The sequence below is a fragment of the Citrobacter sp. CRE-46 genome, from assembly GCF_059615875.1.
In genome coordinates this window covers 2,185,949-2,642,594 of the sequence record NZ_CM184341.1, presented here as the reverse complement: position 1 = coordinate 2,642,594, position 456,646 = coordinate 2,185,949, and the positions used below count along the sequence as shown (strand labels likewise).

General features: G+C 50.8%; 473 protein-coding genes, 2 tRNA genes, 3 other RNA genes, 11 pseudogenes and 1 other annotated feature (2 of these 490 cut by a window edge). Of the genes and pseudogenes, 187 read left to right on the top strand and 302 right to left on the bottom strand.

Annotation, left to right across the window (positions count from 1 at the left end):
* The 4 genes from AC534G_RS12820 to AC534G_RS12805 form a co-directional block, all read left to right on the top strand.
* Positions 1-878 carry the 3' portion of a cytochrome ubiquinol oxidase subunit I gene (locus AC534G_RS12820; RefSeq protein ID WP_110498018.1) on the top strand. 526 nt of this gene lie to the left of the window's left edge, so only the last 878 of its 1,404 coding nucleotides appear in the window; its start codon lies beyond the left edge, outside the window; its stop codon occupies positions 876-878.
* A complete protein-coding gene (gene cydB / locus AC534G_RS12815) occupies positions 878-1,888 on the top strand; it encodes a cytochrome d ubiquinol oxidase subunit II (RefSeq protein ID WP_085048163.1) in 1,011 nt (336 codons plus the stop codon). Before AC534G_RS12820 ends, cydB begins: the two co-directional genes overlap by 1 nt.
* On the top strand, positions 1,888-2,013 hold the full coding sequence (locus AC534G_RS12810; RefSeq protein ID WP_064507023.1) for a DUF2474 domain-containing protein: 126 nt from the start codon (positions 1,888-1,890) through the stop codon (positions 2,011-2,013). Before cydB ends, AC534G_RS12810 begins: the two co-directional genes overlap by 1 nt.
* Before the next feature lie 189 nt (positions 2,014-2,202).
* A complete protein-coding gene (locus AC534G_RS12805) occupies positions 2,203-2,433 on the top strand; it encodes a DUF2554 family protein (protein ID WP_038640744.1) in 231 nt (76 codons plus the stop codon).
* On the opposite strand, the gene AC534G_RS12800 is transcribed toward AC534G_RS12805, so the two are convergent.
* Positions 2,430-4,391, bottom strand: coding sequence for a peptidase U32 family protein (locus AC534G_RS12800; RefSeq protein ID WP_110498016.1), 1,962 nt, complete (start codon positions 4,389-4,391; stop codon positions 2,430-2,432). The two genes, AC534G_RS12805 and AC534G_RS12800, sit on opposite strands and share 4 nt — an antisense overlap.
* 79 nt (positions 4,392-4,470) lie before the next feature.
* A complete protein-coding gene (locus AC534G_RS12795) occupies positions 4,471-5,007 on the bottom strand; it encodes a helix-turn-helix domain-containing protein (RefSeq protein ID WP_042308263.1) in 537 nt (178 codons plus the stop codon).
* Positions 5,008-5,112: 105 nt separating this feature from the next.
* Between AC534G_RS12795 and AC534G_RS12790 the strand changes: the two genes are divergently transcribed.
* A complete protein-coding gene (locus tag AC534G_RS12790) occupies positions 5,113-6,279 on the top strand; it encodes a benzoate/H(+) symporter BenE family transporter (protein ID WP_162620725.1) in 1,167 nt (388 codons plus the stop codon).
* On the opposite strand, the gene AC534G_RS12785 is transcribed toward AC534G_RS12790, so the two are convergent.
* Positions 6,262-7,131, bottom strand: a complete 870-nt coding sequence (locus AC534G_RS12785) for an AraC family transcriptional regulator (protein WP_110498012.1) — start codon at positions 7,129-7,131, stop codon at positions 6,262-6,264. The genes AC534G_RS12790 and AC534G_RS12785 overlap by 18 nt on opposite strands.
* Before the next feature lie 185 nt (positions 7,132-7,316).
* On the opposite strand from AC534G_RS12785, the gene AC534G_RS12780 reads away from it, so the two are divergent.
* Positions 7,317-8,225, top strand: a complete 909-nt coding sequence (locus AC534G_RS12780; RefSeq protein WP_110498010.1) for a DMT family transporter — start codon at positions 7,317-7,319, stop codon at positions 8,223-8,225.
* 40 nt (positions 8,226-8,265) lie between these two features.
* Here AC534G_RS12780 and AC534G_RS12775 read toward each other — a convergent pair whose 3' ends face one another.
* From AC534G_RS12775 to tehA, 3 genes are all read right to left on the bottom strand, one after another.
* Positions 8,266-8,940: a DUF3313 domain-containing protein gene (locus AC534G_RS12775; RefSeq protein WP_038640757.1), complete on the bottom strand. Its 675-nt coding sequence runs from the start codon at positions 8,938-8,940 to the stop codon at positions 8,266-8,268.
* Between the two features lie 155 nt (positions 8,941-9,095).
* Positions 9,096-9,692 carry a tellurite resistance methyltransferase TehB gene (tehB, locus tag AC534G_RS12770; protein ID WP_085048157.1) on the bottom strand — a complete coding sequence of 199 codons (597 nt, stop codon included), beginning with the start codon at positions 9,690-9,692 and terminating at the stop codon, positions 9,096-9,098.
* On the bottom strand, positions 9,692-10,693 hold the full coding sequence (tehA, locus tag AC534G_RS12765; protein WP_085048156.1) for a dicarboxylate transporter/tellurite-resistance protein TehA: 1,002 nt from the start codon (positions 10,691-10,693) through the stop codon (positions 9,692-9,694). Before tehA ends, tehB begins: the two co-directional genes overlap by 1 nt.
* A gap of 113 nt (positions 10,694-10,806) precedes the next feature.
* On the opposite strand from tehA, the gene ydcK reads away from it, so the two are divergent.
* Positions 10,807-11,787: a YdcK family protein gene (ydcK, locus tag AC534G_RS12760; protein WP_110498008.1), complete on the top strand. Its 981-nt coding sequence runs from the start codon at positions 10,807-10,809 to the stop codon at positions 11,785-11,787.
* Here the strand turns inward: ydcK and rimL are convergent.
* From rimL to AC534G_RS12735, 5 genes are all read right to left on the bottom strand, one after another.
* Positions 11,779-12,324, bottom strand: coding sequence for a 50S ribosomal protein L7/L12-serine acetyltransferase (rimL, locus tag AC534G_RS12755; RefSeq protein WP_038640764.1), 546 nt, complete (start codon positions 12,322-12,324; stop codon positions 11,779-11,781). The genes ydcK and rimL overlap by 9 nt on opposite strands.
* A gap of 100 nt (positions 12,325-12,424) precedes the next feature.
* Positions 12,425-12,649 (bottom strand): HP1242/YdcH family protein, encoded by a 225-nt coding sequence (locus tag AC534G_RS12750; protein ID WP_038640766.1) that lies wholly within the window; start codon positions 12,647-12,649, stop codon positions 12,425-12,427.
* A gap of 166 nt (positions 12,650-12,815) precedes the next feature.
* Positions 12,816-14,471, bottom strand: a complete 1,656-nt coding sequence (locus AC534G_RS12745) for a glucan biosynthesis protein D (protein WP_038640767.1) — start codon at positions 14,469-14,471, stop codon at positions 12,816-12,818.
* Positions 14,472-14,664: 193 nt separating this feature from the next.
* Entirely contained in the window at positions 14,665-16,008 is a 1,344-nt protein-coding gene (gene hglS / locus AC534G_RS12740) for a 2-oxoadipate dioxygenase/decarboxylase HglS (protein WP_110498006.1), read from the bottom strand.
* A gap of 121 nt (positions 16,009-16,129) precedes the next feature.
* Positions 16,130-17,032, bottom strand: coding sequence for a manganese-dependent inorganic pyrophosphatase (locus AC534G_RS12735; RefSeq protein ID WP_110498004.1), 903 nt, complete (start codon positions 17,030-17,032; stop codon positions 16,130-16,132).
* A 230-nt stretch (positions 17,033-17,262) separates the two neighbouring features.
* On the opposite strand from AC534G_RS12735, the gene AC534G_RS12730 reads away from it, so the two are divergent.
* Complete coding sequence (locus AC534G_RS12730) at positions 17,263-18,186, top strand: LysR substrate-binding domain-containing protein (protein ID WP_038640774.1); 924 nt, start codon at positions 17,263-17,265, stop codon at positions 18,184-18,186.
* A 39-nt stretch (positions 18,187-18,225) separates the two neighbouring features.
* Here the strand turns inward: AC534G_RS12730 and AC534G_RS12725 are convergent, their stop codons facing one another.
* From AC534G_RS12725 to AC534G_RS12710, 4 genes are all read right to left on the bottom strand, one after another.
* On the bottom strand, positions 18,226-19,914 hold the full coding sequence (locus tag AC534G_RS12725; RefSeq protein WP_110498002.1) for a methyl-accepting chemotaxis protein: 1,689 nt from the start codon (positions 19,912-19,914) through the stop codon (positions 18,226-18,228).
* A gap of 169 nt (positions 19,915-20,083) precedes the next feature.
* Complete coding sequence (locus AC534G_RS12720) at positions 20,084-21,202, bottom strand: S-(hydroxymethyl)glutathione dehydrogenase/class III alcohol dehydrogenase (RefSeq protein ID WP_038640779.1); 1,119 nt, start codon at positions 21,200-21,202, stop codon at positions 20,084-20,086.
* Between the two features lie 32 nt (positions 21,203-21,234).
* The gene (locus AC534G_RS12715) at positions 21,235-21,510 is read right to left on the bottom strand and encodes a metal/formaldehyde-sensitive transcriptional repressor (protein WP_003833178.1); all 276 of its coding nucleotides are present in this window, start codon (positions 21,508-21,510) and stop codon (positions 21,235-21,237) included.
* A gap of 341 nt (positions 21,511-21,851) precedes the next feature.
* A complete protein-coding gene (locus AC534G_RS12710; RefSeq protein WP_051594518.1) occupies positions 21,852-22,046 on the bottom strand; it encodes a hypothetical protein in 195 nt (64 codons plus the stop codon).
* Between the two features lie 326 nt (positions 22,047-22,372).
* Here AC534G_RS12710 and AC534G_RS12705 point away from each other — a divergent pair, with 326 nt between their 5' ends.
* Positions 22,373-22,588 carry a hypothetical protein gene (locus AC534G_RS12705; protein WP_038640782.1) on the top strand — a complete coding sequence of 72 codons (216 nt, stop codon included), beginning with the start codon at positions 22,373-22,375 and terminating at the stop codon, positions 22,586-22,588.
* 166 nt (positions 22,589-22,754) lie between these two features.
* Here AC534G_RS12705 and AC534G_RS12700 read toward each other — a convergent pair whose 3' ends face one another.
* From AC534G_RS12700 to AC534G_RS12690, 3 genes are all read right to left on the bottom strand, one after another.
* Positions 22,755-23,243, bottom strand: coding sequence for a hypothetical protein (locus AC534G_RS12700; RefSeq protein ID WP_110498000.1), 489 nt, complete (start codon positions 23,241-23,243; stop codon positions 22,755-22,757).
* A gap of 657 nt (positions 23,244-23,900) precedes the next feature.
* Positions 23,901-25,094, bottom strand: coding sequence for an MFS transporter (locus tag AC534G_RS12695; protein ID WP_110497998.1), 1,194 nt, complete (start codon positions 25,092-25,094; stop codon positions 23,901-23,903).
* 88 nt (positions 25,095-25,182) lie between these two features.
* Positions 25,183-26,319, bottom strand: a complete 1,137-nt coding sequence (locus tag AC534G_RS12690) for an alpha/beta hydrolase (protein ID WP_071888134.1) — start codon at positions 26,317-26,319, stop codon at positions 25,183-25,185.
* Positions 26,320-26,494: 175 nt separating this feature from the next.
* Here AC534G_RS12690 and AC534G_RS12685 point away from each other — a divergent pair, with 175 nt between their 5' ends.
* Positions 26,495-27,379, top strand: coding sequence for a LysR family transcriptional regulator (locus AC534G_RS12685; protein WP_038640791.1), 885 nt, complete (start codon positions 26,495-26,497; stop codon positions 27,377-27,379).
* 18 nt (positions 27,380-27,397) lie between these two features.
* Here the strand turns inward: AC534G_RS12685 and AC534G_RS12680 are convergent, their stop codons facing one another.
* The 3 genes from AC534G_RS12680 to cybB form a co-directional block, all read right to left on the bottom strand.
* A complete protein-coding gene (locus AC534G_RS12680; RefSeq protein WP_069324951.1) occupies positions 27,398-28,663 on the bottom strand; it encodes a Y-family DNA polymerase in 1,266 nt (421 codons plus the stop codon).
* A 2-nt stretch (positions 28,664-28,665) separates the two neighbouring features.
* Complete coding sequence (locus AC534G_RS12675) at positions 28,666-29,085, bottom strand: translesion error-prone DNA polymerase V autoproteolytic subunit (RefSeq protein WP_038640795.1); 420 nt, start codon at positions 29,083-29,085, stop codon at positions 28,666-28,668.
* A gap of 243 nt (positions 29,086-29,328) precedes the next feature.
* Complete coding sequence (gene cybB / locus AC534G_RS12670) at positions 29,329-29,859, bottom strand: cytochrome b561 (RefSeq protein WP_110497996.1); 531 nt, start codon at positions 29,857-29,859, stop codon at positions 29,329-29,331.
* Positions 29,860-30,048: 189 nt separating this feature from the next.
* On the opposite strand from cybB, the gene gap reads away from it, so the two are divergent.
* On the top strand, positions 30,049-31,050 hold the full coding sequence (gene gap / locus AC534G_RS12665; RefSeq protein ID WP_199981088.1) for a type I glyceraldehyde-3-phosphate dehydrogenase: 1,002 nt from the start codon (positions 30,049-30,051) through the stop codon (positions 31,048-31,050).
* 86 nt (positions 31,051-31,136) lie between these two features.
* On the opposite strand, the gene aldA is transcribed toward gap, so the two are convergent.
* From aldA to hrpA, 3 genes are all read right to left on the bottom strand, one after another.
* Positions 31,137-32,576 (bottom strand): aldehyde dehydrogenase, encoded by a 1,440-nt coding sequence (gene aldA / locus AC534G_RS12660; protein ID WP_199981089.1) that lies wholly within the window; start codon positions 32,574-32,576, stop codon positions 31,137-31,139.
* Between the two features lie 199 nt (positions 32,577-32,775).
* Positions 32,776-33,573: a YdcF family protein gene (locus AC534G_RS12655; RefSeq protein WP_199981090.1), complete on the bottom strand. Its 798-nt coding sequence runs from the start codon at positions 33,571-33,573 to the stop codon at positions 32,776-32,778.
* Between the two features lie 80 nt (positions 33,574-33,653).
* Positions 33,654-37,556: an ATP-dependent RNA helicase HrpA gene (gene hrpA / locus AC534G_RS12650; protein ID WP_110497988.1), complete on the bottom strand. Its 3,903-nt coding sequence runs from the start codon at positions 37,554-37,556 to the stop codon at positions 33,654-33,656.
* Positions 37,557-37,757: 201 nt separating this feature from the next.
* Between hrpA and azoR the strand changes: the two genes are divergently transcribed.
* On the top strand, positions 37,758-38,363 hold the full coding sequence (azoR, locus tag AC534G_RS12645; RefSeq protein WP_006684422.1) for an FMN-dependent NADH-azoreductase: 606 nt from the start codon (positions 37,758-37,760) through the stop codon (positions 38,361-38,363).
* A gap of 42 nt (positions 38,364-38,405) precedes the next feature.
* Here the strand turns inward: azoR and AC534G_RS12640 are convergent, their stop codons facing one another.
* From AC534G_RS12640 to AC534G_RS12620, 5 genes are all read right to left on the bottom strand, one after another.
* A complete protein-coding gene (locus tag AC534G_RS12640) occupies positions 38,406-38,597 on the bottom strand; it encodes a hypothetical protein (RefSeq protein WP_042308220.1) in 192 nt (63 codons plus the stop codon).
* 140 nt (positions 38,598-38,737) lie between these two features.
* Positions 38,738-39,064, bottom strand: a complete 327-nt coding sequence (locus AC534G_RS12635) for a YdbL family probable chaperone protein (RefSeq protein WP_038640808.1) — start codon at positions 39,062-39,064, stop codon at positions 38,738-38,740.
* 7 nt (positions 39,065-39,071) lie between these two features.
* On the bottom strand, positions 39,072-39,263 hold the full coding sequence (locus tag AC534G_RS12630) for a YnbE family lipoprotein (protein WP_069324957.1): 192 nt from the start codon (positions 39,261-39,263) through the stop codon (positions 39,072-39,074).
* Positions 39,260-41,899 (bottom strand): YdbH family protein, encoded by a 2,640-nt coding sequence (locus AC534G_RS12625; protein WP_110497986.1) that lies wholly within the window; start codon positions 41,897-41,899, stop codon positions 39,260-39,262. Before AC534G_RS12625 ends, AC534G_RS12630 begins: the two co-directional genes overlap by 4 nt.
* Before the next feature lie 165 nt (positions 41,900-42,064).
* Positions 42,065-42,277, bottom strand: a complete 213-nt coding sequence (locus AC534G_RS12620; protein WP_074458538.1) for a hypothetical protein — start codon at positions 42,275-42,277, stop codon at positions 42,065-42,067.
* A 246-nt stretch (positions 42,278-42,523) separates the two neighbouring features.
* On the opposite strand from AC534G_RS12620, the gene AC534G_RS12615 reads away from it, so the two are divergent.
* Positions 42,524-43,513, top strand: a complete 990-nt coding sequence (locus AC534G_RS12615; protein ID WP_038640813.1) for a 2-hydroxyacid dehydrogenase — start codon at positions 42,524-42,526, stop codon at positions 43,511-43,513.
* A 112-nt stretch (positions 43,514-43,625) separates the two neighbouring features.
* A complete protein-coding gene (gene hslJ / locus AC534G_RS12610) occupies positions 43,626-44,045 on the top strand; it encodes a heat shock protein HslJ (RefSeq protein ID WP_110498825.1) in 420 nt (139 codons plus the stop codon).
* 13 nt (positions 44,046-44,058) lie between these two features.
* Here the strand turns inward: hslJ and AC534G_RS12605 are convergent, their stop codons facing one another.
* The gene (locus AC534G_RS12605) at positions 44,059-44,325 is read right to left on the bottom strand and encodes a putative hemolysin (protein ID WP_003833199.1); all 267 of its coding nucleotides are present in this window, start codon (positions 44,323-44,325) and stop codon (positions 44,059-44,061) included.
* Positions 44,326-44,599: 274 nt separating this feature from the next.
* Between AC534G_RS12605 and nifJ the strand changes: the two genes are divergently transcribed.
* From nifJ to ttcA, 5 genes are all read left to right on the top strand, one after another.
* Complete coding sequence (nifJ, locus tag AC534G_RS12600) at positions 44,600-48,124, top strand: pyruvate:ferredoxin (flavodoxin) oxidoreductase (protein ID WP_110497984.1); 3,525 nt, start codon at positions 44,600-44,602, stop codon at positions 48,122-48,124.
* A gap of 366 nt (positions 48,125-48,490) precedes the next feature.
* Positions 48,491-49,645, top strand: a complete 1,155-nt coding sequence (gene ompC, locus AC534G_RS12595) for a porin OmpC (protein ID WP_110497982.1) — start codon at positions 48,491-48,493, stop codon at positions 49,643-49,645.
* Positions 49,646-49,791: 146 nt separating this feature from the next.
* Entirely contained in the window at positions 49,792-50,004 is a 213-nt protein-coding gene (locus AC534G_RS12590) for a KTSC domain-containing protein (protein ID WP_069324961.1), read from the top strand.
* 81 nt (positions 50,005-50,085) lie between these two features.
* Positions 50,086-50,520: a universal stress protein UspF gene (gene uspF / locus AC534G_RS12585; RefSeq protein WP_006684401.1), complete on the top strand. Its 435-nt coding sequence runs from the start codon at positions 50,086-50,088 to the stop codon at positions 50,518-50,520.
* Between the two features lie 197 nt (positions 50,521-50,717).
* On the top strand, positions 50,718-51,653 hold the full coding sequence (gene ttcA, locus AC534G_RS12580; RefSeq protein WP_110497980.1) for a tRNA 2-thiocytidine(32) synthetase TtcA: 936 nt from the start codon (positions 50,718-50,720) through the stop codon (positions 51,651-51,653).
* 48 nt (positions 51,654-51,701) lie between these two features.
* On the opposite strand, the gene dbpA is transcribed toward ttcA, so the two are convergent.
* From dbpA to AC534G_RS12560, 4 genes are all read right to left on the bottom strand, one after another.
* Complete coding sequence (gene dbpA / locus AC534G_RS12575) at positions 51,702-53,075, bottom strand: ATP-dependent RNA helicase DbpA (protein ID WP_069324962.1); 1,374 nt, start codon at positions 53,073-53,075, stop codon at positions 51,702-51,704.
* 28 nt (positions 53,076-53,103) lie between these two features.
* Positions 53,104-53,268 (bottom strand): proline-rich small protein YnaL, encoded by a 165-nt coding sequence (ynaL, locus tag AC534G_RS12570; protein WP_369708829.1) that lies wholly within the window; start codon positions 53,266-53,268, stop codon positions 53,104-53,106.
* Between the two features lie 292 nt (positions 53,269-53,560).
* Positions 53,561-54,544 carry a zinc transporter ZntB gene (gene zntB, locus AC534G_RS12565; RefSeq protein ID WP_038640826.1) on the bottom strand — a complete coding sequence of 328 codons (984 nt, stop codon included), beginning with the start codon at positions 54,542-54,544 and terminating at the stop codon, positions 53,561-53,563.
* A 154-nt stretch (positions 54,545-54,698) separates the two neighbouring features.
* The gene (locus tag AC534G_RS12560; RefSeq protein WP_110498824.1) at positions 54,699-55,808 is read right to left on the bottom strand and encodes a methyl-accepting chemotaxis protein; all 1,110 of its coding nucleotides are present in this window, start codon (positions 55,806-55,808) and stop codon (positions 54,699-54,701) included.
* 712 nt (positions 55,809-56,520) lie between these two features.
* Between AC534G_RS12560 and AC534G_RS12555 the strand changes: the two genes are divergently transcribed.
* A complete protein-coding gene (locus AC534G_RS12555) occupies positions 56,521-57,753 on the top strand; it encodes a sensor domain-containing diguanylate cyclase (protein ID WP_069324964.1) in 1,233 nt (410 codons plus the stop codon).
* 12 nt (positions 57,754-57,765) lie between these two features.
* On the opposite strand, the gene smrA is transcribed toward AC534G_RS12555, so the two are convergent.
* Positions 57,766-58,329 carry a DNA endonuclease SmrA gene (smrA, locus tag AC534G_RS12550; RefSeq protein WP_038640833.1) on the bottom strand — a complete coding sequence of 188 codons (564 nt, stop codon included), beginning with the start codon at positions 58,327-58,329 and terminating at the stop codon, positions 57,766-57,768.
* Between the two features lie 213 nt (positions 58,330-58,542).
* Here smrA and ogt point away from each other — a divergent pair, with 213 nt between their 5' ends.
* From ogt to uspE, 3 genes are all read left to right on the top strand, one after another.
* Entirely contained in the window at positions 58,543-59,058 is a 516-nt protein-coding gene (gene ogt, locus AC534G_RS12545; RefSeq protein ID WP_038640835.1) for a methylated-DNA--[protein]-cysteine S-methyltransferase, read from the top strand.
* Between the two features lie 194 nt (positions 59,059-59,252).
* Positions 59,253-60,005: a fumarate/nitrate reduction transcriptional regulator Fnr gene (gene fnr, locus AC534G_RS12540; RefSeq protein ID WP_003020397.1), complete on the top strand. Its 753-nt coding sequence runs from the start codon at positions 59,253-59,255 to the stop codon at positions 60,003-60,005.
* 151 nt (positions 60,006-60,156) lie between these two features.
* Entirely contained in the window at positions 60,157-61,107 is a 951-nt protein-coding gene (gene uspE / locus AC534G_RS12535; RefSeq protein WP_038640838.1) for a universal stress protein UspE, read from the top strand.
* Between the two features lie 47 nt (positions 61,108-61,154).
* Here uspE and AC534G_RS12530 read toward each other — a convergent pair whose 3' ends face one another.
* The gene (locus AC534G_RS12530; protein ID WP_038640840.1) at positions 61,155-61,415 is read right to left on the bottom strand and encodes a DUF2534 family protein; all 261 of its coding nucleotides are present in this window, start codon (positions 61,413-61,415) and stop codon (positions 61,155-61,157) included.
* A gap of 244 nt (positions 61,416-61,659) precedes the next feature.
* Between AC534G_RS12530 and AC534G_RS12525 the strand changes: the two genes are divergently transcribed.
* Positions 61,660-62,691: a mechanosensitive ion channel family protein gene (locus AC534G_RS12525; protein WP_110497976.1), complete on the top strand. Its 1,032-nt coding sequence runs from the start codon at positions 61,660-61,662 to the stop codon at positions 62,689-62,691.
* A gap of 38 nt (positions 62,692-62,729) precedes the next feature.
* On the opposite strand, the gene AC534G_RS12520 is transcribed toward AC534G_RS12525, so the two are convergent.
* The 3 genes from AC534G_RS12520 to AC534G_RS12510 form a co-directional block, all read right to left on the bottom strand.
* A complete protein-coding gene (locus tag AC534G_RS12520; protein ID WP_110497974.1) occupies positions 62,730-63,782 on the bottom strand; it encodes an NAD(P)-dependent alcohol dehydrogenase in 1,053 nt (350 codons plus the stop codon).
* Between the two features lie 29 nt (positions 63,783-63,811).
* On the bottom strand, positions 63,812-64,441 hold the full coding sequence (locus AC534G_RS12515; RefSeq protein WP_496594597.1) for a carboxymuconolactone decarboxylase family protein: 630 nt from the start codon (positions 64,439-64,441) through the stop codon (positions 63,812-63,814).
* A gap of 171 nt (positions 64,442-64,612) precedes the next feature.
* On the bottom strand, positions 64,613-64,996 hold the full coding sequence (locus tag AC534G_RS12510; RefSeq protein WP_110497972.1) for a VOC family protein: 384 nt from the start codon (positions 64,994-64,996) through the stop codon (positions 64,613-64,615).
* Positions 64,997-65,113: 117 nt separating this feature from the next.
* Here AC534G_RS12510 and AC534G_RS12505 point away from each other — a divergent pair, with 117 nt between their 5' ends.
* Complete coding sequence (locus AC534G_RS12505) at positions 65,114-65,884, top strand: DeoR/GlpR family DNA-binding transcription regulator (protein WP_110497970.1); 771 nt, start codon at positions 65,114-65,116, stop codon at positions 65,882-65,884.
* A 26-nt stretch (positions 65,885-65,910) separates the two neighbouring features.
* Here the strand turns inward: AC534G_RS12505 and AC534G_RS12500 are convergent, their stop codons facing one another.
* A complete protein-coding gene (locus AC534G_RS12500) occupies positions 65,911-66,180 on the bottom strand; it encodes a Rho-binding antiterminator (RefSeq protein ID WP_038640852.1) in 270 nt (89 codons plus the stop codon).
* A gap of 66 nt (positions 66,181-66,246) precedes the next feature.
* Positions 66,247-66,477: a glutaredoxin family protein gene (locus tag AC534G_RS12495; protein ID WP_038640854.1), complete on the bottom strand. Its 231-nt coding sequence runs from the start codon at positions 66,475-66,477 to the stop codon at positions 66,247-66,249.
* 116 nt (positions 66,478-66,593) lie between these two features.
* On the opposite strand from AC534G_RS12495, the gene AC534G_RS12490 reads away from it, so the two are divergent.
* Entirely contained in the window at positions 66,594-67,157 is a 564-nt protein-coding gene (locus tag AC534G_RS12490; RefSeq protein WP_110497968.1) for a MarR family winged helix-turn-helix transcriptional regulator, read from the top strand.
* A gap of 85 nt (positions 67,158-67,242) precedes the next feature.
* Here the strand turns inward: AC534G_RS12490 and AC534G_RS12485 are convergent, their stop codons facing one another.
* Positions 67,243-68,112 (bottom strand): aldo/keto reductase, encoded by an 870-nt coding sequence (locus AC534G_RS12485; protein ID WP_199981092.1) that lies wholly within the window; start codon positions 68,110-68,112, stop codon positions 67,243-67,245.
* Positions 68,113-68,387: 275 nt separating this feature from the next.
* On the bottom strand, positions 68,388-70,001 hold the full coding sequence (gene mppA, locus AC534G_RS12480) for a murein tripeptide ABC transporter substrate-binding protein MppA (protein WP_038640874.1): 1,614 nt from the start codon (positions 69,999-70,001) through the stop codon (positions 68,388-68,390).
* 184 nt (positions 70,002-70,185) lie between these two features.
* On the opposite strand from mppA, the gene mpaA reads away from it, so the two are divergent.
* Positions 70,186-70,914, top strand: a complete 729-nt coding sequence (gene mpaA, locus AC534G_RS12475) for a murein tripeptide amidase MpaA (RefSeq protein ID WP_038640876.1) — start codon at positions 70,186-70,188, stop codon at positions 70,912-70,914.
* Here the strand turns inward: mpaA and ycjG are convergent.
* Positions 70,889-71,854, bottom strand: coding sequence for an L-Ala-D/L-Glu epimerase (gene ycjG, locus AC534G_RS12470; RefSeq protein ID WP_087856141.1), 966 nt, complete (start codon positions 71,852-71,854; stop codon positions 70,889-70,891). The two genes, mpaA and ycjG, sit on opposite strands and share 26 nt — an antisense overlap.
* Before the next feature lie 115 nt (positions 71,855-71,969).
* Here ycjG and tpx point away from each other — a divergent pair, with 115 nt between their 5' ends.
* Positions 71,970-72,476, top strand: coding sequence for a thiol peroxidase (gene tpx / locus AC534G_RS12465; protein WP_038640885.1), 507 nt, complete (start codon positions 71,970-71,972; stop codon positions 72,474-72,476).
* Positions 72,477-72,631: 155 nt separating this feature from the next.
* Here tpx and AC534G_RS12460 read toward each other — a convergent pair whose 3' ends face one another.
* From AC534G_RS12460 to pspE, 5 genes are all read right to left on the bottom strand, one after another.
* The gene (locus AC534G_RS12460; protein ID WP_110497962.1) at positions 72,632-75,124 is read right to left on the bottom strand and encodes a glycosyl hydrolase family 18 protein; all 2,493 of its coding nucleotides are present in this window, start codon (positions 75,122-75,124) and stop codon (positions 72,632-72,634) included.
* Between the two features lie 217 nt (positions 75,125-75,341).
* The gene (gene tyrR / locus AC534G_RS12455) at positions 75,342-76,883 is read right to left on the bottom strand and encodes a transcriptional regulator TyrR (RefSeq protein ID WP_038640886.1); all 1,542 of its coding nucleotides are present in this window, start codon (positions 76,881-76,883) and stop codon (positions 75,342-75,344) included.
* A 146-nt stretch (positions 76,884-77,029) separates the two neighbouring features.
* Positions 77,030-78,091: a YcjF family protein gene (locus AC534G_RS12450; RefSeq protein ID WP_038640890.1), complete on the bottom strand. Its 1,062-nt coding sequence runs from the start codon at positions 78,089-78,091 to the stop codon at positions 77,030-77,032.
* On the bottom strand, positions 78,088-79,485 hold the full coding sequence (locus AC534G_RS12445; RefSeq protein WP_069324996.1) for a YcjX family GTP-binding protein: 1,398 nt from the start codon (positions 79,483-79,485) through the stop codon (positions 78,088-78,090). The genes AC534G_RS12450 and AC534G_RS12445 overlap by 4 nt, the downstream gene beginning before the upstream one ends.
* Positions 79,486-79,627: 142 nt before the next feature.
* Complete coding sequence (pspE, locus tag AC534G_RS12440; RefSeq protein WP_038640891.1) at positions 79,628-79,945, bottom strand: thiosulfate sulfurtransferase PspE; 318 nt, start codon at positions 79,943-79,945, stop codon at positions 79,628-79,630.
* A gap of 230 nt (positions 79,946-80,175) precedes the next feature.
* Here pspE and AC534G_RS12435 point away from each other — a divergent pair, with 230 nt between their 5' ends.
* Positions 80,176-81,186: a LacI family DNA-binding transcriptional regulator gene (locus AC534G_RS12435; RefSeq protein WP_038640893.1), complete on the top strand. Its 1,011-nt coding sequence runs from the start codon at positions 80,176-80,178 to the stop codon at positions 81,184-81,186.
* A gap of 31 nt (positions 81,187-81,217) precedes the next feature.
* Here the strand turns inward: AC534G_RS12435 and AC534G_RS12430 are convergent, their stop codons facing one another.
* From AC534G_RS12430 to pspA, 15 genes are all read right to left on the bottom strand, one after another.
* Positions 81,218-82,123, bottom strand: coding sequence for an OmpG family monomeric porin (locus tag AC534G_RS12430; protein WP_110497960.1), 906 nt, complete (start codon positions 82,121-82,123; stop codon positions 81,218-81,220).
* A 64-nt stretch (positions 82,124-82,187) separates the two neighbouring features.
* Complete coding sequence (locus tag AC534G_RS12425; protein ID WP_038640897.1) at positions 82,188-83,270, bottom strand: ABC transporter ATP-binding protein; 1,083 nt, start codon at positions 83,268-83,270, stop codon at positions 82,188-82,190.
* Between the two features lie 10 nt (positions 83,271-83,280).
* A complete protein-coding gene (gene pgmB / locus AC534G_RS12420; protein ID WP_038640899.1) occupies positions 83,281-83,949 on the bottom strand; it encodes a beta-phosphoglucomutase in 669 nt (222 codons plus the stop codon).
* On the bottom strand, positions 83,946-86,222 hold the full coding sequence (locus tag AC534G_RS12415; protein WP_110497958.1) for a glycoside hydrolase family 65 protein: 2,277 nt from the start codon (positions 86,220-86,222) through the stop codon (positions 83,946-83,948). The genes pgmB and AC534G_RS12415 overlap by 4 nt, the downstream gene beginning before the upstream one ends.
* A complete protein-coding gene (ycjS, locus tag AC534G_RS12410) occupies positions 86,219-87,274 on the bottom strand; it encodes a D-glucoside 3-dehydrogenase (protein WP_110497956.1) in 1,056 nt (351 codons plus the stop codon). Before ycjS ends, AC534G_RS12415 begins: the two co-directional genes overlap by 4 nt.
* A gap of 10 nt (positions 87,275-87,284) precedes the next feature.
* Positions 87,285-88,073, bottom strand: a complete 789-nt coding sequence (ycjR, locus tag AC534G_RS12405) for a 3-dehydro-D-guloside 4-epimerase (protein WP_038640905.1) — start codon at positions 88,071-88,073, stop codon at positions 87,285-87,287.
* A gap of 16 nt (positions 88,074-88,089) precedes the next feature.
* The gene (gene ycjQ / locus AC534G_RS12400; RefSeq protein WP_069324992.1) at positions 88,090-89,142 is read right to left on the bottom strand and encodes a D-guloside 3-dehydrogenase; all 1,053 of its coding nucleotides are present in this window, start codon (positions 89,140-89,142) and stop codon (positions 88,090-88,092) included.
* Between the two features lie 27 nt (positions 89,143-89,169).
* Positions 89,170-90,012 carry a carbohydrate ABC transporter permease gene (locus AC534G_RS12395; RefSeq protein ID WP_038640909.1) on the bottom strand — a complete coding sequence of 281 codons (843 nt, stop codon included), beginning with the start codon at positions 90,010-90,012 and terminating at the stop codon, positions 89,170-89,172.
* Complete coding sequence (locus AC534G_RS12390; protein WP_038643191.1) at positions 89,999-90,880, bottom strand: carbohydrate ABC transporter permease; 882 nt, start codon at positions 90,878-90,880, stop codon at positions 89,999-90,001. The genes AC534G_RS12395 and AC534G_RS12390 overlap by 14 nt, the downstream gene beginning before the upstream one ends.
* A gap of 20 nt (positions 90,881-90,900) precedes the next feature.
* The gene (locus tag AC534G_RS12385; RefSeq protein WP_085048114.1) at positions 90,901-92,193 is read right to left on the bottom strand and encodes an ABC transporter substrate-binding protein; all 1,293 of its coding nucleotides are present in this window, start codon (positions 92,191-92,193) and stop codon (positions 90,901-90,903) included.
* Positions 92,194-92,206: 13 nt separating this feature from the next.
* Positions 92,207-93,916 carry a sugar phosphorylase gene (locus tag AC534G_RS12380; RefSeq protein WP_110497954.1) on the bottom strand — a complete coding sequence of 570 codons (1,710 nt, stop codon included), beginning with the start codon at positions 93,914-93,916 and terminating at the stop codon, positions 92,207-92,209.
* A 164-nt stretch (positions 93,917-94,080) separates the two neighbouring features.
* Positions 94,081-94,311, bottom strand: a complete 231-nt coding sequence (gene pspD / locus AC534G_RS12375) for a phage shock protein PspD (RefSeq protein WP_038640914.1) — start codon at positions 94,309-94,311, stop codon at positions 94,081-94,083.
* Between the two features lie 8 nt (positions 94,312-94,319).
* Positions 94,320-94,679 (bottom strand): envelope stress response membrane protein PspC, encoded by a 360-nt coding sequence (gene pspC, locus AC534G_RS12370; RefSeq protein WP_004193243.1) that lies wholly within the window; start codon positions 94,677-94,679, stop codon positions 94,320-94,322.
* Positions 94,679-94,903, bottom strand: a complete 225-nt coding sequence (gene pspB / locus AC534G_RS12365; protein WP_038640917.1) for an envelope stress response membrane protein PspB — start codon at positions 94,901-94,903, stop codon at positions 94,679-94,681. Before pspB ends, pspC begins: the two co-directional genes overlap by 1 nt.
* 54 nt (positions 94,904-94,957) lie before the next feature.
* The gene (gene pspA, locus AC534G_RS12360) at positions 94,958-95,626 is read right to left on the bottom strand and encodes a phage shock protein PspA (RefSeq protein ID WP_003020532.1); all 669 of its coding nucleotides are present in this window, start codon (positions 95,624-95,626) and stop codon (positions 94,958-94,960) included.
* 155 nt (positions 95,627-95,781) lie between these two features.
* Between pspA and pspF the strand changes: the two genes are divergently transcribed.
* Together pspF and AC534G_RS12350 are read left to right on the top strand one after the other, a co-directional pair.
* Positions 95,782-96,771 (top strand): phage shock protein operon transcriptional activator, encoded by a 990-nt coding sequence (gene pspF / locus AC534G_RS12355; protein ID WP_162620724.1) that lies wholly within the window; start codon positions 95,782-95,784, stop codon positions 96,769-96,771.
* Between the two features lie 82 nt (positions 96,772-96,853).
* A complete protein-coding gene (locus tag AC534G_RS12350; RefSeq protein ID WP_038640920.1) occupies positions 96,854-97,498 on the top strand; it encodes a quinolone resistance pentapeptide repeat protein QnrB12 in 645 nt (214 codons plus the stop codon).
* A 95-nt stretch (positions 97,499-97,593) separates the two neighbouring features.
* On the opposite strand, the gene AC534G_RS12345 is transcribed toward AC534G_RS12350, so the two are convergent.
* The 4 genes from AC534G_RS12345 to AC534G_RS12330 form a co-directional block, all read right to left on the bottom strand.
* A complete protein-coding gene (locus AC534G_RS12345) occupies positions 97,594-98,502 on the bottom strand; it encodes an SDR family oxidoreductase (RefSeq protein ID WP_110497952.1) in 909 nt (302 codons plus the stop codon).
* Between the two features lie 176 nt (positions 98,503-98,678).
* Positions 98,679-99,194: a 2-oxo-tetronate isomerase gene (locus AC534G_RS12340; protein ID WP_038640923.1), complete on the bottom strand. Its 516-nt coding sequence runs from the start codon at positions 99,192-99,194 to the stop codon at positions 98,679-98,681.
* A 10-nt stretch (positions 99,195-99,204) separates the two neighbouring features.
* Positions 99,205-99,651: a DUF421 domain-containing protein gene (locus AC534G_RS12335; RefSeq protein ID WP_038640925.1), complete on the bottom strand. Its 447-nt coding sequence runs from the start codon at positions 99,649-99,651 to the stop codon at positions 99,205-99,207.
* A 9-nt stretch (positions 99,652-99,660) separates the two neighbouring features.
* Positions 99,661-100,164, bottom strand: coding sequence for a hypothetical protein (locus AC534G_RS12330; protein ID WP_038640927.1), 504 nt, complete (start codon positions 100,162-100,164; stop codon positions 99,661-99,663).
* Positions 100,165-100,295: 131 nt separating this feature from the next.
* Here AC534G_RS12330 and AC534G_RS12325 point away from each other — a divergent pair, with 131 nt between their 5' ends.
* From AC534G_RS12325 to sapF, 6 genes are all read left to right on the top strand, one after another.
* Positions 100,296-100,688, top strand: coding sequence for a YdeI family stress tolerance OB fold protein (locus tag AC534G_RS12325; RefSeq protein ID WP_087856130.1), 393 nt, complete (start codon positions 100,296-100,298; stop codon positions 100,686-100,688).
* A gap of 329 nt (positions 100,689-101,017) precedes the next feature.
* Positions 101,018-102,661, top strand: a complete 1,644-nt coding sequence (sapA, locus tag AC534G_RS12320; protein WP_038640931.1) for an ABC transporter substrate-binding protein SapA — start codon at positions 101,018-101,020, stop codon at positions 102,659-102,661.
* The gene (sapB, locus tag AC534G_RS12315) at positions 102,658-103,623 is read left to right on the top strand and encodes a peptide ABC transporter permease SapB (protein WP_038640933.1); all 966 of its coding nucleotides are present in this window, start codon (positions 102,658-102,660) and stop codon (positions 103,621-103,623) included. The genes sapA and sapB overlap by 4 nt, the downstream gene beginning before the upstream one ends.
* Positions 103,610-104,500, top strand: coding sequence for a peptide ABC transporter permease SapC (gene sapC / locus AC534G_RS12310; protein ID WP_016156640.1), 891 nt, complete (start codon positions 103,610-103,612; stop codon positions 104,498-104,500). Before sapB ends, sapC begins: the two co-directional genes overlap by 14 nt.
* A complete protein-coding gene (sapD, locus tag AC534G_RS12305) occupies positions 104,500-105,492 on the top strand; it encodes a peptide ABC transporter ATP-binding protein SapD (RefSeq protein WP_003020556.1) in 993 nt (330 codons plus the stop codon). The genes sapC and sapD overlap by 1 nt, the downstream gene beginning before the upstream one ends.
* A gap of 1 nt (position 105,493) precedes the next feature.
* The gene (sapF, locus tag AC534G_RS12300) at positions 105,494-106,300 is read left to right on the top strand and encodes a peptide ABC transporter ATP-binding protein SapF (protein WP_038640937.1); all 807 of its coding nucleotides are present in this window, start codon (positions 105,494-105,496) and stop codon (positions 106,298-106,300) included.
* Positions 106,301-106,340: 40 nt separating this feature from the next.
* On the opposite strand, the gene AC534G_RS12295 is transcribed toward sapF, so the two are convergent.
* Positions 106,341-107,030 (bottom strand): EAL domain-containing protein, encoded by a 690-nt coding sequence (locus tag AC534G_RS12295; protein WP_110497950.1) that lies wholly within the window; start codon positions 107,028-107,030, stop codon positions 106,341-106,343.
* 443 nt (positions 107,031-107,473) lie between these two features.
* Between AC534G_RS12295 and fabI the strand changes: the two genes are divergently transcribed.
* From fabI to osmB, 7 genes are all read left to right on the top strand, one after another.
* Positions 107,474-108,262, top strand: coding sequence for an enoyl-ACP reductase FabI (gene fabI, locus AC534G_RS12290; RefSeq protein WP_110497948.1), 789 nt, complete (start codon positions 107,474-107,476; stop codon positions 108,260-108,262).
* Positions 108,263-108,473: 211 nt separating this feature from the next.
* Positions 108,474-109,616 (top strand): carboxymuconolactone decarboxylase family protein, encoded by a 1,143-nt coding sequence (locus tag AC534G_RS12285; protein WP_110497946.1) that lies wholly within the window; start codon positions 108,474-108,476, stop codon positions 109,614-109,616.
* A gap of 89 nt (positions 109,617-109,705) precedes the next feature.
* Complete coding sequence (locus AC534G_RS12280) at positions 109,706-111,640, top strand: exoribonuclease II (protein WP_085048105.1); 1,935 nt, start codon at positions 109,706-109,708, stop codon at positions 111,638-111,640.
* A 263-nt stretch (positions 111,641-111,903) separates the two neighbouring features.
* A complete protein-coding gene (pdeR, locus tag AC534G_RS12275; protein ID WP_199978528.1) occupies positions 111,904-113,895 on the top strand; it encodes a cyclic di-GMP phosphodiesterase in 1,992 nt (663 codons plus the stop codon).
* Positions 113,896-114,077: 182 nt separating this feature from the next.
* The gene (locus AC534G_RS12270) at positions 114,078-114,260 is read left to right on the top strand and encodes a YciZ family protein (RefSeq protein WP_042308514.1); all 183 of its coding nucleotides are present in this window, start codon (positions 114,078-114,080) and stop codon (positions 114,258-114,260) included.
* Between the two features lie 81 nt (positions 114,261-114,341).
* Positions 114,342-115,094 (top strand): DNA-binding transcriptional regulator YciT, encoded by a 753-nt coding sequence (gene yciT / locus AC534G_RS12265; protein ID WP_069324981.1) that lies wholly within the window; start codon positions 114,342-114,344, stop codon positions 115,092-115,094.
* Positions 115,095-115,362: 268 nt separating this feature from the next.
* Positions 115,363-115,581, top strand: coding sequence for an osmotically-inducible lipoprotein OsmB (osmB, locus tag AC534G_RS12260; protein WP_038640946.1), 219 nt, complete (start codon positions 115,363-115,365; stop codon positions 115,579-115,581).
* An 88-nt stretch (positions 115,582-115,669) separates the two neighbouring features.
* On the opposite strand, the gene yciH is transcribed toward osmB, so the two are convergent.
* The 5 genes from yciH to pgpB form a co-directional block, all read right to left on the bottom strand.
* On the bottom strand, positions 115,670-115,996 hold the full coding sequence (yciH, locus tag AC534G_RS12255; RefSeq protein ID WP_038640947.1) for a stress response translation initiation inhibitor YciH: 327 nt from the start codon (positions 115,994-115,996) through the stop codon (positions 115,670-115,672).
* Positions 115,997-116,734, bottom strand: coding sequence for an orotidine-5'-phosphate decarboxylase (pyrF, locus tag AC534G_RS12250; protein ID WP_110497944.1), 738 nt, complete (start codon positions 116,732-116,734; stop codon positions 115,997-115,999).
* Between the two features lie 189 nt (positions 116,735-116,923).
* Positions 116,924-118,093 carry a lipopolysaccharide assembly protein LapB gene (lapB, locus tag AC534G_RS12245; protein WP_038640951.1) on the bottom strand — a complete coding sequence of 390 codons (1,170 nt, stop codon included), beginning with the start codon at positions 118,091-118,093 and terminating at the stop codon, positions 116,924-116,926.
* Between the two features lie 6 nt (positions 118,094-118,099).
* Positions 118,100-118,408 (bottom strand): LapA family protein, encoded by a 309-nt coding sequence (locus AC534G_RS12240; RefSeq protein ID WP_038640953.1) that lies wholly within the window; start codon positions 118,406-118,408, stop codon positions 118,100-118,102.
* Between the two features lie 149 nt (positions 118,409-118,557).
* Positions 118,558-119,322, bottom strand: coding sequence for a phosphatidylglycerophosphatase B (gene pgpB / locus AC534G_RS12235; RefSeq protein WP_038640956.1), 765 nt, complete (start codon positions 119,320-119,322; stop codon positions 118,558-118,560).
* A 201-nt stretch (positions 119,323-119,523) separates the two neighbouring features.
* On the opposite strand from pgpB, the gene ribA reads away from it, so the two are divergent.
* A complete protein-coding gene (gene ribA / locus AC534G_RS12230; protein WP_038640958.1) occupies positions 119,524-120,114 on the top strand; it encodes a GTP cyclohydrolase II in 591 nt (196 codons plus the stop codon).
* A 52-nt stretch (positions 120,115-120,166) separates the two neighbouring features.
* On the opposite strand, the gene acnA is transcribed toward ribA, so the two are convergent.
* From acnA to topA, 5 genes are all read right to left on the bottom strand, one after another.
* On the bottom strand, positions 120,167-122,842 hold the full coding sequence (gene acnA / locus AC534G_RS12225; RefSeq protein WP_038640960.1) for an aconitate hydratase AcnA: 2,676 nt from the start codon (positions 122,840-122,842) through the stop codon (positions 120,167-120,169).
* Between the two features lie 307 nt (positions 122,843-123,149).
* Entirely contained in the window at positions 123,150-123,317 is a 168-nt protein-coding gene (locus AC534G_RS12220; RefSeq protein WP_165407704.1) for a YciX family protein, read from the bottom strand.
* Between the two features lie 3 nt (positions 123,318-123,320).
* Positions 123,321-123,482: a YmiA family putative membrane protein gene (locus AC534G_RS12215; protein WP_165353571.1), complete on the bottom strand. Its 162-nt coding sequence runs from the start codon at positions 123,480-123,482 to the stop codon at positions 123,321-123,323.
* 293 nt (positions 123,483-123,775) lie between these two features.
* Positions 123,776-124,750, bottom strand: a complete 975-nt coding sequence (gene cysB, locus AC534G_RS12210; protein WP_042308079.1) for an HTH-type transcriptional regulator CysB — start codon at positions 124,748-124,750, stop codon at positions 123,776-123,778.
* Positions 124,751-124,958: 208 nt separating this feature from the next.
* Entirely contained in the window at positions 124,959-127,556 is a 2,598-nt protein-coding gene (topA, locus tag AC534G_RS12205) for a type I DNA topoisomerase (RefSeq protein WP_137347850.1), read from the bottom strand.
* Between the two features lie 398 nt (positions 127,557-127,954).
* Between topA and AC534G_RS12200 the strand changes: the two genes are divergently transcribed.
* Positions 127,955-128,206: a YciN family protein gene (locus AC534G_RS12200; RefSeq protein ID WP_003020616.1), complete on the top strand. Its 252-nt coding sequence runs from the start codon at positions 127,955-127,957 to the stop codon at positions 128,204-128,206.
* A 108-nt stretch (positions 128,207-128,314) separates the two neighbouring features.
* Here AC534G_RS12200 and sohB read toward each other — a convergent pair whose 3' ends face one another.
* Positions 128,315-129,361, bottom strand: coding sequence for a protease SohB (gene sohB, locus AC534G_RS12195; protein WP_069324978.1), 1,047 nt, complete (start codon positions 129,359-129,361; stop codon positions 128,315-128,317).
* Positions 129,362-129,583: 222 nt separating this feature from the next.
* On the opposite strand from sohB, the gene AC534G_RS12190 reads away from it, so the two are divergent.
* Both AC534G_RS12190 and cobO read left to right on the top strand, forming a co-directional pair.
* Positions 129,584-130,345 carry a YciK family oxidoreductase gene (locus tag AC534G_RS12190; RefSeq protein WP_038640968.1) on the top strand — a complete coding sequence of 254 codons (762 nt, stop codon included), beginning with the start codon at positions 129,584-129,586 and terminating at the stop codon, positions 130,343-130,345.
* Positions 130,342-130,932, top strand: coding sequence for a cob(I)yrinic acid a,c-diamide adenosyltransferase (cobO, locus tag AC534G_RS12185; RefSeq protein ID WP_038640970.1), 591 nt, complete (start codon positions 130,342-130,344; stop codon positions 130,930-130,932). The genes AC534G_RS12190 and cobO overlap by 4 nt, the downstream gene beginning before the upstream one ends.
* Positions 130,933-131,015: 83 nt before the next feature.
* Here the strand turns inward: cobO and rluB are convergent, their stop codons facing one another.
* The 3 genes from rluB to rnm all read right to left on the bottom strand — a co-directional run bounded on the left by rluB (position 131,016) and on the right by rnm (position 133,487).
* Entirely contained in the window at positions 131,016-131,891 is an 876-nt protein-coding gene (rluB, locus tag AC534G_RS12180) for a 23S rRNA pseudouridine(2605) synthase RluB (protein ID WP_038640972.1), read from the bottom strand.
* Positions 131,892-131,991: 100 nt separating this feature from the next.
* Positions 131,992-132,612 carry an L-threonylcarbamoyladenylate synthase gene (locus AC534G_RS12175; RefSeq protein WP_038640974.1) on the bottom strand — a complete coding sequence of 207 codons (621 nt, stop codon included), beginning with the start codon at positions 132,610-132,612 and terminating at the stop codon, positions 131,992-131,994.
* Entirely contained in the window at positions 132,609-133,487 is an 879-nt protein-coding gene (gene rnm, locus AC534G_RS12170) for an RNase RNM (RefSeq protein WP_069324976.1), read from the bottom strand. The genes AC534G_RS12175 and rnm overlap by 4 nt, the downstream gene beginning before the upstream one ends.
* Before the next feature lie 135 nt (positions 133,488-133,622).
* Here rnm and trpL point away from each other — a divergent pair, with 135 nt between their 5' ends.
* From trpL to trpA, 6 genes are all read left to right on the top strand, one after another.
* Positions 133,623-133,667 (top strand): trp operon leader peptide, encoded by a 45-nt coding sequence (gene trpL, locus AC534G_RS12165; RefSeq protein WP_012905981.1) that lies wholly within the window; start codon positions 133,623-133,625, stop codon positions 133,665-133,667.
* Positions 133,644-133,738 (top strand) — a sequence feature (Trp leader region). It overlaps the preceding gene by 24 nt.
* Before the next feature lie 23 nt (positions 133,739-133,761).
* Positions 133,762-135,324 carry an anthranilate synthase component 1 gene (locus AC534G_RS12160; RefSeq protein ID WP_085048097.1) on the top strand — a complete coding sequence of 521 codons (1,563 nt, stop codon included), beginning with the start codon at positions 133,762-133,764 and terminating at the stop codon, positions 135,322-135,324.
* On the top strand, positions 135,324-136,919 hold the full coding sequence (gene trpD / locus AC534G_RS12155; RefSeq protein WP_496594596.1) for a bifunctional anthranilate synthase glutamate amidotransferase component TrpG/anthranilate phosphoribosyltransferase TrpD: 1,596 nt from the start codon (positions 135,324-135,326) through the stop codon (positions 136,917-136,919). Before AC534G_RS12160 ends, trpD begins: the two co-directional genes overlap by 1 nt.
* A gap of 3 nt (positions 136,920-136,922) precedes the next feature.
* On the top strand, positions 136,923-138,281 hold the full coding sequence (gene trpCF, locus AC534G_RS12150) for a bifunctional indole-3-glycerol-phosphate synthase TrpC/phosphoribosylanthranilate isomerase TrpF (protein ID WP_110498822.1): 1,359 nt from the start codon (positions 136,923-136,925) through the stop codon (positions 138,279-138,281).
* A 10-nt stretch (positions 138,282-138,291) separates the two neighbouring features.
* Entirely contained in the window at positions 138,292-139,485 is a 1,194-nt protein-coding gene (trpB, locus tag AC534G_RS12145) for a tryptophan synthase subunit beta (protein WP_038640982.1), read from the top strand.
* Positions 139,485-140,291, top strand: coding sequence for a tryptophan synthase subunit alpha (trpA, locus tag AC534G_RS12140; protein WP_069324973.1), 807 nt, complete (start codon positions 139,485-139,487; stop codon positions 140,289-140,291). Before trpB ends, trpA begins: the two co-directional genes overlap by 1 nt.
* Positions 140,292-140,323: 32 nt before the next feature.
* Here the strand turns inward: trpA and AC534G_RS12135 are convergent, their stop codons facing one another.
* The 4 genes and pseudogenes from AC534G_RS12135 to AC534G_RS12120 all read right to left on the bottom strand — a co-directional run.
* Positions 140,324-141,796, bottom strand: coding sequence for a GGDEF domain-containing protein (locus AC534G_RS12135; RefSeq protein ID WP_110497936.1), 1,473 nt, complete (start codon positions 141,794-141,796; stop codon positions 140,324-140,326).
* 185 nt (positions 141,797-141,981) lie between these two features.
* The gene (locus tag AC534G_RS12130; protein ID WP_110497934.1) at positions 141,982-142,254 is read right to left on the bottom strand and encodes a hypothetical protein; all 273 of its coding nucleotides are present in this window, start codon (positions 142,252-142,254) and stop codon (positions 141,982-141,984) included.
* Positions 142,255-142,854: 600 nt separating this feature from the next.
* A protein-coding gene (locus AC534G_RS12125; RefSeq protein WP_096755719.1) for an IS3 family transposase occupies positions 142,855-144,002 on the bottom strand; the annotation gives its coding sequence in 2 pieces (ribosomal slippage) (positions 142,855-143,765 and positions 143,765-144,002; 1,149 coding nt in all).
* A 56-nt stretch (positions 144,003-144,058) separates the two neighbouring features.
* A pseudogene (locus tag AC534G_RS12120) lies at positions 144,059-144,508 on the bottom strand (permease); the annotation flags it as partial.
* A gap of 100 nt (positions 144,509-144,608) precedes the next feature.
* On the opposite strand from AC534G_RS12120, the gene AC534G_RS12115 reads away from it, so the two are divergent.
* Positions 144,609-144,905: an ArsR/SmtB family transcription factor gene (locus tag AC534G_RS12115; protein WP_038641364.1), complete on the top strand. Its 297-nt coding sequence runs from the start codon at positions 144,609-144,611 to the stop codon at positions 144,903-144,905.
* A gap of 67 nt (positions 144,906-144,972) precedes the next feature.
* On the opposite strand, the gene arsC is transcribed toward AC534G_RS12115, so the two are convergent.
* The 9 genes from arsC to AC534G_RS12070 all read right to left on the bottom strand — a co-directional run bounded on the left by arsC (position 144,973) and on the right by AC534G_RS12070 (position 151,796).
* Positions 144,973-145,398 (bottom strand): glutaredoxin-dependent arsenate reductase, encoded by a 426-nt coding sequence (arsC, locus tag AC534G_RS12110; protein ID WP_038641366.1) that lies wholly within the window; start codon positions 145,396-145,398, stop codon positions 144,973-144,975.
* Between the two features lie 12 nt (positions 145,399-145,410).
* On the bottom strand, positions 145,411-146,700 hold the full coding sequence (arsB, locus tag AC534G_RS12105; protein ID WP_038641369.1) for an arsenite efflux transporter membrane subunit ArsB: 1,290 nt from the start codon (positions 146,698-146,700) through the stop codon (positions 145,411-145,413).
* 46 nt (positions 146,701-146,746) lie between these two features.
* On the bottom strand, positions 146,747-148,498 hold the full coding sequence (gene arsA, locus AC534G_RS12100; RefSeq protein WP_496594595.1) for an arsenite efflux transporter ATPase subunit ArsA: 1,752 nt from the start codon (positions 148,496-148,498) through the stop codon (positions 146,747-146,749).
* A 17-nt stretch (positions 148,499-148,515) separates the two neighbouring features.
* Positions 148,516-148,878, bottom strand: a complete 363-nt coding sequence (gene arsD, locus AC534G_RS12095) for an arsenite efflux transporter metallochaperone ArsD (protein ID WP_038641374.1) — start codon at positions 148,876-148,878, stop codon at positions 148,516-148,518.
* Positions 148,879-148,925: 47 nt separating this feature from the next.
* A complete protein-coding gene (gene arsR / locus AC534G_RS12090; RefSeq protein WP_038641375.1) occupies positions 148,926-149,279 on the bottom strand; it encodes an As(III)-sensing metalloregulatory transcriptional repressor ArsR in 354 nt (117 codons plus the stop codon).
* A gap of 123 nt (positions 149,280-149,402) precedes the next feature.
* Complete coding sequence (locus AC534G_RS12085; RefSeq protein ID WP_127785720.1) at positions 149,403-149,948, bottom strand: replication protein P; 546 nt, start codon at positions 149,946-149,948, stop codon at positions 149,403-149,405.
* Positions 149,860-150,771: a DnaT-like ssDNA-binding domain-containing protein gene (locus AC534G_RS12080; RefSeq protein WP_317680191.1), complete on the bottom strand. Its 912-nt coding sequence runs from the start codon at positions 150,769-150,771 to the stop codon at positions 149,860-149,862. The genes AC534G_RS12085 and AC534G_RS12080 overlap by 89 nt, the downstream gene beginning before the upstream one ends.
* A 252-nt stretch (positions 150,772-151,023) precedes the next feature.
* Positions 151,024-151,578, bottom strand: a complete 555-nt coding sequence (locus tag AC534G_RS12075; RefSeq protein ID WP_079224625.1) for a toxin YdaT family protein — start codon at positions 151,576-151,578, stop codon at positions 151,024-151,026.
* Positions 151,579-151,580: 2 nt separating this feature from the next.
* Positions 151,581-151,796, bottom strand: a complete 216-nt coding sequence (locus AC534G_RS12070; RefSeq protein WP_032949519.1) for a transcriptional regulator — start codon at positions 151,794-151,796, stop codon at positions 151,581-151,583.
* A gap of 101 nt (positions 151,797-151,897) precedes the next feature.
* On the opposite strand from AC534G_RS12070, the gene AC534G_RS12065 reads away from it, so the two are divergent.
* Positions 151,898-152,287, top strand: coding sequence for a helix-turn-helix domain-containing protein (locus AC534G_RS12065; protein ID WP_032949520.1), 390 nt, complete (start codon positions 151,898-151,900; stop codon positions 152,285-152,287).
* A 385-nt stretch (positions 152,288-152,672) separates the two neighbouring features.
* Here AC534G_RS12065 and AC534G_RS12060 read toward each other — a convergent pair whose 3' ends face one another.
* Positions 152,673-152,987, bottom strand: a complete 315-nt coding sequence (locus tag AC534G_RS12060) for a hypothetical protein (protein ID WP_071681809.1) — start codon at positions 152,985-152,987, stop codon at positions 152,673-152,675.
* 84 nt (positions 152,988-153,071) lie between these two features.
* Between AC534G_RS12060 and AC534G_RS12055 the strand changes: the two are divergent.
* The 5 genes and pseudogenes from AC534G_RS12055 to AC534G_RS12035 form a co-directional block, all read left to right on the top strand.
* Positions 153,072-153,215 (top strand): annotated as a pseudogene (locus AC534G_RS12055) (hypothetical protein); the annotation flags it as partial.
* A 45-nt stretch (positions 153,216-153,260) separates the two neighbouring features.
* Entirely contained in the window at positions 153,261-153,599 is a 339-nt protein-coding gene (locus AC534G_RS12050; RefSeq protein ID WP_225624057.1) for an RrF2 family transcriptional regulator, read from the top strand.
* Positions 153,600-153,740: 141 nt separating this feature from the next.
* Entirely contained in the window at positions 153,741-156,212 is a 2,472-nt protein-coding gene (locus tag AC534G_RS12045) for a 3'-5' exonuclease (RefSeq protein WP_496594594.1), read from the top strand.
* Positions 156,213-156,263: 51 nt separating this feature from the next.
* The gene (locus AC534G_RS12040; protein WP_044691230.1) at positions 156,264-156,497 is read left to right on the top strand and encodes an excisionase; all 234 of its coding nucleotides are present in this window, start codon (positions 156,264-156,266) and stop codon (positions 156,495-156,497) included.
* Positions 156,490-157,617: a phage integrase Arm DNA-binding domain-containing protein gene (locus tag AC534G_RS12035; RefSeq protein ID WP_079223861.1), complete on the top strand. Its 1,128-nt coding sequence runs from the start codon at positions 156,490-156,492 to the stop codon at positions 157,615-157,617. The genes AC534G_RS12040 and AC534G_RS12035 overlap by 8 nt, the downstream gene beginning before the upstream one ends.
* Before the next feature lie 45 nt (positions 157,618-157,662).
* On the opposite strand, the pseudogene ompW reads toward AC534G_RS12035, so the two are convergent.
* Positions 157,663-158,302 (bottom strand): annotated as a pseudogene (gene ompW, locus AC534G_RS12030) (outer membrane protein OmpW).
* A 283-nt stretch (positions 158,303-158,585) separates the two neighbouring features.
* Between ompW and AC534G_RS12025 the strand changes: the two are divergent.
* The 4 genes and pseudogenes from AC534G_RS12025 to yciA form a co-directional block, all read left to right on the top strand.
* Positions 158,586-158,672: pseudogene (locus tag AC534G_RS12025) on the top strand (YkgJ family cysteine cluster protein); the annotation flags it as partial.
* A gap of 28 nt (positions 158,673-158,700) precedes the next feature.
* Complete coding sequence (locus tag AC534G_RS12020; protein ID WP_038640992.1) at positions 158,701-159,444, top strand: YciC family protein; 744 nt, start codon at positions 158,701-158,703, stop codon at positions 159,442-159,444.
* Between the two features lie 53 nt (positions 159,445-159,497).
* The gene (locus tag AC534G_RS12015; RefSeq protein ID WP_069324644.1) at positions 159,498-160,037 is read left to right on the top strand and encodes a septation protein A; all 540 of its coding nucleotides are present in this window, start codon (positions 159,498-159,500) and stop codon (positions 160,035-160,037) included.
* A gap of 164 nt (positions 160,038-160,201) precedes the next feature.
* On the top strand, positions 160,202-160,603 hold the full coding sequence (gene yciA, locus AC534G_RS12010) for an acyl-CoA thioester hydrolase YciA (protein WP_038640996.1): 402 nt from the start codon (positions 160,202-160,204) through the stop codon (positions 160,601-160,603).
* An 87-nt stretch (positions 160,604-160,690) separates the two neighbouring features.
* Here yciA and tonB read toward each other — a convergent pair whose 3' ends face one another.
* Entirely contained in the window at positions 160,691-161,407 is a 717-nt protein-coding gene (tonB, locus tag AC534G_RS12005) for a TonB system transport protein TonB (protein WP_110498820.1), read from the bottom strand.
* Positions 161,408-161,631: 224 nt separating this feature from the next.
* On the opposite strand from tonB, the gene AC534G_RS12000 reads away from it, so the two are divergent.
* Positions 161,632-161,928, top strand: a complete 297-nt coding sequence (locus AC534G_RS12000; RefSeq protein ID WP_006684292.1) for a YciI family protein — start codon at positions 161,632-161,634, stop codon at positions 161,926-161,928.
* Between the two features lie 151 nt (positions 161,929-162,079).
* Positions 162,080-162,751, top strand: coding sequence for an SOS response-associated peptidase (locus AC534G_RS11995; RefSeq protein WP_496594593.1), 672 nt, complete (start codon positions 162,080-162,082; stop codon positions 162,749-162,751).
* Here the strand turns inward: AC534G_RS11995 and AC534G_RS11990 are convergent.
* Positions 162,744-164,012: a Y-family DNA polymerase gene (locus AC534G_RS11990; RefSeq protein ID WP_496594592.1), complete on the bottom strand. Its 1,269-nt coding sequence runs from the start codon at positions 164,010-164,012 to the stop codon at positions 162,744-162,746. The genes AC534G_RS11995 and AC534G_RS11990 overlap by 8 nt on opposite strands.
* A gap of 1 nt (position 164,013) precedes the next feature.
* The gene (locus AC534G_RS11985; RefSeq protein WP_096879195.1) at positions 164,014-164,433 is read right to left on the bottom strand and encodes a translesion error-prone DNA polymerase V autoproteolytic subunit; all 420 of its coding nucleotides are present in this window, start codon (positions 164,431-164,433) and stop codon (positions 164,014-164,016) included.
* A gap of 77 nt (positions 164,434-164,510) precedes the next feature.
* Here AC534G_RS11985 and AC534G_RS11980 point away from each other — a divergent pair, with 77 nt between their 5' ends.
* The gene (locus tag AC534G_RS11980) at positions 164,511-164,753 is read left to right on the top strand and encodes a DinI family protein (protein ID WP_496594591.1); all 243 of its coding nucleotides are present in this window, start codon (positions 164,511-164,513) and stop codon (positions 164,751-164,753) included.
* A 134-nt stretch (positions 164,754-164,887) separates the two neighbouring features.
* On the opposite strand, the gene AC534G_RS11975 is transcribed toward AC534G_RS11980, so the two are convergent.
* From AC534G_RS11975 to AC534G_RS11850, 26 genes are all read right to left on the bottom strand, one after another.
* Positions 164,888-166,261, bottom strand: coding sequence for a phage tail fiber protein (locus tag AC534G_RS11975; protein WP_496594590.1), 1,374 nt, complete (start codon positions 166,259-166,261; stop codon positions 164,888-164,890).
* Positions 166,262-166,270: 9 nt separating this feature from the next.
* Positions 166,271-167,215: a DUF6453 family protein gene (locus tag AC534G_RS11970; RefSeq protein ID WP_496594589.1), complete on the bottom strand. Its 945-nt coding sequence runs from the start codon at positions 167,213-167,215 to the stop codon at positions 166,271-166,273.
* A 2-nt stretch (positions 167,216-167,217) separates the two neighbouring features.
* Entirely contained in the window at positions 167,218-170,451 is a 3,234-nt protein-coding gene (locus AC534G_RS11965) for a TipJ family phage tail tip protein (RefSeq protein WP_496594588.1), read from the bottom strand.
* Positions 170,452-170,506: 55 nt separating this feature from the next.
* On the bottom strand, positions 170,507-171,100 hold the full coding sequence (locus tag AC534G_RS11960; protein WP_496594587.1) for a tail assembly protein: 594 nt from the start codon (positions 171,098-171,100) through the stop codon (positions 170,507-170,509).
* Positions 171,088-171,819 (bottom strand): C40 family peptidase, encoded by a 732-nt coding sequence (locus AC534G_RS11955; RefSeq protein WP_496594586.1) that lies wholly within the window; start codon positions 171,817-171,819, stop codon positions 171,088-171,090. The genes AC534G_RS11960 and AC534G_RS11955 overlap by 13 nt, the downstream gene beginning before the upstream one ends.
* 12 nt (positions 171,820-171,831) lie before the next feature.
* A complete protein-coding gene (locus tag AC534G_RS11950) occupies positions 171,832-172,605 on the bottom strand; it encodes a phage minor tail protein L (RefSeq protein WP_496594585.1) in 774 nt (257 codons plus the stop codon).
* 8 nt (positions 172,606-172,613) lie between these two features.
* The gene (locus AC534G_RS11945) at positions 172,614-172,964 is read right to left on the bottom strand and encodes a phage tail protein (protein WP_127674244.1); all 351 of its coding nucleotides are present in this window, start codon (positions 172,962-172,964) and stop codon (positions 172,614-172,616) included.
* 491 nt (positions 172,965-173,455) lie between these two features.
* Positions 173,456-174,028 (bottom strand): Panacea domain-containing protein, encoded by a 573-nt coding sequence (locus tag AC534G_RS11940; RefSeq protein WP_023296497.1) that lies wholly within the window; start codon positions 174,026-174,028, stop codon positions 173,456-173,458.
* Between the two features lie 409 nt (positions 174,029-174,437).
* On the bottom strand, positions 174,438-174,860 hold the full coding sequence (locus AC534G_RS11935) for a hypothetical protein (protein ID WP_448160360.1): 423 nt from the start codon (positions 174,858-174,860) through the stop codon (positions 174,438-174,440).
* A 151-nt stretch (positions 174,861-175,011) separates the two neighbouring features.
* Positions 175,012-175,422: a hypothetical protein gene (locus AC534G_RS11930; RefSeq protein ID WP_496594584.1), complete on the bottom strand. Its 411-nt coding sequence runs from the start codon at positions 175,420-175,422 to the stop codon at positions 175,012-175,014.
* 73 nt (positions 175,423-175,495) lie between these two features.
* Positions 175,496-178,627, bottom strand: coding sequence for a phage tail tape measure protein (locus tag AC534G_RS11925; protein WP_496594583.1), 3,132 nt, complete (start codon positions 178,625-178,627; stop codon positions 175,496-175,498).
* The gene (locus AC534G_RS11920; RefSeq protein WP_016247126.1) at positions 178,627-178,914 is read right to left on the bottom strand and encodes a DUF1799 domain-containing protein; all 288 of its coding nucleotides are present in this window, start codon (positions 178,912-178,914) and stop codon (positions 178,627-178,629) included. The genes AC534G_RS11925 and AC534G_RS11920 overlap by 1 nt, the downstream gene beginning before the upstream one ends.
* 17 nt (positions 178,915-178,931) lie before the next feature.
* Entirely contained in the window at positions 178,932-179,270 is a 339-nt protein-coding gene (locus tag AC534G_RS11915; protein ID WP_496594582.1) for a phage tail assembly chaperone, read from the bottom strand.
* Positions 179,271-179,311: 41 nt separating this feature from the next.
* On the bottom strand, positions 179,312-180,244 hold the full coding sequence (locus tag AC534G_RS11910; RefSeq protein WP_496594581.1) for a phage tail tube protein: 933 nt from the start codon (positions 180,242-180,244) through the stop codon (positions 179,312-179,314).
* 46 nt (positions 180,245-180,290) lie between these two features.
* Positions 180,291-180,740 carry a DUF4128 domain-containing protein gene (locus AC534G_RS11905; RefSeq protein WP_496594580.1) on the bottom strand — a complete coding sequence of 150 codons (450 nt, stop codon included), beginning with the start codon at positions 180,738-180,740 and terminating at the stop codon, positions 180,291-180,293.
* Positions 180,730-181,329 carry a hypothetical protein gene (locus AC534G_RS11900; RefSeq protein ID WP_496594579.1) on the bottom strand — a complete coding sequence of 200 codons (600 nt, stop codon included), beginning with the start codon at positions 181,327-181,329 and terminating at the stop codon, positions 180,730-180,732. The genes AC534G_RS11905 and AC534G_RS11900 overlap by 11 nt, the downstream gene beginning before the upstream one ends.
* A gap of 2 nt (positions 181,330-181,331) precedes the next feature.
* A complete protein-coding gene (locus AC534G_RS11895; RefSeq protein WP_496594578.1) occupies positions 181,332-181,685 on the bottom strand; it encodes a hypothetical protein in 354 nt (117 codons plus the stop codon).
* 1 nt (position 181,686) lies between these two features.
* On the bottom strand, positions 181,687-182,121 hold the full coding sequence (locus AC534G_RS11890) for a DnaT-like ssDNA-binding protein (RefSeq protein WP_496594577.1): 435 nt from the start codon (positions 182,119-182,121) through the stop codon (positions 181,687-181,689).
* Positions 182,122-182,171: 50 nt separating this feature from the next.
* Entirely contained in the window at positions 182,172-182,393 is a 222-nt protein-coding gene (locus AC534G_RS11885; protein WP_410734565.1) for a hypothetical protein, read from the bottom strand.
* A gap of 39 nt (positions 182,394-182,432) precedes the next feature.
* Entirely contained in the window at positions 182,433-183,572 is a 1,140-nt protein-coding gene (locus tag AC534G_RS11880) for a major capsid protein (RefSeq protein WP_496594576.1), read from the bottom strand.
* Between the two features lie 17 nt (positions 183,573-183,589).
* The gene (locus AC534G_RS11875; RefSeq protein WP_496594575.1) at positions 183,590-184,342 is read right to left on the bottom strand and encodes a DUF6651 domain-containing protein; all 753 of its coding nucleotides are present in this window, start codon (positions 184,340-184,342) and stop codon (positions 183,590-183,592) included.
* 106 nt (positions 184,343-184,448) lie between these two features.
* Positions 184,449-184,658, bottom strand: a complete 210-nt coding sequence (locus AC534G_RS11870) for a hypothetical protein (RefSeq protein ID WP_022651635.1) — start codon at positions 184,656-184,658, stop codon at positions 184,449-184,451.
* A gap of 3 nt (positions 184,659-184,661) precedes the next feature.
* Positions 184,662-185,768, bottom strand: a complete 1,107-nt coding sequence (locus AC534G_RS11865) for a phage minor head protein (RefSeq protein ID WP_496594574.1) — start codon at positions 185,766-185,768, stop codon at positions 184,662-184,664.
* Position 185,769: 1 nt separating this feature from the next.
* Entirely contained in the window at positions 185,770-187,173 is a 1,404-nt protein-coding gene (locus AC534G_RS11860; protein WP_496594573.1) for a DUF4055 domain-containing protein, read from the bottom strand.
* Between the two features lie 4 nt (positions 187,174-187,177).
* Positions 187,178-188,749 (bottom strand): terminase large subunit domain-containing protein, encoded by a 1,572-nt coding sequence (locus AC534G_RS11855; protein ID WP_496594572.1) that lies wholly within the window; start codon positions 188,747-188,749, stop codon positions 187,178-187,180.
* Positions 188,746-189,396 (bottom strand): hypothetical protein, encoded by a 651-nt coding sequence (locus tag AC534G_RS11850; RefSeq protein WP_496594571.1) that lies wholly within the window; start codon positions 189,394-189,396, stop codon positions 188,746-188,748. Before AC534G_RS11850 ends, AC534G_RS11855 begins: the two co-directional genes overlap by 4 nt.
* A gap of 98 nt (positions 189,397-189,494) precedes the next feature.
* Here AC534G_RS11850 and AC534G_RS11845 point away from each other — a divergent pair, with 98 nt between their 5' ends.
* Both AC534G_RS11845 and AC534G_RS11840 read left to right on the top strand, forming a co-directional pair.
* Positions 189,495-189,692 (top strand): YodC family protein, encoded by a 198-nt coding sequence (locus AC534G_RS11845; RefSeq protein WP_213786766.1) that lies wholly within the window; start codon positions 189,495-189,497, stop codon positions 189,690-189,692.
* A 47-nt stretch (positions 189,693-189,739) separates the two neighbouring features.
* Positions 189,740-189,976, top strand: coding sequence for a DUF6953 family protein (locus AC534G_RS11840; RefSeq protein ID WP_213786772.1), 237 nt, complete (start codon positions 189,740-189,742; stop codon positions 189,974-189,976).
* Between the two features lie 94 nt (positions 189,977-190,070).
* On the opposite strand, the gene AC534G_RS11835 is transcribed toward AC534G_RS11840, so the two are convergent.
* The 28 genes and pseudogenes from AC534G_RS11835 to AC534G_RS11700 all read right to left on the bottom strand — a co-directional run bounded on the left by AC534G_RS11835 (position 190,071) and on the right by AC534G_RS11700 (position 205,376).
* Positions 190,071-190,502 (bottom strand): hypothetical protein, encoded by a 432-nt coding sequence (locus tag AC534G_RS11835; RefSeq protein WP_213786765.1) that lies wholly within the window; start codon positions 190,500-190,502, stop codon positions 190,071-190,073.
* Positions 190,503-190,614: 112 nt separating this feature from the next.
* Positions 190,615-190,908 carry an Acb2/Tad1 domain-containing protein gene (locus AC534G_RS11830; protein WP_496594570.1) on the bottom strand — a complete coding sequence of 98 codons (294 nt, stop codon included), beginning with the start codon at positions 190,906-190,908 and terminating at the stop codon, positions 190,615-190,617.
* Positions 190,905-191,453, bottom strand: a complete 549-nt coding sequence (locus AC534G_RS11825) for a hypothetical protein (RefSeq protein WP_496594569.1) — start codon at positions 191,451-191,453, stop codon at positions 190,905-190,907. The genes AC534G_RS11830 and AC534G_RS11825 overlap by 4 nt, the downstream gene beginning before the upstream one ends.
* Positions 191,450-191,998 carry a lysozyme gene (locus tag AC534G_RS11820; RefSeq protein WP_496594568.1) on the bottom strand — a complete coding sequence of 183 codons (549 nt, stop codon included), beginning with the start codon at positions 191,996-191,998 and terminating at the stop codon, positions 191,450-191,452. The genes AC534G_RS11825 and AC534G_RS11820 overlap by 4 nt, the downstream gene beginning before the upstream one ends.
* The gene (locus AC534G_RS11815; RefSeq protein ID WP_455798517.1) at positions 191,970-192,248 is read right to left on the bottom strand and encodes a phage holin; all 279 of its coding nucleotides are present in this window, start codon (positions 192,246-192,248) and stop codon (positions 191,970-191,972) included. The genes AC534G_RS11820 and AC534G_RS11815 overlap by 29 nt, the downstream gene beginning before the upstream one ends.
* A 137-nt stretch (positions 192,249-192,385) precedes the next feature.
* A complete protein-coding gene (locus tag AC534G_RS11810) occupies positions 192,386-193,420 on the bottom strand; it encodes a DNA cytosine methyltransferase (RefSeq protein ID WP_496594567.1) in 1,035 nt (344 codons plus the stop codon).
* A gap of 564 nt (positions 193,421-193,984) precedes the next feature.
* The gene (locus AC534G_RS11805) at positions 193,985-194,794 is read right to left on the bottom strand and encodes an antitermination protein Q (RefSeq protein WP_496594566.1); all 810 of its coding nucleotides are present in this window, start codon (positions 194,792-194,794) and stop codon (positions 193,985-193,987) included.
* The gene (locus AC534G_RS11800) at positions 194,791-194,931 is read right to left on the bottom strand and encodes a YlcG family protein (RefSeq protein ID WP_096756861.1); all 141 of its coding nucleotides are present in this window, start codon (positions 194,929-194,931) and stop codon (positions 194,791-194,793) included. Before AC534G_RS11800 ends, AC534G_RS11805 begins: the two co-directional genes overlap by 4 nt.
* Positions 194,928-195,539 carry a recombination protein NinG gene (locus AC534G_RS11795; RefSeq protein WP_496594565.1) on the bottom strand — a complete coding sequence of 204 codons (612 nt, stop codon included), beginning with the start codon at positions 195,537-195,539 and terminating at the stop codon, positions 194,928-194,930. Before AC534G_RS11795 ends, AC534G_RS11800 begins: the two co-directional genes overlap by 4 nt.
* A gap of 2 nt (positions 195,540-195,541) precedes the next feature.
* Positions 195,542-195,748, bottom strand: a complete 207-nt coding sequence (locus tag AC534G_RS11790) for a hypothetical protein (protein WP_496594605.1) — start codon at positions 195,746-195,748, stop codon at positions 195,542-195,544.
* On the bottom strand, positions 195,748-196,350 hold the full coding sequence (locus AC534G_RS11785; protein WP_496594564.1) for a DUF1367 family protein: 603 nt from the start codon (positions 196,348-196,350) through the stop codon (positions 195,748-195,750). Before AC534G_RS11785 ends, AC534G_RS11790 begins: the two co-directional genes overlap by 1 nt.
* An 82-nt stretch (positions 196,351-196,432) precedes the next feature.
* Complete coding sequence (locus tag AC534G_RS11780; protein WP_496594563.1) at positions 196,433-196,654, bottom strand: hypothetical protein; 222 nt, start codon at positions 196,652-196,654, stop codon at positions 196,433-196,435.
* Positions 196,655-196,761: 107 nt separating this feature from the next.
* The gene (locus tag AC534G_RS11775; protein ID WP_032944444.1) at positions 196,762-196,995 is read right to left on the bottom strand and encodes a DinI family protein; all 234 of its coding nucleotides are present in this window, start codon (positions 196,993-196,995) and stop codon (positions 196,762-196,764) included.
* A 478-nt stretch (positions 196,996-197,473) separates the two neighbouring features.
* Positions 197,474-197,700: pseudogene (locus AC534G_RS11770) on the bottom strand (DNA cytosine methyltransferase); the annotation flags it as partial.
* A 531-nt stretch (positions 197,701-198,231) separates the two neighbouring features.
* Positions 198,232-198,492: a hypothetical protein gene (locus AC534G_RS11765; protein ID WP_496594562.1), complete on the bottom strand. Its 261-nt coding sequence runs from the start codon at positions 198,490-198,492 to the stop codon at positions 198,232-198,234.
* A 17-nt stretch (positions 198,493-198,509) separates the two neighbouring features.
* Positions 198,510-198,743 (bottom strand): annotated as a pseudogene (locus AC534G_RS11760) (DNA polymerase III subunit theta).
* 41 nt (positions 198,744-198,784) lie between these two features.
* Positions 198,785-199,060: a hypothetical protein gene (locus AC534G_RS11755; protein WP_496594561.1), complete on the bottom strand. Its 276-nt coding sequence runs from the start codon at positions 199,058-199,060 to the stop codon at positions 198,785-198,787.
* Between the two features lie 148 nt (positions 199,061-199,208).
* Positions 199,209-199,916: a hypothetical protein gene (locus AC534G_RS11750; RefSeq protein WP_496594560.1), complete on the bottom strand. Its 708-nt coding sequence runs from the start codon at positions 199,914-199,916 to the stop codon at positions 199,209-199,211.
* A gap of 8 nt (positions 199,917-199,924) precedes the next feature.
* On the bottom strand, positions 199,925-200,335 hold the full coding sequence (locus AC534G_RS11745) for an HNH endonuclease (protein WP_496594559.1): 411 nt from the start codon (positions 200,333-200,335) through the stop codon (positions 199,925-199,927).
* A gap of 295 nt (positions 200,336-200,630) precedes the next feature.
* Positions 200,631-200,919, bottom strand: a pseudogene (locus AC534G_RS11740) (phiTE_015 family protein); the annotation flags it as partial.
* Positions 200,916-201,761 carry a DNA adenine methylase gene (locus tag AC534G_RS11735; protein ID WP_462566479.1) on the bottom strand — a complete coding sequence of 282 codons (846 nt, stop codon included), beginning with the start codon at positions 201,759-201,761 and terminating at the stop codon, positions 200,916-200,918. The gene AC534G_RS11735 and the pseudogene AC534G_RS11740, both read right to left, overlap by 4 nt.
* Positions 201,758-201,961, bottom strand: coding sequence for a hypothetical protein (locus AC534G_RS11730; RefSeq protein ID WP_069601988.1), 204 nt, complete (start codon positions 201,959-201,961; stop codon positions 201,758-201,760). The genes AC534G_RS11735 and AC534G_RS11730 overlap by 4 nt, the downstream gene beginning before the upstream one ends.
* Entirely contained in the window at positions 201,958-202,503 is a 546-nt protein-coding gene (locus AC534G_RS11725; protein WP_496594558.1) for a hypothetical protein, read from the bottom strand. The genes AC534G_RS11730 and AC534G_RS11725 overlap by 4 nt, the downstream gene beginning before the upstream one ends.
* Complete coding sequence (locus tag AC534G_RS11720; protein WP_496594557.1) at positions 202,500-202,811, bottom strand: hypothetical protein; 312 nt, start codon at positions 202,809-202,811, stop codon at positions 202,500-202,502. The genes AC534G_RS11725 and AC534G_RS11720 overlap by 4 nt, the downstream gene beginning before the upstream one ends.
* 18 nt (positions 202,812-202,829) lie before the next feature.
* Complete coding sequence (locus AC534G_RS11715) at positions 202,830-203,579, bottom strand: ATP-binding protein (RefSeq protein WP_496594556.1); 750 nt, start codon at positions 203,577-203,579, stop codon at positions 202,830-202,832.
* Between the two features lie 2 nt (positions 203,580-203,581).
* The gene (locus AC534G_RS11710; protein ID WP_496594555.1) at positions 203,582-204,454 is read right to left on the bottom strand and encodes an LvrA C-terminal domain-related protein; all 873 of its coding nucleotides are present in this window, start codon (positions 204,452-204,454) and stop codon (positions 203,582-203,584) included.
* A 149-nt stretch (positions 204,455-204,603) separates the two neighbouring features.
* Positions 204,604-205,143 (bottom strand): toxin YdaT domain-containing protein, encoded by a 540-nt coding sequence (locus AC534G_RS11705; protein ID WP_496594554.1) that lies wholly within the window; start codon positions 205,141-205,143, stop codon positions 204,604-204,606.
* An 11-nt stretch (positions 205,144-205,154) separates the two neighbouring features.
* Positions 205,155-205,376 carry a helix-turn-helix domain-containing protein gene (locus tag AC534G_RS11700; protein WP_097727139.1) on the bottom strand — a complete coding sequence of 74 codons (222 nt, stop codon included), beginning with the start codon at positions 205,374-205,376 and terminating at the stop codon, positions 205,155-205,157.
* Between the two features lie 119 nt (positions 205,377-205,495).
* Here AC534G_RS11700 and AC534G_RS11695 point away from each other — a divergent pair, with 119 nt between their 5' ends.
* The 7 genes from AC534G_RS11695 to AC534G_RS11665 all read left to right on the top strand — a co-directional run bounded on the left by AC534G_RS11695 (position 205,496) and on the right by AC534G_RS11665 (position 211,200).
* On the top strand, positions 205,496-205,909 hold the full coding sequence (locus AC534G_RS11695; RefSeq protein ID WP_153690469.1) for a helix-turn-helix domain-containing protein: 414 nt from the start codon (positions 205,496-205,498) through the stop codon (positions 205,907-205,909).
* Positions 205,910-206,203: 294 nt separating this feature from the next.
* A complete protein-coding gene (locus tag AC534G_RS11690) occupies positions 206,204-206,410 on the top strand; it encodes a hypothetical protein (RefSeq protein ID WP_001568763.1) in 207 nt (68 codons plus the stop codon).
* Between the two features lie 11 nt (positions 206,411-206,421).
* The gene (locus AC534G_RS11685) at positions 206,422-206,583 is read left to right on the top strand and encodes a YdaE family protein (protein ID WP_200028297.1); all 162 of its coding nucleotides are present in this window, start codon (positions 206,422-206,424) and stop codon (positions 206,581-206,583) included.
* Positions 206,584-206,722: 139 nt separating this feature from the next.
* The gene (locus AC534G_RS11680) at positions 206,723-209,575 is read left to right on the top strand and encodes a RecE family exodeoxyribonuclease (RefSeq protein ID WP_496594553.1); all 2,853 of its coding nucleotides are present in this window, start codon (positions 206,723-206,725) and stop codon (positions 209,573-209,575) included.
* 11 nt (positions 209,576-209,586) lie between these two features.
* Positions 209,587-210,672 carry a RecT family recombinase gene (locus AC534G_RS11675; RefSeq protein WP_496594552.1) on the top strand — a complete coding sequence of 362 codons (1,086 nt, stop codon included), beginning with the start codon at positions 209,587-209,589 and terminating at the stop codon, positions 210,670-210,672.
* 39 nt (positions 210,673-210,711) lie between these two features.
* A complete protein-coding gene (locus AC534G_RS11670) occupies positions 210,712-210,954 on the top strand; it encodes a DUF4060 family protein (RefSeq protein ID WP_005121071.1) in 243 nt (80 codons plus the stop codon).
* 45 nt (positions 210,955-210,999) lie between these two features.
* Positions 211,000-211,200 carry an excisionase gene (locus AC534G_RS11665; RefSeq protein ID WP_279268630.1) on the top strand — a complete coding sequence of 67 codons (201 nt, stop codon included), beginning with the start codon at positions 211,000-211,002 and terminating at the stop codon, positions 211,198-211,200.
* Here the strand turns inward: AC534G_RS11665 and AC534G_RS11660 are convergent.
* Positions 211,193-212,386 (bottom strand): tyrosine-type recombinase/integrase, encoded by a 1,194-nt coding sequence (locus AC534G_RS11660; protein WP_496594551.1) that lies wholly within the window; start codon positions 212,384-212,386, stop codon positions 211,193-211,195. The genes AC534G_RS11665 and AC534G_RS11660 overlap by 8 nt on opposite strands.
* 254 nt (positions 212,387-212,640) lie before the next feature.
* Positions 212,641-212,814, bottom strand: coding sequence for a YciY family protein (locus AC534G_RS11655; RefSeq protein ID WP_087856120.1), 174 nt, complete (start codon positions 212,812-212,814; stop codon positions 212,641-212,643).
* A gap of 142 nt (positions 212,815-212,956) precedes the next feature.
* Here AC534G_RS11655 and cls point away from each other — a divergent pair, with 142 nt between their 5' ends.
* Positions 212,957-214,417, top strand: a complete 1,461-nt coding sequence (gene cls / locus AC534G_RS11650) for a cardiolipin synthase (RefSeq protein WP_038641094.1) — start codon at positions 212,957-212,959, stop codon at positions 214,415-214,417.
* 34 nt (positions 214,418-214,451) lie between these two features.
* Positions 214,452-214,781 (top strand): HI1450 family dsDNA-mimic protein, encoded by a 330-nt coding sequence (locus tag AC534G_RS11645; RefSeq protein ID WP_003020691.1) that lies wholly within the window; start codon positions 214,452-214,454, stop codon positions 214,779-214,781.
* 33 nt (positions 214,782-214,814) lie between these two features.
* On the opposite strand, the gene AC534G_RS11640 is transcribed toward AC534G_RS11645, so the two are convergent.
* The 7 genes from AC534G_RS11640 to ychE all read right to left on the bottom strand — a co-directional run bounded on the left by AC534G_RS11640 (position 214,815) and on the right by ychE (position 222,854).
* The gene (locus AC534G_RS11640) at positions 214,815-215,651 is read right to left on the bottom strand and encodes an ion transporter (RefSeq protein WP_038641095.1); all 837 of its coding nucleotides are present in this window, start codon (positions 215,649-215,651) and stop codon (positions 214,815-214,817) included.
* Positions 215,652-215,697: 46 nt separating this feature from the next.
* Positions 215,698-216,702 carry a murein tripeptide/oligopeptide ABC transporter ATP-binding protein OppF gene (gene oppF / locus AC534G_RS11635; RefSeq protein ID WP_006684288.1) on the bottom strand — a complete coding sequence of 335 codons (1,005 nt, stop codon included), beginning with the start codon at positions 216,700-216,702 and terminating at the stop codon, positions 215,698-215,700.
* Positions 216,699-217,712 carry a murein tripeptide/oligopeptide ABC transporter ATP-binding protein OppD gene (oppD, locus tag AC534G_RS11630; RefSeq protein WP_038641097.1) on the bottom strand — a complete coding sequence of 338 codons (1,014 nt, stop codon included), beginning with the start codon at positions 217,710-217,712 and terminating at the stop codon, positions 216,699-216,701. Before oppD ends, oppF begins: the two co-directional genes overlap by 4 nt.
* 11 nt (positions 217,713-217,723) lie before the next feature.
* A complete protein-coding gene (oppC, locus tag AC534G_RS11625; RefSeq protein ID WP_008784950.1) occupies positions 217,724-218,632 on the bottom strand; it encodes an oligopeptide ABC transporter permease OppC in 909 nt (302 codons plus the stop codon).
* Positions 218,633-218,646: 14 nt separating this feature from the next.
* On the bottom strand, positions 218,647-219,567 hold the full coding sequence (gene oppB / locus AC534G_RS11620; protein ID WP_003020708.1) for an oligopeptide ABC transporter permease OppB: 921 nt from the start codon (positions 219,565-219,567) through the stop codon (positions 218,647-218,649).
* Positions 219,568-219,801: 234 nt separating this feature from the next.
* Positions 219,802-221,433 carry an oligopeptide ABC transporter substrate-binding protein OppA gene (gene oppA, locus AC534G_RS11615; protein WP_069324647.1) on the bottom strand — a complete coding sequence of 544 codons (1,632 nt, stop codon included), beginning with the start codon at positions 221,431-221,433 and terminating at the stop codon, positions 219,802-219,804.
* Positions 221,434-222,206: 773 nt separating this feature from the next.
* Positions 222,207-222,854 (bottom strand): NAAT family transporter YchE, encoded by a 648-nt coding sequence (gene ychE / locus AC534G_RS11610; protein ID WP_038643209.1) that lies wholly within the window; start codon positions 222,852-222,854, stop codon positions 222,207-222,209.
* 487 nt (positions 222,855-223,341) lie between these two features.
* Between ychE and adhE the strand changes: the two genes are divergently transcribed.
* The gene (gene adhE / locus AC534G_RS11605; RefSeq protein ID WP_038641104.1) at positions 223,342-226,020 is read left to right on the top strand and encodes a bifunctional acetaldehyde-CoA/alcohol dehydrogenase; all 2,679 of its coding nucleotides are present in this window, start codon (positions 223,342-223,344) and stop codon (positions 226,018-226,020) included.
* A 239-nt stretch (positions 226,021-226,259) separates the two neighbouring features.
* On the opposite strand, the gene tdk is transcribed toward adhE, so the two are convergent.
* A complete protein-coding gene (gene tdk, locus AC534G_RS11600) occupies positions 226,260-226,877 on the bottom strand; it encodes a thymidine kinase (protein ID WP_038641106.1) in 618 nt (205 codons plus the stop codon).
* Positions 226,878-227,507: 630 nt separating this feature from the next.
* On the opposite strand from tdk, the gene hns reads away from it, so the two are divergent.
* Positions 227,508-227,921 carry a histone-like nucleoid-structuring protein H-NS gene (hns, locus tag AC534G_RS11595; protein ID WP_003020723.1) on the top strand — a complete coding sequence of 138 codons (414 nt, stop codon included), beginning with the start codon at positions 227,508-227,510 and terminating at the stop codon, positions 227,919-227,921.
* A gap of 138 nt (positions 227,922-228,059) precedes the next feature.
* Here hns and galU read toward each other — a convergent pair whose 3' ends face one another.
* The 3 genes from galU to rssA form a co-directional block, all read right to left on the bottom strand.
* The gene (galU, locus tag AC534G_RS11590) at positions 228,060-228,968 is read right to left on the bottom strand and encodes a UTP--glucose-1-phosphate uridylyltransferase GalU (RefSeq protein WP_038641107.1); all 909 of its coding nucleotides are present in this window, start codon (positions 228,966-228,968) and stop codon (positions 228,060-228,062) included.
* A 204-nt stretch (positions 228,969-229,172) separates the two neighbouring features.
* A complete protein-coding gene (gene rssB, locus AC534G_RS11585; RefSeq protein WP_038641109.1) occupies positions 229,173-230,186 on the bottom strand; it encodes a two-component system response regulator RssB in 1,014 nt (337 codons plus the stop codon).
* An 89-nt stretch (positions 230,187-230,275) separates the two neighbouring features.
* Positions 230,276-231,187, bottom strand: coding sequence for a patatin-like phospholipase RssA (gene rssA, locus AC534G_RS11580; RefSeq protein ID WP_496594550.1), 912 nt, complete (start codon positions 231,185-231,187; stop codon positions 230,276-230,278).
* A gap of 111 nt (positions 231,188-231,298) precedes the next feature.
* Here rssA and AC534G_RS11575 point away from each other — a divergent pair, with 111 nt between their 5' ends.
* From AC534G_RS11575 to AC534G_RS11545, 7 genes are all read left to right on the top strand, one after another.
* Positions 231,299-231,754, top strand: coding sequence for a YchJ family protein (locus AC534G_RS11575; RefSeq protein WP_110497927.1), 456 nt, complete (start codon positions 231,299-231,301; stop codon positions 231,752-231,754).
* Positions 231,755-231,809: 55 nt separating this feature from the next.
* Positions 231,810-232,652 carry a formyltetrahydrofolate deformylase gene (purU, locus tag AC534G_RS11570; protein ID WP_006684274.1) on the top strand — a complete coding sequence of 281 codons (843 nt, stop codon included), beginning with the start codon at positions 231,810-231,812 and terminating at the stop codon, positions 232,650-232,652.
* A 168-nt stretch (positions 232,653-232,820) separates the two neighbouring features.
* Positions 232,821-232,962, top strand: a non-coding RNA gene (locus tag AC534G_RS11565) — RtT sRNA.
* A gap of 28 nt (positions 232,963-232,990) precedes the next feature.
* Positions 232,991-233,075: transfer RNA gene (locus AC534G_RS11560), tRNA-Tyr, on the top strand.
* Between the two features lie 37 nt (positions 233,076-233,112).
* A tRNA-Tyr gene (locus AC534G_RS11555) sits at positions 233,113-233,197 on the top strand.
* A 45-nt stretch (positions 233,198-233,242) separates the two neighbouring features.
* A non-coding RNA gene (locus tag AC534G_RS11550) (RtT sRNA) lies at positions 233,243-233,374 on the top strand.
* A 44-nt stretch (positions 233,375-233,418) separates the two neighbouring features.
* Positions 233,419-233,550, top strand: a non-coding RNA gene (locus AC534G_RS11545) — RtT sRNA.
* A 196-nt stretch (positions 233,551-233,746) separates the two neighbouring features.
* Here AC534G_RS11545 and narI read toward each other — a convergent pair.
* From narI to AC534G_RS11520, 5 genes are all read right to left on the bottom strand, one after another.
* Positions 233,747-234,424, bottom strand: coding sequence for a respiratory nitrate reductase subunit gamma (gene narI / locus AC534G_RS11540; RefSeq protein ID WP_038641116.1), 678 nt, complete (start codon positions 234,422-234,424; stop codon positions 233,747-233,749).
* Complete coding sequence (gene narJ, locus AC534G_RS11535; protein WP_087856119.1) at positions 234,424-235,134, bottom strand: nitrate reductase molybdenum cofactor assembly chaperone; 711 nt, start codon at positions 235,132-235,134, stop codon at positions 234,424-234,426. Before narJ ends, narI begins: the two co-directional genes overlap by 1 nt.
* Positions 235,131-236,669, bottom strand: a complete 1,539-nt coding sequence (gene narH, locus AC534G_RS11530) for a nitrate reductase subunit beta (RefSeq protein WP_110497925.1) — start codon at positions 236,667-236,669, stop codon at positions 235,131-235,133. Before narH ends, narJ begins: the two co-directional genes overlap by 4 nt.
* Positions 236,666-240,409, bottom strand: coding sequence for a nitrate reductase subunit alpha (locus tag AC534G_RS11525; RefSeq protein ID WP_137347843.1), 3,744 nt, complete (start codon positions 240,407-240,409; stop codon positions 236,666-236,668). Before AC534G_RS11525 ends, narH begins: the two co-directional genes overlap by 4 nt.
* Positions 240,410-240,924: 515 nt before the next feature.
* Entirely contained in the window at positions 240,925-242,316 is a 1,392-nt protein-coding gene (locus tag AC534G_RS11520; RefSeq protein ID WP_038641122.1) for a NarK family nitrate/nitrite MFS transporter, read from the bottom strand.
* 339 nt (positions 242,317-242,655) lie between these two features.
* Between AC534G_RS11520 and narX the strand changes: the two genes are divergently transcribed.
* Together narX and narL are read left to right on the top strand one after the other, a co-directional pair.
* A complete protein-coding gene (gene narX / locus AC534G_RS11515) occupies positions 242,656-244,452 on the top strand; it encodes a nitrate/nitrite two-component system sensor histidine kinase NarX (protein ID WP_496594549.1) in 1,797 nt (598 codons plus the stop codon).
* Positions 244,445-245,095 carry a two-component system response regulator NarL gene (gene narL / locus AC534G_RS11510; RefSeq protein WP_038641125.1) on the top strand — a complete coding sequence of 217 codons (651 nt, stop codon included), beginning with the start codon at positions 244,445-244,447 and terminating at the stop codon, positions 245,093-245,095. The genes narX and narL overlap by 8 nt, the downstream gene beginning before the upstream one ends.
* Positions 245,096-245,116: 21 nt before the next feature.
* Here the strand turns inward: narL and AC534G_RS11505 are convergent, their stop codons facing one another.
* Positions 245,117-246,502 (bottom strand): YchO/YchP family invasin, encoded by a 1,386-nt coding sequence (locus AC534G_RS11505; RefSeq protein ID WP_051594520.1) that lies wholly within the window; start codon positions 246,500-246,502, stop codon positions 245,117-245,119.
* Positions 246,503-246,710: 208 nt separating this feature from the next.
* On the opposite strand from AC534G_RS11505, the gene AC534G_RS11500 reads away from it, so the two are divergent.
* Together AC534G_RS11500 and AC534G_RS11495 are read left to right on the top strand one after the other, a co-directional pair.
* On the top strand, positions 246,711-247,064 hold the full coding sequence (locus tag AC534G_RS11500) for a DsrE/DsrF/TusD sulfur relay family protein (protein ID WP_069324656.1): 354 nt from the start codon (positions 246,711-246,713) through the stop codon (positions 247,062-247,064).
* A 261-nt stretch (positions 247,065-247,325) separates the two neighbouring features.
* The gene (locus tag AC534G_RS11495; protein WP_038641131.1) at positions 247,326-247,571 is read left to right on the top strand and encodes a DUF1883 domain-containing protein; all 246 of its coding nucleotides are present in this window, start codon (positions 247,326-247,328) and stop codon (positions 247,569-247,571) included.
* A 54-nt stretch (positions 247,572-247,625) separates the two neighbouring features.
* Here the strand turns inward: AC534G_RS11495 and AC534G_RS11490 are convergent, their stop codons facing one another.
* Together AC534G_RS11490 and chaB are read right to left on the bottom strand one after the other, a co-directional pair.
* Positions 247,626-248,321: a gamma-glutamylcyclotransferase gene (locus AC534G_RS11490; RefSeq protein ID WP_069324657.1), complete on the bottom strand. Its 696-nt coding sequence runs from the start codon at positions 248,319-248,321 to the stop codon at positions 247,626-247,628.
* Between the two features lie 196 nt (positions 248,322-248,517).
* A complete protein-coding gene (gene chaB / locus AC534G_RS11485; protein WP_038641135.1) occupies positions 248,518-248,748 on the bottom strand; it encodes a putative cation transport regulator ChaB in 231 nt (76 codons plus the stop codon).
* Positions 248,749-249,022: 274 nt separating this feature from the next.
* Here chaB and chaA point away from each other — a divergent pair, with 274 nt between their 5' ends.
* A complete protein-coding gene (gene chaA / locus AC534G_RS11480; RefSeq protein ID WP_496594548.1) occupies positions 249,023-250,123 on the top strand; it encodes a sodium-potassium/proton antiporter ChaA in 1,101 nt (366 codons plus the stop codon).
* Positions 250,124-250,178: 55 nt separating this feature from the next.
* On the opposite strand, the gene AC534G_RS11475 is transcribed toward chaA, so the two are convergent.
* Together AC534G_RS11475 and AC534G_RS11470 are read right to left on the bottom strand one after the other, a co-directional pair.
* Positions 250,179-251,870: an amidohydrolase gene (locus tag AC534G_RS11475; protein WP_110497919.1), complete on the bottom strand. Its 1,692-nt coding sequence runs from the start codon at positions 251,868-251,870 to the stop codon at positions 250,179-250,181.
* A gap of 28 nt (positions 251,871-251,898) precedes the next feature.
* Entirely contained in the window at positions 251,899-252,489 is a 591-nt protein-coding gene (locus AC534G_RS11470) for a TetR/AcrR family transcriptional regulator (RefSeq protein WP_110497917.1), read from the bottom strand.
* Positions 252,490-252,561: 72 nt separating this feature from the next.
* Between AC534G_RS11470 and bdcA the strand changes: the two genes are divergently transcribed.
* Positions 252,562-253,275 (top strand): SDR family oxidoreductase, encoded by a 714-nt coding sequence (bdcA, locus tag AC534G_RS11465; protein WP_110497915.1) that lies wholly within the window; start codon positions 252,562-252,564, stop codon positions 253,273-253,275.
* A gap of 46 nt (positions 253,276-253,321) precedes the next feature.
* On the opposite strand, the gene kdsA is transcribed toward bdcA, so the two are convergent.
* The 6 genes from kdsA to hemA are packed head-to-tail and all read right to left on the bottom strand — an operon-like array spanning position 253,322 to position 258,626.
* Entirely contained in the window at positions 253,322-254,176 is an 855-nt protein-coding gene (kdsA, locus tag AC534G_RS11460) for a 3-deoxy-8-phosphooctulonate synthase (RefSeq protein WP_038641145.1), read from the bottom strand.
* A gap of 35 nt (positions 254,177-254,211) precedes the next feature.
* Positions 254,212-255,021 carry an invasion regulator SirB1 gene (gene sirB1, locus AC534G_RS11455; RefSeq protein ID WP_006684256.1) on the bottom strand — a complete coding sequence of 270 codons (810 nt, stop codon included), beginning with the start codon at positions 255,019-255,021 and terminating at the stop codon, positions 254,212-254,214.
* 3 nt (positions 255,022-255,024) lie between these two features.
* A complete protein-coding gene (gene sirB2, locus AC534G_RS11450) occupies positions 255,025-255,417 on the bottom strand; it encodes an invasion regulator SirB2 (RefSeq protein WP_038641147.1) in 393 nt (130 codons plus the stop codon).
* A complete protein-coding gene (gene prmC, locus AC534G_RS11445; protein ID WP_110497913.1) occupies positions 255,414-256,247 on the bottom strand; it encodes a peptide chain release factor N(5)-glutamine methyltransferase in 834 nt (277 codons plus the stop codon). The genes sirB2 and prmC overlap by 4 nt, the downstream gene beginning before the upstream one ends.
* Positions 256,247-257,329: a peptide chain release factor 1 gene (gene prfA, locus AC534G_RS11440; protein WP_110497911.1), complete on the bottom strand. Its 1,083-nt coding sequence runs from the start codon at positions 257,327-257,329 to the stop codon at positions 256,247-256,249. The genes prmC and prfA overlap by 1 nt, the downstream gene beginning before the upstream one ends.
* A gap of 40 nt (positions 257,330-257,369) precedes the next feature.
* Positions 257,370-258,626 (bottom strand): glutamyl-tRNA reductase, encoded by a 1,257-nt coding sequence (gene hemA, locus AC534G_RS11435; RefSeq protein ID WP_038641154.1) that lies wholly within the window; start codon positions 258,624-258,626, stop codon positions 257,370-257,372.
* 211 nt (positions 258,627-258,837) lie between these two features.
* Here hemA and lolB point away from each other — a divergent pair, with 211 nt between their 5' ends.
* The 4 genes from lolB to dauA all read left to right on the top strand — a co-directional run bounded on the left by lolB (position 258,838) and on the right by dauA (position 263,329).
* A complete protein-coding gene (lolB, locus tag AC534G_RS11430; protein ID WP_003020792.1) occupies positions 258,838-259,461 on the top strand; it encodes a lipoprotein insertase outer membrane protein LolB in 624 nt (207 codons plus the stop codon).
* Complete coding sequence (gene ispE / locus AC534G_RS11425; protein WP_110497909.1) at positions 259,458-260,309, top strand: 4-(cytidine 5'-diphospho)-2-C-methyl-D-erythritol kinase; 852 nt, start codon at positions 259,458-259,460, stop codon at positions 260,307-260,309. The genes lolB and ispE overlap by 4 nt, the downstream gene beginning before the upstream one ends.
* A gap of 265 nt (positions 260,310-260,574) precedes the next feature.
* Positions 260,575-261,522: a ribose-phosphate diphosphokinase gene (gene prs / locus AC534G_RS11420; protein ID WP_001518537.1), complete on the top strand. Its 948-nt coding sequence runs from the start codon at positions 260,575-260,577 to the stop codon at positions 261,520-261,522.
* A gap of 151 nt (positions 261,523-261,673) precedes the next feature.
* Positions 261,674-263,329 carry a C4-dicarboxylic acid transporter DauA gene (gene dauA / locus AC534G_RS11415; protein WP_069324663.1) on the top strand — a complete coding sequence of 552 codons (1,656 nt, stop codon included), beginning with the start codon at positions 261,674-261,676 and terminating at the stop codon, positions 263,327-263,329.
* A 92-nt stretch (positions 263,330-263,421) separates the two neighbouring features.
* Here the strand turns inward: dauA and AC534G_RS11410 are convergent, their stop codons facing one another.
* Both AC534G_RS11410 and AC534G_RS11405 read right to left on the bottom strand, forming a co-directional pair.
* Positions 263,422-264,885, bottom strand: coding sequence for a pyridoxal phosphate-dependent decarboxylase family protein (locus tag AC534G_RS11410; protein WP_110497907.1), 1,464 nt, complete (start codon positions 264,883-264,885; stop codon positions 263,422-263,424).
* 15 nt (positions 264,886-264,900) lie between these two features.
* Positions 264,901-266,286, bottom strand: coding sequence for a diaminobutyrate--2-oxoglutarate transaminase (locus tag AC534G_RS11405; RefSeq protein ID WP_038641163.1), 1,386 nt, complete (start codon positions 266,284-266,286; stop codon positions 264,901-264,903).
* Positions 266,287-266,897: 611 nt separating this feature from the next.
* On the opposite strand from AC534G_RS11405, the gene lysC reads away from it, so the two are divergent.
* Complete coding sequence (lysC, locus tag AC534G_RS11400) at positions 266,898-268,259, top strand: lysine-sensitive aspartokinase 3 (protein WP_110497905.1); 1,362 nt, start codon at positions 266,898-266,900, stop codon at positions 268,257-268,259.
* Between the two features lie 121 nt (positions 268,260-268,380).
* Here lysC and ychH read toward each other — a convergent pair whose 3' ends face one another.
* On the bottom strand, positions 268,381-268,662 hold the full coding sequence (ychH, locus tag AC534G_RS11395; protein WP_003833480.1) for a stress-induced protein YchH: 282 nt from the start codon (positions 268,660-268,662) through the stop codon (positions 268,381-268,383).
* Positions 268,663-268,936: 274 nt separating this feature from the next.
* On the opposite strand from ychH, the gene pth reads away from it, so the two are divergent.
* From pth to AC534G_RS11360, 7 genes are all read left to right on the top strand, one after another.
* Entirely contained in the window at positions 268,937-269,521 is a 585-nt protein-coding gene (pth, locus tag AC534G_RS11390) for an aminoacyl-tRNA hydrolase (protein ID WP_110497903.1), read from the top strand.
* A 115-nt stretch (positions 269,522-269,636) separates the two neighbouring features.
* Complete coding sequence (ychF, locus tag AC534G_RS11385) at positions 269,637-270,731, top strand: redox-regulated ATPase YchF (protein WP_038641169.1); 1,095 nt, start codon at positions 269,637-269,639, stop codon at positions 270,729-270,731.
* 284 nt (positions 270,732-271,015) lie between these two features.
* Positions 271,016-271,336 carry a hypothetical protein gene (locus AC534G_RS11380; RefSeq protein ID WP_110497901.1) on the top strand — a complete coding sequence of 107 codons (321 nt, stop codon included), beginning with the start codon at positions 271,016-271,018 and terminating at the stop codon, positions 271,334-271,336.
* Complete coding sequence (locus AC534G_RS11375; protein WP_162620722.1) at positions 271,336-271,878, top strand: heparinase II/III domain-containing protein; 543 nt, start codon at positions 271,336-271,338, stop codon at positions 271,876-271,878. Before AC534G_RS11380 ends, AC534G_RS11375 begins: the two co-directional genes overlap by 1 nt.
* 29 nt (positions 271,879-271,907) lie before the next feature.
* Entirely contained in the window at positions 271,908-272,492 is a 585-nt protein-coding gene (locus tag AC534G_RS11370) for a hypothetical protein (RefSeq protein ID WP_162620721.1), read from the top strand.
* 418 nt (positions 272,493-272,910) lie between these two features.
* Positions 272,911-273,693 carry a C40 family peptidase gene (locus tag AC534G_RS11365; protein WP_110497895.1) on the top strand — a complete coding sequence of 261 codons (783 nt, stop codon included), beginning with the start codon at positions 272,911-272,913 and terminating at the stop codon, positions 273,691-273,693.
* A gap of 176 nt (positions 273,694-273,869) precedes the next feature.
* Positions 273,870-277,487: a DEAD/DEAH box helicase gene (locus tag AC534G_RS11360; RefSeq protein ID WP_110497893.1), complete on the top strand. Its 3,618-nt coding sequence runs from the start codon at positions 273,870-273,872 to the stop codon at positions 277,485-277,487.
* Between the two features lie 1,059 nt (positions 277,488-278,546).
* Here AC534G_RS11360 and AC534G_RS11355 read toward each other — a convergent pair.
* The 5 genes from AC534G_RS11355 to ycgZ form a co-directional block, all read right to left on the bottom strand.
* The gene (locus tag AC534G_RS11355; protein ID WP_038641172.1) at positions 278,547-279,098 is read right to left on the bottom strand and encodes a LuxR C-terminal-related transcriptional regulator; all 552 of its coding nucleotides are present in this window, start codon (positions 279,096-279,098) and stop codon (positions 278,547-278,549) included.
* Positions 279,049-279,342, bottom strand: a complete 294-nt coding sequence (locus AC534G_RS11350; protein ID WP_038641174.1) for a hypothetical protein — start codon at positions 279,340-279,342, stop codon at positions 279,049-279,051. The genes AC534G_RS11355 and AC534G_RS11350 overlap by 50 nt, the downstream gene beginning before the upstream one ends.
* A gap of 122 nt (positions 279,343-279,464) precedes the next feature.
* Complete coding sequence (locus tag AC534G_RS11345; protein WP_038641176.1) at positions 279,465-279,731, bottom strand: biofilm/acid-resistance regulator YmgB/AriR; 267 nt, start codon at positions 279,729-279,731, stop codon at positions 279,465-279,467.
* 34 nt (positions 279,732-279,765) lie between these two features.
* Positions 279,766-280,038: a hypothetical protein gene (locus AC534G_RS11340; RefSeq protein ID WP_038641178.1), complete on the bottom strand. Its 273-nt coding sequence runs from the start codon at positions 280,036-280,038 to the stop codon at positions 279,766-279,768.
* Positions 280,039-280,083: 45 nt separating this feature from the next.
* A complete protein-coding gene (gene ycgZ, locus AC534G_RS11335; RefSeq protein ID WP_038641180.1) occupies positions 280,084-280,320 on the bottom strand; it encodes a regulatory protein YcgZ in 237 nt (78 codons plus the stop codon).
* A gap of 318 nt (positions 280,321-280,638) precedes the next feature.
* Here ycgZ and AC534G_RS11330 point away from each other — a divergent pair, with 318 nt between their 5' ends.
* From AC534G_RS11330 to AC534G_RS11300, 7 genes are all read left to right on the top strand, one after another.
* Positions 280,639-281,850, top strand: coding sequence for a diguanylate phosphodiesterase (locus tag AC534G_RS11330; protein WP_110497891.1), 1,212 nt, complete (start codon positions 280,639-280,641; stop codon positions 281,848-281,850).
* A gap of 222 nt (positions 281,851-282,072) precedes the next feature.
* On the top strand, positions 282,073-282,837 hold the full coding sequence (locus tag AC534G_RS11325) for a MerR family transcriptional regulator (protein ID WP_496594547.1): 765 nt from the start codon (positions 282,073-282,075) through the stop codon (positions 282,835-282,837).
* A 279-nt stretch (positions 282,838-283,116) separates the two neighbouring features.
* On the top strand, positions 283,117-283,647 hold the full coding sequence (locus AC534G_RS11320) for a Csu type fimbrial protein (protein ID WP_038641187.1): 531 nt from the start codon (positions 283,117-283,119) through the stop codon (positions 283,645-283,647).
* Between the two features lie 14 nt (positions 283,648-283,661).
* Positions 283,662-284,384: a fimbrial biogenesis chaperone gene (locus AC534G_RS11315; RefSeq protein WP_110497889.1), complete on the top strand. Its 723-nt coding sequence runs from the start codon at positions 283,662-283,664 to the stop codon at positions 284,382-284,384.
* A gap of 55 nt (positions 284,385-284,439) precedes the next feature.
* The gene (locus AC534G_RS11310) at positions 284,440-286,725 is read left to right on the top strand and encodes a fimbria/pilus outer membrane usher protein (protein WP_110497887.1); all 2,286 of its coding nucleotides are present in this window, start codon (positions 284,440-284,442) and stop codon (positions 286,723-286,725) included.
* A gap of 13 nt (positions 286,726-286,738) precedes the next feature.
* Positions 286,739-287,707 (top strand): Csu type fimbrial protein, encoded by a 969-nt coding sequence (locus AC534G_RS11305; RefSeq protein WP_038641194.1) that lies wholly within the window; start codon positions 286,739-286,741, stop codon positions 287,705-287,707.
* 323 nt (positions 287,708-288,030) lie between these two features.
* Entirely contained in the window at positions 288,031-289,305 is a 1,275-nt protein-coding gene (locus tag AC534G_RS11300) for a Glu/Leu/Phe/Val family dehydrogenase (RefSeq protein ID WP_038641196.1), read from the top strand.
* Between the two features lie 49 nt (positions 289,306-289,354).
* Here AC534G_RS11300 and AC534G_RS11295 read toward each other — a convergent pair whose 3' ends face one another.
* Genes AC534G_RS11295 through AC534G_RS11270 form a run of 6 tightly spaced genes read right to left on the bottom strand, consistent with a single transcriptional unit; the run spans position 289,355 to position 295,354 of the window.
* Complete coding sequence (locus AC534G_RS11295; RefSeq protein WP_110497885.1) at positions 289,355-290,050, bottom strand: helix-turn-helix transcriptional regulator; 696 nt, start codon at positions 290,048-290,050, stop codon at positions 289,355-289,357.
* A gap of 18 nt (positions 290,051-290,068) precedes the next feature.
* On the bottom strand, positions 290,069-290,584 hold the full coding sequence (locus tag AC534G_RS11290) for a fimbrial protein (RefSeq protein ID WP_069324674.1): 516 nt from the start codon (positions 290,582-290,584) through the stop codon (positions 290,069-290,071).
* A gap of 13 nt (positions 290,585-290,597) precedes the next feature.
* Positions 290,598-291,527, bottom strand: a complete 930-nt coding sequence (locus tag AC534G_RS11285; protein ID WP_069324675.1) for a fimbrial protein — start codon at positions 291,525-291,527, stop codon at positions 290,598-290,600.
* Between the two features lie 27 nt (positions 291,528-291,554).
* Positions 291,555-294,065 (bottom strand): fimbria/pilus outer membrane usher protein, encoded by a 2,511-nt coding sequence (locus AC534G_RS11280; protein ID WP_110498819.1) that lies wholly within the window; start codon positions 294,063-294,065, stop codon positions 291,555-291,557.
* A 29-nt stretch (positions 294,066-294,094) separates the two neighbouring features.
* Entirely contained in the window at positions 294,095-294,772 is a 678-nt protein-coding gene (locus AC534G_RS11275) for a fimbrial biogenesis chaperone (protein ID WP_110497883.1), read from the bottom strand.
* A gap of 51 nt (positions 294,773-294,823) precedes the next feature.
* Complete coding sequence (locus AC534G_RS11270) at positions 294,824-295,354, bottom strand: fimbrial protein (RefSeq protein ID WP_038641205.1); 531 nt, start codon at positions 295,352-295,354, stop codon at positions 294,824-294,826.
* A 357-nt stretch (positions 295,355-295,711) separates the two neighbouring features.
* Between AC534G_RS11270 and AC534G_RS11265 the strand changes: the two genes are divergently transcribed.
* The 6 genes from AC534G_RS11265 to AC534G_RS11240 all read left to right on the top strand — a co-directional run bounded on the left by AC534G_RS11265 (position 295,712) and on the right by AC534G_RS11240 (position 302,419).
* Positions 295,712-296,374 carry a winged helix-turn-helix transcriptional regulator gene (locus tag AC534G_RS11265; protein WP_038641207.1) on the top strand — a complete coding sequence of 221 codons (663 nt, stop codon included), beginning with the start codon at positions 295,712-295,714 and terminating at the stop codon, positions 296,372-296,374.
* Positions 296,375-296,413: 39 nt separating this feature from the next.
* Positions 296,414-297,064, top strand: coding sequence for a winged helix-turn-helix transcriptional regulator (locus tag AC534G_RS11260; protein ID WP_230592237.1), 651 nt, complete (start codon positions 296,414-296,416; stop codon positions 297,062-297,064).
* 318 nt (positions 297,065-297,382) lie between these two features.
* Complete coding sequence (gene dhaK / locus AC534G_RS11255; protein WP_199981104.1) at positions 297,383-298,453, top strand: dihydroxyacetone kinase subunit DhaK; 1,071 nt, start codon at positions 297,383-297,385, stop codon at positions 298,451-298,453.
* Between the two features lie 11 nt (positions 298,454-298,464).
* Positions 298,465-299,097: a dihydroxyacetone kinase subunit DhaL gene (dhaL, locus tag AC534G_RS11250; protein WP_496594604.1), complete on the top strand. Its 633-nt coding sequence runs from the start codon at positions 298,465-298,467 to the stop codon at positions 299,095-299,097.
* Positions 299,098-299,107: 10 nt separating this feature from the next.
* Positions 299,108-300,538 (top strand): dihydroxyacetone kinase phosphoryl donor subunit DhaM, encoded by a 1,431-nt coding sequence (gene dhaM / locus AC534G_RS11245; RefSeq protein WP_110497881.1) that lies wholly within the window; start codon positions 299,108-299,110, stop codon positions 300,536-300,538.
* 168 nt (positions 300,539-300,706) lie between these two features.
* On the top strand, positions 300,707-302,419 hold the full coding sequence (locus tag AC534G_RS11240) for an alpha,alpha-trehalase (RefSeq protein ID WP_110497879.1): 1,713 nt from the start codon (positions 300,707-300,709) through the stop codon (positions 302,417-302,419).
* Between the two features lie 46 nt (positions 302,420-302,465).
* On the opposite strand, the gene AC534G_RS11235 is transcribed toward AC534G_RS11240, so the two are convergent.
* Positions 302,466-302,720: a GlsB/YeaQ/YmgE family stress response membrane protein gene (locus AC534G_RS11235; protein WP_069324680.1), complete on the bottom strand. Its 255-nt coding sequence runs from the start codon at positions 302,718-302,720 to the stop codon at positions 302,466-302,468.
* 198 nt (positions 302,721-302,918) lie between these two features.
* Between AC534G_RS11235 and ycgR the strand changes: the two genes are divergently transcribed.
* Complete coding sequence (gene ycgR / locus AC534G_RS11230; protein WP_038641216.1) at positions 302,919-303,653, top strand: flagellar brake protein YcgR; 735 nt, start codon at positions 302,919-302,921, stop codon at positions 303,651-303,653.
* Positions 303,654-303,664: 11 nt separating this feature from the next.
* On the opposite strand, the gene emtA is transcribed toward ycgR, so the two are convergent.
* The gene (gene emtA, locus AC534G_RS11225) at positions 303,665-304,276 is read right to left on the bottom strand and encodes a membrane-bound lytic murein transglycosylase EmtA (protein ID WP_016153365.1); all 612 of its coding nucleotides are present in this window, start codon (positions 304,274-304,276) and stop codon (positions 303,665-303,667) included.
* Positions 304,277-304,374: 98 nt separating this feature from the next.
* On the opposite strand from emtA, the gene ldcA reads away from it, so the two are divergent.
* Positions 304,375-305,289 (top strand): muramoyltetrapeptide carboxypeptidase, encoded by a 915-nt coding sequence (gene ldcA / locus AC534G_RS11220; protein WP_110497877.1) that lies wholly within the window; start codon positions 304,375-304,377, stop codon positions 305,287-305,289.
* 97 nt (positions 305,290-305,386) lie between these two features.
* Positions 305,387-307,054: pseudogene (locus tag AC534G_RS11215) on the top strand (potassium/proton antiporter); the annotation flags it as partial.
* A gap of 114 nt (positions 307,055-307,168) precedes the next feature.
* On the opposite strand, the gene dadX reads toward AC534G_RS11215, so the two are convergent.
* Both dadX and AC534G_RS11205 read right to left on the bottom strand, forming a co-directional pair.
* The gene (dadX, locus tag AC534G_RS11210) at positions 307,169-308,239 is read right to left on the bottom strand and encodes a catabolic alanine racemase DadX (RefSeq protein WP_038641223.1); all 1,071 of its coding nucleotides are present in this window, start codon (positions 308,237-308,239) and stop codon (positions 307,169-307,171) included.
* Positions 308,240-308,251: 12 nt separating this feature from the next.
* Positions 308,252-309,550 carry a D-amino acid dehydrogenase gene (locus AC534G_RS11205; RefSeq protein ID WP_085048063.1) on the bottom strand — a complete coding sequence of 433 codons (1,299 nt, stop codon included), beginning with the start codon at positions 309,548-309,550 and terminating at the stop codon, positions 308,252-308,254.
* Between the two features lie 322 nt (positions 309,551-309,872).
* Between AC534G_RS11205 and AC534G_RS11200 the strand changes: the two genes are divergently transcribed.
* Positions 309,873-311,405 carry a SpoVR family protein gene (locus AC534G_RS11200; RefSeq protein ID WP_110497873.1) on the top strand — a complete coding sequence of 511 codons (1,533 nt, stop codon included), beginning with the start codon at positions 309,873-309,875 and terminating at the stop codon, positions 311,403-311,405.
* A gap of 93 nt (positions 311,406-311,498) precedes the next feature.
* Here AC534G_RS11200 and fadR read toward each other — a convergent pair whose 3' ends face one another.
* Positions 311,499-312,218 carry a fatty acid metabolism transcriptional regulator FadR gene (fadR, locus tag AC534G_RS11195; RefSeq protein WP_038641229.1) on the bottom strand — a complete coding sequence of 240 codons (720 nt, stop codon included), beginning with the start codon at positions 312,216-312,218 and terminating at the stop codon, positions 311,499-311,501.
* A 237-nt stretch (positions 312,219-312,455) separates the two neighbouring features.
* Here fadR and nhaB point away from each other — a divergent pair, with 237 nt between their 5' ends.
* The 3 genes from nhaB to AC534G_RS11180 all read left to right on the top strand — a co-directional run bounded on the left by nhaB (position 312,456) and on the right by AC534G_RS11180 (position 315,124).
* Positions 312,456-314,000: a Na(+)/H(+) antiporter NhaB gene (gene nhaB, locus AC534G_RS11190; RefSeq protein WP_038641231.1), complete on the top strand. Its 1,545-nt coding sequence runs from the start codon at positions 312,456-312,458 to the stop codon at positions 313,998-314,000.
* A 141-nt stretch (positions 314,001-314,141) separates the two neighbouring features.
* Positions 314,142-314,672, top strand: a complete 531-nt coding sequence (dsbB, locus tag AC534G_RS11185; RefSeq protein ID WP_042307884.1) for a disulfide bond formation protein DsbB — start codon at positions 314,142-314,144, stop codon at positions 314,670-314,672.
* A 110-nt stretch (positions 314,673-314,782) separates the two neighbouring features.
* The gene (locus tag AC534G_RS11180) at positions 314,783-315,124 is read left to right on the top strand and encodes a TehB family protein (RefSeq protein ID WP_003020940.1); all 342 of its coding nucleotides are present in this window, start codon (positions 314,783-314,785) and stop codon (positions 315,122-315,124) included.
* A 29-nt stretch (positions 315,125-315,153) separates the two neighbouring features.
* Here AC534G_RS11180 and ycgN read toward each other — a convergent pair whose 3' ends face one another.
* The 3 genes from ycgN to AC534G_RS11165 all read right to left on the bottom strand — a co-directional run bounded on the left by ycgN (position 315,154) and on the right by AC534G_RS11165 (position 316,715).
* On the bottom strand, positions 315,154-315,600 hold the full coding sequence (gene ycgN / locus AC534G_RS11175; RefSeq protein WP_003020944.1) for a cysteine cluster protein YcgN: 447 nt from the start codon (positions 315,598-315,600) through the stop codon (positions 315,154-315,156).
* A 92-nt stretch (positions 315,601-315,692) separates the two neighbouring features.
* Positions 315,693-316,352, bottom strand: coding sequence for a fumarylacetoacetate hydrolase family protein (locus AC534G_RS11170; RefSeq protein WP_038641240.1), 660 nt, complete (start codon positions 316,350-316,352; stop codon positions 315,693-315,695).
* A 69-nt stretch (positions 316,353-316,421) separates the two neighbouring features.
* Positions 316,422-316,715 (bottom strand): YcgL domain-containing protein, encoded by a 294-nt coding sequence (locus tag AC534G_RS11165; RefSeq protein WP_038641242.1) that lies wholly within the window; start codon positions 316,713-316,715, stop codon positions 316,422-316,424.
* A gap of 126 nt (positions 316,716-316,841) precedes the next feature.
* Between AC534G_RS11165 and minC the strand changes: the two genes are divergently transcribed.
* The 3 genes from minC to minE are packed head-to-tail and all read left to right on the top strand — an operon-like array spanning position 316,842 to position 318,655.
* Positions 316,842-317,549: a septum site-determining protein MinC gene (gene minC, locus AC534G_RS11160; RefSeq protein WP_069324689.1), complete on the top strand. Its 708-nt coding sequence runs from the start codon at positions 316,842-316,844 to the stop codon at positions 317,547-317,549.
* A 23-nt stretch (positions 317,550-317,572) separates the two neighbouring features.
* Positions 317,573-318,385 (top strand): septum site-determining protein MinD, encoded by an 813-nt coding sequence (gene minD, locus AC534G_RS11155; RefSeq protein ID WP_038641246.1) that lies wholly within the window; start codon positions 317,573-317,575, stop codon positions 318,383-318,385.
* Between the two features lie 3 nt (positions 318,386-318,388).
* The gene (minE, locus tag AC534G_RS11150; RefSeq protein WP_003833739.1) at positions 318,389-318,655 is read left to right on the top strand and encodes a cell division topological specificity factor MinE; all 267 of its coding nucleotides are present in this window, start codon (positions 318,389-318,391) and stop codon (positions 318,653-318,655) included.
* Between the two features lie 86 nt (positions 318,656-318,741).
* Here the strand turns inward: minE and AC534G_RS11145 are convergent, their stop codons facing one another.
* Positions 318,742-319,659, bottom strand: a complete 918-nt coding sequence (locus AC534G_RS11145) for a LysR family transcriptional regulator (protein ID WP_038641248.1) — start codon at positions 319,657-319,659, stop codon at positions 318,742-318,744.
* Between the two features lie 103 nt (positions 319,660-319,762).
* Here AC534G_RS11145 and AC534G_RS11140 point away from each other — a divergent pair, with 103 nt between their 5' ends.
* Positions 319,763-320,848 (top strand): tartrate dehydrogenase, encoded by a 1,086-nt coding sequence (locus AC534G_RS11140; protein ID WP_110497871.1) that lies wholly within the window; start codon positions 319,763-319,765, stop codon positions 320,846-320,848.
* Positions 320,849-320,896: 48 nt separating this feature from the next.
* Here the strand turns inward: AC534G_RS11140 and rnd are convergent, their stop codons facing one another.
* The 5 genes from rnd to yoaA form a co-directional block, all read right to left on the bottom strand.
* A complete protein-coding gene (gene rnd, locus AC534G_RS11135; protein ID WP_038641255.1) occupies positions 320,897-322,012 on the bottom strand; it encodes a ribonuclease D in 1,116 nt (371 codons plus the stop codon).
* 84 nt (positions 322,013-322,096) lie between these two features.
* A complete protein-coding gene (gene fadD, locus AC534G_RS11130) occupies positions 322,097-323,782 on the bottom strand; it encodes a long-chain-fatty-acid--CoA ligase FadD (RefSeq protein ID WP_123261005.1) in 1,686 nt (561 codons plus the stop codon).
* Positions 323,783-323,986: 204 nt separating this feature from the next.
* Positions 323,987-324,571, bottom strand: coding sequence for a Slp family lipoprotein (locus AC534G_RS11125; protein ID WP_110497869.1), 585 nt, complete (start codon positions 324,569-324,571; stop codon positions 323,987-323,989).
* Positions 324,572-324,666: 95 nt separating this feature from the next.
* Complete coding sequence (gene tsaB, locus AC534G_RS11120) at positions 324,667-325,362, bottom strand: tRNA (adenosine(37)-N6)-threonylcarbamoyltransferase complex dimerization subunit type 1 TsaB (RefSeq protein WP_038641261.1); 696 nt, start codon at positions 325,360-325,362, stop codon at positions 324,667-324,669.
* 58 nt (positions 325,363-325,420) lie between these two features.
* Positions 325,421-327,331: a DNA repair helicase YoaA gene (gene yoaA, locus AC534G_RS11115; protein ID WP_110497867.1), complete on the bottom strand. Its 1,911-nt coding sequence runs from the start codon at positions 327,329-327,331 to the stop codon at positions 325,421-325,423.
* 140 nt (positions 327,332-327,471) lie between these two features.
* Here yoaA and AC534G_RS11110 point away from each other — a divergent pair, with 140 nt between their 5' ends.
* Positions 327,472-327,816 carry a RidA family protein gene (locus AC534G_RS11110; protein WP_042307863.1) on the top strand — a complete coding sequence of 115 codons (345 nt, stop codon included), beginning with the start codon at positions 327,472-327,474 and terminating at the stop codon, positions 327,814-327,816.
* Positions 327,817-327,822: 6 nt separating this feature from the next.
* On the opposite strand, the gene AC534G_RS11105 is transcribed toward AC534G_RS11110, so the two are convergent.
* Complete coding sequence (locus AC534G_RS11105; protein ID WP_003020986.1) at positions 327,823-328,002, bottom strand: YoaH family protein; 180 nt, start codon at positions 328,000-328,002, stop codon at positions 327,823-327,825.
* Positions 328,003-328,085: 83 nt separating this feature from the next.
* Here AC534G_RS11105 and pabB point away from each other — a divergent pair, with 83 nt between their 5' ends.
* Both pabB and AC534G_RS11095 read left to right on the top strand, forming a co-directional pair.
* A complete protein-coding gene (pabB, locus tag AC534G_RS11100; RefSeq protein ID WP_110497865.1) occupies positions 328,086-329,447 on the top strand; it encodes an aminodeoxychorismate synthase component 1 in 1,362 nt (453 codons plus the stop codon).
* Between the two features lie 3 nt (positions 329,448-329,450).
* A complete protein-coding gene (locus AC534G_RS11095) occupies positions 329,451-330,029 on the top strand; it encodes a CoA pyrophosphatase (RefSeq protein ID WP_038641269.1) in 579 nt (192 codons plus the stop codon).
* A gap of 470 nt (positions 330,030-330,499) precedes the next feature.
* Here AC534G_RS11095 and AC534G_RS11090 read toward each other — a convergent pair whose 3' ends face one another.
* From AC534G_RS11090 to AC534G_RS11075, 4 genes are all read right to left on the bottom strand, one after another.
* Positions 330,500-330,685 carry a hypothetical protein gene (locus tag AC534G_RS11090; RefSeq protein WP_110497863.1) on the bottom strand — a complete coding sequence of 62 codons (186 nt, stop codon included), beginning with the start codon at positions 330,683-330,685 and terminating at the stop codon, positions 330,500-330,502.
* Positions 330,686-331,347: 662 nt separating this feature from the next.
* A complete protein-coding gene (tssD, locus tag AC534G_RS11085; protein ID WP_110497861.1) occupies positions 331,348-331,839 on the bottom strand; it encodes a type VI secretion system tube protein TssD in 492 nt (163 codons plus the stop codon).
* 8 nt (positions 331,840-331,847) lie between these two features.
* The gene (locus AC534G_RS11080; protein WP_496594546.1) at positions 331,848-332,207 is read right to left on the bottom strand and encodes a putative T6SS immunity periplasmic lipoprotein; all 360 of its coding nucleotides are present in this window, start codon (positions 332,205-332,207) and stop codon (positions 331,848-331,850) included.
* A 1-nt stretch (position 332,208) separates the two neighbouring features.
* A complete protein-coding gene (locus tag AC534G_RS11075; RefSeq protein WP_110497857.1) occupies positions 332,209-332,736 on the bottom strand; it encodes a type IV secretion protein Rhs in 528 nt (175 codons plus the stop codon).
* A gap of 246 nt (positions 332,737-332,982) precedes the next feature.
* Here AC534G_RS11075 and AC534G_RS11070 point away from each other — a divergent pair, with 246 nt between their 5' ends.
* The 3 genes from AC534G_RS11070 to AC534G_RS11060 all read left to right on the top strand — a co-directional run bounded on the left by AC534G_RS11070 (position 332,983) and on the right by AC534G_RS11060 (position 335,774).
* Positions 332,983-333,861, top strand: a complete 879-nt coding sequence (locus AC534G_RS11070; protein ID WP_233593768.1) for a hypothetical protein — start codon at positions 332,983-332,985, stop codon at positions 333,859-333,861.
* A gap of 296 nt (positions 333,862-334,157) precedes the next feature.
* The gene (locus AC534G_RS11065; protein ID WP_110497855.1) at positions 334,158-335,021 is read left to right on the top strand and encodes a hypothetical protein; all 864 of its coding nucleotides are present in this window, start codon (positions 334,158-334,160) and stop codon (positions 335,019-335,021) included.
* Positions 335,022-335,084: 63 nt separating this feature from the next.
* On the top strand, positions 335,085-335,774 hold the full coding sequence (locus AC534G_RS11060) for a hypothetical protein (protein ID WP_496594545.1): 690 nt from the start codon (positions 335,085-335,087) through the stop codon (positions 335,772-335,774).
* A gap of 404 nt (positions 335,775-336,178) precedes the next feature.
* Here AC534G_RS11060 and AC534G_RS11055 read toward each other — a convergent pair whose 3' ends face one another.
* A complete protein-coding gene (locus tag AC534G_RS11055; RefSeq protein WP_110497851.1) occupies positions 336,179-336,457 on the bottom strand; it encodes a recombinase family protein in 279 nt (92 codons plus the stop codon).
* Here AC534G_RS11055 and sdaA point away from each other — a divergent pair, their 5' ends adjacent.
* Positions 336,458-337,864, top strand: coding sequence for an L-serine ammonia-lyase (sdaA, locus tag AC534G_RS11050; RefSeq protein WP_110497849.1), 1,407 nt, complete (start codon positions 336,458-336,460; stop codon positions 337,862-337,864).
* A 130-nt stretch (positions 337,865-337,994) separates the two neighbouring features.
* Positions 337,995-339,596: a cyclic di-3',5'-guanosine monophosphate phosphodiesterase PdeD gene (gene pdeD / locus AC534G_RS11045; protein ID WP_085048054.1), complete on the top strand. Its 1,602-nt coding sequence runs from the start codon at positions 337,995-337,997 to the stop codon at positions 339,594-339,596.
* A 6-nt stretch (positions 339,597-339,602) separates the two neighbouring features.
* Here pdeD and yoaE read toward each other — a convergent pair whose 3' ends face one another.
* Positions 339,603-341,162, bottom strand: a complete 1,560-nt coding sequence (gene yoaE / locus AC534G_RS11040; RefSeq protein WP_038641275.1) for a CNNM family cation transport protein YoaE — start codon at positions 341,160-341,162, stop codon at positions 339,603-339,605.
* Positions 341,150-341,308 (bottom strand): protein YoaL, encoded by a 159-nt coding sequence (locus AC534G_RS11035; protein ID WP_371924024.1) that lies wholly within the window; start codon positions 341,306-341,308, stop codon positions 341,150-341,152. Before AC534G_RS11035 ends, yoaE begins: the two co-directional genes overlap by 13 nt.
* A gap of 313 nt (positions 341,309-341,621) precedes the next feature.
* Between AC534G_RS11035 and manX the strand changes: the two genes are divergently transcribed.
* From manX to mntP, 5 genes are all read left to right on the top strand, one after another.
* Positions 341,622-342,584, top strand: a complete 963-nt coding sequence (manX, locus tag AC534G_RS11030; protein WP_496594544.1) for a PTS mannose transporter subunit IIAB — start codon at positions 341,622-341,624, stop codon at positions 342,582-342,584.
* 58 nt (positions 342,585-342,642) lie between these two features.
* Positions 342,643-343,443, top strand: a complete 801-nt coding sequence (locus AC534G_RS11025) for a PTS mannose/fructose/sorbose transporter subunit IIC (RefSeq protein ID WP_005122174.1) — start codon at positions 342,643-342,645, stop codon at positions 343,441-343,443.
* Positions 343,444-343,455: 12 nt separating this feature from the next.
* Complete coding sequence (locus tag AC534G_RS11020) at positions 343,456-344,307, top strand: PTS mannose transporter subunit IID (RefSeq protein ID WP_006684184.1); 852 nt, start codon at positions 343,456-343,458, stop codon at positions 344,305-344,307.
* 60 nt (positions 344,308-344,367) lie between these two features.
* A complete protein-coding gene (locus AC534G_RS11015) occupies positions 344,368-344,826 on the top strand; it encodes a DUF986 family protein (protein WP_038641277.1) in 459 nt (152 codons plus the stop codon).
* Between the two features lie 432 nt (positions 344,827-345,258).
* Positions 345,259-345,825 (top strand): manganese efflux pump MntP, encoded by a 567-nt coding sequence (mntP, locus tag AC534G_RS11010; RefSeq protein ID WP_038641279.1) that lies wholly within the window; start codon positions 345,259-345,261, stop codon positions 345,823-345,825.
* Here the strand turns inward: mntP and rlmA are convergent.
* From rlmA to mgrB, 6 genes are all read right to left on the bottom strand, one after another.
* Positions 345,822-346,631: a 23S rRNA (guanine(745)-N(1))-methyltransferase gene (gene rlmA / locus AC534G_RS11005; RefSeq protein ID WP_110497844.1), complete on the bottom strand. Its 810-nt coding sequence runs from the start codon at positions 346,629-346,631 to the stop codon at positions 345,822-345,824. The genes mntP and rlmA overlap by 4 nt on opposite strands.
* A gap of 63 nt (positions 346,632-346,694) precedes the next feature.
* Positions 346,695-348,440, bottom strand: coding sequence for a peptidoglycan glycosyltransferase FtsI (gene ftsI, locus AC534G_RS11000; RefSeq protein WP_038641283.1), 1,746 nt, complete (start codon positions 348,438-348,440; stop codon positions 346,695-346,697).
* A 219-nt stretch (positions 348,441-348,659) separates the two neighbouring features.
* On the bottom strand, positions 348,660-348,869 hold the full coding sequence (gene cspE, locus AC534G_RS10995) for a transcription antiterminator/RNA stability regulator CspE (protein WP_001062678.1): 210 nt from the start codon (positions 348,867-348,869) through the stop codon (positions 348,660-348,662).
* Between the two features lie 12 nt (positions 348,870-348,881).
* Entirely contained in the window at positions 348,882-349,025 is a 144-nt protein-coding gene (locus AC534G_RS10990; RefSeq protein WP_006684179.1) for a DUF2627 domain-containing protein, read from the bottom strand.
* 635 nt (positions 349,026-349,660) lie between these two features.
* Positions 349,661-349,945 carry a YebO family protein gene (locus AC534G_RS10985; RefSeq protein ID WP_038641288.1) on the bottom strand — a complete coding sequence of 95 codons (285 nt, stop codon included), beginning with the start codon at positions 349,943-349,945 and terminating at the stop codon, positions 349,661-349,663.
* A gap of 74 nt (positions 349,946-350,019) precedes the next feature.
* Complete coding sequence (gene mgrB, locus AC534G_RS10980) at positions 350,020-350,163, bottom strand: PhoP/PhoQ regulatory lipoprotein MgrB (RefSeq protein ID WP_038641290.1); 144 nt, start codon at positions 350,161-350,163, stop codon at positions 350,020-350,022.
* A 164-nt stretch (positions 350,164-350,327) separates the two neighbouring features.
* On the opposite strand from mgrB, the gene AC534G_RS10975 reads away from it, so the two are divergent.
* Positions 350,328-350,567, top strand: a complete 240-nt coding sequence (locus AC534G_RS10975; RefSeq protein WP_038641292.1) for a YobH family protein — start codon at positions 350,328-350,330, stop codon at positions 350,565-350,567.
* Positions 350,568-350,681: 114 nt separating this feature from the next.
* Here AC534G_RS10975 and kdgR read toward each other — a convergent pair whose 3' ends face one another.
* On the bottom strand, positions 350,682-351,473 hold the full coding sequence (kdgR, locus tag AC534G_RS10970) for a DNA-binding transcriptional regulator KdgR (protein WP_006684175.1): 792 nt from the start codon (positions 351,471-351,473) through the stop codon (positions 350,682-350,684).
* 174 nt (positions 351,474-351,647) lie between these two features.
* Between kdgR and AC534G_RS10965 the strand changes: the two genes are divergently transcribed.
* Positions 351,648-353,021 (top strand): MFS transporter, encoded by a 1,374-nt coding sequence (locus AC534G_RS10965; protein ID WP_038641296.1) that lies wholly within the window; start codon positions 351,648-351,650, stop codon positions 353,019-353,021.
* 46 nt (positions 353,022-353,067) lie between these two features.
* On the opposite strand, the gene htpX is transcribed toward AC534G_RS10965, so the two are convergent.
* From htpX to AC534G_RS10945, 4 genes are all read right to left on the bottom strand, one after another.
* A complete protein-coding gene (gene htpX / locus AC534G_RS10960; protein WP_003034964.1) occupies positions 353,068-353,949 on the bottom strand; it encodes a protease HtpX in 882 nt (293 codons plus the stop codon).
* A 192-nt stretch (positions 353,950-354,141) separates the two neighbouring features.
* Positions 354,142-356,190 (bottom strand): carboxy terminal-processing peptidase, encoded by a 2,049-nt coding sequence (gene prc, locus AC534G_RS10955; protein ID WP_110497842.1) that lies wholly within the window; start codon positions 356,188-356,190, stop codon positions 354,142-354,144.
* 19 nt (positions 356,191-356,209) lie between these two features.
* Positions 356,210-356,896: an RNA chaperone ProQ gene (gene proQ, locus AC534G_RS10950; protein WP_003833781.1), complete on the bottom strand. Its 687-nt coding sequence runs from the start codon at positions 356,894-356,896 to the stop codon at positions 356,210-356,212.
* Positions 356,897-356,992: 96 nt separating this feature from the next.
* Positions 356,993-357,490 carry a GAF domain-containing protein gene (locus tag AC534G_RS10945; RefSeq protein ID WP_038641301.1) on the bottom strand — a complete coding sequence of 166 codons (498 nt, stop codon included), beginning with the start codon at positions 357,488-357,490 and terminating at the stop codon, positions 356,993-356,995.
* Positions 357,491-357,618: 128 nt separating this feature from the next.
* Here AC534G_RS10945 and yebS point away from each other — a divergent pair, with 128 nt between their 5' ends.
* From yebS to AC534G_RS10920, 5 genes are all read left to right on the top strand, one after another.
* Entirely contained in the window at positions 357,619-358,902 is a 1,284-nt protein-coding gene (gene yebS, locus AC534G_RS10940) for a membrane integrity lipid transport subunit YebS (protein ID WP_038641303.1), read from the top strand.
* On the top strand, positions 358,871-361,504 hold the full coding sequence (locus AC534G_RS10935; RefSeq protein WP_038641305.1) for a PqiB family protein: 2,634 nt from the start codon (positions 358,871-358,873) through the stop codon (positions 361,502-361,504). The genes yebS and AC534G_RS10935 overlap by 32 nt, the downstream gene beginning before the upstream one ends.
* Before the next feature lie 112 nt (positions 361,505-361,616).
* The gene (gene rsmF / locus AC534G_RS10930; protein WP_199981278.1) at positions 361,617-363,005 is read left to right on the top strand and encodes a 16S rRNA (cytosine(1407)-C(5))-methyltransferase RsmF; all 1,389 of its coding nucleotides are present in this window, start codon (positions 361,617-361,619) and stop codon (positions 363,003-363,005) included.
* A 100-nt stretch (positions 363,006-363,105) separates the two neighbouring features.
* Complete coding sequence (locus AC534G_RS10925; protein WP_029139506.1) at positions 363,106-363,342, top strand: YebV family protein; 237 nt, start codon at positions 363,106-363,108, stop codon at positions 363,340-363,342.
* 102 nt (positions 363,343-363,444) lie between these two features.
* Complete coding sequence (locus tag AC534G_RS10920) at positions 363,445-363,636, top strand: YdfD/YebW family protein (RefSeq protein WP_032939629.1); 192 nt, start codon at positions 363,445-363,447, stop codon at positions 363,634-363,636.
* On the opposite strand, the gene pphA is transcribed toward AC534G_RS10920, so the two are convergent.
* The 3 genes from pphA to AC534G_RS10905 form a co-directional block, all read right to left on the bottom strand.
* Positions 363,637-364,278 carry a protein-serine/threonine phosphatase gene (gene pphA / locus AC534G_RS10915; RefSeq protein ID WP_110497838.1) on the bottom strand — a complete coding sequence of 214 codons (642 nt, stop codon included), beginning with the start codon at positions 364,276-364,278 and terminating at the stop codon, positions 363,637-363,639.
* Between the two features lie 73 nt (positions 364,279-364,351).
* On the bottom strand, positions 364,352-365,632 hold the full coding sequence (locus AC534G_RS10910) for a hypothetical protein (protein WP_174330946.1): 1,281 nt from the start codon (positions 365,630-365,632) through the stop codon (positions 364,352-364,354).
* Between the two features lie 861 nt (positions 365,633-366,493).
* A complete protein-coding gene (locus AC534G_RS10905; protein WP_199950421.1) occupies positions 366,494-368,053 on the bottom strand; it encodes an EAL domain-containing protein in 1,560 nt (519 codons plus the stop codon).
* Positions 368,054-368,340: 287 nt separating this feature from the next.
* Between AC534G_RS10905 and AC534G_RS10900 the strand changes: the two are divergent.
* The 5 genes and pseudogenes from AC534G_RS10900 to AC534G_RS10880 form a co-directional block, all read left to right on the top strand.
* A pseudogene (locus tag AC534G_RS10900) lies at positions 368,341-368,466 on the top strand (DinI-like family protein); the annotation flags it as partial.
* A 280-nt stretch (positions 368,467-368,746) separates the two neighbouring features.
* Positions 368,747-369,046, top strand: a complete 300-nt coding sequence (locus AC534G_RS10895; RefSeq protein ID WP_052283340.1) for a putative quinol monooxygenase — start codon at positions 368,747-368,749, stop codon at positions 369,044-369,046.
* 690 nt (positions 369,047-369,736) lie between these two features.
* The gene (locus tag AC534G_RS10890; RefSeq protein WP_038641316.1) at positions 369,737-370,348 is read left to right on the top strand and encodes a hypothetical protein; all 612 of its coding nucleotides are present in this window, start codon (positions 369,737-369,739) and stop codon (positions 370,346-370,348) included.
* 53 nt (positions 370,349-370,401) lie between these two features.
* Positions 370,402-370,689: a hypothetical protein gene (locus AC534G_RS10885; protein WP_038641317.1), complete on the top strand. Its 288-nt coding sequence runs from the start codon at positions 370,402-370,404 to the stop codon at positions 370,687-370,689.
* Positions 370,690-370,976: 287 nt separating this feature from the next.
* Positions 370,977-371,708 (top strand): HNH endonuclease, encoded by a 732-nt coding sequence (locus AC534G_RS10880; protein WP_496594543.1) that lies wholly within the window; start codon positions 370,977-370,979, stop codon positions 371,706-371,708.
* A gap of 913 nt (positions 371,709-372,621) precedes the next feature.
* On the opposite strand, the gene AC534G_RS10875 is transcribed toward AC534G_RS10880, so the two are convergent.
* The 20 genes from AC534G_RS10875 to AC534G_RS10780 all read right to left on the bottom strand — a co-directional run bounded on the left by AC534G_RS10875 (position 372,622) and on the right by AC534G_RS10780 (position 393,237).
* Complete coding sequence (locus tag AC534G_RS10875) at positions 372,622-373,206, bottom strand: DUF4376 domain-containing protein (RefSeq protein ID WP_038641321.1); 585 nt, start codon at positions 373,204-373,206, stop codon at positions 372,622-372,624.
* An 11-nt stretch (positions 373,207-373,217) separates the two neighbouring features.
* Positions 373,218-375,095, bottom strand: coding sequence for a prophage tail fiber N-terminal domain-containing protein (locus AC534G_RS10870; protein WP_496594542.1), 1,878 nt, complete (start codon positions 375,093-375,095; stop codon positions 373,218-373,220).
* A gap of 41 nt (positions 375,096-375,136) precedes the next feature.
* A complete protein-coding gene (gpJ, locus tag AC534G_RS10865) occupies positions 375,137-378,538 on the bottom strand; it encodes a phage attachment tail tip protein J (RefSeq protein WP_227408815.1) in 3,402 nt (1,133 codons plus the stop codon).
* Between the two features lie 71 nt (positions 378,539-378,609).
* Entirely contained in the window at positions 378,610-379,287 is a 678-nt protein-coding gene (locus tag AC534G_RS10860) for a tail assembly protein (protein ID WP_137347151.1), read from the bottom strand.
* Positions 379,185-379,919, bottom strand: coding sequence for a C40 family peptidase (locus tag AC534G_RS10855; protein ID WP_181508772.1), 735 nt, complete (start codon positions 379,917-379,919; stop codon positions 379,185-379,187). Before AC534G_RS10855 ends, AC534G_RS10860 begins: the two co-directional genes overlap by 103 nt.
* 11 nt (positions 379,920-379,930) lie before the next feature.
* Positions 379,931-380,626 carry a phage minor tail protein L gene (locus tag AC534G_RS10850; RefSeq protein ID WP_227408814.1) on the bottom strand — a complete coding sequence of 232 codons (696 nt, stop codon included), beginning with the start codon at positions 380,624-380,626 and terminating at the stop codon, positions 379,931-379,933.
* Positions 380,627-380,634: 8 nt separating this feature from the next.
* Positions 380,635-380,934 (bottom strand): phage tail protein, encoded by a 300-nt coding sequence (locus AC534G_RS10845; RefSeq protein WP_233638725.1) that lies wholly within the window; start codon positions 380,932-380,934, stop codon positions 380,635-380,637.
* A gap of 33 nt (positions 380,935-380,967) precedes the next feature.
* On the bottom strand, positions 380,968-384,270 hold the full coding sequence (locus AC534G_RS10840) for a phage tail tape measure protein (RefSeq protein ID WP_496594541.1): 3,303 nt from the start codon (positions 384,268-384,270) through the stop codon (positions 380,968-380,970).
* A 247-nt stretch (positions 384,271-384,517) separates the two neighbouring features.
* The gene (locus AC534G_RS10835; protein ID WP_044700554.1) at positions 384,518-384,880 is read right to left on the bottom strand and encodes a phage tail protein; all 363 of its coding nucleotides are present in this window, start codon (positions 384,878-384,880) and stop codon (positions 384,518-384,520) included.
* A gap of 61 nt (positions 384,881-384,941) precedes the next feature.
* Positions 384,942-385,424, bottom strand: coding sequence for a major tail shaft subunit (locus tag AC534G_RS10830; RefSeq protein WP_038641331.1), 483 nt, complete (start codon positions 385,422-385,424; stop codon positions 384,942-384,944).
* A 33-nt stretch (positions 385,425-385,457) separates the two neighbouring features.
* Positions 385,458-385,859: an HK97-gp10 family putative phage morphogenesis protein gene (locus AC534G_RS10825; RefSeq protein ID WP_038641333.1), complete on the bottom strand. Its 402-nt coding sequence runs from the start codon at positions 385,857-385,859 to the stop codon at positions 385,458-385,460.
* Positions 385,856-386,245: a hypothetical protein gene (locus AC534G_RS10820; protein ID WP_181508775.1), complete on the bottom strand. Its 390-nt coding sequence runs from the start codon at positions 386,243-386,245 to the stop codon at positions 385,856-385,858. Before AC534G_RS10820 ends, AC534G_RS10825 begins: the two co-directional genes overlap by 4 nt.
* A complete protein-coding gene (locus AC534G_RS10815; protein WP_181508776.1) occupies positions 386,214-386,564 on the bottom strand; it encodes a head-tail adaptor protein in 351 nt (116 codons plus the stop codon). The genes AC534G_RS10820 and AC534G_RS10815 overlap by 32 nt, the downstream gene beginning before the upstream one ends.
* A complete protein-coding gene (locus AC534G_RS10810; RefSeq protein WP_003832371.1) occupies positions 386,561-386,878 on the bottom strand; it encodes a head-tail connector protein in 318 nt (105 codons plus the stop codon). Before AC534G_RS10810 ends, AC534G_RS10815 begins: the two co-directional genes overlap by 4 nt.
* Positions 386,859-387,236 carry a hypothetical protein gene (locus AC534G_RS10805; protein WP_227408811.1) on the bottom strand — a complete coding sequence of 126 codons (378 nt, stop codon included), beginning with the start codon at positions 387,234-387,236 and terminating at the stop codon, positions 386,859-386,861. Before AC534G_RS10805 ends, AC534G_RS10810 begins: the two co-directional genes overlap by 20 nt.
* Positions 387,237-387,333: 97 nt before the next feature.
* Positions 387,334-388,620: a phage major capsid protein gene (locus AC534G_RS10800; protein ID WP_227408810.1), complete on the bottom strand. Its 1,287-nt coding sequence runs from the start codon at positions 388,618-388,620 to the stop codon at positions 387,334-387,336.
* Positions 388,621-388,692: 72 nt separating this feature from the next.
* Complete coding sequence (locus tag AC534G_RS10795) at positions 388,693-389,613, bottom strand: S49 family peptidase (protein WP_227408809.1); 921 nt, start codon at positions 389,611-389,613, stop codon at positions 388,693-388,695.
* Positions 389,614-389,649: 36 nt separating this feature from the next.
* Entirely contained in the window at positions 389,650-390,909 is a 1,260-nt protein-coding gene (locus AC534G_RS10790) for a phage portal protein (protein WP_227408808.1), read from the bottom strand.
* A gap of 172 nt (positions 390,910-391,081) precedes the next feature.
* A complete protein-coding gene (locus AC534G_RS10785; RefSeq protein ID WP_079938065.1) occupies positions 391,082-392,803 on the bottom strand; it encodes a terminase large subunit in 1,722 nt (573 codons plus the stop codon).
* Entirely contained in the window at positions 392,803-393,237 is a 435-nt protein-coding gene (locus AC534G_RS10780; protein ID WP_042309017.1) for a phage terminase small subunit P27 family, read from the bottom strand. Before AC534G_RS10780 ends, AC534G_RS10785 begins: the two co-directional genes overlap by 1 nt.
* A gap of 232 nt (positions 393,238-393,469) precedes the next feature.
* On the opposite strand from AC534G_RS10780, the gene AC534G_RS10775 reads away from it, so the two are divergent.
* Positions 393,470-393,985: a hypothetical protein gene (locus tag AC534G_RS10775; RefSeq protein ID WP_003841965.1), complete on the top strand. Its 516-nt coding sequence runs from the start codon at positions 393,470-393,472 to the stop codon at positions 393,983-393,985.
* 135 nt (positions 393,986-394,120) lie between these two features.
* Here AC534G_RS10775 and AC534G_RS10770 read toward each other — a convergent pair whose 3' ends face one another.
* On the bottom strand, positions 394,121-394,483 hold the full coding sequence (locus AC534G_RS10770) for an HNH endonuclease (protein WP_227408807.1): 363 nt from the start codon (positions 394,481-394,483) through the stop codon (positions 394,121-394,123).
* A 266-nt stretch (positions 394,484-394,749) separates the two neighbouring features.
* Here AC534G_RS10770 and AC534G_RS10765 point away from each other — a divergent pair, with 266 nt between their 5' ends.
* Positions 394,750-395,442 (top strand): hypothetical protein, encoded by a 693-nt coding sequence (locus AC534G_RS10765; RefSeq protein WP_227408806.1) that lies wholly within the window; start codon positions 394,750-394,752, stop codon positions 395,440-395,442.
* A gap of 95 nt (positions 395,443-395,537) precedes the next feature.
* On the opposite strand, the gene AC534G_RS10760 is transcribed toward AC534G_RS10765, so the two are convergent.
* The 4 genes from AC534G_RS10760 to AC534G_RS10745 all read right to left on the bottom strand — a co-directional run bounded on the left by AC534G_RS10760 (position 395,538) and on the right by AC534G_RS10745 (position 397,178).
* Positions 395,538-396,041, bottom strand: coding sequence for a DUF2514 domain-containing protein (locus AC534G_RS10760; RefSeq protein ID WP_079223894.1), 504 nt, complete (start codon positions 396,039-396,041; stop codon positions 395,538-395,540).
* Positions 396,038-396,586: a lysozyme gene (locus AC534G_RS10755; RefSeq protein WP_227408805.1), complete on the bottom strand. Its 549-nt coding sequence runs from the start codon at positions 396,584-396,586 to the stop codon at positions 396,038-396,040. Before AC534G_RS10755 ends, AC534G_RS10760 begins: the two co-directional genes overlap by 4 nt.
* Positions 396,558-396,836, bottom strand: coding sequence for a phage holin (locus AC534G_RS10750; RefSeq protein ID WP_001568784.1), 279 nt, complete (start codon positions 396,834-396,836; stop codon positions 396,558-396,560). The genes AC534G_RS10755 and AC534G_RS10750 overlap by 29 nt, the downstream gene beginning before the upstream one ends.
* 153 nt (positions 396,837-396,989) lie before the next feature.
* Entirely contained in the window at positions 396,990-397,178 is a 189-nt protein-coding gene (locus AC534G_RS10745) for a hypothetical protein (protein WP_227408804.1), read from the bottom strand.
* 144 nt (positions 397,179-397,322) lie between these two features.
* Between AC534G_RS10745 and AC534G_RS10740 the strand changes: the two genes are divergently transcribed.
* Positions 397,323-397,697 (top strand): FlxA-like family protein, encoded by a 375-nt coding sequence (locus tag AC534G_RS10740; RefSeq protein WP_050592505.1) that lies wholly within the window; start codon positions 397,323-397,325, stop codon positions 397,695-397,697.
* 732 nt (positions 397,698-398,429) lie between these two features.
* Here AC534G_RS10740 and AC534G_RS10735 read toward each other — a convergent pair.
* The 6 genes from AC534G_RS10735 to AC534G_RS10710 all read right to left on the bottom strand — a co-directional run bounded on the left by AC534G_RS10735 (position 398,430) and on the right by AC534G_RS10710 (position 400,863).
* Positions 398,430-399,065, bottom strand: coding sequence for a hypothetical protein (locus AC534G_RS10735; RefSeq protein WP_227408803.1), 636 nt, complete (start codon positions 399,063-399,065; stop codon positions 398,430-398,432).
* On the bottom strand, positions 399,062-399,421 hold the full coding sequence (locus AC534G_RS10730; RefSeq protein ID WP_227408802.1) for a RusA family crossover junction endodeoxyribonuclease: 360 nt from the start codon (positions 399,419-399,421) through the stop codon (positions 399,062-399,064). Before AC534G_RS10730 ends, AC534G_RS10735 begins: the two co-directional genes overlap by 4 nt.
* 2 nt (positions 399,422-399,423) lie before the next feature.
* Positions 399,424-399,630: a hypothetical protein gene (locus tag AC534G_RS10725; protein ID WP_003841940.1), complete on the bottom strand. Its 207-nt coding sequence runs from the start codon at positions 399,628-399,630 to the stop codon at positions 399,424-399,426.
* On the bottom strand, positions 399,630-400,229 hold the full coding sequence (locus AC534G_RS10720; RefSeq protein WP_110497812.1) for a DUF1367 family protein: 600 nt from the start codon (positions 400,227-400,229) through the stop codon (positions 399,630-399,632). Before AC534G_RS10720 ends, AC534G_RS10725 begins: the two co-directional genes overlap by 1 nt.
* Before the next feature lie 34 nt (positions 400,230-400,263).
* Positions 400,264-400,512, bottom strand: a complete 249-nt coding sequence (locus tag AC534G_RS10715; RefSeq protein WP_001568777.1) for a hypothetical protein — start codon at positions 400,510-400,512, stop codon at positions 400,264-400,266.
* A 117-nt stretch (positions 400,513-400,629) separates the two neighbouring features.
* On the bottom strand, positions 400,630-400,863 hold the full coding sequence (locus AC534G_RS10710; protein WP_016236996.1) for a DinI family protein: 234 nt from the start codon (positions 400,861-400,863) through the stop codon (positions 400,630-400,632).
* 490 nt (positions 400,864-401,353) lie between these two features.
* On the opposite strand from AC534G_RS10710, the gene AC534G_RS10705 reads away from it, so the two are divergent.
* Entirely contained in the window at positions 401,354-401,917 is a 564-nt protein-coding gene (locus AC534G_RS10705; protein ID WP_170973743.1) for a hypothetical protein, read from the top strand.
* A gap of 223 nt (positions 401,918-402,140) precedes the next feature.
* Here the strand turns inward: AC534G_RS10705 and AC534G_RS10700 are convergent, their stop codons facing one another.
* A complete protein-coding gene (locus AC534G_RS10700; RefSeq protein ID WP_053271635.1) occupies positions 402,141-402,338 on the bottom strand; it encodes a hypothetical protein in 198 nt (65 codons plus the stop codon).
* 279 nt (positions 402,339-402,617) lie between these two features.
* On the opposite strand from AC534G_RS10700, the gene AC534G_RS10695 reads away from it, so the two are divergent.
* The gene (locus tag AC534G_RS10695; protein ID WP_053271636.1) at positions 402,618-402,998 is read left to right on the top strand and encodes a hypothetical protein; all 381 of its coding nucleotides are present in this window, start codon (positions 402,618-402,620) and stop codon (positions 402,996-402,998) included.
* Positions 402,999-403,241: 243 nt separating this feature from the next.
* On the opposite strand, the gene AC534G_RS10690 is transcribed toward AC534G_RS10695, so the two are convergent.
* The 10 genes from AC534G_RS10690 to AC534G_RS10645 form a co-directional block, all read right to left on the bottom strand.
* Positions 403,242-403,355 (bottom strand): hypothetical protein, encoded by a 114-nt coding sequence (locus tag AC534G_RS10690; RefSeq protein ID WP_128612439.1) that lies wholly within the window; start codon positions 403,353-403,355, stop codon positions 403,242-403,244.
* Between the two features lie 57 nt (positions 403,356-403,412).
* Positions 403,413-403,970, bottom strand: coding sequence for a DUF550 domain-containing protein (locus AC534G_RS10685; protein WP_233638722.1), 558 nt, complete (start codon positions 403,968-403,970; stop codon positions 403,413-403,415).
* Positions 403,971-403,980: 10 nt separating this feature from the next.
* Positions 403,981-404,238 (bottom strand): hypothetical protein, encoded by a 258-nt coding sequence (locus AC534G_RS10680; protein ID WP_369708993.1) that lies wholly within the window; start codon positions 404,236-404,238, stop codon positions 403,981-403,983.
* 1 nt (position 404,239) lies between these two features.
* On the bottom strand, positions 404,240-404,875 hold the full coding sequence (locus AC534G_RS10675) for a hypothetical protein (RefSeq protein ID WP_227408818.1): 636 nt from the start codon (positions 404,873-404,875) through the stop codon (positions 404,240-404,242).
* Positions 404,872-405,255: a hypothetical protein gene (locus AC534G_RS10670; protein WP_227408800.1), complete on the bottom strand. Its 384-nt coding sequence runs from the start codon at positions 405,253-405,255 to the stop codon at positions 404,872-404,874. The genes AC534G_RS10675 and AC534G_RS10670 overlap by 4 nt, the downstream gene beginning before the upstream one ends.
* Positions 405,252-405,563, bottom strand: a complete 312-nt coding sequence (locus tag AC534G_RS10665; RefSeq protein ID WP_227408799.1) for a hypothetical protein — start codon at positions 405,561-405,563, stop codon at positions 405,252-405,254. Before AC534G_RS10665 ends, AC534G_RS10670 begins: the two co-directional genes overlap by 4 nt.
* Positions 405,564-405,581: 18 nt before the next feature.
* The gene (locus AC534G_RS10660; RefSeq protein WP_369708991.1) at positions 405,582-406,331 is read right to left on the bottom strand and encodes an ATP-binding protein; all 750 of its coding nucleotides are present in this window, start codon (positions 406,329-406,331) and stop codon (positions 405,582-405,584) included.
* Between the two features lie 2 nt (positions 406,332-406,333).
* Positions 406,334-407,206, bottom strand: coding sequence for an LvrA C-terminal domain-related protein (locus AC534G_RS10655; protein ID WP_110497800.1), 873 nt, complete (start codon positions 407,204-407,206; stop codon positions 406,334-406,336).
* 149 nt (positions 407,207-407,355) lie between these two features.
* Positions 407,356-407,895: a toxin YdaT domain-containing protein gene (locus AC534G_RS10650; RefSeq protein ID WP_369708989.1), complete on the bottom strand. Its 540-nt coding sequence runs from the start codon at positions 407,893-407,895 to the stop codon at positions 407,356-407,358.
* A gap of 2 nt (positions 407,896-407,897) precedes the next feature.
* Positions 407,898-408,122: a transcriptional regulator gene (locus AC534G_RS10645; RefSeq protein ID WP_016066201.1), complete on the bottom strand. Its 225-nt coding sequence runs from the start codon at positions 408,120-408,122 to the stop codon at positions 407,898-407,900.
* Positions 408,123-408,135: 13 nt separating this feature from the next.
* On the opposite strand from AC534G_RS10645, the gene AC534G_RS10640 reads away from it, so the two are divergent.
* The 3 genes from AC534G_RS10640 to AC534G_RS10630 all read left to right on the top strand — a co-directional run bounded on the left by AC534G_RS10640 (position 408,136) and on the right by AC534G_RS10630 (position 409,564).
* A complete protein-coding gene (locus AC534G_RS10640; protein WP_110497796.1) occupies positions 408,136-408,603 on the top strand; it encodes a helix-turn-helix domain-containing protein in 468 nt (155 codons plus the stop codon).
* A 147-nt stretch (positions 408,604-408,750) separates the two neighbouring features.
* The gene (locus tag AC534G_RS10635) at positions 408,751-408,978 is read left to right on the top strand and encodes a hypothetical protein (RefSeq protein ID WP_110497794.1); all 228 of its coding nucleotides are present in this window, start codon (positions 408,751-408,753) and stop codon (positions 408,976-408,978) included.
* A 1-nt stretch (position 408,979) separates the two neighbouring features.
* Positions 408,980-409,564 (top strand): hypothetical protein, encoded by a 585-nt coding sequence (locus AC534G_RS10630; protein WP_369708988.1) that lies wholly within the window; start codon positions 408,980-408,982, stop codon positions 409,562-409,564.
* A 21-nt stretch (positions 409,565-409,585) separates the two neighbouring features.
* On the opposite strand, the pseudogene AC534G_RS10625 reads toward AC534G_RS10630, so the two are convergent.
* Positions 409,586-409,772 (bottom strand): annotated as a pseudogene (locus tag AC534G_RS10625) (hypothetical protein).
* 485 nt (positions 409,773-410,257) lie between these two features.
* Between AC534G_RS10625 and AC534G_RS10620 the strand changes: the two are divergent.
* The 9 genes and pseudogenes from AC534G_RS10620 (at position 410,258) to AC534G_RS10580 (ending at position 417,441) form a co-directional block, all read left to right on the top strand.
* Positions 410,258-410,458, top strand: a complete 201-nt coding sequence (locus tag AC534G_RS10620) for a hypothetical protein (protein ID WP_110497792.1) — start codon at positions 410,258-410,260, stop codon at positions 410,456-410,458.
* A complete protein-coding gene (locus AC534G_RS10615; protein ID WP_369708986.1) occupies positions 410,458-410,655 on the top strand; it encodes a DUF1482 family protein in 198 nt (65 codons plus the stop codon). Before AC534G_RS10620 ends, AC534G_RS10615 begins: the two co-directional genes overlap by 1 nt.
* 7 nt (positions 410,656-410,662) lie before the next feature.
* Positions 410,663-410,824 (top strand): YdaE family protein, encoded by a 162-nt coding sequence (locus tag AC534G_RS10610; RefSeq protein WP_369708995.1) that lies wholly within the window; start codon positions 410,663-410,665, stop codon positions 410,822-410,824.
* A gap of 21 nt (positions 410,825-410,845) precedes the next feature.
* Positions 410,846-411,197 (top strand): annotated as a pseudogene (locus AC534G_RS10605) (DNA breaking-rejoining protein).
* 126 nt (positions 411,198-411,323) lie between these two features.
* Entirely contained in the window at positions 411,324-414,671 is a 3,348-nt protein-coding gene (locus tag AC534G_RS10600) for a RecE family exodeoxyribonuclease (RefSeq protein ID WP_369708985.1), read from the top strand.
* A gap of 11 nt (positions 414,672-414,682) precedes the next feature.
* On the top strand, positions 414,683-415,768 hold the full coding sequence (locus tag AC534G_RS10595; protein ID WP_038641385.1) for a RecT family recombinase: 1,086 nt from the start codon (positions 414,683-414,685) through the stop codon (positions 415,766-415,768).
* A gap of 39 nt (positions 415,769-415,807) precedes the next feature.
* Positions 415,808-416,050 carry a DUF4060 family protein gene (locus AC534G_RS10590; RefSeq protein WP_005121071.1) on the top strand — a complete coding sequence of 81 codons (243 nt, stop codon included), beginning with the start codon at positions 415,808-415,810 and terminating at the stop codon, positions 416,048-416,050.
* A 64-nt stretch (positions 416,051-416,114) separates the two neighbouring features.
* On the top strand, positions 416,115-416,387 hold the full coding sequence (locus AC534G_RS10585; protein WP_199950439.1) for an excisionase: 273 nt from the start codon (positions 416,115-416,117) through the stop codon (positions 416,385-416,387).
* Entirely contained in the window at positions 416,356-417,441 is a 1,086-nt protein-coding gene (locus tag AC534G_RS10580) for a tyrosine-type recombinase/integrase (protein ID WP_496594540.1), read from the top strand. The genes AC534G_RS10585 and AC534G_RS10580 overlap by 32 nt, the downstream gene beginning before the upstream one ends.
* A gap of 335 nt (positions 417,442-417,776) precedes the next feature.
* Here the strand turns inward: AC534G_RS10580 and AC534G_RS10575 are convergent, their stop codons facing one another.
* From AC534G_RS10575 to yobA, 3 genes are read right to left on the bottom strand one after another with little or no spacing between them, the layout of a single operon-like run.
* A complete protein-coding gene (locus tag AC534G_RS10575) occupies positions 417,777-418,115 on the bottom strand; it encodes a YebY family protein (protein WP_038641391.1) in 339 nt (112 codons plus the stop codon).
* Positions 418,116-418,135: 20 nt separating this feature from the next.
* Entirely contained in the window at positions 418,136-419,008 is an 873-nt protein-coding gene (gene copD, locus AC534G_RS10570) for a copper homeostasis membrane protein CopD (protein ID WP_069324700.1), read from the bottom strand.
* Between the two features lie 3 nt (positions 419,009-419,011).
* On the bottom strand, positions 419,012-419,386 hold the full coding sequence (gene yobA, locus AC534G_RS10565) for a CopC domain-containing protein YobA (protein ID WP_038641395.1): 375 nt from the start codon (positions 419,384-419,386) through the stop codon (positions 419,012-419,014).
* A 143-nt stretch (positions 419,387-419,529) separates the two neighbouring features.
* Between yobA and AC534G_RS10560 the strand changes: the two genes are divergently transcribed.
* The 3 genes from AC534G_RS10560 (at position 419,530) to exoX (ending at position 421,208) form a co-directional block, all read left to right on the top strand.
* A complete protein-coding gene (locus AC534G_RS10560) occupies positions 419,530-419,760 on the top strand; it encodes a DNA polymerase III subunit theta (protein WP_038641397.1) in 231 nt (76 codons plus the stop codon).
* 106 nt (positions 419,761-419,866) lie between these two features.
* A complete protein-coding gene (locus AC534G_RS10555) occupies positions 419,867-420,523 on the top strand; it encodes a carbon-nitrogen hydrolase family protein (RefSeq protein WP_085048048.1) in 657 nt (218 codons plus the stop codon).
* Positions 420,524-420,545: 22 nt separating this feature from the next.
* Positions 420,546-421,208 carry an exodeoxyribonuclease X gene (gene exoX / locus AC534G_RS10550; RefSeq protein WP_038641401.1) on the top strand — a complete coding sequence of 221 codons (663 nt, stop codon included), beginning with the start codon at positions 420,546-420,548 and terminating at the stop codon, positions 421,206-421,208.
* Here exoX and ptrB read toward each other — a convergent pair.
* From ptrB to yebG, 4 genes are all read right to left on the bottom strand, one after another.
* Positions 421,190-423,265 (bottom strand): oligopeptidase B, encoded by a 2,076-nt coding sequence (gene ptrB, locus AC534G_RS10545; protein WP_174330948.1) that lies wholly within the window; start codon positions 423,263-423,265, stop codon positions 421,190-421,192. The two genes, exoX and ptrB, sit on opposite strands and share 19 nt — an antisense overlap.
* Before the next feature lie 86 nt (positions 423,266-423,351).
* The gene (locus tag AC534G_RS10540; RefSeq protein WP_038641405.1) at positions 423,352-424,011 is read right to left on the bottom strand and encodes a tellurite resistance TerB family protein; all 660 of its coding nucleotides are present in this window, start codon (positions 424,009-424,011) and stop codon (positions 423,352-423,354) included.
* A 94-nt stretch (positions 424,012-424,105) separates the two neighbouring features.
* Positions 424,106-424,459, bottom strand: a complete 354-nt coding sequence (yebF, locus tag AC534G_RS10535; RefSeq protein ID WP_038641408.1) for a protein YebF — start codon at positions 424,457-424,459, stop codon at positions 424,106-424,108.
* Between the two features lie 121 nt (positions 424,460-424,580).
* On the bottom strand, positions 424,581-424,871 hold the full coding sequence (gene yebG / locus AC534G_RS10530; protein WP_038641410.1) for a DNA damage-inducible protein YebG: 291 nt from the start codon (positions 424,869-424,871) through the stop codon (positions 424,581-424,583).
* Positions 424,872-425,003: 132 nt separating this feature from the next.
* On the opposite strand from yebG, the gene purT reads away from it, so the two are divergent.
* Positions 425,004-426,182, top strand: coding sequence for a formate-dependent phosphoribosylglycinamide formyltransferase (gene purT / locus AC534G_RS10525; protein ID WP_069324704.1), 1,179 nt, complete (start codon positions 425,004-425,006; stop codon positions 426,180-426,182).
* 68 nt (positions 426,183-426,250) lie between these two features.
* Here the strand turns inward: purT and kdgA are convergent, their stop codons facing one another.
* The 3 genes from kdgA to zwf form a co-directional block, all read right to left on the bottom strand.
* Entirely contained in the window at positions 426,251-426,892 is a 642-nt protein-coding gene (gene kdgA / locus AC534G_RS10520) for a bifunctional 4-hydroxy-2-oxoglutarate aldolase/2-dehydro-3-deoxy-phosphogluconate aldolase (protein ID WP_038641415.1), read from the bottom strand.
* A gap of 34 nt (positions 426,893-426,926) precedes the next feature.
* Positions 426,927-428,738 carry a phosphogluconate dehydratase gene (gene edd / locus AC534G_RS10515; protein ID WP_110497737.1) on the bottom strand — a complete coding sequence of 604 codons (1,812 nt, stop codon included), beginning with the start codon at positions 428,736-428,738 and terminating at the stop codon, positions 426,927-426,929.
* A gap of 233 nt (positions 428,739-428,971) precedes the next feature.
* Positions 428,972-430,447, bottom strand: coding sequence for a glucose-6-phosphate dehydrogenase (zwf, locus tag AC534G_RS10510; RefSeq protein WP_003034896.1), 1,476 nt, complete (start codon positions 430,445-430,447; stop codon positions 428,972-428,974).
* 365 nt (positions 430,448-430,812) lie between these two features.
* Between zwf and AC534G_RS10505 the strand changes: the two genes are divergently transcribed.
* Positions 430,813-431,682 (top strand): MurR/RpiR family transcriptional regulator, encoded by an 870-nt coding sequence (locus AC534G_RS10505; protein WP_110498813.1) that lies wholly within the window; start codon positions 430,813-430,815, stop codon positions 431,680-431,682.
* Between the two features lie 118 nt (positions 431,683-431,800).
* Positions 431,801-433,243 (top strand): pyruvate kinase, encoded by a 1,443-nt coding sequence (gene pyk / locus AC534G_RS10500; protein ID WP_038641420.1) that lies wholly within the window; start codon positions 431,801-431,803, stop codon positions 433,241-433,243.
* Between the two features lie 44 nt (positions 433,244-433,287).
* Here the strand turns inward: pyk and lpxM are convergent, their stop codons facing one another.
* From lpxM to znuA, 3 genes are all read right to left on the bottom strand, one after another.
* Positions 433,288-434,259 carry a lauroyl-Kdo(2)-lipid IV(A) myristoyltransferase gene (lpxM, locus tag AC534G_RS10495; protein ID WP_085048042.1) on the bottom strand — a complete coding sequence of 324 codons (972 nt, stop codon included), beginning with the start codon at positions 434,257-434,259 and terminating at the stop codon, positions 433,288-433,290.
* A 119-nt stretch (positions 434,260-434,378) separates the two neighbouring features.
* Positions 434,379-435,698 (bottom strand): murein DD-endopeptidase MepM, encoded by a 1,320-nt coding sequence (gene mepM, locus AC534G_RS10490; RefSeq protein WP_050764953.1) that lies wholly within the window; start codon positions 435,696-435,698, stop codon positions 434,379-434,381.
* A 15-nt stretch (positions 435,699-435,713) separates the two neighbouring features.
* Entirely contained in the window at positions 435,714-436,658 is a 945-nt protein-coding gene (gene znuA, locus AC534G_RS10485) for a zinc ABC transporter substrate-binding protein ZnuA (RefSeq protein WP_038643243.1), read from the bottom strand.
* A gap of 78 nt (positions 436,659-436,736) precedes the next feature.
* On the opposite strand from znuA, the gene znuC reads away from it, so the two are divergent.
* On the top strand, positions 436,737-437,492 hold the full coding sequence (gene znuC, locus AC534G_RS10480) for a zinc ABC transporter ATP-binding protein ZnuC (RefSeq protein ID WP_006684140.1): 756 nt from the start codon (positions 436,737-436,739) through the stop codon (positions 437,490-437,492).
* Positions 437,489-438,274, top strand: a complete 786-nt coding sequence (znuB, locus tag AC534G_RS10475; RefSeq protein WP_069324707.1) for a zinc ABC transporter permease subunit ZnuB — start codon at positions 437,489-437,491, stop codon at positions 438,272-438,274. The genes znuC and znuB overlap by 4 nt, the downstream gene beginning before the upstream one ends.
* Positions 438,275-438,352: 78 nt before the next feature.
* On the opposite strand, the gene ruvB is transcribed toward znuB, so the two are convergent.
* The 6 genes from ruvB to aspS all read right to left on the bottom strand — a co-directional run bounded on the left by ruvB (position 438,353) and on the right by aspS (position 443,609).
* On the bottom strand, positions 438,353-439,363 hold the full coding sequence (gene ruvB, locus AC534G_RS10470) for a Holliday junction branch migration DNA helicase RuvB (RefSeq protein ID WP_005120696.1): 1,011 nt from the start codon (positions 439,361-439,363) through the stop codon (positions 438,353-438,355).
* 8 nt (positions 439,364-439,371) lie between these two features.
* On the bottom strand, positions 439,372-439,983 hold the full coding sequence (gene ruvA, locus AC534G_RS10465; RefSeq protein ID WP_038641428.1) for a Holliday junction branch migration protein RuvA: 612 nt from the start codon (positions 439,981-439,983) through the stop codon (positions 439,372-439,374).
* 80 nt (positions 439,984-440,063) lie between these two features.
* Complete coding sequence (gene ruvC, locus AC534G_RS10460) at positions 440,064-440,585, bottom strand: crossover junction endodeoxyribonuclease RuvC (protein ID WP_003034867.1); 522 nt, start codon at positions 440,583-440,585, stop codon at positions 440,064-440,066.
* A gap of 34 nt (positions 440,586-440,619) precedes the next feature.
* Complete coding sequence (locus AC534G_RS10455; RefSeq protein WP_006684137.1) at positions 440,620-441,363, bottom strand: YebC/PmpR family DNA-binding transcriptional regulator; 744 nt, start codon at positions 441,361-441,363, stop codon at positions 440,620-440,622.
* A 28-nt stretch (positions 441,364-441,391) separates the two neighbouring features.
* On the bottom strand, positions 441,392-441,835 hold the full coding sequence (gene nudB / locus AC534G_RS10450; protein WP_069324708.1) for a dihydroneopterin triphosphate diphosphatase: 444 nt from the start codon (positions 441,833-441,835) through the stop codon (positions 441,392-441,394).
* Position 441,836: 1 nt separating this feature from the next.
* A complete protein-coding gene (gene aspS, locus AC534G_RS10445) occupies positions 441,837-443,609 on the bottom strand; it encodes an aspartate--tRNA ligase (protein WP_110497735.1) in 1,773 nt (590 codons plus the stop codon).
* 266 nt (positions 443,610-443,875) lie between these two features.
* On the opposite strand from aspS, the gene AC534G_RS10440 reads away from it, so the two are divergent.
* From AC534G_RS10440 to cmoB, 5 genes are read left to right on the top strand one after another with little or no spacing between them, the layout of a single operon-like run.
* Entirely contained in the window at positions 443,876-444,442 is a 567-nt protein-coding gene (locus AC534G_RS10440; protein WP_110497734.1) for a hydrolase, read from the top strand.
* The gene (locus AC534G_RS10435) at positions 444,439-445,257 is read left to right on the top strand and encodes a DUF72 domain-containing protein (protein WP_199981216.1); all 819 of its coding nucleotides are present in this window, start codon (positions 444,439-444,441) and stop codon (positions 445,255-445,257) included. Before AC534G_RS10440 ends, AC534G_RS10435 begins: the two co-directional genes overlap by 4 nt.
* A 51-nt stretch (positions 445,258-445,308) precedes the next feature.
* Positions 445,309-445,704 (top strand): MAPEG family protein, encoded by a 396-nt coding sequence (locus AC534G_RS10430; protein WP_110497655.1) that lies wholly within the window; start codon positions 445,309-445,311, stop codon positions 445,702-445,704.
* Between the two features lie 40 nt (positions 445,705-445,744).
* The gene (gene cmoA, locus AC534G_RS10425) at positions 445,745-446,488 is read left to right on the top strand and encodes a carboxy-S-adenosyl-L-methionine synthase CmoA (RefSeq protein ID WP_110497653.1); all 744 of its coding nucleotides are present in this window, start codon (positions 445,745-445,747) and stop codon (positions 446,486-446,488) included.
* Positions 446,485-447,453 carry a tRNA 5-methoxyuridine(34)/uridine 5-oxyacetic acid(34) synthase CmoB gene (cmoB, locus tag AC534G_RS10420; protein WP_038641441.1) on the top strand — a complete coding sequence of 323 codons (969 nt, stop codon included), beginning with the start codon at positions 446,485-446,487 and terminating at the stop codon, positions 447,451-447,453. Before cmoA ends, cmoB begins: the two co-directional genes overlap by 4 nt.
* Positions 447,454-447,617: 164 nt before the next feature.
* Here cmoB and cutC read toward each other — a convergent pair whose 3' ends face one another.
* The gene (gene cutC / locus AC534G_RS10415) at positions 447,618-448,364 is read right to left on the bottom strand and encodes a copper homeostasis protein CutC (protein ID WP_085048039.1); all 747 of its coding nucleotides are present in this window, start codon (positions 448,362-448,364) and stop codon (positions 447,618-447,620) included.
* 2 nt (positions 448,365-448,366) lie between these two features.
* Positions 448,367-448,933, bottom strand: a complete 567-nt coding sequence (locus tag AC534G_RS10410; protein WP_038641445.1) for a VOC family protein — start codon at positions 448,931-448,933, stop codon at positions 448,367-448,369.
* Positions 448,934-449,171: 238 nt separating this feature from the next.
* On the opposite strand from AC534G_RS10410, the gene argS reads away from it, so the two are divergent.
* Together argS and mrdA are read left to right on the top strand one after the other, a co-directional pair.
* The gene (argS, locus tag AC534G_RS10405) at positions 449,172-450,905 is read left to right on the top strand and encodes an arginine--tRNA ligase (protein ID WP_038641447.1); all 1,734 of its coding nucleotides are present in this window, start codon (positions 449,172-449,174) and stop codon (positions 450,903-450,905) included.
* A 182-nt stretch (positions 450,906-451,087) separates the two neighbouring features.
* On the top strand, positions 451,088-453,025 hold the full coding sequence (gene mrdA / locus AC534G_RS10400) for a penicillin-binding protein 2 (protein ID WP_110497651.1): 1,938 nt from the start codon (positions 451,088-451,090) through the stop codon (positions 453,023-453,025).
* Here mrdA and bglB read toward each other — a convergent pair.
* The 4 genes from bglB to flhA form a co-directional block, all read right to left on the bottom strand.
* Positions 452,997-454,136: a beta-galactosidase BglB gene (bglB, locus tag AC534G_RS10395; RefSeq protein WP_110497649.1), complete on the bottom strand. Its 1,140-nt coding sequence runs from the start codon at positions 454,134-454,136 to the stop codon at positions 452,997-452,999. The two genes, mrdA and bglB, sit on opposite strands and share 29 nt — an antisense overlap.
* Positions 454,137-455,723 carry an MFS transporter gene (locus AC534G_RS10390; RefSeq protein WP_110497647.1) on the bottom strand — a complete coding sequence of 529 codons (1,587 nt, stop codon included), beginning with the start codon at positions 455,721-455,723 and terminating at the stop codon, positions 454,137-454,139.
* Between the two features lie 261 nt (positions 455,724-455,984).
* On the bottom strand, positions 455,985-456,377 hold the full coding sequence (flhE, locus tag AC534G_RS10385) for a flagellar protein FlhE (RefSeq protein ID WP_038641455.1): 393 nt from the start codon (positions 456,375-456,377) through the stop codon (positions 455,985-455,987).
* Positions 456,377-456,646, bottom strand: the 3' end of a protein-coding gene (gene flhA, locus AC534G_RS10380) for a flagellar biosynthesis protein FlhA (protein ID WP_006684120.1). 1,809 nt of this gene lie beyond the right edge of the window; 270 of the gene's 2,079 nt are visible here — the last part of the coding sequence; its start codon lies off the right edge, out of view; its stop codon occupies positions 456,377-456,379. The genes flhE and flhA overlap by 1 nt, the downstream gene beginning before the upstream one ends.

Genomic DNA, 456,646 nt, shown 5'->3' with positions numbered 1-456,646 from the left:
TCAATCCTTCATTTCCTTATCGTTTGCTGCATATGTCCGTTGCCGCCTTCCTCAGCAGCGCGTTATTTGTCGCCGCTTCTGCGGCGTGGCATTTGCTGCGCGGAAACAATACGCCGGCTATTCGCGCTATGTTTTCGATGGCGCTGTGGATGACATTAATCGTCGCCCCGCTCCAGGCATTGATTGGTGATATGCACGGTTTGAATACGCTGAAACACCAGCCGGCAAAAATTGCGGCGATTGAAGGACACTGGGAAAATCCGCCCGGTGAACCCACTCCGCTATTACTGTTCGGCTGGCCGGATATGGAACAGGAGCGTACCCGCTATGGACTGGAAATCCCGGCGCTGGGCAGTCTGATCCTGACCCACAGTCTGGATAAACAAGTCCCGGCCCTGAAAGAGTTTCCTAAAGAAGACCGGCCCAATTCAACCATGGTGTTCTGGTCGTTTCGCATTATGGTAGGGCTAGGCATGCTGATGATCCTACTGGGCGCTATCGCCCTGCGGCTACGTTACAAGCAGCGGCTATACACCTCACGTCCTTTCCTGCGTTTTGCATTATGGATGGGGCCCTCCGGTCTGATTGCCATTCTGGCTGGCTGGGTAACCACTGAAGTTGGCCGTCAACCGTGGGTGGTCTACGGTCTGCAACGTACCGCGGATGCCGTTTCCGCGCATGGCGATTTACATATGAGCATCAGCTTGCTGTCATTCTTTGTGGTGTACAGCTCCGTATTTGGCGTCGGTTACAGCTACATGATCCGCCTGATCCGTAAAGGGCCACAGGAACATGATCCGTCAACGCCGCCATCCGGTACGCCTGCACGACCGCTTTCTGCTGCAGTTCTCGATTCTCAACCGGAGGCTCACCGCTAATGGGTATCGATTTATCAGTTATCTGGTTTGTCATTATCGTGTTCGCCACGTTGATGTATATCGTGATGGACGGTTTCGATCTCGGTATCGGCATTTTATTTCCTGCTATTCAGGATGCGGATGACCGTGATGTGATGGTGAATAGCGTCGCCCCCGTGTGGGACGGCAATGAAACGTGGCTGGTACTGGGCGGAGCCGGACTATTCGGCGCTTTCCCCCTGGCCTATGCGGTGATTGTCGATGCGCTGACGATCCCGCTCACCCTGATGCTGCTCGGCCTGATTTTTCGCGGCGTCGCTTTTGAGTTTCGCTTCAATGCCACGCCGGCACATCGACCATTCTGGGATAAAGCTTTTCTCGGCGGTTCAATTCTGGCGACATTCACTCAGGGCATCGTGGTAGGTGCAGTGCTTAACGGATTTTCTGTCACCGGACGTAGTTACAGCGGCGGTCCTTTCGACTGGCTGACCCCGTTCACGCTGTTCTGCGGTGTTGGCCTGGTCGTGGCTTACGCCCTGCTGGGGGCCACATGGCTGGTGATGAAAAGCGAAAATCCGTTGCAGGATAAAATGCGCCGTGTGGCCAAAAAACTGCTGCTGGCGATGCTGGTTGTTATCGCCATTATCAGCCTATGGACGCCGCTGGCGCACAGTGCGATTGCCGAGCGCTGGTTTAGCCTGCCTAACCTGTGGTTCCTGATGCCGGTTCCGCTGCTGGTGGTGTTGATCAGCATGTGGTTGTGGCGCTCGCTGGACCAACAGCACAGCCATGCACTGCCCTTTGTTTTGACGCTGGGATTGATCTTCCTTGGGTTCAGCGGTCTGGGGATCAGCATATGGCCGCATATCATTCCGCCGTCCATTACGCTCTGGCAGGCGGCAGCGCCTGCGCAAAGTCAGGGCTTTATGTTGGTTGGCGCCCTACTGATTATACCGATAATTCTGGTGTATACCTGCTGGAGCTACTACGTTTTCCGCGGCAAAGTTCAACATGGTGAGGGGTATCATTGATGCAACAATCAATCTGGAAACGCCTGATGTGGCTGGTGATCCTCTGGGGCGGCAGCGTGCTGGCCCTGGCCGCCGTCGGTATGTTCTTTCGTTTACTGATGACGGCTGCTGGCTTTAAGTCCTGATTCCCTTCCTGAAAACAACCGGGCAGCGCGATGCTACCCGGTTGTAACAAATCCCAACGTTGACCAAACAAAAATGCAAAAAACATCTCATTGGCAAAACAGAGATTGCCATTTCCCCGATTAAAATATTGAATAGTCACCTGGCGAAATTATCGCCACTTCCGCTGCTAACGTACCAGAGGGTTCATGATGTTTAAGAAAGGGTTAACGGTGTTATTGCTGGCCAGCGCGCTTTTTTCGGGTCAACTTCTCGCAACCAATCAGGGACATGAGTATCTTCAGGTGCAGGATGCCGATCACGTATTACGGCACACCGCCGACAGCGATGAACTGCGCGTGACGGCGGAAGAATCCGCCGCCGATCTTCGCGAACATCATTACTGGCAAAAATCACGCAAACCCGATACTCACCAGGGTTAAGGTTTACGCTTTGGCAATGTTTTCATCAGTTCTTCGGGACTGACGGAAGCGACGATGCTGCCCGGCAACGGCATTTTCAGAATATGATGTTTCATCTTGCCGATTACATGCATTTCGCACGGTCGGCAATCAAATTTCAGCGTCAGAACTTCATCGCCGTTTACCAACTGCATCGGTGTCGCTTTCCAGCTCTTGATGTTTCCTTTCGCCTGTTTCGGACACAGGTTAAACGCAAAACGCAGACAATGTTTGGTGATCATCACCGGCACATCGCCCTTTTCTTCATGCGCTTCATAGGCCGCATCAATCAACTGAACGCCATAACGGTGATAAAACTCACGCGCTTTATGGTTGTAGACGTTTGCCAGGAAGCTCAGATGCGTTTGTGGATACACCGGCGCCGGCTGTGACACCGGTTTGCGACTGCCGCGCTGATAGTTTTGCAAACGCGCCGCATCCAGCATGTCGACAGCTTCACGTCGCAGTTGATTGAGTTGACCGTTTGGCACGAACAGCGCCCCCGGGAGATTAACCTGAATATCGCGGGCGTAATAAAGCGTTTGTCCAAGTTTGGCCAGACCATCCTGCAGGTTGCTTAACGCTTTTTCCGCATTGTTCGCTTCGTCAAAGTGACCGTCCAGCGTATGCGTGATGCTCACCCCCTCTTCACTGGTGAGCGTCAGGATCAACTGCTCCTGCCAGCCGCCCAGTTCAATATCAACCGCGATACGACGTTCGCTGGAGGTTTTGGTTAACGCCTGCTGCCAGTTATGATCGAGATTACGGTTCAGCGGATGATGCGCACGCACTTTGTGCAAATCGGCTGGCATTTCATTCGGCCACACCCGATATCGATTGTGCCCCGTTTTTTCAACGGTATTGGCACGGAAACCAACCACCTCACGCTTGATTAACACGTTCAGACCATCGCCGTTCGCCAGCGGCTCGGTGACCTCAACATCCAGATGATCTTTCGCGACCTTCAGGACTTCACCAACCGGCAGACCAATGAATTTTGGCGAGTCAAACGCGCCGATATCGCCCTTACGCGCATTGACAAAATAATCGGTGCTACCGCGATGGAAGGTTTTTTCCGTGGAGGGGGTAAAGAAATGTTCGGTGCGTCCGGCTGATGAACGGGCAAGGTCGCCGCGCTCTTCAATGATGGCGTCGAGCATCTGACGATAATGCGCGGTAATATTCTTCACATAGCTCATGTCTTTGTAGCGCCCTTCGATTTTGAAAGAGCGCACGCCTGCATCAATCAACGCGCCCAGGTTGGCGGTCTGATCGTTATCTTTCATCGACAGCAGGTGTTTTTCATAGGACACCACGCGCCCCTGATCGTCTTTCAGGGTATACGGCAGACGGCAAGCCTGGGAACAGTCGCCGCGGTTAGCGCTACGTCCGGTTTGCGCATGTGAAATATAACACTGACCTGAATAAGCAACGCACAACGCACCGTGAATGAAAAATTCAATGGTCGCGTCCGTGGCCTGGTGGATGGCGTTAATTTGCTCAAGACTCAGTTCCCGCGCCAGGACAATCTGGGTAAATCCGACATCAGACAGAAACTTCGCCTTCTCGACGCTGCGAATATCACACTGCGTGCTGGCATGCAGCTCAATGGGGGGAATATCCAGCTCCAGAATCCCCATATCCTGCACAATCAGAGCATCAACACCGGTCTGGTACAGATCGGTAATTAATCGCTGTGCGGGCTCCAGTTCATCATCGTGCAAAATCGTATTCAGCGTCACAAAGATTTTCGCCCCGAAGCGATGAGCGAATGGCACCAGTTCGGCGATATCTTTCAGGCTGTTGCTGGCGTTATGACGCGCGCCAAATCCCGGTCCGCCAATGTAAACGGCGTCTGCGCCGTGCAGAATGGCTTCGCGCGCAATGGCGGTATCCCGAGCCGGGCTTAACAATTCAAGGTGATGAGGTTGCTGGCGCATACAGTTGTTACCATCCACAAGCGGTAAAAATGGCGGCTATTGTAGTCACAAGCGCGGCATTTCGGAATAGTTTTCCCGATCAACTGCGCGGGTAATGGATCAGCGAATGAAAGTGAACCGTTTGTTCACCGCTGTTACGGTAACTATGGGCCGTATCGCCGGCAAAACGGACACCTTCACCGGCTTTAATGGTACGCCATAGACCATCAATGCACATATCCAGCAGTCCACTAATCACCACTACGTGCTCTATAACACCGCTTTCGTGTGGCGTGGATTCACTAAGCGCGCCGGGCGCCAGCAGTATCGAAAAGTGATCGAAACACAACTGAGGATCCCATGGGAACAGCGGCGTGACGACCATCGCCTGGTGTTGGGGATCGAAAGACGGCGTGCCGTCTGACTCAGGAGGCGAAATAAACGTTGAAAATGGGACATTCAGCCCGGTGGCGATTTTCCACAATGTCGCCACTGTAGGGCTGGATTCATTGCGCTCAATCTGCCCCAGCATCGCTTTTGACACGCCGGTTTCCTCCGCCAGACGCGAGAGGCTCCATTCCCGCTGGTGGCGCAGCGTCCTGAGCGTCGTCGCCAGATAGTGAGTTAAGTTATCCATGTTTCTCCTCCTTCGCCCTTCCTTCTCAAGGCTACAGCTTAGCACTTGTACGCTATAACGCACAGTGCTACAGTGACTGACCGTTATAACGCACACGGAGTTGCTATGCGCACATTTTCAATCCCTCTGCCTACCGTGCTATCAGGTTTTGTGGCGGTGCTGGTCGGTTATGCCAGTTCGGCAGCCATTATCTGGCAAGCGGCGCTGGCCGCAGATGCGACGACAGGGCAAATTGCGGGTTGGATGACCGCGCTGGGAATAGCGATGGGCGTTAGTACGCTAGCGCTGACATTATGGTATCGCGCCCCTGTTCTCACTGCATGGTCAACGCCCGGCGCCGCACTGCTGGTTACGGGCCTGCAAGGGGTAACGATTCAGAACGCGATCGGCATTTTCATCGTGGCTAACGCCTTAATTGTGCTGTGCGGCGTAACCGGACTCTTTGCCCGACTGATGAAAATAATCCCCCACTCGCTGGCGTCAGCCATGCTGGCCGGGATCCTGCTACGCTTTGGCCTGCTGGCGTTCAGTAGCCTTAATAGTGAGCTTATCTTATGCGGTAGCATGCTGGTGGCATGGTTAGCGTTTAAAGTCATTGCCCCACGGTATGCGACAATCGCCGCGATGCTGATAGGTATAATCATCGCGCTGATAAAAGGTGACATTGTCACTAATGAGGTAAGTTTATCTCCAGTGTTACCTGAGTTTATCGCCCCGCATTTCTCATTTGCCCACAGCATTAGCATCGCCCTCCCGCTGTTTCTGGTCACCATGGCCTCGCAAAATGCTCCCGGTATCGCCACCATGAAGGCGTCAGGCTATGCGTTACCCGTTTCACCGTTGATTGTCTTTACCGGTCTGCTGGCGCTGCTGTTTTCCCCTTTTGGCGTCTATTCCATTTGCATTGCCGCCATAACCGCGGCAATTTGCCAAAGTCCCGAAGCGCATCCTGATGCAAAGCGACGTTGGCTTGCCGCGGCGGCGGCGGGTGTCTTCTATCTTTTGGCAGGGGTTTTTGGCGGTTCGGTCACCGGACTGATGGCGGCCTTGCCCGTAAGCTGGATCCAAATGCTGGCGGGCCTGGCGCTGCTTGGCACGATTAGCGGCAGCTTATACCAGGCATTACATCATGAATCCGAGCGTGATGCGGCTGTCATTACTTTTCTGGTCACTGCCAGTGGCCTGACGCTATGGGGGGTTGGGTCGGCATTTTGGGGGCTGATCGCCGGAGGTGTGTGCTACGCGGTGTTTGCTTTATTTCGCCGCACGTAACTGCGTTGGCGTTTTACCCGTCACCTGCTTAAACCGGTTGCTGAAATGGCTCGCTGAACTGAACCCGCAAGCCATCGCAATATCCGACAAACTGCGGGAAGAATGACAGACCAGATGCTGTGCTAATACCATACGTCGTTGCATAACGTACTGATGCGGCGCCATATTCATTGACTGGCGAAACATTCGGGCAAAATGGAACTCACTCAGCGCCGCCTCACTTGCCAAATCGCTCAGGGTAATGGGGTACGCCAGATGCGCTTCTATGTAGGCCAGCACATTGCGCAATGTGGCAGGCGCAAGTCCCCCGGTGACAACGGGCAACTGCCATTGGACGTTGCTGTAATGCTGGATCAGATGCGTGAGCAGTAGCGAAGACGCGGCGCTGAGCGTGAGATGGTTGGCCGGTTGTTGCCAGTCATTCCCGAGTAAAAACTGACGATAAACCGCTGTTATCCCCGGATCGCTGCCAAACGTATGCTCATCCAGCGTGAAGCTATAAGGGCTTTTGTCCCAGACTTTTTCACCCACTTCGCGCAAATGGCCGTCCGTACAATAGAGATGAACAAAGGAAAGATTGTCACGAATATCCCAACTGGATTCGCTCTCTTTCGGCATCAGGCAAAAACGGTCCGGCCCACCGCCATTCTTCCAGCCGCCGGCCGTCTTGTGGTAACTCTCGTAACCATCGGCGATGTATAAGCTGAGGGTATGGTGATCGCAATACTGGGTAATGGTATCACGCTTATTTGACCAGGCCGCCAGTTGGATCCCTGAATGTAACGCAACCGACTCGTGCAGCACGGCATTGTGTTTGCGTAAGTTTTCAAAGGCACCGTAGGGCTGAGACATACCATCACATTCAAAATAAGTTAGCAGGCTTTCAGTCTATATCAGCTACATATTGTTAACAGCTTCCTTTTCACATTTGCGCGAAAAAAAGCGCAAGATTTTGCAAGTCCACCGCAATCTGATGAAAGCCCCCTGCTACCCAACGTGACACAGTGTGCGCCTGAAGATCAAAAAGAGAGAGTTGTATGAACGCGCTATTGTACTGCCTGGTGGTGGTGATTTGGGGGACGACATGGATTGCCATTTATCTGCAACAAGGACCGGTTTCAGCGCCGGTTTCTATCTTTTGGCGCTTTGCCGTTGCCAGCTCGGTAATGATAATAATCCTGCTGGTTAGCGGTAAATTACGCAAACTATCTGGTCGTGACCATCTGTTTTGTCTGTTACAAGGCGGATGCGTTTTTTGCTTTAACTTTTGGTGTTTTTATACGGCTGCGGCGTGGATTAACACGGGCCTTGAATCGGTGATTTTCTCGATGGCCGTCCTGTTCAATGCGGTCAATAGTTTTCTGTTTTTCGGCCAAAAACCGCCGGTACGCTTTTATATTGCCGCCGGTCTCGGTCTGACCGGCATTGTCACCCTGTTCTGGCAGGACTTGCTCACCAGTGGGTTCAACCATTCACTGCTGCTGGGCATCGGCTTAAGCGCTCTGGGAACCTTTGGTTTTTCATTGGGCAACATGATAAGTCTGCGCCATCAGAAAAAAGGGCTGGAAGTATTGACCACCAATAGCTGGGCCATGTTGTACGGTACATTTCTGATCGCCGCTATTGCGCTGGTGCGTGGCGATGACTTCACTCCGCAGTGGACTTTCAGCTATCTTAGCGCACTGCTGTACCTGGCTATTTTTGGTTCGGTGATTGCCTTTGGCGCCTATTTCACACTGGTCGGTCGCATTGGTCCCAGTAAGGCCGCATACAGTACGCTGCTTTTTCCTCTGGTCGCACTGACGCTGTCAACATTGTATGAAGGGTATATCTGGCAGGTAAATGCGATTGTGGGATTAGTATTGATTTTGCTGGGGAACCTGGTGATGTTTGCCCGACCAGAAGCGCTGATGGGTAAGCTCGTATATCGTCGCCGGACGGCATAAAAAAACGCACCATCTAAGGATGGTGCGTTCATCATTATTATTATTGTGTTTTTTTGTTCACGTCAAACATGGAAGCATCAGTCGCCATGTCATCAACAACTTTCTTCAACGTTTCGAACGCCATCGGCGTGCTTTCGTTGTTCAGATCTTTACCTTCACCCTTACGTACAACCTTAACAACCGGTTTATTGGTCGCCGCATCAATCAACTCACCCTCAAAATAGAGGTTGGTATCCATGGTACGGTGGCCCGTTGCCATTTGCGTTCCCGCAACCAGCAGCGCAACCGGGATCACTTCGTAGAACTGCAGCCCTTCTTTACTGGTCGCTACACCGGTAATTGCCCCGCGGAAAATCAGGCTGCGTGGCCCGGGGGTAGTCACCAGGGGTTTACGTTTACTGATTGCGGATTTCAACTGTGTATTGGTGTAGGTCAGTAGTTGATCAAGAACCTTCTGCCCTACCTGCGTAGTAGGTTTAGGAACCGGATAATACGTTACCGGGTTATATACAATGTTGTCATATTTGGATTCGTTGTAGTTCGGGTCAACCCAACGGAGTACCGTTTGTCCGGTTGCCGATTTTGTTTCCTTCAGATCAGAGTAATTTTTTAAAAACCCAGAATATTTATCCGGCTCGGTCACTTTTGACGCACAGCCGGATAATGCCAACAAGCCAGTAAGCACTGCAACTTTAAATAAAGTATGAGTACGCATGAAACGATCCCTTTAGTTTTCGCAATGATGCCTAAAAAGAATAGCAAAACAGATTCATTTTGGATGCACTAAAAATGGTAAGGACCGCACAATTTTATCTTTGCGCTCAACATAAAAAATGCTGAACGCAGAGAGAGTTAACCCAGACAGGAGCTTCAGACAGTTTTGCGTGCCAGCATAGTGGCAAAGCGCAGTTTAATGCGATTACCATTTTCATCCGTACGATGAAGTTCACCCACGTCTTCGTTGTATTTCAGCAGATCCCACCCGCTGTAATAGTTGCGTAATTCACCCGCTTTAAACGCAAACGGAAAACCAACAGTGCACGGGAAATCATCAGTGTCCATTGCCGCAACGATTAAATTATATCCGCCTGGCTTCGTGCAGCGCTGCATATTATCTATCAGTCCCGGGATAGTTTTAGCCTCAAGGAACATCAGCACAACGGTAGAAAGAATAAAATCATATTCGCCATCAAAGCGTAAGGCGTTAAGATCCGCGACTTGCGCATGCAGGTTGGTCAGTCCTTCCGCCGCTTTAATACGTTCAAGGTTCGCTATGCTCATGGGGTTTTTATCCCATGCGGTAACGTCATAGCCGTTTGCCGCAAGGTACAGGCTGTTACGGCCATTACCACAGCCCAGATCTAATGTTTTACCTGGCGCGACCACTTTTGCCGCTTCAACAACATCGGAATGCGTACGGGTTAAATCGTATTTCTCAGTAAAGTAGTTTTCGTCGCAATGAGTCATCATTTATCCTCAGATTTCAGTAATGCAGCACGTTCTGTGCGGATAAGCAGCTTTCCCTGCAGCAGCAAAGCAAGCGTACGTATCAGTAATAATGCAATGATAAAATTGGTAAAAATAAACAGAGGGATAGACAGCGTATGAAAAAATCCTGATTCGCTGCCGTGTCCCAGATGCAGGCCCGTCGTCGCCAGGGCCGACACGCCAAACGAGAAGCTCCAGAACGAGGCATTAAATGGTTGCGACAGGTACCATGGCATGAGACGTAGCATAAACAGAAGTTGCAGCAGACCATAGCCGAACAGCATTTTGGCTAACGTATCCCCCTCACCGCCGTTGACGCTAAGCCAGGCGCTGCAAGCGACCAGCGCGGGCGCCAGTTGAATGCCTAGCGAAGTCCGTAAGACCGCTGGCAGTTCCCCGCAGCTACGTAAACGTTGCAGGATCACCGGTTCCAGGCTGAGCCAGGAAAATACGCCTGCCCCCAAAAACACCATTCCGGCATCATTGAAACCAAGCGCACCACAGGCCATTGCGCTGATAAAGTTATTGGCGACGGTCGGCAGATACAGACCCGGCGTGGTGGCTTCCTCTGGATGCGCTCCACGCCATAATCCTGCCGTTTGCCAGGCCGCGTACGCCAGTTGTATCACCACGCCAATGCTGAATAACCCGATCGCCAGCGGTCGATACCAGGGAACAAAGCCAATGGCTACCAGCATGGTTGTGGCCGGAAACAGACTGACAAAGCTACTCATCACCGGGTGACGAATTTCAGCCAGTACGCTGTGCGGGAAGTGCAGCAAGCGATACATAAAAGCCAGCGTCAGCAGCCCCCAAATGGCCATGGCGAGAATCACTAAACCGTCGCCAATCCAGTGGCTCACCGGCCAAATCTGGCTGGCATAGCGCCAGGCGAATCCCATCCCGATTGTCCCCAGTACCATGCCAAAATAACCGGCCGGAAGATTGAGGACCCGTTCACTCTGTTTGCTCTTACTCATTTTGTTTATTTTTTAAAGTATATTTGAAATGCATTTTATGGAATTTCAGCCGGTTTAGCCAGTGCGGAAAACTTTGCTACGTTTAACTAAGGTGCGCAACATGGAAATGAGCAATGACCAAATATCGACTCAGCGATGAGCTTCGCTCCTTTAGTTACCAGGATAATGGCAATAAAAAAAGCGTATTACTACGCCAAATCATTGCGCTCATTGATTTTAATGATGTTACCGCCGGTACGCCTGGCGGCTGGATTGATGACGAAAGCGTCTTGTCGCAAAGCGGTGATTGCTGGATTTACGATGAAAATGCGCTCGCATTTTCCGGCGCATCGATAACCGGAAACGCCCGGGTTACTCAGGCAAGCGTCGTCAGAGATGGCGCGCAAATAGGCGATGCCGTGTGGATTGACCGGGCAGAAATCAGCCATTACGCACAAATACGTGACAACGTCACGATACAGGATTCGGTTATTCGCGGCGAGTGCCTTCTCTGGGGTAATGCACGCGTTGTATGTGGATCCGAAATCATTGCCGCCAGGGGACTCACTGTTGAAAACGACCAGTTGCTGCAGATTTACGATCGGGCGACCATCAGCAACTCACGCGTAGTGCATCAGGCGCAGATCTATGGCGATGCGAAAATCAACTACGCCTTTATTGAACATCGGGCGGAAGTTTTTGATTTTGCCCAGGTGGAAGGTAATGAAGAGAATAATGTCTGGATTTGCGATTGCGCCAAAGTCTACGGGCATGCGCGCGTCATCGCCGGAACCGATGAAGATGCTATTCCTACCCTGCGCTACAGCTCACAGGTGGCAGAACACGCGGTAGTCGAGGGTAATTGCGTGCTGAAGCACCATGTGTTGGTCGGGGGACATGCTACATTACGCGGCGGACCAATCCAGCTTGACGATCACATCCTGATTGAAGGTCACGCCTGCGTTCTTGGAGAAGTGTTGGTCGAGAATCACATTGAGATAACCGGCCAGGCGCACATTGAAGCGTTTGATGGCGATGCTATTCATCTGCGCGGGCCGAAGGTGATCAATGGTGAGCAGCGCATTACGCGCACACCTATCGCAGGCTTATTCTGAGGGACCATCAATGATGCGGGCATAGAGATTCACATCATAGTAATCGCCATTGAGGAACTCTGCTTGTCGTAAACATCCTTCCAGTTGGAAGCCATTGCGCAATGCCACCCGGTTGCTCTCAACGTTTTCTACGCGGCATTTAATCACAAAGCGGCGAATTTCCTGGCGCTGCGCATAATGATGAATCAATGCCTGTAGCGCCAGGGACATAATGCCCTTACCCTGATGAGCTTCATCCAGCCAGTAACCAATATAGGCCGCTTTGTTCAGCGGCTCTATCTGGTTAAACGCGATGACGCCCACCACATTCTGTTGTGCAAAAATCAGGAACATTTTGGCGTAGCCGCGCTGGTGCAACATCATATTTCCCTGCACGTTTTTGCGCGTGTCGTCCTCGGATTCGACAAACTGCGGCCAGTTCAGCGACTGCTGGAGCCAGGTTTTATTTTTCAGCACCAACTGATGCAGAGGGGTGACGTGTTGTTCTTCGACGGCACGCAGTTCCAGCGAATCATTAATGGTTATCACTTCTGGCATTTTCTTTCCGTTACGATCGTTAAGCAGCTAATTCTGCTCATAATAAAACAGGAAGGGCTTCCCTGTTGGAAGCCCTTTTACACAGCAAGCGCTGTTTTACTTAGCTCTCACCGACACTCTCTTTTTGCAAAATTTTGAGCAGATCTTCCTTCAGGTGGAGTTTCTGTTTCTTAAGGCGAACAATGTCCAAACTATACCCCCGACCATCCGCACCTTCCAGTCTGGAGATCTCATGATCAAGGCTGTTGTGTTTTTCGAATAAGGACAGAAAGCGAGGGTTCTCGGTTTTCAGTCGGGAAATAAGGTCTCTGTATTCTGGAAACATACTTTCTCCCTGTTAGTGGACAAGAACGTGTATAAGAAATACACAGCTCCAGAGTACCCATTTCCCATACAGAAAAATGCGAACAGGATCGAGTAAATAGCGTACAGACTATTTTCAGAAAGATTGCAGATACGGCTCCCCCTCAGGAGAGCCGTAAAAGGAGTGATTAACGCATCTCACGGTCGTCAACGTACTGACGTTTATCCGGCGCTGGCGGGAAGTACTGATACAGCCAGGTTTCGCTGATGGCGTCGCCCTGGCAACGCAGGAACATACGCATATCTACCGGGTCGGTTGAGTCAGACGTCGGATACCAGTCAAACTGGATACGGTAGCCGTCGATAGGCTCCACGTAGAGGATCTCAATCTGTTTTGCTTCACCGCTGGAGAGCGTTATCACCGGCTCAATGCCTTTCGGCGCAGCGGCTTTCAGATCGCCACCGACGAAGTCAACGGCAAAACGACGCGCCCATTTCTCCGGGTAGTGCTCGCCCGGCGCCCATCCTTCCGGGAAGCCGCCCATGCCTGTACGGGTCGCCATCACGCGAGCCAACGGCGAACGTACCGGCGGCTGAGCGCTCCAGTACAGACGATATTTAAATTCCAGCTCATCGCCAGCTTTAATCGACTTTTCCGGCTGCCAGAAGCAGACGACGTTATCCAGCGTTTCGCCAGTCGTCGGGATCTCCATCAGGCCGATGGTCCCCTTGCCCCACTGGTTACGCGGTTCGACCCACAGGCTCGGACGCTTGTTATACCAGCCCATGATGTCCTGGTAATGAGAGAAGTCGCGATCGAGCTGCAGTAAACCAAACCCTTTCGGGTTGTTATCGGTATAGGCATTGAACTGCAGTTTTTGCGGGTTATTCAGCGGACGGCAGATCCACTCGCCGTTGCCCCGCCACATCGCCAGACGATCGGAGTCATGAATCTGCGGGTGAATGGTGTCGCACATCCGGCGTTCATTGTTGCCACAGCTGAACATGCTGGTCATCGGCGCAATGCCGAGTTGCTTGATGTCTTTACGCGCGTAGATATGGTTTTGTACATCCATGATCACCTGCGTTTTCTCGCAGTGGATCACGAACTTAAAGGCACCTGTTACGCTTGGGCTATCGAGTAGCGCATACACGGTAAAGGAGGTCGCGCCCGGTTTAACCGTTTCGAACCAGAAAGCGGTGAAATCAGGAAACTCTTCTTTGCTGTCGGTATAGGTATCTACCGCCAGACCACGCGCCGATAAACCGTACTGGTAGGTGTCATCCACTGCGCGGAAGTAGCTGGCGCCGAGGAAAGAAACCACATCACGACGAGCCAGTTCTGGCGCTTTAAATACGCGGAAACCCGCGAACCCGAGGTCGGTTTGCCCTTCCAGTTGTTTGGTATCCACACCCGCGTCGTTGTATTTAAACAACTCCGGACGGAAGTGGATTTCACGCGCCATATGCGTACTGTCATCGACCGAGAACATGCGAACCCGGCGGCGGAATCCCATTCCCACATGGAAGAACTGCGCATCAAGCTGACGATTTTCAACATTGTTCCACAGAGACTGCTCTGCGTCATATTGAATGCTGTTGTAGGCCTGCGGCGTCAATTTCGCCAGCGTGTCGGGTAACGCACGCGGCTCGCCGCCCCAGGGTTTCTGTGCTAAGTCGTGGGCCATCGATTGCAGAACGGAAAAATCAAAACGTACGGTTTTTCCGTCTGCAATGTCAGACTCTGCCGCAAAGGCGGCGCGGGAAAAGAGTGATGCAATACCACTGGTTCCGCACACGGCGGCCATTGCCATTGAACCTTTAATAAATCGTCTGCGATTCATGCCTGAAAGTGAGTCCTTCTGGTCGTGTAAATGGTCCCGCGCCGGTCAAAATCTGCGGCAAGAGAGTGCACATTTCTGACCGCTCACTCTAGACAAAATTCATTAATAATCCAATTGTTGGTCGCCGATTATCTGTACAAAATCGAAAATATTTTATGTCGATGGGAACAGACTGAATCCCGTGTAAATTCTGTTAAAGTAAACCACACCGCCGTTTACTTCGCTCTTCAGCCTCCTGATACAGCATAAATTCGTCATATACCTTGCAACCCAGTGCCTCTTCAAACGCGTCGCGACTGGAATTCCCATGGCTGCGAGCCTGAGTTTCATTACCCAGATTTGACTGGAAAATCCCCGCAGCGCTAACCGGTAAGAAATCTTCGTAGATGATAGGTTGCGCAACCAGCCAGCCGCGCTCAATGAGCGGTTGCGGATCGTCATCCGGGCGAATAGCCTGGCGATGCGCCTCGCCTGACGGCGTCAGTCGATAACGAAACCAGGCAAGTCCCTGTTGGCGCAGCAGAAACTCGCTATCCGGGAATGCCTTGAATACCTCCTGAAGATGCAGCTGGTGCGTCAGATTGTCTTTTCCCGTTCCCGCTTTATTCAACAGTTCATCATACAAGGCTCTGCCTTTCGGTGTGAGCGCTACGCCGCGCTGTTCAATCTCGCCAAAACGCGCCGTGTGAGTGCCGCGCATTTCACCGGCAAACAGCACCGGTTCTTCAAGCGCTTTGAAACTGGTCTGACGTAATAAAATCGGCACCTCGCGGCGCGGCGGCCCTTCAATCAAGATTTTCGGCTCTATGCCGCATTCCGGCATCATGGACTGTACCCGGTCAATATCCAGCGTGCGCGGCGTCAGATGGTTGATGTGACACCCAGGGAAACACACCACATCGGCAATCAGCCGGTGTTCGTTGTGTAATGCGTGATAGGTCGCTTCATCTACCGTGGCGTGCTGATGCCAGCGGAAGGTTTCCAGTGCTTCATGGACAAACTCCTGCGCCTGCTCAGGCGTAAAACTGCCCTGCGCATCAAACTCATCCAGCAGTTCATGACAACGACGAGTGAAAATGTCGCGTTTTGCAAGGATCTCCGCAGCCTTTTGCCGCAGCGCTACGTTCTCGATTAATTCGAGCCGTAATAACGAGGTGAATACCCGAAACGGGTTGCGCGAAAGCGATGCATCGTCGATGGGCCGAAAAGCCGTGGAATGTACAGGGACGCCGGCCTGAGAGAGGTCGTAGTAACTCACCGGATACATGCCCATAATGGCAAACATCCGGCGCAGCGTAGCAAGCTCCTGCGCAGTGCCCACCCGGATGGCGCCGTGGCGCTCAACGTTTAGCCGGGCCAGTTCATCCGCATTAGCCAGTTTTTCATGCAGCGTCGGATTATTTTCCAGTACCGCCAGATTCACATCAGCGACAAGTTCCAGCAACGTGCCATACTGCGGGACTTCCTGCTGGTACATTGCTGACATTGCCTGCGAAAATTGTTCCCGAATCTCATCTGCCGTGATGGTGTTCGCCATAATGTCATGCCTCCAGTGAATATTACCTGGAGTGTAGAGAACGCTGCAAAGTCCGGTGGGAAGAATTTACAAAGTGTGACCCCGCGTAAGTTTCCCACCCCATACAGACGGCGAACCGAACCTACTGGCGTGGTTTTAAATGACTTTCCAGCCAGGGGAGCATCTGTTTTTTACGGCTGAGCATACCTTCCACCTTGCAGGGCTGCGGGATGTCAGAAAGCTCAGAACCGGCAAACCACAGACTGGTGTCGCCCAGATTAATATCGGTGAGCATGAGCACAACCAGTGCGGCATTCTTTTCCTGCGCATAGCGCGTCATTTCCTGGCGTAATTCATCCAGCACTGTATCAACCTGTTGCAGCGCGTACAGTTCAAGCTGCGCCACACAGACCTGATGCCCCTGGATAGTGAAGGTTTTAATGTCTTTCTGCAGGAGTTCGCGGGCGCTCATCCCTTCCACGCTCGTTTTGGCAGACAGCAGGTCGCGACTGAAGGCGTCCAGGTCTACACCGGTCTTTTGAACCAGCGCATCGACCGCCAAACGATCATCAGCGGTGGTCGTGGGTGAACGAAGCGTGACAGTGTCACTCAGCACGGCACCCAGCAACAAAACGGCCTCCGCGGGAGATAACTGGCTACGCTCATCTTCCGACATCAGTTGCCATAACAGCGTCGCGCTACTGCCGACAGGCTTCACCCACACTTCTGGCGGCAGACGGGTGACTAATCCACCGAGTCGGTGGTGATCGATAATCCCCACGACGTTACTGTCTGCCAGCGATTGCGGTCCTTGGGCAGGTTCGGTGAAATCAACCAACCAGACGTCACGATCGGTCAACTCAAACGTCAGCCGTTCAGGAAGTGCCAGCCCCGCTTGCGCAAAGATAAACTTCGTTTCGCGGTTAGGTTCACCCAGACGCCATGCCGTGGCCTGCTGACCGCGTAAGGTAAGCCAACGCGCCGTCATTGCGGCAGAGCAAATGGCATCGCTATCGGGATTAAGGTGTCCTACTACATGTATCATTAATCAGTGCCTTGTGAGAGAAAGGGTGCAAAAGCAAACAATATTCAAAGTATAACGACTGGGTGCATTCCCTTCCATGATCCCACCACCCTGCCTGGCTGTACAAAACACGAGCAAAATAAATAAGTTGTAAGTAAAACATGATAAATGTTAATAATATTTTGCTATCAAGTTATCAAAAACGAACAACTTCACTTGTCACCGACACGGCTCTGTTTTTAACATCGCTTATGGAAAAAAATGTTCTGTTCAATCAGCGCATTCGCTTGCGCCACCTGCATACTTTTGTCGCCGTTGCACAACAGGGAACGTTGGGGCGCGCGGCTGAAACCCTAAATCTGAGCCAGCCGGCCCTCTCCAAAACACTGAATGAACTGGAGCAACTGACCGGTACCCGGCTCTTTGAACGCGGTCGCCTTGGCGCGCAGTTAACATTGCCCGGCGAGCAGTTTCTTACCCACGCGGTGAGAGTACTGGACGCACTCAATACTGCCGGACAGGCGTTAAACCAGCGCGAAGAGTCGCAGACTGACGTCGTACGGATTGGGGCCTTACCCACCGCTGCGCTGGGTATCCTTCCGGCGGTAATCGGTCCGTTCCATAAGCAGCAAATGGAGACGACGCTGCAAGTTGCCACCATGAGTAATCCCATGATTCTGGCCGGTTTAAAATCGGGAGAAATCGATCTCGGTATCGGTCGGATGGCCGATCCGGAATTAATGGTCGGTCTGAATTACGAGCTGTTGTTTCTTGAGTCGCTCAAACTGGTAGTGCGGCCTAACCACCCGTTGTTGCAGGAAACCATCACGCTGAGTCGGGTGATGGAATGGCCCGTTGTGGTGTCACCAAAAGGAACCGCTCCTCGTCAGCACGCGGAGACACTGCTGCAAAGCCAGGGTTGCAAAATGCCGCCGGGCTGCATCGAAACGCTGTCAGCATCGCTTTCCCGCCAGCTGACGGTTGACTACGACTATGTATGGTTTGTGCCGTCAGGCGCGGTCCGGGAAGATTTACGTCAGGCGACGTTGGTATCATTGCCGATTCCCACCCACGGGGCGGGTGAACCTATTGGCATTCTTACCCGTGTAGACGTGCAGCTTTCCTCTGCCGCGCAAATTCTCATTGGCGCGATACGCAAAACCATACCGTTTTGATACCAAAAATTAAGGGACCATCTGGTCCCTTATAGCGTGTTAAAACGTTTCCCAGTTATCACCACTGGCCGTTGCTGCCTGCGGGCTTGAATGGCCCGATATTTTGGTACCAGCAGCGCGCTTTATTGCGCTTCCCCCATTTAAGCGAAATGTACCGACGGCTTCAGTTAAACGTGCCGCCTGTTCTTCCAGCGATGCCGCTGCGGCCGACGCTTCTTCAACCAGAGAAGCGTTTTGCTGCGTCACCTTATCCATCTCCGAAATCGCCTGGCTCACCTGCACAATGCCCCGGCTCTGCTCATCAGAGGCCGCCGCAATTTCCAGCATGATATCGGTCACGCGTTTTACCGCATCGACAATATCCGTCATGGTATTACCCGCCGCGACCACTTCATCGGAGCCCTGGTCAATGAGTCGTACCGATTCGCTAATCAAACCCTCAATCTCTTTTGCCGCCTGCGCGCTTCGGCTCGCCAGCGTGCGTACCTCACTGGCGACCACGGCAAACCCGCGTCCCTGCTCTCCCGCCCGCGCCGCTTCTACCGCCGCGTTCAACGCCAGGATATTCGTCTGGAAAGCAATGCTGTTTATAACGGCTGTGATTTCAGAGATTTTCTTCGAACTACCTGAGATATTGCCCATGGTTTTCACCACGCCAGAAACCATCTGACCGCCACGACTCGCCTTGCCGGAAGCGTCTTCCGCCAGCTTGCTCGCATGGTGCGCGTTGTCAGCGTTTTGCTTCACCGTAGCCGTTAGCTCTTCCATACTGGCAGCCGTTTCTTCAATCGCCGCGGCCTGTTGCTCTGTACGTGAGGACAAATCGGTATTCCCTGCAGAAATCTCACTGGTACCGCGATAAATTTCCTCTGCCCCCTGGCGCACCGTGCCCACGGTTTTCACCAGCGAATGCTGCATAGTTTGCAGATGACGACTCAGGCGACCAATTTCACTGCGCCCGGTCGGTTCCTCTGGCATGGTCAGGTCGCCTGCCGAAATTTGCTCAATGCGCAGGGCTGCACGTAACAGAGGATGGATAACGGTGCGGCGCAGAACGATAAACGTCATCACGGTGAGCACCAACGCGAGGGCAAATGCGCCGAGCATAAACGCCATACCAAGTTGTGTACGTTGGTGCGCCTGCTCACTAAGGTTATTCGCCCTGGCAGTACGAATCTCAATGGCTTTCAGCAGCACCTTGTTGTAAGCGGAATCCAGCGGTCTGGCCTGTTCATTTTCATGGTTGATAATCGCTTCAAACATGCCGTTTTTAGCGTATTTCAGCATCGGCTGTAAACCGTCGGTATAGGCTTTGAAACTGGCGCTTAATTCGGCGTCTAACGCTTCATCAGCAGACGTTTTCACCGTACGCGCCATATAAGCATTGAAGCCGTCCTGCGATTGCTTAATCCGTTTTTCTGCCTCGGCGATATTGGCCTTCATGTCATCCATTTCGGCAATACGGCTCGCCGCGCCGGCATGGATCATGTTGATACGTGCGGTGCGTAAGTGGTTAGAGCTGTTAGATAACCCCATCCTGACCTGAATCTCATCGGTCACGTCGCGCTGATCGCGATCGGCCTGCATAAGAAAATAGCTTGCCAGCCCTGAACTTAAGGCGAACAACAGAAGGATGCCACCGAGAATGGAGGAAAACAGCGGAACCAGTCGGATTTGATGCAGAAATCCCAGTTTATGCAGGGCCTGCATCGATGTTGTGTTGTCCATGACCGTCGACTCTCTTGTAGGGTTTATGCGTGAAAACACGCCCGTTAGATAGTCATCGGCAATCCGTGAGGTTTACTTACCGTAAAAAGCGACGGATTCGTCACACTTTCACAACATAATTCTAAAAAATTCAGGAAAGTGCCAGCGGATAAATCCGCTGGCCAATGAATCAGTTATCGCCAAAGTGGATAACGGTACGGATGGACTTACCCTGATGCATTAAATCGAATGCTTCGTTAATCTGCTCCAGCGGTAAGCGATGGGTGATAAACGGATCCAACTGGATTTTTCCGCTCATCGCTTCTTCGACCATTCCCGGGAGTTGAGTGCGCCCTTTCACACCGCCAAACGCCGAACCGCGCCAGACTCGCCCGGTAACCAGTTGGAACGGACGCGTTTTGATTTCTTGTCCGGCGCCTGCCACGCCGATGATGATGCTCTCGCCCCACCCTTTATGGCAGCATTCCAACGCCGCACGCATTACGTTAACGTTGCCGATACATTCAAAGCTGAAGTCCACACCGCCATCGGTAAGCTCAACAATCACATCCTGAATCGGTTTATCGTAATCATTCGGGTTGATAAAATCCGTTGCCCCCATTTCACCCGCCAGTTTGAATTTCTCCGGATTGGTATCAACGGCCAGAATACGTCCGGCTTTCGCCTGCACCGCGCCCTGAATCACCGCCAGGCCGATGCCACCAAGACCAAATACGGCCACGGTATCGCCTTCTTTCACTTTCGCGGTGTTATGTACTGCCCCGATCCCGGTAGTGACGCCACAGCCCAGCAGACATACTTTGTCCAGCGGGGCCTGCGGGTTAACCTTTGCCAGTGAGATCTCCGCGCAAACGGTATATTCACTGAAGGTACTGGTGCCCATATAGTGATAAATCGGCTCGCCGTTATAGGAAAAGCGAGTCGTGCCATCCGGCATCAACCCCTTGCCCTGGGTGGCGCGTACAGCCTGACACAGGTTGGTTTTCCCTGATTTACAGAACTTACACTCACCGCATTCTGCCGTGTACAGGGGGATGACATGGTCGCCCGCTTTCAGGCTGGTGACGCCTTCACCCACTTCAACCACAATACCGCCGCCTTCATGGCCAAGCACCGCCGGGAACACCCCTTCCGGATCGTCGCCTGAGAGCGTAAAAGCGTCAGTATGACACACGCCAGTGTGGGTAATTTTAACCAGAACTTCACCTTTCTTTGGCGGTGCGACGTCGATTTCGACAATTTTTAGCGGTTGGCCGGGGCCAAATGCAACTGCTGCACGTGATTTCATTGGTCTCTTCCCATTATTGCGAGGTGATGGTGTTATTTTAGATAAGCGCGAAGAAGATGGCCGATTTCAGCCATACGCACGGCTCGCTGGTCTGGCGTTGTCTCGCCGCTGACCAGTTCGTCTTTCAGGTGGATCTCAACCATTTCGCCCATCAGGCCATTGGATGCGCCGCGTACAGCGGCAATTTGTTGCAGGATCGCAAGGCACGGTTCGCCGGACTCCAGCGCCCGCTCAAGCGCGTCAACCTGACCGCGAATACGGCGAACACGGGTGAGGATACGTTTTTTATCTTCAGGTGAATGTGGCATACGCCCTCCAGATACTATAGGGGGGTATACTATCAGAATTTTTATGTAATTGTAAAATATAAGAATTATTAAATATCAGTGAGTTAGTAAGAATAGATAGTGGGCATATGGGGACATATGCGGCCTTTTCGATGCTCCCATTCATGCCCCCAAGTGCGTTTTCGCTCCCAAATCTGCCCCCCAAAAACCGATGATTATGATGAGACTTTTTGAGCGAAAAACGCCCACTGATCCCAGGGGGCGGTTATGTAAGATTGGACCATCCATTTACTCGTCTTCACTGCTCCAGAACCCGTAAACGGGGTATCATCCATCCTGAGCGTTAGCCAACACCGCTGCATTCAGTGCAACGTCAGCCAGTAACGAGCCGTCTGCTGAGTTGGTTGAACACAGGTACCGCCAGCAGAATTAATACAGTCGCCGTCTTTCGCGGTTACGCTGGTACCGGGAGCAATAGCAACATGTTTTACGGTGGTGCCGTTGGCGGTGGTTGCCTCGGAATAATGAGAACAGGCAGACAGCGCGCACAGCGCCATGCCCGCAGATAACTGCGAGTAGAGTTTTTTTCATGGGGATTACCTCATTCAGAGTTTTATGCTACGTAGAAAACTATTTACCCCGAAAAACGGCCCATTACTCAGATGCAAAATCAGCACTCACCGGGAGGATTTAACGACGCAGCGACAGTGAGAAGTTACCGATTGAGTTTGCGGAAAATATATGCAGATGACCAGAGAATTACCAGACTGTTAAATTCAATAATTTAGACTAAATGAACTTGTTACATCTAATTATTTACTCATCAGTTTCGATTAAGTGCACTGCCAAACGAAAATGTAGGCAACCAATAAGGTATCAGTAAATGAAAAAAACATTCTCTTTCTTAATCTGGTTTGGAATCGCTTTATCGGCGCTCCTAGCCATAACATCAGCATTATCAAATATAATACTAATGTTTAGTGCTTTTCCTGATTCTATCGGGGACAAGTATGCTTATATGTTTATATTAGGGCGCTGGACATTTACGGCAGCAATGATTCTTATTTGCTGGCTACTGTATCGCCTGACAAAAAAATGATGAACTACAATCCTTTGAAAAAATACTCTACCGCCTGATTGAACAAATCAGGATTTTCTTTTGATAGTCTGGTTGCTTTCTCGAATGGCTCAACCCGCTCCTGAACAGCAAAATAGAGAAGATCTAAATCTCCAAGGTCCTTTAGCTTTCGGTAAACTTCATAGTTTCATATTTTTAGAAATCTCGAAGCATGAACTGCCCTCGATACTCCCCCACCAATCATTAGCAATGTGCTGACCGACATACTAAAAGCAATAGACACGGTGATCCGAGAAGAGATTAAGGCGCCAATTTTTAAACCAGTAAGCTCGCCGAAAGTATAACTACCCAATGTAGAAGCTACTGTGTCTTTTGCTACCTTTGTTACGATATCTGGCAAATTAACGTGTTGCATGAAATCATCAATGAATACATTAACCGCTTTTGCTACAAAATAAATATCTCTCGTTGATGTTGCCCGCTTCACTAGTCCGGCAAGCCGAATATTATCATCCATATTCTCCCGTCTTTCATCGGTATGGATAAAATCAGATGCGAGATAATACAAGTCTACAGGAAAGTGAATCAGGCCTTTAATGTATGCAACCAGCATCCCTTCATTTTCTAAATCCAAAGCTGAGAGCATTTCTTTTGCCAAATCCTTTGCGTTTTCCATACCTTAAGATCCATGTGGTATTATTTTAATACACAATCATAACGGCCAACTTATGAATATTCCATAATTATAATGTTCCAGACTGTCCATTTTAAGAATAACGCTCACCAAAAATAAAATGCCAGGCAGGTACCGAGCAGTTCCGCTGTTGGTCGCGGATCACCATCTTCATTTTCAGGCTGATTTACGCGCTAACCGGATGCCTCCTGGAACTCAGTGATGCCTTACGCCCCCTTTCCCTCACTACGTCGCCGTGGGAACCCGACCGTATGAATGCCGTCGTCGCTATGCCATCGTTGCTACTTCATTTCCCCACCTCGGGCATAAAAAAGCCCAACACGGCATGAGAAGTGTTGGGCAAAGTCTGTATGAGGCGCTGATGTTTTTCAGTCGCTTATTCTCCCATCTATCCAGAGGGATTGAATGCGGGTTAAATAATAACCACAGCAATCACGGTAGACTACAAAATAAGCAGTCCATTATAGGAGGATTAAAAGCAAAAAGACGCGTCACACTTTCGCATGCTGGGCATTATCTGCTGGTGCCAACCCGTCATGGTTACGTTTTCCGGGAACACATTTTATCCTGGTCTGCTGCATCGCATCTAAGGCTTTCGACCCAATGTCACAGTAGAGAGCGCTTAGACAAAAGTGATTACTAGTATGTCTTACTATTTTGCCTCGACGTGAGAAACGTTATCGTCAACGCACTAAGAAGTAATATAGCGCTGAGTCCAAAAGAACTTTGCCATCCCAGACGGTCAAACATTAGCCCCCCAGCCGTTGAACCAAGCGCAATCGAAAGCTGGATAACGGCGACCATCAGACCACCGCCCGCCTCAGCATCCTCGGGCAGTGTCCGCGCCAGCCATGTCCACCACCCCGTTGGCGCAGCAGTAGCGAGCATTCCCCACAGGCTTAATAGCACAGTAACAGCCCAGGCACAGTGCCCGACCAGGAGTAACATTCCGGCAATGATGGCCATCAGTAAGGGTATAGCCATGAGCGTTTGATAAAATCGGGCGTTCAGGAATGTCGTCACTATAAGCGTACCAGCCAACCCCGCGATGCCAATTGTGAGCAAAATCAAAGATAGACCAGAAGCATTCACCCTGGTCACCGTCTCCAGAAACGGACGTACGTAGGTAAATAATGCAAACTGGCCCATAAAGAAGAGTCCGCAGGCCAGCAGACCGGTTGAGACGATGGAGGCACGAAACAGATGAAGTACCGACCCACGCGGCTTGTGCACCGTATCCTTTTTCATTTCGGGCAAACTGATGCTTTGCCAGATGAACGCGATTATCGCAAGAGGCACAAGGCATAAAAAAGCCCCACGCCAGCCGACGGTTGCCCCCAGGTAACTGCCCAGCGGGGCTGCCACGACGGTTGCCAGCGCATTCCCGCCATTAAAAATAGCCAGCGCCCGGGGAACCTGGTGCTGCGGTACCAACCGTATTGCCGTTGCTGCCGACAATGACCAAAAGCCGCCAATGACAATACCAATTGTGGCTCTTCCCAACATATAAAGCGGATAACTGGGAGCTAATCCGATCATTATCGCCGACACAGCCATTAAAATGGTCAACCCCAGCAGAAGATATTTACGATTCAGATCCCCGGCAACATGTGAAATGGTCAGGCTGGTTAGTACTGCCAGCACGCCGGAAATCGCTATTCCCTGACCAGCCAGTCCCTCTGAAACGTGCAAATCTCTGGCAATCGGCGTCAATAAACTGACCGGCATAAATTCTGAGGCAATAAGAATAAAGACGCAGAGCGTCATGGCAAATACGCCGCCCCAGTGTGCGTGCGTTTTATTACACAAGGTATTATGGCTCAGTGTGGACATTATTATTTTCTCTGTATATTGCCGAGGCAAAACAAGGGCAAAGCCACCTGCCAAACAGGTAGCTTTGTTAAGTTTTCCGGCCAGGAATTTATCTTAAGGAGGTTTTGAAAAACTGCTCAAATTTGCTGAATGGTATTTTACCGGCCACATTGTCATATAAATCAACATGGTTAGCCCCCGGAACAACCACCAGCTCTTTATCTTTACTGCCAACGGCCTTAAAAGCGTCTTCGGCAAAATAACGTGAGTGCGCTTTTTCACCCGTTACGATCAGCACAGGAACAGTAATTTCATTGGCGTAGCTTAGCAGCGGCATATTCATAAACGACAGGGGCATTGTTGCGTTCCATGCGCCTGTTGAATTGACAGAACGCACATGGAAACCACGTGGCATCCGGTAATAATCGTAAAACTCTTTCAGTACCGGATGCGGATTCGCAGGTAAGGTTTCCGGCAGAATACGATCCCCTGCACTGACATTACCTTTTTCGTCAACATTAATGTCATGTCCACCCGGGGCAAATGTGCCCTTTTCCGCATCTTTCCAGCGCTGCGCATTCAGATACTGCAATACCGCGTGGCGGTCTGCGGAGGTATACCGGTCTTTGCCATCACCGACGCCATGGCCCATTGCGCGACTCATGTCATACATTACGCTGGTCGCAACGGCCTTAACACGTGTATCCATTGCTGCGTCATTTAACGCCATCCCGCCCCAACCGCAGATACCAAGTAAGCCGATGCGATTGCGATCCACTTCTTTTTGTAGGCCAAGGAAATCAACCGCCGCGCTGAAATCCTCGGTGTTGATATCAGGAGAGGCAACATTACGTGGAATACCGCCGCTTTCGCCGGTATATGAAGGATCGAAGGCCAGCGTCACAAAACCCTGTTCAGCCAGCGTCTGCGCGTACAGTCCACTGGACTGCTCTTTTACAGCGCCAAAAGGACCGCTAACCGCAATTGCCGCCAGTTTGCGTTCGCCTCGATCTTTTGGAATATAGAGATCTCCAACTAACGTGATCCCATAGCGGTTCTGAAAAGTTACCTTGCGATGATTGACTTTCGTACTCTCGGCGAAGGTTTTATCCCATTTTTCGACCATCGAAACGGGCGCGTTTGGGTTGGTTGTATCAGCATAACTCATCGTTGTGACTCCATTTAATGATGCGCATAGCAGCATGGCAGGTAGGGTGGTCGACAGTTTTCTGGTGAAAGCTTTCATCACTTGTTCCCCTAAAAATAGGTTGTGGGTACAGGTCTTATACGGACAACATTGCTGTGCCTGGTTGCAATGCGCTCATTATAGGTAGCAGTATTCGTTCTGATTAGAGGGTGTAAAATGCTAGAATTAATATCATATTGTTATAAATTGCGGCATATCAGGCGAGGACTGAAGAATGGCAAAACGGGAAAACTATAACGATCTCTACCTGTTTATGCAGGTAGTGCGGGAAGGCAGTTTTACCGCGGCCGCACAACGACTTGGGTTGGCGCAATCAGGCATCAGCCGTTCAGTGCGTGAGCTGGAGCAGCGTCTGGGGGTTCAGTTGCTGGCCCGTACTACGCGTAAATTGTCGTTGACGCATGCCGGCGAACAGCTCTACCGAACTGTAGAATCGGGGTTCGATGCTTTGAATTCAGGGCTTTCCACTCTGGCGTACTATCGTAATACTCCCTCAGGTACGGTACGTATCAATGCCAGCCAGCACGCCATTGATAAAGTACTCCTGCCGAAGCTGGCGGTATTTAAACAACGCTACCCCGATATCCGACTTGAACTTATTAGCGAAAGTCGGTTCGTCGATATTATTGCTGAACGATTTGATGCGGGCGTCCGCCTGGGTTCAGAAGTAGGTAGTGGCATGGTCGCGGTGCGCATTTCACCCGATATGGAGATGGCGGTAGTTGGCACGCCGGAGCATTTTCGTCGCTACGGCTTTCCCCAAACACCAGCGGATTTAGTGATCCACCCCTGCATCGCATATCAGTTTGGTGATGGAAGCCTGTATGCCTGGGAGCTCAACGATGGTGGTAAAAAAATCACCCACCGGCCGCAGGGACAGTGGGCCTTTGCTGACAGTTACATGGAAGCAAAAGCAGCCAGACTGGGCCTGGGGCTGGGTTATGTCCCCGAAGAGTTGATTGCCGATGATTTAGAACGAGGCACGCTTATCCGGGTTCTGCAACGTTACAGTCAGCGTCTGGATGGTTCATTTCTGTATTACCCGCATCGTAACGTATCACCTGCCCTGCGAGCCGTCATCGATACATTAAAAATTTGAATCAGCAGATATTAAGACTCACCTGACGCGCAGTAAATCAGTAAAACGCGTTGTATAGCGAGGTGAGAGCATCTCTCGTTTCATTTGCCACGGCTGTTCAATCCCCTGTCCGGCAAACCAGATTGTCCCACGTCCCTTTTTATTCAACCGATCAATCACCATCATTAATTCCGCGCTGTGGCTCCGGGGGGCGTTGCCATCAAAAAGATTCAGTTGTGCCACGCCAGAACTGAAAAAATCGCCCAACATCACACCCGCTTTTTGATAATGTTGCCCCTCTCGCCAGATAGCGTCCAGGCTGCGCGTTGCCGCACTCATGATTTCCCGGGTGTCCTGAGTCGGGATCAGCAGTTTTACCGACGCGCTGTTAGCGTAATAAGGTTCCTTCAGGGCAAATGGACTGGTTTTGATAAACACAGAGATAAACCGACAGAACTGATGCTCCCCGCGCAGCTTTTCCGCCGCACGTGAGGCATAGGTGCAAATCGCCTCACGCATCGCGTTGTAATCAGTGAGTTTTTCACCAAACGATCGTGAACAGACGATTTCCTGTTTAACCGGCGAAAACTCTTCCAGCGCCAGGCACGACTCACCGCGCAATTCCCGTACGGTTCGTTCAAGAACCACGTTGAAGTGTTTGCGAATAAAGCGAATGTCGGTATCAGCCAGGTCACGGACGGTTTTAATCCCCATCGCGTCCAGTTTTTTACTGATACGGCGGCCCACGCCCCACACTTCACCGACAGGGAGTGCAGCCATCAGCTTACGTTGGTGGTCAATATTTGATAAATCCACCACTCCGCGAGTCTGTTGCGGCCATCTTTTGGCGGCGTAATTCGCGAGCTTTGCCAGCGTTTTGGTCTGGGCGATGCCAACGCCAACCTGAAGGCGTGTTTTCTGTAGAATTGTGGCCCTGATTTCGAGACCAAAATCCGTCAGATCCCTACAATTTCTTACTCCCGTCAAATCGCAGAATGCCTCATCAATACTGTACCTTTCCACATGTGGAGAGAGGTCTTCCAGGATAGACATGACCCGGCTGCTCATATCCGCATACAGTTCATAGTTGGAACTAAAACACACCACGCCGTAGCGCCGAAACAGATCTTTCTGTTTGAAGTACGGAGCGCCCATTGTGACGCCAAGCGCCCGAGCCTTCGCGCTACAGGCGATAACACAACCGTCGTTATTGGAAAGAACGACAACCGGTTTGTCTTTCAGATCGGGACGGAATGCCATCTCACAACTGGCGTAAAACGAATTAACATCCACCAGGGCAAACATAATTAGCCAGCCGCCTTAACGATAAACGTCACCACGCCAAAGATATCCAGCGAGTCCTCGCTGCTGATTATGATGGGCGCGTAGGCTCTGTTCTCTGGCCTGAGCATCACAATTGGATGCAATTGCAGACGTTTAACGGTGAATTCACCCTCAATGGCGGCAATCACGATGTCTCCATGAGCCGGGTTTCTGGCGCTGTCGACAATCAGCAAATCCCCCTCACCGATCCCCGCCCCAACCATAGAATCACCCGATGATTTAACAAAATAGGTTGCGCTGGGATGCTGTACCAGCAGGTCATTGAGATCGATACCTTTCTCAACGTAGTCCTGTGCCGGAGAAGGAAAACCACAGGGCACAAGGTCGCTGAACAGGGGAAAATTTTTCGTTTGTCGACGTTTTGCAGGCTGGAAAAACAACATAATAATCGGCCTCTCACTTAACTGTATTTATATACAGTAGTTTTAATGAGGACGGCGATCAAGTGACGAAAGTAGCGAACTGGGTGTTGTTTAACCATCTCGTCGGTAAGCTTTTATCGCATCTGGAAAAATAATTTCTGTTTTATTCCGCAGAGGAAGATGTTCATTTAACCGGAACGATAAGGACGAAAGGTATCTCGATTTGAAAGGGGTAAAAAAGCCCCACACTTGCGGGGCGTTACGTCAGGAACGCTTACGCGGCATCATGCGCAGCAGCGTATTATCCTTCCAGAAGTAGTGATGCATCAGGGCGGCTGCGGCATGCAAACCAATAACAAAATAGCCCAGGTTTGCCAGCGTCACGTGCCAGGACTTCAGCATCTCCACGAGATCAACGTTGGCTTTTGCCGCATATGGCATGACAAGGCCAAATGCAAGCCACGGATTGCCCCGGTTGTACATCATCACCAGACCAATAATCGGCAACGCAATAAACAACAGATAGATGACCAGATGCCCCAGATGCGCCATTCCGGTCATCATCGGTTTCGGTTTTGGCACAATCGGCGGCGCCGGATATTTCAGCCTGACCAGCAGACGCGCCACCATCAGCGTTAAAATCGTGATGCCACAGGATACGTGCACCATGTTGAACAAGGGACGATAGCTACGCGGGAAAAACCCGCGAAACTCCATGGTGCTGTAGGCCACAATGACCAACAAAAAAACCAGCCAGTGAATACCAATTTGCAGGCCAGAATACTTATTCCCCATAACACTTCCTGAATAAAAACAATAATGCGTCAACATAACGGGCTTTTGTTAAAAATTCATTAATTTTTGTTCATCCATTATCAGTCAGTTACGTTTAAGCGCAAAAACAGCTATTGCCCCGGATGCCTGACTGGACTATGCCTGGTAGGGAAAATATGTCGTACCGCCTCATCCTGACAGGAGAAAACCATGAGAAAAATTGGCATTAACGGTTTTGGTCGTATCGGTCGTCTGGTATTGCGTCGACTACTGGAGGTCAAAAGCAGCGTGGAGGTCGTCGCCATTAATGACCTGACCTCGCCCAAAATTCTCGCCTATCTGTTAAAACACGACTCAAATTACGGTCCATTTCCCTGGAGTATCGACTTTACCGAAGACGCGCTGATTGTCGACGGTAAAAAAATCGCTGTTTATGCAGAAAAAGAGGCCAAAAATATCCCGTGGAAAACCACTGGCGCAGAGATCATCATCGAATGCACCGGTTTTTATACCTCAACAGAAAAAGCCAACGCGCACCTGGACGCAGGCGCCAAAAAAGTCCTGATATCCGCCCCAGCCGGGGATATGAAAACCATTGTTTTTAACGTGAACGACGACACGATGGATGCGAACGATCGAATTATCTCTGTCGCATCGTGCACCACTAACTGCCTGGCGCCGATGGCGAAAGCCCTGCATGACAACTTCGGTATTCAACTGGGCACCATGACAACCATCCATGCCTACACGGGGACACAATCGCTGGTAGATGGCCCTCGCGGAAAAGATCTGCGCGCCTCGCGGGCGGCGGCGGAGAACATCATTCCCCATACCACCGGTGCGGCAAAAGCGATTGGCCTGGTGATTCCGGCATTGAGCGGAAAATTAAAAGGCCACGCCCAGCGTGTACCGGTGAAAACCGGATCCGTCACGGAACTGGTGTCGGTATTAAGTAAAAAGGTCACCGCTGAAGAGGTTAATAACGCGCTGAAAAAAGCCACGCTGAATAATGAGTCATTTGGCTATACCGACGAGGAGATTGTCTCGTCAGATGTGATTGGCTCACATTTCGGTTCAGTATTTGATGCGACACAAACTGAGATTACCGAAGTGGGCGATCTGCAACTGGTAAAAACCGTCGCCTGGTACGATAACGAGTACGGTTTTGTGACCCAACTTATTCGCACGCTGGATAAATTTATCAAGCTCTGACGTTGTGGCGGAGGTCGAATGAACGGGATAGCTGCCAAAGTGTAAAAATTACGCCGGGTGACGTACAAACTCACCCGGCTAAAAGCTTAGGACTGCAGATAAACCACCTGCGTTTGCAGATATTCATTCAGGCCGTGTTTACCGTCTGCCCCACCAATCCCGGACTTGCGCCACCCCGCGTGGAAACCCTGCATTGCCTCGAAGTTTTCACGGTTAATATAGGTTTCGCCAAACTTCAACCCCTTAATCGCCTTCATCGCCGTGTTCAGATTTTGCGTGTAAATCGATGAGGTCAATCCATAATCGCTGTCGTTGGCCATCGTCAATGCCTCTTCCAGCGTATTAAACGCCACCACCGGCAGCACCGGACCAAAGGTCTCCTCGTGCATAATCGCCATCTCCTGACGCACATCCAACAATAATGTCGGCGGATAGTAATAGCCTTTGCCTTCTACCGCCTTACCGCCCAGCACTACTCTGGCCCCCTCCTGTACCGCTCGCGCAACTTTCTGCTCCACTCGTTCCAGCGCAGCGGCGTTAATCAACGGTCCCATCGCAATGTCATTGCGCTCAGCCGGATTGCCGAACTGTACGGCTTTCATCGCTTCACCCAGACGATTAACGAACTGGTCATAAATACCTTTCTGGACGTACACGCGTTCGGCGCAGTTGCATACCTGCCCGGTATTGATCACCCGTGAGTCAACAATTGCCTTTACGGCCAGCTCAAGGTCAGCATCATCCATCACGATAGCTGGGGCTTTGCCCCCCAGTTCCAGGCAGACTTTAGTGATGTTTTTGGCCGCTGCAGCCATAATTTTTTCGCCCGCTCCGACGCTACCGGTCATGCTGACCATTGCGACTTTCGGGTTTCCGGCCAGTTCCTGGCCGACCGTTTCACCGCGTCCCAGGACCAGATTAAATACCCCGCGAGGCAAGCCGATATCATCAACAATTTTGGCAAAGGCGATGGCGTTGTTGGGCGTAAACTCACTCGGTTTAATGACAATGGTATTGCCCGTCAGGAGCGCGGGGGCCAGTTTGCGAGCAATCAGGAAGAACGGAAAATTCCACGGCAGAATGCCCGTTGTCACGCCCAGAGCGCGCTTAAACAGCAGGATATTCTCGCCCGGGCGATCGCTTTGCAGGATCTCGCCTTCATAACGGCGCGCCCACTCGGCCATGTAATCGATATAATCGGCGGTAAATGCGACTTCAACGTCGGCCAGTTGCTGTATTTTCCCGCCTTCAGCCACTATCAATGCGCTGATTTCGCTGGTGCGTTGGCGGATACCCGCAGATATTTTGCGTAGCCAGTTCGCCCGTTCAATGGCAGGCAGCGCTTCCCATTCAGGCTGAGCGCGCTCGGCGGCGTCTATCGCTTTACGCGCATCTTCGGCACGTCCATCCGGAATACGTGAGATAACCTCTTCCGTGGCCGGATTGACGACATCAATCCAGGCGTCATCGTGCCAGGTCACAAACTGCCCATCGATATACATAGGATGTTGTACGGGTACTGACATGCGCTTCTCCTGTGATTGATTTGTTTTTAACAAGTAAAACTATTGTTAATTAATATCAATCATGCCTGACGAATTATCACTACAGTGACTGTTCTGTGAGCGGCTTCATAAAAGCGTCTGGCAAAGCGCTGATGAAAGGAAAAAACGGGCGGGATTTATGCCCGTTTGCAGCAAAACGCTTACAAACGGGCAGCGGGGATCACAGAGAGCGGCTCTCCAGTAAGTCTGACAACGCGGTATCGCTTTTCAGTTGCTGCCAGGCTGCCTCAACGTTACCGGGAATATCCACATGCACGATAAAATCGCGGCCACAGGGACCATAGCCATTAACATCGTCCCGCAGACGCGGCAACTCTCCGGTAATGAGCGAAAGATAGCGATCCACTGACCATAGCCCTTCGGCCGTCAGCGCAAAGTTCACGCCGTCGCCCTGTTGGACCAACTCCGGGACGAATCCCGGGAAACCCAACCAGCGCGGCGCATGCGGCTCATCGCGGGTTACGCGCTGAAAGGTGGCCATCGTTCGGCGTTGCATGGTCGGATCCTGTACCACAATGACGGTATGCATGCTTGCTGTCGCCTGGCTCAGTAACGCACAGCTAAATCGGGCATTCTCACCGCAGTTTGTTGACTGGTCTTCCACCCAAATCTTCTCCCCCGGAATGTGCCAGAACTGGTGAGCGATATCGGCAAGGATCGCCGCTTCCGCACGTCCGGTGGTTCGAATGATATTGTAGCGAGGATGTCGGGCAATCGCGTCATACAGAAAGCGCGTGGAATGGCCGATGCCCCCACTAATCAATAAGGGAACCTGTTGGTCTTTCGCGATCCGACAGGCAGCATCGATGGTCGGCATCACCGCGTTCCCCGCCAGAATTACGCAATCTGACTGAACCGTGATGCCCCCCGTAAAATCGCTCTGCGCCAGCCATTGCCCTACAGTATTGATCGCCGCCAGCGTGGTCGCGGAGAGCGTCGGAAACTGACTCATATTCATGACTCCTGGTGTTTATTCTTTACCGGGTACAGAGGCCGGATGGCGGTTACGCCTTGTCCGGCCGGTGGTTCAGCGCGGCGTTATCCCGTGATCTGATCCATCGCCTGCAGAATACGTTTATCTGAAATAGGGTACGGCGTACCAAGCTGCTGGGCAAAGTAGCTGACGCGCAGCTCTTCTATCATCCAGCGGATCTCTTTGACGTCGTCATCTTCACGGCGCGCAGGCGGTAGTTTATTGAACCATTGCTGCCAGGCCTGCTGCACACTATCCACTTTCAGCATCTGTGCACGGTCACGGTGCGGATCGATGGCCAGTTTTTCCAAACGTTTTTCAATAGCCTGCAAATAACGCAACGTATCGCCCAGGCGTTTGAAACCATTACCAGTGACAAATCCGCGGTACACCAGCCCGCTCATTTGCGCTTTGATATCTGAAAGCCCTAACGCCATGGTCATATCCACACGCCCTTTCAGACGCTTATTGATATTAAACACCGCGGTGAGGATCTGTTCGACCTGCTTCGCGATATCCACCACCGTATCGTTCAGTTCAGCCCGCACCTTCTCATGCAACGCCGCAAAGCCCTCTTCCGTCCACACGGGACCACCATGGGCGTCGATCAACCGATCCACACCGCAGGAGATACAGTCGTCAATCAACTCCAACACTTTGCCATACGGGTTAAAATACAACCCCAGCTTGGCTTTGTTAGGCAACTTCTCGTGTAAGTATTTGATCGGTGAAGGAATGTTCAACAGCAACAGGCGGCGTAAGCCGCACCACATAGCCTGTTGCTGCTCCAGCGGATTATCAAACAATTTGATGGCGACGCTGTCACGCTCATCGACCAGCGCTGGCCACGCTTTTACCTTATAGTTACCGCGTTTTTGCTCGTAACTTTCCGGAAGCTGTCCGAAGCTCCAGATATGCAATCCGCTCTGTTCGATACCGTCATCCGCCACCGCGGACAGCGTTTCCTGAACCTTACCCTTCAAGGCGTCTTTCAGATCCTGTAGCGAGCGTCCTTCCTGTAGCTTCTTGTTCTTGTCATCCACCACCCGGAAGGTGATTTTTAGGTGATCGGGTACCTGATCCCAATGCCAGTCATCGCGGTCAACGGTGACGCCGGTCATCCGGCGCAGTTCACGTTCCAGCGCGTCCAGCAGCGGCAGTTCCAGCGGCGTCACGCGGCCTAAAAATGCCTCAGCATAGTTCGGAGCAGGAACAAAGTTACGTCGTACCGGTTTCGGCAACGACTTAATCAGGGCGATCACCAGCTCGCGGCGCAGGCCAGGAATCTGCCATTCAAAACCGCTCTCTTCGATCTGATTAAGCAGAGGGAGCGGAATATGCACGGTCACACCGTCCGCATCGGCTCCCGGTTCGAACTGGTAGCTCAAACGCAGTTTGAGATTGCCCTGGTGCCAGAAGTTCGGATAATCCAGCTTACTGATTTTTTCCGCGCCCTCTTTGATAAGCATGCTCTTTTCAAAGTTGAGCAGGTCCGGGGTCTCGCGGGAAACTTTCTTCCACCAGCTATCAAAGTGGCGAGCAGAAATCACATCATGGCTAATACGCTGGTCGTAAAACTCAAACAGCGTTTCATCATCAACCAGGATGTCGCGACGGCGCGATTTATGTTCTAACTCTTCCACCTCCGCCCGCAGCTTCAGGTTGTCACGGAAGAAAGCATGGCGCGTTTGCCAGTCGCCCTCCACCAGCGCATGACGAATGAACAGTTCACGTGACAGCGCCGGATCGATCTGGCTGTAGTTCACCTTACGGGCAGCAACAATCGGTAAGCCGTAGACGGTGACCTTTTCTGTCGCCATGACCGCGCCCTGCGCGCGTTCCCAGTGCGGTTCGCTGTATGAACGTTTGATCAGATGCTGCGCAACTGGTTCCACCCATTCGGGATCGATACGCGCGGCAATACGCCCCCACAGGCGGCTGGTTTCCACCAGCTCCGCCACCATCGTCCACTTCGGCGGTTTTTTGAATAAACCGGAACCCGGGAAGATCGAGAAACGGGCGTTACGCGCACCGGTAAATTCCTGCTTATCGGCATCTTTCATCCCAATATGGGACAGTAAACCGGTCAACAATGCGACGTGGATCTCCCGATATTCAGCGGGTTCGCTGTTGACCGGAATGCCCAACTCTTTTACCACCTGGCGCAGTTGCGTGTAGATATCCTGCCATTCACGTACGCGCAGATAATTAAGAAAGTCGACTTTACACTGACGGCGGAACTGGTTTGACGACAACGCTTTTTGCTGCTCGCCGAGGTAATTCCATAAGTTCACAAACGCCAGGAAATCAGACTCTTTGTCATGGAAGCGGCGATGTTTCTCGTCGGAAGCTTGCTGCTTGTCCATTGGACGCTCGCGCGGATCCTGAATGGACAGCGCCGAGGTGATGATCATCGCCTCACGCACACAGCCATGTTTTTGCGCTTCCAGCACCATACGCGCCAGACGCGGATCCACCGGCAGTTGCGACAGCTGGCGGCCCAACGGCGTTAATTTGTAAGCGGTTGCCTGCTCATCGGTGGTTATCGCACCCAGCTCTTCGAGCAGGCGCACCCCGTCCTGAATATTGCGTTTATCCGGCGCTTCAACAAACGGGAACGCCGCGATATCCCCCAGCCCCAGCGCGGTCATCTGCAAAATAACGGACGCCAGGTTGGTACGCAGGATCTCCGGATCGGTAAACTCCGGACGCGACAGGAAGTCGTCCTCAGAATACAGACGAATACAGATCCCTTCCGAAACGCGACCGCAGCGGCCTTTACGCTGGTTGGCAGAGGCCTGCGACACCGGTTCAATCGGCAAACGCTGGACTTTCGTGCGATAGCTGTAGCGGCTGATACGCGCGGTGCCAGGATCAATGACATACTTGATGCCCGGTACGGTCAGCGAGGTTTCCGCCACGTTGGTGGCCAGCACAATACGACGACCGCTGTGCGACTGGAACACACGGTTCTGCTCGCTATTGGAGAGACGCGCATACAGTGGCAGCACTTCGGTGTGACGCAAATCCAGCTTATTCAGGGCATCAGCGGTATCGCGGATTTCGCGCTCGCCGCTCATGAAGATCAGTATGTCGCCCTGACTTTCACGGCCTAACTCATCTACGGCATCAAAAATTGCCTGCAACTGGTCACGCTCGGTGTCATCTGCGTCTTCAACAATCGGGCGATAGCGAACTTCCACCGGATAGGTGCGACCAGAGACTTCGATAATCGGCGCATTGTTGAAATGCTTAGAAAAGCGTTCCGGGTCAATGGTCGCCGAAGTGATGATAATTTTTAGATCCGGACGACGCGGCAGGAGTTCTTTCAGGTAGCCAAGTAGAAAATCAATATTCAGGCTGCGTTCATGCGCTTCATCGATGATGATGGTGTCGTACTGCATTAGCAGCCGATCCTGCTGGATTTCCGCCAGCAGGATACCGTCCGTCATCAGCTTAACCATGGTGTTGTCACTAACATGATCACTAAAACGGACCTTATAGCCGATACAGCCGCCCGGCTCGGTTTGCAGCTCTTCCGCAATACGATTCGCCACGGTACGCGCCGCCAGACGACGCGGCTGAGTATGGCCGATCAGCCCTTTCACCCCGCGCCCCAGCTCCATACAGATTTTCGGCAACTGGGTGGTTTTACCTGAACCGGTCTCACCAGCCACAATCACCACCTGATGGTCGCGAATGGCTTCCAGAATATCCTGTTTTTTCTGGCTGACAGGCAGGTTTTCCGGGTAGCTGATGACCGGACGCGCCGCTTCACGCAGCACAACTTTACCGGCTGCCTGCTCGATCTCTTTTGCCATCTCCTGGTAAATGGCCTGTTGTGCATCAGGATTTTTAACCTTCTTCACGCCGTGCAGCCGGCGGGCAAAACGCTGTCTGTCACGCAGCATCAGCGAATCCAGCTGTTGCTGCAACATGGTGAAGGTTAATTTTGGTTGTTCTGTCATAGCGTTAAAAGGCAGCGATCTGCCGGGTTAAATCTCTTTTAGATGATAGATATAGAGTACCACATCGGGGCTTTTCATGTGTTGTTCAATAATTTCGAACATAGGATTCGATATATTGCGCTATCACTGCGACAGGATTGTGAATAAAGTGTCAACAAGCAACGGGGCACTACCCCTTCAAACACATAAAAGGAAACACCCATGAGCAAGGTATTAGTTCTTAAATCCAGTATTCTGGCAGGGTACTCTCAGTCTGGTCAGTTGTCTGATTATTTTGTTGAACAGTGGCGTGAAAAGCACTCTGCTGATGAAATCACCGTCCGCGACCTGGCTGCAAACCCTGTTCCGGTACTGGATGGCGAACTGGTGGGTGCGCTGCGCCCAAGCGATGCGCCGCTGACGCCGCGTCAGCAAGAAGCGCTGGCGCTGTCTGACGAGTTGATCGCTGAGCTGAAAGCGCATGATGTGATTGTTATCGCCGCGCCGATGTATAACTTCAACATTCCGACGCAGTTGAAAAACTACTTTGACCTGATTGCCCGTGCCGGCGTGACCTTCCGCTACACCGAGAAAGGTCCGGAAGGTCTGGTGACCGGTAAACGCGCAGTAGTGCTGACCAGCCGTGGGGGTATTCATAAAGATACGCCGACTGACCTGATCACACCGTATCTGAACGTGTTCCTGGGCTTTATCGGTATCACCGACGTGAACGTGGTCTTTGCTGAAGGTATCGCTTACGGCCCGGAAGTGGCATCTAAAGCCCAGTCCGATGCGAAAGCCGCTATCGACAGCGTGGTTGCTGCCTGATAATTCACCCTCTCACCATCCGGTGGGAGGGATTCTCGGTACTTACTTCTTTGCCCGCACATGTACCTGCTTGCCGTGAATGCGATTAATATCACGCCAGATGGTGGCATACTCCCTGCACTTCGCCAGATTTTCTTCCCAGCAATGAAGTAAAAATTGTTCCGGCTCCGCGACATCCCGGCTTAATAGCTTGAATACCCAACGATTCCAGACATACCATTTGAGAAGCCACATGATTTCACTCCACGACGCGACCGGTGTTGAACTATATCAACATCCGTTTGATGCCGTGTGGCAACTATTGCGATGTCGATGAATAATCCGGAAGGATTCTCCACTTGTAATACCATTCCCCCAGTGGCGTTCAGAAATGATTATTCTTTCCTCAACCACTTACCATTAATACCTTGCACGTACTCCCCCGGTTTAGCGCGAGCGACTAACTTTTGTCCGGCCATTTTTGCCACTTCCTCTGGCGGAATATTATTGCTCTCAGCCAGCTGCTGATAACTGGCGCTTCGCGCCTTATTAATCTCACTCACCAGCGCCTGCGTTTCAGCATCGGTTTGTAATGCCACCAGATAACCATTGAGTGTTTCCCCCACTCGCCCCTGAGTTCTGGCTTCATTCAGGGTCAACGCCCATGCATTGCTGGTGATAAAACTCAGCGCCACCAGGATCGCTGCAAGCTGTTTTTTCATCATTACCTCAGAACAGATCGCTGCGCGATTTCAATAAGCTCTCGACGTCTTTATCAACTTTGATATGAATCTCATGTTCGATTTTGACGTTCATATTAATCGTGATCGGCTCTTTTGGCGCAGCCACTTCGATTCTCGGGGTACAACCTACCACCAGAGATGAAGCCAGCAACCCCAGCATGGCGGCTAACGTTTTCATTGTTGTTCCTCACATTCCTTGCCTTCCAGGCAATGGGTTTCCGGCAGCGTTGCATTTTGCTCAAGCCAAGCCTGTAAATTGTCGCCAAAACGCAAACTGCGCCATAGCGTAAAGACGTTTTCCTCGTGGGTGTAATTCAAATTAACCGTCCCCACTTTGCCATCTACCCGGCTATTGCCAGTAACGGTTGCCTGCATCGTTAAGACACCCAGGTTATCCAGGTTTATTTTCGTCCAGGAATGGGTTATTTCCATATAGCGCAGCCAGTTAATTGCCGCGCCAGCCGCCATATTATCTTTAACGACGGCATCCGCCGTGTCTTTATCAATACGCAGCGTCATCGGACCTGGGTTGGTTAACCAGCCGTCTTTGATGATCCACTTTTCGTTATCCAACCATAATGGCAACGCGCCGCTGACCGGACCCGACATAGCGAACTGCTTGGGGTTAACCGCGCTAATAAGCTCGCTGGAGGAGATATTCTGCACCCGTAATAAGGCCGGGTCGTGCTGTGGCATCCGCAGTTGCCGCATGATGACTTTGCCTCCCAGCAGTTCGGCGCTGACATCGCTCAGCAGTAACGGATTGCCTTCACTCCAGGGGTACGCTCCCTGCAGATCGGCAGTAATATTTTTCGCCGTCACCTGATTCACGACTTCCGCAATACGCAATGAAACAGGCCCACGCGTACCCAACTGCCATGCGCCTTCGCTAAACCGAAACGGTAAGATAAAATCGACGCCATTAATTTGGTTATCAGGCATCCAGGCGCTACCGCCTTTTAATACCCCATGACCGCCCGCTTCAAAGCCCTGTTCCGGTGCGGCCGAGAATGCGACCTGCGCATAGAGATCACCTGCACGCAGTTTCATTTTCCAGTCAGGCGGGAGCAGCGGCTGGAACACGGTGAGTGATTGTTTTGGCCACCAGGCCTGTCCGCGCAGACGGATCCCGTCCCAACGGCCATTTAGCTGTACGGGGCCAATCGCCCCTGCGTGAAGCTGGCCCTTGAACTGGAAAATCGTCGGGTCGCTGCCTTCCACGCTGAACTTTAGCGTTGAGGGAGGTAAGACGCTTCCGCCGGTGAAGACGGTTTTTCCTGCGTCCAGTGACAGTGCGCCGCTAAACGTCGGTTTGGTCGCGTCCCGTACCCATACGATCGGTTCGTCCATTACCAGGCGTGGGTTTTCCACCGTCATGGTGCCGTATTGCAAGTGGTCAAATCCGGTGGAGAGATCAAAGAGCTTCAGCGTGTTGTCATGCCACTCTCCCTTACCCGCCACGTCCCAGCGGGCATGCATCGGCGTAAAGCTGCCTTCGCCCCAGTAGCGCCATTGCCAACGACCAGCATCAGGAAGAAAATCATTTGCCAGACCATCCAGGTGCAGTTCAAAGCCCCCCATCTGGTTTTCATGCGCACGCAAAATAGCCTGTAGACGACCATCCACACCGCGTTGTGTTACCTTTACGCCCGCCAGCGGCCAACGAATCTCGTCAATATCCAGCGAATCAATTACCCGCCCCCGCGAACGCAACAGCGCCCCTGGCTCAAACGCCAGTTGCGGATCGTTCAGGCTACCGGTGAGTTTGGCGGGTAATTTCGCGTAGAAGATCAGATCGCCCTGTTTCGCTTCGCCGATCAGCTGTAACGGCATCTCGTTGTTATCGATACCCAGCTTACCCGGCCCCAGCGTTAAAACAGCGTTTCCTTTGCCTGCATCGCCTTGCGTCAGAACGTTCAGCCGCCCGCTCACCACCGCGTTTTCCAGCCCGGCCTGCCAGTTTTCAACTTTCATGCCCAGCCGTCCGCTTAACGGGAATCCCTGATAAGGCCAGTTCCAGCGACCGTCGCTGATGGTCAACTGCTGGCGGGTTATTTCCCACGGAAGATCGAGCAGCGGATCGGCACTATCGCGCGCCATGACGATCAGTTGTCCGCTGTTTTTTTGCCACTCCAGTTCGGCGTCCACAAGCGTAGGCTCCTGCGGCAAGTTCAGCGTCGCAACGGCATGACCGCTCACCGGTAACCCATCAGGAACCAGCGGCATGGTAAATTCACCGACCAGTTTTACCGGCGGTTGCCCTTCAAATGCAGCGACATCCAGCTCATTTACCGTGAGATTTTGCCCGTGCAGCCGCCCCTGGAATTTAACCTTTTCCCCCTGGTAGCGCAGTTGCTGAGTAGAGGGCGTTAGCGAAAGCGACAGTTTCCCCTGCCATTCCTGCCAGGGAGAGAGAATAAGTTTGTCGATGTTAATCCAGGTATTGGGCAGCATCGATTGCCATTCAGCCAGCGTTTTGGGTGCTACCGGAGACGCTTCTGTCTGCGGTAATTTGGCCAGGCAAGCGGAATCCAGCTCAATTGTCCCGACATTGAGCAACCAGCGGCTGGGATGGGACAGGTCCGCCTGAGTAATGCGCGCCAGCGGGCAATCATCGACCAGATAGCGGAGTTCCGGGATATGCAGCCCATGCCGTGTCAGCCGTGGACTCTCATCCAGCGCGATACGTGTCCCCACAGGTAACCAGATGCCCACCAGGGTCGGGACCCACAGGCCAAGCGTCATCACCAGCGTCAGCGGCACGAGAATCAATAATAAGAGGAGTGCCAGAACGGCTTTATATTTACCCTTCATGGGTAGTTAATATCCTGAATTAGCAAAATTTAAGCCGGTTTAGGCCTGTATTGTGGCATGTTTAACTGCATATGCCCACATTAAGGACAGATAACAGCGCTATGTGGCACGCTGTTACACATGCCGTCAGGAATGATTCCAACACAGTAGCGCGTGGATTCGGACTCAATGATGGTTCAGTTGTCCATCGCTATGTTTAGGTCCTATCCGACCAGCCTCTATCAGTATTTCTTCTATAAGTTCTTCAAGACACTCCTTGCCATGATGATCACAGACAAGATGCACCTGGCGGGAAATTTCTTCAGGTTTCATTCCATCGCATAAAGCCGCCTTAAGCATTAAGGTGGCCCATCGTTTTGCTTCAGAGTGAGTTAGCATAACTCCTCCCGATATCTGCTACCTGTATAAGCGTAGCTGTCTGGATGTGAATCACCTGGCTTTTTACCCACACTACCTGCTCAGCGAATGGAAAATATCCAGTTGTTGAAATCGCGTAACCTGCCCACACTAACAAAAGATACGCTTTAAACATTCATTACTTCTATGGCTATCAATAACTTTTTAAATTTTGTAAAATAATTTTAATTGGATTAATGTGACGTCAAAATCACTGGAGAAAGTCTTATGAAACTCGCCATCTATAGTACAAAACAGTACGACAAAAAGTATCTGCAGCAGGTTAACGAGGCTTTTGGTTTTGAACTTGAATTTTTTGACTTTCTGTTGACGGAGAAAACAGCTAAAACAGCCCATGGTTGCGAAGCTGTATGCATCTTCGTCAACGACGATGGCAGCCGACCGGTTCTGGAAGAACTCAAAAAGCTGGGTGTGAAATATATCGCCCTGCGCTGCGCCGGGTTCAATAACGTCGATCTCGACGCAGCAAAAGAGCTGGGTCTGCAGGTGGTACGCGTCCCGGCCTATTCGCCTGAAGCCGTCGCAGAGCATGCGATTGGCATGATGATGACCCTGAACCGCCGTATTCATCGCGCGTATCAACGTACCCGTGATGCCAACTTCTCTCTTGAAGGGCTGACCGGCTTTACCATGTATGGCAAAACGGCCGGGGTGATTGGTACCGGTAAAATCGGTATTGCTGCGCTGCGGATCCTGAAAGGTTTTGGTATGCGCCTGCTGGCGTTCGATCCCTACCCAAGCGCCGCTGCTCTGGAATTAGGCGTGGAATATGTCGATCTTAAAACGCTGTTTGCTGAGTCCGACGTTATCTCCCTGCACTGTCCGTTAACGCCGGAAAATTATCATCTGCTCAATCAGGAAGCCTTTGAGCAAATGAAAAACGGTGTGATGATTATTAACACCAGTCGCGGAGCGCTGATCGATTCACAGGCGGCTATCGATGCCCTGAAAAACCAGAAAATTGGTTCTCTGGGTATGGATGTGTATGAAAACGAACGCGATCTGTTCTTTGAAGATAAATCCAATGATGTGATTCAGGATGATGTGTTCCGTCGCCTGTCAGCCTGCCATAACGTGCTATTTACCGGGCATCAGGCGTTTCTGACCGCCGAAGCGTTGACCAGCATTTCTGAAACGACACTGCAAAATCTGGAACAAATCTCCAAAGGCGAAACCTGTCCAAACGCCCTCTTTTAATCCCTGTGCTCCCCTGATTTAAGGGGGGCATTTTCAGACAATTGCCGATGATAAAACAGTCAGTATCATTATCATATTGAATGTATTCCGGTCACGAAATTAGAGAATGTTAATGAAGAAAGTTGTCACGTTGATTGCCCTCAGCACGCTGATGGCTGGCTGTGTGAGTAATGGAAACGTTTCCGTCAATCGCGACCAGTTACAGCATCACCGTTTCGTTTTGCAGAGCGTGAATGGTAAAGCCGTTACCGTCGCCAATAACCCACCCGAATTGAGTTTTGGCGAAAACATGACGGTATCGGGAAAGATGTGTAATCAATTCCACGGTCAGGGCAAGTTGTCCGACGGCGAGTTGAAGGTGAAAGATATGGCGATGACCCGTATGATGTGCGCCGATCCACAGCTTAACGCGCTCGACGGTATCGTCAGCGAAATGTTTAAGCAAGGCGTACAGGTAGATTTGACTGCTGACCAGTTGACACTGGCGACAGCAGAACAAACGCTGACGTATAAACTTGCGGATTTAATGTAATGAACGCGCAGGCTCAATAGCTTCCACAGCTTCCGGCGGCAAGCGACTGCTCACTACAGCGTTTGCCGTTGGGTAGCGCGCACATCCCGATGGCTGAGCCATCCAGCTGACGCGCAACGGAGAGCGAACCACCAATCATGGCGCAATTTGCTTCTCCAGAACTGGACATTGCTGCCTTCATGCCCGGTGCGACATGTGCTGCCGTTGCCTGCTGAACAGGTTCACTGCTACACGCCGATAATAATAACGCGGCACACCCTACCCAAAACGCTGCGCGCATCTTACTCCCCTCTGAAGATTAACCAAACGACACAGCCATAAATAATAGGCAGCAGAGACACCGCCGTCGAGAGGCAAACCACGCATTTATGCGCGCTGTTTACATTTTTTGGCAATTTTTTGGCTGCTCCTTTGATCAAACCATACATTCTCATAATTCCAGGGACACAAAAGCGAAAATGCGCCTGAATGGCTTTTGCTAAAATAGAAGGATAATTACAGGACTCGCAACGCTTTCGCGAGTCCCTCTTTTTGCGCAATGTAAGGGTGTCAGTATGCAAACAATTGACGGTAATGGTGCGGTTGCTTCGGTCGCATTTCGTACCAGCGAGGTTATCGCCATCTACCCGATTACGCCCAGTTCGACGATGGCGGAACAGGCGGATGCCTGGGCCGGAAACGGGCTTAAAAACGTGTGGGGAGATATCCCTCGCGTCGTAGAAATGCAGTCGGAAGGCGGTGCGATTGCGACCGTTCACGGCGCGTTGCAGACCGGTGCGCTCTCTACGTCGTTTACCTCATCACAGGGTTTGCTGTTGATGATCCCAACGCTGTACAAACTGGCCGGTCAGTTGACCCCGTTTGTACTGCACGTTGCAGCGCGAACTATTGCCACGCACGCGTTATCGATTTTTGGCGATCATTCCGACGTGATGGCTGTACGCCAAACAGGGTGCGCGATGCTGTGCGCCAGTAGCGTGCAGGAAGCGCAGGATTTTGCGCTGATTTCACAAATGGCGACCCTGAAAAGCCGGGTTCCGTTTATTCATTTCTTTGATGGATTCCGTACATCTCATGAAATCAATAAAATTGTGCCGCTGGCTGATAACACCATCCTCGGGCTGATGCCTCAGGCGGAGATCGATGCTCACCGCGCTCGGGCACTAAATCCAGAGCATCCGGTTATCCGCGGTACATCAGCGAATCCGGACACCTACTTCCAGTCACGCGAAGCGACAAACCCATGGTACAACGCGGTTTACGATCACGTAGAACAGGCGATGAACGACTTCGCCGCAGCCACGGGCCGCCAGTACCAGCCATTTGAATATTACGGTCATCCGCAGGCAGAACGCGTCATTATTTTAATGGGCTCGGCGATTGGCACCAGTGAAGAAGTTGTCGAAGAGCTGATGGCGCACGGCGAGAAAGTTGGTGTGCTGAAAGTCCGTCTGTTCCGCCCCTTCTCCGCCAAACATTTACTGCGCGCGCTGCCGGAAAGCGCGCGCAGCATCGCCGTTCTGGATCGCACCAAAGAACCCGGCGCGCAGGCAGAACCATTATATCTGGATGTCATGACCGCGCTGGCGGAAGCTTTTAACTGTGGCGAACGAGAAACCTTACCGCGTGTGATTGGCGGACGCTATGGTCTTTCGTCCAAAGAGTTTGGCCCCGACTGCGTCATGGCGGTCTTTAATGAGTTGAATAGCACGAAACCTAAACCACGCTTCACGGTCGGTATCTATGATGATGTCACCAATCTGTCATTGCCGTTGCCGGAAAACACCCTGCCCGGCACCGCTAAGCTCGAAGCGCTGTTTTACGGCCTGGGTAGCGATGGCAGCGTGTCGGCCACCAAAAACAATATCAAGATTATCGGTAACTCTACGCCATGGTATGCGCAGGGTTATTTCGTGTATGACTCGAAAAAAGCAGGCGGCCTGACCGTCTCCCACCTGCGCGTCAGTGAGCACCCCATTCGTTCAGCGTATCTGGTTTCACAAGCCGATTTTGTCGGCTGTCACCAGTTGCAATTTATCGATAAGTACCAGATGGCCGAACGCCTGAAACCTGGCGGTATATTCCTGCTTAATACCCCATACAGTGTGGATGAAGTCTGGGCGCGTCTGCCGCAGGAAGTTCAGGCGGTGCTGAATCAGAAGAAAGCCCGTTTCTACGTGATTAATGCGGCTAAAATCGCCCGTGAGTGTGGTTTGGCGGCGCGTATAAACACCGTGATGCAAATGGCGTTCTTCCACCTGACGCAAATTTTACCAGGCGACAGCGCGCTGGCAGAGTTGCAGGGGGCGATTGCGAAAAGCTACAGCAGTAAAGGCCAGGATCTGGTCGAACGTAACTGGCAGGCGCTGGCTCTGGCGCGTGAATCCGTCGCCGAAGTGGCCCTGCAGCCTGTTGATCCGCATAGCGCCAACCGCCCACCGGTGGTTTCTGATGCCGCACCAGACTTCGTGAAAACCGTCACCGCAGCAATGCTCGCCGGTCTGGGCGATGCGCTGCCCGTTTCCGCGCTACCGCCGGACGGTACCTGGCCAATGGGGACTACGCGTTGGGAAAAACGCAATATCGCCGAAGCGATCCCAATCTGGAAAGAAGAGCTGTGTACGCAATGTAACCACTGCGTTGCCGCCTGCCCGCACTCGGCTATCCGCGCCAAGGTGGTTTCCCCAGAAGCGATGGAAAACGCCCCTGCCAGCCTGCATTCTCTGGATGTGAAATCACGCGATATGCGCGGCCAGAAATATGTCCTGCAGGTTGCGCCTGAAGATTGCACCGGTTGTAATCTGTGCGTCGAAGTGTGCCCGGCGAAAGATCGCCAAAATCCTGAGATCAAAGCCATCAATATGATGTCGCGCCTTGAGCATGTCGAAGAAGAAAAAGTTAACTATGACTTCTTCCTCGATCTGCCGGAGATTGATCGCACCAAACTGGAACGTATTGATATTCGCACCTCGCAATTGATTACACCGCTATTTGAATATTCCGGCGCCTGCTCAGGCTGTGGTGAAACGCCGTATATCAAACTGCTTACGCAGTTGTACGGTGACCACATGTTGATTGCGAATGCCACCGGGTGTTCATCAATTTATGGCGGTAACCTACCCTCAACGCCATACACCACCGATGCCAATGGGCGTGGGCCAGCATGGGCAAACTCGCTGTTTGAAGATAACGCCGAGTTTGGTCTGGGCTTCCGTCTGACGGTGGATCAACACCGGGCGCGCGTTATGCGTCTGCTGGAGCAGTTTGCCGATAACATCCCGGCTGAACTCAATGACGCTTTGCACGCAGAAGCCACGCCGGAGGTCCGTCGTGAGCAAGTCGCGGCCCTGCGCGAGCATCTGAAAGATGTCGAAGGCGCACAGCAGTTGTTAACCGATGCCGACGCGCTGGTTGAGAAATCCATCTGGCTGATTGGCGGCGATGGCTGGGCCTACGATATTGGCTTCGGCGGGTTGGATCACGTTCTTAGCCTGACCGAGAACGTCAATATTCTGGTGCTGGATACCCAGTGTTACTCCAACACGGGTGGGCAAGCGTCAAAAGCCACGCCTCTTGGGGCCGTCACTAAATTTGGGGAGCACGGCAAACGTAAGGCTCGTAAAGATCTTGGCGTCAGTATGATGATGTACGGGCATGTTTATGTCGCGCAGATTTCCCTGGGCGCCCAGTTGAACCAGACGGTGAAAGCTATCCAGGAAGCGGAATCCTATCCGGGGCCGTCGCTGATTATCGCGTATAGCCCTTGTGAGGAACATGGTTATGACCTCGCGTTGAGCCACGATCAGATGCGTCAGCTCACGGCAACCGGGTTCTGGCCGCTGTATCGCTTTGATCCGCGTCGTGCTGACGAAGGTAAACTGCCGCTGGCGCTGGATTCTCGCCCGCCGTCAGATGCTTTGGCTGAAACTTTACTTAACGAGCAACGCTTCCGCCGCTTAAATGCCCAACAGCCAGAAGTCGCTGAACAGCTGTGGAAAGATGCAACAGCCGATCTGCAAAAACGCTACGATTTCCTGGCGCAACTGGCAGGTAAAGCGGAAAAGAGCGGAACCGAGTAATACGTTTAGATCACTATTAAAGTGGAACGAAAAAAAAGCCCGAACAGTTGTTCGGGCTTGTCAATTTATTCGCTGGCTAATTAATATTGGCTATCAATACGACAACGAAAAAATAAAACGTGACAATAAAGGCATATAACACGCGCAGAATAGCTCAACAAAATTCACTTGTATAATTTTTATTTTATATATATTAAATCCATACATTCATAATAATTATCACTGTTTCTGTAGAATTATTTATTTAAGGTTTTACTTAAGACGTAACAATTCATATTTATCTGTTTACGGAACTTCTCCTTTAGCATGCTTTTACTCCCTACATGGGTAGTCACAGGTTAATAAAAAAACTAAAGGATTATTTCAATGAACAGAAAAGTACTGGCTCTCGTAATTCCTGCCCTGCTGGCTGCAGGCGCGGCTCACGCTGCTGAAGTTTATAATAAAGACGGCAACAAATTAGATCTCTATGGCAAAGTAGACGGCCTGCATTACTTCTCTGACGACGCGAACAGCGATGGCGATCAGACTTATATGCGTATGGGCTTCAAAGGCGAAACCCAGGTTAACGATATGATCACCGGCTATGGCCAGTGGGAATATCAGGTTCAGGCTAACACTACCGAAAACGATAAAGGTAACTCCTGGACTCGTCTGGCGTTCGCGGGTATTAAAGTTGGTGACTACGGCTCATTCGACTACGGTCGTAACTACGGCGTACTGTACGATGTGGAAGCCTGGACCGATATGCTGCCAGAATTCGGTGGTGACTCCTACACCAAAGCGGATAACTTCATGACCGGTCGTGCTAACGGCGTAGCGACCTACCGTAACACCGACTTCTTTGGTCTGGTTGACGGTCTGAACGTTGCACTGCAGTACCAGGGTGCTAACGAAAATCAGGTTACCAACGAGCAGGAAGGCACCAATAACGGTGGCGACCGTAATATTAAGAACTCCAACGGTGACGGCTTCGGTATCTCCTCTACCTACGATCTGGGCATGGGCGTAAGCTTCGGTGCTGCCTATACCTCTTCTGACCGTACCAACGAGCAGGTGAACCATTCTACCGCTGGTGGCGATAAAGCTGATGCGTGGACTGCTGGCCTGAAATACGATGCAAACAACATCTATCTGGCAACCATGTACTCCGAAACCCGTAATATGACTCCGTATGGCGGCTCTGACGGTAGTGATAATACTATTGCCAACAAAACTCAGAACTTCGAAGTTACTGCGCAATACCAGTTCGATTTTGGTCTGCGTCCGGAAGTGTCTTTCCTGATGTCTAAGGGTAAAGACCTGAATATGCCTGGTAATGCTGCAAGCCCTGCAGGAACTACTGGCGATAAAGATCTGGTTAAATATGCTTCTGTAGGTGCGACTTACTTCTTCAACAAAAACTTCTCCACCTACGTTGATTACAAAATCAACCTGCTGGACGAAGACGACAGCTTCTACACTCGCAATGACATCTCTACCGATGACACTGTAGCTCTGGGTATGGTTTACCAGTTCTAATTTTGTCAGCCCGCCGGCAACGGCGGGTTTTCTTTCTGTTATCGCAATTCTGTTTTATCCAGATCAAAACATTATATCTGTTGCTTCAAAACACATCCCTGATAGATGATATATTGCATAAAGACCTGTAGTAGAGGATACCTGCAATGAATCATCACCCTGTAAAATCATCCCGTATTGCATCCGTCGGTTATGACGAATCCTCCTGCACGCTTGAAATTCGCTTTCATCAATTGTCTACGCTGCAATACCAGCATGTGCCTGCCCGTATTTTTCGTGATTTCCTGAGCGTAGTCTCTAAAGGTCGATTTTATGATGGGGTAATAAAAGGAAAATTCCCTGAAATCAAAATAAAGTGATGCCAAAATGTGATCTTTGTCATTGTACATAAAGTGCCATTACGCGGTAAGCTTTAGATGGATACTTAAACAGGAGGTTTTATGAACAGAACGATTCTTGTACCCATCGATATTTCAGACTCAGAATTAACTCAACGCGTTATTGCCCATGTTGAAGCAGAAGCAAAAATTGACGATGCGCAGGTCCATTTTTTGACCGTTATTCCGTCACTGCCCTATTACGCTTCCCTGGGACTGGCCTACTCGGCAGAGTTGCCGGCCATGGACGATCTGAAAGCCGAAGCGAAATCTCAACTGGAAGAGATTATCAAGAAGTTCAATATCCCAACGGACAGAGTACACGTTCATGTCGCGGAAGGTGCGCCGAAAGATAAAATTCTGGAGATGGCTAAAAAATTACCGGCTGATATGGTCATTATCGCTTCTCACCGACCTGACATCACCACTTACCTGCTGGGCTCTAACGCCGCGGCCGTGGTGCGTCATGCTGAGTGTTCAGTTCTGGTTGTCCGCTAAGCTGTCTGGCCCGCACATCGTGGCGGGCTTTTTGTTTTCCCCTTCATACCCCTCGATTCCTGTCCTAAATGTGCTGACATTTTTCCCGCTTATCCGTACCATACACGCCACGGTTTTTATATCAGACTTCTTTTGCCGGACTATCCGGCGTGATGCATACTCTTCTGATGCCACACTATGAATTGAGCCTCTATTAAATGTCGCAAAATCAAGATATTAGCAAGAAAGAACAATACAACCTGAACAAATTGCAAAAACGTCTGCGTCGCAACGTGGGCGAAGCGATTGCCGACTTCAATATGATCGAAGACGGCGATCGCATTATGGTGTGCCTTTCCGGAGGGAAAGACAGCTATACCATGCTGGAGATCCTGCGTAATTTGCAGCAAAGCGCCCCGATCAGTTTTTCCTTAGTTGCGGTTAATCTCGATCAGAAACAACCCGGCTTCCCCGAGCATATTCTGCCGGAGTATCTGCAACAGTTGGGTGTTGAGTATAAAATCGTCGAAGAAAACACCTACGGGATCGTCAAAGATAAAATTCCTGAAGGCAAAACGACCTGCTCGCTCTGCTCTCGCCTGCGTCGCGGCATTCTGTACCGCACGGCAACCGAGTTAGGCGCCACCAAGATTGCGCTCGGCCACCATCGTGATGACATCCTGCAAACGCTGTTTTTAAACATGTTCTACGGCGGGAAAATGAAAGGTATGCCGCCGAAGCTGATGAGCGATGACGGTAAGCACATCGTGATCCGTCCACTGGCCTACTGCCGTGAGAAAGATATTGAGCGTTTCTCCGAAGCGAAAGGTTTCCCAATTATTCCGTGTAACCTGTGCGGCTCCCAGCCTAATCTGCAACGTCAGGTCATCGCTGATATGCTGCGCGACTGGGACAAACGCTATCCAGGCCGCATTGAAACCATGTTCAGCGCAATGCAGAACGTTGTGCCTTCTCATTTGAGTGATATCAATCTGTTCGATTTTAAAGGCATTAAACACGGTTCAGAGGTGGTGGACGGTGGTGATTTAGCGTTTGACCGCGAAGAGATCCCGCTGCAACCCGCGGGCTGGCAGCCAGAAGAGGATGATGCTCAACTGGATGAGCTGCGCCTGAACGTGGTGGAAGTGAAGTAACTTATCATGCCAGATAAGCGGAGCGCCATCAGGCGCTCCGACGCGCATTTATTTCAATAAACGAACGCGGCAGGTCTTGCCTTTAATCTTACCGTTTTGCAATTGTTTCCATGCCTTATGCGCCACAGTCTGGCGAACAGCGACGTAAACATGCGCCGGATGGACGGCGATTTTGCCGATATCAGCGCCAGCCAGACCAATATCACCGGTCAGAGCGCCCAGAACATCGCCGGGACGCATTTTAGCCTTTTTACCGCCATCAATGCATAACGTGGCCATCTCAGCGTTTAGCGGCAGAATTGAACCATTGCCCGGCGCAGGCAACCAGTTCAGTTTTAGCTGCAGCATTTCAGCCAGGATATTGGCACGTTGCGCTTCTTCCGGCGCGCAGAAGCTAATCGCCAGACCGCTGTTGCCAGCGCGAGCGGTACGGCCAATACGATGGACATGAACTTCCGGATCCCACGCCAGTTCGAAATTAACCACCAGTTCCAGCGACTTGATATCCAGGCCACGCGCGGCCACATCGGTAGCGACCAGTACACGTGCGCTGCCGTTAGCAAAACGTACCAGCGTCTGATCGCGATCGCGCTGTTCAAGATCGCCATGCAATGAGAGTGCGCTTTGCCCCGCCGCATTCAGTGCATCGCATACGGCCTGACAATCTTTTTTGGTATTACAAAAAACCACACAGGATGCAGGCTGGTGCTGGCTGAGCAATTTTTGCAGCAACGGAATTTTGCCGTGGCTGGACGTTTCAAAAAACTGCTGTTCAATGGCTGGCAGCGCATCAACCGTATCAATTTCGATCGTTAGCGGATCTTTCTGTACCCGGCCGCTGATGGCGGCAATCGCCTCCGGCCAGGTCGCAGAAAAAAGCAAGGTCTGACGTGATGCAGGCGCAAAGCGGATCACCTCATCAATCGCGTCGCTAAACCCCATATCCAGCATACGGTCGGCTTCATCCATCACCAGCGTATTCAGCGCCTCCAGAGAAACGGTGCCTTTTTGCAGGTGGTCAAGTAAACGCCCCGGCGTGGCGACAATAATATGTGGCGCATGTTGCAGGGAGTCACGCTGTGCGCCAAAGGGCTGGCCGCCGCACAGGGTTAAGATCTTGGTATTGGGCAGAAAGCGCGCTAAACGACGCAGTTCCCCTGCCACCTGGTCGGCAAGCTCACGCGTTGGGCACAGCACCAGAGACTGCGTCTGAAACAGCGCGGCATCAATATGCTGCAACAACCCCAGACCAAAAGCAGCCGTTTTGCCACTGCCGGTTTTAGCCTGCACGCGAACATCCCTCCCCGCCAGGATTGCCGGTAACGCAGCAGCCTGGACAGGCGTCATTTCAAGGTAGCCCAGCTCGTTGAGGTTCTCGAGTTGGGCGGCAGGTAAAACATTCAGGGTTGAAAAAGCGGTCACAATTTAATCTCGCGGTAAAAACTCACATTCAGCAGGCGCGTATCCTCGCAGATCTGCGCCCGCGATGCGACAATTTAATCGGCTCCTCATCTGGTGGCGGATCCGGCATCGGCTGCGGACGAGGTAGCGGATCGGGAACAGGAACCGGGTCGGTGGGTAGCGAATCAGCGTTTGGTACTTGCCACTGTAGCATTGCAATCAGACAGGTCATATAGCCCTCCAGTCATCAGGTTGACTCTTTTAGGGTAGACGCTGATTTTCTGCAGGCAAAAAAAAGCCGACTAATCTAAGTCGGCGTCGTACGAATCAATTGTGCTATGCAGTAATTCAAAAAAGGAAGTAAGACAATATGGAGCGCAACGCCCATCGCTTGACGTTGCATTCACCTGCGAGTGAGATATTGCCCCGAATAGGTAGATGGTTTATTGACTTCGCTCAAAAACCTGGCCGTTTTCATGCGTAAAAGCCACTAAAAAATGTTGTTGTTACAACCATTTACTACGATGCAACCATAAAGTAACACCACCAATCAGGACCACTAACAGAATACAGAAAAATGAGAAACCAAACTGCCAGCCGCCGCCGGGGATACCACCGAGGTTAACGCCAAACAGTCCGGTTAAAAATGTACTGGGTAGGAAAACCATCGCCATCAAGGACATTGTATAGGTTCGGCGCGCCAGAGACTCCTGCATAACCTGCGCAATTTCGTCCGCCATGATACCGGTCCGGGCGATACAGGCGTCTATCTCATCCAGCCCTCTTCCCAACCTGTCGGCGATATCCTGCATCCGTCGCCGATGATCGTCGGTCATCCAGGCTAAACGCTCACTCGCCAGGCGCGCATAGACATCGCGCTGAGGCGCCATATAGCGGCGCATCACAATCAGTTGCTTGCGCAGTAATGCCAGGAATCCGCGCGGGGGGATTTGCTGATCGAGCAGGTTATCTTCCAGGTCTATAATCTTGTCGTGCAGTTGCTCGATAAACTCGCTGGCATGATCGGTTAACGCATCGCAGACATCCACCAGCCAGCTACCGCAGTCAGCCGGCCCTGTACCTTCCTGGAGATCGCTGACCACATCATCCAGTGCCAGTACTTTGCGCTGGCGCGTTGAGACAATCAGACGTTCATCCATATACAAGCGCATAGCGACCAGTTGGTCAGGTCGCTCGTCGGTGCTGCCATTAATACAACGCAGCGTGATCAACGTACCTTCCCCGACTCTGCTTACACGTGGGCGCGTACTTTCACCCGCCAGCGCATCACGCACATTATTAGGAAGCAGAGGCGTGGTCGCCAGCCATTGCGCACTTTCAGAATGGGTATAATTAAGATGCAGCCAGCAGGGATGCTGAGCGTCGATAACATCGTTATTTTCCAGCGTTTTCACCCCGCCACGGCCATCCAGCAGCCAGGCAAACACGGCATCCGGCACATTAACATCCGTTCCCTTAATGGCTTCCACAGCGCCTCCACAAACATTAAGCTTTTTTCGATAGTCTAGCCGTCAGAATAGGTTAAGCAATATCTCATTGTCCCATTGCGCTGAAATGATTCATAAAAGTCTCTGATAACAGAAAAAGCGCCGACGAATGCGACGCTTGTGGTGAGAGATCCTGTTATGCTCGCTGGCGTATTGCAGGTTCAAGTGTTTTACTTAAGCGAAATTGATGGGTTCGGGACTGGAGATCAATCACCTGGTTTTTCAGGATGCCCGAGGAATCAGAAAGCTCATCCACCATGGCGGCATTACTTTGGGTTACGTTCTCCAGTTCGGCCAGAGCATGAGTGATCCTGATAATCCCTTTCTCCTGCTCCTGGGTAGTCGTTAATATCTCGCCCATCAACTGGTTTAATTGTCCGGCGCCCCCGACGATATCCTGCATATTTTTTTCTGCTTCGCATACGATAGCTGCGCCTTGCTGAACATTTTGATGAGTTTGGGCAATCAGCTGTTTAATATTTTTAGCTGCATCTGCGCTGCGGTGCGCCAGCTTCCTTACTTCACCAGCCACCACGGAAAACCCTTTTCCATGCTCCCCGGCCCTCGCCGCTTCCACCGCTGCATTCAATGCCAGAATATTTGTCTGGAATGCGATACCATCTATCAGCGTAATAATTTCGGTCATCTGCTCCGCGCATTCGGTAATTGAACGCATATTTGCCGCTACCTGCACCATTAGTTCTCCTCCCTGTCGGGCGCACTGCGTAGCAATTGTCGCCTGGGCGCTGGCTATTTGCGTGTTATCAGCATTATTTCGCGTATTCACCGCGATCTCATCCATGTTGGCAGCCGTCTGCATTAATGCTCCGGATTGCTGTTCTGTTTTCACTGAAAGCTCAGCGCTGCGTTCTGCAAGCTGTTCTGAGAGCGCCATTGCCGTTTGTGAGGATATCCTGATCTCATTCACAAGTGTTGAAATATTACTTGATAAGCTATTGATGCCTGGTATAAGTCTACCCGCGCAGTTATTACCAAATTCTGGAATGCTAATCGCCAGATTTCCGGACGTAACCTCTTCAATACTTCTTTTAACCGTATTAATCGGCATCACCAGATATTTGGTCATGTACCACCACAGACATAATAGAGAAATAATGCTTACCAAATTGCTGCCAATAATAACATCAATACCGGCTGCAAGTATTATCTCCACCACATTAAGAGCCACTGCTGTTATTACCAGAAATAAAACAATAAAAGTCCTGACGCTAATATTATTTAACATTTTAGCCCTGTTTACCAAGAAAATGAGGTGAATATTATTTTTTATAGCACCTGCCATGCAAATTGCCATTACCCTGATACGAAAGGCGAATATTCAATAAGAGTCAGCAGCCCTTTTACTTAAATCACAGAATGATGCTGATTATTTGCCTTAATCTGGTGGTTTGTTCTACCAAAAATGATTACCAGGCTTGTTATCAGATTATTGTGATGGTGAGCACACAGAGAATACAAAATGTACAGAATTATAATTAACATGAATGCTTATATAAGCATTACCGCATTAATATCAATATTTTCATGTTCTAACTAATACACATTGTAAAAGCATGAGTACAGCAAGGTGGCGATCTCTGACCGACGTTGATCTACCTTCTGGCGGATATCTGGTGGCGCGACAGTGTGTATGGGATCACCATTTTTGTTGATGATTCCAGCGCCATTCATTCAAATATATTGATGATTAAATCACGTCCGGCACTGACATTAAAAATTGAAAGTCTATTTGCCAAAGATTTTAGCGATTACAGTAAAAATACCAAAATAGTGTCTACTATTATTGGCATAGCCTGTAGCATTAACTGATAACAACATCAGACTAAAGCCAGTTGTACCCCCTTGTCTCACCGACAATCAATAACATTATGAGACGGTAATATAAAAACATTCGCCATTAAATGGGCAACACAGCAGATAAGATAACGGGATTATCGATGAGTATAACCGCGCTGCACTCACTGGACTTATTAACTCTTCCGGTGTGGATTGTTTCACCACATACCGAAGAACTTGTGTTCGCTAATACCGTTGCACGGGAGCTAATGCAGGATTCCTGTTTTGCTACACTGCGAAAAGGCATATTCTCAACATATGCCCAAAATGATTTAACCATGTATCTCAGTGACTTGAAAAATCATCACCCTATTGTGGAAATTCTCACGGTTTATCGCAACGGTGAGGAAATCGCGATGGCCAGTCGCCTGTCCATTAAGTCGCTCCCGGATATGGGGGACATCATTATTTTCGAAGGCATTGAAACACCGACCGCGCAGGGATTGAAAGCCAGTCGTTCTGCGAACTATCAGCGAAACAAGCAGGGATTTTACGCGCGCTTCTTCCAGACCAATGCGGCGCCGATGTTACTTATCGATCCGTCTCGCGATGGTTTGATCGTCGATGCGAATCTCAGCGCACTGAATTTTTATGGTTACAGCCATGATGTGATGTGCCAGAAACATACATGGGAAATCAACATGTTGGGCCGTCATATCCTACCGGTGATGCATGAAATCGCCCATCTGCCCGGCGGCCATAAGCCCTTGCATTTTGTTCATAAGCTTGCTGATGGTTCCTTACGTCACGTACAAACTTATGCCGGACCGATCGAAATCTACGGCAATAAGCTCATGCTGTGCATCATTCATGACATTACCGAACAAAAAAGGCTGGAGCAGGAACTCGAACAAGCGGCCCTGCGTGACGCCCTGACCGGATTACTGAACCGCCGACATTTTTATCAGGTAACCGAACCACAACAGACGCACGCAATGTCATTGACGCAGGACTACAGCCTGCTGTTAATCGACACCGATCGCTTTAAAAGCATTAACGATCTCTTCGGTCATTTAAGAGGTGACGATGTGCTTTGCGCTCTGGCACGAACGCTGGAGTCCTGCGCAAGAAAGGACGACCTGATTTTTCGCTGGGGAGGTGAAGAGTTTGTACTCCTTCTGCCGCGAACCTCACTGGAGGTTGCCCTTAATCTCGCAGAAGTAATACGCGCGGCGGTGGCCAAGGTGACGCTTCCTGGCCTTCCCCGCTTTACCGTCAGCATTGGCGTTGCGCGGCACGAAACCAATGAAAGTATCGATGAGCTATTCAAACGCGTTGACGACGCGCTGTACAAAGCCAAAAACGAAGGGCGGAACCGGGTACTGGCCGCCTGATGTTTATGTCGGTCAGCGACTGCGCTTAGCGTGACGCTCCCAGTTCTCCTGTTTTGCCTGCGCAGTTTTACGTAATGCCACATAGCATGCTCCGCTGCCGCCGTGATGCGGCAGTGCGGCGCAGTAGGCTTGTACATCTTCAAATTCCGTCAGCCAACGCGCAACATAGCTGCGAACAATGTTGGCATGAGAATTATCGTCGCGCCCCTTGCCGTGTATCACCAACACGTTACGCAATCCTTCTTGCTGCGCCTGCAGAATAAAACTGAAGAGCATCTGACGGCAGGTTTCAACGGGCTGACGGACGAGATTGAGACTCGCCTGCTGCGGATATTTACCGGTTCGTAGTTTGTCAGTCACACCGTGCTGCAAACCTTCGCGGCGAAACTCCAATGGTACGCTCAACGGGACAATATCGAGAAAACCCGTTGAGAGAAAATTATCCAATTGCAGCGTATCAATACGAGCCGGAGCGCGGAGATTGCGTGTAGGCTGCCAGTGCACCTCGGTGCGGCTTTTCAGCGGTTGAACATCCCCCATCGCGTCAAGAAACAACGATGCGTCATCAAGGTTCATGTTTCATCCTCCAGCGTATTGCGACGGGTCTTATCATAACCGTGCACTATTATACCGACAACGGTTTACGATTATTTCCAATAATTCACCAGGTTCACGCAGTGGAAGCGATCTACTTCCAACAAACGGATATCCATTTTAGAGGTATAGCTGCGACGATAACTGGCGTGATAATGTGTCATCTTGCCTGTAATGTTGCAATGAGAGAAACGGATGCTGAACTTACTGGAAGACACCATCGCCACTCCGCTGGGCCCGCTGTGGATCATTTGCGATGAGCAATTTCGTCTGCGCGCGGTCGAATGGGATCAACACAGCGATCGTATGGTGCAGTTGCTGGACATTCATTACCGCGCTGAAGGTTATCAGCGTATCGCTGCCAAAAACCCTGGTGGATTGAGTGATAAGCTGGCTGAATATTTTGCCGGCAACCTTAGCATTATTGACACACTGGAAACCGCCACCGCGGGTACCCCCTTCCAGCGTGAAGTCTGGCAAGCGTTACGTACCATTCCCTGTGGACAAGTCATGCATTATGGTCAACTGGCCGAACAACTGGGACGCCCTGGCGCTGCCAGAGCCGTCGGAGCGGCGAATGGGTCAAACCCGGTAAGTATTGTCGTGCCTTGTCATCGCGTCATTGGGCGTAACGGTACTATGACTGGATATGCCGGCGGTGTGCAGCGAAAAGAGTGGCTATTGCGTCATGAAGGCTATTTACTACTCTAGAATCCAGGCAATTAATGCCTTATTCATCACACTTCCACATAATACAGCCTTAAATAAAGTACGGTTAATCAGGTAGATACAAACATTCAACCCAGTTATGCCTGAATTATTCTCTATTGGGAGTAGCTCAGGCTTACGTGCTCACCAAAAAGATGTTAAAATTGACAAATATCAATTACGGCTTGAGCAGACCTATGATCCCGGAAAAGCGAATTATACGGCGCATTCAGTCTGGCGGTTGTGCTATCCATTGCCAGGATTGCAGTATCAGCCAGCTTTGCATCCCGTTCACACTTAACGAGCATGAGCTTGACCAGCTCGATAACATCATCGAGCGCAAAAAGCCTATCCAAAAGGGGCAGACGCTCTTTAAAGCAGGTGATGAACTTAAATCACTCTATGCTATCCGCTCCGGAACGATTAAAAGCTATACCATTACCGAGCAAGGCGATGAGCAAATCACCGGTTTCCATCTGGCAGGTGACCTGGTAGGTTTTGACGCGATTGGCAGCGGTCATCACCCGAGCTTTGCCCAGGCTCTGGAAACCTCAATGGTATGTGAGATTCCTTTCGAAACTCTGGATGACCTGTCCGGCAAAATGCCGAATCTGCGTCAACAGATGATGCGTCTGATGAGTGGCGAAATCAAAGGCGACCAGGACATGATCCTGCTGTTGTCGAAGAAAAACGCTGAAGAGCGCCTGGCGGCCTTTATTTACAATTTGTCCCGCCGCTTCGCCCAGCGTGGATTCTCGCCTCGTGAATTCCGTCTGACCATGACTCGTGGCGACATCGGGAACTACCTCGGTCTGACGGTTGAAACTATTAGCCGCCTGCTGGGGCGTTTCCAGAAAAGCGGTATGCTGGCGGTAAAAGGCAAATACATCACTATTGAGAATAGCGATGCGCTGGCAGTTCTTGCTGGCCACACGCGTAACGTTGCGTAATCGTTCTGCAAGTATCTCTGTTATCCTTCTGTCAAATCACTAAATTTTCCCGATTTATTGATCTGGCAGGAGGTTCTCCCCTGTTTCAATCCACATTATTGGGTTACTCTTTTAATTACAAACTGCGATGACAGTTGTAAGGAGACCCTGTATGGCTATGTATAAAAATATGCTGGTCGTCATCGACCCTAACCAGGACGATCAACCAGCATTACGGCGAGCTGTTTATTTGCATCAACGGATTGGTGGCAAAATTAAAGCCTTTTTGCCGATCTATGACTTTTCCTATGAGATGACTACCCTGCTGTCGCCCGATGAGCGTACGGCAATGCGTCAGGGTGTCATCAGCCAGCGAACAGCGTGGATTCGTGAACAAGCGAAATACTACATCGAAGCAGGGATCCCTATTGAGATCAAAGTGGTCTGGCACAACCGTCCCTTTGAAGCCATCATCCAGGAAGTCATTAGCGCCAGGCATGACCTGGTGCTAAAAATGGCGCACCAACACGACCGTCTGGAAGCCGTAATTTTCACCCCGACCGACTGGCATTTGTTGCGTAAATGCCCAAGCCCGGTGTGGATGGTTAAAGACCAGCCGTGGCCTGAAGGCGGTAAAGCGCTGGTTGCGGTGAACCTCGCCAGTGAAGAGGCCTATCACAACGCGCTTAATGAAAAGCTGGTCAAAGAAACGCTGCAACTGGCGGAACAGGTTAACCATACCGAAGTGCATCTGGTTGGCGCCTACCCTGTTACACCTATCAACATTGCGATTGAACTCCCTGAATTTGATCCCAGCGTATATAACGATGCGATCCGTGGACAGCATCTGCTGGCAATGAAGGCATTACGCCAGAAATTCAGTATCGATGAGAAAGTAACGCACGTTGAAAAAGGATTGCCTGAAGAGGTTATTCCTGATTTAGCCGAACACTTACAGGCGGGCATCGTGGTGCTGGGCACCGTCGGACGTACCGGTATCTCTGCCGCGTTCCTCGGTAATACTGCTGAGCAGGTTATCGATCATCTACGCTGTGACCTGCTGGTTATCAAGCCGGATCAGTATCAGACGCCAGTGGAACTGGATGACGACGAAGACGACTAACCGCACCATACAATGCCGGATGGATATTCATCCGGCATGATAAACATTTAGTGTTTCTCGTCGCCACCAAGAAAATAGATGCCCAGCGGAATGGCAAGCAGAATGGTAAACACCATGCTGTAGACACAAATCATTGCAGATTGAATGGCATACATTGAGGCGGTCCAGTCGGATAGCGGAATGTCATACTGTTCAATAACGCCGCCGATCGTCGCTCGCGTGACTACCGACGCTGCGATAATAAACACTCCAAGCAGGCACAACAAAAACTTTCGTCCCTTCGCTGTCTTCAGCTTAGCCATGATCATAGTACTGTCCTTTTGCAGATGAAAATCTTGTTACTTTGCGCTAACAATACCATGACATCAGCTTACTGTCTGCTACATAACGCCCCTTCATCAGTGACGCCTGCGTGATTGCGCTGAAAATAGCGCTGATTGCATTATTTCTCTCGCCCTTTGATTAATGATCTGAGCGCCAAAACTGCGTAAAATATCCGATGAGCGGGATGTCAGATGATATTTAGCAACCACGAAGCTGCCAGGAAGGATCATGATCGCTGAACTGTTTATGAATAATGCGTTTAATTTGACGGTAATTCTCAGTTGCTTTACCGCACTGGTGCTGATGAGCGTTTGGTTTCATCGTGGTGAAAGACGTTGCAAAGGGTTCATATTTCATGCGGCACAATTTTTCGTCTATGCCATTATCATTGGAACCTTCGGCAGTATTGCCAATAACGTGATCGAGAGTTACAACCTGAAATTTATCTCTCCCAGCGTAGTCGATTTCATCTGCACCTCGTTAATTGCGCTGATTCTGACAATCAAACTTTTTCTGGTGATTAATCAGTTTGAAAAGACGCAGATTAATAAAGGCAGAGATATTACCAGCGCGAGGATCCTGTCGCGGATCATTAAGATTACCATCGTGGTCGCCATCATTTTGCTGTATGGCGAACATTTCGGCATGAGCTTATCGGGTCTGCTAACCTTTGGCGGCATCGGTGGTATCGCTGTAGGTATGGCAGGTAAAGACATTCTGAGCAATTTTTTCTCCGGCATTATGCTCTATTTCGACAGACCGTTTAGCATCGGTGACTGGATCCGTTCCCCGGACCGTAATATTGAAGGCACAGTGACAGAAATTGGCTGGCGAATGACCAAAATAAACACCTTCGATCATCGCCCATTGTACGTCCCAAACTCGATTTTCTCCTCAATCAGCGTAGAAAATCCAGGGCGTATGACCAACAGAAGAATCAAAACGGTGATCGGATTGCGATATGAAGATACCGATAAAATTGGGGCAGTTGTCGAGGCGGTCAGACAAATGCTGCAAAATCATCCGGGGATAGACCAGAAACAAACTCTACTGGTCTATTTCAATGAATTTGCTGATTCATCGTTAAATATCATGGTGTACTGCTTCACGAAAACTACCGTATGGCAGGAATGGCTTGCGGTACAACAGGACGTTTATTTGAAAATTATTTCGATAGTCCAGACAAACGGCGCCGACTTCGCCTTCCCCAGCCAGACGCTGTATATGGATAATCCTGAAGTATCGCCATCGAGACACTAACAAACGTAAAGACGCGGAAATCCGCGTCTTTTTTAGCGTTATTTCAGCGAGGCAATATCAATCACAAAGCGGTATTTCACATCGCTTTTCAACATCCGCTGCCAGGCGCTATTAATATCCTGAATATTGATCACTTCGACATCGGCTGTAATACCGTGCTGGCCGCAAAAATCTAACATTTCCTGCGTTTCTGCAATCCCGCCGATAACCGAACCCGCGACGGATTTCCGCCCGAGAATCAGTGGAATCGTATTCAGGAAAGGATCCAATGCGCCCAGATAGCCAACCAGCACCAGCGTACCGCTTAGCGCCAACGTTGGGATATAGGGATTCAGGTCGTGGACATACGGAACAGTATCAATAATCAGATCAAACTGATTACCGGCGGCCTTCATCTGCTCAGGGTCAGTGGAAAGCACAACGTGACTGGCACCCAGACGTCTGGCATCTGCTTCTTTATCTGGCGAACGCGTGAACAGCGTAACTTCAGCCCCCAATGCGTTAGCGAGTTTGATGGCCATATGCCCGAGGCCGCCCAACCCAACAACCGCGACTTTACTGCCCTCTCCAACCTGCCAGTGACGCAGCGGCGACCATGTGGTGATCCCGGCACAAAGCAGCGGCGCCGCGCCGCGTAAATCTATCCCTTCCGGAACCTTCACAACAAACTTTTCGGTAACGACAATCTTGTCGGAATAGCCCCCGAAGGTAGGCAGGCCATCATGACGATCGATATCGTTATACGTGAGCGTGTTACCCTCTTCGCAATATTGCTCTAGCCCCTGTTCGCAGGCGCTACAGTGCTGGCATGAGTCAACCATGCAGCCAACCCCGACGAGATCGCCTACGGCAAATTTGGTCACCGACTTCCCGACATGCACCACACGGCCAATGATTTCGTGTCCCGGCACCATCGGATACTTAGCCCCGCCCCAGTCATTATAGGCATTGTGGATATCTGAGTGACAAACTCCGCTGTATAAGATATCAATAACCACGTCATCTTCGCGCGGATCGCGACGAACAAAGCTGTGTGGAACCAGATCTTCTTTCACCGCCAGAGCGGCATAACCCTTCACGTTCATGACCATTAAGATTTCCTCAGGGATTAGGTATTACCTTAACCGCAACATTCATCAACAACCGCGCGGGCATTAGTTGCTATCTCACTACCACAATGCTGTTCGAGTATTGCAATAAATTCAATGAGTTGGTCAGTGGTAATGCCGATATTCAGACAGATAGCAAAATGGCTCTTCAGTTGACTGTCCACACCGCCTAATACCGCTAACGCAGAAATCGTCGCCAGCTCCCGCATCTTCCAGTTGAGGACATCACGCTGAAAAATATCGCCAAATAAATGTGCCTTTAGCCAGACATCAATGGCAGGCGCAAAATCGAACAGCGGCCCACTGACCGGATGTCCGACGAGCTGGGTCTGGGTGCAACTCCCCGCATGGAAACTGTCCCAGCCCTCCGTCGGCGGCGTGGCCGGATTTCCCTCTGGGTCGGTAATTCCTCTTTCTCTACGGTTTTTAACCACGGACATTAAACAAGCAAGTCCGTTCAGGCTGCGGGGGAAACCGCAGTAAGCATAGAGCTGTTGCAGAATTTCCTTCGCTTCATTGAGGGTGAGTCCCGCATCCAGCCCGGCATTTAATGCTGCATCCAGTTTTTCACTCTGACCTGTAGCGGTGAACGCGGCAATAGGTATGATTGCCTGCTGTCTGGCATCCAGTTGATGTTGCATGTTTGATTCTCCAAAATAACGCCAGCGTACTGCTGGTGGGTACTGAAACAGTAAAATTATAGAGACCCAATGCACCGATGATTAGAGGGTTAAATAAGAACGAACCTATGAACAATATTCATCAATAATCAGCCACCGATGCCATTTATCAGCAGGGAAATTTGTACAGCTTTAGGCGACAATCTCAATGAAATTACCATCAGGATCTCGTATTACCGCTTCGTAATAGCCATCACCGGTAGTTCGTGGAGCAGAAGTTAAAATCCCCTGTTCCTGCGCGCGTTTCGCGATGGCATCAACTTTTGCCGCGCAGCCGACAGAGAGTGCAAGGTGCCCCCATCCGCAGGTGTTATTGTCTGGCTGCCATCTTGTCAGGCCCGGTTTGGTCATTATTTCAATCGCAATCTCATCACCAATACGAACAAAATAAGATTCAAATCCAGGGTTGGTTTTACTGCAGTATTTTTCGTTAATCTTGCCGTCAAAGAACGTGACCCAGAAACGCGCTTGCTGCTCGAGATCCTGTGTCCATAAAGCCATATGCGCAATCTTCATCGCGAACCTCTTCTCGTTATATTCCGAACAGTATGTTCTCAAGAATGTTGACATCGTTAATCATAATGCACGATCATGCGTGATTCTGCTCGATATTTTTAGTTAACTGGAGTATTTATGCTCGATTATGCTGCTTTCCCGGAACAGCGCCAGGCGCTTATCTATCAGATCTTGCAGGAAAACGGCAGAGTCATTTGTTCCGAGCTCGCCAGTCGGTTAGGCGTTTCTGAACATACGATCCGCCGCGACCTGCATGAGCTGAGTAAAGATGGCGTGTGTAAAAAGGTTTATGGCGGCGCGGTCATTACCCTTCCTGAATCCGAAGACATCGCCGTACGCAAGAGCATTAATGTGGCGAAAAAAAGCAGTATCGCGCAGAGGTGCGCCCGGTTGGTCAAATCCGGAAGCTGCATTTTTATCGACACGGGCAGCACAAATTTAGCGATGGCTGAAGCTCTGCCCGCCGAACTGGCATTAACCGTAGTGACCAACTCACCAGAGATTGCCGCCGTTTTGCTGGAAAAACCGCTGTTTGAGGTCATCATGTTGGGCGGCGCGGTGCAGAGATCCTCGGGAGGATGTGTGGGGGCCACAGCCACCGCACAAGTGCAGAACATCTTATTCGATCAGGGTTTTATTGGCGGCTGCGCGATGTCGCCAGAATCCGGCTTAACCGGATTTGATTATGCGGATTGCGAGTTCAAAAAGGCGGTAATCAAACAGTGCGATGAAACTATCGTCGCACTGACGGCGGAAAAGATCCCGGCCGTCGCCCGTTATGTCGTCACCGAAAGCAGCAATATTGATGTGATTGTCGTGGAGGAAAATATCAGCAAAGAGTATGCCACGGCTTTCCAGGCGCATGACATTCGTATTTATACCGTATAGCAGCAGCGAATTTGTTGCGTCGTTACTCAACGAAAGCTCACGACGCTAAACGTCGCCCCGGCCGTCAGCGTAGCGATCGCAGACAAACGATCCAGACGAATTTTTTGTTGGTTGTCATGGCATTCCACCAGCAGAAATTCTTCTTTATCTCTGGTAGTGCAGGTGGTCAACGCTCTGGCATCCATACACGTGCCATCGGTTAGCTCAATACGCAACCAATAATGGTACAGGCAGGCGACCTCCAGATAATCATGAAGATCGCAATCTATCGGATGGTATTTTCCCGTCGCATTCATAACGTCCCTTCCTTACAGCTCCGTATGTTCGGGAAATTGCTTATGCCACTTCCCGAACGCACCGGGTTATTTCAGCGCTTCAATGGGGGCGCCAAAATTGATATGCAGCACATTGCCGTCGATCACCAGCGCCGGAACGGACTTCACGCCAGCCAGTTCGGCTTCCGCAACCCGGCCAGGTTGTTCTCCCAGATGAATAACATCGACTTCAACATCAGAGGACAGATGCTGAAGCAGCGCTTGTTCTGCGGAAACGCAAACCGGGCAACCGGCATGATAAAAACGGGCTTTCGTCATGATGGATCTCCTTTTAAATTATAGTATCGATTCGATACTATAATTTATGCTACGCCACTTTTATGCTTTGTCAATATAGTTTTTAATCGATACTATATGTCGAGGAGGAAGTTGTTATGCACGACATGTCACTTTTCGATGTCCTGGACAGGCTTTCCAGCCTGACACGGATGTGGTTTCGCCAACATCCATTACTGGCGGATCTGCAGCCGGTACAACTCAGCGCGTTAATGTATCTGGCCCGTTGCAACCGTTATTCCAATACGCCGCTTGGCGTAACGGACTACCTCGGTCTCACCAAAGGCACCGTATCGCAATCGCTGAAGCTCCTGGAAAGCAAAGGACTGATTGTTCGCCAGCAGGATGCCCGCGATAAACGCAGCGTACATTTACAGTTAACTGAATCAGCCGGTACGTTACTGGATGCCCTGCTCCCGCCGACGTTTTTAGTGGCGGGTGAAACGGCGATGGGTGAACGCGCGACGGTACTTAAAGAGCTACTATTTGAACTGTTACGTGGGATCCAGCGGACCAACAATGTGCCTGGCTTTGGTCTTTGCCATAGCTGTCGATTCCACCAAAAAACGGGTGGACAGGGATTTTGTAATCTGACGAAAGAGGTGTTAAGTGAAGAGGATTCGTTGCTGATTTGCCGTGAACACCAGCCCCCGGAAACCTAAAATGGCTGGCGGAAAATCACACCAGCCATTTTAACGCAGGCAAAAAAGTTGTCCGTTTTACAAGCTCGCGACGTTTTCAACACGGTCAGTCGTGGATTTTAACGCCAAGGCAGCCGCGAACGAATTCAGGATTAAAATGCTTCACCGCCTCACCCACATAGCCTAGATCCAGCGCGCTGATTTGCGCCATTTCACTATCCGTGAGTGAGAAATCCCAGATGGCAAAATTCTCTGCAATACGCTCCTGCCGGGTGGATTTAGGAATCACCGTCACGCCGCGCTGCACGTTCCAGCGCAGAACAACCTGAGCAACGGTTTTTTGGTGGGCACCCGCAATTCCCTGAAGCATTTCATCTTCATATGGTTTATGTCTCCCACCGCCTAACGGCGCCCAGGCTTCAGGCTGAACGTTGTAGCGCTTCATCGTTTCAATGGCTACAGGTTGCGCAAAGTAAGGATGCAATTCGACCTGGTTCACCATCGGCTGAATTCTGACGGTTTCACAGAAGTTAGCTAACACATGCGCATAGAAGTTGGAGACGCCAATGGCCTTCAGTTTACCGGCTTCATAAGCCTCTTCCAGAGCGCGCCAGGCGCTGAAATAATCGCCCATGGCCTGATGCAATAAATAAAGATCAAAATATTCCAGGCCCGATTTTTTCAGCGACGCCTCAATACCGGCTTTAGCCATATCGTAGTTGGCCATATCCTGGACCCACAGCTTAGAAGTGATAAATAACTCCTCGCGGGTACACAGACCTTCGGCAATGGCTGCACGAACCGCCTCACCCACGGCATCTTCATTGCTGTATACGGCTGCGGTATCGATGAGGCGGTAACCGGTGCGAATAGCGCTTAGAACTGACTGCTTACACTCTTCCTTATCGGTGACCTTAAAAACGCCAAAACCAACCATCGGCATTCTGCAGTTGTTACTTAGTACTGAGTATTCCACGGCCAAGCCCCTGTCATGTTAAAACACTATTTTAGGCCAGAAACCCCGCCGTGATTACCCAGTCATCTCTGATTTGACCTATGCATGGCATTCATTAATACAGATGAGGTTGTTCTGTTAAAGAAGAGGGTAAGAAAGGATAAAGGCTGCGATATCAGACTCTATAACGCATCAGGACAGGACTGGCTGCGTGTGGAGCGCGCCCCCGTTGTTTATTCCCGAGGCTGACCGGCAGTGGACCACTCTGTCCATGCCGGTAACCTGGTACATCTCAATCAGTGCTTCACAATATACATTGTGCGGCTGTATGCGACATCTTCAGGGTTAGTAATCGGGTACCCTTTCAGCCACGGTTTAATTAACCGCCCGTTGGTATACTGATAAATTGGCGCAATAGGTGCCTGTTCCATCAGAATTTTCTCTGCCGTATTATAATCCGCATTCCGCGCCTTCTCGGTATTTTCCAACGTAGCCTGAGTTAATACTTTATCGTATGCCGGATTATTAAAGCGGGAGATATTGCCCGTATGGGTCGATGTTAATAGCGACAGGAACGTAGAAGGCTCATTGTAGTCACCCACCCAGGAAGCGCGGATCACATCAAAATTGCCGGTATTACGGCTGTCGATATAGGTTTTCCACTCCTGATTCTGCAGTTTTACGTCGACACCGAGGTTTTTCTTCCACATAGAAGCCACTGCGATAGCAATCTTTTGGTGGTTTTCAGAGGTGTTGTACAGCAGCGTCAGTTTAAGCGGTTTCTGCGGACCATAGCCTGCTGCACGCAGCAGGGTTTTCGCCTGAGCATTCAACTCTTCCTGACTCATTTGCTCAAACGGCGAAGGTTCAGGTACAAATCCTGCCGTAACATCCGGCGTGAAATGCCAGGCGGGCTTCTCGCCGGTACCTAATACTTTCTCCGCCATCAAACGACGATCGATCGTCATACTCAGCGCCAGGCGCACGCGGGAATCGGCAGTCGGTCCCTTCTGGGTATTGAAGGCATAATAGTAAGTGCCAAGCTGAGGCGGGGTATAAACCTGGCCCGGAATATCCTTCAACAGTTTCTGATACATGTTTTTCGGGAAGGATTCCGTGATATCAATATCACCCGCAAGGTAGCGCTTGGTGGCTGCCGATTCCTGATTAATGGGCAGGAAGGTGACTTTTTGCAGAACCGTTTTGCCGTTGTCCCAGTAATGCGTATTCGGTACAACGACCAGTTTTTCATTTACGACGCGATCTTTGAGCACATAGGCGCCGTTACCAATCAGATTACCCGGCTTGGTCCACTCTTTGCCGCTCTCAACGTTGGCTTTTTGTACCGGATAAAATGCAAAACTTGCCGTCAGATTGGCAAACCAGGGGAGCGGTTTATCCAGTTGAACTTTTAATGTACGCGCATCAACCGCGCTAACGCCAAGCTTATCAGGCGCTGCTTTGCCATCGATGATTGCCTGAGCATTGCTAATACCCGCCAGCGCAGCAAACCACGCAAACGGTGATAGTGTTTTGGGATCAACCAGACGCTGCCAGCTGTAGACAAAATCCTGGGCCGTGACCGGTGTACCATCGGACCATTGCGCATTGTCGCGTAGCGTGAACGTCCAGATGCGGTTATCGTTACTTTTCCACTGGGTGGCGACGCCAGGAACAATTTCTCCCTTCTCATTCTGATTGACCAGCCCTTCAAATAAATCACGAATAACCTGAATTTCAGGAAGTCCGACGGCCTTTGCCGGATCAAGCGACGCCGGTTCATCTTTTATATGCCGCACCAGTTCTTGTTTCTCTGCCAGTACCGTTCCGCTGGGAACATCAGCAGCCCATGATAAGGAAATGCTGCTAACCAACAGCGCACAACAGGTTACTGAAACAGAATGCTGCATAAAATACCCTCAATTCCGGCTACTAAGTGAATGTGTAATTATTTGTATCGCCAGCAGGAAATGCAATTAACTTCCGACAAGAAAGTGATATTACACCTGAAAAGATAAGTGTGTGAAAACGATTTGATTATCCATACATTTTGCACAACACTGCGAGTAACTATTCGAGCATTCAGAGATGACTATGACCGCTACCCGTCCCCGTGCCGAGCGCGGCGCATTTCCGCCAGGAACCGAACATTACGGACGTTCATCGTTAGGCGCACCGCTAATCTGGTTTCCTGCGCTGGCAGCCGATCATGAAAGCGGCCTGATACTGGCAGGTACGCACGGTGACGAAAACTCATCTGTCGTCACCCTTTCCTGCGCATTGCGTACGCTTAACCCTTCCCTGCGTCGTCACCATGTGGTGCTGGCGGTGAACCCCGACGGTTGCCAGCTTGGGCTGCGCGCAAATGCGAACGGCGTAGATCTTAACCGTAACTTTCCTGCCGCAAACTGGAAAGCGGGTGAAACGGTATATCGCTGGAACAGCAGCGCAGAAGAACGCGACGTGGTTTTGCTGACCGGCGAGCATCCGGGGTCAGAACCAGAAACCCAGGCGCTGTGTCAGCTTATTCACCGGATTCATCCCGCCTGGGTGGTTTCTTTTCACGATCCGCTGGCCTGTATTGAAGATCCCAGACGCAGCGAGTTAGGCGCATGGCTGGCGCAGTCATTTGAATTGCCGCTTGTCACCAGCGTAGGTTACGAAACGCCTGGCTCTTTTGGTAGCTGGTGCGCCGACCTGAACTTGCACTGTATCACCGCCGAATTTCCGCCCATTTCATCCGATGAAGCGAGCGAGAAATACCTGCTGGCCATGTCCAATCTCCTGCGTTGGCACCCTAGAGATGAAGCTGTCCGGTCGTAAAATGCAGGGATGGCTCCGCGTCGCTGGCAAGCCAGGTAGGTCCATCGAGATCGGCAAAACTGACCTGCGGCGTGAGGGGTAACGCCGCGCTAATCGCCCGGGATGTACACAGCATGCAGCCCAGCATCAGCGCAAATCCCTGCTCGCGCGCATCGACGGCCAGCGCCAGCGCTTCGGTCAGGCCCCCTGTTTTATCCAGTTTGATATTGACCATTTCATAGCGCCCGTGCAGCGCTTTCAGGCTGCTGCGGGTGTGGCAACTTTCATCTGCGCAGATCGGTAGCGGATGCACAAAATTCTCCAGCGCGGCATCATCCTGCGCCGGGAGCGGTTGTTCCAGCATCGCCACCCCTAAATCAGCCAGAAGCTGACAGCGCGCGGCCAGGCCCTCTGCCCGCCAGGATTCGTTCGCGTCGACAATAATCGTGGCCTCAGGAACAGCCGCACGAATGGCAACCATCCGTTCGCTGATTAAACGGGCATCCAGTTTGACTTTCAGCAGTCTCGCTCCATTCTCCCACAGTGCCGCCGCGCTCGCCGCCATCTGTTCGGGCGTTCCAATCACCACCGTTTGCGCTGTCGTCACCACCTCCGCCAGTTCGCAACCCACTAGCTCCGCCAGAGACAACTGCTGTTGTCGCGCATTCAGATCCCACAACGCACAGTCCACCGCGTTACGCGCCGCTCCCGCTGGCAGCAGCTTTTGCAGTTCTTCACGCGTCAGTCCATTTTCCAGTTGTGGCGCAATGCTCATAATTTGCGCCAGCACTGAGGCATCGCTTTCGCCGTAGCGCGGATAAGGCGTACATTCTCCGACGCCAGTGACGCCATTTTCTTCCACTTCAACCACCACCACATGCGCTTCGGTTCTGCTCCCACGGGCAATAACAAAGGGAGTGTGCAGCGGCCAGGCTTCCTCATATACCTTTACTGTTCTCATTCGTTTTCCTTAGTGCAGTCCCTGAAGCGGATATCCGCAAATAGCGTTTGCCGTGTTAACTGCTGATGGCATAAACTAGCCTCGACGTTAACTATATGTAAACAGGAAGATAACCATGTCACAAACCGTTCATTTCCAGGGCAACCCGGTTGCAGTCGCTGGCTCCATTCCTCAGGCAGGAAGCAAAGCTCAGGCTTTTACCCTTGTGGCTAAAGATCTGTCTGACGTTACGCTGGGCCAGTTCGCCGGCAAGCGCAAAGTGCTGAATATTTTCCCAAGCATCGATACCGGCGTTTGCGCGGCATCGGTACGTAAGTTTAACCAACTGGCGACAGAAATCGACAATACCGTCGTACTGTGCGTTTCGGCCGACCTGCCCTTTGCCCATTCTCGTTTTTGCGGTGCGGAAGGTCTGAGCAACGTTATCACGCTGTCCACCCTGCGCAATGCAGAATTCCTGAAAAACTATGGTGTTGAAATCGCTGAAGGCCCATTAAAAGGGCTGGCCGCGCGCGCCGTGGTGGTTATTGACGAGAATGACAACGTTATTTTCAGCCAACTGGTCAATGAAATTACCAACGAGCCGGATTACACTGCCGCTCTGGACGTGCTGAAAGCGTAATAAGTACTTAGCCTTCTATACAACACATTCTCAACCTCGCTGCGGCGGGGTTTTTTATTGTGCACAGCCCCTCCAGCCAGGCTGGGGGTTTTCCATAGACAACAAGTAAGCCGTAACATTGCTGTTACGGCTTTGAAGGTGAGGACTTTTTTAACTTACCTGGACGCTTTCAACATTTCATCCGTTAAGGTAATCGAATCCAGTACGGTAAAGATTTTTGCACTTTCACTACTGCCGTCGGCGGTAGCCGCATAAACTTTATCTCCCGCTTTCAGTTTATTCACAGAGATAGTCTCAGAAGGCGACCAGTAACCCTGGTGCGGATTCATCACCGTGGAACAACCTTTGCCGAAATTCTTGATCTTACCCTGGAACCAGGAGCCACAAAGAGTGGTGGTCGTTTTTCCTTTCGCGTCAGTTGAATCGTAATAAAAGTTAACGTACTCATATGCAATCATCATTGACGTACTTGCATTAATCGTATAAGTCAACGAACCATTTTTAACCGACGTCTCTGACGAGGCAATTTGCGAAGGGCTGCCCGTAGTTACATCTTCAAGGGTGTACTGATAAGTTAACACAACGTTACCTTTCGCATCCTTGACCTGTACAACATGGCCTTCCGTGACTTCCCCTGACAATATTTGTAACTTAACATTAGAATAGCCGTTTCCTAAATCGGTGACGTACGCTCTGGCGATCTTCTCGTTACCGTATTGACCAAAATAGTACGGCTCACCAACGGCGTCACGATTCCAACCATCATGTTGTAAGGTGACAGTATATTCCCCACTTTTGATACTGGCCGTATTTTGTGTCCACTGCAGTTGAGGATCTGATGTCGTTTTGTCAACATTGACGTCTTTGATTTCCGTCTCTGCCGGTGTCTCATCGCTATGGGTAAACGGTGCAAACACTTCGCTGAAGGCGTATTGTGGTGCCTGAGATTCCGTTAACCCACTGTGTTCTGGTGAGACCTGCCCCGGTACACCCGGCTGGTCTCGCATCATCGACCACATGCCAATCATGCCCATATCGCGATCTTTGGCATCGTCCATCACCAGGTTCGCATCCGACAGATAGAACACTTCACCCTGCACGTCGTTGTAGCCGTTCATCGGCGTAACGCCCATCATGGCGTTGATCTCTTCATCGCTCTTATCGGTGAATATCTGTTTTAACTGGCTGAACAGGTTTTCGATAGCTGAGGTTGCACATTTGCCATGAATATTCTGCCCTTCCGTACCCTCGGACTGACAGATACTGCTGCCGTAGTCCATCGCCATCACGTTTACGCCCGCCAGATTAACCCCTTTGGCCTTCGCATCGTTCAGTACATACAGACCGTCATCGGTCAGACCAGTCGGCAGAATAGGCAATGTGTACCAGATCCCCACGCTACGACCTTCCGCTTTCCACTGATCCTGCGCGGCCTTAACAGCTTCGTTACGGCGGTTAATGGAGTCATGGTCGGCAACCCAGGTCCCTTCGATATCGAAGTCCAGCACGTTCAGGTTGAGGTTTTCAACGATGTCATAATAGTGCTGCTGCAGTTGTGATACGTCGGTACAGGCTGCCGCCAACGGTGAGTTATTGGCCCCCCCTATGGAGACCATGACATCTCCGCCGGCTTCACGCAGCGCTTTAATTTTACTGTACTGCGTGTAGTCATTAATGTTGTAGGCCGTGCCCCAGGTTGGCAGACAGGTATCAGCATCTTTCGCCACCACAAAGGCCATGGTGAAGTGGGTCACATTCTGGTTTTTGGCAAGACTGGCAAGGTCTGGCAGCGAGTTCAAGGTATAGTCGACATACGGCGCGTAGACATGAGCAGGCCACGCAGATGAAGGTGTCCCGACCATTGCTTTAGTGCCGGACCAGTCAATATAAATTTTCCACGGATTGGTATCGGCTGGCGTGACTTTCTGGACTTTAGCCTGGGAAACATAGTTTTCGCCGTTATATCGAATGAGTGTCCCGCTTTCATACAGCGTTGAAGAATTAAATTCAGGCGCATTATTGAGTTGATCCGTCGTATAAGTTACGACAGCACCCAGCGGTTTCCACGGGCGACCATTGGTGCCAGACGGGTTCTGGTTTGCCTCCAGGGAAGGATCATCGCCAATGGTATAAAAGAGCGCCTCATATTCCTGGCCATCTTTCTGAACTTTATCGCCTTTATTGTACGTCGTGGTTGCCGACCACTGCGCGACTTCCGCATACACTTCCCATGGATTGGCTGCGCCCGGGGTGAAACCGTATGCGCTCTGTGCGGTAGAAGTCTGCCAGGTCGCACCGTTGTAGGTAACAATATCATTGGCATTGTAGGCATTTGCGCTACTGTAATCCGGATAGGTTACCGTTCCGCCGCCAGTGTCGCAGGTTGTCGGGTTACCGTATTCTGCGATTTCTGCAGCGGTTGCATCACGTTCAAAACGCCAGGGATTATTAGCTTCATCACCTGAGGCATTTCCCGGACAATCCGATGCGCCAACCCACCAGGCATTGGTATAGACGCCGCTGTCATAAATAACTTCGTAAGGGCCGGTTCCTTCTTGTCCACTCCAGGCTTCAAGAGCCAATACGGGTGCTGCGGCGCATAATGCGCCCATTCCAATTATTGTTTTGGTAAATATATTAAGTTTCATAATCATCCCTTATTAATAATCGCATTATTCAAAATGCGGTTAATTGTAAGAGGAATGCGGAATGAGTGAAATGAATAGCAACTACAGGAATAATTAATTAAGAATGAGGGATACTGGTCACATGAGTATTAATATTCAATATAAATACATTGAAATAAATTAATAATATGAACAAATAAAAAAAGCCAACCCCATAATCAGGATTGGCAATAATACTTTATTCTTCACTTTTCTTTTGATTCAAACCATACTCGCGTAACTTGTTAGCGATCGCAGTATGTGAAACACCAAGCCGTTTGGCCAGTTTACGCGTGCTGGGGTAATTCATATACAGTTGCGTCAGTACAGAACGTTCAAAGCGGCTGGTAATTTCATCCAGCGAGCCTTCCATCACCTCTTCTCCGACCGCAACCGTTGCCGCATCGTAATCTGGCAATAATATATCCTGTGGCCGCAACTCATATCCCTCTAACTGGGTCAACGCCCGATAGATGGCATTTTTAAGCTGGCGCACGTTACCTGGCCAACCGTAGCGGGTTAATACCGTACTGAGATCGGCGGACAGTTTCGGACGCGGTACGCCCTGTTCGTCGGCAAAACGCGCCACAAACAGTTCGGTGAGCGGCATGATATCTTGCGGACAATCGCGCAGCGGCGGCAGGTTGAGGGTCAGCACGTTCAGACGATAATACAGATCTTCGCGGAACAAACCTTTCTGCACCAGCTCCACCAGGTTCTTTTGCGTGGCGCAAATCACACGTACATCGACATGGACTTCATGATCTTCGCCAACCCGGCGGAAGGTCCCGTCATTGAGGAAACGCAACAATTTGGTCTGCATGCTCGGCGACATTTCGCCAATCTCATCCAGCAGCACTGAACCGCCGTTAGCCTGCTCGAAGAACCCTTTTTTACCTTCCCCTGCGTGACCGAACAACTCGCTTTCGACCGCGTCTTCAGGGATCGACGCACAGTTCAGCGCCAGATACGGCTTCGCCGCACGCGGGCTCGCCAGATGACAGGCATGGGCAAAGAGATCCTTACCCGTACCGGTATTACCGGTGATCAGCAGCGGTGCGCTCAGCGTCGCCAGCTTACGGGCCTGTTCTACGACATGCTTCATTTTGGCGCTGACGGCAATAATCTGGCTAAACGCGCTCAGATCCTGCGTGGTCATATTTTGCAACTGACGCCCCATCCGGATGGTGGAACGCAGCATGACGACGGCTCCCGTCAGCATTTGCTCCTGATTTTCACCCTGCAAGTGAACTGGCGTAATTTCCATCAGGAAATTCTGTCCGTTAATCACGACATGCTCGCTATGTGAATCCTGCGGATTGCTTTCGAGCCAGCGCTGGAAGTTAAAACCATTGATTAACTGGGCGGCAGTATGATTACGCATCCGCTCCTGAGAGTGAGCAAAAAGCTGACAGCTCGCAGGGTTCGCCATCTCAATTTTGCTTTTCATATCCAGAGAAAGAACGGGTTCTGGCAATGCCTCGAGCAGCGCACTCAGCGCCAGATGTTCCCGTTCGGAAGGCATCCAGGGGACGGTACGTACATCCGTAACTCCTGAAATACGGCGGATTTCAGCCATCAGACTACTGAAGTTGGTGAACTCCAGCTCCGCAAAATTAAGGTAAATTCGCCCGATGGGGTCAATCTCGATACCGCGTAAATCAATGCTTCTAAGCACCAGTAAATCGAGCAATTCGCGGGTCAGACCAAGTCGGTCTTCACAAAAGACTTCCAAACGCATAGGAACCTTCACCTGGACAAGGGATTATGTGTTAAATGATAAGACAGTATTTGGTTTGCAGGAAGAACTCTGTCAACAAATATTGACAGCACGCTGGAAAATTGGGCGCCGCGGCGTAAAGTTATACCATCGACGCCCTGTTCCAGTTAACTTTCACGCGGAGATTTGTTCTTTTGTAAGGTCTCTTTGACCTGACCAATCAACTGGCGGCGAAAATCCCCAAGTCGTGGTTTATCGTCATCGATCCACGGGAGCGGACGGCAGAGTTCCATCGCTTTAATACCCAGACGCGCCGTTAACAGCCCGGCACCAATCCCCTGCGCAGCACGTGTGGATAAGCGCGCGGCCAGATCTTGCGACATCCAGTCCATACCAACCTCGCGGACCAATTCGCTGGCGCCGGCAAAGGCGATATTCAGCAGCACCAGCCGGAACAGACGCAGACGACTGTAATACCCGAGTTCAATGCCATACAGCGAGGCAATACGATTAATCAGCCGCAGATTGCGCCAGGCGATAAATGCCATATCCACCAGCGCCAGTGGGCTGACGGCAATCATCAGCGTGGACTCCGCCGCAGAACGACTGATCTCACGTCGCGCCTGCGCGTCCAGCACCGGTTGCACAAGATGGGCATACAGGCTGACGATTTCACGATCGTTTTGCGTTTCGTGGATAGAGGCATACCAGCGCTGTAACGCCGGATGGGACTGATCAATACCCGCCTGCTGCGCCAGCTTTTCACAAAATGCGCGACCTTTTCCTGTTCCGTGGCTATGAAGCAGGTCTCGCGCTTCATCACGCTCATGCGCTCGCTGGCGCAAACGCCACAACCTGCGCCACTCGGTCGCCACCGACCCCACGCCCGCGCCGACGATCAGCGCGCCCGCGGCGCACCCTCCCAGCGCGATCCAGTCCTGGGTCTGCCAGGCGTTCATGGTCCACTGCACGCCCTGTGCGACAACGCTCACACCAAACAGCGCCAGCCCGCCCATCACCATTTTGCGCCACAAACTGCGTTTAGGACGCAAGGCAGCATCAATCACCGCTTCTGCCTGACCTTCGTCTTCCAGAGGCTCATCCAGTGTCGCCGGAGCAAAGGTCTGCGCTTCCGTTTCATTGAACATTTGCTGCGCTTTAAACGCCGTGTTTTGTTCCACGTCCAGCGGACCTGAGAAATCGATACGCGGTTTTAACGGCTCGCTCATCGCAATTTATCTCCTATTAAAAACTCCAGCGCGGCATCAAGACGGATATGCGGTAAGGGTTTATCAACATCCATCACCTGCGGGCGAAATGCTTCAAACTGAAATCCCTGGCTGTCCCAGAATGCCTGTCCTGGCAGTCGTGCGGGCACTTCACCAGGATAGACGGTCAGCGGTTCGCCATCGCTCAGGCGATTGCCACGCAGCGCCGGGATCTTTTCGCCTTTCACATCAATCAGGCCGCTGGTGGTTGCCTGTACCGATGCCAGGCCCAGACAATCCATGCTAATACCTTCGAACGCGGCGTTTTGCCAGGCATCCTGAATCAGTTGCTGGAGCAACGACACCATATTGGCGTGCTGATCGACCGTGACATGGTCAGCTTTGGTGGCGGCAAATAACAGTTTGTCGATCACCGGAGAGAACAGCCGACGAAACAGCGTACGCTGCCCGTAATGGAAGCTTTGCATCAATTGGGTCAGCGCCAGACGCATATCATTGAACGCCTGTGGCCCGCTGTTGAGCGGTTGCAGACAATCCACCAGTACAATCTGGCGATCAAAACGCAGGAAGTGATTCTTATAAAAGCCCTTCACAACCTTTTCGCAATAGTAATTAAACCGCTCGCGCAACATGCCTGCGTTGGTGTGTTTGTCCGCCTGCGCCAGCTTAGATTCGCCGTATTCTTCCACATCCGGCCACGGGAAGAATTGCAGCGCGGGCGCACCCGCCATATCTCCCGGCAGGACAAAGCGACCTGGTTGAATAAAATGCAGTCCCTGCTGTTTGCACTGATGCAAATACTCCGTCCACGCGGCGGCAATTTCCGCCAGACGGTTTTCATCAGCAGGGGCCAGCGGATCCAGCCCCTGGCATAGCTGTCGCCATCTGGCCGACCATTCGCCCCGCTGACCTTGCAATAATCCGGTCATCTGCCGCGACCAGCTCAGGTAATCCTGCGCCAGCATCGGTAGATCGAGCAGCCACTCGCCCGGATAATCGACGATTTCCAGGTATAGCGTGGAGGTGTCTTTGAAGTGGCGCAGCAAAGAGTCATTGGACTTGTAGCGCAGCGCCAGGCGAATTTCGCTCACCCCGCGCGTCGGTGTCGGCCAGGCTGGCGGAGAGCCATACAGCTGAGCCAGTCCCTCATCATAGGTAAAACGCGGAATGCCAAAATCACGTTGAGGAACCCGTTTAACGCCGAGCAGACGTTCTTCGCGCACGCAGCTGAGCAACGGCAGTCGCGCACCGGCATGAATATTGAGTAACTGGTTTACCATCGCGGTGATGAACGCCGTCTTACCGCTACGGCTAAGCCCGGTGACAGCCAGGCGCAAATGCCGATCTACGCCGCGATTAACCAGCGAATTGAGTTCATTTTTAAGTCGCTTCATCGCCATCCCGTTATGCTGAAGGAACCGAAGAAATTATAACAAACAGGAAGTAAAGATAGGGGTCAATTCTTATTTATCAACTACCTGAGCGGTGTCAGACGGCACTATTCGCGCCGCCTGTTACAGAAGATATACGGATGGTTTAGTTATTCTCTACTTTTGGCAGCGCGATCTGGTTGATTCCACCTTCATTCGTCACCTGCGTGTAGCCCATTTCAACGAGCATATCCTTCGCCTGCCCCGACTGACGCCCGGAGTTGCAATACAACTTCACGGTGTCGGTCTTATCAGGCACTTCTGTTGCGATACGCGCCTTCATCTCTTTTAACGGAATATTGACGGCCCCCTGAATATGCTGCTGTTGGTATTGCTCAGGCACACGAACATCAATCCAGTGTTCGGCAGCATAAACCGGCATGCCAATGACCAGTGCCAACGCTAATACGCCTTTTTTAAACATAATATCTTCCTGATCGAGAGTTGGATTTCACTACAACACTATACGCCAGTTCTTAAGAAAATATTGCGACTGCATTATCATCGTACACGCCGGCAGATCGCATTGTTCTTCAGGTAACACATTGTGCGGTGTGTCTTTTGATTTTTCTGTCAGCATTCTGTGATTGTTGTCATTCGGCATTGAACTCCATAATATGTCCGCCATTGACTCTCGGACGGAGCTTGGGATCTATGTCTCCTACCATTTATGATATTGCACGAGCCGCTGGCGTATCAAAATCCACGGTATCGCGCGTGCTGAATAAGCAAACCAACATCTCGCCGGAAGCGCTGGAAAAAGTGCTGCGCGCTATTGATGAGTTACAGTATCAGCCCAATAAACTGGCTCGGGCGCTCACCTCTTCCGGCTTTGACGCAATAATGGTGATATCAACCCGTTCTGCCAAAACAACCGCCGGTAATCCCTTTTTCTCTGAAGTGCTGCATGCTATTACGGCCAAAGCCGAAGAAGTCGGTTTTGATGTCATATTACAGACGTCGCGAAGCACCGAAGATGATTTGCAAAAATGTGAGAGCAAAATTAAGCAAAAATTGATCAAAGGCATCATTATGCTGAGTTCTCCCGCCGATGAATCTTTTTTTGCAAGACTGGATAAATATAACGTCCCGGTCGTGGTTATTGGTAAAGTGGAAGGAGAGTATGCCAATGTGTATTCTGTAGACACTGATAACTATCGTGACAGCATCACACTGACAAATGCGCTTATTGAGAGCGGCCACAGTAATATTGCCTGTTTACATGCCCCGCTTGACGTTCATGTTTCCATCGATCGCGTCAACGGGTATAAAGCCAGTCTTCAGGCACATAATATTCAAATACGCGATGAGTGGATTATTGATGGGGGTTATACTCATGAGACCGCCCTGCTCGCCTCGCGGAAATTACTGAGTCAACAACCGTTACCCGACGCGGTATTTGCCACCGACAGTTTAAAGTTAATGAGTTTATATCGCGTGGCGGCAGAGAAAAATATCGCCATTCCGCAACAGCTTGCCGTTGTAGGCTACAGTAATGAACTGCTGTCTTTTATGCTGACACCCGTGCCGGGAGGCATTGATGTCCCAACTCAGCAGCTCGGCGAACAAAGCTGTAATTTATTATTTAACCTGATTGCCGGTGAGAAAGGCTTACAGAATATTACCGTGGGCACGCAAATATCGTTGGCCGACTCACTGGTGTAAAAACAGGGGCATAACAATGCCCCTGCACATTTTAGAATGCGTAATTCACACCAATCCCCGCATAATGGAATCTGTCGCTTTCACCTTCGTCGTGATCTTCCCATTCATATGCATATTCCAGTGACATTGATAAACCATTTTTGAAATCATAAGCATACAGTAAACCAAGGCGATTGAAATCATGCCCTTCACGTTCCGGATCATCCTGCCAGTCCCAGTTTGACCAACGATCAAGGCCAATACGGGTGTACGGCGTCAGGGTGGTATTGCCGAAAGACAACGGTAAGTAAGCACGGATTTCCTGGGTCGAGAACTCGCCATTATTACGCGAATCCGCCAGATTAAAACCGCGTTCGAGATAATAGTTGACCGTTAAGCCCACCGTTTTGTTGAAGGTATAATTCAGACCGGTTTCGCTTTCAACGCGGCTATCGGAGTAACCTGTGGTACTCAAGTCATTGACGAATTGATACATTGCCAGCCAGCCGCTAAAACGCAAATCGTCGCTAAGTTTAATATCCCAGTCCGGCTGAACTTTCCAGCGCTGCATATTGGCAGTGTCTTTTCCTGGTTCATTAACATAGTGATAGCCGTAATTACGGAAACCACCGGTCAGGCCGAAATTAACATCCTCGCTTTCGAGGAATTGATAGCGAACTTCCAGTTCCGGGCGATCAAACCAGGTACCGCGTTTCCCCTCGCTGTAATCAACCGGACCTTCCTGATAATAGGCCACAGATATTTTCCATGGTCCATTGGACGCATTAAAATAGACTGACGGCTCAGCCAGTCCATCCATATCTTCGCCCTGACCTTCAACGTTTTCTATTTCGTACATGGCACCGATATTAAAATGCCAGTCATTTTTTTCAGCGGCCTGCGCGCAGGCCACTCCTGCGCTCATAATCAGCGCAGTAGCGGACAGTAGGGTTTTCATTATTATTCCTTGTTAAAATACTCGCAAAAATGCCCCAAGGTTTGGGGGTTATCCCCCCTGAATTTTATTGAATAGCCACTTCAGTTTCAGCATCAAAGAAATGGCATTTCGCCATATCAAAATGAATAGTGATATTTTCTCCTGCGTGATAATCATTCACTGCCCCAGCACGGACCACTAACTCATGCCCCCCAACGATGGTATAAAGCATAAACTCAGCGCCTGTTAATTCTGCGACGCTAATTTTTGCTGATACATTATTTTCATTATTAGGCTGCGGATGTATGTCTTCAGGACGAATACCCAGCGTAACGGCCTGATGCTCATAACCCTGCGCTTTTAGCTGTGCTAATTTATTTTCGGGAATGGTTAACTTCAGCGTTTCGGTAACGAATTTATTACCATCAATCGCGCCACGAATAAAATTCATGGCCGGCGAGCCAATAAATCCGGCGACGAACATATTTGCCGGGTGGTTATACACCGTTTTCGGTGCGCCAACCTGTTGAACAATGCCATCCTTCATAATCACAATACGCGTCGCCATCGTCATGGCTTCGGTTTGATCATGGGTAACATATATCATGGTGGTATTCAGTTTCTGATGCAGTTTGCTAATTTCTGCCCGCATCTGCACGCGAAGTTTGGCATCGAGATTCGATAAAGGCTCATCCATCAGGAAGACCCCCGCCTCACGAACAATCGCACGTCCCAGCGCCACGCGCTGGCGCTGACCGCCGGATAACGCGCCAGGTTTACGCTGCAGATAATCGCGCAGGCCAAGGATTTGCGCCGCCCAGTTAACGCGCTCCTCGATCACCGCCGGAGCAATTTTCTGCATCTTCAGGCCAAACGCCATATTGTCATAGACGGTCATGTGCGGGTACAACGCATAGTTCTGAAAGACCATCGCAATATTGCGCGATTTCGCCGGCACATCATTCATCCGTTTACCGTCAATCAGCAGATCGCCGCCGCTGATCTCTTCCAGGCCGGCGATCATGCGCAACGTCGTAGACTTCCCGCAACCGGAAGGCCCAACAAAAACAATAAACTCTTTGTCTTCGATTTCCAGATTGAAGTCTTTAACGACGTGCACCTGGTTGTCGTAAATTTTTTGAATATGTTGCAACGAAAGCTGTGCCATGTTGAATCCTTTACTTGTCGTGTTGCCAGAAAGCCGATAAGCACGGCCACGTCAGAAATTCGGTTGAAGGGAGCTGCAAGTTTGCCCCGTTCAGCCCCGTACCGATGCCAACAGAGCGCATGCCGCAGGCGTTGATCGCATCCACGCCTGCTTGAGCATCTTCTATGCCAATGCACTGCTGCGGGTCAACGCCAAGACCCGCACAGGCAGCCAGAAAAATCTCCGGATCCGGTTTCGAACGGGTAATCAGCGCCGCATCCGCACAAAAGTCAAAACAAGCGCTAAGATCAAGCGCCTGTAAAATAGTGGGCGCATTGAGCGACACGGAGGCCAGCCCCACCGGAATCCGCTCTTCCCGTAACGTCATTAACAGCTCGCGAATCCCCGGCAATACCGAGTTAACCGTTAACTGACGCAAAGAATGGACGTACAGACGATTTTTTCTCTCAGCCAATTGTGCGCAAGTCTCGGGAGTAAACTCCCCCGCCTTTCCGCCGTGGTGCAAAATACGCTGCAGTGACTCGCCACGACTAATCCCTTTCAGGCTGTCATTAAATGCTTCGTCAATCGCAATCCCTATTTCGTCGGCTACCTGCCGCCACGCGAGGAAATGCAGATGCGCGGTATCGGTAATCACGCCATCCAAATCAAAAATGATGGCCTGTGGTTTGAGGATCATTCATCATCCCTTTTTGTGGTAGCGGTCCCATAAATAGACGTAATAATACCGTCATAGGTAATCGCTGACGCCCCCTGGACGGCGATCTTTTCGCCATTAACCCACAAGGTAATACGCTCAGTGCTGCTAATGCGGATCTCTGCTTTATTGATAGTGACCTGCATATCAACGCCCTGCCAACACAGTGGGAAAGAGAGAGTTTGCCAATGGTCAGGCAATGCAGGGGCAAGATGTAACTCCCCGTGGCGAACATTCACGCCAGCAAATCCCTGAATTGCGCCCAGCCAGATGGCCCCCGTCGCCGCTGCGTGAATACCGTCATCACAGCTATGTGGATCGTCTCCGAGATCGATAAGCGATCCTTCACGCCAGAAGCGATACCCCTGCTCTGAATCACCACAACGCGCGGCCACAATCCCATGTATAGCCTTACTCAAAGACGAGTCATGAATTGTGCGCGGCTCGTAAAACCGCAGGTTCGCCAGACAGGTTTGCGGGTTGAATTGCTCCGGCAGCATATAGGTCAGCATCACCACATCGGCCTGTTTGAGAATTTGCATCTCATTGACCTCTGCGCGGGAGTAATCGAGCAAAATCGTCTGCTTGCCCGCTTTCGCTTTGTAACTGGACAGATCGATAACCGGTTTACTCAGGAAGGTGTCGTCCTGAGGTAACACACCATCGGACAACGCTTCCGGTCGCCACAGATGGCGTAAAAAATGCTCAGCACGGTGAATAAAGGTCTCATCGCTAAAGCCCAGGCGACGCGCAAAACCGAGCGCCTGCTCCACGTTGTACCAGGCCATGTAGTTGGTGAACGCATTGTTGTTCACATGCTCTGTGTATTCATCCGGGCCAATTACATTGTGGATCTCTAAACGGTCATTAACCATGACGGCTCTGCTGATCCAGAACTTCGCTGTTTCCAGAAGCAGCGTTATACCTTCACGGGACATAAAGTTCATATCCCCGGTGGCATGCCAGTAATTAATCACCGCCCAGGCTATATCCGCCACGAGATGATGTTCAGCCTGTGCGGAGGCCACTTTCTGCCGCAGGCCGGTACGGATGTTGATCGCCGCGAATTCAGGCGTCTCCTCCTCACCGCTGCGCGCGCTCTCCCAGGGAAACAGCGCCCCCTGCCAACCGTTGCGGCGGGCTTTCTCACGCGCGCCCGACAAATTATGCCAGCGGTAACGTAATAAACTTCTTGCTGTTTTCGGCTCGGTGAAGAGATGGAACGGTAACAGAAAGACCTCGGTATCCCAGAAAACGTGACCTTTATACCCTTCGCCTGTCAGACCTTTCGCAGCAATACTGCTGCGCTCATCGTGATCTGGCGTCATTACACGCAAATGATAGAGCGCATAATCCAGCGCTCGCTGATCGCTCATATCATTACTGGTGACCTGAACGCGACGGCTTTGCCACCAGGCATGCCAGTTAGCGGTCGACTCCGCCAGCAGCGCATCGTATCCCTGCCGGGCGCACGCTTCCAGATTACGTAGCGACTGGCGTGCCCAGGTTTCCAGCGACAGGCTGCGCTCGCTCGCCCAGTCGATCCAGCTAATTTTCGTCAGCGTAACGCGTTGTCCGGTTTTCGCCTGCACGCTATTGTGTTGTAACAACCGACGTTCTTTGGCGGTGAAGCAGCGCTGCGCCGCACCGTCTACGTCGCAAAACGTCGCGATCGCGATATCGTTGCGATTGTCCTGGGTGGTGTAAATGCCTTGCAGCAGATGCTGACCAAATACCCGGACCTGCGTTTCATCCAGATGCTGACGTCCATGATTGGTGATCGTGGCATCAATCCCGGTTGAGATGCCAATGCTCGCATCACCATCCAGCGGGGTAACGGCAACTTCCATAGCAAACAGCGGCAGTTTTTGCGCCGAGACAAACCGCCGGCTCTCAATAGCGAAACGTGCGCCGCCGGGCGCTCGCCAGACCAGGGTACGGCGTAATTCTCCGCTGGCAAAATCCAGTTCACGGTGCCAGCGCTCAATCACACCGCTGGTTAGCGAGAAAATCTCACCATTAAGCGCGATCTCCACGCCCACCACATCAGGCAGATTAACCAGTTCATTAATCTCACCTTTCCCCGCCCGGTGATACAGTCCCGCCAGATACATGCCGCGAGTTTGTAAGGTGTAGGCTTCTTCGTGGCTGGCGCGAATCCCCATATAGCCGTTGCCAAGCGTCATCAGCGACGCATATTTGTTGAGGCTGTGTGGGCAAAAAGCCGGTTCGGTTAGCATTACTGGCTTCGTCATAAGTCTACATATGTTCCTGTTTCAGCCGATTCATACAGTGCGGCAACCAGTTGTTGAATAACGACGCCCTGCTCTGCGTCCGCAATAGCGACAGGCTCACCCTGAACGTGATTCACGAAGGCCTCCATGCTGCGAAAATGACGATTGTCATCGGCTATTTCACGCTGGAACAGCACATCCAGCGTCCCGTCACGATCGGTATAGACCTGCGCCGGAAATAAGGTCGCCCCGGCAAGATCGCCGCAGAAATTGACGTTCATAATCGATTGTTCAGGAATATTCAGCGCGAAAGAGGTCTCAAGACGCAGGATCCCGCCGTTATGAAATTCGATCGTGCCGAACAGAGAATCCTCAACGGTGTACGTCGCGGGATCCCATGCCCCGAACTGGCCGCTGCTCTTACGTGTGCCAATACGCTGATAGCTGTGCGCGTTAACACGCTTTACCGCCGGGAAGCCCAACACATACATCGCGGCATCAAGCATATGGATACCGATATCAATCAGCGGCCCGCCGCCCTGCAGTTCCTTGTTGGTAAAAACACCCCAGCCGGGTACGCCGCAGCGGCGCAAGGCGCGGACATTAGTGACATAGATTTCACCCAGAACGCCGCTCATTACCTGTTCGCGAAGCAATTGTGTATCCAGTGCGAAACGATGATGAAAATCGTAAGCCAGTACTTTTCCCATCCGCCGCGCCGTTTGACACATCTCCAGCGCCTCGTCTGGCGTCATAGCCGGGGGCTTTTCGCACATCACATGACAGCCGGCGTTCAGCGCCAACATGGTGTGTTCATAATGAAAACGATTGGGCGAACAGATGCTGACGATATCTGGCTTTGCTTCGCGTAACATCGTCTGCGGATCGTCCCAAACCTGCGGATTACCGTATTTCTCTGCCAGCACCTGCGCCTGTGACAGGCGGCTGTCACAGACAGCCACCAGTTCCAGATCGTTGCGGGTGCAGTAGTACGAAGCATGAACTTTATCCGCTACCTGCCCGGCGCCGATAATGGCGACACGTAGCGGAGCGCTTGTCAGTGCACTTTTCACGGAAATCCTCTTAGCAGGTACGCAGCCAGGCCAGCGACTGACGGTATGCTTCCGGCAGGTTCTCCGCCCGTACCCGTCCTTCATACACTACGTAACCCTGATAATTATCTTCACGCAGTTGGTCAAACAGCGCAGAGAAATCCAGCGTACCGCTCCCCGGCTGATAACGATGGTTATCCGCAATATGCACGTGACCCAGCAGATCGCGATTATCGTGCAGCGCCTGCGCCATATCGTCTTCTTCGATATTCATGTGGTAAAAATCACCAATGATTTGCACATGCTTCAGGTTGTTTTCCACGATATAGCGGCGAGCATCCGCCAGGGTGTTGATCATATGATCCTGATAGCGATTGAGCGGCTCGAGATACACCACCGTGCCCGTACGTTCAGCGACTTTATCGAGATAAATCAATGAATCACTGACGGCTTTGCGATCGCCTTCCAGGCTACGCGGAGAGGTCATCGGCGGTAGGCGGAAGGTAAACATGCCCCAGGCGGCAGGGACAATAATCCCTTGCCCGCCGACTTCGGCCAGCGCTTCAAGAATGCGGGTGATCTGCTGTAAACCATTCAAACGACGTTCTTCGATAAAATCACCGATCCAACCGTCATAGCCCCCGCAGGCGGTGGTCACGGGCAGACCTGTTTCTTTGATCGCCGCTTTCACTTCCTCAAGATTGTTGACCAGCAATTTGCCGTCAATTTCAAAACCATCAAAACCCATCTCTTTGATATAACGGAATTTCTCGAGAATATTTTCCGGGAAAAAAGCCTGATTCTGTGTTCCGATTTTCATTTTCTGCATTCCTTAATTAAAACGTCACGCCCATTTTGATGCTTTGTTCCGGATGGCGATCGACATACTGCATATAGCTTTCCGGGCTGCTGGCGAAGGTAACTACCGGGTCGATAAGCTCTTCACAGTTCAGATAACCGTTCATCAACAGTTCCCAGCAGGTCTCCTCAATGCGCTTGCGATTCCAGCGCGGATAATCTGGATTTGGTTCACTGCAGGCGCGGGAGAAGACAATTTTGGCGTTGTTGAAATGCGCTTCACGGCCCAGGTTGAACCCTTCTGCAAAAGGTTTTGCGAAGGCGACATAGGAGATGGTGCCCCCGTAGGCCAGACCGCGTAACGCTGATTGCAGCGCATCCGCATAGCCGCTGGTTTCGATGATCACATCAGCGCCCTGTTTGCCGGTCAGCTTTTTAATTTCCATGCCCACGTCAGTGCCAATCGGGTCCAGACAGAAATCAGCCCCATGGCGACGCGCGATATCACAACGATGGGCAATCGGATCCACGCCAATCACCACTGACGCTCCCGCTTTCTTAGCCAGTTGCACGGCGATCTGGCCAATTGCCCCTAACCCGACGATGACCACAAAGTCGCCGACGCGCACATTGGCATCACGCACACCGCTCATGGCGAACTGTGCCGGGTCATAGCACACGGCATTTTTCCACGAACTGCCTTCCGGCATTTTGCGCAGTTTGTAGTTGTTCACGGCATTAAAGATGACCGTTTCTGCCAGTGGGCCATATCCGCAGACAGAGTCGCCGACCGCGTAGTCGGTCACGTCGCTACCACACTCAATGACATCGCCCACAACCATGTTGCCAAGCTGGAACTTACCGAACTCGATTCCGCGCGGCGCCCCTTCCGGACGCGGCATAAACATTTGCCATTCGCCGTTAAAATCTTCATCAATAAACGGACTGGCAGCGCGGAAATCGACTACTTCAGTGCCATGTTTTGGTGCGCCAAAACGTACGCGGACTTTCACTTCATTGGCGGATACCGCTCTGTCTTCATATTCCACCAGCGCTGCAACACGCGGTTCGGTGGCAACTAACTTCTTCATTTACAACTCCTTAATTAAACTGGCCGCTTAGCCTTTCACGCCGCCTGCGGTCAAACCACTCTTAATAAAACGTTCGGAAAGCGCATACATAATGACCACCGGCAATGCGGTAACCAACGATGCGGCCATCATGCGTCCCCAGATATAGTCAGGCGTACTGAACAGCGCGTTCAGACCGACCGGTAAGGTAAAATTGCTGGCGCTGGAGAGGAAAATCGAGGCAAACAGATAGTCATTCCACGCGACCATAAAGCAGTACACAAAGACCGAAACCAGACCAGACATGGCCAACGGCACGGTGATGCGAAAGATAATTTGCAGACGATTTAATCCATCCATCATCGCGGCCTCTTCGATCTCATCCGGAATGGTGTCGAAATAGCTTTTCAACATGAACACGGCTGTCGGCAGCGTTTGGGTCACCATGGTGATAATCAACGCCATTTCGGTGTCATAAATGCCGAGGGCCGTAATGATTTTGAACAACGGCACCACCAGCAAAATCCCCGAGAACATGTACACCGTGTAAAAGCTGGCGTTGATGGTCATCCGTCCCTTAAAACGCAGGCGGGAAAGCGCATACGCTCCGAGGACGCCGAGAAACACCGCCACCACAGATGACGAGACAGATACCACCAGGCTATTACGGAAGTAGTCAACAAACGGGAAGATCATCGGGTTGAAAATGTCGATGTAATGTTCCAGCGTCCATTGCTGAGGTAACAGCGTGGGATGCAGCGAAATCGCCTCTTTTGCGCTTTTAAATGAGGTCATCAGCATCACAAAAAACGGAAATAACGTGATACCGAGGAAGACAATTAATCCACAGTAAAAGCCGATGCGGCCAAGCGTGCGCTTATTTGTTGCCATTGAGGTTCACCCGTTTTCTGGTCAGCAGGATAACAGCGAAAATGATGACGAAGAGGACGACAGAAATAGCAGCCGCTTTACCCAGGTCATTGAATGCAAACGCCGTTTTATAGAGATAGACCCCGAGAATATCGACTTTGGTGGTCAGCAGATAAACATCGGCGAACATATAGAACATCCAGATCGTACGCAGCGTGACTACGGTCGCCAGCACCGGCATGATCGCTGGCAGCGTGACGATACGAAACCGTTGCCAGGCGTTCGCGCCATCCATTTCCGCCGCCTCATACAACGATTTATCAATAGTCTGCAAAATCGCCAGAAATGAGATAAAGGCATACGGGAAGTAGCGCCAGATGGCGAAAAGTACAACCAGTGCGAAGCTGCTGCCGGGATTGTCGAACCACAGCGGCGCCTGATCGTACAGATGCAGCAGATCCACGCCGAGGTAGTTCACAATGCCGTAGCCGTTGTTGAACATGTATTTCCAGGCAAACACCAGCGAAATTGATGGCGTTACGTAAGAGAGGATCACCAGCGAGCGCGCCGTTTTTCGCAGACGAAACTCACGGTTAAAAAACATCGCCACTCCCAGCCCCAGCACCGTGCTCCCGGCAACAACCAGCGCGGTATACCAGACCGTCATCCACAGCGAATGCCAGAATCCGGGATCGGTTAAGATACGGATATAGTTGCTCAAGCCGACAAATGTTGACTCAATTTGTGGATTAAGCGGCAGACGCATAAAGCTGATTTCGATGTTAGATATCATCGGCCATGCGACTAAACCACCCAGCAAGAGCAAGCTGGGCGCCAGCAGCAGCATGGCAAATGGCATATCCGATCGACCTGAAAAGAACTTATTCATCACGGCTTTCCATTTCCCCATTAGCGCTGTTCAACAAGGTCATCCAGTTTGGTCTGGCTTGCCTTCATCGTCGTTGAAAGATCGGCTTTTCCTACCGTGACGTTGTGCACCATGGTGCTTATGACACCGGAACCCGTAACGTCGCCCATGCGGGTAAAGTTCTTATCGCCGACTGCGCCAAACACCTGAATATTCGGCAGTTCGGCAATCAGTTGATCGGGTAATTCACCCAGTGCTTTAATAACGGGGTTATCTTTCCACGTTGCGGTATTCACCACTGCTTTATTGACCGGGAGCGCAGCGCCAGGGGACATCATCACCCAGTCAGCAATGTTGTCGGCCTGCTCCATAAAGGTGACAAATTTTTCTGCGGCTTCTGTCTCTTCGGTTTTTTGACCTGCGGTTATGGTCAGCGATGTCAACATGCCGTAGACGGCAGACGTTTTTTCCGTCGGAACCATAAAGCCAACATTTTTAGGATCCCCCTCCTTAATCACCGCCGGGAGGATATAGGTGGAATAAATAGCCATCGGCGCAGTGCCGTTCATGAAAGCGTCTTTGACCTCCATGATGTCGTTAGATCCCGGCATGGTATTCATCGCAAGCTGGCGGTAATACTGCAACGCCTGGGCCATCTCCGGCGTGTCGAGCGTGATCTTTCCCTGCGCATCGAAAACGTTAGCCTGGTTAGAGAGCGCGAACTGAGAGAAGGACTGTTCGGTCAATACGCTTTCGGCCGTAGGTAGCGCAATACCATATTTTTTACTGCCCGGATCGTTTAACTTCTGCGCCACTTCGAGCAGTTGCTGCCAGTCTTTCGGCTCTTCCAGCCCTGCTTTTGCCAGTGCATCTTTGCGATACCAGACCCCGCCAATCCAGGCGCTAACCGGTACCCCGGTCCATGCAGAGCCATCTTCGGTACGCACAATACGCAGTACGCCATCATAAAACGCGTCTTCACCCACACCGTTGATGACCTGCGCCACCGCTTTGCGATCGATAAGCGATTCCTTGTCCATGACTTTCGCGTAGTCATGGCTGGTTTCAATGACTTCAGGAAGTGAACCGCTACGTGCGAGGGTAATCACTTTGGTGTTGTAAGCATCCTCTTCAACAGGAACCTGTTTGACGCTGATACCGGGGTTCTCTTTTTCAAAGCGCTCAATCAGTTTGGCAATAACCGCCTGCCGCTCCTGTTCTACAGAAGAGTGCATAAATTCAATCGCGACAGAGGATTTTTTATCATCCTTACACCCGGTAACCAGGGCGCAGGACACCAGTGCTGAAATCAGCACAATTTTAGCTTTAAGCATGGAATGTTCCTTTTTATTTCTTAACCCACATAACCTGCCAGGCGTGTAACGTTAATTCCTTACCCGAAATACTTTCTTCGCTAATCAAATCAAATCCATTTTCAATAACAATATTTATGGTTTGTGTCTGAGCGCTGATATTAAATAAACCAATAATTTCTTCGCCTGTCTCTGCCGTACGTTTAATTTGCATAACGGCCGGTGTAACACTGTTAATCTTAAAATCACTATCAGGATGGAATGCTTTGTTATTACGCCGCAGAACAATTAATCGGGATAACTCATGGTAAATGGCGTGACGCAAACAAGTTTCATCGGCCAGTTCCGTTTCTATTTGTCTTATATGATATTTTTTACGGTTGATCGCCCGGTTATAACCCAGTTTCTCCACACCTTCATAGTCATTGCGCGATCCGAGGATACTTTGAATATAAATCGCTGGCACGCCAGGAAAACTCAACAAAATGGCATGAGCAAGTATAAAGCGGGAAAATCTTTCAGCATCACTGCTATTACCCGGCGTTAACGCATCCATATAGGTTACGTTAATTTCATACGGGCTTCGGCTACCATCAGGATTATTCTTCCAGTTAACCAGGGCGCCTTCCTGTTGTAATTCCGTCACCAGTCGCATGATTTCATCTTCCGGTAACAGGCCCCGTAACGGGTTGAGGCCAATTCCGTCATGCGATGCGAGGAAATTAAACCATGTGGTCTCAGTCGATGGCAGTTCCAGTGATTGCGCCCACTGACACAATGTCGTTGTATCCTGGCGTTGCACCGCATGCAGCACCAGCGGCGGCAGCGAGAACTGGTACACCATGTGCGCCTCATCGCGGCCATTACCGTAATAGGAAATGTTATCCTTATGCGGAACGTTCGTTTCAGTAATAATCGCCGTACCAGGTGCCGCGCAGTCAGCAATAGCGCGGAACAGTTTGATAAGCTGATGCGTTTTTTCCAGGTGAATACAGGTTGTCCCTGGCTCTTTCCACATAAAACCAACCGCATCCAGGCGGACATAATCAGCGCCCTGCTCCAGGTAACTCAGCAGTACATCGACCATCGCCAGTAATACCAATGGATTGGCATAGTTGAGATCGATCTGGTCGTCGCTGAACGTCGTCCAGAGATGACGCACAGTATTATCTTTCAACGTAAACGGGGTCAGTAACGGTAATGCACGTGGGCGCGTGACGTTGCTCAGGTCCGTATCAGGATCCATCGCAATAAAGAATTCTTCATAACCGTCATGCTGTTGCAAATAGTTATTAAACCATTCGCTTTTAGCTGACATATGGTTACAAACAAAATCAAACATCAGTCGACTGGATTCAGCTAATTGCTTAATATCATTCCAGTCACCGGTTTCTTCGGCAACCTGATAGTAATTAATTACTGAAAAACCATCATCCGATGACCACGGATAAAATGGCAACAGATGCACATGAGAAAATGTCGACTTAAGCCATTCATTATAAAACTGATTAAACGTTGGCAGCGGTTTTTTATCTTCCGCGTAAAATTGATCGGCGTAGGTGATCAGAACGACATCACCCTCATCCCAATGCGCTTTACGGTTTTTTTTAATTAATTTTTGTGATTTTTCTAAACGCGCAACCAGCGCTTCATAGTGAAGTGAAGAAAATGTGTCGCCATAGACTTCACTCAGACATTTTTGGATTTTTTGGTTCACCTTCATTTCTCGTGGTAGCGGTCCCATGACGCAAGAGACTACTCTGCCGGAAATAAGCTGTCAATCAGCTGAGGTGGCCTGGAGGGGGGGTAGAAAAGAATTTTGGCAGCCAAAAAATCGTATTTGTGAGCTGCCGCAAATTAACTGAGGGAATGTTGATTAATTGTTGCTTGCTTTTGTTGTTTCGGATATCAGGGTTGATTACCTGAATAGCGTTTCGACAATTTTGTCGCTGCCCGGCTCAACAAAGGTTCAAGTACTAACGCCAGCAACATTTTTAGCGGACGTCGGGCCACAGACTTCACGGCCCACCCTGCTACTCCAGCCGGGCCATAGCGCAGCGCAGTCAACAGCACCAGCTTACCTGCTATTTTAAAGCCTGGCTTTACCTTTTGCCCGGCACGTTGCCAGCGATTATTCATTTTTAACCTCACAATTGGCGGAAGCGACTGCGTAATGTGAAGGTATCAGATGTCACATAACGCTCCATCTCACGCAAACGCTTTTCACTTGCAGCCAGCTCACGATCGACAGCATCCAACAACTCACCGCTTGATGGCTGCTGTTCTCCGGAAACCACGTTGTCCGGCATCGGATCCAACACAAACGTCAGTACGATGTAGGCGACAAAGGTGAAAAAGGCCAGACCAAAAAAGATGGACAGCACCACCAGGATCCGCACCAGTTTCACAGGAACATCGAGATAATGCGCAATACCCGCGCAAACCCCTTTCACCATGCCTTGCTGCGGTATACGCCACAGTTTTTTGTTCAGATTAACGCCCCCCATTAGCGGTCCCTCCAGTTTGGATGTTCAGCATCAAGGATGTCTTCCAGCGCTTGAATGCGCTCACGCATCCGCTGTGCGTCCTGGTTAAGTTCAGCCAGACGCTGTTGTTCACTTTGCGCCAGCTCGCCGCGACTGGAACGATTGCTGTAATGCAGCCAGAGCCAAATCGGTAAGACGAACAGCACAAAGATGGTTAACGGGATGGCCAGAAATAGCGCGCTCATGAGTACTCCTTACAGGTGATGAGCGGCGGCGCGTTCGGGCACCGCCAGATATTATTATTGCTTGTCTTGCTGCATTTTGGCTTTCAATTGCGCCAACTGCTCGCTGATTTCATCATCTGCTTTCAGGTCAGCAAATTGCTGATCCAAAGACTTCTGCTTACCGAAGTTATGGCTTTCAGCTTCAGCTTCCATTTGATCGATACGGCGCTCAAAAGATTCAAAGCGCGCCATCGCTTCATCCAGTTTGCCGCTGTCCAGTTGACGACGAACATCACGGGAAGAGCTTGCCGCCTGATGGCGCAGCATCAACGCCTGCTGACGAGCACGGGTTTCACTAAGTTTGTTTTCCAGTTCACCAATCTCTTTTTTCATGCGCGCCAGCGTATCGTCAACCAGCGTCACCTCATGCTCCAGGGAGGCAATCAGGTCAGTCAGTTTCTGTTTTTCGATTAACGCAGAACGCGCCAAATCTTCTTTCTCTTTGCGCAGCGCCAGCTCTGCTTTTTCCTGCCACTCTGCCTGTTGGGCACTGGCCTGTTCGATACGACGCGATAACTGTTTCTTTTCTGCCAGCGCGCGTGCGGAGTTTGAGCGCACTTCAACCAGCGTGTCTTCCATTTCCTGGATCATCAACCGCACCAGCTTCTGCGGATCTTCAGCCTTTTCCAGCAACGCATTAATGTTGGCGTTCACGATGTCGGCAAAACGAGAAAAAATACCCATAATGTAATCCTCACTTACTGTTCTGATATCGGGCAATGCCCTGCTGCTGTTCTAATGCACTTCGCATGCCAACTTTTTAATCTCTTGAATTATTTGAAAATATCCAATTTTACCTGCCGGGATAAATAGGGTAAATTGGTGAATAACACTAACAAATGGTGAATTTCATCATGGCAGGATACAAAGATAATCTTCTGGGCGAAGCGAACAGCTTTATTGAAGTTTTGGAGCAGGTTTCTCATCTCGCGCCGCTGGATAAACCAGTGCTGGTCATTGGGGAACGCGGTACGGGGAAAGAGCTTATCGCCAACCGCCTGCACTATCTCTCCACCCGCTGGCAAGGCCCGTTTATTTCACTTAACTGCGCGGCGCTCAACGAAAATTTACTCGATTCCGAACTTTTTGGTCACGAAGCTGGCGCCTTTACTGGGGCGCAGAAACGTCATCCGGGTCGGTTCGAACGCGCCGATGGCGGCACGCTGTTTCTTGATGAACTGGCGACCGCCCCGATGCTGGTACAGGAAAAACTGCTGCGCGTTATTGAGTACGGAGAGCTGGAACGTGTCGGCGGTAGCCAGCCGTTGCAGGTCAACGTACGACTGGTTTGCGCCACCAATGCCGACCTGCCGCGGATGGTGAATGAAGGCACGTTCCGCGCGGACCTGCTGGATCGTCTGGCTTTTGATGTGGTGCAACTCCCACCGTTACGCGAACGTCAAAGCGACATCATGTTAATGGCTGAACATTTTGCCATTCAGATGTGCCGTGAGATCGGGTTACCGTTGTTTCCAGGGTTCACCGACGAGGCCAAAGAAACGCTCCTCCACTACCGTTGGCCGGGCAATATTCGTGAGCTGAAAAACGTCGTGGAGCGTTCGGTTTACCGACACGGGACCAGCGATTACCCGCTGAATGAGATTGTGATTGACCCGTTCAGGCGTCACACCTCACCGCCGCAGGCGCAGGAAACCAGACCTGCATCCGTAACCTTACCGCTGGATCTGCGTGAATTCCAACAGCAGCAGGAGAAGGAATTTTTGCAAAGCAGCTTACAGCAGGCGAAATTTAATCAGAAAAAAGCCGCTGAATTATTAGGTCTGACCTACCATCAGCTCCGTGCGTTACTCAAGAAACACCAAATTTAGCGTACAGGGGCAGACGTTGGACGCAAGGGTTAAAACAGTTTACCATGATGCAATCACTGTATAAAAAAACAGGTTAATCATGATGACTCTGGCGTTAGTTGGCGAAAAAATTGACAGAAACAGATTCACTGGTGCGAAAGTTGAAAATAGCACATTTTTCAACTGTGATTTTTCGGGTGCCGACCTCAGCGGTACTGAGTTTATTGGCTGCCAGTTCTATGATCGAGAAAGCCAGAAAGGGTGTAATTTTAGTCGCGCTATCCTGAAAGATGCCATTTTCAAAAGTTGTGATCTCTCCATGGCGGATTTCAGGAATGTGAGCGCGCTAGGAATCGAAATTCGCCACTGCCGCGCACAAGGTTCAGATTTTCGCGGCGCAAGCTTTATGAATATGATTACCACACGCACCTGGTTTTGTAGCGCCTATATCACCAATACCAACTTAAGCTACGCCAACTTTTCAAAAGTCGTACTGGAAAAGTGCGAGCTGTGGGAAAACCGTTGGATGGGTACTCAGGTATTGGGGGCGACGTTCAGTGGTTCAGATCTTTCCGGCGGTGAGTTTTCGTCGTTCGACTGGCGGGCCGCAAACTTTACGCACTGTGATTTGACCAATTCAGAACTGGGCGATCTCGATGTCCGGGGTGTTGATTTGCAAGGCGTCAAACTGGACAGCTACCAGGCATCGTTGATCCTGGAACGTCTTGGCATCGCTGTCATTGGTTAATATTCAGGGAGCGGTGCCTGCCGCCCCCTGCCCTTAAACAGTATTGTCCGCGCTGGCTTTCCTCCGCGGACGTTTCGACTCAGCGAACATAGACGTCAGAGAGTTCCGGTCCCCCCGTCAGAACACCATACCTGACCGGATGTATAGCTGTTCTCTTCAGCCGCTAAAGTGACATACAGAGGGGCAATTTCTACCGGTTGGCCTGGCCGACCGAGCGGCGCATTTGCGCCAAATTTCTCAATTTTTTCCTGTGGCTGGCCGCCGCAACACTGCAATACCGTCCAGTACGGTCCAGGCGCGACAGCATTCACACGGATCCCTTTGGGTGCCAGTTGCTTTGCCAGCGATTTAGTAAATGCCACTATCGCCGCCTTGGTCTGAGCATAATCAAGCAGGATCTCACTTGGCTCATAAGCCTGTACCGACGAGGTGTTAATAATCACGCTGTCTCGTGAGAAATGAGGAACAGCCGCTTTGGTGATCCAAAACATGGCGTAGACATTGGTCTTGAATGTCGCATCAAACGCTTCTGTGGTGAGGTCTACGATCGATTCACAAAATTGCTGACGACCGGCGTTATTCACCAGGATATCCAACTCTCCCAGCGCTTCTACCGCCTGTTTTACCAGATGGTTACAGAAAGTTTCGTCACGAATATCACCGGGAATCGCCGCGACTTTTCTCCCTGCTTTTTTTATCAATTCGACAACCTCACGCGCATCGTCCTCTTCTTCAGGTAAATAATTAATCGCGACATCGGCGCCTTCGCGGGCATAAGCAATGGCAACAGCACGCCCAATACCTGAGTCACCTCCGGTAATTAATACCTTGCGACCATTTAACCTGCCGCTTCCCTGATAGCTTTCTTCGCCATGATCGGGACGCGGTTGCATTTTTCCAGCCAGACCCGGAAAAGGTTGTTTTTGATGTGGAAAAGGCGGCTGCGGAAAACGTTCTGAATTAGTTTTATTGGTGGTCTGTTTTCCTTTATTTAGGTCAGTCATTCAATCACCTCTCATGAGTCATCATTCATCGCAAAGACTAATAAGCGTAGAACAAAATGAATGACATGACATTTATAATTTACCCACAACTTAATTTTTGCCAAATATTAACCTGGTCCTTACGATGATAACTTCACATTGCGTTGAGATATTTACTCGGATAAGTCCTGGTTTATTTATTTGTTCTTCCAGGCTGTAACTTCTTCAACCAATACCGCCAGGCTAAAACGTACCGCCTTTTCTATAACGTCCTGGCAATCCCCGGAAAAATATTCCCGTTTTGTTATTATCCGCCCGCGGAAATTCCACGCAAACCACACCGTTCCTGCGGGAGTACCATCCTCCCCACCTTCCGGCCCCGCATATCCGCTAATGGCTATGCTGATGTCGGTTTCGGCTTGCTCACGTATCCCTACAGACATCTCACTGACCGTTTGCTCACTAACGGCGCTATATTTCTCCAGCGTACTGGCCCGCACGCCGAGCATTTTCTGCTTGGCGCGATCGCTAAAGGTTATAACGCCGATATCATAAAATTCTGCGGTATCCGCCTGTGCACAAAGCGCGGCGGCCAAGTTACCTCCTGTACAAGATTCTGCGGTAGTCAACGTTAAACCGCGATCAATAAGCGTTTTTGCAACCCGTTTCGTCAGTTCATTGCGTGTTTTTGCGTCATTGTACTCCGTGTTCATTACCGCCTCGCTAATTCTCTTCAGGAATGACAGAAATATGTCCGTTACGTTCCAGAATGGCATACTTGATTTTACTGGATTCGGTAATCCCCTGATTTTGTCGCGCAGCGACTAATATATCGTCAAGAGAAACATCCACTTTCTTCATTTTATCCAACAAAGGTATCCCGTGATCAAGCAGGATAACCGGAGAGCCATCCAGTACAGATTCTGCCCCACCTACCTTTTTCTTAATGAAACCAAACAGAATATCAATAGTAACCAGTGTGACAATCGTGATCATGGCGCCGGTTAGCGAAAAATCATTACCCAATAAGGCTTGCTGAGTTGCTTCACTGATAATCAGTAATAAAATCAGATCGAAGCTGGTCATTTGTAACAATGCCCGGCGACCGGCTATTTTGAAAACCACCAGCAAAATAAGGTAAATGGCTAATGCCCGGAAGACCATCTCCATACCCACCTCCTAGGGATAAATAAATTGTTTGAAGCGGATTTCAGGTTCGCCATTTAGCTGGAGAAAACTCATTACACTTCCTGGCTTCACGGGCGTAACCTGCAGCCAGACAGTAAAATCCTGCGTTGCTTCAGAATCATTGTAGACAAGGTAAAGATCATTACCCTTGCTGTACATGCTGTCTGGCTGCGGCCAAATATTTTCCATCTCATAAAATTTGTTGAAATCGCCGCCAATGCGCAACGTCATATTCACAGAATCATGCTTCTGTCCCGAGATTTTAAATTGAAATTCCGTTTGCAAACGACCAAATTTTTCGAATTGTAACTCTGTTGTCTTTAAGGTGTTTTTTCTCGTTTCCTCACTTAAATACCCGCCGGAAAACGCTCCCGCCGTAGCAAGTAAAACAATGCAGAACAAACAGATAAAACCAATCTTGTGAAAGCCTGATTCAAAATTCAGAAAACGCTGACTCTCTTTCACTCCTTGCAAATGGGCTTTCTCTCTGTTCATTTCACCGCCTCGCTTATATCACACTAATCCTTTGTTTTATTGAAAAATTATCATTTGAGACTTATCCCACTCGCCAGATTAATAAATAGCAACCAAACTTAATAAGTCAAATCAATTTCTATGGAGGCTTTATGAAAATATCTTTCGCCCCCTTACTGTGTTGTTTTTTATTGCCATCAGCGTTTGCCGATGATAATGGTGGATTGAAAAAAGATACCGCCCCGCCACCTGCCCACGCACTGGATGAAGGATATCGCGGCACTGAAGATGCAAGAATCATGACCGTCCAACAAGCTAAAACCATGCATGACGGTGCGACCATCTCTTTACGGGGTAATCTCATTGAGGATCAAGGAGGAGATAAGTTTATCTTCCGTGACAAAACCGGCACGATCAATACGCTTATTCCGCTTGCCGTCTTTGATGGCCGAACGGTAAAACCCGATCAAATGATCAGGATTAACGGTAGCCTTGATGCTAAAATGCAACCGCCGGTGGTACGCGTTAATAAAATCCAGAAGTAATTCGACATACGGGAAGATATTCACTCTTCCCGCCTCATTCTTGTTTATTTTCCTCTGATTCCGCAGACATTCCTCCCACACAACAGACTCATTTTTCCCGTCAGACACCTCCCGCCATTGAATCCGGCGTTTAAGCGAGTCAGAGGTGCCATGAAAATGCTAAGATAGCTAATAGAGGATATGCAAAGTGGATAGCGGGTATGAATTTTGACCAACTGGCGATGTTGAATTCGCGGTTATCAACCCTGCAGCCCCCAAACACAAACGGTAATGGCAAATGTCATTAAGTATTAGTAAGATAGCTTCTTTATATATAACCCTTTAAAATTATGCGCCTGGTTTTATCATCTCTGATCGTGATGGCTGGACTTCTGAGTGGTCAGGCTGCAGCTGCGCCTGAGCAGGCCTCGTACGCTGATATTCGTGACAGTGGCTTTGTCTATTGCGTCAGCGGGCAGGTCAATACGTTCAATCCACAAAAAGCGAGCAGCGGTCTCATCGTAGACACATTAGCGGCCCAATTGTATGACCGACTGCTTGATGTCGATCCCTATACTTATCGCCTGGTGCCAGAACTGGCTGAAAGCTGGGAAGTATTGGATAACGGCGCAACCTACCGCTTCCATTTACGTCGCGATGTTCCGTTTCAAAAGACAGCCTGGTTCACGCCCACCCGCAAACTGAATGCGGACGATGTGGTATTTACCTTCGAGCGCATCTTTGATCGCCAACATCCGTGGCACAATATCAATGGCAGCAGTTTTCCCTATTTTGACAGCCTGCAGTTCGCCGATAACGTCCAAAGCGTGCGCAAGCTGGACAACAACACCGTTGAATTTCGCTTAAATCAACCCGACGCCTCCTTCTTGTGGCACCTTGCCACACATTATGCCTCGGTGATGTCGGCAGAATATGCTGCCAAATTAGCCAAACAGGATCGCCAGGAATTACTTGACCGACAGCCCGTCGGCACAGGTCCGTACCAACTTTCAGAAAATCGTGCAGGCCAATATATTCGCCTGCAACGGCATGAAAAATTCTGGCGAGGTACCCCCTTGATGCCACAAGTCGTGGTGGATCTCGGCTCTGGCGGAACCGGCCGTTTATCGAAATTACTGACCGGCGAGTGCGACGTGCTGGCCTGGCCGGCTGCCAGCCAGCTCAGCATATTGCGTGATGATCCTCGACTGCGTTTGACGTTGCGTCCTGGGATGAATATCGCCTATCTGGCGTTCAACACGGATAAACCGCCGTTGAACAACCCTGCCGTACGACATGCGCTAGCGCTGGCCATTAACAACCAACGGTTAATGCAATCTATTTACTACGGTACGGCGGAAACCGCGGCATCTATTTTGCCTCGCGCCTCGTGGGCTTATGACAACGAAGCTAAAATTACTGAGTACAACCCGGCAAAATCGCGCGAGCAATTAAAAGCGCTGGGGCTGGAAAATCTTACGTTACAACTTTGGGTCCCCACCAGTTCTCAGGCCTGGAACCCCAGTCCGTTGAAAACCGCAGAGCTGATTCAGGCTGATATGGCTCAGGTGGGTGTGAAAGTGAAGATCATCCCGGTAGAAGGTCGTTTTCAGGAGGCGCGATTAATGGATATGAACCATGATCTGACGTTGTCCGGCTGGGCAACTGACAGTAACGATCCTGACAGCTTTTTCCGACCGATGCTCAGTTGTGCCGCCATTAACTCACAGACCAACTTTGCCCACTGGTGCAATCCGGAGTTTGACAGCATTTTGCGCAAAGCCCTCTCTTCGCAACAACTCTCCTCGCGAATTGATGCCTACGACGAAGCGCAAAATATTCTCGCGCGCGAGTTGCCGATCCTGCCGCTGGCCTCTTCGCTTCGTTTGCAGGCTTATCGCTATGACATCAAAGGGTTGGTGCTCAGTCCGTTCGGCAACGCTTCTTTTGCCGGGGTTTCCAGGGAAAAGGCTGACGAGGTGAAAAAACCATGATTATCTTCACCCTGCGCCGTTTTTTATTACTGCTGGTCACCCTGTTCTTCCTGACTTTTATTGGGTTCAGCCTGAGTTACTTCACACCTCATGCGCCGTTACAGGGCGCATCGCTGTGGAACGCCTGGGTATTCTGGTTCAATGGCCTGATTCACTGGGATTTTGGTGTGTCCAGTATTAACGGCCAGTTGATCTCAGAACAACTCAAAGAGGTGTTTCCGGCGACCATGGAACTGTGCATTCTGGCCTTTGGTTTTGCACTGATGGTCGGGATCCCGATAGGCATGTTGGCGGGCATAACACGTAATAAATGGCAGGATCGCTGTATCAGCGCATTGGCTCTGATGGGCTTTTCTATTCCGGTTTTTTGGCTGGCGCTGCTGCTGACGTTGCTCTTCTCACTGACCCTCGGCTGGCTGCCCGTTTCCGGGCGTTTTGATCTGCTCTACGAAGTTAAGCCCGTTACCGGATTTGCCATTATCGACGCCTGGATCGCCGACTCGCCCTGGCGCGATGAAATGCTGGTCAGTGCGATCCGCCATATGGTGCTTCCGGTGTTAACGCTCTCCGTTGCACCGACGACGGAAGTTATTCGTTTGATGCGTATCAGCACCATTGAGGTCTTTGATCAAAACTATGTTAAAGCGGCGGCTACTCGTGGTTTGTCACGGTTAACGATTTTACGCCGTCACGTACTGCACAACGCTCTCCCACCGGTTATCCCGCGCCTGGGTCTACAGTTTTCCACCATGCTGACGCTGGCGATGATCACCGAGATGGTCTTTAGCTGGCCAGGTCTTGGCCGTTGGCTGATTAACGCGATTCGCCAGCAGGATTACGCGGCGATTTCGGCGGGTGTGATGGTGATAGGCTCACTGGTTATCATCGTTAACGTCATCTCTGATATTTTGGGTGCTATGGCTAACCCTCTGAAACATAAGGAATGGTATGCCTTACGATAGCGTCTACAGCGAAAAGCGCCCGCCTGGTACGCTGCGCACCGCATGGCGCAATTTTTACGGCGATGCAACCGCAATGATCGGCCTGTATGGCTGTGCGGGACTGGCGATTCTGTGTATTTTTGGTGGTTGGTTCGCGCCTTACGGCATCGACCAGCAGTTTCTCGGCTATCAGCTTTTACCGCCGTCATGGTCGCGCTATGGCGAAGTCTCTTTCTTCCTCGGGACTGATGACCTGGGGCGTGATGTTTTAAGCCGCCTGCTCAGCGGTGCGGCCCCAACCGTGGGCGGTGCGTTTGTCGTAACTCTCGCCGCCACGCTGTGTGGCTTGTTACTGGGGGTGGTTGCCGGAGCAACGCACGGTTTGCGTTCCGCGGTGCTGAATCACATTCTGGACACCCTGCTGTCGATCCCTTCACTGTTGCTGGCGATTATTGTGGTGGCTTTTGCCGGGCCGCATCTGACTCACGCGATGTTTGCCGTCTGGCTGGCGCTGCTGCCGCGGATGGTTCGCTCCGTCTACAGCATGGTGCATGACGAGCTGGAAAAAGAGTATGTTATTGCCGCTCGCCTTGATGGCGCAACCACGCTCAATATTCTGTGGTTCGCCGTTCTGCCCAATATTACCGCCGGGCTTATCACTGAAATCACCCGTGCGCTGTCGATGGCGATTCTGGATATCGCCGCGCTGGGTTTTCTTGACCTTGGCGCGCAGTTGCCATCACCGGAATGGGGAGCCATGCTCGGCGACGCGCTGGAGCTGATTTATGTCGCTCCGTGGACAGTGATGCTGCCAGGCGCGGCGATCATGATAAGCGTGCTGCTGGTTAACCTGCTGGGTGATGGCGTGCGCCGCGCAATTATTGCGGGGGTGGAATAATGCCATTACTCGATATCCGCAACCTGACCATTGAATTCAGAACCGGCGACGACTGGGTAAAAGCGGTTGACCGTGTCAGTATGACTCTCAATGAGGGTGAAATCCGCGGACTGGTCGGCGAGTCCGGCTCCGGCAAGAGCCTGATCGCCAAGGCTATTTGCGGCGTCGCCAAGGATAACTGGCGCGTAACCGCAGACCGTATGCGCTTTGATGACATCGATCTCCTGCGCCTTTCCGCGCGTGAACGACGCAAGCTGGTCGGTCATAACGTTTCCATGATCTTTCAGGAACCGCAATCGTGTCTTGACCCGTCCGAGCGTATTGGACGACAGCTGATGCAAAATATTCCAGCCTGGACCTATAAGGGGCGCTGGTGGCAGCGCATCGGCTGGCGCAAACGCCGGGCGATTGAGCTTTTGCACCGCGTCGGGATAAAAGATCATAAAGATGCCATGCGCAGCTTCCCGTATGAACTGACCGACGGCGAGTGTCAGAAGGTAATGATCGCTATTGCACTGGCGAATCAGCCGCGCTTGCTGATTGCCGATGAACCGACGAACGCGATGGAGCCAACGACCCAGGCGCAAATATTTCGCCTGCTGACCCGGCTGAACCAAAACAGTAATACTACCATTTTATTGATCAGCCATGACCTGCAAATGCTCAGCCAGTGGGCGGACAAAATCAACGTAATGTATTGCGGACAAACGGTGGAAACCGCGCCCAGTAAAGATCTGGTGACGATTCCACATCATCCTTATACGCAAGCGTTGATCCGCGCCATTCCTGATTTTGGTAGCGCGATGCCGCATAAAAGTCGTCTGAATACCATGCCAGGAGCGATTCCATTGCTGGAACAATTACCCATCGGCTGCCGTCTGGGGCCGCGCTGCCCTTATGCTCAGCGTGAATGTATTGAAACCCCACGACTGACCGGAGCAAAGAATCATCTCTACGCCTGTCATTTCCCGCTGAACATGGAGAGAGAGTGAGATGGTAGAAACCCTGCTCGAAGTTCGCAATCTGAGCAAAACCTTTCGCTACCGGACGGGTTTATTTCGCCGCCAGACCGTTGAGGCCGTAAAGCCACTCAGCTTTACCCTGCGCGAACGTCAGACACTCGCGGTCATTGGTGAGAATGGTTCCGGTAAGTCCACGCTGGCAAAGATGTTAGCTGGCATGATTGAACCCACCAGCGGTGAACTGCTGATTGACGATCATCCGCTCCAGTATGGTGATTATTCATTCCGTAGTCAGCGTATCCGTATGATTTTTCAGGATCCGTCAACATCGCTTAACCCTCGCCAGCGTATTTCACAAATCCTTGATTTCCCGCTGCGTCTGAACACCGACCTGGAACCTGAACAGCGTCGCAAACAGATTATAGAAACGATGCGCATGGTTGGACTGTTACCTGACCATGTGAGCTATTACCCGCATATGTTGGCGCCGGGGCAAAAACAGCGTCTGGGGCTTGCCCGCGCGCTTATTTTACGACCTAAAGTGATTATCGCCGACGAGGCCCTTGCCTCTCTGGACATGTCGATGCGTTCGCAGCTCATCAATTTGATGCTGGAATTACAGGAAAAACAGGGGATTTCGTATATCTATGTGACTCAACATATCGGCATGATGAAGCACATTAGCGATCAAGTATTAGTCATGCATCAGGGTGAAGTTGTTGAGCGTGGCAGTACCGCGGATGTTCTGGCCTCCCCGCTGCATGAGCTGACTCGTCGTCTGATTGCAGGGCATTTTGGCGAGGCACTCACCGCCGACGCCTGGCGGAAAGATCGCTAACAAAGCCGCTGCCCTCCGAAACCGGAGGGCAATTGCGCCATCAGTGACCAACACCGGGTAAGAGCAGTGTCTCGACCTCGTGAAAAACGACTGACGGAAAAACGCTCCCCTGTATCGCCCAGACACCTGCCGCGCTGACGTCATCGATAAGTCGTGATGTTTCGACCCCCTCCACCGCAACGCGATCGCAATATTCCCGGATGTTTTTGATAAGCACCGGGAACATCGGCTTTTCTACCTGTTCAAGGAAGAAACCGCGATCCAATTTAACCACGTCAAAATGACCGCAAACCAGCGGACTTGCCCCGACGTTACCGGAGCCGAGATCGCCCAGCCATAGCGCGTTTGGGCCGTCACTGAGTGAATTAATCAGCAGATTATTCAGGCAAATCGTACTCGACAGAAAACGCTCTGACAGTTCCAGTGCAATAAAGGGCATTGCGTGTAGGGCCGACTTGATGACCGGATCACCAATCGCCAGAAGCGCCATTTCATCGATGAGATGAAGGGTACAGAGCAGATTGTTGCTCTCAAACCAATCACGCTTTTCGGCAATTAACTGAATTTGCTTGAGCATGAAATTACGCTTTTGTTCGCTATTCCACGCTGAAACGACGAAATCTGCATGCAATGGGCGAACCGTATCTGCAGCAAACCGGGCGATCATCTCCACGCCCAGCAACTTATTTGTTGTGTCTCTCATCGGTTCCGCGATGAAATGATAGTGCATAAGACCACTCCAATTGATCATAACTTCCTGATAATGCACTTTTAATCACAATCAATCAATAATATCGATCAATGTATCGATATTGATCGATAAAAACAATATATCATAACAATCTGAATATATGCATGTTTTTTGTTTTAAGAAAGTTCCTACCTTGCTATGTTTATTAACATCAGCTAGCGCCTTAATAATACCATTTTAGCGCCTTTAAAGCCTTGTATTTTCTCATTGTCTTCAATGCAATACGGGTCGGGCAAAGCACAACCAGGGGAAGTAATATCCTCGCCATTTTCAATGAATGGTAAGGGTCATTTAGGGTTGATAACCATTCTAAAAGGAACAATGAGTAGGATATAATTTCAGCCCAATTTCGCGCGTTTTTGAGATGGCAATCATCACGCATTGATTGCTACGAAGAAGCAATGACCATAAGGATTAAAGCTATGGGTTTTCTTTCCGGTAAGCGTCTTCTGGTGACGGGTCTTGCCAGTAAATTGTCCATTGCCTGGGGAATCGCTCAGGCAATGCATCGTGAAGGCGCTGAACTGGCGTTCACCTACCAGAACGACAAACTAAAAGGCCGAGTGGAGGAATTTGCCGCTCAACTGGGGTCCAGCATCGTACTACAATGTGATGTTGCCGAAGATGCCAGCATCGATGCGATGTTCGCTGAACTGAGCCACTTCTGGCCGAAATTCGACGGATTCGTGCATTCCATCGGTTTCGCGCCTGCTGACCAGTTGGATGGCGACTATGTGAATGCGGTCACCCGCGAAGGTTTTAAAATTGCTCATGACATCAGCGCTTACAGCTTTGTTGCGATGGCAAAAGCTTGCCGCTCTATGCTTAACCCTGGCTCTGCGCTACTGACGCTATCCTACCTGGGTGCAGAGCGCGCAATCCCTAACTACAACGTGATGGGTCTGGCGAAAGCGTCTCTGGAAGCCAACGTCCGTTACATGGCTAACGCAATGGGTCCTGAAGGTGTACGAGTGAACGCCATCTCCGCAGGTCCAATCCGCACTCTTGCCGCTTCCGGCATCAAAGATTTCCGTAAAATGCTGGCGCATTGTGAAGCGGTGACGCCGATTCGCCGCACCGTGACGATTGAAGATGTAGGTAATTCCGCAGCATTCCTGTGCTCCGATCTTTCTGCCGGCATCTCTGGTGAAGTCGTTCACGTTGATGGCGGCTTCAGCATTGCAGCGATGAACGAGTTGGATCTGAAATAATCGTTTAGTCCTCTGTGGGCGGCCTGCCGTCGCCCATGATTTCACCTCCTCCTCCACTGCCCTGTGCCATATATACTTTTCCGATATTTATTATCACGTAACAATCTTTCATCCCCCCTTCGGCTTACGTCAGGATATTGCAGCGCAAACGATCCGGCGTAGGTGTATGACGACGTGTCCGGGTCGCCACTTTTTAGACCAAGGAACGCCCATGGAACAACGCCGCATTGTAGGCAAAAGCCACTGGTATCATGAGACGCAATCCAGCACGTATCCGCAAGATGTTCTGCCGCTGGTGCCGGAGGCCGCTCATGTTGACGACAGCTTTTTACTGGACCTGGCGATATCTCATGACGTGCTTTTACCCTTTCAATCCTGGTTAACCCCTGCCCGTAAACTTGCCCAACTTCTTTTCCCCGCTCACGTCGCACTGGATCGGATGCATACGTTCAGCGCCTATGAACGGATGAGTACAGCCCTGACCGTCGCTCAGGTGTATGGCGTGCAGCGATTGTGTAATCACTATGCCGCGCGCTTAACGCCGCTGCCGGGTCCTGATTCGTCTCGCGAAAGTAATCATCGACTGGCGCAAATCACCCAATATGCGCGCCAGCTCGCCAGTTCACCGGCTGTGATCGGCGAGCGGGACCGTCAGCACCTGGATGCGGTCGGGCTGACCAGCTGCGATAGCATATTGATGAATCAAATCATCGGCTTCGTCGGTTTTCAGGCCCGGGTAGTCGCATTACTTCAGGCCTGCAGCGCTCACCCGGTACGTCGAATACCGGGCCTGGATATACAGCAATTCGCTCACGCTTCGCCATTTAGCGCCACCAACGCCAGCTGGCACGCTGCGCCATTAGAACCCGAGCAGCTGCATACCCGCGCGAAACCGCGCGCGGATTATCCCAACGAACTGCACGCGCTGCTCCCCCTGCTAGCACATTCACCTGCCGTTTTAGATTTACTTGGGTCACTGATTTCCAGCACGCTACGCAGCGATATGCCGACGCGGGCATTTTCTCTGACGACCCTGATGACATCACGCATCAACGGCAGCGTGTCCTGCTTTAATGAACATGCGCATACGGCATATGAATTAACTGACATCATCACTGTCCTTCGTCAGGATGAACGTGAATTGCAGCGCTGGGAACAACGACATCCGGTTGAGCGCGTCACCCTGCAGGCGGTACAATGGCTCACCCGAGCGCCCGACCGCTTTAGCGCCGCACTGTTAACACCGTTGTTCGATCAGGGTATCTCTTCAGAACAGGCGATTAACCTGCTGGCCTGGAGTGGATTATGCGGATGGTTAAATCGCTTGAAAATCGCGCTGGGCGAGACGTATTAACCGATCCACTTACTTAAAGAGCGCTTGCTGCAACTGACAGAATCGCGTAAAACTGTCAGCCGCTCTTTTAGCCACGAAAATAGACAATTATGCTTCAGGACAACCCGCTGCTAGCGCAGCTTAAACAGCAACTACATTCCCAGACGCCGCGTGCTGAAGGGGTGGTAAAAGCCACGGAAAAAGGCTTTGGCTTCCTGGAAGTCGATGCACAAAAAAGCTATTTCATTCCACCGCCGCAGATGAAAAAAGTGATGCATGGCGACCGTATTGTTGCGGTGATCCATACGGAAAAAGATCGTGAGTCTGCTGAACCGGAAGAGCTAATCGAACCCTTCCTGACGCGCTTCGTGGGTAAAGTTCAGGGCAAAAATGACCGTCTGTCTATTGTGCCGGATCATCCGTTACTGAAAGAGGCGATCCCTTGTCGCGCCGCCCGTGGCGTTGAGCATGAATTTAAAGAAGGTGACTGGGCCGTGGCAGAAATGCGCCGCCATCCGCTGAAAGGCGATCGCACCTTCTACGCTGAACTAACCCAATTTATCACTTTTGCGGACGATCACTTTGTCCCGTGGTGGGTCACGCTGGCGCGCCATAATCTTGAAAAAGAAGCACCGGACGGCGTTGCGACCGAAATGCTGGACGAAGGTCTGGTGCGTCAGGACCTGACCGCCCTCAATTTCGTCACCATCGACAGCGCCAGTACTGAAGATATGGACGATGCGCTGTATGCTGAAGAACTGGCCGATGGCAAGCTACAGTTAACTGTTGCTATAGCCGATCCTACCGCCTGGATTGCAGAAGGCAGCAAACTGGATAAAACGGCGAAGATTCGTGCGTTCACCAACTATCTGCCGGGATTCAATATCCCGATGCTGCCACGTGAACTGTCTGACGATCTCTGTTCTCTGCGCGCGAACGAAGTACGCCCGGTTCTGGCTTGCCGCATGATCATTACCGCCGACGGTACGATTGAAGACAACATCACCTTCTTCGCTGCGACTATCGAGTCTAAAGCGAAGTTGGCCTATGACAACGTCTCCGACTGGCTGGAAGGCACCGGCGACTGGCAGCCTGAAAACGACGCAATTGCTGAACAAATCCGTCTGCTGCATCGTATTTGTCTGAGCCGTGGTGAATGGCGTCACAACCACGCGTTAGTATTTAAAGATCGTCCGGATTACCGTTTTGTCCTCGGTGAAAAAGGCGAAGTGCTGGATATTGTGGCGGAACCGCGTCGCATCGCTAACCGTATCGTGGAAGAGTCAATGATTGCGGCAAATATTTGTGCTGCACGCGTTCTTCGCGACACGCTGGGCTTTGGAATTTATAACGTCCATATGGGATTTGATCCGGCAAATGCTGACGCACTGGCCGCGCTACTGAAAACCCATGGTATGCATGTAGATGCCGAAGAGGTCCTGACGCTGGAAGGCTTCTGCAAACTGCGCCGCGAACTGGATGCGCAGCCTTCCGGTTTCCTCGATAGCCGTATCCGCCGGTTCCAGTCGTATGCTGAAATCAGCACCGAACCAGGTCCGCACTTTGGGCTGGGTCTGGAAGCATATGCCACCTGGACCTCTCCTATTCGTAAGTATGGCGACATGATCAACCACCGTCTGCTTAAGGCCGTCATCAAAGGCGAAACGATTGCCCGTCCACAGGATGATACGACCCTGCAAATGGCCGAACGTCGTCGTCTGAACCGCATGGCTGAACGCGATGTGGGTGACTGGTTATACGCCCGCTTCTTGAGCGACAAAGCCGGCACCGACGTCCGCTTCGCGGCCGAGATCATTGACGTCAGCCGCGGCGGTATGCGAGTGCGTTTAGTGGATAATGGCGCAGTCGCATTTATTCCGGCCCCGTTCCTGCATGCTGTTCGTGACGAACTGGTATGCAGTCAGGAAAGCGGCACCGTACAAATCAAAGGTGAAGTGGTTTACAAAGTCACGGATGTGATTGATGTAACCATTGCCGAAGTGCGGATGGAAACCCGCAGCGTTATCGCACGTCCAGCCGTGTAATACTGATAAAGCTAACGGCCTTTCTCTTTCTGTGAAAGGTCGTTTTCTTTTCCCTCCCAAATCTCCACCAAGCACTACACTTCTTTCATCCGGTCTAATTTATTTTTTACTATTTTCAGTTCCGCTAGCTTTGCTTTTTTTAGATTCTGCATTACATATAAATACATAAATAAAACAATACGTTCAGCCATAGTCACCCTGTATGAATCATGGCTAACTATACTTTTGAGGCTCTATGCGCTTTAAACGGGATAGTACACATCATGAAAGACGTCCGGGAGCGGGTTACGTTGTATAGCTATGTGGGCACTCATAACCCCTACTGGCGTTTGTCAGAGGATTGCAACATCCTGCATTTCTCTATCGACGAAGCGTCAGCAGTCGATCAGACCATCGAATTGTCAGCTGAGCAAGCCGACCGCATTCGCGAAATGACGGTGATTACATCGAGCCTGTTGATGACGCTTCCCATTGAAGATGACGACATTCCCGTGCATCTGGTCGGCAGGAAAATCAATAAGCGCGAATGGGCGGGAAGCGCATCCGCCTGGGATGACACCCCTTCCGTCGCGCGCGACCTGGCTCACGGCCTCTCTTTCGCTGAGCAGGTCGTTTCTGAAGCTAACTCCGTCATTGTCATTCTTGACCGCATGGGCAACATTCAGCGCTTTAATCGCCTGTGCGAAGAGTACACCGGTCTCAAAGAGCGTGAAGTGATTGGCCAAAGCGTTTTCACGCTGTTTATGAGCCGGCGCGAGGCCGCAGCCTCACGGCGCAACATTGAGGTGTTTTTTCGCGAAGGTAACTCTTATGAGGTCGAACGTTGGGTAAAAACCTGCAAAGGCCAGCGTCTGTTTCTGTTCCGTAATAAGTTTGTGCATAACGGTAGCGGCAAGAACGAAATATTTCTGATCTGTTCCGGTACCGATATTACTGAAGAGCGCCGCGCGCAGGAACGTCTACGGGTATTGGCCAATACCGACTCCATCACTGGTTTACCGAACCGCAACGCAATTCACGAGCTGATCAGCAACGCTATTGAAAACGCGGGCGATACGCAGGTTGGGATTGTCTATCTCGATTTGGATAACTTTAAAAAGGTGAACGACGCCTACGGTCATATGTTTGGCGATCAGTTGTTACAAAGTGTGTCGCTGGCTATCCTCAGTTGCCTCGACGACAACCAGCTACTGGCCAGGTTTGGCGGTGATGAATTCATTGTCCTTGCCACCGAAACGTCCCAGGGCGCGCTGGAGGCTACGGCATCGCGTATCCTGACGCGCCTGCGTCAACCTTTTCGCATTGGACTGATAGAAGTCTATACCGGATGTTCAATCGGTATTTCTCTCGCGCCACAGCATGGACAGGACGGCGAGAGCGTCATCCGTAACGCGGATACGGCCATGTACACAGCAAAAGAAGGCGGTCGTGGTCAATTTTGCGTCTTCTCACCGGAAATGAATCAACGGGTTTTTGAATATTTGTGGTTGGATACCAATCTGCGTAAGGCGCTGGAAAACGATCAACTGGTTATCCACTATCAGCCAAAAATAACCTGGCGCGGAGAAGTTCGTAGTCTGGAGGCCCTGGTTCGGTGGCAGTCCCCGGAACGTGGTCTCATACCGCCGTTGGAGTTTATCTCCTACGCCGAAGAATCAGGGCTCATCGTTCCGCTCGGTCGATGGGTTATTCTGGACGTCGTGCGCCAGGTGGCAAAATGGCGTGCCAAGGGGATAAATCTACGCGTGGCGGTAAACGTGTCTGCGCGCCAGCTCGCCGACCAGACGCTATTTACCGCTCTCAAGCAGGTGCTTCACGATCTCAACTTTGAATACTGCCCGATCGATGTTGAATTAACGGAAAGCAGTTTGATTGAAAATGAGCAGTTGGCGCTATCCGTTATTCAGCAATTTAGTCTGTTGGGGGCACAAATCCATTTGGATGATTTTGGCACCGGTTATTCGTCGCTATCTCAACTGGCCCGCTTCCCGCTTGATGCGATAAAACTGGATCAAACCTTTGTCAGAGATGTGCACAAGCAACCTATTTCGCAGTCGCTGGTGCGGGCCATTGTCGCGGTCGCGCAGGCGCTCAACCTGCAGGTCATCGCCGAAGGCGTTGAAAGTGCAAAAGAGGATGCGTTTTTGACCAAGAACGGCGTCAATGAGCGTCAGGGATTTTTATTCGCCAAGCCGATGCCTGCAGCTGCGTTTGAACGATGGTATCGACGACACCTGAATAAAAAAACGCGATAATGCAGAAAGATTCCTCGGAGAAAATAGCCATAAATGGACAATACGTGATGATTCTATCTGTATGTAATCACAGAATATATAATATTCTTCAATCATTCAGGTTAATACTATTTTTCCCTTCTCTTTTGCCATGAAATTCTGCATCATGAAATTCAAACTCTATTGCCCTTTGGATGATGACCATGTCTGATATCGACGCTCAGCGTCTGGCCGAACGCATTGATACCGTGCTGGATATCCTCGTTGCAGGTGATTACCACTCAGCCATCCACAATCTCGAAATTCTGAAGGCTGAACTGTTAAACACGGTCAAAGAAGATACTCAATCTTTGTCAACTAAACAGAAAGCTCCGTGGGAGATCTGATGACATCGCTCTCTTGATGTTACTGCTATCAGCAGACTTCCGTTTATTTTCCGATACGATATTGCTATAAAAATTAATACTATGAATTCCCGACAACAATCCATTTTGCAGATGGTGACCGATAAAGGTCAGATGAGCGTCGCCGATCTGGCAAAAATCACCGGCGTTTCAGAAGTGACGATTCGACAGGATCTGAATACGCTGGAAAAACAGAGTTATTTACGCCGTGCGCACGGATTTGCTGTTTCATTGAACAGCGATGATGTGGAAACACGCATGATGACCAATTTCACGCTAAAACGTGAGCTGGCCGAATTCGCTGCATCACTGGTCAGCCCCGGCGAGTCAGTATTCATTGAGAATGGCAGCAGCAATGCGCTCCTGGCAAGAACCCTGGCGGAGCAAAAAGATGTCACTATCATTACGGTGAGCAGCTACATCGCTCACCTGCTCAAAGAAACACCCTGTGAAGTGATTCTCCTCGGCGGGATTTATCAGAAGAAAAGTGAGAGCATGGTCGGCCCCCTGACTCGCCAGTTTATCCAGCAGGTACACTTCAGTAAGGCCTTCATCGGCATTGATGGCTGGCAGGCAGAAACCGGCTTCACCGGACGCGATATGATGCGTTCTGATGTGGTTAATGCGGTACTGGAAAAAGGCGCAGAGGTAATTGTGCTTACCGACAGCTCAAAATTTGACGCCATTCATCCTTATACCCTGGGGCCTTTAGAACGATTCAGTCGCGTCGTGACGGACTCTAAGCTCAGCGCCAGCGTACAAATGCAGCTTGAACATTCAGGATTAACCGTCAATATCATTGATTCCAACGCATAATGGCTGCGCAAGATGATTTGTCGGCAGGCAAATCATCTCCTCTATGAGAGTTATCTGACAACCCAATTAAGACTTTTTACCTGTTGTTAACAGGATAAACTCGTAGAATTAACATTAGCGATATAACAGGAGCGAACATCCAACTGCAGGATATTGGTTGTCATGCCTTCGCTAAACGGTTTCACGGAAATATCTTTGATAGTCGCGATTTAACGCTATCCTTAAAGAACACTGGATTCCGTGAATCAATAATTCAGGAGAAAGTATTATGTTAGTAACGAGCAAAAAAATGACCGCAGCCATTCTGGCGCTTACTCTGGCAATGTCTCTGAGCGCCTGCTCTAACTGGTCCAAACGCGATCGCAATACCGCTATCGGTGCTGGTGCGGGTGCAGTAGGTGGTGCAGTCCTGACCGATGGCAGCGCGCTGGGTACGCTGGGTGGTGCTGCTGTTGGTGGTATTATTGGCCATCAGGTAGGTAAATAATTTACGGTTGACCGGCTCGATATAATTAAACGTTTACTTTTTCAGCTCTGTATTTAAAAAGCCACGGATTATCTCCGTGGCTTTTTTATTAACCGCCAGCCAGTTTGACTTTCATGCCTTTGGCTTCCAGCAGTGATTTTATCAGGTCACGTTTATCGCCCTGAATTTCAATCACGCCCTCTTTTACCGCTCCACCGCAACCACATTTTTTCTTCAGTTCAGCGGCTAATTTAGCCAGTTCCGCATCATCCTGATCAATACCGGTGATCAGGCACACGCCCTTGCCTTTACGACCGCTGGTCTGGCGTTGAATGCGGACAATACCATCACCCTTTGGACGCTCAGGGGCGACCTTCGGTTCATCAATGCGTCCGGAGTCGGTTGAATAGACCAGGCGAGAGTTTGAATCGCTCATTTACACACCTCGTTTCAGAGAGGCATTGATCATCTTCAGCGTCTGCGCCGGGTCGGCAGACTGCGTGACCGGACGACCAATCACCATGTAATCCACACCGGCTAACTGCGCCTGCTCTGGCGTCATAATACGACGCTGATCGCCCGCCTCGCTGCCTTCAGGACGAATACCCGGGGTCACTAACTTAAATGCCTGTCCAAACGCCTGTTTGAAACGTACCGCTTCCTGGGCAGAGCATACGACACCGTCCAGCCCGCAATGTTGGGTTAAACGCGCCAGTCTTTCAGCATGCTCCGCAGGTGACAACGTCACACCGAGATCGGCCAGATCGCTGGCCTCCATGCTGGTCAGCACCGTCACAGCAATCAGCAATGGCGCATCATTACCAAAAGGCACCAGGGCCTCACGGGCTGCCGTCATCATGCGCGCCCCGCCAGAGGCGTGTACGTTAACCATCCACACGCCAAGGTCGGCAGCCGCAGCTACGGCATGTGCCGTTGTATTGGGAATATCATGAAATTTCAAATCCAGAAAGACGTCAAAACCGCGCTGTTGCAGTTCGCGAACCAACTGAGGTCCAAAAAGCGTGAACATCTCTTTGCCCACTTTCAAACGGCAATCACGAGGATCAATTCTGTCGACAAAAGCTAATGCTTTATCACGATTTGCGTAATCAAGAGCGACAACGACAGGAGAATCAGTAACAGCACGAGAAGAAGATGAAGCAGTAAACGTCATGACCAGACCTTCCTGTGGATGGGCGCCACCGGTGGCGCAAAATGGGTAAACGGCGTGCATTCTACCTGCGGCAATAGAAAATTAACAGGCGCGATTACATTTCTGCCAGGCGAACCGCTGTGGAGGTTGATGATGGGACGATTACACCCTACAAGGATGTTGTAACTAAGTTGAAGTTTTTTTAAGAAATTACAGCCCATCAAGCCCACGAATAGGTTTAATGGTTGACCATGAACGGCAGGATGGACAATGCCAGTACAGCGTATAAGCGGTAAACCCGCATTTCTGACAGCGATAGCGCGGCTTACTACGTACCTGCTCCCCGACCATATCGCGCAGCACCATCAGGCTCTCTTTGGCGCGCCCTTCTTCTGCTTCGTTAAGATGATAATCCATTAGCTTGTGGAATACACGCATCGTAGGATGGCGTTGCAGCTGACGAGTTATATAAACCTGAGCGGTATCAGTCCCCTCACGCGCCTCAAGGATATCTGCAAGCATCAGTTCAGCGGCGGCACCGGTATTTTCCTCAACCGCACGGCGTAAAAACTCTGCCCACTCATCGTTTTTGCCCAGATGCTGGTAGCAGCTTTGCAGCATTTCCAACGTTTCACTGACCAGCTCTTTATCCTGAGAAATCACCCGTTGCAGACTTTCAACCGCCCTGGAATAATCGCCGTTCAGCATATATACGCGCCCCATCATAATGGAAACGCGGGCGCTGTTTTTGTCTGCTGCCGCCCCTTTTTTCAACAGCGTCATGGCACGATCCATATCGTCGTTGCCCATTTGCTGTAACGCCAGTTCGCAATAGAAATGCGCTATCTCAATGCGTTGTTTGTCTTTGCCAAGCTTTACCAGACGCTCTGCAACGTCAATGGCTTTTTGCCATTCGCTGGTTGCCTGATAAATTTGCAGCAACTGTTGTAATGCCCCAACGCGAAAATCTGTTTCATCAGTAAGCTGATTGAACATGTCTTCCGCACGGTCATACAGGCCTGCGGCCATGTAGTCCCGGCCCAGTTGTTGCACTGCCAGCAAGCGCTGTTCGTATGTCAGCGAGGCACTTTCCATAAGCGTTTGGTGGATGCGGATTGCACGATCGACTTCACCGCGCGAACGGAACAGGTTTCCGAGGGTGAGATGAGCCTCAACGGTGCCCGTGTCCTCTTTCAGCATATCGAGGAACAGATCCACCGCTTTATCTTGTTGGTTGCTCAGGAGGAAGTTAACCCCGGCGACATAGTCACGGGAAAGTCGGTTGGCTTCATCCTGCTTTGTTTGTTGCGCACTTCTGCGACCCATATACCACCCATAGGCAGCGGCTACAGGTAAAAGCAGAAACAACAACTCCAACATAAATAATTATTCCTTTACAACCGACGAATCGGCGGGTACCGCAACGTCGGTCGCAGGCGCAAGCTGGTTTTCCAGTCGTTTGATTTTACGTTCGGCGCGCGCAAGAGACACTCGAACCTTCAGCCAGAAAAGGCCGCAAATTAGCCAACCAATCGCAAAACCTGCGGCAAACAATACAGCAAGCAGCGTAGAGATACGATACTCACCCTGAGCCAGCAGGTAATTAAACGTAACCTGTTGATCGTTTTGCGCACCTAATGTCACCGAAATAACAAAAATCGCCAACACCAGTAAGAAAATGAGTAAATATTTCACATTACTTCCCGTTATGTGGTTTAAGCGAATAAATCGTGTCCAACTTACCGCGTTGAGCCCTTTAAATTACCATTTTCACACCGAGTGCGAAATGGAAAAGCGCTTTATGCCTTCTGATTTAAGGGCAAAATTCGAAAAATCAATCATAGCTAACTTTCTTGCTCACGCTGCGCGATTTCTTTTGTCTCCTGCACTGGCGGTGTTAAGGGTCCGCATATCCGCTGCGCAAGCCAGGTTGCCAGGGTCACCAACAGCCAGGAAATCAGCGTTGCGACCACCAAATCACGGGGCCAGTGCATTCCCAGCAGCAAGCGGCTCCCCATCACCCCCGTCGCCCAGATGAGTAAGAATGCTATAGTCAGCGTACGTCTGCGCGGCCACAGCAATCCTACCGCCAGCAAAGCCCAACTGGCAGCAAACATTGTATGCCCGGAGGGAAAAGCAAATCCTGTTTCTTTTTGCCAGTGCTTACGTAGAAACGTTGGCACGTCCCGCTGTTCGGCTAATTGTTCTTTGACTAAGTTCCCGCGATCTTTACGTTTTAAAGTGTAGAACTCATCCACCGGAATATGGTGCGTTTTTTCCAGCCATACAACAAATGGCCGCGGTTCCTGCACCTTATCCTTAACCCATGACTTCACGCCCTGCCCAACTAAAATCGCCACCGCCAGGATCGCAAACAGCATTACCGCCGCTTTCAGACGAAAACGCAGACACCATAAAAACCATGCACAGAGCGCTACGTGAGTGATAATCCCCCATGGCTGTGTCACCGTTTCCGTTACCCAGAACAGGGATTTTAACCACCAGACATTATGCCCTGGTTGCCAGTTCCAGCCTGATACCCATACAGCAACCGGCATGATAAGCAGCAGTCCGGCGCCGACTGCGGTGCGCTTTGCAATTGAAAGCATCGCCTCTCCTTTCGTTGATAAGTCTCACAATCATAACTGAAAAATGCGCACGCCGGGAAAATTGACAATTTTGTGCCATTCCAAAAGCGAATCCGTTGTCGCGATTAGGTGAACATCGCTGGCTTATGGCAAAATAGTGCAATACAGAACAGAAGCCAACAGGCGACGGCACGACAGTGCCAGCATAATCTGGAGAATTACATGCAGCTTAAACGTGTGGCAGAAGCCAAACTGCCAACCCCCTGGGGTGATTTCCTGATGGTGGGATTTGAAGAACTGGCAACCGGACACGATCATGTCGCACTAATTTTTGGCGATATTACAGGCCAAACGCCTGTCCTGGCGCGTGTCCACTCTGAGTGTCTGACTGGCGATGCGCTGTTTAGCCTGCGTTGCGATTGCGGTTTCCAGCTCGAAGCAGCCCTGTCGCATATTGCCGAAGAAGGGCGTGGCATTCTGCTCTATCATCGTCAGGAAGGGCGCAACATTGGACTGTTAAATAAAATCCGCGCCTATGCGCTGCAGGACCAGGGTTATGATACCGTTGAAGCCAATCATCAGTTAGGCTTTGCAGCAGACGAGCGTGATTTCACACTGTGTGCGGACATGTTCAAACTGCTGGGCGTTGACGAGGTACGTTTGTTGACCAATAACCCGAAGAAGGTGGAAATTCTGACCGAGGCGGGTATCAATATCGTTGAACGCGTGCCGTTGATTGTGGGCCGTAACCCGAATAATGAACATTATCTGGATACCAAAGCCGCGAAAATGGGCCATTTGTTAAATAAATAATTTCCATTTACCCGGTACAGAAAAAAGCCTGCTCACGCAGGCTTTTTACATGTCAGTTCAACATATTACGAATGACGTAGTGCAGAATGCCGTCGTTCTGGTAATACGTTAACTCCGTCGCGGTATCGATGCGGCAACGGCATAAAATCACCTCTTTATGCCCATCCGCACGGGTCAAACTTACCGGAACTGTCGCCCCCGGTTTAATGTTTTGCAGATCCGTAATATCAATCGCTTCCTCACCGGTTAATCCCAGCGTTTTACGCGTAACCCCCTGTGGGAATTCAAGCGGTAAAATCCCCATGCCGATCAGGTTAGAACGGTGAATTCGCTCAAAGGACTCAGCAATCACCACGCGCACACCCAGCAAGCGTGGGCCTTTCGCAGCCCAGTCACGACTGGAGCCAGAACCATATTCCTTACCGGCAATGACCGCCAGCGGAACATTCTCCTGTTGGTATTGCATGGCCGCATCATAGATAGCTACCACTTCCGTCCCCGGTAAATGCCGCGTCATTCCGCCTTCCACGCCAGGCACCATCTCATTGCGGATACGTATATTGGCAAAAGTACCGCGCATCATCACTTCATGGTTTCCGCGGCGGGAACCGTAGGAGTTAAAGTCTTTGCGCTCAACGCCGTGGCTTTGCAGATACCGACCGGCCGGGCTATCCGCTTTAATGCTACCGGCTGGAGAAATGTGATCGGTGGTCACCGAGTCGCCTAACATCGCCAAAATGCGTGCGCCATGAATGTCCTGTACCGGATCCGGCGTAGCCTGCATACCATCAAAGAACGGCGACAAACGGATATAGGTCGAGTCAGACTGCCAGCCATAGGTGTCAGCCCGATCAACTTGAATCGCTTTCCATTCCGGCGTGCCTTCAAATACTTCGGCATACTCTTTATGGAACATCGCGGTAGAGACCTGCTCGACGGCCCGGGCGATTTCCTGGGCAGTTGGCCAGATATCTTTCAGGTAAACGGGATCGCCTTTTCTGTCATGACCTAACGGGTCTTTCGTCAGGTTAATATTCATATTCCCCGCCAGCGCGTAAGCGACTACCAGCGGCGGTGACGCCAACCAGTTCGTCTTGACGAGCGGATGGATGCGTCCTTCAAAATTACGGTTGCCGGAAAGCACTGCGCCGACCGTGAGATCGCCTTTTTTGATAGCTGTCTCAATAGGATCGGGCAACGGTCCGGAATTACCTATACAGGTGGTACAGCCATAACCCACGAGGTTAAAGCCCAACTCGTCAAGATACGGTGTGAACCCGGCCTGCGCCAGATAGTCAGAAACGACTTTAGAGCCAGGCGCCAGCGAGGCTTTAACCCAGGGTTGACGTTTCAGACCGAGCGTAACCGCTTTCTTCGCCAGCAGCCCCGCCGCCATCAATACGCTTGGGTTAGAGGTGTTGGTACAGGAGGTGATCGCCGCAATCACCACCGCGCCATCCGGCAACAGGTATTGATGCCCGTTCATCGTATAATCCACCGGCTGACGATCTTTTAGCGAGCTATTCACCTCAAGCTCGTTACTCGCCGAGAACGCTTTCGGGACATCTGCAAGTGCCACTCGATCCTGTGGACGCTTCGGTCCGGCAAGGCTCGCTTCCACACTGCCCATATCCAGCTCCAGCGAACTGGTAAATACAGGTTCATCGCCTGGGTTACGCCACATCCCCTGCGCTTTAGCATAAGCGCCGACCAGGTCGACCTGCTCCTCACTGCGTCCACTCAGGCGCATATATTCAAGCGTGATGTCATCAATCGGGAAGAAACCACAGGTTGCGCCATATTCCGGCGACATGTTCGCAATGGTTGCCCGATCGGCCAGCGGTAAGGTATCCAGGCCATCACCATAGAATTCAACAAATTTCCCAACCACACCATGCTTACGCAGCATTTGGGTGACAGTCAGCACCAGATCGGTCGCGGTGATACCTTCCCGCAGTTTACCTACCAACTTGAAGCCCACCACGTCAGGGATAAGCATAGAGACCGGCTGGCCCAGCATCGCGGCTTCGGCTTCAATGCCGCCGACGCCCCAGCCCAGCACACCGAGACCATTTATCATCGTAGTATGGGAGTCAGTACCGACCAGCGTATCCGGATAAGCCACCCATTCACCGTTTTGTAATTCGCTCCAGACGGCTTTACCCAAATACTCAAGGTTAACCTGGTGGCAAATCCCCGTTCCCGGCGGCACGACGCTGAAGCGACTGAATGCTTGCTGTCCCCATTTCAGGAACACATAGCGCTCATGGTTACGTTCCATTTCCAGACGGACGTTCTCTTCGAAAGCGTCATCATCACCGAAACGATCCACCGTTACGGAGTGGTCAATGACAAGATCCACTGGCGAAAGCGGATTCACTTTTGCCGTATCCCCGCCCAAACGTTTTACCGCTTCGCGCATAGCGGCCAGATCGACCACTGCGGGTACGCCAGTAAAGTCCTGCATCAAAACGCGAGCGGGTCGATAGGCAATCTCACGGTCGGCATGCGCGGTTTTCAGCCAACGCGCCAGCGCATGAATATCGTCTTCGGTAACGGTATTTCCGTCCTGCCAGCGAAGCAGGTTCTCCAGCAAAACTTTTAGCGATTTGGGCAGGCGGGTGATATCACCCAGTGTTTGTGCGGCCAGAGGCAAGCTGTAGTAACGGTAGGTTTTATCATTAACCTGCAATGTGTCCATACTGGCTTCGCGTAGGGTCGACGACATAGCTCCTCCTTAAATGACAGGGTTAGATCCCCTGATTTTCTTCAGGGTTAGTATTAAAGATAACACAAACAAAATGTAACGCTTTGATAACAACTCAAATTGATAAAAGTGTAAACATCGGAAGAGCGGAGTGCGGTGTGAAATACGCGGGGAAGATTCGAGAGCGGAAGTTGATAGCGTTAATGTGTAACAGGCATGTTGGTAGTCGATAATATGCTGATTAGAGTGGACATCGCGATTGTACGTAATAAGTCATACGAGATATCAGACAGAGGACGAATAATAATGACGATAAAATTCGTATTAATTACTGTTTCTGTTCATCATCAGTAAACAGATCAATAAACGCGCGTTGTTCAGGGGAAAGCGTCCAGGAGGTGGGGATTTCCGGCCCATTCTCTGCGCCGGTATTGCTATCTGGTTCATTTTCATGGGGAGCTGGCGTCACGGTGGTGTGTTGTTCCGGTGCGGACATGACCTACCCCCACACTTGCCAGGCCACGAGCGCGACGACAATCCAGAACACTGCGGAGCCGAGAAAAACAGCAAACCAGGCTTTACGTTTCATCACGGGATCCCTGCGTGCTGGCTGGTTTCCTGAAGGCATCGCTAACCTCATACTATCGAAATCACTTATCATTTAGGCACCAAACAATCGGTACAATTAATCATCAGATAGGAGGAATCCTAATAAAAAAGGCAAAAAAAAGCCAGTTAATTTTCGGACTCGTCCTGATAAATAAATCGATTGTTTGATCGGTTATCAATATTTGAAAGGAATTTTTGGCAAGCTGACTAATTTGAAACTACTTTAGAGAACCTTTTCCATAAACTATATATGGTTAATTTATTCACTGTAAATTATCGATTAATTCAGCGTCTCCCGTCGGTATCGCTTTATGCAGAAGGATACCGACGAGGTAACAGCCGGTATTATTTCTCAGGCAATTTAATATCTTTAAACATGGCTTCTATATCATCGTTAGAACGCAACGCTACCGCAGTATCCACCACATCTCGCGTCAGATGCGGCGCGAAACGTTGAATGAAATCATACATGTAACTGCGTAAAAACGTGCTGCGACGAAAACCAATTTTGGTGGTGCTATGACTGAAGATATCGTGCGCGTCAACACGTACAAGATCAGGGTCGGAGACGGGATCAACCGCCATGCTGGCAATCACCCCCACCCCAAGCCCCAGACGCACATAGGTTTTAATGACATCGGCATCGGTCGCGGTAAATACTATACGCGGTTCCAGACCCGCACGGTTAAACGCGGTATCCAGTTCCGAACGCCCGGTAAAACCGAAGGTGTAGGTGACCAGCGGATACTGCGCTAACTCTTCAATAGAAACGGACGCTTTTCCCGCCAGCGGATGATCCGGCGTCACGACGATCGAGCGGTTCCAGTGATAGCAAGGCAGCATCACCAAATCGTCATACAGATGCAGGGCTTCTGTCGCAATGGCAAAGTCTGCATTCCCTTTCGATACCGCTTCGGCGATTTGCGTCGGCGATCCCTGGTGCATGTGCAAAGAGACGCGAGGGTAACGCTCAATAAAACCTTTAATCACGTTTGGCAGTGCGTAACGTGCTTGCGTGTGGGTCGTCGCGATGTATAACGAGCCTTTGTCCGGCCAGGTATGTTCGCCGGCCACCGACTTAATGGCATCCACCTTCGACAGAACCTCACGCGCAATACGGATGACTTCCTGCCCCGCTGGCGTAACCTGCGTCAGGTGCTTGCCGCTACGGGCAAAAATCTGGATGCCAAGTTCATCTTCAAGCATACGAACTTGCTTACTGATGCCTGGCTGGGAGGTATAAAGCCCTTCCGCCGTTGAGGAGACATTAAGGTTGTGGTTCACCACCTCAACAATGTAGCGAAGCTGCTGTAATTTCATGTCAAGCCATCCCGATTTATGCCATCAGATCATCGTTTCAGAGCAGGCTCGTTAGCTCTGCTAATACGATTTAATAATAAAAAATGTGTTAACTATAACCACTATATCATTTCTATGTAAGCTGTATAGGCATGACAAAAAATAATACGCCAGAAACGAAAAGGGCCGCTTACGCGACCCTTTAAGGAAGAATTCAGGCGGAATGCCGTTATTTCTTCCCTTCTACCCATTTACCGTCAACAAAGAACGCTGACCAACCGGTCGCCTTACCGTCTTTCTCAGCGGCAACGTATTGCTGCTTGGTTTTACGGCTGAAACGAACCATGGACTTGTTGCCGTCCGGGTCAGTCTGCGGCGCATCTGCCAGATAGCGCAGTTTTTCCGGCAGACGATCGCGGAAGCGGTACAGCTCTTCCACTAACGGCGCGCGGGTCTCACGTGATTTCGGGAACGTATTTGCCGCCAGGAAGATACCTGCAGCGCCATCACGTAACACAAAATACGCGTCAGATTTTTCACACGGCAGTTCCGGCAGCGGAACCGGATCTTCTTTCGGCGGAGCGACTTCACCGTTACGCAGGATCTTACGAGTGTTTTTGCACTCGTCGTTGGTACACGCCATGTACTTACCGAAACGCCCCATTTTCAGGTGCATTTCAGAACCACATTTTTCGCACTCAACGATAGGACCGTCATAACCCTTGATGCGGAATTCACCCTCTTCGATCTCGTAGCCGTCACAGGTCGGGTTATTACCACATACATGCAGCTTACGCTTAGGATCGATAAGGTAGCTGTCCATCGCCGTACCGCACTTCTTGCAGCGACGTTTGGCGCGCAGAGCGTTCGTTTCCGCGTCGTCGCCTTCCAGCACGTTCAGCACTTCGTTTTCCGGCACCAGGTTAATGGTGGTTTTGCAACGCTCTTTCGGCGACAGCGCATAGCCGGAACAGCCGAGGAAAACGCCGGTGCTGGCGGTACGAATACCCATCTTGCGTCCGCAGGTCGGGCAATCAATACTGGTCAGCACCATCTGGTTCGGACGCATACCGCCCTCTTCAGGATCTTTTTCGGCTTTATCCAGTTGCTGAGTAAAATCGGTGAAGAAGTTGTCGAGTACGCCTTTCCATTCTGCTTCGTGATTCGCCACCTGGTCGAGGCTGTCTTCCATCTGCGCGGTAAAATCGTAGTTCATCAATTCGCGGAAGTTTTCTTCCAGACGATCGGTGACGATTTCACCCATTTTTTCAGCATAGAAGCGACGGTTCTCAACACGAACATAGCCGCGATCCTGAATCGTGGAAATAATCGACGCATACGTTGATGGACGACCAATACCCCGCTTTTCAAGCTCTTTAACCAGCGAGGCTTCACTGAAACGTGCAGGCGGTTTGGTAAAGTGTTGCGCTGGCGTCAGTTCGACAAGCGTCAACGTATCGCCTTTATCCACGGCCGGTAAGATGCGATCTTCATCGCCCTTACGCAATGCAGGCATCACTTTGGTCCAGCCATCGAAACGCAGAATACGACCACGCGCTTTCAGGCGGAAATCACCCGCGCCCACGGTTAAGGTGGTGGAGTCGTATTTCGCCGGCGTCATCTGACAGGCAACAAACTGACGCCAGATCAACTGGTACAGTTTTTGCGCATCAGCTTCCATGTCTTTCAGCGATTCCGCCTGTACGGCGACATCGGAAGGACGGATAGCTTCGTGCGCTTCCTGAGAGTTCTCTTTGCTGGCGTACTGGTTCGCGCTCTCCGGCAGATATTTTTTGCCAAAATTATCGCTGATGTACTCGCGAACCATGTTCACCGCATCCTGGCTCAGGTTGGTTGAGTCAGTACGCATATAGGTGATGTAGCCCGCTTCATACAAACGCTGCGCCATCATCATGGTTTTCTTCACGCCAAAACCCAGTCGCGTACTCGCAGCCTGCTGTAGCGTGGAGGTAATAAACGGCGCGCCTGGCTTGCTGCTGGTCGGTTTATCTTCACGTTCCAGAACGCTATAGCGCGCTTTTTCCAACAGGCTGACAGCGGCAAGCGTTTGTTCCCGATTGACCGGGCGGAACGGTTTATCATTCTGGTGCGTCACCTCAAGCGGCAACGCATCGCCTCCAGGCGTGGTCGTGTCAGCACCAATTTCCCAGAACTCTTCTGGAACAAATGCTTTGATTTCGCGTTCGCGCTCAACCACCAGACGCACGGCAACCGACTGTACGCGGCCTGCTGACAGACCACGCGCAATTTTTTTCCACAGCAGCGGCGACACCATATAGCCCACCACGCGGTCCATAAAGCGGCGCGCCTGTTGCGCGTTAACCCGGTCGATGTTCAGTTCGCCCGGTTTTTCAAACGCCTGACGAATAGCGTTTTTAGTAATTTCGTTAAACACCACACGGCTGTAGCGTGCGTCATCGCCGCCGATTACTTCCCGCAGGTGCCATGCAATGGCTTCCCCTTCGCGGTCAAGGTCGGTTGCGAGATAGATGTGGTCGGCTTTTTCAGCCAGTTGCTTCAGTTCAGAAACAACTTTCTCTTTACCAGGTAGCACTTCATAGCGCGCATCCCAGTTGTGCCACGGGTCAACACCCATGCGGTTGACGAGAGCGCCACGTTCATCCTTTTTGGGCTTTTTAGCCGTTTTGGTGGAGGTTGAGTCGGCGCTCTTTTTAGTTGCTGAGCCACTGGTCGGCAAATCACGGATATGACCAACGCTGGATTTCACCACGTAGTCATTACCCAGATACTTGTTGATCGTTTTGGCTTTTGCCGGGGACTCAACGATGACAAGAGCTTTACCCATATTCACCTTTACCTAATTTGATTCTTCCAGAATGCGTCGCACGTTGATTCACCTTCCACTGGCGACGAGACATTGATATGGTCTCTGCGTCGGCGGATATCAACCCCTTAAACTTTTTCGCGCTTGTAATGTAACTCTCATGTAACTGAGTTAACAGGCTTTTTTGCTCACAAACGCTATAGCACGACGAAGTATTGGTCGAATGTCAAGCAAATCTGTTGCCAGATTGACGAAAGCGTCACACTGTACCTGATAAAATGCGTTACGCAACTTTATTAGCATGCAAAAACAAATCCCGCCAGTTGCAACCCCGACGTAAGACCTTCATTTATGTCAGGGAATATTTGCCCATAAGCCGGGCTCGGCGTAGACTAATGTCCTTGTTTAAGGAGTAAATAATGCATAAAGACACGCAACCTATCGATCGCGAAACGCTGCTGATTGAAGCCAACAAAATCATTCGTGAGCATGAGGACACGCTGGCGGGGATTGTCGCCACCGGCGTTACGCAGCGAAATGGCGTGCTGGTTTTCAGCGGAGATTACTTTTTAGACGAACAAGGGCTTCCGACGCCCAAGAGTACGGCGGTGTTTAATATGTTTAAGCACCTGGCGCACGTACTTTCTGAAAAGTATCACTTGATCGATTAATACAAGAAATGATTTGCCGGATGGCGGCTCCGCCTTATCCGGCCCGGGATGTTACGATCCTCAAGGCCGGATAAGATGCTTTAGCATCACCATCCGGCAATGACAATTTTACATCAGCGGTTTCTGTCCTCGCTGCCACCAGCGCAGTAGCAAACGATCGGCGCTCTCGGCCGCACTCCCGGTAAAGCGATCCATCAGTTTTTTGCGCTGCATATAGCGAACGCTTAACACTTCGCGACCTTCCATTAGCCCGAGAATCACTTCGTCGCTGGTATTGATTTCATCCACCAGCCCGTTTGCCAGCGCCTGTTGCCCAAACCAGTGTTCGCCGGTGGCCACCTGTTCAATGTCCAGAGTCGGACGCATGCGCTGCACAAAATCTTTAAACAGGTGATGGGTTTCATTCAGATCTTCGCGGAATTTCTGCCGCCCTTCTTCCGTGTTTTCACCCAGCAGCGTCAGCGTACGCTTATACTGCCCGGCGGTGTGCAGTTCGATATCAATATCCTTCCCTTTCAGAAAGCGGTTAAAGTTCGGGATCTGCGCCACGACGCCAATAGAGCCGACAATAGCAAACGGCGCTGAGACAATTTTATCGGCTACGCAGGCCATCATATATCCACCGCTCGCGGCGACTTTATCCACCGTTACGGTCAACGGAATCTGCTTATCGCGCAAACGCTGTAACTGCGACGCAGCCAGACCATAACCATGAACCACACCGCCCGGGCTTTCCAGGCGAACCACCACTTGATCCTGCGGTTTAACGACCGCCAACACCGCCGTCACTTCCTCACGTAACGCGCTGACCTCATGGGCGTCCATGCTGCCTTTAAAATCCAGCACCCATACACGTGGTTTATCAGATGATGTACTGTCTCCCAGCTTCGCTTTTGCCTTGGCTGCCTTTGCTTCCAGTTTCTGTTTCTTTTTCTGCGCCTTATGCCAGAATTTTTGCTGATGCCCGTCCAGTAGCGCCAGCGACAGATCATCCTTCATCTCTTTATATTGCTCGCTGAGGTTAATAACCCGCAGCTCCCCGCGCTGACGCTTGCGTTGTGTCGCGTTCACAATCAGCATCACAACTACCGCAATAGCCACCACGACAGTGACAATTTTTGCCAAAAACAGCCCATATTCAGACAACAATTCCACGAGACCCACCTTGGTTAAACAACGCTATTTCCGCTCAGTGTACAACAGGCTGCTTAACCCGTCTTGCTTCATCCATCCTGGCGCAGAATCAGCAAAAAGCATGACAAAGCGTTCATTTTGCGGTGTTATTGCCTTTGGCTGATTGAAAAAGAACAGGGTTTAAGGCATAAAGCCGAAACGTGATCGCGAACGAGAAGGCCAGAGCGTTGCCGAGGAGTAGCCGTGCATTACCAACCTAAACAAGACCTTTTACAGGACCGCATTATTCTGATTACCGGTGCCAGTGATGGTATCGGACGTGAAGCCGCACAGACCTATGCGCGATACGGCGCGACCGTGATTCTGCTTGGGCGTAACGAAGAAAAACTGCGCCAGGTTGCCCGCACTATTGCCGATGAAAACGGTACGCAGCCACACTGGTTCACGTTGGATCTGCTCACTTGTACGTCTGAAGAATGCCACCAGCTTGCACAGCGCATTGCCGCACATTTTCCACGTCTGGATGGTGTTCTCCATAATGCCGGATTACTGGGTGATATTTGTCCGATGAGCGAACAAAATCCGCAGGTCTGGCAAGATGTCATGCAGGTAAATGTGAATGCCACCTTTATGCTGACCCAGGCATTGCTGCCGCTATTGCTGAAATCCGATGCCGGATCGCTGGTCTTTACCTCTTCCAGCGTCGGTCGCCAGGGACGCGCCAATTGGGGAGCGTATGCCACTTCCAAATTCGCTACCGAAGGCATGATGCAGGTTCTGGCAGATGAATATCAGAACCGTCACCTGCGCGTAAACTGTATCAATCCAGGCGGTACGCGTACCGGCATGCGAGCCAGCGCATTTCCAACTGAAGATCCGCAAAAATTGAAAACTCCCGCCGATATTATGCCGCTCTATCTGTGGCTGATGGGCGATGACAGCCGCCGTAAAACCGGTATGACTTTCGATGCCCAACCGGGCCGTAAACCAGGAATAGCTCAATGAGTGAAGAACGCTACCAGCAACGCCAGCAGCGCGTTAAAGAGCGGGTTGATGCCCGCGTTGCCGCTGCAAAGGATGAACGCGGAATCATTATCGTGTTCACCGGAAACGGTAAGGGTAAAACCACCGCAGCGTTCGGGACTGCCACGCGTGCGGTGGGCCATGGTAAAAAAGTCGGCGTGGTGCAATTTATTAAAGGTACCTGGCCAAACGGTGAACGAAACTTACTCGAACCCCATGGCGTAGAGTTTCAGGTTATGGCGACAGGATTTACCTGGGACACGCAAAACCGCGAGGCGGATACCGCAGCCTGTATGGCCGTATGGGAACATGGAAAGCGAATGCTGGCTGACGCTCAACTGGATATGGTTATCCTGGACGAACTGACCTATATGGTGGCGTACGACTATCTGCCGCTTGAAGAGGTTATCAATGCCTTAAATGCGCGCCCAGCCCATCAAACGGTGATTATCACCGGTCGGGGATGTCATCGCGATATTCTGGAGTTAGCAGATACGGTCAGCGAGCTGCGCCCGGTTAAGCACGCGTTTGAAGCGGGCGTGAAAGCTCAGATGGGAATTGATTACTGACAGCAGGCCGGATAAGGCGCTTGCGCCGCATCCGGCTCCACGCTAACGCCTGATGGCGCTTTGCTTATCAGGCCTGGTCATGATTAACCGTTGTTGCTGCGACCGCCCGGACGACGGCTGCTGCCGACCTGTGAGTGGCGCTTCACCGCACGACGGATCTGGTTCGCTTTCATCCGACGACGATCTTTCTCGACGGCAACTTTAGAGGTCGTTTCCGGCTTCAGCTCCACCAGTTCACGCAAATAGTTGGTCTGCGCAAGATCAAGCTCCGTCCAGCCGCCACGCGGCAGCCCTTTCGGCAGCGGGATATCGCCGTAACGGACACGGATAAGACGGCTTACCTGCACGCCTACAGCTTCCCACAGGCGACGTACTTCACGGTTACGTCCTTCGGTCAGCGTGACGTTGTACCACTGGTTGATCCCTTCACCACCGCTGAACTTGATCGTTTTAAACGCCGCCGGACCATCTTCCAGCTGTACGCCACGACTCAGATCGCGCAGTTTCGCGTCATCAACCTGACCAAACACACGCACCGCATATTCACGCTCAACTTCACGGCTTGGATGCATCAGACGGTTTGCCAGTTCACCGTCGGTAGTGAACAACAGTAAACCGCAGGTATTCACATCCAGACGCCCCACGGCAATCCAGCGCGCATCGCGCAGTTTTGGCAGACGATCAAACACGGTCGGACGACCTTCCGGATCGTTACGGGTACACAGTTCACCTTCTGGTTTGTAATAGGCCAGAACGCGACAGATTTGTTCCGCAGACTCTTTAACCGAAATCAGATGACCGTCGATACGGATTTTCAGCCCCGGCGTCACTTCAACGCGATCGCCGAGCGTGGCAATTTTGCCATCAACGCTCACACGGCCCGCGGCAATAATGGTTTCAATTTCACGGCGAGAACCGTGGCCGGCGCGCGCCAGCACTTTCTGTAACTTTTCGCTCATAGAGCTTCCTTTAGATGTCGCCTTCACAGGCGTCGAACAGGAGAATCAACGGCGCCAGTCAGCGCCATTTTAAGGCCGCGTAGTATAGCGGTTCACGCCCTTATAAGAAAGGTCTAACGTCGCCGACGCCTTCACGCAAGACCACCGGAGAATCGTCAGTTAAATCGATGACCGTGGTCGGCTGCTGGCCGAGATAGCCGCCGTGGATAATCAACTCCACCTGCTTCTCCAGGCGATCCTTAATCTCTTCCGGGTCAGATTCGGTAAATTCGCTGCCCGGCAGCATCAGCGACGTAGAAAGCATCGGTTCGCCCAGCGCTTCCAGCAGCGCCAGCGCAATCGGATTCGACGGCACACGCAGGCCGATGGTCTTACGTTTTTCCTGCAACAATCGGCGTGGCACTTCTTTCGTCCCTTTCAGGATAAAGGTGTAGTTGCCCGGCGTGTTATTTTTAATCAAACGAAAAGCCACGTTATCGACAAACGAATAGGTCGACAGTTCGGACAGATCACGGCACATCAGCGTAAAGTTGTGTCCGTCCGGCAGGTGGCGAATGCGACAAATGCGCTCCATTGCGCCTTTATCTTCAATTTTGCAGCCCAACGCATAGCCGGAATCGGTTGGATAGACAATCACCCCGCCCTTACGCACGATTTCAACGGCCTGATTGATCAGCCGCTGCTGCGGGTTTTCGGGATGAATATAAAAAAACTGGCTCATACTTTCCTCTCTGTAATCTCAGGCTGTTCCCAAAGTTGCCAGACGCCTTCTACGCCTGCGGGCAACCAGAGTTTACGACCCAGTTCAATCCACGGGCAGGGCTGATGAAAATCAGATCCTTGCGATGCCCACAATTGATGCTGACGCGCAAGCGTCGCCAGATGGGTGCGTTCATTGGGAGACTGTTGGCACTGCGCCACTTCCATCGCGTCACCGCGGTGTTCAGCGAAGTATGCAACCAGTCTTTTCAGCCACTTAGCGCTAAGATCGTACCGCCCCGGATGAGCCAGAACTGCCTTACCGCCAGAATGATGAATGACATCAATAGCTTGTTCTATTGTACACCACTGCGGCGGAACGTAACCGGTTTTCCCACGGGCAAGGTATTTTTTAAAAACATCTGCAATAGTCGTGGCTTTTCCGCATTCCACCAGAAAACGCGCAAAATGTCCCCGCGTGACCGCCCCGCCATCTGCCAGACGCAACGCGCCTTCCCATGCGCCGGGAATATGCGCTTTGTCGAGTCGTTCAGCAATCAGGCGCGCGCGCTGCTGACGACGCTCCGTTTGTTGCGCCAAAAACTCGCACATCAATGGATGAGAAATATCTATATTCAGACCCACAATATGGATCTCATGATTTTCCCACACCGTTGAAATCTCGACGCCCGAGATCAGATTTAACGCTAAACCCGAACGTGAAATTTCTTCTCTTGCCGCCGCAATACCGCCCGTGGTGTCATGATCGGTGATCGCCAGTGTGCCGACTCGCATCTCTACCGCACGGTGTACTAAGGCTTCAGGGGTTAATCGCCCATCAGAGGCTGTAGTATGACTGTGCAGGTCATAAATCACTGCGTAATTCGTGTCGCTCAAGGCGGCTCCCATTTCAATAAATGTCGTAACACGCCCATCATAGCGGTTTCGACAAATTTACTGAAATCAGGTGTTGACTTTACTCCATCGAACTAGTTAACTAGTACGCAAGTTCACATGAAGAAGGTATCTGAGATGAAAGCAACATTTGTTCTGCACGGTTGGTGGCGCACTTCCTGATTTCGGGCAGTGTCTTACGTCTGCAATATGCAACCAGATACCCGGCCCGCCAACTGAGCGGGCTTTTTTTTGAACAAAATTAATGAGAACAACGATGCAAACACCAAAACCGACACTCGAACTGCTTACCTGCGATGCCGCCTACCGTGAGAATCCGACGGCGCTGTTTCATCAGGTATGTGGCGCTCGTCCAGCGACACTGCTGCTTGAATCTGCAGATATCAACAGCAAAGATGATCTGAAGAGCCTGTTGCTGGTCGACAGCGCGTTACGCATCACCGCCCTGGGTGACACCGTCACTATTAAGGCGCTCTCCGCGAACGGCGCATCGCTGCTGCCCCTGCTGGATGCAGCGCTGCCTGCTGGCGTTGAAAACGAACAACAGCCGAACATACGCCATTTGAAATTTCCCAACGTAAGCCCGTTGCTGGATGAAGACGCCCGCTTATGTTCCCTTTCCGTATTTGATGCTTTCCGTTTATTGCAGGAACTGGTCAACGTCCCTGCGCAAGAACGTGAAGCGATGTTCTTCGGCGGTCTGTTTTCCTATGACCTGGTCGCCGGTTTTGAAGATTTACCTCAGCTTGAAGCAGGTAACCGTTGCCCGGACTACTGCTTCTATCTGGCTGAAACGCTGATGGTCATCGACCACCAAAAGAAAAGTACCCGCATTCAGGCCAGCGTATTTACCCCCAGCGATGGCGAAAAACAGCGTCTGAACGCTCGTCTGGCGCAACTGAGCCAGCAGCTTACCGAGCCAGCTCCGCCACTGCCCGTGACAGAAATCCCGCAGATGCGCTGCGAATGTAACCAGAGCGATGAAGAATTTGGGGCTGTGGTGCGCGGGATGCAAAAAGCCATTCGCGCAGGCGAGATTTTCCAGGTGGTTCCGTCCCGCCGTTTCTCATTGCCCTGCCCGTCACCGCTGGCGGCCTACTATGTGCTGAAGAAAAGTAATCCCAGCCCGTATATGTTTTTCATGCAGGACAACGATTTCACGCTGTTCGGCGCCTCCCCGGAAAGCTCGCTGAAATATGATGCCACCAGCCGGCAGATTGAAATCTACCCGATTGCCGGGACGCGTCCGCGCGGTCGCCGTGCGGATGGCTCGCTGGACCGCGATCTCGACAGCCGTATCGAGCTGGAGATGCGTACCGATCATAAAGAGCTTTCCGAGCACCTGATGCTGGTTGACCTTGCGCGTAACGACCTGGCGCGCATCTGCACGCCGGGCAGCCGCTACGTTGCTGACCTGACCAAAGTGGATCGCTACTCCTTCGTGATGCACCTGGTTTCCCGCGTGGTCGGCGAACTGCGTAGCGATCTGGATGTGCTGCATGCGTACCGCGCCTGTATGAATATGGGCACGCTAAGCGGCGCGCCGAAAGTTCGCGCCATGCAGCTTATCGCCGAGGCCGAAGGTCGTCGCCGTGGCAGCTATGGCGGCGCGGTAGGCTACTTTACCGCCCATGGCGATCTGGATACCTGTATTGTGATTCGTTCCGCACTCGTGGAAGACGGTATTGCCACCGTACAAGCCGGTGCCGGGATTGTTCTGGATTCTGTACCGCAGTCTGAAGCCGATGAAACCCGTAATAAAGCGCGTGCGGTTTTACGTGCTATCGCCACCGCGCACCACGCACAGGAGACCTTCTAATGGCTGACATTCTGCTGCTCGATAACATCGACTCATTTACCTATAACCTGGCGGATCAGCTGCGTACTAATGGTCACAACGTGGTGATTTACCGCAACCATATTCCGGCCCAGACGTTAATTGACCGCTTAGCAACCATGAAAAACCCGGTGCTGATGCTCTCTCCGGGACCCGGTGCGCCAAGCGAAGCGGGCTGCATGCCGGAGCTGTTAACCCGCCTGCGCGGTAAGCTGCCGATTATTGGTATTTGTCTGGGGCATCAGGCGATTGTTGAGGCCTACGGCGGCTATGTCGGTCAGGCCGGAGAGATCCTGCACGGTAAAGCATCCAGTATTGAACATGACGGTCAGGCAATGTTCAGCGGTCTGGCAAATCCATTGCCGGTAGCGCGTTACCACTCGCTTGTTGGCAGCAACGTTCCAGCCGGTTTGACCATCAACGCCCACTTTAACGGCATGGTGATGGCGGTCCGTCACGATACCGACCGCGTGTGTGGCTTCCAGTTCCATCCGGAATCGATCCTCACCACCCAGGGCGCACTTCTGCTGGAGCAAACGCTGGCATGGGCGCAACAGAAACTCGAACAGACCAATACGCTGCAACCTATTCTGGAGAAACTGTATCAGGCTCAGACGCTGTCCCAACAGGAAAGCCACCAACTGTTCTCGGCCGTAGTACGCGGTGAACTGAAGCCGGAACAACTCGCTGCGGCCCTGGTGAGCATGAAAATTCGTGGCGAACACCCGCATGAAATTGCCGGCGCGGCAACCGCGCTGCTGGAAAACGCTGCCCCGTTCCCGCGTCCTGATTATCTGTTTGCCGATATTGTCGGTACCGGCGGTGACGGTAGCAACAGTATCAATATCTCCACGGCCGGCGCCTTTGTTGCGGCGGCCTGTGGACTGAAAGTGGCCAAACACGGCAACCGCAGCGTCTCCAGTAAATCGGGCTCTTCAGATCTGTTGGCGGCATTTGGCATTAATCTGGACATGAACGCCGATAAATCCCGTCAGGCGCTTGACGATCTCGGCGTGTGCTTCCTGTTTGCACCGAAATACCACACCGGTTTTCGCCACGCCATGCCGGTACGCCAACAGTTAAAAACCCGCACGCTGTTTAACGTGCTCGGTCCGTTGATTAACCCGGCGCATCCGCCTCTGGCGCTGATCGGCGTTTACAGCCCGGAACTGGTGCTGCCGATTGCCGAAACGCTGCGTGTATTGGGGTATCAGCGTGCCGCGGTCGTACACAGCGGCGGCATGGATGAGGTTTCGCTGCATGCGCCGACTATTGTGGCAGAGCTGCATGATGGCGAAATCAAGAGCTATCAACTGACGGCGGAAGACTTTGGCCTGACGCCGTACCATCAGGAACAGCTGGCGGGCGGTACACCGGAAGAAAACCGTGACATTCTTAGTCGCTTGTTACAAGGTAAAGGTGAAGCCGCTCACGAAGCAGCCGTTGCCGCGAATGTCGCCATGTTAATGCGCCTGCACGGTGCAGAAGATTTAAAAACTAATGCGCAAACCGTGGTAAATGTGCTGCGTAGCGGCGCGGCCTACGACCGTGTCACTGCGCTTGCAGCAAGAGGGTAAATGATGCAAACCGTTTTAGCGAAAATTGTCGCTGACAAGGCGATTTGGGTAGAAGCCCGCAAACAGCAACAACCGCTGGCCAGTTTTCAGAATGACGTACAACCCAGCGCTCGTGATTTCTACGATGCGCTGCAAGGCGCACGTACCGCCTTTATTCTGGAGTGCAAAAAAGCCTCGCCATCGAAAGGTGTGATCCGTGATGACTTCGACCCGGCACAGATTGCGGACGTGTATAAACATTATGCTTCAGCGATTTCCGTACTGACCGATGAAAAATATTTCCAGGGCAGCTTTGATTTCCTGCCCATCGTCAGCCGTATCGCGTCGCAACCCATCCTGTGTAAGGACTTTATTATCGATCCTTACCAGATATACCTGGCGCGTTTCTACCATGCGGACGCCTGCCTGCTGATGCTGTCAGTACTGGACGATGAGCAATATCGTCAACTCGCCGCAGTGGCCCATAGCCTGAAAATGGGTGTTCTGACCGAGGTCAGCAACGAAGAAGAACTGGAACGCGCGATTGCGCTTGGCGCGAAAGTCGTCGGTATTAACAACCGCGATTTACGTGACCTGTCGATTGATCTGAATCGCACCCGCCAACTGGCGCCACGTCTGGGCCATGGCGTAACCGTCATCAGCGAGTCCGGTATTAATACCTACGGCCAGGTACGCGAACTCAGCCACTTCGCCAACGGTTTTCTGATTGGCTCCGCGCTGATGTCGCATGATGACCTGCACGCCGCTGTGCGTCGGGTTCTGCTTGGCGAGAACAAAGTCTGCGGTTTGACCCGGGCTCAGGATGCAAACGCGGCATATGAAGCGGGCGCAATATATGGCGGGTTGATTTTTGTGCCCTCATCTCCGCGCGTAGTTAGCGTTGAGCAGGCGCGGGAAGTGATGAGCGGCGCGCCATTACAGTATGTCGGCGTGTTCCGCAACACCGAGATTACCGAGGTGCGCGACAAAGCGTTGGCCCTGGGACTGACTGCGGTGCAACTGCATGGGAGCGAAGATCAGACCTATGTTGACGCTCTGCGCGATGCGCTGCCCAAACAGGTGCAAATCTGGAAAGCGCTGAGTGTTGGCGAAACGTTGCCGGCCCGGGATTATCAGCATGTCGATAAATACGTGTTCGACAACGGCCAGGGTGGTAGCGGTCAGCGCTTCGACTGGTCGCTTTTAGGCGGGCAATCGCTGGAAAACGTTTTACTGGCTGGCGGACTTGGCGCTGATAACTGTGTCAACGCGGCAAAAACCGGCTGTGCCGGGCTCGATTTTAATTCTGGCGTAGAGTCACAGCCGGGCATCAAAGATGCACGACTTCTGGCTTCGGTCTTTCAGACGCTGCGCGCATATTAAGGAAAAGGACATGACAACATTACTCAATCCGTACTTTGGTGAATTTGGCGGTATGTATGTGCCACAAATTCTGATGCCTGCTCTGCGTCAACTTGAAGAAGCTTTCGTCAGCGCGCAAAAAGATCCTGAGTTTCAGGCGCAGTTTACCGATCTGCTGAAAAACTATGCTGGTCGTCCAACCGCGCTGACAAAATGCCAGAACATTACTCACGGGACCAACACCACGCTGTATCTTAAGCGTGAAGATTTACTGCACGGCGGCGCGCACAAAACTAACCAGGTGTTGGGTCAGGCGTTACTGGCGAAGCGTATGGGGAAAACGGAAATCATCGCCGAAACCGGCGCAGGTCAGCACGGCGTCGCATCGGCGCTAGCCAGTGCGCTGCTGGGTCTGAAGTGCCGTATTTATATGGGTGCGAAAGACGTTGAGCGTCAGTCGCCTAACGTTTTCCGTATGCGTCTGATGGGGGCAGAAGTCATTCCTGTTCATAGCGGTTCTGCAACGCTGAAGGATGCCTGTAACGAAGCCCTGCGCGACTGGTCTGGCAGCTACGATACCGCGCACTATATGCTCGGGACGGCGGCAGGACCGCATCCCTTCCCGACCATTGTACGTGAATTCCAGCGCATGATCGGCGAAGAAACAAAAGCGCAGATCCTGGAAAAAGAAGGTCGTTTGCCGGACGCTGTTATCGCCTGCGTGGGCGGTGGTTCTAACGCCATTGGTATGTTTGCCGATTTTATTAATGAAACCAGCGTCGGTCTGATTGGCGTAGAGCCAGGCGGTCACGGGATCGAATCCGGTGAACACGGCGCACCGTTAAAACACGGTCGTGTCGGGATTTACTTTGGCATGAAATCCCCGATGATGCAGACCGAAGAAGGACAGATTGAAGAGTCTTACTCTATTTCCGCAGGTCTGGATTTCCCGTCTGTCGGGCCGCAGCATGCATACCTGAACAGCATCGGTCGCGCCGATTATGTTTCAATCACCGACGATGAAGCGCTGGAAGCCTTCAAAACGCTGTGTTTACATGAGGGGATTATCCCGGCGCTGGAGTCCTCCCATGCCCTGGCACACGCCCTGAAAATGATGCGTGAAAATCCGGAAAAAGAGCAATTACTGGTGGTAAATCTCTCCGGTCGCGGCGACAAAGACATTTTCACCGTACACGATATTCTGAAAGCGCGAGGGGAAATCTGATGGAACGTTACGAAAATCTTTTTGCACAGTTGAAGGACCGCAAAGAAGGTGCTTTTGTCCCCTTCGTAACCCTGGGCGATCCATCGGTTGAGCAGTCACTGAAAATCATTGATACGCTGATTGAAGCCGGTGCCGATGCGCTTGAGCTAGGCATTCCATTCTCCGATCCGCTGGCGGACGGTCCGACCATACAGGAAGCCACACTGCGAGCATTCGCCGCGGGCGTGACACCGTCACAATGCTTTGAGATGCTGGCATTGATTCGTCAGAAACACCCCACCATTCCAGTTGGTCTGCTGATGTATGCCAACCTGGTGTTCAGCAAGGGTATTGACGAATTCTACGCTCAATGCGAGAAAGTCGGTGTCGATTCTGTTTTGGTGGCAGATGTGCCTGTTGAGGAGTCTGGACCATTCAGAACTGCGGCACTCCGCCACAACATTGCACCTATTTTCATCTGCCCCCCTAACGCTGATGAAGAACTGCTCCGCCAGATTGCCTCTTACGGTCGCGGCTATACTTATCTGCTTTCACGTGCTGGCGTGACCGGTGCTGAAAATCGTGCGGCGTTACCGCTCCATCATCTGGTGGAAAAACTGAAAGAATACGGTGCTCCTCCGTCATTACAGGGATTTGGTATCTCTGCGCCAGACCAGGTCACCGGCGCGATTGAAGCCGGTGCTGCCGGGGCAATTTCCGGCTCAGCGATTGTGAAAATCATTGAGAAGAATGTTGCCGCACCTGAGCAGATGCTGGCTGAGCTGAAAGCCTTTGTCAGCGCGATGAAAGCGGCCACGCCTTACTAAGCTAAATCAACCGCCAGAGACTTCTGGCGGTTTTACCCTTTTTTGGTGTTCTTCATTTTGTACATGGCGTTATCCGCATTCTGAATTGCCACATCCAGCTCGCCGTTCACTTCCGCAATCCCCCACGACACTGACAATGGCACGGTATGACCGTCCACCACAAACACATGGCTGGTCACCTGCCCGCTAATACGCTGAGCAATGGCGATAGCGTCACTTGCCTGCGAGCGAAACAGCAGGATCATAAACTCATCCCCGCCGGTACGAATCACAATATCGTGGCTGGTTCGGGTGTTAGACAGCATTCGGTTAGCGATAATTTGCAGCGCCCGGTCACCTGCCGCATGGCCCCAGGTATCATTGACAGCCTTGAACTTATTGCAATCCAGTAACACCACCGAGCAGTGCGATAAATCACGACGCTTGATGATGTCGAGAATTCGGCGGTTAAAACAACCGGTCAGCGTGTCGATATAAACCTTGAGGTCGCTTTCATTCAGCCAGGATTTTAGTGAGAAACTGATGATGACGAAGAAGAACGGCGCCAGCAGGATCACAATTCCGGCATGCGAATCACGCACCATAAAACGGCCTAATGACAGCGAATAGTGCAGCGCATATTTCTCCGAAAAGTTGCGCACCATATAGCGGGACTGGCCTGTACATCTGCCGGATAAACAAAGGCTCTCATTGTTGGTCAAATTCACCAACTCCACATTCAGCTCAGGTGGAAGGTGGTAGTCAAAGGCTTGAGCCAACGCTTCCTGCAATTCCGGCTTTGAATGGTCATAGACCAGATAGGCCACGATTTGGTCTGATATCTCTTTACCCGACAGATCGTAGATATAGCTCACCACGCTGTAAGCTTTTTCACCGGTAATTTTATCGGTATAGAAGTTCGTTGAACTAAGGGCTTTGTTTTTGACGTTTTTTTGCAACAGTCGGGTATAGAAATCGACAGGTGGATAGAAAAAGTTGGTGATATCCCGCGCCATTTCAGAATTGGAGAAGCTGAAATGGCGCGAATCGGAAGCCATAAACCAGTAAAAATAATCTGAGTTTTTGGCGATAATGTAACGATGCGCATCGAAGCTCCCCGGGTTTAGCTCATTGACCATCCCGCGAATAAACTCCGCCGCCGTATACATACACAACGCATTATGACTGGTTCGCTGGGCAATAATTGTCCCCGTCGCCGAATGCAGCCGCTTTGGGTCGGCGTTAATGCCCCATTCATCTTCATTGCGGGGAACAAATTGTGAAATTTCGCCACATTGCTCGCCCGTTTTGATATGATGATAGCGCTCGCCAATCGCGTCGGCGATCAACTCGTTATCGTTAAAAATGTCCATCATGCGCGCTTGCAGGCGATTAACACCTTCACTGGCTGCCGCTATCCGCTGCTCATAGATAATAAACAGAAATAACGAAGTAAATATCAACGTAATGAGCCCTGATACCAGCAATGCCTGCCTGTTTCTGAGCTTATCCTGCACAATCTTCACGAGTCCACCCTGCTAGTTAACATATTGCCAAACCGGTTACCCGTTTATGTTGTTGCATAACTGCGCTGTACGTTGATTGAGAATATTTACCGCCCCTTCGCTGATGAGTCAAAAGCTCGCCGTTGCGCGCGCTGAAGTTACCGATTTATACAACAAAAGCACATATTTGTTAACATAAATGCAAACTAAGCATCGCCTTCAATGGGATACCCCGCCCGACGGATAGCCTCACGGCAGTCGTTCACACCGGCGGCGTACCCCGCTTCAATCTCACAAACCGGGCTGGCGCTGCAATAAGGCAGTTTAACCGGAGTGGCCATAAGTTTCTCCAGAATCTCCATTTTATCCATGCAATTCAGCAGTTCACGAGCCACGCTTACGGCAAACTCGGCCGTATCATCGCCGGTGAACGGTTCCAGAAGCGTGATTTTTTGTTGGAGTTGATGGCGGGTTAGCATCGTCAATACCCTCAAAGCCAGTTTGCTTAAAGAGTAGCATTACATCGAAGAAGAGAAATACGCCACTGACGAGTCAGGGGGCAAATCTTAATCACAGCCTTCACAGTTATGGCTGAAACCGGGCACGGTATCCTCGTATTTTTACAGAACATATTCATAGGTAGCGAATAGCTCTGCCCATCCCACATTCGATCTGAGATGTTGCCGTTGTTTGCAATGTTTAAGAGATGAGCAGCGAAACGCTGAACGCATCAATACCATAAAGTTTTAGTAATGATTTACATAGATATCATATTAAATGTGAATATTACATTGGCTCATCAAGACTAAAATCATTATAGTATCAGAGTAATAGAGTTATTTTTGCAAGGCCATAATAATTTCACTTAGGTCATGTTATTAACGTGTGAATTAGTTGTTTATAAATGCAGGATGCCCCAGGACTATTTGCACTTAACTCAAATTCACCTTTTAAAAATATTCAGAAAGCCAAAGGGATCAAACCACAGGATAACGACTAAATAGCATTGAATAAAACGACATAACGGCGATCACACCTGAGACAGGTCTGTGAGGTTGCTATGAATCGCCACGGATAATCTAGACACTTCCGAGCCGTTGATAATACTGGTTTTCATATTCTGTCGGTGACATCTGTTCGCTAGAACCATGCCGACGCTTACTGTTATAAAACATTTCGATGTAATCAAAAATATCGCTGCGGGCTTCTTCCCGCGTTCCGTAGATTTTTTTCTTTATCCGTTCACGTTTCAACAACTGGAAAAAGCTTTCTGCAACCGCATTATCATGGCAGTTACCGCGACGGCTCATGCTGCCCTCCAGGCCGTGTGATTTCAGGAACGACTGCCACTCATGGCTTGTGTACTGACTGCCCTGATCCGAATGAACCAGCACCTGTTTTTGGGGATTACGCCGCCATACAGCCATCAGCAGTGCGTTCAGGACAATGTCCTTTGTCATCCGGGATTGTATGGACCAGCCGATAATTTTGCGTGAGAACAGATCAACAACCACGGCAAGATACAGCCAGCCTTCGTGGGTCCTGATGTAGGTTATGTCCGTTACCCAACTCTCATCCGGAGCATCCGGATTGAACTGTCGCTGGAGCCTGTTGGGCGACACGATACTGGCCTCGCCTTTACGTGCCCGCGGGCTCCGGTATCCGACCTGAGCCTTTATCCCGACACGTTTCATCAGTCGCCAGACTCTGTTCACTCCGCACTGTTGCCCGCTGTCCCGCAGATCCAAATGGATTTTGCGATAACCATAGACGCATCCCGATTCCAGCCAGAACTGTTTAATCTGCCCTGTCAGCCTCAGGTCTGCCTGATGGCGTTGTGAATGCGGCTGCTGAAGCCAGGCGTAAAAACCACTGGGATGAACATCCAGCACCCGACAGAGCAGGCGAACAGGCCAGCAACAGGTGTTGTCACGGATAAAGGCGTACCTCAGTCGGACAGCTTTGCGAAGTACGCCGCGGCTTTTTTTAATATGTCCCGTTCGTCGGTAACCCGCTTCAGCTCTTTCTGGAGACGGCGGATCTCGGCCTGAGCATCTGACTCTTCTTTATTAGTGGAAGAATCTGGACCGTACTTCTTTATCCAGGCGTAAAGGCTGTGGGTGGTGATATCGAGACGTGTTGCAACGCTGGCAACAGAATAACCGCGATCAACAACCTGTTTGACTGCTTCAATTTTAAACTCTTCGGGATAACGCTTACCGCTCATGGGCACCTCTCTTTAAGCCATCTTAAATGACTCTGAGGTGTCTGTTAAACCCGTGGCGATTCAGTTTCGACAATATGTCGGTCAAAACCAAGCACATCTAACAAAATACTTGCCAGTACGGAAACTGTTGCAGCTATAACAGCGTATAGCAGGGTAACTTTCCAACCAAAAGTAACCCACATCAGACCAATGATTATCGGGTTAAGCAGAGGTGAAACAAACAAGAATGTAAGTGTTGGACCGAAGCCTGCTTTTGCTGATAACAGTCCGCGTAACATGGGAATTGTAGAGCAGCTGCAAAACGGTGTTACAGCTCCTAACAGCGATGCAAGTATGTAACCTCTCCCCTTTCTCGCCCCTAACATTCTTTGAATCTTTTGGTCCGGAATTTTTTGCCTGATAAGGCTAACACCCGCACTAATCAGAAAAAAAAGCGCAGACAACTCGACAGCAAGAAACAAGAACATCTCTGCCGCGTTAGTAAACATAGAAATCCAGCTATTCATGAAACCCCCTATAAACCATATTTCTAGAATAATCGAATTATTGAGGTTAGATCAACATATTTCTGGTATTATCGAAATATCAATAGATGAGGAAGGTACCATGCAACTAGAAGAAGTAGCTAAAGCTATGAAAGAATTAGGACATCCAACACGTTTGTTTATTTTCAAACACCTTGTTAAAGCCGGTGAACAAGGTTTACCTGTAGGTGATCTACAAAAACAACTTGCGATTCCATCTTCAACACTGAGTCATCATATATCCGCTCTTGTTTCCGTAGGTCTGGTCAAACAAAATCGCGAAAGCCGCTCCTTAATCTGCGTTTCTCAATATGACAAGTTAGAGTCGATTATTGATTTTCTACGCGAAGAATGTTGCATCAACAGTCCAAAGATTTAAATCGAGGCAATCCATTGTTTTTATTTGATAAAGGAGCCGCCTAAATAACAGGCGGCTCTCCTGTCGCTTATTTCAATTTTTTGCCTGCATCATCAACGACTTTCTCGCCATCTTCCTTGGCGAAAGCCCCTTTCTGAGCATCAGGAAGGATATCCAGAACAACTTCAGAAGGACGGCACAGTTTGGTTCCCAGCGGTGTTACCACGATGGGGCGATTAATCAGGATCGGATGCTGCAACATAAAGTTAATTAACTGGTCGTCAGTAAATTTATCTTCGGCAAGACCCAGTTCCTCATATGGCTCGACGTTCTTACGTAGTAACGCCCGGACGGAAATGCCCATATCAGCAATGAGTTTGACCAGCTCATCGCGTGAAGGTGGAGTCTCAAGGTAAAGAATAACGGTCGGCTCATTACCGCTGTTGCGGATCATCTCAAGCGTGTTACGCGACGTGCCGCAGGCAGGATTGTGATAAATGGTGATGTTGCTCATATCAGTATCTCATTACAAAGTGAAAGAGAGACGTAGCGCCAGCGCTGCCAGCGTTACAAACAGCACAGGCAGAGTCATGATAATCCCGGTGCGGAAATAGTATCCCCACGTGATGGTCATATTCTTCTGTGAAAGTACATGTAGCCAGAGCAGCGTTGCCAGGCTACCAATAGGTGTGATTTTCGGCCCCAGATCGCAGCCAATCACGTTGGCATAAATCATCGCCTCTTTGATGACGCCGGTTGCGGTACTGCCATCAATAGAAAGAGCGCCAACCAGCACGGTAGGCATGTTGTTCATGATGGAAGACAGGAAAGCCGTCAGGAAGCCAGTACCCAGCGTCGCGGCCCAGAGTCCTTTATCAGCCAGCACGTTCAGAACACCTGAAAGATATTCGGTTAGCCCTGCGTTGCGCAGACCGTAAACTACCAGGTACATCCCCAATGAGAAGATGACGATCTGCCAGGGTGCACCATGTAGCACTTTACCAGTGTTAATGGCATGGCCTCGTTTCGCCACTGCAAACAGAATTATCGCCCCAACCGCTGCAATCGCACTAACGGGAATACCGAGCGGCTCGAGGACGAAGAAACCAACAAGCAGGAGAATCAGAACTATCCAGCCAGTGCGGAATGTAGCCGTATCTTTTATTGCCTCTGTTGGTTTCTTTAGGAGGGCCAGATCGTAAGTTGGCGGGATGTCCTTGCGGAAAAACAGATGCAGCATAATTAGTGTGGCAATAATGGCGGCGATATCGACCGGTACCATCACCGATGCATATTCGGTGAATCCCAGACCAAAGAAGTCCGCCGAAACAATATTCACCAGGTTCGACACGATAAGCGGCAGGCTGGCAGTATCGGCAATAAACCCGGCTGCCATGACGAATGCCAGCGTGGTACCTTTGCTGAATCCTAATGCCAGCAGCATAGCAATAACGATTGGTGTCAAAATAAGTGCCGCACCATCGTTGGCAAACAATGCCGCCACCGCTGCGCCGAGCAGGACGATATAGGTAAAGAGCAAACGGCCACGACCGTTACCCCAGCGTGAAACATGCAATGCCGCCCATTCGAAAAAGCCTGATTCATCGAGCAGCAGGCTGATGATAATCACCGCAATAAAGGTCGCTGTCGCGTTCCAGACGATATTCCACACCACCGGAATATCGCCTATATGCACAACGCCAGAAATCAAAGCCAGGCCCGCGCCCAGCGTTGCACTCCAGCCGATCCCTAATCCTTTCGGTTGACAGATAACCAAGACAATGGTCAGGACAAAAATAGCGCCTGCCAGTAACATACACCCTCCTGACAGGGCGGATCTGCCGCCCTGTATAAACAAAAAATTAACTCGCCAACTCTCTGAGTTTTTCAATACCTGTTGGCTCAGAAGCCAGTACCGGAACGAGCGCTATATGGTCAGCGTGCTGATTCTTAACAGCCTCAATCTGAGGCTGTTCCTGCTGAGCGCGCTGGCAAAGCAACGGAGAACGCGTATCCGCGATGGAAAGGCTGTTATTGATAATCCAGCCCCATGGATGAATCCCCGCTCTTTCAAGGTCAGCCTGTAGGCTTGCCGCTTCCAGTACCGGTGTGGTTTCAGGCAGAGTGACCAGCAGAACTTTGGTTCGTTCCGGGTCCTGAAGCTGCATCATTGGGGTAGTAAAATGACCTTTCTCCCCCATTTTTTTGGCAATCTCTCGGTGGTAAGCCCCGGTAGCATCCAGCAACAACAGCGTGTGCCCAGTGGGAGCTGTATCCATGACAACAAACCGCTTACCTGCTTCACGAATCACTCGGGAAAAAGCCTGGAACACGGCAATTTCTTCAGTACAGGGAGAACGTAAATCTTCTTCCAATAGCCGTTTCCCTGCTTCGTCCAGATCTTTTCCCTTCGTCTCAAGAACATGCTGGCGATAGCGTTCGGTTTCATCGTGAGGGTTGATGCGGCTGACCTGCAGGTTTTTGAGGCTGCCGTTCAGCGTTGTACTCAGGTGCGCAGCGGGATCAGAGGTGGTGAGATGCACGTCATATCCCATGTCTGCCAGCCTTACGGCGATGGCAGCAGCCATCGTGGTTTTCCCTACACCACCTTTGCCCATCAACATAATCAGGCCATGTTCACTGCGGGCGATATCATCGACCAGGTCAGAGAGCGATAAGTTTTCAGGCGTGTACAGGACGTTCGGTACCGGGAGCGGTAATGCATCAAAACGGGTATCCAGCAACCCCTTCAACGCAGACACACCAACCATATTTACTGGCTGGAGTAATAAGGTATCTCTCGGTAGCTCAGATAAACCAGCAGGAAGATTTGCCAGTGCTTCCTGCTCCCGTTGCCATATCGCAGCAGCCAGCGCGTCATGTTCAGCTTCGGCTTTAGGCAGCACACCATTAATAACCAGGTACTGGTTTTTCAGGCCAATTGCGGCCAGTTCTTCATGGGTGCGGGCTACTTCCTGCAGCGTAGATTTTTGCAGTCGTGCAACCAGAACCAGGCGGGTACGTTCAGGATCGGACAACGCCTCTACCGCATGAGCATACTGCTCACGCTGCTTTTCCAGCCCGGCCATTGGGCCAAGACAGGAAGCACCATCCGGATTATTTTCAATGAAACTACTCCAGGCACCGGGAAGCTGGAGAAGGCGAATCGTGTGGCCCGTCGGCGCTGTATCAAAAATGATGTGATCGAAGCGGGTCAGCAGGGAAGCGTCTGTCAATAAGCCGGTGAACTCATCAAACGCCGCAATCTCAGTCGTACAGGCTCCTGAAAGCTGCTCGCTGATACTGTTAACAACGTCTTCAGGCAGAAGACCTTTGATAGGATCAACGATTCTGGAGCGGTATTGTTGGGCGGCTTCCTGAGGGTCAATCTCCAGAGCGGAAAGTCCAGTAACTGCTGTCACAGAGCGAATGGTGTTACCGATAGCCTGGTCGAATACCTGACCGACATTGGAGGCTGGATCTGTACTGACCAGCAAAACCCGCTTACCTTGTTCGGCAAGGCGGATAGCCGTCGCGCAGGAAATGGACGTTTTTCCTACGCCACCCTTGCCAGTAAAAAACAGGTAAGGCGGGATATTCTCTAAGAATTTCATATGTCCTCCTGACATATTCAGCAACAGGAAGTATTACCACCACAGCAGCTGGTGGGAGCTAACCCAACCTTCTCCAGCGGAATACCGAACCAGCGAGCCAGCTCAGCGCGTTTTGGGTATCGCCCAGCCATCACCGTTTCACCGTCCAACAGCAGTAGCGGAAGCCCTTCTGCTCCAGATGCTTCGAGGAATACTTTCGCTTTCTCATTATGAACAAAGCTCATGGGCTGCTGCGCCAGGTTATAACGTTCAACCTGTACGCCACGTCCTTTCAGCCACTGCACATCAGCAGAGAAATCAACCAGAACCTGATCGACATCTGAGCCACATACGCCGGTACTGCAGCACATTGCCGGGTCAAACACCGTTAACGTCTTCATTCTGAATACCTCACATTCGAAAAATCATATATGTTCAGGCAAATTTTTTAGATGCAAACAGCCTTACCGCTACCAAAGCAGTTTGCCGATGCCAGCTTACGGGCGATGGCCTGTACGTCGTCCTGTTGGCTTAACCAAGCCTGCTCAATTACCTGAGCAGCCCATGACGGAATATGCGGAGATAAGCGGTAGTGAACCCACTTGCCCTGCTTGCGATCCAGTAATAATCCACTTTCCCGGAGCATTGCCAGATGACGGGAGATCTTGGGCTGCGACTGATCCAGCGCCGTACAGAGATCGCACACGCATAGCTCTCCCATTTCTCTAAGCAGCAACACGATGCCCAGCCGAGTTTCATCGGAAAGGTTTTTGAAGAGTTGTAGAGAAGTTAGTTCAGCCATTTTAGTCTCCTGAATTCTCTCCGTAGTTTCCTGCAATAGTTGAGTGTCGTCAACCATCACATTCGAAAATTCGAATATGATGGCTATGTGGTTTTAATATCAGATTTACTGATTGTTCATTATTCAATTTGTTAATCCTGCCGCTTTTCGACGCCTGTATTCATCTATCAGTAATTGTGCTGGCGTTGGTCCTGCCGGATGGCGCGGCGCTTCCAGTTGACGTCGAATTGGTGGGACACTTAGTCCATTACCAACATGCTTCGACCACTTCGTGAGTAACTTTTCTGCCAGTCGTTTCAGCTCCCCCTCTGTCATTTGTCGTTCTACGCCCGTTCTGCGCATTTCAATGCAGATGTGATACAGCACGGGCTGAGGCCATGGATATTTATCGCTTCCTGAATACCGATATGACTCATTGCGCCAGCGCCGGTATTCCGTCATAACCTGCTCCGATTTCAGTCCGAATGGATTCGCCCCACTCTCTGAAACCAGAGAAACAAACTCAGCCAGGTCAGGCGGCCATGTATTTCCCATCGCGCAGCGCTCCATGCATTGCTGACAGACCAGCCGAATTTGAGGTTCAGTCATCGAACCTATCTGGGCTATCCAGATAGGCGAAGGCTCCGCCCCGTTCTTCTGGGTCCATCGGTTCGAATACACCTCCCCCATGACCTGCCACAGTCGCCAGGCTGTTTCCGTCGCCATCAAGTCCATTCCTGCGGCGCCACTCTGCGTGTGCTGACTGAATTTGCTGAACTGCCCGGGATGCTGTTGGCTCTGATCCTGCTCCCACATGACTGTTACCTCCGGTTTCTGGTTTTACCTGCGTTCTCACCCGGGCTACATGTCGGGCAAATTTTTGTTCCCACTGGATTTGAGTAAAAACTTTCCCTTCCGACTCCCAATACGCGGTGAATTCTGCGAGTTCAGTCAGAAGGTAATCTGGTTCAGGCAGGGAGATACCCCACGATGCAGCGCGCTGTCGGAAGTCTCTGGAGGGAAGCCAGCTATCTGTCATGCTGAATTTCCCGATCGGTTCATCAACACCGTCCAGGTATCGGGGCATGACCGGGGATGGCGGTTCATCCCCATTCGGATTTTTCATCGCGCCCGCGTTAAGAGAGGGGTTTAAGATCTGTTTACTGCTAACTGCTTTCTGGATACCTGATGGCAAAGGTTTAGCCAAAGACTTAGCCTTATCCTTAGGCAAAGCGAAAGCCTTATCAAAAGCCGTCCCCATAGCGTCAGAAACCCCGTAGCAGGCGGCTTTGAGAGCTTCATATGCTTTATCTTTCAGTGAACATTCAGGCAGTAATTCAAACGATCTTGCCCATGATTTGATCACGTTCACTGATGCTGGAGGGTTATGTTTCACCGCGTTAGGCAACCAAAAAACTCTGGCTTTAAGGTCGGCTTCCACCATACCTAACGCTATGGCTTCGCCTAAGGCTAAGTCGAAGGCTTCGACATCCCAGTTTAATTCTTCGGCCATAGCCGCCCTTCCCGCCTTATACAGCCCGGGTATAATCCCCGTGAATGGGCCTGTAATCAGGTAAATAAACAGACTCTGCCCACTTGGCGGGAGTGGTGATAAGGCTCGAAATTTAGGATCATCCCACATGGTGATCTTCACCTTACGGTAAGGCTCGTTACTAGCCTTACTCTTAGGCATGGCCTTAGCCAAAGGATTAGGCATACTTCACCCCGCGAGTTGCAGTAATAATGGTCATTGGTCAAAACTCGATTAAAACAATTGCGGCGCTACGGCGCTTATGCTCGCCAGTAGTGGTCCCGCCGCATCAGCAGGTAACATGTTGAATAATGCGATTGCCGCCTCACGAATTTCCTTCTCGAGCTTTTGTAATGGCGCACCAATTAATTTCGCATGGTGTGCCTCACTGCATTCTTTGATAGCGTTCGCCACCAGCTCTGCTTCTGTGCTCGCATTACTTAATCCGTGCTTTCTGGCAATCTGAACTGGCATAGCAGCAATAATTGAACCTGACAGTTGCATAACGTAAGCCGTGTACTTTTCCGAACCGCCCTCGTTTTTCAGATATCGGAATAAATTCTGTTTATTAACAGCAATTCCGCGGCCATCTACTTTGGCCCACTCTTTAGCCACCAGCTGAGCGATCCGTTCCTGTGCCTGTCCTGGTAATGTCGATTCCCATTCACGAACGGCAACCCAGATTTTTTTGCACTTCATCCAATCCCGGCGACAAACAGAAAACTGATTTTTTGTTTTCTGAGTTCTCACCATCGTCGGGGTATGGTTTTTAAAAGAGATGGTTTGCATGGTCACTCCTTAGGTAATCCATCCGTTGGATTTGGGTATAAGTCGGGTCTAAGTTCGTGGGGGGTAACCCCTGTAGCGCTAAAGACTTGAAGTACCCGTGACGAAGGAACAGTACCTTTTGCTTTCCACTGACTTACTGCCATTCCGCTTACACCAATCGTGCAAGCTAATTTATTGGCCGAGCCAGCTAGTCGAATTGCGTTATCAATGGCTGTCATAACTATCTCCTTTTTAAATTGGGAGTAATAAACCATAGGTTTACATTAATTGCAAACTTTAAATTTATTGTGACTATAAACCAAACATTTACAATGGGTGTATGAAAAACACTGACGATCTCAATAACCAACTGGTAGCCCGCTTAGAAGAAATTACTCAAAGAGGGATCAGCAAAGCTGATATGGCTCGCATTGCAGGAGTTACGCCTCAAGCTGTGAATGGGTGGTTTAAGAAGGGAGTTATCAGTAAGAAGTCCGCCATAGCAATTGCGGAAGCCGCCAACGTGTCCGTTACTTGGTTGTTAGGTGAGAAAGTATCAGAAGATTCAGGTCTCAAGCCTAACGAGAGCAAAATGCTTAACTTATTTAGGCAGCTACCAGAGGCAGAGCAAGAGCGAATGATCGATACCTTTGCACTGCGGTTAAAGGAAATTGATGATTACGTTGAGAAATATCTTCGTGGTCGTTTTAAGGCTAACGATGTGAACTAAGAGTTTATTCCCATCCATTGAAACCGGCGTTTGCCGGTTTTTTTTCGCCCTTTTGTCAGAACCTCCCTCCCCTTAGTTTTTCACGACTGATAAAGCAAATGTTTGCCTCTATATCAATTGATGATTGACATAAACATTAAACCAATGATTTAATCATTCTATCGAAAACGTCATCGAGGCAGGACGCCCACGAAGTAGCTGCCGGCGGCATACGAATCACCGGATGAGATGGCGAACATTAATGCGCAGCAGTCAGTACCGTTCCGCTTGCCAGCGATAAGGCTAAATGAAGAACCCCCTGTATCACTGTTACTGGACACAGGGACAGAATGTTGAGGGAAACATTATGAGGATCGAAATAACTAAAGTTGGAGGCAAGGTTTGCTTAGTCATATCCCCTATCAAGTTCTCTGTCGCGGATCGCATAGCTACTGCCATGGAAAACAGCGAAATCGTTGCAGCTCTTGGTGCTTATTTCACAGCCATTGGAGAGGCACCAAACGGAGAACTCGTTGGGCTCTATCTCTATTTTAATAACTTGGATACCGCTACGTTCGTAACGCTCAATCATTTGATTGAAACGGATGAGCCAGTCCCGATAGTCATCAGGTAATACCCACGAATCGGTCAGAACTTCTTTACAGGAATCATACTGTGCGCGGTTCTTGAACCAAAAAACACTTATTGGTCGAGCGGCCATTTTTATGTCCTTGCTGGCTAGATGGGAAATACCAGCTTACCACCGAGCCTGAAATGGAGAAATGACCGGTAAAACAAGGAAACCAAAATGATTGATTTTGCGCGTAAACCAGTGCGGTGTCAGGCCGTACATCTAAATCGCATTGAAGTAATCATTCGACTGATTTGCTACATGCTCGCCCAGAAGGGCGACCCGTCTGCCGACCAACAGACTGCAGTTCGTTCATAACGAGTTTGACCAATGGCTGTTGCCAGCATCAGTAAGGAAGTGACTATGGAATTTGGAATGAAACGTGTGGTGGCATCTGTTCAGGTGGTTGCCATCCTCAACAGGATTTACAACGGCAGCCCTGTTTCCGTCGCATCTATCAGTAAAGAATCAAAGCTGTCTGTGTCTTACCTCGAGCAGATTTTCTCGAAGCTGCGCAGAAGTGAAATCGTCACCAGCCAGCGTGGCGCTGGTGGCGGGTACCACCTTAGCAAAGCAAACCCCAGCGTGGCTGACGTCGTTCGCGCCGTTACTCACACGCCTGATTCATTTGAGCCCGTGCTGAATGCTCTGGAGTGGGTCCCCGTCGCACAGCTGGCGCAGGGAAAATCCCCTACCCCATAAAGCACAAAACCCGCGCAAGGCGGGTTAAGTACCCGGTCAGCCGACCAAAGCTTTCCGGAACGAGTTTTGACCAATAACCACTACCTTAGGCGGCGATCATCAGCTGCCGGGTATCTTACAATCCTATGGAGCCCGAACGCAATGTTAACGTATGCGTATCTTATTAAAGCCAAAGCGAAAGCAACTGAGGCAAAAAACCTGTTTTGCTGGTTCTCTGCGAAATCAGATTCCCGTGCAGAACGCGAAATACTCAATATTCTCGAAGACAACGATATTGCCGTCGGTCGTGGCGCCGACTATCAATTACCTGTCCGCACCAACTGGTTTGTTGTTGACGATCTTCCTGAGGAAAGCACACTTGATGACACATGGTGCGATCGTTACGAACTGGCAGAAGACCAGCAAACGTGGCAACTGAAACAGAAGCCGGATAATGAAAATCTGGAGGCTTCCAGCCAGCAAAAACCTGAAACCTCCAGTGCCAATGTACCCACCAGCGATGCGCCAGCATTGCTCCGCCCCATATCTCGCCTGCGCCTGTCTCAGCGGCTGATTGCGCACCTGTTAAATGACGGTGAAGAGAAGGAAATCAGTGAAGCACGGCACGTCCAGATCGGGCAAATGGTACTGGACGAAAATGATCTCTATGTACAAAACCTGTTACTGGCCATTGCGAATGTGCGGTCGGTGAAAGAACTTTCTGCTCATGTTGAGTGGAAGCTGGCAAATGCAATAAAAGAAGTCTTTGACCGTGAGCAGGTCTATACCGTTGCTTCATTTGAGCAATTTATTTCCGAATGGATTGAAGAACCAGAAAAGCGGGCTCTTACCGTTCAGGAGTGGGTTAATGATAAGAAAGCACGAGTTGCGGGTGATGAACATGCCACTCCACCTGTAACGCCAGAGCTTATTACCGTTGCGACTCTGCCGCTACGCCAGCGCCTCTTAGCTCAGTTTATTTCTGAAGAATATGCTTACCATATTGATACTGAGCAGAAGAAAACCATTCAGGAACTCGAGCTGGATGTAGATAACAGCTATGTGCAGAACCTGCTGCTTGCCGCCGAGAATGTAGAACCATTCAGGAAAGCGCCAGAGATCGATATCTGGAAGATCGTCAGCGCGCTGAAAACCGTTTTTCCGGTTGATGGAAAACGAGTTGATCTGGTCACCGTTATTCAGTTCTTTAAGGCCTGGTTCAACACTGAACACATTGACCGTAGGCTGCTGGTTAAAGAGTGGTGTAAAGGCAATCGCGTGTCGCAGATTCAGCGCACTGACTCCGGAACCAACGCTGGCGGCAGCAATGGGACCGATCGCAACCCGGAACTTGTCCACACGCTGGACACTCTGGACATTGATATTGCGCTGGCCACACTTCCAATGGATTTCAACATCTACGATATTCCTGGTGGCGTTTTCCGTCGTGCAAAAGAGATCATTTCTAAAAACGAAAGCCCGTTCAAAGAGTGGTCCGCCGCCCTGCGCAAACGCGCTGGCATCCTGGATTATTCCCGCGCCGCTATTTTCGCGCTTATTCGTAGTGCAGAAGAAAACACTCACCATTTCCCGGAACTGCTGAGCCGTTACATCAACAAAAACCTGACTGAAACCGACCACCAGCACCCAACTGAAGAAACCCTGGCGGCAGCCGGTCACGTACCAGAAAAAAGCTGGGAAAACGAGATTAAAGAGAGGTCCACAGCTGAACAGAAGGCAACAGCCGAACAACCAGAAATCGCCAACATGGGCAACGGTGTTTTCTCCATTGATGGCCTGATGGGTAACCAGCCGGCGCCAGCGCTTTCTGTCGTAGACCAGGTACGCCAGCGCGCCGTCGAAGAAAAATTACATCAAGCCAATACCGAGGAAACCACCAGCGATGTGCTGATGGAAAAAACTGACAACAGCGAAATCAAAACTAATCCTGATGTGCCTCAGGGCGAAGCAGCTGCTTTGCCAGTTGAAAGCACTGATGCAACTGGTGAGCCTCCAGCTTCCCTGAATAATGAACCCGTTCACCATATAGATACGGATCACCTGAACGCTTTTTATACTCACCTGATGGTTGATTTGGAAACTATGGGCAGCGGTCCTGATGCACCAATAGTCTCTATCGGCGCCGTATATTTTGATCCTTCAACTGGTAACACTGGTGCCGAATTTTACCAGGTTGTCAGTCTTGAATCATCGATGTCGTTTGGCATGAAACCGGATGCGTCGACAATTCAGTGGTGGTTGAAACAATCATCTGAAGCACGCTCTGCCATTCTTGTGGATGAGGCCCTGGGGCTGCGTGAAACCCTTGAACTCCTGGCTGACTTTATCGCTGAAAACGCTGTTAACGGTAGCCACACTGTTCAATTATGGGGTAATGGTTGCTCGTTTGATAACGTCATTCTCCGCCGCGCGTACGCGTTAACAGAAACTCCCTTCTCTGTTCCGTTCTGGAATGACAGGGACGTAAGGACCATGGTCGAACTGGGTAAATCTGTCGGTATCAATCCACGCTTCGACATCCCGTTTGAAGGCGATATGCACAATGCGCTTTCTGACGCCCGGCATCAGGTCAAATATGTCTCTGCAATCTGGCAACGCTTGACCGCAAACTGATTTCATATATTCACTAAGTGGCCCATCACAGGGCCATACTCTGGGGGAAAAATGTCCAGACTGATTTTACTCTCTGAATGGGCGAGATCAGAGTTCGGTGACCCGATTCCGAGCAAGTCCACACTCAACAAATACGCTAAAAACGGGATGATCTTTCCTTTGCCTTGCCGTGTTGGGAAAAGCTGGCGCGTTGAGGCTAATGCGCGATTTACTGGGCTCACAACAGAACCTGTAATTAAAAATCAAGATCATCCATTACTCAGAAGGATTTTAGAAGATGGCTAGACCTCGAAAACACAACGTGACCATTCCCGGATTGTCATGTTTCCTAGATTCGAGGACCAACAGGGTGTACTGGAGGTATAAGCACCCTGTAACTGGTAAATTTCATGGATTGGGAACAGATGAGCAAGTTGCTAAAGAAATAGCTGTCGAAGCAAATAGCCGGCTCGCAGAAAGACAAATGCGGCACACTTTTAAAATCAGAGAAGAAATTAATAAACGGTGTGGGCTTTCTACAACGGTAAGCGAATGGATTGTTCGGTACCGAGAGTTGCAGGACCAGCGTTACGAAACTGGAGAGATAAAACTCAATACGCTCAAGCAGAAAAACGCCCCACTTAAGGTTTTCGAAAGTCATCTTGGCATGCGGTCAATCGACAGCATAACAGTTAAGGATATAGTTGGGATCCTTGAGGACTACAAGAATAAAGGCCAACTACGGATGGCACAAATTGTACGCAAGGTGCTATCGGATGTTTTTAAAGAAGCACAGCAGGTAGGCGAAGTACCGGCGGGATTTAATCCAGCTGACGCCACAAAAAAACCGCAGGTCCGTGTCTCCAGACAACGACTGACGTTCGAAGAATGGCTAATGATCTATAAGGCAGCCGAAAAAGATAATTACTTTCTGCAGAAAGGAATGCTGCTGGCCATCATCACAGGACAGCGGTTGGCCGATATTTGTAATATGAGATTTTCAGATGTCAGGGATGGTCATCTCTTTGTTGAACAAAGTAAAACAGGAGCCAAAATCGCGATACCTTTAAAGTTACGTTGTAACAAGATAAACATTTCTCTTGAAGATGTAATCGCTCAATGCCGGGACAGAATACTTAGTCCGTATTTACTACATCATCACCACGATAAAGGGAAAGGCAAAAGAGGAGGAATGGTAAAACCGGCATCTCTAACTGGTGCGTTCAGAAAAGCACGAGACTCAGTTGACTACGACTGGTCAAGCAAAGGAGCTCCCCCTTCTTTCCATGAGCAACGTTCTTTGGCTGAAAGGTTATTCAGAGAGCAAGGTATCGACACACAAATTTTATTGGGCCATAGCAGTAAAGTAATGACCGATCACTACAACGATACGCGCGGAAAAGAATGGAAAAAACTGGTCATTTGACGACCAGTTTTGCAGAAGAGTTTTGCAGGGGTTTTGCAGAAGAATTTAAAAACGATAACCCGCAGAGAACATAAACACCCACGGATCGAGACGTACGCTGTCTCGCTGCTGGACGCCACCCATTTTATAGCTTGCGGTGGTGTCGATATCCATGTACCAGACCGACATGTTAATCAGCCAGTCGCGGTTAATCAGATAGTCCATACCGACTTGCCCTGCCGCACCCCAGGAATCTTTCAGGCTCAGGTCCGATAATCCGGCTTCCTTACCGTTGTTGTTAAAGCCTTCGTCGAAGAAGGTGGTGTAGTTCACACCAACACCAACATAAGGACGCAGTTTGCTGCTGGAGTCACCGAAGTACCACTGCGCCATTAACGTCGGTGGCAAGTGGTTAACAGTGGCAATATCGCCCGTCGCGGCAGTCCCAATTTTGTGACGGAACGGCGTGGCTGCCAGTAATTCAACACCGATATTGTCGGTTGCCATGTAGGTGAATGTCAGACCCAGTTGGGTGTTATTACTGACATCAAAGCCACCTAAGCTTCCCAGCGTCCCCCCCCGCGCCTTCCGTCGGTCTGACGGTGGCAGAACCCGCACGAATGAAGAATTCTCCAGCCTCATGCGCAAATGCGTTACCAGAGAGAAGAGTTGTTAAAGCCACTGCTGCAACTGTTAATTTTTTCATGTCCGCTCCATCGTTATGGTTATAAAAGCGGAACAAATATACCCACATTGGAGTAATAAGTGATCTTACCTGGATCACATTGACTTTGATAATTTAACATTTATTGATCCAGATTAAGTTAGAACTTGCATTCAAAATCCTGGTTAAATTAATTCAGATCAATTTTGATATATTTTCGCCATGCAAGTATCCGATACTCGCTGATGACAAGCGTTGCTTATTTACCCATGATGCGCAGAGAACAACCAGCGCTCCTGCATAACGCTGAAGTGATAGCCAAAAATTACCGGAGCTTTACAAAGATATGCCTTTCCATACATCGCGCGATGCTGCCACTGTAGAGTTATCCAGGGTACAATTGCCCGCAAATGAACACCTGCAAAACTCAAGGAGAGTGCATGTCTATCACGGCGAAATCCGTTTACCGTGACACGGGAAACTTTTTCCGTAATCAATTCATTACCATCTTGCTGGTATCGTTGTTGTGCGCGTTTATCACAGTGGTGTTAGGGCATGCCTTTTCTCCCAGTGACGCACAAATTGCGCAGCTCAGTGAAGGGGATCAGTTAACCAGTAGCGTAGGTCTGTTCGATCTGGTACAAAATATGACCCCGGAGCAACAGCAAATTCTGCTACGCGCTTCCGCGGCGTCGACATTTTCAGGCCTGATTGGTAATGCCATCCTCGCGGGAGGTATCATCCTGATGATTCAGCTGATTTCAGCAGGTCATCGGGTCAGCGCGTTACGCGCCATCGGCGCCAGTGCGCCAGTGTTGCCCAAGCTGTTTATTCTGATTTTTCTGACTACTCTGCTGGTGCAAATCGGTATTATGCTGGTGGTCGTACCCGGTATTCTGCTGGCTATCCTGTTAGCTCTCGCACCGGTGATGTTGGTACAGGATAAAATGGGTGTCTTTGCCGCAATGCGCAACAGTATGCGTCTGGCATGGTCTAATATGCGACTGGTCGCGCCGGCAGTGATCGGTTGGCTGCTGGCTAAAACGCTGCTGTTGCTTTTTGCGCCAAGTTTTGCGGTACTTACGCCGAACGTAGGCGCGGTATTGGCGAATACGCTGAGCAATATGATCTCCGCCGTGTTGCTGATCTATTTGTTCCGCCTGTACATGCTGATTCGCCAATAAACCCTGAACGCATACCGGGCGCAGGCCTGGTGCTTTTGATGACGGAATGAAGAATGAAGCAGTTTCTTGATTTTTTACCGCTGGTTGTCTTTTTTGCCTTTTATAAGCTTTACGACATCTACGCGGCGACCTCGGCACTGATTGTCGCGACGGCTGTGGTTTTGATTTACAGCTGGGTTCGCTACCGCAAGGTCGAGAAGATGGCGTTAATCACCTTTGTTCTGGTTGCCGTGTTTGGTGGCCTGACTATCTTCTTCCACAACGATGAATTCATTAAGTGGAAAGTTACGGTGATTTACGGACTGTTTGCCGGTGCGCTGCTGGTTAGCCAGTGGGTGATGAAAAAACCACTGATTCAGCGCATGTTAGGCAAAGAGCTGACCCTGCCACAGCAGGTCTGGTCGAAGCTTAATTTAGCCTGGGCCGTCTTTTTCATTCTCTGTGGCCTGGCGAATATCTATATCGCTTTTTGGCTGCCGCAGAATATTTGGGTCAACTTTAAAGTATTCGGCCTGACAGCCCTGACCTTATTCTTTACGCTGCTGAGCGGTGTCTATATTTACCGCCATCTGCCGCAGGAAGATAAATCGTAATACATGTCCGCCAGATCTACCGATCTGGCGAATTTTTATCCCCTCACGTTCCTCATTACCGCTAACCCGGCTTACTTCCACTTCACACGCCGCATCCCTCTGTTCTCAACGCGCAAATTCTAGTAGCATCGCGCCTGTAATCTTTCTCTATAGTCGGTTCAACAATGACAACAACGAATAATACTCCCCAGGGTGAACTGGTTTTACGCACTCTGGCTATGCCTGCCGATACCAATGCGAACGGTGATATTTTTGGCGGCTGGCTGATGTCACAAATGGATATAGGTGGCGCTATTCAGGCCAAAGAGATCGCACATGGTCGTGTGGTAACGGTGCGCGTTGAAGGAATGAGCTTTTTACGCCCGGTTGCCGTAGGCGATGTGGTTTGTTGCTATGCGCGCTGCGTGAAGCGCGGGACGACCTCAATCAGCATTAATATTGAAGTCTGGGTGAAGAAAGTTGCTTCAGAACCTATCGGCCAGCGCTATAAAGCCACCGAAGCCCTGTTTATCTATGTTGCCGTTGATAAAGACGGTAAGCCACGTCCGATCCCTACCCTGGGCTGATAAGTCACGATAGCATCGCCCTCCGGCAATCACTCAATTCATTGCTTATTGCCGGATGGCGGCGAACCGCCAGATCCGGCCTGCGCCTTATTCAATCTGCGTTGCGCCGTTCAGACGGAACACGATATTCACTACCAGTCCGGAACCCGGTTTCCCGGCCTCATAGCGCCATCTGCGCATCGCATTTTTCACTTCACGCTCAAACATATTCGCCGGCTGCGCGGACAGAATTTCCACATTTTCAACACGGCCATCCGGCGTCACATCAAATTTAACTTTAACACGACCTTCTATGCGCAGCGCTTGCGCTCGCGCAGGATACTGCGGCTGATTACGGCTTAAAGCGCGAGGACCTGCTGGCGCACTTACCGCTGCTTTACTGGTTGCCGGCGCGGTACTGGTCGTTGGGCGCGCAGGCGCCGTATTTTCAAATGGGGATGCCGGGCGCGGCTCTGCGGGTTTAGCATCACGTTTGGGCTGCTCTACCACTTTTTTCACCGGTTTTGGCTTCGGTTTAGGCTTGGGCTTCGGTTTCTCAATCACTACCGGCGCCTCTTTTGGCGGCTCCGGGATTGGCTCTGGTTCCGGTTCTGGCTCAACGACGGGTTCCGGCAGCGGCTGAACGGCCTGAGGCGGTTCGAGATCGGCAGGCGCGACCATGGTAACGGAGATCGGCTGCGCTGGCGCAGGCAGTTCAATAACCTGATGTACCGAGGTATACAATAGACCCGCCACTACAGCACCATGGATGCCGACGGAAAGTAACGTTGGCCAGGGAAAGCGACGAGGTAAATCAAGGGTCATTGAAGTCATAATCGTTTCAGTTAAAAAACCAGGCCCTGATTTTAAATGCAAATAGCAATCATATTCAATAAGACCTGGGCAGTAAGCCGCATTTAAAACACGATTTTATGTAAAAAAACCTTCATCACAATGTGGTCTTAACAAATCCGTTATCTTTACGTTGCAGTTGGCATGCCTTTCCAATAACGTAATTAACGACTTTTACCGATTAAGGAGCTCTACCCGTGCTGTACGTTATTTATGCTCAAGATATCGCAGACTCTCTCGACAAACGCCTTTCCGTGCGCCCTGCTCATCTGGCCCGTCTGCAACTCCTGCATGACGAAGGACGACTGCTCACGGCAGGACCGATGCCAGCAGTTGACAGTAACGATCCGGGTGTCGCGGGGTTTACCGGCTCGACGGTGATTGCAGAATTTGAATCTTTAGAAGCAGCGCAGGCGTGGGCAGAAGCCGACCCCTATGTCGCAGCAGGCGTTTACGCGCAGGTTTCAGTAAAACCGTACAAGAAGGTTTTTTAAGTTTAAATAATTCACATTAAATTCAAATAAATACAAACATACACCCACCTAAAATTCAAATTAAGGGCGCATTTAGGTACACATTAACCTACGCGCCCTCTCTTTTAGTTACCGCCTATACTTTCAGTCTGACATATGGCTGGAGGTTTCTATGTGTGGACGCTTTGCACAGTCAATGACACGTGAAGATTATCTTGCCCTGCTCGCTGATGAATCAGAACGCGATATTCCATACGATCCAGAACCCATCGGAAGATTCAACGTAGCGCCAGGAACAAAAGTTCTGCTTCTGAGCGAACGTGATGAGCAGCTGCATCTTGATCCAGTGATCTGGGGATACGCCCCCGGTTGGTGGGATAAGCCGCCGCTCATTAACGCACGGTCTGAAACTGCGGCCACCAGCAGAATGTTTAAACCACTCTGGCAGCATGGGCGTGCCATTTGCTTTGCTGATGGCTGGTTTGAGTGGAAAAAGGAAGGTGACAAAAAGCAGCCCTACTTCATTCATCGAGCCGATGGCCAGCCGATATTCATGGCGGCGATCGGCAGCACACCATTCGAACGTGGAGATGAAGCAGAAGGTTTCCTGATAGTGACAGCTGCGGCCGACAAAGGGCTGGTAGATATACACGACAGGCGGCCTCTGGTACTTTCACCAGAAGCCGCTCGCGAATGGATGAGGCAGGACATTGGAGGGAAAGAAGCTGCGGAAATTGCGGCCGACGGTTCCGTGCCTGCTGATAAATTTATATGGCACGCCGTGACGCGTGCCGTTGGGAATGTGAAAAATCAGGGAGCAGATTTAATTAAGCCTGTTACTTAACCTGAAGAAGGTCCTCATAGCGGGTCGTGTATCGTGGTGACAGCATCTCTCTCTTCATCGCCCATTGTTGCTGGATCCCCTGTCCGGCGAAATAAAGCGCCCCCTTTCCTTCCTTTGCATTCAGATGATCCAGAACTTCCATCAATTTCTCACTACCCCGGCGCGGCGCATTATCATCGAACAGATTCAACTGGGCGATGCCCTGACTGAAGAAGTCCCCCAGCATTACCCCGGCTTTCTGATATCTGTGCCCGTCTTTCCATATTGCATCCAGACTCCGCGTCGCTGCTGCAATGATATCCCGGCTGTCCTGTGTCGGGGTGAGCAGCTTCACCGACGCGCTGTTACCGTAGTACGGTTCGTTCAACGCAAAGGGTGACGTTTTAACAAAAGTAGATATGAAGCGGCAATACTGATGCTCTCCACGTAACTTTTCTGCTGCGCGCGACGCATAACTGCAGATGGCCTGTCGCATAGAGTCATAATCCGTAATACGTTCCCCGAATGATCTGGAACAGACAATTTCCTGCTTTACGGGGGCAAATTCCTCCAGTTCGAGACAGTGTTCGCCGCGCAGTTCGCGCACCGTTCTCTCGAGGACAACATTAAAGTGCTTCCGGATAAAACGAATATCAGTATCAGCCAGATCCAGAACCGTTTTAATCCCCATAGCCTCCAGCTTTTTGCTGATACGGCGCCCTACTCCCCAGACCTCATCAACCGGCAGTGCAGCCATCAGTTTGCGCTGGCGATCCAGGTTTGATAAGTCCACCACCCCACCCGTTTGTCTCTGCCATTTTTTGGCGGCATGATTCGCCAGTTTCGCCAGCGTCTTTGTCTGAGCAATACCAACGCCAACCGCCAGACCCGTATTTTGATAAACAGCGTCTTTTAATTCCTGCCCAAACTCCTGCAGAACCCGGCAGTTTCTTACACCTGTCAGGTCACAGAAGGCTTCATCAATTGAATATATTTCGCAGCGGGGAGACATTGCCTCCAGCGTGGACATTACTCTGCCGGACATATCTGCATAAAGCTCGTAATTGCTGCTGAAACAAACCACACCATATCGACGGAATAAGTCCTTCTGCTTGAAATACGGATCCCCCATTTTCACACCAGCTCTTTTGGCTTCAGCGTTGCGGGCGATCACGCAGCCATCGTTATTTGACAGAACAACTACCGGCCTGCCTTTCAGATCTGGCCGGAATGCAGTCTCGCAACTCGCATAAAACGAGTTCACATCAACCAGGGCAAACATATCAGCTTGCCGCTTTCACGATAAACGTCACAACCCCAAAGATATCCAGCGTATCTTCGCTGTTTATCATAATGGGTGCATAGGAGCTGTTTTCAGGAACAAGCATAAGTATTGGGTGCAGCTGAAGGCGTTTAACCGTGAACTCGCCATCAATGGCAGCGATAACAATATCTCCATGTGAAGGCTTTCTGGAACGGTCGACGACAAGCAAATCGCCATTTCCGATCCCCGCTCCAGTCATAGAATCACCAGACGACTTAACGAAGTATGTTGCACATGGGTGCTGAACTAATAATTCATTGAGATCAATACGTTGTTCAACGTAATCATGCGCTGGGGAGGGAAAACCGCATGGAACAAGATCACTAAATAAGGGAAGCGCAACTATCTGGCGCAACTCAGCTGGTGAATAAAACTTCATAATAAACTCACTCACATTTATACTGTTTATATATACAGTATATACTGGCATTAAACACAGTAAAGAGGAGTTAAAGCATGTTCGTGGAACTCGTTTATGACAAAAGGAATTTTGATGGGCTGCCCGGTGCAAAAGATATCATTCTGGGCGAATTGACCAGGAGGGTTCACCGGATCTTCCCCGATGCTGATGTTCGGGTTAAACCGATGATGACACTGCCGGCGATCAACACTGACGCCAGCAAGCATGAGAAAGAGCAAATAAGCCGTTCCGTGCAGGAAATGTTTGAAGAGGCTGATATGTGGCTGGTTTCAGATTAAACGCCTTGAACCGTCATATTGCTTAAGTACAATCCGCGGTGACTGGCAATCATTCAATACTCGCACTATCGAACGTTCGCCAGTTGGCCGCAATCATGCTCTTGCATACGGCATGGTTGCGGCAGCTGTAACTTTTACGACTGTATATCCTGCTGCTTTTGCTGGTGCTCCTGCTCAGCTTTTTCCATGGACTTCCTTATTGCCAGTTGCTTCTGATTCCAGAGACTGTCCTCCGGCATCTGAACGCGCACATCAACCCACCGACCTGCAGGAATATCGACGGGCTCACCATCCTTCACTGTTTCAGTAAATGAACCGTCATTATTCTTAATGCCAATCAGGTTTCGCGCGAATTCCGGCGCGCCGGGGTGGGTGCGGTGATACGTTTTCAGCAGGATAGCACCGTCAGGTTTCACACTAAAATCAGCCCAGACCAGCGGCTGGTTATTGATATCTGTCGGTATCACTACACCACCATCAATCCCGCCCCAAAGCGGATCGGCGTTAAGCCCAACAACACCAGAGATCAGGTACACCCCGGTTGACTCGCGTTTTACAGTAACGCCTTCCGATTCATCATTCAGTTCTGCAGACCCGTTGCCAAATATTTTAACTATCGGTGATGCCGGTTTCAGAGCCCCGTTTGCATCAATTGTTGTGTTTGCCCGTCCCCACTGTTTAATCCAGGGACTATCTACTATTCCATTTTCAGTACTGGATGTCGTTCGCAGATAAATCTCATTGGTATCTGCGATAAATACCCAGCGATTTACCTGTCCGAGAGCGAAATCATTTAACTCGTTACCTGAGTTATTTAAGCTTAACAGCCCCCCATACGGAGCAGGCGTCCAGGTATTAGCAGCAGCCTGCCAATAACCACAACGAGGGGCATACTGTGCCCCACTGATATTCTTCTCAAGAATATTGGACGAAAAAGAGTTCCAGATACTCGCTGCCTGTATATTTACTCGAGCACCGGCAGCATTATTTGAGCCACTGCCCCCCTGCTTCAGGCTAAGCGGCGTGGTTAGCCCCGTTATGCTGGTTATATCGGAGTTTTCTCCGCTCCCGGCTTTCCCTTGCAGAGCCTGAGAAATATTACTCAGTGTCGTGGTAATACCTCCCCAAGCAGGCCCGGTAAAAGAACTGCCATCGGGAAGTTTTACTGTCACATCCCCACTACTACTGAATATCATTTGCCAGTTCTGTTTATCGTAATTCAGTCCACGCAGGGCTTCAGCGCTCTGAGCCACCAGCGCGGCGGTAACCATATTAAGGGCTACACGCGGAACGGCTGACCATGCCGCGCCTGACTGCGTTGGTCCGGTGAAATTACTCACCAGTGTCAGTGATGTATTGCTGTTGACTGTTTTAACCGGGAGGGTGTAAGGAATACCGCCGACCGCAACGACAATAAAGTCACCGGCTGCCACCTCGGTAGTAAACGCAGTCCCGCTGCCAGTGATAGCAGCAGAGTTATTCGTCAGGGTTAAAGTTCCTGCTGACATAGTTTTTCCTCAGTACATGTTCGGAAGAATAAGAATGGGCATGGCGATATTTCTGTTTCGGGTCATATCCCATGAACCGGAATAGCGGTCCGCAAACACTTTGTTGTAGGCCGACCTGACGCTACCGCCTGACATGACCACGCCTTTAGTTCTGATATTTCCCCATCCACCAATCATTCGTACCTGAACGCCGGTATAGACTATCTGGCAGAACCCGCCGCCTATATCCTGGAATGCGTCGGTTATCTGAATTTGTCGGTCATACACAAAAGGGCGTTTCATGGTGGAGAACGTGACCTGGCCTGCGGCGTTGGTCATCGTGATACCGTCGCCGCCGACAGGTGCGGTCTGATTGAATATCATCAGGTCTATCGTCGCCGTTCCGGCCACATCGTCCCGCCCTGTGTAGGAAATATCGCGCACGATGATATTGCCGCCATCAAACCCCACCGACACATTCGGGTTATCCCATTTGCCGAAAGGAATACCGCTCACCGGAAGCGGCGCGCTGCCGTTAACCGTAATGCGCCCGGAATAAGCGCAGGTCATCAGCGCGGCCTGATTGGAGATGGCGGTAAAGTCTGTCGAGTTTGAAATAAACAGCCCTTCGTTATAAGTCGCCGCGGGCAGCAGCTCCATGACGTAGCCCGACCAATCCGGAGTAAGGGCTTTACCGCCGATTGTCTCAGCACCAATGATGACCCCAGCGTCCCCGTTTCGGGTGACCCCTGTCATAATGGCCACGTCAAATTCAGCAAAGGAATAGATGTAAATGGGATTGGTGGGCACCACGATAGCCAGTGAGCCGGGAACAAGTGGTGTATTGACCGGGTACTGCATTGACTGAGATGACCAGCCCGAGAATGATGTACAAAAACTGGGGGCTCGCAGCCCCGCAGTAATTGCCATCACCGGACGTCCATCGTTGTAATTAATAAATATCCCTTCCGGCATTATTACCCCCTCCACGTTCCAATCTGAACACTCCCACCATTTGTCAGATTAACGAGAAGTCCATAACCATCGATTACGACTTTGTTATTTATCCCGTTAAAAGAGAAGTTCCCGCTGTCGGCATAGAGTTTCCCATGCAATTCAGCGTTTCCATTTTTATCAATACGCCAGCCAGTTGCGCCTGCAACGAAGTTATTCGACTGGATAAAATTACCAATTTTGGCATTGGTAATGCTGCCATCCTGAATAAACGCATCGCTGATAAACACCTGACCATTCACCACCGCAAAAGGTGAATATTGCGTATCACCGCTGCCACTCATCAGGACGAACTGATTGGCGTTAAATCCGACACGAGTGACTACTGGCTTGCCCGCCTCCGCCAGCACCGCAATTGATATACCGGCACTGTAAAAAATACCGTTGATGCGCACGCCGGCTTTCAGGGTATGAATGGCCGTAGCACTTGTAGCGTCAACGGTGGCTGTGAGCTTATCCTCAAGCGAGGCGGTTACATCTTTAATCTGCGCCTGGACCTGAGTGGACATTTCAGCCATCGCTTTATCAACATCTGCAATGGTCGTTTTAACCACCAGAATATCCGCGCGCACTTCGCCGTACTGCGCCCACTGGTGTTCCACCGTTCCATGGTTGGCCAGCGCATTCTGCAACGCGGCTTCCAGGTTGGTATCAATGTCGCCTGTTAGGCGGTCACCGTCTGCAGAAGTCAGAAAATCATCGGCAATATCGCCCAGGTAGTCGTCAGCATTCGCGTTGGATTCACCACGAACCCAGTCGGTCCAGTCACTCTGGTTGCCGATACGGTCGACCAGACGAGCCCGGTACCAGAACTCCTGACCAGCCTTCAAACCCAGCTGGGTGTAAGTGTGTTGCGGGTAAGGAACTCCAGAAAGCAACAGAGGATTATCCCCGCTACCATTAACTGAATACTGCAGTTCGGTCTGGAGAGTGTCTCCGGTATCTGCCGGGAAAGACCAGTCAATCTGAATACCCCAGTTAATTGCTGTGGTACGCAGACCGATAGGTTTTGGAACATCCCCAGTACGTCCTGTGAGATGAGTCAGAACAGAAGAGGCCCATAGACTGGAAGCACCAGCAGAATTAATGGCACGGACTCGCACAAGATAATCACCAGAGAAAATCCCGGCGACCTCTATATTGCGCAGACCTGTTTCGGGGATATTGATCCACTCATTATCACCGCGTTTCCACTGTGCCTGATACGCGACGATATCAGCCTGAGGTTTCCCGTTTTTATCTACTGGCGCATCCCAACTCGCAACCATAGTGGCGATACGCTGCCCCTGGCGGACCGAATCGTAGCTGCTAATTGCGATGTTCGACGGTTGCCCTACCAGGCCTGTCGGTATCAGACTGATCGGTGGCGTATCCAGTCGAGCATTGTTATCAACGGCATCATATTTCGCCCCGTTGTACTCTGCACCGGTGATACTGTAGGTGTTCTCTTCATCGTTAAATGTCAGATTGGTTACACGGAAATAATGGAGGCGCAACTGACCTGCATCGATAACAAAAATGGCATTAGGTAGTGGCTCAGCGGTAAAGGCAGTTGCCAGTATCAGTTGCTGGCCGTTAACCGCCTGAATGGTTCTGCTCTCAACGGTACCGCCCTGGGTACGAATCATCAGCGTATCACCCGCCACCGCACTCGTGCCGCGATCGGTAGTTACTGACCTCAACCCTGCATCGTAATCAGTAATACGTCCACCATAGACACGCCCAGACAGCCGCTCATCTGCAAACGCAAATACGGTCCCCGGCACATAAGCGAAGCCATCAAGTCCCGTCTGGACAGTGATAATACGGTCCAGAGAATTGGAGTACACTGCCCAACCACCCCGGCGCTGAGCTTCGCTTTCACGTGTGCAGCCAATCGCGGTTAGCTGAGTCTGCTTAAACTTGAACTGCTTAACCAGATCGGGAAACATCACTGCAGTAGTGCGATCCTGATAGTGGTTATCCGGGTCACTAAAGTTAATCAGCGCTGAGCTATAGCGGTTCTTTTCACTGCCGCTGGAATAGGTTGGTTTCCCGACCACAGAGGCACGGGTGAGGATCTGAAGTTTTGACGTATCCGCAGGCATATCAGAGACAACATTGAACATGTTGTTGCCCCAGAACGTCATGCCGTTAAAACCTGCCGCAATATCCTTAATCACCTGCCAGGCATCAGCCTGAGCCTGGATATATACGTCAAACATAAAGCGAGGCTCGGTACCGCTGCCACCCTTACCATCCGGCACCTTCTGGTCGCAGCGCTGGGCAATACGGTACAACTCCCATTTATCGAGCATCGCTGGCGTAACCCTGCGACCCAGCCCGAAGCGCGGCTCAGTAAGAATATCGAACCAAATCCATGCAGGATTATTCGTCCATCCCCATTTGAATGTACCGTCCCAGGTGCCGCTGTACGTTCGCGCAACGGGATCGTAGTTTTGTGGGATGCGGATTACCCGGCCTTTCGGCTTACAGGATATCTTCGGGATATTGCTGAACGATTTAGCGTTAAACGAGACATACAGCAGTGCGGTATGTGGATAACGCAGGCGGGCATCAATGACCTCAGTGATAGCCTGTACCTGGGTTTTGTTCTGCAACATCTGACTGGTGCTGTCAGCAGTATCCCGGACAACTCGAATCTGCCAGCCAGTGCTAGCTTTGGGAAGATTAATTCGGTGGGTTAGTTCATAGAGAGAGCTGAGCTTCTCCGTAACCGTTTTGGTCATTACGGTGCTGTACGCGCCGCCATCAACGGCAAGGTCGATATGGTACTGAACCGTAGAACCGACAATATCCCCATCGTTTTCTTGCTGTTGAAGGCCTGGAATGCCAACGCGTACCAATACGGCATCGATCTGGGTATTGCTGATAGCTCGAGTCCATGGCGTGGCCTTTGTCAGCGATACGCCAACCGTAGTTTCATTCTCGACAGCAGGGAATCCCGGTATTGGTGTCTGGGTCTGTGTGCCAGGCCGGAAATCCCATGACACATTTTCAAAGTTCATCGTTCCGTCGGGGTTTCCCAACGGCGTACCGTCAAGGAATATACGGGTCGCATCCAGGCCACCAGCAAACTCACCTTCTCCGAGCGCCAGCAGCATGCGGCAGCGCGCCATAGACTGCGCACTATCCGGCTGCTCTACAGGCGTGTGTTGCTTCTGACTGCCACCTTTTGCACCAGTAATCGCTTCCATATTACATCCATAAAAAAAGCACCCTATTGGGTGCTTGATATTCAGAAGGGAGTTTTCAGATATCTTCAGCGACTATGCCGGCACTAATAATTGCACCGCCGATCTCCCGCTCCCCATAGAGTACGGCTACCGGGTTGCCCATTGCCAAGGTGTTTACTGAGCCACCGAAGGCATATGAGGGTTTATTGTCAGGATTGTCTCGCCCCTGTAGTCCTTTGGGCTGGGGCGAAAGCATCTGGTAAATCCCACCAGCCATCATTCCGATACCAGCGGAGACCATACCCGCGCCAATGACACCTGCTGAACCGAACGTCATGCCCGTGACGACGATGCCCGCCACAACCATGACAGCACCCAATATTGTCTGGAACAAACCCGCTTTTTTTGCCCCTTCCATCACGGGTGCTATGCGAATATCGGTGCTTCCGGCTAGGTTCTTAAAATCATCCGCGCCAATGTTGCGCCTGCCGCGAAACACCGCGAACGTCATACCATTCTTTTTGGCGTTCAAAAGATAGCTTTCCAGCCCGTCCAGGTTAATGCAAAGCGCCTTCACCGCCTCAGCTGATGTCTGTACCGCCAGCCTGTGAACACGGCCAAACCGGGCTCCCAGTACACCGTACAATCGAATCGTGGTTAAACGCGCCATGGCTGAATCTCCTGCGGTAGTTCTTTGTGACGGACGCAGATCATAGTTCTGTCTTTGAAATAACCGCGCGCATACGGCGTGATGCAGGATGGCTGCCCGTACAGATGGTGAAGCAGCTCACCTTCCTCGGTAATGATCCCCGCGTGGTTCCACTTACTGGATTCAACCTGCATGATGACCATACAGCCTGGCGACGAGTCGCATTCGACAAACCCTTCCCGCTCCCAGTTATCGAAATACAGGTTGTCCGGGTACTGGCTTTCCCACCATGGGTAATCGACGCGGAAATCGTTAAGCATCACGCCTTGGGTGGCATGCCAATCCATTACCAGTCCCCAGCAGTCATTTGAGCCCAGGATAAACGGACGCCCGATAAGGGGTACCGCCTCCGGCATTATCTCAGCGTATTCGTCGCTATCCGGCGCGTAAATACCCCAGACCACGCCGGAGTTATTACACTGCTGGCGATCGAGGTCTGACGGTATAGGCCGTGCGCCGTCGCCCGTGTGGGAATGGATGACACGAATAATAGTCCCGGCATCCTCAGCGTTCGCCCAGTGCTCGCCGTCAATGCGGAAATGCTCAGTAGGGTTTTCGTGGCTGTTCGGTACCGGAATGTATCGCTGACGCCGTCCTGTCTGGATGACGAAGCCGCAGCACTCGCGTGGCGATTCCTCCAGAGCATGCACCCGGATAGCGTTCATTATCGTTTTGTTCATATTGAAGTCCGGTTATCGGGAGAAGAGAACAGTTGCCGGGAATCCACCAAAATCGAGTGTGGCAGTATTGGGTTCAGCCAGGCCCGCACCAAATCGCTTACGGCAATCGCTCAGGCAACCACCGCACACGTCCAGCGCAGGGTCAGCGACCGCATTCCCCTTCGCATCAAAATATGCTGTTCCATTGTAGGTGCAGCCGTCACCGCTTCGGTACTGGCCGCGCAGCGCCCACTCGCACAGCGATGTAATTTGACGGGTGGGAATAACCAGGTTCTGCAAATCCGCTGGGCTACTCAACGACCACGTAACCACCTCATCATCTTCTGAGGTTTTGGTATCCAGCCAGAAGGTCTGGAGGGTGAACATCGTCGAATCTGCCGTCGGGTTCACGCCGCCTGGGAAGTTAACCGCGTCCAGATAAACGGCGTAGGTGTCGATGATGCTTACCTTCGCGTTAACCATGTCCTTGAACTGTAGGCAGAGCGCAGTGATATGCCCGTCAAGGTTCGATACGCTCAGCTTCGGCTCAGCGGCCTGGTCGGTCGAGAGAGCGAGGTCAGAAATCTGGAATGGCCAGAAGTCGAAGGTCTTTCCATCCCAGATAATTGGCTTTGGTCCAAGCTTAGTTTCATCACCGTTCGCCGCATCAATCTCGGCGGGAGAATGAGAAAATGGTGAATAATGGAAGCGATGAATACCGCCACTGAACTCTGAAGCATCCACTTCAACAAGGCGGACTCTGCCACCTGGCGCCAGCATTGCAGCTGTATCAATTAGTGCTGTCATGCTCCACCTCAGGCATAGACGCCATAGGCGCGCTTAATCGTGAATGTCAGCTCAGCGAATTTGCTGCTAATCTGGTTTTTGCGCACGGAGTCGGCGACAACGCGGTACAGGCCCATCTCCTCGCCAGGCGGCGTGATGACAAATGCTCTAACGGTATGCGCCAACAGGAAGTCGCGAACAGTATTCACTTCAGAGTCAGCGCCCACATGCTTCATCGGTACCTGAATAGCCGTGGAGTTGATGCCATTCTCAGCTACCTGCTCATAGCCATCGCCAAACTGCGCTGCGCGCACCGTTTGACTATATTCAATCGCGCCAGCACCGAGTTGCGAGTGCCATCTGTATGTTTCAACTGCCATATTTACTCCATAAAAAAACCCGCCGAAGCGGGTGTGACAAATATCGGAAAGCAAAAACCCGCCAGGTGGCGGGTTTGGTTATTTGTAGAAATATTAGCAGTGTTTCTTCCAAAACCTTCTGATTTTAGGTTCCACTTCGTCTGATATGTCGAAGCCGTTTAGTATCCGAGTGAAAGTCTCATCTTCTATATCAGATGGCTGAGGTTTTATACTTCCCTCATGGACTTTTTTATCAATGCTACCGACCTTCCAAATGACAGCTCTTTCATAAACCACATAGCTATCATGGCGCACGAACGGATGATCACCTGCTTTTAGAATGCAGGTTGGATCATAGGGAACACCTACCTTCACGCTCGATATATTGACAGCAAGAACGCAGTCACAACCATCTATAGGATAATGCACAGGGTCATTACATATGACATGCAGATGATCTACGCTGCCGCTGAGAGCTAAAACTGTACCTTTCCTATATGGTTGATATTTAGTCATCTTAACTGAGCACTAAATTCCATTAGCTCTTCTGATTCGCTCATATGCTGAATGATGTTATTGGCCTCTTCCTCTGTTTTGCCTTCAAACATCAAGATTAGCTTTCTGTCGATTGGCTTATTAGAATTGCCTACATCTTCCCACTCAGGACAGAACTCTTTTAGATGGGTCATATCCCTGAGCTCAAAGCGATTCATATGCCCAAACTTGGCGTAAACACCATCGAGAATTCTTAGGTCGGATCGGCTTAAACTGTCGAGAACCTCATCCACATCAACCTTTCTTGGGTCATGGCGAAGAACCAAGTCAGTCCCTTCCGTTTTCAACAGCCTAAACCAGTACTTTCCGCCCTTTTTATGTTTGTTGCGAATCAAATCCAGAGTGTTTGACATCACTGGACCATGTTTCATTGAAAAAAGGTTATCCTCACCCATCATCCTGCCCCTCTCAATGAGAGAACTGCGATTTGAAAGGTAAAGTAATTTCATTAGCTTCAGATATGCCATGCGCCCGCCACGTTTTAGTAGCAGGTAAGCAGCCATCTGAGCTACTTTTTCTTCGCAAAACATAGTTGAACCTCTAAATCAATAATGAAAGTACATCTCTACAACGATTTTATAGCCAGCTATAACTTTTAAGCAATCTTCATTTCGTCAAGATAGCTCCACGTTCGACGATGATCGCGATGACCATTTTGCAAGTTAGCGTCATGTTTGCCGAAATTACCTCTAAGGTAATTGCAGAATCACAACAGGATCGTGCAAAGTTGCAATACGTTCCAATGCGTTTCAATCTGTACCAATGCGCACAAATAGCACTTTTTGCACAAGAACATGGCCTACTTACAATGAATTCCCCAAAAGATTGCTGTAGTATTTCGCGCCCTCTGAATTAGGTGCTCAGATTTTGACCATACACCGCACCCCGGCAACAACAAAAAGCCCCGCGGATGCGAGGCTGGTTGTTAGGTATTGGTGACTATTGGTTCGGCAGTGTTTTGACGTCTGTATTTCCGCTCGGATCTGCAAATAAACGGACGGCTTTTGTCGTGTTCGCAGTGAGCATAAAGTCCCTTCCAGCAGGTATCTTGTCAGCGATGCACATCTTTCCCTCCCCCATTAAAGCAACATTCCATTCTCCCGGCTTGAGGTAGAATTCGGCCTTCTCACCTGGATCCAAAATAGCTGCCTTCTCTTGGTTGAGGTACACGCCTACGAAACAACCGCTTCCAAGAAATCCTTTATCGCGCACCACAATTAGCTTCGCCTGTTCCCCCACACCTGGAGACTGGAATTTGAGCAATCGTTCTTTGGGTGCTTGTTTCGCCTGGCTTGGTAAAACGGCTTCAGTAGCACAACCGGCCAAACACAACGCAACAACGCTAATGAAGAGTAATTTCATTATCATCCCCTGACTTTTATGGTTTTCGTCATATTAACCAAGGGGTAACTTAAACACTACCATTTCGCTGAATGCCAGATATGGAAACTTTCTGATTGATGATAACCATCTCAATTGCAGGTTCGTTCAAAAGAGCATATCCATAACCAGATTACTCTGAAGGTGTTGGGCCGCAGCGGCTGGCATAAGAGTTTCCGTCGAGATCTATCCACGATTCATCTCTTCCATCGGGATAAATAGCTTTTTCTCCAACTTCATAACTAACGCCTTTCGAAAACATCCCTTTCGAGGTCATCTTTAGATGAACATAAAAAGGATGATATCCAACATACGCACCAAACCTATTTTTGCCAGCGACTCTGCCACATACGAAACCACTGACAACATCCCCGGACTCCTGGTTCTTGTCCATGTTGAACCTAACCATTTTGAACTTGGCGCTATCCGGGTCCATCAACCCATTTGCAATTTCTTGCTGCCCAAGTTGAAGTGCTTTTTCCTCTGAAGGTTTACACGCAGCAAGTGCGATGCAGGCTAAGCTTAAGCAAATAATTTTTTTCACAACCATCCCCTGACTATCATATTTTTTCTAATAATAACCAGGGGATATGAGAATGTAACGCGATGAGCTGGTATTACTTTTTCACAAACTTCCCACCGATCGCCCCATCATCCCTGATGGCTCGGATGATGCCTTCCTGTACGTATTGCTTCATCCTCTCCGCTAACGCCCGGGCTGCCGCATCTCCCCCCCCGCTAGTATTTGTTGTCGCGTTACCTTTGTTATCGACATAGATATCCACGTTGATTTGATGCCCAGAACCACCAGCACCATCCGCCCTCACACCGAGACGCCCCGCAGAATCACGAGTTAGCGGCATGATTGCTTCAGCTCCAGCCTCTGCGAAGACTCCGCCTTTCGCAAACTTAGATGTGCCCTGGAAGGTGAAATACTGAGGAGTATCGTAAACACCGTTCACATACTTACCAAGGCCAGGAGAGTCATAGACGCCACCTTTAGCATTGAAGGTTATGCCAGCAGCGGCGTTTGAATATGATCCACCTGGAGTGCTGCCACCGCCAATGCCACCGCTTATCCAGCCCATTGCGGCCTGTACTGCATAGGCAACCAGTAACCGGTTGGTCACCTCGGCGATCATCTTTAACATGGATTTGGTGAATTCTTTGAGGCTGGCAGTTCCAGTTGTGACCAAACTGGTCAGCATGTCGGAAAGGCCACTGAAGGTGGATCCAGCCACGTTACGCATTGCTTCGAATGTGTTAGTTGCAGAATCCGCATAATCAGCCCATCCGCGCTTTGCTCCAGCCTGCCAGTTACTGCGAAGTTCGTCTTCCTTCCGGTATGTCTCTTCCTGCTGAGCCAAAACTTTTTTTTGCGCGTCAGGATTGAAGGCATAGGTCTCAGACAAACGCTGACGTGTTTCCGCCCGCTCAGCCTCCCTGGTTGACGTCCCTGCAGCTGCCGCATCAATTTCTGCTTGCTTAGCTGCCTGCTGCTGAGCAAATTTGGTCGCCTGATCGGCAAGAGAATTCAGTTTCTGCTGCCTTGCAATCTGATCGCCCAATGCGGCATTAATATCAGCCTGCGCGAGAAGTTTATCCTTATTGGCGAGCAGTGACTTCTCATCAATGGTAAGCGCACGGCCTTTTGGATCATTTGCCGTTGCCTCGAGAATACTGATTTTGGATATCAGTTCCCATTGCTGCTTACGTTGCTGACTGATTACATCGTTAATATCACGATGTTCTTGAAGCGTTTTTAGCTGCGCTTGTAGAGCTAAAGTCTCAGCATTGTAAGTGTCGGTTGAGCGCTCACCTGCAGACACCTTAACGGCTGGGGTTTTGGGCGTTTTATTTGGGTGAAACTGCTTGTTTATCGCGTCAACTGCCTGTTGGCGTTGTTGATCACTCCATTTATCAGGAGCAAGTGCGACATTTTTCCACAATTCTGAAAGGGCTTTACTGCGTTTCTCTTGCCAGGTGGCAGATTGCTCGAGGATGCGGTTTCTATAAATAAGCGCATCGGTGCGCTTATTATCAACCTCTATACCTTTTTGAACAGAAACATTGATATCTTCCTGAAGCTGTGCGGCTTGCTGAAGTGGCCCTATCTGTGCCTTCAAAGCGCTTATCGCAGATAATTGTGCTTTCCTACGAGCGTCATACTCCTGATCATTACTGCTCGTATCATAGCTGTACCCATAGCCTTGGCGCTGCCTTTCTGGAAGCAGTGCCTTTTCTCGCTCAGCCAGCTCTGCCTGCATTTTTCGAAGCATATCATTTGGAGCGTCAGGGCGACCGATATTCAGAAGCTCGTCCCACATCCCCTTGAGAGCTTTACTGACGCCGCCAGCAGCCCTCTCGATTAACCCCATATTGTCGAGGATTTGCTGACTTCGCTTCTGCTCAGCCTGGCTGTAGGCTTTGGCTGCCGCTTCCGCTGCGTCCTCTTTTTCACCGCGACGCTCTAGTGACGATATGTAGTCGTATTGCGAAGATGTCAGAAAGTGAAGGGTCGAATTAAGATTTTCTGCTGCCTTGGTTGGGCTGGCATATAGTTTTTGGAAGTTCTTAATAGTGGTATCTACAGACTGGCCAGTGGCCTCCTGCATAGCCAACGCCGCTCTGGTGACTGTTTCGAGCTGTTCGGTTTTAAACGTACCGGCCCCAACCACCTCAGCGAGCGTACGGGCAGTTGCGGCAACTTTACCGCTTGAACCACCAATTTTTTGGGCCAGGTCTGTCAGTTGGCTCGCCGATTTAGCAGAATAATTTCCGGTTAATATGAGCTGCTTATTAAATTCCCCGGCTTCTTGGCTGCCTTTGTACCAAGCTACAGCTATTGCCCCAAGGCCAACCACTAAGCCGCCAATCCCTACTGTCACCGGATTAATGAAACCAATCAGGGTGCGTAAATAATCGCCTACACCAGTCAGGGCGCCCTTGACTCCACCGAACTGGTCTTTAATTTGCCCGCCCTGTTGCAGCAGAATCAGGAACGGCGACTGACCGCCAGCCAACTGCGTGGCGATATCGGTGAATTGCGCCGGAAGCGTGCGCATTGCTGCGCTGTACTGACCAACGGAGATTCCAGCGCGCCGGGCAGCAGCTTCCTGCCGGGATAGCGCTTCTGGTAGTACGTCTGCGACACCAGAGAGGTGCTCACGCGTCTGGTTAAGGATTGTGTTGAAGTGCTCGAACTGAGCGCCGTTAATGTGCCCTGCTTCGAAATGGGCCACCAGCTGTGCGTGCTGTTCATCCAACGAATTGAACGCGCGGATAGTCGGGTCGATGGATCCAAGAAGGTTCTTTAACGCTGCGGACTGCTTCTCTGCCGCCTGGGTAGCGGCTAATTCGGCCTGAGCACGCGCCGCGGCTTCTCCGGTGTCGGTCAGCTTGAGGCGGGTGTCATCCAGGATTTTGTTGTAAGCCTGAAAGGTATCGGTATCCAGGAAACCTTTGGCCTGGAATTTCCGCAGCGATTCTTGCTGCTCATCCAGGCGGTTTAAGGCCTTGGTAACTGGGTCGATATTCTCCAGCAGCCCTTTGAGCGCGTTCTGCTGCTCCTTGAGCCCTTCACTGCCTTGCTTCGCAGATTCAGCGCCAGCGCGAAACACGCTATTCAGATCATCTGCTTTATCTACAGCACCGGCCGCCGCCTGGCCGAGTTTATCCAGTTCGTTGCTGGCTGTTTTCAGGTCTGAAACATCGGCCCGCAAAGTAATCGAGGCGATCTGATCTGTCATTATTTCGTCTCCTTATGCATTACCTTGAGAGCCTCGCTTTCCATAATTTGAAGGTCAGCCATGCAGGCCGCCGCATCCTCAACCCCGTGTAACTCGAACATCCAGGGGAGAACGTTGTAATCAAGGCCGGTCGCCCCGCTCGCGCCGACTCGCCACTGGGTCGCCAGGGAAGAGAAGATGGTGAAGGACCTCCACACTGAGGGCAGTATCCCCACCTCTTCCTCCACGTCCTCAGGCGTTAAACCAAAAGCGCTCAGCTCCGCGAGCGTCGGTCCCGGCGTATACATCGCTGCGGCGACCTGCCTCAGTTTTTTTCGCGGATGCCCATAAGTTCTTTGGTATAAGCCAAGCCAATACTGTCGAACGCACGCGGGTAGTTCTTAAGCAGGACGATCACGTTATCGCGGTTGAATTCATCCGGCAGCGCCCAGCTATCAACGATTTCCATCAGGTAATCGGCCTGCGGCTCAATAGCAGCTTTCTTGCTTGCTGCATCCTTTTGCAGTTTCTCATCCAGGGTGCGCAGCTCTTCCAGCGTTTTATGGCGGAAGGTGAAGGTCAGTTTGCCGTCTTCAGCGCCGGCGCGCGGGATGCTGGCGGTTACGGAAAAGGTTGGGTTTGGGATCAGGGAGAATTTGGTCATTTGTTCATCTCGGTAAGGCCCGGCTTACCGGGCCAGATTAATCAAGTAATGCTGACGGTGCATCCGGCAGAAGTGAGCGTCTTGCCTGCGGCGTCGGTAACTTCGCAGGTATACACCCCAGCATCAGAAGACTGAGCGGACGGAATGTTGAGCGTGGATGCGGTTTTGCCCGGAATAGCTGTGCCGTCTTTCTTCCACACATAGGTGTACGGCGCGGAACCACCCTGCATAACCACAGCCAGGTCCAGCGCTGCGCCAGTTGCGAGTGCTTTAGTGGATGGCAAGTCAGTTAGGAACGCCAGCGGCAGCACGGATGAATCAGCGATCGGGTAAATCTGCATATCCGATTCGAAGTTCATACGCGCTTCGTTGCTTTCCACTGCGTTAATTTCAGTGCGCGGCACACGCTGGAAAGACACTTTGGCGGAGTAGTAACGATCCGCTTTGCCACGCGGGTTGTGGAACCATACCGCCGTGGTGTCGCTGGAGTCGTCAAGGTCAATCAGACGTTTGTAGATAGCCAGCATCGGGTCGTGCGCGAAGGTGTAGACCTGAACCACGGCGTTTTTGAACGTCGGGATGGTACGGGCCTTATCATCTTCCAAGAACTGCACGCTGATGGTCTGCTGGTCACCGCCTTCAGTGGACAACGTCATGACCTGTGGCATGGTGATCCACGAGTCGACTTTGCGCAGAGTGCCCGCCCCGGTGCCCGCCGGGAATTTCTTGGTGTCGGTGGTATCGAACGCTTCCAGCACAATTTTGGTACCGGTCACCGATTTAACGCGCAGCACCATGTTATCGAGCTTCAGCCAGCCAGAACTGACCTGGACGACATCGCCCGCGAGGATCCCGGCAGCAGAGGCAACGGTCAGTTCGCATTCCGTCGCGTTGGAGGCTGCAGTGAAGACAATCGGCGCAAGATAGGCCTTGGCCACGTTCACACGTGACCCGTTAGGGATTGCGAATGCCATTGCATTCTCCTGAATTGAGGTAATAAAAAACCCGCCAGGCGGCGGGTCAGTAATCAGCGCGGTACTGCATGCTGACGGGGGTGGTGTAGGTGATGGAGCCGCTACTGCCGTTTGGTGCTGATGTTGGACGATCCTGTATCGGCGTGCGCACCTGCGGCGGGCCGTTGATGTAGACGGTTAGGTCACCATCCACCAGCGGCAGCCCTTCGGGGAAGGCGTCAGCGATGGACTGAGCAAGCCCTCTGGCCTGATTCACGCCACTACCTGCTGGCGCAATGATATTGAGCTGGAGAATGCCCTGGTACGTACGCAACTGGCCTTCAAGGTCCAGCCCCACGATTTGCGCCGGCAGAACGTAAACACGCCCGTAAGGCGCATTATCGGGAGGAGTAAACGCAATGTTCGGCCAGGCCACTGGCAGCCCAAGCGAGGAGCAGATAACCGCGATACGACCTTCCAGCAGGTCAGCGATCCGCATTGACTGGTCACTGGCCATTGCGCACCTCGCTCATCGCCTCACGGAACAGCTGCACGGCATCCAGCGCGGTGATGCCCACCATGCCGCCGGGGGCCTGACCGGAGTGGCCGTTCTCCAGCGCCTGTGCATACGGCAGGTTATTGGTGAAGAAAATCGAGCTGACCTGTCCTACCCGGAACACCTCGAGCACTGCCAGACCGCGGGAGTTGGAACCCTGGCCGGAAGCGTCGGGGGTGTCGTTGGATTGGCTTGGCTGACTGTCAAAGCCCACATACCAGTTGTTTTTAAACCGCCCGCCGACATAGCCCTCAGGCTTTTTGATGTCCATCGAGTCGTTGACGCGCAGGCCGCGCTTAAGTCGTCCTGATTTGGTCAGGTTGGCCGGGTCATCACGCAGGGTCGCATTATGCTCCCGCACCGCAGTGTTGTACGCCGTCGCAGTCTGGTTGACCTGCCAGATATCCGGCTGACCCACCGGGGACATCTCCACCAGCTGAGCGAGGATTTTAATGCCCGTCCGGCGCACCACTTCGTCCATCTCCTGCTTCGAGCTATCCACGAACAACTGAATGGCAGCCAGGAACGGCTGATTAACAGTTCCGGCCATATTTATGCCCTCAGTTGGATGTTGTAGGAGATCAGCACATCGGCAGGCTTGACCGGATTCGGCTGCACAACGCGCCACTTTTTGCCGTCGATTTCGATTCGGTCATCGATGCGCACTTCCGTTTCGAACGTGGCCGCCAACTTCTTGTCGCCGGTGGCGATCAAGGAGCCGTCGATTTCGCGTGCAGAGTATTCAGTGATAACGCCGGTGACGGTCCCGGTAACCGCCGGAGTGGTTACCTCTTTGCCGAACTGATCGCGGGTTGTGGTGCCGCCGCGGGTCAACGGATAGGTCTTCCCGTTCTCGGTGAGCAGCCGGGTTGCTGTCGCGCGCATGCGTCGATAGTCGATTGGCATATCACCCCCTTTCAATGCGGATCTGATTGCCGCCTACCACCAGCCCGCGCAGCGAGGAATAGAACCAGGGGAACGACGGAGCGGCCTTATTGGTTCCCGGCTCGTACTGCACGGTCACCGCGCCCTCGACGCGCTCCATCGTCACCGCCCCGCCACCAGCAACCGAAGGCGTGAGGTCAATCTCCTGCGATTCAATAGCCAGGCGGCACTGTGCATCAACCAGGCGCTGCGGGATGGTGTCATCCGGCAGATCAACGCCATCAAAGCGCACGCCCGCGCGCGGCCACGATAGCGGCTGTGATGTGCTGGTGCGCTGACCACGCCAGGTCTTCCCTTCGAGAAAGTCCATAGCCTGCATAAGCATCTGGCCGCACTCACCATCATCTGCAGGAATGCTATATCCGCGCCCGGCGGCAAATGCCCGCAGGTCTGACACGCTGGCGTAGCTGTTGAAGCCTGGAGAGTTGGGATCGGCAACCAGCATGGTTATTCCTCCAGACGCCAGTCTAGCGCCAGCCAGTTATCCACTTCATCAGGATGAACATCTGCGCGCAGCGGGCCGCCAGGGAATTCTGGTGTGTCACGTGCCATGACCACCAGTTCAATACCCTGCTGTTCCTGCTGGGCAGGATTTTTATCAGCAGCCTGCTGAGCTGCAAGCTTTTCCGCTTCACGCTGAGCGCGCTGCTCTTTGGTTAATCCGGCCATTGGGCCTCCTGAAAAACAAAGGGGCCGAAGCCCCCTGGGTTAACCCATGATGATGGCGGAATGACGTGGCGCCACAGCAGCCACACCCCATGCCAGACCAACTTCATAACGCACCTGACGGTACTGGCGGTACAGCGCCACCTGGAAGGTGATGCCAGATACCGGGTCGGTCACATTCATGACATCATCAGCAGTATCGCCACCTTCAGGCATCGCCGGGGTACGGCTGGCCAGCAGGAATGCCCCACGGTCAAACGCCATGTTCGGTACCAATTCGCTCAACACGGTGACATCAGCCTGGTCTGCCAGATCCTGACGGAGGCCCGGCGCGCTAATGGTGATAGTGGAAGACGTAGCCGCAACGACCAGATACTGATTGTCATCACCGGCGAACTTCACCGCATTACCTGCAGCAATACCGCCGGTACCGGCTGAGATAGCGATGATGATATCGCCCTCTTTCTTCGCGCCATTGACCTTATAGCCAGCGGCAGCGCTTTTCGCGGTACGCTTGATGCTGAAGGATTCGTGGAGGTTGAAGCCCATGATGCGACCGATAACACCTTCACGCAGCAGCTGGTCGGTTCCCGCTTCGTTCGCTTTGAAGAGGACAGCCTGTTTACCACGGATGGATGCCATCGCTTCGCCACCCAGCACCATACGCAAATCGGTAGTCGGCGCACCGTTATCGGTCAGGATTTGACGCGCCAATGCAGCATCAGTCAGATCGTCTTTGATGCTGAACGGGGTATTCTTCGGCGCGCCAACAGCGCGGGATGAGTTGAGGTACAGCGCAGCGAGGTCTGCATCCACTTCGTTCGCCAGCGCGCGGAAAGCCTGCTTGAACTGGTCAGCTAGGATGGTGTTGTAGGTACCAGCCGGGCCCAGAGCCAATTGCTCTTCACCATTCCATTTCACCGGGGCCATTTTGGATTTGGTGATTTTGACATCCACACCACCGATGGTCTGGTCGCCAGAATTAGGAGCTGAAGGACCAGGGACAATATCTTCAGTGGTGGCTGCAGGTGCGACTGGCGCACGTACGGTCTGGTCTTTTGCAGCAGCATCCGCTTTCGCGTCACGCGCCACCGCAGGAATAAAACCAGTTTGCTCGCGGGACACTACGTCCAGCGCGGTATAGATGGTCGGGATCAGACCAGTAAGGGTATTGCCTGCCATTTATGGCTCCTTTCGATTTAATCGACGATGCTGACGCCGTCTTTCAGCGCTGCTTGCTTGCCAGCGTTATCCAGGGAATCAAACGCACCGCGTTTCATGGTTTTTTGCCCGGCCTGGTGCTGCGACTGGTGAGAACCGCCGCCGCTGTTACCGGACGCTTTGAGGATGTAATCTTTCTGCGGATGCGACTCGACCAGAGACTCCAGGGCCTCATCGAAGCTGGCCAACTCGCCAGGCTTGGTGCGAGAGAACACCTTATTGCCCTGGCCGTCGTAGGCCACAACCTTCCCTTCTTCGATTTTGAAGTTCTGACCGAAGTAGGAACGCACGAACTCAGTCGGGATCGCCATCTTCTCGGAAATGAACTTAGAGCCACCGAAGCGGCCGCCGATCATCTCGTCGTAGAGTTGAGTTTCCAGTTGCTTGGTCTTGCCGTTCGCCTCGTCCAACTGCTGTTGGAAAACTTTGGTGATCTCCGCCTTTACCTGGTCAACGGCACCAGCATCGATCAGTTTTTTCTGGTCGATTTTGGTCATCATCTCCAGGGCTTCGAGCGCCTTGGCCGGGTCGGTGATGCCAGAGAATTTCGCGAGATTGGCTTCCGCCGTTTCCTTCGCTTCGCGGTGAGTTTTCGCCTCGCCATTCAGGGAGGTGATTTTGGTCATCGCTGCGACCGCATCGAACGGGATCTCTTTGCCATCATCATGGATGTACACAGGCATACCGTTTTCAACAACCACATTTCCGTTAGCATCAAGTTTAAGTTTCATTGTTTTTGCTCCAGCCTTCCGGCCATACGTAATGGGTCATCCGACCCGGGCACCGCGTCGCATCCGCTCAGCGGCAGGCATAAAAAAGCTGCCCGGAGGCAGCCTGTTAGATAAATTCGATGGTTATGTAACCGCGCAGCTTGCGGGAGTAAATCTCACCCCGCTTTCGCTTGTGGATCCGTAGCGGGTGTGGATGAATACAGGCGATACCACGTTTGACATCGGCCCATACACAGCTCTTTATCTCATTGCCATTAACGAATACCCTTCGCCTTCCACGACCATCACCAACGTAGTGAAAATCTTCGTTACGCATACCCTATTCCTCAAACGCCGAGGCATCTACGCGGCGCAGTTCGTCCAGGGTCAGAAACTCCCCGGCATCATTGAACATCTCAGGCACCGTGATTTTGCCGTCGCGCAGCATCCGCGCGCGAGTAACGCCCAGCACCTGCTCCTGCCGCGCGTAAGGCTGCCTCACAAGCCACTCGGCATAGCTGGTACGCGCTGGCACCTGTCCGTCCATTGAGGCGCGCGTGGCGTTGCTCAGCTCGCCTGAGGCTATTTGCATTTCCTCACACGATTTAGTTATCAGGATTTCGCAGGAGCGGCAGCAAAAGTGGATTTTGCCGGGTCCGCGCAGATACGGAACTGCATGGCCTAGCGGCTTGCCATCGAGCGAATAGAGTTTGCGGTCTCGGATGATGCACCACTGACTCGTATGAGTATCAAGCGTGGAGGACCACTGCTTGGCCTTCACGATATCGCTGTTGGCTTGAGCGAACTCCTGGCGCGCTGTGGCAGCCATATGGTTCACCGCCGTGCGGGTTACTACCGCAAGGTCACGACGTGAAACATTGATAACCCCGTCCTGGCGGTTAAGTTTCGACGTGCCAGCAACGCGCTTAACTATCTGCTCGACCGTCTCGCCCTGAAGAAATCCGGTGCGCACGGCACTGGTTATTTTTTCAAGCCGATCCGATTCGAGTTTCTTGCCCCACTCTTTCAGTAACCTCCCCTGGAACGGCTGCGCCACCGAAGCGGCATAGACCTGTTCCGGTGCAATGCTTTGCAGCGGGACGTGCATAAGCACCTGGCCGGGAATGATGCTGCTGAACAGGTCAAACTGATACCCGGTCTCATAATCAGCGTAACGCGTCAGTTCGCGCATCAGAGCATCATTGACCAGTTCGTAGGCCTGCTGGTTTAGATCCCGCACACCAGCCAGTAGCGATGCAAGGCGACGCGCGCTGTAGGTGTCAGCGCGCTTCCCCTCCAGCAGCACCAGCAGCCGGGCAGCCAGATCAGCATCCATCCTGTTAAGAAGCGCCACCATTCGCCTGGCAACACCCGTACCGTAGCGCGTTACGTAAAGTCCGTGAGCTATGGTCTCGTCCTGCAACTTGTCGTTTACCGAACGAGCCATATCACACCTCGCCAGGTGGCGGTTCAGTCAAAGATGCTGACTCAGCAAGCAACTCGCTCAGAACTACATCGGGATCAGCGTCGGCATCAATCAGGTTGAGTTTTTGCAGGGCCTTGATGGCATCGATGCGGCGAAGGTCACCGCCCTGTCGCAACGACTGAATGGCCATCGCCGCTGGTGGATTGAACTCTTTCGACTCGACATCCAGCTCGGTGCGGACATCGACGTTACCACCCTCAGATTCCCCGATGTACTCGGCCATAATTTGCAGGATGTTGTCGATCGCATCTTCCAGGCTGGTTGCCATAGTGTAGAGCGGCGACTGTTCCTGCATTTTCTCTTCAGAGGTCTGGTCTACCGATTTGGTTGAGGTGTTTTCGGTGCGCAGCAGCTTCGCCCCCGCCTGTCGCATCTGCTCCACCAGCTCTGCCAGCGACTCTTTGCCGGCACCGATGGAGGAACCTGTGTGCTCGACGTATTCCAGACCCTGCCTTTGCCGATCGGAGAATAACGTGGCAGAGGATGAGCCAATCACAAGTTCTTGCCCCTCTTCCAGTCCGAACACCGTGAGCAACGGCACTCTGGCGACGTGCAGGATGTTGTCCTGCTCGCTTTGACTCTGCCAGTGCTTGATATTCAGCAGAGCCATGTTGAGAAGCGGCGGTGAACCACACATAAACCCGGTGCGCTTGGTGTAGAGCGTGACCAGAGTAATATCCTCGCGGGATGTCTGCCACCCTTCGAATAGCGCCCAGTTTGCGGCACCGTCAGCATCTTTAGCCTTGCGGTAAATTTCCACCTTTCCGGGTGTCAGGTACCGAATTTGCTCGACCCTGGTTTGCCCAAAGTCGTCGCCGTCTTCGACCACAACCTCTTTGATACGCAGCGCGGTCAGCACCACTTTGCCGTCCACCATTTTCGACTTCCAGCCAATCACCTGTCGTGGATTGAGCATGGTGACATAGGGGCGCGCGCCGGTAGCTTTCTCTTCCGCTTTAGTTTTCACCTTTTCGGTGTCCACCCTAGGATAATCCACCAGCGCGTGGGAGAGTCCATACTGCATCGCAAGACCAAAGAATGCCTGTGCCCATACGTCCAGGCGCGTACCCTCAAGGTCGAAGTTTTTCGCATACTCTCGCAGCTGATCCGGCACATTCTCGGCAAGCTTAATAGGCTCGGCAAATACACGCCCGATGTTTTGCTTAATGGTCTCTTCGTAGGCTGGCAGAAGCGTGGCCACAGCGAGGCGTTTTTTGTAGCCCTCTTTGTCTTCTTTCGGCCAGCGCGGTAGATATTGCTCACCCAGCTGTCGCATATAGAGCGTGCCGCCCATCAGGGCATCGTTGATATCCCACGCCTCGACCATGTTCCCATAGTCCAGATTGGGTGTTGAGATGTCAGGCATGGAGTTAGAGCCTCAAGTTGGTGACTTTGCCGACTTTCTTCGGCGGTGAATGCAGAACGGCATATCGGGTAGCATCCCAGTCGTGGTCTTCCTGCTGGGTATCTACATCGTCAGGGTTTTTGCTGTCGCGCACGAGTACCGGCACACGGCTTATCCAGCCACGGCAGTAGTCGAAAACGTAAAATGCAGGTTTCTCTGGGATGCCGGATTCAAGTTGCTTACCTTCGACAACGGCCTCAAGCATGTCAGCAAAAAGGGCCGCGCCGTTCACGCGCGATCCCGGTTTCTTGTTGGATGGAACCCACTTAACGCCCTGCGATTCCATCTTCTGAGCAATGGAGAGTTCGTCATCGCCAGTGTTGTAGATTGCCCCGTCAGCCGGGCCGGGTAGAACCTTCCTGCAGATGCCGGGCATGATGTTCAGTTGCCCCTGCGTCACCCCGTTGAGTTTTATCTCCTCAGGCTCAGCAAGATCCTCTCCCACCAGACGCTTATCAATCCACGCCACGCCCTTAGCGACGTTGGTGGATGACATATTTAGACCTTTGTTCAGCTCGTCCGGCGGGCAGCCGTACCACTCGCCAATGAGGATCAGCGACCCGGCAGGCGGGCAGAACTGGCGACCATTAGGCAGCTCGGCGGCGGTGCCGTCGGACCGCGCCCACCAGAGGTTGGAGAACGGCTTCGATTCTCCCCAGTCGTGGGAGCGATCAACCGTCCAGCTTTCCGGAATGCGGAACGGCTTAATGACGTGATGCGAGGCATTCCACAGATGGTCAAAGCGACCACCGCTGGTGACATCCCATGAACCCTCTACCCAGGCTTTGCGCCGGTTGGGGTCTTTGATAGCCATCAGCGTCGCGATGTACTGAGGATCGAGATACGGGTTCTCTTTGAACGAGCCGTGAATCGCAACGCGCGTCAGCGTTACGTCTTCTTCCCGCTCGGTCTGGGGGTTAAATACCTTTTGCGTTTCGCGAATGATGGTTCCGCGCGGCGCGGGCTCGATGAAGCGTTTCTTCACCCAGGTATGGCCGATGCCAAACGGGTTGGTCGTGCTAAACGTCTCCAGAGGAATCGGCTTCAGCAGTGAGCCATCATCCCTCGGGTAGTTCTCGGGCCGAAAAGACGATCGCCGACACGAGAACATCATCTCGTAGAACTCAGCTGACTGCTGCTTGGTCAGCTCGTTAAACCCGATAAACGGGAACTCCTGACCGTGATAGTCCCAGTAGTCGCCCTCTTCTTTCCCAAAGCGGAACAGCAGCTCTTCGCCAGTCGGCCATACCCAGCGCAACTCAGATGCCGAGGCCAGATAGCGTGCACCGTCGTTAAACAGACGATACATACGTTTCGACTGGGTGATGATGTCGGTGAGGTTTTTATACTCGGTATCGAAGATGACGCCACGCCAGAACGAGCCATAGCCCAGACCAACCAGGCGACGAAAGCGCGCCAACTGCGCGGCAGTTTTACCCGGGCCACGCGTTCCCTCATAGAGGATTTCGTTACACGGGCAGCTAAGGGAGAGTGATTGCGATCCCGGCAAGGGTTTCCAGACGGCTTTGTAATTCATCCACCTAGGACCTCGCTCTGCTGTTTCTTCGCGGCTTCTTCCCAGCTATCAACATTGTCGCTGGTCGGTACCAGCATGACGTTATGGGTGACGTCCTTAACGGGTTCCTTCTCGCCAATGTCATATGCCTGACGTTCAAGGCCCACAAGGTTTTTCATCGCGTCACTCAGCGCTTTTAGTGCTTTAACTCGTTCTGGCATGCTAATAATCGAGTGATAAATCTCGTTGAGCTTATCGCGTCCATTCTCGTCCGGCTCCAGCATCAGCTCACCCAGCTTGCGAAGGGAGGCGACGTCAGCGCACTCAGCACCCAACTCATCAAACAGCGCGTTGGTAATCTCCCTGGCGCGCCGGATATCACCCCGGTGCTCCATGCGTACCGTGGCAATAACCTCGGCAGTGGCCTCTATCAGTACGCGCTCAGACAGTACCGTTTCGCTGCGTACCTGTTTGCGTACCTCAGCTTTGCGTACCAGATCGTCAGCGCGTTCTTTCACCTTCGCATTGAGGTCACGCGACCATTCATCACGCTTTGCGCGCTTACGGATAGCACCTTCGCTGATGCCATGCTGCGATGCTATTTCGCGGAGGGACATCACCCCAGCCCGGTAAGCCGATTCGATAGCCTCCCAGTCCGGTTTTGCCATTATTTCACTCCAATAATTCATGAACTAGTGGGTTGTTTTTCTCTTTATTCAACACAATATATTTGGTGATATCTCACCGATTAATAAGGAATTCAACAATGCCAAGAAGTACAAAAAACAACGTTCCTCCTACCTTCACTGAAGGTGATTTGGTCGTCTTAAAATCTGGCGGACCAGAAATGACCATCAAGGTCATCTATTCTGATGAGATACTTTGCCAATGGTTTGCTGGTAAAAAACTTGAGCAAGGGCGGTTTGCTCCTGAATCACTAGTATTCTCGACCCCAAAGCCGTAAGCCCAAACATCAAAGTGTTTACTGTTTCTGACGTTACACAATGGATGATGTCCAACCTAATGACTGATGGTTGTTTGTATCAGCAGGATGTTGTTGATCACTTAGTGAAATCAGGAAATGAACAGCACCTCAAAGAAAACGCAGATGGGAATCAAGCCTTATCAACCAAGGTCATAAATGCCTTCCGTGTTGAAAGCGGTGAAAATGTTGTTTGGGTCAAACCAGATAAATACTGGCGATACCGTGTTCCTGAAGACGAAGGCGGTCGCGAGGCTCGCGGTTAAGACGTAGGGCGATAACCTCGCCCTCCTTTTGCCATTACGATGGGTCTGCCCATGGTGATGGCAATAAAAACCGCCCGGAGGCGGTTTAATCTCTTCAGAATACCTGTGCGCTATTGGCTACTCTCCAGCGGTTGAGTTCATCATAGGGAACCCACTCCGAAGCCACAATGTTGGTTGCGCTTTGACATGATTTGCTTACAGCTTCAGCTGTTATAAGGCTCGGCCAAAGCATCCAAACGACTGTATTAGCTCCAATGAAAGAGGGAACCTTAGAAACGCGGCTGATATTGACGCCATTGCATGGGAAAGAGGCAGGTTTTTTTATGCTCTTAGCAAACTGCTCGCCCAGTGCGCTGCTAACATGCCCGCTATCTAAATGCTGGATGTTTGGAACAATTACCAGAATGTCACTACCACTAGCCATCGCAAGTTGAAGTGACTTCGCTAAGCCTTTTTGTACAGCAAGATCGCGGGTTTGAATAGTATCCTGCCCGTTAACAACGGAATGTGTAATAAAGCACGGCATATGAATCTCCTTTTCGAATAGAAGTCATACATTATCGTTAAGGTCCTTCTTGGTGAAGGGAATTTATGATTCATCATCAGACGCACTCGCAAATGCGCCTTGTGATGCTCACTCAGCAGTCTGAGTCTGGGCGTGCAACTGCACGCCCAGCCCACATACAGGCTTCCTGCATTTTGGTGCGAGCGATTGACAGGCTACGCATAGCATCATCAATCTCACGCGCCTGCTCAGTACTCAACATCGCTGGCCCATTACTGAGAGCCAACAGCTCACCGCGTTCGGTATCGAGCAGGCTGCAGAAGTGACGACTGACGCCCTTCAGACGGTTCATCCGCTCAATGTCGCCTGGTGTTAACGTGCGGTAGCCCTTAACGGTGCTGCCATCCTGCGGTTTGGCTTCGCTCATTGCTTTACCTTTTGGATTGGTTGTTGCCGCTGGATCTCGATATCCCGAATACCAGCAAGTTGATTATTCGCTACCTCAATAGCTGCCAGCAGCGGCTGAATCCACAACACCACCTGGCAATACGTTATTGAACTGGCGGCAGCGGTGTTATCACTGGCTGCGTCAGCGTTCCCGGTATTGGTGTGCATTGCGCTGGCACGTAAACGGTTCGCGTAGCTGAGCAGCCCACCAGCGACATCAGCAGGAACAGGCAGATCACAGGTTTTTTCACGTCGTAGAATCTCCCGGTATTCGATGACAGTCTTTTCGGCACCAACATCTATCAGCGAGTTAAGGCGGCTGGTGTTCTCTGCTACCAGGTTAAACCGGTTGAAGTTGAAAGCCTGCGTGGTTATTACCGTCGCCTGTAATGCGTTGTCGCTGCGCAGTACCCGGTTGTCACTCTCAGACGTGTTCAGCGCGGCATTGCTGCGAGTAAGCAGTACGCAGAGCACCGAGATGATAATGACTGCAGCCACCCCAGCAACAACAAGGCCTTTGTTCACTGGTCTATCCCCCAGCACGTCAACGCGCTTTCCTGGTCCCGTCTTTCTACCTGCCCATAGCAGCCATTTTTCTGGCCTTTGGTCAGACGACAGTCGCGGCCACCGTCTTTAATCCACCAGCGAATAGCTTCACAGGCTCCTTTACGGTCGCCAGCGTTTATTCGCTTATAGAATGTAGACGGGAAACATTTTCCGGGGCCGATGTTATATGGGCAGAAAGACGCGATCCCGGCTTTCTGTGGTTCGGTCAGTGGTACCTTGATATTTCGCTCAACCCACGCCAGCGCCTTGTCGCGTTCTATGGCGTTTACCTGGGCGCATTTCTCAGCAGACAGCTTCATGCCCTGTACTACTGGCTTGCCATCAACCATCGTGGCGCCACGGCAAATGGTCCAGATTCCGCCGCCGTCGCGATATGCCGTCAGGCTGTTACCCTCTTTCTCATCCAGAAACTGATCGAGAATCACGGGTGCGGAAGCCCCGGCAAGAATCAAACCAACGACCGCTGCGCTCAGTTTATTCTTCAGCTTTGCTGGCATAACCATTGCGACGATCCTCCCGTTCTTTCCAGCGGAAATACCAGTTCACTGCACAGGTAATAACGGTGCATGCGATACCGACAATAATTGCCCAGTCACTCAGGCTTAACCCTGCAATTCTGTCGGCCAACATCCAGGACACCTCTTTTGCTGTTTTAGCTGTTTCGGCATATGCCTTCGCTGATACACCGCAGCCGGCAAGCGTGGTTCCTGATCCATATGAAAGTCTGCTGTAAATGGTGCTCATTCTGGTCATAGCCCTACCTCCGATTTTTTCGGATGGCGCTGTGTGTGATGAAAGGGTCAGGCTTCACGGGCTGGATTTATCAACAAAGCACGTAGCGAATGATTCCCGTGAGCCTGAAAATTTAAAAGGCCGCCAAATGGCAGCCTTTAGGTTGATGAGATTGCTTGCTGTATTCTTTCACCTAACCATTTCATTACAGGTACCGGCATTGAATTACCAAGCGCCTTATAACGTGGTAAGGGTGAATTTGATCGCCACGGAATATTTGTATGCCCAACAGGAAAACCCTGGAGCCGTTCACATTCAGATCGAGTAAGCCGCCGAACCCTCAACTTTGGAGTGGATTCGACAATTAGACCACCCCGCATACGCATATCCTGATTGGATGTCCCATTATAACTCGCGAGCAGAGTCCCTGCCGTTTCGGGAATCGCGCTCAGACAGTATCGATGGAATTCTCTTTCAATGCCTGAATAAGTTTTGGTGCCGGATTTTTTCTGTTTTCCGTAATATTTTTCAGTGCGCGGCGGCAAAGATGGGAACTCAAATAAAACGGTTCCGGGGTCAAATCCTTGTCGAGCACTTGCCATAACGAAGACTCGCTTACGAGACTGGGGCACTCCGAAAAATTCGGCGTTGAGGACTCGCCAGGCAATTGTTCTCGATGGTCCAGAGACAACACCAGCGTTTGCCCATCTTTTCCCTGCTGGCTGTAATGCGCAACTTTCCCCGGCCAGCGCACCAAGAAAGCAACCGAATGCATTGTCATGGCTATTTAGTACCCCTGTTACATTTTCCCAAAGAATAATCGCCGGCTCTTTCCCGGATTCAAAACGAGAGCTGTCAATCTGATCTGCCAGCTCAACGAAAGACAAGGTAAGTTGACCGCGTTCGTCATCCAGCCCTTTACGCTTCCCGGCAACACTGAATGCCTGGCAAGGCGTTCCGCCAACCAGTACAGCTGGCGCTGCAATTTCACCATCACGAATTCGGCCAGCAATTCGGGTCATATCGCCAAGGTTAGGTACGTTGGGCCAGTGGTGCTGCAATACAGCACAGGGAAATTTTTCAATCTCTGAAAACCACTCGGCCTTCCATTTGAGCGATTCCCAGGCTATTGATGCGGCTTCTATTCCTGAACAAACAGAGCCGTAAGTTACAGGCGTTAAATTACTGGTCATTTATACAGTATTCCATTAGTATCACCAGGCTAGCTAGCGTGGTGGGCCTTGGTTTACTTCATGACCGTATTCATGGGTAAATGGCTGTTGGCAGGGTCCAGACTGTCAACGGTCGCCCATTTTCACGAAGCCCGCAAATAAGCGAGTATTCTTCATTCAAACCACACTCTCGCAGTGGTCTCGCCCATGCCATTGAGTTCGTCACCCCGGTTCGTCTCTGCTCCCCGTTAGCTCTAACCAGTGCGTGATTGGCTGTCACGCGGCGACGCCGGTGCTTCTTTTCTTATTTACCCTCACCAGATGCAAAGCTGGCTCTCTACGCGGAGACTCGGGGCAGCATCATTACTGCTGCATTGCCTTCGACTGCGGTCTATCCGTTTACTGATGCATTTTCTTATCCTCCAGAAACGCAAAAACCCCACGGCATTAACCGCAGGGTTTGGATGACTTCTTGCTGGTCGAAACGATTGAACGGATTCCCAGCGTTAGAGTTGATACTAGACGAAAATTCCGCATTTCACAACATCTATTTTCTATAAAATTTACCTTTCATGGAAAAAATCACTACTGAGTGACAGATTTTAACGCATTGTCCGCATATCCCTCCTGCCGGTGACACTCTTCTACCAACAATTCGAATAATGGCTGGATGTGATCATAAGCCGTGGTTTTCTTCACATCCCATTCGGTGCGTACACCCTCCAGCACATTAGAGAATTTAAGCCGGGCAAAACCTCTGCCTGTGCAGCGCTCACAAACTTTCATAACCGGCACGCCCTGCATCTCCGTTTCTTTCTTGTCCAGTACCTTCCCTTTCCCATGGCAGCGACACGCATTGCTGATAACACCTTTTCCGTTACAGGCTGAGCATAAAACGCGCGCAGTCTCCCGTACCGACTTCCATTCCTCCCAATAGGACGGGCAAACCCCCTTCGTGATTTTTGCCCATTTAGGCGGTTTCCCATCCGGGTACTGAACTTTATTTGTGAAAATATCTGCCTCGGTAAAGCCGTCCCCATCGCAACAGTCGCATTTGCGAACGCTTGCCGCACTACGGGCGTAATCCTGATAAGCAAAAGCGCACAGTATTTCGAGAACTCGTTGGCGTAATCCTTCATCGAGTTCAGTAACTGGTCTGAACTGTCGTGATATCTCAACGGCTGAACCATATAGAGCCTCCATTGCCCGCTCCGGGCTGCTGATGCCAATTTTTGCCAGGTAAAGATCGAAACCAAATCCGCACTTAGCATTAACGAGGCCAAGCGCGGCCATCACATCAGTACCAGTGAGATTGTCTGTAGCTGTTGCCCGCGAGGAGTCACTGAACATCGGGGACTTCGGTGCAAAGTATTTTGCGATTGATTCGAGGTTCATCGTGTTTCTCCAGCATAAGTTTTCACGTAATTCTTCAGTATTCGGTAGTCCGTCAGCACAGAACCGGGAAAGTGGTATAAGCGCAATCGCTGCCAGCGAACGCGGAGGTGATCGGCAAAGTAGGTTTCAAATGTCATGCTGCCTCCTGCTTTTTCAGTGCGCGCAAGTCGGCCAGCGCGGTGAACCTGATTTCCTCCAGTTCTTCGACTGTCCAACGGTGTGGAGTGTTATCGTTCTCGAGCGCCAGCACTGGCTCTTCGCCGTAACGTTCCACCAGCGCAGCTCGGTATGCTTCGATATTCCCAGATTTGTAGACGTTGCAAACATCACACTGAAGATGGATGTTGAAACGAGTGAAGCGCAGATGCCCGGCGGCTGCCGTGGTCCGATAATGGCCGGCATGCCAGGCGAACGCCGTTTTCGTTCCGCAGGAAATGCAGCCCCGCCCCTCTGCCAGCTCGGTTTCGCGACAGATGTCGTTAACCGCACGCTGCGTCAGGTCAATCCAGTGCTTCAGCGGCTTAACTGCAGCTTTACGCTGGCGCCAGGCTGCACGCTCTTTCTTCTCAGTGGCGCGTTGCTTGGCTGACTCCTTGCGTTGTGCGGACTCTCTGGCCTTTCTGGTCTGCTCTTTGCCGACGGCGCTGGCGCATTCGTAACCGCAAACGGTCTGCGTTTCACGCACCGGATGGAACCATTGGCGACATTCTTTATTGGAACACTTACGGCGAGGTAATTTAGCCATAATCACCCCCAGACCTTTTGGTGAAAGGTTCTTGGTGTGCGAGCCGGATGCTCGCATTCAGGCAATTTTGCGCTGACAGTCCAGGTGATGTTGTCGCGATTCAGGCTGCGCTCTACCGTGGCGCCACGACGGCGATAACTGGCCACCAGCTCGCCTGCCTGCTCGGTTGTGCATTCGTGATGGTGGAACCAAGAATATTTCATGGTCATCACCCCGCAAAGCTCATGAGCTGCGCAGCGGCGTTTTCCGCTTCACGCTGAGTCCTGAATGCCCGGGACAATACCCAGCGCCACAAAACATCGAGCGCGGCTTTGTACAGTTGCTGGAACTCGGTTTCGTCCATGTTGGCGAAAGCTATGCTGCGGGGGTGTTTACGAAGAGTTCCGTCAGGCAGTTGAATTGCGTCGTAGTGGCCTGCCTCGACAATTACCCAGGCACGGTACGCGTCAAAGGATTTACACAGGGTGATCCCATTGGTAATTCGGCGACTGGCTACCTGCTCCAGATACTGCTCGGCAGCATCCAGCAGTGCGCCTTCGTTTCCACCAAATGCCGCGAGGAATTTAGCATAGCCGGTTACAAGCTTGCGCTCATTGCTGGATATCGCCCCTCCAGTAGGTTCCCAGTATTCAAACCCGAGATTCAGGAGCGCAAAGAAACGGCGATGGAATGCGGGATTCCTCACCTGACGAAATTCGGCTACCAGTACGGCGCCAAGTTTGATTTTTGATTGCAGAATATCGCTGGTCTCCGGCGTCGCGGGGATCAGGATTCCTGAGGATTGCTTTATTAGCTGTAGTTCGTGCGCCATGGTATTCCCCGTGGCGCATAATTGTCAGGTTACTGGTTGTTCAGGCCAGTGCGAGAATTATGATTGCGTACTTGTTGTTAAGTCAATTATTAGAGGCCATTTCTCTGACAACTTCCATGATGGTATCTTTAGACCAGTACAAATCATCTCTTGAGAGCTTTCTGTTAGTTACAGATCCGTTTTTGGTTGAAAGGATATAGCGCTCACCTGATGCAAGTCTAAAAGACAAAAGTTCTCTTCCCTTCGCATCGGTTATAGTCACCCGTAAATTATCAGCAAGATCTGATAGAGCTACTTCTGCCACGTAATCCCCCTGAGCGACACACGGACACGGTTAATAATTGTCGGCAACAGCATCAAAGGGATACACATTTTTGGTATTCTGTTATCTGCGCGCCGGCTAACCCAAGTTCAGTAAAACCAGTCGTCGGCGCTTTCCCATGTTTCCTGCAGGATTTCCTCCACCTTCGTTTTATCGCCCTTATCGCCACCGAAAACAGTCAGGCTATCGCCGCCAGCCCTGCGGATAACCAGAGAACAATTTTCATATTGATTCTGAAGTCGTTTAAGCAACTCTTTCTCAAGTGCAGGTATGGCGCCGCGCGGCAGGTCTTTTGATTTGTTGATGGTAAGTTCTATCTTCATAATTCCCTCTACATCAATTCACTGTATATTTATACAGTATACCTATTGACCATCATATTCAAGTGGTTAATGGCACTTTTTGCCAAAGCCATGCCTTTGTATACACTAAGTTTTTCCGAGTATTCAGAACTTATTAATTAAGAAGGGTAAAGCCGAATGGGCAAGAAAAAACCCGCCGAAGCGGGCTGGTTTACTTCTTCGGGGTCTTTTTTCGCCATCGCTTCCAAAACCCATACTCCTGCCTGATATTGCTCTCGCAGGTAATCCTTCCGTACTTAGTCGTCGGTGGGTTAGCAATTATGCTATCCAGAGATTCTCCGGCATCAAGACGCGCATAAATTTTGTAATCAGCGGCGTCCGGGTTCTTTGGTTCTGCATTTCCAACGCTCATAGCACTCCCATTGATCAATCACATCGGAATTTACTGCATATTCTCGCCTAGCATAAAATATAATCATGCTAATGAAATGATTATAGATTAGGCTGCAACGAATTTTCTGTGACATATCTCTGGCAGGGTTGCCCGCACCAACGCTTCAGCTAACGGCTGTGGCACCGCGTTACCGCAGCGGGCAACCTACTTATCCTTGGCGTACTTCCTTGATCGATGATGTACCAATCCGGGAATCCCTGCGCGCGTTATAGCTCATATGGTTGCAGCACGCGCGTGTCATTATCAACGATGCGGTAATTTATGCAGTCTACTGACAATGGTCATTCGACCTCCTTAACGTAACTCGCTGAATACAGGAAATCGAAGGTGCATTTCTGCATCTGTGACAAGGTGAGGAGTTCAGATTGCGGCCGCATTTAAGTCCCCTTAAATGCGCAGAAGTCACCGGCGTTGTTTAAACTCTGATGACTTAATTATGGAGGGTTGATTTAAGAAAATTAATTTGCGAATAGTGACAAAACTCTAATTAAGGCATCCAGCCTTCACCGCAATTTCCCGTCTCTCTCATCCACTCATGACCGCATTCTGAGCACTTGTAATAACGCTCGTTTGCTTCGCGTCCATGATGGCTGAAGTTAACAGATTTATCACCTTGCAAGACCATGCATGCAATAGGAGGATCCCTTCGTCCGAGAGGTTGTTTATTACACACTTCACAAGTCATAAATTTCGGGCCTCACACGTTGTTCGCCTGTACAAAAGATTATACCGACAAAAAAAATGATTAAGATGCAAGCGAAATGTAAAACATGGGTATACCTCTGAAATCCGTCCTCGGTGATTTATATTTTAGCGTCAAACCCTACATGATGGGACGCAACTTCAGTAAATTTACGAACAACATCCATGGCGAAATCACCTCTCTCAGCAATTTTCCAAACCCAATGTACCACCTGCTCTGCGTTCGTTAGGCGGGAAAGAGGTATTGAATAAACCTGACCATGGATGTCTATTACCTCAAGCTCATCAAGGCATACCTTAACCAGTTCATCAAGCTCTCTTTCTCTTTCAAGAATCCTTGTAATGCTCATGCTATTTTCCACTTCCACCTCCTAATAAGCTATTTTTGATCAGCCGTTTCAATGTAACGAGGATCCGATGGCTTCGGTAAAGTTATTGACGCTTCCCGATAAAAGTTCAACCTCTCCAAAAAATAATCTCGCAAATGCGCTACCTGCTCAGCGATAACCGGCATGTTCAGGCGCTCTTTGTACGCTACGCCACTGGCAGCCAAATCAACGTTAACCTTGTCCTGCTCTTATTTCGATTTTGCTGCGATGTTATGACCTGACATGATGAATCCCCCTCGATGCTTTGAGAGGGATTATACATCAATCAGTGTCGGGTAAATTTCCATGGATGGGTAATTCTCGCATTCCTTACAGCATCATCTATCTCTTCCTGAGTTGGCTTCTCTCCGGCGAATGCGATTGTGACACCATCCAAGCTACATTGAATTGTATAAAAACGATGGTAATCTCGATCATTACTTCCATTTCTTTCAAAAATACCATCCGGTCTGTAATAAACAACACCGAGAGATTCAACGGCGTATGACAAATCCGTCACCACTGTATTATCGTTTTTATCAATCAGAATAAATGCCGACATAACCACTCCTTTTTTATTAACCCTCCCTATGAATAATATCAGCAATTTTTCACAACACAACACATACAAAAATATAAATTCCTTATATTTCAATATTATAATATAGTTTTGACGGACTTCTTTTAATACTTAATGTAATTGATAGGAATCAATTATCTTCTTGCTGCGGTGCTGCTGGGTACGCGCTACCTTCCTGTCCAAGCTCGTTGCTGCCAGTGCAAGCATTCCTGTGGTCATTTGCACGAGGGCAGCGCTTATTCCCACACTCAGGGCAAACGACAAAGCGCATGTCACTCATCTTCACTGGTCGGCAGGTGTGGCACCAGCATTTGGTTGACGTTTCCGAGATTTCCCGACAATTGTTGGTTGACGAATTTGGAATTTCCCGAAATTTGCCAGCCTGAAGCATGGCGGCGCGATGGTTTACTACCTCGATTAACGCCTCTTCGGCATCCCCCAGGCAATCAGCGATGCCACGGCGATCGCCGTCGAAGTCATTCAGATCGAGACGAATACGTGCAACTTTCTGCATTGCTGCCATCACATCATCGGGCACAGATACCGGTGCTGGCGGTGTGGTGTATAGCGGAATTACCGCATCTCCCATTGGCTGAGACAGGCACTTAAGGTGAAGCTCCCCCATCTTGGCATAAGCCAGAGTTTCCTCAGCGGCATAAAGCACAGGCTCAGCACCAAACGCTGCAATCGCCCCATCAATCACCTTCACAGCATCAGCCATTGCGTAGCCGAGATTACCGCCGTCGCTTTGTGCTGCTGCTTTTCTGAGTATTTCGCTTATCTGGTGCAGGCGATCGAGTAATACAGGACCGTGCGCCGGGTGGTTGTTAGTTGTCATGCTGATGCTCATTCTTGATATTTTTCAAACCAGAACACAACCGGCTTTTCGATTACTTCAACCAGGCCAAAGCGTTCAGCGGTGCGGAAATTCACAGACGTTTTTAATGCACGACCAGCCTGCATCGCTATCTGGTTGCGAAATTCCTCAATATCGAAAACAGATTTAAACAAGTTGCATGGAGCACATGCCGGGAACAAATTGCCGTAATTGTCATATTGAGGGCGATAAACTTCCCCTGTCTGTTTTAGCTTCCATTTCCCTTTCAGCCTGGCTTCTTCATCAATTACCAGTTTGCGATGGACAGCCTCAACATGGTCAGCATGCCAGCCTTTCTCTGGTAGTTCGCAGCCACAATAAGCACAGCGACCGCCAAACTTCATGCGTAGCTCTGCACGTTGTTTTTTCGTCAGCGCCATCTCACTCCCCCTTCACTCCAATGCCAGCGGCAATGCAGATTAGAATTGTTTTCAGTTGGTTAATCATGGCTAGCCTCGATATCTTGTCGAAGATCATCATTATTTACTCGTGCCAGTACGAAGGACTGATAGTCCAGTTTGTCCATGATCGCGTCATGATCCACACCGTAAATGGAACAAAAGCGTAAATAATCAGGTAAGTAGACATCCATTTTACGTAGCGTCATCGTCAGTGTCGTAGCTTCGTAACCATTAAGTACATGCGCCATCAGGTCCGCTTTTTTAGTTTCTAAATCTGATATGCGCTTCTCTGCGGCCTCAAGTAACTCCTGTTTATCACGTAGAGATTCTTCCAGTTCAGCAACATGACATTCGCTATCAATGAGGTTGTTCTCTGCGGATTTCAGCTCATTCAGCATAGATGATTGAGCCTTTTGCCAAAGCTCCCAAGCCTTTTGCATGGTTGGTGAAACGTAATACCCAAAGCGCTTGAATTGACTGGTGACTTTAACGGCATGGGTTTCGTTGTAATATTCCTCAAATTCTTCGCGCGACCTTAACGCCTGTTTGTTGAGTGCTGTCATGCTGCATGCTCCTGTTTTCGCTGCGCTACCGGGTTAACCCAGAGGCATTCGGTGCGTACTTTAGTACCTCGCCCTGCGCTGATTCGTGATGTTTTTTCTGTCTTACTCCAGCCAGTTAGCATGTCGTTATAAACCTCAGTGTCATACCCACTTATCATCACCATGCCTGTCATCGTTCTGGCCACAGCGAGCAATTGTTCATGGCCTTCAACGGTCATTTCGTGGTTGTAATAGCGATTACCCTGTACTCGCGTTTCCGGCACATATGGCGGGTCGATATAATGGAGCGTTGTCTCTGCGTCATGGGCTCGCATCACCGCCAGTGCGTCTTTATTCTCGATAATGACACCCTGCAGGCGCTGACATATCGCAGCCAAATTTGCCGGATAACGTTCCCACAGGTGCGAGGCAGTAGCGTATTTGCGCTTGCTGTCGCTGCGGAATCCTGACTGACCTCCGATACCAGCAGCAGAACCAAAACCCATACAAGCACGCACAACCATTCGGCGGGCACGTTCTACCGGATCGGATGTCGCCTCTCTCGCAGCGCAAAATTCATCGCGGGAATATGGCGTCAATGCGCAGGTATCCTGCAGGCGTTGGTTCAGTTCCGGGTTACGCAGGACGCGGAACAGGTTTACCACCTCACCATCAAGATCGTTATAAACCTCTGCATAGCTGCGTGGCTTTTGCAGTAGCACTCCTGCTGCGCCGCCGAATGGCTCTACATAGCAAACATGCTCTGGCATCTGATCGATAATCCATGGCGCCAGGCGGAACTTACCACCGTGATAACGAACTGCGGGATGTTTGATCGGCGCCTGTTTGTTGAGTGCTGTCATTGGGCTGCCTCCTGCTTCTGCTTGTTGTATACGGCCCAGCTCAGAGCATCGAGCTTGTCACGGCCTGCTTTGTCGTACATGTGGATGCCGTCTTTGCAGGCGTGTTCCTGCTTAACCTGTTCTTCAAGGGCGCTTATCTCTTCGTAAGACAGGGTTGCCAGTTTCAGGCGATTCCAGCCGAAGTTGCGGATTCGTGTCATGACTGCACTCCTTTGCGAAGTTGGGCGGCGAATCGTGGAGCATGAGTGTCGCGGACTACTTCGATGGCTCTTGTGAATCCATCCTCGTAACATTTTTCATCCCGAAAGCTATATGGACTACCGAGTGTTTTAGCAAAAAGCTCAACAGCACTAGCACCAGCCTCGTTGCACACTTCAGCCAGGTACGCGTCGGTGGCTGGGGTTTCAGGCATGCAGTCAGCAGCATCGAAATACTCTTCGCTTTTATCATCCCAAATCCAGCAATCACTTTTGATAAACTTGTTCAGCCCCGCATTCTCCGCCGCCAGCTCCCTGCACTTGCTCTCGGCGTTAGCGAGCTGTACTGTCAGTTCTGTGAACTTTTGCTCTGATGCCGTTTCCGCTTCTTGCCATCCCATCCACATAGCCTGGAGCATCAGGTAAAGTTTCGAGTCGTAAATATCACTTTCGACATACTCACCATCTTCAAAATCTGGAAACGTTACTTCAGCTCCAACTACATGATCCGCAAACCATGTTTCAAACCGCTCTCTGCTTGTCATACTTCTGCCCTCCCGTAAAACGCCAGAACCCGCTGCATTGCCGGACTTGTGCGGCATACTGATGTGACCATGTTTTTTCTCATGCTCGATTTGAGCTGCTTGATATTCTGCTCACCACCGGGCTGAAGCATGTAGACCGGGCGATGCGGCTCGCCAGTGCGGATTACTACCGCTCTGCGTACCAGGTGAAGCAGCAGGTTGTGTGCCTTCTTGCAGTCGCATCCCAGCAGGTTCTGAACCTGACGCGGCGTTACGGTCTGGTTAGCCCGAAGAAAATCAACTATTGCCCACAGTGATTTGCTTGCCATAGTGTTTTGCCCTCGAATTTATTTGACGATCCGGAGATGGCTAACGTTCTTGCGATAGCTGCCCCAGTCAAAGTTCACCCACATCCCGCCATCCATCTGTAGACGGTCGATAACCCGCGCGCCCAACGCTCCGAGAAGTTCTTCGTGGTTCAGGTTCGTCAGGATCCCCACCGGACGCATCGACGACAGGCGACGGTCGATAACCTGATTCAGAATGACTTTCTCGCCGTTGCTACCGCGCTGAATACCGACTTCATCCAGTACCAGCAGATCAACTTTGCAGAGGTCATCCAGCAATGCGGACTCTGACTGACCACCGTCGTAGCACTCGCGAACGCGTAGCATCAGGTCAGGGATAGTGACTACCAGCACGCTATACCCTCCAGACAGCAGATGATTTCCGATCGCAGCCGCCAGATGGTTTTTCCCGGTACCAGGACTACCGCTGAACACGAAGCTCGCGAACCCAGCGCCGAAATTTTGTGCGTAGCTCTTTGCCATCGTGAAGGCTTTGCGCTGCCCTTCCCCGGATACCTGGTAATTCGCGAAGGTGCAACTGCGGTGCAGGCTTTGAATTCCCGAGCGACCGAAGATTTTCTCTGTCCGGACTTTCCGATTCAGCCTGTCCAGTTCTTCACACCGCTTCAGGCCCTCTTCCCGCTGCCACGCCAGCAACTCTGCTGCACTTGTGAACTTCGGCTGAACGCCTGGTGGAATGAGTTTTTTCAGGCGCTCGAGCGCACTTCCGGTACCAACTATGTTTTTCATCGCTACCCCCTGAATCCGGTCGGAATCGCTTTATCTGGCTGAGAAATTTTGTTCGGATCCCGTTTTCCATCAGGTGCCGCGAAATACCACGACTCTTCGTAGTGCTTTGAGGGGCCAAAAAACGTGGAGGCCTGTTTCACATACTCGGTGTTAAGTTTCCCAGCAGCAGTTACGTAATCCGCGTATCGCCGAACACCATCGGTAAGCTCCTGCACTGTTGCGCCGGATTTAATACGTGCATTCCAGGCTTTGAACGCATCAGCTTTGCTGTTACCACCGGCGCGTTTGGGATATTCCTGCCACGCCAGTTCAAAATCATCCGTGTAAGTATTTTTCCCCCGGGGTGTGGCGGCGCCATGCCCCAAAATATCTTTATCCTGATCTTGTTCCTGATCCTGTTCCTGATCTTGGCTTCGTAGCCCCTTCGAAGCCCCTTCAGAAATTTGGCGCGATTCACGTTTTAAATTGAGGTGAAAATCTGTTTTATAACGTTCATAAAATGATGATAAAAAAGGGTTTTCAGGTAATGACATATATTCATTCCTGACACCAGCACAGCGGTTATCCCCTGGCTTCAGCGATCGACCAACCTGATAAGCGGCCATCTCATGCACCCAAACCATCTCAGTGTCCTCGTCATAGCTACAAAATCCCGCTTCAATGGAGCTTTTTAGCCCCTTCGAAGCCCCTTCCAAGCCCAGACCCGTTTCATGGGCTATGTACAGAATTGGCAGGTAATACAACCCGAGCATATTTGCGTGTGGCGAGGTCATCAGATAGAACGAAACCACCTGCGCCTCCGCGCCTTGTTTCCTCAGTTCACGGCCTGTTTTTCCAAGCCAGAACTGAGGCGCAACGGTTGCGTAATCACGCATAAAAACCTCTTAATCGCTAAAGTGGTGGCCCATCTATCTTTCTGAAGGCTGATTTTTCTGACATAATTTCCTCGCAATGAGTACGCAACGAATTGCACCTGAAAGCCGTTGGTGTTCCCGCACCGCGGCTTTCGCCATTTTTGAACCGGTCATATAGCCCCCAGCATCATCTGCACCATTTCCATCAACGGACCGGTTAACCCAGGGTCAACGCGATACATCTCCACGATCCCCTCGCTCAACTCTTTCAGCTTCTGATGACGTGGCGCATCCATTGCGACAGCAATCTTCGCTTCGCTGGTTTCCTTCTCCAGCCTTGCCATACGAGCCATTACGTTGTCTTCTGGTAGCAGACGATTGCGGTATTCAATCGGCAGGACAGCGAGGATTGCCGGAGTCAGCTGGCGAACGTTTTCGCGGTACCGTTCGCTGTTGAAATGGTTATCCAGAAAGCGGAAAAGCTTCTGACGCTGTCGGCTGAGGTCATCAGGGAAAGTGATCTCGTCTCCCCCTTGAGCCTGGTACTCTTCGATGATCAGAGCAGAAACGACATCCTGACCATCTGCACCCGCCCATGAACGAACGGCATCACGAATATCTTCGTGACACGGCCCCTTATATGTTTGAGCGCGATTTATCATTCCCGCTCGAGGAATGTCGCTATCATTCTGAAAAGTAAGTGTCTGCATAGTGAAACCTCCTAACGTGGTAAACCGTCTGTTGGATTTGGATATGCACTCGGATCGATTTCATGTGGGGTTACTTGCCAGTTGAGGATTCGACAAAGCGGCAAGATTCGACCATGTGGAATTTTCCCCTTTCTCAGCCACTTACCTACAGCCTGAGAAGAAATACCAAAGCACTCTCCGATTCCTACTTGTGTCATGTAGCTGCTGATTTTGTCTTTTAGTTGGTTGTCCATTTCTTGTCCTAGCTGTTTGTTTTGGTGATTGGAGAATAGCACTTAAAACTTTTGGTTCCAATAAAAATCAAACCAATAGTTCTAGTGAACTGTAAAACCAATGGTTGTAAAATGAGAATATGAATAAAAATCCTCACCCTGTATTTGCTAAGAGAATCCATCAAGTGATGGAGGAAAACGGCTGGAGCATGGCTGACCTTGCGAGGCGCGTAATGCTTTCGCATACTTCTGTGCGTAAGTGGGCTAATGGCGCGGCAACCGCAAGCGGTGAGCGCTTAAAAAGGTTAGCGGCTGTAACTGGAAGACCAGAGTATTGGTTTTTTATGGAGCCAGGGAGTGAGGATGAGAATGGTGAAGAAGTGTCAACTCCTCCACGCGTTCTCGATGAAAGAGAGGAAACACTGCTATCCCTCTTCAACCAATTACCAGACGCAGAAAAGCTGCGACTGATTATTCACACCAGAGGTGTGGTCAGAGAGATGGATCTGCTTAAAAATGATGTATACGACATCATCAACGACTTGAAGAAATAGACCCGTTTCAAACCAGCAACACAACAAGACACCGTCATGGTGTCTTTTTTTATTCCCAAATAGAACTTTTAGTTCCATTTTTAACTTTACACATCGAACCATTGGTTGTATCTTCAGCTCATCGACAACAAGCGCATTGTTGTCAGGTTCAAGAAACGTTCCGCCAGCCTGGCGACAAGGGCAAAACAGAGGAGTGAGCTTCGCGGTGGCGAATTGCAGAGTTAAAACGCTCAACCGTGAAGATCAGCACCACGGCGCCACCAGCGAAGTTCACTCAGAAAACTGGAGAACATCATGGTTCATCAGCACTACGGTACACAGACAGTAAACCGCGGCGCAGTTCAGCCGGGGATGCTCGTCAAACACAAAGACTCAACCTGGACGGCATCAGCTAACGCTCGCGGACGTTTGTATCTACATCGCGGCGTGGAGATGACTTACACCAAGGATTTGCTGGTTGAAGTTTATCTGAACGGTCTGGGGCATGGACTCAGCCACTAGCGGAGGATGTCATGTTAGACAAGAAATGCGGTTATTGCGGCAAACCGGTTGAACCGGAAGAAGTAATCAAGAGCACCCTTCTCTATCGCAACGGCTCACAGCTGGCGCGCAAAGAAAAAGAGTATTGCTCCAAACGTTGCGCTTCGCACGACCAGATGGCTCACGAAGGCTAACGTAAAACCCGCGCAAGGCGGGATCTACGTCCGGTGGTACCGACCAAAGTTACACCGGAAACAACATTAAAACCAAAGTTAACCCAATGGGCGCTATCAATGGTCCGGGGATTCTAACACCCAAAAATGAGGATCTCACATGGAATTCTTTAATGTGGTTAAAGCCACTCAGAAATCCGGAAAGCAAGATGCAGTGGTCTGGTTCACTGCTAAAACCGAGGCTCGCGCCAACCTGATGCTGGATGTTGCGCTGGAAGATGCTGGCATCGAAACAGGTCGCGGTAAGGACTACGCCAAACCGATACGCACTGATTTTCCTGTTGTTGATGACCTGCCAGAAGAAGGCGAAGTTGATTTCACCTGGTGTGAACGTTACGAACTGGCCGAAGACCAGCGCACCTGGAATGTGAAATTGAAAGCTGATGATGCGGCGCAGGAAGAAAACCATCAGTCTGATGACAATGTCGTTGATGGTGAAACTGGCCATGCAGACGAATCTCAGCAGTCAGAGCAGCCGAACCTGATCGTCGTAGCCACCCTGCCATTCCGTCAGCGCGTACTGGCTCAGTTCATCGGTGAAGGTGAATATCTCTATCACGTCGACGCCGGGCAGAAAAACGAGATTGTCCGCCTTGAGATGGACACTGATGACGCGTACGCCCAAAACCTGCTGCTGGCCGCTGAGAATGTGGAAGCATTCAAACAAGCGATTGAACACGATATTCATAAAGTCGTGAATGCCGTTAAGAAAGTCTTCCCTGTCGACGGTAAAAAACCGGAGCTGGCAACAGTTATTCAGTTCCTGACGGTGTGGTTCAAAACTGAATACATCGATCGCGGCCTGCTGGTCAAGGAATGGCAGAAAGGCAATCGTGTAACAACCATTAATCGCACACCTTCAGGTGCGAAGGCCGGCGGCGGCATTGCCTCTGACCGTAAATTCCCGCAAACCATTCTCGGTCTGGAGCATGAGATTGCTCTGGCGTTACGTGCTCGTGACCGCGAATTTGATATTTACAACGTCCCTCTGGATATAGAACTGCAGGCAAACTCCATCATGAATAAGATGGACGATCCCGAATGGCTGGCGACTCGAGAGAGATTCGTTTCAATTCCTGGTGGCCTGGACTACTCACGTGCCTGCATCATCGCAACAGTAAAAACCACACCAGAAGGGCTTTATGCTGATCCTGTAAAACACCAAGAATATTTGAATAGAGTACTTACGGAAACCGACCACGCCAACCCAGATCCATTGCTCGTTGATATAGCCTGCGGTCGTTCGTCTATGCCTGTACCTATGAAACAGGAAAAAGTAACGGCCGAAGAGGTAAACAAAATTCTTGCAGCTTCCCGCGGCGAATATGTCGAGGGGATTAGTGACCCTACAGACCCGAAATGGATCACAGAAGACCTCGCATTAACCGCCCAACAAATAGATGACCGTTCACCACTTAATGAGGAAACCACCAGCGATGTGCAGATGGAAGAAACTGTCAGTGATGAAGAACAGGCTGGTAATGAAGTGCAGTCAGGCGAAAGCAGTCTGGAAACTGGTGAAGAGTCACATACCGGCCAGCAAGCCGATGTGAAACAAAAACCAGAAAACGCGCATCAGAATGATGAATCTGCGCATCAAAACCCCCAAAAAGTGAATCAAACCGAGCCAGAAGCGCAATCTGACGAACCGGCTGTTGTGTATCCCGCTTACTTTGAGCCAGGCCGCTATGAAGGGTTGCCGAACGAGGTTTATCACGCAGCGAACGGTATCAGCTCAACCCAGGTGAAAGACGCACGTGTGTCGCTGATGTACTTCAACGCGCACCACGTTGAGAAAACCATTATCAAAGAACGTTCTCCTGTTCTGGATATGGGCAATCTGGTTCATGCACTGGCTTTGCAGCCCGAGCAACTCGATGAAGAGTTCAGCGTTGAGCCCGCAATTCCGGAAGGCGCATTCACCACCACGGCAACGATCCGCGCGTTTATCGATGAGTACAACGCAGGTCTGCCAGCGCTGCTGAGCGCTGACGACATCAAAACATTGCTCGAAGAATACAACGCCGCTCTGCCTGCTCAAGTGCCGCTGGGTGGTTCAGTCGAGGAAACTGGCCAGAGCTATATGTCGCTGCCAGAAGAGTACCAGCGTATCGAAGCGGACCAGAAACAGACCGCAACGGCAATGAAGGCCTGCATCAAGGAATACAACGCTACTCTGCCTGCACAGGTGAAAAGCAGCGGTAGCCGTGACGCGTTACTCGAGCAGCTGGCAATCATCAATCCTGACTTAGTGGCGCAGGAAGCGCAGAAGCCTGCGCCGTTGAAAGTGTCTGGTACCAAAGCAGATCTGATTCAGGCCGTGAAGTCTGTTAATCCGGACGCCGTATTCGCCGACGAGCTGTTGGATGCGTGGCGCGAGAATCCGCATGGGAAAGTGCTGGTCACCCGCCAGCAACTGAGCACTGCACTGAGCATTCAGAAAGCCCTGCTCGAGCACCCGACCGCGGGCAAGTTGCTGACACACCCGAGCCGCGCCGTTGAGGTGAGCTACTTTGGATTTGACGACGAAACCGGACTCGAAGTTCGTGTGCGCCCGGATCTGGAAATCGACCTGGACGGGGTGCGCATCGGTGCCGATCTGAAAACCATTAGCATGTGGAACGTTAAGCAGGAAGGCCTGCGCGCCAAACTGCACCGGGAAATCATCGACCGTGACTACCACCTGAGCGCGGCTATGTATTGCGAGACCGCCGCACTGGACCAGTTCTTCTGGATTTTCGTCAACAAAGACGAGAACTACCACTGGATCGCCATCATCGAGGCATCCGCCGAACTGCTGGAGCTGGGCATGCTTGAGTACCGCAAGGCGATGCGCGCCATCGCTACCGGCTTTGACACTGGCGAATGGCCAGCGCCGATCATCGCTGATTACACCGACGAACTGAACGACTTCGACCTGCGCCGCCTTGAAGCGCTGCGCACTCAGGCATAAGGGGAATGAAGATGCAAAACACTAACGTAACTGTAGCTGACCAGAACGCCGTGATTAACTCCAACGTGGCCCTGTTTGATTCCCAGTATCTGAACGCCATCAGCGCGTTTGCTCAAATTATGGCGCAGGGTGCGGCGACAGTCCCCAGACACCTGCAGGGAAATCAGGCTGACTGCATGGCAGTAGCGATGCAGGCGGCACAATGGCAGATGAATCCCTTTGCCGTAGCGCAGAAAACGCACCTGATTAACGGCGTTCTCGGATACGAAGCGCAACTGGTAAATGCCGTTATTTCACGCAGCGGCGTGCTGGCAAACCGCTTTGAATACGAGTGGTACGGACCATGGGAAAAAGTAGTTGGGAAATTCCAGATTCGTAAAGGCGACAAAGGAGAATACCGTGTTCCTGGCTGGACTCTTGCGGACGAAACGGGCATTGGCATCATCATCCGCGCAACGCTGAAAGGTGAAGACCAACCGAGGGAACTTGACCTGTTACTGGCACAAGCAAGGACTCGTAATTCAACACTTTGGGCTGACGACCCTCGCCAGCAGATCGCTTATCTCGCCGTGAAACGCTGGGCAAGACTGTTCTGCCCGGATGTAATTCTCGGCGTGTATACCCCTGATGAACTGGATGATCGCCGTGAAGAGCGAGAAGTTAACCCTGCTTCGGTGCAACACGTTAGCCTGTCTGAAATTTCAGGTGACACCATAACAACCACGCAGAGCAAGCAGGAAAAATCAGGAAACATCGACTCACTGGCTGATGATTTCCGCGAGCGTATAGATGCCGCACAGGATGTTGATAGCGCTAAAGCGCTGCGCGCTGATATCGAAAGCGCGAAGGTTACTCTGGGTTCAGCCCTGTTCACTGAGCTGAAGAACAAGGCGGTGAAACGTTATTACCTGGTTGATTCACGAAACAAGGTCGAAGCAGCGATCAACTCCCTGCCGTCTCCAGACGAACAGGATGCAGCAGCGCGTTTCGGGGAAGTTGAGCGAGTTCTTGCGGCGGCCAAACGTCACCTGGGCGATGAGCTGCATGATCAGTTCAGCATCACCCTGGCCGATATGAAACCGGAATACGTGGGCTAACAGATTTGGGAGGGTTCGCCCTCCCATTGAGGAGATGTAATGCGACTGATTAACCGAGGCAATCAGCAATCCCCGTTAGCGCGTCAGGCATGCGACATCGCGCTGGCCACTCATCACGAACGCTACGGCGACTACGGGCGCAGCAAGATGAAAGAGACATACACGGTTAGAGTTGAAGGTGTGAAGGTCTGGGTAGAAGTAGTGAACCGCAAGGCGAGCTACGTGGCCACGGCTATGACAGGTATGCGTCGGTTGCGCGCGCTGCCTGGTCAGGTGAGTTAATATTACTTTTATAAATGGCCCAGTACGGGCCATTGGAGAAAAACGATGGATGATATTTTGCTGACGTCAGACCTGACCAGTCGATACAAAATCTCACGTAAAACCCTTTGGTCATGGCAAAGCACAGAAACCATGCCGCGGGGTTTTGTGAAGCCGTTCCCTGCTCCTGATTTTCCTGGCAACCCAAACCGCTGGAAGTCGGAGTCAATCAAAGAGTGGGAAGGTGTGAAGCAGCCAATTAACTGAATGGCTCACCAATGATACTTTCAAGATGGCTCTGCCAAACGTGGAGCCAATGTTTTTGGTCATCGATGTAGTCGTGCAGATTATAGTGAGCCATTACACCGACCATCTGATGACCAAGTAGTTTTTCAATTACATGCGGAGGACAGCCAAGTTCTGAGAGGTTTGTCGCGATCGTTCTCCTCATATCATGGAGAGACCAGGGTTCCATTCCCGCAGCAGACCAAATATACCTCGCGTAGTTTGAAGCGACTGGCGAATGTACTGGGAAGTCTTTGATTTCACCATCCAGTAAGCGCTGTGAGGTGACTAAATGTTTTGTGTTGATCTTCTCAAGATGATTTTTGACCAACCCCACCGCAGCATCAGAAAGAGCCCTTCTCATGTGTACTCGTGTTTTGTAACTTCCAGCTGGAACTATCCACTCATTTTCATTCAGTCTAAACCACGACCTTTCGCTTAATCGAATTTCTGCCGTTCTACAGCCGGTCAGCATAATAAACTTCACAAGAAATACGGATTCTATCGACATGCGATTTTGCAGCCAGCGATAAATTGCCACCAGTTCACTGTCATCCAGACGCCGTGTTCTCTTTTTCGGCTTTTGCCCGACATCAGTGGGTAGCAACCCCTCGAGCGGGTTAGTCGATATAACGCCCCTGTTGATACAGAACCTGAATGAGCGCTTGCACAGTGAAAGCATATAGTGGGCCATTACCCTGCTTTCAATCTGATCAAATACATCTATCCAGTGCATTTTTGTCGAGTTATCGACTTTGACGTTCCGCATCGGTTCGGCGATATGTTTGGCGAATACCAGCTGATAATAATCCGTCTTTGTGAGTTGATTCGCGATGCAGTGTTTCTCGATCCAATAATTGAAGGCTTCAGCCACTGTCATAGAACCTTCGCGAGATAATTTTTCCAGCTTCACTTGCTCGCGAGGATCTAAACCTTCAGTTAGCCACGTTCTGAACTGCTGACGCCTTTCCCTTGCCTGAGCAATGCTCATTGCTGGATAATCACCGACATTGAGTTTTACAGCTTTACCAGCCCACCTGTATCGGTAGAAGAAAGAAACTTTTCCAGCCTGGCTGATCCTTGCGTTGAGTCCGTGAGAATCTGAAATGGTTTCGATATCATCGCGCTTCTTGCCAAGGGTCTTCCTGAGCTTTGTGTCAGTGATCATTGAATGGGTACACATTTGGCTTTTGAGTACGCAAAAGTGTACACAAAACTCGTTGCTCTAAGCTACCCGCAATGTAACACTTGTACTCAAAGTGTGATGATTGGAAGGCCGAAAGGCAGGTAATAGAAGGCGTTAGCGTAACAGAACGTTTTTACGCGGAATTCTTCGAAATAGGCCGAATGACAATACAAGAAAGTATTTTAAAAACAGTACGAAAGCAGACATTGGGCACCACCAGCGGTGCCCTTTTGAGATCAGATACTGTGGATTGCAAACAGCAACGAGTTACGTTGATGATTCAGAATACACTTTCTGATGCTATGGATACGCATGTTACGACGCGATTGTCCTTCAAGCCAACGTGCTTTACGGCGGCTAGCCTGACGCTGCATCCGCCAGCGTCCCACTTCCGTTCTACTACGCTTCATGTTAACTACTCTTCCAGTCACTGAGCGGCCATTATAACGCCACACCGAATGCAGGCCAGTGGTTTTCCCGTGTTTTTATTTGCCAGATTTATCCTGATGCGTAAACTCTTAACAATACGCTTTCAAAAGGATTTTTAAATTTATGACAACCTTCTACACCGTGGTGAGTTGGCTGGTCATTCTGGGTTACTGGGTACTCATTGCTGGCGTCACATTACGCATTCTAATGAAGCGACGCGCAGTGCCCTCCGCAATGGCATGGCTGTTGATCATCTATATACTGCCATTGGTAGGGATCATAGCTTATCTGTCCTTCGGTGAACTCCACCTGGGTAAACGCCGCGCCGAACGCGCCCGGGCAATGTGGCCTTCCACGGCCAAATGGCTGAACGACCTCAAAGCCTGTGAACATATTTTCGCACAGGAAAACAGCAGCGTTGCTTCTTCATTATTTAAGCTGTGCGAGCGTCGTCAGGGAATCGCCGGCGTTAAGGGGAATCAACTGCAGCTGCTCACCAGTTCCGATGACGTGATGCAGGCGCTGATCCGTGATATTCAACTGGCGCGTCATAATATCGAGATGGTGTTCTACATCTGGCAACCGGGAGGTATGGCCGATCAGGTTGCCGAGTCGTTAATGGCGGCCGCCAGAAGAGGCGTTCACTGCCGCCTGATGCTGGACTCTGCGGGCAGCGTGGCATTCTTCCGCAGCCCGTGGGCGGCGATGATGCGTAACGCGGGTATTGAAGTCGTCGAAGCCCTCAAGGTTAACCTGATGCGTGTGTTTTTGCGCCGGATGGACCTGCGCCAACACCGTAAGATGGTGATGATCGACAACTATATTGCTTATACCGGCAGCATGAACATGGTCGACCCGCGCTTCTTTAAGCAGGATGCGGGCGTGGGTCAATGGGTCGATTTAATGGCGAGAATGGAAGGACCTGTTGCCACCGCGATGGGCATCGTCTATTCCTGCGACTGGGAAATTGAAACCGGGAAACGCATTTTACCCCCGCCGCCGGACGTCAATATCATGCCGTTTGAGCAGGCCAGCGGTCACACCATTCACACTATCGCCTCGGGACCAGGTTTCCCTGAAGATTTGATCCATCAGGCGCTATTAACTGCTGCTTATTCGGCGCGTGAATATTTAATTATGACCACGCCCTATTTCGTCCCCAGCGATGATTTACTGCATGCGATCTGTACGGCCGCACAGCGTGGGGTCGACGTCAGTATCATTCTTCCGCGTAAGAATGATTCTCTGCTGGTTGGCTGGGCAAGCCGGGCCTTTTTCACCGAACTGCTGGCTGCGGGCGTCAAAATATATCAGTTCGAAGGCGGCTTGCTGCACACCAAGAGCGTACTGGTTGATGGCGAACTGAGCCTGGTCGGTACAGTTAACCTGGATATGCGCAGTTTGTGGCTGAATTTTGAAATCACGCTGGTTATTGATGACGCAGGATTCGGGGGCGACCTCGCCGCAGTGCAGGATGATTATATTTCGCGTTCACGCCTTCTTGACGCTCGTTTGTGGGTAAAACGACCACTCTGGCAGCGGATTGCCGAGCGACTGTTTTACTTCTTTAGCCCGTTGCTGTAAAACGTGCCAATCAGACAGTAAACAGGTAGTCATTATGGATATGGATTTGAACAACCGCCTGACCGAAGACGAAACGCTTGAGCAGGCTTACGATATTTTTCTCGAACTGGCTGCAGACAACCTCGATCCAGCAGATATCATTCTGTTCAATTTGCAGTTTGAAGAGCGCGGCGGTGCAGAATTATTTGACCCGGCAGAGGACTGGCAGGAACACGTCGATTTTGACCTGAATCCTGACTTCTTTGCCGAAGTGGTGATTGGTCTGGCAGATACAGAAGACGGCGAGATTAACGATATTTTTGCCCGCGTTCTGTTGTGTCGCGAAAAAGATCACAAGCTCTGCCACATTCTCTGGCGCGAATAATTAAAAAAAGCTGCTCTCGCAGCTTTTTTACTTTTAGCCCGGTAATTTGCTTCCGCACCGGTTACAAAACTGCGCGCTGTGCTCATGCTGACTTTGCTGACACTGCGGACATTTACGCTGATTCTGCCGATGCTGGAACGCACTGCTCATATGCGTCGTTATCAAACCTGTCGGGATCGCAATCACGGAATAACCGATCAAAATCAGCACTGACGCTACCATACGCCCGAGCGGCGTGTGGGGCGTGATATCGCCATAGCCGACGGTGGTTACCGTGACGATGGCCCAATACACTGATGCATTCAGCGTACTAAAACCATATTTGGGTCCTTCAATCAGATACATTAGCGCGCCGAATACAATCATCAGAATGGCAATAAATGAATAGAACAAGATTAGCTGATGCCGGGCGCTTTTTATTGCGCTCCAGAATATACGCAGAGAAGGCATAAAGCGCAGCAGTTTGAGAATTCGCAGGACACGCAGAACACGCATCGCCCGCCAGGCGAAAACATAACTCAGACTGATTTCCGGCCATAACCACATCACATACAGTGGCAGAATGGTGGCAAGATCAATAATCCCCCAGAAGCTAAATACATATTTAGCGGGATTAGCCCAGCAGCATAATCGCAACAGATATTCGAGAGTAAAGACCAGAGTGATAAAGACTTCCAGCCAGACAAATACGCGCCACTCCTCAAAGGTCAAATGGTATTGCGTCCCGACCCCGGACTCAACGAAGATAACAATCACGCTGAGCAGCGCGAACAGTGCGCACATACCTTCAAAACGGCGCCCCGAGCGTGTGTCTAAATCAAATAATGTACGATAAAGCGTACGGCGAACAGAAGAAACTAAGCCAGACACAAATACCTCACCAAAAAGAAGGGCTGACCTTTGTCAGCCCTCACGATTATAGCGGGTCTACTTTCAGGCAGGAAACGGCGTGTCGAAAACTGCCTTCGAGTACCGGGCGTGTTTTTGCACACTCTGGTCCGGCAATCGGGCAGCGCGTACGGAACACACAGCCCGAAGGAGGATTAATCGGCGACGGCAACTCGCCTTCCAGCAACTGGATAACTTTGTTCCTTTCCATATCCGGATCGGGGATCGGCACAGCAGACATGAGCGCTTTGGTATAAGGGTGCAGCGGATTATGGTACACCTCGTCATAGGTGCCTAATTCCACTGCGTGTCCGAGATACATCACCAGTACGCGATCGGAGATATGCTTAACCACCGCCAGGTCGTGGGCAATGAAAATTAATGACAGCCCCATTTCACGCTGTAGCTGCTGCAGGAGGTTGACGACCTGGGCCTGAATGGATACGTCCAGCGCAGAAACCGGTTCATCACAGATAATCAGTTTCGGTTCGAGAATCAGCGCGCGGGCAATACCGATACGCTGACATTGGCCGCCGGAAAACTCATGCGGGTAACGGTTAATCAGGTTTGGCAGCAACCCAACCTTCATCATCATTGCCTTCACGCGGTCACGAACTTCCTGCCCCGGCAGTTTCGGATGATAAGTCCGCAGCGGCTCGGCAATAATTTCACCAATGGTCATACGCGGGTTTAATGACGCCAGCGGATCCTGGAAAATCATCTGGATATCACTGCGCACCTCACGCCATTCATCAGGTTTCATACCCAACAAATCTTTCCCCAGCCAGGCGACCTTTCCATCAGTGGCTTTCACCAGACCGATAATCGCCCGAGCAAAGGTCGATTTTCCGCAGCCGGATTCCCCCACCACGCCAAGGGTTTCACCTTCATACAATCGCAGGGTGACGCCATCAACCGCTTTCAGGGATTTCGATGGTTGCCAGAACCACTGCTTACCATCCTTAATGTCGAAATGGACTTTGAGATCGGCAATTTCAAGGAGTACTTTTCGTTGTTCGGTGACCGTATTCATACCAGTTCCTCCACCGGTTTAAAGCAGGCGCGCAGACGGCCCGGACTAAATTCCTCCAGTGGTGGGGCACTGCTACAGATTTCCATCGCATGCGGGCAGCGCGGCTGGAACGGACAGCCTTTTGGCAGACGCAGCAGGTTCGGCGGGTTGCCCGGGATAGTCAACATCTCTTCCCCTTCGGCGTCCAGACGCGGTACGGCATTCAGCAAACCAATTGAATACGGATGAACGGGTTTATAAAAGACATCCCGTGCACTGCCATATTCCATGGTTCGTCCGGCGTACATCACCAGCACTTTGTCACAAATACCGGCGACAACCCCCAGATCGTGGGTGATCATGATAATTGCGGTGTTAAATTCACTTTTCAGTTCATTCAGCAGCGTCATAATTTGCGCCTGTACCGTAACATCGAGCGCGGTAGTCGGCTCATCGGCGATCAATAATTTTGGTCTGCACAGCAGCGCCATGGCGATCATTACGCGCTGACGCATTCCGCCAGAGAATTCATGCGGATACATTTTCATGCGCTTGCGCGCTTCCGGCATTTTCACCGCATCCAGCATTTTTACTGACTCTTCAAACGCTTCTGCTTTACTCATGCCTTTGTGCAGCATGAGAACTTCCATCAGTTGCTCTCCGACCCGCATGTACGGATTCAGAGAGGTCATCGGATCCTGAAAAATCATTGAGATTTGCTCGGCGCGCAGTTTGTTCAGCTCGTGCTCCGGTAAATTCAATATTTCACGCCCGTTAAACGTAGCGGAACCTCCGATACGGCCATTCGCCGCCAGCAGCCCCATCAGGGCAAACGCCGTTTGCGATTTGCCCGAACCGGACTCACCCACAATACCCAACGTTTCTCCGGCTCGCAGGGAAAAGTTTAAATCGTTTACTGCAGTAACATCGCCATCGGGGGTGGCAAACGTCACGCGCAGATCCTTAACGTTCAGCAGTGCGTTAGCCTGTTGTTGCGCGAGCGGCGCGGTTGCGGTCTCAATTACGCTCATGGCGGCGCTCCTTAACGGTCTTTCGGGTCGAGGGCATCACGCAGGCCATCGCCAATAAAGTTAAAACAGAACAAAGTAACCACCAGGAAACCGGCCGGGAACAGCAACAGCCATGGCGATACTTCCATTGAGTTGGCGCCATCACTCAGCAATGCGCCCCAGCTACTTAACGGCTCCTGCGTCCCTAATCCCAGAAAACTCAGGAAAGACTCAAACAGGATCATGCTGGGCACCAGCAACGAGGCGTAGACCACCACAACCCCCAATACGTTTGGCACAATATGACGGATAACGATGCGCACGGTAGACACCCCACCGACTTGCGCCGCCTCAATAAACTCTTTGCGCTTCAGACTCAGCGTTTGTCCACGCACGATACGCGCCATATCCAGCCAGGAAACCATCCCGATAGCGACAAAAATCAGCAGGATATTTTGCCCAAAGAAGGTCACCAGCAGGATCACGAAGAACATGAACGGGAAGGAGTTGAGGATTTCCAGCAGGCGCATCATTACCGAGTCAATTTTACCGCCGAGATAACCCGACAAAGAACCATACAGCGTGCCAACCACGACCGCCACCAACGCGGCGGCAATGCCAACCATCAGCGAGATGCGCCCGCCAATCGCCACACGCACCAGCAGGTCGCGACCCGATGAGTCGGTGCCAAAGTAGTGCCCGGACTCCATATCCGGCGCGCTGGACATCATTCCCCAGTCGGTATCAAAGTAGGTAAACTGCGACAGCATCGGCGCCAGCGTCACAAACAGCGCAATAATCACCAGCACCACCAGGCTTGCCACCGCCGCGCGGTTATGCATAAAACGGCGACGCGCGTCCTGCCACAGGCTGCGACCTTCGACCTCCAGCTTTTCACTGAAATTCTCCAGCGCCTCGCTGTTTTTCTTACTTAACATCATAGCGAGCTCCAGTATCAGTAACGAATCTTCGGATCGATAACGGCATACAGCACATCGACAATCGCGTTAAACACGATAGTCAGCGTACCGACCAGAATGGTCAGACTCAGCACCAGCGAATAGTCGCGATTTAAGGCGCCATTGACGAACAGTTGCCCAATGCCCGGCAAACCATAGATGGTTTCAATGACCATTGAACCAGTGATTATGCCGACAAATGCCGGTCCCATATAAGACAGCACGGGTAGCAGCGCAGGTTTTAACGCATGGCGGAAAATAATCCGCCGCATCGGCAGCCCTTTGGCGCGCGCGGTACGAATAAAGTTTGAATGCAGCACTTCAATCATTGAGCCGCGGGTAATACGGGCAATACTGGCGATATAAGCGAGCGATAACGCCACCATCGGCAGGATCATAAATTTCAACGCCCCGCCGTTCCAGCCACCGCCGGGCAGCCATTTCAACGTTATGGCAAATATCATGACCAATAAGGGAGCAACGACGAAACTGGGGATAACCACCCCGGTCATCGCGACCCCCATTACCGTGTAGTCCCAGCGCGTATTTTGCTTCAGCGCGGCGATCACCCCTGCGCTAACGCCGACGAGCACCGCCAGAATAAAGGCCGCTGCGCCAAGCTTCGCTGACACCGGAAAACTTGAAGCGACAAGGTCGTTAACCGTGTAATCTTTATATTTAAAGGATGGCCCAAAATCGCCATGCGCCAGTTGTTTCAGGTAGCTGAAATACTGTGTGGAGATGGGATCGTTGAGATGATATTTCGCTTCTATATTAGCCAGCACTTCTGGCGGCAATGCGCGTTCCCCGGTGAATGGGCTTCCCGGCGCAAGGCGCATCATAAAGAATGAAATCGTAATAAGAATAAACAGCGTCGGAATCGCTTCCAGACAGCGACGTAAAATAAATTTCAACATAACCCGTACCTTCCGGCGTGTGCCTTTATACCCGTCATACTTCCAGTCGCAGGTGCGTTGGCTTTCTCACTCACCCCGGTCACTTACTACTCGTAAGCTCCCGGGGATTCGTTGCGTCGCCGCCTTCCTGCAACTCGAATTATTTAGGGTATACCCCTTTTCATTCGAAGAGGTGTGAATAGTGCGATGAAAAAAGACACTGTGGGGCAAAATTGATTGCCCCACGTCTTGCCATTAATGCTTGATAATATACAAGTCTTTCACATGGATATTATCCATCGGGTCTTTACCGGAGTATCCGCCAACCCATGGTTTCACCAGGCGGGCGTTAACATAGTAATAAACCGGTACAATCGCAGAATCTTTATCCAGTTGCTGCTCCGCTTTCGAATACAGCTCACTGCGCTGCGCTTCATCTGTCACTTTCAGGGTATCTGCAATCAGCTTGTCAAATGCAGGGCTCTTATAGTGAACCGTGTTGTTGGAGCTGTCGGACAGCACCATATTCAGGAAGGAAGTTGGTTCGTTGTAATCCGCGCACCAGCCCGCACGTGAAACATCATAGTTGCCCTGATGACGCGTATCGAGGAATGTTTTCCACTCCTGGTTTTCCAGCTTGACGTTAGCGCCCAGATTTTTCTTCCAGATAGATGCCGCGGCGATAGCCAGTTTCTTGTGCAGGTCTGAGGTGTTATACAGCAGATCAAAGGTCAACGGTTTTTCAGCGGTATAACCGGCTTCAGCCAGCAGTTTCTTCGCTTCTTCATTACGTTTTTCCTGTGACCATTTGAACCACTCTGGCTCGACCAGTTTCGCGCCATCGGTGTAAGGAGGGGTAAAGCTATAGGCAGGCAGGTCGCCCTGGTTTTTCACTTTGTTGACGATGATGTCACGATCCATCGCCAGCTTCAGAGCGGTACGAACACGAACATCGTTGAACGGTGCTTTCTGGTTGTTGATTTCGTAGTAATAGGTGCACAGATACGGGTCAACGTGAACTTCGTTCGGGATCTCTTTTTTCAGTTTCTGGAATAACTCGATCGGCATGTTGTTATAGGTCATGTCGATTTCACCGCTGCGATAGCGGTTAACGTCAGTCACTTCAGAAGAAATTGGCAGGTAGGTCACCTGGTTAATAACGGTTTTGGCGTTGTCCCAGTAGTTGGTATTACGCTCAAGCACAATGCGCTCGTTAACCACCCAGTCCTTCAGTTTATACGCGCCGTTAGTGACAATGTTGGCGGGCTGAGTCCACTTATCGCCGTATTTTTCAACGGCGGCTTTAGGAACCGGTGAAACGGAAGAGTGCACGAGCAGTTTGTAGAAATAAGGAACAGGTTCGCTCAGGGTTACTTCAAAAGTATGATCATCAATCGCTTTCACACCGAGATCGGTGACCGGCTTTTTACCGGCGATGATGTCATCAATATTGACGATATGACCGTACTGCAAATAACTGGCGTACGGTGAGGCAGTATTTGGGTTAGCCAAACGTTGCCAGCTGTACACAAAATCTTGCGCGGTAACAGGTGTACCGTCAGACCATTTAGCATCTTTACGCAGATGGAACGTCCAGACTTTAAAATCTTTATTGTCCCATTTCTCAGCCACGCCCGGCGATGGTTTGCCATCGACATCGCTGATTAATAAACCTTCAAACAGGTCCCGGTTAATGTTGGATTCCGGCACCCCTTCGATTTTATGTGGATCGAGAGACTGAACTTCCGAACCGTTATTACGCACCAGAGTCTGCTTTTCAGCAAGCTGCACTCCCGCTGGCACAACTGCCGCCGTGGCCACATTTCCAGCGATTAGCGCAGTGAGGATCCCCGCAGCTACTAAACTTTTTTTAGTGATGTTCGTCATTGTGTTTGTACTCCCTCATTATTATGGCTGGTTTTTTAACCAGACTGTTAATCCTGTCAGGATCCCTGTACGGCACCGGAGATTTTCTGCCGTCAGGTGGTTTATTGTTTTACTGCTTGCTATCACCGACTTTATTTATTCTGGCGATTCGTACGACCGCCTTGCGTCGATTATCTACGTGTCTCCCCTGCCGGAAACACGCTATTACCCTGTTGAGAGAAACCAAGTGAAAATCATTCTCATCAACGTCAATTCTTCTGCAAAATACCTGGCCGGAAAGTACCAAATGCGTTTCTTCACCGCCAATACATTTTACAAATTTGTTAACCAATTCTCTTTTATTAGAAATAAATCTCACTGGCAAAGGCTTACGAATGAAAATTCATGGCAATAAAACATTAATAATCAATGAATTGCCTGATAGGCATAGTTGACACCCCTGTCCGGTATCAACACCATGCCAAAATGCACATAAATTTAACAATTGATTATTAATTAGCACATTCATCTAAAAAAAACGCTGAAATAACTAATAACATTTCGATAATCCCACAGCAAGCCCCAGAGTATGATGTTAATAAAATAACAGCAATATCGTGCTTCCTCTGACGCAGCGCTGAGGGTTATATCCATAAAATCAATGAATAACCGAATCGTTAACCATCAGCATTTTTCATTATTGTTATGCTGATTATCAACTTTAGTGAGAAGTTTTACTGATAATGAAAGGAAACGGAACCAACAGCGGCTCCGTTTATACTGAAGAAGGAATATCAGGCAAGCAAACCGGGGAAAATGGATTTGATACCAGTAACAATGAATTCAATCCCTAAGGCCATGAGTAACAGCCCCATAATACGCGTAATGACGTTGATCCCCGTTTGCCCCAGCAAGCGCACTAACCACGGCGCCATGCGAAACAGCCCCCAACAACACAAGGCAAACAACGCGATCGCGATAAAAAAGCCAAACAGATTAATCGCACTGTGGTAACGCGTCCCCCAAACGATAGTCGAGCTAATAGCCCCCGGTCCCGCCATCAGGGGCAATGCCAACGGCACCACGCCAATGCTTTCACGAATGGCGGTTTCTGATTTTTCCTGTTTGTTCTGCTTATCTTCGCCAAGTTTGCCACTAATCATCGACATCGCGATAGTCACAACCAGAATACCGCCGGCAATCCTGAACGAATCTATAGAGATACCGAAAAGTTGCAGGATACCGTCGCCCAGGAACAGCGAAGTCCACAGGATGATAGCGACCGACAGGTTTGCCGTGAGATTGGTTTTGTTTCGCGCAGCCGCAGTTTGGTAGCTGGTCATACTGATAAAGACCGGGATGATCCCTACCGGGTTAACCAGGGCAAATAACCCAATAAAAAATTTAAAATAAACAGGAAAATCAAATAGCGTTTGGATCACGGTTAGCTCCGAAGCGTTAGCCGGATAAAATGAGTCATAAAAATTGGAAAAATCCGCGCTGAAGATACGCCTTTTGTCAGCATACTTCACCTTCTATCTGCGTATATCTACGTAAATACGCTACTAATACTTAGTGTTATTAATATGTATTAAATATGCTAATGTGATTAGCATTCATCACCTCAATTTTTTAACACTTACCGAGAAACGCTAAAAGGGCCTGCTGAAAGGTGTCAGCTTTGCGAAATCTTGATCCAGATCACGCAATTACTACTCAGAAGTGAGTAACCTTGCTTACGTCCCCTGGAGGTAAAGCGTAAAAGTTATCTGGCGCTTGCGTATAAGCTCTTTTAGTAAATCAAGGTAAAGTGGACGTTAATTAACCGTTTAATTTTCAAACCGTTACACAAATTTTCGTCGGTCTGTCTATACTCTCGTATCGAGCAGATGATTTACTAAAAAAGTTTAACATTATCAGGAGAGCATTATGGCTGTTACTAATGTCGCTGAACTTAACGCACTTGTAGAGCGCGTAAAAAAAGCCCAGCGTGAATATGCCAGTTTCACTCAAGAACAGGTTGACAAAATCTTCCGCGCCGCCGCTCTGGCTGCCGCAGACGCTCGAATCCCTCTCGCGAAAATGGCCGTTGCCGAATCTGGCATGGGCATTGTCGAAGATAAAGTGATTAAAAACCACTTTGCTTCTGAATACATTTACAACGCTTACAAAGATGAAAAAACCTGTGGAGTGCTGTCTGAAGACGACACTTTCGGTACCATTACTATTGCTGAACCGATTGGTATCATCTGCGGTATCGTTCCAACCACTAACCCGACTTCTACTGCTATCTTCAAATCGCTGATCAGCCTGAAGACCCGTAACGCCATCATCTTCTCTCCGCATCCGCGTGCTAAAGATGCCACTAACAAAGCTGCTGACATCGTTCTGCAAGCGGCAATCGCTGCTGGCGCACCGAAAGACTTGATCGGCTGGATCGATCAACCTTCCGTAGAACTGTCTAACGCACTGATGCACCACCCGGACATCAACCTGATCCTTGCGACCGGTGGTCCAGGCATGGTTAAAGCGGCATACAGCTCCGGTAAACCGGCAATCGGCGTAGGCGCAGGTAACACCCCTGTCGTTATCGACGAAACCGCTGATATCAAACGTGCTGTTGCATCTGTTCTGATGTCTAAAACCTTCGATAACGGCGTAATCTGTGCTTCTGAACAGTCTGTTGTCGTGGTTGACTCTGTATACGACGCAGTACGTGAGCGTTTCGCCACTCACGGCGGCTACCTGCTGCAGGGCAAAGAGCTGAAAGCTGTTCAGGACGTTATCCTGAAAAATGGCGCGCTGAACGCCGCTATCGTTGGTCAGCCAGCCTACAAAATTGCTGAACTGGCAGGCTTCTCCGTACCAGAAACCACAAAGATTCTGATTGGTGAAGTTAAGGTTGTTGACGAAAGCGAACCGTTTGCTCACGAAAAACTGTCTCCGACGCTGGCTATGTATCGTGCGAAAGACTTCGAAGACGCAGTGGACAAAGCTGAAAAACTGGTTGCGATGGGCGGTATCGGTCATACCTCTTGCCTGTACACCGACCAGGATAACCAGCCAGAACGCGTTGCTTACTTCGGTCAGATGATGAAAACCGCGCGTATCCTGATCAACACCCCTGCTTCTCAGGGTGGTATCGGTGACCTGTACAACTTCAAACTCGCACCTTCCCTGACTCTGGGTTGTGGTTCCTGGGGTGGTAACTCCATCTCTGAAAACGTTGGTCCTAAGCACCTGATCAACAAGAAAACCGTTGCTAAGCGAGCTGAAAACATGTTGTGGCACAAACTTCCGAAATCTATCTACTTCCGTCGTGGCTCTCTGCCAATCGCGCTGGATGAAGTGATTACTGATGGTCACAAACGTGCGCTGATCGTGACCGACCGCTTCTTGTTTAACAATGGCTATGCTGACCAGATCACCTCTGTTCTGAAAGCGGCTGGCGTTGAAACCGAAGTGTTCTTTGAAGTTGAAGCTGACCCGACTCTGACCGTTGTTCGTAAAGGCGCTGAGCTGGCTAACTCCTTCAAACCAGACGTGATTATCGCGCTGGGTGGTGGTTCCCCGATGGACGCCGCGAAAATTATGTGGGTTATGTACGAACACCCGGAAACCCACTTCGAAGAACTGGCGCTGCGCTTTATGGATATCCGTAAACGTATCTACAAGTTCCCGAAAATGGGCGTGAAAGCGAAAATGATCGCCGTCACCACCACTTCCGGTACCGGTTCTGAAGTAACACCGTTTGCGGTTGTGACCGACGATGCAACCGGTCAGAAATATCCGCTGGCTGACTACGCCCTGACCCCGGATATGGCGATTGTCGATGCCAACCTGGTGATGGATATGCCGAAGTCCCTGTGTGCGTTCGGTGGTCTGGATGCCGTTACTCACGCTCTGGAAGCTTACGTTTCCGTACTGGCTTCTGAGTTCTCTGACGGTCAGGCTCTGCAAGCGCTGAAACTGCTGAAAGAAAACCTGCCAGCGTCCTACCACGAAGGTTCCAAGAACCCGGTAGCCCGTGAGCGTGTACACAGTGCAGCGACCATCGCCGGTATCGCGTTTGCGAACGCCTTCCTGGGTGTATGTCACTCCATGGCGCACAAGCTGGGTTCTCAGTTCCACATTCCTCACGGTTTGGCGAACGCCCTGCTGATCAGCAACGTTATTCGTTACAACGCGAACGACAACCCGACCAAACAGACAGCATTCAGCCAGTACGACCGTCCGCAGGCGCGTCGTCGCTATGCTGAAATCGCCGACCACCTGGGACTGAGCGCACCGGGCGACCGTACTGCCGCGAAAATCCAGAAACTGCTGGGCTGGCTGGACGAAATCAAAGCTGAACTGGGTATTCCTAAGTCTATCCGTGAAGCTGGCGTGCAGGAAGCTGACTTCCTGGCACACGTTGACAAACTGTCTGAAGATGCGTTTGACGACCAGTGTACTGGTGCTAACCCGCGTTATCCGCTGATTGCTGAGCTGAAGCAGATTCTGCTGGATACCTACTACGGCCGTGAGTACAGCGAAGGTGAAACCACCGCTAAGGCTGAAGCAGTAGCTGCACCGAAAGCTGAGAAAAAAGCGAAGAAATCCGCTTAATTCCTTCAGAAAAGTTTTAGTCTGACTATAAACGGTCCCTTTTCGGGACCGTTTTTTTTGCACCTTACACGACCAAAATCAGGTAATACCTGACTCAACCACTTGTGAGATATGGCCTGGTGAAGATTACTTGCAGGGAGGAAGCCAGGATGGCGTCAGAAGAGCGTGTGACAGGGTAGAGACACGCATGAATGGTTGTGGCCTACCCTGTGTTTATAAGCGCCCAGAAGCGCATAGGGTTAATCGTGGCTGTGTCGTTCTTGTATTGCCGTCAGAGAGCCTTCAGACTGCGCTTGCTTATAATGCTTACGGCATACCGACACATAGCGCTCGTTTCCGCCTATAACCACCTGCTCGCCTTCGTTAAAAGGTCTTCCGGCCTGATCAAGACGTAGCACCATGCTGGCCTTACGGCCACAGAAGCAAATAGTTTTTAATTCAACCAGCTTATCTGACCACGCAAGCAGGTATTCACTGCCGCAGAATAGCTCACCACGAAAATCGGTGCGTAAACCGTAACACAACACGGGAATATCCAGCCGATCGACAACTTCAGATAATTCATAAACCTGTTGTCGCGTCAGAAACTGAGACTCATCAACCAGTACACAGTGAATTCTTTGCTGCGCATTGTCGGCGCGAATCTCTTCGAACAATGATGAATTTTGGTTAAACAATTTTGCAGGTGACGACAGACCTATACGTGAACTTACTTTTCCAGTGCCAAAACGGTCATCAATTTCCGCTGTATATACTACAGCGCGCATTCCACGTTCCTGATAATTGTACGAAGATTGCAGCAATGCAGTCGACTTACCGGCATTCATTGCAGAATAGTAAAAATATAGCTGTGCCATTGACCGTAGGCCCTCATCTGGGGAAATAAATATGGGCGGGATTGTAGCATATTTCACGAACATGTCGGTGCAGCGTTGTCCCGAAAGACGTATAAAGAAGCGTACCGACTCGCTCAGTGCCGCCTTAATAACCAGAGAATGCAGGTGCTCTTTATGGCTGGGAGTATGATAGCGCGACGTCTTAACCCAAACAGGCTGGAGCTGAACTGTATATACACATTCTTTCACAAATAGTGCTCATGAAATTGATCGGCCTCGCTTATCAAGGGTCGACAATTAAGAAACCGTTCCCTTATTGTTATTGAATCGCCCCACCGCCGCCATGTAATAGCGAATTCACGTTAGCAAAACTAATACAAAAGGTTGAAATCACTGCAAAGTGATACTATTTGAACACGATAAAATGTGACCTGAATCTTGAATTTTTACTCTCAACCGTTGAGAAGCCCCCCCGCCAATAAGCCTTTTTTATGCCCAACATCACGGAGAATTTAAGACAGAGGAATTAATTCTGATACTAAATAAAGCGCAATTTTGAATTCCTTACATTCCTGGCTATTGCACAACTGAAATTATCGCTCTATTATTAGCTCAACAAACCACCCCCAATATAAGTTTGAGATTACTACAATGAGCGAAGCACTTAAAATTCTGAACAACATCCGTACTCTTCGTGCGCAGGCAAGAGAATGTACTCTGGAAACGCTTGAAGAAATGCTGGAAAAATTAGAAGTTGTAGTTAGCGAGCGTCGTGAAGAAGAAAGCGCTGCCGCTGCTGAAGTTGAAGAACGTACTCGTAAACTGCAACAATATCGTGAAATGCTGATTGCTGACGGTATTGATCCGAACGAGCTGCTGAATAGCATGGCTGCTGTTAAATCTGGCACCAAAGCTAAACGCGCTGCGCGTCCGGCTAAATATAGCTATGTTGACGAAAACGGTGAAACTAAAACCTGGACTGGCCAGGGTCGTACACCGGCTGTGATCAAAAAAGCGATGGAAGAACAAGGTAAACAACTGGACGATTTCCTGATCAAGGAATAATTCAGAAATAGTTTGCTTAAAATCCCGCCACTGGCGGGATTTTTTTTACCTGTACTTCGCATGGCCCCTACCCGGATTAGGTATAAAAAAAACGGCGCTGGATTAACAGCGCCGCTCTGACCTGATAATTACTGGTGGTTACTTCTTAATACCCATCTCTTCTTCCAGCCAGGCTTTAAATTCAGCGCCGAGGGTATTATGGCGAATACCATATTCAACGAACGCCTGCATATAGCCCAGCTTATTACCACAGTCATGGCTTTTGCCCTTCATGTGATAGGCTTCAACCGTTTCTTTTTCAATCAGCATATCGATAGCGTCAGTGAGCTGAATTTCGTCACCTGCTCCCGGAGGGGTTTTTGCCAGCAGAGGCCAGATATCCGCACTGAGAACATAGCGGCCCACGACCGCCAAATTAGATGGCGCAACATTCGCTTTCGGCTTTTCAACAACGCCAACCATCGGCACGCTTTCGCCCGGCGCTAATTCAACGCCTTTACAATCCACTACGCCATAAGCGGTAACATCTTCTACGGGCTCGACCATAATCTGGCTGCTGCCGGTTTCATCAAAACGATGAATCATTTCGGCGAGGTTTTCGCGGGATAAATCTGATTCGTATTCATCCAGAATTACGTCTGGCAGAATAACCGCAACCGGTTCATCGCCAACAACCGGGTGCGCGCACAATACTGCGTGACCCAAACCTTTAGCCAGCCCCTGACGTACCTGCATAATAGTGACATGCGGCGGACAAATAGATTGCACTTCTTCCAGCAACTGACGTTTTACACGTTTTTCCAGCATAGCTTCTAACTCAAAGCTGGTATCGAAGTGGTTTTCAATGGAATTTTTAGACGAGTGAGTTACAAGTACAATTTCAGTGATACCCGCAGCAATACATTCGTTTACCACGTACTGAATTAATGGCTTATCAACCAACGGTAGCATCTCTTTCGGGATTGCCTTCGTAGCCGGTAACATCCTGGTTCCTAATCCCGCAACCGGGATAACGGCCTTTTTGACTTTTGAATTAATAGCAGCCATTTAAAACTCTCCTGGACTGTTCATGTATTGAACGTGTTCATCAATCTGTATCGCATCCAAGTATATCAGTACAGCGGTAAGCCTCTGGTCTGAAAAGGACGCACGTCGGTATAATTAAGACAAATACGAATAAATCTGGCGCTGATAGTAGCACTCGCAGCATGAGGGAGGTGAAGCAATTTCATTCCTCCCTCGCTCAATTGTTCATTCCGCAGACAACATCAGGCGCAGGCGACCACCCGCCCCCCAAATTTGGCACTGCCATGACTCACAGCGCTGGCTCAACTGATTAAGATAGGTATTGCCAAGCGTTCCCAGCGGTACGCCATTGCTGATTTGTACCTGATGGGAACCGGTATTTAATGTCGCATTCAGTCCTGCTGATACCAGAATCAGGTTTTTTAACCCGCTGTGGTAATACCCTACCAGCAAGGGAAACTGGCCGGGTAAATTAGCCTGACGCAGCAAATGGTTCACCTGTTTCAATAACGCCCCTAACTCTGGCAGCCGCTGATTTTGTTGCGTCAGCTGCTCCTGCAGCAAACCGTTAAATAGGGCTCGCAGTAATAATGCGGCCAGCACGCCATTATCCCCTGCCCGCGTGACATCCAGACAATAAAAAGCAAGGTCGTGATCCGACAGCGGCGCAATATCCAGCACCAGTCCCGGTTGATCGGCGGCAACCAATTGCCGATAGTTTATGCGACATTGTGAAATCACTTGCGATACAGGAGGCTGTAGCTCCTGCAACAGCTTTGCTGCAGCGGCAGGATCGTCCACCATGGCATCCCAGTCGCGAAACAGCCGCTCTTCTTCTTCAACCCGCGAATTGAACATATTGGGATACAGGCACGCAAAAACCGTTTCTCGCAGACGATTAAGATCCTTCACCGGTTTCAGAAGAACGTCGTCCACACCGAGTCGCAGCGCTTTGGCTATATCAGACATGTTTTCCGTCGCTGAAATCACCAGTATTGGCGTTTGATCGCCCCGATTGCGTAAATACTCAACCAGTTTAAGACCGTTCATTCGTGGCATTGCCAGGTCGCAGATCATCAAGTCAGGCGTAAAATGGCCAAGTAAATCCAGTGCTTCAAGCCCATCGCCGGCCACCGCCGTTGTCGCTCCCAAAGAGGAAAACCATGAGTCCATGAGTGAGCGGAATACCGGCTCATCCTCAACGATAAGAATCTGTTTTCCGACCAATGGCTGCGTCATATTCTCCCCCCTGACTGGCTTTAATAAATAGTGGCATGCTATTGCTACTCACGCCTGTCAGATTTAACTTAAGTATTGATAAAAAATGCCTAGACGTTGGTCTTCACCAGAGGTAGAAGCTCATCCATTTTCTTCTCAACCGCCAACTGCCCGGCAGCAATTGCTGCACTGGCGCGGTGGAAATCCAGCGTGGATATTTGCGGACAAAACGGCTGAATCAGGATATCAGGCGGGTCACCAGCCATACGGTTACGTTTCAGACGATTTTCCAGAACCTGAATAGAGGTTGTCATGATCTCCATCGCCGTCGGCGCGGTCACTGTCCGCCTCGCCGTAATGTTGCTCAGACGCTCTTTCAGACGGCCATGCCATGAGAGTTCGTCAGCGCCATCGCCTGATTCAGCATCGCTACTGACGTTGAAGGAGAGTAAATCTTGCTGCATAAGGTGCGCATCGTGTTGCAGGTCGACCGCAATAACGATATCGGCGCCCAGCGCACGCGTCAGGGGAACGGGGACGGGATTCACCACCGCGCCATCGACCAACCAGTAGCCATTATGCGCTACAGGAGACATCAGACCAGGAATACTGCAGGATGCCCGGACAGCCAGGTGCAAATCACCTTCGGTGAACCAGAGTTCCCGACCCGTACTTAAATTGGTTGCAACAGTTGCGAAACGGCGTGTGCATTGTTCAATCGCTTCTACCGGCATGACATTACGGTACTGGTTGAACACACGTTCTCCGCGCAGTAGTCCCCCCCTGCGCCAGGAGAGATCCATCAGGCGTAAGACGTCCCAATAACTGAATGAACAAACCCACTGTTCGAGTGCAGACAACTTATTGCAGGCGTAGGCAGCGCCAACCAGCGAACCAATGGAGCACCCTGCCACAATATCAACATCAATCCCCATATGCTTAAGGGCTTTAATCACGCCGATATGCGACCAGCCACGCGCCGCGCCGGAACCTAGCGCCAGCCCAATTTTAATTTTTCTCATTGTACGTACAAACTTCCCCTGGCTTGCAGACGTAGCAACATCGCTACCGCTCAGTTAACATAGTGCCACCCTGGCGTTTTTACGCCGTTTTTTTATTCCAGGGAGTACTTTGTGTCTCAGCTTTGTCCCTGTGGTAGCGCTGTCGAGTATAGCCTATGTTGCTACCGTTATGTGTCCGGCGCGCAAGTAGCACCTACGCCGTCACACCTCATGCGTTCTCGTTACTGCGCTTTTGTGATGAAAGACGCAGATTACCTTATCAAGACCTGGCATCCGGACTGCCATGCCGCTGCGTTTCGTGACGACATTATCGCAGGATTTACGCATACCGAATGGCTGGGACTGACCGTTTTTGAGCAACACACGGCAGATTCAGAAAATATTGGCTACGTCAGTTTTGTCGCGCGGTTTTCTGAACAGGGAAAAACTGGCGCAATTATCGAACGCTCTCGTTTTTTAAAAGAAAACGGTCAGTGGTACTATATAGACGGTACACGCCCTCAAATTGGACGAAACGACGCCTGCCCTTGTGGCTCGGGTAAAAAATTTAAGAAGTGCTGCGGCTAATCAACGCCCGACAGTATCAATTTTGCAAACATTCTCAATAGGATCACCGCTGCAAATGCATTCATTACAACGAAAAGTGCTGCGTACTATTTGCCCGGACCAAAAAGGTCTGATCGCGCGCATTACAAATATCTGTTACAAGCATGAACTGAATATCGTGCAGAATAATGAGTTCGTGGACCACCGTACCGGGCGCTTTTTTATGCGTACCGAACTGGAGGGCATTTTTAATGATGTCACGCTGCTTGCCGATCTTGATAGCGCCTTACCAGATGGTTCCATCCGTGAATTAACGCCGGCAGGACGCCGCCGTATCGTTATTTTGGTCACCAAGGAAGCGCATTGTCTGGGCGATCTGTTAATGAAGGCCAATTATGGCGGGCTGGATGTTGAAATCGCTGCGGTGATCGGCAACCACGAGACGCTGCGTCCTTTGGTTGAGCGCTTTGATATTCCGTTTGAACTGGTCAGTCACGAAGGTTTAACCCGTGACGAACACGACCAGAAAATGGCCGATGCTATCGACGCGCACCAACCTGATTATGTCGTGCTGGCAAAATACATGCGCGTACTGACGCCGACCTTTGTTTCACGCTTCCCGAATAAGATTATCAATATTCACCATTCATTCCTGCCGGCATTTATTGGCGCTCGCCCATACCACCAGGCTTACGAGCGCGGGGTGAAGATCATTGGCGCAACGGCCCACTATGTGAATGATAACCTGGATGAAGGCCCTATCATTATGCAGGACGTAATTCATGTTGATCACACCTACACCGCAGAAGACATGATGCGTGCCGGCCGTGACGTTGAAAAAAATGTATTAAGTCGCGCGCTGTATCAGGTTCTGGCTCAACGCGTATTTGTTTACGGTAACCGAACGATCATTCTGTAATCGATTGATAATTTAATTGGTTACCTTTACATCTTTACGCGTAAAAATCAGGCAACCAGTTCTTTTTTATCAACGGAATACTTTACAGGGGCGCATCATCTGTTATGATGCGCCCCGCTTCCAACAGAAGCAGGCCAGTAATAAGCATTACCCCGTGGTGGGGTTCCCGAGCGATCATAAGGGAGCTGACTGCAAATCTGCCGTCATCGACTTCAAGGTTCGACTCGAGCGATAGTGAGAGAACGTTGCCGCAGGCAACGGCCCGAAGGGTGAGGCGCTTTAGCTCCGAATAATCCTTCCCGCTATAGAATGCAAGCAGCATAATGAATTTACCCTGTGGTGGGGTTCCCGAGCGGCCAAAGGGAGCAGACTGTAAATCTGCCGTCATCGACTTCGAAGGTTCGAATCCTTCCCCCACCACCATTCATTCTTGTAAGTTCTCAAAAATAAGTATACCCTTGGTGGGGTTCCCGAGCGGCCAAAGGGAGCAGACTGTAAATCTGCCGTCATCGACTTCGAAGGTTCGAATCCTTCCCCCACCACCATCATTTCCCTGTCGCACTTCAGCAAAATCAAACCTTATTGCACTATATTCTGCCCATGCGGGAAGGATGAGAAGCTTCGATTAAGGTTCGATTCGAGCGTCAGCGAGAAAGCGTTGCCGCAGGCAACGACCCGAAGGGCGAAGCGCGCAGCGCTGAGTCATCCTTCCCCCACCACCATCATTTCATAAAGCATCGACACCCAATCCAACTGCAGTTTGTCATATTCTTCCCATGCGGGAAGGATGAGAAGCTTCGACCAAGGTTCGATTCGAGCGTCAGCGAGAAAGCGTTGCCGCAGGCAGCGACCCGAAGGGCGAAGCGCGCAGCGCGGAGTCATCCTTCCCCCACCACCATCACTTCATAAAGCATCAACACCCAATCCAACTGCAATGCCCTATCGTGCCCGCAATAGGCCTGATGCGCTGCGCTTATCAGGCCTACAGAGAGTTGACGTCTGCGTAGGCCGGATAAGGCGGTTACGCCGCCATCCGGCACACAGGCATAAAAAAACCCCGCCGGAGCAGGGTTTTATCTTACACAGATAACCGATTAGTGACGCGCGCGTACAATCTGGTATTTGCGGGTCAGATACTCGACCGGAACGCTCCAGATGTGCACCAGACGCGAGAACGGGAACAGCAGGAACAGCGTCATACCCAGCACCAAGTGCATACGGAAGATAAACGCCACGCCATCCAGATATTCAGACGCGCCGCCGTGGAAGGTCACCACAGTTTGCGCCCAGTTCACCAGTTTCATCATCTCGCTACCGTCCATATGCTGAGCGGAGAACGGAATGGTCAGCAGGCCAAGGGCACACTGGATAACCAGGATGGACAGCACCAGAATATCCGCACCAGTGGTGGTGGCCCGCACGCGTGGGCTGAACAGACGACGTTTCAGCAGCAACACGCCGCCGACCAGACACATCACGCCTGAGGCGCCGCCCGCAAACATAGCCATCTTTTGTTTCACTTCCAGCGGTAGCCACGCTTCGTACATCCAGTGCGGCGTCAACATGCCCAGAAAGTGCCCGGCAAAAATGCCCAGGATCCCGATATGAAACAGGTTTGACGCTAGGTTCATCCCTTTGCGATCCAGCATCTGACTGGACGCCGCGCGCCAGGTATATTGCCCGTAGTCATAACGCAGCCAACTACCGATCAGAAAGACAGAACCCGCGATGTACGGATAGATGTCAAAGAAGAACGTATTCAGGAAGTGCATTATTGCTGTCCTCCGGTGGTGATATTCAGATACTGCGGCGCAACGGCCCCGGCAAAACGACGCTGGTGAGCGGAGATTTCCGACTCACCACACCCCTGATCGGCGAAGAATTTCACCTGCTCTTCTTCCCAGACCGCATCAAGCGCTTGTGGTGTATCATCACGCGCTTCATCCGCAATTTTTTCAGCCACTTTGTCGCTGTCGATAACGGTATTCGCCAGTTTTAGCAGCAGATCAAACAGCACCGCATAACGGCTGTCACGCTGTTGCAAGCGAGCGCTGAGCAAAGCCAGAATCGGCGCGATATCCTGTAAACCACCTAACGCTTCGCTTTTCGGCAACTGCGCAAGGTATTCCAGATACAGCGGCAGATGATCGGGAAGTTCACGGCTGTCGAGCTGTAAACCGTGCTGCTCATACTGTGCCATCAGGTCAACCATCGCCTGACCGCGATCGCGGGACTCCCCGTGAACATGTTCAAACAGCAGCAGCGATGTGGCGCGGCCCCGGTCAAACAGTTCGCTGTAGGCGGCCTGTACATCCAGCATGTCCTGCGCGGTTAAATCGCGCAGGAAAACGCCCAGGGTCTGGGCATCCTCTTTATCCAGGTTCTCAGATGACGCGAGTGCATCGAAAAGCTCCTGCTGATGCTGCCATAAGGCAGCATCCGGGTACTCGAGCAGACGCGAAACAATGACGAGTTCAATCATTGGTGCGGCTCCGTTTTGCTGGTCACATCAACAGCGTCGATGCGGCGGCTGTTGAACAGATTGAATTTGGTATCAGAACCGTGGCAACCATCGCCGAAGGTAAAGCCACAACCGCTTTTCTCCGGGAATGCCTCACGCGCCAGTTCACGATGGCTGCTTGGCACCACGAAACGATCTTCGTAATTAGCAATCGCCAGGTAACGATACATTTCCTGTGCCTGCGCTTCGCTTAATCCCACCTCTTCCAGCGCACGGGTATCAACTTTTCCGTCAACAGTTTCCGCACGTTTGTAGTGACGCATTGCCAGCATACGTTTCAGCGCCAACAGTACCGGCTGAGTGTCGCCAGCGGTCAACAGGTTCGCCAGGTACTGAACCGGGATACGCAGACTGTCTACATCCGGCAGAATGCCGTTGCTGCCAAGCTCGCCCGCATCGGCGGCAGATTGAATCGGTGACAAAGGCGGCACGTACCAGACCATCGGCAGCGTGCGGTATTCCGGATGCAGCGGCAGCGCCAGCTTCCAGTCCATCGCCATTTTGTAAACCGGAGACTGTTGTGCAGCATCGATGACGCTCAGTGGAATACCATCTTTTAGCGCCTGTTCAATGACAGCCGGATCGTTCGGATCGAGGAACACGTCCAGTTGACGCTGGTACAGATCTTTTTCGTGCTCAGTGCTGGCCGCGCTTTCGATCGCATCTGCGTCATACAGCAGTACGCCGAGATAACGGATACGGCCAACACAGGTTTCGGAGCAAACGGTCGGTTGACCCGCTTCGATACGCGGGTAGCAGAAAATGCACTTCTCGGACTTCCCGCTCTTCCAGTTGAAGTAAATCTTCTTGTACGGGCAGCCGGTGATGCACATACGCCAGCCGCGGCACTTGTCCTGGTCGATCAGCACGATGCCATCTTCTTCACGCTTGTAGATAGCACCACTCGGGCAGGTCGCCACACACGCCGGGTTAAGGCAGTGCTCGCACAGGCGTGGCAGGTACATCATGAAGGTGTTTTCGAACTGGCCGTACATCGCCTTCTGCATGTTTTCGAAGTTCTGGTCCTTGGCGCGTTTTTCGAATTCGCCGCCCAGAATTTCTTCCCAGTTCGGACCGCTGATGATTTTGTCCATCCGCTGACCGGTAATCAACGAGCGCGGACGGGCAATCGGCTGCGCTTTGCTGCCTTCCGGCGCGGTGTGCAGATTCTGATAGTCGAAATCAAACGGCTCGTAGTAGTCATCCATACCCGGTAGATGCGGGTTAGCAAAGATTTTACCCAGCAGCAGCGCACGGTTACCCATGCGCGGTTGCAGTTTACCGTTGATTTTACGGATCCAGCCGCCCTTCCATTTTTCCTGATTTTCCCAGTCATTGGGGAAACCGACGCCAGGCTTACTTTCCACGTTATTGAACCAGGCGTACTCCATACCTTCACGGCTGGTCCAGACGTTTTTACAGGTCACTGAACAGGTGTGGCAGCCGATGCACTTATCAAGATTCAGCACCATGCCGACTTGTGAACGAATTTTCATTTTACGCTCTCCTGTACCTGGTCATTGCCTTCGCCATCCAACCAGTTAATGTTCTTCATCTTACGTACAACGACGAACTCATCGCGGTTTGAACCGACGGTGCCGTAGTAGTTAAAGCCGTAGGCTAACTGTGCATAGCCGCCGATCATGTGGGTCGGTTTCGGCGTAATACGGGTCACCGAGTTGTGGATCCCGCCGCGCTGCTGGGTGATTTCTGAACCCGGCAGGTTAACGATACGTTCCTGCGCGTGGTACATCATGGTCATCCCGGCTGGCACACGCTGGCTGACAACAGCGCGGGCAGTTAATGCACCGTTGCTGTTGAAGACCTCGATCCAGTCGTTATCTTCGATACCCAGGTCTTTCGCATCCGTTTCACTCATCCAGACGATCGGACCACCGCGTGACAACGTCAGCATCAGCAGGTTGTCGCTGTAGGTGGAGTGGATACCCCATTTCTGGTGCGGTGTCAGGAAGTTGAGCGCTTTTTCCGGGTTACCGTTAGACTTCTCGCCGATCACCGCTTTCACTGAACGGGTATCGATTGGCGGACGGTAAACCAGCAGGCTTTCACCGAAATCACGCATCCACTGGTGATCCTGATACAACTGCTGGCGACCAGACAGCGTACGCCATGGGATCAGCTCATGAACGTTGGTATAACCGGCGTTATAAGACACATGTTCATCTTCCAGGCCTGACCATGTCGGGCTGGAGATAATTTTGCGCGGCTGCGCCTGTATATCGCGGAAACGAATTTTTTCGTCTTCTTTATTTAGCGCCAGATGCGTATGGTCACGACCGGTAAATTCACTCAGCGCAGCCCAGGCTTTAACGGCTACCTGACCGTTAGTTTCCGGCGCCAGGGTGAGGATCATCTCGGCGGCATCAATGGCGGTATTAAGCCAGGGCTGGCCTTTCGCCGGGCCTTCAGCCTTGGTGTAGTTGAGCTTACGCAGCAGATCCATTTCGCTCTGGGTATTCCAGGCAATCCCTTTCCCGCCGTTACCGATTTTTTCCATCAGCGGGCCGATGGAGGTAAAGCGTTCATAGGTTGCCGGATAATCACGCTCTACGGTCATGATGTGCGGCGCGGTAACGCCAGGAATCAGGTCGCACTCACCTTTTTTCCAGTCCTTCACGTCCAGTGGCTGCGCCAGCTCAGCGGCGGAGTCGTGCTGAATCGGCAGCGTAACAACGTCGGTTTCTTTACCGAGGTGGCCCACGCACACTTCAGAGAATTTCTTCGCGATGGCTTTATAGATCTCCCAGTCGCTCTTCGATTCCCAGGCCGGGTCAACGGCGGCAGACAACGGATGAATAAACGGATGCATATCCGAGGTATTCATATCGTCTTTTTCATACCAGGTTGCGGTCGGCAGCACGATATCGGAATACAGACAGGTACTCGACAGACGGAAGTCCAGCGTCACCACCAGATCCAGCTTGCCGTCCAGTCCGTTGTCCTGCCATTCCACTTCTTCTGGCTTCACGCCGCTCTGCTGGCCGAGATCTTTCCCCTGAATACCGTGTTCAGTGCCCAGCAGGTACTTCAGCATGTACTCGTGGCCCTTACCGGAAGATCCGAGCAGGTTGGAACGCCAGATAAACAGGTTCCGCGGATGGTTTTTGCCGTTTTCCGGCTGTTCCGCCGCAAAGCGAAGAGAACCGTCTTTCAGGGCGTTAACGGTGTAATCCACCGGCGTCATGCCGGCTTTCTGCGCTTCTTCAGCGATACGCAGCGGGTTAGTCCCTAACTGCGGTGCAGACGGTAACCACCCCATTCGTTCAGCGCGAACGTTGAAGTCAATCAAATGACCGCTATAACGGGATTTGTCTGCCATCGGGGACAGCAATTCCTGTGCGGTAACCGTCTCATAGCGCCATTGGCTGGAGTGGTTATAGAAGTAAGAGGTGCTGTTCATATGACGAGGCGGACGCTGCCAGTCCAGTGCAAACGCCAGCGGCTGCCAGCCGGTTTGCGGGCGCAGTTTTTCCTGCCCGACATAGTGGGCCCAACCACCGCCGCTCTGGCCGATACAGCCGCAGAACACCAGCATATTGATCAGGCCGCGATAGTTCATATCGAGGTGGTACCAGTGGTTCAGACCTGCACCGACGATAATCATCGAACGACCGTGCGTTTTATCGGCGTTATCCGCAAATTCGCGGGCGATGCGCACGATTTGAGCGCGCGATACACCGGTAATTTTCTCTGCCCATGCCGGCGTATACGCTTTCAGGTCATCGTAGCTGGTTGCACAGTTTTCATCGTTCAGACCGCGTTCCAGACCGTAGTTGGCCATGGTCAGATCGTAAACGGTCGTCACCAGCGCGGTAGAACCGTCGGCCAGTTGCAGACGTTTAACCGGCAATTTGTGCAGCAGAATGTTTTCCAGTTCAACTTTATTGAAGTGTTCGGTACCTTCGCCGCCAAAATAGGGGAAGCCGACTTCAGCGATGTCATCCTGGCTACCGAGCAGACTGAGTTGCAGTTCGGTTTCATCGCCCGATGTACCGTCGCGCTGCTCGAGGTTCCATTTACCCTTTTCGCCCCAACGGAAACCAATTGAACCGTTTGGCGCAACCATTTCACCGTTGCTGTTGATAGCGACGGTTTTCCATTCCGGGTTATTTTCCTGGCCCAGAGAGTCAACCAGATCCGCTGCACGCAGCATACGACCAGCAGCATAATAGCCGTCGCGCTCTTCGAGCATCACCAGCATTGGCATGTCAGTATAACGACGAACGTAGTCGGTGAAGTACTGGCTCGGGTTATCGAGGTGGAACTCGCGCAACATGACGTGGCCCATCGCCATTGCCATCGCCGCATCGGTGCCCTGCTTCGGCGCCAGCCACAAGTCGCACAGTTTGGCGATTTCTGCGTAGTCCGGCGTAATCGCTACCGTTTTGGTGCCTTTATAGCGAACTTCAGTAAAGAAGTGCGCATCCGGAGTACGGGTCTGCGGGACGTTAGAACCCCATGCAAGAATGTAGCTGGAGTTGTACCAGTCAGCGGATTCAGGGACGTCGGTCTGTTCGCCCCAGGTTTGCGGAGAAGCCGGCGGCAGGTCGCAGTACCAGTCATAGAAGCTCAGGCAGGTACCGCCAATCAGCGACATATAGCGTGCGCCGGATGCGTAAGAAACCATCGACATCGCCGGGATTGGCGAGAAGCCTGCGACGCGGTCAGGACCATAGGTTTTGATGGTGTACACGTTAGAAGCGGCAATCAGTTCATTGACTTCCTGCCAGGAGGAGCGAACGAAGCCGCCACGACCACGCGCTTGTTTGAAGCTTTTTGCTTTGTCGGCGTCTTCGATAATGGATGCCCAGGCATCTACCGGATCGCTGTGCAGTTTTTTGGCTTCACGCCACATCTTCATCAGACGTTTGCGCATCAGCGGGTATTTCAGACGGTTAGCGCTGTAGAGATACCAGGAATAGCTCGCACCACGCGGGCAGCCGCGAGGCTCGTGGTTTGGCATATCTGGACGGGTGCGTGGGTAGTCAGTTTGCTGGGTTTCCCAGGTCACCAGACCATTTTTCACATAGATTTTCCAGCTGCATGAACCGGTGCAGTTTACGCCGTGGGTTGAACGCACGACTTTGTCATGCTGCCAACGCTGGCGATATCCGTCCTCCCAGTCCCTGTTGGTATTGAGAAGCTGGCCGTGCCCATCGGCAAAGGTTTCGCCCTTCTGCTTGAAGTAGCGAAACCGGTCCAGGAATTTACTCATCGGTTTTCTCCTGTAGGAGCCTGACGGCTCTCTGATAAATCGACATTGCTTATTTGCCAGCGAAGGTAACGCTCTGAAAGGGCGTGAGAATTGATAACGATCAAGGCAGACAGGGATGAAAAATGAGGGGCGTTTTTCACATACCCCCTAAGTGGGATATCAGTGAATTAATTAACGCATTGAATTTAAATAACTTTTTCAAATCCACTTATCATGCAAATGTTAAATTCTTTATAAGTGGGTATTAAGGGGTATCCCCCCTGCCAGGCATATTGCGAGCACCGTTCTCACAGAATGTTGTCATGTCACAACACAAGAGTATGTTGTAACTAATAGCAGGCAAAAAAAAGCGCGGTCTAACGCCGCGCAATGGATAATCAACCTACACTTCATCCTTCAAACTGCCTCTGCGTTGGCTGCGCTCGTTCTCCCCAGTCACTTACTACAGTAAGCTCCTGGGGATTTCTCACTTGCCGCCTTGACGCAATTCGAATGATTTTGTGTATACCACTTTTTTACTTTTTAGAATGACGTCCGTACACCGCCCAGGTGATAACCACGCAGGCGACATAGAAGATCACAAAGACTTTCATCGCATCAACAGGTGAGCCCGTTAACGCCAGGGAAGTACCAAATGCTTTGGGGATAAAGAAGCCGCCAATCGCGCCAATGGCAGAGATAAAACCGAGCGCAGCCGCAGTGTCGGTTGCCGCTTCACGCATCGCCTTCTCTTCTGACCCGCCTTCCGCTTTCACTCTGTCCATCGTCAGCTTGCGGAAGATAACGGAGATCATCTGGAAGGTTGAACCACTGCCCAGACCGGCCGTCAGGAACAGCGCCAGGAACACCGCGAAGAAAGCGGTAAAGTTGCCCCCTACGCCATTGGTTGGCAGCGTCAGGAACAGCAAGGCACTGAAGAGAGCCATCAACACGAAGTTCACCAGCGTCACGCGAGTTCCGCCCAGGCGGTCAGAAATTGCACCGCCAGCTGAGCGCGCCAGCGCGCCAATCAGCGGGCCAAAGAAGGCGTAATGCAGGATCTGTACCTCAGGAAACTGCGTTTTTGACAGCATCGCGAAACCGGCTGAGAAGCCGATAAATGAACCGAAGGTTGCCAGATACAACAGGCTCATGATCCACAGGTGCCCGCGCTTTAGCACCGGCAATTGCGCTTTCAATGACGCTTTTGAGGTTGCCAGTTCGTTCATACCAAACCATGCAGCCAGCGTCAGCACAGCGAGGAACGGAACCCAAATCCATGCGGCGTTTGCCAGATACAATTGCGTGCCATCCGGTTGCTCAACGCCCTGGCTACCAAATGCAGCGAAGATTGACAGTGAGACCACCAGCGGAGCAACCAACTGCATTACACTGACGCCCATGTTGCCCAGACCACCGTTCAGACCCAGCGCACCGCCCTGCTTTTGTTTTGGAAAGAAGAAGCTGATATTCGCCATGCTTGATGCAAAGTTCGCACCGGCAAAACCGCACAGTAAGGAGATAATAATAAAGGTACTAAATGGCGTGGTGGTATCCTGCACCGCAAAACCTAACCATACGCATGGGACGATCAGGATACCGGTGCTGAATGCCGTCCAGCGACGTCCACCAAACAGGGGAACCATAAAGGAGTACGGCACACGCAGCAGCGCGCCGGAAACCGAGGGCAACGCCGTCAACATGAACAATTGCTCCGTGGTGAAATTAAAGCCGACTTTCGGTAAGTTCACCGCCACGGCGCTAAATAACATCCACACGCAAAACGCCAGCAGTAAGCAAGGGACGGAAATCCACAGGTTACGGCTGGCGATTCGTTGACCACGCTGTTGCCAGAAGACAGGATCTTCCGGCCGCCATTCTGTAATTACAGCTCCAGATGCCCTTTCCGGGGCAGATGAGTGACTCATAGACACCTCTGATACTTGTTTCGATGCCTGCAACCTTAGGGTTTACAGCTGGAGGTAAGTTGATATAAATCAAAGGAAAAGGTGTCATTATTCATGCCTAAAATTTATCATCACCCTAAATGAGTACATTACTTCGGTAAAAAAGATGTGGTTTTTCACGCTTCTGTCGTCTTCTACTCCCCCCGACCCATGACCTCCCCCTTGGCTGGCAATTAAGAGGTAGCCCGTTTGAGGTATGGGTATACTCCAGTGTATCGCCGAGAATAACGCCACTGCCTGCAGCAGAACCGTTATTCAAAAGGGTTTCTGTTCTACGAAGACCCGAAGGAACAAGTCACCATGTTTAAACGTTGTCTCTCCCCGCTTACGCTGGTCAACCAGGTGGCGCTGATTGTTTTATTGTCTACTGCCATCGGCGTGGCAGGTATGGCTGTCTCCGGTTGGCTGGTTCAGGGCGTTCAGGGTAGCGCCCATGCAATTAACAAAGCCGGCTCGCTGCGTATGCAGAGTTATCGTCTGCTGGCGGCGGTACCCCTGGAAGCCGACGATCAACCGCTACTGGATGAAATGGAGAAAACGGCGTTTAGTCCAGAGTTAACGCGAGCCGCACAGCGCGATGGACAACAGGCGCAGTTAAAAGCATTACAGGATTACTGGCACACTGAGCTGGCGCCAGGGCTTGCCCACGCGCAAACGCCTGATGCGGTAGCGCAAGATGTAACGCGCTTTGTCGTTGGGCTGGATAAGCTGGTTACCGCCTTCGACCATACCACCGAATTACGCATTAAACGCGTCGTCCTGCTACATCGCCTGATGGCGGCATTTATGGCCTTACTGCTGGTCTTCACCATTATCTGGCTACGCGTACGTCTGCTGGAACCATGGAAACAGCTATTGGCGATGGCGCGAGCCGTCAGCCAACGTGATTTTACCCAACGTGCGCATATCAGCGGGCGTAATGAGATGGCGGCTCTGGGCTCGGCGCTGAATAATATGTCGGAAGAGCTGGCTGAAAGTTATGCGGTACTGGAACAGCGGGTGCAGGAGAAAACGGCCGGGCTGGAGCATAAAAATCAGATCCTCTCTTTTCTGTGGCAAGCCAACCGACGCCTGCATTCTCAGGTGCCGTTGTGTGAACGCCTCTCTCCGGTGCTGAACGGCCTGCAGAATTTGACCCTGCTACATGATATTGAGCTGCGGGTTTATGATCTGGAGGATGAAGATAATCATCAGGAATTTACCTGTCAGTCCAATGTCAGTTGCGATGAGAAAGGATGTCATCTGTGCCCACGCGGTACGTTGCCCGCGATAGACGGTGGTATCACGCTGAAATGGCGGCTGGCCGACGCGCATACCCAGTATGGTATCCTGCTCGCTACGTTGCCGAACGGACGCCATCTCAGCCACGATCAGCAACAACTGGTCGATACCCTGGTTGAGCAACTGACCGCGACGCTGGCGCTCGACAGACATCAGGTGCGCCAGCAGCAGTTGATCGTGATGGAAGAGCGTGCCACCATTGCGCGCGAACTCCATGATTCTATTGCACAATCGCTTTCATGTATGAAGATGCAGGTTAGCTGTTTGCAGATGCAGGGCGATGCGCTGCCCGAGAATAGCCGCGAACTGCTTAGCCAGATTCGTAATGAACTGAACGCCTCGTGGGCGCAACTGCGTGAGCTGTTAACGACCTTCCGTTTACAGCTCACCGAACCCGGATTGCGACCCGCGCTGGAAGCCAGCTGTCAGGAATACAGCGCCCGCTTTGGTTTTGCGGTTAAGCTGGACTATCAGTTGCCGCCGCGCCTGGTCCCATCGCATCAGGCGATTCACTTATTACAAATTGCTCGTGAAGCCCTGAGCAACGCCCTGAAGCACTCCCATGCCGATGAAGTCGTCGTGACGGTGGTGCAAAATGGCAAACAGATCAAACTCACAGTACAAGATAACGGCTGCGGCGTACCGGAAAACGCCGAACGCAGTAACCACTACGGCATGATAATAATGCGCGACCGTGCGCAGAGCTTGCGCGGCGATTGCCGAGTACGCCGTCGTGAGACAGGCGGTACTGAAGTTACTGTCACTTTTATTCCCGAAACAAACTTCACAGAAGTCCAAGGAGATACCCATGAGTAATCTGGAACCGGCAACCATCCTGTTGATCGACGATCATCCGATGCTGCGAACCGGTGTAAAACAGCTTGTCAGCATGGCGCAGGATATCACCGTTGTCGGTGAAGCCAGCAATGGCGAACAGGGTATCGAGCTGGCTGAATCTCTTGATCCCGATCTGATCCTGCTTGATCTCAACATGCCCGGCATGAACGGTCTGGAAACCCTCGACAAGCTGCGTGAAAAGTCCCTGTCTGGCCGCATCGTGGTGTTTAGCGTATCCAATCATGAAGAAGATGTCGTTACCGCACTGAAACGCGGCGCGGATGGTTACCTGCTGAAAGATATGGAGCCGGAAGATTTACTGAAAGCATTACAGCAGGCCGCCGCCGGTGAAATGGTACTGAGCGAAGCCTTAACGCCGGTTCTGGCCGCCAGCCTGCGCGCCAACCGCGCAACGTCTGACCGTGATGTCACCCAGTTGACGCCGCGCGAGCGCGATATTCTCAAACTGATTGCCCAGGGCCTGCCCAACAAGATGATTGCCCGCCGTCTGGACATCACCGAAAGCACGGTTAAAGTTCATGTGAAGCATATGCTGAAGAAAATGAAGCTCAAATCACGCGTAGAAGCGGCGGTTTGGGTGCATCAGGAACGCATTTTCTGATAACGAAGTCGTGCATCATGGTTAACGAGGATCATTTGCCGAAACGCTGATAAACGGTTCGGTCAGTGATAGCGTGATCTCATTGGAAGAGACACGCTGGCCCAGTTCATCCTCTACCACTACCGACAGCCGCCAGCGGTTTGTCGCCCCTTCTCTACTGTCCCACTTCGGCATAATAATCGTCCAACCCTGTGCGCTGCGGGTACTGCTGCCAGCGGTTAAGCTCAGCGCCTGAGTATCGCCCTGCCATGCAAGATGGCGAATCCCATGCAGGCTGCGCACTTGTACCTTCAGCGCCACCGTTTCTCCCGGCTTGAGATCCCAGGGCGGCGTAGCCAAAAATACCGACAGGGTTTTACGCTGGCGATACTCCAGCGTCGGCAAACTATTCCGCTGCGGATCGTCATAACGACTGCCGCGCAGCGAGCGGCTGTTCGCCACCTCGCTGACCATCAGCTGTTTTTTTAACGGAACGCCGAAACGATAATTCAGCGTTAATCCGAGGTTATTCTGACTGACGCCATTTTCACCCTGCTTATGCTGCGCAGTCATCGTAATCAGCGGCACCGGCGTATAGCTCAGCCCGAGGTTCACCGCTACCGGATTGTGATACCCGGTGCCTGAATGAAACAGATCCACCCGGTCGCCAAAATACTGTTCAACGCTGACGCTGGTATTGAGATGTTGATAGAACGGCATCCGCATTTGCGCGGTCAGGTCGTAGCCGCGAGCCATCCGTTGTTCCTGTGTGGTGGAACGATTCTGCCAGGAGGAAAACGGCTGGTAGTAGTTAGCAGATAAACGTAAATACTCGCCCCACGCTTCTGCACCTAAGCCGCCCCGGGGCAGATTTTCATCCAACAGATTGTCATAAAACGTGTTGTAACCCAGTAGCCAGCCGTCATGTACCCAGCGCTGCCCAATTCCCGCATTGCTGACTAAGCCCTCATCCTGTTGCGTTAAGCCTAACTGGCTCCAGGTAAGATAGCGTTGATTGTCCTGCCACGGAATAAACCAACTTCCCCGGCTGCCGGTAAAGCTGCCCTCTTTATCAACCTGCAACCCGACGCTGGCATTTCCCCAGGGAGAGAGCCAGGATTCCAGTTGTTGATTCACCTGTTCGCTGACCGTATCACGTACCTGACCAAACGCGAACTGCTTCGCCTGCTCGCCGGTATCAAGGCCGTTATCGGTCATACTGGCTTCACCGAATGCTTTCACCATTTCGGCGAAATGCTTTTCGCCTGCCCGCGATTCCGGCGCCATACCGAGATCGGGCAAGCCATCGCTATTGTTATCGAATGGGTTTTCAGCCTGGTGAATAAAAGAGGATTGTGCGCTGGCAGTACCCCCTGCCAGTGGCAAGAGTGCAAATACGGCGAGAGGGAAATAAATAATACGGCTCAAATCGTTAGTTATTTCTTAAATCAATTAATCAGGCACACTTAACCTAAACCATAACGTCTGCAGCAATTAATTGCAGCCTTTATCCCCGTTTTCGGGCTTTTCTGACCCGAATAATCAGGGGTAGCCACATGCTGTCTTTTCGATATCTGGTACAGGGAGTACCATACACGCCAGGAATTATCCCTCCCATCCGACAACAGGAGTCAAAATGCAAAAGATAGTGATCGTCGCGAACGGTGCGGCCTATGGAAGCGAATCGTTATTTAACAGCCTGCGTCTGGCCATCGCCTTGCGTGAACAAGAAGCCGGTCTCGATCTGCGTCTGTTTTTAATGTCGGATGCGGTTACGGCGGGATTACGCGGTCAGAAACCGGCGGAAGGATACAATATTCAGCAAATGCTGGAGATCCTGACAGCGCAAAACGTTCCGGTAAAACTGTGCAAAACCTGCACTGATGGCCGTGGGATCACCGACCTGCCTTTAATTGATGGCGTCGCCGTGGGCACGCTGCCAGAACTGGCACAATGGACGCTGGATGCAGATAAAGTATTGACCTTCTGACAGCACCTTACAGGCATGCGCACTGAAAGCGCCGGAAATTTCCGGATTTTATCTTAGATGGGCGCGGTTTCGTTGAACGTTAGCACGCCCTTTCAACCGTCTTGAGGAATTTTGTCACTTTTGTTTAATCGTTATGCCATTTTTTGATCAAAATCAGCATCCTGTTGCTCCCCCTTTGGTGTTATGCAATGAGTGAAATGTGAACAACATCACGCAGCACTTTCGACAGAAAGTACGTTGTTTTCAAGAACGGGGTGAAAAATGGCATTAGTGAAGGCGAGTTTAAAGTTATTTGGTGGCGATACGGTGGTTGTGCGCTGTTCCGAGCGCTGTCACATCCATCTGATGAGCGAGAAAAATCACGTCAAAGACACGCAGTCCGACATCTTAAGCGTGCAGGACCGTGATAACGCATGGTTGACCGTACCTTATACCGGCGTCTGGAACGTGCTGATCGACAGCCACAGTCAGTCGCTTGAGCATTCGATAAGTTTTATTGCAGCGTAATCGTGAAATGCCCGATAAGCACCTGGCTGTCGGGCACACAACATTCCGCCGACGCTATGCAAAACCTGGTCGTATAATCCCTTCCGGCAGGTTCTCTCCCAACAATCGTTTGACCGTAATCACCAAATCGTTAAGACAATCATCCTGCATTCCCAGCTTCACCAGTTCTTGTTCCAGCGAGAACAGATACTGGGCATTAGTGCCTAAAGGTCCACTGGCCGTAGCGATAAGCGGCGCGATCACCTGCGCGCGGGTATCCGACTCAAACAACGGATGGCGCGGATCCATAATAAAGACCAGCGCGTTCACCGTCCGTCCGTCATCCAGCGCCAACTGACACCAGGTCGGCAGGTAGCAACCGGTGATCATTTCACGCTTCCACAGCAGAGAAAGCTCTTGCTCCAGCGATGCGTCTGGTAAGCGATAAGCCACACCGGTAGTGCGTCCACCCTCTTTCAGGGCCAGCATCCGTCCCGGCTGACAGGCCGTTCCTCGCCCCGCCGTCAGACGCAGGCAAAATGCACGGTGCCAACCGACTAATGTCCCGGTACAGGACTCTTCAAATTCTAAGGCCGGGTTCCACATCAACGATCCATAACCGAAGATCCACACCGGTCCATCATCTGGTCGGCAAGCAAGCGTGGCGGCCAGTGAGGCTGCCCGTTGTTCCGCTGACCAGAGTAGTGATTCTTCAATAGCGCCAAACGCCGTCTTACAGTCGGCATTCAATAAAAAATCACGCGTTAACACCTTACACCTCCGCCACTGCAGCTTCCCTGCGACAACTTTTTTGACGCCTTCCGGGCATTTTTACTGCTCATTTTGAAACCAATAGCTGGACAATAGGCAATTCACCGCTCGCTTGCAAGCCAGTAACGGCGCGGCGTAGCACGATTCGCTAACGGATGACTCAGGCTAGTTTATAAAGGCATTATAATTGATACCGTTACGTCTTTTTATGCCATTTATCATCATCACCTTTTTGATAATCATTTTTCACCGCCGCCCACGCCACCTTGTGCGCTGTCTCTTCGCGAGTGGCATCATCGCGACGGTCAGATTTATCTTTATACTGTTCCCAGGCGCTGTTAAAGGCTTCTTTATAGATGTCCTGAGCATGGGATGGCAGAACATGCTGTACGCTGTCAGGCAGATCGCTTTTCGATTTATAGGGCATTGTGAACTCCTCTTTTTGGACTAAACCTTAAGTGTGGTTAACAATGCTGCGATGCGCCAATAATGAACATTTTTAAATTACTACCTCATCTAACCTTCTGTTAATTAAATACTCTATAAACAAGACATTTGTTTTTGGCCACTTAGAGATGGAAAATAAGCGATGCGGTAAAATTTCGTAAAATGTCACCTGCAAAACCGCTTTTTCTGTTATTTTTTACATTCTTAAATACTTTTATAATTATAAATACCTGCAGAGATGGAGAATTAACTTAATGACACAACTACATGAGGCGGTAAAAACCCGCCACAAGGAGACCTCTCTCGTCTTCCCGATTTTGGCGCTGGTAGTACTGTTCTTATGGGGGAGCAGTCAGTCACTACCAGTGGTCATCGGTATTAATGCGCTGGCCCTTGTTGGTATATTAAGCAGCGCATTCAGCGTTGTCCGTCATGCGGACGTATTAGCACATCGACTTGGCGAACCCTACGGCTCGCTGATCCTCAGTCTGTCAGTTGTTATTCTTGAAGTCAGTTTAATTTCCGCATTAATGGCGACCGGCGATGCCGCGCCTACGCTAATGCGCGACACGCTGTACTCGATCATTATGATCGTCACCGGCGGTTTAGTCGGTTTTTCATTACTGCTGGGCGGCCGCAAATTTGCCACTCAGTATATGAACCTGTTTGGTATTAAGCAGTATTTAATCGCCCTGTTTCCACTGGCCATTATTGTGCTGGTGTTTCCAATGGCGTTACCGGGAGCCAATTTTACTACTGCGCAGGCGCTACTGGTGGCGCTCATTTCTGCGGCAATGTACGGCGTCTTCTTGTTGATTCAAACAAAAACGCACCAGGGCCTGTTCATTTACGAGCATGAAGATGAGGGTGACGACGACGATCCGCATCACGGTAAGCCGTCAGCGCACAGCAATATATGGCACGCCGCCTGGCTCATCATTCACCTGATCGCCGTTATCGCCGTCACCAAGATGAACGCCAGTCCACTGGAAACCTTGCTGACTGAACTCAATGCGCCCGTGGCATTTACCGGTTTCCTGGTGGCGCTGTTGATCCTCTCGCCTGAAGGGCTGGGGGCGCTGAAAGCGGTGCTGAACAATCAGGTACAGCGGGCGATGAATTTGTTCTTCGGTTCAGTATTAGCCACTATTTCACTCACCGTACCGGTAGTGACGCTGATAGCGTGGGCAACAGGAAATGATTTGGTGTTTGCTTTGGGCGCGCCAGAGATGATTGTCATGGTCTCGTCGCTGGTACTGTGCCACATCTCTTTCTCCACCGGACGAACCAATGTGCTTAACGGCGCCGCGCATCTGGCGCTATTTGTCGCCTATCTGATGACGATATTTGCCTGATAACTAGTTTGGCGGGATCCACGGCCCTTTGCAGGGCCGTTTTCTTTTAGCGCGTTTATTGCTCCGGATAAACCTGTTGGCCATCGACAAACGTTAATAACGATTCCGTTTGATGCAGCTTGTCTGGCGCAATAGCCATAATATCTTGATTCAGCACCGCAAAATCGGCGAGCTTACCTGCTTGCAAACTTCCTCTTTGCTGTTCAGCAAAAGCCAGCCAGGCGGCATTTCGGGTATACATTTTTAACGCATCTTCCCGACTTAACTGGCGGGTGTCATGGCGTACTGAGCCGTCGAGCGCTTTACCTGTGACATGATATTCAATGGCATGCCACACTCCCGCAACGCCAATCCGCGTCGCATCTGTACCGCCGGCAACGATTACCCCCTGCTCTAACGCGGGTTGCACTGGCGATGATAGCGCCGCCACCGTTTTGCCATTTGCGCGTTCAATGGCGGGAGATTCAAAATATGGCCCCATCTGGACAGAGTAGGCTAAACCGAGTTTCTTCATGCGGGCAATCGTTTCGGGCGTACCGGTATTAAGATGCGCAATAGACCAGCGCAACGGCGCAATATCATGCGATTTAGCCACCTCGCTAATGACATCTAAAATCGCATCCGCACTGTCATCGGTATAAGCATGTATTTCAACGGCAACACCTTCTTTGGCGGCAAGCTGAAGCACCTTTAATTGTTCTTGTTGGGACTCTGCTGAGGACGTGAACCCAGATGACATCCGCACGCCATCATTCATTGCCATCACCAGGCTTTCACCGAAGCCCAGAAAGGCTATTCTGCCGTCATCATGCATTGCCGGGCGAAACGCCAGGCGTTGTTTAAACCATTCCGTTTCATTACCAGGCGGTGCGGATAAACGATATCCAACGCGTATCCTGAGAGGTTGCTGCTGCTGAAGTTTAAAGAAATCACGATAAGCTTGCTCATGCCCGGCAGAAGGATCGATAAACCCGACCACGCCGCGTTTATTTAAATAACGTACAAAGGCGTTAAGGTTCTTTTCCACATCGCCAGTCTGGCTAATCTGGGCGAAAAGCTGGTTAAAACTGCCAATGGTCCCGCGCAATTTCCCCGTTGCCAGCCCTTTATCATCGCGTTCTATCACGATACCTGCCGGAACATCCGGCTGTGGACTATTAAGTTTTAGGGTCTCGATAGCCTTTTGATTTAACAGCGCATAGTCATAAAGGCTTTGTATATATGCAGGATGATGAGGCAGCGCCTGATTCAGTTCCTGAACCGTCGGATCCCGCTTTTCAGCAAATTGTTCAGGTATCCAGGAACCCGCCACCGCCACCCATTGCTCAGCGTCTTTCTTTGCCGCAGATTGCGACAGTTTATTTAACGCATCGGGTAAGTTTTTAGTATCAAACCAGTAGGTTTCAAATAAAAATGTCCTTCCCCCCCGAATGCCATGCAGATGCGCATCAATTAACCCCGGAATAACGGTTTGCCCCGTAAGATTAATTTCCTTCGTGTTCGGTCCGGACCATTTTTTCACCGTTTCATTATTACCCACCGCAATAATATGCCGCCCTTTTACCGCCAGCGCCTGCGCATTGGGTTGTTGTTCATCCATGGTAATCAACTTGCCGTTATACAAAATAACGTCGGCCTTGTCCTGAGAATGCGCCAGAAATGAAATTCCTATCAGAATTGCGGCCAACGCTACGTTGCGCATAGCCGGAGGGGGAGTATTAAAGCAAAGTCCCAGTTTACCCATCATATTTATCTACCTTTTCATGTGATGAAAATCAGGAAAGCTGATGCAACAACGCCTGGCTGGCGATGTGTGCGCTGGATAGCAAACGTTCGAGCGTATGCCCACAACGGGCTTTTCCCGACAGACCAAGCATCGTGGTACTGATGTAATCGGTCAGGCTATCAGCCACTTCGGGATGGCGCTGTGCAATAAAGTCATGAATTTTATGTTCTGCAACCGAGTAGAAAGCCCGGGCCACCTGCCGCGCCTGCGGATCGTTGCTATGCGTGCCCTCCAGAACCAAACAACCAGGCGCATGCGGATCCGCGGCGTAGCGTCGCGCCGCCTCTTCAAGCAACGCAGCAAGGCTTTCGGCAACCGGTCTGTCAGAACGCAAAATGTCATCAAACGGGATCGCATCGGTTTGTACATAGCGACCAAGCACGCGTTCATAAAGACCGATTTTGTTCCCAAAAGCGGCATAAAAACTGGGGGGTTTGATGTTCAGGGCCTGCGTAACATCCGCTACGCTCACAGCGTCGTATCCATGCGCGTGAAATAAGGGCTGTACTTTGGCAACAGCCAGTTCCGGATCAAAATTACGTGGTCGGCCTGGGGCGCGCGAACATTTTGTAGTGCTCATTACAAATCCATTGACAGAAAACCATGCACCCATTATATATCGATCACTACATAATTGTTCAAGGAGTATCTCATGTCCCCATTTAACGGCAAATCAGTTCTGGTTCTTGGCGGCAGTCGGGGGATTGGCGCGGCTATTGTGCGCCGTTTCGCCGCAGATGGCGCAGCGGTTACCTTTACCTATTCAGGCTCCGCAGACGCTGCAAAAGCGCTTGCGGAAGAAACAGGTTCCCACATGACGCAAACCGATAGCGCCGATCGCGATGCCGTTATTAACCGGGTACGGGAAAGCGGCCCGCTGGATGTGTTAGTGGTGAATGCAGGAATTGTGCTGTTCGGCGACCCGCTGGAGCAGGATCCCGATGACGTTGAGCGCCTGTTCCGCATTAATATCCACGCCCCCTGGTATGCGGCAGTAGAAGCGGCACGACAAATGCCTGACGGCGGGCGGATTATCATTATTGGTTCAGTTAACGGCGATCGTATGCCAATTGCCGGTATGGCTTCCTACGCGTTAAGCAAATCTGCTCTGCAAGGCCTGGCAAGAGGGCTGGCCCGTGATTTCGGCGCGCGTGGCATTACGGTCAACGTAGTGCAACCGGGGCCCATTGATACTGACGCTAATCCAGCAGAAGGTCCATTGAAAGAGCTGATGCACAGCTTTATGGCGCTAAAACGCCACGGTCGACCAGAAGAAGTGGCCGGAATGGTTGCCTGGCTGGCTGGTCCGGAGGCCGGGTTTGTGACGGGAGCTATGCATACAATTGATGGGGCGTTTGGCGCCTGACAGTAATTACAGGCCGGAGACAAGCGCCCCGGCCTGTTCAGCTGTCTTAGTTCTCAGTATCGAGCTCGTCGAAGCTTTTCACCAGATCATCAATCGCTTTGATCTGCGTGAGGAACTGTTCCAGTTTCGCCAGCGGCAGTGCGGATGGACCATCGCATTTCGCATTGGCTGGATCCGGATGCGCTTCAATAAACAGACCTGCCAGACCTACCGCCATGCCCGCGCGCGCCAGTTCAGTCACCTGACCACGACGGCCGCCGCTTGCGGCGCCAAACGGGTCACGGCACTGCAGCGCATGGGTGACGTCGAAAATCACCGGCGAATTGCCAGAGACCTTTTTCATCACGCTAAAGCCCAGCATATCCACAACCAGGTTGTCATAGCCGAAGTTCGCGCCACGGTCACACAGGATAACCTTATCGTTACCGCCTTCATGGAATTTATCCACGATATTACCCATCTGACCCGGACTTACGAACTGCGGTTTTTTCACGTTGATAACGGCACCGGTTTTCGCCATCGCTTCCACCAGATCGGTCTGGCGAGCGAGGAATGCCGGCAGTTGAATCACATCCACCACGTCAGCAACAGGCTGTGCCTGGCTGGCTTCGTGAACGTCGGTGATCACTTTTACGCCAAAAGTTTGCTTCAGCTCCTGGAAGATTTTCATCCCTTCTTCAAGGCCCGGTCCACGGTAAGAGTGGATGGAAGAACGGTTGGCTTTATCAAAGGAGGCTTTAAACACGTAAGGGATACCCAGTTTTTGAGTAACGGTTACGTAGTGCTCACAAATGCGCATCGCCAGATCGCGGGATTCCAGCACGTTCATTCCGCCAAACAGCACGAACGGCAGGTCATTTGCCACGTTGATGTCGCCAATGCTAACCACTTTTTGTTTCATAGGATCGCCTTAAACGGTAGGTAAAGTGTCATTAATCAATGCAATACAATTTGTTTGTGCGAAATGGTATTAATCTGCGCACGAATCATTTCGCTGATCGGGTCTTCCGGACACTGCTCAACGAAATAACTTAAATCTGTCAGCGCAACATGTTCACACTCCAGTTGCGCATATATCAATCCCCGATCGCGTATTTCATACGGGTCTTCAGGATTAAACTGTAATAATGCTTCACTGGCTCGCAGCGCCAGTTCCATTTGCCGCTCTTCCATCAGCGATGATTTCAACGTGTCGAGCAGTTTGCGGATCACTTCTGCGTTATCCGCTTCATCCAGATCTTCATTAAACAGTTCCGCGACCGGGCTGATGTTCCCCTTCAGCCACACTTCCAGCGTGTGTTCATTTAACGTTTCGCCATTGAACGGATTGATTAGCCACATTTCGCCATCAAGCGATTCAATGCGCAGGATGAGTTGTGTCGGGAAAATCACCGGTACCAGCGGCAGATCCAGTCGGTTGGCAATCCATAATAAGATCGCGCCCAACGACACCGCACTGCCCTGACGATTTTTCAGAACCTGGTCGAGCCATAGTGCATCAGAAAGACGATAGACGCCGTGGGTATCCGTAAACCCCCATTCGCCGTAAAAAAGTGCCAGCAGTTTTTCCAGTTGCTCATCCTGAGACAGGAGCTGGCTAATTTCTTCTTGCGCCAGACTGACCAGACGTTCCAGTTCGTCATAGACAGTTTGTGTTGGAAAATCCAGACGGATAGACTCCGACGCCAGGATCATCCCATCACACAATGGCGCTTTATTAAATTCGAAATCAGCTAACGACCTCATGACTTACCCCAGTAACGGTATTTTTGTGGTGGCGAGTTTAATGATGATGTACAGCACCACCAACGCCAGCGGAAATGCGACTAATCGCGCCTGCTGGCTGCGCGCCCGACGGTAATCGAGCGCAATAAAACCCAAAACGATGTAAATGATAACCCCAAACAGCTTTTCAGTCAGCCATGTCCCTTGTTCGGTGAATGGCAGGATGTGCGTTTTAACCATTAACGCCACGCCGCTGAGTAATAAAACGGTATCCACCACCGGCGGCACAATGCGCGTCCAGCGGGCACGGGCTAAACGCGCGTCGGTGTAACGCCACCAAAAACGCAGCATCAGCAGACTAACGGAAAGCGCAATGCTGATGAGATGAACGTTGAGTAACACACTGATGGTACTCATGATGGGATGCGTCCAAGCGTAATTCGCTCGTTGCCGCCATAATCACGGCAGGTTTCAACCGCCAGATAACCCGCGCGCGTAAAGGCATCGCGCACGGCCTCACCCTGCTGCCAGCCATGTTCCAGCAACAGATAGCCGCCGGGCGTTAACACGAGCTGAGACTGGTCAATAATATGTACGATATCCGCCAGCCCCTGATCGCCCGCCACCAGCGCCGACAGCGGCTCAAAGCGCACATCGCCCTGCGCCAGATGCGGATCCTGTTCGTCGATGTACGGAGGATTGCTGACAATCATGTCAAACTGCTGCCCCTGCAAAGCGCTAAACCAGTCGCTTTGCAGCACGCGAACATTGCCGATAGCCAGGTGCTGCGTATTACTCATAGCCAGCGCCACGGCATCCGGCATCCGATCAACCGCCGTCACCGCGCAATCCGGACGCTCGGTTGCCAGCGCCAGGGCAATCGCGCCCGTACCGGTCCCCAGATCGAGAATGCGACATGCACAGGCTGGCAGGCGAGCCAGCGCCTGCTCCACCAGACACTCGGTATCCGGACGCGGAATCAGCGTGGCTGGCGATACAAACAGCGGCAGCGACCAAAACTCGCGAACGCCGGTTAAGTGCGCCACGGGTTCGCCCCGCTGACGCCGCTCCAGTAATGTGTCGAGCTGCTGACGCTGCGCCTCGGTTAACAGCGTTTCGCCAAAAGCCAGAATAAAGGTGCGCCCCTTACCGGTAACGAACTCGAGTAAAATCTCGGCGTCACGGCGCGGGCTTTCGCTTGCCGGTAATTGGCTTATCGCTTCACGCAGCCAGTGCTGATAGTCCATCAATCCTGCTCGGACAATGCCGCCAGTTGGTCGGCCTGGTATTCCTGGACAATTGGCTCAATGAGCATATCCAGTTTGCCTTCCATCGCTTCATCCAGACGGTAGAGCGTCAGGTTAATGCGGTGATCGGTCACGCGCCCCTGCGGGAAGTTATAGGTGCGGTTGCGATCGCTGCGATCGCCGCTGCCCAGCAGGTTGCGACGTTCAGAGGCTTCCGCCTGTTGACGCCTTGCCACTTCGGCCGCACGAATGCGCGCCCCCAGCACCGACATCGCTTTCGCTTTGTTTTTATGCTGTGAACGTTCGTCCTGACATTCCACCACGATGCCGGTTGGCAAGTGGGTAATACGGATTGCGGAGTCGGTGGTGTTAACGTGCTGGCCCCCTGCGCCTGATGAGCGGAAGGTATCAATACGCAGATCGGCCGGGTTGATGTCCGGCAGTTCAGCATCCGGCAGTTCCGGCATGACCGCGACCGTACAGGCAGAGGTGTGAATTCGTCCCTGTGATTCCGTCGCCGGGACGCGCTGCACGCGATGACCGCCGGACTCAAATTTCAGTCGGCCATAAACGCCTTCGCCGCTAATCTTGGCAATGACTTCTTTAAATCCGCCATGCTCGCCTTCGCTGGCGCTCATGATCTCAACCCGCCAGCGACGCGATTCAGCGTAACGGCTGTACATGCGGAACAGATCGCCGGCAAACAGCGCCGCTTCATCACCACCGGTTCCCGCGCGCACTTCGAGGAAGGCGTTACGTTCGTCATCAGGATCTTTCGGTAACAGCAGAACCTGTAGGTGTTGTTCCAGCTGTTCACATTTCTCTTTTGCTTCGCGCAGTTCATCCTGCGCCATTTCACGCATTTCAGGATCGTCGAGCATCATCTGAGCCGTCTCGATATCTTCCTGAACCTGTTGCCAGTCCGTAAAACAGCGCGATACATCGCTTAATTGGGCATATTCGCGCGACAGTGCACGAAAACGTTCCTGGTCTGCGATAGTACCCGCATCGCCGAGCAGCGCCTGAACTTCTTCATGGCGTTCATGCAGGGCTTCCAGTTTGGCAACGATAGAAGGCTTCATAGGCGTAAATGCACCCTGTAAAAATAAGATTGGTGTGCTGCTACTCCAGCCCGAGGCTGTCGCGCAGAATATTCAGGCGTTCACTATCCCCGTCACGGGCGGCCTGTTGAAGTGATTTGGTTGGTGCATGGATCAGGCGGTTAGTCAGTTTCCAGGCCAGATCCTGCATAATGGCTTGCGCATCACCGCCCTGTTGAAGAGCGGCCAACGCTTTGGCGGTCAGTTCATCACGGATCTGTTCTGACTGACTGCGATACTCGCGGATAGTGTCGCTTGCGCCCTGGGCACGCAGCCAGGCCATAAACTCACTGGTTTCCTGCGCTACAATCGTTTCGGCTTCCACAGCAGCCGCTTTGCGCTGCGCCAGGTTATGCGAAATGATGCTTTGCAGATCGTCAACGCTGTACAAGTAGGCGTTGGACAATTTGCCCACTTCCGGCTCGACATCGCGCGGTACGGCGATATCCACCAGCAACATAGGCTGGTTGCGACGGTTTTTAAGCGCACGCTCTACCATTCCTTTACCGATAATCGGCAGCGGACTGGCGGTTGAGCTGATAATGATATCTGCATCCTGCAAGCGGGCGTCGATATCGCTCAATGAAATCACTTCGGCTCCGACTTCATCCGCCAGCACCTGCGCGCGTTCCCGCGTACGGTTGGCGATGATCATATTCTTCACTTTGTGTTCGCGCAAATGACGCGCGACCAGCTCGATGGTCTCGCCTGCGCCGACTAACAGCACGGTTACCGTGGAGAGCGATTCAAAGATCTGCCGCGCCAGCGTACAGGCGGCAAAAGCCACGGAAACTGCGCTGGCGCCGATATCGGTTTCGGTACGGACACGTTTAGCGACAGAGAACGATTTCTGGAACATGCGCTCCAGCGCACTGGCGTTCTGGTGGCCTTTCTGCGAATCCGCAAAGGCTTTTTTCACCTGTCCCAAAATCTGCGGCTCGCCAAGCACCAGCGAATCCAGACCACTGGCAACACGCATCAGATGGCTGACGGCGTCATTGTCCTGGTGCCAGTAGAGGCTATTGCGCAGATCTTCTTCATTAAGATTATGGTATTCGCACAACCAGCGAATCAACGCTTCTTGCAGGTTATCCTGCTCTTCCACGCTGAGGTAAATCTCTGTGCGGTTACATGTCGACAGCACTACCCCGCCCTGCACCATTGGCAGCGCTTGCAGGCTGTCCAGCGCCTGATCGAGCGTATCCGGCGAAAACGTTACGCGTTCTCGCAGCGATACAGGTGCCGTTTTATGGTTAATACCAAGCGCTAAAAGGGTCATGTGAGCGGGAATAGTACCAGCGTTGATAAGGTTAGACTGGGTGCATCATACAGGATGCGTGCGGTCAATAAAAGAGACAGCCCCCTTTTGGAGTAATAGCTTAGCGCACAAATTTAAGTGATTTAAGATAACTTGAACGTAGACGATATCAGATGGTGGCGCTAGCATTGAGAGTTATAACTGCAACGTATCTCAAGGATTTGTCATCATTATGACCCTGCCTGATTTTCGCCTGATTCGCCTGCTGCCCCTTGCAGCCCTGGTTCTTAGTGCCTGTACCCTCAACGCGCCGAAAGGTCCCGGCAAAAGTCCCGATTCCCCGCAGTGGCGCCAGCACCAGCAGGAAGTACGCGCCCTGAACCAATATCAGACGCGCGGTGCGTTCGCTTATATCTCCGATCAACAGAAAGTGTATGCCCGCTTTTTCTGGCAGCAAACCGGACAGGATCGCTATCGTCTGCTGCTGACCAACCCGCTGGGAAGCACGGAACTGGAACTCAATGCGCAGCCGGGCAACGTTGAACTTGTCGATAACAAAGGTAAGCACTACACCGCCGACGACGCCGAAGAGATGATTGGTAAACTGACCGGCATGCCTATTCCGTTGAATAGCCTGCGCCAGTGGATCCTTGGCCTGCCGGGTGACGCTACCGATTACAAGCTCGACGACCAATATCGTCTGAGTGAAGTGAACTACAGCAAAGACGGTAAAAGCTGGAAAGTGGTCTATAGCGCCTACGACAGCAAAACGCAGCCTGCGATGCCGGCCAACATGGAACTGTCCGACGGCTCCCAGCGTATTAAGCTGAAAATGGATAACTGGATTGTGAAATGATGAGCCATTGGCCCTCTCCGGCAAAACTGAATTTGTTTTTATACATTACCGGGCAGCGTGCGGACGGTTACCACACGCTGCAGACGTTATTCCAGTTTCTCGATTATGGCGACGAGATTGGCATCAATCTGCGCCACGACGGTGAAATTCATCTCTTAACCCCGGTGGAAGGCGTTGCGCATGAAGATAACCTGATCGTGCGCGCGGCGCGTTTGCTGATGAAGACGGCGTCTGCGAGCGATTGCCTGCCCGCAGGAAGCGGCGCGGACATCAGTATCGAAAAACGCCTGCCGATGGGTGGCGGCCTGGGCGGCGGTTCGTCAAATGCGGCCACCGTTCTGGTGGCGCTGAATCATCTCTGGCAGTGCGGGCTTTCGGTTGATGAACTGGCGGCAATCGGCTTGACGCTGGGGGCGGATGTTCCCGTGTTCGTGCGCGGTCACGCAGCTTTTGCCGAAGGGGTGGGAGAAATTCTGACGCCGGTCGATCCCCAGGAAAAATGGTATCTGGTCGCTCATCCGGGAGTCAGTATTCCAACGCCGGTCATTTTTAACGATCCTGACCTCCCGCGTAACACGCCAAAAAGGTCAATAAAAACGTTACTAAAATGTGAATTCGGCAATGATTGCGAGGTTATCGCAAGAAAACGTTTTCGCGAGGTTGATGCGGCGCTTTCCTGGCTGTTAGAATACGCGCCGTCGCGCCTGACTGGTACAGGGGCCTGTGTCTTTGCTGAATTTGATACAGAGTCTCGTGCTCGCCAGGTGCTTGAGCAAGCCCCGGAATGGCTCAAAGGCTTTGTGGCGAAAGGCGTCAACCTCTCCCCTTTGCATAGAGCGTTACTCTAAATCATTCGGGTTTCAGGAAGATGGCGAGATGACGGAGCGCCTGGCGCATACAACAGTATGTACTGGTGTGAGGAATTAACGCCAACGCACATGAAACGCGAAGGATGAAGGGTAAACCGGGCAAGCTGAGTTGCGGTGACAACGTCACCCTGTTCCAGACGTTGCATCGCGCTCTTTAATACACCGCATGGAGAGGATACTGCCTGGCCCGCACAGTTTTCGGCAGATTCTTTCCACCAATGGACGCATGCCTGAGGTTCTTCTCGTGCCTGATATGAAGCTTTTTGCTGGTAACGCCACCCCGGAACTAGCACAACGTATTGCCAACCGCCTGTACACTTCACTCGGCGACGCCGCTGTAGGTCGCTTTAGCGACGGCGAAGTCAGCGTACAAATTAATGAAAATGTACGCGGTGGTGATATTTTCATCATCCAGTCCACTTGTGCCCCTACTAACGACAACCTGATGGAATTAGTCGTTATGGTTGATGCGCTGCGCCGTGCTTCCGCAGGCCGTATCACCGCCGTTATTCCTTACTTCGGCTATGCACGTCAGGATCGTCGCGTACGTTCCGCTCGTGTACCGATTACCGCTAAAGTCGTCGCTGATTTCCTGTCCAGCGTTGGCGTTGACCGCGTCCTCACCGTTGACCTGCATGCTGAACAGATCCAGGGCTTCTTTGACGTACCGGTTGATAACGTATTCGGTAGCCCGATCCTGTTAGAAGACATGCTGCAACTGAACCTGGACAACCCGATCGTGGTTTCTCCGGATATCGGTGGCGTCGTGCGTGCCCGTGCAATTGCTAAACTGCTGAACGATACCGATATGGCTATCATCGACAAACGTCGTCCGCGTGCGAACGTTTCTCAGGTGATGCACATCATTGGTGACGTTGCAGGTCGTGACTGCGTACTGGTTGATGACATGATCGATACCGGCGGTACGCTGTGTAAAGCAGCAGAAGCACTGAAAGAACGTGGTGCAAAACGCGTATTTGCTTACGCAACCCACCCGATCTTCTCAGGTAATGCGGCAAACAACCTGCGCAACTCAGTGATTGATGAAGTCGTTGTCTGTGACACTATTCCACTGACTGACGAAATCAAAGCACTGCCAAACGTGCGTACATTGACCCTGTCGGGTATGCTGGCCGAAGCGATTCGTCGTATCAGCAACGAAGAATCCATCTCTGCCATGTTCGAGCATTAATCGAGCCCGGCTCAAAAACCCGCTGCGGCGGGTTTTTTTATCTGTAATACTTATTTGTATGACTTTTGCCTCCTTCACCTGCCATTTAGTTGACAGATGATGCGCTCATGGATGAAACATTATTGTGAACAGACTATTTTCCTCACATGTGATGCCTTTCCGCGCCCTCATCGACGCTTGTTGGAAAGAAAAATATACCGCTTCTCGCTTTACCCGTGACCTGATCGCCGGGATAACCGTGGGGATCATTGCCATCCCGCTGGCAATGGCCCTGGCAATAGGCAGTGGCGTTGCGCCGCAGTACGGTCTGTATACCTCCGCCGTCGCTGGGATTGTTATCGCCCTCACCGGGGGGTCGCGCTTTAGCGTCTCTGGCCCAACCGCCGCCTTCGTGGTGATCCTGTATCCGGTGTCGCAACAGTTTGGGCTGGCAGGCCTGCTGGTTGCCACGCTCATGTCCGGGATATTTCTGATCCTTTTCGGCCTCGCCCGCTTTGGTCGCCTGATCGAATATATTCCCGTGTCGGTTACGTTAGGCTTTACGTCGGGTATTGGTATCACCATCGGTACCATGCAGATTAAAGATTTTCTTGGCCTGCAAATGGCCCATGTACCGGAGCACTACCTGCAAAAAGTTGGTGCGCTGTTTATGGCCTTGCCGACCATCAACTTCGGCGATGCCGCGATTGGCGTTGTAACGCTGGGGATCCTGATTTTCTGGCCTCGTTTGGGGATCCGACTGCCGGGCCACCTTCCTGCACTGCTGGCAGGCTGTGCGGTAATGGGGATTGTGAACCTGACCGGTGGTCACGTTGCGACTATCGGTTCCCAGTTCCACTACATTCTGGCTGACGGCTCACAGGGTAACGGTATCCCGCAGTTGCTGCCGCAACTGGTATTACCGTGGAATATGCCGGAGTCAAACTTTACCCTGAGCTGGAGTTCGTTACAGGCGCTGTTACCGGCAGCCTTCTCGATGGCGATGCTGGGGGCGATTGAATCTCTGCTGTGCGCCGTCGTCCTCGACGGGATGACCGGCACCAAGCATAAAGCCAACAGCGAGCTGATTGGTCAGGGGCTGGGTAACATCGTCGCGCCGTTCTTTGGCGGTATCACCGCCACGGCGGCAATTGCCCGTTCTGCGGCCAACGTCCGCGCCGGGGCAACCTCACCCATTTCTGCGGTCATCCACGCGATTCTGGTGATCCTGGCGCTATTGGTTTTAGCGCCGCTGCTTTCCTGGCTACCGCTTTCCGCCATGGCCGCACTGCTGCTGATGGTGGCATGGAACATGAGTGAAGCCCACAAAGTGGTGGATCTGCTGCGCCATGCGCCAAAAGACGACATCATCGTCATGCTGATGTGTATGTCGCTGACGGTGCTGTTCGACATGGTTATCGCCATCAGCGTCGGGATCGTTCTCGCCTCTCTGCTGTTTATGCGCCGTATTGCGCGCATGACGCGTCTGGCGCCGGTCAACGTTGATGTACCAGGCGATGTTCTGGTGCTACGCGTCATCGGCCCGCTGTTCTTTGCCGCAGCGGAGGGATTATTTACCGATCTCGAGTCGCGTATTGCGGGTAAACGTATTGTGGTATTGAAGTGGGACGCAGTCCCGGTGCTGGATGCCGGTGGTCTGGACGCCTTCCAGCGTTTTGTTAAACGTCTGCCGGAAGGTTGCGAATTACGTATCAGTAACCTGGAGTTCCAGCCGCTACGTACTATGGCGCGCGCGGGTATTCAGCCGATACCAGGACGTCTGACGTTCTTCCCGAATAAAGACGCCGCGCTGGCGGATATCAGCTGACGCTCAGCCCGACCTGGCGAAGCGCCCCGGGCTACAAATGACAGGCAAAAAAATGGCTCCCGCGGGAGCCATTTTTATACCAAGCTTAATGCTTACGCTTTCAGCAGTTGCTCAGCCGTCGCCTTCACGCTCGCCAGCAGGACTTTCACATCCTCCAGGCACACGGTCGGGTTCAGCAGCGTCAGCTTCAGGCAGGTGATGCCATCGGCTTCGGTGACGCCGACGTTGGCGCTACCGGAAGCCAGCAGCACGTCGCCGATACGCTGGTTGAGCAGCGCAACAAACGCCATATCGTCGCTTGCCGGACGGAAGCGGAACAGCACGCTTGCCAGTTGCGGCTCCATCACCAGCTCCAGATGCGGCTGGGTTTTCACAAACTCAGCCACATCGCGGGCCAGCGTTACGCCGTTATCGATAATTTCGGCATACTGCTTTTTACCCAGCGCTTCGAGGCCCATCCACAGCTTCAGCGCGTCGAAACGGCGCGTGGTCTGCAGCGACTTCGACACCAGGTTCGGCACGCCGTGCTCTTCATCGAAATCAGAGTTCAGGTACGCCGCCTGGTAGCGCATCAGCTCGTAGTGACGCGCGTCTTTTAACAGGAACGCGCCGCAGCTGATGGTCTGGAAGAACTGTTTGTGGAAGTCCAGCGTCACGGAGTCTGCCAGTTCAAGACCGTTCAGGAAGTGACGATACTGCTCAGACAGCAGTAACGCCCCGCCCCATGCCGCATCGACGTGCATCCAGATCTGGTGCTCTGCCGCCAGCGCCGCGATATCGGCTAACGGATCGATTGCGCCCGCATCGGTCGTCCCGGCCGTGGCGACAATCGCCATCACCTGCTCGCCGTTGGCTTGCGCCTGGACCAGCTTGTCTTTTAGGTCAGCGAGATCCATACGTGAGAACGCATCGGTCTTCACCTGAGTAACGGAACGGTAGCCCAGCCCCATCAACGCCATGTTTTTCTGCACGGAGAAATGCGCGCTTTCAGAGCAAAACACTTTGATTTTGCTCAGGTCGCCGGTCAGACCATTCTGCTGAATGGAGTGCCCCTGGCGAGCAAAGAACGCGTCGCGCGCCAGCATCAGGCCCATCAGGTTACTCTGGGTGCCGCCGCTGGTGAACACACCTGCATCACCTGCCGCATAGCCCACCTGCTCACGCAGCCATTCGATCAGTTTGATCTCAATGATCGTGGCCGACGGGCTTTGGTCCCAGGAGTCCATGCTCTGGTTAGTGGCGTTGATCAGCACTTCCGCCGCCTGGCTAATCACCAGGCTTGGGCAGTGCAGGTGCGCCACGCACTGCGCATGGTGCACCAACAGGCTGTCTTTGAGAAAGTATTCAACCGCACGCTCAATAGCGGCCTGGTTGCCCAGGCCCTGAGACGTAAAATTCAGGTTGATACGTTCGCGCAGCTGTTCAACGGTTTTGCCCTGATACATCTCAGGCTGCTTCAACCATTCAACGACCGCTTGCGTACTCTGCTCGATAGCGTCCTGGTAGGCAGCAATGCTCTGCGCCGAGCCGGACAGAATCGGGTTTACGTCTGACATTCGATCCAACTCCGTTTAAACCGGCTTCACGCCAGCGCCCAGCAGGGCGTTTTCGAATTTATCGAGGAACACTTCCAGCTCAGCGTTAGTAATCAGCAGAGACGGCAGCAGGCGCAGTACGCAACCGTTACGGCCGCCACGCTCCAGAATCAGTCCGTTTTCGAAGCATTTTTTCTGCAGCAGCGCAGACAGCTCGCCATCGGCCGGGTAGCAGCCCATGTGATCCTGCGCTTCGTTCGGCTTAACGATTTCCAGACCGATCATCAGACCCAGACCGCGCACCTGGCCAATCACCGGGTAGCGTTTCTGCAGGTCAGCCAGTTTGCCTTTCAGCCACTCGCCCTGGGCGGCAACTTTGTCGGCAATCTTGTCGTCTTTGAGGATCTTCAGCGTTGTCAGGCCGGTCGCCATCGCAAGCTGGTTGCCGCGGAAGGTACCGGTATGGTGGCCCGGAGCCCACGCATCGAACTGCTTCTTAATTCCCAGAACCGCCAGTGGCAGACCGCCGCCCACCGCTTTGGACATGACGATGATGTCTGGCTCGATACCCGCATGTTCGAAGGCGAACAGCTTACCGGTACGCGCGAAGCCTGCCTGGACTTCATCGATGATCAGCAGAATGCCGTGTTCCTGAGTGACTTTACGGATGCGCTGTAACCACTCGACCGGCGCCGGGTTCACGCCACCTTCGCCCTGCACGGCTTCAAGGATAACCGCAGCCGGTTTACGCACGCCGCTTTCAACGTCGTTGATCAGGTTTTCGAAGTAGTAAGTTAATGCTTTCACGCCAGCCTCACCGCCGATACCCAGCGGGCAGCGGTACTGATGTGGATACGGCATAAACTGCACTTCCGCCATCATGTTGCTGACGGCTTCTTTCGGCGACAGGTTGCCGGTTACGGACAGCGCGCCGTGGGTCATCCCGTGGTAGCCGCCGGAGAAGCTGATAATGCTGGAACGACCGGTTACTTTCTTCGCCAGCTTCAGCGCCGCTTCAACGGCATCGGCGCCGGACGGCCCGGTGAACTGCAGGCAATACTCTTTGCCTTGGCCCGGTAATAAAGACAGTAAATAAGATGAAAATTCATCTTTTAACGGCGTGGTAAGATCAAGCGTATGTAACGGTAAGCCGCTTGTGATGACACTTTGAATGCTCTGCAGCACTTCAGGATGATTGTGACCGAGCGCCAGGGTACCGGCACCTGCAAGACAATCAAGATATTGATTATTTTCTACGTCAGTAATCCAGACGCCCTGCGCTTTCGCAATCGCTAATGGCAGTTTACGTGGATAGCTGCGGACATTAGATTCAAACTCAGCCTGTCTTGCTAAAAAGGTATCATTGCTCTGCGGTAATGAATTAGCACTTAAAGTATCAATACGGACTTTATCCGTCATCATATCACTCCTACAACCAGGTGTAGATTAACGCCTGATTGAATAAATGGTTATAAGGATTACCTGTAAAAAAGCGCGGCTAATATATGTTGTTTTAGCACAGGACTCAATCATTTATTTTCCAACGTCTTAAATGAGCATTTTTACCTTAAAATTCAAAGCATAAAGCACATCCGACATTAGGAAATCATAAACAAATATAGCTATTTATTTTACAAAATTGTTGCCAGTCGCAACGTATACGATGTTATAAAAACCATGAGGTTTTCATGTTTTTATTATTTTTTTACATGTTTTTACCATTAATAATGTACGCGTTTATTCACTACGACATGATTTTTCACTTATTTTTCGATAAATCGAATAAAAAAGTCGATCCCTAAATATAAATCACTTAGTATGGCGCGCTTATTTACAGGCTCTGTAAATAAAGAACTAATGCGCAGCACCCGGTAACGCGTACAGGCGACACGCGTTATCGACAACAGGTATTCCCTGGGTTGTCAGCAGAAATGTTCGCGGGCGGACATTTCGTAAGGAGAACGTACGTTCCCTTATGCCGAGAATGAAAATTTTCTAGCCATACTTTTATGGCGCCCTGATATGAGATTGTTATGACTCGCATTTATCCACCATCCGTCGTTGCCAAATTTGGCGGCACCAGCGTCGCTGATTTTGATGCGATGAACCGCAGCGCCAGCATTGTTCTTGCTGATCAAGATGTCCGTTTAGTCGTTTTGTCTGCTTCCGCAGGCGTGACAAACTTACTGGTCGAGCTTTCTGAAGGTCTGGAAACACATCAACAATTAGATAAGCTTGAGACGTTACGCGCCATCCAATACAACATTATTTCCCGCCTGAAGCAGCCGTCCGTTATCAGCACGGAAATCGATAATCTTCTCAACAACATACGCCGCCTTGCAGAAGCGGCGACGGTTTCACCGTCCGATGCGCTAAGCGATGAGTTAGTCAGCCACGGCGAACTGATGTCCTCTTTGCTGTTTACTGAAGTATTACGTGAACGGCACGCCGAAGCCGGGTGGTTTGACGCCCGCAGCGTAATGCGTACCAACTCGAACTACGGCTGCGCTGAACCGGATCTCAGCACCCTGCACTACCAGGTGGAGACTCATCTGCGCCCGCGTCTTGAACAGGCTATTATGGTTACCCAGGGATTTATTGGTCGCGACGCAGGCGGGCATACCACAACGCTGGGACGCGGCGGGAGTGATTACACCGCCACGCTACTTGGTGAGGCGCTGCACGCCGCACGCGTGGACATCTGGACCGACGTTGCCGGGATCTACACCACCGATCCGCGCATTGCACCACGGGCCAAACGGATCGACCATATCTCATTTTCCGAGGCCAGCGATATGGCTGCCTACGGTGCGAAGGTTCTTCACCCGGCGACGCTGCTGCCTGCCATGCGGAAAAACATTCCGGTCTTTGTTGGCTCAAGTAAAGATACTTCTGCCGGTGGTACGCTGGTGCACAACACCACCGATAATCCACCGCGTTATCGGGCACTCGCCGTGCGCCGTAAACAGACGCTATTACAATTACACAGTCTGCAGACACAACCGCCCTGTGCTTTTCTGGCGCAGGTATTTGCCATTTTATCCCACCACGCGGTGGCAGTGGATTTGGTCACAACATCAGAAAATTGTATTGCGCTGGCGCTGGACGCCACTCATGCGACATCGGGTGAGGACCATATACTGAGCACGGCATTGTTTACCGCATTGTCCTCCCACTGTCGGGTGGAAGTGGAAACCGGACTGGCATTAGTCACTTTGGTGGGCAATAAACTGACCCAGGCTGCGGGGGTTTGCAAAGACGTTTTTGCCTGGCTCGAAGAACATACGGTACGCATGATTTGCCACGGCGCATCAAACGATAACCTGTGCATTTTGTTACCGGCCGACGCGGCGGATAGCGCGGTTAAGACGTTACATTATCGATTATTCGAATAACATCTCTGCAAATGCGCAGCGAAGATAAGCGCATTTATCCAGGACAACATGAACAAGCAGAGGACTGGTTTTCAACCAGGACTCTGCCCGCAAACAGTGGCTCTCGCAGCGGAGAGGCTATTTAGTTGTGACGATGATTGGTATCACCGCGACGGCAGCGTTTGTCATAATGACGTACCCACCAGTAACGGTCACTGATTTGTTCGTGCCCGCCGACTCTGGCCCCCGCTAACCAAAGAACGCCGCCGACAAAAATACTGAGCACGGCACCATGTGCGAAAAACTGTGGCAGATTAAATTGCGGCAATTGGTTTAAAATAGAGTAACCAACGCCACCCACCATCACCACCAACCCTAAAGCCATGAGCACGTTACCGAGTAACGAAGCGTTTTTGCGTTTCATGTGTCACCTCCGGAACTTTGGGTTGTTACAGGGAATACCCCTAATCCTTATGTGTAAAGTATAGACAACACTGCCGTTCGCAAGTGCGGGAGCGATCACAATTACAAACACCCGCGCAACAAAACTTTACAAATAAGCTACTGAACACACTCAATTTCTAATAGTCCAGTTTCGCAATTATTCAGTTTTCGAGGATAAGCACGCAGTTTTTTGTCAAGCGCAGCGCCAGACAGTAAACTACACGTCGTTTATAGATACATTCAGGACAAAACACGTGACGATTAAATTGATTGTCGGTCTGGCAAACCCCGGCGCAGAGTATGCGGCAACGCGGCATAACGCCGGTGCTTGGTATGTTGATCTACTGGCAGAGAGACTACGCGTTCCCCTGCGCGATGAGCCGAAATTCTTCGGCTACACCTCCAGGGTTACGCTCGAAGGCGAAGATGTCCGCCTGCTGGTGCCGACCACATTTATGAATCTGAGCGGCAAGGCGGTCGGCGCGATGGCCAGTTTTTATCGCATCAACCCTGATGAAATTTTGGTTGCGCATGACGAACTAGACCTGCCGCCAGGGGTGGCGAAATTTAAGCTTGGCGGTGGTCATGGCGGACATAATGGCCTGAAGGACATCATCAGCAAGTTAGGCAATAACCCTAACTTTCATCGTTTACGCGTTGGAATTGGCCATCCGGGCGATAAAAACAAAGTTGTCGGGTTTGTTTTAGGCAAACCACCTGTTTCTGAACAGAAGTTAATTGATGAAGCGATTGACGAAGCGGTCCGTTGTACCGAGATTTTGTTCAAAGATGGCCTGACTAAAGCAACGAGCCGGTTACATACCTTTAAAGCGCAATAAGCAGCGATGTGCGGCATTTTGCTCGCGTGCTGTGTATAATAGGCGAAGTTATTTACTTTTCTACAATCTGTTTTCCATAACAGATTGAATATCAAAAGATTAAGGTGATTTAAACATGGGATTCAAATGCGGTATCGTCGGTTTGCCAAACGTAGGCAAATCCACCCTGTTCAACGCGCTCACAAAAGCGGGTATTGAAGCGGCAAACTTCCCGTTCTGTACTATCGAGCCGAACACGGGTGTTGTCCCGATGCCCGATCCGCGTCTGGATCAGCTGGCCGAAATCGTCAAACCGCAGCGCATCCTGCCAACCACGATGGAATTCGTTGATATCGCGGGCCTTGTAAAAGGCGCCTCTAAAGGTGAAGGTCTGGGTAACCAGTTCCTGACTAACATCCGCGAAACCGAAGCTATCGGCCACGTGGTGCGCTGCTTTGAGAACGACAACATCATCCACGTTAATAACAAAGTGGATCCGGCTGACGATATTGATGTTATCAATACCGAACTGGCGCTGTCCGATCTGGATACCTGTGAACGCGCTATTCATCGCGTACAGAAAAAAGCCAAAGGCGGCGACAAAGACGCCAAAGCTGAACTGGCTGCCCTGGAAAAATGCCTGCCGCAGTTGGAAAACGCCGGCATGCTGCGCGCGCTGAAAAATCTGACTGACGAAGATAAAGCGGCCATCAAATACCTGAGCTTCCTGACGCTGAAGCCGACCATGTATATCGCCAACGTCAACGAAGACGGTTTTGAAAACAACCCGTACCTCGACAAGGTGCGCGAAATCGCCGCTGCCGAAGGTTCCGTAGTGGTAGCTGTTTGCGCCGCCGTTGAAGCCGACATCGCAGAGCTGGACGACGCCGACCGTGAAGAGTTTATGGCTGAGATGGGTCTGGAAGAACCGGGACTGAACCGCGTGATCCGCGCAGGCTATGAGCTGCTGAATCTGCAGACCTATTTCACCGCGGGCGTGAAAGAAGTACGTGCATGGACCATCCCTGTCGGCGCTACCGCTCCGCAGGCGGCCGGTAAAATCCACACCGACTTCGAGAAAGGATTCATCCGTGCACAGACTATCGCGTTTGAAGACTTCATCACCTACAAAGGTGAGCAAGGCGCGAAAGAAGCCGGTAAGATGCGTGCGGAAGGGAAAGATTACATCGTGAAAGATGGCGATGTGATGAACTTCCTGTTCAACGTCTAAATAAAATCTGCTGTATCATGAGGTTTCGCTGAATCTCAATAAGACGAAAAAACCTTTTAAAACCACGCACTTGCGTGGTTTTTTATTGTCAATACTTCTCATTACATCCTATGTAAACCCAATCAAAAAGGGGTGGCGAAAACTCAACGATCTGAACGCCCTGGCCTGTTATGAACTGGGTATCGCCTGGATGCTCACCGGGGAGCAGGCCTATTTCACGCGGGTGCGGGACATTCTCATGGCGTACGCGCGTTACTACCCCGGCATGCCGAGGCCCCGGAAAAATGAATGCCCAGACGCTCTGTGATGCCCTGTGTCTGTCCGGGTTTGTGAAGGAAAACGATCTCATTTATGACGCACTGGCCCCGGCAGAACGAACCACCATCGAGCGCGACTTGCTTCTGGCCTGCGCAGAATTTCTCATCAGCAAACGCTGGAAGCAGCTGCATAATCATGAAGTACGGATCAACAGTGCGCTGGCCATGACTGGCGCGGTGCTGGATGACCCCCGCTACCTGCAGACCGGCGTCAATGCCGTCTGGGGTCTGCACGACCAGCTCCATTTGAGCGCATGGTCCGCTACACCCATCAGGACTACAGCCTGATGACGCAGCCGTACTACAGGCAAATGCTCGACCTGCCCATTAAGCTGCTGATGCCGGATGACACCGAGCCCGCATTCAATGACTGCATCCCGATGAAAGATACGGTGACCTACCCTGACCTTTATGAGTTTGCCTACGCCTGCTACGGGGAAGACAACTATGCGCGCATGCTCTCCATCATCTATGACAAGGAGCCCCGACCCAGCCTGGGTGCCTTCCTGTACGGCGATCCGCGGCTGCGCATCACGGAGCCGGTCCGGGAGACGGGTAATTATCACGACCCGGATAACGGTATCACTATCTTCCGCAATCCCGATCAGGGTCGGGCAGTGGTCGTCAAGCACACTCCCTACGGGGGCGAGCACGATCACTACGATAAGCCCGGGCTCATTATTTACGACCAGAACGTGGCCATTCTTCCTGATATGGGCACCACCGGTTACGGGGCTCCGATGCACTACAGCTACTACAAGAACACGCTTACCCATAACGTCCAGTGTGCAGAAGAGTCCAACCGCCACCCGCCAATCCGCAGATACTGAGCTTTACATAGACGGAAAAGTACGCCGAGGTGATGGTCGAGGTAGACTGGCGTGAGCCTCCACCCGATGTGCCCAGCCTGACCCATATAGAGTGGAACACCCACGCCTACCGGGACATTGTTTATCGCCGGATGGTGATTGTGTATGAACACATAGTGGTGGATATCACCCGCGTGACCAACCCCAACCGCCGTCAACTGGATAACATCCTGCACATTGACGGCGAACGGCTGGCGACCACCGGGAGCTACCTGCCCCAGTGTGACTTTGATAAAAGTGACCCGATGTTTTACTTCAGCGAATGCTTCGTCAGACCGATGGGGCGGACGCTCGCAGCGCCGTTCCGCACCCTGATGGGGAAAAAAATCCAGATCCACTGCGCCTGCAGTGATCCGAAGGCAAAGCTCCACCAGTTGCAGGGCCCGGCAAACCCGCCCCTGACGTCACTGAGCTACCTGAAAACCCGCTCACGGGCACCGGAGTTCATCAGCGTTCACGTCATTGACCTGCACCCGGAAGAAGACCTGATGCGTAATGTGTTTATTTCACTGCGGCAAAATACCGTCAATATCGCCTCAGATTTACAGCGGGAGATTTTCACCCACCCTATCTGATGTCCTATATTAGCTACTGTGCCTGACGATACGCTATCTTCCACAATCAGGCCATTCGGACACGGAGCGGCTGAATTCAGGAGAACCAGCCTTAGGGCTGGTTTTTTGCTTTCTGAGACTCTGGCATATTTCTAAAAGTAAATGGTACGTTTTGTCGGGATACTTACAGTTAGAATTCTTAAGCAGTACAACTGCATTCATTTGATTTAAATCAACATTATGCACAACTAAAAGTATCAATCACTGTTGTTCACACAACGTATTATTGACTACTCAAAATAGGAACAAATCAACACTGACCGTACAATGACCATAAATGGTAGTACCAACACACTTGTTCAACATATTTTGTGGGAATAAGTTTCATAGCAGGATTTCAAAACTAGTTATGGCTAATAGAGTTAACAGGGACACTTACATGGCAAGGTTATTCAAAAAATTTAGAATCTTCAGACGAAACAGAACACCCATTACTTCTAAGTTAGGTGCAAAATTCAGGCCTCTTCATTTCGCAAAATGTAGTACTGACAGGCGCTTTGCCGGAATTTTGCTAGATCCATCACAGCCAAAATTTCTCACGGTGTCAGAACTCGCTCCTGCAGACGTTCTATTCTGCTCATACGATGAAAATGATCTGACGCATGGAATAATTTCGCATGGCTCATCTGGAGACTATGTGCATGTTGCGATCTACGTTGGCGATGGAAAAATAGTTGAGGCAATAAAACCGGGTGTTATAGAAGATACTCTAGACAACGTGATATCTCGCTATCCTTACGTAGCTGTTTGTCGGTGCCCTGGTACAGAACCCACCGGACTACCTGGGCTTAGTGACAAAGTAGTAGCATTCTGTAAAAAGCACGTTGCACTGCAAACACCATATAATCTTTTAGGTGCCATCATATCCCCCATTCTTGAACTAAAAGAGCTGAAGAAACAGTCCAAATGGCCTAGGCGGTTCACGGGAAAACAGAAAAAAAGAAAGCCTAGAAATTCTTTCTTTTGCTCAGAATTCGTTATACAAGCCTTTACTTATGGTGGATATATTAGCGAGGAAACAATGGACTCTGCTATGTACTCACCAACAGCTCTTGCTGAAGAGAGTGACTTTTGGTTGATCGGTTATCTTGGCAATCTTGATATGGCGGAACACATCCGTAAGCATGACCTCTTTCTAACGGGAGGGATTTCTCCTGAATAATGCCTCAATGGGTATTATTTTTACTGGGTAATTGCAGCCTTCTTCTCACGCAAGCCGCAAGTTAAGCATCCCAACGAGATTGGGATCTGCGTCAGGAGCGCAAGTTAATAGTCTTAGAAATCAAGCTAATTAGCATAATATCGCTTAACTGAAGGGATACGGAGCAGCAGAAATAAATGAAGACACGGCAGTATGCACAAAAATCTATCTTCGATCTGGAAGTAATCTTCGAACAGTCCCGCAACAATGTTAGTGAACTTGAACAGTTGTTGAGCGAGCTGGCCTTTCGCAACACTGCCAGGGCGCGGGCTCTGACGTCTAAAATCGAGCAATCTCTAACTGCACTCAGCGACCGCACCGAGCTCGCCATGTCGGCTTCCAGCTCATCGACATGTAATCCCGATTCGGCGTCCATACCATTTTCTCAAGCTGTGCCCCACAATGCGCCCGCAACTATACCGAAGACCATCCCAGACTCTGCCATGCAAGAGAAATTCGACAAAAACCAAATCGATCTAGGTCCGCTCCCGTCTTTTTCTCCATCAAATAAGGCGAATGATGCGCGAGCAATACTGGCAGCATGGACAGCCCTCGAAGCACTGTCGCCTCAAGGTTATAAACGCCCAGAGGATATGGCAACCGGCGACCGCTCCAGGGTTGCTCTATTGGAGCGAGGTATTCCATGGGGACCAAATGCCCGCAGCAAGCCCAGTTATAAGCTTTATTTCGAGGTCGTCCTCGGCTCTATCGCTCTCGACAAGGCGACGGACGAGCTGGTCAAGGTCTTTGGCGAGGATGAGGAGCATTCACGCCCGGACGGTAAGAAAGCGGCCATTGGCTCGATCCTAATCGACAAAGAAGGCTATGTGCTTGAGGACAAAGGCGTTGCCGTTTCCAGTTTTGCCTGGGCACTCAAGCCGGCTCTCGATCTGAAGCTTGGAAGCTTAGGGAATTGGCCGAATGTTGAGCCGCGCATTATCGCGCATCTGGATCGAATAGTTCGCCGCCACAACGAGGATGGAGAACCCATACCGATCGATCTGAATGTTGTTCATAACGCTTATAAATGGCTTGTATCGCAGTTCAGTGTACCGGAGCATTTGGTTGAGCCACCCACATTCGCGATTAAGGTGTTTCATCATTTCAAGGCCAAGGCGCTGCCTGAACCTTCGTTACTGAATTCCTTCTATCTTGAAGATCTCGGTGAAGCAACCAAATTGCTCGAGACGGGCAAAGCCGGAGCCGGTTTGCGCCGCTACATGGGAATTGGCAGGCCTGAACAGAAAATCGACGTGCTATCGCCCATTTCCGCGGTTGAGCCATTCGTCGCACCGTCGCTCATGCCGCAAGCTCGTTGGCCTTCGAAAGGCGGCCATCCACTGGTGCTGCTTCAACAGGCTGCCGTGAATGCGGCGCGTGCTGAGCTGAATGATGCTCCAGGTATTATCGGCGTCAATGGGCCTCCGGGAACCGGAAAGACCACTCTTCTGCGAGATATTGTCGTTGGGTGCATTCTTGATCGGGCCACGGCGATGTGCGGCTTCAATAAACCGCAGGATGCCTTTTCCACAACAGGCGAGAAGCTGGCATTCGGCTCCAATGCATTCCTGCACTTCTACAAGTTACATGCATCCTTAAAAGGCCATGAGATCGTTGTAGCGTCCTCCAATAACAAAGCGGTCGAGAACGTCAGTAAAGAGCTTCCTCTCAAGGAAGCCAATGGTCGTCATGAACAAATCGCCTATTTCCGGTCCATCAGCGACCTGATTGCGAACCCCAAACGCATCGGCTATTTCGAAGCCGAGACCGAGGGGGACATCCCCTCCGACCCTGTCGAAACCTGGGGGCTGATTGCCGCTGCTCTCGGCAAGAGCAGCAACCGAGGCGCGTTCCAGCAATGTTTCTGGTGGAATGAAGACGGTGGTTTCCTTACCTACCTGAAAGCAGCTCGCGGCATAAATGTCATGCGTGAGATCAAGGACGAACGAACAGGCGAAATCATCGATCGCGTAATGCCCAGCGTGGTTGTCAATGAGCGGCCCAGCACCAACGAAGCGGATGCTGCTGCAGCCTGGCTGAAAGCGCGAACCGCATTTCTTAAACTCAAGGAAACGGTAGACGCCGAAATCGCCAGCATCGAAGAGATGCGACGGGATATCCAGGCACTCAAGGGAGCGACTACTGAACAACAAAGGGTGGAACAGCGTCGTCCGAGTCTGATTGAAGCTGTCGAAGAGGCACATCAGACTGCTGAATCCTGCCAACGAGAGCATGAGAAGGCAAAATCGCAGATCGAGCAGGACAAGATCATGCTCGACAGCCATCTAGCTTGCCGTCCAGGTTTCTTCTCCCGTTTGTTTGCGACTGCGGCCTGGAAGTCGTGGAGATCGACACTGCAGAAGCTCTCGGCGACCTTGCAGCAATCAGTCATACGGGCGCAGGGGACGGACGGTGCCCTGGAGCTTGCAAGGGCTGAATGGAGCAATACTAAGTCCCAGTTACAGCAACTCGACCAGGAAATTTCCAGCAAATGTCAGGCTGTCTCGAAATTGAAGGCAACCGAGGCACAGGCACGAAACCGTATGGGAGACAGGGTCGTTGATGAGAGGTTCTTCGAGCGCGAGCACGAGGCTATCCACCTCACTGCACCATGGCTTCCCGATGAGGTTCATCGCCTGCGGGAGGATCTTTTCGCCGCTGCCCTGACTGTGCATAAAACGTTCATCGATGCTTCGGCCAGCCGCTTGCAACACAATCTTGGGTTATTGATGTCAGGCATGGTAGCTGGTGCCTTCCTGTCTTCCGCTCACCGTGAACTTCTCCCCGACCTTTGGTCGAGCCTTTTCATGGTTGTGCCGACCGTGTCCACGACATTCGCCTCTGTTCGGACGATGTTCGGGGATCTGCCACCAGATAGCATAGGCTGGCTTCTGGTAGATGAAGCCGGCCAGGCCGTTCCTCAGGCAGCTGTTGGAGCTATCATGCGGGCAAAGCGCTCCATCGTGGTAGGTGACCCGTTGCAAATCCCACCTGTAGTTTCACTTCCTGAAAAGCTGAACGCCGAAATCTGCAAGTTCTTCAACATTGACCAGATCGAATGGTCTGCCCCCGCAGCATCTACGCAGACCCTTGCTGATCAGGCATCGCGCTTCAAATCCACTTTCGTCATGGACGTAGGCGATCGAGACGTCGGGCTGCCACTCCTCGTTCACAGGCGTTGCCAGAACCCAATGTTCGATGTTTCTAACTCCATCGCCTATGCCGGGCAGATGGTCCATGCTGTCGGGCCTAAAAGCCCAGGATCTATCGGCTCGGCTCTGGGGAGATCTCGCTGGGTGGATATCAATGGCGATGCTGAAACAAAATGGTGCCCCGACGAGGGCGAAGCGGTTGTACGAATGCTCAAAGAGCTTGCAGCATCGGGCATTACAAATCCGGACGTATTTATCATTACACCATTCAAGATCGTAGAGCAGAACATGCGTCGGCGTCTCGACAGAGAGACCGATCTGCTGCGGGCGTTCGGCGCAAAATTGGATGAGTGGTGCCGTGATCGTGTAGGCACGATCCACACGTTCCAGGGTCGAGAAGCGGACACGGTAATCCTGTTGCTGGGTGCGCCGAAAGCGAGTCAGCAAAGGGCGCGTCAGTGGGCGGCCAGTCCGCCAAACATAATCAATGTAGCCGTCTCACGCGCCAAGCAAAACTTGTATGTGGTCGGCTCGGCTACTGCATGGGCTGGGGCGGGAACTAGTCTGCAGCTCCTGCATCGGCAATTGGCGCAATCAGCCTAACAATCTCCGAGGTGGCCCTCATTATTGAGGGCTCATCGCGACTCATTTTTGGCTAACTTCAGTAATGGGCTGGCCGCTATGTGTTAAAAGCTGACATTTCTCACATAATAGTCAAGCAGTCACTTTTCACCGCCCATCCAAGCTTGATAATTCTTACCGCTCCCCTTATATCCACACTGAGGAATAACCTCTGACATGGCTAAGGAGTATGATTATGGGGCTTAAACCTGGTCCAAAACCAATTGCAAAATCAACAGGAAAACCCGATCAACGCAGACGTGATAATAAGGATACACCCGGCAATACCCCAGGACTGAAACCAAGCAAATCAACTGGGAAGTAATCGTTCAAGGGTATGGAGAATTCATCTATACCCTTATCTCATCAAATCAGTCTGCTTTAGCCCGTTTAGTGCCAATAGCAGACATTCTTTATACGGGTGAATTTAATTATAATTACTTAAAGTTGGACTAGCTTGTTCAGGGGGTTAACACGTGGTTAAATATGGGCTGCCGTTAAAATAAGCGTTAGGCTACTCTGAAATTTATCAGTCGTCACGGAGACACTATGAGAATTCCAAATAGTCGTAACCCCAGTTTGATGTCGAGCCTCAATCCAACCCTCACGAGCAGTATCAATCCTCAACTAACTAGCAGCATGAACCCAAAGCTGACGTCAAGCATCAACCCCAAACTTACCCCCATATGCATGTAGATTTTTGGGGGTGTCAGTAGACGTCAGAATACAAGCGAGAGCTGGAAGATGCTGATTATAAGGTTTTTCAGTGAACTGTAGTAGACTTTGAGAGATGCTTGATTGGTGCGATAATAGGAGTCGAACCTACGACCTTCTCATTACGAAAGCAAGCCAACTCCAAAATGAGTACAAAAATGAGTATGCTTAAGATAAATTTTTTTAATAAAAAATTAAATATCAATAAAATATAATTAAAATCACGGCTCAACGTCTAGACGCGTTTAACAATGAGATTTCAAAATCCACGCCACGGCGTGGATTTTTCATTTTAGCCTTTTTTTAAATCCACACCCTGTAATTTACTCAGGCATGTTCCAGCCAGTGCCTGAATATTGGAGTTTGCAGTATTCCTTGAAAATCAATCAACCCCGAACAACCAAGTTTCTTGATCAGATTCTGCCTGCTCAGGTAAATCGTTTTTAAGTGCAGGTTCAGCAAGCCAGAAATTTCAGAAATTGTCCGCCCTTCCCCTAATTGCGTTAAGATGTATTTATCCCGTTCAGTCAGGACGATATTTATTTCAGCTTGCTGGTCGTGTTCAGTATCAATGCTGATAATTTCAGCGATAAATTTTTTGATTGAGGCTACGCCACTGTCTACAGGAAGCCTGTAGAATGAAAGTTCATTGAGGTACTGATACAGATGACCATCAATCAGAAGCACCAGCCGATGCGTCCTGAGATCATACTTTTGTTTTTTTACAGTGTTGAAGTAGTTGATCGTAAAGAAAACTAGACGCACATTCTTATCTTTATACTCTATATCAGCGAGAATATTCTCCAGACCTTGCCTGATAAAAACATCATCAATCCACAAGTGTGCTTGTCTGGCGTGTTCCTGAACTGTATTCATCATTTATGACCTCTAAAAAATCACAATTAACCTGACGGGGTTCAGAACGAATAGCTGGTTGAAAGTGACTCATAATCTGCATATAAAGATCGGTTAATATAGCATTCTTCTCATTCTTCAACTGTGCACTGAGCGCCTGAACAAGAACATCATCACTGACATAACCCATTTTTAACATCACATTGCGCTCTAAATTCTTGTATAAAGCGCACTGGAAAATATAATTTTCCGGAATTGAATTAATCATATCAAGCCCATAATAATGTGGTCTAAGAATGTGAAGATGCTATGTGTAGTCTTAATTCAAAGTATACAAATACTCAGCACATACTATGGATGCTGGAGCTTCATGATTATATAATAATTTTATTAGACGTCGTCAGCTGTATAGCGCAACACTATTTCCAGTGTTTTTCTGATGATATCAGCCTGAACAACATCTGTTGTCGATTCCAGTGAAGCGATTAGGCTTAAAATGATGTTTTTATTATTAACATTATCGCCAGCTAAAATCACATTTGTTACTGCCTGCCCCAATACAACGGATTCATCTGCTAATAGCTCACCGGCATTACGGAAGTAACTCGACAAAGCCTTATCTGCAATTGCTCTGTGAACATTCATTTCCTGAAGCATAGTCACCTCGCTTGTATAGTATGGAAAATGGTCTCTAATGTAATTTAGGCTTTTTACTGCCACTGAATACACTCTCATCAACAGTTCTTTCCGGTTTGGGGTTCATCCTTGCCGGATTAGAATCTGTGAAATCATGAATTATGCTGTCAATAAGATGTCTACGCCCGGCATCCACTTCACTTGCCTTCATAAGACGTAATTGCTTAATCAATGCGGGTAATGATATTACCGTGTTCATGCGCAAAATCTGTATAACAGCTAAACCTGTAATTTCGTGTTTCAAGCGTTCATGGTCAGTTTTCTTCATAACTACTTCACTACTTTCCCCATTTATATGTTTTAGGGTGTCCCTTTATTCGAAAAGCAGGCCGATTAGGGCATTGTAATGCTTCTGTTCGTCCTCACCAGATGCTTTTTCAAGACGGTTCAAAAGCTTGGCACAGAGTGACTTTCGGCTCAGGTTGCGTCCATCTTTTAGTATCTCAGTGACGATTTCTCCCAATGTTTCCTGCTGTGTAGGAAGATGCGCTTTTGCAAAGTAACGAGAAATTGCGTTTGCGGAATCAGTGAGAACTCTGTGCTGCTGCATATGTTGCTCCTGTAACAAAATGCTGATGAGTATTAAGTTTTATAACAGTAGCAAAGTTGTACCAAAAATGTGTACACGAAGATAAAGCAAATTTTAACATAAAGTGCTATATTATATTTTTCAATGAATTAGAGTGAAAATAAAAAGTACAACACCTCCAGGCACTGTACAGCCTTTGTTTCCCGGGAGCGGTTACGGCGTCTGTATAGCCTTATACGTGTAAATTTATGGTTAAAATAATGTATTGAAAATCAGGACATAACCGCGTTTGTCTGATACTGTCCTTACCTCACCTCATCCCTTAATCCCGGACTGTCCATGCTCACGACCATTATTTACCGTAGCCATCTACGTGATGACGCCCCCCTCTGTGCGATTGAGGATATGGTGATGGCCGCAAATCTGAAAAACAGGCGCTCTGATGTTACAGGGATCTTGCTCTTTAACGGTCAGCATTTTTTCCAGCTGCTCGAAGGCCCAGAGGAGCAAGTGAAGGAGATTTATCGCTGTATCTGTAACGACTCACGGCACTACAATATTGTCGAGCTGATGTGCGATTATGCTCCTGCTCGCCGGTTTGGGAAGGTCGGGATGGAGTTATTTGATTTACAAAAACATGAACGGGCTGAGGTCTTACAAGCTGTACTGAATCAGGGGACGTCAAAATTCCAGCTCACCTATGATGACCGGGCATTGCAGTTTTTCCGGACATTCGTACTGGCAACGGAAAAATCGACTTATTTTGAAATCCCTTCTGCCGATTTCTGGGATTTTATCACCGATAAAAGTTGTACAACCCTTAATGAAGCAGAGCTCGCGTCAAATACCGACTACACCTTTGCCTTTCAACCAATTATCGACCCTATGTCACAACGCGTTATCGCTCTGGAAGCGCTTATTCGTGGTAAAGATGGGGAAACTCCGGCAGCGTACTTTGACAAATTAAGCACGGAAGAGATGTACACCGCGGATCTGGAAAGTAAAAAGACGGCATTTGCCATGGCCAGCGCTCTGAATCTTGGTGAAAAAATGTTGTCAGTCAATCTGTTACCCATGACGCTGGTGAACAGACCCGACGCTGTTAACTTTCTGATTCATGAAATAGCCGAAAATGGACTGGTCCCTGAACAAATCATCGTGGAATTTACCGAGAGCGAAGTCATCTCCCGCTTTGATGCTTTTGCACAGGCGGTAAAATCACTTAAAGCGGCAGGGATTTGTGTGGCAGTTGATCATTTTGGCGCGGGTTATGCCGGGCTTTTACTTCTGTCTCGTTTCCAGCCGGACAGAATAAAGATCAGTCGAGAACTCATTGCTGATGTCCATAAAAGTGGCCCAAGACAGGCTATCATTCAGGCGATCATTAAATGCTGTACTTCACTTGAGATTCAGCTTTCAGCCGTTGGCATTGAAAAACCCGAAGAATGGATGTGGCTTGAATCCGCTGGGATCGAGCTTTTCCAGGGTAACTTATTTGCAGCAGCCTTGCTGAACGGTACCCCTTCTGTGGCATGGCCTGAGAGAAAATAAATAGCCACACAATAAATCATTAATATTCAATGGATTATGAAAGACGTTTGTTACCTCCCCCCTTTTCTGAGGTTAAAGCCAGCAATATTCTCACGCGTGATAGTAAAGTAAATCTTAATTTTGCTAGAATGCTCTGTATGTTTTGTACAATTTGATGCATGTTGTACAAAGTGACAGGAACCGCATATCGGTGACGGAGAATCAGGAGTGTTTGGGGGAACTATGGCTTATTACAGCATCGGCGACGTCGCAGAACGTTGCGGGATAAATCCTGTAACCCTTCGGGCATGGCAACGACGCTACGGTTTACTCAAACCTCAACGAAGCGAAGGCGGACACCGACTCTTTGATGAAGAGGATATTCAACGTATTGAAGAAATCAAACGTTGGATTAGCAATGGTACGCCTGTCGGGAAAGTGAAAGCATTACTGGAAACCAGTACCCGCGAAACTGATGATGACTGGAATCAATTGCAGGAAGAGATGATGAGCATTCTGCGGATGGCCAATCCGCCGAAGCTGCGGGCCAAAATGCTCTCTCTTGGCCGCGCGTATCCGGTCGATGCGTTGATTGACCGAGTCTATCTTCCTGTACGCCAGCGACTCATACTTGATCATAATACCTCTCGCATAATGAACAGCATGCTTGACGGCGCGCTGATCGAATATGTTGCGGTACTTCTGTCAGAAACGCGTCGCAAGTCAGGGAAAGATGCCATTCTGATGGCCTGGGATGTTGAAGACAGAACCCGTTTATGGCTTGAGGCCTGGCGCTTATCGCAATCCGGGTGGCATATCGCCATTCTTGCAGAGCCTATTGAAACACCACGTCCTGAGCTATTCCCCGGGCAAACGCTTTTCGTCTGGACCGGTACGGCGCCAACCAGACGACAAAATGAACTGCTGCAACACTGGAATGAGCAGGGATATAAAGTTATTTTCCACGGGCCTCAAGCTGACGGACGCCGTAAAGACAGAATGCGTTAATACGTCCATTCAAAGCTTTCTTCTCCCCCCTTCTGACCGCTGTACGCATGATGATCTTATCTGCCAGGAGCCTGCGGCACGGGTAGCAGAAAAAAATAAAAACATACTCACTCATTGGTATTATTTTTTTGTAGGTGGCATCACCTTTTTCCTAAGTAAAATTTATTAGATCAACTGGCGGACGACTAATACTTATCCTAGGGTTAAATCATGTCTTCTTGTGCCACATTATTGTTTTTCTACAGTAATAAATGTGGTTATTTGAAAAAGGTTAAAGATATGGCTCTGGTCCTGGACAAACGCTTGATTCTTTTATGCTGCACCTTTTCCATTATTTCAGTGGCAAATGCAGCGACGACCAGTGGTACGTTTCAGGTATTGATGACGATTCAGAAGGCATGCACCGTTACCGCCGGTTCAGCTTCAAACATCACTCTTTTGCCTGTCAATTCTACAGCAACAAATACCAGTGCAAGTAATACCATTTCCATTAATTGTTCAAAGACTACCCCCTATTTTATTGGTCTGGCACCTTCAGCCGCCAATGGCGGAACGACGACAGGTTCTGGGGCAATGTCCTCCGTGGCTAACGCCGCCACCAATACGGATAAAGTGCCCTATCAACTGAACCGAACATCAGCAACAGGTCCGGTGTGGGGAAATACCGCCACTGACACCACGCAAGGAAACGGCGTGGCGGCGACGGGCACCGGCCAGGCGCAGACGTTTACTGTTTATGCCACCGCTCCGAGCGCCAACTTCACTCCTGACGACTATGCCGATACGGTAACAGTTAACGTTAATTACTAGCCTCAGGTAACCACATGAGAATAAAACTGCCTGTTCAGCAGTGTGCCTGCGCATGCCTGCTAGGGATGGTTGTGAGCGTAAAATTTGCTGCCGCCAGCGGGCTGCAAATAGCCCCCGTTACGTTAACCTTGCAAGCGACGCAAAACGCCGATGGTATCTGGCTTAGCAACGCAGGGGAAAATATGCTTAATGCCCAGGTTCGGGTTTTTCACTGGACTCAGAACGCGTATAGCGACAGACTCTCACCCTCTCAAGGACTGGTCATTAGCCCACCGATGTTGGCATTAGCCCCCGGAGAACGCCAGTTGATTCGCGTTATTCGCACAGGTCCGCCATCGACACATACTGAAGATGCCTATCGGTTATCAATTGATGAGTTGCCGCCAGCAAAAGTACAAAAAAATAAACTTCAGTTTGTACTGCATTATTCCGTGCCCGTTTTCATCCAACCGGTCTCAACAGCACCAGCAGAAGCAAAACTACAATGGAAATTGCAACAACTCGATGGCAAAAAATTTATTGAAGTCAGTAATAAGGGAAATGGGCATGCGCAATTATCTGCTGCAACCTATATAACCCCAAACGGCACTAAGAAAGTTATTACGCCGGGACTGTTAGGTTATGTTCTTCCAGGTTCCACAATGCGCTGGGTAGTCTCTCCGTCGGCCAGTGATACACATTACGGCGGGAAAGTTGAAGTAACAATCAATGGCCAAAAAACAGTACAAGATCTGTAAGAGATCCTGGTTTCTGGTGAGGTTTTGCTTTCTCAATGGAGTATTAATATCGGGAATGGTTTGTGCACAAACGCTGAATAATAATCTGAAGGAAAAGAATGTTATCAATGACGCACGCCGACTCGCGGGTATCGATCTCTATCTCGATGTCACCCTGAACGGAAATCCCGTCGGGCTGGTACATTTTGGCTATGACAATGGAAAGCTCTATGCAGGCACAGACACTCTGCGACAAATGGGTTTCCGCTTTGCGCCAGATGCCATTGCCCCTGTCTGCCTGAACGATATCCCCCAACTAACCGTTGACTACAACGTTCAGTTGCAAACGCTCTCGCTCACCGCGCCATTAAGTTCACTCGACCTTGCTATCACTCAGCTTAACTCGCCTGTAACGCCTGCGCCGTCGGTGACAACATCACGCGGAGCGCTGCTTAATTACGATATATACGCCCAGCAGGGAGATGAAAGCGCAGTGAATACCTTTAGCGAACTACGCGCGTTTAATGCTTCAGGTGTGCTAAGTACAACCCAGTTGACACAATACGCCAACGAGGAATATGCAGATAACAGCTTTGCGCGTCTTGATACCAGTTGGCGATCGTCATTTCCCGAAACCATGTTGGCAGTGACCATTGGCGATACCCTGACAAGTTCACTCATCTGGTCACGACCAACCCGCATCGGTGGTATTCAGATAGGAAGCGATTTTGGATTGCAGCCTTATATGCCAACTACCCCGCTCCCCGCATACCTTGGCTCAGCGACGCTACCCTCAAGCGTGGAACTGTATGTCGACGGCGTCAGGTACTACAACGGAGAAGTCCCTGCAGGGAGTTTCCAGATCAACACCATGCCCAATATCAGCGGCGCGGGGACGGGCCAGGTGATGATGACGGATGCGCTGGGCAGAACGAGTGTGCAAAACTTTTCGTTCTACAATGACCAACAGCTTTTACGGGAAGGATTAACGGCCTGGTCAGCAGAGTTGGGCATGGTACGCAAAAATTATGGTTACTCCTCATTTGAGTATGCCAGCGCGCCAGTGTTAAGTGGGACATGGCGTCGCGGATTCAGCAACACGTTCACGGCAGGTACTCATGCTGAAGCCAGCGATGGACTTATCAATACGGGATTCGGTAACGACTGGATCCCAGGGACCCGTAGCGGGACATTTTCTACCGCCCTGGCCGCAAGTACCGACTCAGGAACAAGCGGATTTCTGTACAGTTTTGGTTATCGTTGGTCCGGCGAACGCTTTAATTTCAGTACCAGTACCACCGCAACATCGGGCGATTATCGTGACGTTGCCACTCATTATGGCGAGCCGCCGCCCACGCTCAGCAGCAACACGGTAATTGGCTATTCGCTGGAAACTGCCGGTAACGTTAGCCTGAGCTACCTTCAGTTTCGTTATCCGCACGAAAACGCGGTGCGTTATGCCAACGCCAGTTGGTTTAAAACCATCACGGATAACATTTCACTCAATGCCGGGTTCAACCAGAATATTGATGATAACCGCGATCGCAGCCTCTATCTGATGGTGACGATAACGACTGAAAATAACCTGAGCGCCAGCAGCACCATACAACGCACCAACGATGAAACCGACTACCAGTTCAATGCCAGCCGGACGCCACCTGCTGACGGCGGCTGGGGGTGGAATCTGGCAGCCAGTCAGCAGAGTTCCCGGCAAAGTGGTCAGGGTGAAGTAGGATTCCTGGGGCGTTACGGCAAAGCCTATGCGGGACTCAGCCGTTTACCGGATAACCATTACGGCTATGTGGGTGCCACCGGATCGCTGGTGGCCATGGGAGGCGGCGTGTTTGCAGCGCGAGAAATCAATAATGGTTTTGCCGTGGTTTCAACTGACGGTGTCCCCGATGTGCCGATCAAATTGCAAAATAACCTGATCGGTCGTAGCGACGACCAGGGTCTGCTGCTGGTCACCCCACTGAACAGTTATCAAAATAATTTGATCAGTATTGACCCGATGGATCTCCCCGCCAATATGCGGATCGCCCGCGTTGAAACAAATGCAACGCCTGCGGACCGTTCCGGTACGCTGGTTAGCTTCGGCATCACTCCCATACGTGCCGCGCAGGTTATCCTCGTTGACGACCAGGGGAAACCAATTCCGGAGGGGAGTATGGCGTACGCCACCAGCGGAGCAGGACAATCGTCAGTCGTTGGCTTTGACGGCATGACCTGGTTCGACACTCTGGAGCACCACAATACGCTCCGCGTCGATACGGAGACGGGGAGATGTCGCGTGCAATTTGACTATCCCGCCTCAGCGAAAGGGATTGTACAAATAGGCCCGTTGGTTTGCCGGCCACAATAACAGGAGTACGCTCATGAGGTTAAGACAGCTATTACTCATCGCTGCCGTGCTCTTTTATCCGGCGATTAGCCCTGCGGTGACCTGTTCGGTGAGCAATGTCCAACCCATCAATTTTGGCCCGGTAAATCCGCTGTCAACCACCGGGACTACGTCAACAATGACGTTCAGCTACACCTGTACCAAAGAGCTTGGTGACACGCTGGCGGGGATCAATCTGTGTTTTAATATTGGCGCCTCGGCCGTCAGTGGTCAGGTGACACCCCGAAATATGTCGTTAAGCGGCAACCCGAGCAGAACGTTGACCTATCAGCTGTATCAGGGTGCCAATGGCACGAATGTCTGGGGTAGCCAATACCAGACGGGGACCACGTTTCCGATGGTGCAACTTAACTTGCTCAATCTCACGCCAGTCACTGGTTCACTAACGGTCTCTGCCCAGATAGTCACCCCGCAAACCGCAGCTGTACCAGGAAACTATCAGGATAGCTATACGACGGCGACAGCATTTGTCACGCTCAATCCCGGCCTGGTTTTGCCGCCCACCACCTGTGGCGATACCGTTGCCGCCAGGTTTCCTTTCACCGTATCAGCGGCTGTCAGCAAGCAATGCAACATCACCTCGGCAACTAATATCAGCTTTACGCCAACAAAGGCCACCGGACGTAATCTGACGGCTTCAAATACCGTAGGCGTCGCATGCTCTAATAACACCCCTTACACCATCGGTCTGCAACCCTCCAACGGGAATACGGCGGGTAGCGGTCAAATGACCGGGACGGGGACGAATGCCGATAAAGTCCCCTACCAGCTTAGCTCAACGCCAGGACCTTCCGGTACGGTCTGGGGCAATACAGCGCTCAATACCGTCGCGGGTAACGGCACGGGTACAACCACGGCGTACCCGGTTTACGCCACCGTTCCCAGCGCGAACTACACACCCGACAACTATGCCGATACCGTTACCGTTGTCGTTACCTATTGACGCCCCGCTAAAAAGCAATAAGGAAAATACATTTTATTATCATATTGTTTACTTTTAGAGGTGCGTCATAAATCTGACAAATTATGAATTTCACAACAAATGCATATTAACCCATTTTAAAAGCAAATATTTTCAATAAACACCACATTGAAAGTATAACTATTCAACAAACATCTAAAGCCCACACTAGTAATACAGATAAACCGAGCTGGGCAAGCAGGCCGTCCTTTGAAAAAAAATGTTAAATTTAGGTGTATATGGTGAGATTCACTGTATACCACGGCCAAATTAAGAACATATTACTTTTATAACTAAGGTTTATCATGGATAAGTTATCTTACGCTTCAGATAGCAGCACATCTGCCTGGAATACCTACCTGCAACAAATCGAGCGTGTGGCCCCTTACCTGGGCGAACTTTCCCATTGGGTGGATACCCTGCGTCACCCAAAACGCGCGTTGATTGTCGATATCCCGGTACAAATGGATGACGGGACTATCCGTCATTTTGAAGGGTATCGCGTGCAACATAACCTTTCCCGCGGTCCGGGCAAAGGCGGTGTGCGTTTTCATCCTGATGTTGATCTTAATGAAGTGATGGCCCTGTCCGCATGGATGACCATCAAATGCGCAGCATTGAATCTGCCGTACGGCGGTGCCAAAGGTGGTGTGCGCGTCGATCCGTTCTCACTGTCTGAAGGCGAACTGGAGCGTTTGACCCGTCGTTATACCAGCGAAATCGGCATTATTATTGGACCACAGAAAGACATCCCTGCGCCGGATGTGGGTACAAACGGTAAAGTGATGGCCTGGATGATGGATACCTATTCCATGAACCACGGCACCACCGTGACCAGCGTGGTCACCGGTAAACCTATTCACCTCGGCGGCTCGTTAGGCCGTGATAAAGCCACCGGTCGCGGCGTTTTTGTCAGCGGTCTGGAAGTGGCTCGTCGTGCCAATATCGACGTTGAAGGCGCTCGCGTCGCGGTGCAAGGTTTTGGTAACGTCGGCAGTGAAGCCGCCCGTCTTTTCGCGGCAGCTGGCGCACGCGTAGTCGCTATTCAGGATCACACCGCGACGCTGTTTAACGCTACCGGCATCGACATGTCCGCGCTGTCAGCCTGGCAACTGGAGCACAAACAGATTGCTGGTTTCCCGGGGGCTGAAACCATCGCCAGCGAGGCTTTCTGGAGCCTGGAGATGGACATTCTGATCCCTGCCGCGCTCGAAGGTCAGATCACCCGTCACCGCGCTGAAACGCTGACCTGTAAACTGATACTCGAAGGCGCCAACGGTCCAACCTATCCGGATGCCGACGACGTTCTGGCAAGCCGCGGTATTGTGGTTGTTCCTGACGTAGTTTGTAACGCCGGCGGCGTTACCGTCAGCTACTTCGAATGGGTTCAGGACATGGCAAGCTTCTTCTGGAGCGAAGAAGAGATCAACCAACGCATGGATAAAATCATGACCGATGCGATGGTGCACGTGTGGGAAAAAGCCGCCGAGAAATCCTGCTCTCTGCGTACCGCCGCCTATATTGTCGCCTGTGAGCGTATTTTGCTGGCACGTAAAGATCGCGGAATTTATCCAGGCTAAGCCCCCTAAGTAACCTTGAGCATAAGCCACTTGCGAAGCAGGTGGCTTTCTATCTGCAGCTCACCGGGATCAGGTACAATTCTGCATCAGGTGCAACTGGCCGAGCTATTGTTTCTTCACTCGCTGCGGGTTTCTCTGCGCTGAAAACCCTCTTTTCCTGTGCAGCGATGAGGAATTGTAATAATTCGCAATCCGACCTCAACCTAAATTTGTTCATTAAGGCTCGACGGTGTGCCAGCACCGTTTTCTGACAAATATGCATATGCAAACCAATTTGCTTTGACGTGAGCCCTGACAATAATAAACGAATTAACTGATGCTGCTGCGCCGTGAATGTTTTATGTGGGCAACCTAAGCAAGAGCGCCCCTTATTGGTTAAATTTGCATTTTTCGCTAAGGACCAGTGATGTTTAATCACCGTCCTCATTTGACTGGCCGGAGTATCGTGAGGAATAAAAACAATATGGTTGATACATGAAGGCACTTCGCCACGCGCAGGAATATGCGCCCTGTCAATTAAACCCACAATAAGCCCTGGAGATCGGGTAAAGAATTCTGAATGGCAAAGATAATGTTCACCGGGGCTGAGCATTAAAATCATCACATCATCAGTTGCCCTATTTTTAGAGTCAAAATTCTGAATACTCAGCGTTTGCTGGGCCATTTCCAGTGAAAATATTTCTCTTAGTAATGCGATCAATCCCAATTTATACATATTGTCATCACAGCGGATGCTGATGTTCATTAAGGCGCCTGCTTTAGTTTATTGGTAGGTCATAGAAATAGTAATCGCAGAGTTGATGGTTCCAGGCGTTACCAGCCCTTGCTCACTATAGATTCTGGCGCGCAAACGCCATGTATAGCGCTGATTGGAAATATTTGCGGTTAATGATTTTCCGTCGCCAAGGGTCGCACCATCGCTCGCCTGTACCTGGATTGCTACGGGTGAGGCGGTACCGATATTCCGGTACATATCATTGGGATGGTCGCTATCGGCATTGCCGTTAAATAATACTGTTACACGGCTTGTCCCAGTTGGACACTGTTCAACACTTAATTCAAAAGCGACCCACGGCGTGGTCGACCCCGCGGTGTATAACGATGAAGCGGTGACAGATTGCCCGGGCGTTAAATCAACAGTTTTGGTCACACTGTCGCTGCTCACCTGACAGGGCGCGGTTTTGACATTGCCGTTGATGTTGAGCGTCACAGGATCACCCATCCCCCATGCAGGTGATGCGAGCATCATCACTATGGCCGTCCTTTTTCCAGGTAACATTATTTATTCCCTGTTATTGGTAAGTAATATTCAACGTCGCGGTTGCATTGGCGCTTCCCGGTCTGACGACCGGCTTAGTCTGGTAGTAACGCGCTATCAGCGGCAACGTTTCCTGCCCGCCAGTTGAACGCTTCAATACAATGCGATTATTCAGTTGCAACGGAACGTTGTTATAAAGTATTTGTATTCCTACCCCGTCTGCAGTTCCCTGCGTTCCCTGACCGTTCAGCGCCAACACGCTCGTATCGCTTGTCACATCGGGGTTCTGCGTACCCATGAGTTCCACGTTAATGTTGGCGGACGCATCGCAGTTAAGTCCAAGGTTCTGGCTATCGCTACGCGGCGGGTTAAACCCCGATTGGTTAGAGAATTCACTGGCATTAATGTCGCCAAGGTTAAAATTCAGCGTCTGGCTGGAAACAGAGCATGCTAATACCGTTACCTGAGTATTTGCATCCAGGGAAATTTGCGTAAAATAATTATCTGGTGTGATGAACCATCCCTGCATTATTACTCCCGGCGTTAAATATCCAGGGGTTATTTTCCCGGTTTTAATTAACATTACATCGTAAAAACCGAGATTATAAATGTAAGCCGTACCGTTGGATGGCAGCACAAAACTACCAGGTAAAACTGATACACGAATTCCCACACCATCGAGGTTAGTGTTAAATACATTATTTATTGGCGAGTTCGTTGCCGATAAATAATTAAACGTATAACCGCCACTGCATGACGTTGGCCTGTCGGGAGCATCCACTTCAAGCTTTGCATACCCGGAAAGTCTGGCTCGCGCAATTTCGCTACCTACCGGCGCATCGCGTTGCACAATAATATTCCCCATGGTAACTGTGCCAAATAGCGTCGCATTGACGGAACAATTATCGGCATAGCTCAAACCGGGGAGTAATAATAAAATACAGAGAACGTAAATTCGGTTCATCTTAATAGACTCAATAAATAAAGTGAGTTACCGACACAGACTGTCAGTCACGGTAATACCACGATAATTTTCTTCGCTGTTCAGAGTATATTTAGCCGTACAGTGTTGTTGGTTGTCATTGCCCCAGACAACGTCCAGTACGCTTTGTGGCTGCATGCCGCTTAAATAAACCTGGCCATCATCCCCAACAATGAAGCTTTGCCCCTGAACACCTCTGACCGTCACCATCGCACCAAATGGCACAGGCTTTCCGTTATCACGGCGTAACGTGAGCAATGCGCGCAATCCTACGTTGGCCACAAAATCTGTGCGAACCACCGCGCCACGGGTCGGCACCACGATTTTATTGGTCAGTTCCAGCTCAACGTCATCCGCTATAGTTGCCGTCTCCAGTCCGATATCATTTTTGCGATAGGGAGAGACGTTACTGACAACGGTGTATCCACGAAAATCAGTGCGTACGCCACTTTGGTTTTTTATACCGACATTCACAGCGCCCGGCGCTTTAATCAAGACGTTGGTTTCACCCAATGGCTGTGAAAATGTGACACCATCGGCGTGGGCGAGCACGCCCCCCGCTAGCGAATAATTCACCCGTTGCAGGTTGCGATCATAACTGTAACCCCCACTGACTTCCGCGTACCCGCCTTTATAATCAGCGTTCAGGCTGCCGGTATAACCCGCATCCTCGGAACCATAACCCTGCCGAATACTCCAGTTCAGAGCATTTCCCTCCAGCGCCATCCCGCTCAAGCCGACGCTGTGCGTTGTCCCACTGTTACGGCTGGTATTCATGCTATAGCTGGCCCAGGAGTTGGTCGAAAAGCGTTCCAGTGGAAGGCTAATGTTCAGTGCCAGCAAACTCTCACTGTCGTAGCGAGCATTACTGCCCGAATAACCATTTTTACTCTGCATCCAGCTAATCCCATAGCTTATTCCGTGCCAGGTGTTGTTATAACTCAGGCTCCATGACTGCAATGGTTTTGCGTAATGCCAGTAATCTTCCCGCACCGCGCTGAGCGAAAGGGAGCCACCTGACGCCCCCAGAGACTGGTTGATGGTCGCCTCCATGCGATTACGGCGTTTCTCTATCGATGAACTGCCGGCCCCATAAGAATCAAAAGTGTCTTGCATCCCGGAATAGCCAGCCGTTGAATAACGATATCCGGCAATCGAAAAGTTCGTCCCGGTTACCACGCTGTTTTTGCTGTAACGAATGCGCCAGGATTGTCCCTGCTGTTGCCCCGTATTCTGTGGCTGGGACCAGGACTGGCTAACATCAGCCGAAACCGCCCCCACCACGCCAAGATTTTTCCCGATACCTGTTGCAACAGAACGATAATTATCTGCCCCCTGGACACCGCCATAAGCCGTGAATCCTGCCGGCAAACCATAAATCAGCGTTCCCTGAACAAAGGATGTCTGCTCAACCCGACTGTCATATGAGCGATAACGTCCGGCGGTCAAGGCATATTTGAGACGCCCTTCTCGTTGCAGCACGGGTAATGAAGCAAACGGAACGGTAAAATGTTGTTCACTACCGTCGGCTTCTTTGATACTCACGTCAAGATCGCCCGCGCCTCCGGTCGGGTACATGTCGGTTATTTCAAACGCCCCCGGAGAGACGTAGTTTTGGTAAATTTGATAACCATTTTGTCGAATGATCACCTGCGCGTTTGTTCGGGCGATTCCTCGCACCACCGGCGCATAGCCTTTCAGCGAATCCGGGATCATCTCATCATCAGAGGCAAGCTGGCCGCCGCGAAAAGGAATGCTGTCAAAAACGTCGGCTGGCGAAGAACTGTCGCCCAGTACCAGTTGCGCTTTCAGCGGAATAATATTGCGCTGCACGTAGCTATAGACGGTGTCCCAGTGCGCATTTCCCTGGCTGTCTTTATTCCAGGTGCTGTAGTTACGTAACCGCCATGGGCCAATGTTAATTCCCGGACGCAGGTTAACGTACTGACTGTTGCTGTTGTTTCCTGTGTCCTTTGTCCGGCTGTTATCCCCACTGAGACTGTAATTGAGCATCATGGCTGTAATACCTTCATCCCACTGTTCTGGTGCAACATAACCGCGCGCCGGTGAAGAAAGCGCGGCCTGCGGAATACTCAATAACAACTTCTGGGAAGAAAATAACAGTTCGCTGGAAGCCTGAGGAATAGCGGACAGATCAGCGCAATTCTCGTTCCCGACAAGCCCTGGATATAGTGCTGTCTTCACACCGTAGCCCTCCAACAACTCTGTTGAAAGGCACGGTTCCAGCATTCCCCCTTCCCGTCTGGTAAACACTACATCGCGGGTATCAACATTCTCTCCATTGAGAAGAATATCAACATGATATGTTCCTTCCGCCTGTTGTCCTGTCTCAAAGCCGGAAAGATCAACATCGCCATTTGTGGATCCTGTACGCTCCAGTAACGCAGGGTTAAAGTAATCACGACCTTTTACTTCATTCAGTACATTGGCGACGGTTAATAAAATACACAGCAATAATCGGACCGGAAGTGGATTAGATATCATCTTGGCTATCATCATTGACATAATCTTCCCGTCCGGACTGCGTTTTAGAGTGAGGCGTGATACGCCTCACTTATCCCGCCGTAATCATTAATAATTCTGTAGGTTATTGCTCCACCGGTAATACCTGTCGGTAGTGCGAAACTCGCGCTGCGTCCGGGCGCGACAAACGTAACGTCTTCGATTCTTTTACCTGCCACGGTAATTTCATTAAAATTAATAAAGTATGAGGATGAGTTCGTCACCTGAATAAATTTACCGTCCGATTTCCAGCGTAGTTTTTCTACCTGCGCATCTGGTGTTGACTGGTTTAATCCGACCGGCCTGTAGATCAGTTTTATTCGCGTTTTGATAGCTATTTGTAATGTATTATCTTTACGCTCTGCCGACGGTATCGATTTAATATTGAGCCAGAACAGAGATTCTTTATCTTCTGGCAAATTACCTGTGCGAATAATGCGCATTACGTTTCGCTGCCCTTTATCCAAACGATAAAGCGGTGGAGTAATGATAAACGGTGCTTTCGCCCCGTCGTTGCTTTGCGTTTCAATCCAAGATTGAATTAAGTAAGGAACCGCATCAGGATTATTAACGCTCAGCGAAGCCTCTTTCTTTCCACCATCGTAAATGACTCGGGTACCACCAATTGAGACACCCGCATGCGCTGTAGTAATACCGATCGCCACAGCAACCAGGGGCAACATGCAAAAACGTAATACTCTCATCATAAACCTCTGAAAGGGCCGTTTGCCGGCCCTTAAAACTGCACAGGTAAATCAGTTGTAGTTAACAGTGAAATTAGCCACCGCGTTAGCCGCGCCAGGAAGAACAGGCACAGCGGTTGCCACATAGGCGGCATAGAAATCCAGATTATTATCCGCGGTACTGGATAACATGTAGGTATAACCGTTGTCCTGATTAAGTCCTAAGTTCACACTGTCTGCCGTCTTAAGACGTATTGCCACACCGCTTGCCGACCCGGAACCTTGTGTGATGGCCAACAAGCTACTGTCATTACCGTCATGCGCACCGTCAAATTTCACCTTTGCTGCGGCCACGCTGGCCGGGCAATCTTTCAGCCGTAGCGTAAATTTTGTGGTGGATGCTTCATCGCCAGTACTGACGAATGCTGTTTTAGCGACACGTCCCAGATCGACCATCAACGTATTACTACCACCAATATCAACGGTACAGGCCGAATCGAGGATTTCACCATTAAAAATAACCGTACCATCATAGGCCATTGCGTTTGAGGCCATGAGAATGGCCGCAGCAGACAACGTCTTCGCTATCACATTCTTTTTCATAATTGCTTTCCTTAACTTTTATTTATAGTGCTGCATCGTTATTTACCCTGATGCAAATAACGCCCCATAACTTTATTATTACCATCACTTTGAAAGTACTGTGAGAAATAACAATCAGCGCAAATTAGCAAGGATGGAATTAGGCTCCATGTAAGTAAAACCGATCCTTATTAGATGCTATTGCTCTTCTGCTTATGGGCAATTTTGATATAGATGCACATATTTGCTCAAGTTATTTTTCGGTGTAATTTTACACCGTGCGATGGATTCCATTATCTTCCTCTCATTACCATAATTATTAAAACCAACAACATCTTATGTTGTTTTTAGCAGCATATTTATTGAGGAGGGCGACTCATGCCTGAAACAAAAATAATCATTGAATCAAGTATGTATCAAGCCTTACCGATAAAGCCGGTGGAACACATAATAAATATTATTGAAAAGCTAAAGCCAAGCGCCAACATTTATGAAACAAAATACAGACAAATAATTAACTACAAGAGCAATAATTCTCATCAATGTTATTTGCTATTGAATGGCACGATTGCCATCTTCAGGCAACGCGACGGCTTTATGCTCAATTCTGAAGTCGCGCCATTTATCTTCGGACTAAGCAATCAGCTTGCAGAATCGGAATATCTCTTTATGCGGTGTGAAGAGTGCTCAACCGTTGCAGCCATTCCTCTGGAAACAGCTAATGAGATTATTGCCGATGAGGATCTGTGGGAGAGCCTGTCCATGTTACTCATTTATACGGCCGGGCGTGTTTATGACCATTGCACTCGCATTTCCGCCCCAACATCTTACGATGTTATTCGCTCACAACTTTATGAGTTGATGCGCGAATCTGACGAGTTTCGGCAGCACATTACCGCCGCAAACTATATTCAGAGCCGCACGTTTCTGTCACGGAGCAGTATCATGAAAATTCTGGCCGAATTAAAAAAAGGCGGCTATATCGTTACCGAACGCGGCGTATTGAAACAAATACAGCAAAATATTCCCCTGAAGTATTAACCGTACGCTATGCTGCACAACGTAAACGAATGAAAATCTATGCGGGATAACCCCATTATGCCTCATGAATCGCCGATAAATCTGCTCAAACAACCCTCGCCTTATGCTCCGGAGTTGCTGCGACAATTGGCAGAAGAATGCGAGTTCAGGCGCTACCCCAAAGGTAGCCGCTTCGTATTTATCCATTCTGGAGAACATCTGTGTCAGTTTATCCGCCAGGGTACGGTAAGTATTGAAAACCTGGAGAATAATCTGGCTTTAGGCATCGCCTCTGCGCCGGTGTCTCTCGGCTTCACCAGTGCATTATCAGAGAAACTATTGCTCCGCGCCCTTGAGGAATGCGAAGTTGCGACTGTCCCACTGGAAACCGTTATGGCACGCATTGAAGCAAAACAGCTTTGGGAGATCATGGCCCGGCATATGATCATCGTGACAAATAAACTGTTTATTCAAAATGAGATGGTCGCGGCCCCCACCGCTTATGATGTGCTGTGCTATCAACTACAGGCTCTGGCCAAAGAATCAGACAACATTCGCCAGCAGATTGCCGCCTACCAGTACATTCTGGACAGGACGCACCTTTCACGCAGTAGCGTGATGAAAATGCTCGCGGCCTTAAAAAAAGGGGGATATATCGAACTTGAGCAAGGAAAACTGGTGGCGATCAACCACCTGCCTGCACGATTTTAACCTTCTTAATCTGCCTCCTGTTCGTTCACGCCCTTCACCTTGATGAAACTGCCTGCCCCCTTGCCAACCTTAAAACAAAAGGATGCCCAACGTCGCAGTTTAGGCGAATTTGACGTCATCTTGTTTCAATACGGAACATATTGAGATAGCAATGTTCCTTATTGAAACACCACCAAGAGCAATTTTCTTTTGCATACCCGTGTGCAAAATTACTTTATCGGCAGCGAGCGGTCGCCGTAGCGTTGTACAAACCGATACCCTACATCAGATGGCTGCAGAATTTTGGCAGCATCCAGGACTGTCTGCGGAGCATAAATAATGAAAAAATTGATCAACCGTGTTGAAGACGTACTGAATGAACAACTCGCCGGACTGGCGAAGGCTTACCCCTCCCTGGCGCTGCATCAGGACCCGGTGTACGTCACTCGCGCAGATGCGCCGGTGATGGGCAAAGTGGCGCTCCTCTCCGGCGGCGGCAGCGGACATGAGCCAATGCACTGCGGTTATATTGGGCAGGGCATGCTCGCCGGGGCCTGCCCGGGTGAGATTTTTACCTCACCTACGCCGGATAAAATGTTTGAATGCGCCATGCAAATTGACGGCGGTGAAGGCGTCCTGCTGATCATCAAGAATTACACCGGCGACATTCTTAACTTCGAAACCGCCGCCGAGTTGCTGCACGAAAGCGGTATTAAAGTCACGACCATGGTGGTGGATGACGACGTCGCGGTGAAAGATAGTCTGTATACCGCCGGTCGCCGTGGCGTGGCGAATACCGTATTGATAGAAAAACTGGTCGGCGCGGCCGCCGAACGCGGTGACTCGCTGGAAGCCTGCGCGGCACTCGGGCGTCAACTGAATAACCAGGGGCACTCCATTGGGATCGCCATTGGCGCCTGTACCGTTCCGGCCGCCGGGCAACCGTCGTTCACGCTGCAGGATAACGAAATGGAGTTTGGCGTGGGTATCCACGGGGAGCCGGGCATTGACCGCAGAGCCTTCACGTCTCTCGACCAAACCGTAGATGAAATGTTCGACACGCTGCTGGAAAACGGCGACTACAGCCGCACGCTGCGTCATTGGGACAACGTCCAGGGCGCGTGGCAGGAAGGCAAAGAAAGCAAGCGGGCGTTGCAAAGCGGCGATCGCGTCATTGCGCTGGTCAATAATCTCGGTGCGACGCCGTTGTCAGAACTCTTCGGCGTGTATAACCGCCTCGAAAGCCGTTGCCAGGATGCGGGGATCGTCATTGAGCGCAACCTGATCGGCTCTTACTGTACCTCTCTGGATATGACCGGTTTCTCAATCACCCTGTTACAGGTGGATGACGAAACGCTGAATTTATGGGATGCACCGGTTCACACCCCTGCTCTCAACTGGGGTAAATAAGGAGATTCATGATGTCCCTCACCAGAACGCAAATTGTTAACTGGCTCTATCGCTGCGGCGAAATATTCACTACCGAAAGTGATTTTCTCACCGGGCTGGACCGGGAAATCGGCGATGCCGACCACGGTCTGAACATGCATCGTGGCTTTAGTAAAGTGGTCGAAAAACTGCCGTCTATCGCCGATAAAGACATCGGTTTTATTTTAAAAAATACCGGCATGGTATTGCTCTCCAGCGTTGGCGGTGCCAGCGGCCCGCTGTTCGGTACCTTTTTCATCCGCGCCGCCCAGGTCACGCAAGCCCACCAGAGCCTGACGCTGGACGAGTTGTATCAAATGATTCGCGATGGCGCAGAAGGCGTCATTAGCCGTGGTAAAGCTGAGCCTGGCGACAAAACCATGTGCGACGTTTGGTTGCCGGTGGTGGAATCTTTACGTCAGTCCTGCGAGCAAAAGCTAAGCGTACAGGCGGCGCTGGAAGCCGCAAGCCAACAAGCGGAAGCCGCGGCACAAAGCACCATCACCATGCAGGCACGCAAAGGCCGCGCCAGCTACCTTGGTGAACGCAGCATTGGCCATCAGGATCCTGGCGCAACGTCCGTCATGTTTATGATGCAAATGCCGGCTCAGGCGTCCAGAGAGTAAGGATAAAGCGATGGTAAACCTGGTTATTGTGTCTCACAGCGCCCAACTGGGCGAAGGCGTCGGCGCGTTAGCCCGACAAATGTTAATGGGCGATGGCTGTAAACTCGCTATTGCCGCAGGCATTGACGATCCTGAGAATCCCATTGGTACCGATCCGATTAAGGTGATGGAAGCCATCGAGTCCGTGGCCGATACGGATCACGTGTTAGTGATGATGGATATCGGCAGTGCGTTGCTGAGTGCGGAAACTGCCCTTGAACTGCTCGCCCCTGACATCGCCGCGAAAGTCCGTCTGTGCGCTGCCCCGCTGGTTGAAGGCACGCTGGCCGCGACGGTTAGCGCTGCTGCGGGTGCTGATATCGATCAGGTCATCCGTGATGCCATGCACGCCCTCGACGCCAAATGTGAGCAACTGGGTTTACCTTCGCCCTCGGCAGCAAAGTCCGCTTCTGCCGAACTATCCCCCGACACAGATGCCCGTTCGATTGCCATTGTGGTGAAAAACCCCAACGGTATCCACGTTCGCCCGGCCTCACGGCTGGTATCTACGCTGTCTGGCTTTAACGCCGACATGTGGCTGGAAAAAAACGGCAAGTGCGTCGTTCCTGATAGTCTCAATCAGATAGCCTTGCTGCAGGTGCGTTGTAACGACACGCTGCGCCTGATTGCCAAAGGCGAACAGGCAGAAGATGCCCTGGCCGCGTTCAAACAGTTGGCGGCAGAGAATTTTGGCGAATCGCTCGCACCAACGCAGGCGAAAAACGTGGCGACTCAGGTCCCGTCACGGGTAACGGGGACGGTAATTTTTTACACGCCATTCTCACCCGAGATAAGCCCGCAGCCTGCAGCATCATTGCAGGCTGAGCAGCAGCGATTACAGGCCGCCATCCAGAGCACGCTGAACGATTTAAGCGAGCTAACCGCGCTCGCTGAAGAGAAGTATTCCGCCGATATCGCCGCGATCTTCTCCGGTCACCACACGCTGTTGGACGATCCCGAGCTGTTCGATATGGCCTGTGACGTAATGCGTGAAAAGCAGTGTAGCGCCGCCTGCGCCTGGCAGCAGGTGCTGAGCGAACTCAGCCAGCAGTATTTACAGCTCGACGATCCCTACTTACAGGCGCGATATATCGACATTGAAGATTTACTGTCTCGTTCGCTGCAGCATTTGACAGGAGCGACGGCGCAAATCCCGACGTTCAGCCATCCGACAATCCTGGTCGCGGACGTCATTTATCCGTCTACGGTGTTGCAACTCGATCCGCTGACCATCAAAGGGATCTGTCTGCGTACCGGGAGCGAGGCTTCTCACCCCGCGATTATCGCCCGTGAAATGGGACTTTGTTGGATGTGTCAGCTTGGGGAGACCCTCGATAGTATAAAGACGGGAGATACCGTCACTCTTGACTGCGTGGCGCATCGGATAACCCATACAGGTTAATGGCATCAGCACACCCTTTCTCAACAGGGTGTGCATCTTCCTGGCGCGTCGGGAAATGTCTGTTTATTCGCAAAATGGGGAGTCGATCACGCGCAACGGTCGATCCTGAACTAAGGTTTTCTCATGGTAAATGCCGCTGCTTCGGCACACCGCTAAGGAGATTAACCGATGATAACACCAGCAATCCGCCCTTCCGGGCTGCTTTCTGTTGCGATAAAACTGACGTTTGCCAGTACCCTTTTTGCCTGTACCTCTTTTACCGTCAATGCGGAGGACGCGCCAGCAGCGACACCGCAACCACCTGATATTCTGCTCGGCCCTCTGTTTAACGATGTACAAACGGCCAAATTGTTCCCTGACCAGAAAACCTTTGCTGATGCGGTTCCCAATAGCGATCCGTTAATGATCCTCGCCGATTACCGAATGCAAAAGAATCAATCTGGATTCGATTTACGTCATTTTGTCGGAGTGAACTTTACCTTACCAAAAGAGGGTGAGAAATACGTCCCCCCTGCCGGGCAATCGCTGCGCGAACATATTGATGGTCTGTGGCCGGTGCTAACCCGCTCAACGACCGACGCTGAAAAATGGGATTCGCTGCTGCCGCTCCCGGAGCCATATGTGGTGCCAGGCGGGCGTTTTCGCGAAATATATTATTGGGACAGCTATTTCACCATGCTGGGGCTTGCCGAAAGTAATCACTGGGACAAGGTCTCCGACATGGTGGCAAATTTCGCTTACGAGATTGATGCCTGGGGACACATTCCTAACGGCAACCGCACCTATTATCTGAGCCGTTCTCAACCGCCGTTCTTTGCCTTTATGGTTGAACTGCTGGCGCAGCACGAAGGGGATGATGCGCTGAAAAAATACCTCCCGCAGATGCTCAAAGAGTACACCTACTGGATGGAGGGCGTCGAAACGCTCCAGCCCGGTCAGCAAAATAAGCGCGTGGTTAAGCTGGATGACGGCACCATTTTGAACCGCTACTGGGATGACCGCGATACGCCGCGGCCAGAGTCATGGGTGGAGGATATCGCCACCGCTAAAAGTAACCCGAACCGCCCGGCCACCGAAATCTACCGCGACCTGCGCTCCGCCGCAGCGTCCGGCTGGGACTTTAGTTCCCGCTGGATGGATAACCCCAACCAGCTAGGTACCCTGCGTACCACCAGCATTGTGCCGGTCGATCTCAATGCGCTGATGTACAAAATGGAAAAAATGATCGCCCTCGCCAGTAAAGCCGCTGGTGATGATGCCAAAGCTGCTCAATATGACGGTTTTGCCAATGCCCGACAAAAAGGGATCGAAAAGCACCTGTGGAACGACAAAGAAGGCTGGTATGCCGACTACGATCTAAAGAGCCACAAAGTACGTAACCAACTCACTGCCGCCGCCCTATTCCCGCTGTATGTTAATGCAGCGGCAAAAGATCGCGCCAGTAAGGTCGCCGCGGCAACCCAGGCACATTTGCTGCAGCCCGGCGGTCTAGCTACCACCTCGGTGAAAAGCGGCCAGCAATGGGATGCGCCAAACGGCTGGGCCCCGCTCCAGTGGGTCGCGGCAGCCGGGTTACAAAATTACGGTCAGGATAACGTCGCCATGGACGTAACCTGGCGATTCCTCACCAACGTGCAGCACACTTACGATCGCGAGAAAAAGCTGGTTGAAAAGTATGACGTGAGTACCACTGGCACCGGCGGCGGTGGCGGTGAATATCCGTTGCAGGATGGGTTCGGCTGGACTAACGGCGTAACGCTAAAAATGCTCGACCTGATTTGCGCCAAAGAAAAACCGTGTGACAGCGTCCCCGCATCGCGTCCAGCCCCGGCTGGGACGGCATCAACTGAGCCTCAAAAGCAGACGCAACCGACGCCATAACGAACTTTCTATTCCAAAGAAACGGCCCCCAGAGGGGGCCGCTCACTCAATCTCGTCGCACAAGCCGGAAAACACCCAGCACAACAATCGCGCCGACTACGGCCACCAGGAAGCTGTGGAGATTAAATCCGCTGACATCACCGCCGATACCAAACATTGTTGCCAGCCATCCGCCGACCACAGCGCCGACAATACCGAGAATACAGGTCAGGATAAATCCACCGCCATCGCGCCCCGGCATAATCAGTTTGGCGATAATACCTGCAATCAGACCAAAAACAATCCAGGCAATAATTCCCATTTTCAGGCCCTCTTTCCAGTGAATGTGCGCTCGTTATTCCCGCGCCAGTGCATTAAGTATAGGCAAGCTGTTGGATGACGTTTTTCCACACAGACTTAATTCATTGGCTTTGGCAAAAAATTTCATTCATTTGTCTTAAGTTCCGTCGTTTGATGCCGATAATCCAACGATAAACCAGGCATCCAGGAGTCATTAGGTGTGAGCAACTACAATGAGCAGTTCCTGAAGCAAAATCCGTTAGCGGTGTTAGGCGTTCTCAGGGACTTAAATTCGCAGCAGGTTCCACTGCGTATCTCCTGGTCAGGTGGCCAGTTCATTAGCAAAATACTGGCGGTCACCCCGGACGAACTGATCATGGACTTTGGCAGTCAGGAATATGAAAACCAGGCCGTGCAGCGGGCCAGCCAGATCTCAATTATCGCCGAAACGCAGGGCGCCAAAGTGGAATTCACGCTGCCGCAGCTTAAAAAAGGCGAGTATCAGCGACTACCGGCATTTATCTCAACGCTGCCGCCTTCCCTGTGGTTCATTCAGCGTCGGGAGTATTTCCGTATCGGCGCGCCGCTGCATCCCCCCTATCGCTGCGCGGCAAAGATGCCGGACAACAGCATTCTGCATTTTCGCCTGTTCGATTTGTCTCTCGGCGGCATGGGTGGACTGTTAGAAACGGCAAAGCCAGAGGGACTGGTAGAAGGCATGCGCTTCTCACAAGTTGAACTGAATATGGCGCAATGGGGTGTGTATCACGTTGACGCCCAGCTGATTTCCATCAGCGAGCGCGTGGTTATCGACAGCAAAAACGAAACCATTACCACTCCCCGCCTGAGCTTTCGTTTTCTCAACGTCGGCCCGGCGGTGGAGCGGAACTTACAGCGGATTATTTTTTCCCTTGAGCGCGAAGCCCGGGAAAAAGCCAATAAGGTGCGCGGATAGCATTACATGAACTACATGACATCCAGCGCTTGCTGGAGCTTCCAGATATAGCGCGGAGCCTGCGGCGCCGGATGATTATCAGCCACATGTTCAATAAATTCATCCGGGCTGAGATCGTTGATCTTATTAATGGCTTTTTTTCTGTCGGAGGAGAATGTTCGCAGCAGTGCGCCCGCCCCGTTAGCGTACGACACCACCAGCGCATATTGCATCACCTGAGGATCTTCAATTCCGGCCAGCGGCCCGGTCTCAAGAATACTCAGGTAGGCGGCTCCCATCGAAATATTACGCTCAGGATTTTTCAGCTCGCTGGTCGACGGCTCTCCGCTCCATCCCATACGACGGTAAACATCGCGTCCTGACGTGGACGCTTTTAACTGCATCAGACCAATCGCATTCGATTTACTGACCGCATTCGGGTTTCCGCCAGATTCAATGGCGATGATAGCGGTAATCAATTGTGGGCTGACACCCCAGGCCGCACCGGCTTTTTCACTGATCGGCATCCATTGCATTGCGCGTTTGACCGGAACTTCAGCATTCCATGGCGGATTTTTGTAATCCTGTTTTGAACTACAGCCCGCAAGTAATACAACCAAAAAAGCAAACCATCTCAATTTCACGTCATCTATCCTTATAGCCGGAACCTGTCGCTGAGGTGACAACGACATACCTACGCGGCATGATATACATTTGGTTTTAGTTGTAGCAAGGAAATGCCATGTCCCGGTTTCACTTAATTGCCCCTTCGGGCTACTGTATCAACCAGCAGGCTGCATTACGTGGGCTTGCGCGGCTTACTGAGGCCGGTCACCAGGTCGATAATTCAGCGGTCATTGCGCGCCGATGCCAGCGTTTTGCGGGCACAGAAGCAGAACGTCTGGCAGATGTGAACTCGCTCGTTAATCTGCACACGCCTGATACTATTGTGATGGCGGTACGCGGCGGCTATGGCGCGAGCCGTTTACTGGAAGGGGTCGACTGGCAGGGACTGATTGCTCGTCAGCAACAAAACCCGCTACTGCTGTGCGGGCACAGCGATTTTACGGCGATTCAGTGCGGTTTGCTGGCGCAGGGCAATGTGATTACCTTCAGCGGCCCAATGCTGGCGGCTAACTTCGGGGCCGAGGAGATGAACGCGTTTACCGAGCACCATTTCTGGCAGGCTTTGCGTCATCGCCAATTTACCCTCGAATGGCAGAGTAACGGCCCGGCGTGTGCGACCGAAGGTACGCTATGGGGCGGAAATCTGGCGATGATCATTTCGCTGATGGGCACGCCATGGATGCCCGCTATCGAAAACGGTGTGTTGGTGCTGGAAGACATTAATGAGCACCCATTCCGTATTGAACGCATGCTGCTGCAGCTATACCATGCGGGAATACTGGCCCGGCAGAACGCCATTATTCTTGGCAGTTTTAGCGGCAGTGCGCCCAATGACTATGACGCCGGTTACAGCCTTGATTCGGTTTGCGCTTTTCTACGCGACAGATTGTCAGTTCCGTTAATCAGCGGTCTTGATTTTGGTCATGAACAACGTACCGTCACCCTGCCTTTGGGGGCCAATGCGGTGCTGAAAAACGATAAAAATGGCGCTCAGCTCACCATAAATGGTCATCCGGTACTTAAATCGTAAAAAAAGCTGCCAACAGGGCTAAGTAAAACGCTGTTTCTGTCGTTATTATGTTAGGGTTTGTTAATACGAAACAGCGTAATTCAGGAGTAAACGAACGTTGGATGCCGCAGCAGTTATTAGCCTTTTTATTTTGGGTTCCGTTCTCGTCACCTGCAGTATCTTACTCAGTTCATTCTCATCACGTCTTGGCATCCCTATTCTGGTGATATTTCTCGCTATCGGGATGTTAGCGGGGGTGGATGGTGTAGGCGGTATTCCTTTTGACAACTACCCTTTTGCCTACATGGTGAGCAACCTCGCGCTGGCGGTTATCCTGCTCGACGGCGGCATGCGCACCCAGGCCAGCTCTTTTCGCGTCGCGCTGGGTCCGGCGCTATCGCTGGCGACCGTCGGGGTACTGATTACCTCCGGACTTACCGGCATGATGGCCGCATGGTTGTTTAATCTGGATCTCATTGAGGGACTATTGATTGGCGCGATAGTCGGTTCCACCGATGCGGCGGCGGTCTTTTCCTTGCTTGGTGGTAAGGGGCTTAACGAACGTGTCGGCTCCACGCTGGAAATTGAATCCGGGAGTAATGACCCGATGGCGGTATTTTTGACTATCACGCTTATCGCCATGATTCAAAACCACGAGACCGGTTTAAGCTGGATGTTCGCGGTGCATATACTCCAGCAGTTTGGTTTAGGGATTGTGCTGGGTCTGGGCGGCGGCTATCTGCTGCAACAAATGATTAACCGCATTTCGTTGCCTGCCGGGCTGTATCCGTTACTGGCTTTAAGCGGCGGGATCCTCATTTTTGCCCTGACTACCGCACTGGAAGGCAGCGGTATTCTGGCGGTTTATCTGTGCGGTTTCCTGCTGGGTAATCGCCCGATTCGCAACCGATTTGGTATTCTGCAAAACTTCGATGGTCTGGCCTGGCTGGCGCAAATCGCCATGTTCCTGGTGCTGGGGCTACTGGTCACGCCTTCCGACCTGCTGCCTATCGCGATTCCAGCGCTGATTTTGTCCGCATGGATGATTTTCGTGGCTCGTCCGCTGTCGGTCTTCGCCGGACTGCTGCCGTTCCGTGGCTTCAATCTGCGCGAGCGTATTTTTATCAGTTGGGTGGGCTTGCGCGGCGCGGTGCCGATCATCCTTGCCGTCTTCCCGATGATGGCCGGCCTGGAAAATGCGCGTCTGTTCTTTAATGTGGCGTTCTTCGTGGTTCTGATCTCCCTGCTGTTTCAGGGAACGTCACTTTCCTGGGCGGCTAAAAAGGCCAAAGTCGTGGTTCCGCCGGTCGGCTGGCCCGTTTCACGAATTGGTCTGGATATTCACCCGGATAACCCCTGGGAGCAGTTTGTTTATCAGCTCAGCGCGGATAAGTGGTGTGTGGGAGCCGCATTGCGCGATCTGCATATGCCGGAAGAAACGCGAATTGCCGCCCTGTTTCGTGACAATGTCTTGTTTCATCCGTCGGGCAGCACGCGCCTGCGTGAAGGTGACGTGTTGTGCGTCATTGGTCGCGAGCGCGATCTCCCCGCTCTCGGCAAGCTATTCAGCCAGTCGCCACCGGTATCGTTAGACCAGCGCTTCTTTGGCGATTTTATTCTCGAAGCCAGCGCAAAATATGCCGACGTGGCGCTGATATATGGCCTCGACGATGGCACAGAATATCGCGATAAACAGCAAACGCTGGGTGAAATCGTTCAGCACCTGTTAGGCGCCGCGCCGGTCGTCGGTGACCAGGTTGAATTTGCTGGCATGATCTGGACGGTGGCCGAGAAAGAAGATAATGCGGTGCTGAAGGTTGGTGTTCGCGTTGCTGAAGATGAGGATGAGTAGCGGATGTTTTTTGCCGGGTGGGAGCTGCGCCTACCCGGCATACAAAAGTTACACCGTCACAACCGGTACGCGCAGCGCCAGCGAACACATCAGTTCGTAGCCCACCGTACCCGCAGCAGCGGCCACATCGTCAATTTTAATCTCTTTGCCCCACAGCTCTACCGGCGTGCCGATCCCCGCCTGAGGACATGGCGTCAGGTCAACCGCCAACATATCCATTGAGACCGTTCCGACCGTTTTGGTGCGTACACCATCTACCAGCACTGGCGTGCCGCTCGGCGCATGGCGCGGATAACCATCTGCATACCCGGTCGCCACAATGCCGATGCGTTGCTCCCCGCTGGCGGTGTAACGCCCGCCGTAACCGACCCGATCGCCAGCTTTCAGCGTTTGTATGCCGATAATTTCGCTGCTTAACGTCATCACAGGTTTCAGGCCCGTATTGGCGATGTCTCGCCACTGTCCAGACGGCGATGCTCCGTACAAAATGATGCCCGGACGAACCCAGTCATAATGCGCTTCAGGATGCCACAGCGTCGCAGCCGAATTGGACAGTGACCGTCTGCACTCCAGCCCTTCTGTCGCCTGCGCAATACGTGTCATCGCTTCCTGAATGCCATCCGGGTGTTCTGCATCAGCGAAGTGCGACATCAGCGTCATTTCACCGACATTGGGCATGGCCCGCAGCTGTTGCCAGACCGTGGAAACTCTGTCTGGTAAGAAACCCAGCCGGTTCATGCCGCTGTTCACCTTCAGATAAACATCGAGCGGTGCGTTCAGGCGCGCATTCTGCAATGCTTTTAGCTGCCAGTTACTGTGCACACACGTTGTCAGACGATATTTGTCATATATCGTCAGGTCGTCGGCGTGGAAAAAACCCTCCAGCATTAATATCGGGCCTTTCCATCCCCGCTCGCGCAGGGTTATCGCCTCTTCAAGATTGAGCATGGCAAAACCGTCGGTTGTGCCCAGCGCATTCCATACTCGTTCAATGCCATGTCCGTAAGCATTGGCTTTCACTACCGACCAGACGCGGGCGTCCGGCGCGGCCTGGCGAGTAATGGCCAGATTTTGTTTCAACGCCTGCAGGTCAATGCTGGCCAGTATCGGGCGGGTCATCTCTCATCCTTATCAGTTATGTGCGCCGTGTAAATGCCGCGGCCGAGAGGGGGTAAACCCCGGGCTGTAACGCGCCACGCTCAAATCGTCGTAAGGAATGGCTGGGGTACGACCAGATAAAATATCGCTCAGCAGCTGGCCGGATCCACAGGCCATGGTCCAGCCCAGTGTGCCATGCCCCGTATTAAGCAGCAGATTCTTAAAGCGGGTTCGTCCCACGACCGGCGTACCGTCCGGGGTCATCGGACGCAGTCCGGTCCAGAATGTAGCCTGCTCCACATGACCGCCGCGCGGGAAAAGATCGCGTACAACCATCTCCAGCGTTTCGCGGCGAGGCTGCAGCAATTCGGTATTGAAGCCAACAATCTCCGCCATGCCGCCAACGCGAATACGGTTATCAAAGCGGGTTATGGCAATCTTGTAAGTTTCATCAAGGATAGTAGAAACCGGGGCCCCATCATCCTGCGCCACCGGAATGGTCAAGGAATAACCTTTAAGCGGATAGACCGGAATATCAACAATACCTTTGAGCATCGCCGTGGAGTAAGAGCCAAACGCCATCACATAAGCATCGGCTTTAATAATTTCATCCCCACACTGGACGCCATATATTTGCTCACCCTCGCTGAGTAGCTTATCGACCGGGGTGTTAAAGCGGAACGTGACGCCCGCTTGCTCGGCCATCTGCGCCAGGCGCTGGGTAAATAGCTGGCAATCACCGGTTTCGTCATTTGGTAAACGCAAGCCGCCGGTCAGCTTATGCGCCACTTCCGCCAGCGCCGGTTCGACTTCCGCCAGGCGGTTTGCCTCAAGCAACTGATATGGCACGCCCGCATCTTCGAGCACGGCGATATCGCGGGTGGCGTTCTCATACTGTTGAGCAGTACGGAACAGCTGTAACGTTCCACCCTGACGTCCTTCATACTCAATGCCGGTAGAGGCGCGCAGCGCTTTCAGGCAATCACGGCTGTATTCCGCCAGCCGTACCATGCGTCCTTTGTTTTCCATGTAGTGACTGGTGTCGCAGTTACGCAGCATTTGCCACATCCATTTCAACTGGAACTGAGTCCCGTCGAGACGGACGGCCAGCGGGGCATGGCGCTGAAACATCCATTTAATTGCTTTAAGCGGTACGCCGGGCGCCGCCCATGGTGCTGCATATCCTGGAGAGATTTGTCCGGCGTTTGCCGCACTGGTTTCCAGTGCCGGACCGGGCTCACGATCAATGACGGTGACATCATGTCCAGCCTGACTTAAGTACCAGGCGCTGGTCACGCCAACGACACCACTTCCCAGTATGACAACTCGCATAGCCACTCCGTTAACAGTAAAAGAACAATCATCTAATTACATCTTGATAACTCAGTTGAAAATATTATTCAACATATGGCTTTTTTATGGTGACTTATCTCACATATAGCAGTGATTGCTGGGAACTCCCGGCTTTGGAATCTCATGCTGTGCGTTATTTTTATCCAGCATAAAATTTTGCGGATATGCCTTTTTTCTGCGCTTCGCTAACGTGAAATCGCAAAGAAAAAATTTCTGCCGCAGCACGTTTTTTAACACCATGATCTATGCTTGAAATGAGGTACTCCACACAGAGAGTGCCGCCAACAATGAGGGTGCGCGAATGGCTACGATTGATTCCATGAACAAGGACAGCACACGGTTAAGCGATGGACCCGACTGGACGTTTGATCTGCTGGATGTCTATCTGGCGGAAATAGACCGCGTGGCGAAACTCTACAAACTGGATACCTACCCGCACCAAATCGAGGTGATCACCTCCGAACAGATGATGGATGCCTACTCCAGCGTCGGGATGCCAATCAACTATCCGCACTGGTCGTTTGGTAAGAAGTTTATTGAAACCGAGCGCTTGTATAAGCATGGTCAGCAGGGGCTGGCCTATGAAATCGTCATTAACTCCAATCCGTGTATCGCGTATCTGATGGAAGAGAACACCATCACCATGCAGGCGCTGGTGATGGCGCATGCCTGCTACGGACATAACTCTTTCTTCAAAAATAACTACCTGTTCCGTAGCTGGACGGATGCCAGCTCCATTGTCGACTATCTGATCTTCGCGCGAAACTACATTACCCAGTGTGAAGAGCGTTACGGTGTGGATGAAGTCGAAAAGCTCCTCGACTCCTGCCATGCGCTGATGAACTACGGCGTGGACCGTTACAAACGACCGCAAAAAATCTCGCTGCAGGAAGAGAAAGCCCGGCAGAAAAGCCGTGAAGAGTATCTACAAAGCCAGGTGAATATGCTGTGGCGCACGCTGCCGAAGAAAGAGGAAGAGAAAACCATTTCCGAAGCGCGGCGATATCCTTCCGAGCCGCAAGAAAACCTGCTCTATTTTATGGAAAAAAACGCGCCGCTACTGGAGTCCTGGCAGCGTGAGGTCTTACGCATCGTGCGCAAGGTCAGCCAGTATTTTTATCCGCAGAAACAGACGCAGGTGATGAATGAAGGCTGGGCCACCTTCTGGCATTACACCATCCTTAACCACCTTTATGATGAAGGTAAAGTTACCGAGCGTTTTATGCTGGAGTTTCTGCATAGCCATACCAACGTGGTTTTCCAGCCGCCGTACAATAGTCCGTGGTATAGCGGGATAAACCCTTACGCGCTGGGCTTTGCGATGTTCCAGGATATCAAGCGTATCTGTCAGTCCCCCACTGAAGAAGACAGGTACTGGTTCCCGGATATTGCCGGTTCCGACTGGTTGGAAACGCTGCATTTCGCGATGCGGGATTTTAAAGATGAGAGCTTTATCAGTCAGTTCCTGTCACCAAAAGTGATGCGCGATTTCCGCCTGTTCACCGTGCTGGATGACGATCGCCACAATTATCTGGAGATTTCCGCTATTCATAATGAGGAAGGATATCGTGAAATTCGTAGCCGACTGTCGTCGCAATATAACCTCAGCAACATGGAGCCGAATATTCAAGTCTGGAATGTCGATCTGCGCGGCGACCGTTCGCTCACCTTACGTTATATTCCGCATAACCGTGCCCCGCTGGATAAGGGACGCAAAGAGGTACTGAAACATGTGCACCGGTTATGGGGTTTTGACGTGATGCTGGAGCAGCAGAATGAAGATGGCAGCGTGGAGCTGCTGGAGCGTTGCCCGCCGAGGATGAACGGTCTGTAAATCTTATTGCCGGAGGCGGTGTAAACACCTAATCCGGCCTGCGCATTCGAGGCCGGATAACACGCGTTAGCGTCGCTATCCGGCATTGCGTAATTAGCGTCCCTGAATAGCTAAATCGCCCGGCAGGTTTTTCTGCATACGATGCCAAATCTCGCCGCTGTCGTGACCATAGCGGCGCACCGTTTCATAAACCTGCTCATGAGCGCCCTGCTCGCACAGTTCTGACAGCTTACGATAGAAGCTCAGCGCCAGACCACGCGCTTCTGGATTAGCAAAATAATGACGACCAATACGGGTATATAACCCTTTCATTCCGTTGAGGATCAGACCGTATATGGGGTTACCGGACGCAAATGCCAGACCGCGAAAAATGTTGTAGTCCAGATCGGCGAACGCATCAGCGTGGTCAGCTACCTGATTTGCCGTCGCCAACACCTCCTGCGCTTTGTCAGGATGCTGGCGAAACGCGGTACGGATAAAGATGGTTGAAATGTTGGTGCGCACAGACAGCAGATTATCGATCAACTGCGGTACGCTCTCGTGATCGAGGCGCGCCAGCGTTTCAAGAATATTCAACCCGGAGGTTTCCCAGAAGTTATTCACCTTCGTCGGTTTGCCGTGTTGAATGGTCAACCAGCCGTCCCGCGCCAGACGCTGTAATACTTCGCGCAACGTAGTACGTGTCACTCCGATCAGTTCAGAGAGTTCACGTTCAGCGGGCAAAATAGTGCCAGGTGGGAAGCGGTTATTCCAGATACTCTCAATGATGTACTCTTCCGCGAACCCCGCCGGGCTTTGCGCCTTAATGACCATAGTAATAATTCCATTACACAGCAAAACATAGTTACAGTTATCATACCAGACGGGTTTCATAGCTGATAGCTGACGAAATGAAGAAAAAGTGGATCAAGGCTTCATTTTCCAGATAACGCTTATACTCACTCCCCCCTTGCCATTCACGTGAAGAGCTTGCCTGCGCCCCCTCCTCCCGCTAAGCTTTGCGGTCAAACATAAAAACATCATTTCATTTTTAAAGGTAGGGAAATCACCATGGAGCTATCATGGAGCCGCGCGATGTGGCGGAATTTTTTAGGTCAGTCGCCAGACTGGTATAAACTTGCACTGCTCATCTTCTTAGTCGCTAACCCGATTATTTTTTTCATCAATCCCTTTATTGCAGGCTGGTTGTTGGTGGCCGAGTTCATTTTTACGCTGGCAATGGCGCTAAAATGTTATCCACTGCTGCCGGGCGGGCTGTTGGCAATTGAAGCTGTCATCATTGGCATGACCAGCGCCGCGCATGTGCGTGAAGAAGTTGCCGCCAACCTTGAGGTGTTACTGCTGCTGATGTTTATGGTGGCAGGCATCTACTTTATGAAGCAACTGCTGTTGTTTATTTTCACCCGTCTTCTGCTCAGCATTCGTTCCAAGTCACTGCTGTCGCTCTCCTTTTGCATTGCTGCCGCCTTCCTGTCCGCGTTTCTTGACGCGTTGACCGTCGTTGCCGTGGTAATAAGCGTAGCGGTCGGTTTTTATGGCATCTACCATCGCGTGGCCTCTTCCCGTGGGGAAGATAACAATATGCTCGATGACAGCCATATTGATCAGCACAACAAGGTCGTTCTGGAGCAGTTCCGTGGTTTTCTGCGTAGCCTGATGATGCACGCAGGCGTCGGTACGGCGTTAGGCGGCGTAATGACCATGGTTGGTGAACCGCAAAACCTGATTATCGCCAAAGCTGCTGGCTGGCACTTTGGCGACTTCTTCCTGCGCATGTCACCAGTCACCGTTCCGGTGCTGATTTGCGGTCTGCTAACCTGCGTGCTGGTCGAGAAATTACGTTGGTTCGGCTATGGCGAAACGCTGCCGGAGACCGTCCGCGATGTCCTGCAAAAATTTGACGATCAGAGCCGTCAGCAGCGAACCCGCCAGGACAAGATCAAACTGATTATCCAGGCGATTATCGGCGTCTGGCTGGTGGTCGCCCTGGCACTGCATCTGGCGGAAGTGGGATTAATTGGTCTGTCAGTGATTATTCTGGCAACGTCGTTAACCGGCGTTACCGACGAACATGCTATAGGCAAAGCCTTTACCGAGTCGCTGCCCTTCACCGCCCTGCTGACCGTGTTCTTCTCTGTTGTTGCGGTGATCATCGATCAGCAGCTCTTTTCGCCGATTATTCAGTTCGTTTTACAAGCCTCTGAACACGCGCAATTAACGCTGTTCTATCTGTTTAACGGTCTGCTGTCGTCTATTTCTGATAACGTCTTTGTCGGCACTATCTACATCAACGAAGCCAAAGCGGCCCTGGAACAGGGGACTATCAGCCTTAATCAGTATGAACTGTTAGCGGTGGCGATTAACACCGGGACCAACTTGCCTTCCGTGGCCACACCAAACGGGCAGGCGGCGTTCCTGTTTCTGCTGACTTCCGCCCTGGCACCATTGATTCGCCTCTCTTATGGTCGCATGGTATGGATGGCTCTGCCTTATACCCTTGTCCTGACGCTCGTCGGGTTGCTTTGCGTGGAGTTCACACTTGTTCCAATGACCGAATGGATGACCCAGTCGGGCTGGTTAGCTACACTTTCATAACAATTAGCCGGGCAAATCACTGCCCGGTTTGACTTTTTGCATGATAATTATCCGATTACGCAAATTTTCAATTCCCGCTAGTGGCGCATAAAGTGAATTGGTTTAAACTGCGGTCTCTACGCATGTTGCAGGGAAATTATTATGTTGCGATTTTTAAACCAGTGTTCCCGTGGTCGTGGAGCGTGGTTATTGTTGGCGTTTACCGCCTTTGCGCTGGAACTTGTCGCGTTGTGGTTCCAGCACGTCATGCTGCTAAAACCTTGCGTGTTGTGTATTTATGAACGTAGCGCATTATTTGGCGTGATGGGTGCAGGACTGGTGGGGGCTATCGCGCCAAAAACACCGCTGCGCTATGTGGCAATGGTTATCTGGATTTACAGCGCCTGGCGCGGTCTTCAGTTAGCGTATGAGCACACCATGATTCAGCTTCACCCGTCACCATTTATGACCTGTGATTTTGCCGCGCGCTTTCCGAGCTGGTTACCGCTGGATAAATGGCTGCCGCAGGTGTTTGTGGCATCAGGCGACTGCGCTGAGCGTCAGTGGTCGTTTTTAACCCTCGAAATGCCGCAGTGGCTGCTCGGGATCTTCGCCGCATATCTTGTTGTGGCAATACTGGTCGTCATAGCACAACCGTTTAAACCGAAAAAACGTGACCTTTTCGGTCGCTAACAGAGACGCTCCTTCGGGAGCGTTTTTTTTGGCTTAAATTCATTGCCTGCTGGCATCTATAAGATGTATATTAAATGCATCTTATAGATGCCACACGAAGGAGATGTCTTATGTCCCATTTACGCATCCCGGCAAACTGGAAAGTTAAACGCTCTACTCCCTTCTTTACGAAAGACAATGTTCCTGCGGCACTGCTCTCCCACCACAACACCGCTGCGGGGGTGTTTGGACAGCTCTGCGTGATGGAAGGCACAGTAACGTATTATGGCTTTGCCAATGAAGACGCAAAAGAACCCGAAGTGAAAGTAGTGATTAATGCCGGCCAGTTCGCAACCAGCCCACCACAATACTGGCATCGCGTTGAATTAAGTGACGATGCGCAATTCAACATCAATTTCTGGGTTGAAGATGACAACCATGGAGATGAGATGTATCAGGCGAAAAAATCTTAACCCTTAACGCCTGCTAATCGATGGGCGGCTCAGTCCGCCCATGAAGGTTTGTTCAGGATATGATCCTGCCAGTCGCGCACTTCTGATTCTTTTACCGCAATATGACGTACCGAAATACGTTCGCCATGCATTGCCGCTTTCGACCCGGTCAGCAACGGATGCCATTCTGGCAACCCTTTTCCTTCCGCCAGCAGACGATAGGCGCAGGTCATCGGCAACCATTCAAAGGTAGGCAGATTATCACGCGTGAGTTTGATGCAGTCCGGCTCGTATTCGAATCGACGTTCGTAGTTACGGCACTGGCAGGTTTTAATATTGAGCTGCTTACAGGCGACGTTGGTAAAATAGATTTCGTCAGTGTCTTCATCCATCAGCTTATGCAGGCAGCATTGACCACACCCATCACATAATGACTCCCACTCGGCATCGGTCATTTCATCAAGGGTTTTACTTTGCCAGAAAGGTATGTCGCTCATCAGGGTATCCGCTATTGTAATAAAGCTGCACCTTATAACCAGTCTGGCACGCTGATGCAAGTTTTGCCGCCCGAAAAGGCGGCAAGCAGAGACTACAGCACGCGGGTGGTCAGTGTTTGTCCATGGAAACTGATAGCCAGTTCATCACCACTACTTAACGGTCCAACCCCTGCTGGCGTACCCGTCAGCACAACATCGCCCGCTTTGAGCGTAAAGAAACGGCTCATATAGGCAATCAAAGGAACAATGGGATGGATCATATCTGCCGTCGAGCCGTGCTGACGCGTTTCGCCGTTTACCGTCAAGCCGAGCATTGTATCCTGCGGATCACCATCAAATTCCGCCACCGGGATAAATCCTGACAGCGGGCATGAGTTATCAAAGCCCTTGGCTTTTTCCCACGGCTGACCGGCTTTCTTCATTTTGCCCTGAATATCGCGCAGGGTTAGATCCAGCGCTACGCCATAGCCAGCGATGGCTTTACGCACATGTTCTTCTGTCGCCTGGCGTAAGGTTGCGCCAATCAGTACCGCCAGCTCAACCTCATGGTGAACCGACCCCATATCGGATGGGATCGCCAGCGGCTGGCGCAGATCACACAGCGCAGTTTCCGGTTTGATAAACAGTACCGGCTCTTCCGGGGTGGTTCCCCCCATCTCTTTTATATGGTTGGCATAGTTACTGCCTACGCAAACCACCTTACTCACCGGATAATCCAGCAGAGCACCATGCCAGTTGTGATGTTGATACATTACTTTCCCCTAACGTAGTCATAGATTTCAGGTACTGCATCGATGGAACGTGCTGCTGCCGGATGCAGTTTAACGTTTAGCGTCTGATGTATTTTGTTTGGCCGCTGCCAGATGCTGTTTCAGCAAATCTTCTGGCGGTGGCGGTATTTGTAAATAATAGCCCTGCTCGATTAGCGCCTGTTTTACTTTTTCAAGATCGGCATTAACCAGTTTTTTTCGACCATCAAGCGGTAACATCATTGCCAGCGTTGGCTGACCAAATCCTTTCATCAGTTCTTCAGGAACTCGCGAGAAATCGTCTTTTTTTTCGACATATAAATAAGTCTGGTCACGTTTGCTGCTTCGGTAGATCACACAAAACATATCTTTTACTCTGAATTCACGGAATGGTGGCTTGCCTCAATATAATACTGACTATAACATGCCTTATAGTCTTCGGAATATCACCCCGCGCTGGGGATGATAAATAGCAAATTGAGTAAGGCCAGGATGTCAAACACGCCAATCGAGCTTAAAGGCAGTAGCTTCACCTTATCAGTGGTTCATTTACATGAAGCAGAACCCGAGGTTATTCGTCAGGCGTTGGAAGACAAAATCGCGCAGGCCCCTGCATTTTTAAAACATGCGCCCGTGGTGGTTAACGTGAGTGGTCTTGAAAGCCCGGTAAACTGGTCGGCGCTGCAGGAAGTTGTCGCGTCTACCGGCTTGCGCATTATCGGCGTTAGCGGATGCAAAGACGCCCGATTAAAGGCTGAAATTGATGAAATGGGACTTCCTTTACTGACTGAAGGTAAAGAAAAAGCGCTTCGTCCCGCGCCTGTTGAGGCTTCAGTTCCCGTCCCGCCGCCGCAAAACGTTACTCCCATCACAAAAACACGATTAATAAATGTACCGGTTCGTTCCGGTCAGCGCATTTATGCTCCACAATGTGATCTGATTGTTACAAGCCACGTCAGTGCGGGCGCAGAGCTTATCGCTGATGGCAATATTCATGTTTATGGGATGATGAGAGGTCGAGCGCTGGCAGGCGCAAGCGGTGACCGGGAAGCGCAAATTTTTTGTACCCACCTGACGGCGGAACTGGTGTCTATCGCAGGTGTTTATTGGCTGAGTGATAAAATCCCAGCAGAATTTTATGGCAAAGCGGCACGTCTGCAATTAGCAGAGAACGCTTTGACAGTTCAACCGTTGAATTGATCCCTTTTTAACAAGGAATTTCTATGGCACGCATTATTGTTGTTACTTCGGGTAAAGGGGGCGTTGGCAAAACCACCTCCAGCGCGGCCATCGCTACAGGTTTGGCCCAGAAGGGAAAGAAAACTGTCGTTATTGATTTTGATATCGGCCTGCGTAATCTTGATCTGATTATGGGTTGTGAACGCCGCGTCGTTTACGACTTCGTCAACGTTATTCAGGGCGATGCGTCGTTAAATCAGGCGTTAATCAAAGATAAGCGTACCGAGAATCTCTTTATTCTTCCGGCTTCACAGACCCGCGATAAAGACGCGCTGACGCGTGAAGGCGTCGCAAAAGTTCTGGACGATCTGAAAGCGATGGACTTTGACTTCATCGTCTGCGATTCCCCGGCGGGTATCGAAACCGGCGCGCTGATGGCCCTGTATTTTGCTGATGAAGCCATTATCACCACAAACCCGGAAGTCTCTTCTGTACGCGACTCAGACCGTATTCTGGGTATTCTGGCGTCGAAATCCCGCCGCGCAGAAAACGGTGAAGAGCCGATTAAAGAGCATCTGTTGCTTACGCGCTACAACCCTGGCCGCGTAAATAAAGGTGACATGCTGAGCATGGAAGACGTACTGGAAATTCTGCGAATCAAGCTGGTTGGCGTGATTCCTGAAGATCAGTCAGTCCTGCGCGCGTCTAACCAGGGTGAGCCGGTTATTCTCGACATCAATGCTGATGCCGGTAAAGCCTATGCTGATACCGTAGACCGTCTGTTGGGAGAAGAACGTCCTTTCCGCTTCATTGAAGAAGAGAAGAAAGGTTTCCTCAAACGCCTGTTCGGAGGATAAGTTATGGCATTACTGGATTTTTTTCTCTCGCGGAAAAAGAGCACAGCGAACATCGCTAAAGAGCGACTGCAGATTATTGTTGCGGAACGTCGTCGTAGTGACGCCGAGCCACATTATTTACCGCAGTTAAGGAAGGATATTCTCGACGTTATCTGCAAGTATGTACAAATTGATCCAGAAATGGTCACCGTACAGCTTGAACAAAAAGACGGCGATATTTCGATCCTCGAGCTGAACGTAACATTACCTGAAGCAGAAGAGTCTAAATAACCTTTTGTGTAAATGCGTCATGGTTGCAAAAAAGGCAGATTATTCTGCCTTTTTTAATTTTCTTCCTTTGCCAATCTGCAACACATTTATTCCAACGTAAACTTCGGGTAGTTTTCGGCAAAATAGCGGCGCAAATACTCAACGGTAATACGGATTTTTGCCGACGTCGCCAGGCGTGAAACATAAACCGCCCAAATATTTGCTGGTTGATAATACTCAGGCAATATGTGTATCAGATGTCCGCTGGCAATGTTGCCACAGACATCCCACCACGAACGCAGAGCAATTCCCTGGCCGTCAAGACACCATTGATGCACCACTTCGCCATGATTAGATGACAGAGGCCCGGTCACTTTAATTGAGTGAGTCCCCTCTTTATTGCGCATTTGCCAGATACCAAACGGATGGTCACGCTCTTTAATGACCAGACAGGGAAAAGTAGAGAGATCGTTCAGTTGCTTCGGCATTCCATGCTGCGCCACAAACTCCGGCGAGGCGCAAAGAATACGATAGTTAGTCGCCAGTTTACGGGCAATCAGATTAGGTGCGATATCATCCCCGATACGAATATCGAGATCGACGCCCTCATTCACCAGGTCCACCAGACGGTCTTCAACATCGAATCTCAGCTCCAGCTGTGGGTACTCTTTCGCCAGCGCAGACAACGCAGGAGCCACCACCCGGCGGCCAAAACCAAAACTGCTGATAATACGTAACATCCCTTGCGGGATCTGCCTGACATCGGACAGCTCGTCCATCATCTGATCGACATCATGCAGGATCCGCTGCGCCCATTCGTATATCCGCTCCCCCTCTTCCGTGATGGTCACCCGCCGTGTTGTCCGGTGTAATAGCACCACGTTCAGCGTCTGCTCCAGGAGGGCTACACGCTTACTGATATAAGCCGGTGATACACCCAACTCTTCGGCAACGGCGGCAAAACCCGCGCGGCGCGCAACCAGCATAAAGACGCGCAAATCATTTAACAGCGGCAGATTATTCATGATCTGTGTTTTATGTTTCACCAGTTAGGGGGATTAACTATCGTCCAGTCAATTATAGGATGAGGGGAAAGTCAATTTTGATGGCGTACAAGTGAGAGCTGCTATGAAGAAAACCTATCGTATTGCCGCTATCCCCGGAGATGGCATTGGTAAAGAAGTCCTGCCTGAAGGCATTCATGTGTTACAGGCAGCCGCCGAACGCTGGGGCCTGTCGCTTAGCTTTGAACAAATAGAGTGGGCCAGTTGCGAATACTACGCCCATCACGGCAAGATGATGCCGGATGACTGGCGTGAACAGCTGCAATCCTTCGATGCTATCTATTTTGGTGCCGTGGGCTGGCCGGACACCGTCCCGGACCACATTTCACTATGGGGTTCGCTGCTTAAGTTTCGCCGCGAATTCGATCAGTACGTTAACCTGCGCCCGGTGCGGCTGTTTCCCGGCGTCCCATGTCCGCTGGCGGGCAAACAGCCGGGTGACATTGATTTCTACGTCGTGCGTGAGAACACCGAGGGGGAGTACTCTTCCCTCGGCGGACGTGTGAGCGAAGGTACCGAACACGAGATGGTGATCCAGGAGTCTGTTTTCACCCGTCGTGGTGTCGACCGTATATTGCGTTACGCCTTTGAACTGGCGCAAAGCCGCCCGCGCAAAACGCTAACCTCAGCGACTAAATCAAACGGTCTTGCCATCAGCATGCCTTACTGGGATGAGCGCGTCGAAGCGATGGCGGCCAACTATCCCGGGATCCGCTGGGATAAACAGCATATTGATATTCTCTGCGCCCGCTTTGTGATGCAGCCGGAACGTTTTGACGTCGTGGTCGCTTCCAATCTGTTTGGCGATATTCTCTCCGATCTCGGTCCGGCCTGTACCGGTACAATTGGCATTGCGCCATCTGCCAACTTAAACCCGGAACGCACCTTCCCGTCCCTGTTCGAGCCGGTACACGGTTCAGCCCCTGATATCTACGGTAAAAATATCGCCAACCCAATCGCGACAATCTGGGCTGGCGCGATGATGCTCGACTTCCTTGGTCACGGTGATGCCAACTATAAGGCCGCCCACGACGGCATTCTGGCGGCAATTGAGCAAGTTATTGCCAGCGGCCCGAAAACACCAGATATGAAAGGTAACGCCACCACACAGCAGGTTGGTGAGGCCATTAGTCGGGCACTGCGCGGTTAACCTTTGTGTCATTAAAAACGGGAGCACCCGGCTCCCGTTTTAGCTTGCTTACTGCGGATACTCCAACAACAGCGCGTTGAGACGCTCAGCCATCAGTTCGCCACGCCAGCCGGAAATCAGCTCAGGCAGGGATTGCTGCGGCTTTAATTTCCAGTGCCAGTTGAGCAACTGGTTGATCTGGCGACGTGAAGCCAGCAGCTCGACGCTGAGATTTTGCTCCGCACTGACTTCGGCAACCAGCGCCTTAATGGCTTTGAACGCCTTGCGGTAGCCTGGCATATCCATCAAATTCAGTAGCGGTTGCGGCAGCGACGCCTCCGGTAAAGCCTGCGCTTTCTCGACAAGGGAAATCAGCGTCTTGCCGTGGAAGCGAATTTCGCTGCCGGAAAGCCCCAGGCTGTCCAGTTCGCCCAGACTACCCGGCATATAACGCGCCACCGCCCATAAGTGTTCTTCACGCACCACGAAGTTTACCGCCAGATCGCGCTCGCGCGCTTTACGCAGTCGCCAGTCGGCAAGCAGTTGCAGACAGGCCAACTGACGGGTGCGCAGTTGCCAGGCATTGGTGATCTCACGCCAGGCATCCTCGGGGGCCAGAATCTCCTGGCGACGCTGCTGCATTAAGCGACATTCGTCCAGCGCGGCGGGCAGCCAGCCGCTGGCTTCGGTTTCAGCCATCAGCGTTGTGGTGATCGGTAACAAATACCAGACGTCAGCCGCCGCGTATTCACACTGACGCTCGGTCAGCGGCCTGGCCAGCCAGTCGGTACGGGATTCGCTTTTGTCCAGGGCTATGCCGGTAAACTCTTCCACCATCGCGGCAAACCCCCACGACAGCGGACGACCGCAAAAAGCGGCGAGAATTTGTGTGTCAATCAACGGCTGCGGGAGTTCACCAAAGGCATTGAGAAACACCTCCAGATCTTCACTACCGGCATGCAGAAACTTGGTTATCGCCGTATCACGTAAAATATCGCGTAGTGGCGACCAGTCAGTGATCCCCTGCGGGTCAATCAGAGCAACGTGTTTGCCATCAAACAGCTGGATCAACCCCAACTGCGGATAATAGGTACGCGTGCGAACAAATTCGGTATCCAGGGCTATCGCCGGAAATTCACGGACGGCTTCGCACAGCGTGGCCAACGCGTCGTCCGTAGTGATCATTTGATAATTCAAATCGTGCTCTCTTAGGTTTACGCCAAAAAAAACGCCGGATTACCCGGCGTTTTCTGCTGGCTGACTTAACGCTCAGCCTTTATTGTCCACTTTGGCACGTGCTTCGTCACGTAATTCTCGTCGCAAAATCTTTCCAACGTTAGATTTTGGCAACTCATCACGAAACTCCACCAGCTTCGGTACTTTATAGCCCGTCAGATGGCGACGACAAAAAGTGACCAGCGCCTCTTCGGTTAACGAGGCATCTTTCTTCACCACGAAGATTTTCACCGCCTCACCGCTGCTGCCCGATGGAACGCCAACCGCAGCGACTTCCTGTACGCCAGAATGTTGCATCACCACGTCTTCAATTTCATTCGGATAAACGTTAAAGCCGGACACCAGGATCATATCTTTCTTACGATCGACAATCCGCAGGAAGCCTTCATCATCCATCACCGCAATATCGCCAGTGTGCAACCAGCCGTCTTTGACGATTTCATCAGTCGCATCCGGTCGCTGCCAGTAACCCAGCATCACCTGCGGACCTTTCACGCACAGTTCGCCCGGCTCTCCCGGCGGCACTTCGTTATCGTCGTCATCCACCAGCTTGACCTCGGTGGAAGGAACCGGTAAACCGATACTGCCGCTGTGGTAGTCGATATCGTGAGGGTTGACGCTTACCAGCGGAGCGCACTCCGTCAGGCCATAGCCTTCCAGCAGATACTGACCCGTCAGCTTCACCCAACGCTCAGCCACCGCCTGTTGAACCGGCATGCCGCCGCCTGCAGAAAGATGCAGTGAGGAGAAATCCAGTTGCTGGAACTCTTTGTTATTCAGCAGCGCGTTAAACAGCGTGTTGACGCCAGTCATCGCGGTGAAGGGGTATTTCGCCAGCTCTTTGACCAGTCCCGGAATATCGCGCGGATTCGTAATCAGCAGGTTTTGACCGCCCAGCTCAATAAACAGCAGGCAGTTCATTGTCAGCGCGAAAATGTGATACAGCGGTAAGGCCGTTACCACCAGCTCTTTACCCGGATGCAGCAACGGTCCGTAGGTGGCGTTAACCTGCTCAAGGTTAGCCAGCATGTTGCGGTGCGTGAGCATCGCGCCTTTCGCCACACCGGTTGTCCCACCGGTATATTGCAGAAACGCCAAATCTTCCGACACCACTTCAGGCTTCACATACTGCATGCGATAACCGTTTTGCAGCGCACTGCGAAACGAGATGGCATCCGGCAGGTGATATTTTGGCACCAGGCGCTTAATGTACTTCACGACAAAGTTAACCAGCGTCCCTTTGGCGGTAGAAAGTTGATCGCCCATACGCGTCAGGATCACGTGTTGCACCGACGTTTTATCGACCACCTTCTCCAGCGTGTGAGCAAAGTTAGACACGATGACAATCGCCGACGCGCCGCTGTCATTGAGCTGGTGTTCCAGCTCGCGAGGCGTGTACAGGGGGTTCACGTTCACGACGATCATGCCAGCACGTAAAATCCCAAACAGGGCGACCGGATATTGCAGCAGGTTCGGCATCATCAGCGCGACGCGATCGCCCTTTTTCAGCCCGAGCCCTTGTTGCAAATAGGCCGCAAACGCCCGGCTGCGCTCTTCAAGCTTGCGGAAGGTCATCACCTCCCCCATGTTTACAAACGCGGGCTGATCGGCATAGCGCCTTACTGAGTGTTCAAAGAGTTCCACCAGGGATTGATAACGGTCAGGATTGATCTCCGCAGGAACACCAGCGGGATAACGGTTAAGCCAAACCTTTTTCAATACATCACCTCTAAAATGCATATTTGTCGTCATCACAACCCCAGGCAATAAACAAACTGTTAACATAATATTAACTCAGCGTACCAGTTTGTTTATTACACAACGACAAGGTTGCGAAGCACGTCACTATTTATTTTTCTTATATCCACATTAATGCAGAAACAGCGGACGAGCCGCTGTTTCTTTTACTTATAAAACAAAGAGTTACTCAGTTACTATGGTCTGAACCTGTGCCGGACCGGGATTGTACCATCCCCATCCGCCGTAGCCACCGTAAGGCCAGCCACGCGCGCCGTAGAACCAGGGGTCGATCGGCTGAGGCGGCATAACAATCTGCTGAGTAATATGCCAGCGTTTATAACCGCTTACCTGCATCAGCATGAATTTATACGGCGTACTGCCAATTTTTCCGTCCACTGTTCCGCTAATCGGACCGACGACGGTAACCAGTTGACCACGAAAATCCACCGGGTCGAGAAAGCCGTTTACATCGGCAAAAATTCGTCCGCGAGAGGCTTCGCCCAGCACGGGGCGCGCCCCGCTATCGAGAGGAACCGTGGCAATTTCCAGACGGGATTTCCCCTGCTGGTTCTGAATATCCACCACTTTGCCGCCGAAACGCGCTTCCTGTCCGACATAAAGCTGCGGCGCATTCATCACCCGCACCAGATCCTGCTGTGGCGTAGGGCTTGAGCCTTTAATCGCATCCGGGATGGTAACGCAGCCGCTTAGCATTAACGCCAATACGCCCGCCAACACACCTTTCACTACCTGCTTTTGCACCGCCATATTGCGACTCCCTCTTCTTAGCGCCTGCCCCGGAAAATTCACCGATGCGGGTCACTGACGACTGCGCGAATTAACCGGGGATGTACTACTAAGATTCATTCTTTACCGGGAAGTTTCTTCCACGCCACGGTGTTACGTAAATAAACCGGTTCAGCATGTTCAACCGCCACGGTCTTACCGGCAGCCAGCAATTGCGTGGCGACAGGCAGCATGTCTTCAGCCGCCGGCAGCAGAACAGCGCCATCGCTCAGCGTCAGGCCGCTGTCTTTACCCAGTTCAGGCCAGGCAGGCCACCCAGTTCCGACAGTGACCCATTCGCCAGACAGTTGCAGCAAGCGTTCATGTACTTGTTCAGGCGTTAACACGGCTTCGGTTTCTTCACCGCGCCAGATGCCATTTTCATCACGCTGGTATTCGGCCCAGTAAACCTCGCCCATTCGCGCATCAATCGCCGCCAGCACGCGGGTGGCGCCAGACTTACGCCAGGCCCCCTGCGCCATGGTCGCCAGGGTAGAGACGCCGATCATCGGTAAATTCGCACCTAACGCCAACCCCTGAGCAATGCCAATCCCGATACGTACGCCGGTGAAACTGCCGGGGCCGCGACCAAACGCCAGGGCGTCGATATCGGATAAGGCTAATTCGCCAGCGGCCAGGATCTCCTGGACCATCGGTAAAATTCGTTGGGTATGTTCTCGTGGGCAAAGCTCGAAATGAGCTTTGATAGTACCGTCATTCCACAGGGCAACAGAGCACGCCTCTGTGGCGGTATCGATAGCCAGAATTCGCATGGGTGTTTGTGATCAGATCAATAAATTTGGCGCGCATCTTACCACACTCCGTAACAAATTACTCAGTCGATGGTATGGCAAGAAAACGGACAGCACGCGCAATGTCACGCGTGCGCGGCGCAGGCGGAAGACTCGCCAGGAAGGTAGCGCCGTAGGGTCGCATCACCAGGCGGTTGTCGCAAATGACCAGCACGCCGCGATCGTCTGCGTCACGAATCAGTCGTCCTACCCCCTGTTTCAGGGTGATTACCGCATCCGGGAGTTGAACCTCGTCGAAGGGATCGCCGCCGCGCAGGCGACAGTCTTCCATCCGGGCTTTTAACAGCGGGTCATCCGGCGAAGTGAACGGAAGTTTATCGATAATGACCAGCGACAGCGTATCGCCACGCACGTCTACCCCTTCCCAGAAGCTGCTGGTAGCAACCAGTAACGCATTACCTGCGCTGACAAACTGCTGTAACAGTTGCCCTTTACTGGTTTCGCCCTGCAACAGGACCGGCAGCGTCATGGTGGCGCGGAATTGTTCTGCCAGATCGCGCATCATCGCGTGTGAGGTACACAGCATAAAGCAGCGACCGTTGTTTGCTTCAATAATGGGACGCAGCATTGACGCTAACTGGCGCGCGGCTCCCGGCTGGTTGGTTTGCGGGAGATTACGCGGCACGCAGAGCAGCGCCTGACGCGTGTAATCAAAAGGGCTCGGCAACAGCATCGACTCGGCGTCATCTATGCCCAGCCGCGCAGTGAAATGATGAAGGTCATCGTTTACCGACAGCGTCGCGGAGGTAAAAATCCAACAGCCCGGCTTTTGTTCCATCACTTCTTTGAATTTATCCGCCACGGTGAGCGGCGTTAGCGCAAGAGTGAAATGGCGGGAGGTGCATTCATACCAATAGCTGAAGCCTGGCTGGTTAATCTCTTTCAGGCGCTTCAAACGGGCGCGATAAAGCGTGGCACGCTCAAACGCAGCATCCAACAACGCCGAACGTCCAAGAGACAGTTTCGCCACGTCGTAACACAGCTCCAGCGTGTCATCGAGCAACAAAAACGCGCGCTGCACACGCTGGTCAGCCAGCAGTTCGCGCAGATTGCCGCGATAGCCCGGCTCGCCAAGTTGCAGGCGGAAGTCCTGCGCACTTTGCGCCAGGCGATCGGCGCACTTCTGCAACTGCTGAGTGTCTTTCAGCTCGGTGCGATAGGCAATGGTGATGTCTTTCGCCAGGTCTAACAACTGACGACTGGAGAGCGATTGGCCAAAGTACTGGCTGGCGATATCCGGTAACTGATGCGCTTCATCGAAGATCATCACTTCAGCTTCGGGGATCAGTTCGCCAAACCCGCTCTCTTTCACCACCATATCAGCGAGAAACAGATGGTGGTTGACCACAACCACATCTGCCTCCATCGCATTTTTACGCGCTTTAACGACAAAACACTCTTTGTACAGCGGGCAGTCGCTGCCCAGACAATTGTCGTTGGTGCTGGTGACCAGCGGCCAGGCCTGAGAATCTTCCGCCACGCTGACGCAGGTACTGATGTCGCCATCAAGGGTTTGATTTGACCAGGAGCGCAGCAGAATGACGTCGCTTAAGGTTTGTACCGGCAGGTCGCCGCCCGCCAGCGCCTGCTGTTCAAGGCGTTCCAGACACAGATAGTTGGAGCGCCCTTTCAGCAGCGCCAGTTTGCCGGTGAATTCCAGCGCCTTTGCGACGGTCGGGAGATCGCGGCTATAAAGCTGATCCTGCAATGCTTTCGAACCGGTAGAGACGATGACCTTTTTACCCGCACGCAACGCAGGTGCCAGATAAGCGTAGGTTTTACCCGTTCCGGTTCCGGCTTCTACAACAAGCGGCTGTGATTTTTCAATGGCATGGCTAACGGCGAAGGCCATCTGCCGCTGTGGTTCACGCGGTTTAAAACCCGGTATCGCTTTAGCCAATTGACCGTCTGCTGCAAAATCGTCCGTCACACTGCCCCCTGTTCATTTGAACAGGGATTATGTCAGGCCAGCGGGTCTTTCGCCAGTTGAAGAGGTGACGTAGGCACAACATTATGGCAGTCTTGGCGCAACCTGAAGCCATTATGAAAAACGTAAATGAGGAATGATTTATGACAATTGTGCGCATTGATGCCGAAGCGCGTTGGTCCGACGTGGTTATCCATAACAACACGTTGTATTACACCGGTGTACCGGAAAACCTGGATGCAGACGCCTTTGAACAAACGGCGAATACGCTGGCGCAAATTGACGCAGTTCTGGAAAAACAGGGCAGCAACAAGTCACGTATTCTTGATGCCACCCTTTTTCTGGCAGATAAAAGTGACTTTGCCGCGATGAACAAAGCCTGGGACGCGTGGGTCGTCGCCGGTCACGCGCCGGTACGTTGTACGGTCCAGGCCGGGTTGATGAACCCGAAATACAAAGTAGAGATCAAGATTATCGCTGCGGTGTAAGCGACGTTACTCGTCTTCATCTTCGAAACGCGCCACGATCCGCTCGCCGGTATGGCTGGCGCGTAGCTCTTCAGCAACCAGAGCAATCGCTTGTCCGCTGCTCATCCCTTGCGACATCAGTTCCTGAATACGCTCGACTGCTTTTTGCTGCTGCTCATGACTGAGTGAAGGTAAACCTGCAAACATTGTTAACTCCTGCTAAATTGTCTGCGCTAATTATTTCATGCTACCGGGCAGTTAGCCAGTAGAGTAGCAACGAGTCAGGACAGATGAAGACGTTATCTCCCGCAGTAATCACATTACCCTGGCGTCAGGACGCCGCTGAACGCTATTTTTCGACCTTAAGCCATCTCCCCTGGGCGATGCTGTTGCATTCGGGTCATGCTGACCATCCACATAACCGTTTTGATATTCTGGTGGCGGATCCCGTCGCCACGCTGGTTACGCGCGCAGAAGAAACCGTTGTCTATGACGGACACGCAACTGTACGCACGCTTGATGACCCAATGACGGTATTACATTCAGCGCTCAGCGCACGGGGGATTCACCCGAGCTATCACCCCAATCTGCCGTTTCAGGGCGGCGCGTTAGGTCTGTTTGGCTACGATCTTGGCAGAAGATTTGAATCGCTGCCCACGATTGCCACGCGCGATATTGCCCTGCCAGATATGGCCGTCGGCATTTACGACTGGGCGCTGATTGTCGATCATCAGTTGCAGACCGTATCCCTGCTCAGCCATACCGATGTCGAAGCGCGGCTGCAATGGCTCAACGCGCAACAATCATCAAAACGTGAGCCATTTACATTAACCTCGGCGTGGCAGTCCAATATGAGCCGTGCCCAGTACGGCGAAAAATTCCGCCAGGTCCAGAGTTATCTGCACAGCGGCGACTGTTATCAGGTCAATCTCGCCCAGCGTTTTCAGGCGCATTATCAGGGCGATGAGTGGCAGGCATTTGTACGACTCAATCACGCTAATCGTGCACCGTTTAGCGCGTTCATTCGTCTTGAGGAAGGCGCAATCCTCAGCCTTTCACCCGAACGGTTTATTCTGTTGGAAAACCAGCACATCCAGACGCGTCCTATTAAAGGGACGCTGCCAAGACGTGAAGATGCTGATGCCGATCGTGAGCAGGCCCAACTGCTGGCGAACTCACCGAAGGATCGTGCGGAAAACCTGATGATCGTCGATTTAATGCGCAATGACATCGGTCGCGTTGCCGTGCCGGGTTCGGTACAGGTTCCGGAGCTGTTTGTAGTCGAGCCCTTCCCTGCCGTTCATCATTTAGTCAGCACCATTACCGCGCGTTTGCCGGAATCTTTGCACGCTACCGACCTGCTGCGCGCCGCCTTCCCCGGCGGCTCCATTACCGGCGCGCCGAAAGTGCGGGCGATGGAAATTATAGATGAGCTGGAGCCGCACCGACGTAATGCCTGGTGTGGCAGCATTGGTTACCTGAGCTTTTGCGGCAATATGGACACCAGCATCACCATTCGCACCCTGACGACGACGGGCGGACAGATTTACTGTTCAGCTGGCGGCGGCATTGTGGCGGACAGTCAGGAAGACGCGGAGTATCAGGAAACATTTGATAAAGTGAATCGTATTTTGCACCAACTGGAGAACTGACACGTGGAATACAGCAGCCTGACGCTTGATGATTTTTTATCGCGCTTCCAACTCCTGCGCCCGCAGGTCAACCATGCCGCGTTAAACCAGCGTCAGGCAGCCGTACTGATCCCCGTCGTCCGCCGGCCACAGCCGGGGCTGCTGCTAACCCAGCGATCCGTTCATCTACGCAAACATGCCGGCCAGGTCGCCTTTCCCGGCGGCGCGGTGGACAGCACCGATGCCTCGTTGATCGCCGCAGCCCTTCGCGAGGCGCATGAAGAAGTGGCCATTCCGCCGTCATGCGTTGAGGTGATCGGGGTCCTGCCGCCGGTCGACAGCGTCACCGGTTTCCAGGTTACCCCGGTCGTCGGCATTATCCCGCCTAATCTGCCGTATCGCGCCAGTGAAGATGAGGTTTCCGCGGTGTTTGAAATGCCGCTGGCGCAGGCGTTACATTTGGGGCGTTACCATCCGCTCGATATTTATCGTCGCGGTGATTCTCATCGCGTGTGGCTTTCGTGGTATGAGCAATATTTCGTCTGGGGAATGACCGCCGGGATAATTCGTGAGCTGGCTCTGCAAATTGGCGTCAAGCCCTGACTATACTTATCTTTACGCACGCCATAGACAACTTGAAACTCAGGTCACAGCATTAGTAAAACCGCGGTTATCTATTAGTTTAATTCATGTGAATAGTTAAGCCGATCGCCGCGTTCCCTCTTACACTATGCGCAGTTATAACATCGTTACTGGAAAGCCCAGTCGCCCTGTAGGAGTATTATCGTGATTAGTCTATTCGAGATGTCATAGTGTAGAATCAACTAACATAAAAACGATTTTTATCAATAGGTTAGTCACTTCGCCTGTGTACAAACAACGTTGAGCAACGCAATAGATAGACGATTACCAACGCGAGAAAGCGTGTTAGATTTCGCTTCATACCCTACCCCCTAACTCATCCAGAATCGCCCAAATTCGTTTCATGTACTCTACGTCATTCCATTTTCCAAAACGAAACTTTGTAATTAACGCCTTGTTTAAACACTCTGGTTTATATGCAAGCATCGAGATCAAAACGCTTTCAGCGTGAATTGCTTCTGCGTATGAGTCAAAACACTTAACAGGGTATCCGGTGAATCGATTAGTACTAAAAGTAATTTCAACTGATATTCACCAAGACGACGCACTTCACCAGTTTCTATATTAACAATAGACGACAGGGTTACATTAACCTGCCAGTTATTAATGACGGTCATTATTAATTATTCCATTGAGCAAGTTCTTATATCGTCCCGGATAATAATAATTGAGTCAATGCATGTAATATAACAGATAGCACGAACGCATTAGCGTAAATATATTTCTAACATATAGGGAGTGGTTATTCTTTATGCATGGTTTAAAACCTCCTGTACGCCGTCATGAGAGATTCTATAGGTGCAGTGATACGAATGCATAGGCACGATGCAGATCGACGAATCGTACACTTACAGATCATAAAATGATCATTTTCAACCAGTTACGATAATTTTTAACATGATGATTACACTGTATCACCCCGCTTATTTTTGTAGTATACAGCCCAGGTAATGTTATCTATTTTTTTCAAACCTTCTTGATCATAGACATAAAATGATTTATTGCCGTTTCTATCCACACGTACACCATCTTCATTACGTTGTAGTTGGTGCTCATTCCGCACATGGATCAGTAGTTGTTCTAACTCTGTATATTTTAGTTGGGATAATTTAGTACGGTTTTAACCGTAAGTGTTTGGTAGGTTGTTTGACATGGGATACTCCATTAGTCATATTGCAATATGGAGTATTTACCTGATAGGATTCATGCGTTCAGTACTACACCGTTTATGTTTAATCCAGGGGTGGATTGTTCAGTGTAGTACCGAACTAATTATATATTACCCCCACCAGCCATATGTCCAAGCATCTGTAAATTGAATATTACCATTCAAATACTTCCACGTTATTTTTTCATACATGAGTGATAACGATTCTGTAGGGTTCTGTGCATTTACAGAATTAAGGTTTATGTGAGGTAATGAAGGATGCAAACCAACTATTTTAACATTCTCTAGTATCATGTGATAAAACTCTTCTTCTTGCCCCGCTGCGTTGGTTCTATACCATTTAATAGTTGCTTTCTGTAATTTATGATTTTCACATAATGCTCTGCATAGATAGGGACTTGATTGATCGATTTCTTTTAATATTCCCATAGGTGAGTGCTTGCGTCCTGATGTCAGTCGCCCAGTGTTACCATCATGAGGAACATTCATACCATGAGATAATTGTAGTACTTCTATAGAACCTTCACGGCCTATAACCTCTGAACCACCAATGATAGGTGAACCATTTTGATCAATTAAAAATAAATGTGCTGGATGTGACATATATCCCTCTATAAAATTACAAGTTTGCCGTTATCTGAAATAATAAAAGCTATTTCATATTTTTTAATCTCTCCATTTGTATCTTTTACAGTATAAAAAACATCATAGCTGACACCACGGTTATATTCATGATATGGAAGACATGATTTATACGCTATTGGGTCTATGTTTTTCATATTAGAAACAGGATTAGCTTTAGTTGTGATAATGTATGAATTATATCTATCACCTTCTTCAGCATCATGCGGAGAAATACATACAAAGTTACCGTTTATCTGAATATCACTTTGTTTAACCTGGTATAGTTGTGAACTTTCAATAATACAACCTGATAACAAAAATGGCAGTACTAAAATTATCTTCTTCATTTTAGAACTCATAGTATGGAAACATAGCCAGTGTTTCATGATACAACCGTAGTATTATTGGATACTCGACTTCTTTTTGTCTACAGAAAGAATCTAATAACCATCTGTCATATCCATGTTCTGAAATAGTCCAGTAGTCAGATATTATCTGTGCTTGTTGTTCCATTGAATATGAAATAAATGGTGAACCAATATTGTATGTATAGTCTGCTACCCATGAATACATCCCGCGTAATTTTGTATTCATTCCTTTTTGATGTTGCCATACATGTGTGAATTCGTGCATGAATAATTGCTGATGGTTTATATTTGTTGCTTTTGAGAAATCACTCTCATATTTTTCAGGTAATATATAGATATCATTTCCAGGTGTCATCCCATCGACAGATTGAAGTTCGAATGGAATCCATGAATCACAATGAATCCAAACTTTAAAATATTCAACTGTGTCGTGGAAATACGGTCGTACCATTGCAATCTCGCCTATAGTCATGAGATGCAATGTGTGATATTCAGCTTTACCTACCATAAGCAGATCTCCAATAGTTAAAAATTACTGATATCATAGAAAGAAAAAATGGTATGAACGTATAGTGCGGGTTTTATGAAATGAGGTTATTACTGTATCTATAACGTTAGGTACTGAGGATTAAGTACTTTTTTAGACAGATTTAGTACAAATCATTCACGGGAATTATGACATTCTTAGTTCATTCTCAATGAGATCATGAGCGTATGATCTACCGCTTTTCTTAACCTGGCGGTGTGGTGTGATATGAGTGATAACATAGAAGAAATAAAAGAAGATACGAGTTTTTTAGATATTATTAAGGATACTATAGTTCATCGATTAACGACTCCTTTTTACTTCTATATTATCAGTGCTTTTATATTCAGCAATTGGGATAAAATTTTATATCTAATCTATGGTACTGAATCAATTGAAACACGAACTTCGATTGTGCAAATGGAAGGTATTAATTATTTTGATCCGTTGTGGCATGGTATATTGATAGCGATTATTATGCCTTACTTCTCACGTTTGCTTGAAATAATACATCTAAGCTCTGATATCTGTCAAAATTGGTTGTCTAAACAAAGAAACATAGCCGCTTTAAAAAGTGAAGACCATATAGAAAAACAAAGACATTCTAATAATATGAGTAACAAGAAACGTTCTGAGGCTTACGAAGAGTTACTAATAGAGATAGAGCAACATAAAGCTAATCTTGATGACCTTAAAAAACAATCTAAAACAGCTTATAACTTATATCTTGAAATCAGTAAAAAACACTCATCATTTTTATCAATTATTTCTGGTGAAGTTGCTAACATTGTTAGCCTTCGTTCAGTATTATATGAAAATGAATTAGCTCTTGATAAGATAAAAAATGATTTAACTGTATACTTGAAGAAGTTAAATAATGCCGATGATTCCGTTTCAATTTCAGCCTTTAAACAATATATGCTATTTGATATCAGTATGATTGATGAACATCTAGAGTCAATGAAAAATATAAAATCAAAAGATTATTTCGACCATGATGAAAATTCTGTAATAGATATTGAGTATGATCTGAATAACATCATTGATGAATTACATCAGTTAACTAAGAAATTAGATCCCGATATCTTTCACTCACCTACTGTTTAAAATGTCGAGTAAGGGGCATTACGCCCCTACTCATCTTCAAATCACCTTAGAACTTACGTTTTAAAAACTTCTGCATATCAGCATTCTTCACTTTGTGTTCCTCTGTTATTAACGGTTTGGTACTGACCAGTTCTAGATGCACTGGTTCATTAGCTGGCACAGGAGCAGCCTATTGACCATTTTTTTATATGTTTTCAATTTAATAATTCACAAAGCAAATAACACTTACTGTACTATTTCAGATTTTTATAAGCGTATGATCTACCGCTTTTCATAAGCTGGCGGCGTGATGTGATATGAGTGATGTAACTGATAAGAAAGAAAATATAGGGCAAGAGGTAGCAGGTGATTTTTTCAAAGATTTAAGGTCAGCTATCTTTCAAAAAGTTGGTACTCCACTCTATATAAGTATCATTACTATTTTCTGTATTGATAATTGGGATAAATTACTTTTTTTAGCATTCAGTAAAATCAGTATAGAATCCAGAATTTATGTACTGAATCATGAAACTCCATTTACATATTGGCCTTGTGTCGCATATGGTGTGTTATTTACTGTATTAATGCCTTACCTTACACGTCTGATAGAGTTATCACAATATTTTTCTAATTTATGGAAATCAAATATATCATCTTGGTCAGATGTAGCTAGTTTCAGAAATATAGATAAAACAAATCGTCTTAAACATCGTATAGATATACGTGATGAAAAGAGAAATAAACGAAAAGTAGAATACACTGACAAATGTAACAAGCTAATTGCAGACATTAAGTCTCTTGAAAAAAAACATGGTAACTTGAAAAGTGACTGGGATTCTTTAAAGGGGATATATGACCTTTACTCATCCGCGTTAACTTCTAGTACAATAGATTTAAAAACTGCAAATGAAAATCTTTCCAATGTTAAAAAAGAATTAGATGAGCTTTCAAATTTTATCTCTGAGATGCTTGCATTAGAGAAAATTTCAAATAATCAACTATCTGAAATAAAAGACAAAGTAATTACTAGAATAAATGGAATTAATCTCATAGTGATTAAAAATAGTAGCGATGAGTTTTTTAATAGGATTTTTATTAGAGATGAAGATGTAAAACATCTGGATAAAAAAATGAAAGAAACATTATCTAATATAGAATCTCGTGATAATCCAAAATACTAGATATAAAAAGATAAACGCGTTTATAGAATCACTTAGCAAAATAATTTATCAGGAGTGTTTTTAATGAGTAATACTACATGTGCTACTATTGGCTACATAATTGATTTTGGGACAGTTACTAATTGGATCAGTGCTGTTTGTTCAGTCATTGTGGCTTGCCTTGCTGCACATGCTGCTTTTAAAGCTAGAAATTGGTTCAGAAGTAAAACTCATGATCTTATTTTTGAAAAAATATATACTTTGATGAGAAATGTTAATAGTACTGTTTTTGATTTAGAGAAGACATTTACAGAATGCAAGCATTTAGCTGGGAAATCAATTACGATGAGTCATATATATTCAGGTCAAAATGAAAATTTTAAGAGAGTACATATCATTCGTAACGAATATTACAAGCTGATAACCAAGGTATTAGATAATAGGATGTTTGCAAAATCAATTAAAAATGACATTATGCAGATATCTAACTTAGGCGTTACCATCACTAATAAAGAAGATTTTGATAACCTTATTGATAATACTCTAGATCTAATAAATGATTGGTTTCTTATTTTCAAAGATTTATTTTTGGGCGAACATTATGAGCTTAAATCACAATTATCAAAAGAAGAGTTAAAAGAGTATGATACAATTGTTTATCAGTATTCTGAAAAATTTTTATCGCTAGAGCAGAAACTCAACCCATTAAAAGAATCTCTTGATGCAATTAACAATACTGATTTCAATACACTCTTTACATTAAATAATTCATAGCTAGAATGGGACAAGTATTAATCTTTTTCAGGAAGTAAGATTAGTACTTTATTTTTGGGACATTAACCGTATTCGATGTCATGCATGTTGCAGTATTGATTCCCCGGTACTGTTGGATTAATGCATCCAGGAAAAGAACATTTCTCTACGCAACTTGGAACCATTTCATTATGATAGACATACGATTGTTTCTTTGTAAGTGAATCTAAGCCTTGTTCGGTTATTTGACGAAAAATCCCACGATGACGTTCATCTTCCATGTAGTCATCATTATACATCTCCGTTAGTCGATTAGTTACTTCATGTGGTGGTACCAGTATCTACCTCGTGAATATCAATTCTACGGTTAATCAGTGTAGTAAACTCTTCTATTGCATCGTATTCAGCTTTACGAGTAAAACGGTCTACGTTTTCAATAATCGTGCACCGTCTTTTATTTCACCACTTAACACACGCTGTTTAAAACGCCCTAATGACCCTTTTGTAAAGTTATACCCATGATATGCAGATTTACCTAAATCAGGCTCTAATAACTCGGTTTTTTCGAGGTCTAACACGTATCCTAAATTATACTTATCTGTATAATCCCGCACATACTCGGTAACTGTGTTTTGTTGTCGTTCTGGACCGAAACCACCGATTTGCTTATCACTAGATACACGACAATATAGGTATGCCTGCATATGTTAAACCCCTCTGAAATCAAACATTCTCCTTGTCGGATTTTACCATCTATCTTCGACATGTTTAAGGTGGGGATTGGTCCCTCATCTTCCCATACCGTAGGGCCTATGAAGGCGGGTAAACAGTTCGTCGATGACCTGGTCGAAAAAGGATTACTGGACAGCGTTACTCGTGTTGCCGTCGACGTATATGGTTCACTGTCGCTCACGGGTAAAGGTCACCACACCGATATCGCCATTATTATGGGTCTGGCGGGCAACGAGCCTGCTACCGTAAACATTGACAGCATTCCCGGATTTATCCGCGATGTAGAAGCGCGTGGACGCCTGCTGCTTGCACAGGGTCAGCACGAAGTGGATTTCCCGCAGAATGATGGAATGCGTTTTCATAACGGCAACCTGCCGCTGCATGAAAACGGCATGCAGATCCATGCGTATAATGGCGAAACCGTCATTTACAGCAAAACGTACTACTCAATCGGCGGTGGGTTCATCGTTGATGAAGAACATTTTGGTCAGGATACCGCCAATGAGGTCAGCGTACCTTATCCGTTCAAATCCGCCACTGAAATGCTGGAATACTGCAACAGCACCGGCCTGTCCCTCTCTGGCATGGTGATGCAGAACGAACTTGCTCTGCACAGCAAAAAAGAGATTGAAGAGTACTTTGGCAACGTCTGGCAAACCATGCAGGCCTGTATCGATCGTGGGATGAACACCGAAGGCGTCCTGCCTGGGCCGCTGCGCGTTCCGCGTCGCGCCTCTGCCCTGCGTCGTATGTTGGTCTCCAGCGACAAGCTCTCCAACGATCCGATGAACGTGATCGACTGGGTGAACATGTTTGCGCTGGCCGTTAACGAAGAAAACGCCGCGGGTGGTCGCGTTGTCACAGCGCCAACTAACGGTGCCTGCGGTATCGTGCCTGCGGTCCTGGCCTATTACGATCATTTCATTGAGTCCGTCAGCCCGGATATCTACACCCGCTATTTCCTGGCGGCCGGCGCGATTGGCGCGCTGTACAAAATGAACGCATCTATCTCCGGTGCTGAAGTCGGCTGTCAGGGTGAAGTTGGCGTGGCTTGTTCTATGGCGGCTGCCGGTCTGGCTGAGCTACTGGGTGCAAGTCCTGAACAGGTGTGTGTTGCGGCAGAAATCGGTATGGAGCATAACCTCGGTTTAACCTGTGACCCGGTTGCCGGTCAGGTACAGGTTCCGTGCATCGAACGTAACGCCATTGCTTCCGTAAAAGCTATCAATGCCGCACGCATGGCAATGCGCCGAACCAGTGCGCCACGCGTTTCACTGGATAAAGTCATTGAGACCATGTACGAAACGGGTAAAGACATGAACGCCAAATACCGCGAAACGTCCCGTGGTGGTCTGGCAATCAAAGTTCAGTGTGACTAATACTTAATTTTCGCCCATCTGCGACGGATGGGCGAATTTATCTCCCCTTCCTCGTCTACTGTAATTTTCCCCACTACACTTGCTCTGTTGCTTTTGGCTTTTGTGACCAACGGCTTATCGGGCGGCCCGCATGCATACAGCACAACGGATCATTAAAAACTATCGCCGGAATCGCTTATTTGTTTGCACCCTATGTGCCCTGGTAACGCTTATCCTCACGTTAACGGTCCGATTTATTTCGGAGCGTAATTTAAATCATCGAAATACCGTAACCTTTGCCAACCACGCGGTTGAAGAGTTGGATCACGTGCTTTTGCCCCTTCAGACTGGACGAGATGTGCTGTTGCCGTTGATTGGTCTCCCCTGTTCAGTCGCGCGTTTACCGTTGAGCAAGCATGCTGCCAGGCTGCAAACGGTACGCTCTGTCAACCTGGTTAAAGATGGGATTCTGTATTGCTCCAGCATTTTTGGTTATCGCAATGAGCCTGTTCGTCGACTGGAGCCTGAATTACCAAGCCAGGAGTCGCTACTGCTGTTATCAACCGACCATTCGATAATTAAAGGCAGTCCGATTCTGACACAATGGTATCCATCCTCTGCCGATGGTGAAGATGGCGTGCTGGAAATCGTCAACATTGAGTTATTATCATCCATGTTGCTTGAGCCACAACTGCCGCAGATCACCCATGCCAGCTTAAGCGTCGGCAATCGCCATCTGCTCTACGGACAAGGTGTTGTCGATACGCTACCTGAACTAAAGAATGAAAAACGCTACCAGCTCTCATCACAGCATTTCCCGTTTACTATCAGCGTTACCGGTCCGGGTGCCAGTGAACTGGCGATTAAACATCTGCCAACACAACTGCCGCTGGCGGTGATCCTCAGTCTGTTAGTGGGGTACCTGGCGTGGCTGGCAACCGCCAACAGAATGAGTTTCTCCTGGGAGATAAATCTGGCCCTTGCCGCCCGGGAATTCGAGCTGTTCTGCCAGCCGCTGCTCAATGCGCAAACGCAGCAATGCATGGGGGTGGAAATCCTGTTACGCTGGAATAATCCGCGTCAGGGTTGGATCTCTCCCGAAGTGTTTATTCCCATCGCCGAGGAGCACAACCTGATCGTGCCCCTGACGCGTCATGTCATCGCAGAAACCATTCAGCAACGACACGTCTTCCCCATGAGCAGTCAGTTTCATATCGGGATCAATGTCGCCGCCAGCCATTTTCGCCACGGCACGCTGTTAAAAGATCTCAACCAGTATTGGTTTAGCCAGCATCCCATTCAGCAGTTAGTCATCGAACTTACCGAACGTGATGCGTTACTGGATGTGGATTATCGGGTTGTACGCGAGCTAAATCGCCTTGGCGTAAAACTGGCGATTGACGATTTTGGCACTGGCAACAGCTCGCTCTCCTGGCTGGAAAAACTCCGCCCGGATGTACTGAAAATTGATAAATCATTTACTTCTGCGATCGGTACCGATGCCGTGAACTCAACCGTTACAGACATCATCATCGCGCTGGGAAAAAGACTGAATATAGAACTGGTGGCGGAAGGGGTTGAAACGCAGGCGCAGGCACAGCATTTGCGCCGGCACGGTGTACATTTATTGCAAGGTTTTCTGTATGCGAAGCCAATGCCGCTACGCGATTTTCCAAAATGGCTGGCGGGCAGCACGCCGCCGCCCACCCGGCATAACGGGCGACATAGTATGCCCGTTATGCCGTTTCGCTAAACCCGATTACTCGTCTTCGTCGTGAGCAGGTTGTTCTTTAACAATGCGAACTAAATCCACACGATAGTCATTCGCTTCGACAATCGTAATACTCAGCGGCGCAACCTCGATAACATCGCCGACGCGTGGAATATGACCGTTAGCCGCGATGACTAAACCTGCCACCGTCGCGATATCTTCGTCTTCATCCACCAGCGTATCCACGTCCAGCGCCTGCTGCAATGCATGCAGGTCGGTTCCGCCTTTCACCAACCAGCCGCCTGCATCAGCAATAATTTCAGGCGTTTCATCGGCATCGGGGAACTCACCGGCGATAGCTTCTAATACGTCCAGCGGTGTAACCAGCCCCTGCACGACACCAAATTCGTTAGTGACGATCACGAAACTGCCGCGGGCACGACGAAGAACGCCCAACAGATTGATCGGGTCCAGCGTTTCCGGGACCACGATAGCCGGAGAGGCTGAGGCAATCGCCGCCACATCCACACCTTCTTCCAGCGCCACCAGCAGTTCTTTGGCACGGACGATACCGATAATTTCGTCCAGTTCACCGCGACATACCGGGAACAGGCTGTGCGGTGACGAAAGCAATTGCTCGCGAATTTCCGCTACGCTCAGGTCCGCATCAACCCAGCTAATCTCGCCACGAGGCGTCATAATGCCACGTAATGAACGCGAGGCCAGGGAGAGCACGCCGTTGATCATATAGCGTTCTTCTTCCACAAATGCGCCTTCCGGAACGGGCACAGGTACCGGATTGTCGGATTCCATCTGCGCGCTGGCCTGACGTTTACCGCCCATCAGACGCAGGATTGCATCCGCAGTCCGCGCACGCAGCGGCAGGGTCGACTGGTGGCGAATAAAGTTACGACGGGCAATCTGGTTAAACAACTCGATAATGATCGAGAAGCCAATCGCCGCATACAGATAACCTTTCGGAATGTGGAAGCCAAACCCTTCGGCAACCAGACTCAGACCAATCATCAACAGGAAGCTCAGACACAGCACCACCACCGTCGGATGCTGGTTCACAAATCGCGTCAACGGCTTGGAAGCCAGCAGCATCACGGCCATAGCTATCACGACCGCCGCCATCATGACCGGCAGATGGTTGACCATACCGACCGCAGTAATCACCGCATCCAGCGAGAACACCGCATCAAGGATGACAATCTGCGTCACCACAACCCAAAAGCTCGCATAGCCTTTCGTCTGCCCGGTATCATGTTCACGGTTTTCCAGCCGCTCATGCAGCTCTGTCGTTGCCTTGAACAAGAGGAAGATACCGCCCAGCAGCATTATCAGATCGCGTCCCGAGAACGCATAGTCCATTACCGTAAACAGCGGCTTTGTCAGCGTTACCATCCACGAAATCACGGACAACAAGCCCAGACGCATAATCAGTGCCAGTGATAAACCGATTAAACGCGCTTTATCTCGCTGTTTCGGCGGCAGCTTATCAGCCAGGATCGCAATGAAGACCAGGTTATCAATACCCAGAACAATTTCGAGAACGACAAGCGTGAGCAAACCCACCCAAATCTGCGGGTCCATTAATAATTCCATGACAAGCTCCTGCTTAAGGAATGACCAAACTGCGCGCTGAGGATCTCAGGCGTTAAAGCATTATGCAGAGAAAATTTGTGGCAAAAAGTGCCAATCTGACAGGCGCAAAGCGGCCTGAGGGTGAAATGACGTCGGTGACGATCCATATGGTGGGCTACTGCCCTATACTCCTGAGTAATTAAACAGATGCTAAACATAACAGAGACAACCGGTTTTTAGCAAAGATTTACCTTCCTTTGCAATAAGTTGTTTCGGAGATATTTTACCCTTCGAAATTTCTTTTCATCGGAAGTTAAATTACGGATCTTCATCACATAAAATATTTTTTTCGATATCTAAAATAATTCACGAAAATCATAGGTTTTTCTTTGTAACCCTTATCTGAATCGATTCGATTGCGGACGACGATTCAAATACATCTTTACGTTGATGTGTTAACGATAATAAAGGAGGTAGCAAGTGACCATTGCTATTGTAATAGGCACACATGGTTGGGCTGCAGAGCAGTTACTTAAGACAGCAGAAATGCTGTTAGGCGAGCAGGAAAACGTCGGCTGGATCGATTTCGTTCCAGGCGAAAATGCCGAAACGCTGATCGAAAAGTACAACGCTCAGTTGGCAAAACTCGATACCAGTAAAGGCGTGCTGTTTCTCGTTGACACATGGGGAGGCAGCCCGTTTAACGCTGCGAGCCGCATTGTCGTCGATAAAGAGCATTACGAAGTTATCGCCGGTGTGAACATTCCCATGCTGGTTGAAACCTTCATGGCGCGTGATGACAACCCGAGCTTTGATGAATTAGTGGCACTGGCCGTTGAAACCGGTAGCGAAGGCTTGAAAGCGTTGAAAGCGAAACCGGTGGAAAAAGCCGCTCCTGCCCCTGTTGCGGCACCAAAAGCAGCAGCACCGGCTAAACCGATGGGCCCGAACGATTATATGCAGATCGGTCTGGCGCGTATCGATGACCGTTTAATTCATGGTCAGGTAGCCACTCGCTGGACCAAAGAAACCAACGTAACGCGCATTATTGTCGTCAGCGATGAAGTTGCCGCCGATACCGTGCGTAAAACGCTGCTGACTCAGGTAGCACCTCCGGGTGTGACGGCGCATGTGGTTGATGTCGCGAAAATGATCCGCGTCTACAACAACCCGAAATATGCAGGCGAGCGTGTGATGCTGTTGTTCACCAACCCGACCGATGTGGAACGTATCGTTGAAGGTGGTGTGAAAATTACCTCTGTAAACATTGGCGGTATGGCTTTCCGTCAGGGTAAAACACAGGTAAACAACGCAATTTCTGTTGATGAAAAAGACATCGAAGCCTTCAAAAAACTCAACGAACGCGGTATTGAGCTCGAAGCGCGTAAAGTTTCGACCGATCAGAAACTGAAAATGATGGATTTGATTGCCAAGGCGAAATAATTCCCTGGCATTTACTTAGTTTTCACACTTAAGTCTGTATAGCAATAGGAGAAGTACAATGGAGATTACCACTCTTCAGATTGTGCTGGTGTTCATCGTCGCATGTATCGCGGGTATGGAGTCGGTACTCGATGAATTTCAGTTCCACCGTCCGTTGGTGGCCTGTACGCTTATTGGCGCCGTTCTCGGGGATATGAAAACCGGTATTATCATCGGTGGTACCCTGGAAATGATCGCCCTGGGCTGGATGAACATCGGTGCTGCGGTTGCACCAGATGCCGCACTGGCGTCAATTATCTCTACCGTTCTGGTTATCGCGGGTCACCAAAGCATTGGTGCCGGTATCGCGCTGGCTATCCCGCTGGCAGCAGCAGGCCAGGTTCTGACCATCATCGTTCGTACTATCACCGTAGCATTCCAGCACGCAGCGGATAAGGCGGCCGAAAACGGCAACCTGACGGCGCTCTCCTGGCTGCACGTGTCCTCACTGTTCCTGCAGGCTATGCGTATCGCTATCCCGGCGGTAATCGTGGCGATTTCTGTAGGTACCAGTGAAGTTCAGAGCATGCTCAACGCCATTCCGGAAGTCGTCACCGGCGGCCTGAATATCGCAGGCGGTATGATCGTGGTGGTTGGTTATGCGATGGTCATCAATATGATGCGCGCGGGCTACCTGATGCCGTTCTTCTACCTCGGCTTCGTCACCGCGGCATTTACTAACTTCAACCTGGTTGCTCTGGGTGTGATTGGCGCAGTGATGGCAATCCTCTACATTCAGCTGAGCCCGAAATATAACCGCGTCGCCGGTGCGCCAGTTCAGGCAGCTGGTAACAACGATCTTGATAACGAACTGGACTAGCAGGTGAGCGAAATGGTTGATATGACTAAAACTACCACCGAGAAAAAACTCACTCCGAGTGACATTCGTGGCGTGTTCATTCGTTCTAACCTGTTTCAGGGTTCATGGAACTTCGAACGTATGCAGGCGCTGGGTTTTTGTTTCTCCATGGTACCGGCTATCCGCCGTTTGTACCCGGAAAACAACGACGCACGTAAGCAGGCTATTAAGCGTCACCTGGAATTCTTTAACACCCATCCGTACGTAGCCGCACCTGTGCTGGGCGTTACGCTGGCGATGGAAGAGCAGCGTGCCAACGGCGCAGAGATTGACGATGGTGCTATCAACGGTATCAAAGTTGGTCTGATGGGACCGCTGGCAGGCGTCGGCGACCCAATCTTCTGGGGTACGGTACGTCCGGTATTTGCTGCGCTTGGCGCTGGTATCGCGATGAGCGGCAGCCTGCTTGGACCACTGTTGTTCTTCATCCTGTTTAACCTGGTGCGTCTGGCAACCCGTTACTACGGTGTGGCATACGGCTACCGTAAAGGGGTTGATATCGTTAAGGATATGGGCGGCGGCTTCCTGCAGAAACTGACTGAGGGGGCGTCAATCCTCGGCCTGTTTGTCATGGGGGCATTAGTTAACAAGTGGACGCACGTGAATATCCCGTTGGTGGTCTCCACTATCACCGGTCAGGATGGTCAGACTCGCGTCACCACCGTGCAGACTATCCTTGACCAGCTGATGCCGGGCCTGGTTCCTCTGCTGCTGACTTTCGCTTGTATGTGGCTGCTGCGTAAGAAAGTGAACCCGCTGTGGATTATCGTTGGCTTCTTCATCATCGGTATCGCGGGCTACGCTGTCGGCCTGCTTGGCCTGTAAGACTGTTGTACACCACCGGGGGCTTGCCCCCGGTTTTTCTATTTAGAGGATTGAGGATTCATGACTATCACGGACCTGGTGCTGGTTCTTTTTATCTTTTCGCTGCTGGCGTATGCCATTTACGATCAGTTCATCATGCCCCGCCGTAATGGCCTTACTCTGCTGACGGTCGCCCTGCTTCCTCGCAGCCGTGTTGACAGTGTTATCTTCATTGGCCTGGTAGCTATTCTTATTTACAACAACGTCACCAGCCACGGGGCGCAATTCACCACGTGGTTATTATGCGCACTGATATTGATGGGGTTGTATCTGTTCTGGATCCGTACGCCGAAAATCATCTTCAAGCAAAAAGGTTTTTTCTTTGCCAACGTCTGGATTGAATATAACCGCATTAAAGAGATGAATTTATCAGAGGACGGCGTGCTGGTGATGCAATTAGAACAGCGGAGATTGCTGGTTCGCGTACGAAATATAGACGATCTTGAAAAAATATATAAACTTCTCATTTCAAATCAGTGAATTAGAAAGATAGCCTGAACTATGTTTTTTATATATTTTTGAAAACAAAACATAGCTAAGGCTATATTACAACGTCCGTAATGTTATTTATTTTAACGTTCTGTTTATAAATAAATCTAAATGAAAATCGTTTTCAATTAGAAGTCAAATATTATTTCCCTGTTTCTTGTTTTATATTCTCAATATATGTTAAGGTTGCGCCCGTCGTTGGGGAGTAGCCGATTTCCAGACTCCGGAAATGTACGTGTCAACATACTCGTTGAAAAACGTGGCGCGTACGGACTGAACATACAGCTTCAGTCAGGCGAGACCATAGGCACATCAACTGCAATGCATACCTGAATGGCACGATATATTTCGTGATTTTAATCTGTGTGCATGGTTACTGGGGGCAGTGATGTGTTTTATGGATACCCCGGTCAGGACGCTGTTATGAATCTCACCGCTACTGTACTTCTCGCTTTCGGCATGTCGATGGATGCTTTCGCTGCATCAATTGGCAAAGGCGCCACCCTGCATAAACCCAAATTTTCTGAAGCTCTGCGCACCGGTCTCATTTTCGGCGCAGTTGAAACCCTGACGCCGCTGATTGGCTGGGGTATGGGCATGCTGGCAAGCAAATTCGTGCTGGAGTGGAACCACTGGATCGCTTTCATTCTGCTGATTTTCTTAGGTGGGCGAATGATAATCGAAGGTTTTCGCGACAACGGTGATGAAGATGAAGAACCGCCGCGCCGCCACGGATTCTGGCTGCTGGTCACCACCGCTATCGCTACCAGTCTCGACGCGATGGCCGTCGGGGTGGGTCTGGCGTTCCTGCAGGTTAACATCATTGCGACTGCGCTGGCCATCGGCTGCGCCACGTTGATGATGTCCACGCTCGGCATGATGATCGGTCGTTTTATTGGTCCGATGCTGGGCAAACGAGCTGAAATCCTGGGCGGGGTGGTACTGATTGGTATCGGCGCCCAGATCCTCTGGGCACACTTCCACGGTTAATTCAGGCGCTGCCAGATGTGAATACTAAAATCTGTCTGGCAGTCAAACGTCGTTTTTCCTGCCAGCGTTTCCCACACTTCCGGTTTTGCCCGCCAGGCGAACGGCGTCATTTGCAGTAATGCAACGGCTTCGCTGCCCTGGAGCTGCATCTGATAGCCCAGCGCAATACTTTGCTGCAGAATAAAACCGTCCAGTTGTTCGGTATGTGGCGCATGCAAACGCACCTCATCATAAATCAGCCCTTTCAGCTCCATTAAATGACGCGGCCCGGGCGTGGCGGTGATTACCCATCCTCCCGGTTTCACCACGCGAGCCAGCTCTTGCGCTTTACAAGGCGCGTAGATCCTGATGATGGCATCCATGGACGCATCGGCAAACGGCAGACGATGGCTGGAAGCCACGCAAAAGGTGACCTGCGGATAACGGCGGGCTGCGGCCTTAATCGCCACTTTAGAAACGTCGAGGCCAACGGTCTTGCCGCCAGTCAGCGTATCGGCAAAGGCATGGGTGTAATACCCTTCTCCACAGCCGATATCCAGAATCGCCGCGTTTTCTGAACTCAGCGTCTGCGCAAGCACATTCACAATCGCGTCACGCAGCGGTTGATAGTGTCCGGCATCAAGAAACGCCCGGCGCGCCTGCATCATCTCAGCGCTGTCACCCGGATCGCGCGACCGCTTATGCTGAACCGGCAGTAAGTTGACATACCCTTCTTTCGCCACGTCAAACTGGTGCCGCTCAGGGCAAATAAAACTGTTTTTCGTTTGAGTAAGAGGCTGGTGGCAAAGAGGACAGGAAAACGACATGACAACTCCGGCAGGTGATTTGAGGGCGCAAGTGTAACGCGAATTGCGCCCCGGGAAAATAACTTACAGCGTCGGCGAGGATACGCTGTCGCCATGCATCACCAGCAGGTGATCGGAGTCGGCAGGCATGCCGTCTGGTTTAACATTTTCCAAGCGTAAAACATCTCCCATAATCTGGCTGAATACCGGCGCGGAGACGGCGCCCCCATAGTAAGCACCGTTTTGTGGATTATTAATAACCACGACTAAGGCGAATTTCGGGTCGCTCGCTGGCGCAACGCCTGCCGTATAGGCCACGTATTTATCAACATATTTACCATCATCGCCAATTTTTTTCGCCGTCCCGGTCTTCACCGCAACCCGATAATCCCTGACCGCGGCCTTGGTTCCCCCACCGCCGGGTAACGCGACGCTTTCCATCATATGTTCAACCTGATGAACCAGCGCCTCCGGCATCACCCGCGTCCCTATTACCGGCGGATCAATACGCGTGATAGAAAGGGGGCGATAGATGCCAAAACTACCGATGGTGGCATAGACATGCGCCAACTGGAGCGGCGTCACCATGAGCCCATAACCGAATGCAAAGGTGGCGCGATCCAAATCGCTCCAGTAGCGGCGTTGAGGCATTAAACCACTGCTTTCGCCGGTTAATCCCAACCCGGTTGGGTCGCCAAAGCCAAAACGTTTATAGGTATCCAGCAATTTCTGCACCGGCATAGCTAACGACAAGTGCGAAACGCCCGTGTCGCTCGATTTCTGCAAAATGCCGGTCAGCGACAGCTCCGGGTAAAATCCGACGTCGCGAATACGATGCCCGTCGACATTAAAAGGATGGGTATCAATTACGCTGTCCGGTTGCACAATCCCCTGCTGAAGCGCGGTCATGATCACCAGCGGCTTAACGGTTGAACCGGGTTCAAAGGTGTCGCTAATGGCACGGTTACGAAAATCATCCAGTACCGCGCCGTCTCGATTGTTGGGGTTAAAGTCGGGGAAGCTTGCCATGGAGAGAATTTCGCCGGTGTCAATATTAACCAGTACCGCGGCCCCGGATTCCGCTTTATTCCATGTAACGGCATTGTCCAGCGCGTCTTCGGTGACCGTCTGCAAACGCTCATCAATACTGAGTTGTAACTCATGTGCAGGCACCGGCATCACTTCGGTGATATTTTCGATGACATGGCCAAATTTGTCTTTACGGACCAGGCGGGAGCCGGGTTTGCCCATCAACTGGCTATTGAAGCTTTTCTCCAGGCCTTCAATACCCTGGCCATCGATATTGGTGAAACCAATGAGATTAGCCGCAACATGTCCGGCGGGATAAAAGCGGCGTGATTCTTCACGCAGATTGATCCCCGGAAGATTAAGGTTATCGATCCATTCAGCCTGCTGTGGAGAGATCTGGCGGGCCAGATAAATAAAGCGTCCCGCAGGATTACTGTTAACACGCTCAGCCAGAGAACTGAGCGAAATGTTCAGCGTCTTTGCTAACGCCTGCCAACGTTCGTTGTAGCCCACGCCTCCCTTGCTGATAATGGTTTTAGGGTCTGCCCAGACGGCATTCACCGGGACACTTACCGCCAGCGGTCGCCCTTCTCTGTCGGTAATCATTCCGCGTGGCGAGGCAATGGTAACCTCGCGTAACGAACGCATATCTTCCTGTTTTACCAAAGTTGTCGGCGTGACAATTTGTAGCCACGCCACACGACCCAGCAGCAATCCCAGGCTTAATAATATCGCCACACAAAGCAGGGCAAAACGTACGGGAGTAAAATTGCGCGCATCTATGTCGTTTTTCTTTTTCACCTGGACTCCCGCATGATAGTTTTTCAGGTGTCTGATTTAACGAGAAATGCCGCGAGAATGCGGGTAAAACTATGCTACGAACATCACGCCTTTGCAACAAAGCGCTAATGGATGGGCTTTCAGAAATATTTTGACGTAATTTGAATTAAAAAGCCCCGCATAAGCGAGGCTTTATATCTGAGATGGTTGCGCAAGAGCGCATCAAATCAGTGGTGTCGATCAGATAGCTGTTACGTTTACAGCAGCCGGACCTTTCTGGCCGTCCTGAATTTCGAACTCAACGTTCTGGCCTTCAGCCAGAGTTTTGAAGCCGTTACCCTGGATAGCGGAGAAGTGTACGAACACGTCTTTGCTGCCATCAGCCGGAGTAATGAAGCCAAAACCTTTAGACTCGTTGAACCACTTAACTTGACCTTTAATCTTTGCCATTTGCAAAATTCCTTAGAGTATTTTCTTCGCCCGCGGGCATAACATAGATAAAACTGAGACATTACTGCTTGAGGCACTAATATAAGGTTCGGCAGAGAAGCGGTATTCAACGTCAACGTGTTTACTCAGGACTTCTTTACTGAAAATGCCACACATAAACAGAACTGTACCTCGTTTAACCCAAAACGTGTTATCACATACAACGTAAATAATGGCAAGCCATTTTTAAACGTGTCTCGATCGGTCGCACAAATCCTGTTGTTCATCAAACAACCACTGCACAGTTATGCGCCAGACCGAGCAGAGTTATATTCTCACCTCTCTCCCCTTGCCCCGTCAGGCTTGCACCGTCACAGGGACATTTCTACCATAGCTCAATAGCTTCGGTTGTTCCAGGTTATCTGTCACAGGGGCTGGTGGATATCATTTTTTATGCTTAGTAATGCATAAAATGTCACAAGCGTAAAAATGAGATCCGCCTTCTGGTTTTGCACTAAAATAATGAAAGAATGATGACAATGCACAAAAAAGTAAGAGAAACGTTTCGCTGTGAATAAGACGATCGCTATCACAAAAATGACATAATCATATTTTTAACGTATGGGAAAATATATTTAGATCAGACCGCACATAAGATATTAATTGGATAGAGTATCTGAAAATACTCAGGTGACAGGCGACGCCGAACGCTAATTACGCGGCGAGAGCAGAAGAAAATGATCTGACATGTTGACGACAGGATGAGGTATCTGCGAACCGCATCAGCAGACCTTCACCCTGCCATACTGTTTTTAGCGCTCAGCTACCAGGCGGATGATGTCGTCATCTTCATCCTTCGCAGCAACCGCTGCAGGTTCTGCCGCTTTTTCTGGTTCGTTAGCTTCACAAAGGCGACGGAGCAATGCGTTCTGTCTTTTTTGCTGGTCTAACAATGCTTCAAGCAGTTCTATCTGCTCGTTAGTACGCGAACTTGCCCGATTGACGAAAAACCACAACACAAGCCCAACAACCAAAACCACCACCGATACCGCTAAAGACGCAAAACTTAACGCGCCAGAATTCAAAACTTCGTTCATTTCACCACCTCAATGTAGACAGCGTAGTTTACCACTGCCGCACAAGAAGGTAATCAACTGTTGTAAAAATGCGCTTACCAGGGAATAAATTTATTGATGGCACAAATACCGCTGAAAAATTGTACGTCCTGATCGCACATGATGTTAAACACCTGCGCCCACATCAATATGCATACCAGCACGATAACAATCAGTACCACCCAGCGTATTTTTTTCACTCCAGCTCCACTCTTCAACTCTACATCTTATGACTATAAATTATCATGCGTTACCTAAACCCAGCGTTAACTGTAACGGCATTCCATCTTTTTAGGAATGATTGACTTGTTTCATCCCGTGTACAGGCTAATCTACTAATAACGAGAAAAGATAAGAGGTTGTAATGCGTCTGATTATCCGCGCTATTGTGTTGTTAGCTCTGGTTTGGATCGGTTTATTACTCAGCGGCTATGGCATTTTGATTGGGAGTAAAGAGAATGCGGCCGGTCTGGGTCTGCAATGCCAATATCTGACCGCTCGCGGGACCAGCACCGCACAATATGTCCACTCAAACAGCGGCCTTATTGGCCTTTCAGATTGCCCTGTATTGCGGAAAAGTACTGTCGTTATCGATAACGGTTAAGATAGAAGCAATACATTCTCAATGCTATTTGCGCAAAACAGCGTTAATTTTATTCATTAAAAAACCCCAGGTACGCAATACCTGGGGTTTTACACTTAGCGCTATTGCTGCGGATTAGAACGGATAGTCGTTATAGCCCATTTGTTCAGAAATCTTACGCGCTGCCGTATGCAGCATCGCCACATATTCGTGTAAACGCTCTTCGGAAAAGCGCAGCGTCGGGAATGAGATACTCAAACCCGCAATCACCACGCCAAAACGGTCAAACACTGGAACACCGATGCAGCGCAGGCCTTCTTCCTGCTCTTCGTTATCTTCGCCGTATCCCTGTTCACGTACTTTATCTAACAATACCAGCAATTCATCAGTATTTGTGATAGTACGGTCGGTGCTGCGTTTATACTCGATGCCGTCAAGAATTTCCTTCACTTCATCGCGGTCACGCCATGCCAGAAGAACTTTACCGATAGCCGTGCTGTACAATGGGTTACGACGACCGACGCGGGAATACATACGCAGATTGTACATGGAGTCGATTTTATGAATGTAGACGATGCTGTCTTCATCCAGCGCACCAAGGTGTACGGTCTCTTTGGTCAAACGTGAAAGTTCACGCATCTGGATGTCAGCACTACGGATCAGATCAACGTTTTGTAACGCGCGCGCACCCAGTTCGAATAATTTCAGGGTCAGGGAGTATTTCTCTGACTCCCCTTCTTGTGCCACATAACCCAGCGTTTTCATGGTCTGCAAAAAGCGATAAACGGTGCTTTTCGACATCATGACGCGTTGCGACAGCTCGGTAATACCAATTTCGCGCTCTTCACCCAGCGCCTGCAGGATGCCAAAAACTTTCAGCACGGAAGATACAGAATCAGGTTGTTTATCCAGATCTGCGATTGCCATTTATCACCTCATTACGAGTGTTTTATAAAAATCAGAACCGGTTTTTATTATAATTTCACGGACCTGCCCTCGCAATCGCTCTTTGCTTACTTAGTTACAAATCTGCGACCTAACGCCTGTATATCAATGCTAAGATTATTATTCTCATCATAATTCCCGATAAAATGACCCCTTATGGAAAAAATTCAGGCTGATGGCCTGCCATTGCCCCAGCGATATGGTGCAATTTTAACCATTGTTATTGGCATCTCTATGGCAGTACTCGACGGCGCAATAGCTAACGTCGCACTTCCGACGATTGCTACCGACCTTCAGGCGTCACCCGCCAGTTCAATCTGGATCGTTAACGCCTATCAAATCGCCATTGTCGTTTCACTGCTGTCACTCTCATTTTTGGGTGATATGTTTGGCTATCGACGCATTTATAAATGTGGTCTCGTCGTATTCCTGCTTGCCTCGCTGTTCTGTGCTTTATCAGACTCGCTACAAATGTTAACTCTGGCCCGCGTGGCTCAGGGGTTTGGCGGCGCGGCGCTGATGAGTGTAAATACAGCATTAATTAGACTTATTTATCCCCAGCGTCAGCTTGGTCGGGGGATGGGAATTAACTCCTTCATCGTGGCGGTATCCTCAGCGGCAGGCCCCACCATTGCCGCGGCGATCCTCTCTATCTCGTCATGGAAATGGCTGTTTCTGATTAACGTCCCGCTGGGAATAATTGCCCTGCTGCTGGCTATGCGCTTTTTGCCACCTAATTCGTCCCGCAGCAATAAACCACGCTTTGACCTGCCGAGTGCGGTAATGAATGCCTTAACGTTTGGCCTGTTAATTACCGCGCTCAGTGGGTTTGCGCAAGGGCAGTCGCTAAAATTGATTGGCACCGAGCTTGTGGCGCTTATCGTGGTCGGTTTTTTCTTTATCCGCCGCCAGTTGGCGTTGCCGGTACCGTTATTACCGGTTGACCTGCTGCGCATTCCGCTGTTTTCACTCTCGATTTGCACGTCAATCTGTTCATTTAGCGCGCAAATGCTGGCGATGGTTTCTCTGCCCTTCTTTCTTCAAACCGTGCTCGGTCGTAGCGAAGTCGAAACGGGCCTGCTATTGACCCCATGGCCGCTGGCAACCATGGTGATGGCGCCGCTGGCCGGATATCTTATCGAACGCGTCCACGCGGGCCTGTTAGGTGCACTGGGTATGGCCGTGATGGCAAGCGGATTATTTGCCCTGGTGTTACTTCCCTCTGCGCCCTCCGATATTAATATCATCTGGCCGATGATATTGTGCGGCGCGGGTTTTGGTCTATTTCAGTCACCGAATAACCACACCATCATCACCTCCGCACCGCGTGAACGCAGCGGCGGGGCGAGCGGGATGCTGGGGACTGCGCGCTTGTTAGGGCAAAGTACCGGCGCGGCACTGGTGGCGTTAATGCTCAATCAGTTTGGTGACAGCGGAACACATATGTCGCTGATAACTGCGGGTGTACTGGCAACGGCTGCCGCCATAGTGAGCGGCTTACGTATCACGCAGCCGCGCGTTCAGGCATAAAAAAAGCGCGTCTGACGACGCGCTTTTTCTTCCAGACTTCTTCGGGTTACTTCAGGTATTCCCCACTACGCAGCGCTTCAATACGCTTATCCAACGGCGGGTGAGTCATAAACAGCTCACTCAACGATTTAGATTTACCGTTGATGCAGAACGCCATCATGCTGGTTGCTTCCTGCGGTTCATAGCTGGTTTTCAGACGCTGCAACGCGGCAATCATCTTCTCACGGCCGACCAGTTTGGCAGAACCGGCATCCGCATGGAATTCACGGTGGCGTGAGAACCACATGGTAATAATGCTGGCCAGAATACCAAACACCAGTTCCAGCACCGTCGCCACCGCAAAGTAGATTAATGGGTTACCGTTGCTGCCCTCGCCCTCATCGCGGTTACCGCCCATAAATCCGGCGGCAATTTGCGCCAGAATACGGGAGATAAAGATAACGAAGGTGTTGACCACCCCCTGAATGAGGGTCATGGTCACCATATCGCCATTGGCAATGTGGCTGATCTCGTGCGCGATAACTGCTTCGGCTTCGTCCGGGCTCATGTTTTGCAACAGGCCAGTACTCACAGCAACCAGCGAAGCATCCCGGCGCGCACCGGTAGCAAACGCGTTAATATCTGGCGCATGGTAGATTGCAACCTGCGGCATAGCGATACCAGCCTGACGGGCCTGATTCGCTACCGTATTCATCAGCCAGCGTTCTCTTTCATTACGGGGCTGTTCGATCACTTCCCCGCCAACGGACTTTAACGCCATCCATTTGGACATCAGCAGCGAAATGAAGGAACCACCAAAACCAAACAGCAGTGCCATGATCAACAAGCCTTGAACGCTGCTTGACTGAATCCCTGTCAGGCTCAATACCAGCCCGAAAACGACCATCACAGCCAGGTTCGTCAGCAGGAAGAGCGCGATTCGCATCATAATTTTCTTTTAACCTCAATTTAACAAAACGCACTATGCGATTACCCATATCGTATGGGTCTTATGGCTATTTTCAAGCATCCATAGGTGCTAAGTCACCAGAAAGACACAACTTTACATTTTATCGTATCAGACTGACGTCTTCATGCGGTTGTTAAAAAAACAGGCACAATTTCTTGTGCCTGTTGGAGGTTATTGACTGGTTGCGGGCTGTTCCGCTGGCTTCTCTTTTTCAAGATGCGCCAGGTCGAGCGCTATTTTTACCGTTTCATCCAGATACGGATCCGGCTCCTGGTAATCTTTCGGCAGATCGTCCAGTTTCTTCAACAACGGTTTGCCTTCACGCTTAAACCGATCGTTGATGCGCGCCAGACGCAGTGCATCATCTTCGTTATTCTCTTTCTCACGCTGAGCGTAATTCAGAGAAGCAATGCTGCGCTTATCCTTCATCGCATTAAATCGCGCAATGTCCTTCATGATGTACTGGAACTCAGGATCGTTCGCAATACGTGCATTGTGCTCTTTTAGCAATTCAGGTCCAAATGGCGTAAGGTTATCAGACTTTGTATAGGTTGCCGCATCAATGCTATCCCACGGCAGCGCGTTATCTTCAAACTTCTCACCGGTTTCAGTTTCTTCATTACCTGTCGGCATGATGATATCCGGCGTAACGCCCTTACGCTGCGTACTGCCACCATTTACACGGTAGAATTTCTGGATCGTGTACTGAACGGAACCCAGTGCTGGCCATTCCGGACGCAGCATCTGATCGTAAATACGGTTCAGAGAACGATACTGCTGTACGGTGCCCTTCCCAAAGGTCGGTTCACCGACGATCAGCGCACGGCCATAATCCTGCATTGCCGCGGCAAAAATTTCCGATGCCGAGGCACTGAAGCGATCGACTAACACCACCAGCGGACCTTTGTAATACACAACACCGTCGGTATCGCTGTCTTCACGCACTTTGCCGTTATTGTCACGAACCTGAACCACCGGGCCGGAAGGAATGAACAGACCAGAAAGCGAGACCGCTTCGGTCAGTGCGCCACCACCGTTAGTACGCAGATCGATAATCACGCTGCTGACATTCTGTTTTTCCAGTTTCTGCAGTTGAACTTTTACGTCATCCGTCAGGCCAACATAGAAACCAGGAATATCCAGTACGCCGACCTTTTCTTTGCCAACGGTTTTCACAGACATTTTAACAGCGCGGTCTTCGAGACGAATGCGTTCACGCGTTAGCGTGACAATGCGCGTCTTGGTGCCTTTACCAGCAGGCAGGATTTCGAGGCGAACTTTGCTGCCTTTAGGTCCTTTGATCAGCGCCACAACATCATCCAGACGCCAGCCAATCACATCGACCATGCCTTTTCCGGTCTGGCCCACGCCGACAATACGGTCGCCAACGCTTATCGCTTTGCTCTTGGCTGCCGGGCCGCCTGCCACCATGGAGTTAATGACGGTGTAGTCATCATCCATTTGCAGAACTGCGCCAATACCTTCCAGAGACAAGCTCATTTCAGTATTAAACTGTTCTGTGTTGCGCGGAGAAAGATAGTTAGTATGCGGGTCTATTTCACGAGCAAAAGCCGTCATCGCCAGTGAGAACACATCTTCACTGTTCGTCTGCGCCAGGCGGCGAATGGCAAATTTATAGCGACGTGTCAGCGTTTCGCGAATTTCCGCATCGGTTTTACCGGTCAGCTTCAGGCTGAGTTCGTCAAATTTTACTTTGCCGTCCCACAGCGCATTGAGCTCTGCTTCGCTCTTCGGCCACGGAGCTTTGCTCCGGTCGAGGTTAAAGGTGTCAGTCCCGGTAAAATCCATTGGACGCGCCAGCACGCCTAGCGCGTACTGATATCGTTCAAATCGGCGTTTTTGCGCCAGATTATAAAGATCGTAAAAGACATCCAGCTTCCCCGTGCGCAGTTCATCGCCGAGGACAGTTTTCTTTTTTGCATACTGTTCGATATCGCTCGCCAACAGCACGTTATGGCTGTAGTCGAGCAGATTCAGATAGCGATCAAAAATTTTTGCCGAAAACGCCTGATCCAGATCGAACTGGCGATAGTGTGAACGTGTAAAACGTGAAGTTACACGTTCACTCACCGTCGCATGCTGGGTTTCTTCCTTTAAAACGGGGATTTGATCGGCACGCGTGATGTCTTCTACAGCAAGTGCCTGGCCTGCTAATGCAAGCAGACCAGCTAACGCAGTAAGCCTAAAAAAAGTGTTCATGCCAGGCCTGGCCTCCGTTTCAGAACACCAGGTGTTCTGCGCGTACAATCAAAGACATACCCGAATTCAGCTGTACACGGACGCCATCTTTGGTGATTTCTAACACGGTGGCATCCATCGCATTATTACCTGCTTTCACCTTCAAGGACTGCCCTACCGTCAGCACTGAAATATCAGATACCGGGGTATGCTGTTCTTCACGAGGAGCACGCGGTGCTTTTGCTGCTGGTTTTTCAGCGCGAGGTTTACGTTCAGCCCCTTCTTTACGACGCGGAGCAGGACGCGGCTTACGCTCGCGACGCGGTGCGTCTTCTTTTTCTCCGGCAGCAGCGGCCGCTTCGCGTTTTTTCGCCTGTTGCTCTGCACGTTGCGCCTGAACGCGAGCTTTAGCTTCTTCCAGCTGTTTGCGAGCATGTTCAACATGTTGCTCATCCAACTCACCACATGGGTTGCCGTCGAGATCAACACGCGTTGCGCCCAATTTAACGCCATACAGATAGCGCCAGCTTGAAGTATAGAGACGTAAGGCAGAACGGAGCTGTGTCTTGCTGAGGTTCATTTCGCCCTCAACACGCTCTACCAAATCCTGAAAAATGCCAATTTTCAGTGGGCGCGCTTCGCCTTCAGCACTAAAACACTGCGGGAAGCGTTCGGCCAGAAACGCGATGACTTCTTTACTGCTATTCAACTTAGGTTGATTTTCCATGAAATTTCCTGATTACAACGGACGTAGCCAACAAGCGCAGGCATGAACAGGCGACATTATAATGACGTCATCAGTAATTGCTACGTTATCCGTTGATTATCCTGCGACGCTCGCAAAGAATTTTTTGTAATCCGTCGTTGCAAGCACGGTTTCAAGCTGTGCCACAAGCGTACGCAGCCCCTGTTCGTCTTCTTCAGTGAAGCGACCAAACGCAGTACTATCAATATCCAGCACGCCGATTATCTGATTTTCAACGGTGACAGGCAGAACGATTTCCGCGTTGCTGGCGGCATCGCATGCGATGTGCCCGTCAAACGCGTGCACGTCTTCAATACGCTGCACCTGATTGCGCGCCACCGCGGTTCCGCATACACCACGCCCTACCGGGATCCGCACACAGGCAATTTTGCCCTGGAAAGGGCCAAGTACCAGAGTCTCGCCCTCAAGCAGGTAAAAACCGGCCCAGTTTACTTGTGCCAGACGCTCGTACAACAATGCGCTGGTATTTGCCAGCGTTGCCAGAAAACTGGTTTCACCTGCCATTAATGCCTGAAAATCACGGTTCAGATCCGTGTATAGCTCTGATTTGTTCATTATGTAATCACTTAGTTGTCTTACTTAAAACTGCAGCCTACTAAAATAAACATTAAATACGTTAATGCTCAAGATCATTCCCGTCATGAGTTAAGATAACATTACTTCAACATTTTGATACGCGATACATGGCCCTTACGACATCACGCATCACGCCAACTAAAAAAATAGCCATCAGGTCTATCGGCGAGGCACTACCGCGTGCACATTATCATCGTTGTCCTGAATGCGACCTGATATTTAGCTTGCCTAAAATGCGCTCGCACCAAAGCGCATTCTGCCCACGCTGTCAGGCAAAAATCCGTGACGGACGCGACTGGTCCTTAACGCGGCTGGCAGCAATGGCTGTCACCATGTTGCTGCTGATGCCCTTCGCCTGGGGAGAGCCGCTGTTACATATTTTTTTGCTCGGTGTACGCATTGACGCCAATGTGATGCAGGGTATCTGGCAAATGACCCGCCAGGGTGACCCACTCACCGCATCTTTCGTGCTATTTTGCGTTGCGGGCGCGCCGATTATTCTCGTTACCTCAATCGCTTATCTGTGGTTTGGTAATATTCTCGGGATGAACCTGCGTCCGGTGCTACTGATGCTGGAAAGGCTCAAAGAGTGGGTGATGCTCGATATCTATCTTGTGGGTATCGGCGTCGCGTCAATTAAAGTTCAGGACTATGCTTATTTGCAACCTGGGGTGGGACTGTTTGCTTTTATTGCGCTGGTGATCCTCAGTATTTTGACGTTATCGCACCTCAACGTAGAACAGCTTTGGGACCGTTTTTACCCACAAAGGCCTGCTCGTCGGCCCGATGAAAAGCTTCGCGTTTGCCTTGGTTGCCACTTTACAGGGTATCCGGACGCCCGCGGCCGCTGCCCTCGTTGCCACATACCGTTGCGCTGGCGCAGAAATCAAAGTATTCAAAAATGTTGGGCTGCTCTGCTGGCCTCGATTGTCCTGCTGCTGCCTGCTAACCTCCTGCCTATCTCGATTATTTATGTCAATGGCTCCCGGCAGGAAGACACGATCATGTCAGGCATACTGTCTCTGGCGAACAGTAATATCGGCGTGGCGGCGATCGTGTTTATTGCCAGTATTCTGGTGCCATTCACCAAAGTGATTGTGATGTTTACGTTGCTCATCAGCATTCATTTTAAATGTGAGCAAGGATTGCGTACCCGCATCAAACTACTGCGCATAGTGACCTGGATTGGTCGCTGGTCAATGCTGGATCTTTTTGTTATCGCTTTAACCATGTCGCTGATTAATCGCGATCAGATACTTGCTTTTACTATGGGACCGGCTGCGTTTTATTTCGGCGCAGCGGTAATATTGACTATTCTTGCAGTGGAATGGCTGGACAGCCGCTTACTTTGGGATGCACATGAGTCAGGAAACGCCCGCTTCGCAGACTGAAGCGCAGATTAAAACAAAACGTCGTATCTCCCCGTTCTGGCTGCTGCCGTTCATCGCATTGATGATTGCAGGATGGCTTATCTGGGGAAGCTATGAAGATCGCGGTAATACCGTAACCATTGACTTTATGTCGGCGGACGGCATTGTGCCTGGCCGTACCCCTGTTCGCTATCAGGGCGTCGAAGTGGGCACGGTGCAGGACATCAACCTCAGCAAAGACCTGCGTAAAATTGAAGTCCGCGTCAGCATCAAATCAAATATGAAAGATGCACTGCGCAAAGATACCCAGTTCTGGCTGGTCACACCGAAAGCGTCGCTGGCGGGGGTTTCCGGCCTGGATGCGTTAGTTGGCGGCAACTATATCGGCATGATGCCCGGAACCGGCGAGCCAGAGGATCATTTCGTCGCGCTTGATACGCAGCCGAAATACCGTCTGAACAACGGCGATTTGATGCTGCACCTGCGGGCCCCCGACCTCGGTTCGCTTAATAGCGGCTCGCTAGTTTATTTCCGCAAAATCCCGGTAGGTCGGGTCTATGACTACACCATTAACCCAAATAATCAGGGCGTAACCATCGACGTGCTGATTGAACGTCGCTTTACCAATCTGGTGAAAAAAGGCAGTCGTTTCTGGAACGTATCAGGGGTTGACGCAGATGTCAGCCTCAGCGGCGCCAAAGTGAAACTGGAGAGTCTGGCTGCGCTGGTAAATGGCGCCATTGCCTTTGACTCACCGGAAGATTCGCAACCCGCCGTTGCCGACGACACGTTTGGTTTGTATCAGGATCTCGCGCACAGCCAGCGCGGCGTGATCGTTAAGCTCGACTTACCCAGCGGCGACGGACTGAAAGCAGGTTCAACTTCGCTGATGTATCAAGGATTGGAAGTCGGTCAACTGACCAAACTGGATTTAAATCCGGGCGGGAAAGTCACCGGCGAGATGACGGTCGATCCCAGCGTCGTCACGCTATTGCGCGACAACACGCGTATTGAATTACACAGCCCTAAATTATCGTTAAGCGATGCGAATCTCAGTTCGCTGCTGACGGGCAAAACATTCGAACTGATACCTGGCGAGGGCGAGCCGCGTAACCAGTTTGCGGTGATTCCTGCGGAGCAATCATTGTTACACGATCCGGGCGTCATGACGCTAACGCTGACCGCGCCGGAAAGTTACGGTATTGATGCCGGCCAACCGCTGATTCTTCACGGCGTACAGGTCGGTCAGGTGATTGAGCGCACGCTCTCCAGCAAAGGCGTTTCGTTTACCGTCGCCATCGAACCGCAGCATCGCGCGCTGGTGCAAGGCGACAGTAAGTTTGTGGTCAACAGTCGAGTCGATGTCAAAGTTGGGCTTGATGGCGTGGAGTTTCTTGGCGCCAGCGCCAGTGAGTGGATCAGCGGCGGCATTCGTATTTTGCCTGGTACAAAAGGTGAAATGAAAAAAAGCTACCCGCTGTATGCCAACCTAGAAAAAGCGATTGAGAACAGCCTGAGCGATCTGCCAACCACCACGGTCAGCCTGAGTGCCGAGACGCTGCCCGATGTGCAGGCCGGTTCGGTGGTGTTGTATCGTAAATTCGAAGTCGGTGAAGTGATTAGCGTTCGTCCACGCGCCGATGCGTTTGATATCGATCTGCATATCAAACCGGAATATCGCAACCTGCTGACCAGCAACAGCGTATTCTGGGCCGAGGGCGGCGCCAAGGTTCAGCTTAACGGCAGCGGTTTAACCGTTCAGGCTTCTCCCCTGTCGCGAGCGATTAAAGGCGCAATAAGCTTCGATAACCTGAGCGGCGCCAGCGCCAGCCAACGCAAAGGCGACAAGCGGATTCTGTATGCGTCAGAAACCGCTGCCCGTGCGGTGGGCGGCCAGATAACCCTGCACGCTTTCGATGCCGGTAAACTGGCGGCCGGGATGCCGATTCGCTATCTGGGAATCGATATTGGCCAGATCCAGACGCTTGAGCTGATCACTGCCCGTAACGAAGTTCAGGCCAAAGCGGTACTGTATCCGGAGTACGTACAGACCTTTGCGCGTAGCGGCACACGCTTCTCCGTGATTACCCCGCAAATATCAGCAGCCGGCGTGGAGCATTTAGATACCATCTTACAGCCGTATATCAACGTTGAACCTGGCCGCGGTAACCCGCGCCGTGATTTTGAGCTGCAGGAAGCTACTATCACCGACTCTCGTTACCTCGATGGTCTGAGTATTGTGGTGGAAGCACCGGAAGCGGGTTCATTAAACATCGGTACGCCAGTTCTGTTCAGAGGTATTGAGGTGGGGACCGTCACCGGGTTGACGCTCGGCTCCCTTTCCGATCGCGTGATGATCGCTATGCGCATCAGCCAGCGCTATCAGCATCTGGTGCGTAACAACTCTGTATTCTGGCTGGCATCCGGCTACAGTCTCGACTTCGGCCTGACCGGCGGCGTCGTGAAGACCGGTACCTTTAATCAGTTCATTCGCGGTGGGATCGCCTTTGCAACCCCGCCGGGTACGCCACTGGCCCCGAAAGCACAGGCTGGTAAGCACTTCCTGTTGCAGGAAAGCGAACCGAAAGAGTGGCGTGAATGGGGAACCGCCCTGCCACGATAACCTCTCCCTTTGCTCCGGCGTACTCGCGCCGGAGCACTTATGCTACACTGCGCACCTGTTTTTTTGCCGGTGGTACCAAGTGGCTTATTTTCCCGACGCCTTTCTGACACAAATGCGTGAAGCAATGCCTTCCACGCTCTCATTCGATGATTTTCTCGCTGCCTGCCAGCGTCCGCTGCGCCGTAGCATCCGCGTCAATACGCTGAAAATCTCTGTTGCCGATTTCCTCACTCTGACAGCGCCATATAACTGGTCGCTCACCCCTGTTCCATGGTGTGCTGAAGGCTTCTGGATTGAACGCGATGATGAAACGTCACTGCCGCTCGGCAGCACCGCAGAACATTTAAGCGGCCTGTTTTATATTCAGGAAGCCAGCTCAATGTTGCCAGTCGCCGCGCTGTTTGCCGATGGCAATACCCCGGAACGCGTAATGGATGTCGCGGCAGCTCCCGGCTCCAAAACCACGCAAATTGCCGCCAAAATGAATAATCAGGGCGTGATTCTGGCGAATGAGTTTTCCGCCAGTCGCGTCAAAGTCCTGCATGCTAATATCAGCCGTTGCGGTATCAACAATGTCGCCCTGACCCATTTTGACGGGCGGGTATTCGGCGCGGCATTACCAGAAACATTCGATGCCATCTTGCTGGATGCTCCATGTTCCGGCGAAGGTGTGGTACGTAAAGATCCCGATGCGCTGAAAAACTGGTCCATAGAAAGTAATCTGGAAATTGCCGCAACCCAGCGTGAGCTCCTCGACAGCGCATTTCACGCTCTGCGTCCCGGCGGCACATTGGTTTATTCAACCTGTACGCTGAACCGTGACGAAAACGAAGCCATTATGCAGTGGTTGATTGAAACCTACCCGGATGCCGTTGAATTTTTACCGCTGGGCGATTTATTCCCGGAGGCTGAACGCGCCCTGACGCCGGAAGGATTCCTGCATGTGTTCCCGCAGATCTACGATTGTGAAGGTTTCTTCGTCGCGCGTTTGCGCAAAACGGCCGCCATTCCTGCGCTACCCTCACCGAAATATAAAGTGGGTGACTTCCCGTTCAGCCCGCTGAAAGGACGTGAATCCGCGCTTGTTGCCCAGGCCGCTAACGCCTGCGGATTACAATGGGCAGATAATTTGCGCCTGTGGCAGCGCGATAAAGAAATCTGGTTATTTCCGACAGAGATTGAACCCCTGATTGGCAAAGTTCGTTTTTCCCGCCTAGGGGTTAAACTGGCTGAGACCCACAACAAAGGGTATCGTTGGCAGCATGAAGCCGTCATTGCCCTCGCCGATCCAGGCCACAGCCATGCGTTCGAACTGAGCCTTGCCGAAGCGGAAGAGTGGTATCGCGGTAGAGATGTTTACCCGCAAACTTCACCCACAACTGACGACGTGTTGGTTACGTTCCAGCATCAGCCGATCGGCCTGGCAAAGCGTATTGGATCGCGATTGAAAAATAGCTATCCACGCGATCTTGTCCGGGATGGCAAACTCTTTACAGGATAACGCACGTTTTGACTGGCGCTTTTGCTAACGTTGACTACGCTGAAAAATGGACGGCCTAACTGGTCGTACCACAATCAGCAGATAAACGGAGAGCACGATGATGAAAACCAGTGTGCGCATTGGCGCTTTTGAAATCGACGACGCCGAGTTGCATGGCGAATCGCCGGGGGACCGAACGTTAACCATTCCATGTAAATCCGATCCGGATTTATGTATGCAACTGGACGCCTGGGATGCCGACACCAGCGTCCCGGCCCTTCTGAATGGAGAACATTCTGTTCTGTTTCGCGAGCACTACGATCGTAAGTCAGATGCCTGGATCATGCGCCTTGCCTGATTCAAAAAGAACCCGTCGCCAGACGGGTTATTTCCTGGCTAATTTCCCTCATCTATCAACATCTTCTACACTAGAGGTATGGCTTTACCATTAGAGGATGGAATGTTCACGCTGGTTCTTTTTGTGTGCTACCTTGACGGCGGTTGTGAAGATATCGTGGTTGATGTCTACAAAACTGAGCAGCAATGCCTTGTATCGATGGACGATCAGCGCATTCGTAACGGCGGATGTTTACCTGCGGACGATTATATCGACAGCTTCTGGCGTCCGGCCCAGGAATACAGTGATTTCTGATTATTGCAGTTGCACCAGCGTTAATTCGCCGCCAAATACCGCACCGGTATCAATATAGTGCAGATTGTCGCGATCCAACCGATGCCGCAGCGGCGTATGGCCAAACCAAAAGTGATCCGCGCCGCGTATGCCGTTACCATTGTTCATCAACCGCGCACGATCCCACAGTACCCGCTGTAAATCGACCTCTTTTTGCCACTGGTAATCATCATCCGGGTAATCAGCATGAGCAACAACGTGTATACCACTCCGGCAGCGTAGTTCCAGAATCCAGGGTAACTTTCGGCACGCTTCCAGTGCTAACCTCGCCGCGGGCTGATCCGCGTGAGCAAACCACGCGCCGCCGTTCATAAACCACGACAGTTGCTCCCCCGTCGCCAGTGCATCCAACGCCATCTGCTCATGATTGCCCCTGACTGCCACAATCCAGCTTTTACGCATCAGGCGCAGGCAACGGAGACTGTCAGGGCCACGGTCGATAACATCGCCCACTGAAACCAACAGATCCTGCCAGGGATCAAAATGGCACTGACGCAGTTTTGCCATCAATAAAGAGAAGCAACCGTGGAGATCCCCAACGACCCAGACGTGTCGCCAGTTTGTTGCTACGATCCGCTGGTAGATTTTGTCAGGCTGTCCCATTTGACCTCCTGCATACAAATATTACCCTTCACTTAATTAAACCATAGCAGCAAAATTCCGAACGATGCTGGTGTCACGACCCTATGTGATCAGCCCGCCTAACAGGCACCTGGGCAACAGCTTCCAGCTCTTCTTCCAGTTCTGTAACAATAGATTGCAGGTCATAAGTGGGTGCATTTCGCGTGCTGGCTCTTTCTTCTCTTTTATGTTTGCTAGTTATTTTTTTATAAAAATCAATAACCTCAGGTATGTCTGCTGTGATTTTTTTCACGTCATTATCATGGTAAAAGAGCAGTGGCGGCCCACCCTGGGTATTAAATGCAACGGCCTTTAATGGTGTCAGCTCCATAGCTTCAATAAATCCTTTATCACAGCTTAAAATTCCAGGGAAAAAATACCGTTGGTCATTTCCGGTATTGAAGGTAATAGCTTGTTCTAAATATCTGCAATGAGTAAGGTCCCATGCCATCCCATGTAAAGCTGGCCACATATTTTTTGATTTTTTATGTATCTTGTTAAAAAATCTAAATTGAGTTCCTCTTTTAAAGAACTCACTTGCAAGAATCAGCTCTCTTGTGGCCAGAAAACCGACTTTGTTGTGTGCAAAAATTAACAGATCGATAAGTTTATTCTTTAGCGATCTGGCGGGTGATTTGATTTGGATGATACTCATCATAAGAAGGTAAGCGTATATACTATCATGTCGATTTCGTAGCGCACGCCTGAACTCAGAATCCTTGTGTTTAGCAAGCATAGAATTAAAATGCCTGTCAGTTTTAAGAAAAAGCTCACTTTGTGATATTTTTGATGTCAATTTCCCGGTATTTCCCGTTTTGATGAAATCTACATCCTTTATAAACTCGTAACCTAACAATTTATCAAATATTTTATGATGGTTTTCTTTTACATCTAAATTTTTAAGATTCTCCAGTTCATACAATACAGAATCTACCTGAGTATTTTTATGGGAAATAAAATTGAATATTTCTTCAATGTCATCATCTAAACCTGAGACCTTTCCGTTAATATAAGGCCGCAAATAGCTTATTGCCTGGCTATCAAGGGATATTGAGTAGTCTATTTTAAAAGTAGAGCAGCGTTTATCACTAAACATTTCTTCTATCGTTTGAGGATCCATGACGAACACGTTTTCATCATTGAATAAAGAACGAATAGATGCTCCGTTTTCGAACTTTTTGTTAGTTTGAAAGCCCGGATATGGACCTTTAGGAGACGAAAATACAAATTTATATTCAGGTATTAACTGATAGACATTAGTGTATAGATTCAATGAGGAAGAGAGATCGTCTGCATTACCAATTTCCATCACCAGCCATTCTTTAAACTTATCCATTTCTTCTGTCTCTTTACTGTGAGTCTAAGTCCCGAGTCAGTGGTGAGAACTTCACCTATTGATGAAGAAGTATACCGCTATCGGTACAAGCGAGTCCAAACGTCTGAGGGAACAAGAACCCACTGAAAACACTGACACATACGTCATGCACACTCCTGGATACGAGGAAAAACAGCGCCCAGCCCTGTTCTTTTTCTCTGCAAATACACTGTGAATGTTAAAAACTGTGTGGTATAACGAAGCAATCCCAAATACGGATATGTGGACAAATTTCGGAAATTTTTGGACATGACGTTCTAACTTATTGAAATGAAATCCGCATAAAAAGAGACCGAATACGATTCCTGTTTACAAATCAAAACGTAATAACCTATAAACTTCAATATGTTAACACCAAAAAACCACTAAAAAACACCTCCTGATACTTACTAATGCACCCATTCAAGATCAATCAGTTGCTATTGGTTTCGTGGCGTCGTCGGGAAAAATTCGGGATCGCATTGTTCCAGCATCTACATATTTTTAAGAATTCATCAATTCACAAAACCATCATTCCAATTTACCTTACAAGCTCCTTTTTAAATCATTACCGGTGCGCACCACTTTTTCTTCCTGCCCTATACTTTCAGTCTGACATATGGCTGGAGGTTTCTATGTGTGGACGTTTTTTACAGTCAATGACGCGTGAAGATTATCTTGCCCTGCTCGCTGATGAATCAGAACGCGACATTTCACTCAATCTCGAACCAACTAGTCAACTATATTCGGCACGAGATATTAAAGTTCAGCTGTTAAATTTATATGGTACACGGTTACACGTATCTTATATAAAATTAAACAATAAAAACAATGCAATACATATTAAACCCCATTAATATCATTTACTAACTTTGTCAATTTATCTATAGATAGTGGCTGTGAGTAATACCATCCTTGGACACCGCACTCAGGGAACATTTCAGTTAAATATTTCACCTGAGTTGATGTCTCGACACCTTCGAAAACGACTTTGTTAGTTATATCTTTAAAAATCTCCACCAATCCTGATACGATATTATTATTTACAGAGGGTTCACCAATAGAATCTGTAATTGACTTATCAATTTTAATTTCATCTATTTGTAAATTTGATAGCCAGTTTAAATTTGAATGACCAGTCCCGAAATCATCAATAGCTATTGATATACCTTTATTATTAAATAAAGAAATAACCTTTTGGAGGGAATTTATTTCCGCGCTCTGCCTTTCTGTTAACTCCATCATTATCATACCAGGTTTTATATTTGATTCATCAATCATCTGAAACACTTTTTCTTGAAATGATTCCGACAGAAGGTCTTGAGAACTAACATTAATGCTTATAAAAATATCAAATTCCTCAGAAAGAGACATGGTTTGCTTTACTACCATTCGAAATACAAAATCACTTATTCCCTGGATTAAACCATGCTTCTCTGCAATAGGGATAAAAATATCAGGAGGAATGCTACCAATATCATGATCATCCCATCTAATTAGTGCTTCCACACCAATAATTTTTCCGGTTTTTATTTTATAAATAGGTTGATACACAAGATATAATGATTCGCTTCTTATCGCATTTTTTAATCTTGAAACTAATGATTGCTTACGTGCAACTCTTTGATTATAAAAACCACCCAGAAGAACACCGGTCACAATAGATGTAAAGGAAATCAAGAACATCGTTAACCAACTATCGAAACTCATCCACGGAAATTTAACTCCCCCCATGACACAGATATTATTATTTTTATTACAGCTTTGCGTGGTAATAAGTCCTAGTTGGTAGGATTTATCATGCTGAGCCTCTTCAAGAAGATCGACCTGCTCACCAAGTTTGAACAAATGAAGCGAATGATCTCTGTCACCTACAATTGCAGAAAACCCCTTCTCTTCATGGTCTGTAACAAATCTATTAAATGCAAATGGTGAAATCGTTATGGCTAATTTTTGATTGCTTAGCAAATCAGCTTTTACATTATTTTCCAGTAACACACCAAAAAACCAAGTTACATTGTCCTTTTCAACTTTTCTATCATAGATATTGAGAAGCAATGGTGCTGGCAACACTCCCCATAAAGCACTACATATGACTGCACCATTTGAAATAAATGATATATCTTTTATAAGAGCATAGGGCCATAAGGCCACTCTTAGAGCATGAAGTTGTAGTTCACTACAAGGACTATAAGCATTAAATATTTCATAACTATCATTTATTTTATCAATCTGTTGAATGAGACTAACGCTTCTATTCAAAACTCGTTCTGTATATGATGCAATCCTCTCCTTGTATATATAATACATTGAAATCTCAGACAATGAGAAAAAAATAAAAAATGAAAACGTGATTGATATCACATAAGGCTTAATTCGTTTTAAATTGTGGTTATTCTTCACGCCGACCTCTTTATATGCCTGACCCTATGTAACAACATACATTCTACTATCTGTCGTGAATCAAATACATACAGTTAAAACAGATTATCGGCTAAAACAAATATTTCTTTATGTTTTTTATTAGAAAAGAACGTTATAAAATAACGCAAAACCACATCCAAGTTAGATTTGTGTTTGCATTTTAGCCAAATAAGTGGCACTTCATCTTGTATTCATAGGTCTAATGCAAAGGATGTAATTCTAAGGGAAATAAGTGTGAAACCGCGCCTTTTCCCGATACTGGTACTTGGGTAAAACCGATGATGACGCTGCCGGCGATCAACACTGACGCCAGCAAGCATGAGAAAGAACAGCTAAGCCGTACTGTTCAGGAAATGTTTGAAGAGGCTGATATGTGGCTGGTTCAGGACTGAAGCACTATTGCCCACGTACGTGGGCTTTGAGGAAAATCAGTAACTCCGCGACCAAGTCTTCAAATCAGGTTGGATACTCCATAGATAGTTGTATTAAGTGATTAGCGGTTACACGCATTTTGATGTATTAACTCAGACTTGATCTGACGGTTTTCACTGGCAGCACACAATCAAATCTGACTGGCTGCTTTGAGCGAGCAGCGGACATTCTGTTTGAAATAGCCCTTCAGGCTGGCATTATCCATCAAAAGCCCTGGACATTTTTAATGAAGGAGTTCGCATGCTAAAGGTCATTGCCGAAGATTTTATCAAACCCGAGTGCGTCGACACCGTTCTCCCTTTATACCGCGAGCTCATCGCAGCAACGAAACGAGAGCCTCTGTGTATTGCTTATGATTTGTATCGAGATGAAAAGGATCCGGGGCATTTTATTTTTATTGAAGAATGGCCTGACCGGGCGGCACTCGATGCACATTGCGCCAGCGAGCATTTCACTCGGCTTGTGCCTTTGATTGATCAATACGCGCGTAAAGCGGCGCAGTATATACTTATGGATGGTCTGGTGGACCCTGAGAGATAAGGTCCGCTTCTGGCACATAGCAACCGGTCCAGCCAAGCACTTAGAGTTATTGCTACCCTCCCTTTACCCGGAGTGTGGTTTGCCGGGTATTATTGGATCCCTGTGCGATGGCCCTAATACTAACTCCAGTGTGATTCCATATAGTAACCATAACTGACTGCTCTTCATTTAGTGCAGAAGGACGTCCAAACTGTTTACCGGCTGTTTTTACTCGCACACGTTCATGCCGCAATTAACTTTCAAATTCAGCAACAGCCGAGATAACTTGCATAGTCATTCTTCCGGCAGCGTTTGCCAGACCAATACCTTAGGGGGCCGGGCAATGAACTCGAATGTCTGACGTAGGCAGTAGTCCATTAGTTCTCCTTGGCTGTCTGTACAAAATAACTTTTATCGTATGATATTTTATGTTTCCTAAGCCATCAGATCGCAAGCAAAACCGGAGTAAGTGTAATCCGTGCTGAAGTGCTGGATAAAAACCCTACCATCTCTATCCCGGATGCAGTCAAGATGGAAGCTATTTCCAATGCTCGCTCGGTGTGCCATACGCAGCGGGTTTATTTTGACTTAACACTTAACTTTCTGATTTGTTGTAGTTACGCTATGATGATTATATTACATATATGAATACCAAAATTTCAGTTAAGTACAACAACAAGCATAATACCAATTAAAATTCGAGGGTTAACAATGAGCGTCAGAAGAGATAGCGACGGTAAATATGTGACAAGTGAACAGCCTTTTAAGCAGTATGATGAAAAGTGGCGCGCTGATAATGCTGCTACCTGGGAAGCTCCAAGCCAACCAAACCAGCCTGTTAACAACTCATGGGGTAGTATCCAGCAACCCACATCAACATCTACCTCAATGTCTTATGAAGACCAACTGGCTTTCGCCAGCGGCGCGCGAAAAGTTCTTGCCTTAATTATTATCTGGTTTACGCTATGGGGCGTTATCTTAATACCAGGACTACAGGCTTCGCAAATGCTCATATATGCGGGTGGGCTTACCTCAATCCTGGGAAGAATAATTTTCTCGATCCTTTTCAGTGTTTATTCCATCCTGTTTGCCCCTCTTCAGTTTGCTTACCTCTTTGATGTAGACCTGGGAATGCGATTGCTCATTCAACTTGGGATGATAGTTGTACTGTCATTTCTGGTATTTAAATTCTGGCAGAAGTTAAAGAAAAAAATATTGTATAGTGTCGCTATTATTGCAGTACTGGCATATATAGCCGTTGGGCTAGTGTCACTTAATAGTGGACTTTGGGAATCATTTAAGTTTTTCCCGTATCTGAGTTAGTAGTTCCGTCTTTACCTTATTGTGGCACGTAGCATAATGAAGAAGAGAAACTGATGAAAAAATCGTTGCTGGTAATAGTTCTGCTTGGGTTAAGTGCATCGGCAGCAGCCGGGGAAGCACACTTTTGTGGCTCCCCTGAAGTTAGCGCGATCGAAACAGGGCGTCATGATGTTAATGACAGTACCGTTTTTACTTGCGGTGGAGGGATCAAAGGCACCCTGCCCGAACTAGCAAAACAGGGTTGGAAAGTTGTGCAAGTGAGCGATCAGATGGCATCATCATCTTCGTCTGATCCGAGTAAATCCACTGTCTATTCACGGTTGATAATACAGAAAGACTGACAACGCATGTTTTCTTAATGACCAACCAAACTCCGTCAACTGGCAGAGTTTGGTTGTAACTCTGAGTTTCTAACTTGTGGTTTTCACCAGCATCGGAACCTGTTTTGCCACCTTGCTCGAAGCCACCTTCTAGTTCAGTCAAAAAACACTCTGTCTGTTTGTCTTATCTTAAATATATCTGAAATGCAGCCCAACCAATAACCCGTTTTAGTGATGTTAACTTTCCGATTTTCTGAGAAATAAAAATTGTCGGAGTAATCTATTAACCAACTAAAGAAATTGAATCAATGATGAGTTTACCTGTTCCGAAAAGAAACTTACGGATTTATGACCTGTTGATAATGGCTGGCATGTCATTAGATGACTGGCCACATGCTAATTCGCCCAACCACAACCAACGCTGGGCTTGGCTTGAAGGTGATATCGCAGTGGTTAATGTATGGACCGATAATATCCGGATATCGACCGGTCCGGAAGAGACATACATGACCAGCTACCGGGCTCGGGGCCGAGACAGGAAGGGGAAGGGAACCGATGACATTTATAAGGAGATTATTCGTCGGAGATTGCCGGTACACGTGCTGTTGAAGGTACGCAATACGAACAAGCGCATTCTTGATACAGAGCGGTGGTCTGCGGCCTACGACGATCTGACCGGCACATTAATCCTGACCCGGGGTAATGTCACTCACTACGAAGACCAGCATGGTGATTTTCGTGATGACAGCAGTGTAGAAGATTCAGAAGAAGTCCGCAGGAGCAGTGGGTTGCGACTGAAGGCGTTAAAAAGAAGCCGTGGGATTTGTGAGTATTGCGGCCAACCGGGATTTCTGACGCTCAAAGGTACACTCTTTGCTGAAGTGCATTATATTCAGCCTTTGAGCGAAGATGGTCCCGATACACTGGCTAATCTTGTTGTACTTTGTCCCAATGATCACAGGCGAGCACACCATTCAACCGAGAGCGAAAAAATGAGGATGTTTTTCAACGAGCTCCGTAATGCCTTGCCAGAAGTGTAATCAATCGGCAAGGATGCCACTCACAAAGGATTTTCTGCTCAATCGCGTGTTACTTGACTACACATTTGCATTTTACTTGGTGACAGTGTGTGATTTACAGCGGAGCAAAAAGCGGTTTCCAACCTTGTTGCATCCGCTCCTGATGAAGCGAACGAGCTGAAGGTCTGCTTTGAGCGAGAAACGGACGTTCATCTGATTATTTACATTGTGAATTTTCGAGTCGATTTCATTTCTTTCGCAGTAGAGTGTGGTTTGCACTTACCATAAATGATTGAGGAGTAACTGCGGCCAGTGTCATCAATTATCCGACAACAGCACTGGAAAGGCTCACCTGAGGCTGAGCGTTCATGCAACTGAGAGCGTTTAGGATTTACGTTAAAGTCGATCGTAATGCTAGCCCCGCTCACCCAAATGTCAGGAATTTGTTGCTTTCTTAACAAGTGACTGAGTATGTCGGCGTAGTGACGTACAATATAATGTCGCAGGCCAAAGTAGGAGTCGGCCTCTGGTGGGGTAAGAAAAAACTGCATTGTGGTTAGATTGTTATAGATAGCGAATAACTTTAACTGGCCAATAGCCCAGTATCCCCTAAAGTCGTTGTTACGACTAACAAAGCTCTTATTAAGAGCATTAGCTATTCCCTGTAGCTCAATTCGGCGTGCCACTGTTATTCTCCGATTGCTTGCCAATAACCATAATTAGCAACTGTAAACTTTACTGATACCCCAAGCCAAACTTAAGTATGTTTTTCGTGGTTATGAACCACCTTCAAGTATTAACATGCTGAGCAGTTTGCTATGTTCGCTACTGGCACAGACCTGCCTGTCACATTAGGTTCAGGTCTGTGCCATAGCTGTGTCAGGTCAAATCTGAGCTAATACAATTTAGACATTTAGAAAGGTGAACCAGCACATTACTTCCTCTCACTCCAGCCAACTGGATATCCAGCAATGGTATTAACATCTGTAAGTAACGCTACCTCCGATTTCATCTGCCTCTGCCGCTCGTGAACTCTGAAGCCGTGCATTACCATTGCCTGCAGCATCGCTGCCTCCAGCTGTTGCAGGAACTCAAAATTCACCGGAACATCGTGGTTATCCGCATCCGTCCAGAAGAATCCTTCCGGTAACTGACCTGCACTGCCAGCCATAACCACGGGCGCAAGACGCTCCTGCGATGCTTTGCCTCCATCCCATCGCTGACCATCAAATTCAAAAATAATGTTGGCGTTTTCCTGAACGTCCCGCCAGTTGCTGATTTCAGTCAGTTTCTGATTTCGTAAATCCTCCACCATCTTGTCAGTCATAATAAAAGGGGCTACAGGTCCATACTTTCCTGATTCAAGCTCGCTGTAGATACGGCGTCCATGCTCCTCAAAATCATTCTGACATGCTGTGAAAGGCAGAAACTCATCAAACTCTGCAAATTTAACCCTGCAGTTAATCGCTGTATGTTCTTTATTCGCCCACTCAGGAGCCTGAATGTCCTCAATATTCATACAATCTCCTGCTATGAAATTCGCTGAAAAAGACCGGCATAATATTGAAAATTATACCCAGATATACCATCCGATGAAGTGGTTATAACCCCACACGAACGCCATGTACCCGGCAAAGTGTATGTCTGGTTAGGACCCCAGATACAAAATGATGCTTCACGATTGCTGTTAGCTAGAATTCCACACGCCCGTAAGCTACTCCCTGCAAAATTTACACCGGGATTCAAAGGACTTCTGGATGGTTCCATCAATGCCAGCGCAAACGTACCTACAGCATGAAGAGCACCCGCTGGTGCACCTGCTGGTCCCTGCGGCCCTTGCGGCCCTTGCGGTCCAGTTAACCCGGTATCCCCTTTGTCTCCCTTATCCCCTTTTGCGCCTGCCGGTCCCTGCGGACCTGCAGGGCCAGTTGCTCCAGTAGCCCCTCTGGCACCAGTTAACCCGGTATCTCCTTTGTCACCCTTTTCACCTTTTGCACCTGCCGGTCCCTGCGGACCTGCAGGGCCTGTTGGTCCTGTAGCCCCCGTTAGCCCGGTGTCTCCCTTGTCACCCTTTTCGCCTTTTGCACCGGCAGGTCCCTGCGGACCAGCTGGACCAATTGGTCCTGTTGCCCCCGTTAACCCGGTGTCTCCCTTGTCACCCTTTTCACCTTTTGCACCGGCAGGCCCCTGCGGACCTGGCGGACCACTGAGGTCTTCACTTTCCTGTATCTCTTTAATGGTATCAGCGGCGGCTTTTGACGCTGCACTTCTGGCCTGTTCAGCAAGAAGCTGTGCTTCATCCCTTGCCTGTCCACTTTCTTTCTCACTGGCAGCAGCAGCCTGTGCGCTGTTCCGGGCATTCAGGGCATTTTCCTGAGCTTCATCGCGCAGCGTCAGGGCATCATCTCTGGCCTGTTCGGCTCTGGTGGCGCTCTCAGCGGCTTCATTTTTATGGTTCTCAGCCGTTTTGGCTGACTGCAGGGCTGACGCTCCACTTGAAGATGCCGATTCTGCACTGGCTGATGCCGCAGTCTCTGATTTAGCGGCCTTGTCGCTGGATTCCCTGGCATGCTGTTCACTTAGTGCTGCAGCTGCTGTGCTGTTATTACCCTGTTCTGCAGCCTGTGTAGCCGTGAGGGCGCTTTCACGCGCTGAGGTTTCAGATGCAGCTGCATTGCCCGCGTGCTCACCCGCTGTTTGTGCTGACGAGGCGGCACTTTTGGCACTTCCAGCTGCAGACTGTGCCGAAGTACCTGCCTCCTGCTGCGCTTTCTGTGCGGTATCAGCGGAAGTTTTTGCCACTCCGGCCTGTTCCGTCGCTGTCTGTGCAGACTTTGCCGCACTGTCCGCATCTGCACCGCTGGCCAGAACGTCCTGTGCTGTCTGCCGGGCAGAGTCTGTGGCAGATAGGGCAGACTCATCAGCAGCATCGGCAGAGAGCACCGCCAGGCGCTGTGACTCTGCCGCAGCCGTTGCAGACAACGCTGTCGCGTCTTTACTCTGCTCTGCTGACTGTGCGGCCTGTTCGGCGCGTTCCCGATCCTTCTCTACCTCCTGGTACAGCGCTGCTGTGCGGTTTACCATTTCCTCAAAACGTTTCATCACCTCCGGACGAAGGTCCGCATCCTTTGGCGCATCGAGAAACGCATTCAGGGTATCCGGCGTATCGGTCGGGGCCACGTAAATGTCACCGGCCACTGAGGGAGGAAAACCTTCCCGCAACAGTGACACACTGTAATAACCCGGCTCAGCCTCAATGCTGTAGTGACCGTCCGCTCCTGTAAGAGTGGATGAAGTTACCTCCACAACAACGGTCGCGCTGGTTTTCTTCGCATTCAGCTGGATGATGCAGTCCTGTACCGGTTTCCCCGCTCCGTCTTTTAATATGCCAGAGATAAGTACTGCCATAATTCCTCCATAAAAAAACCGCCCGAAGGCGGTTTCTGTCATTAACTTATTGTTATCCCGGCTGATGACTTTTTCGTCACAATAACCAGCAGGTCACTGATTCGGGAAAATGGATAGCCGCTGCTGTTACCGTGTGTACTGACGCTGAAACTCAGCGTCATCCGTCCGCTCCCGGCAGGCATATCCAGTGTTCGCGTAAAAACGGCCGGTACACCTCTGCTTGTCTGCTTGTATATCTCCACCCCGTTTTTCCTGACAGTCAGCGTACAGTCATCCCATACGTCATTACTGGTCTGGCTGTCATACGCTGCACCCTGAAAGGTAATCCCAGGAATGGAAACCTGTCGGTCAAAAGACTGGTCATCTTCAATCACGACTGTCAGTGTCCCGTTGGCGTACCGTTTTTCACCGTTACTGGTTATGAAGTAAGGAAACTCCCTGCCCACTGCCTTAACAATATCCCCAAGAATACGCTCGGCCCGGAGCGTCCCCTTTATGGTGCAGTTTTCCTCAATCGTCACATTGTTGAGAGCACCAGAATTCGCACTAATATGGCCGCTGATATCCGCATTACGGGCAGTCAGTTTTCCGTCAGGTGTCAGCATAAAGGTCGGCGGGTTCCCGCCACTGGTGATAGTGGGAGCCGTCAGATATTTGAGGAACACCTCGTTCATAAATATCTGATTACCCTGAGCCACAAACATCGGGGTCTCATTGCCGTTTGCCGGGTCGATAAACGCGATACGGTTTGCTGCCACCAGGAACTGGCTTACCTTCCCTTCTTCCGTGTCTTCCATGCTCAGGCCCAGACCAGCCACATAGTGCTTCCCGTCTTTGGTCTGCTCTATCTTCACACCCCACATGGCATTCCATTTGCCGTTCGCGTCCTGCCATTCTTCCGAAAACTGATCCAGCCTGCTGGCGTTGTCTTCCGTCAGCTCCACCTTCTCCAGCAGCTCTTTCCCCAGGTGGCTTTCGGTGATTTTCCCTTTGAAGAAATCCAGATAACCCGCCGCATCGTTGCTGGCCTGCCCTTTAGCCTCCACGAACGCCGATTTTCCGACCTGGTTCACGGCCCGGATATAGAAGTAATAATCCTTGCCGGGTTTAATATTCGCGTTTGCTGCAATCCAGTACAGCGCGGTGCCGAGATAACGCGCATCGGTTTCCACCTGGCGGATATCGGCAATCTGCGTATCTGTAAACCAGAATTCATACTGCACCGTGGGGTCATATACTGCCTGGCACGGGGTGGCGGTTATCTGGAAATAGCCGGGGGTCAGCTCTACATAAGACGGTACTGCGGGCGCGGCGATGCTGAAATCCGTGCTGGCAGGGTCACCCTGCTGGCCCTGGCTGTTCACCGCCCGTACCGTCAGGTTGTAACGTCCCGGCGTCAGGTTACGGAAAGTATGCTCCGTTTCGGTCAGGGTCAGGCTGCTGGCCAGACGGTCGCTGTTATCTTCCGCTTTCACCGTCAGGCGCAGGGAAAAGTTCACCCCCTTCACCACACGCGGGGTATCCCATCGCGCCCGCGCCTGATACTGCCCCTCCTCTGCCAGAATCTCTGTGGTCAGGTGCTGCACGGCAGGCGGCGTATTCGTGATACCGGTGTCCGGTAACGGATCAAACGTCGCCCCGTTATCCACGATGGCTTCTTTCTCCGGAACATGCTGTACGGCAGTAATAGCATACGTGCCGTCATCGTTTTCCCGTATGGCCACACAGCGAAACAGCCGCTGGCGCAGGTCCGGCAGTTTCAGCCCCCACACGCTGTACTCCGCCACGCCATCGGGTAACTGGCTGACGCTCACGCGGTCCGGAGCCGGATGTGCGGTAACTGCGACGGTAACAGGCTGGCCATTGCTGCCCACCAGGTTCAGCACCACATTGCCGCCTGCCGGTATCTCCACCTCACGGTCCAGCGTGAGCGTGCGCGTCAGGCTGTCGACCGACAGAATGCGTCCGCCCACGGTCACGCCAGCATAATCACTGTCGCAGACCTCAATGATATCGCCAGGAACATGTCGCAGCCCCTCAGCCCCTACGGAAAAATCCACCGTCTGCGTTTCCAGCAATTCGGTGGTGATGGCCCACAGTCCTGCGCGGTGCGCCTGCCCACGGCTGGTACAGGCGAACGCATCCATCTTCAGAACGTTGCGACCGTAGCGACGGATGGCAGCGTCGTTTTCCACCAGTTCGGTGGATGTTTCCCAGCCGTTGTTCGGGTCGGTGTAACGGACCTCGGCGGCATTGTGGCGCTCTTTCAGTGCGCTGAAGCTGTAGATGAACGGCGCACCATCAGCGGGCATCACCACATTACTCTGCGTATAGGTCCAGACTTTATCGGCGGGCCGGTCCTGCACAAACGTCAGGGTGCTGCCGTTCCAGACCGGCATACAGCGCATCAGGGAACAGAAGTCCCCCAGCACGTCCCACGCTTTGCGCTGGTCCGTCAGATACGCATTGCAGGTGATACGCGGCTCCGTCCCGCCGAAACCGTCAGGAACAGGCTGATCGCAGTACTGTGCAATGGCATACAGCGCCCACTTGTCCACATCGGCAACACCAATGCGGCTTCCCATGCCATAGCGCGGGTGAGTCAGCATATCCAGCACACACCAGGCCGGATTGTTCGTATATGCCGGTTTGAAAGTACCGTCCCATATCCCGGTATATGTACGTTTTAACGGATCGTAATTCGACGGCACCGGCACAATACGCCCGCGCAGGTGATAGTTTCGCGTGACCTGCTGGCTGCCAAACTGCTCCGCATCCACTTTTACCCCGATAACGGCGGTGTTCGGGTAGCACTGTTTCACATCGATGATTTCGGTATAGCCCGACCACACCGTTTTGTTCTGCAGCAGGTCTGTCGTGCTGTCATCAGTGAGGCGAAGCATGCGGACTTCAAACGGCCGGGGCGGTAAATCATCAATCACCACAGATGCCAGAAACTGCGTGGTCGTTTTCCCCGTAATGGTGATATCCCGCTCCACCTGCCACTGGCCATCCCGGCGAAACTGGATCAGCATCTGTACGCTGGTCGGGTTGCGGTCACCTTTGGTACTGGTGCTGACCAGCGACTGCACACCAAAGGTAAAGCGCAGACGGTCCAGCGTTTTGGTGGTAATGGTGCGGGTCACTGGCTCTGACTTCTTCACCTCCACACTCAGCAGGGTTTCCGCACCGGAGTCTTCGAACCCCTCCATCGCGGTCTGCTCATCCTCCCCCACGCGGTAAACCACGGTGACACCGTGAACCATCGCGTTACCTTCGCTGTCGAGGACCGGCGTTTTGTTAATTCTGACACTCTTTAGCCCGTCCACAGGACCTTCAATCGGTCCCTCGCAGATGGCATCAACTACCGTCAGCATCTGACTGGATTTCAGGTCGTCAGGAGCCTCATGCGGCGTTTTACTGCTGCCACCACCCTTACCCATAATCTGTTCCCTCTGAAACGACAAAACCGCCCGGAGGCGGTTCTATGTAAATACAAATATGCTGCAGTAAGTCAGCGACCGATGATCACCACCTGTCCCCCGCCACCTTCATCCCGTGTGCTGATTTCCTGGGAGATCGTGCGGGAACCGACCAGCATTTCACCGTATAACACCGGCAGGGCATTACCCTGCGCCACCATGTTGTCCAGTGACGAAAAATAGGTGTTCTGTCTGCCGTTGTCGGTCTGCCGGGAGGAGGGTATTTTTGCCTGGGGTGTCAGCATCTGCGCCACACCGCCCAGCATCATGGCTACCCCCATAGAAAAAAGGACCGAGGATGCCGAAATAGCACCGGCAGATAATGCGCTACCCCAAAGAGCAAGAGTTGCCCCGCCAGTTAAAAAGGATGCGCCGATTGCCACGGCACCCAGCACAACCTGGAACAGACCACCTTTTCCAGCCCCTGCCATACGCGGTACAATATGAATAATGGCCCCGTCCGGCAGTGACTCATGCAGACGGGCTGACACGCTGGTTTCATCCACATCCTGACCGGCGATGCGTATCTGATACCAGCCATCATTCATTTTCTGCCGGAAGCCCGGTATCTGCATGGCCAGCGCGTAAATGGCCTCGGCCCCCGTTTTTATACTGAGGCTGAAGCGGCGGCCAAATCGTTGTAAATCCCCGTGAAGGCAGATTCGTGCCATGCCCGGTGTCGCCATATCGAGTGTGTGCGGCGTTGCCATTTGTCGGTATACCTCTCGCGTTTACTGAGCTGTTCAGGAATATGGTGCAACAGTTCGCCGTCGCCACAATAAATTGCGGCATGGTTGGCAACCGATGAACCAAAACAGCAAATCAGGATGTCTCCGGGCTGTACCTCTGCGGCATTCACGCGGTAAAAACCGGTCGCCTCCAGATTATCCAGATAGAGATTATCTCCCTGCTTCCACCAGTCCTCCCCCCGCGCAAAATCCGGCATCTCAATCCCCGCCAGATGGTACGCATCGCGGAACAGGGTGTAACAGTCCGTCACACCATGCTCAAAAGCCCGCCCGGTGAGGAATGGCACGCAGCGAAATTTGTATATCCGGTCATCGCAGACCAGCCACCACGGCAGGCCACTCTGCACCTGCAGGCGGCGATCAACATCGCTGAGAAACGGCAGGCCATCGGGATGGCTGTGGACCAGGGCCACCACATCGCCCGCCGCCTGCGCCTGAAGGTAATCTGCCGGATCCATGCGGAAATACAGGGTCGGTTCAGCGGAAAAATTCTGGCAGGGAAAATACCGCTCCCCGGCAGACGTGTTCACCACCCAGCCGCACGATTCAGCGGGCGCACACGCAGCAGCATGCGCCAGGAGTGTTTTTTTCATGGGTATATCCATCAGGAAAGACGGTTAATGGAGAGGAAACAGCCGATGCGCGGCAGGTTATTACGCAGCTCGCAGCCAGTACGGCATTTGCTGCAGGCATCTTTTTCCGGGTCTGTCGTGGGCTTGTCAAACTCGTCCGCCACAGGCGGACCGGCATAGCCACACTCATCAGAACGGTAGGTCCAGTTGCAGACATCAGCCAGCATGATCCGCGCCGGAAACACGCTGCCGTCCGTTTCGGTCGGTGTGGCCAGCACAAAAGTCGCCGTGGTGGCTTTCAGTTCGGATAACTGTTCTACCTTCCAGCGACTGACCACTTCCTGTTCCGGATCGGCCTCCGGGTTGCCGCCTGTAAAGTTCACCGCATCGAGAAAACGGGCGTATACAACATGCCTTACCACCGTGGCACCGACGAGGCTCTGCATATCTGCCGCAAGTCCCGTAACCATGCCAAACAGGTTCGACACTGCCAGCGTCGGGCGGGCGGAAGTTCCTTTCCCTACCAGGTCGAACCCGGTTCCCTGTATCGGATATACGTCATACTTCCGGCCCTGCCAGGTGACTGGCTCGCCCTTCTCGTTCAGTTCATTTGAAAAATAGTAACGCTGGCCACCAAAGTCCGTCAGGTCGATTTCCCACAAATCAATGCGGGCCGACTGTTCGGTTTTCGTGGTTTCGTTGAGGGTGCTCTGAGGAATATCTTGCATAAGGATCCTTAAGCAATGACCTGCTCAAATTTACAGCTGAAATCGGAATACGTGACGTTGTCCGTAACAAACCACTCCCGGCAGACAACTTTTAGCGTGCGGTTGTATTTTGGCGGTCGCCACAGAAAGGCTTTATATCCTCCGTGCTCGGCCAGAAACGCTTCTAGTGCGGTGCGGGAATTGTCCGACGTTATACGGAAAACAGGCTGGAAGTTAATTAACTGATGGTTGAGTCCGGTCGGGCGACGTTGCTCATAGCCATCCCCAAATTTAATGGTTGTCACCGAAGGGGAAACAGAAGACTGCATCCCCTCCCTGGGTGCCCAATGAAAGGTTTTCACTTATCCTCCCGCCAGCATGCCGCCATCGCGGCCCTGAGTTCTCAGGATACTCATGACACGCGTGTCGACCATTTTGACCAGCATCTGCGATGCCTGCGGCCCTATCTGCCCGTTTTGCCCGTCATTCTGAATGGTAATGTGATACTCAGGTGAATAAACAATCCCACCATTCATACCACCACCAGAGGAACCCGGGTCACCCAGCGCCCTGACACCCAGCGTACCGTCAGTCGTTTTTGCCAGAGGCATAATGGCTTCCGGACCTGCTTCACCAAACACGCCTGCCCCCTTTGCAAAAGCAAACAGGGTCGGGCTGTCATAGATGCCGTTACTGTAGGCACTTAATGAAGGTGAATCATAAACACCGCCTTTCTCGTTAAAACTAAAACTGCTGCCAAAACTGCTGATGGCCGTGCCGGTACTCGCGCTGGCTGCGCCGCCAAAAAGACTGCCGCCGATGCCCATAATGGATTTCAGGATGGTGTTGGTAATCAGCGCCTGCGTTGCCATATCGACAAGGTTTTTAATCACCGACTGAGTCAGGGAGGAAAATAACCCACTCATCCCGTCCCGGAGTGATTGGGTGTTTACCAGCATGCCGGTCAGCATGTTGGTGGAACGCTCCTGGGTGGTCTCTAACATGCCAATAGCGAGGCTGTTCAGGTTTCCCTGCGACTTATACAGCTCCACCGCCGTCTGGTACTGCGCATCAGCGGAATCTTTATCCGCCTTTTGCTTCAGCAGTTCGTACTGCTCTTTGTTGATTGCATCATTCTGGTAAAACGCCTGCAGCAGTGACTGACGCTCGGCCAGTTGATTGCGCAGTTCTGCCAGCGGATCAACCGTCCCGGCGATATCAATCAGAGGGGCAGACATTGCCGCTGCCTGTGCCTGTAACAGTTCGCGGGCCGTACTTTGTGCCAGCGTGATTCTGGCCGTCTGGTATTCCTTTTCATCCAGAATACGGGCATTCAGGAGCGACTTCAGCTCCTGGCTCGCTTCACGCTCTTTCGTAAGAGTTGCTCTGGCTGGCGCATACTGTTCTGCCAGTTCGAGGCGCTGTTTCTGATAGTTTTCAGCATTCAGCAGCAAAGTCTTCTGAATATCAGCCTCGCTGGCTCCGTCAGCGCGGGCGGCTTCAAGAAGTTTTCTGGCGCTTTCCTGCTCCTGCAGGTTGATACGTCCGAGACTGGAGGCATGCGCCGCTTCGATTTCACGCCGCAGTTGCTCATACTGGTTAACCTTCGACTTTTGCCCCTTACCAGTATCCCCGCCTTCCCCGGTCCAGGGGGTATCAGGTTTATCACTCCCTGTTTCATTCCCTGGTTTATCCGGCTTCGGTGTGGGATCGGTTTTCCCTGATTTAGCGTGTTCTATGGCCTCTTTGACAATTTTTTGCCGTTCTTTGAGGAGTTTTAACCCCTGCTCAACGGCATCCAGATCCCCTTTGTAGCGGGTTTTATCGTTCTGTACGCCTTTAAGTTGTCCGAACGGATCGAAGCCACTCAATCCATCAATACGGCTTTCCGCATCCTGAATTTCTTTAATCAGTTTATTTCGCTGAATAACCTGATTCTCAAACTGTTCATCAATGTCCAGCTGCTTCACGTTGAGCTGGTTAAGCGACAGTTTTTTTAGCTCTTCATTCGTTTCAACAACAGCATTTTTCAGGTCAATCGCTGACTGGCGGGCATTCTTCGCCTGATTATGGAAATAGAGCAACGCCGAACCGGCAAGCATAGCCGCCCCCACTGGACCGCCCACCAGTGCCAGCGCCCCTCTGGCCATACCTACTGCTGCAGAGGCCGCGCGGGCTGAAATTGAAAGCTGTTTATTGGCAGCATTCAGCTGGCTCTTTGCCTGGGTGGAAAGCAGTGTCTGCTCGGTTTCCTGGCGGATTAAGCGGTTAAACTCGCTCTGGTAACTCACGTTAAGGCCAAATTGTCTGGCGCTTTTCTCCATTTCCCGATAACGCCCGAATTCTGCGTTATTCTGTGCCAGCGTAGCGGCGGTACTTTCCAGCGTTTTTCGCGCCATATCGGCCTGCGCCATCGCGCTGGCCCTGACTGCCTGCTGCTGCTCAACCCAGGCACCGATGTTCCCCCTGATACCTGCCGTCAGTTTTGTCGCCAGAACAGGAATCAGTGTATACAGCGCAACGTTGGCGACCGTATTAAAATTATCCGTCAGGCCATTAATGGCATCGGTAACGGTCTGAACACCACTGCGCAGCGGGCCGTTTCCGCTCTGTCCTACCTTAATAATCAGACCTTCAAAAGCCGAAGTCAGGCTGAGAAGATCGCCGTTCAGGTTATTTACCCTGATTTCGGCCTGCTCATGCGCGGTCTGCGTACCGGTCAGGGCGGCGGTCAGCGACTCCACCTTCTCGCGGTTCTGCACCAGGATGGATGCTGCGCTGAGGTTTTCCACCCCGAACAGCTTTACGGCCTGTTTTGTTGACAGGTTTTTTCCCGCCAGATTCTCCAGCGCCTGGCTCAGCCCGACAACAGAAGGCTTCAGGGTCTTATCCGTTCCTTTCTCCAGATTCAGGATCACGTTGCGCAGTGCGGTCCCGGCTTCGCCGCCTTTCACTTCGCGCTCCGCCAGTACCTGTATGGCGGCATTGAGGGTTTCAAAACCCACGCCAGCCTGTGCCGCTGCTACCCCGCCATTTTTAATCGCGGCAGCAGTATCGGCTATCTCCGATGAGCCAAATTTCGCGCCAGCAGCCAGCACGTTGATATACAGGTCCGCTTCACTGGCTCCCGCCCCAAACTGGTTTAATGACAGGGCCAGCGTTCGGGTGGCATCCGGAAGCGTCGTCCCTGCCGCCTGGGCCAGCGTTAACGCGCTTTTGGTCGCCGCTGTCAGCCCCGCAGAGGTACTCAGCAGTTCAGGCTTTGCCGAAGCCATCAGTTTAATGGCCTCGGCGGCCTGTGATGCGCTGTATTCCGTTGTGCGGCCCATTTCCTGCGCCGCCTGATCGTACAGTTTCATCTGCGCACTGGTGGCACCGGTGATAGCCTGCAAATCCGACAACGACTGGCTGTACTGCCGCGTGGTGCTGATAATGGTACCCAGCGATAAACCCGCCCCGGCAAAACCTGCCAGCCTGCCTGCCAGCCCCGATACCGAAGCAGAAACACGCTTATAGGCATCCTCCGTCTTTTTCGCATCAGCCCGGGCATTGCGGTTAAACTGGCGTGACTGACTCTCAGCGCTGCCGTAGGCGCTCATCAGCTGCGATTTAAAGTTCGCTGCATTCAGATGCAGCCCAACGGCAAGAGAGGCAACGTCACCCATTACATTAATACCTTCATGACTGCCGCACACTGCGCATCCAGACTCTGGTTCGCTGCTGCGGGTGATTTAACAGGGGGCGGGTTATTGTCAGAACCTTCTGGCGAAGGCTTTTTGAAAATGCCCTGTTTGAGGAAGAAAGCACGCCAGTGAAAAAGCGTGTCAGCCGGAAGCGCCGCAATTTTTGACGGGTCAGGCTCGCCCCAGCGGTCGGCCAGCCAGAAAATTAGCTCCAGCCAGGGCGAGTCACTCAGTTTTTTTCGGCGGTTTCCAGCTTACCGATGCCGTGCTTTTTCACTTTGTCGATGGCATCCAGAAGCGCAACGTTATCGTGTGCCGCCAGCAGCTCCTTCGCCGTGGGTTTGTCTTTGGCTTTAATCGGGGAGCCGTCAGGCTGAACCAGACTGTCGATAACAATCTGTACGCTCAGCTCTGACGCCATGCGGGCGTTGCCAGAGGTCTGTGCCTCGATGAGCGCATCTTCATGATCAATAAGCTCAGCCGCCGTCAGCCGGCGAAGGTAAACCTTTGTACCGAAGATTTCGGTTTTAATTGGAGAGGGTTTTGCGCTGAGCAGGGCCTTTTTCAGTTCGGAGAGGCTAAATTCAGACATGATGTATCCTGTTTTTCAAACGAAAAAAAACGCCCGGAGGCGGTGTGTAACGGGAAACGGATTACGCTCCGGCATCTGGCGCCGGGGCGGCGATCCCCCATTTAATGTTGTTTTGCTTACCCTGCACTGTAATCTGGATAACTTCACTGGCAGGCGCTGTGATTTCGTTCATCTGCCAGCCTGAAAGCGCGAGGATCATTGAGGCCGTTCGTTTGTTCGGCAGCTCAATATAAAACTGAACGGTCTTACGCTGCTCTGCAGCATTGAGGAACGCGGTGAAATCCTCGTTTCCCGGGTCGTCAATGAATCCCAGCGATTTCTCCGGCCCTTCCGGAAGGTCGGATATTGACTGCTTACTCTTGTCCAGCAGGGTGGTACAGTCGACAAATCCTCCCGTCTGACCTGTCGCGCCCAGCGCCTTACAGTTAATCAGGGGTTTGAGTGCCGCCACGGCGGCGTTTACTTCGCCAAACTTCACCACCGTCCCGGCAGGAAGCATTGCGTACTCAGGGGATGATTTTGGCGTGTTATTTTCATCAGCCATAATGATTCTCTCTTAAATAGTGGGCAGCGGTTGCTACCTGTTCTGAATGCCATTGCGGATTTCTACGGTCAGAATGCGCAGAACCTTCTGGACGTTGTAATCCAGTGCCGGACGGATGAACGGATCGGCAACCTGTTTAACCGTCCCGAACTCCTGGGCCAGCGCTTTCATGTAATGCTTTTTGCTGGGGCCAACCCGAAGGATTACCACCGTATTTCCGCGACCTTTCCGGGTGGAAGAGCGAATTTTGATGGAATCACGCATATGCTCTGCAGAGGACGCCTCGTCGAAGCCGGCATGTTGCTTCATGTCTTCTTCCACCACTTTCAGCGCCTCACGCCCTGCATCACGTAACACCTTCGTGCCGACCTTTTCACCGAGCGCAGTAAGCTGCCGCTCCAGCTCGTCCAGCCCTTTTACGTCCATAGTGATCATGGTGAGGCGTCCCGGTAGTGAAAGGTAAAATCCCGCACGAGCCGGTACTGAATATTGCCGCTGGTTAGTACCGTTTTACTCTGCTGTATTCCACCCCGGACCACATGCTGCACGGGAAAACCCTCCAGCTGGCCATGCACGATAGCGGTCCATTCCGAGCCGATTTTCTTATCCAGCTGTAACAGGCGGGTGTAGTCATTAAGCAGATGAATCGCTATCTGGAAGCGGCCCGCAATCAGACCTGTGCGTAACAGTCCGGCGTACAGTTCCGGATCCGAGATACACTGGTAAGTAATCCCCTCCTGCAGCTCATCAGGCAGGAGCAGAGGATAAACATCCAGCCCGCTCAGGCGTTCAAGTGCTGCCTTTAATGCCAGCTCGATCATGACGTGCGTCTGCCTCCCCTGTGATGATGATGCGATCCGCAAGACGTTCGACGTTACGAACGGTATAAACCCGGTCAGAGGTCGTTATTTTCCAGTCGATATCAATATTCAGGTTCGGATGAGTGGTAAAAAGACACGTTTCAACAACCTGCTGTTGATCCATTGTGCGGACCTTTCTGCCCGATACCAGCTCGCGCTTCGCCCAGGCTTTCCCGGTCGCGACCAGTTGTTCCGGCAGATGTTCACCCAGCGGCCCCCGGCCGGATTGCATATACCCAATCGAAAGACGGCAGGTCATTTCTTCCGGCTTCAGGCTCATACCGTGTTCTCCTGCAACGGGAAAAGAAGGTGCCGGACCGCAGCCGTCTCCAGCCACTGCCCGGTGAAACCATTCAGATACGCATCCCCGACCAGATACTGCATGGCCAGCTGGATATCTTCATCCGCCACAAAACCGCGTACCCCTTCCGGCAGCGCCTGCAGTTCGTCATCGCTTCCCACCAGTTTGCAGTAGTAGTCACGCTCAATACTCTTTTGCGCAGCCGCCACCATTTTAGTGAGCATGTCGTCATGCTCCGTGAAATCCGGCTCCAGGCGGAGCTGGGTTTTCACATCATCCAATGTCAGTATCATGGTCATCGGCTCCCTTGCGGGGACTCAGCGCCTTTTCCGCATCTGCTGGCCATACCGCAATATGGCGTTCAACCAGTTTCTCTGCGTACTCAGCATCAAAACAGGCCGTATCACCGCGTGAATAACGATGATAGGGTCCCAGGAAAAAAACCGCTTTTCGCGCTACTTCTGCTCCCGTCAGGCCCGTGGCCCCGTTTGTTTCACTTCCGGTCAGATCAACACCTGCTTCACCTGAACCCGCTGCAGTATTCTGACCGTCATCCCCGTCCACTGTATTTTCCGGCGTCAGTTCATCCGGCTTTTTCACATCACCGGCTGCAGCCGCCGCTGCCGCTGCTTTTGCCGCTTTCGTTGTCATCGTTTTGCTCCTGAAAAGAAAAAACCCGCTGCTGCGGGCCTGGGGAATTACGTGCTTTTACGCTGTGCGACCGTGGTCGCACAGAGTGCAGGACCGGTTAAAACAGCACTTTTGTCCCGAGAACAAGACCTTCCGGATGACGGAAGCCGATATCGTGCTCCGTCACCACGCGGATCAACGACTGGTTACGGGAGAACGCGGAAACCAGATTGCCATCCCCGTCCTGGTAGGAGGCTTCCTGCGAGAACGACACCTTCATGTTGCCGTCTTCACCGATAACCACATCATTAAAGTCAGCGAAGTAAATTTCCGACTCTTTGCCTGCGTCACCGAGGTTTGCCGGGATAGCGCTGGTACGCTGAATCTGAAATCCCTTCAGGATCCCCTGCGCCATTTCCGGGTAGACCTTGTTACCGTTACCGTCGCGCAGACCGAACAGTTTCATGTAGGTACGGTTCGACATACCCCAGCCGCAGCTGATCATGTTGCTGTTGCCGTCCATAGCCATCAGGATGATGCTGTCGAGATACGCATCAATCGTATTAAGATTGATATCAGCAGCAGCTTCCCACGGCAGCAGACGGCTCCACTCAGTTGCCCGTGCTTTCATACCGACAGGCGTATCACCGGTACCGTCATCGCGCATAAAGGCTTTGTCTTCACGAACAGAAATCGCGGTCAGAATATCCTGCAGGACCAGCTGCTCCACGTTGTAGCCAGCACGACCAATCAGCTGGTTGGAGATTGGCACCATTGCAATCATGGTTTTCGCAGTGAGTTTCACATCATCGAAGCGCGCTTCTGATGTTTTCGCATCCTTGCCTTCCCCGGTGTAGCTCGCCGTCGCACCACCTGCCAGACGCGGCAGCGCCATGTTGCCGTTCGGCAGCGGAATGGAGCGCGCGCCCAGCTTACGAACGATGGTGCGATCGCGCAGCAGTTCGATCACCTCGCTGTGCAGGTTTTGCGGAATAAGAACACCGCCTGACGCGGCAGCAGTATTGATGGCCATCGAGACAGACTGGTCATTCAGTTCTTCAGCTGCAAATTTTGCAGCGTCCTGGACGTTACCCTGTGCTGCCGCAATCGACATCACCAGACGGGTCATGCCTGCGCCGGTGTATTGCTTTGGCTCAGCCTTAATGCTGATACCTGGAGCCTGCTGTGTACCTTTAACCGGTTTGGCAACAAGCGCAGCAGCACGTTCAGCCGCTTCCAGACGCTCAATCTTGGCGCTGATATCCGTGAACTGCTGCTGCAAGCTGGCAAATTCGGTTAACTGCTCCGCTGTCAGCGTTCCACCGGTAGTTTCAATCGTGGCCAGGACCTGTACCTGTTCATTAATACCCGCACGCTGACGACGTAATTCTTCAATCTGTGGCATAGTTTTCTCTCTTTTTGGCATAAAAAAAGCAGCCAACAGGCTGCTTTCTGGTAATGACGCGTTAGCGCCGGGTTACATTCTTGTTTGCAGGTCCATCGCGGCTGCCTGCAACTTTATGGAAGTGGTTCTTTGAGGTTGTTTGTACTTTGCCGCAATGGCATTAATTGCGGACTGAGGATCCGAAACTTCATCGGCAAGACCAGCAGAAATGGCATCAGCGCCGAAATAGATTCCGGCCTGCGTGTTAATCACCGTCTGAGGGGCAAGATTTCGGTATTCCGCTACAGAGGTAATAAACGTCTCGTACATATCGTCAATCATCCTCTGGAACATTCCCCGAGCGTTTTCACTCAGTGGCTCATGTTGTGTACCGTTATTTTTGTTATCTCCCCGAAAAATCGTGGTGAATGTTAACCCCATTTGCTCTTCCATCCTGGAAGTATCCAGGTGTTCCATGATCACTCCAATCGAGCCGACTCCACTGGTCTGGCTGACTACAATTTTGCTGCAGGCCGAAGCGATAAAGTAAGCCGCAGAATAGGCGCTGTAGTTCACAATTGCAGTAATAGGCTTAGTTTGATGTGACTGGAAAATATAATCGGCCAGTTCCTTGCATCCAACCGCCGCACCACCACCAGAATTTATATCCAGCACAATTTCACTGATGGAAGGGTCATTTAATGCAGCATGCACCTGGCTACGTATGCGCTCATAGCTGGTAAGTTCAGAACACATTGCAGTAATTTGCCCACGACGTGGAACCAGAATGCCGTGAACAGGAATAACAGCCATTCCAGCAGCTGGTTGAACCAAATCTGGCGCCTGATTGTTATCAGGATCCTGCGTCATGTGAATTCCAGCCTCTTCTGATAATCCCTGAATACGGGGAACCAGCACAGCTTTTACAGAATCCATTGTCTGTCGTGTCACGTAATGTGGAACACCAAAGACCATAGCCGCCAGATGCGGCAGATTAATTAAATTTTTTGTCATGATGTTTACCAGGTCAGCCCGCACTGCGAGTGATATTCAGTTTCTGGACAGAATAGAGTTGATTTCTGCCAGTTGTTGTGCTGTTGGCGTGTTATCGCCAGGTAAGATTTGTTTACTGTCGACCATATTCAGAGGCGTCAGGTATTTATCCCCTCCGGCGATGGGTGGAAGGTTCTCCATGCGGCGAATGTCGTTAACCGATAACCAGCCCCACTGGCGGCCTAAGGCATAAGATTCATAGCGTGACTTCTGATCCCCGCGCAGCAGGCCAGAAACATTGAATTCAATGTACAGATCACCGCGCTCGCTGGGTAAAAGCAGATCGCGCATTAATGCGCCTTCATGACGCTTCAGCCAGGCCAACAGCGTGTACATCACAAACTGCAGCCCCTGATGCTCAATGTTGTTATTTGTGGCTTTCGCCAGCATCTGCACCATATGAGGCGGGATTTTATAGAGCCGGCACACTTCCTCCACGCCCCATTGACGGGACTGTAACAGCTGCGCTTTCTCATTATCCTGAGATAGCTGTTTGTAGCTCATCCCTTCCTGAAGCAATGCAACAGAGAATGCGTTCCTGACGCCGGAATACCTGTCCGTCCACTTTGCCAGCAGTCTGTCTATTGCATCCTGGTTTTTGATTGTCGCAGCTTCTTTTGGACGCTCAATAACACCGCTCATCGTCGTACCTCGACGAAAAACCTGAGCAGCATGTTCCTCCACAGCCAGGTTTAACCCAAGTACATCCGCATTTGTCTGGATTGGAGAACTGCCGATATAACCGTCGAGCGAAAATACTTTCACATGATGAATCATGCGCATTGGCAACGTTTCGCCAATTTCGGGGAGTTCATAATAGGGCATCCCGTCTGGCCCTTTCAGGACGATGACTTTTTTGGGATTAACCGGGATTAATTCCCTCGGGAAACCTTTCCCGTCCCTGTCGATAATCGAGTAACAATTGCCCTCCAGCCCTAACAAGCCCTGTTGTTGCTCAAAATACTCGAAAGAGGTGTCCTTTTTATTAGGCTGGGAATGTACAAGATCATAAACGGGGTGGTCAGTAGCTCGCTTACGGGCTCCGTTAGCACCTCGTCTGTAAAGCTCACACGGCAGTTGCGCTACAGATTCAGCCAGAAGAGTTACACATGCCCGAACAGCTGATAATGCCATCGCAGTTTCAGGAGTTATGATTATCCCAGCCTTACTCTGACTCGAACTCACTCCTCCCAGCATGGTTTCCCAAAATCCACTTCCTGATCGCGATTTACCCCGAAACATCTGGGGGATAAACATTACTCACCCCCTGGTTTGTGAAATCCTGTAGATAAGGATCTCGCAATTAAAAACGACCACAGCAGACAAATCAAACCGCCAGTAATAAATCCGACGGAGGGTGAAATAAGCCAGGCACCGGTCGACAATAAGCCGACTCCAACGAGGCCGAGAATAAAACTCAGGACTGTGATTAACATGTAATATCTTCCTCATCATAAGCCGATTTACTTACTGTACTGTTCAGCATGGCCCGTCCGATCCCCATAAGTAATCCTACAGCACCATCAATTTTATTTTGCTTCCCCTCCTTGCCGGGGCGGACAATATCATCGCTTCCAGGCAAATAACGCCCAATAACATTCTGGATGCACCAGTTCATGATAGGGTTGCCGTCATGATGAAAACGTCCTGATGCCAGCGCGGCCTCAATTTCACGCATAGGGTCACTCATGTTGGTGAAGTTTTGCCTGATCTCAACTGGCTCCAGCCCCTCCTCTTCAAGCATGTGTCGTAATGATGTTGCACCGTAAGGATCAATAGGACACTGAACGATTTTTACACGCTGACGTAATTGAAGGATTGACTCAAAAATAAGCCGATAGTCCACTTCCGCACCTTCTGTCGGTATCAGAACCTCTTGTTTAACAAATGACTGATAGCGGTCAGAAGTGGTTTTCAATGTGGGATCTGGTGAGTAAACCGTATCTTCAGGCACCCAGAACATCGGACTGACACAGTAGAAATGCGTAATACCATCCACTTCCCGTCTGAATACTGGTACGACCGCATTCAGGTCAACCTTGGACGCAAGATCTATCCCCAACCAGCAATCTTCATCGGCGAAATCAGACAACTTGAGACTATTGTCCGCTGCAGCCATCCATTTTTGCAGATCATAGAAAACCGTCTTGGCACTTACCCACCGGTTAAAATGCTTGGTAAGAATTTTGTTCGTCTGGCTGGGGTTAGATATTCCAAGCAATTGCTTTGCGCGAAGGAAGTGTTCTTTTACGGAAATGCCAAAGTTTGGATTTGCTTTGATTAATGCTTCAGGTTTTGTCCAGTCGTCATCATCATCAAGACCGTAAATAATACCGAAAATCGTTTCGTTTTCTTCTCCCACCCGATTCCGGCGTAGAATTTCCACCACCTGAGCACGTTTCTCATAACACGGAGAAGTAATGTCATAACCCGCAGTTGTAATGATCAGAGTGATAGGTTGTTCCCTTGCCCCCATTCCTGTTGTCATAGTCGTATAAAGAGCATCTGTTTGGTGCTCGTGATATTCATCAATAATTGCACATGAAGGGGAATCGCCGTCACCAGGATCGCCGATGACTGGCGCAAAAACAGAGCCATCCGGACGGGTCATTTTCTTTGCCCAGGGTTTGACTGAGTATTTTTGTCGCAATGCAGGGAGTTTTTTTACCATTTGTAGAGCGGGAGAGAAGACTTTCCAGGCCTGTTTTTCTGTAGTGGCGCCACAGTACACTTCTGCACCATGTTCTCCATCAGCGCAAAACATATAATTACCAACGGCAGCTGCAATTGCAGACTTCCCATTTTTCCTGGGAACCTCAATATATATTTCAGAAAAACGGCGGAATCCGGACTTCTTATTAACCCAACCAAATGGCACACCAAGAGCAAACTTTTGCCAGGGCTCAAATTCTATGCGTAGTTTCTTCCTGGCCCATTCACCAGCCGTATGAGGCATCTTCTGAGCAAAGCGCAAAAATCGCTCGGCCTTGTTTTTATCAAACCGGTAAGGCCAGGCAGGATCCTTCGCACGTTCCAAATCATCAAGGTGTCGTTGACAAGCAAGCACAGTTAACTGACAAGCAAGGATCTTCCCGCCAACAACATCTCTTGCATACTGGTTCGCTGCATTGACGTTCGGATATGTAGCCATCAGTCAAACTCATCAAATTCATTCCCGTCATCGTCAGGAGCATTTCTGCCACTGGTCATTCTGATACGGCTGAGCGGATCTAACCCCAGAAGTGAGCCCAGACGGGCAATCTGGGAAACTGAATCATTTCGGACGTTAACTGCAGGATGTTTTTTTAATCCTCCCATTTCACTTTCAGTTGTCAGCCCTGAAGCCAGTAATTTTTCAGCTTCAAGCATGAGATGGAAGGCATTGCAGTAGGCTAAAAGTAAGGGGGCATCTTCAAGTTCAAATACGCCTCTTTCGATCAGGATTTTGCTCTGGGTCTTCCACATTCTTATAGCAGCCTCCCCCATTAACTCTGCAGGAGGTGCAATTCGGGTTAATTTACTTTTTTGCCCGGCGGGTAAGATGGGTTTTCTCCCCCCTCCAGACGATCGAATTCCACCAGCCATAACTCCTCTTTTAATAGGTGAAACCTACCGGAAAAAAGATCCTTATTTATGACGTGCAAAAATGGCCTTCAGGCGGCAGTCCTGAAGCGCGAAAGGGGGCAGGGATTTGATCCCCCCTCCCCCTTGAAGATGACAGCAAGAAAGCATGCAAAAGCAGATACTGGTCATCCATCAGGATGTTCAGCATAGTGTCTTCAGTTAATCTCAATAAATAAACGATGGAGTCTAAGAAATGGATAAAACTAGAAAATATGATAGAGCCTTACAACTTGAGATCCTCAACGCTCTTATAGATTGTGCTCCCAACTCTTTAAACAAGGCACAGGAGCGAGACCTCATTGAGAAGTTTGATAACTATGATCACTTTGTGGCGTGCATGCTATATCTTGAAATGCATAGTCTTGTTTCTACACCCTTCGTACGCAGCGAAACCATGGCTGGCGTTGATTTTATTTTCAACGCCCCATACTGCAACATTACAGAGAAAGGAATTGATTTTCTTCTTGATGATGGCGGCTTAAGTGCGATCCTTAAGGTTCAAACCGTTCGGTTACACAATGACACGATTGTTGCCCTTGAGGATATAATCCGTGTCGCAAATATATCTGAAGATCAGAAGAAGGGATTGATTTCAAAACTCCGAGAGCTTCCGGGAGACGCCATAAAACATTTGACCCTACAGTTACTGACTCAGGGGGTTCTGAATCTGCCGAACGCACTTCGACTAATTCAAACAACCCTCCAGTAGAGCTAAACTCGTCAGAGGGGCGAATTAACTCAAATTTGCCCCATCCCAGTGTTTTACTTAAAAACACCCAAAATTCCTTCCGGGTATCTGCATGAATGTAGAAACTGTTCTTATGCATTACAGCAGTGAATATTATCATCGAATACGTTCTCTTGCTGTCTTCGCTCTGTGGCATTCCCAGCACAACGACTCAAGATTGGAATCGTCATCAGTACCGCCATGAGCTTTTGGGATTATGTGGTCAACGCTGGTCGCTTTCTTGGCTATCTTCTGCCGGCGATGGTTCTTACACAGGTATTGATCACGCTGTAGGATACGCTCCCGTATGATTTCCCAGGACCGCCCATATCCACGTTCTTGCCTGCTCTTTCCTGACAGATAATTCCGCCAGCCGTCACCAGCATGCTGCTGTCGGTGTTGGTCACAATATCCTCTGACATCGTTGGTGATTGCCGCACACCCTTTGTGTCGGCATGGACGTTTAGCACGTGCTGGCATCCGCGTTGCCCTGTTTGTTGGATAGAAATGGTGTTGTACGGGGAGAGAAAAACGGAAACGGCAACTCGCTGAGAATATTCATAAATAGCGAGAGTCTGCACGGTCGCCGCCCCGTAACAGTCCGGATCGCCGGAAAGGACCCGTAAATGAGATGCTTTGTTGTTTTCTTGTTGGCTGTTCAACTACATGCAAGCATATGGCATAATATTAAATTGATAATCTAATAGTTATAAAAACTTGCCCCAAAACCTTAACGGAGACTAAGAATGTCCAGAGAAGGAACGTTAGATTTATTGCAAGAAGTTGAAGAAACCGTTGAAATATTAAAAGATACGCAACAAATAAAACCAGTAAAGGTTAAATCAATACTTGAGAATTTAAGAAGCGCATTAGAATACGTTGCAAATGATAGTTATGAAAAACATACCACTAACAAATCAACCCCTCGGCCAAACATTTACTTCCCATACGGCGAGAAAAAATTTTTAGATGCTTTCTTTATTAAAAAATTAAACTGCCAGCAACCTGAATCATCCCCATTATATGCAGTTTTTGTTTCAATCCAAGACTATCAAACTGGTAATAACTGGCTTGGAATGATGTGTAGTCTCACGAACGAAGTAAAACATAGGCAACCAATCCCATTGAGTGAAGATAGTATTGTTCGAGGAATAGATATTAATATCAATGGGTTTGGATTAGTTAAGGCAGATGCTACATCAAAAATAATTTTCAGAGATAATTTCACCAATGGACAGAGAATTGAAGACTTCACCATCGAAAATGGTAAAGTTGAAAAATCAGGGAACGGAATCCCCATCAATATTAACATTACCGAAGAGAAAAAAATAAGATTCCACGGTACAGATTATGAGGTCATTCCTTTCGTAGAGTTATGTCTAAATGAAATAAGAGATTTTGTTAATAAAGCATATGAAATTTTAGATGCCATTGAATAACAATAAATAAGTAACATGGCAGGTAATCTATTCAAACCGGCCATGTTACAAATCATTGACGTAGAGACAACATGGAGAGTATATCCTTTATATACTCAATTGTAATTTGATGTCCTCACCGACTCATAAATGCGCTCACATGTCATTCCAGCCCGGTAGCTTTCGTCAGATCGCTCAGCATAATATCGAGCTTCTTCTGCAAGGCGTCCGAGCATGTCGGCGAGCACTGCGGCGTTGGTTCCGGCTGTATTGCTTCTGACGGCAGCGGCAAGATCTGAGGTGTGCTTTGCGGCGTCCAGGCGGGCGGCAAGCTTTGTTGCTTCGGTGCGCAACTGACTAACAGTGGCAGACAGGCCAGCAGCAGTGGCAGCAGATTTAGCGGCTTGTGCTTGTGCATCTTTTACAGCCTCATCACGGGCAATAACTCGCCCTTGTTCAATCATGCGGGCTGCGGTCTGTGCGTTCGCTATCTGCGATGATTCCGCGCTATCACGTTCCGCCCACTTTTTTTCCCAACTACGGCTGCTCCACACATTCCCAGCAATGAATGCAACGGCCACCAGTAGCAAAATGGCAATAAATCGATAGCGAAGGCTCACTGGTCTATCCCCCAGCACGTCAATGCGCTTTCCTGGTCGCGCCGTTCTACCTGACCATAGCAGCCATTTTTCTGGCCTTTGGTCAGGCGACAATCGCGGCCGCCGTCTCTAATCCACCAGCGAATTGCTTCACAGGCACCTTTACGGTCGCCAGCATTTATTCGCTTATAGAACGTGGACGGGAAACATTTTCCGGGGCCGATGTTATAAGGGCAGAAAGATGCGATCCCGGCTTTCTGTGGTTCGGTCAAAGGTACCTTGATATTTCGCTCAACCCACGCCAGCGCCTTGTCTCGTTCTATAGCGTTTACCTGGGCGCATTTCTCAGCAGACAGCGTCATGCCCTGAACTACTGGCTTACCATCAACCATCGTGGCGCCACGACAAATAGTCCAGATTCCGCCGCCGTCGCGATATGCTGTCAGGCTGTTACCCTCTTTCTCATCCAGAAACTGATCGAGAATCACGGGGGCGGAAGCCCCGGCAAGAATCAAACCAACGACCGCTGCGCTCAGTTTATTCCTCAGCTTTGGTGGCATAGCCATTGCGCCGATCCTCCCGTTCTTTCCAGCGAAAATACCAGTTCACTGCACAGGTGATAACAGTGCATGCGATACCGACAATAATTGCCCAGTCGCTCAGGCTTAACCCTGCAATTCTGTCGGCCAACATCCAGGACACCTCTTTTGCTGTTTTAGCTGTTTCGGCATATGCCTTCGCTGATACACCGCAGCCGGTCAGCGTGGTGCCTGTTCCATATGAAAGTCTGCTGTAAATGGTGCTCATTCTGGTCATAGCCTCACCTCCGATTTTTCGGATGGCGCTGTGTGTGATTAAAGGGTCAGGCTTCACGGGCTGGATTTATCAACAAAGCACGTAGCGGATGATTCCCGTGAGCCTGAAATGAAAAAGGCCGCCATGCGGCAGCCCCTAAGTAAAATAGATTGTTTACATTGGTGGAGTAAGAGGACCTTCTAACACCTCTGCTTCACCGTTATGGCAAATGTCATCGCCTCTGGTCAGATGCCAGACACCTGTGATTGTTTGACCCGATTCCAGATCATCAACAGTGTCATTCGTGTAGTACGCTACCTGTACAACACCGACATGCTGAATCCAGTAATACCCTTCTTTCATAAGCTCCTCCGCGATACTCAGCAGATAGTATAGAGCGGCACAAATAATGCTGTGGTGCAGGAAGCCACAACTTAACCTTTGCTAATAAAGTAATTTCGAAAGATGACGATAATGGTTAATAAATGTAAGGCCGGAGAAACCACCATGAGCATGACAGTTAGCACTTTGGGTCAGGACATACTGCAAAGCACAGTAAAACAAGCACCTTCAAGTACTGGCAACTCTGTTTCACAACAAATTCAAAACCTGAAAAAACAAATTGGTGAGTTGACAAAAGAACTCAGCGCCATGGGTTCAAAAATAAATGAAGTAACCTCCGAAGATGAGGCAAAACTGCTTAAACAGCAGATGGAGATGATTCAAAGGCAAATCGAGTCTATATACGCAAAAATTGCTCAATTACAAAAACAAGAAGCAGAAAAAAACCAAATGGCATCGGGAGCATTACCTACGGTAAGTGACAAATCAAGTTCGAACGTTGCAGGGAATAATACTAAAAATATTGATGTCTATGTTTAGCAGTTACCCCCCTCTCATTTTTCCTCTGAGCTAGAAACGAAAAAGCATTGGAGCATTGTGAGAACTTGTTTTTTAGTTAACGATTTCAACTCGGCGATATGACAGGGGTACTGGTGCTATGCACCTCGCGAATACCCCTGTCGTATCGCCGGAAAGCAAAAACCCCGCGTCGGCGGGGTTCTCGTTATGTTCAAATTGTTCGCTTATCGTCGCTGCCATCGTGGCGCAGCTCTGCCAAGCATGAATTCATTATTCACTTTGTTGGCCCGTTTTCAAACGTATTTACGTCATAAAGCACTTATAGCTAATTCCCACCGAGATTTTGTACAAATATCACTCAACAAATGAGCTGTTCGATACAAAACGATCGTTTTGAACGATCGATAAATGAAAATCGATCTGCAATACCAATTTTAATTGTGTGGTTATTGCACGTAGACTCAGGGCCAAACCTAATAAATGGAATTATCATGAGCCTTTATCACTACTTGGCCATATATATCGCGGGCTTCATCGTAATGTTTGCTTTGTTAGTTCGTGGGGATAGAGTACACGGCCTAGAATTTGACCTGGCTGATACGGTGATAACCTCCATTCTGTGGCCCTTCTACTCCGTTGCTATTGTTTGTATTGAGATTTATGAGCGGTTTAAACAGAATCGTCACCAATAGCCAGTTTCCCCGGCTACTGACCGGGGTTTTGTTTCGAATTACAGACTCATCAGCCTCCCGGTCAGTTCCTCTTTTGGTATGACCAACCATCCTCTAACCCGGCTCTCATCTGGTTACGAACCGCAAGAAATGTTTTTGCTCTGAATATTTCCAGACACCATCGCACGCGTTTTCTCGCCTCCCCGTCGGTTAACCATGGCGCAATCGCCTGCAGTTCCCGGGTTATGTCTGAGATTTTTTTTCGGGTGGTGTAATACTGAAGACCAACGACATAAACCGGATCGTTTATATCCAGCGCCAGCAGTACGCATTGTTCAACAAAATCGACATCATCATTATGCAAAGCTTCATCAATTACACTGGCAGGTGACTGCGGCCAGAGAATGCTATGTGCCCTGTTCATCGCCTGCTGCCCACGGAATCCCTCTGCTCTCGCCTGATTTAACGCTGCGGTAAAGCGCTCCAGTGCCTTATCTGACCAGTTCCTTCCTTTGATCACATTCCAGCATGCATGGCCCCGCGGCATACGGGGTGCAGTATTTCCTCCTACACCTTCGCCCCATATAGTGAGCAGGGATTTAATCCATCCGGACTGAATCCCCGTCAGGAGAATACATTTACCCAGCCAGCTTTTACGCGGCGCAGCTGCTGCTTTTTCAAATGCTGACTGCTTTAGTCTGCGTTGGCGTGGCGTCATGCTTTTAGCTCCTCAATAATTATTCTCCCGGTTTCTCCCCATAATTTTGATACCCGTACATCCCAGATGTGAGCATCATCTTCGTAAATGGCATCCATCAGGGCTTTCACCATATTGTCGAAATCAGGTTTAGCCTGATGTGGTTTACCGTTTAACTCAGCTCGTTTCTTTTTGCTCCAGCTCGCTGGCATCGGAAGAATGAAGGTGACATGCGAACCGCTTTCCGGCAGATCAACACACTGCAGACGAACTTCATCACAGAAAGCCCGGTAACGCAGAACCTCGGGGCGCTTTTTCCATTTGTCAGCGCGCGTCATTCTGGGCTTGCCCATGGGGGTGATATCGTAGACTTTCACATTCACCTCCAGATCCGTTGTTGCCAGGTTCTGTCCTGACGCGGAGGCTTAGATGTTTCTGGCAAGAACGCACTAATCGTCCAGTGAATGAAGTCATTATCCAGACTACGCTCGGTCTTAATCTGCTTTGCGCGATAGCGGGCTTCCAGCTCGTCTGCCTGCTCGGTTGTGCATTCGTGATGGTGGAACCAGGAATATTTCATCGCCATCAGCCCGCAAAACTCATGAGCTGCGCTGCGGCGTTTTCCGCTTCACGCTGAGTCTTGAATGCCCGGGACAATACCCAGCGCCACAGAACATCGAGCGCGGCTTTGTACAGTTGCTGGAACTCGGTTTCATCCATGTTGGCAAAGGCAATACTGCGGGGATGTTTGCGAAGGGTGCCGTCAGGCAACTGGATAGCGTCGTAGTGGCCAGACTCGATGATCACCCATGCACGGTATGCGTCATAGGATTTGCAGATGCTGATACTTCCAGCACGCTTATCTGCGATACGGTCGAGATATTGCTCGGCAGCATCCAGGAGTGCGGCTTCGCTTCCCGCAAATGAGGCAAGGAACTTAGCGTAGCCGGTTACCAGCTTGCGCTCGTTGGAAGAGATAGCCCCGCCGGTTGGTTCCCAGTATTCGAAACCGAGATTGAGTAATGCGAAGAAGCGACGGTGAAAGGCAGGGTTGCGTACCTGCCGGAACTCTGCCACCAGCACGGCGCCGAGTTTGATTTTTGATTGCAGAATATCGCTGGTCTCCGGCGTCGCGGGGATCAGGATTCCTGAGGACTGCTTGATGAGTTGTAGTTCATGCGCCATGGTTTCTCTCCGTGGCGCAGTAGGTTACGGTTGTTCAGACCGTTGATTTCATATTATCAGAAGGTGGGGTTACCCGGTAGCCGAGACGGTGAATAAACTGCATAAAACCATTAGGAGTAAAGACCTCTTCATCATCCAGCAAAGGCCGCATAGAAACCATGCCATTGACGCGATAAATTAGATGCCTGCCCGATGAAGGAAAGCTAAACACCACGCAGCCGTCAGACCTTCTTACAATGTCATACCAGTTGTCTTCTGACGTTTGCAAAGCTGAATCACTCACATTTATGTTCTCCCTTCGAGCGACTAACAGACGCGATTAAAGATTGTCGGCAGCAGCATCAGAGGGTTACGCAAATTGCGGTATTCTGAAAAATGCACGCCAGCCTTAAGCGCAATTCTAATAAAACCAGTCGTCAGCGCTTTCCCAGGTATCCTGGAGGATTGATTCAATTTTCTTTTTATCGTCCTTGTCACCACCAAAAACACTTAACCCATCGGACCCGGCACGGCGGATTGTGAGCCTGCAATTGTCATAGTGATCATTCAGGCGCTTAAGCAGTTCTTTCTCCAGTGCTGGTACTGCGCCTTTAGGAAGTTCTTTCATGCGATCAATGGTTAATTCAACTTTCATAATGGCCTCCATTGCATGCACTGTGTTTTTATACAGTATACCTATGCACGGAAATGATCAACGTTTTAAGAGCACAAATTGTTAATTTTCTGTCAGTAGTAAAAAAAGAAAACCCGACGTAGTGGGTTGAATTAGCAGTGTTATATTAAGCGGCAATTTCTTTCTGCCGGCACAATCCCGAGAGATTCGCCCTCTGTATCGCATCATCAATGAGCACCTGTATGACCATGAGGCAAAGCGTTATCCAACTTGCATTCATCTTTTTCAATCAGCAAAGGAGTGGTTAGTGCTGTGAGTGGGCTTTGTTCACTTCATGGTAGATAAATCAGCTATGGATAAGTGATAAGAGGTGAAACCAATCCGAATTAACAACCTGAAGCACATGAATCGGAACACAGATATTAAAATCCTAAAGTCTAGTAACAAATAGCCGATATGAGATATTGCTTATCAGTTTAAAAATCATCTATTGAAAAAATGGGGGGAGGCGTTGAAGCGAGTAGAGCGCGATTTTATCTGTCTGTTTAATTGTGTGTGGTATCAAGATTTCCCTGTGTTCAAAGGTGAATATATCAACCGTTCCAACTGGACCATTCATGTTGGCCTGGTCATGCGCGAGTGTGCAAAGTTAATGGGCGCAAGAACATTTTTTGAACAGGGCGGGCGTACCGATGCGGTCCTACAATATCCAGACAATCAAATTTTAACCTATGTTGAGTGGGAGTATAATCAGGCAGACAGAGATAGCGTTAACGAGTTAGACAAACTGCTTGAAAAAAACGACAAGTGCTATTTCTCCACATTCATCTCATATTGTCAGCATGAAAACATCAATATTGTTATTGAAAAAGCAAGTAGAATATGGAGTGAAGCAAGCAGGCCTTTGATTTTTTTTCTTATCACCTATGAGCCTCAAACGAAAAAACGCCGCCATTTTTTAGAACTCAGAACTTATTTTTTCTCAAACGGCAAAAGAAAACTAGTTCGCAAACAACCTGCGCTTCCATGGGATATTGAGCAACGAAAATACAATGTCGAAGAAGATGCAGGATAGAAGAGACATAAGGTTTTCACGACAGTCTCGTTTCGAGCCCTAACTAAAATATTCTGTTCGGAGGAACCAAATAGCTCTGGCTTTGCTGTGACCATGTTCGCGGTACTAACGCCTCTCCAGGTCCGCTTCTCGCTCATGGTGGACCAAAATCAAATCTAAAATGACGTGGCTAAGCGGGAGTACATAGTGAATGACAGGATGCTCCGGGCAGCACCATACTAATTCAGTTCCCGTCAGAGGTAGGCGTTGCTTCATGATGGGATGAGCGCTCCCTCCAGACAATCCATGCTACAGCCGCCTCCCATGATATATATCCATTACCGCCATTTTTCGCTCTGCGGAGATTAACTGCATCACCAAACCTTTCAATGATGAATTTTTCAAATTCTATGCGTTTTTCTTCGTCGATTGTTGAATCCATACCTTCCCCAGAAGAGTCCTACGAATCGCTCTTATTGCATAAAAAATAGCATATACAATAGAGAGTGAAAAACCGACGTAGCGGGTTAATTTTATGTTACTCATGAGTCTTGTCTCGCTGCGACTTAAAAGCGGAACATTCTCGCGCAAGTTGCGTTGCTAAGGCTACGGGGTTGAATGGCTCTCCATGCCCATTTAAGAAGGCATGCGGTGTGTAGTTGAACGTTATTTAAAACACAGATAGAATCAAGAAAAATCCTAAATAAATGGAATATTGTTTATGGCTAAGAAAATCGCATTACTGGGCTTTTCTGCTCTTTTTGTCGCAAGTGTTGCTTTTGCTGAAACGACAAGTAACTGGGTTGAGGTTACTACAGCTGATGATGGCATTTTTTCAGCAAAAAAAGGCACATTTAGAAATGTAAAAGGTGATTCATCTGCCTTGTTCATGTATCAAACAAAAAATAAAAAAGTAGAGTACTACAAAGTTAGTATTAAAGATGCCGACTGTGATAGTGGATATGGGGAGATAAGATTCTTCTATATGGATGGGAAATTAGCTTTCAAAGGTGATTATGTTGCTGATGGGAACAGTGTTGGCGCAGGTATTGGTGATTTTATGTGTGGGGTCAGAATTGGACTTAACACACAAAAAAGTTAAATGAGGGGCATTTGTTAAAAAACAATAGCCCCACATTAGATCAATATTGGCTCCGGCATTTCTGGATAAAAGCTTCTATGCTACGGCGCTCATAGCGAACAACCTTAGCGCTGAACTTTACACGGGGCCAATGTAGACCGGTGTCGGTGTTCTGTATTCCATTTACATAATGTTTTTTGCGTAATTCCCAGCTTCTGGCATACCTCGCCCGGAGTGAGGAGATCATCAGGTTGCTCAGTCATGTTATGCCTCGCTGTTATCTGGGGTGATGATTAGCAGCTTCCAGATGGCTGAGACATACATAGCCTGATGTTTCGCATCGACTAGGGCATTATGCATGTCACCTTCAAACAGCATGTCCCGAGTTCTCCCTTTTCGCCGCTTTCGCGTCGCATATTCTCCAAACGGTATTTATCAATCATTACTGTTATCCTCGCAGTAGTAGTGCCGTCCCTCTGGGTCAGTAGATACATGTCCGCAGATATCGCATTCAATTCCAGGAAGCACCGATTCTGACTGCGCTTTGATATGCAGTCGCGGTTCACCGTCTTTCGGCTCTGGCCAGTCGCGCTGCTTGTTCACCGCCAGCTTTTCTACCATCGCCAGGGTAATCTGCTTATCACTGATACCGGCACGACGTTGCGCATCCCATAAAAGGAATTGCATGTCAGCCCATTCGCTCATCTCGTCTGGTTCCGCAGCAGCCTCGATAGCTTCTTTGGAAAGGTGCTTCAGCGGACCAACTGGACCGACATCGCCGAATGTTTCATCTGACCATGCTGCATGTTCACAGCGTACCTGCTCACGGGCTATCGACTCCAGAACCCCATCAATCACCTTCACTGCATCAGCCATTGCGTAGCCGAGATTACCGCCGTCGCTTTGTGCTGCTGCTTTGCTGAGTATTTCGCGTATCTGGTGCAAGCGATCGAGTGATACAGGACCGTGCGCCGGGTGGTTGTTAGTTGTCATGGGTTAGTCCTCAGCCTGCCGTGCTTTCTACTTGATTCGGGAAAGCCAGCACTTCATCAAAAAGTGCACCTACTCTCCCAGCGCAAGGAATAAACTCTCCCCCGTTTGACTCTACTTCGTTGAAAATATCGTCATAAAGCGTCACATCAAACAGGCTCACATCACAATCGCCAGTAGTGGCAAATGCAATTCGGTCGCTCGGACATTCAGCCAACAGCTTATTGAGTTTCTTTACCCAGGCTTTTTCCTGTTTCGTCAAAGTAGCCATCTCACTCCCCCTTCACGCCAATGCCAGCGGCGCGGATTGCTTCGATAATTGCCTCTTTCGCCACATCTGCACCCTCGTTGTACACGCCCAGTTCTCGCCAGGTAAGGTTTTTACGCCGGGACTCAGCAACGGTGATTCGTGCCTCTGGAACACTAACGGCTCGCGCTTCCATTTCTGCAATGCGCTTCTCTGCTTCCCTGAATTTATCCGACCAACGGTTACTGGCGGTGAAAGCAAGTTTCCTCTGGGCTTCAAGTTCTTCAATTCGCGCCGCCATTTCCACGCACTCTTCAAAATTACTGATTGCCTTGCGCTCCCATTCGTCACGCTGCTCGCGGATATATCCGTTTTGGCTCTCTGCGGCATCCAGATCATCCAGCAGCGCTTCAATTCGCTTCTGCTGAAAGTTCCACGCCTTTGCTTCATTCGAATTTACATCCCCCCAATCTGCGCGCTCCGTGTCATCGGCTCCGCACAGGTGGCAGTAGCAATCACCATAATCTCCAGAGTCAGCAATTGCCTCACCACCATCCAAAAGGTTGCTGGGATACATCTCACCGCAATTGCAGCATTCGACCAGATAATAAGAACCTTCGACGCTCTGACCACGCAGCGCCTGTTTGTTGAGTGTTGTCATTGGGCTGCTCCAGTTCTAAGTTGAGCCATTCGCAAAGCTGATTCTGCGATGTTGTCTTCTTCGGTTTTCAACGGCTCCAAATCCACCTCGCCTTCCAGAGCGTTAATTACCCACTGACCGAATGGAGTGATATTGCGGATTCCATGAGGACCTTTGCCTGCCAGACCTATTTCAACAAGACGCGCCATCGCTTCAGCGCCAATGTCATATCCTTCGCCGTCTTCACATGTTTCATTGAAACGCATTAAGGCGTTGATATCTTGCTCCTGCAAGCGAGGCCAGTGACCCGCCGCCAGCTCCCTGCACTTGCTCTCGGCGTTAGTGAGCTGTACCGCCTGTTTGAGCAACTGCTGTTCAAGTTGTTCGTATGTTGGTTTCATGCTGATGCTCTCCCGTAAAACGCCAGAACCCGCTTCATCGCCGGACTCGTGCGGCAAACTGAAGTAACCATGTTTCTTCTCACTTTCGATTTGATCTGCTTAATGTTCAACTCCCCGCCGGGCTGAAACATGTAGACAGGGCGATGCGGTTCGCCAGTACGGATAACTACCGCTTTGCGTGTCAGGTGAAGCAGCAGGTTGTGTGCCTTCTTGCAGTCGCATCCCAGCAGGTTCTGAACCTGACGCGGCGTTACGGTCTGGTTAGCCCGAAGAAAATCAACTATTGCCCACAGTGATTTGCTTGCCATAGTGTTTTGCCCTCGAATTTATTTGACGATCCGGAGATGTCTAACGTTCTTGCGATAGCTGCCCCAGTCAAAGTTCACCCACATCCCGCCATCCATCTGTAGACGGTCGATAACCCGCGCGCCCAACGCTCCGAGAAGTTCTTCGTGGTTCAGGTTCGTCAGGATCCCCACCGGACGCATCGACGACAGGCGACGGTCGATAACCTGATTCAGAATGACTTTCTCGCCGTTGCTACCGCGCTGAATACCGACTTCATCCAGTACCAGCAGATCAACTTTGCAGAGGTCATCCAGCAATGCGGCCTCTGACTGACCACCGTCGTAGCACTCGCGAACGCGTAGCATCAGGTCAGGGATAGTGACTACCAGCACGCTATGCCCTCCAGACAGCAGATGATTTCCGATCGCAGCCGCCAGATGGTTTTTCCCGGTACCAGGACTACCGCTGAACACGAAGCTCGCGAACCCAGCGCCGAAATTTTGTGCGTAGCTCTTTGCCATCGTGAAGGCTTTGCGCTGCCCTTCCCCGGATACTTGGTAATTCGCGAAGGTGCAACTGCGGTGCAGGCTTTGAATTCCCGAGCGACCGAAGATTTTCTCTGTCCGGACTTTCCGATTCAGCCTGTCCAGTTCTTCACACCGCTTCAGGCCCTCTTCCCGCTGCCACGCCAGCAACTCTGCAGCACTTGTGAACTTCGGCTGAACGCCTGGTGGAATGAGTTTTTTCAGGCGATCGAGCGCACTTCCGGTACCAACTATGTTTTTCATCGCTACCCCCTGAATCCGGTCGGAATCGCTTTATCTGGCTGAGAAATTTTGTTCGGATCCCGTTTTCCATCAGGTGCCGCGAAAGACCACGACTCTTCGTAGTGCTTTGAGGGGCCAAAAAACGTGGAGGCCTGTTTCACATACTCGGTGTTAAGTTTCCCAGCAGCAGTTACGTAATCCGCGTATCGCCGAACACCATCGGTAAGCTCCTGCACTGTTGCCCCGGATTTAATACGTGCATTCCAGGCTTTGAACGCATCAGCCTTGCTGTTACCACCGGCGCGTTTGGGGTATTCCTGCCACGCCAGTTCAAAATCATCCGTGTAAGTATTTTTCCCCCGGGGTGTGGCGGCGCCATGCCCCAAAATATCTTTATTCTGATCTTGTTCCTGATCCTGTTCCTGATCTTGGCTTCGTAGCCCCTTCGAAGCCCCTTCAGAAATTTGGCGCGATTCACGTTTTAAATTGAGGTGAAAATCTGTTTTATAACGTTCATAAAATGATGATAAAAAAGGGTTTTCAGGTAATGAGATATACTCATTCCTGACACCAGCACAGCGGTTATCCCCTGGCTTCAGCGATCGACCAACCTGATAAGCGGCCATTTCATGCACCCAAACCATCTCAGTGTCCTCGTCATAGCTACAAAATCCCGCTTCAATGGAGCTTTTTAGCCCCTTCGAAGCCCCTTCCAAGCCCAGACCCGTTTCATGGGCTATGTACAGAATTGGCAGGTAATACAACCCGAGCATGTTTGCGTGTGGCGAGGTCATCAGATAGAACGAGACCACCTGCGCCTCCGCGCCTTTTTTCCTCAGTTCTCGGCCTGTTTTTCCAAGCCAGAACTGAGGCGCAACGGTTGCGTAATCACGCATAAAAACCTCTTAATCGCTAAAGTGGCGGCCCATCTATCTTTCTGAAGGCTGATTTTTCTGACATAATTTCCTCGCAATGAGTACGCAACGAATTGCACCTGAAAGCCGTTGGTGTTCGCGCACCGCGGCTTTCACCATTTTTGAACCGGTCATATAGCCCCCAGCATCATCTGCACCATTTCCATCAGCGGGCCGGTTAACCCAGGGTCAACGCGGTACATTTCCACGATCCCCTCGCTCAACTCTTTCAGCTTCTGATGACGTGGCGCATTCATCGCGACAGCAATCTTCGCTTCGCTGGTTTCTTTCTCCAGTCGAGCCAGACGGGCCATAATGTTGTCTTCTGGTAGTAGGCGGCTGCGGAACTCGAGCGGCAGAACAGCAAGAATTGCCGGAGTCAGCTGGCGAACATTCTCGCGGTAACGTTCGCTGTTGAAATGGTTATCGAGAAAGCGGAAAAGCTTCTGACGCTGTCGGCTGAGGTCGTCAGGGAAAGTAATCTCGTCACCACCCTGCGCCCTGTATTCTTCGACGATCAGAGCAGAAACGACATCCTGACCATCTACACCCGCCCACGCACGAACGGCATCGCGGATCTGGTCATGTTTATCTATCGAGACAGGTTGATTGCGATTTATCATCGCCGCCGATTGATATCCGCTATTTTGATGAAGTGACAGTGATTGCATGGTTATGCCCTCGTTTCTTGCACTGGTAAGGCATCGGTTGGATTGGGATATAAGTCAGGCCGCAGCTCATGCGGGGTGACTCCCGTAAGCTCAAAAACAGAGCGAATGTGATCGGGCGGAATGCCAGTTTTTTTCCAGTTGGAAATTGTCATTTTTGAAAATCCAAGCGCTCTTCCGAGTGCCGCACCTGTGCCGAACTTTTGAATAGCTTTCTCAATACCAGTCATAGGACCTCCTTAGATGGAAAAAGTAAAGCATCATTTTACCAATGAGTCAATCAATGAATGCCTACCGACGGGTAAAGCAATCATTTACACTAGTGAAATGAGCGAAAACACAATGACTACTGGGCTGATCTCCAGGCTTACAGAACTGAACCGGAAAGGTTTCTCTAAAACAGAGATGGCCAGGGTTGCTGGCGTCAGTAAGCAAGCTGTTTCCAGTTGGTTCAAAACAGGAAGAATCAGCAAAAGTTCTGCATTAGCGGTTGCTGATGCTGCTGGGGTATCAGTCCCCTGGCTACTTGGTGAGGATGTTGGAGAGAAGGATGGTCTTAAGCCGGACGAACAGCGCCTGCTGGAGCTCTACCGCCAACTGCCAGAAGAAGAACAGCAGAACATGCTCCGTATATTCGCGCTTCGCTTGAAGGAGTTGGACGAATTGTATGAGAAGTACATGAAGGGTCGGATTCGGTCGCAGGGGGATTGAAATTTTGGCCGCCGTATTGCGTGATAAGAATTAGGATTAACTATGTTCACAAATGAGCAGTTCGAGCATTACATTCAATTAATTGGCGTAAATAGACAGTGTCCATGCTGCCAAAAGGATGTTTGGCATTATTACGCAGAATCGCGTATGAAAGAAATTGAGACTGGTGAACCCTCTAATAATCCTGATAAAAACTCTATTACAGGTTTGGTTGCTCTAACTCTTGATAGGGATGGTAAAATTACTGATGCCAGACTTGGTGGAATTGGCTTAGCACAGATGTTGTGCCTAAACTGTGGCTATCAATTGATGTTCAATTATCATTTTGTTCGTCAGCGTTACGCCGAATTGCTTAAATCTGATACAATTAGCTAAAATGGCGACGTCTAAAAAAATAATATCGCACCTTCAGGCAGTAGATGATGCCTATTTAAAGTCCCAAGAAAGTGGGGCCTCGCTGTTTCACACTGAGGAAGTTAAAGTAGACATGACCCAAGTATCACGTGAAGAAATACAAGCACTTCTGGCCGCCAATAAAGCGGAAATGGAGTCTATTGCTTCTTCGATTAGGGCAGAAATGGCACTTTCTCGGGAAAACACGAATGTACAATTTGCATCCTTAAATTCGATGTTGAGTTCTCTATCTTCAAAAATTGAAGGTAAAATGGATAGCGTCGACGGAGACATCAAAGCAATTAATGGAAGATTTGAAGGTATCCAGGGCCAAATTACAGGTATAAATACTGCCATTAGCGGGATGCAGTCGGGCATATCCACAAAGCTTACTATATTTGGTATGATTATTGCAGTAGTGGTTGCGATGCCAAGTATCATTTCTGCTTTTAAAGACCCTGCAACTCCACCGATGACCCAGCCTCTGATTATTCAAGTGCCAAGCAATCAACCGCCACCTTTGCAAAATCAATTGCAGGTTACTCCATTACCAAAACAGCAGCATTAATCCGGCCTTCGCGCCGGGTTCTTACTGCCCTCTTCTCACCATCTTAGCCGCATCCCGCATTTCCCACTGCCCTTCGCTTAGCCTCCAGGCTATCCACAATCGCATCGCGGCTGATCACTATCCCATTAGCTATCAGACTGACAACTGCACCGCCAATCTCACCCGCAATGAATGCTGCGCGGTCTTCTTCCAGTTCGTCACGATCCATAACTCACCCTCATTGATGTTTTTTTAATCATATACATTTTAAGCCCACTTCCCCAGCAATAATCTGCATAAATTTCGAACAAGTACAGCATTGCTTTACTTTGCTAATCCGCATCACTTGACTAAAAAGTAAAGTGGTGTTTTACTCTAATCATCAACACGACCACCCAGGCAGGACGCCCACGAAGTAGCCGTCCGGGGCATACGAAGACCGGAATGAGGTGGTGAGATTAACGCGCAGTAGGTTTGAAACGTTCCGCCAGCCTGGCGACAAGGGCAAAGCACAGAGTGAGCTTCGCGGTGGTGAATTGCAGAGTTAAAACGCTCAACCGTGAAGATCAGCGCCGCGGCACCACCAGCGAAGTTCACTAATTTTTAGCAACAAGGTATCGAGGGTGAGATGGAAAAAGCGTACGAGGAGTATTTTGAAGGGCTCGCCGATGGCGAGGAAGCACTCAGTTTTGCAGAATTTAAAGAGGCCTTGTCATGAAAACCAGTAACAGAGTACCAAGCAACGGTCGCGCCATCCCAATGCGAAATAGCCGTACCGGCGCAGCATGGCTGGTCTCTTTTGATTACCGCGAAAGCATGTACTGGCACGAACCACAGGGAAACCTGCGTCATATCCGCCGTCCATACGCTTCCCGCACCATTGAACCGAATCTGGTTCCGGCAGGTACGCACTGATGAACACTCTTTTCGCGTTAGTGCTGACCATTGGCATGACCAACGGTGATTTTCAGGATGTGGTACTGGGTGTTTATGGCGACCAGAAACTGTGTGAACAGGCTGCCGTTGAACAACAGGTTTCAGGAAGTTGCTACCCAGTTGAAAGGATCATCAGCAGCGACGAATTACCTGCTCAGGCAGACGTTAAGTTCTGAGGAAATGATAATGCAGACCAAATGCGGTTATTGCGGCAAGCCGGTTAAAACGGAAGAAGTAATCAAAAGCACCCTTCTCTATCGCAACGGCTCACAGCTGGCTCGCAAAGAGAAAGAGTATTGTTCCAAGCGCTGCTCTTCTTACGACCAGATGGCGCACGAAGGCTAAATAGCAGTCCCGAAATATGAAATAAAAAATTCGCCATTAGTTTGGCGTGGATTCTTACACCCTGAATTTAATAACTGGAGAAATTATGGAAATCGTAGAAATCAATATGAATCTGAAAGCAGTGAATAAAGAAATCGCTGTATTCAATTGCGAGAAGAAAGTTTCAGGCGTTATTCATTCAGCCCCAGCAGGTGAAACAACAGTAATTCTCGATGGTGGTTATGTGCTCGGCAAGTTCGACTGTCCTGTTTGCGCTGTTGAAGCCATTTCACTGCTTGCAGTCAAGATTCGTGATGGTGAGAAGACAGGCTACGGCAACTACCGCCAGCACAAACGCACGTTCATGGAACAGGCATTTATCACCGTTCATTAAGAAAACGCCCACCGAAGCGGGCGTGCCCAGTCCGGTCCAACCGACCAAAGCGTACCGGACATAACAACCTGATATATCGGGGTGCTGTTAAGGCACCTCCATTCTACACGAATCGAGGATAAAGTAATGAGTGGAACTAATCCTGTATTTTTAGTCCGCAGAGCAAAAAAACAATCCGGTAATAAAGATGCGGTGCTCTGGTGCAGCGATGATTTTGAGGCTGTAAATGCAACGCTGGATTACTTGTTGATTAAAACTGGCGCGAAGCTGAAAAATTATTTCAAAGCTGTAGCCACTAATTTTCCTGTTGTTGATGACCTGCCAGCGGAAGGTGAAGTTGATTTCACCTGGTGTGATCGCTACGAACTTCAGGACGATGGGCGCACATGGCTGCCAAAAGCCACTGGCGAGTCTAGTGGCGCCGTTGACGTACCCACCGCTCCTACTTCAACCGTAACCGTTGAAGACGCGACTGCGTCCGAAATTGTCCCGGTTGAAAACCGTACTCCAGCAGTCCGCTTTGCCGTCCATCTGATGATTGATAAATACCAGACTCATATCACTAAAAAGCAGCAGCTGGCTGCCAGCGAAATGTCATTGGATGAAGGCAATACATATCTCCAGAGCATGCTTGTGGCAAAGAACGATGTACCCGAGACTGCCAAACTCAGCCTCAATGCTGAGTGGAAAATGATTCAGGCGGTTAAGGACATTTTCATACCAGACGAAGAGCACGAACCAAGATTGATAGCTGCATTCATGTCTGACTGGGTGAACACGGATGCCGGTGACCGCAATCAACTGGTAGAAGACTGGCGCAGTGGTAAGTTGCAGTTGCTCAAAACTGAAACCAGCAGCGGTGCTGACGTTACAACGGGTCAAGACCTCACAGTTGAGGACGGCATCCAGACCGACGAGAACGGCCGGGCAGAAGGTGGCGTCGTTGATGGTGAAGTCGGTAACGAAGAGTATCCCCAGCAGACACAGCAACCGAACCTGACCGTTGTTGCCACCCTACCATTCCGCCAGCGCGTACTGGCTCAGTTCATCGGTGATGGTGAATATCTCTATCACGTCGACGCTGGGCAGAAAAACGAGATTATCCGCCTTGAGATGGACACCGATGACGCGTACATCCAGAACCTGCTACTGGCAGCTGAGAATGTGGAAGCATTCAAAAAAGCCATTGAACACGATATTCATAAAGTCGTAAATGCCGTTAAGAAAGTCTTCCCTGTCGACGGTAAAAAAACGGAGCTGGCAACAGTTATCCAGTTCCTGACGGTGTGGTTCAATACGGATTACATCGACCGCGGTATCCTCGTTCGCGAATGGGCCGCTGGTAATCGCATCAGCAGCGTGCAACGTACTGATTCCGGCACCAATGCCGACGGCGGTTACGTCACTGACCGTGGACCTGATGCACACCACACCCTTGACACTCTCGATTTAGAGATAGCCTGTGCCCTTCTGCCTATGGACTTCAACCACTTTGAGATCCCGGGCAGCATTCTTCGTCGCGCTAAAGAAATCGTGACAAAAAAAGAAGAACCGTGGAAATCATGGAGCAGCATTCTGCGCAATCAGCCCGGCGTTCTTGGCGTTAACCGCACGGCTATTTTTAACCTGGTACGTATCGCGCCGGAAAATATTCATCTCACTCCTGTCGCTCACCTGGAATTTGTTAACCAGACCATGACAGCCGAGTTCAATTCCGCGGTCGAGTTATTGCCATTACATGAGGCTGAACCCGCAGCACAGGAAATTTCCCAACCTGAAAGCAAGGAGTCTCCGCGCAAATCTTTTTGCACTCACGAAGAGAACCTGCAACGCGTGCGTGAAGAAGGAGCACGTCGCCGCGCAGAGGAAGCGGCAGCTCAACCGCAGAAAGTCGAACAAGAGCTGGTTAAAAATGTCGGCAACGGAATATTCGACGTTACGGCTTTGCTTCAGAACTCAGCAACTCATGGCACGAAAAAGGCAACGGAGACCACCAGCAATGTGCAGGTTCAAGAAACTGTCAGTGATGAAAAACAGGCTGGTACTGAAGTGCAGTCAGGCGAAAGCAGTCTGGAAACTGGTGAAAAGTCAGATACCAGCCAGCAAGCCGATGTAAACCAGACTGACCCAGTTTTGACACAAACCGAGCCAGAAGCACAATCTGACGAACCAGCTGTTGCGTACCCCGCTTACTTCGAGCCGGGACGTTACGAAGGTCTGCCGAACGAGGTTTATCACGCAGCCAACGGTATCAGTTCTACCCAGGTGAAAGATGCGCGAGTGTCGCTGATGTACTTCAATGCGCGCCACGTAGAGAAAACGATTATCAAAGAACGTTCTCCAGTTCTGGACATGGGTAACCTGGTGCATGCACTGGCTTTGCAGCCCGAGTTGCTTGATGAAGAATTCAGCGTTGAACCGGTTATTCCAGAAGGCGCATTTACCACCACGGCAACGATCCGCGCGTTTATTGATGAGTACAACGCCAGCCTGCCAGCGCAACTGAGCGCAGACGACATCAAAGCTTTGCTAGAGGAATACAACGCCACTTTGCCTGCACAGGTGCCGCTGGGTGGTTCAGCCGAGGAAACCGGCCAGAGCTATATGTCGCTGCCAGAAGAGTACCAGCGTATTGAAGACGGCCAGAAACAAACCGCAGCGGCGATGAAAGCCTGCATCAAGGAATACAACGCCACTCTGCCTGCTCAGGTGAAAACCAGCGGTAGCCGTGATGCGTTACTCGAGCAGTTAGCAATCATCAATCCTGATCTTGTGGCACAGGAAGCACAGAAACTGACACCACTGAAAGTTTCCGGTACCAAAGCAGACCTGATTCAGGCCGTAAAGTCTGTTAATCCGAACGCCGTCTTCGCCGACGAACTGCTGGAGGCGTGGCGCGAGAATCCGCAAGGGAAAGTGCTTGTCACCCGCCAGCAACTGAGCACTGCACTGAGCATTCAGAAAGCCCTGCTCGAGCACCCGACCGCGGGCAAGCTGCTGACACACCCGAGCCGCGCCGTTGAAGTGAGCTACTTTGGCTTTGACGACGAAACCGGACTCGAAGTCCGTGTACGCCCGGATCTGGAAATCGACCTGGACGGGGTGCGCATCGGCGCCGACCTGAAAACCATCAGCATGTGGAACATTAAGCAGGAAGGCCTGCGTGCCAAACTGCACCGCGAAATCATCGACCGTGACTACCACCTGAGCGCGGCCATGTATTGCGAGACCGCAGCGCTGGACCAGTTCTTCTGGATTTTCGTCAACAAAGACGAGAACTATCACTGGATCGCCATCATCGAGGCATCCGCCGAACTGCTGGAACTGGGCATGCTCGAGTACCGCAAGGCGATGCGCGCTATCGCTACCGGCTTTGACACTGGCGAATGGCCAGCACCGATCACCGCTGATTACACCGACGAACTGAATGACTTCGACCTGCGCCGCCTTGAAGCGCTGCGTACTCAGGCATAAGGGGAATGAAGATGCAAAACACTAACGTAACTGTAGCTGACCAGAACGCAGTGATTAACTCCAACGTGGCCCTGTTTGATTCCCAGTATCTGAACGCCATCAGCGCGTTTGCTCAAATTATGGCGCAGGGTGCGGCGACAGTCCCCAGACACCTGCAGGGAAATCAGGCTGACTGCATGGCAGTAGCGATGCAGGCGGCACAATGGCAGATGAATCCCTTTGCAGTAGCGCAGAAAACGCACCTGATTAACGGCGTTCTCGGATACGAAGCGCAACTGGTAAATGCCGTGATTTCACGCAGCGGCGTGCTGGCAAACCGCTTTGAATACGAGTGGTACGGACCATGGGAAAAAGTAGTCGGGAAATTCCAGATTCGTAAAGGCGACAAAGGAGAATACCGTGTTCCTGGCTGGACTCTTGCGGACGAAACAGGCATTGGCATCATCATCCGCGCAACGTTGAAAGGTGAAGACCAACCGAGAGAACTTGACCTGTTACTGGCACAGGCCAGGACTCGTAATTCAACGCTTTGGGCTGACGACCCTCGCCAGCAACTCGCTTATCTCGCCGTGAAACGTTGGGCAAGACTGTTCTGCCCGGATGTAATTCTCGGCGTGTATACCCCTGATGAATTGGATGATCGCCGTGAAGAGCGAGAAGTTAACCCTGCTCCGGTACAACACGTTAGCCTGTCTGAAATTTCAGGTGACACCGTCACAACCACGCAAAGCGCACATGAATCGTCTGTAAATATCGACTCTCTTGCCGATGATTTCCGCGAACGCATCGATGCTGCTCAGGATGTTGATAGCGCCAAAGCACTGCGTGCTGATATCGAAAGCGCGAAGGCTACGCTCGGCTCCGCCCTGTTCACTGAACTGAAGAACAAGGCAGTGAAGCGCTATTACCTGGTTGATTCACGTAACAAGGTTGAAGCCGCAATCAACTCCCTACCGTCTCCGGACGAACCGGATGCAGCTGAACGGTTTAGGGAAGTTGAACGAGTTCTGGCGGCGGCGAAACGTCACCTGGGCGATGAGCTGCACGATAAGTTCAGCATCACCCTGGCCGATATGAAACCGGAATACGTGGGCTAGCAGATTTGGGAGGGTTCGCTCTCCCATTGAGGAGATGTAATGCGATTGATTAACCGAGGAAATCAACAATCCCCGTTAGCGCGTCAGGCATGCGACATCGCACTAGCCACTCATCACGAACGCTACGGCGACTATGGGCGCAGCAAGATGAAGGAGACATACACTGTGAGAGTTGAAGGCGTGAAGGTCTGGGTTGAGGTGGTTAACCGTAAGGCGAGCTACGTGGCCACGGCTATGACAGGCATGCGCCGCTTACGCGCACTGCCGGGCCAGGTGAGTTGATAACGATATTTCATTAACAGTTTTCCGGCAGCTCTATAATAAGTTGCCGGAAGCCGGAGGTAGTATGGCCAAGCTTCTTAATCTGCTGGAATGGGCGAATTCAACTTATTCAACCCCGCCGTCTCTTTCAACACTTCGCCGATGGGCTCGGGAGGGACGTATATACCCTGCCCCGGAACTTCACGGCAAAGAATATAAGGTTCAGCCAGATGCTATCTATGTAGATCCGAGCAAAAAGAACCTTCGTCCCAAAGCAAAACACTTAGCGCTGCCAACTGGCGGCACTCTACTGGAGAGACTGACTCATGGCGAAAAGGCCAGTTCGTTACGACGCTAACCTGCCCCGTAACCTGACCTATCGTAAAAGAGACAGGCTTTATAGCTGGCGAAACCCGATTACCGGTCAAGAATTATCCCTTGGCCGGATCGACAGAAAGGACGCCATTTCTCAGGCCATTGAGGCTAATAACTACATCGAACAGAATTACCTTCCATCAGCGCTGCTGGACCGCATAAAGGAAACACCAACCTTTACGGTGAAAGCGTGGCTCGAGCGCTACGAAGTAATTCTTGCGCGAAGAGAATTGAAGCCCAACACGATGAAGGTCAGGCGTAATCAGATCGCCACTATCCGTGATGAATTCGGACGTATGCCGCTATCGGCGATCAGCACGAAGGACATATCTACTTTCCTTGAGAGTTACATAATCTGTGATAAGAAGAGCATGGCCTCAGGACTACGTTCGGTATTATTGGATATTTTCAGGGAAGCGATTGTCGAGGGGCATATTGAAAGGAACCCGGCAGAGCCGACAAGAACGCCGACGCCAAAAGTGAAGCGTGAACGTTTACTGCTCGAGCATTTTATTGTTATCCGCGCGGCAGCTGCTTCACACTCTGAATGGTTGCCTAACGCTTGCGATCTTGCTTTGGTGACAGGACAGCGCCGCGAGGACATTTCTCTGTTTCGGTTCAGCGATATAAAAGATGGCAGGCTATTTGTTACGCAGGAGAAGACGGGCCACAAGCTGTCGATTCCACTCGATTTAAGATTGGAAGTTGCTGGCCTGGAATTGGGAGAGGTGATTGAGCGATGCCGAATCAATAATCCATCAGATTTTATGCTTTTCTCGCCAGTCAGACGCGGTGGCAGAAAGCCGGGGCCACTGCCCCCTGATGGATTGACCCAGGCATTTTCGAATGTAAGGGATGCGACGACGATAAAATTTGGACCGAACCCTCCTACTTACCATGAGATCAGAAGCCTGGCCGGCAGACTGTATGAAAAAGAACGCGGGGAGGAATTCTCGCAACGTTTACTCGGGCATAAAAATTTGACAATGACCAAAAAATACCTGGACGCACGTGGTGCAGAATATGTTATGGTTTAGACAGGATATGGAAATTTCGAGTAATTTTCGTGGGATTTCGTGATAAAACAGAAAAAACCATGAAAAACAAAGACATAAAAAGAGACCGAATACGATTCCTGTATTCGGTCCAGGGAAATGGCTCTTGGGAGAGAGCCGTGCGCTAAAAGTTGGCATTAATGCAGGCTAAGTTACCCTGCCATTTAAGAATAGATGACAGCGCCAGGTTTTCCAGTCCGCGACTAAAGTGGCCGGAAAAAAAGGCAGTTTGTTACACGACCAAATGTAAAAACCGCAAGTTCTCCTGTGAGATCCTGCGGTTTTTTTATTGGAAATCAGAACGCTACATCTGACAATTAACAGAGTTTTTCTGCACGCTCAACAAACGGCGCCAGGCTCATTTTTTCACCCGGTTTCGTCGGGTCATCAATCTGGATAATCTCAATCGGCTTCGCCGTGGTTTTACCGCTCGCAACCTGTTCTCTGGCAACATCATTCAATGGATATTGCACCAGCGTGCTGGGATTGATGACATACAGCGCGTGACCTGCACGGCAGGTCAGCATCACCTCTTCCCGATTAAACGCCCATTTATCTTTGCCAACCTCAAAACGGCTGACGGTGATGACCTGTGGCGCTGCCAGCGCGGCCCCTGAACTTGCCAGTAGTAGTAAAGAGAGAATGATTTTTTTCATGCGTTTTGCCAGTCCATCAATCAAAAAGGTTCGAGGGTTGCAAACAGGCTGACAATCGCCAGCACAACGGCCCCTATTCCCCATTCCAGTTTTGTCATCCAAATGAAATAGAGCGTCACACAGCCATTATCCTGCTGCATGCGTGGTACCAGAACATACCGATTCGCCAGGGCAATCGCTACCATTAGCATGACAAGGGCACCTTTTAACAAAAGCAGTTGCCCATAAGCCATGTGCCAGGAGCCGGAAACACCGACAATAAACAGGGCATTCATAATCCCGGTAAGTAAAACCCCGGCCACGAAGAGATGCCCATAGCGGGAGAAACGCATCATGGTTCCGATCGCTTGTTCCCGCCAGCGGCCCTGCGCCATTCTCATACAGTAAAGTACGGGCAGCAAGCCGCCAAACCAGGCGGCGGCACATATCAGATGTAAGGCATGGTTAACCTGTTGGATAGCCCCAGCGACGCCAGTATGCAGCGTTGCATGTCCAACGCCTGCCAGCAAAATAAACTGAGCAATCGTCAGCATCAAGAGCAGTCGCGACATGCTGCGCGGCACAACGATGGTCACCACCAACGTGACCATCGCGAGGATAATCTGCCATAGCCAGACGCCGCCAAATTGCGTCTGCAGAACGGCGCCCCAAACGTCTGTAGAGACGACATCCCGCCATCCTGAGCCCATTAAGCCCCCCTGGATCGCCAGCATTAGCGTCGCGCTGATAAAACTCCACGTCGCGGCATGGCGTTGCAGACGTAAAAAACGACGCATCATTAAACGGCGAACCGAAACGGGAGCCAGCCATGCGCCGTAAAGCGCACAACCAAACACCAGCATCAACGCGGTAAAATGAATAAATCGCAGGGCAACCCAGGTAAATGCCAGCATCGGTTATTTCACGCTAAAGGTATATTGTCCCTTTGTCTTGTGGCCATCCACGGATACAACGTGCCAGTCCACCGTATATTTTCCGGCCTCCAGCGTTTGAGCGAGCGGAATAATCAGTTGCGTTTTGTCCTGATCGCTGCGGGTCGCTTTGCCCGTCTTGATTGATTCCTTTTGTGGACCTGTCAGCGTTGCGCCGCTGAACGCGGGTTCGACGCCTTCAGAAAAATTCAGCGTCAGCGCCTGGGGAGAAGCGGTGACTTCCGCATTCGCCGCCGGACTTTGTTTTGTCAGGTGAGCATGCGCCAATGCAGCGGGTGTTGCGAGGAGGCTGGCGAGTACGATGAGAGTATTACGTAGCGAAGATGCAGATGAAGCCATATCAACTATTCCTTTTTGTTATGTCTAATCTATAGAGAATAACCTTCTACAATGATCGAGTCGAGAATCATCAATTCTGTCTTGCCATTAATGCGCACTCTTAGTAACTTTGCGCGCCGGAAGACAGAGAAAAGGAGCAGCCTATGAACATCAATCTGGCCAAACTTGAGCAAGCCGAAATGGATAAGGTCAATGTTGACTTGGCCGCGGCGGGTGTCGCATTTAAAGAACGCTACAATATGCCGATCGTTGCCGAAGTGGTTGAACGTGAACAGCCCGAACATTTACGCGACTGGTTTCGTGAAAGACTCATCGCGCATCGCCTGGCATCCGTCTCTCTTTCACGTTTACCGTACGAGCCGAAAGTTAAATAAAACTTATATTACGTTACGATTCCTTACATGATGCCTGCTACAGTATAAGTATATTCTTAATCTATACTTTAAAGATGGTTGTAGACACTATGAAAAGGAAATCATTATGTCACACTGGAAAATCGCAGCAGCACAATACGAACCCCTTCACGCGTCAGTGACCGAAAACGTTGCCCATCACCTGCAATTCATTCAGGCAGCCGCACAATGCCAATGTGAATTGCTGGTCTTCCCCGCCCTCTCCTTGTTGGGCTGCGTTGATGAGAATGACTCCCTCCCAGCGCCACCTGATGAAGCGTTGCTGGAACCGCTGGCGCATGCCGCAGCGACTTACCGCATGACAATTATCGCGGGATTGCCGGTAGAGCATAACAATCGTTTTGTGAAAGGCATTGCGCTTTTCTCTCCCTGGATGACATCACCACTAACGTTTCATCAGAGCCACGGGGCCTGTATTGCCAGACAGCGCAATGCCATCAGCGTTGTGGATAGTCAGCCAGAAGGTATTGATATCGATCCTGCTTTTTCGTTATTCACCAGTAGCCAGTCCGTCAGCGAGCCAGAACTCCTCTCCTCCACATCTCAGCTACAAAGTTTCTCGCATAAATTTGCCATCGCGGTATTAATGGCCAATGCACGCGGGAGCAGCGCGTTATGGGACGAGCGAGGTCGATTGATTGTACGCGCCGACAGCGGTTCTTTGCTCTTAACCGGTCAACGCACGCCACGGGGTTGGCAAGGTGATATCATTCCATTACGCTAGTCGTTTTGGTCGGGAGCATGGCATGTTGCGCATAATAGATACAGAAACCTGTGGTCTGCAGGGAGGCATTGTTGAGATTGCTTCTGTCGATGTGGTTGATGGAAAGATAGTTAACCCAATGAGCCACCTGGTGCGTCCTGACCGCCCCATTAGCCCCCAGGCGATGGCTATTCATCGCATTACTGAAGCGATGGTAGCCGATAAGCCATGGATTGAAGATATCATTCCGCACTATTACGGTAGTGAGTGGTATGTGGCGCACAACGCAAGTTTCGACCGCCGCGTATTGCCAGAGATGCCCGGAGAGTGGATCTGCACCATGAAGCTCTCCCGTCGATTGTGGCCAGGAATCAAATACAGCAATATGGCGCTGTACAAATCACGTAAGCTAAACGTTCAGACGCCTGCAGGCCTGCATCACCACCGCGCTCTGTACGATTGCTACATCACTGCGGCTTTGCTGATCGACATCATGCAGACTTCAGGCTGGACCGCAGAGCAGATGGTCGACATTACCGGCCGCCCCGCATTACTCACTACTTTCACATTTGGTAAGTACCGTGGAAAACCGGTATCAGAGGTGGCAGAACGCGATCCGGGCTATCTGCGTTGGTTATTTAATAACCTCGACAGTATGAGCCCGGAGCTGCGATTAACGCTGAAGCACTATCTGGATAACATCTGATCTGAAGCTTGCCCAGACAGCGTTCCCTGTGCCAGCCCAATCAAAAACGCGTACTCCAGGGCCACGCCTTCGTAAGATTTAAAACGCCCGGACTTACCGCCGTGCCCGGAATCCATATCCGTGCACAGTAACAGCAAGCGATCGTCCGTTTTCAGCTCACGCAATTTTGCCACCCACTTTGCCGGTTCCCAGTATTGCACCTGGGAGTCGTGTAATCCCGTCGTGACCAGTAAATGCGGATAATCCTGCGCGGTGACGTTGTCATAGGGGCTGTAGCTTTTCATATACGCATAGTATTGCGGATCCTGAGGATTACCCCATTCCTCAAATTCACCGGTGGTGAGTGGAATTGACTCATCCAGCATCGTGGTCACCACATCAACAAACGGCACCTGGGCAATCACGCCATGGAACAAGTCCGGGCGCTCGTTGATGGCGACACCCATTAACATTCCGCCGGCGCTTCCCCCCATGCCGTAACATAACGATGGGGCGCCATAGCCCATTTTTAGCAGCGCATCGCAGACGTCGAGGTAATCATTAAAGGTATTTTTCTTGTGCAGAAACTTACCGTCTTCGTACCATTGCTGACCCAACTCACCGCCGCCACGCACATGGGCAATGGCATAAACAAAGCCGCGATCCAATAAGCTTAAACGGCTGCTACTGAAATCAGCATCCATACTGGCGCCATACGAACCATAGCCGTAAACCAGTAATGGGTTTTTCCCTTTCAGGAAATACTTTTGATGATAAACCAGTGAGACCGGAACCTCGGTACCATCGCGCGCGGTGATCCAGACATGTTCGCTGCGGTAATTCGCCGCATCAAATCCGGGGACCTCCGTCTGCTTAAGCACGCGACGCTCCCCGGTGTCCATATCCAGTTCAAACAACGTGTCCGGCGTGGTCATGGAGGAATAGCCATAGCGCAGTCGCGATGTCTCCGGTTCCGGGTTATAGGCAAGCCAGGTCACATACGCCGGATCGTCAAAGGCGATACCGATCACTTCGCGCGTTTTGCGATTGATCTGACGCAGACTGGTTAAACCCTGCTGGCGTTCTTCCACCACCAGCCAGTCGGTAAACAGGGTAAACCCCTCCAGCATGACGTTTTCGCGCGGCGGGATCAGCACCTCCCACGCTTGTTCATTGCGTACGCGCGTGCGGTACAGACCAAAGTTTTTACCTTCACGATTAGAGCGCAGATAAAACTTGTGCTGATAGTGATCGAGGCTGTACTCGTGGTCTTTACGCCGCGCTAAAAAAAGCAACGGTTCGGCGTCGGCTAGTTCTGCATCCAACAGCAGAACCTCACTGGTCGTCGCGCTGGCGATATGGATCACCACATAATGTAACGAGGTGGTTTTATGCAGACTGACATAAAACATGTCATCGGCTTCTTCGTACACCAATTCGTCCAGTGACGAGGGAGATCCAACGGTATGCCGCCAGACCTGGTACGGCAGTAACGTCGTGGCGTGTTTGCGAACGTAATAGAAGGTCTGGGAATCATTCGCCCAGACCAGATCCGCTTCAACGTTATCCAGTACTTCCGGATACCAGTTGCCGCTTTCCAGATTGCGGAAGCGAACGCCATATTGCCGACGAGAGAGGTAATCTTCGGCCAGCGCCATAATGCTGTTATCGGGTGATATCGCCAGCCCTCCCAGCGTATAAAATTCACTGTGGGCTGCGCGTTGGTTGCCGTCCAGCAGAGTATCCCATTCATCCCACTCTTCGCTGAGAACCGACTGGCGCTGATAAATGGCATATTCACATCCCGGTTCATAAATATGCCGGTAACGATAACCATTTTTCACATAGGGAGCGGACGCATCCTGTGGGGGAATACGGTCGATAATTTCTTTCAGAACGCGGTCCTGCAAAGCCTGCTGCGAAGCCATAACCTGATGGCCATACGCATTTTCCTGTTGCAGGTATTCGAGCACGTCCGGCTGCGAGCGGGTGTCGTCTCGCAACCAGTAATAATTATCAACACGTGTATCGCCATGCTGCGTCATGGCGTGAGGAATACGAGAAGCTTTTGGTAGCATGTCATTGTTCTTTTGCTTAAACATCCTATAAGGGTGGCAAAAGACAGCGATGATGCAAGCGAAACATGCGCCTTAGCGATAAGTAATTAACCCGGTAAAGCCTGTTTTTGCGCCTTCAGATCCTGTTCAATGCCGTCACGAACATCCTGTGGGATCTTCAACGCATCACCCAGCGCGTTCAGGTAGCTGCGCTCCATAAAGTGGTCGATATCAATCGCCGCACAGCTCAGGAAGTAAATTTCCAGCGCCTCTTCTTCGTTGCGGATCCCTTGCGCCAGGCGCTGAGGATCCAGCGGCTGTTCGATTGCCCGCTCAATTAGAACGCGGCCTTGCTCCTCAACACCCGCGTCACGAAGCTGCTGTTCAATGGCGGTACGCTCTTTGGCATCGATATGACCATCGCTTTTCGCCGCAAAAACCAGCGCCAGGATCAGGCGTTCAGTTCGCTCATCCAGCGGCGAGCTTTGTACGCCGAACTGCGGCTCATCCTGATGCGCGGCGCGAACTTTATCTTTGTATTTGTTCCACAGCACGGTTCCGGCAACTGCACCACCACCCACCAGAAGCGCGCTGGTGCCGTATTTGCTCAGTAACTTACGTGAGGATTTGTTGGCAACCAGTAATCCCGCCAGACCGCCTAACGCGCCAGGGACCAGAAGTTTACTCAGCCCTTGCTCGCCGGAAGATGATGCGGAGGATCCTTTTTGCCCAAGAAGAGATTGTAGTTGGTTCAGCCAGTTAGCCATTTTGCCCCTCAAGTACAGACGAATAATCGTCAAAGCGTACCCGAGGGGATGTCAGGAAGTGTTCAGCTCATCAAAAGATGTGCAAATACGCTCATTACTGCGGTTGATACTCCGCCGTTCCGGCCTGGCAGTCGACTTTTACCTGATAGTGAATATCCGCGCTTTTTCCGCGAACCGTCAGCGGGACCGACCATTTGCCATCTTTGCCCGTAATATCGGGGGTATTAACCCAGGCGACAGGATCGGCTTGCCCAACACGCTTTTGATCGTCAGCCCAGCGCGCGATGCGATTTTGCTGATAATCACGTTTCACGCTCGCCGCAATACCATCAGCATTCAGCCCTTCGCATTTTGGAAACTGAACATTTTTGCTTTCCATGTTTGCCGCAAAAACAGATACGCTGGCAGATAACAACAGCAGGCTTAACAACGCTCTTTTTTTATACATTTTTTTCTCCTTTATCTCCCCTTCTTCTTTCCGGTTGCATGTAGCAACGCGAAAGGACGTCAGGGATTGCACAATGATTCAGGGAAAAGCATGGTACAAAACGTCAGGAGCGCAAGTCGTTTCAGGCAGCCTGGGTATCATCCTCAGCGTGCGCGTCATCTTTAACGGCCTGCGGAGACGGCAGCTTGCCGTTTTTCAGGATGGCGCTCAGCACATCTTTTTGCTCAGCCAGCCACAGGGAAAGCGCTTCACGCTGCTCGTCTTCAAGCGCTACCGGTGACTGCTCCAGCCATGTGTCGAGCAAATCCGCTGTATCAAGCATTTTGTCATACGCATCGGCTTCCTTTTTGCTGGTAAACGACATTTTTTCCTCACCTTCCCGAATGACTACGTATTTAACTTCAACCGCCATTTTTGCAGCCTCTTAAATTACCTGTATTTATGTACAGTATATTCTTTTTGCGCCCTGAAATCAACCTGGTAATAAAGACAGACGCAAACGTTTTCGTATATACTGCGCCCAGATAAAACAGGGGATTAATTTATGACGTTATTAGGCACAGCGCTGCGTCCCGCAGCAACGCGAGTGATGTTATTAGGTTCAGGTGAACTGGGTAAAGAAGTGGCGATCGAATGCCAACGACTGGGTGTGGAAGTCATTGCCGTGGATCGTTACCCCGACGCGCCAGCCATGCACGTTGCCCATCGCACATACGTAATCAATATGCTCGATGGCGAAGCGTTACGCGAGGTTGTCGAGCGTGAAAAACCACATTATATCGTGCCGGAAATAGAGGCGATTGCCACGGATATGCTGGTAAAGCTGGAACAGGAAGGGCAACACGTTGTGCCGTGCGCACGAGCGACCCAACTGACCATGAACCGCGAAGGGATCCGCCGCCTCGCCGCAGAGGAGCTGTCTTTACCAACCTCTTCTTTCCGCTTTGCAGACAGCGAAACTCGCTTTCGCGAGGCCGTCGCCGAAATCGGCTTTCCTTGCATCGTGAAGCCAGTAATGAGTTCCTCAGGTAAGGGGCAAAGCTTTATTCGTTCAGCCGATCGGCTCACCGAAGCCTGGAACTATGCTCAACAGGGAGGCCGGGCAGGCGCCGGGCGCGTTATCGTCGAAGGCGTGGTAGATTTTGATTTTGAAATTACCCTGCTTACCGTTAGCGCTGTTGATGGCGTACACTTTTGCGCGCCGGTAGGGCATCGTCAGGAAGATGGCGATTATCGTGAATCCTGGCAGCCTCAGCAGATGAGCGACCTGGCGCTGGCGCGCGCGCAGGAGATTGCCCGTAAAGTCGTGCTGGCGTTAGGCGGCTACGGTCTGTTTGGCGTGGAGCTGTTTGTCTGCGGTGATGAGGTCATTTTTAGCGAAGTCTCCCCTCGCCCGCACGACACCGGGATGGTGACCTTAATTTCGCAGGACCTGTCTGAATTTGCCTTGCACGTCCGCGCATTTCTCGGTCTGCCCGTTGGCGCAATCCGTCAGTACGGGCCTTCCGCTTCCGCCGTTATTCTGCCGCAACTTAGCAGCCAGAATGTGACGTTTGATAACGTACAGGCCGCCGTGGGCGCTGGCCTGCAAGTACGATTCTTTGGTAAGCCGGAGATCGACGGGAGCCGTCGTTTAGGCGTGGTACTGGCTACAGCGCAAACCATTGAAGACGCGGTTGAACGCGCGAAACACGCCGCCGCACAGGTGAAAGTTACAGGATAAAAAACCAGACCCGTAGGCCGGATAAGGCGTTGATGCCGCATCCGGCCTACGGTTTACACATTAACGGCTTACTGCTTCGCGCCTTCTACTGCTTCACGAGCCAGTTTGGTAATGCGTTCGTAATCGCCAGCTTCCAGCGCATCTGCCGGAACCAGCCAGGAACCACCGATGCACAGCACGCTTTTCAGCGCGAGGTAGTCACGGTAATTCGCCGGAGAGATACCACCGGTTGGGCAGAAACGTACCTGAGAGAACGGGCCCGCAATCGCCTGCAGCGCTTTAGTACCGCCGTTCGCTTCCGCCGGGAAGAATTTGAACTCTTTCAATCCGTAGTCCATACCCAGCATCAGTTCAGAAACCGTGCTGATGCCAGGGATCAGCGGAATAGTCCCTTCCGTTGCGGCTTTTAACAGCGGCTCGGTCAGACCCGGGCTGATAGCAAACTGCGCACCGGCTTCGGTGACTTCAGCCAGTTGTTGCGGATTCAGTACAGTACCTGCGCCGACGATGGCGTCCGGAACTTCTTTCGCGATCGCGCGAATGGCATCCATCGCACATGCGGTACGTAAGGTCACTTCCAGAACGCGCACGCCACCTGCAACCAGCGCTTTTGCCATCGGCACCGCATGTTCCAGTTTATTAACCACAATAACCGGTACAACCGGGCCAGTGGTCAGGATTGCTTCTGCACTTGTCTTCCAGTTTTTCATCAGAGTTTTCTCTCGCCTGATTACAAAATAAGTCTTAAAAAGTGATACAGGTTGCGCCCTGCTCCGCTCCGGACAGCTTCTCACGCAACGCGCTGAACATTTCACGTCCGGTCCCCACGCGCGATGCGCTGAGGTCTGGAATGTGAGGCTGACGTGAAGCAAGTTCTTCTTCGTCAACCAGCAGCGTCAATTCACCTGTCTGTCCATTCACACGAATGATGTCGCCATCACGTACTTTCGCCAGCAGACCGCCATCATAGGCTTCTGGGGTTACATGGATTGCTGAAGGCACTTTACCTGAAGCACCTGAAAGTCGTCCATCGGTAACTAACGCAATTTTGAAACAACGGTCCAATAATACACCAAGTGGCGGCATGAGTTTATGTAATTCTGGCATTCCGTTCGCTTTTGGTCCCTGATGACGCACAACAACCACACAATCGCGGTCAAGCAGACCGGCATCGAACGCCGGTAACACATCGTGCTGACTTTCAAAAACGACTGCCGGCGCTTCAATAACCTGATTTTCAACCGGTACCGCCGACGTTTTCATCACTGCGCGCCCGAGGTTACCGCTCAGCACTTTAGTGCCGCCGTGGTGAGAGAAAGGTTGGTCAAAGGTGGCAATCACGTTGCTGTCCAGTGATTTCGCCGCCCCTTCGCGCCAGTCCAGTTCACCGTTGTTAAGCCACGGCTCCATGGTGTAACGCGATAAACCGAATCCGGCAACGGTATTCACATCTTCATGCAGCAGACCCGCATTCAGCAGCTCACGCATTAGCACCGGTACGCCGCCCGCCGCCTGGAAATGGTTAATATCCGCCGGACCGTTCGGGTACAAACGCGCCATCAGCGGCACGATATCGGACAGATCGGAGAAGTCATCCCAGTTAATCAGAATCCCGGCCGCGCGCGCCATGGCCACCAGATGCATCGTGTGGTTAGTTGAGCCCCCGGTCGCCAGCAGCGCCACAATTCCGTTCACCACCACTTTTTCATCGATCATTTTACCGATCGGCATCCATTCATTGCCGTTCCCGGTAAGACGCGTAACCTGACGGGCGGCAGCAGCGGTCAACGCTTCACGCAGCGGCGAATCCGGATGGACGAATGAGGAGCCTGGCAGTTGCATCCCCATGAACTCAACGACCATCTGGTTGGTATTCGCCGTACCGTAGAACGTACAGGTACCCGGTGCGTGATAAGACGCCGCCTCGGACTCAAGCAGCGCCATGCGATCAACTTTGCCTTCCGCATAGAGTTGACGAATACGCACTTTTTCTTTGTTCGCCAGGCCGCTCGCCATCGGCCCGGAAGGAATGAAGATTGACGGCAGATGACCGAATGACAGCGCCGCCATCACCAGGCCAGGGACAATTTTATCGCACACGCCGAGGAACAACGCGCCATCGAACATATTGTGAGAGAGACCTACAGCCGCTGACATCGCAATCACTTCACGACTGAGCAGCGAAAGCTCCATCCCATCCTGTCCCTGGGTAACACCGTCACACATGGCCGGCACACCACCGGCAACCTGACCTACCGCATTGGCTTCATGCAGCGCCTGGCGAATGATAGCCGGATAATGTTCATATGGCTGATGCGCAGAAAGCATGTCGTTGTAGGAGGTAATGATCGCGATATTGTTACGCAGCATGCTTTTCAGCGATGCTTTGTCGTCCGGTTGACACGCGGCAAAGCCATGCGCCAGGTTACCGCATGCCAGTTGCGAACGATGAACGGTGGTCGATTTAGCTTGTTCAATACGGGCGAGGTAGGCGGAACGTGTATGGCGAGAACGTTCGATGATACGTTGTGTTACGCGTAACAAATTCGGATTCATAGAGGCTCCTAAAATTTATCTGTCAGAGCGGTAGGGTTAACAATGCTTATCAGTCGTGTTAATAGTGCTGAATCGCTTGTTTGCCGTAGCTCAGGGGCAAAATCGTTTCAGGCAGTGTAATAAAAAAAGCCTCGCGGGTGAATCCACGCGAGGCTTAAAAGTGCAAAAATTATTCTGCAATCTGTGTTAGATCATGTTACCGGTAAAATAAACCCTATGGGTAAGGCGATCTTTTACTCGAATTCGTTCCAAGAACGACCATCTCGGGTGATCATTGCCACAGAGGCAACCGGTCCCCAGGTCCCTGCCTGATACGGTTTCGGCGCATCGTTGTCCATCGCCCATGCTTCAGTAATTGAGTCGACCCACTTCCAGGCTTCTTCAACTTCATCACGACGCACAAACAGCGCCTGAATACCGCGCATCGTTTCAAGCAGCAGTCGCTCATAGGCGTCGGCCAGATGCGTCTGGTTAAAGGTTTCGGAATAGCTCAGATCAAGCTTGGTGATTTGCAGGTTATGCTTGTGGTCCAGACCCGGCACTTTGTTCAGCACCTGGATATCAACACCTTCATCAGGCTGCAAACGAATAGTCAGCTTGTTCTGCGGCAGATCCTGCCAGGATTCCCGGAACAGATTCAGCTCAGGCGTTTTGAAATAGACGACAACTTCAGAGCACTTCGTCGGTAAACGCTTGCCGGTACGCAGATAGAACGGAACGCCCGCCCAACGCCAGTTATCGATATCCACACGGATCGCCACAAACGTTTCCGTATTGCTGCTTTTGTTCGCGCCCTCTTCTTCCAGATATCCCGGAACTTTTTTGCCCTGGGCAAAACCCGCGGTGTACTGACCGCGAACCGTCTTTTCACGCACGTTTGAGCGGTCGATACGGCGTAGTGATTTCAGTACCTTCACTTTTTCATCACGAATGCTGTCAGCGCTCAGGTCCGACGGCGGAGACATCGCGATCATGCACAAGATCTGCAGCAGGTGGTTTTGGATCATGTCGCGCATTTGACCGGCCTGGTCAAAATAACCCCAGCGACCTTCAATACCCACTTCTTCCGCGACGGTAATTTCAACGTGATCGATCGTGCGGTTATCCCAGTTGTTTACAAACAGGGAGTTGGCAAAACGCAGTGCCAGCAGGTTCAGCACCGTCTCTTTACCGAGATAGTGGTCGATACGATAAACCTGACACTCTTCGAAATATTCACCGACCTGATCATTGATCTCGCGCGATGTTGCCAATGACGTTCCCAACGGTTTTTCCATCACGACGCGGGCAGGTTTAGCATTCAGCTTTGCTTCACCCAAACCTTTGCAGATCGCGCCAAAGGTGCTTGGCGGCATCGCGAAATAGTTAATCGTGGTCCGTGATTTCTGATCCAGCATTTCACCCAGACGGCTAAATGCGGCGGTATCATTGACATCCAGATTACAAAACTCCAGACGGCCGCTGAGGGTCTCCCACAAACCTTCATCAATTTTTTCTTTCATGAAGGTTTCGAGCGCTTCGCGCACAACCTTGGTATAGGCTGCTTTGTCCCAGTCGGCACGCCCTACCCCGATGATACGGGTTTCCGGGTTAATCTGGCCGGCCTTTTCCAGTTGATACAGGGAAGGCAGCAATTTCCGCCGCGCCAGGTCGCCCTTCGCGCCGAAAATGACCAGGTCACATGCCTGGGCTGTTTGCGTTACCGCCATGTCATTCTCCTCAATTAAGTGTCTGGTGCTTTTGCCAGAAACTGGTTGTAATTTTATTACAGTGCACTGTACTGCTTTTACGTGAATCCGGAAACCGTAAACGCTTATCCAGCCGTGCTGTTACCGCAAACAGGCGTTTGATTGGCGTTTACCTCTGCAAAATGGATAAAAAAGTCGCTTTTTTTCGTAGCCATGAAGAAGTAACAAAACCAGACTTCGATCATGTAATGAAAAAAAACAACAACTATTCTGTCCATTTTGCCCCGTTCCTTCCGTGGCAGGGGTAATATCTAGCAAATGTATCCCCCGATTTCCCCGTATCGCTGAAATCGTTTTTTCCCATGAGCCATGAGTCGACCTACATCATGAATATGCTGGAAAAAATCCAGTTAAAACTGGAACAGTTGAGCAAATCAGAGCGTAAAGTCGCTGACATTATTCTTGTCTCACCCGACCGGGCAATCCATTCAAGCATCGCTGCGCTTGCGCTGGAAGCCAACGTCAGCGAGCCGACGGTGAACCGCTTCTGTCGCAGTATGGATACGCGCGGCTTTCCTGATTTTAAACTTCATCTGGCGCAAAGTCTGGCAAATGGCACCCCTTATGTTAATCGTAATGTGGATGAGGATGACAGCGTAGAATCTTACACGGGAAAAATCTTCGAGTCGGCGATGGCAAGTCTTGACCACGTTCGCCAGTCTCTGGATAACACCGCGGTAAACAGGGCGGTGGATTTGTTAACCCAGGCGAAGAAAATTGCCTTTTTTGGCCTTGGGTCTTCCGCCGCGGTAGCGCACGACGCGATGAACAAATTTTTTCGTTTTAACGTACCGGTGATCTATTCCGACGATATTGTACTGCAACGTATGAGTTGCATGAATTGTAGCGACGACGACGTTATTGTGCTGATTTCGCATACCGGAAGAACCAAAACTCTGGTTGAACTGGCGCAGTTGGCGAGGGAAAACGACGCGATGGTTATCGCCTTGACCTCTCCCGGCACGCCGCTGGCGCGCGAAGCCACGCTGGCCATTACCCTCGACGTACCGGAAGATACTGACATTTATATGCCCATGGTCTCTCGACTTGCTCAACTGACCGTGATAGATGTGCTGGCTACAGGATTTACTTTGCGCCGCGGGGCAAAATTTAGAGATAACTTGAAGCGTGTCAAGGAAGCACTCAAGGAATCGCGTTTTGATAAAGAATTACTCATCAAGAGTGATGATCGCTAAAAGCAATAACAATGTTCTACCCTTTTATCATCCGGGGCGTTCATTTACCGTCAATGTTTGAGAACGACCGGATTAATGTTCACGCAACACCTAGTTGTTTCAGTCAACGGAGTATTACATGTCCAGAAGGCTTCGCAGAACCAAAATCGTTACCACGTTAGGCCCAGCAACTGATCGCGATAACAACCTCGAAAAAATTATCGCTGCGGGTGCGAACGTCGTACGTATGAACTTTTCGCACGGCTCTCCAGAAGATCACAAAATGCGGGCGGATAAGGTCCGTGAAATTGCCGCAAAACTGGGACGCCATGTAGCTATTTTGGGTGACCTGCAGGGACCTAAAATCCGCGTATCAACCTTTAAAGAAGGTAAAGTTTTTCTTAATGTTGGCGACAAGTTCCTGTTAGACGCCAACCTTGGCAAAGGCGAAGGCGACAAAGAAAAAGTCGGGATCGATTATAAAGGTCTGCCTGCTGACGTCGTGCCAGGCGATATCCTGCTACTTGATGACGGTCGCGTACAGCTTAAGGTGCTGGAAGTCCAGGGAATGAAAGTCTTCACCGAAGTCACCGTCGGCGGCCCGCTGTCCAATAATAAGGGCATCAACAAACTGGGCGGCGGTCTTTCTGCTGAAGCCCTGACCGAAAAAGATAAAGCTGACATCGTCACTGCAGCGCAAATCAGCGTTGATTATCTGGCCGTCTCCTTCCCGCGCTGCGGCGAAGACCTGAACTATGCCCGCCGTCTGGCGCGCGACGCAGGTTGCGATGCGAAAATCGTCGCCAAGGTAGAACGTGCGGAAGCCGTCTGCGACCAGAATGCGATGGATGACATCATTCTGGCTTCCGACGTGGTGATGGTCGCTCGTGGCGACCTGGGCGTTGAAATTGGCGATCCTGAGCTGGTAGGTATTCAAAAAGCGTTGATTCGTCGCGCACGTCAGCTGAACCGTGCGGTTATTACCGCCACGCAGATGATGGAGTCGATGATTACCAACCCAATGCCGACCCGTGCGGAAGTGATGGACGTGGCTAACGCCGTACTGGACGGTACCGATGCCGTTATGCTCTCTGCAGAAACGGCAGCAGGCCAGTACCCGGCAGAAACCGTCGCGGCAATGGCTCGCGTATGCCTGGGCGCCGAGAAGATCCCGAGCATCAATGTCTCCAAACACCGTCTTGACGTGCAGTTTGACAATGTCGAAGAAGCGATTGCTATGTCAGCGATGTATGCCGCTAACCATCTGAAAGGGGTAACCGCTATCATCGCAATGACTGAGTCTGGTCGTACCGCGCTGATGACCTCTCGTATCAGTTCTGGCCTGCCGATTTTCGCGATGTCTCGTCATGAACGTACGCTGAATCTGACCTCTCTGTATCGCGGCGTCACCCCGGTTCACTTTGACAGCGAAACTGACGGCGTGGTTGCCGCCAATGAAGCGGTGAACCTCCTGCGCGATAAAGGTTATCTGGTTTCCGGCGACCTGGTGATTGTGACCCAGGGCGATGTCATGAGCACCATTGGCTCAACCAATACCACGCGTATTCTGACCGTCGAGTAACTACCGTCTGATGTAAAAAGGCCTCTCACATGAGAGGCCTTTTTTTATTTCTTCGGATAGAGATCTTTGCGTTTATAAGGCTCAATTTCACCCGGTTTACGCGTCTTAAGCAGTTTTAAAATCCAGGTGTATTGCTCAAGGTGTGGGGCAACAAAAATTTCCACCTCTTCGTTCATTCGTCTGGCAATAGTGTGATCATCCGCCGTCAGGATGTCATCCATCGGAGGACGTACCTGGATCGTCAGGCGGTGCGTTTTACCATCATATACCGGGAACAGAGGCACCACGCGAGCGTGGCATACTTTCATCAGACGACCAATCGCCGGTAACGTTGCTTTATAGGTCGCAAAAAAGTCCACAAACTCGCTGTGTTCAGGACCATGGTCCTGATCCGGCAGATAGTATCCCCAATATCCCTGACGTACAGACTGAATAAACGGTTTGATACCATCGTTACGCGCATGCAGGCGGCCACCGAAACGACGGCGCACCGTGTTCCAGACGTAATCGAATACCGGGTTTCCTTGGTTGTGGAACATCGCCGCCATTTTCTGCCCCTGGGAAGCCATCAACATCGCCGGGATGTCCACCCCCCAGCCATGAGGAACGAGAAAAATCACCTTTTCATCGTTGCGACGCATCTCTTCGATGATATCCAGGCCTTGCCAGTCAACCCGACTCTGAATTTTCTCCGGGCCGCGTATCGCCAGTTCCGCCATCATGACCATCGCCTGAGGCGCGGTCGCGAACATTTCATCGACAATGGCCTCGCGCTCAGCTTCACTACGCTCAGGAAAGCAGAGAGACAAATTGATCAATGCTCTGCGACGCGAGCTTTTTCCCAGTCTTCCAGCGAGCCGTCCGAGCTTTGCCAAAATAGGATCGCGGAATGATGCTGGCGTTAACGCAATCCCGGCTATCGCCGCCACGCCAAGCCAGGCGCCCCAGTAGCGCGGATGGCGAAATGATTTGTGAAACTCAGGGATATACTCAATATTCTTTTTTTTCGTTTCCATGCTCTTCCAGTGTCTGGTATCGCGAAAAGTAAATCTGCTGATAGTGTAGCGGCGCACCGTGTGCCGTACAAAATAAAAAAGCCGGCACGCATCGCGTACCGGCTCTGTCAGTGTGCTAATTAATCAAAACGCAGTTGAGGAACAACTTCTTTCACCTGTGCCAGGTAATCAGTGCGATCTGAACCGGTCAACCCTTCTGTACGCGGCAGTTTCGCCGTCAGCGGGTTAACAGCCTGCTGGTTGATCCAAACTTCGTAATGCAGGTGCGGGCCCGTTGAACGTCCGGTATTGCCTGACAGCGCGATACGGTCGCCACGTTTCACTTTTTGTCCTGGCTTAACCAATAGCTTACGCAGGTGCATATAACGCGTAGTGTAGGTGCGACCATGACGTACCGCAACATAGTACCCAGCGGCGCCGCTGCGCTTCGCGACAACCACTTCACCATCACCTACCGATAGCACTGGCGTCCCCTGCGGCATCGCAAAGTCGACACCTTTATGCGGCGCTACGCGTCCCGTCACCGGGTTCAGGCGACGCGGGTTAAAGTTCGATGAGATGCGGAACTGTTTCGCCGTTGGGAAACGCATAAAGCCTTTCGCCAGTCCGGTACCATTTCGGTCATAGAACTTACCGTCTTCAGCGCGGATGGCGTAATAATCTTTGCCTTCAGAACGCAAACGCACGCCCAGCAGTTGGCTTTGCTCACGTTTGCCGTCGAGCATTTCGCGAGACATCAGCACCGAGAACTCATCGCCTTTTTTCAGTTTGCGGAAATCCATCTGCCACTGCATGGCCTTGATCACCGCACTGATTTCAGAGCTGGTCAGCCCGGCATCTTTAGCACTGGCAACGAAGCTCCCGCCGACTGTGCCTTTGATACGGCTGTTGACCCAATCGCCCTGCTGCATTTCGCTACTCATTTTGAAACCCGTCGCAGTGCGATCGTAAGTACGAGTTTCGCGACGAGAAACTTCCCAGGTCAGGCGTTGCAGGTCACCTTCCGCGCTTAGCGTCCAGGAAAGTTGCTGGCCAATTTTCAGGTTACGCAACTCTTTATCGGAAGCAGCAAGCTGGCTGATGTCACCCATATCGATGCCGTACTGATTCAGAATACTGCTCAGCGTATCGCCCGTAGAGACGACATACTCATGCACACCGGCCTCACCAGACGTTTTGTCATCCAGTTCATCCTGGGGGATAGCTTCATCTTCCTGAGCGGCCTGATCGATAGGTTCGCTGGCCTCAGGCAACAGAGAACGAATCTCGCTTTTTTCCAGCTCAATAGTTTTGACGATGGGTGCAGAATCGGGGTGGTAAACATAGGGCCGCCAGACAGCGACGGCCAATGTCAGTACGGTAAGCGACCCCAGCATAACGCGATGGGGTCGCGGCAGATTATTAAATGCCAGAGCGACAGAGCGGGCTATCTGTTGCACGTATTCACTTCCTCATTAATCTCCTTTCAGGCAGCTCGCATACTGGTTGGCTAATTGGTTCAAAAACGCTGAATAGCTTGTTTTACCCAGTTTGATATTCGTTCCGAGTGGATCCAACGTTCCCATTCGAACGGTTGTCCCTCTCGCGACGGCTTCAACGACCGCTGGCCTGAACTGTGGCTCAGCAAAAACGCAGGTTGCTTTTTGCTCAACCAACTGTGTTCTTATTTCATGTAAACGCTGCGCACCAGGTTGAATCTCAGGGTTCACGGTAAAGTGACCAAGCGGTGTTAGTCCGTAGTGTTTCTCGTAGTAGCCATAGGCGTCATGAAAAACGAAATAACCTTTGCCCTTGAGCGGCGCGAGCTCGTTACCTACCTGCTTATCGGTTGCGGCTAATTGTGCCTCAAAATCCTTCAGGTTGGCGTCAAGTTTGGCTCGACTTTGCGGCATAAGTTCCACTAATTTTTCATGGATTGCAACCGCTGAGGCCCGCGCTATCTCTGGGGAGAGCCAAAGATGCATGTTGTAATCGCCGTGATGGTGATGCTCGTCACTTTTTTCACCACCCGCATCGCTGTGTCCATGATCGTCATCGTCGTCGTCAGCACCTTTCATGAGTAACGGTTTCACGTCATTAAGCTGCGCAATCGTTACCTGTTTCGCGTTAGGAATATTCTTGACTGACTTTTCCATAAACGCTTCCATCTCAGGTCCAATCCACACGACTAAGTCCGCGCCCTGTAAGCGTTTTACGTCTGAAGGACGCAGTGAGTAATCGTGTTCGGAAGCCCCGTCAGGCAGCAGAACCTGGGTATCAGTTACCCCATCAGCAATGGCTGAAGCGATAAATCCCAGCGGCTTAAGAGACGCCACAACGGCAGCATTTGCCGCCTGTGTTGCACTACCCCAAAGAGCAGCGGATAATGCTGCGAAAAGAAGCGTATTTTTATGTAACATAATGCGACCAATCATCGTAACGAATGTAAGAAATGTGATATTATAACATTCTATAACTTCTGCAAGACTAAAATTGATATGACGACTTTGGTTTCACTGGAAAATGTCTCGGTCTCTTATGGTCAACGCCGCGTCCTTTCTGACGTATCGCTTGAACTTCGACCCGGTAAAATTTTGACGCTTCTCGGCCCAAATGGTGCCGGGAAGTCAACCCTGGTGCGCGTTGTTTTAGGGCTGGTAGCGGCTGACGAGGGAGTTATCAAGCGTAATGGTCAATTGCGGATTGGCTATGTGCCGCAAAAGCTGTACCTCGATACCACGCTTCCACTGACGGTCAGTCGTTTTCTGCGCTTACGTCCCGGCACCAAAAAGGAGGATATTCTTCCGGCGCTGAAGCGCGTTCAGGCCGGGCATCTGATGAATGCGCCGATGCAAAAACTCTCTGGCGGGGAAACGCAACGCGTCCTGTTGGCCCGTGCTTTATTGAATAAGCCTCAGCTACTGGTTCTTGATGAACCGACCCAGGGTGTGGATGTCAATGGTCAGGTCGCACTGTACGATCTTATCGACCAGTTACGACGTGAACTGGATTGCGCCGTACTGATGGTTTCCCATGACCTGCATCTGGTGATGGCTAAAACCGATGAAGTGCTGTGCCTCAACCATCATATTTGCTGTTCCGGCGCGCCGGAAGTGGTTTCCATGCACCCGGAATTCATCTCAATGTTCGGGCAACGCGGCGCCGAACAACTCGGAATTTACCGTCATAATCATAATCATCGCCACGATTTACAGGGTCGTATCGTCTTACGCCGGGGAAATGGTCACTCATGATTGAATTGTTATTACCCGGTTGGTTAGCCGGGATCATGCTGGCCTGTGCCGCCGGCCCACTCGGCTCGTTCGTTGTCTGGCGTCGTATGTCTTATTTTGGTGATACGCTGGCCCACGCTTCACTGCTGGGCGTCGCTTTTGGTCTGCTGCTGAATGTAAATCCTTTCTATGCCGTCATTGCCGTGACCCTGATGCTGGCGGCCGGTCTGGTATGGCTGGAGAAGCGCCCTCACCTCGCGATCGATACCTTGCTTGGTATTATGGCGCACAGCGCGTTGTCATTGGGGCTGGTTGTCGTCAGCCTGATGTCAAACATCCGCGTGGATCTGATGGCCTACCTGTTTGGTGATTTACTCGCCGTGACGCCAGAAGATCTCATCTCCATCGCCATTGGCGTGATTATCGTTCTGGCGATTCTGTTCTGGCAGTGGCGCAACCTGCTGTCGATGACCATCAGTCCGGATCTGGCTTTTGTTGATGGCGTGAAGCTGCAACGCGTTAAGCTGTTGCTGATGCTGGTTACAGCTTTAACTATCGGTGTGGCGATGAAGTTTGTCGGGGCGCTGATTATCACCTCTCTGCTGATCATCCCTGCGGCAACCGCTCGTCGTTTCGCCCGTACACCGGAACAGATGGCAGGCGTCGCCGTTGGTGTGGGTATGATAGCGGTTACAGGGGGGCTGACCTTCTCAGCCTTTTATGATACCCCAGCAGGGCCATCCGTAGTGCTGTGTGCCGCGCTGCTGTTTATCTTCAGTATGATGAAAAAGCAGGCAAGCTAAGCGAGTGTTGCCCGGTGGCGCTGCGCTTACCGGGCCTACAAAATCGCCCTGGCCTGGTGAGCATAGCGACTTCAGCCGCTAAGGCATCTCTGGCGGCGTGATCCCGAAATGGTTCCAGGCGCGCACCGTTGCCATTCTTCCGCGCGGCGTACGCTGCAGAAAACCTTGCTGAATCAGATACGGCTCCAGCACATCCTCAATGGTTTCACGTTCTTCCCCGATCGCCGCCGCCAGGTTATCCAGGCCGACCGGCCCGCCGAAGAATTTATCGATCACCGCCAGCAGCAGCTTGCGGTCCATATAATCGAAGCCTTCCGCGTCGACGTTGAGCATATCCAGCGCCTGAGCGGCGATATCCGCCGAAATGGTGCCGTCATGCTTCACCTCGGCAAAATCACGTACCCGGCGTAATAAACGGTTGGCGATACGCGGCGTACCACGGGCGCGACGCGCCACTTCCAACGCCCCTTCATCGCTCATTTCCAGTCCCATGAAGCGGGCGCTACGTCCGACAATGTGCTGCAGATCGGCAACCTGATAGAACTCCAGTCGCTGCACAATACCAAAGCGGTCACGCAGCGGGGACGTTAACGACCCGGCGCGCGTCGTCGCCCCAATCAGGGTAAACGGCGGCAGATCGATCTTAATTGAACGTGCAGCAGGCCCTTCGCCAATCATGATATCCAGTTGATAATCTTCCATCGCCGGATACAGCACCTCTTCCACCACCGGCGACAGGCGATGGATTTCATCGATAAAGAGAACATCGTGGGGTTCAAGGTTAGTGAGCATCGCCGCCAGATCGCCCGCTTTCTCCAGCACAGGTCCGGATGTGGTGCGCAGGTTGACGCCCATTTCATTGGCCACAATATTGGCAAGCGTGGTTTTACCGAGGCCAGGAGGACCAAAAATCAGCAGGTGATCGAGGGCATCACCGCGCAGCTTTGCCGCCTGAATAAAAATCTCCATTTGCGAGCGGACCTGAGGCTGGCCAATATACTCTTCCAGCAATTTAGGGCGGATCGCACGATCCACCAGGTCTTCAGGTGTCGTGCTGACAGCCGAAATCAGGCGATCTGCTTCAATCATCCTTTACCTCACAATGCCGCGCGAAGCGCTTCACGAATCAGGGTTTCACTGCTGGCATCAGGGCGGGCAATTTTGCTCACCATGCGGCTGGCTTCCTGTGGTTTATAGCCTAACGCCACCAGCGCAGCAACCGCTTCCTGCTCGGCGTCCTCCGTTGCCGGACTTGCCGGAGAGGTCAGGACCAGATCCGCCGCCGGGGTAAAGAGATCGCCATGCAGACCTTTAAAGCGGTCCTTCATTTCTACAATCAAACGCTCGGCAGTTTTCTTTCCAATGCCGGGTAACTTCACCAGCGCGCCAAGTTCTTCACGTTCAACGGCATTCACGAACTGCTGGGCAGACATACCGGAGAGGATCGCCAGCGCCAGCTTCGGGCCTACGCCATTGGTTTTAATTAACTCTTTAAATAGCGTGCGTTCTTGCTTGTTGTTGAAGCCATACAGCAACTGCGCGTCTTCACGCACCACAAAATGGGTGAAGATAATCGCTTCCTGTCCGGCTTCCGGCAGCTCGTAGAAACAGGTCATGGGCATATGCACTTCATAGCCTACCCCACCCGTTTCCAGAAGGACCAGCGGGGGTTGTTTTTCAAGAATGATGCCTCTGAGTCTGCCTATCACATGACGCTCCTGCGTTAAGGGCTAAAAGGTAATGCGCTATCATAAAAAAAGGCTGGATAGATATCCAGCCTCATTTGTCACTAACGTAACCGACCTCGCGCCAGATTCAGCCTCGACTCGCTCATTTGCATGGCATTCTGACTGACATGGCAGTGGGTAATGGCAATCGCCAACGCATCCGCGGCGTCCGCCTGCGGGTTGGCGGGCAGCTTCAGTAGCGTACGCACCATATGCTGCACCTGGCTTTTTTCCGCGCTACCGATGCCAACCACGGTCTGTTTTACCTGGCGGGCCGCATATTCAAAGACCGGAAGATCCTGATTGGTCGCCGCAACGATGGCCACGCCGCGCGCCTGCCCCAGCTTTAGCGCCGAGTCGGCGTTCTTCGCCATAAAAACCTGCTCAATGGCAAAATAGTCCGGCTGGAACTGGGTGATTATCTCCGTCACGCCCGCATAAATCAGCTTCAGACGTGATGGAAGATCGTCAACTTTGGTGCGAATACAGCCGCTGCCGAGGTAGGTCAGTTGCCTGCCGACCTGACGGATTACGCCATAACCGGTAATGCGTGACCCCGGGTCAATGCCGAGAATAATAGACATCACGCATCTCCTGTTACTTTATGGCTTAACCACATCATTCTAAGGTCGCAGCAACCTCATCGGAGATTTCACCGTTGTGGTAAACTTCCTGTACGTCGTCGCAGTCTTCCAGCATATCGATCAGACGCATCAGTTTCGGTGCCGTTTCTGCATCCATGTCTGCTTTAGTGGACGGGATCATCGTCACTTCAGCGCTGTCTGCTTTCAGGCCAGCCGCTTCCAGCGCGTCACGCACTTTGCCCATCTCTTCCCACGCGGTGTAAACATCAATTGCGCCGTCGTCGTAGGTCACTACATCTTCTGCACCGGCTTCCAGGGCCGCTTCCATGATGGTGTCTTCGTCGCCTTTCTCAAAAGAGATCACGCCTTTTTTGCTGAACAGGTAAGCCACAGAGCCGTCGGTGCCCAGGTTACCGCCGGTTTTGCTGAACGCATGACGCACTTCAGCCACGGTACGGTTACGGTTGTCAGACAGGCATTCAATCATCACCGCGGTGCCGCCAGGGCCGTAACCTTCATAGATGATGGTCTCCATATTCGAGTCTTCATCACCGCCCACGCCACGCGCGATGGCACGGTTCAGGGTGTCACGGGTCATGTTGTTGGACAGCGCTTTATCCACCGCCGCGCGCAGACGCGGGTTAGCATCCGGATCGCCCCCGCCCAGTTTAGCCGCCGTCACCAGCTCACGAATGATTTTGGTGAAAATTTTACCGCGCTTGGCATCCTGCGCGGCTTTACGATGTCTGGTATTGGCCCATTTACTATGACCTGCCATAAATAATATCTCCAAAAAGCGCGCCTTCTCAGGCGACGTTAATCACAAATTCTTCAATCGCCTGCCGATTACTCCACGACTTGGTTAACTGGGCGGCTTCAACCGCATTAACCCAACGATAGGTCAGATGTTCGGTGAACACGACCTCTCGTTCTGAGGGAAGTGCCAGGCAAAACCAGGATTCAGTATTACGTTCAATTCCCGGCGCATAGCGATGACGTAAATGGCTAAAAATCTCAAACTCCACCGTGCGCTGACAGTCAATTAAGGTCAGTTGCTCAGTCGCAACATCAATGGCGACCTCTTCCTTTACTTCGCGCATGGCGGCCTGCGACGCGGTTTCACCCTCTTCCAGGCTGCCGGTGACCGACTGCCAGAAGTCAGGATCGTCGCGTCGCTGTAACATCAGCACTCTCCCGGTGTCCTTTGCATAAATCACGACCAACACCGAGACAGGCTGTTTGTACTTCATATCAGTTATTCTCGGCCTTCTTCATAACCTGAATGCTCAGTTCCGCCAGCGCTGCTTCGTTAGCGAAGCTTGGCGCTTCAGTCATCAGACACGCGGCTGCCGTCGTTTTCGGGAAGGCAATAACGTCGCGAATGTTATCAGTACCCGTCAGCAACATGGTCAGACGATCCAGACCAAACGCCAGGCCCGCATGCGGCGGAGTACCATATTTTAGCGCATCCAGCAGGAAGCCGAATTTCTCGCGCTGCTCTTGCTCGTTAATGCCCAGAATACCGAATACGGTCTGCTGCATGTCACCGTTGTGAATACGTACGGAACCACCACCTACTTCATAGCCGTTGATAACCATATCGTAAGCGTTGGCAACCGCATCTTCCGGCGCAGCTTTCAGCTCAGCAGCGGTCATGTCTTTCGGCGAGGTGAACGGGTGGTGCATCGCGGTCAGACCGCCTTCACCATCGTCTTCAAACATCGGGAAGTCGATGACCCACAGCGGCGCCCATTTCGACTCGTCGGTAATGCTCAGATCTTTACCCAGTTTCAGACGCAGCGCGCCCATCGCGTCGGCAACCACTTTCTTGTTGTCGGCACCGAAGAAAATCATGTCGCCGTCTTGCGCTCCGGTACGCGCCAGAATCGTTTCCACGATTTCTGCGTTCAGGAACTTAGCCACCGGGCTGGTGATACCTTCCAGACCTTTCGCACGCTCGGTGACTTTGATGTAAGCCAGACCTTTCGCGCCGTAGATCTTAATAAAGTTACCGTAATCATCGATCTGCTTACGGCTTAAGCTCGCACCGCCCGGTACGCGCAGAGCGGCTACTCGGCCTTTCGGATCGTTCGCCGGACCAGAGAACACCGCGAACTCAACGTCTTTCACCAGATCGGCGACGTCAACCAGTTCCATTGGGTTACGCAGGTCTGGTTTATCGGAGCCGTAACGGCGCTCAGCCTCGGCAAAGGTCATGATCGGGAAATCGCCGAGATCCACACCTTTCACTTCCAGCCACAGATTCCGCACTAACGCTTCCATTACTTCACGCACCTGCGGCGCAGTCATGAAAGACGTCTCGACGTCGATCTGGGTAAATTCAGGCTGACGGTCAGCACGTAAGTCTTCATCGCGGAAGCATTTTACGATCTGATAGTAACGGTCAAAGCCAGACATCATCAGCAGCTGTTTGAACAGCTGAGGAGACTGCGGCAGCGCGTAAAACTTGCCTTTATGAACGCGGGAAGGCACCAGATAGTCGCGCGCGCCTTCCGGCGTCGCTTTGGTCAACATCGGGGTTTCGATGTCGAGGAAGCCGTGATCGTCCATAAAACGACGCACCAGGCTGGTAATTTTGGCGCGTGTTTTCAGGCGCTGCGCCATTTCAGGACGACGCAGGTCCAGATAACGATACTTCAGACGCGCTTCTTCGGTATTAACGTGGTTAGAGTCCAGCGGCAGTGAGTCTGAGCGGTTGATGATGGTCAGATCGGACGCCAGTACTTCAATTTCGCCAGTCGCCATATCGGCATTGACGTTTTTCGCATCACGCGCACGCACGGTGCCCGTAACCTGGATGCAGAACTCATTACGCAGTTCGGAGGCCAGCTTTAACGCGTCCGCACGGTCCGGATCGAAAAATACCTGCACGATACCTTCGCGGTCGCGCATATCGATAAAGATCAGGCTACCAAGATCACGACGACGGTTGACCCAACCACACAGAGTCACCTGCTGCCCCTCGTGGGACAGACGTAGCTGCCCGCAATATTCTGTACGCATGAGATATCCCTTAACTTTGCCGCAGGCGGATTGTCACCTGTCTTGCAGATGACGAAGTCGCAGCTTTAGCTGAATGTCACAACTGAATGAAAAAAGGCGGCTATTATACTGGAAATTCTGCCGCACGATAAGTCCGGTACTGACTGTACGCCTGTTTCCTCGACGGGCATTGCGTAATCTCACAAAAAATAACAAAAATTGTCGCCCCTTTCACACTGATTCGCGATTAAGGTGTAACGGAATTCTTATTTTTTACTGGAGTGACCATGCTGGAACTGAACGCAACAACAACCGCCCTTGTCGTTATTGACTTACAGGAAGGGATCCTGCCTTTCGCTGGCGGACCACATACCGCACACGATGTGGTTACCCGCGCCGCACGGTTGGCGGAAAAATTTCGTGCTAAGGGTTCTCCAGTAGTGATGGTACGCGTTGGCTGGTCTGATGATTATGCTGAAGCGCTGAAACAGCCGGTTGATGCCCAGGCCCCGGCCAAAGCGTTACCCGACAACTGGTGGCATTATCCGCAAGCCCTGGGCAAATGCGCCAGCGATCTGGAAGTCACCAAACGTCAGTGGGGCGCGTTCTACGGTACCGATCTCGAGCTACAGTTGCGCCGCCGGGGCATCGATACCATCGTCCTGTGTGGCATCTCCACGAATATTGGCGTGGAATCCACCGCGCGAAACGCGTGGGAGCTAGGATTCAATCTGATTATTGCGGAAGATGCCTGTAGCGCCGCCAGTGCTGACCAGCATCAAGGCAGCATGACACACATTTTCCCACGCATTGCGCGCGTGCGCAGTGTGGACGAGATCCTGCACGCGTTATGATCTATATCGGCTTACCCCAGTGGTCGCACCCGAGATGGGTGCGACTTGGGATCACCAGCCTGGAAGAGTATGCCCGGCACTTTAACTGCGTGGAAGGCAACACCACGCTGTATGCGTTGCCAAAAGCCGAGATTGTCGCCCGCTGGCATGCTCAAACCACCGATGCGTTTCGATTTTGTTTTAAGTTTCCGGCCACCATTTCACATCAGGCCGCGTTGCGTAACTGTGATGATTTGGTACAGGAATTTTTCACGCGCATGTCACCGCTGGAAGCGCGCATCGGGCAATACTGGTTACAATTACCCGCCACCTTCGCCCCACACGATCTGTCCGCTCTGTGGCCGTTTCTCGACGCGCTCCCCAAATCCTTTACCTACGGTGTCGAAGTTCGCCATCCGGACTTCTTTGCCAAAGGCGAAGCCGAGCAGCAACTAAATCGCGGCCTGCATGAGCGAGGTGTAAACCGGGTGATCTTAGACAGTCGCCCGGTGCATGCCGCCATCCCGCATACTGAAGCGGTACGCGAAGCTCAGCGTAAGAAACCAAAGGTTCCTGTTCATGCAGTGGTAACAGCCAATCATCCGATGGTGCGTTTTATCGGTAGCGATGATATGGCACAAAACCGGCAGTTATTTGCAGTTTGGTTAACCAAGCTGTCGCAGTGGCAACAATCCACGACGCCGTATCTTTTTTTACATACGCCGGATATCGCGCAGGCCCCGGAGCTGGTAGACACGTTATGGGCGGATTTACGTAGCGCCCTGCCAGAGATCGGATCAGCACCGTCTATTCCACAGCAATCTTCTCTTTTCTGAAATTGCCACCTATCATAGACAATGCCATCAGCCATTTTAAAGGGAGTTTGTATGGTAAGCGCGCTTTATGCCGTATTGGGTGCGTTATTGTTAATAAAGTTCTCATTTGACGTCGTGCGCCTGCGTATGCTGTACCGCGTTGCCTATGGTGACGGTGGTTTTAGCGAACTGCAAAGCGCTATCCGTATTCATGGTAATGCGGTGGAATATATTCCTGTCGCGTTAGTGCTGCTGTTATTTATGGAAATGAACGGCGCAGAAACGTGGATGGTGCATATTTGCGGACTGATTTTGATTGCCGGACGACTGATGCATTATTACGGATTCCACCACCGGCTTTTCCGCTGGCGGCGTTCAGGCATGAGCGCGACCTGGTGTTCGCTGTTGCTAATGGTGCTGGCGAATCTTTGGTATATGCCCTGGGAGTTGGTTTTCTCCCTGCATTAGCGCACAATACGCCACTTTATTTTTCCCGGATTTTTACGTTATGTCTCACCGCGACACGCTTTTTTCTGCGCCTATCGCCAGTCTGGGTGACTGGACCTTTGATGAACGGGTAGCTGAAGTCTTCCCGGATATGATCCAGCGTTCCGTTCCCGGCTATTCCAATATCATTTCGATGATTGGCATGCTGGCCGAACGTTTCGTACAACCCAACACACAGGTCTACGATCTCGGCTGCTCTTTGGGCGCGGCGACGCTCTCGGTGCGTCGCAATATTCATCACGAGAATTGCAAAATTATTGCCATTGATAATTCCCCGGCGATGGTTGAGCGCTGCCGTCGTCATATTGACGCTTATAAGGCCCCAACCCCGGTTGACGTCATCGAAGGCGATATTCGCGACATTACTATCGAAAACGCCTCGATGGTGGTGCTGAATTTTACCCTGCAGTTCCTTGAGCCACCTGAGCGCCAGGCATTGTTGGATAAGATTTATCAGGGACTGAATCCCGGCGGTGCGCTGGTGCTGTCGGAGAAATTCAGTTTCGAAGACGCTCAAGTTGGCGAGCTGCTGTTCAACATGCACCATGACTTCAAACGCGCAAATGGCTATAGCGAACTGGAAATCAGCCAGAAGCGCAGCATGCTGGAGAACGTGATGCTGACCGACTCCGTAGAAACACACAAATCGCGACTGCATCAGGCAGGCTTTGAGCACAGCGAATTGTGGTTCCAGTGCTTCAACTTTGGTTCCCTGGTGGCGCTGAAAGCTGAGGTTTGCGCATGATCGATTTTGGTAACTTTTATCAGTTGATTGCCAAAAATCACCTTTCCCACTGGCTGGAAACACTCCCGGCGCAAATCGCTGCCTGGCAGCGCGATCAGCATGGCTTATTTAAGCAGTGGTCGAATGCGGTGGAGTTTTTGCCAGAGTTAACGCCGTATCGTCTGGACTTACTGCATAGCGTCACCGCAGAAAGCGAGCAACCACTTAGCGACGGTCAGCTCAAACGCATCGACACCCTGATGCGGAACCTGATGCCATGGCGTAAAGGGCCATACTCGCTCTACGGCGTCAATATTGATACCGAATGGCGCTCAGACTGGAAATGGGATCGCGTCCTGCCGCATTTATCGGATCTTACCGGCCGTACCATTCTCGATGTCGGCTGCGGCAGCGGATATCACATGTGGCGTATGATTGGCGCGGGGGCGCACCTGGCGGTGGGCATCGATCCTACGCAATTGTTCCTGTGCCAGTTTGAAGCGGTGCGTAAACTGCTGGGCAACGATCAGCGCGCGCATCTGCTGCCGCTGGGTATTGAACAGCTTCCGGCGCTCAACGCCTTTGATACCGTGTTTTCCATGGGCGTGCTGTATCATCGACGTTCACCGCTGGAACACCTGTGGCAGTTGAAAGATCAGTTGGTTAAAGAGGGTGAACTGGTACTGGAAACGTTGGTAGTCGAGGGTGATGAAAATACCGTACTGGTGCCGGGTGACCGCTACGCGCAGATGCGTAACGTCTATTTTATCCCCTCTGCGTTGGCGCTAAAAAACTGGCTGGAAAAATGCGGATTTGTTGATGTGCGCATCGCCGATGTCTGCGTCACCACCACCGAAGAGCAGCGCCGCACCGAGTGGATGATAACCGAATCGCTGGCCGATTTCCTCGATCCGAACGACCACAGTAAAACGGTGGAAGGCTATCCCGCCCCATTACGCGCGGTATTGATTGCGCGTAAACCGTAATGGATTGCCCGGTGGCGCTACGCTTACCGGGCCTACAACTCCCGTAGGCCTGATAAGGCATTGCCGCCATCAGGCATAAAAGGATAAAAAAAGGCCCCTGTTGAAATTGCAGGGGCCTGGTACGAGCAAGCATCATATTGGGCGACATGATGCAACGGTAAAAATCAGCTGGCCTGATGGCGTGCCATGATTGCTTTCATTTCAGCAACCGCCGCTCCGTCTACCGCATAGCGAGAATACTCATCCGCCTGCGTATCCGAAGACATCGACAACCCCGAATGGCGATAACGCATTGGGGAAGCCAGCCATACTCCGGCAGAACTATGGACTTCCTGCACTCCAGCATCCAGGAACAGGGACAAATTCGAGGCGCGAACCCCCGCTCCGGCCATAATGATTGGAGCACCCGCCTGCGCAATAAGTTCCATTATTTTTGTTAAACCTTGCACTGCATCTGATTTTTGCCCGGAAGTCAGTACCCTGGCGATGCCCAATTGAGAGAGTTTTTGTAGCGCATTGAGTGGGTTAGCGCACATATCAAACGCCCGATGAAAAGTGACATTCAGCGGGCCGGCAGCCGCCATTATTTTTTCCATGCGCGGCATATCGACATTGCCATCCACATCTAAAATACCGGTCACCAGCCCTGGAAATCCCAGTTCTCTGACCATCGCAATATCATCCAGCATTGCCGCGAATTCACCGTCGGTATAACAAAAATCCCCTCCACGCGGGCGGATAATCGGGTTGACGGGAATAGCAACATGCTGACGAACCGAACGCAATACGCCCAGTGACGGCGTTAAGCCCCCTTCTTTGGGCGCCGAGCAAAGCTCAATGCGATCCGCGCCGTTTTGCTGCGCCGTAAGCGCGCATTCCATGCTGTAACAGCAAACTTCCAGTAAGGCCATGTTTACTCCTGTCGCTCACTTGCCACAATGGTTTCAATCGACCACGGGTGAAACTTTATCGTCACACTGCCATCGCTGACCGCCAGCGTAGGATTGGGTAATCGCTCACGCTCTCCTTTCGGTGAGCTGGTTTTCACGAAAATGCCCGGCTGACTCAAGCCTTGATCGGAAAGCAGCGCCAACGCTCGCGCATTCAGCGTTTGTGCATCACCCGGCAGGACAATCTCAATATGCTCCCAACCTTCATGTGGATAACGCTTTTCTCCCGGCCACGGCAGCTCTACGATGGAAAATGTCCAGTGCAGTACGCAAACCGGCTCATGAAGTTTGAACAGGCAAATGGGTCTGCCATTGATGATATTCTCTGACAATAGTTCACCGCACTGCTCAAACCCACGACGCCAGCGCTCTGCGGTAGTATTTTGATGGCAACGCAAAGAAATGTGATCGGCTTCAAGCGGTGTGACATCCAGACCAAGACGGGTGGAAAGTTCTGTTAACGCCTGCGTGAAATGCGGTAAATCTGCGGAAATATCATGCAGTTCTGCAACTGTTTGCCAGTTCGCCATAATAAAAGCTCATATCCATGTTCAAAGCCGCTAATTTACTCTGTTGCACTGCGCCATCCAACCGCTGTTTTTTTCAAACGCGATATGCATAATTATACGTTATTGCGTTGCTTTCATTTCCGACAGCGCACTGTACTCGCAATGCTGACGGCAACGGGCATTTGCAGTATACTCCCGCCCTAAATTCTTAAACTGGCGCGGTGAATTTTATCCCGCTTCATAAATGTAAGGTATTCCGGTGAATATTCAGGCTCTTCTCTCAGAAAAAGTCAGTCAGGCCATGATTGCTGCAGGCGCGCCTGCAGATTGCGAACCGCAGGTTCGTCAGTCAGCAAAAATACAGTTCGGTGACTATCAGGCCAACGGCATGATGGCTGTCGCTAAAAAACTGGGTATGGCGCCGCGACAACTGGCTGAGCAGGTGCTGACTCATCTGGATCTCAACGGGATTGCCAGCAAGGTTGAAATTGCTGGCCCGGGCTTTATCAATATTTTTCTCGATCCGGCATTTCTGGCGCAGCATGTTCAGCAGGCGCTGGCCTCCGATCGTCTGGGCGTAACCCAACCGGCTAAACAAACCGTTGTTGTCGACTACTCCGCGCCTAACGTAGCGAAAGAGATGCACGTGGGTCACCTGCGTTCCACCATCATCGGTGACGCTGCGGTGCGTACGCTGGAGTTCCTCGGCCACAATGTTATTCGTGCTAACCACGTTGGCGACTGGGGTACTCAGTTCGGTATGCTGATCGCATGGCTGGAAAAACAGCAGCAAGAAAACGCCGGAGAGATGGCGCTGGCTGACCTGGAAGGTTTCTACCGTGACGCGAAAAAGCATTACGACGAAGATGAAGCCTTCGCAGAACGCGCCCGTAGCTATGTTGTTAAACTGCAAGGCGGCGACGAATATTTCCGTGAGATGTGGCGCAAACTGGTCGACATTACCATGTCGCAGAACCAGTTAACTTACGATCGCCTGAACGTCACGCTGACCCGTGACGACGTCATGGGGGAAAGCCTGTACAACCCGATGCTGCCAGGTATCGTGGCCGATCTGAAGGCGAAAGGTCTGGCTGTTGAGAGCGAAGGCGCTACCGTCGTATTCCTTGATGAGTATAAGAACAAGGAAGGCGAACCGATGGGCGTTATCATTCAGAAGAAAGATGGCGGCTATCTCTACACCACCACCGACATCGCCTGCGCCAAATATCGTTACGAAACGCTGCATGCCGACCGCGTTCTCTATTACATCGATTCCCGTCAGCATCAGCACTTGATGCAGGCCTGGACCATCGTCCGTAAAGCCGGCTATGTGCCGGATTCCGTGCCGCTGGAACACCACATGTTCGGTATGATGCTGGGCAAAGACGGTAAACCGTTCAAAACCCGTGCGGGCGGTACGGTTAAACTGGCCGATCTGCTGGATGAAGCGCTGGAACGCGCGCGTCGTCTGGTGGCTGAGAAGAACCCGGATATGCCTGCCGATGAGCTGGAAAAGCTGGCGAATGCGGTCGGTATCGGCGCAGTGAAATATGCGGATTTGTCCAAAAACCGTACCACTGACTACATCTTCGACTGGGACAATATGCTGGCGTTCGAAGGCAACACCGCGCCGTACATGCAGTATGCCTACACCCGCGTACTGTCCGTGTTCCGTAAAGCGGAAATCGACGAGAGCACGCTGGCAAATGCGCAGGTCATTATCAATGAAGATCGCGAGGCCCAGTTGGCTGCGCGTCTGCTGCAGTTTGAAGAAACGCTCACCGTCGTGGCCCGTGAAGGTACGCCGCACGTGATGTGTGCCTACCTGTACGACGTAGCGGGTCTGTTCTCCGGCTTCTACGAACATTGCCCTATCCTCAGCGCGGAGAACGAAGAGATTCGTAACAGCCGTCTGAAGCTGGCGCAACTGACGGCGAAAACCCTGAAGCTGGGTCTGGATACGCTGGGTATCGAAACCGTAGAACGTATGTAAGTACGCAATGATTGAGGCCTGAGTCTGTAACGCGGACTCAGGCCTTTTTTATTTCCGTAACAGGCTATCTGTAACAACTCACAAGGAATGACACATTTCCGTAGAGATATGGAACATTTTTTGCCTGTCATCCCGTTTGAGCCTCCGTATCATTAGGCGGCGAATTAATCGGGTACGGGTCAATGACATTCAGAGATTTTGAGGCGGAAGAAAAACTCTTCCAGCGGCGTGTGATAGTGGCCTTTGGCCTTGTGGTTATCTGTTTTGGCATCCTGATTTACAATCTCTACAATTTACAAATCTGTCAGCACCAGTATTACACCACCCGCTCGAATGCAAACGACATCAAAATGCTGCCCGTCGCCCCAACGCGAGGCATTATTTACGATCGCAACGGCATCCCGCTGGTGCGCAACGTAACCTGGTACGACATTTCCGTTACGCCTTATAAAATCAGCGATATGGATGCCCTAATCAGGCAGCTAACGCCGATCGTTGACCTCACCCCGGATGACATTGACCAGTTCCGCCATGAGCTAAAATCCAGCAGCCGTTATCGCCCGGTAGTGCTAAAAAATGCGCTGACCGATGTAGAAATCGCTCGCTTCTCGGTTAACCAGTTTCGTTTCAGTGGCGTCAATATCAATAGCTATGAAGACCGCCAGTACCCCTATGGGGCCGCACTGGCGCATGTCCTTGGCTATGTTTCAAAAATCAACGACAACGATCTGAAAGCACTGGATAAAAAAGGTCTGGCAGAAAACTACGCCGCCGATCACAACATCGGCAAGCAGGGTATTGAGCACTATTACGAAAACGAACTGCATGGAAAAACCGGTTATCAGGAGGTGGAAGTCGATAACCACGGACGCATCGTCCGCTTGATCAAGGATGTGCCGCCCGTTGCCGGGAAAGATATCCATCTGACGCTGGACTTACATTTACAGCAATACATTGAGAGTCTGTTGGCGGGCCAGCGTGCGGCAGTACTGGTGGAAGATCCGCACGATGGTTCCGTGCTGGCGATGGTCTCCAATCCCAGCTATGACCCCAATCCGTTTGTCAAAGGCATCAGCTATCAGGACTATAACAAGCTGTTGCAGGATAAAGACCTGCCTTTAATCAACCGCGTCACGCAGGGGTTATACCCTCCTGCCTCCACGGTCAAACCCTACATGGCGATGTCAGCGTTACTGAACGGCGTCATCACCCCGCAGACCAGTTTCTTCGGCGCGCCCACCTGGACGCTACCCGGCACCGAGCGACATTATCGTGACTGGAAAAAAACCGGTCACGGTATGCTGGACGTCACCAAAGCGATTGAAGAATCCGCCGATACCTTCTTTTATCAGGTGGCGTATATGATGGGGATCGACCGGATTAACAGCATGCTCAGCCAGTTTGGTTACGGTAAACCGACCGGTATCGATCTTGATGAGGAGTATAACGGCCTGCTCCCGAGCCGCGAATGGAAGCAGAAAGTACATAAAAAAGCATGGTATCAAGGGGATACCATTTCTGTCGGTATCGGCCAGGGCTACTGGATTGCCACGCCGATCCAGATGGTAAAGGCTATGGTAGCGCTGATTAACAACGGCAAAGTCATCGCTCCTCACCTGCTACTCGATGAAGAAAGCGGCAAAACCCTCACGCCATACCAGGCTCCTGAACCGCCGTCGCAAATCGCCTCTGCGTCGTCACCCTACTGGGGGCTGGTGCGTCAGGCGATGTTCGGCATGGCAAATGAACCAAACGGTACAGGGTATAAGTTCTTTCACACCGCACCTTACGGCATTGCGGCGAAAAGTGGCACATCGCAGGTCTTCAGCCTGAAAGAAAATCAGACCTACAATGCGAAAATGATTCCTGTCCGTTTGCGCGACCATGTGTTTTATACCGCTTTTGCGCCCTATAAGAACCCGAAAGTCGCCGTGGCATTAATCCTCGAAAACGGCGGCAGCGACGGTGTTACCGCCGCGCCGGTCATGCGGCAAATCATGGATCATCTGTTTGCGCCGCAGGATAATGCCGCGCAAACAGAGGTGAATCAACAATCAGGTCCGTTAGCGGCAGCCCCCTCTGCCAACGAGATCAAAAATACTTACGCAAGTATTCGGTAAGGCACAGTATCGCCATGGCCTGTCCATATGGCATGGAGGTCCGCGGGATATTGCGGTAAAAATCGAGATTGTGCCCCATTCCGGTACCAAACGAGGTGTGCATCAATTCACCTTCTGGTGAGATATGTTGCACAATGCCTCTGATGGCTTTTTCGGCCACCGCGGCATAATCTTGACCGACATAGCGTTTACGTACTGCTTTGAGGATCCCATACGCAAATCCGGCGGTAGCTGACGCTTCCAGATACGACTGCGGATCGTCCAGCAGCGTGTGCCACAATCCACTTTCATCCTGGCACCTTGCCAGCGCCGCGATTTGCGCGTGCAGGACCTGCACCAGATAGCGGCGAACGGCACTGTTTTCTGGTAAATCGAGCAGTTCGAGGAAGTCCGGGATCACGATAGTTAACCAGCTGTTACCACGTGCCCAGCGGGCGTTGGCAAAATTATGCCGCCCTTCATAGCTCCAGCCGTGGAACCACAGCCCCGTTTCTTTATCCATCAGGTTCTGCACATGCAGCAGGAACTGATAGGTTGCCTCTTCAATATATTCTGGACGGTTGAGCAACTTGCCGATTTTCGCCAGTGGCAAAACCGTCATCATCAACGTGTCATCCCACATTTGCTGATGATTCTCTTCCGCCAGCGTAATGTGCTGCATACCGCCGAATTCAGTACGCGGCATATCATGCATGGCCCACTCAGCCCAGATGTCGAGCCACGGCAGATACGCGGGGTTACGCGTCTCTTCATAGCGATACGCCAGCGTTAAAAACGGCGCCATAGTGTTGACGTTTTTGGTGGTCGCACCTTCAGCAAAGCGATCGGCAAACCAGCTATCGATGATATCGCGCATCGTTTCATCGCCGGTTTGCTGATAATACTGATACATCCCGTACAGGCCGACGCCGTGCGTCCACTCCCATCCCGCCCAGCCTTTGGTATCAATAACGCGGCCGTCGTCCAGACGCAGCAGGAATTCGCCTGTCTCATCATGAATATTGACCAGGTTATGCGTCACCTTTTTGATCAACGTTTTTAATTCATCCCTGGCAATAAAATGGTCTGGTTGACGCAATAACGGGCTGTGTTTAACCGGGTAAACAATCATTTACTTCACCTCTGTCAATGTCGAATTCAATGCGGCACCCTTTTCCAGTTTCGGTGCTGCTGGCTTATTACGATTCAGGTAACCAATATTGTTGTTGCCCCAAAGTGATTCATATGGCATGCCCGACAGCATCTCTACGGTCGCGCGGCCTTTGGCGGAGAGCCCTTCCGGCACGGGGCGTCCCGATGCCCGCATTTTTGCGGTCTCTTCACGTAGGGTACTGTGGGTTTGCAGGTTCAGTTTGAAGCGCAAGGAAACCAGGAAACCCAGCGCCAGAACAATTAGCGTACCGCAGCTCAGAATTAACAAAATGGTATGGCTGACCGCCGCGGGTTGTACGCTGTGACCGGAGACAAAACCGGACATCTGCATGACAATCCCAACCAGCATCACCGCTCCCGCCTGTGACGCCTTACGCGTTAACGTCATAATGCCGGCGAAGATCCCTTCCCGGCGCTGGCCGGTAATCACTTCGTCAACGTCAGCAATATAGGTGTAGGTATTCCAGGGGACATAATTGATACCGCCGCGTCCCAGACCCGCAATGGCAGAGACCAGCAGCAACAGAGAATAAACATCGCTTAACCCGGCATAGTAAAGCAGCGCATAAGAGAGAGAGCTCGCGCCAAACAGGACAACCACCATCCGGTATGATGGCGCGGGTCCAAAGCGGATACACAATGGGATCATGGCGATAACGGCAATGAACTGGAAGATAGCCATCGTTCCCAGCAGGTTTGACGCCATCGAGGCTTCCTGCATCAGCACAAACACCACATAGTAAGTAAAGACGGCGTTAAAAACGTCCTGCGCTATATAGCCGCCGAGATACATTCCTAAATGCTGGCGGAAGATTCGGATGCGCAGTGTTGAACTCAGTTCAACAAACAGACGGGTCATGCTTTGGCTAAAGGTCAGCTTTTTCTTCTCTTCTTCGGCTCGCAGCGCGGCTTCAGTCCACTCAGCACGTGGGCGCTCCCAGGTAAAGAACCAGACGAAAATCAGCATCAGCGCGCACAGCACAGAGAACACCAGGCTGGCGTAGAAAAAAGACACCGGGTTATCTTTGCCAAACAGCGTCAGCAGAACGCCGGGTAAGAACGAGGCCAGAATAGCTGACATTTGCGCCATCGAAATACGCGCGCCGGAAAACTTGGTTTTCTGTTTGAAGTCATCGGTCATTTCGGGCACCAGCGTTTCATAAGGCACCAGAATCATGGTGTAGACCACGTCAAAAATCAGATAGGTCAGCAGGTAGTACCAGAAACCCATGTCACCCACCCACATCAGCGAGTAGCTAAAGACGCAGGGGATCCCCAACAGAATAAAAAACTTACGTCGCCCGAAGCGTTTACCGAGCCAGGTGGAAGCAAAGTTATCGGTTAAAAAACCCATTAACGGGCTAACCACGGCATCCAACACCCTGGCGGTGGCAAAAATGAAGGTCGCCTCGATAGGCGTCAGGCCACAAAACGTAGTGTAAAAATAGAGCAGCCAGGCGGCGGTTAATGCCGTGGTGCCTGCGCCCAAAAAATCCCCCGAACCGTAGGCAAAATAGTTAACCAGTCCGATTTTACGTGTCTTCATTGCCGTTACCCCTGCACATTATTGGGAGGCCCCGCAATCCTCGCGTTGATATTGGGCGTCCTTACAGGGTCACAGTAAAAGCTAACAGGAAGTGAAACCTTTCTGTTTCTGCCAGGGATGTTCGCGAAATGGCAACAGCACAAAGAGTCCGGCAACGTATGTCACCAATTTTATAAAACAGCGTTTCTTTTTAATCAAAGCGGCGGGCTAAAATTGCGAAGCAGCCAGCAGTTTCTGCTGCTGGCCTAATGAAGGAAGGCGTTAACGATAGTTTACTATTACCTGATTGCTCTGTACTTGTAAGGCGGGGATCAGACGACCGCCGCCGGGAACTTCCCAGACAAAATGCATCGGTTCGATGGCAGGAACATTATTAAACCCGTTGGTGGTGCCACTTTGTCCGTCCAGCTCGACACAGCGGGACTGAGAACATAAACGCACACGTAACCCCGCAGGGGTTGGGCCATTAAGCGCATAGCGCCACGCCACCAGGGTCATCAAACCCGAGACGGGCTGACTGGGAACCAGAGGTGCGGACGAGGCTGACTGACCACGATGGTTTAAGGTGATGCCCATTCCGCTCGCCTGCCATGCCCCTTCTCCGGCCGCCTGCGCCACCAAAGGAAAAACCAACAGCCACAGTAAGTTACGCATTATTTACCTCCAATGGTCGCCGTCATACGAATATGGCGGTTATCGGAAAGCTCCATGTTCGATAACACCACCAGTTGCGGTATGCTGCGGCGTAAAAAGCGTGCCAGTAACGGGCGCAACGCGTGATTAACCAGCAATACCGGCGGCGCACCCAACATTTCCTGGCGGGAGAGCGCTTCCTGAGTTTGGGCCAGCAGCCTGTCTGCCAGACCAGGCTCCAGACCGCCGCCGCCCTGTAATGCTTGCAGCAGCAAACGTTCAAGCGGGGT

Bases quoted from the DNA above. Each gene is read 5' to 3' on its own strand.
- cydB (WP_085048163.1), top strand. From the start codon at position 878: ATGGGTATCGATTTATCAGTTATCTGGTTTGTCATTATCGTGTTCGCC.
- AC534G_RS12810 (WP_064507023.1), top strand. From the start codon at position 1,888: ATGCAACAATCAATCTGGAAACGCCTGATGTGGCTGGTGATCCTCTGG.
- AC534G_RS12805 (WP_038640744.1), top strand. From the start codon at position 2,203: ATGTTTAAGAAAGGGTTAACGGTGTTATTGCTGGCCAGCGCGCTTTTT.
- AC534G_RS12800 (WP_110498016.1), bottom strand. From the start codon at position 4,391: ATGCGCCAGCAACCTCATCACCTTGAATTGTTAAGCCCGGCTCGGGAT.
- AC534G_RS12795 (WP_042308263.1), bottom strand. From the start codon at position 5,007: ATGGATAACTTAACTCACTATCTGGCGACGACGCTCAGGACGCTGCGC.
- AC534G_RS12790 (WP_162620725.1), top strand. From the start codon at position 5,113: ATGCGCACATTTTCAATCCCTCTGCCTACCGTGCTATCAGGTTTTGTG.
- AC534G_RS12785 (WP_110498012.1), bottom strand. From the start codon at position 7,131: ATGTCTCAGCCCTACGGTGCCTTTGAAAACTTACGCAAACACAATGCC.
- AC534G_RS12780 (WP_110498010.1), top strand. From the start codon at position 7,317: ATGAACGCGCTATTGTACTGCCTGGTGGTGGTGATTTGGGGGACGACA.
- AC534G_RS12775 (WP_038640757.1), bottom strand. From the start codon at position 8,940: ATGCGTACTCATACTTTATTTAAAGTTGCAGTGCTTACTGGCTTGTTG.
- tehB (WP_085048157.1), bottom strand. From the start codon at position 9,692: ATGACTCATTGCGACGAAAACTACTTTACTGAGAAATACGATTTAACC.
- tehA (WP_085048156.1), bottom strand. From the start codon at position 10,693: ATGAGTAAGAGCAAACAGAGTGAACGGGTCCTCAATCTTCCGGCCGGT.
- ydcK (WP_110498008.1), top strand. From the start codon at position 10,807: ATGACCAAATATCGACTCAGCGATGAGCTTCGCTCCTTTAGTTACCAG.
- rimL (WP_038640764.1), bottom strand. From the start codon at position 12,324: ATGCCAGAAGTGATAACCATTAATGATTCGCTGGAACTGCGTGCCGTC.
- AC534G_RS12750 (WP_038640766.1), bottom strand. From the start codon at position 12,649: ATGTTTCCAGAATACAGAGACCTTATTTCCCGACTGAAAACCGAGAAC.
- AC534G_RS12745 (WP_038640767.1), bottom strand. From the start codon at position 14,471: ATGAATCGCAGACGATTTATTAAAGGTTCAATGGCAATGGCCGCCGTG.
- hglS (WP_110498006.1), bottom strand. From the start codon at position 16,008: ATGGCGAACACCATCACGGCAGATGAGATTCGGGAACAATTTTCGCAG.
- AC534G_RS12735 (WP_110498004.1), bottom strand. From the start codon at position 17,032: ATGATACATGTAGTAGGACACCTTAATCCCGATAGCGATGCCATTTGC.
- AC534G_RS12730 (WP_038640774.1), top strand. From the start codon at position 17,263: ATGGAAAAAAATGTTCTGTTCAATCAGCGCATTCGCTTGCGCCACCTG.
- AC534G_RS12725 (WP_110498002.1), bottom strand. From the start codon at position 19,914: ATGGACAACACAACATCGATGCAGGCCCTGCATAAACTGGGATTTCTG.
- AC534G_RS12720 (WP_038640779.1), bottom strand. From the start codon at position 21,202: ATGAAATCACGTGCAGCAGTTGCATTTGGCCCCGGCCAACCGCTAAAA.
- AC534G_RS12715 (WP_003833178.1), bottom strand. From the start codon at position 21,510: ATGCCACATTCACCTGAAGATAAAAAACGTATCCTCACCCGTGTTCGC.
- AC534G_RS12710 (WP_051594518.1), bottom strand. From the start codon at position 22,046: ATGGCGCTGTGCGCGCTGTCTGCCTGTTCTCATTATTCCGAGGCAACC.
- AC534G_RS12705 (WP_038640782.1), top strand. From the start codon at position 22,373: ATGAAAAAAACATTCTCTTTCTTAATCTGGTTTGGAATCGCTTTATCG.
- AC534G_RS12700 (WP_110498000.1), bottom strand. From the start codon at position 23,243: ATGGAAAACGCAAAGGATTTGGCAAAAGAAATGCTCTCAGCTTTGGAT.
- AC534G_RS12695 (WP_110497998.1), bottom strand. From the start codon at position 25,094: ATGTCCACACTGAGCCATAATACCTTGTGTAATAAAACGCACGCACAC.
- AC534G_RS12690 (WP_071888134.1), bottom strand. From the start codon at position 26,319: ATGAAAGCTTTCACCAGAAAACTGTCGACCACCCTACCTGCCATGCTG.
- AC534G_RS12685 (WP_038640791.1), top strand. From the start codon at position 26,495: ATGGCAAAACGGGAAAACTATAACGATCTCTACCTGTTTATGCAGGTA.
- AC534G_RS12680 (WP_069324951.1), bottom strand. From the start codon at position 28,663: ATGTTTGCCCTGGTGGATGTTAATTCGTTTTACGCCAGTTGTGAGATG.
- AC534G_RS12675 (WP_038640795.1), bottom strand. From the start codon at position 29,085: ATGTTGTTTTTCCAGCCTGCAAAACGTCGACAAACGAAAAATTTTCCC.
- cybB (WP_110497996.1), bottom strand. From the start codon at position 29,859: ATGGGGAATAAGTATTCTGGCCTGCAAATTGGTATTCACTGGCTGGTT.
- gap (WP_199981088.1), top strand. From the start codon at position 30,049: ATGAGAAAAATTGGCATTAACGGTTTTGGTCGTATCGGTCGTCTGGTA.
- aldA (WP_199981089.1), bottom strand. From the start codon at position 32,576: ATGTCAGTACCCGTACAACATCCTATGTATATCGATGGGCAGTTTGTG.
- AC534G_RS12655 (WP_199981090.1), bottom strand. From the start codon at position 33,573: ATGAATATGAGTCAGTTTCCGACGCTCTCCGCGACCACGCTGGCGGCG.
- hrpA (WP_110497988.1), bottom strand. From the start codon at position 37,556: ATGACAGAACAACCAAAATTAACCTTCACCATGTTGCAGCAACAGCTG.
- azoR (WP_006684422.1), top strand. From the start codon at position 37,758: ATGAGCAAGGTATTAGTTCTTAAATCCAGTATTCTGGCAGGGTACTCT.
- AC534G_RS12640 (WP_042308220.1), bottom strand. From the start codon at position 38,597: ATGTGGCTTCTCAAATGGTATGTCTGGAATCGTTGGGTATTCAAGCTA.
- AC534G_RS12635 (WP_038640808.1), bottom strand. From the start codon at position 39,064: ATGAAAAAACAGCTTGCAGCGATCCTGGTGGCGCTGAGTTTTATCACC.
- AC534G_RS12630 (WP_069324957.1), bottom strand. From the start codon at position 39,263: ATGAAAACGTTAGCCGCCATGCTGGGGTTGCTGGCTTCATCTCTGGTG.
- AC534G_RS12625 (WP_110497986.1), bottom strand. From the start codon at position 41,899: ATGAAGGGTAAATATAAAGCCGTTCTGGCACTCCTCTTATTATTGATT.
- AC534G_RS12620 (WP_074458538.1), bottom strand. From the start codon at position 42,277: ATGCTAACTCACTCTGAAGCAAAACGATGGGCCACCTTAATGCTTAAG.
- AC534G_RS12615 (WP_038640813.1), top strand. From the start codon at position 42,524: ATGAAACTCGCCATCTATAGTACAAAACAGTACGACAAAAAGTATCTG.
- hslJ (WP_110498825.1), top strand. From the start codon at position 43,626: ATGAAGAAAGTTGTCACGTTGATTGCCCTCAGCACGCTGATGGCTGGC.
- AC534G_RS12605 (WP_003833199.1), bottom strand. From the start codon at position 44,325: ATGCGCGCAGCGTTTTGGGTAGGGTGTGCCGCGTTATTATTATCGGCG.
- nifJ (WP_110497984.1), top strand. From the start codon at position 44,600: ATGCAAACAATTGACGGTAATGGTGCGGTTGCTTCGGTCGCATTTCGT.
- ompC (WP_110497982.1), top strand. From the start codon at position 48,491: ATGAACAGAAAAGTACTGGCTCTCGTAATTCCTGCCCTGCTGGCTGCA.
- AC534G_RS12590 (WP_069324961.1), top strand. From the start codon at position 49,792: ATGAATCATCACCCTGTAAAATCATCCCGTATTGCATCCGTCGGTTAT.
- uspF (WP_006684401.1), top strand. From the start codon at position 50,086: ATGAACAGAACGATTCTTGTACCCATCGATATTTCAGACTCAGAATTA.
- ttcA (WP_110497980.1), top strand. From the start codon at position 50,718: ATGTCGCAAAATCAAGATATTAGCAAGAAAGAACAATACAACCTGAAC.
- ynaL (WP_369708829.1), bottom strand. From the start codon at position 53,268: ATGCTACAGTGGCAAGTACCAAACGCTGATTCGCTACCCACCGACCCG.
- AC534G_RS12560 (WP_110498824.1), bottom strand. From the start codon at position 55,808: ATGTTAAATAATATTAGCGTCAGGACTTTTATTGTTTTATTTCTGGTA.
- AC534G_RS12555 (WP_069324964.1), top strand. From the start codon at position 56,521: ATGAGTATAACCGCGCTGCACTCACTGGACTTATTAACTCTTCCGGTG.
- smrA (WP_038640833.1), bottom strand. From the start codon at position 58,329: ATGAACCTTGATGACGCATCGTTGTTTCTTGACGCGATGGGGGATGTT.
- ogt (WP_038640835.1), top strand. From the start codon at position 58,543: ATGCTGAACTTACTGGAAGACACCATCGCCACTCCGCTGGGCCCGCTG.
- fnr (WP_003020397.1), top strand. From the start codon at position 59,253: ATGATCCCGGAAAAGCGAATTATACGGCGCATTCAGTCTGGCGGTTGT.
- uspE (WP_038640838.1), top strand. From the start codon at position 60,157: ATGGCTATGTATAAAAATATGCTGGTCGTCATCGACCCTAACCAGGAC.
- AC534G_RS12530 (WP_038640840.1), bottom strand. From the start codon at position 61,415: ATGATCATGGCTAAGCTGAAGACAGCGAAGGGACGAAAGTTTTTGTTG.
- AC534G_RS12525 (WP_110497976.1), top strand. From the start codon at position 61,660: ATGATCGCTGAACTGTTTATGAATAATGCGTTTAATTTGACGGTAATT.
- AC534G_RS12520 (WP_110497974.1), bottom strand. From the start codon at position 63,782: ATGGTCATGAACGTGAAGGGTTATGCCGCTCTGGCGGTGAAAGAAGAT.
- AC534G_RS12515 (WP_496594597.1), bottom strand. From the start codon at position 64,441: ATGCAACATCAACTGGATGCCAGACAGCAGGCAATCATACCTATTGCC.
- AC534G_RS12510 (WP_110497972.1), bottom strand. From the start codon at position 64,996: ATGAAGATTGCGCATATGGCTTTATGGACACAGGATCTCGAGCAGCAA.
- AC534G_RS12505 (WP_110497970.1), top strand. From the start codon at position 65,114: ATGCTCGATTATGCTGCTTTCCCGGAACAGCGCCAGGCGCTTATCTAT.
- AC534G_RS12500 (WP_038640852.1), bottom strand. From the start codon at position 66,180: ATGAATGCGACGGGAAAATACCATCCGATAGATTGCGATCTTCATGAT.
- AC534G_RS12495 (WP_038640854.1), bottom strand. From the start codon at position 66,477: ATGACGAAAGCCCGTTTTTATCATGCCGGTTGCCCGGTTTGCGTTTCC.
- AC534G_RS12490 (WP_110497968.1), top strand. From the start codon at position 66,594: ATGCACGACATGTCACTTTTCGATGTCCTGGACAGGCTTTCCAGCCTG.
- mppA (WP_038640874.1), bottom strand. From the start codon at position 70,001: ATGCAGCATTCTGTTTCAGTAACCTGTTGTGCGCTGTTGGTTAGCAGC.
- mpaA (WP_038640876.1), top strand. From the start codon at position 70,186: ATGACCGCTACCCGTCCCCGTGCCGAGCGCGGCGCATTTCCGCCAGGA.
- ycjG (WP_087856141.1), bottom strand. From the start codon at position 71,854: ATGAGAACAGTAAAGGTATATGAGGAAGCCTGGCCGCTGCACACTCCC.
- tpx (WP_038640885.1), top strand. From the start codon at position 71,970: ATGTCACAAACCGTTCATTTCCAGGGCAACCCGGTTGCAGTCGCTGGC.
- AC534G_RS12460 (WP_110497962.1), bottom strand. From the start codon at position 75,124: ATGAAACTTAATATATTTACCAAAACAATAATTGGAATGGGCGCATTA.
- tyrR (WP_038640886.1), bottom strand. From the start codon at position 76,883: ATGCGTTTGGAAGTCTTTTGTGAAGACCGACTTGGTCTGACCCGCGAA.
- AC534G_RS12450 (WP_038640890.1), bottom strand. From the start codon at position 78,091: ATGAGCGAGCCGTTAAAACCGCGTATCGATTTCTCAGGTCCGCTGGAC.
- AC534G_RS12445 (WP_069324996.1), bottom strand. From the start codon at position 79,485: ATGAAGCGACTTAAAAATGAACTCAATTCGCTGGTTAATCGCGGCGTA.
- pspE (WP_038640891.1), bottom strand. From the start codon at position 79,945: ATGTTTAAAAAAGGCGTATTAGCGTTGGCACTGGTCATTGGCATGCCG.
- AC534G_RS12435 (WP_038640893.1), top strand. From the start codon at position 80,176: ATGTCTCCTACCATTTATGATATTGCACGAGCCGCTGGCGTATCAAAA.
- AC534G_RS12430 (WP_110497960.1), bottom strand. From the start codon at position 82,123: ATGAAAACCCTACTGTCCGCTACTGCGCTGATTATGAGCGCAGGAGTG.
- AC534G_RS12425 (WP_038640897.1), bottom strand. From the start codon at position 83,270: ATGGCACAGCTTTCGTTGCAACATATTCAAAAAATTTACGACAACCAG.
- pgmB (WP_038640899.1), bottom strand. From the start codon at position 83,949: ATGATCCTCAAACCACAGGCCATCATTTTTGATTTGGATGGCGTGATT.
- AC534G_RS12415 (WP_110497958.1), bottom strand. From the start codon at position 86,222: ATGACGAAGCCAGTAATGCTAACCGAACCGGCTTTTTGCCCACACAGC.
- ycjR (WP_038640905.1), bottom strand. From the start codon at position 88,073: ATGAAAATCGGAACACAGAATCAGGCTTTTTTCCCGGAAAATATTCTC.
- ycjQ (WP_069324992.1), bottom strand. From the start codon at position 89,142: ATGAAGAAGTTAGTTGCCACCGAACCGCGTGTTGCAGCGCTGGTGGAA.
- AC534G_RS12395 (WP_038640909.1), bottom strand. From the start codon at position 90,012: ATGGCAACAAATAAGCGCACGCTTGGCCGCATCGGCTTTTACTGTGGA.
- AC534G_RS12390 (WP_038643191.1), bottom strand. From the start codon at position 90,880: ATGAATAAGTTCTTTTCAGGTCGATCGGATATGCCATTTGCCATGCTG.
- AC534G_RS12385 (WP_085048114.1), bottom strand. From the start codon at position 92,193: ATGCTTAAAGCTAAAATTGTGCTGATTTCAGCACTGGTGTCCTGCGCC.
- AC534G_RS12380 (WP_110497954.1), bottom strand. From the start codon at position 93,916: ATGGGACCGCTACCACGAGAAATGAAGGTGAACCAAAAAATCCAAAAA.
- pspD (WP_038640914.1), bottom strand. From the start codon at position 94,311: ATGAATAATCGCTGGCAACGTGCCGGGCAAAAGGTAAAGCCAGGCTTT.
- pspC (WP_004193243.1), bottom strand. From the start codon at position 94,679: ATGGGGGGCGTTAATCTGAACAAAAAACTGTGGCGTATACCGCAGCAA.
- pspB (WP_038640917.1), bottom strand. From the start codon at position 94,903: ATGAGCGCGCTATTTCTGGCCATCCCGTTAACCATCTTTGTGCTGTTC.
- pspA (WP_003020532.1), bottom strand. From the start codon at position 95,626: ATGGGTATTTTTTCTCGTTTTGCCGACATCGTGAACGCCAACATTAAT.
- pspF (WP_162620724.1), top strand. From the start codon at position 95,782: ATGGTGAATTTCATCATGGCAGGATACAAAGATAATCTTCTGGGCGAA.
- AC534G_RS12350 (WP_038640920.1), top strand. From the start codon at position 96,854: ATGACTCTGGCGTTAGTTGGCGAAAAAATTGACAGAAACAGATTCACT.
- AC534G_RS12345 (WP_110497952.1), bottom strand. From the start codon at position 98,502: ATGACTGACCTAAATAAAGGAAAACAGACCACCAATAAAACTAATTCA.
- AC534G_RS12340 (WP_038640923.1), bottom strand. From the start codon at position 99,194: ATGAACACGGAGTACAATGACGCAAAAACACGCAATGAACTGACGAAA.
- AC534G_RS12335 (WP_038640925.1), bottom strand. From the start codon at position 99,651: ATGGAGATGGTCTTCCGGGCATTAGCCATTTACCTTATTTTGCTGGTG.
- AC534G_RS12330 (WP_038640927.1), bottom strand. From the start codon at position 100,164: ATGAACAGAGAGAAAGCCCATTTGCAAGGAGTGAAAGAGAGTCAGCGT.
- AC534G_RS12325 (WP_087856130.1), top strand. From the start codon at position 100,296: ATGAAAATATCTTTCGCCCCCTTACTGTGTTGTTTTTTATTGCCATCA.
- sapA (WP_038640931.1), top strand. From the start codon at position 101,018: ATGCGCCTGGTTTTATCATCTCTGATCGTGATGGCTGGACTTCTGAGT.
- sapB (WP_038640933.1), top strand. From the start codon at position 102,658: ATGATTATCTTCACCCTGCGCCGTTTTTTATTACTGCTGGTCACCCTG.
- sapC (WP_016156640.1), top strand. From the start codon at position 103,610: ATGCCTTACGATAGCGTCTACAGCGAAAAGCGCCCGCCTGGTACGCTG.
- sapD (WP_003020556.1), top strand. From the start codon at position 104,500: ATGCCATTACTCGATATCCGCAACCTGACCATTGAATTCAGAACCGGC.
- sapF (WP_038640937.1), top strand. From the start codon at position 105,494: ATGGTAGAAACCCTGCTCGAAGTTCGCAATCTGAGCAAAACCTTTCGC.
- AC534G_RS12295 (WP_110497950.1), bottom strand. From the start codon at position 107,030: ATGCACTATCATTTCATCGCGGAACCGATGAGAGACACAACAAATAAG.
- fabI (WP_110497948.1), top strand. From the start codon at position 107,474: ATGGGTTTTCTTTCCGGTAAGCGTCTTCTGGTGACGGGTCTTGCCAGT.
- AC534G_RS12285 (WP_110497946.1), top strand. From the start codon at position 108,474: ATGGAACAACGCCGCATTGTAGGCAAAAGCCACTGGTATCATGAGACG.
- AC534G_RS12280 (WP_085048105.1), top strand. From the start codon at position 109,706: ATGCTTCAGGACAACCCGCTGCTAGCGCAGCTTAAACAGCAACTACAT.
- pdeR (WP_199978528.1), top strand. From the start codon at position 111,904: ATGAAAGACGTCCGGGAGCGGGTTACGTTGTATAGCTATGTGGGCACT.
- AC534G_RS12270 (WP_042308514.1), top strand. From the start codon at position 114,078: ATGTCTGATATCGACGCTCAGCGTCTGGCCGAACGCATTGATACCGTG.
- yciT (WP_069324981.1), top strand. From the start codon at position 114,342: ATGAATTCCCGACAACAATCCATTTTGCAGATGGTGACCGATAAAGGT.
- osmB (WP_038640946.1), top strand. From the start codon at position 115,363: ATGTTAGTAACGAGCAAAAAAATGACCGCAGCCATTCTGGCGCTTACT.
- yciH (WP_038640947.1), bottom strand. From the start codon at position 115,996: ATGAGCGATTCAAACTCTCGCCTGGTCTATTCAACCGACTCCGGACGC.
- pyrF (WP_110497944.1), bottom strand. From the start codon at position 116,734: ATGACGTTTACTGCTTCATCTTCTTCTCGTGCTGTTACTGATTCTCCT.
- lapB (WP_038640951.1), bottom strand. From the start codon at position 118,093: ATGTTGGAGTTGTTGTTTCTGCTTTTACCTGTAGCCGCTGCCTATGGG.
- pgpB (WP_038640956.1), bottom strand. From the start codon at position 119,322: ATGCTTTCAATTGCAAAGCGCACCGCAGTCGGCGCCGGACTGCTGCTT.
- ribA (WP_038640958.1), top strand. From the start codon at position 119,524: ATGCAGCTTAAACGTGTGGCAGAAGCCAAACTGCCAACCCCCTGGGGT.
- acnA (WP_038640960.1), bottom strand. From the start codon at position 122,842: ATGTCGTCGACCCTACGCGAAGCCAGTATGGACACATTGCAGGTTAAT.
- AC534G_RS12220 (WP_165407704.1), bottom strand. From the start codon at position 123,317: ATGTCCGCACCGGAACAACACACCACCGTGACGCCAGCTCCCCATGAA.
- AC534G_RS12215 (WP_165353571.1), bottom strand. From the start codon at position 123,482: ATGATAAGTGATTTCGATAGTATGAGGTTAGCGATGCCTTCAGGAAAC.
- cysB (WP_042308079.1), bottom strand. From the start codon at position 124,750: ATGAAATTACAGCAGCTTCGCTACATTGTTGAGGTGGTGAACCACAAC.
- topA (WP_137347850.1), bottom strand. From the start codon at position 127,556: ATGGGTAAAGCTCTTGTCATCGTTGAGTCCCCGGCAAAAGCCAAAACG.
- AC534G_RS12200 (WP_003020616.1), top strand. From the start codon at position 127,955: ATGCATAAAGACACGCAACCTATCGATCGCGAAACGCTGCTGATTGAA.
- cobO (WP_038640970.1), top strand. From the start codon at position 130,342: ATGAGTGAAGAACGCTACCAGCAACGCCAGCAGCGCGTTAAAGAGCGG.
- rluB (WP_038640972.1), bottom strand. From the start codon at position 131,891: ATGAGCGAAAAGTTACAGAAAGTGCTGGCGCGCGCCGGCCACGGTTCT.
- AC534G_RS12175 (WP_038640974.1), bottom strand. From the start codon at position 132,612: ATGAGCCAGTTTTTTTATATTCATCCCGAAAACCCGCAGCAGCGGCTG.
- AC534G_RS12160 (WP_085048097.1), top strand. From the start codon at position 133,762: ATGCAAACACCAAAACCGACACTCGAACTGCTTACCTGCGATGCCGCC.
- trpD (WP_496594596.1), top strand. From the start codon at position 135,324: ATGGCTGACATTCTGCTGCTCGATAACATCGACTCATTTACCTATAAC.
- trpCF (WP_110498822.1), top strand. From the start codon at position 136,923: ATGCAAACCGTTTTAGCGAAAATTGTCGCTGACAAGGCGATTTGGGTA.
- trpB (WP_038640982.1), top strand. From the start codon at position 138,292: ATGACAACATTACTCAATCCGTACTTTGGTGAATTTGGCGGTATGTAT.
- trpA (WP_069324973.1), top strand. From the start codon at position 139,485: ATGGAACGTTACGAAAATCTTTTTGCACAGTTGAAGGACCGCAAAGAA.
- AC534G_RS12130 (WP_110497934.1), bottom strand. From the start codon at position 142,254: ATGCTAACCCGCCATCAACTCCAACAAAAAATCACGCTTCTGGAACCG.
- AC534G_RS12115 (WP_038641364.1), top strand. From the start codon at position 144,609: ATGCAACTAGAAGAAGTAGCTAAAGCTATGAAAGAATTAGGACATCCA.
- arsC (WP_038641366.1), bottom strand. From the start codon at position 145,398: ATGAGCAACATCACCATTTATCACAATCCTGCCTGCGGCACGTCGCGT.
- arsB (WP_038641369.1), bottom strand. From the start codon at position 146,700: ATGTTACTGGCAGGCGCTATTTTTGTCCTGACCATTGTCTTGGTTATC.
- arsA (WP_496594595.1), bottom strand. From the start codon at position 148,498: ATGAAATTCTTAGAGAATATCCCGCCTTACCTGTTTTTTACTGGCAAG.
- arsD (WP_038641374.1), bottom strand. From the start codon at position 148,878: ATGAAGACGTTAACGGTGTTTGACCCGGCAATGTGCTGCAGTACCGGC.
- arsR (WP_038641375.1), bottom strand. From the start codon at position 149,279: ATGGCTGAACTAACTTCTCTACAACTCTTCAAAAACCTTTCCGATGAA.
- AC534G_RS12085 (WP_127785720.1), bottom strand. From the start codon at position 149,948: ATGGGGGAGGTGTATTCGAACCGATGGACCCAGAAGAACGGGGCGGAG.
- AC534G_RS12080 (WP_317680191.1), bottom strand. From the start codon at position 150,771: ATGGCCGAAGAATTAAACTGGGATGTCGAAGCCTTCGACTTAGCCTTA.
- AC534G_RS12075 (WP_079224625.1), bottom strand. From the start codon at position 151,578: ATGCAAACCATCTCTTTTAAAAACCATACCCCGACGATGGTGAGAACT.
- AC534G_RS12070 (WP_032949519.1), bottom strand. From the start codon at position 151,796: ATGACAGCCATTGATAACGCAATTCGACTAGCTGGCTCGGCCAATAAA.
- AC534G_RS12065 (WP_032949520.1), top strand. From the start codon at position 151,898: ATGAAAAACACTGACGATCTCAATAACCAACTGGTAGCCCGCTTAGAA.
- AC534G_RS12060 (WP_071681809.1), bottom strand. From the start codon at position 152,987: ATGGCCGCTCGACCAATAAGTGTTTTTTGGTTCAAGAACCGCGCACAG.
- AC534G_RS12050 (WP_225624057.1), top strand. From the start codon at position 153,261: ATGGAATTTGGAATGAAACGTGTGGTGGCATCTGTTCAGGTGGTTGCC.
- AC534G_RS12045 (WP_496594594.1), top strand. From the start codon at position 153,741: ATGTTAACGTATGCGTATCTTATTAAAGCCAAAGCGAAAGCAACTGAG.
- AC534G_RS12040 (WP_044691230.1), top strand. From the start codon at position 156,264: ATGTCCAGACTGATTTTACTCTCTGAATGGGCGAGATCAGAGTTCGGT.
- AC534G_RS12035 (WP_079223861.1), top strand. From the start codon at position 156,490: ATGGCTAGACCTCGAAAACACAACGTGACCATTCCCGGATTGTCATGT.
- AC534G_RS12020 (WP_038640992.1), top strand. From the start codon at position 158,701: ATGTCTATCACGGCGAAATCCGTTTACCGTGACACGGGAAACTTTTTC.
- AC534G_RS12015 (WP_069324644.1), top strand. From the start codon at position 159,498: ATGAAGCAGTTTCTTGATTTTTTACCGCTGGTTGTCTTTTTTGCCTTT.
- yciA (WP_038640996.1), top strand. From the start codon at position 160,202: ATGACAACAACGAATAATACTCCCCAGGGTGAACTGGTTTTACGCACT.
- tonB (WP_110498820.1), bottom strand. From the start codon at position 161,407: ATGACCCTTGATTTACCTCGTCGCTTTCCCTGGCCAACGTTACTTTCC.
- AC534G_RS11995 (WP_496594593.1), top strand. From the start codon at position 162,080: ATGTGTGGACGCTTTGCACAGTCAATGACACGTGAAGATTATCTTGCC.
- AC534G_RS11990 (WP_496594592.1), bottom strand. From the start codon at position 164,012: ATGTTTGCCCTGGTTGATGTGAACTCGTTTTATGCGAGTTGCGAGACT.
- AC534G_RS11985 (WP_096879195.1), bottom strand. From the start codon at position 164,433: ATGAAGTTTTATTCACCAGCTGAGTTGCGCCAGATAGTTGCGCTTCCC.
- AC534G_RS11980 (WP_496594591.1), top strand. From the start codon at position 164,511: ATGTTCGTGGAACTCGTTTATGACAAAAGGAATTTTGATGGGCTGCCC.
- AC534G_RS11975 (WP_496594590.1), bottom strand. From the start codon at position 166,261: ATGTCAGCAGGAACTTTAACCCTGACGAATAACTCTGCTGCTATCACT.
- AC534G_RS11970 (WP_496594589.1), bottom strand. From the start codon at position 167,215: ATGCCGGAAGGGATATTTATTAATTACAACGATGGACGTCCGGTGATG.
- AC534G_RS11965 (WP_496594588.1), bottom strand. From the start codon at position 170,451: ATGGAAGCGATTACTGGTGCAAAAGGTGGCAGTCAGAAGCAACACACG.
- AC534G_RS11960 (WP_496594587.1), bottom strand. From the start codon at position 171,100: ATGGCGCGTTTAACCACGATTCGATTGTACGGTGTACTGGGAGCCCGG.
- AC534G_RS11955 (WP_496594586.1), bottom strand. From the start codon at position 171,819: ATGAACAAAACGATAATGAACGCTATCCGGGTGCATGCTCTGGAGGAA.
- AC534G_RS11950 (WP_496594585.1), bottom strand. From the start codon at position 172,605: ATGACAGCACTAATTGATACAGCTGCAATGCTGGCGCCAGGTGGCAGA.
- AC534G_RS11945 (WP_127674244.1), bottom strand. From the start codon at position 172,964: ATGGCAGTTGAAACATACAGATGGCACTCGCAACTCGGTGCTGGCGCG.
- AC534G_RS11940 (WP_023296497.1), bottom strand. From the start codon at position 174,028: ATGTTTTGCGAAGAAAAAGTAGCTCAGATGGCTGCTTACCTGCTACTA.
- AC534G_RS11935 (WP_448160360.1), bottom strand. From the start codon at position 174,860: ATGAAATTACTCTTCATTAGCGTTGTTGCGTTGTGTTTGGCCGGTTGT.
- AC534G_RS11925 (WP_496594583.1), bottom strand. From the start codon at position 178,627: ATGACAGATCAGATCGCCTCGATTACTTTGCGGGCCGATGTTTCAGAC.
- AC534G_RS11920 (WP_016247126.1), bottom strand. From the start codon at position 178,914: ATGTATACGCCGGGACCGACGCTCGCGGAGCTGAGCGCTTTTGGTTTA.
- AC534G_RS11915 (WP_496594582.1), bottom strand. From the start codon at position 179,270: ATGACCAAATTCTCCCTGATCCCAAACCCAACCTTTTCCGTAACCGCC.
- AC534G_RS11910 (WP_496594581.1), bottom strand. From the start codon at position 180,244: ATGGCATTCGCAATCCCTAACGGGTCACGTGTGAACGTGGCCAAGGCC.
- AC534G_RS11905 (WP_496594580.1), bottom strand. From the start codon at position 180,740: ATGGCCAGTGACCAGTCAATGCGGATCGCTGACCTGCTGGAAGGTCGT.
- AC534G_RS11900 (WP_496594579.1), bottom strand. From the start codon at position 181,329: ATGGCCGGAACTGTTAATCAGCCGTTCCTGGCTGCCATTCAGTTGTTC.
- AC534G_RS11895 (WP_496594578.1), bottom strand. From the start codon at position 181,685: ATGCCAATCGACTATCGACGCATGCGCGCGACAGCAACCCGGCTGCTC.
- AC534G_RS11885 (WP_410734565.1), bottom strand. From the start codon at position 182,393: ATGGCCGGATTAACCAAAGAGCAGCGCGCTCAGCGTGAAGCGGAAAAG.
- AC534G_RS11880 (WP_496594576.1), bottom strand. From the start codon at position 183,572: ATGGCAGGCAATACCCTTACTGGTCTGATCCCGACCATCTATACCGCG.
- AC534G_RS11875 (WP_496594575.1), bottom strand. From the start codon at position 184,342: ATGAAACTTAAACTTGATGCTAACGGAAATGTGGTTGTTGAAAACGGT.
- AC534G_RS11870 (WP_022651635.1), bottom strand. From the start codon at position 184,658: ATGCGTAACGAAGATTTTCACTACGTTGGTGATGGTCGTGGAAGGCGA.
- AC534G_RS11865 (WP_496594574.1), bottom strand. From the start codon at position 185,768: ATGGCTCGTTCGGTAAACGACAAGTTGCAGGACGAGACCATAGCTCAC.
- AC534G_RS11860 (WP_496594573.1), bottom strand. From the start codon at position 187,173: ATGCCTGACATCTCAACACCCAATCTGGACTATGGGAACATGGTCGAG.
- AC534G_RS11855 (WP_496594572.1), bottom strand. From the start codon at position 188,749: ATGAATTACAAAGCCGTCTGGAAACCCTTGCCGGGATCGCAATCACTC.
- AC534G_RS11850 (WP_496594571.1), bottom strand. From the start codon at position 189,396: ATGGCAAAACCGGACTGGGAGGCTATCGAATCGGCTTACCGGGCTGGG.
- AC534G_RS11845 (WP_213786766.1), top strand. From the start codon at position 189,495: ATGCCAAGAAGTACAAAAAACAACGTTCCTCCTACCTTCACTGAAGGT.
- AC534G_RS11840 (WP_213786772.1), top strand. From the start codon at position 189,740: ATGTCCAACCTAATGACTGATGGTTGTTTGTATCAGCAGGATGTTGTT.
- AC534G_RS11835 (WP_213786765.1), bottom strand. From the start codon at position 190,502: ATGCCGTGCTTTATTACACATTCCGTTGTTAACGGGCAGGATACTATT.
- AC534G_RS11830 (WP_496594570.1), bottom strand. From the start codon at position 190,908: ATGAGCGAAGCCAAACCGCAGGATGGCAGCACCGTTAAGGGCTACCGC.
- AC534G_RS11820 (WP_496594568.1), bottom strand. From the start codon at position 191,998: ATGGTTATGCCAGCAAAGCTGAAGAATAAACTGAGCGCAGCGGTCGTT.
- AC534G_RS11815 (WP_455798517.1), bottom strand. From the start codon at position 192,248: ATGACCAGAATGAGCACCATTTACAGCAGACTTTCATATGGATCAGGA.
- AC534G_RS11810 (WP_496594567.1), bottom strand. From the start codon at position 193,420: ATGACCAGTAATTTAACGCCTGTAACTTACGGCTCTGTTTGTTCAGGA.
- AC534G_RS11805 (WP_496594566.1), bottom strand. From the start codon at position 194,794: ATGAACCTCGAATCAATCGCAAAATACTTTGCACCGAAGTCCCCGATG.
- AC534G_RS11800 (WP_096756861.1), bottom strand. From the start codon at position 194,931: ATGACATTTGAAACCTACTTTGCCGATCACCTCCGCGTTCGCTGGCAG.
- AC534G_RS11795 (WP_496594565.1), bottom strand. From the start codon at position 195,539: ATGGCTAAATTACCTCGCCGTAAGTGTTCCAATAAAGAATGTCGCCAA.
- AC534G_RS11790 (WP_496594605.1), bottom strand. From the start codon at position 195,748: ATGACCATGAAATATTCTTGGTTCCACCATCACGAATGCACAACCGAG.
- AC534G_RS11785 (WP_496594564.1), bottom strand. From the start codon at position 196,350: ATGGCGCACGAACTACAGCTAATAAAGCAATCCTCAGGAATCCTGATC.
- AC534G_RS11775 (WP_032944444.1), bottom strand. From the start codon at position 196,995: ATGAAGATAGAACTTACCATCAACAAATCAAAAGACCTGCCGCGCGGC.
- AC534G_RS11755 (WP_496594561.1), bottom strand. From the start codon at position 199,060: ATGTCGGCATTTATTCTGATTGATAAAAACGATAATACAGTGGTGACG.
- AC534G_RS11750 (WP_496594560.1), bottom strand. From the start codon at position 199,916: ATGACAACTAACAACCACCCGGCGCACGGTCCTGTATTACTCGATCGC.
- AC534G_RS11745 (WP_496594559.1), bottom strand. From the start codon at position 200,335: ATGGCGCTGACGAAAAAACAACGTGCAGAGCTACGCATGAAGTTTGGC.
- AC534G_RS11735 (WP_462566479.1), bottom strand. From the start codon at position 201,761: ATGACAGCACTCAACAAACAGGCGCCGATCAAACATCCCGCAGTTCGT.
- AC534G_RS11730 (WP_069601988.1), bottom strand. From the start codon at position 201,961: ATGACACGAATCCGCAACTTCGGCTGGAATCGCCTGAAACTGGCAACC.
- AC534G_RS11725 (WP_496594558.1), bottom strand. From the start codon at position 202,503: ATGACAAGCAGAGAGCGGTTTGAAACATGGTTTGCGGATCATGTAGTT.
- AC534G_RS11720 (WP_496594557.1), bottom strand. From the start codon at position 202,811: ATGGCAAGCAAATCACTGTGGGCAATAGTTGATTTTCTTCGGGCTAAC.
- AC534G_RS11715 (WP_496594556.1), bottom strand. From the start codon at position 203,579: ATGAAAAACATAGTTGGTACCGGAAGTGCGCTCGAGCGCCTGAAAAAA.
- AC534G_RS11710 (WP_496594555.1), bottom strand. From the start codon at position 204,454: ATGCGTGATTACGCAACCGTTGCGCCTCAGTTCTGGCTTGGAAAAACA.
- AC534G_RS11705 (WP_496594554.1), bottom strand. From the start codon at position 205,143: ATGCAGACACTTACTTTTCAGAATGATAGCGACATTCCTCGAGCGGGA.
- AC534G_RS11700 (WP_097727139.1), bottom strand. From the start codon at position 205,376: ATGGACAACCAACTAAAAGACAAAATCAGCAGCTACATGACACAAGTA.
- AC534G_RS11695 (WP_153690469.1), top strand. From the start codon at position 205,496: ATGAATAAAAATCCTCACCCTGTATTTGCTAAGAGAATCCATCAAGTG.
- AC534G_RS11690 (WP_001568763.1), top strand. From the start codon at position 206,204: ATGGTTCATCAGCACTACGGTACACAGACAGTAAACCGCGGCGCAGTT.
- AC534G_RS11685 (WP_200028297.1), top strand. From the start codon at position 206,422: ATGTTAGACAAGAAATGCGGTTATTGCGGCAAACCGGTTGAACCGGAA.
- AC534G_RS11680 (WP_496594553.1), top strand. From the start codon at position 206,723: ATGGAATTCTTTAATGTGGTTAAAGCCACTCAGAAATCCGGAAAGCAA.
- AC534G_RS11675 (WP_496594552.1), top strand. From the start codon at position 209,587: ATGCAAAACACTAACGTAACTGTAGCTGACCAGAACGCCGTGATTAAC.
- AC534G_RS11670 (WP_005121071.1), top strand. From the start codon at position 210,712: ATGCGACTGATTAACCGAGGCAATCAGCAATCCCCGTTAGCGCGTCAG.
- AC534G_RS11665 (WP_279268630.1), top strand. From the start codon at position 211,000: ATGGATGATATTTTGCTGACGTCAGACCTGACCAGTCGATACAAAATC.
- AC534G_RS11660 (WP_496594551.1), bottom strand. From the start codon at position 212,386: ATGATCACTGACACAAAGCTCAGGAAGACCCTTGGCAAGAAGCGCGAT.
- AC534G_RS11655 (WP_087856120.1), bottom strand. From the start codon at position 212,814: ATGAAGCGTAGTAGAACGGAAGTGGGACGCTGGCGGATGCAGCGTCAG.
- cls (WP_038641094.1), top strand. From the start codon at position 212,957: ATGACAACCTTCTACACCGTGGTGAGTTGGCTGGTCATTCTGGGTTAC.
- AC534G_RS11645 (WP_003020691.1), top strand. From the start codon at position 214,452: ATGGATATGGATTTGAACAACCGCCTGACCGAAGACGAAACGCTTGAG.
- oppF (WP_006684288.1), bottom strand. From the start codon at position 216,702: ATGAATACGGTCACCGAACAACGAAAAGTACTCCTTGAAATTGCCGAT.
- oppD (WP_038641097.1), bottom strand. From the start codon at position 217,712: ATGAGCGTAATTGAGACCGCAACCGCGCCGCTCGCGCAACAACAGGCT.
- oppC (WP_008784950.1), bottom strand. From the start codon at position 218,632: ATGATGTTAAGTAAGAAAAACAGCGAGGCGCTGGAGAATTTCAGTGAA.
- oppB (WP_003020708.1), bottom strand. From the start codon at position 219,567: ATGTTGAAATTTATTTTACGTCGCTGTCTGGAAGCGATTCCGACGCTG.
- oppA (WP_069324647.1), bottom strand. From the start codon at position 221,433: ATGACGAACATCACTAAAAAAAGTTTAGTAGCTGCGGGGATCCTCACT.
- adhE (WP_038641104.1), top strand. From the start codon at position 223,342: ATGGCTGTTACTAATGTCGCTGAACTTAACGCACTTGTAGAGCGCGTA.
- tdk (WP_038641106.1), bottom strand. From the start codon at position 226,877: ATGGCACAGCTATATTTTTACTATTCTGCAATGAATGCCGGTAAGTCG.
- hns (WP_003020723.1), top strand. From the start codon at position 227,508: ATGAGCGAAGCACTTAAAATTCTGAACAACATCCGTACTCTTCGTGCG.
- galU (WP_038641107.1), bottom strand. From the start codon at position 228,968: ATGGCTGCTATTAATTCAAAAGTCAAAAAGGCCGTTATCCCGGTTGCG.
- rssB (WP_038641109.1), bottom strand. From the start codon at position 230,186: ATGACGCAGCCATTGGTCGGAAAACAGATTCTTATCGTTGAGGATGAG.
- rssA (WP_496594550.1), bottom strand. From the start codon at position 231,187: ATGAGAAAAATTAAAATTGGGCTGGCGCTAGGTTCCGGCGCGGCGCGT.
- purU (WP_006684274.1), top strand. From the start codon at position 231,810: ATGCATTCATTACAACGAAAAGTGCTGCGTACTATTTGCCCGGACCAA.
- narI (WP_038641116.1), bottom strand. From the start codon at position 234,424: ATGCACTTCCTGAATACGTTCTTCTTTGACATCTATCCGTACATCGCG.
- narJ (WP_087856119.1), bottom strand. From the start codon at position 235,134: ATGATTGAACTCGTCATTGTTTCGCGTCTGCTCGAGTACCCGGATGCT.
- narH (WP_110497925.1), bottom strand. From the start codon at position 236,669: ATGAAAATTCGTTCACAAGTCGGCATGGTGCTGAATCTTGATAAGTGC.
- AC534G_RS11525 (WP_137347843.1), bottom strand. From the start codon at position 240,409: ATGAGTAAATTCCTGGACCGGTTTCGCTACTTCAAGCAGAAGGGCGAA.
- AC534G_RS11520 (WP_038641122.1), bottom strand. From the start codon at position 242,316: ATGAGTCACTCATCTGCCCCGGAAAGGGCATCTGGAGCTGTAATTACA.
- narX (WP_496594549.1), top strand. From the start codon at position 242,656: ATGTTTAAACGTTGTCTCTCCCCGCTTACGCTGGTCAACCAGGTGGCG.
- narL (WP_038641125.1), top strand. From the start codon at position 244,445: ATGAGTAATCTGGAACCGGCAACCATCCTGTTGATCGACGATCATCCG.
- AC534G_RS11500 (WP_069324656.1), top strand. From the start codon at position 246,711: ATGCAAAAGATAGTGATCGTCGCGAACGGTGCGGCCTATGGAAGCGAA.
- AC534G_RS11495 (WP_038641131.1), top strand. From the start codon at position 247,326: ATGGCATTAGTGAAGGCGAGTTTAAAGTTATTTGGTGGCGATACGGTG.
- chaB (WP_038641135.1), bottom strand. From the start codon at position 248,748: ATGCCCTATAAATCGAAAAGCGATCTGCCTGACAGCGTACAGCATGTT.
- chaA (WP_496594548.1), top strand. From the start codon at position 249,023: ATGACACAACTACATGAGGCGGTAAAAACCCGCCACAAGGAGACCTCT.
- AC534G_RS11475 (WP_110497919.1), bottom strand. From the start codon at position 251,870: ATGATGGGTAAACTGGGACTTTGCTTTAATACTCCCCCTCCGGCTATG.
- AC534G_RS11470 (WP_110497917.1), bottom strand. From the start codon at position 252,489: ATGAGCACTACAAAATGTTCGCGCGCCCCAGGCCGACCACGTAATTTT.
- bdcA (WP_110497915.1), top strand. From the start codon at position 252,562: ATGTCCCCATTTAACGGCAAATCAGTTCTGGTTCTTGGCGGCAGTCGG.
- kdsA (WP_038641145.1), bottom strand. From the start codon at position 254,176: ATGAAACAAAAAGTGGTTAGCATTGGCGACATCAACGTGGCAAATGAC.
- sirB1 (WP_006684256.1), bottom strand. From the start codon at position 255,021: ATGAGGTCGTTAGCTGATTTCGAATTTAATAAAGCGCCATTGTGTGAT.
- sirB2 (WP_038641147.1), bottom strand. From the start codon at position 255,417: ATGAGTACCATCAGTGTGTTACTCAACGTTCATCTCATCAGCATTGCG.
- prmC (WP_110497913.1), bottom strand. From the start codon at position 256,247: ATGGACTATCAGCACTGGCTGCGTGAAGCGATAAGCCAATTACCGGCA.
- prfA (WP_110497911.1), bottom strand. From the start codon at position 257,329: ATGAAGCCTTCTATCGTTGCCAAACTGGAAGCCCTGCATGAACGCCAT.
- hemA (WP_038641154.1), bottom strand. From the start codon at position 258,626: ATGACCCTTTTAGCGCTTGGTATTAACCATAAAACGGCACCTGTATCG.
- lolB (WP_003020792.1), top strand. From the start codon at position 258,838: ATGACCCTGCCTGATTTTCGCCTGATTCGCCTGCTGCCCCTTGCAGCC.
- ispE (WP_110497909.1), top strand. From the start codon at position 259,458: ATGATGAGCCATTGGCCCTCTCCGGCAAAACTGAATTTGTTTTTATAC.
- dauA (WP_069324663.1), top strand. From the start codon at position 261,674: ATGCCTTTCCGCGCCCTCATCGACGCTTGTTGGAAAGAAAAATATACC.
- AC534G_RS11410 (WP_110497907.1), bottom strand. From the start codon at position 264,885: ATGTCAGACGTAAACCCGATTCTGTCCGGCTCGGCGCAGAGCATTGCT.
- AC534G_RS11405 (WP_038641163.1), bottom strand. From the start codon at position 266,286: ATGATGACGGATAAAGTCCGTATTGATACTTTAAGTGCTAATTCATTA.
- lysC (WP_110497905.1), top strand. From the start codon at position 266,898: ATGACTCGCATTTATCCACCATCCGTCGTTGCCAAATTTGGCGGCACC.
- ychH (WP_003833480.1), bottom strand. From the start codon at position 268,662: ATGAAACGCAAAAACGCTTCGTTACTCGGTAACGTGCTCATGGCTTTA.
- ychF (WP_038641169.1), top strand. From the start codon at position 269,637: ATGGGATTCAAATGCGGTATCGTCGGTTTGCCAAACGTAGGCAAATCC.
- AC534G_RS11380 (WP_110497901.1), top strand. From the start codon at position 271,016: ATGAATGCCCAGACGCTCTGTGATGCCCTGTGTCTGTCCGGGTTTGTG.
- AC534G_RS11375 (WP_162620722.1), top strand. From the start codon at position 271,336: ATGACGCAGCCGTACTACAGGCAAATGCTCGACCTGCCCATTAAGCTG.
- AC534G_RS11365 (WP_110497895.1), top strand. From the start codon at position 272,911: ATGGCAAGGTTATTCAAAAAATTTAGAATCTTCAGACGAAACAGAACA.
- AC534G_RS11360 (WP_110497893.1), top strand. From the start codon at position 273,870: ATGAAGACACGGCAGTATGCACAAAAATCTATCTTCGATCTGGAAGTA.
- AC534G_RS11355 (WP_038641172.1), bottom strand. From the start codon at position 279,098: ATGATGAATACAGTTCAGGAACACGCCAGACAAGCACACTTGTGGATT.
- AC534G_RS11350 (WP_038641174.1), bottom strand. From the start codon at position 279,342: ATGATTAATTCAATTCCGGAAAATTATATTTTCCAGTGCGCTTTATAC.
- AC534G_RS11345 (WP_038641176.1), bottom strand. From the start codon at position 279,731: ATGCTTCAGGAAATGAATGTTCACAGAGCAATTGCAGATAAGGCTTTG.
- AC534G_RS11340 (WP_038641178.1), bottom strand. From the start codon at position 280,038: ATGAAGAAAACTGACCATGAACGCTTGAAACACGAAATTACAGGTTTA.
- ycgZ (WP_038641180.1), bottom strand. From the start codon at position 280,320: ATGCAGCAGCACAGAGTTCTCACTGATTCCGCAAACGCAATTTCTCGT.
- AC534G_RS11330 (WP_110497891.1), top strand. From the start codon at position 280,639: ATGCTCACGACCATTATTTACCGTAGCCATCTACGTGATGACGCCCCC.
- AC534G_RS11325 (WP_496594547.1), top strand. From the start codon at position 282,073: ATGGCTTATTACAGCATCGGCGACGTCGCAGAACGTTGCGGGATAAAT.
- AC534G_RS11320 (WP_038641187.1), top strand. From the start codon at position 283,117: ATGGCTCTGGTCCTGGACAAACGCTTGATTCTTTTATGCTGCACCTTT.
- AC534G_RS11315 (WP_110497889.1), top strand. From the start codon at position 283,662: ATGAGAATAAAACTGCCTGTTCAGCAGTGTGCCTGCGCATGCCTGCTA.
- AC534G_RS11310 (WP_110497887.1), top strand. From the start codon at position 284,440: ATGGTTTGTGCACAAACGCTGAATAATAATCTGAAGGAAAAGAATGTT.
- AC534G_RS11305 (WP_038641194.1), top strand. From the start codon at position 286,739: ATGAGGTTAAGACAGCTATTACTCATCGCTGCCGTGCTCTTTTATCCG.
- AC534G_RS11300 (WP_038641196.1), top strand. From the start codon at position 288,031: ATGGATAAGTTATCTTACGCTTCAGATAGCAGCACATCTGCCTGGAAT.
- AC534G_RS11295 (WP_110497885.1), bottom strand. From the start codon at position 290,050: ATGAACATCAGCATCCGCTGTGATGACAATATGTATAAATTGGGATTG.
- AC534G_RS11290 (WP_069324674.1), bottom strand. From the start codon at position 290,584: ATGTTACCTGGAAAAAGGACGGCCATAGTGATGATGCTCGCATCACCT.
- AC534G_RS11285 (WP_069324675.1), bottom strand. From the start codon at position 291,527: ATGAACCGAATTTACGTTCTCTGTATTTTATTATTACTCCCCGGTTTG.
- AC534G_RS11280 (WP_110498819.1), bottom strand. From the start codon at position 294,065: ATGATGATAGCCAAGATGATATCTAATCCACTTCCGGTCCGATTATTG.
- AC534G_RS11275 (WP_110497883.1), bottom strand. From the start codon at position 294,772: ATGAGAGTATTACGTTTTTGCATGTTGCCCCTGGTTGCTGTGGCGATC.
- AC534G_RS11270 (WP_038641205.1), bottom strand. From the start codon at position 295,354: ATGAAAAAGAATGTGATAGCGAAGACGTTGTCTGCTGCGGCCATTCTC.
- AC534G_RS11265 (WP_038641207.1), top strand. From the start codon at position 295,712: ATGCCTGAAACAAAAATAATCATTGAATCAAGTATGTATCAAGCCTTA.
- AC534G_RS11260 (WP_230592237.1), top strand. From the start codon at position 296,414: ATGCGGGATAACCCCATTATGCCTCATGAATCGCCGATAAATCTGCTC.
- dhaK (WP_199981104.1), top strand. From the start codon at position 297,383: ATGAAAAAATTGATCAACCGTGTTGAAGACGTACTGAATGAACAACTC.
- dhaL (WP_496594604.1), top strand. From the start codon at position 298,465: ATGTCCCTCACCAGAACGCAAATTGTTAACTGGCTCTATCGCTGCGGC.
- dhaM (WP_110497881.1), top strand. From the start codon at position 299,108: ATGGTAAACCTGGTTATTGTGTCTCACAGCGCCCAACTGGGCGAAGGC.
- AC534G_RS11240 (WP_110497879.1), top strand. From the start codon at position 300,707: ATGATAACACCAGCAATCCGCCCTTCCGGGCTGCTTTCTGTTGCGATA.
- AC534G_RS11235 (WP_069324680.1), bottom strand. From the start codon at position 302,720: ATGGGAATTATTGCCTGGATTGTTTTTGGTCTGATTGCAGGTATTATC.
- ldcA (WP_110497877.1), top strand. From the start codon at position 304,375: ATGTCCCGGTTTCACTTAATTGCCCCTTCGGGCTACTGTATCAACCAG.
- dadX (WP_038641223.1), bottom strand. From the start codon at position 308,239: ATGACCCGCCCGATACTGGCCAGCATTGACCTGCAGGCGTTGAAACAA.
- AC534G_RS11205 (WP_085048063.1), bottom strand. From the start codon at position 309,550: ATGCGAGTTGTCATACTGGGAAGTGGTGTCGTTGGCGTGACCAGCGCC.
- AC534G_RS11200 (WP_110497873.1), top strand. From the start codon at position 309,873: ATGGCTACGATTGATTCCATGAACAAGGACAGCACACGGTTAAGCGAT.
- fadR (WP_038641229.1), bottom strand. From the start codon at position 312,218: ATGGTCATTAAGGCGCAAAGCCCGGCGGGGTTCGCGGAAGAGTACATC.
- nhaB (WP_038641231.1), top strand. From the start codon at position 312,456: ATGGAGCTATCATGGAGCCGCGCGATGTGGCGGAATTTTTTAGGTCAG.
- dsbB (WP_042307884.1), top strand. From the start codon at position 314,142: ATGTTGCGATTTTTAAACCAGTGTTCCCGTGGTCGTGGAGCGTGGTTA.
- AC534G_RS11180 (WP_003020940.1), top strand. From the start codon at position 314,783: ATGTCCCATTTACGCATCCCGGCAAACTGGAAAGTTAAACGCTCTACT.
- ycgN (WP_003020944.1), bottom strand. From the start codon at position 315,600: ATGAGCGACATACCTTTCTGGCAAAGTAAAACCCTTGATGAAATGACC.
- AC534G_RS11170 (WP_038641240.1), bottom strand. From the start codon at position 316,352: ATGTATCAACATCACAACTGGCATGGTGCTCTGCTGGATTATCCGGTG.
- AC534G_RS11165 (WP_038641242.1), bottom strand. From the start codon at position 316,715: ATGTTTTGTGTGATCTACCGAAGCAGCAAACGTGACCAGACTTATTTA.
- minC (WP_069324689.1), top strand. From the start codon at position 316,842: ATGTCAAACACGCCAATCGAGCTTAAAGGCAGTAGCTTCACCTTATCA.
- minD (WP_038641246.1), top strand. From the start codon at position 317,573: ATGGCACGCATTATTGTTGTTACTTCGGGTAAAGGGGGCGTTGGCAAA.
- minE (WP_003833739.1), top strand. From the start codon at position 318,389: ATGGCATTACTGGATTTTTTTCTCTCGCGGAAAAAGAGCACAGCGAAC.
- AC534G_RS11145 (WP_038641248.1), bottom strand. From the start codon at position 319,659: ATGAATAATCTGCCGCTGTTAAATGATTTGCGCGTCTTTATGCTGGTT.
- AC534G_RS11140 (WP_110497871.1), top strand. From the start codon at position 319,763: ATGAAGAAAACCTATCGTATTGCCGCTATCCCCGGAGATGGCATTGGT.
- rnd (WP_038641255.1), bottom strand. From the start codon at position 322,012: ATGATCACTACGGACGACGCGTTGGCCACGCTGTGCGAAGCCGTCCGT.
- AC534G_RS11125 (WP_110497869.1), bottom strand. From the start codon at position 324,571: ATGGCGGTGCAAAAGCAGGTAGTGAAAGGTGTGTTGGCGGGCGTATTG.
- tsaB (WP_038641261.1), bottom strand. From the start codon at position 325,362: ATGCGAATTCTGGCTATCGATACCGCCACAGAGGCGTGCTCTGTTGCC.
- AC534G_RS11110 (WP_042307863.1), top strand. From the start codon at position 327,472: ATGACAATTGTGCGCATTGATGCCGAAGCGCGTTGGTCCGACGTGGTT.
- AC534G_RS11105 (WP_003020986.1), bottom strand. From the start codon at position 328,002: ATGTTTGCAGGTTTACCTTCACTCAGTCATGAGCAGCAGCAAAAAGCA.
- pabB (WP_110497865.1), top strand. From the start codon at position 328,086: ATGAAGACGTTATCTCCCGCAGTAATCACATTACCCTGGCGTCAGGAC.
- AC534G_RS11090 (WP_110497863.1), bottom strand. From the start codon at position 330,685: ATGACCGTCATTAATAACTGGCAGGTTAATGTAACCCTGTCGTCTATT.
- tssD (WP_110497861.1), bottom strand. From the start codon at position 331,839: ATGTCACATCCAGCACATTTATTTTTAATTGATCAAAATGGTTCACCT.
- AC534G_RS11080 (WP_496594546.1), bottom strand. From the start codon at position 332,207: ATGAAGAAGATAATTTTAGTACTGCCATTTTTGTTATCAGGTTGTATT.
- AC534G_RS11075 (WP_110497857.1), bottom strand. From the start codon at position 332,736: ATGGTAGGTAAAGCTGAATATCACACATTGCATCTCATGACTATAGGC.
- AC534G_RS11070 (WP_233593768.1), top strand. From the start codon at position 332,983: ATGAGTGATAACATAGAAGAAATAAAAGAAGATACGAGTTTTTTAGAT.
- AC534G_RS11065 (WP_110497855.1), top strand. From the start codon at position 334,158: ATGAGTGATGTAACTGATAAGAAAGAAAATATAGGGCAAGAGGTAGCA.
- AC534G_RS11060 (WP_496594545.1), top strand. From the start codon at position 335,085: ATGAGTAATACTACATGTGCTACTATTGGCTACATAATTGATTTTGGG.
- AC534G_RS11055 (WP_110497851.1), bottom strand. From the start codon at position 336,457: ATGCAGGCATACCTATATTGTCGTGTATCTAGTGATAAGCAAATCGGT.
- sdaA (WP_110497849.1), top strand. From the start codon at position 336,458: ATGTTAAACCCCTCTGAAATCAAACATTCTCCTTGTCGGATTTTACCA.
- pdeD (WP_085048054.1), top strand. From the start codon at position 337,995: ATGCATACAGCACAACGGATCATTAAAAACTATCGCCGGAATCGCTTA.
- yoaE (WP_038641275.1), bottom strand. From the start codon at position 341,162: ATGGAATTATTAATGGACCCGCAGATTTGGGTGGGTTTGCTCACGCTT.
- AC534G_RS11035 (WP_371924024.1), bottom strand. From the start codon at position 341,308: ATGGATCGTCACCGACGTCATTTCACCCTCAGGCCGCTTTGCGCCTGT.
- AC534G_RS11025 (WP_005122174.1), top strand. From the start codon at position 342,643: ATGGAGATTACCACTCTTCAGATTGTGCTGGTGTTCATCGTCGCATGT.
- AC534G_RS11020 (WP_006684184.1), top strand. From the start codon at position 343,456: ATGGTTGATATGACTAAAACTACCACCGAGAAAAAACTCACTCCGAGT.
- AC534G_RS11015 (WP_038641277.1), top strand. From the start codon at position 344,368: ATGACTATCACGGACCTGGTGCTGGTTCTTTTTATCTTTTCGCTGCTG.
- mntP (WP_038641279.1), top strand. From the start codon at position 345,259: ATGAATCTCACCGCTACTGTACTTCTCGCTTTCGGCATGTCGATGGAT.
- rlmA (WP_110497844.1), bottom strand. From the start codon at position 346,631: ATGTCGTTTTCCTGTCCTCTTTGCCACCAGCCTCTTACTCAAACGAAA.
- cspE (WP_001062678.1), bottom strand. From the start codon at position 348,869: ATGGCAAAGATTAAAGGTCAAGTTAAGTGGTTCAACGAGTCTAAAGGT.
- AC534G_RS10990 (WP_006684179.1), bottom strand. From the start codon at position 349,025: ATGTGTGGCATTTTCAGTAAAGAAGTCCTGAGTAAACACGTTGACGTT.
- AC534G_RS10985 (WP_038641288.1), bottom strand. From the start codon at position 349,945: ATGAACGAAGTTTTGAATTCTGGCGCGTTAAGTTTTGCGTCTTTAGCG.
- AC534G_RS10975 (WP_038641292.1), top strand. From the start codon at position 350,328: ATGCGTCTGATTATCCGCGCTATTGTGTTGTTAGCTCTGGTTTGGATC.
- kdgR (WP_006684175.1), bottom strand. From the start codon at position 351,473: ATGGCAATCGCAGATCTGGATAAACAACCTGATTCTGTATCTTCCGTG.
- AC534G_RS10965 (WP_038641296.1), top strand. From the start codon at position 351,648: ATGGAAAAAATTCAGGCTGATGGCCTGCCATTGCCCCAGCGATATGGT.
- htpX (WP_003034964.1), bottom strand. From the start codon at position 353,949: ATGATGCGAATCGCGCTCTTCCTGCTGACGAACCTGGCTGTGATGGTC.
- prc (WP_110497842.1), bottom strand. From the start codon at position 356,190: ATGAACACTTTTTTTAGGCTTACTGCGTTAGCTGGTCTGCTTGCATTA.
- proQ (WP_003833781.1), bottom strand. From the start codon at position 356,896: ATGGAAAATCAACCTAAGTTGAATAGCAGTAAAGAAGTCATCGCGTTT.
- AC534G_RS10945 (WP_038641301.1), bottom strand. From the start codon at position 357,490: ATGAACAAATCAGAGCTATACACGGATCTGAACCGTGATTTTCAGGCA.
- yebS (WP_038641303.1), top strand. From the start codon at position 357,619: ATGGCCCTTACGACATCACGCATCACGCCAACTAAAAAAATAGCCATC.
- AC534G_RS10935 (WP_038641305.1), top strand. From the start codon at position 358,871: ATGAGTCAGGAAACGCCCGCTTCGCAGACTGAAGCGCAGATTAAAACA.
- rsmF (WP_199981278.1), top strand. From the start codon at position 361,617: ATGCGTGAAGCAATGCCTTCCACGCTCTCATTCGATGATTTTCTCGCT.
- AC534G_RS10925 (WP_029139506.1), top strand. From the start codon at position 363,106: ATGAAAACCAGTGTGCGCATTGGCGCTTTTGAAATCGACGACGCCGAG.
- AC534G_RS10920 (WP_032939629.1), top strand. From the start codon at position 363,445: ATGTTCACGCTGGTTCTTTTTGTGTGCTACCTTGACGGCGGTTGTGAA.
- pphA (WP_110497838.1), bottom strand. From the start codon at position 364,278: ATGGGACAGCCTGACAAAATCTACCAGCGGATCGTAGCAACAAACTGG.
- AC534G_RS10910 (WP_174330946.1), bottom strand. From the start codon at position 365,632: ATGGATAAGTTTAAAGAATGGCTGGTGATGGAAATTGGTAATGCAGAC.
- AC534G_RS10895 (WP_052283340.1), top strand. From the start codon at position 368,747: ATGCTAAAGGTCATTGCCGAAGATTTTATCAAACCCGAGTGCGTCGAC.
- AC534G_RS10890 (WP_038641316.1), top strand. From the start codon at position 369,737: ATGAGCGTCAGAAGAGATAGCGACGGTAAATATGTGACAAGTGAACAG.
- AC534G_RS10885 (WP_038641317.1), top strand. From the start codon at position 370,402: ATGAAAAAATCGTTGCTGGTAATAGTTCTGCTTGGGTTAAGTGCATCG.
- AC534G_RS10880 (WP_496594543.1), top strand. From the start codon at position 370,977: ATGATGAGTTTACCTGTTCCGAAAAGAAACTTACGGATTTATGACCTG.
- AC534G_RS10875 (WP_038641321.1), bottom strand. From the start codon at position 373,206: ATGAATATTGAGGACATTCAGGCTCCTGAGTGGGCGAATAAAGAACAT.
- AC534G_RS10870 (WP_496594542.1), bottom strand. From the start codon at position 375,095: ATGGCAGTACTTATCTCTGGCATATTAAAAGACGGAGCGGGGAAACCG.
- gpJ (WP_227408815.1), bottom strand. From the start codon at position 378,538: ATGGGTAAGGGTGGTGGCAGCAGTAAAACGCCGCATGAGGCTCCTGAC.
- AC534G_RS10860 (WP_137347151.1), bottom strand. From the start codon at position 379,287: ATGGCAACGCCGCACACACTCGATATGGCGACACCGGGCATGGCACGA.
- AC534G_RS10855 (WP_181508772.1), bottom strand. From the start codon at position 379,919: ATGAAAAAAACACTCCTGGCGCATGCTGCTGCGTGTGCGCCCGCTGAA.
- AC534G_RS10850 (WP_227408814.1), bottom strand. From the start codon at position 380,626: ATGCAAGATATTCCTCAGAGCACCCTCAACGAAACCACGAAAACCGAA.
- AC534G_RS10845 (WP_233638725.1), bottom strand. From the start codon at position 380,934: ATGCAGTCTTCTGTTTCCCCTTCGGTGACAACCATTAAATTTGGGGAT.
- AC534G_RS10840 (WP_496594541.1), bottom strand. From the start codon at position 384,270: ATGGGTGACGTTGCCTCTCTTGCCGTTGGGCTGCATCTGAATGCAGCG.
- AC534G_RS10835 (WP_044700554.1), bottom strand. From the start codon at position 384,880: ATGTCTGAATTTAGCCTCTCCGAACTGAAAAAGGCCCTGCTCAGCGCA.
- AC534G_RS10830 (WP_038641331.1), bottom strand. From the start codon at position 385,424: ATGGCTGATGAAAATAACACGCCAAAATCATCCCCTGAGTACGCAATG.
- AC534G_RS10825 (WP_038641333.1), bottom strand. From the start codon at position 385,859: ATGATCACTATGGACGTAAAAGGGCTGGACGAGCTGGAGCGGCAGCTT.
- AC534G_RS10820 (WP_181508775.1), bottom strand. From the start codon at position 386,245: ATGATCGAGCTGGCATTAAAGGCAGCACTTGAACGCCTGAGCGGGCTG.
- AC534G_RS10815 (WP_181508776.1), bottom strand. From the start codon at position 386,564: ATGAGCCTGAAGCCGGAAGAAATGACCTGCCGTCTTTCGATTGGGTAT.
- AC534G_RS10810 (WP_003832371.1), bottom strand. From the start codon at position 386,878: ATGATACTGACATTGGATGATGTGAAAACCCAGCTCCGCCTGGAGCCG.
- AC534G_RS10805 (WP_227408811.1), bottom strand. From the start codon at position 387,236: ATGACAACGAAAGCGGCAAAAGCAGCGGCAGCGGCGGCTGCAGCCGGT.
- AC534G_RS10800 (WP_227408810.1), bottom strand. From the start codon at position 388,620: ATGCCACAGATTGAAGAATTACGTCGTCAGCGTGCGGGTATTAATGAA.
- AC534G_RS10795 (WP_227408809.1), bottom strand. From the start codon at position 389,613: ATGACAAAAAATTTAATTAATCTGCCGCATCTGGCGGCTATGGTCTTT.
- AC534G_RS10790 (WP_227408808.1), bottom strand. From the start codon at position 390,909: ATGTTTATCCCCCAGATGTTTCGGGGTAAATCGCGATCAGGAAGTGGA.
- AC534G_RS10785 (WP_079938065.1), bottom strand. From the start codon at position 392,803: ATGGCTACATATCCGAACGTCAATGCAGCGAACCAGTATGCAAGAGAT.
- AC534G_RS10780 (WP_042309017.1), bottom strand. From the start codon at position 393,237: ATGGCTGGTGGAATTCGATCGTCTGGAGGGGGGAGAAAACCCATCTTA.
- AC534G_RS10775 (WP_003841965.1), top strand. From the start codon at position 393,470: ATGGATAAAACTAGAAAATATGATAGAGCCTTACAACTTGAGATCCTC.
- AC534G_RS10770 (WP_227408807.1), bottom strand. From the start codon at position 394,483: ATGCCAGCACGTGCTAAACGTCCATGCCGACACAAAGGGTGTGCGGCA.
- AC534G_RS10765 (WP_227408806.1), top strand. From the start codon at position 394,750: ATGTCCAGAGAAGGAACGTTAGATTTATTGCAAGAAGTTGAAGAAACC.
- AC534G_RS10755 (WP_227408805.1), bottom strand. From the start codon at position 396,586: ATGGCTATGCCACCAAAGCTGAGGAATAAACTGAGCGCAGCGGTCGTT.
- AC534G_RS10750 (WP_001568784.1), bottom strand. From the start codon at position 396,836: ATGACCAGAATGAGCACCATTTACAGCAGACTTTCATATGGAACAGGC.
- AC534G_RS10745 (WP_227408804.1), bottom strand. From the start codon at position 397,178: ATGAAAGAAGGGTATTACTGGATTCAGCATGTCGGTGTTGTACAGGTA.
- AC534G_RS10740 (WP_050592505.1), top strand. From the start codon at position 397,323: ATGAGCATGACAGTTAGCACTTTGGGTCAGGACATACTGCAAAGCACA.
- AC534G_RS10735 (WP_227408803.1), bottom strand. From the start codon at position 399,065: ATGACGCCACGCCAACGCAGACTAAAGCAGTCAGCATTTGAAAAAGCA.
- AC534G_RS10725 (WP_003841940.1), bottom strand. From the start codon at position 399,630: ATGGCGATGAAATATTCCTGGTTCCACCATCACGAATGCACAACCGAG.
- AC534G_RS10720 (WP_110497812.1), bottom strand. From the start codon at position 400,229: ATGGCGCATGAACTACAACTCATCAAGCAGTCCTCAGGAATCCTGATC.
- AC534G_RS10710 (WP_016236996.1), bottom strand. From the start codon at position 400,863: ATGAAAGTTGAATTAACCATTGATCGCATGAAAGAACTTCCTAAAGGC.
- AC534G_RS10700 (WP_053271635.1), bottom strand. From the start codon at position 402,338: ATGGATTCAACAATCGACGAAGAAAAACGCATAGAATTTGAAAAATTC.
- AC534G_RS10695 (WP_053271636.1), top strand. From the start codon at position 402,618: ATGGCTAAGAAAATCGCATTACTGGGCTTTTCTGCTCTTTTTGTCGCA.
- AC534G_RS10690 (WP_128612439.1), bottom strand. From the start codon at position 403,355: ATGCTGTTTGAAGGTGACATGCATAATGCCCTAGTCGATGCGAAACAT.
- AC534G_RS10685 (WP_233638722.1), bottom strand. From the start codon at position 403,970: ATGACAACTAACAACCACCCGGCGCACGGTCCTGTATCACTCGATCGC.
- AC534G_RS10680 (WP_369708993.1), bottom strand. From the start codon at position 404,238: ATGGCTACTTTGACGAAACAGGAAAAAGCCTGGGTAAAGAAACTCAAT.
- AC534G_RS10675 (WP_227408818.1), bottom strand. From the start codon at position 404,875: ATGACAACACTCAACAAACAGGCGCTGCGTGGTCAGAGCGTCGAAGGT.
- AC534G_RS10670 (WP_227408800.1), bottom strand. From the start codon at position 405,255: ATGAAACCAACATACGAACAACTTGAACAGCAGTTGCTCAAACAGGCG.
- AC534G_RS10665 (WP_227408799.1), bottom strand. From the start codon at position 405,563: ATGGCAAGCAAATCACTGTGGGCAATAGTTGATTTTCTTCGGGCTAAC.
- AC534G_RS10660 (WP_369708991.1), bottom strand. From the start codon at position 406,331: ATGAAAAACATAGTTGGTACCGGAAGTGCGCTCGATCGCCTGAAAAAA.
- AC534G_RS10655 (WP_110497800.1), bottom strand. From the start codon at position 407,206: ATGCGTGATTACGCAACCGTTGCGCCTCAGTTCTGGCTTGGAAAAACA.
- AC534G_RS10650 (WP_369708989.1), bottom strand. From the start codon at position 407,895: ATGCAATCACTGTCACTTCATCAAAATAGCGGATATCAATCGGCGGCG.
- AC534G_RS10645 (WP_016066201.1), bottom strand. From the start codon at position 408,122: ATGACTGGTATTGAGAAAGCTATTCAAAAGTTCGGCACAGGTGCGGCA.
- AC534G_RS10640 (WP_110497796.1), top strand. From the start codon at position 408,136: ATGGAAAAAGTAAAGCATCATTTTACCAATGAGTCAATCAATGAATGC.
- AC534G_RS10635 (WP_110497794.1), top strand. From the start codon at position 408,751: ATGAAAGAAATTGAGACTGGTGAACCCTCTAATAATCCTGATAAAAAC.
- AC534G_RS10630 (WP_369708988.1), top strand. From the start codon at position 408,980: ATGGCGACGTCTAAAAAAATAATATCGCACCTTCAGGCAGTAGATGAT.
- AC534G_RS10620 (WP_110497792.1), top strand. From the start codon at position 410,258: ATGAAAACCAGTAACAGAGTACCAAGCAACGGTCGCGCCATCCCAATG.
- AC534G_RS10615 (WP_369708986.1), top strand. From the start codon at position 410,458: ATGAACACTCTTTTCGCGTTAGTGCTGACCATTGGCATGACCAACGGT.
- AC534G_RS10600 (WP_369708985.1), top strand. From the start codon at position 411,324: ATGAGTGGAACTAATCCTGTATTTTTAGTCCGCAGAGCAAAAAAACAA.
- AC534G_RS10595 (WP_038641385.1), top strand. From the start codon at position 414,683: ATGCAAAACACTAACGTAACTGTAGCTGACCAGAACGCAGTGATTAAC.
- AC534G_RS10590 (WP_005121071.1), top strand. From the start codon at position 415,808: ATGCGATTGATTAACCGAGGAAATCAACAATCCCCGTTAGCGCGTCAG.
- AC534G_RS10585 (WP_199950439.1), top strand. From the start codon at position 416,115: ATGGCCAAGCTTCTTAATCTGCTGGAATGGGCGAATTCAACTTATTCA.
- AC534G_RS10580 (WP_496594540.1), top strand. From the start codon at position 416,356: ATGGCGAAAAGGCCAGTTCGTTACGACGCTAACCTGCCCCGTAACCTG.
- AC534G_RS10575 (WP_038641391.1), bottom strand. From the start codon at position 418,115: ATGAAAAAAATCATTCTCTCTTTACTACTACTGGCAAGTTCAGGGGCC.
- copD (WP_069324700.1), bottom strand. From the start codon at position 419,008: ATGCTGGCATTTACCTGGGTTGCCCTGCGATTTATTCATTTTACCGCG.
- yobA (WP_038641395.1), bottom strand. From the start codon at position 419,386: ATGGCTTCATCTGCATCTTCGCTACGTAATACTCTCATCGTACTCGCC.
- AC534G_RS10560 (WP_038641397.1), top strand. From the start codon at position 419,530: ATGAACATCAATCTGGCCAAACTTGAGCAAGCCGAAATGGATAAGGTC.
- AC534G_RS10555 (WP_085048048.1), top strand. From the start codon at position 419,867: ATGTCACACTGGAAAATCGCAGCAGCACAATACGAACCCCTTCACGCG.
- exoX (WP_038641401.1), top strand. From the start codon at position 420,546: ATGTTGCGCATAATAGATACAGAAACCTGTGGTCTGCAGGGAGGCATT.
- ptrB (WP_174330948.1), bottom strand. From the start codon at position 423,265: ATGCTACCAAAAGCTTCTCGTATTCCTCACGCCATGACGCAGCATGGC.
- AC534G_RS10540 (WP_038641405.1), bottom strand. From the start codon at position 424,011: ATGGCTAACTGGCTGAACCAACTACAATCTCTTCTTGGGCAAAAAGGA.
- yebF (WP_038641408.1), bottom strand. From the start codon at position 424,459: ATGTATAAAAAAAGAGCGTTGTTAAGCCTGCTGTTGTTATCTGCCAGC.
- yebG (WP_038641410.1), bottom strand. From the start codon at position 424,871: ATGGCGGTTGAAGTTAAATACGTAGTCATTCGGGAAGGTGAGGAAAAA.
- purT (WP_069324704.1), top strand. From the start codon at position 425,004: ATGACGTTATTAGGCACAGCGCTGCGTCCCGCAGCAACGCGAGTGATG.
- kdgA (WP_038641415.1), bottom strand. From the start codon at position 426,892: ATGAAAAACTGGAAGACAAGTGCAGAAGCAATCCTGACCACTGGCCCG.
- edd (WP_110497737.1), bottom strand. From the start codon at position 428,738: ATGAATCCGAATTTGTTACGCGTAACACAACGTATCATCGAACGTTCT.
- zwf (WP_003034896.1), bottom strand. From the start codon at position 430,447: ATGGCGGTAACGCAAACAGCCCAGGCATGTGACCTGGTCATTTTCGGC.
- AC534G_RS10505 (WP_110498813.1), top strand. From the start codon at position 430,813: ATGAATATGCTGGAAAAAATCCAGTTAAAACTGGAACAGTTGAGCAAA.
- pyk (WP_038641420.1), top strand. From the start codon at position 431,801: ATGTCCAGAAGGCTTCGCAGAACCAAAATCGTTACCACGTTAGGCCCA.
- lpxM (WP_085048042.1), bottom strand. From the start codon at position 434,259: ATGGAAACGAAAAAAAAGAATATTGAGTATATCCCTGAGTTTCACAAA.
- znuA (WP_038643243.1), bottom strand. From the start codon at position 436,658: ATGTTACATAAAAATACGCTTCTTTTCGCAGCATTATCCGCTGCTCTT.
- znuC (WP_006684140.1), top strand. From the start codon at position 436,737: ATGACGACTTTGGTTTCACTGGAAAATGTCTCGGTCTCTTATGGTCAA.
- znuB (WP_069324707.1), top strand. From the start codon at position 437,489: ATGATTGAATTGTTATTACCCGGTTGGTTAGCCGGGATCATGCTGGCC.
- ruvB (WP_005120696.1), bottom strand. From the start codon at position 439,363: ATGATTGAAGCAGATCGCCTGATTTCGGCTGTCAGCACGACACCTGAA.
- ruvC (WP_003034867.1), bottom strand. From the start codon at position 440,585: ATGTCTATTATTCTCGGCATTGACCCGGGGTCACGCATTACCGGTTAT.
- AC534G_RS10455 (WP_006684137.1), bottom strand. From the start codon at position 441,363: ATGGCAGGTCATAGTAAATGGGCCAATACCAGACATCGTAAAGCCGCG.
- nudB (WP_069324708.1), bottom strand. From the start codon at position 441,835: ATGAAGTACAAACAGCCTGTCTCGGTGTTGGTCGTGATTTATGCAAAG.
- aspS (WP_110497735.1), bottom strand. From the start codon at position 443,609: ATGCGTACAGAATATTGCGGGCAGCTACGTCTGTCCCACGAGGGGCAG.
- AC534G_RS10440 (WP_110497734.1), top strand. From the start codon at position 443,876: ATGCTGGAACTGAACGCAACAACAACCGCCCTTGTCGTTATTGACTTA.
- AC534G_RS10435 (WP_199981216.1), top strand. From the start codon at position 444,439: ATGATCTATATCGGCTTACCCCAGTGGTCGCACCCGAGATGGGTGCGA.
- AC534G_RS10430 (WP_110497655.1), top strand. From the start codon at position 445,309: ATGGTAAGCGCGCTTTATGCCGTATTGGGTGCGTTATTGTTAATAAAG.
- cmoA (WP_110497653.1), top strand. From the start codon at position 445,745: ATGTCTCACCGCGACACGCTTTTTTCTGCGCCTATCGCCAGTCTGGGT.
- cmoB (WP_038641441.1), top strand. From the start codon at position 446,485: ATGATCGATTTTGGTAACTTTTATCAGTTGATTGCCAAAAATCACCTT.
- cutC (WP_085048039.1), bottom strand. From the start codon at position 448,364: ATGGCCTTACTGGAAGTTTGCTGTTACAGCATGGAATGCGCGCTTACG.
- AC534G_RS10410 (WP_038641445.1), bottom strand. From the start codon at position 448,933: ATGGCGAACTGGCAAACAGTTGCAGAACTGCATGATATTTCCGCAGAT.
- mrdA (WP_110497651.1), top strand. From the start codon at position 451,088: ATGACATTCAGAGATTTTGAGGCGGAAGAAAAACTCTTCCAGCGGCGT.
- bglB (WP_110497649.1), bottom strand. From the start codon at position 454,136: ATGATTGTTTACCCGGTTAAACACAGCCCGTTATTGCGTCAACCAGAC.
- AC534G_RS10390 (WP_110497647.1), bottom strand. From the start codon at position 455,723: ATGAAGACACGTAAAATCGGACTGGTTAACTATTTTGCCTACGGTTCG.
- flhE (WP_038641455.1), bottom strand. From the start codon at position 456,377: ATGCGTAACTTACTGTGGCTGTTGGTTTTTCCTTTGGTGGCGCAGGCG.